This is a genomic window from Paenibacillus sp. FSL H8-0259 (assembly GCF_037963255.1).
GTDB lineage: Bacteria > Bacillota > Bacilli > Paenibacillales > Paenibacillaceae > Paenibacillus_AQ > Paenibacillus_AQ phytohabitans.
This window is the reverse complement of record NZ_CP150147.1, coordinates 5,130,623-5,591,995: the sequence shown is the minus strand read 5'-3', so window position 1 is coordinate 5,591,995 and position 461,373 is coordinate 5,130,623. Positions and strand designations below refer to the sequence as shown.

Genomic DNA, 461,373 nt, shown 5'->3' with positions numbered 1-461,373 from the left:
TCTGATTTCTTGATTTGGAGGGGAGAAGAACGTGAATAAAACAGCTGTAGTACCGCCAACTTCAATGCCGCCGAACGCCAAGAAGCCTATGGGGCAGCGGATCAAAGAGTTTGTAATCGATTACAAAAGGCAGTGGGAGATTCAATCCATGATTCTGCCGGGCATTATTTTTATGATTATTTTTTGCTACATACCGATTTACGGTCTGACAATTGCCTTCAAGAACTACACGGTCATAGACACACTATCTTCCGCACCCTGGGTGGGGCTGGATAACTTCAAGATTATTCTGTCTGACGAATACTTCTGGGATGCAGTCGTGAACACGCTGGGCATCAGCTTCCTGAAGCTTGGGATCGGGTTTATCATTCCGATTATTCTCGCCATTATGATTTACGAGCTGAATATGGGGCGCTTCAAAAAATTCGTCCAGACCATCTCCTACCTGCCGCATTTCCTGTCATGGATCGTTCTCGGCGGGATGCTGATCACCTGGTTCTCTACTTCCGGCTTGTTCAATGAGCTGCTGCTGAATCTGGGACTGATCTCGAAGCCGTCCAACATTCTGCTGGATTCCGGCAAGTACTGGTGGATTGCCACGTTGTCCGATATCTGGAAAGAAGCCGGTTGGGGCACAATTCTGTACCTGGCCATTATGTCAAAAATCGATCCGACCTACTACGAGGCGGCCAAAATAGATGGAGCCAGCCGGCTCCGGCAAATCTGGAATATCACGCTTCCAAACATGAAGTCGATTATCAGCCTGAATCTGATTCTGACTGTAAGCGGTTTACTCGGTTCTAATCTGGATCAGACGCTGGTCCTCATGAACTCCCAGAACCGGGCCAGAGCGGAGGTCATCAATTCGTATGTATACCGTATGGGGATGACGCAAGGTGACTTCTCGTATGCGACCGCCGTTGGTTTGGGTGTCTCCATCGTTTCAGTGATCCTGCTGGTTACGGCCAACAAAATCACCAGTAAGTTAAATGATAATCAATCCGTGTTATAAAGGGAGGCATGTGCTGTGAACCGAAAGGTGGTTAAAGAAGATATCGACAGCCGGATCTTTGACGCGGTCAATATGGTTCTGCTGATAATCTTCATGGTCATTATTCTCGTTCCCTTATGGAACGTCATTATTTCATCCTTAAGCTCAGGCAAGGCGCTTGCCGAGGGCGGGTTTATTTTCTGGTCCAAGGAGTTCTCCCTGGAGAATTACCGCGCGGTATTCAATGACAGCAGTATCGGGCAGTCCTTCCTGGTCTCCATCTCCAAAACCTTTGTCGGGGTCTTCACCCATGTATTCTTTTGCGCCATGATCGGCTATGGTCTCAGCAAAAGATACATCCGCGGCCGCAAGTTGTATGTGGCGATGGGCGTCATTACGATGTTTTTCTCCGGCGGGATGATTCCGACTTACCTGCTCATTAAATCGCTCGGACTCCTGAACAGCTTCTGGGTGTACATCATCCCCGCATTATTCAGCTATTACGACGTTGTCATTCTGATGAACTTTTTCCGGAATGTCCCGGATTCGCTGGAAGAATCGGCCAAGATTGACGGCGCAGGCGACTGGCATATTTTCCTCAAAATCTTCATTCCGCTCTCCATGCCCGCTATGGCGACAATCGCCCTGTTCAACGGGGTGGGGCAATGGAACGACTTCATGACAACGAAGCTATATATCACCAATCAGGCCCTTTATCCGCTGCAGATGAAGCTGTATGAGATTATCGTGCAGTCACAGACCCAGTCGATGCAGAACATCGGGGGCTCAGCCGTGATTGAAACCACCACCAAAGGGGTTCAGCTAGCAACAATTGTCATTACTACCCTGCCTATTGTTGCGATGTATCCAGTTCTTCAAAGGTACTTTATCTCCGGCATGATGATGGGGGCGGTCAAAGAGTAGAGAAGAAGAGGGGGCGTATTTTTCAAAAGAAATCGGTTTCTACATCATATTATAGGAGGTTTATCAATGATTAAAATGAATAAAGTCCTGGGGAATAAGGGTGTTAAGCTCGCTCTGCTGCTGATGGCGGCAATGCTGGTGGTGGCAGGCTGCAGCTCAAACGGCGGTTCGAAGAAGGGCAGCGATGTCTCAATAGAAGACCGCTACACGGTGGACCCGGAAACTCCGGCCTGGCAGCTGGATAAGAAATCGGAGACTACGGAATTGACCTGGTATGTCAACGCGGACTGGTGGAATACGGACTTCGGCAAGGATGTGGTGACCAAGAAGATCAAAGAGGATCTGAACATCGACATCAAGTTCATTACGGGGGACGACACCAAGCTGAATACATTCTTCGCGGGCGGCGATATGCCGGATCTGCTGACGATCTTCGACTCGAACTCACCAGTAGTACAGAAAGCTGCTACCTGGGCGCTCCCGCTGAATGATCTGGCCGAGAAATATGATCCTTACTTCAACAAGGTCGCTGCGGCCGACACGCTGAACTGGTTCCAACTGAAAGACGGCAAAACCTATGGCTATCCTAACTATTCCAATACACAGGCTGATTATGACAGCGGTAACATTCCGGCCAAAACGGCTTTTGTTATCCGCAAGGATGTCTATGAAGCACTGGGCAGCCCCTCCTTCGGGACCCCGGAAGAATTCAAGAATGTCATGAATCAGATCAAAACACAGTTCCCTGACATGATTCCCTTCGGTTTCAACTCCATTGGGGAAGGCACCGGCTCACTAGGGGATGTGCTGCAGGATTTCATCGGCGTGCCGCTGGAAACCGAAGACGGCAAGTTCTTCAACCGCAATCTGGATGAGGATTACCTGACCTGGCTGCGGACGCTGAATGCCGTATACAGAGACGGGGCGATCAGTGACGACAGCTTCGCCGATGACGGTACAGGTTTTGAGGAAAAAGTGAAATCCGGTAAATATGCCACGATGCTGCTCGACGGTACTCCACAGCAGGGCGGGAATCTGCAGATCTTCATGAGTGCTAATCCGGGAAAAGAGTACATTGCCATCGATGGTCCGCAGAGCACAGTGGGACATCAGCCGACCCTCAATCAGTCCGGGATTACCGGCTGGATGATCAGCTACATCACCAAGGACTGCAAGGACCCGGCCAAAGCGATTCAAATCTTCACGTACCTGCTTAGCGAAGAAGGCCAGAAGCTGATGAACTATGGTATTGAAGGCGAGACCTACAAGGCAAATAGCGACGGTACGGTAGAACTGCTGCCGGAAGTGAAGGATCTGCAGCTGAATAATGCGGATAAGTTCAAGAAGGATTACCGGATGGGCGAATTCATGTTCTTCGGGCATGACCGCCACAAAGCGCTGAGCAAGGATGCCTTCCCTGAATCGATCAAGCAAATGCAGGAATGGGGCCAAGGCAAGCTGAAACCGCATTTCATCCTGGAGAACATCAATCCCGATCAGGGTACAGCCGAAGCACGCGGCCTGACGGCGATTAACACCACCTGGAATACAACAATGGTAAGTATGATCCGTGCCAAGGATGATGCAGCCTTTGACAGTACCTTGGCTGATTATAAAGCCTTCCTGGACAAAAACAGCTGGGATAAGATCGTAGAAATCCGCAGCGGGAAGATGCAAGCCAACAAGGAAAAGCTGGGCATTAAATAAGCAAGGCACAGAAAGGGGCCCGCTTTGGGCCCTTTTGCATAAAAAGATGGAGGGATAACACATGCGGGAAATTATCATGTATCAGTCTAACGGAGAAGACGAGCTGTTTGTGGAGCAGTCAGTTGCACAGCTGCCGCAAATTTCTGCTGATACGGTTACTGCCACAGTTGAGATAGATGCCAGTCATACGTATCAGGAGATGGATGGGTTCGGGGCCTCCTTCACGGACTCGGCCGCCTATCTGATTCATCAGGTGCTTGACGAGGAGCAGAGAACAGAGGTTATGAGCAAGCTGTTTGATCCGCAGGATGGCATCGGCTTGTCCTTCCTGCGGAATCCGATGGGGGCATCGGATTATGCCAGAACGGTCTACAGTTATAATGATCTGCCTGAGAACGAGACAGATCCCGGATTGTCCGGGTTCTCCATAGCCCATGATGAAGCGGATATTATTCCTTTATTGCAGCAGGCGTTGAAGCTGAATCCGGAAATCAAGCTGATGGCTTCACCCTGGAGCGCACCGGGCTGGATGAAGACCAGCGGGTCGATGATTACCGGTCAGCTGAAGCCGGAGCACTATCAGGTGTATGCGGACTATTTCGTCCGCTATATCCAGACCTTCGCGGCTCACGGTCTGCCTACCTATGCCGTCACTGTGCAGAATGAGCCGCTCTATGAACCGCAGCATTATCCGGGTATGCTGATGCTGCCGGAGGAGCAGCTGGAGTTCATCCGCGACTATCTGAAGCCAAGCTTCAGGAAGAATGGAATTGAAGCCAAAATCCTCTGCTACGATCACAACTGGGACCGGCCGGATTATCCGCTGACCGTTCTTGAGCAGGCCGAAGCGGAAGTGGATGGTGTAGCCTGGCACTGGTATGGCGGTGCACCGGCTGCGCAGTCAGAAGTGCTGGCGGCTTATCCCGGCAAAGAAGTACACTTCACCGAAGGCTCGGGCGGGGAATGGATTCCGCCGTTTGAGCAGGCGTTCTCCAATGTGATGCGCACGGGAATTGAGATTTTGCGGAATCACAGCAAGTCGTTCGTGCTGTGGAATATGGCGCTGGATGAACAGAATGGTCCAACCGTTCCCGGCTTCGGCAAGAGTACCTGCCGCGGAGTAGTGACGGTCAACCAGCAGACCAGGGAGCTTACATATACCCTGGATTATTACGCGCTGGCGCATTTCAGCAAAGTCATCCGGCCCAAGGCGCTGCGCCTTGCTTCTGCCGCTAGCAATGAGCAAGTACGCTCCGTTGCCTTCCGCAACAGTGACGGATCGTTTGCGGCGGTTTTGTTCAACGATGGGGATACGCAAGAGAATGTAGTTGTGAAGCTGCAAGGGGATGAGGTACTGACCTTCCCCATGGCGCCAAAAAGTGCTGTATCATTGAAGGTGGACGGCAGTAGGGAGTAGCAGGCTCCCGACAAGTTCAGCCAGATCAGCTTGTGTCCAGTCACGTTACTTATTGACAATAAAAGGAATCGAATAGATTAAATGAACAAGGCGTTCCGCAAAGCCATGAACTGGCTGCCGGGACGCTTCTTTTTTGCCGGAAATGTAAAAAATATCAATCTTCATCAAAAGGTCACAAATATACTTCACTTTTTATCTGCCAAATACAGTTATATAGAGTAGAAAGGAGAGGACGCAAGTGGATGAAGGTGAATGGGTTCGTCGCATCCAGGAGGGTGAGACCAGGTATCTGACGCCGCTGATTGAGCGGTATTACGCCGGAATACAGAAGTACTGTTATTACCGGCTCCGCAGTGAGGAAGAGTCCAAGGATCTGACCCAGGAGACCTTTTACCGGTTCTGCAGGCATATCGCAAGGTATTCGAATAGCGGGAAATGCCGTGCTTACTTATATACGATTGCCCGGAACTTATGTAATGACCAACTGCGGAAGAGAGTGCAGTTCCCCTCCATGGAGTTTGATGAAGCTGTCACCGGGGAAGCTGTCTGGCAGGGCCTTTCTATAGAGGAACAGGTGGAGAAGGGGCAGCTGGTCGATGAACTGCTTCACTTGCTTCCTGAGGAGCAGCGGGAGCCGGTATTTATGCGTTTTTGCCTGGATTTGACCTTCCGCGATATCGCCCGTATTACGGGAGTGAATGTATGTATGGTACAGTACCGTGTTAAGCGCGGGCTGAACAGTTTAAGGAGTCATTTGGAGAGGAGTGATTATGTTGAACAAGCATCAGCAGTCCATCATCGGAATCCTGCAGAACTCCCACTCGTTCCCCGTTGAGCGGAAGCGGCTGGAGGAAACCATCGGGGGAGCTGAGACAGAGCTAAGACAGGCGCTGGGCGGACGGAGAACAAGTTTAGCAGATTTCTATAAGCTGCAGCTCCGCTTCATCAGCCGGAAGGTATGGGCGGCGCAGCTGCTGATTGTTATGGGAATGGCATTCTTACTGCACAACTCTATGCAAGGGCAGAGGGCAAATATACAGCTTATGATGCTGGCCTCTCTGGCTGCACCTTTACTTGTAATCACAGGGATACAGACCATGACCCGGTCATTAAGCCGCTCTATGCTGGAGGTTGAACTCAGTACCTATCATCTGCTTGATAAGCTGACAGCTGTCCGGATGAGCCTGCTGGGAATGGCCGATCTGCTTGGATTAACGCTGCTTGGGGCCTTACTGGGTACATGGACAGATGCCGGAGTCCTGGAGATGTTCCTATACTTGCTGATTCCCTTTAATCTGGCTTGCTTTGGCTGTCTGTGGCTGCTAAACCGGGTGCGCACACCAAACTGCGGTTACTATTGCCTCTTATATTGCTGCCTGCTGGTGTTGTTGCAGCTCATTGTTTCGTTTAACCCCCCGCTCCTGCTGCTCAATTCATCGGCTGCAGGAAGAGGTCTGGTGTTGCTGCTGCTCTCGGCAGCAGGATTGGTCTATGAAGGTTACGGTATACGCAAGACCTGCCGGAGTCTGGAAACGGCCGCACAAGGAGGAGTATAGGATGCTGGAGCTGACTTTGAACCAGGTACATAAACATTTTGCCGCGAGGCATGCCGTAAACGGAGTTTCAATCAAGCTTAACAGCGGTGTATATGGTCTGCTGGGAGCAAACGGGGCGGGCAAAACAACGTTGATGCGGATGATATCAGGCATTCTGATACCAACCTCAGGGAGTATTCAAATGAATGGCCGGGACATTAGCCGGATGGGCGAACGATACCGTGATATACTCGGCTATTTGCCGCAGGACTTTGGGTATTACCCGGATTTCAGCGCACAGGAATTTCTCTGGTACATAGGGACATTGAAAGGCTTGAGTCTGCCGGCGGCAAAAGGAAAAACAAGGGAGCTTCTGCAGCTGGTTGCTCTGTCAGAGGTTGCGCGCAAGAAAATCCGTACCTTCTCCGGAGGAATGAAGCAGCGGCTCGGCATTGCCCAGGCACTGCTTAATGACCCCTGCGTTCTTGTGCTGGATGAGCCGACAGCAGGACTTGACCCCAAGGAACGGGTACGCTTCCGTAATCTCCTAGCCGATCTGGGCAAGGAGAAAATCATTATTCTTTCGACGCACATTGTTGCGGATGTAGAATACATAGCGGATCAGATTCTGGTGATGAAGCAGGGAAGCCTGCTGATGACAGGTACGGTGCAGCAGCTGACAGCTGCGGCTGAGGGCTGTGTATGGTCATGCCGAATTCCGGCCCGGGAGGTTGAAGAATGGAATGCCCGCTACTGCATCAGCAATCTGCGGCATGAAGGGGAGTGGGCAGAGCTGCGTATAGTGTCTCAGGAGAGGCCGGGGGATCAAGCAGTAGCTGTTGTGCCTACGCTGGAGGACTTCTATCTGTATCATTTTCAAGATGATTTGACTGTTGCAGCTGGTGCAGGCATACGGGAGGTGCAGTGAATGGATATATTAACCCGGTTTGAGTTGCGGAAGATTATTCGGAAGAAATCATTTTATGCAGGAGTCGCGATCATAGCGGCTGTGGCAATCTTAATGTCGGTTATACTGGTGAACAATGCGCAGATCACAGGCCGGGACGGCAATTTTTTGAATGGGGTTCGCGCGATCCGGCTAGAAAGAGAGTATGAACGACAGCTCGCGGGTCCATTAACCACAGACAAGCTGGAACAAACGATAATCCGGCATCAGCGCCTGCTGCAAGATCCTGATAATCTGGATGGGAAAGGGGAGCTGACCGTTAGTGCCTTTGCTAAGAATGAGGTCCAGTATGAACAGCTATATTCTTTAATTTCCCGGGCGTTCTCTCCTTTGAATGAATACGATTATTATATCCGCGATAAATTGCAACCTGGTGACGCCGCTGCCTTTTATCAGAAACGCATGGAGAGGGTACACGAATATTTGAATGCAGAGCATCCCGAGGGCAATTATTCGGCACAGGAGAAGGCCTTCTTTATCCGCATGAATGAACGTATCCCGGTTCCTTTTGAGATGAACTACGTCACAGGCTGGGCCAATGTGTTTGAGAACCTGCAGTTTATTTTTCTGTTCACTGCCTTTGTCATCGCAGTATGTCTGGCCCCTGTCTTCGCCGGGGAATATCAGAGCGGAGCCGATGCGCTCCTTCTATCCTCCCGTTATGGGCGCAGCAGGCTTATAGCCGCGAAACTGAGGGCAAGCCTGATTGTTTCAGTAATGCTGCTTATCTTTGGCCTGGGCCTCTATACGTTCCTGCTGCTTGGCATATGCGGTTTTGAGGGCGGAACCGCCAGTGTGCAGATGATTCAGTTTAGAGCCCCGGTTCCCTATACCGTCCTGCAAACTTATATGTGGGCAGTCCTGATCGGCAGTCTTGCGTGTCTGCTGGTTGGCGGGATAACCCTGTGGATGTCCAGCCGTATGCGAAGTCCCTTCCCTGTGATCATTGCCGCCGGGATGCTGCTGTTCGTCCCCATGGCTATTCCGGCAAGTGAGAGCAGCCGGCTGTTCAATCATCTAATGGCATTATTGCCAAGCAATATGTTTGACAGCTTCCGGAAAATAACGGATTACGAGGTTATTCATATTTTTGGTCAATTGATTCCGGAGTATAAGGTTATACCTGGGTTTGCCGTTATCGTTATAGCTCTGCTGCTGCCATTTACGTACCGGGCCTTCAAAAACCATCAGGTTGCCTGAAAGTAAGCTGGTTTGAGCTGCGGGTTTATGGAGTATTGTTTAAAAAATAGGGGCTATCCAAGCAGCCAATGCACGGCTGACGGGATAGCCCCATTCTTTTATTTGGCGGACGTACGGCTGAAGATATCAGTGATCTCATCCAGCAGCCTGTCCAGCGTAATCGGGTCGTCGAAGTTGTACTTGCTGTCGAAGGTGTAGACGCGGCCTTCTTTGACCGCAGGAATGGCTTTCCATAAGCCGCTATCTGTAAGTGCCGTCTGTCTCGCTACGGTTTCGCTGCTGTTGTCGGTCAGAATGAACATGTGTGTGCCGATATACTGCGTCAGCACCTCGTCGGAGATGTTCGCGAACCGTTCGTCGGCATCAATCAGCTTCTGGACACCTTCTGTCGGTTTGAATCCGAGCTGTCCGTACAGCGTTTCGTTCAGGCCTTTGTTGCCCATGATATACAGGTCAGAGCCCAGGACAAGCAGGGAGGTAGCAGTTTCGCCTTCTGTTATGTTCAGCTGTTCCTTCACAGCAGCAACCTTCGCCTTGTAAGCATTGAACCAGGTATCCGCCTCTGCAGTACGTCCAAACAATTCAGCTAACTGGCGCACGCGTTCTTCCGTGGGAAAGGTGCCGTCAAGACCAACCACTACGGTCGGTGCGATTTGACTTAGCGCTTCAATCCCGGTCTCATCCCAGTCGTCAAAGATGATCAGGTCCGGTGATAAGGCCAGAATCTTCTCTGGAGAGAACGGATACCCGATATCTTCAATGCCTTCGAGCAGATCAGGGTAGGCAACCTGCGTCCCGATGACACTAAGCGAGGCTCCTATAGGCTTCACTCCAAGCGCCAGCAGGTCGCCGGGATTGCTGCCGACATATACAATGTGCTGCGGATCGGCCGGAATTTCAACCTCTCTCTTTTTATAATCCGTGTACAGCCGTGTTGTAGCTGCAGCGGGCTCTGTTGCCGCCGGAGTGGCAGCCGGTGCTTCGGTAGCAGCTGCCGTTGCAGCCGCAGAAGCCGGAGCTGCGTTATTACTGTTGTTCGATTGTCCGCAGGAGGACAGAATCAACGTGAGGAGCAGAAGGGTTAAAGGAAGAAATATCTTTTTTGTGCTTAGCATGGATGACGCTCCTTTATGATAGTTTGTTATGTAACTGGCCCTTTATCAAGAAAGTAGAAGCCCGCGCAACGGCTTTGCCCCGCCTACTTGTAGTGAACTTAAAGGGATGTTTTCCTCTAACTGGCGTGTTCCGCTATTTACAACGGAGTTAAATGGTCCGCAGAGACAGGGGGAAAGGTTGAAGGTAAGAGCAGCCGGTCCTCATCTGTGAAATTGTCCTAAAACCTAAATGAATATGATAATCATTATCACTAGATTATATTTTATTATAATAGAGAGGAACAGCAAGGTTGTCAATCCTCAAAGAAACTCTTCTAAGCAACAGCTCGATCAAAATCAATATAAATAAAATCCCCTACATCATTTTGAAGATGCAGGGGATGATTTTTGATTGAGATCATTTAGCTTTAACTAGATGAACATTATCATATAGCTACTGCACCGGTTGAGAATGCTGATCCTTCTTATATTCATTCGGCGGCAGGCCGACCTCCTGCTTGAACAGCTTCGAGAAGTAGGAGTAGTTAGTGTAGCCTACCTTGTTCGCAATGGTATAGACGGAATGGTGGGTCGTTTCGAGCAGATGCTTGGCGGCGGCGATACGGACCTGAATGACATAGCTGCCTAAGGAGATGCCGGTCTCCTTCTTGAACAGCCGGGCCAGATAATCCGGATTCAGGTAGACGATCTCCGCCAGATCGCCCCGGGTCAGATCATCGCCGTAATGGGTATGGATGTATTGCTTGATCTCTTCGGCAATTGACTGGGGCTGCGAGGTGAAGTCCCGGTATTTCATCGCCGTGCTGACCAGATAGTTCAGGTATTCCTCCATATCCTCAATGGAAGCCAGCGAGTGCAGCAGCAGCTGGTCATGGGTTTTGCCGGTATATAATTTGTGAACCTGAATGCCCTTCATTTTGAGGAAGGAGTAGACGAGCTGCACGATATCAAGCCGGAACAGACTGAGGACAGAGGTGTCCAGCGCCCGGCCCCGGAGCATCCCCCGCAGGTATCCGGTCACCTCGGCCAGAAAGGCGGAAAGGTTGTTCTGGCTGAGCAGCTCCTCCAGCTGCGTCAGATCCGGCGGAATATAAGCGGGTTTGCTGTGCTGAAGATACGTCTCCACCAGGAAGGTATGATTGCGGCTGCGGGTAATCTCTTCATCCATCGTGAGGGTGGCTTTGAAGATATTGCCGACGTCGCCGAGTTCACCGGCTAAGCCGATGGTGCAGCAGGCATCGCATTTTAAATACGGATTGGCTTTTTGAATAAAAGAACCGCATAGCCCTTCCAGCAGGTGAAGCTCAGGTGCCCTGTTCCATTTCAGAATGGCGATCCAGTTCGATTCCTTATATTCAAGAATGCTCTCGATTGAGAAAAACGGGCTCTTGTACAGCTCATACAGCACGTTCAGCAGCGCGAAATCAAACAGGTATTTCTCTTCCTTGCCCATGCTGCCGTTATGGGGGAACAGATTGAAGAGCACAGGCTGAATGATCTCATTCATCTGATAGCTCAGATTCTGCTCCTCCATGGCATGGAAGATGGCAGAGGTCCGGATGGGGAAGGCCGTGCTGTCATTGACCAGCTTGCGCCAGAAGTGCTCGAGAATTTTTGCCTGATTCTTTTGCCAGAAATGACCTTCCTGAATGGCCTTCTCGTTATGCTGCTGCTCCCGGGCACGGGCAATCGCTTTCTGGATAATCAGCATCAGCTTGTCGAATTCGATCGGCTTCAGGAAGTACTCGAAGCTCTGCAGCTCAATCGCCTTCTGGGCATAGTTGAAATCGGCATAGTTGGTCAGCAGGATCGTCTGGATCCTGTATTGCCGCTCTCTGATCCAGGCCAGCAGCTCCAGCCCGCTCCCCTGCGGCATCTCGATATCGGAGATGAGAATCTGTACAGAATGGTTCTCCAGGATGTCCTGGGCCTGTGACACATTGCTCGCAGTGAACACGGTTTCGATCTGAAGCAGCGCCCAGTCAATTCTCTTTTGCAGCGCGGCAATTACATAGTAGTCATCATCAACCAGTAAAATATTCATAAGAGTTGCTCCGTTCCTGTTGAGAGTTCCGGCAGATCCGGGAGGCAAAGGGTGATGCATGCGCCGCCTTCTGCGGGATTGGAAAAGCTGACGGTTGCTCTGCTTAAATATAGGTATTCCAGCCGTTTAAGCGTATTCATAATGCCGATCTGATTGCCTTTGGACTGGTCCAGCGGCTTACCATGCACAAGCTTATCCAGCACCTCTGCGGGGAATCCGGGACCGGTGTCGGAAATCTGGATCACGGTCATTTCTTCATCATCTACTCTGCGGCGTTTCACAGTAAGCCGGATCTGCATCTCGTTAGCTCTGGAGATCGCGTATTTGACAGAATTCTCGATAAAGGTCTGCAGCACCAGCGGAGGGATCTTCATGTCCGTGGTCTGCGCTTCCTGTTCAATCTGATAAATGAAGGCGTCGCGGTAGCGGCTTTTCTGGATATCGAGGTAGATCCGCACATGCTCAATCTCATCCGCAAGCAGGACAAAGTCCTCGCTGCCTTGAAAAATATATCTGAAATATTTCGAGGTGGACATCGCCATCTGCTCAATCTCCTCGTACATTTGAATCTGCGCCATGCTGTAGATGCTGGTCAGGCAGTTCAGGAAGAAATGCGGCTTGATCTGCTGCTTCATGAAGTCCAGCTGGATATTTTGCTTCTCCAGTTCCTGCTCGTACATGGCGATTTTGTAATTGCGTATCTGTTCGACCAAATCCTTGAACTGCGCGCTGGCCTCTTCCAGCTCGATGATTTTGCTGTTTTTGAACCCGGCAGGCTGGCCGTCTTCATTAAGGTGCGTCAGACTCTCCGAGAAGCTCTGGATCGGTCCGAGCACCCTGCGGTTGAAGAACAGCATTACGGCGCAGAGCGTAGAGGTGACCATGAAGAAGAGCAGCATGATGAGCAGCTGGGCGATCATTATTTTCTCAAAAGCCCCGAATTTGATCACCATCTTGGCGCTGAAAGCCGTACCTGAGAATTCGCTCTTAATGATGGTACGGGACTGGAACAGGTTCCGGATGCCCGTCTCTTCCTGCAGAGGCTTGCCGCTGTTCGTAACCAGTGTGGATAGGTCTGTCCCGTTCTCATCAACAAGTGAAGCGTAGCCGTTCGCGCCCAGATTAATCTGGCGGAGCGGGGTAATGAGATTATCGGCCGAGATCATCCCGATGAAATAACGGTTGTGGTACGGAACAATGTTGATAATGTAATATTTACCGTTCACGAGTATAGGGGTCCAGCGGGAATAGAACTTCTCATACACCTCTTTATCATCGATAAAAGAAATAATCTGCTTCTTCAGCTCCCGGTAGACGGTATAATCGATGCTGATGGGGGCGCAATTCAGGAAGAAGGACTGGTTTTTTAGATAGTAGAAGAAGTTATATTCCTGACCGTAATTCTTCTGCAGCTCGGTGAACCTTTTATGCAGATCCTCGTTTGAATTAATGAACTCCTTGCTGGTCTTGTCGTGGGCATTCATCATATTCAGGCTCTCATCGTTCGCGAGCGTCCAGCCCATATAATGATTAATGTAGGCAAAATCATGATTAATCCGGTTGATATACAAATCGGCGGTATCCTGCAAATACCGGGTGGACTGCTGCTTGACGATGGAAATGGAAGCAACGCTGATGACAAGATCCAGAATAAGCACAATAAATGAGATCAGAATCGTGATTTTTACATAATGGCGTATCGGGTAGGGTTTGTTTCTTGCCGGTTTTTTGGCCATAGTTGTCTGGTGAAGTCCTTTCCTGTATGTCCGTTTCCGGACGTACTACTTGCGAGTAGGTAACACAGTCATTATAAAACCCCGGGATCAAAAAAACATGGGGAAATCCCGGCTTTTCACCCCAAAGTCCGGATACAGCAAGTAAAAGTCTGAATAGCGTCATGAAAACTGCCTGAAACCGGGGGCTGGCTTCCCTAAATAATGTAAGCGGATGCATAGGTCCGAATAACAGGGCGTTATTGTCCGGAATGCGGAGAAGCAAGAAGGTATCATTAGGGATGTCAAAAGGATCTAATACACCGAAACGGGGGATTATGAATGGTTAAACAGAACAGGAAACCGGTGGCCAAGAAGTGGGCTATCTCACTAATGGCGGCAGTGATGCTTGTCGGACTGGCCGGATGCGGCGGCGGCAACAAAGAGAATAACACGGCGGCTGTAGACACGGACAGCTTCAATAAAGAAGGCCTGCCGATCGTCAAGGAGCCGGTTACGCTTAAGGTACTGACGGTACGCTGGGGCAGCATGGGGGATACCTTCACCAAGAACCAATGGCTGATTGATCTCGAGAAGAATACCAATGTCAAAATCGACTGGCAGGTCATGTCCTCCAACGACTGGGCCGAACAGAAATCCATTCTGCTGGCCAGCGGCACCTTGCCGGATGTCGTGCTGGGCGATCAGACCTTCACCGACTCCGATATCGTGAACAATCTCAGCTATTTCCGTCCGCTGGATGATTATATTGATCAGTACATGCCTAATCTCAAGGCCGCGATGGAAGAAACACCGGATATGAAGAAGATCAGCACCTTCCCGGACGGTAAAATCTACTCCATGCCGACCCGCCTGCCTTCGCGTCCGAAAAGCTCACGCCAGCCGGTCATCAACAAAACCTGGCTCGACAAGCTGGGCCTGAAGGTTCCGGAAACGATTGACGAGCTCTACACTGTGCTCAAAGCCTTCAAGGAGCAGGACCCGAACGGAAACGGTAAAGCGGATGAAATTCCGTATATCGAAGTAAGCAATGATATGATCAGTCCGTTTGGAATTGCCGATCTGAATACCAACAACATGCTGGTTAAAGACGGAAAGGCTGTGTATTATCCGATAACGGAGGAGTACAAGGAAGGCATGAAATGGGAGAATAAGCTGTATTCCGAAGGTCTGCTCGACAAAGAGCTGTTCACCCAGGATGCAACGATGATCTCGGCCAAGTTCCAGAACCCGGATGCGCCAATCGTCGGCTTCACCTACCAGTGGACACCGGATGCCGTATTCGGCAAATGGAGTGACCAGTATGTAACGATTCCGCCGGTTGCCGGACCGGATGGTAACCGCTACACCATCGGCAATCCGATCGGGATGAGCCTGAACCGCAACGAGCTGCTGATCACTTCTTCCTGCAAAACACCGGAGATTGCCGCACGCTGGGCAGACCAGTTCTACACGAACGAAGCGAGCATTCAGAACTTCTGGGGTGCGATTGGAACGGTTATCCAGAAGAATGATAACGACACCTATACGCTGATGGACCCTCCAAGCGGAACCAGCGCAGATGCCTGGTACTGGGATCAGTCCCTGCGGGACTTCGGACCGAAATATGTCAGCCCGTCCTTCGAACAGAAGATCGTGCTTAACCCGGAAGCGGGTGACGGTCTTAAGCTGGAGCTCGACAAGCTGGGCAGTGAATATGTAACGACACCGTTCCCTAACGTAATGTACACTTCCGAGGAGTTCGAAGAGCTTCCGACGTTGACCACGGATATCGATACTTATGTGAACACCATGCGTGCACAGTTTATCAGCAAAGGGGATATCGACGGGAACTGGGATGCTTATGTGAAGAAGCTGAACGATATGGGTCTGGATAAGCTGGTGAAGATCCGCACGGATGCATACGGACGTTACAACAGCGTGAAATAAAGACCATAGCTCTAAAGATTCTACTGATCCGCGGAAGGAGGCTTCTACAATGACGGTTACGATGAAAAAAGTCGCCCGGAGAGCGGGAGTCTCCATCTCCACGGTCTCCCGGGTGCTGTCCGGCCGGCCGGTGGTCAGGGAGGAAGTCTCCCGCAAGGTGAAGCAGGTGATGGAGGAGCTGGGGTATACGCCGAATATCATCGCGAAGAGCCTGGTGTCGAAGTCAGCCCGCTGCTTCTGCATTCTGCTGCCGGGACCTTCAGAGCAGGCCATCTTAGGCCTGATGTTCATGGAGACCCTGCGCGGAATTATAGCGGAGGCGGGCCGCTTAGGATATGACACGATCATCTGTTCAGGTGCGGATGAGCAGGAGGAACTGAAGGCCGTCTCCGGTCTCTTGAAGGGGCACCGCGCAGACGGAGTCATTCTGCTGCGATCCAGCAGGGAAGAGGCTGTGATGGGGTATTTGCAGAGCAGCGGCTACCCTTTTGTCCTGGCAGGCCGCTGCGGCGGTGATGAAGGGATCATAAGTGCGGGTATACAGCAGAATATGGCTGATTTTGAGGCTGCACAGCAGCTGGTCAGGGCCGGATATGAGCTGGGCACTCTTGCTGTCCGGACATTAACCGGGAAGATCAGGCTTCCGGAGCATCTCAAGGTAAGCAGAATCGTGTAACCAATAGGAGTGTAAGTATGGCTAAATTAACGGAAGTGACTCTGCGGAACCAAGTGGTCTATTCCATCTATGTGCGCAATCACAGCGAAGAAGGAACCTTCAAGGCAGTAGAGAAGGACCTGGAGCGCATTAAGGAGCTTGGTGTGGATATCATCTGGCTGCTGCCGGTGCATCCGATTGGCCTTGCTGCCCGCAAGGGCGGGCTCGGCAGTCCTTATGCCATTCAGGATTACCGGGAGATTAATCCGGAGCTTGGCACTCTGGCGGATTTCCGGAGTCTGACGGAGGCCATTCACAGGCTCGGGATGAAATGCATCATTGATGTGGTCTATAACCATACCTCGCCCGATTCCTGGCTGGCAGCGCACCATCCTGAATTCTTCTACAGAACTCTGGAAGGCAAGCTCGGTAACCGTGTAGGCGACTGGGGCGACATTGTGGATCTGGACTATAACAATCAGGAGCTGTGGGATTATCAGATCGAATCGCTGACAATGTGGGCGGGAATGGTGGACGGCTTCCGCTGTGACGTAGCCCCTCTGCTGCCGCTGGACTTTTGGCTGCGCGCCAGAGAAGAAGTAGCTGCGGTCAATCCCGGCTGTCTGTGGCTCGCCGAATCGATCGAACCGGACTTCACGATGCATCTGCGTTCCCGGGGCATGGTCAGTCTGTCCGACAGCGAGGTGCTCCAGGCGTTTGATGCCTGCTATGACTATGATGTGTACCCGTATTTCACGGGCTATCTGAACGGCAGCGTTACGCTGGGCAGCTATATAGAGAAGATCAATGCGCAGGAGTATATCTATCCGGGCAATTATGTGAAGCTGCGGTTTCTGGAGAACCATGACCGGCCGCGGGCCAAGGCACTGTTCCCGGAGGAGAATGAGCTGATCAACTGGACAGCGTTCATGTATTTCCAGAAGGGAATGCCGCTGATCTACGGCGGGCAGGAGACGGAGAATGAAATCTGTCCCGATCTGTTCGACAAGAATACCGTTAACTGGAATACGGGCAAGGACCTGTCCTGGCTGTTCAAGGCGCTGTACCCCATTAAGCACAAAGCAATTATGGCCCATGGTGTCTGCCAGTTTACGGCACATGAAGAAGACGGAATTGTCTGCGGCATGCATACCTGGGGAGAGCAGAAGCTGGCAGGTGTGTTCAGCCTGAGAGGCAGGCAGGGAGATGTGGAGCTGGAGCTTCCGGATGGAGCGTATGTCAATCTGATTGACGGCAGCGCGGTAACCGTGGCCGAGGGCAGATTGCACTGCAGCGGCCGGCCGGTGATTATTGAAGCATGAAATAAGCAGTAGGAGCAAGCTTCAGGCTGGCTTTGGTAAAATGCCGTCCCGCACCGATGTCTGTTGCAGGGCGGTATTTTTGTTGGCAAGGGAAAGTCCCTTTGCTCCCGCCGGAAGTGGGCGGGAAGAGGGAAACAAAGGGATAAATCCCTTTAATCCCGCCGGAAGTGGGCGGGAAGAGGGAAACAAAGGGATAAATCCCTTTAATCCCGCTGGAAGTAGGCGGGAAGAGGGAAATAAAGGGATAAATCCCTTTAATCCCGCCGGAAGTAGGCGGGAGGAGGGAAATAAAGGGATAAATCCCTTTAAATCCGCCAGAAGTGGGCGGGAAGAAGGAAATAAAGGGATAAATCCCTTTAATCCCGCCAGAAGTAGGCGGAAAGAGGGGAATAAAGGGATAAATCCCTTTAATCCCGCCGGAAGTAGGCGGAAAGAAGAAAATAAAGGGATAAATCCCTTTAATCCCGCCAGAAGTAGGCGGGAAGAGGGAAATAAAGGGATAAATCCCTTTAATCCCGCTGGAAGTAGGCGGGAAGAAGGAAATAAAGGGATAAATCCCTTTAATCCCGCCGGGAACGCTGGATGGGTTAAGCCTAATTCGTCTTAGCTGCCGGATTAGCCTTCCGGGTGATTTCGTACTCCGGCAATTATCCAAAATATGGGTTTATGCCCCGAAAGTCCGGATAACGTTAGCGGAGGTCTGCATACCGTCCGGTTTAGTGTCTCCCGGGTAACGGACCGCGCGAAGCTCTCTCCTACGGACAACGAAAGTCCGGTTTACGCTGGTAGGAGGTCCGGCTGGCGCGGCGGGGGGCAGGTATACTGAATGAAAATATAGATAAGCGTATGCTACCGGAGCGGGTTTTGCCGAAGTCGATCATGAAGCTTATGCTAACAAACTCAAACTTTTAGGAGGGGTCACAATGAAATCCGGTCAGTCCAGTCCGGCAGCAGCCATCGGACAGATCAAACGAAATTGGGGACTGTATTTATTGCTGCTTCCCGCAGTTGTGCTTACGTTATTGTTCGCATACAAACCGATGTACGGGGTGCTCATCGCCTTCAAGAATTACAGCCCGGCGCTGGGAATTGACGGCAGTCCGTGGGCGGGATTCAAGTATTTTGACAAGTTCTTCAATTCCTATCAATTCTCGAACACGATTAAGAATACGCTGATTATCAGCGTGTACAGCCTGATCACCTTCCCGATCCCGATTATACTTGCGCTAATGGTCAATCAGATGCGGCCGAACCGGTTCAGACGTTTTTTCCAGACCGTGTCGTATATGCCGCATTTCATCTCCACAGTCGTAATGGTGGGCCTGATGATGATTCTGCTCTCGCCAAGCACCGGGCTGGTCGGTAATCTGTACAGCCTGTTCGGCGGGGAGGCTCCCGATCTGATGGGCTCGACCTCGCTATTCAGCAGTGTGTATGTCTGGTCGGATGTGTGGCAGCATGTCGGCTGGGACAGCATTATTTTCATTGCCGCGCTCTCGTCGGTCGATCCGAGCCTGTACGAAGCTGCTACGGTGGATGGGGCCAGCCGCTGGAATAAAGTCCGTTATATCGATATCCCGATGCTGATGCCGACGGCAATCACGCTGCTGATTCTGCGGGTGGGCGGCCTGCTCGGTGTAGGATTTGAGAAGGTCTATCTGATGCAGAATGATCTGAATATCACCTCCAGTGAGATTCTGTCCACCTATGTCTACAAAATCGGTCTGCTCAGCAGCCAATACAGCTTCTCGTCGGCCATCAACCTGTTCAATACGGTCATCAACTTTATTCTGCTGATCATGGTGAACCAGCTTTCCAAAAAACTTAGTGAAAACAGCCTGTGGTAGAAGGGGGAGCAGCACAATGGGAGTACTAGAGCCTGCAGCCAGCAAGAGAACTGGCAAAATCAAAAATAACCGGTCCTCGGATTCGGTAATGGAAATTATTATGTATGTTATCGCCATCCTGTTTCTGATCATCCTGATCTATCCGCTGTATTTCATCGTTATTGCTTCATTCAGTGATCCGTCTGCGGTGGCGGGCGGCAAGGTCTGGCTGTTCCCGAGGGGGTTCACGCTTGACGGTTATCAGGAGCTGCTGCGGCATAAAAACATCTGGATCGGCTACCGGAATACCATCCTCTACACGGTGGTGGGGACGGCCATCGGTCTGGTTGTGAATATATCGGCAGCCTACGCGCTGTCCAGAAAAGATCTGGCGGGACGCAAAATCCTCTCGCTGTTCTTCATCTTCACCATGTTCTTCAACGGAGGGCTGATCCCGACCTTCCTGACGATCCGGGACTTCCACATGTATGATACCTTCCTGGTTATGGTGCTGCCGTTCTCGGTTGGCGTCTACAACATTATCGTAGCCCGGACCTTCTTCCAGACGAGCCTTCCCGGAGATCTGTGGGAAGCGGCGCAAATTGACGGCTGCGGGAATCTGCGTTATTTCCTGCAGGTGGTGCTGCCGCTGTCCAAAGCGATTATTGCCGTGCTCGGCTTATGGATTGCCGTCGGATATTGGAATTCTTATTTCAATGCCCTGATCTATCTGAAGAATCCAAATATGTATCCGCTGCAGCTGATTCTCCGTAACATTCTGATCACGAATCAGATGCAGTCGGGCATCGGCAGTGGTGAAGCGGCACAGATTGCGCTGCGTCTGGCTAATATGATGCGCTATTCCGTTATTATCATTGCTACCGTTCCCATCATGTGTGTATATCCGTTCGTTCAGAAGTATTTCAATCAAGGCGTCATGATCGGTGCCGTGAAGGAATAGACAGATTGCTTATCTACGCAGAAATGAGGTTTATCGATGAATACAACAACTCAAGAGCTGCTGCCGCTTCCGGAGCACTTACGGTTCGCATCTGAACCAGCCGCAAGTGCAGGAGCAGTCATTCAGGGCGAATGCTACCGGTTCACGGTGCTTACTCCGGCGCTGATCCGGATGGAATACAGTCCGCAGGGGGGCTTCGAAGACCGGGCGACCCAAATGGTGATGAACCGTAAGTTCCCGGTTTCTGACTTCCGGGTGACCGATCTCGGGAACAGGCTTGAAATCATGACGGACCGCCTGCAGCTCACCTATGACAAAGCGCCATTCTCCCGGCATGGGCTGAGTGTGAAGGTGAGGAATGAATCCGGGCATTTGCTGAGCGTCTGGCACTATGGGGATGAGGTGCAGGATCTCGGCGGTACCGCGCGCACGCTGGATAATGCCGACGGTGCCATTCCGCTGGAGCCGGGACTGCTGTCAATTGCCGGGTATACGGTGGTTGATGACAGCCGTTCTCTGCTCCTGGAGGCAGACGGCACGGTGCAGCAGCGGGAGCAGGACGGGCTTGATCTGTATTTGTTCGGCTATGGCCATGAATACCTGAAGTGCCTGAAGGATTTCTACCGGCTGTGCGGCAGCACTCCGCTGCTGCCCCGCTATGCGCTGGGCAACTGGTGGAGCCGGTATTACCGGTATTCAGAGGAAGAATACATGTCGCTGATCCAACGCTTCGGACAGGAGCAGCTTCCGTTCTCGGTGGCTGTAATGGACATGGACTGGCATCTGGTCGATATTGATCCGAAGTACGGCAGCGGCTGGACCGGCTACACCTGGAACCGGGAGCTGTTCCCGGACCCGCAGCGTTTCTTGGACTGGCTGCATGGCAGGGGCTTGCGCGTAACGCTGAATGTCCATCCCGCTGACGGGGTACGGGCCTTCGAGGAGCCGTATCTGGCAATTGCGGCGGAGCTGGGCATGGACCCGGAGCAAGGGGAGGCAGTGGAGTTTGATATTACCGATCCGCAGTTCCTGCAGGCCTACTTCAAGTTCCTGCATCATCCCCTGGAGGAAGAGGGTGTAGACTTCTGGTGGATCGACTGGCAGCAGGGCGGGATGACTAAGGTTCCGGGTCTTGATCCGCTGTGGATGCTGAACCACTATCATTATCTGGACAGCGGGCGGCGGGGGAAGAGGCGGCTTACCTTCTCGCGTTATGCAGGTCTTGGCAGCCACCGTTATCCGGTAGGGTTCTCCGGCGACACGATCATCACCTGGGAGTCGCTGGACTTCCAGCCGTATTTTACAGCAACAGCGTCGAATAGCGGGTATGGCTGGTGGAGTCATGATATCGGCGGCCATATGGGCGGGTATCTGGATGATGAGCTGGCACTGCGCTGGGTGCAGTTCGGCGTATTCTCCCCGCTGCTGCGGCTGCACAGCTCAGCCAGTCCGTTCAACAGCAAAGAGCCATGGCGGTTCAATCGAATTGCCGGGGAGGCTATGAAGGATTCCCTGCGTCTGCGGCACCGCCTGCTGCCTTATCTGTATACGATGAACCGTTATGCCAGCCGGGAAGGGTCTCCGCTGGTCCAGCCGATGTATTACCATCACGCAGAGCAGCGGGAAGCTTACGGGGTGCCGAATCAGTATTATTTCGGCACCGAGCTGATCGCTTGCCCGATCACCCAGCCTGTACATTCCAAGACAGGCGTGGCGGAGTTCAAGGCCTGGCTGCCGGAAGGGCTGTGGACCGACTTCTTCAGCGGAAGAGTCTATGACGGCGGCAGAAGGCTATCCTTGTACCGCACGCTGGAGCAGATTCCGGTGCTGGCGAAGGCGGGGGCCATCGTGCCGATGGCCGATCTGAGCGGGCATACATCAGCGGTAGACAATCCGCAGCAGCTGGAGGTAAGGGTGTTCGCCGGAGCGGACGGCCAGTTCCAGCTCTGGGAGGACGCAGGTGACACTGCGGAAGACCTGGACGGGAACTGGTGTGTTACCGGGATGGCCCTGGCATGGGGACAAGCCGGACAGTCGGCGGTCTTCACCATTCAGCCTGCGCAAGGTAATACTGCGGTGGTGCCGGAGCGGCGGAGCTGGAAGCTGGTCTTCATGGGCTGTGCAGAGACGGAGGTGACAGTCCGGGCTGGAGGAGCAGCGGTTGCGGGCGAAACCAAGTATAATGAGGCTTCGCATACTTTGACCGTGACTGTGCCGGAGCTGGAGGTGACTGAGGAGCTGACGGTAACGCTCACTACGGCGCGGGTTGCGGTGAACCGGGTGGAGGAAGAGGTATTTGCGCTGCTAAACCGTGCACAGATCCGGTTCGACCATAAGGAACAAATCTATCAGCTGGTGAAGGAGAGCTCAGGTCCTGCGGCTACGCTTGCCGCGCTGACTTCTCTGGAGCTGGAGCCGGCGCTGTACGGTACGATATGTGAGATTGTGACGGCACGGCTTTAAGCGGGCTGCGTCTCCGGTGTGAAGCGCGGAGTATAATGTAAAGCGCGAAAGGTGAAGCATGGAACATGAGGAATGAACATGAGCATGAGTATTGAGCATAAGTATTCAGCATGAACATAAGTATGAGTATGAGCATGAGTATGAACACGAACATTAAGCATAGAGCGTTCAGTGTTGTCCCCCTGAGAATTCCCCGTCTGCATAAACGGGGAATTCTCAGGGGGACTTTTTGAAGCCGGGCAGGTGGAGCATTCAGGATGGAGAATTAGATTCTGATAGGGGAGATTAAGGCCTAACCACCTCCACATACCCGGCATTCGTCCCGGCATTCGTCCCGGCAGCGGTCCTGGCAGCGGTCCCGGCATCCGTCCCGGCAGCGGTCCCGCCATCCTCTCCATCCTCTCCATCCTCATGGATTTCCTTCAAATGCCTGTTGAAGAAATCCAGCACAAGCTGATTCACAATTTCGTTGCTTCGCCCGCCGTCAATGCTGCCCGTCATTCCGGTGTACTTCAGCAGGCTTGAATAGAGCTGCAGATCTGTAAAGTTGAAGTGCGCTGTGCCTTTGATATAAAGCTTGCCGCCCCCGCTTAGCCTGGCATTATTCATTATTTTTTCCTCGGCATCGATATCCGGAACTGCAATCCGCTTCTTCCGGTTATAGTAATCCTCCGACTCTATGAACAAAAACGGTTTACCCAGGGACGGACCTGTGAGGGTATACAAGCTTCCATCCAGATCAATTCCCGCTTTAAGCTCAGGAATGGAGAACATCGCCTCGTACGCAGCCGCTCCACCGAAGGAGTGTCCAGCTATCCCAATGTGATCAGTATCTATGTAATCTGCGAATTGCTGCTTCAATTGGCTGAGGACAAAGCGGTTATCGTCGTTCCATACGTTGCCCAGCTGCGTTCCTGTTGCAATGAAATGATCACTGCTTAAAGACTCACTGAAACCGGTAACTGTGCCGTCTGGAAATAAAGTAGCCGCTGTACTGTAGGTATGATCTACGGCCGCTACAATATAACCGTTCGATGCCAGGTTCTCTGCAAGTGTGGTATGCAGCAGGCTGGAGGTGCCGTTACCATGATTGATCAGGATCAGCGGATAAGGTCCTTCTGAGCGCAGCCAGTCCACATTAGGATAAGCATTCATATGAATGTACTGCCAATAATCCAGGGAGAATGGTGGGATGCCCAATGATCCGGCAAAAGCGGACGTCAGCTTCCGGTTGCTTTGTCTATCACCAGGCAGCAAAGGTGCGGTCTGGCGATCATTCTTTGCAGTGGCCGGATACCAGACATAAACCATCAGCTCCCGTGAATCCCCGGGGTCAGGTGTCTGAGGTTCAGGCCGGCTGCTGTCGGTGAGATGTAGAGTCTGGATGCCAACGGCATATGGCCCTGCCGGAGCGGGGAACTTCACAACAGGAATCGTGGAAGACAGTACTGCCGAGCCGATCACCATAAGTATACCTGTTGCAGTACCTGCAACTACACAGCATCGTTTCAGCGAGCGGAATGCAGATTCCCCGGTTTTTTGGCCAGCGGATAACAGCTTCTGCGAGCGGCCTCTGATTATGCCTGCCATGCGGAGGATCATGCCAAGCAGCACAATTACATACACACCCGCCATTTGCCAGCGGTACCCTTCGATCCAAAGCTGTGCCGCGCACAATGTAATACTAATAGAAGATAATACCAATTTTACCTTGAGAAATAACTTGCCTGACACGAAGCTGAACATTAATAATAATGCTGACACGGTCAAAATAATCTCCAATACTCTCATATGTACCTCCTATATTTATATCCACAGTAAGACCGCATGCTGCGTACCTTCGCCTCTCTAAAGTGTACAGACTGAAGGTTAAACTCAGGTATCCGCCGGGTTTAAATTTGGGTTAAAAGGTTCCTTCGGCCAGGCACATCCCACGAAATCAGCGCCAAAGGGCGGCACAGGCCGCTGTAAAATGATAGAATAGTAGTCATAGTCTTTGACGGGGAGTGAATTTCTTATGAAAAAGATTGCTGCCGGATTCATTGCCGGGGCGATACTGATGGTGGGTGCGCAGGCGCTGGGCGCTTCGGCAACACTGGTAGGAAAGGCAATTCAGGCGGAGTATACCGTGAAGGTGTATGGCAAGAAGCTGGCCGATCCGGCCATCGTAATTGACGGCAAAAGCTATGCGCCCGTACGCGCAATCGGTGAATTAGCCGGGTTCAAGGTTTCTGTAGAGGGCAAAACGATCAGCCTGGATGAGAAGTCAGACGGAGGCGCTTCTTCCTCAAGTGATAAGAATGCTATTCTCCGCCCGGTGCCGGTGATTACGCCTGATCCATCCTTAACCGTTACCAAAAGCAAAATCGAAGTCATTGACGCTAAAATTGATACTGCAGTCAATAATATTCTGGCCACCAGCAGCCTGCTGAAAGCGAGTCCGGACAGCGCTGACTTGAAGCTGAAGCTGGAACAGTACAAAGCGGAATACGCTGACCTGCTGAAGCAAAAGGATCTGGAGCTGCAGAAATAAGCAGGAGCACGCGCAAAGCAACAGCAGCAGGATGCCCCATACGCCGTGAATGAAATGAATCATGGCTGCGGGGCATCCTGTTTGGTGTGCATGGACCTAAGAACAGACAGAACAGCCAACCTTCGATATTCTCAGCACCGTATTGTCTGGCCTGATCCGGCATGCTATATTTTGACGGTAAAAGCAATCCAGCTTCGCAGAAAGGAATCAGCCTATGATGAAGCGGACAAGTCTCCGGGTCCGGCTCCTGGTCATCATGATTTGCCTGACCACATTGCCGGTGCTCACTGTTACCACCATCGCCACGTACAATACGCGGCAATCCGTGGAGAAGGAAATGATCAATGCGAATAACTCCCGGATGCAGTGGGCGGACCAGTATCTGGATGAGCTGATTGAACAGCTGGATACCCTGTTCTACACCCTGCAGATTAACCCGCAGCTTATGGCGGGGCTAACGGGTATGGACAGCCCGGACATTAGTGTCCAGTACCGTTCACTGAATAATATCCGCGAAGCCATAACCTCGCAGTTCTATACGAACTCCCGGAAGGTAGATGAGCTGACACTGTACATGCATGACCAATTAAAAGCCATATCCGTTGACTTCGTGAATAGTGGAAGCGTTTCCCCGCTGGATATCGGTGAGGGCCCCTGGAGCCGGTTGCCCTACGGGCCGGTCAATATGTATTTCAAGCAGAACGGCAGCGGCATCTATGCCTACCACGGTATTAACCGGTTCGAGGATCACCGGCTGCTCGGAGGCATCGGCGTGCGGATCAACCGGGAGGTATGGGAGGAGGTCAGCCATATTCTCCAGTCCGAAGACGAGAGCTCGGTCTTCCTGCTGAATGATGAGGGCGAGCTGCTCTCCGGCTCGAGCATTTCCGAGAGCTCCGGTGATATCGGCAGGCGGCTGCAGAGCCTTGCCGTCTCTGAGCATGAACTGGAATTCCGGCAGGAGGACGGCTATTTCTTCTTCATGAAAAAAGTGGCCGACGGCCAGCTTACCGTTGTGAAAGCCATTCCCTTATCCACTATCGCTAAGAGCGCACGGCCTACGATTGCTGCCGGTTTCCTGACCGGAGGCTTGTTCATGATTGCCTCCATTCTGCTGTCCATCCTGTTCTCGTTGCGCATTACCCGCCCGATTGTCAGTCTGGCGGTGTCGATGCGCAAGGCGCATGTCAGCAACTTCGAACAGCACTCGGTGCAGAGCCGTGATGAGATCGGGCTGCTGGAGCGCGGCTACAACTCGATGATGGAGCGGATCCGGGAGCTGATTGAGGTGGAATACCGCCAGGAGATCGAGGTCAAGAATGCCCAGCTCCTCGCTCTGCAGGCCCAGATCAACCCGCATTTCCTGAACAATACGCTCCAGCTGATCGGGGGAATGGCCTTATCGAGGAATGCCGATGATATTTATAACATCACCCGGGTAATTGGCGACCTGCTGCGTTATTCGATCAGCAATGAAGGCGGGCTGGTGAAGCTGGAGGAAGAGCTTAAGCATGTGCGCAACTATGTGTTCATTCAGGAGAACCGCTTCCTGGGGCGCTGCAGCGTGGTGATTGAGGCGGATGAGTTCTCCCGCGCCAGTCTGCTGCCGCGCTTCACGCTGCAGCCGCTGGTGGAGAACGCTTTTGAGCATGGGCTGCAGCCGCAGCGAGGGCACTGGAGGCTGCTGATCCGGATCCGGACCGTCGGCAGCCGCACCGTATTCATGGTTAAGGACGAAGGCGTCGGCATGACGCCGGAGCGGCTGGAGGAGATCCGTGCGGCACTCCGGGGGAATGTCACGATGCTGGCCGATCCCGGGGCGGGAGAGCTTCCCCGGCGGAGAAAGGGCATCGGCCTGCACAACGTCCATTCGCGGCTGGTGCTGCAATTTGGAGAAAGATATGGAATGCGTATATACAGCAAGGCCGGGGCGGGAACACTGGTTGTGATCCAGTGGCCTGCGGCCGCAGAGGGGGGAGAGCGGAATGCTGAAGGTTCTGATTATTGACGATGAGCCCTGGTCCAGACAGGTCGTGAAGTCGCTCGGCGCCTGGGAAGAACACGGAATGCAGGTAATCGGTGAAGCGGAGGACGGAATCGAAGGACTCGAGCTGGTGGAGAAGCTTCATCCGGGGCTCGTAATTACCGATATGCGGATGCCCGGACTGGACGGGGTAGAGCTGCTGGAAAGGCTGAAGCATCAGTACCCGGAGGTGCAGATTATTGTGATGAGCGGATATGATGACTTCGTCTACCTGAAGCAGGCGATCCGCTCGAAGGCGGTTGAATATCTGCTGAAGCCGGTGGACCGGGCAGAGCTGAATAACGTTCTCTCAGAATGCGCGAAGGAGCGGGAACGGCAGCGCTTAACCGGTTCACCGCTGATGCTCATGGATCAGCCGCTGATGGAGCGTTATCTCGCCTACCGCCAGCGGATCTACGATCAGCTGCTGGCGCTGAACAAGCCGGCGGCAAGAGAAGAGCTGGAGAAGCTGGGGCGGGAGCTGGAACGCTCGGTGCCGCAGCATCAGCTGGAAGCAATGATTGAGCGGACTGCCCGTGATTTGCTCCTGCTAGCAGGTGAAGCCGCGAAGACAAACGGGGGGGTGACGGCAGCGGATGCGCCGGATACGCCCGATAGACCTGATAAGCCATGGCCGTCGGTTCAGGCTATGGTGGCGGGGCTCGGGGATCACTTCACAGAGCTGATCAACATGCTTCTGGAGCAGCGCAAGAACCGCGTTAAGCTTGATCTGGCGGAGGTTGAGGACTATATCCGGAATCATTACCTGGAGCAGGTGTCTCTGGAGGGCATCGCCGCACATTTCCTGGTGACGAAGGAGCATCTCAGCCGCGCTTTCAAGGCCGCAACGGGAGATACGGTACTCGACCGGATTACCCGGCTGAGAATGGAGCGGGCCAGAGAGCTGATCGCAGGGCGTGACATGCCGATCAAGGAGGCTGCCGGACTCTGCGGGTACGAGGATCTGGCATACTTTTACCGTGTCTTCAAGAAGCACTACGGCATTACCCCCGGAGAGCTGCGCAGCGAGAAATGAAAGCGTATCAATATAATGCAACTCCCGATGTTAATATCCTCAAAAGACGCTGCCCCTTATATCCCCTAGACTAAAGAGGCAGACATAACAGAAGGGGGTAACAGAAATGAAGAAAGCGCTTAATACAGCAATGACACTGATGCTTGTTCTGGGGATTGTATCGGGGTGCAGCTCCGGTTCAAATGGAAATACGCCAAGTGAGAGCGCAAGCAGCAAGCCGGCGGAAAGTGCGGCAGCAGCAGCGACAGAAGGCCCGGCCCAAAAAGTGGAGCTGAAGGTATTCATGAGCTTCCCGCGTTTTAAGGATCAATTCGATAAGTATTTCGAGCAATTCAAGGCCAAGGAGCTGGCGGAGAAAAATATTGATGTCACCGTCAAGCTGGAGATGCCGAACCCGGATCAGGCCAAGCAGATTCTGGAGACCCGGATGGCCTCAAATGATGCGCCGGATGTATTCACCCTCCATGCGATTGCGGATGTGCCAAGGTATTACAAGGCCGGCTATCTGAGCGATCTGTCGGATCAGGACTTCGTACCGAAGCTGTATGACAGTGTCCGGCAGACCGTTACCTATGATGATAAAGTTGTAGCTTTGCCGCTGGAGAGCCTGTCCTGGGGTTATCTGTACAACAAGCAAATCTTCAGCGAGCTCGGCATTCAGCCGCCGCAGACACTGGATGACATGCAGGCAGCGATTGACAAGCTTAACGCAGCCGGGATTAAGCCGTTCGAGCTGAGCTTCCAGGAATCGTGGATTCCGCAGCTGATGATGGCGCTGTCTCTTGGAGGCATCGTATCCTCCGAGCATCCGGACTGGGTGGAGAAGATGAACAAAGGTGAAGCCTCCTATGCCGATGTGAAGGATGTCTTCAACATTATTGATCTGATTATGGCTAACGGCACGGATAAACCGTTTGAGGTGGGCAGTGCGGCAGGGTCCACGGATTTTGCGAACGGCAAAGCAGCAATGTGGGTGCAGGGACCGTGGCAGGCGGAATCCATCCTCAAAGCCAATCCTGATATGGAATTTGGTGTGGCTCCGCTGCCAGTCAGTAACGATCCCGCGGCTACACAGATTAATCTGGCGACCTCGACATCTCTGGCGGTATCCCCTAACAGCAAGAACAAGGATGTGGCGCTGGATCTGGTGAATTATGTGCTGGATGACCAGGATTCTTCGGCGCTGTTCGAGGAGCTGAAATTTAATCCGGTGGCGAAGCAGCACACCTACAATACCTATCCGTGGGTGACCGAGGCCAGCTCTTATGTCTCCGAAGGCAAGGCTTATCTGGATCTGTCGCTCCCGAACGGCGTAACCGATGAGACGGCCAAGCTGCTTCAGAGCTATTACACCAAGGGTGTAACTCAGGAGGAATTCATTAAAACGCTCGACAAGACCTGGGCCAATGCGGTAAAAGCAGGTAACTAAGGAAACCCAGAAACAGCATAGGAGTGATAGAGATGAGTGGAAGCAATAAAAGCAAACAGTCGCTCATTCTGCTGGCCTTCGTGTTTCCCGCCCTGCTGTTCTACGCCGTATTCATGCTTGCTCCCGCCTTCGGCGGGGCATGGTACAGCTTCACGGACTGGAACGGATTGAATCCCGCCTACCATCTGGTGGGATTCGCCAATTACATCGAAGCGCTGACGGATGATGCTTTTTTCATTGATTCAGTCTGGTTTACCCTGAAATTTGTAGTGTTTATGGTCGTGCTGCAGAATGTGCTGGCCGTCCTGCTGGCGGTACTGATCGAATCACGCCGCAGCAGCAAGGCCTGGTTCCGGACGATCTTCTTCATGCCCAACATGATCAGCATGATTATCGGCGGCTTCATGTGGCTGTTCATCTTCACCAAGGCGCTGCCTTATATCGCTGAGCATGCGGGCCTGGCTTTTCTGGACCAGTCGTGGATCGGCGACCCGAAATACTCCTTTCTGGCGATTGTCATTGTCTCCTTGTGGGGCGGCGTAGGTTACCTGATGGTGATCTATATTGCGGCTCTGCAAGGGGTGCCGGATGCGCTCAAAGAAGCGGCTGCAATCGACGGCGCGAACAGCTGGCAGACCTTCCGCAGCATTACGCTGCCTATGGTCTATCCGGCTGTAACGATCGGTATCTTCGTGACGCTGAACAGCTCGTTCAAGGCCTTTGATGCCGTGTTCGCGCTCACCGGGGGCGGGCCGGGAAGAGCGACGCAGGTGCTTGCGCTGAATATTTTTGAGGAAGCGTTCAAGATGAGCGGCCGTTACGGCTACGCCAGTGCCAAGGCGATGATCCTGTTCCTGGTGGTCCTGGTGATCACGCTGATACAGCTGAGCATCATGAAACGAAGAGAGGTGGAGGCATGAGTACCGTCCGGTTGAATTCAACATCTAAGTCCGGTATTGCGGGGCGGCGCAGATTGTCTTCGTTTATCGTCTTTCTTTTCCTGCTGGCAGGTGCCGTAATTACGCTCTTTCCGATCTACATGGGGGTGCTCAACTCTCTGAAGACGGAAGGGGACATGATGAATAATATTCTGGCTATTCCGAGTAAGCTGGAATTCGGCAACTATAGTGATGCTTTTGAGAAAACAAATTTCCTGCGGAGCCTCGGCAATACCGTGGTGGTCGCAGCTACCGGCCTGGTCGGCATTATTCTATTCTCGTCCATGGCCGGCTATAAGCTGTCCAGAACACCCGGCAGACTGAGCACGTTCCTGTTCAACCTGTTCGTCCTGTCGATGCTGATTCCGTTCCATTCGATCATGATCTCGCTGAACCGGATCTCCATGAAGCTGGCGGTGCAGGGCACAACGGTCGGCCTCGGCCTGATCTATATCGGGCTTGGCGTGTCGATGGCCATCTTCCTGTACCACGGATTCGTCAAATCGGTCCCCCGGGATCTGGATGAGGCTGCGGTGATCGACGGCTGCGGGGAGGTCAGGCTGTTCACTACGATTATTTTTCCGCTTCTGCTGCCGATTACGACAACTGTGGCGATTCTCAACCTGCTGTGGATGTGGAATGACTTTCTGCTGCCGCTGCTCATGCTCACGGATGCCGATCAATATACGCTGCTGCTGTCCACCAACATGCTGTTCGGACAATATGGCAATAATGACTGGTCGGCGATTCTGTCTTCGCTGGTGCTGACGATGCTGCCCGTTGTAATTCTATATCTGCTGCTGCAAAAATATATTCTGAATGGCATTGCCGAAGGCGCCGTCAAAGGGTAAAGGGAGGAAATACAAATGATTCACCCGGACCATCATGAAGTAAGCGGGTTTCTCTATGCAGACGGACACCGCTTAAGAAACGGGGAAGGGCGCGAGCTGCTGCTGCGCGGTGTAGGGCTTGGAAGCTGGCTGCTGCCTGAAGGGTACATGTGGCGTTTCCCGGAACAGGGAGACCGTCCGCGCCGGATCGAAGCGATGATTATAGCGCTTATTGGTGCTGACAGGGCGGAGGCGTTCTGGGAGACCTATTATGACCGCTATGTGGCCGAAGCGGATATTGCGCGGATTGCCGCAGAAGGCTTCAACTCGATCCGGATTCCGATTAACGCCCGCTATATCCTGCGGGAAGAAGAGGGAGTGTCCGGCTGGCATGAGGAGCATCTGGTGCGGCTGGATCAGATTATCGGCTGGTGCAGGGAGCACAGAGTCTACGCCATTCTGGATCTGCATGGAGCACCCGGCGGCCAGACCGGAACGAATATCGACGACTCCGCGCAGGATCTGCCGGAGCTGTTCACGGATGAACGCAACAAGCAGCTGACCATCGCCATCTGGCGGATGCTCGCCGGGCGGTACAAAGACGAGTGGATCGTTGCGGGCTATGACCTGCTGAATGAGCCGCTACCGGACTGGTTCTCGCAGTACAATGACCAGGTGATGCCGCTGTACCGCGAGATTATCGCGGCTATCCGGGAGGTTGATGCCCGGCATATGATAATTCTGGAGGGTGTGCACTGGGCGACGGACTGGTCGATCTTCGAGGGATTGCCGGATAATAAGCTGCCGGATGATAATGTAATGCTGCAGTTTCACAAGTACTGGAACAATCCCGATACGGAGAGTATTCAGAAGTATCTGGACGCAAGAGAGCGGCTAAATCTGCCGCTGTTCATGGGCGAGGGCGGGGAGAACAATAAGGACTGGTACGCCGGTGCATTCCAGCTGTTTGAGGATCACGGCATCTCCTGGAACTTCTGGACCTGGAAAAAGCTCGACACCGATAATTCCCCCTGTTCCATCGTTCTTCCGCAAGGCTGGCACAAGCTGGTCAGCTATCTGGAGGGAGGCGTGAAGCCGGAGCGTGTGGAGGCACAGGCGATTCTGGATGAATATCTGCACAACCTGAGTCTGGACCATTGTGTGTACCATTCAGATGTTGTCCATTCGCTGTTCCGGCGGCTGCCGGTGCGGATTCCTGCTATTTTTTATGGCTACAAGGGGAGCGGTCTGAGCTTCGGGAGAGCTCCCGGCAGGCAGGCTGCGGCAGGCATCGGCTTCCGGGAGGAGGACGGAATGGACTTCCGCTTCGTGGAGGGAGACCGGACGGTACCCAATTTCCAGCATGGCCGCGGGGAAGTCTGGCTGCCTGAGGAGAGGCTGTGTGTCGTACTGGCCGAGGGCGACTGGGCGGCGTATGAATTTACGGTTGCGGACCGGGATTCGGAGCGGCTGAGCCCGGAGGATACGGAGGGCTTGCGGGAGCGGCAGGAGTCACGGGACCCGGAGGATGCGCCAGAGTTGCAGAGCTTGGAGGAACCGGGGGACACGCAGGAGTCGCAGGACACGCGGGTCTTGGAGGAGTCGCAGGACACGCAGGGCTCGGAGGATAGGCAGGATTCGCTGGCTCTGGAGCTGCGGGTCCTGATGAGCGGGCCGGACAGTGAGCTGATGGTGAAGCTGGATGGTCAGGAGATCGGCCGGATTCACGGTAATGCCTCGGACTCCGGGCAGGACTGGCGGACGGTGCGGATTCAGAGTGATCAGCAGCTTGAAGCTGGAGCACATGAGCTGACAGTCAGCGCTGCGGCTGGTGCGGCATCCCTGGAGTGGCTGGATTTGCGGTAGTGCAAAGGTGCTGTAAAGGTACAACATGAAGGTACAGTAAGGATGCAGCGAAGGAACAGTGTGGGTACGGTAAAGGTACAATGAGAGTGCAGTAAAGGTAGAGTAAAGGTACAGTAGATGTACAGCAAAGGTACAAAGAAGGTATAGTATGGATACAGTGAAGGTACGGCGAGAGTGCAGTAAAAGTAGAGTAAATGGTAGGGTAGAGGTAATGTAAGAATAGAATATAATTAGAGTGAAGGTAAAGTAGAGGTACAGCGAAAGTACAGCGAAGGTACAGCGAAGGTACAGTAAAGGTACAGTATGGGAATGCAGACAAGCATGCCCGCCTGCGCTAACAGGATCATTCAGCTAATGTGATAAGGCTCGTAAATTGCGTTTCCGCAGTTTGCGGGCCTTTTTGTATGCAATAATACTTTGTTACCTTTGTTACCTTTGTTACCTTTGTTACCTTTGTTACCTCAGGAATTTCCTCATTCATCCGCTTTCCGTGGCAGGAGCGGGTGACTTTTTGTGAAATCCTGCACAAAATACAACATTTTCCTCCTAATATCGATTCAAATCCAATATTGTTGTATCAAATGCAACATTTAGCCTATTTCAGACGGCTTAGCCGGATTATTCTTGTATTTTATACAACAATCCTCCCGAACACTGAGCTATCCGTGAATCAAAGTTGTAAAACGTACAACAATTTTGTCTTCAGTACTTCTAGGATGTCTCCATTCAGCCGGCAACGAATCACGCGCATGGAATTGACGTATTCCGCCAGTCCTACAGCGATCATTCGGTAAATTGTCGGGTTGTTGTCTATAGTGCGGCTTAGATAGACTGGAGTTGAAACTGTAATGCAGGTTAGTGCTGTTTCATGTCCCCCTACAGACCGGCTCAATCCGAATAGTAATATTGTTCTATCAATCCCTTAAATCCGTTCATGGCTGCCCCGCGGTTCCCTTGTTATTCTTATCTTGTAAACGATATCAATGCAAAGAGGTGAATTCCTTGTGGCGCATTTCCCGGCTCCCCTGAACACTGCTGCAACGCCGAAGAGCGCATACAGAGCTAAGGTGTGGAAGCGCATATGGAGTATGCGTACCCTGTATCTCATGCTGCTTCCCGGTGTGGCCTACTACATTATTTACAAGTATATACCCATGTACGGAGTGCTGATTGCCTTCAAAGATTATGACATTTTGAGCGGAATTGTGCGCAGTCCGTGGGCAGACCCCTGGTACAAGCATTTTCAGTTTTTTTTCGAATCGCCTTATTTCAGTCAATTGCTCACGAACACATTCCTGATCAGTCTGTATAAAACAATCTGGGGAACGATTCCTGCCATCGGCGTGGCTCTGCTCATTCATGAAGGCCGCAGCCTTTGGCTGAACCGGATCGTACAAACGCTGAGCTATATGCCCCATTTTCTGTCCTATGTCATTATCTACGGCATTGCAATTGCCTTTCTGTCCGAAACCTCAGGCCTCGTCAACCGCTGGGTGGTGGAAGCGGGCGGGAACGGCATTCCGTTTCTGACCTCGACAGCGTATTTCCGCAGTGTGCTGGTGGGAACCGATGTCTGGAAGGATCTTGGCTGGGGGGCTATCATTTATCTGGCAGCCATGTCCAGCATTGATGCTACGCTTTATGAAGCAGCCCGCATCGACGGCGCGGGAAGGCTTCGCCGGATCTGGCATGTGACACTGCCCGGCATACGTTCCGTGATTATCCTGCTGCTGGTGCTGAAGGTCGGCTCTGCACTGGATGCCGGTTTCGAGCAGATTTACATTATGTACAATCTCCAGGTAATGCCGGTGGCAGATATTATTGATACCTGGGTATTCCGGGTAGGCCTGGAGCAACTGAATTTCAGCCTGGCGACAGCGGTCGGATTGTTCAAATCCTTGATTGGACTTGTGCTTATCTTCCTGTCTAATAAGCTGGCCCGGAGATGGGGGGGCAATCTATGGTAAGCCGCGGAAACGAACGCTATTTCGATTATTTCATTAATATCCTGCTGATATTGCTGGCCGTAATTTCCGTCTTTCCCCTGCTGTATGTGTTCGCCGTATCCATTACACCCTACAGCGAAGTGCTGCGCAACGGCGGTTTTGTGCTGATTCCCCGCCGGATTACCTTTGAGGCCTATAAGGCGCTGTTTGGAATGGATGCTATTCCCCGCGCCTTCCTCGTGACCAGCTTCGTTACGGTAATGAGCACACTGATCAATCTGGTCCTGACAGTGCTCATGGCCTATACCTTGAGCCGTAAGCATCTGGTCGGCCGCAGCTTCTTCATCTTCCTGATCGTGTTCACCATGATGTTCGGCGGCGGCTTGATCCCGACCTACCTGGTCGTAAAAGGAACCGGCCTGCTCAACACGGTCTGGGCGATGATTATTCCCGGGGCGATGTCTACCTGGAATGTGCTTGTGGTCAAAACGTTCTTCGAAAGCCTGCCCGAAGAACTGTTCGAATCGGGACGGATCGACGGTGCGGGCGAATTTACAGTGCTGCTGCGGCTGGCCCTGCCGCTCTCCATCCCGGTACTGATGACCATCGGCTTGTTCTGTGTCGTAGGCAGCTGGAATACCTTCTTCAGCGCCGTCTACTATATTACTGACCCCGGCTTGAATCCGCTTCAGGTCATCATCCGCGGTCTGTTATTATCCTCCGAGCAAATGGAATATAATGCGGACATTGTACTGCCGACAACGACCTTGCAGATGGCTTCGGTAGTGGCGGCAAGCCTGCCGGTCATCGTGGTCTATCCCTTCGTGCAGAAGCATCTGACCAAGGGCATGCTGATCGGCGCCGTGAAGGGTTAACGGATTGTTCCCGGCGCTGTTCAAACGCCGGCAGCGCCGACTCAATACAACATTTGGTATACGAAAGGGGAGCATCATCATGAAACAAAAGAAGCGTATTCCTGCTGTACTGGCCTGTGTATTAACAGCGGGCCTGCTGCTGGCCGCCTGCGGAGGAAGCCCACAGTCAGATTCCTCCGCTACGGAGGGGCCGGGTTCATCTACAGACGCTCCGGCGGACGCCCGGGCGGAGAAGGTAGCTATCGAGGTCATGCGGGTCGGATGGAACACCACCACCCAGATGCCCAAGGAACAAGATAACTTCGTGAAGAAGACGCTGGATGAGAAGCTCAATATTGATCTGAAAATGACGCTGACCTCTTCTGCGGATGAATTCATTCAGAAGCTGAATATCCGGGCGGCGGGCAGCGACTTGCCCGATGTGATCCTCTTCAATGGACGGAATGAGTTCCAGGAATATGTCAAGAAGAACATTCTGCTTGATCTGGAGCCGTATAAGGAGAAATTGAAGCCCGCAGCGGATGCCATCGGAGTCAATGTGTACAGCCGGGTGGAGGTTAACGGCAAGCATTACGCCATATCGCTTAATCCCCAGAGTAACTGGAATTTATTCTGGCTGCGCAAGGATTGGCTGGATAAGCTGCAGCTGCCGGTTCCAGAGACCCTGGATGAAGTATTTGAAGTTGCGAAAGCGTTTACCGAACAGGACCCGGACGGGAATAACAAGAAAGATACTTTCGGCATCACAGGCAGTCTCGGCACTCTGGTGCATCTGATCAACCTGCAGCATGGCGTCGCCGACGCGTTGTATATCAAGGACGGGAAGATGGTCAACGGCATGTTCGAGCCGGAAATGAAGGAAGCGCTGGCTTATACTCAGAAGGTGCTGAATTCCGGCGTGGTCGATCCGGAGATTGCCAGCAACAAGGGCGACAACGCCAAAGATAAAGCGTTCCAGGGCAAGGCCGGCATTATCATCAGTGACTGGACGCAGATTATGAAGGACAATGAAGTGGAGAAATGGAAGGGCGCCAATCCGGATGCGGAATTCCTGATGCTGAACAAGCTGCAGGGACCCAAAGCGAATATCCTTGCCGCCATGGATAAATCCAGCGTATCCGGCATCGTAGCCATTTCACGCCAGGCCGCCCAAGACGAAACCAAACTGAACCGCATTTTTGACCTTATCAATTATACAGCCTCCGGTGAAGGCTCCGAGCTTGTTCAGTTTGGCCAGGAAGGTGTACATTTCACCAAAGAAAACGGTAAGCCGGTAATTACGGACCGGTCCGCAGAGGCGGCATTCACCTGGGTCTACCAGCTGGCCGGCCGGCCGGAAGCGGAATATCTGAGCACCAAATTTGCCAAACAGATTGACTATATTCAGGCTAGCGAACAGGTTGAAGTGCTGGATACCTACAACGGGTTTGTTGTCTTCCCTCAGAACTACAACGCAGCTGATGCCGACCGCTTCAAGAACGAGGAAATGCTCAAATTCCAATACGGCAAAAACAAGCTGGAGCAATACGACAGCTTCCTGGAGAAGCTGAACACGACCTTCAAGTACCAGCTCTTCCAGGACAGCGCAATGAAACAGCTGCAGGAGCTGGGTTATGCGGAATGAGCAGGATAACCCTGCGGAGGCCGGCAGTTGTGATATACTGTAGCATGAATTTACGGTAACGATAACCGGGAGGGAAGACGATGGGAGGCTGGAAACGCATATGGCCACAAAAGTTCAGAAACCGCTTGTTTGCCGCTGTTGTGATCTTCCTCCTGCTGCCCTTTTTCCTGCTGCAAATCTATAATTACCGGATGATGGAACGGACCGTGTCCCGCGAGTTTCAGGAAAAGGCAATCGAGCAGCTCAACGTGGTTAACGACGCCTTGAACAACGAGATCAATAAAGCTTTCCTCTATTATGTGTACCTGGAGCGGGACCCTTATACCCGCTCCGTATTGCTGTATCCGGGACAACTCAATCCTGCGGAGAAAGCGGTATTCCTGCAAAGCACCGCCCGTCCGGCATCGCTGGAGCTGCCCGCCCAGATTACCGTCACCCTGGCCGACCGGTCCGGCACGCTGTACCACACCGACGGGCTTGTGCAGACCGGGCAGGAGCATGCCAATTTTGTCCGGGAGAGCGGGTTTGCCGGACTCGGTGCTGAGGGAGACTCCTTCCGCTGGGTGACCGGCAAGGATTTGTCCATGTATGCTGTATTGCTCGATAACCGGCAGCAGCCGTTCGGTTATCTGCGGATTAATTTTTATTATGACGGCTGGCTTGCCGAAGCGTCGCGGGATCTGCTGCTCCAGCAGCATTATGTATTGATGGACCAGGGAGGCCAGCTGCTCAATTCCTCCGATTACTTCCGGGCGGTGGACCGCACGGCCATCCAAGAAATGATCCGCGTTCCGGAAAGAGAGGAACCTATGCAGCGGGTTGATTATGAGAGCTCGTCAATTCTGACGATCAGCCCGCTCTACAATCTGGATTGGTATCTGGCCGCGTCCATGCCGCTGAATACTTATCTTGGGAATATGAAGGAACTGCGGGAGCAGAATTTCAATTTCTCCCTGCTGTTGTCCGGCGGCTTCCTCCTGCTTACCTTCCTCATCGCCGGTGCCATGTCCCGGCCCATCGCGCTGCTCCGGCGTAAGATGGCATTATCCGCACAGGGGGAATTGAATACACGGGTGGAAGAATCCTTTTTCCATGGAGAGATGAGGGATTTGGCGGCCACGTTCAATACGATGATGACGGATATCGGCGGATTGCTGCAGAAGCTGAAGCTGGAGGAACGGCAGAAGGAAGCGCTGCATTACCAGATGCTGACCGCCCAGATGAATCCGCATTTCCTGCTGAACACGCTGAACACGATCAAATGGATCGCCTATGAAAAGGAAGAGGATGATATCGCGGAAATATCGATTTCTTTGGGCAAATTGCTGGAAACAAGCCTGTACTCGGATGTAGAGCTGATTCCCTTGCAGAATGAGCTGGATCTGTTGCAGGCGTATGTATATATCCAGAATATCCGCTATGAAGGCAAAGTAAGGGTCACTCTGGATGTGGAGGAAGGGCTGGCCTATGCTCTTGTTCCGAAGCTGGCGCTGCAGCCGCTGATGGAGAATGCCTTCAAACACGGCTTCTCCACGCTGCAGGAGGATGCCCGGGTCTCAGTCCGGGCAAGGAGATCGGGACGCTCGCTGATTCTGGAGCTGGAGGACAACGGTGTCGGCCTTGCACGCGCCGGGGAACACCCGGAGCTCCGCTCGCGCAAGAGCATCGGAATCGCCAACATCCGCCAGCGCCTGCAGCTGCTGTTCCGGGAAGATGGCAGTCTCGTTCTTCTGGAGGGGGAGAAGGGGACAATGGCACGCATCACCATCCCGTTATTGATTGCAAATCCTTTCCAATCCGGAGGTGCAGAGCATGTGGAAAATTCTTCTGGTTGAAGACGAGCCGTTTGTCCGGCGCAAGCTGCTTAAACTGGTGGACTGGGAAGCTTATGGCTTCAGTGTGGCAGGGGAAGCTTCCGACGGAGAGGAGGCCTTGCAGCTGATGCATCAGCTGAGACCCGATCTCGTCATTGCCGACATTCTTATGCCCCGCATGGATGGCCTGGAATTGCTGCGGCAGACGCGCCATGCCGGGCTGGACAGCCGGTTTGTCATGCTGACCTGCATGGGCGAGTTCGAATATGCCCGCAAAGCGCTGGAGCTCGGAGCCAGCGGATATGTGCTCAAGCTGTCGCTGAGCATCCCGGAGCTGCAGGGGCTTCTGCTTAAGATCGGCGAAGAATTGTCAGCCTCGCGCAGGCAGCGGCATGCGCTGCTGGGACAGGAATTCAACCGTTATTATGGCCTCGTCTGGGAGGCGGTGAAGGCGGGGCAGGAGACAGCGCCGCCTGCGCCTCCGGCATCCTACCGGCGGCTGCTCATGGTCTCCTGCATCGGGACCGCCCGGCCGCTGCTGGCAGCCGTCCTGGAAGCCTGTCCGCCAGACACCTGGATGGAGGAGGTCTGGACCGGTTCTTTTACGGCAGACGGCTGTACGACCTGCTTCTTCTGGTCTGACGGCGGCCTTAGGCTGCCCGGTAACCTTACGGCGGGCATGCCCGTTCAGGCCGTGGCCTGCGGCGGTCCGGTTCCGCCCGGTCTCATCCATGCGGAGTGGACCCGGCTCTACCGGCAGCTAAACGACCTCTGGTACGAAATTAAGGGCGAAGCTCCGGCAGACGGCAGCGGAGCAGAGTCCGCCTCTACATCTGCCGCCGGGCCCGAGGCGGCCGGAGAGCCGAAGCTTCCGCCTATATGGGTCATGGAGAAGGAGATTGTTCTGGCCTTTGCCCAGCGGCGGAGCGCGGATATGCAGCGTACGGCCTGCGCGATGTGGGAAACGCTGCGGGCAAGCCGGCTGCCCTTCTGCCTGGTGATGGAGAAGGCGGAACGCCTGGTGCGGACCTTTGCCGAAATCGGCAATCAGCCTCCGTCCGGGCCTGTTCAGCAACTGCGCGAAGTGGCCACCCACCGGGAGCTGCTCGCTTGCTTTTTGGCGGCCGCGGATGAAATGCAGGTGCGCATGGCCGCAGCGGAGGGGATAACAACCAATCATCCCGAAATCAACCGTGTGCTGGAATACATCCACAGCCGTTTTGCCGAGAACATCACTCTGCGGGCGGTCGCCCGTTATGTCGCCATGGAGGAGCATTATCTCAGCGGGCTTTTCCGCCTGAAGACAGGGGAGACGCTCATCAACTACCTGCAGCATGTGCGCGTGAAGAAAGCCCGGCGCTTACTCCGCGAGACAGACTTAACCGTTAATGAAATCGGCCGCAGCGTCGGGTTCCCGAACGATAATTATTTTATCAAAACGTTCAAGAAATGGTCCGGACAAACCCCCGGGGCCTACCGCAGGGACAGAAGGGAGGCGGAGACGGCGAACCCGCCTTCGGAGAGGCCAGTTTAGATTCCAAGCGCTCTAAGCGGAGGCCACGCGGCAGAGTATATTGCCAAAGGCTTCCCCTGTTTAACCAGATATAAAAATGAAAGAAAGCGCTGTACAACTTTTTATAACACGTGTTATACTCTCGGTGAGGTGCTGATATATGGGCAAAAAAAGAGTGACCAGCTTTGACGTAGCCAAGCGGGCAGGCGTGTCCCGCAGTGTGGTATCTGCGGTGCTGAATGATACTCCCGGCATCGGGGTTGGAGCGGAGACGCGCGAAGCCGTGCTGGAAGCCATCCGCGAGCTGAATTACCATGTGGACGCCGGAGCGCGCAGCATGAAGACGGGAAGAAGCATGACGCTTGCCGCTTTCGGTGATACGCGTCATCCGCTGTTCACCCGGCTGCTGGAAGGCATGCAGCGGGAGTGTGAGCTCAGCGGGTATCATATTCTGCTCTGCTCTCCGCGCCATAAGGGGAACGCCAACGGCAGGACCGAGCTGTTGGAGCTATATCACCGGCGGAAGATCGACGGGATTGTGACGCTGGATCATACCAGCTACCACGATGAGGAGTGGGCTTCCCGCATAGGGAATGCCGGAATCCCCTATGTTTCTGTGGAAGGGTACGCAGAAGTGCCTGGTGTGTTTTCCGTGCTGGCCGATTATTCGGGCAGTGTGGAGACGGCGCTGAATTATTTGCTGCGGGAGGGTACACCGCAGCAGCCCGGCCCGGTCTATGCCGAGGTATACCACGGGCATAGCGCGGATAACTGGGCGGAGCGGAACCGCCGCGATGCCTATACCGGCTGGTGCAGCGCACATGGGATGGAGCCAATCGTGATCCGGCTGGAGGAACACCATGGCGACTGGACAGCGTGCCTGCAGAGGCTGGCGGATAGCGGGCCGCAGCATGCGCCGCTACTGGTCAACTGGTCAAGCGCAATTCCCGATCTGTACCGGGCGGCTCACAAGCTTGGCCTGCGTATCGGTGAAGATGTGCGGATCATGGCGGCAGATAATACGATTCAGGGTCACCGTCTTAGCCTGCCGTCTCTAAGCTGCGTAGAAATCCCTTATGTGAGTATGGGGGAAGAGGCGGTACGCTGCTTACTTACGCAGATGAACGGCAGGAACGAAGCAGGACAGGCGGACAAAATCTGGCTTCCAGCAGTATTAAGGGCAGGAGAAAGCGCGTAACCGCGCTTGGTATGAAGGGGAGGCTAAGCCATTCATGGTGTTACACTTGCTGCCGGCACTGCCTGAACAGCTTTTGCTGGGGGACGATGTAGCTTTAGCTTGCACATAGTCTGAGCCGGCTGAGCTAACAGGCAATATGCCTTAAGCAGCGATTCACTTTGTAGTGGCAGCTTATCCTAATTAGCAGGGAACGGTACCATCCTTACACGGATGGACCGTCTTTCTGCCCATTTTATAACACGTGTTATACAAAAAGGAGGAAAATCGGAATGGGAATGTTTTGGACTGAAGAGAAGCTTGCACTGCGGTTGAAGGAGCTGGAGGGTTACCGGTACCGTGAGGTTATTACGCTTGATGAATGGCTGGTTACAGAGGATCAGGAGGGTGACAATGGTGTCTATCCGTCCGCCCCGGAAGGAGACAAGAAGCTTCGTATAGGGGATTACTGGACCGGCAGTGATGTATATTTGTGGCTCCACAGAAAGATCACAGTGCCAGCTGCCTGGCAGGGACAACGGGTGGTAGGCCTGTTCGATTTCGGTAGGACAGGCGAGGGCAACAACAGCGGCTTCGAATCCCTGCTGTTTCTGGACGGCAAGCCGTATCAGGGTGTGGATTCCAATCACCAGGAGGTGTTTCTTGAAGCAAATGCCGCTGGCAGGGAGCTGGACTTCACCTTCCGCCTATGGTCAGGCCTGAACGGAGACGGCCAGCTGATTGCTCAGGAACACCGGATCAAGCAGGCTGAGCTGGCTTATCTGGATGAATCAACCGACAACCTCTATTATACAGGCCGGGCGGCACTGGATACTTTCAAGCAGCTTGCCGACAGCCAGATCGAGAAGCATGAATTGCTGATGGCATTGAACCGCTCGTTTAACAAGCTGGACTGGTCAAGGCCCGGCAGCGCAGATTTCTATGCTTCAGTCCAGGAGGCTGAGGAGAGCCTGCTCGAGGCCCTGGCCCTGCTGGAGCAGCAGCATCCGGTTACGGTAACCGCGATCGGCCATACCCATATTGATGTGGCCTGGTTATGGCGGCTTACCCATACCCGGGAGAAAGCGGCCCGCTCCTTCTCCACAGTGCTTCGGCTGATGAAGCAGTTCCCGGAGTACATCTTCCTGCAAACCCAGCCGCAGCTCTATGCCTACATCAAGCAGGATTATCCGGAGATTTATAGCGAAATTAAGCAGCGGGTGGAGGAAGGCCGCTGGGAAGCCGGAGGTGCAATGTGGCTGGAAGCGGACTGCAATCTGACCAGCGGCGAGTCGCTGGTGCGCCAGATTCTATACGGGACAAAATTTTTCCGCGAGGAATTTGGCGTAGACTGCAAGTACCTATGGCTGCCGGATGTGTTCGGCTACAGCTGGGCGCTGCCGCAGATTCTGCGCAAGTCGGGCATTGACACCTTCATGACGACCAAGATCAGCTGGAGCCAATATAACCGCATGCCGCATGATACGTTCCAGTGGAGGGGCATTGATGGCAGCGAGGTACTGACCCACTTCATCACCACACCCGAGGCTCCTGATTCCAGTGCCTGGTACTATACGTATAACGGCCTTATTGAGCCTTTCTCTGTGCAGGGGATCTGGGACCAGTACCGCGACAAGAACCTGAACCGTGAGCTGCTGCTCTCCTACGGGTATGGCGACGGCGGCGGCGGTGTGAACCGCGAGATGCTGGAGATGCGGCGGAGGCTGGATACCATGCCGGGGCTGCCGCAAGTGAAGCCGGGCCGTGCGGATGACTATTTCGAGCGGCTGCATGAAACGATAGAAGGCACCGATCAATATGTGCATACCTGGGACGGGGAGCTGTATCTGGAGTTTCACCGCGGGACTTACACCAGCCAGGCTTATAACAAAAGAATGAACCGGAAGCTTGAGCTGCTGTACCGCGAGGCGGAGTGGCTGCAGATACTCCTTGCTGCGGAGACAGGCGGATATGCACAATATCCTGCGGAATCGCTCCTGGCAGGCTGGCAGATTATTCTGCGTAACCAGTTCCATGATATTATCCCCGGCTCCTCCATTCATGAGGTCTATCAGGATTCACGGCTGGAATATGCCGAAGCAGAGCAGCTGGGCCGGGCTGCCCTTGATGCTGCGGCGGATGGACTTGTCAAACTGAAGAGCCCTGATGCTGGATCAGCGGGTGAGGATGACCCGGCGGATACCGCGTCACACAAGGAGTACACGCTGTTCAACAGCTCCCTCTTTGGAGGTCCCCGTCTGGCAGCCGTCCCTCACAGCGGAGAGATTGCCGTCTGGACGGATGCCGCCGGCAACCCGCTGGCCGCCCAGCGCTCCGGCAGTCAGTGGCTGGTCGGGGTAGAAGCTGTTCCGGCGATGGGGAGTGTAGTGATCCGCGCTGCACAACCCGCCGCTTCCGGAGAGAATCCGGAACCGTCCGTTCCTTTTACCTGGCAGGATTCAACACTAACAACACCTTATTATATTCTGGAGTGGAATGCAGCCGGACAGCTGAGCCGGATCTATGACCGCAAGGAAGCGCGCGAGGTGCTGGCAGCGGGCGAATTCGGCAATCTGCTACAGGTCTTTGAGGATAAGCCGAAGATGTTCGACGCCTGGGATATCGATCTGTATTACCAGGAGAAAATGCGGGTAGTAAGCGATCTGCGCTCTGTAGAGCTGACCGAATGCGGCCCGCTGCAGGCAGTGCTGAAGTTCACCTGGAAGTACATGGATTCCTCGATCACCCAGAAGGTTAAGGTATATGCCGGAAGTGCACGGATTGACTTCGAGACCCTGGTGGACTGGCATGAGCAGCATCAGCTGATGAAGGCGGCATTCCCTGTTGCCGTCCGGGCTACAGAAGCTACCTATGATATCCAGTTCGGCAACGTGAAGCGGCCGACCCATTGGAATACAAGCTGGGATTATGCCCGGTTCGAGAGTGTCGGCCACCAGTGGGCTGACCTGTCGGAGCGGGGCTATGGCGTCAGCCTGCTGAACGACTGCAAATACGGATACGACATCAAGGATCACACGATGAGGCTGTCGCTGATCAAATCGGCAACCAGCCCGGACCGGCTGGCTGACCAGGGCGAGCACCGCTTCACGTATGCCTTGCTTCCGCATAAAGGGGATTGGGCTGCGGCAGGCACGGTGCAGGAAGCGTGGGCGCTGAATAATCCGCTCCTCGCTGCAGAAGGGGGTTATGCCGCCGGTAACGGCAAGTCGCTGATCACCTGTGATGTGCCGAACATTGCCGTCGATGCCGTTAAGCTGGCCGAGGATGGCAGCGGATGTATCGTCAGACTGCATGAGTATACGGGAACACGCAGCACGGCGAATATCGGCAGCGATTACTCCGCCGTCTCCTGGCAGCTGCGCGATCTGATGGAGCGTCCGCTGGAGACTGAAGCGGTGGACGGACCGGCCATCCGCCTTGATTTCAAACCGTATGAGATTCATACGCTGCATGTTGTTTTTGCCTGATGTGAGCGTTAATTATGCATTGATTGACCGAAAGATCCCCGGACTCCGGGGATTTTTTGCTTTTTTGCGGGAGAAAAGCCGCCCTGCCGAATAATGGTAAGCCGGACCAAATCAAACCGAAAAGAGGCGATCCCCTGATGTTCAAAGGACAAAAGTATTAGATTGCGGGTACTTTCATTAAGGGCAGGATTGTTTAAATACTAAGCGAATACCCTAGATATGATGGGTTTTACAAATCAATTGGTGGTTTTTTTATGAGGGGGAGGGCAAATGTCAAAATTAATAACCGCATCCTTAGAGGCTTTAAAGAAGGTAATTTACAATAACAAAAATTTTTCTATACAAAGAAATTTAGGATTTCAGCTTACATGTAGATTTTCATTTTCTAAGCCCGTCTTATTGAAAGAAATCGAGGATTTTGAAGCGGAGACGGAGTTAAAGCTGCCTGAGGATTATAAGTTCTTTTTGTCTCTTCATAACGGAATGGAATTATATAAGGATGTTGAAGAATCGGCACCTCATTGGCATATTTTTGGAGTGGATGAAATTCTAGATGCATTGGAAAAGTTTCCAACCCCTGAGCACGTATACGTTATAGCAAAATTCAGTGAGACTTTAATATGTGTAAATAGCGATTATGTAAAGCAAGGCAGAAAAGACTATCTGTTTGACCAGTCAATCTATACCTCAGCTCGTGATAATGGTGAGCCGCTTAATTTAAGCTTTGAACTATGGCTCGATCGATTACTTGTATCGCAGGGGGATCAATTTTGGTTATGGAACGGCATCACACCAGAGAATCTTAATAAATATTTTCCATAAAACAGCAAAAGAAACCCTAAATATAAGGCTTCTTTTGTCGTTTTTTTCTGACAGGTGAATCCTATTTAGTTATCATTTACAGCTGCTTAATCAGCTCTTCCAGCTCATCCATCAAACCTTGTGCAAGTTCAAAATTAGCAGCTTTCAAAGCCAGCTCGATTTTCGTTTCCACTGCTTTTTTATTTTGTTCCAGTTCCAGATAGTCCTTATCAAAATGCCGGGCATAAATCATCTTTTTGAATTTCTTGATCGTCATCTTTCTAATCGTCTTGCCGTCAATGATCAGAACATAATCCATCCCGTTTACCACGGAATAGAAATCATGAGATATCATTAGAATCGAACCCTTATAGTTCTGGATTGCGTTCTCCAGTGCGATTTGTGTATAGGTGTCCAAATGGCTTGTCGGTTCATCAAGCAGCAGTACGTTCGCTTTACTGGCCGAAACTTTAGCCAATTGAAGCATATTTTTTTCGCCGCCGGATAAAGATTCTATCTTCTGATTAAGGATTTCTCCCTCAAAGCCGTAGCTTGAAAGATGCGATCTAATCTCATCATACGTTGCGAACCCGGCATCGATGAATTCCTCCAGGATGGTATTAGAATCCTTCAGCATTTCACCTTGAAGCTGAGATAAATAAGTCACTTTAGCATCCGGATTTACTTCTATTGCATCATGATTATTTCTATAAATCTCCCGGAGTAATGTCGTTTTCCCGGTGCCGTTTGCACCGATAAGGGCTACTTTATCCGTAGATTTGATCTCAAAGGTAACATTTTCTAACAGCAGCTCATCAAAGGAAACGCTATAGTTATTAACAGTTATAACAGTGGTGTCTTCCAGTTCATGATCGATACTGAAACGGATATCCGGCTGCTTAATCTCGACGAATGGAGCTTTAATTCTGCGCGCTTCCAGTCTTTCCTGAAATTTAACTCTGGCTTTTAGCGCTCTCCCTCTGGAGGCTTCTGAATTATAAGTTGCGATTGCTCTAAGGTTATTGACGATGCTCTCGTTTCTCGCAATTTCTTCCTCTTCAGCGATGGCGAGCTCCTGCAGCTCAATTTTGGTTTGCAGCAAGGAGAAGTTGTAATCAATATACCGCCCGTCAAACTCCTGGATCTCCTTGTTTTCAAGGTGCAGGATTTTGTTGAAGCAATGATTGAGCAGATAGCGGTTGTGCGTAACCACCAGCAGTATGCCTTTGTGGGCATTAATAAGATTCTTAAGTGAATTTAGGTTGTCAAAATCTAAAAATACATCGGGCTCGTCCATAATCATGAAGTCCGGACGGCTGAGCATTTCCTTCATTACTTGAATGAGCTTGAATTCCCCGCCGCTCAGGTCAGATACCCTGACATCCTTTAGCTTCATGAGGTTTGCCAGATTTAGCTTCTTATTAATATTGCTTTCGTAATCATTCCCGTCCATAGCATCGAAGGCGTCCAACGCTAACTGATACCTTTCCAGCAGCGTATCCATATCCGAGGAGGTTTCCATTTCAGCCAAAATAGAATTTATTTCATTCTGTACCTTAATAAATTCTTCGCCGATATATTCAAAAACGGTTGTATCTTTAGTTTTTTCCGGTTGGGAGAACTGGCTTACATACCCGATGCTGCAAGTAGGATCTATCTCTAACCTGCCCTCAAACAGATATCTTTCCGGGTCCATCAGAATATCGGTCAGTGTACTTTTCCCGCTGCCGCTTGTTCCAATGAAAGCACAATGCTGTGCGGCTTCAAGCGTAAAGGAAATATCTTTATATAGTTCTTTTTGCGGGAATGAGAAGGATAAGTGTTCTGCTTTTATCATAGTGTTACCTTTCTTTCTAACTAAATTTGTGACTATTTTAGGATGTATTGAAGAGCACAGATGTTGAGTTTACCGTTGATAGCCTAACACTATTTACAAATAACATCAATCATTCCGCGTTAAAGTTGTTTCTCCCGGCTCCGGCCCCTTCAGATGCTTCCTCCCGGACGCCTGCCGGTAGCTCCCCGGAGTGGTGCCGATAATCCGCTTGAACACCAGATTGAAGGTCTTCGGGTCATGGTAGCCGACCTGCTCCGCAATGAACTGAACGGGCGCCTTGGGCTGCTGAACCAGCAGCAGGCAGCTTTTCTGAATCCGGACATTCTGCAGGTAATGATGGAAGGTCTGCCCGGTATTCGCCTTGAACAGCCGCTGAAGATGCCTTTCACTCCAGTCAAAGCTGCGTGACAGACGCTTCAGGGTGATTTCCTGCGCGTACTCCTGGTTGACATAATTCAGAATCTGCAGGAATTGCGTCTGCTTGTTCAGCGGAAACTGGACCTCGTCATGCCTGAGCCGGTAGATACTTATCAGCAGTTGAATGAACAAGGTCAGCAAATAGCTGCCCGCGCCGGTCTGCGGAAGATGAACCTCCCGGTGAAGCGCCAGAAACAGGCTCTCGATGGAACCGTTCAGATCCGTCACGGAGAATGCGGGCAGCTGATGATTACGGATCTGCTCCAGGTAGGAGGCAATCGGCGGGTCCGGGATCAGAGCGGCAAGGTTGTCCAGCAGCTCCGGCTTAAACAAACAATTGTACACCACGAGCGGCTCACGGAGCGGGCTGGGTGAAGACGGACGGAAGACATGGGAGACTCCTACGGGAATATAGTACAGCTGGCCCTTGCCGGTCTGCTGAGCCTGCTGCCCGATATAATGGAAGCCTTTGCCTTCGGCAACGAAGGTCAGCTCCATGAAGTCATGGGAGTGAAGCGGAAGATCATAGTTCTCGGTAGCGCGGTTCACATATAACTGGAGATTGTTCTGGAAGAAATACTCTCCTTTTAGCGTATGATTGGCCGAATGCATCAGTTCACTCCTCTAAACAACAGAATGTCCTTTTTACCCCGGTGAAATGTCCATATTGCAGGTCATTTAAATGCTGCGGAATTCTATAATTGTAATAGAAAGCGTTTCATATTTATAGGGGCAATCCCAGAAAAGACGGGGTGTAATGAAATGATAGCTGTTCATAAATTACGTGTGGAGTACAAAGACAATCCGATGGGGCTGGATGTCCGTTATCCAAGAATCAGCTGGCAGCTGGATGCGGATGAGCGGGATGTCATGCAGCAGGCGTATCAGCTTCAGGCAGCAATGGATCAGGACTTCGGAAGCACGGTATGGGATTCGGGCAGAGTGGAGTCCGGACAATCCCTGCATATTGAGCTGAAGGAGCTGCAGCTGCAGGCTAAGCAGCGCTATTATTACCGGATCAGAGTATGGGATCAGCAGAACCGGCCTACAGAGTGGTCGGATACCGCCTGGTGGGAGACGGGCCTGCTCTCGCCGGAGGATTGGGAGGCAGAGTGGATTACAGCGCCGCTGGCTTGCCTGGATGTCCAGGCAGAGCAGGCTCCGCTGCTGCGGCGGAGCTTCCATGTAGACCGGCAGGTCACCCGGGCCAGAATGTATGTGACCAGTCTCGGTCTCTATGAAGTGGAGCTGAACGGTACAAGAGTCGGCGAGGATTATTTGACCCCCGGCTGGACCAGCTACAGCACCCGCCTGCAGTTCCAGACCTATGACATTACAGGGCAGCTGGCAGTGGGGGACAATGCGGTTGGCGCCTGGCTGGGGAACGGCTGGTACAAAGGAAACCTGGCCTGGGATAACAAAAAGCATGTGTTCGGCGACCGCACGGCCCTGCTGATGCAGATTCATCTCATCTATGCGGACGGGGTGGAGCAGATCATCGGAACGGATCAGGGATGGACAGTATCGCCCGGACCGCTGCTGATGTCGGAGATCTATCACGGCGAAACCTATGATGCCCGTCTGGAGCAGACCGGTTTCAGCAGGGCGGAGTACGATGACCAGTCATGGACGCCTGCGGAGATCCTTCCGTACACCAAGGATATTCTGCTGGCCCAGGAGAATGTTCCGGTAAAAGCAATTGAAGAACTGTCACCCATCGCACTCCTGCGCACTCCGGCCGGGGAGACTGTGCTGGATATGGGCCAGAATATGGTCGGCTGGATGCGGTTCTCCATGGAAGGGCAAGCAGGACAGGAATTTCAGCTGCGGCATTTCGAGGTGCTGGATCAGGAAGGTAATGTGTACACAGACAACCTGCGGGCAGCCAAACAGACAGTTACTTATATTGCCAAAGGCGGTGGACGGGAGAGCTTCCAGCCGCGTTTCACCTTCCAAGGCTTCCGGTATGTTCAGCTGATAGGCTTCCCTGAGAACCTCTCGCTGCAGGATTTCGCAGGTGTTGTCCTGCACTCGGATATGGAGCCGACCGGTAGCTTTACCTGTTCCAATCCGCTGCTGAATCAGCTGCAGCATAACATTCTCTGGGGGCAAAAAGGCAATTTCGTCGATGTGCCGACAGACTGCCCGCAGCGCGATGAACGGCTCGGCTGGACCGGGGATGCGCAGATGTTCATCCGTACGTCGGCGTATCTGATGAATGTGGCCCCCTTTTTCAGCAAATGGCTCAAGGATCTGGCGGCCGATCAGCTGGATAACGGCGGTGTTCCGTTCGTAATTCCTCATGTGCTGGATGAGAATTCCCATTCTTCCGCGGCCTGGGGCGATGCGGCTGTCATCTGTCCGTGGACGATTTATCAGTGTTATGGCGACAAGCGGATTCTGGAGCAGCAGTACAGCAGCATGCAGGGCTGGGTGGAGTATATCCGCCGGCAGGGGACGGATGAATTCCTGTGGAATACCGGTTTCCATTTCGGAGACTGGCTGGGCCTGGATGCCAAGCCGGACAGCTACATCGGCGCTACGGACAGGGACTATATCGCGACTGCCTTCTATGCCTATTCTGTAGAGCTTATGGGTAAGACTGCGGCAGTGCTGAGCAGAACAGAAGATGAGCAGTACTATTCACAGCTGCATGCGCGGATCAAACAAGCTTTTAACCGGGAATTCATCACGCCTGCCGGACGGATAAGTGTAGCTACACAGACGGCCTGTGTGCTGGCGCTGATGTTCGGTCTAGTGGAGGGTAAGGCGGAAGAACGCACGGTTGCCAAGCTTATAGAGCTGCTGGAAGAGAGCAAATATCATCTCACCACAGGCTTCGTCGGCACGCCTTATCTGAATCTGGTGTTGGCTGGAGCGGGGCATTATGATGCTGCCTACAAGCTGCTGCTGCAGACCGATTACCCTTCCTGGCTGTATCAGGTTACCCGGGGGGCGACGACCATCTGGGAGCATTGGGACGGGATTAAGGAGGACGGCAGCTTCTGGAGCAAGGATATGAACTCGTTCAATCATTATGCATATGGGGCGATTGGCGATTTTCTGTACCGCTGTGTTGCCGGCATCGAGCAGGTGGAAGAGTATCCGGGTTATAAGCAGTTTCTGATTCAGCCGCATCCGGGAGGCGGACTGACTTCGGCTGCCGGCGGGCTGGAATCTATGTATGGGGAGATCCGCTCCGAGTGGACGATTGATTCCGGCAAAATAGAGCTGGTGACCGTAGTTCCGCCAAATACCTCGGCTACTGTGCTGCTCCCGGACGCTGTGCTGGCGGGTGTGCAGGAGAACGGGCAGGAGCTTCAGGCGGTCCGCGGTATTCATTCTGCCGAGCAGCAGGAGCAGTCGGTGAAGATTACGCTCGGCTCCGGTAAATACAGATTCGGATATGCCTTACAAAAGTAAGCGGTATAGCAGAGTTCCTGTGGAATGACGGGGCTCTGCTTTTTGTTGATTAGGAAATTATGAGATTCGTCTGTTGTGGATAAATTTCATTGGAATTTGGTTGGATCATTCAATTTCTGGTGTGTGGTTTGATTTGCCCTTATGAGGAATTTGTTCTTATGCAGCTATATAGATTGAACTTGGGGAATAACCTACTCCACAGAACTCTGCATTTGCAAGTCTATTGGAGAGTAACTAGCGTGATGTGCATAGCATTTAATTGTATTTTCTGCAGTTAAAAGACGGCGAGATTCCGGATTTTCCGGTTTAACTGTATTCTGTACAACTAAAAAAGCGGTGAGTCCCCTTTTACGAAATATGTGGATTTTTAAGTGTAGAAAGTGCAATTAAAACCCTCGCAGCGCAATAATCGCCCGCTTTAGTTGTACAAAATACAGTTATAGCTTAGACGGCGCGAATCCCGGCACAGCCAGCTGTCCATGCGGTGAGCCCGGGACTGATCCGAAAGTCAAGCTATCAAGCTATATAGTCACATTGCGCTATACAACCAGGGAATGATCCTCCAGGAAGCGGATGAATTCCCGCATGCATTTACTGATGTAACGCTCCTTGTTCCAGATCAGCACAACGTTCCACGGAATGGACGGATTCCGCAGCGGCAGAATGCGCACATTCTGGTTAGATACCTTCTCACAGAGCGGCTCAGGCAGGAAGGCGATGCCCAGATTGGCCGACACTAGCTCGACCAGCAGATCCCATTGAGCACTTTCATAAGCGATATTGGCTTCAAACCCTGCGCTGATGCAGGCTTCGATAATATGCTGCCGCATGGCGAACCCCTTGGCGAACAGGATCAGCGGCTCTTCCCGGAGATCGGTCAGCGAAGCCTCTTCAAGTGCCGCCAGCGGATGTGACTTATGGACAACAATTGCCAGATTCTCACGGACAAAAGGCTTGATTCCGAAGCTGCCCTCCCGGACGGGAAGCAGGACGGCGCCCAGATCAATGCTGCCCTCCAGCACCATATTCTCAACATTCTTCGAGCCCTGTTCAATGAGCTCGAAGGAGATGTTGGGATATTTTTTTTGGAATGGAGTCACGACTTTGGGGACAAAAACGGAGCTGATCACCGGAGGAAGGCCAATCTTGATCGTACCGGTCTTAAGGTTGCTGATGTCGTCCAGCGTCATATGCAGATTGTCCACTGCGGCAATAATCAGCCTGATCTGCTCCATCGCCGCTGTTCCGGCATCGGTCAGCCTGACATATTTGCCTGAGCGGTCAAACAGGATGACGCCAAGCTCGTCCTCCAGGCTCTTAACCATCTTGCTGAGGGTGGGCTGGGTCAGGTGAAGCTTCTCCGCCGCCTTGGTGATGTTGTGCAAATTGGCCACTTCCAGCACGTATTTCAGGTTCCGTACATCCAAAAGTAAGCGCCTCCAATCTATGATATATTTTCATGGTTTGCATGCGATGTCTGAATTTTACCCCTAAAAAAGCGCGTTGTACACTGTATACATAAAGACATCCGCATCACATTTGTCAATGGGCTGCAGCAAAAAAACAGGAGGGGTTCGGTGTGGGGAAAGTAACGACGCTTGAAGAAATAGGCGAACTTGTGCATGACGGTATGACCATTATGGTTGGCGGTTTCATGGGAACCGGAGCACCTGATGCACTGGTAGGCATTCTGATGGACCGGGATATCAAAGACATTACGCTGATCTCCAGCGACACGGCTCTGGTCGATACAGGAGTAGGCCCGCTGGTCTTGGGCCGGCGGCTGAAGAAGGTGATCGCTTCGCATATCGGCACCAACCCGGAGACGGGCAGACAGATGCTCGCCGGGGAGCTGGCGGTGGAGCTGGTGCCACAGGGTACGCTTGCCGAGCGGGTGCGGGCCGGCGGTGCAGGGCTCGGCGGCATTCTGACGCCGACAGGAACGGGGACGATGGTCGCCGACAACAAGCAGACGCTGACCATTGAGGGCAGGGAATTTCTGGTGGAGCTGCCGCTGCGGGCGGACGTTGCCCTGCTGAAAGCACACAAAGCGGATAAGTCGGGCAATCTGGTGTACCGCAATTCGGCGCGCAATTTCAATCCGCTGATGGCGCTGGCCGCCGATCTGGTCATTGTTCAAGTGGATGAAATTGTGGAAACCGGGGAGCTTGACCCCAATATTGTGGTTACGCCGGGTGTCCTGGTCGATAAAATCATCTGCTATAAGGAGAGTGAATAACATGGATACGAAAGAGCTGATCGCACGCAGAGCGGCAGTTGAACTGCATGACGGGGACGTAGTCAATCTGGGCATCGGGCTGCCGACGCTGATCCCGGATTATCTGCCGGCAGGCATCAACATTATTCTGCAATCCGAGAACGGCTATATCGGACTTGGACCGGTGCAGGATACGATCATTCCCGATCTGGTCAATGCAGGAGGCAAACCGGCTAACATTCTGCCCGGGGGTTCCTTTTTCGACAGTGCCACTTCCTTTGCGCTCATCCGCGGCGGACATGTGGATGTTACCATTCTTGGCGGGCTGGAGGTAGACGCGCACGGCAATCTGGCCAACTGGATGGTTCCCGGCAAAATGGTGCCCGGCATGGGCGGCGCCATGGATCTGGTCACAGGTGCAAAAAAAGTTATTGTCGCTATGGAGCATACCTCCAAGAACGGTGCTTCCAAAATCGTAAGCGACTGCACCTTGCCCCTAACCGCGCGCGGCGCAGTAACGATGATTATCACGGAGCTGGCGGTATTCCGTTTCACCCCGCAGGGGCTGGTGCTGGAAGAGTTGGCTCCAGGTATTGAATTGGAAACGGTTACAAATAAAACGGGTGCTGCGTTTACGGTTTCTGGGGATCTGTCTCCCATGCGGAATATCCCTTCGGATGAGGTGTTGTTATGATTACAGCCCAAGAAATTGTCATTGTCAGTGCGGTGCGGACGGCACTCGGCACCTTTGGCGGAAGTCTGGCCGGAATTGCCGCTGTAGATCTGGGGGCGCTGGTCATCAAGGAGGCGCTGCAGCGGGCAGGTGTCGCTCCGGAGCAGGTCGATGAAGTCATTATGGGCAATGTGCTTCAGGGCGGGCTGGGCCAGAATCCGGCGCGTCAAGCGGCAATGAAAGCGGGCATTCCGGTGGAGGCCTCCAGCCTGACCATCAATAAGGTCTGCGGTTCGGGCATGAAGGCGGTTCACCTGGCAGCACAGAGTATTATGGCGGGAGACAGTGAGATTATTGTAGCCGGCGGGATGGAAAATATGTCGAAGGCGCCTTATGTGCTGGATCAGGCCCGTTACGGCTACCGCATGGGTAACGGCACACTGATCGATACGATGGTAAGTGACGGCTTGACCTGCGCGTTCAACCAATACCACATGGGGATTACGGCTGAGAATGTCTCCGAACAATTCGGGATCAGCCGCGAAACGCAGGATGCCCTGGCGGCGTCCAGCCAGGAGAAGGCCGTGCGCGCCATTGAAGCAGGCCATTTCAAGGAAGAAATCGTACCTGTAGTCATTCCGCAGCGAAAAGGCGATGCCATCATCTTCGATACCGATGAGTTTCCGCGAAAGGGAACAACGGCCGAGAAGCTGGCAGGCCTGCGCCCGGCCTTTAAGCAGGACGGCAGTGTTACCGCCGGGAACGCCTCGGGCATTAACGACGGTGCTGCGGCGCTGGTCATTATGTCGGCGGAGAAAGCAGAGGTGCTGGGGCTGAAGCCGCTTGCTCGCATTCTGTCTTACGCGTCCGGCGGTGTGGATCCTTCCATCATGGGGATGGGGCCGGTACCGGCAACGAAGAAGGCGCTGCAGCGGGGCGGCCTGACGATCAGCGACATCGATCTTATCGAGGCTAACGAGGCGTTTGCCGCACAGATGCTGGCGGTAGGCCAGGCCCTGGACTTCCCGGAGGAGAAGGTCAATGTGAACGGCGGGGCCATCGCCCTGGGCCATCCCATCGGTGCGAGCGGCGCTAGAATTCTCGTAACACTGGTACATGCACTGAAGCAGCGCGGTGCACGCACCGGACTTGCCACTCTGTGCATCGGCGGCGGCCATGGCGTAACGACGATTATTGAGCGGATCTAGGGCGGATCTAGAGCTGAGCTGGAACAGATATAGAACAGATATAGAACAGATCTAGAACAGATCTAGAACAGATCTAGAGCGGATCTAAGCTGCTGACACCCGCGAAGGTGGCATACTTGCCAGGATGATCAGAAGGTTTGTGAAATATGGAACAATATTGTTGCAGGCAAAGCTCCTATATCCGGGGCTTTGCTTTTTTTGAAATATTACGCCAGAATTTATATGCTTCTCATGATAACTTATCCTTCTATTTCTCGCTGAAACGCTCCGTCCTTTAAAGGACGGTGCGTTTCCACTTGATAGCAAACTGTCAGGCCAGCTGCCCCTCCCCAGGTTCATATATCCTGAAGCGGACTGAGATTCCGTTATCTTATTCATTTGAACCCAAAAGAAGGCATTCCAGGTCAATTAAGCGATTCCGATTAACCGGCAATTTCGCCGAATTTACTCAAATAACGGATTCTCAGTCCTCTTCGGTGAAGGACTAGTGCTCACAAGACTACTTTCATTTCTCGAAAAAAATACAAAACGCTTTACGGCCGGCCGGGCACACGTAACATCAAGACGCATCCGCGGTGCCGGGCCTCCAGAGTAATGATGAAGAACTACCCGATACGATGTTATTGCACTGAAACCTCAAACTTCGTGCCGGCATCCCCTGCGAACACAATCGATCCTCCCGCAGGCAGCGTGATCTGATCCTTGCCTCCGATGACACTGAAATAGATGCATGTTCCCTTGGCATCATAAACGGCGAAGGAGGCTTTCGAGGGCATACTCACCTTGATGTTCTTGCCCCCGTCTTTGTCGCTTATCGTATACCACCTGGCGTATCCGCTCGGCGGAATCGTTACGGTTGACTTCTTAGCGAAATTAGTAGGCTTCAAGGCGTCCTCGTTCACTAAGATGAATCCGGCAAGATTCAAGTACTCAACGCCATCTTGTGTAAAGAACGTAAGACCGGAGAGATCCCGCCCGCTGTTTCCCGGAATTTGCAATTCGGAGACGGCTGAATCCGGACCGGTTATTCGCTTATCGAGCACGTACCCCGGCAATTGCTCCGACACATTCAATTCGGTGGGAGGCAATACGAGATAACCGAGCGACGTATACTTCGCATTCAGCAGATAATACTTCTTGCCGTCGCGCTTCATCCATGCTTCCCTGGTTTCTGCCGGAAGCTCTTGGGGCTGGAGCTTCTCGGAAGTGTACTCTGACGATGCGGTCTGCCCAAGACCCGGCACCGAAACGTATTGACGAATCCATAAGTAAGTGCGGCCGTTCTCCTCTTTCACGAAGCTGACCATCGCATTTCCATCCGAACTATGAAACATGCCGTCCCTTGAATAGTTGAAGATCTGTTTCGGATTATTGGAGGGCTGTTCCGAAGTAATGGACAAGACGCCGCCTGCGGATATTTTGATATTCATCATTGTACCAGTCGCGCCATAGATTCCCGAATACTGCAGCATGGACTCCGGGATGTCAGCTTGTACCGGCGCACCGTATGACTTCTCAGGCTTAAATTCAGTAATTGTACCTTTTTCCTTCAATGCCTGCAGCAGAATTTCGTTCGCCATGAGCTGATTGTACATGCCGCTCCCGCCGGAAGAGACAACAGCTGCCGCTATGTCCTGTCCGGGAAGCACAACGAGCGACGCTTTATAGAGAGTGATTTCCCCGCCTTTGGTCAGCGCCTTTATTCCGTATTCACTGAAGGGATACAGATCGACACTGTCCCAGCCGAGACCGTATCCGATGGAGTTGTCCGCATCGTCAGGCCAGAGTGGCGTCTTATACTCGTCTTGTGCCATGAGCGCAGCCGATTTGCCGGCCAATACTTCTTCCGCTTCTCCCGTGAAAAGTTGCGAGAACCGGGCCAAATCTTCCGCTGTGGAATAAATGCCGCCCATTCCGATCGCGTTGACCGTCTGGTCCGGAAGTTGTCCGGGATATGCAGGATAATAGAGTCCCGCCATCTTTGCCCTGTCCGGTGAATCGAGCGGCGTCAGCGTATTCATCATACTCAGGGGTTCCGTAATATACCGGTGGACATAAGAGGTGAAGTCCATGCCGCTGACCCGCTCGACCAGAATCTCGGCCAGTGTAAATCCGTCATTGCAGTACACCGAATAAGCGCCCGGGTCCGCTTTCAAGGTCTGACCGGACAGTTGCTTCAGCAGTGTGTCGTGGGCATAAGTATCGTTGTCTTCGAATAAATCAGCGTTCACGTTCGACGATCCGTTCAGCCCGGAGGAATGATTCAGCAGCATGCGCGGCGTAATCTGCTTGTAGCGTTCATCCGTCATCGTAAACTCCGTGATATACCGGATGACCGGCGTGTCGAGACCGATTTTCCCTTGTTCGGCCAGCTGCATAACGGCAACCGTGGTAAACATCTTACTTATCGAGGCGATCCCGTACATCGTGTCTTTCGTGAGCGGGTTCAGGCCCTGCTCATCATTCTTGCCGGATTGGCCAGATACGGTGATGCTGCCATGATCGATAAGGGCGTATTGCACGCTGTTCGTGGCATATGTAGTTGTGAGAAGTTCTGCTTTCTCCTGTGCGGCTTGCCGGGTAATTTCGTAAGTGGGTTCAGCTTGCTGTGGAGGCGAGTCCGCTTCCGCCGTTGACACGGCTTGCGGAGCAGCACTTGACAGGGTTACCTCAGCCGTATTCAGTGCTTCTGCTACGTTCTGCATTTCAGCCACTGGTGTGTTGTCATTGCAGGCGGTTAGTAGGAGAAGCAGACACAAGAATAGTACAGCTGCGGTTCTCCACCGATTTCTTATCATTTGAACTCCCCCTCTCCAGGATTTCTTTATTTATTGAAGATATTTATTGAAGATATTTATTGAAGATAGGATAGCAAATTATAAATTCGATCACCAGAACGGCTAGGATGGCGGAGATTATGATCTTGCTGCGCGAATTGGCCCAATTGATCGTCCAGCCGAAACCACGGGTGTTCGGAACGATCAACGCCGGATCTTCAGGATTCACGTAGAGGCGGCCAAGCCACTTCCAGTGCTTTTCCTCCAGCGACGGAACGTCCCTCAGCTGATCAATACCCTTGATTCGCATATACAGGATGACGCCGAACAGTGCGACTAAGAGTGCTGTACAGAGCGACATGCCGGAGAGGAAGAGCAGATTTCCCTTCCAGCCGTACAATGTTATGGCTTGCGTCACCCCGTAGAATATAACCATCAGGAGCGACGCGCTCCAAGCCAGAAGCGAATGGATTCTCTTGTGCTTCAACTGTTTCTGCAACGAACCTTCCCGGTCCTGGGGGTCCAGCGAGGTTCTGGCACGGCTAATCAGCAGGTTGTAGCAGACGAACACGGTAATATTCAGTACTTGCACGAAGTTTAAAGAGAACACCGTCCAACCGGTTTTGTAAAAGCTACAATTTCCGAGATGCAGCACTTGTGGAATCGTATCCCACCTGGCAATAGCCAAGAGGATGCATAGCGACAATAACGCCGGCATTTGCCGAGTACCACCAAGAGCTCAGCACCGGGCTATGCATCCGGCCGGCCGTAAGGCTGGCTGTGCGCTTCTTCTGCACTACAGCCTTCCAGCCTCTGGCTGCCTTCAAGTGTTGCGCGGATATCCGGCTTAGCCGGGCTGCGAAGGATGAAGCAATCATTAAAAGCAAGATGGATGACGTCAAAATCAGGAGACCCCGCGCCGGTTGTTGGCGTAGCCAGAACAAGCAGGCACCCCCGATGACAACCGCAAAACCGCAGGTCAGCAAACCGTAATTCCGGCGAATGGCGCGGACGGATGGATCCTTCAGGGCCTCCTCCGGCAGCACAATGCCGAATAGAACGGTCTGCAAGCCGATGTAGACCTGTAAGCAGAGCATCAGAGCAATCATCAAATAGCTGCTGGATATAATAATTATCTGTTCTTGTGTCACCGTTATTCCCCTCCACGGTTCGTAATTATATCCCGGTATACCGATTTGCTCTCCTGCGCGAATACCTCTTCCGCCATGCCACGTACCGCAGCCGCTGCCGCAAGAGAGCGCAGCTGCCGCCGGAGCTTTGCCTCGAACGCCTCCGTCACACCGGGCATCCCGTCCGGCTGAACAATAACGCCCGTCTTCCGGTGCACTTGAAGCAAGCCTTCCTGCTTAAGCAAATTGTAGGCTTTGTTGACGGTATGGAGATTGATCCCGAGGTCCTCAGCCAGTCTCCGGATCGACGGAAGCGGATCACCCGGCTTCAGCTCGCCTGACGCGATCCCTTCGGTCAATTGATCGGCCAGCTGCGTGTACAGCGGGGTGTCCGATTGCAGATCGAGCTCTATGAACACGAATATCCCTCCTTATGGTTATTTCTGTATTCCAAATACATTTTGTTTGTTATATTACATATATAACATATATGTTGAAAGTGGTGCAAGATTCGCAGAAAATTGTTCCACTACCGTGTGATTAATGCTGATGCATATGGATATATAAGGTAATAGAATTATCTCTTAAAGGGGGTGTTTATCTTCTTTAAAGCCAAAAGGAGAAGAAAAAAATTTGATGAATTAAAAAGAGAGTTGAGATTCTACCAACCGATATTCGAATACGTCTCGTATGACGTTCACTGGGTGATGCTAAACAGGCGCCTGTTAAGGATCCTGGTAAGAAGAATCGAAACTATGTATGAAATAGAGCAGCAAGCTCTGGAAGCAGCAATTGACTTAGACAACAATACGATTGAATACATTGAACTGCTGACCCTTTTTTTTGAGAACAGAATCACTGCATTACGTGACTATTTTGATCAGTATTACATGTCCATTAATCCGTTAATACAAGAATCTCCAGATTTTTTTTACGGTCATTTTGATTACATTACAAAGATTTTAATAAACATCAAAGCTGAAATTAAAAGACAGCAAATCTCCATGCTTCAGCTTCGATATTTAAATAATTATGTATTTTTCTTTTATATGGAAATAGTCCAAGGTATAAACAGATTTGAACAAGTCTCTAAGGAGCTTGAGCAGCTATAACACAAAACAGCAAAACAGCGGTCCCCCAGTTAACGGGAGGACCGCTGCTTAACTTTGTATGAGGACTGAATAATCTGGCTTACTGCGCAGTATACCCGCCATCGATCAGCAGGGTAGAGCCGGTGACGCCCCCGAGGCGCTCGCTGGCGATCAGCATGGCGTAGTCGGCGATTTCTTCAACGGCCAGCAGGCGTTTCTGCGGGACGAGCGGATAGATGACCTCCTCCAGTACGCTCTCCAGCGGCACGTTCCGGGTTCGGGCCAGATCCTCCATTTGTCCGCGCACCAGCGGGGTATCCACATAGCCCGGGCAGAGGGCATTAACTGTAATGCCGTGCGCAGCGCCTTCCAGAGCGGCGACCTTGGTCAGCCCGATCAGGCCGTGTTTGGCGCTGTTGTAAGCGGCTTTGCCGGCAAAGCCGATGACTCCGTTAATGGAGGCCATGTTAATGATGCGGCCGTAGCCTTGCTCCTTCATAATCGGGAAGGCATGCTTGATGCCGATAAAAGCGCCGGTCAGCATCACCTTCAGCATGAACTCGAATTTTTCCACGGGGAAATCCTCAATCGGCGACACATGCTGCAGCCCGGCGTTGTTCACCAGAATGTCCAGTCTGCCATAGACTTCTTTGGCTTTGGCGATAGCTGCGCTGTATTCCGCTTCCAGGGTAACATCGCATCTCAGGCCATAGGCTTCATAGCCCTGGGCTTGCAATTCTTCGGCAGCGTTGACGGCCAACTCCTCACGTACATCGGAAATGACTACTTTGGCGCCTTCATGGGCGAACTTGCGGGCAATCTCCAGACCGATGCCGCTGGCAGCGCCGGTGACGAATGCTACTCTATTTTCCAAAAATCTGCTCATTTCTGCATAACCTCCATGGGGATGAATTAGAAGATGGATAGAACGATGGCAAGGGTGAATACGGCAATTGTCTTCAGGCAGGTGATGGCAAAGATATCTTTATAGGATTGCTTATGCGTAAGTCCGGTAATTGCCAGCAAAGTGATGACGGCACCGTTGTGTGGAAGCGTATCCATACCGCCGGATGCCATGGAAGCGATGCGGTGCAGCATTTCCGGGCTGATCCCCAGCGTCTGGGCCATGGACAGGTAGGATTTGCCCATGACCTCGAGGGCGATGGACAAACCGCCTGATGCGGAGCCGGTGACTCCGGCGAGAATGTTGACGGACAATGCTTCGGAAATTAGCGGATGATCGCTGATATTCATGATCCATTCCTGGATGGATTTGAAGCCTGGGAGTGTTTTGACAACGTTGCCGAAGCCTACTTCGGAGGCTGTATTGAAAATGGCCAGCAGGGAGCCCATAGCTGCGGCGGTCAGGCCAGCGGCCATTTTGCCTTTGACCTGGCGGATATTGATACATCCGGCAGCGATAACCCCGATGCAGAGGGCAATAATCAAGGCCCAGCTTGAGGATACAGTTTTGACATTAGCGATATTGAACGTTTCCAGCAGCTCGCTGCTGTACCAGTTGGTCACCGACATGGACGTCCGGCTGAGCAGGAAGTTGAATACGAGCACGAGCAGAAGCGGCAGAACAGATATCCAGATGTTTGGATATTTGGCGTTCTCCAGCACCTCCGGTTCGTTCTTATGGCCGGTGCCATAGCCTTCCCCGTTAGCAGCTGCCTGCTTGCGGCGGCGTTCCAGCCACCACAGGCCGCCGATGAAGACGATCAGCGCGCCGGCAATACCGACGAGGGGAGCAGCATAGGCATCTGTACCGAAGTAAGTGGTCGGGATGATGTTCTGAATCTGCGGCGTACCCGGCAGGGCATCCATCGTGTAGGTGAACGCTCCAAGTGCGATGGTGCCGGGAATGAGCCGCTTCGGGATATCGGCTTCACGGAAGATAGCTACAGCGAACGGATAGACCGCGAAGGCCACTACGAATAGGGATACGCCGCCATAAGTCAGCACGGAGCAGGCGAGAACAACAGCCAGCATGGCTCTCTTTGAGCCAAGCGCTTTGACAATCGTCTGGGCGATGGACGAGGCAGCGCCGCTAAGCTCCATCATTTTACCGAAGATAGCTCCCAGCAGGAAGATCGGGAAGAAGTTCTTTACGTAATTTGCCGCATTCAGCATGTATACTTCGGTGTAGCTCGGCATCAGGGCGACCCCTGAGATAACTACCGCAAGCAGTGTGAATATTGGTGCAAAAACAATAACCGGAAACCCCCGGTAAGCGAAGAACATCAGCAGGCCAAGCGCCAGAACGATGGCTAAAACCTGAATAACCATGTGAACCCCCCTAATTAAATGTGTTACCCTACCTTTTGCTTAAACGGAACCATAGCTCTGTTCCAGAAACGTCGAATATGCTTTCGTCCCTTCCAACCTTGTGCGCGCAGGTCATTTGTTATGATGGTAACGCTTACATTCAAAGTGTACAACAGCATTCTGCAGGCGTAAAATTCAAGCGGTGCATGCAATCCATGAAAAAATTTTATGGATAAGCGGGGACTATACCGCCATTTTCGCTTCAGACAGGAAATCATTTCTGCACTTGCTTTTTGGCTGTATAAAATATATTATAGATAAATAAAGTCTTTGATTAGGAACAAAGTCCATACTTAAGGTGGAACAAGACATGAAATACTCAAAAGCAACGAATTACGCGCTGCACACGATGCTGTTCCTGGTGGCGTACGCTCCGGATAAGCCGGTAGGAGTGCAGCAGCTTGCCGAACGGCAGAATGTATCCCCGACGTATTTGTCCAAAATCCTGACCAAGCTGGTGAAGGCGGGGCTGGTGGAATCCGCATCCGGCGCGAATGGCGGGTATCGGCTGAGACGCAGGAAGGAAGAGATCTCGTTCCTGGATATTATCCATGCGATCGAAGGTACGGCTTCGCTGTTTGACTGTACGCTTAATCATTCCAGCGAGTGTCTCATCCAGCAGGAGATGGTGAAGGCCGAAGGGCAGATGGAGGAGTATTTGCGCAATAAAATGATGTCCGAGCTTGCCGGAAAATTAACGGAGAGCCATTGAGCTCCGTTATTTTTTTGAGAATTTCATAGATATTATAAGTCTGTTAAGTCTGTTAAATGAGAGAGGATGGATTAGAGATGAACAACGGATTATTTAATGCAGCTGTATGGGAGAAGGCCTGGAAGGAAGATCCCATGGCAATGGCCAACAAGTTCAAAGCGATGGGGATGGACCCGCATCACAGCTTTGATCATAAGGCGAAGGTGTTCAATGAAGAGGTATTCAGCAGTGCGGGAAGAGACAGAAGTGAGCGGATTATCAGCTGGATGGAGGGCCAGGGAGTAGATTTCAATGGGCTCACTGTCCTGGATGTGGGCGCGGCTTCGGGCGGCTTCACCGTACCTTTTATCGAGAGAGGGGCTAAGGTAACGGCAGTAGAGCCTAACATTCCGCTGTCTGAACTGTTTCTGCACAACACCGCAGGCTACGCCCCCGGTCAAGTGGAGCTGGTACGCGAAGCCTTTGAGGATATCGATATTGCGGCAAAAGGCTGGCTGAACGCCTTCGATCTTGTGTTTGTGTCCATGTGTCCGGCGGTATTTGACTGGGAGAGTGCGGAGAAGGTCATTAGCTGTGCCCGGCAATACTGCTATATCAGTACATCGGCGGGGGTTCAGGAGCATAGCCTCATGAATGAAGTGCTGCCTCTGCTGACGGGCCGGGCGGTGCATGCGGAATCTTCGGATATGGCCTACCTGATGCAGCTGCTGTATTTGAAGGGATATTCCTACGAATCGATTGTGACCCGCGAGACGAAAAGCAAGGAGCTATCCGTTGAAGCGGCGCTTGCTGAAGTAATAGAGATGCTGCCTATGCATCATTTGGACGGGAAAGAGGCTACCCTGAAGGTCGTTACGGATTATTTGCATACTGCTTATCCTGATCAAAAGGTAGTGATCCGCCAAGGCGGACGGTTCGGCAAGGTGCTGATCAAGCTGCAGGATCTCAACATGTACAGCAGAGCAGCTGCAGCCAAGCAGTAAATCACAACAGCATATATACATGACATTGTCTTTCCATAGAAAGATGCTATCATAGAGAGTAGATCCCCACGCGGGATCTATTTTATTATCTGGGAGGACTGAGGGCTATGAGTTTGAGCAAGCGTATTTTCGAGCATGACCTGATGAAGAAAGTGGGTGAAATCTACTATGAGCCATAGTCTCATAACGATTTCCCTGCGCCAGGAGCTGGTGCAGCAGCTGGTCTATCTCGATGAGCATAAATTCGTTATTCTGGACCGGGGCACATGGGAGTCGCCGGCCGAGCGGGCGGAGATTCAGTCCATGATCAGGAAGTATCAGGAGGCGGTGGAGCAGATTCTGTCCGGCGGGGATGAAGCGCTGGAGCAATCCACTGTTCTGGTCGGGTCGCGGGTATCACTGCGGATCGGGCAGGAAACGCTGAAGGATGCCTATAGAATTGTAATTCCGGGCGAAGCTGAGCTGGATGAATTCTGCATCTCCCTCTGGTCTCCGATGGGCAGGGGGCTTATTCTGGCGCGTCCCGGCGATACCGTCACGATCCAAACCCCGTTTGGCAGTGATGAAGTGCTGATTCTGGATAATGTGTATGATTGAACGGGCAGGAAGTGCAGTAACTGACTAGGGCGGTTAATAAAAAAGAGGCTTTCCAAAAAGTGCATTCTAAATAAACTGTAAAAAATCAGCAGAGCAGCGATCCTCCAATAAGCGAGGATCGCTGCTCTGTTTTAAGATTGAAGATACGATTCCCGCTTAAACAGCGGAGAGGACAGAACGATTGTGGAAAAGCGTTAGCGGTCGCCTTGGTCTCCGGATTTTCACCGCTAAGGGGAATAAAAAAATCTGGAGAGCACAGCGATTGGAACAACGGTCTGTTCGCGGAGCGTCCTCACGAGCGCCCAGGCGGTGATTACAATTCTTCGATTTCCCGCAGCCAGAGTGCAGCGGATGCATCACTCGGCATACGCCAGTCGCCGCGCGGCGAGAGGCTGACCGTACCGACCTTTGGTCCGTCCGGCAGGCAGGAGCGCTTGAACTGCTGGGTAAAGAAGCGAGTAACGAATACCTTCAGCCAGGCAACAAGCTGCTCTTTGGGATAAGCCTCACCGAAGGCGTGCTGGGCGAGGTAGAGCATTTTGCCGGGCGAAGCCCCTGTACGCAGCATGTAATACAGGAAGAAATCATGCACAATGTAAGGTCCCAGAATATTCTCCGTAAGCTGGACTATCTCTCCGGTTGCGGAAGGCGGCAGCAGCTCCGGACTGATTCCGGTCTCGATGATGCTGTAGAGGAACTTGCCCACCGTCTCATCGGCTTCATGATCCGCATACCAGGCGACGACATACTGAATCAGCGTCTTCGGAATGCCGGAATTCACGCTGTACATGGACATATGGTCGCCGTTATAGGTACACCAGCCAAGCGCCAGCTCGGATAAGTCGCCGGTGCCGATGACAATGCCGCCGTTCTTATTGGCGAGGTCCATCAGAATCTGCGTACGCTCCCGGGCTTGGACATTCTCATAAGTTAAGTCATGCACATCTTTGTCATGGCCGATGTCCTCGAAGTGCTGGAGGCAGGCAGCCTTGATATCAACGACCTGAAGCGAGGCGCCGAGCGCTTTGATCAGGCCGACAGCATTGTCGTAGGTCCGGTTCGTTGTGCCGAAGCCCGGCATTGTGACGGCAAGCACATCGCTGGCCGGACGGCCGAGCAGCTCCATTGCCCGCACTGCGACCAGCAGCGCAAGCGTAGAGTCGAGGCCGCCGGAGATGCCGATCACGGCCTGCTTGGTGCCGATGTGGCGGATGCGCTTCATCAGGCCGGAGGTCTGGATCGAGAGGATCTCCTGGCAGCGTTCTTCACGCTGCAGCGGGTTACCCGGAACAAACGGATTGACGCCGACCGTCCGTTTGAGCTCACGCTGGCTGTTCTCACGGACGGGTGAAACGTAGAGCAGCTCGCGGTAATTACGGCCGCCCTTGCCGGCCCGGAAGGTGCCCATCACGGTGCGGGAATACTGAATCCGCGGAAGATCAATATCGGCGGTGATCATCCGGCTCTCATGGGTGAAGCGTTCAGACTCGGCCAGCAGCTGGCCGTTCTCTGCGATCAGCGAGTGCCCGCCGAATACAACATCCGTGGTGGATTCGCCGGTATTGCAGCCGGCATAGACATAACCGGCTACGCAGGAAGCGGACTGGCTGCCCACCAGCTGGCGGCGGTAATCGGCTTTGCCGACCAGCTCATTGCTGGCAGACGGGTTGAACAGAAGCGTTGCCCCTGCCTGGGCCAGCAGGCTGCTTGGAGGCACCGGCACCCAGAGATCCTCGCAGATCTCCACGCCGAAGGATACATTGCCATTGCTCTCGCAGGCAAAGATGAGATCATTGCCGATGGGTACAACGGCTCCGCCGATCCGCAGCTCGGACACTTCCAGTTCTTCCGCACCGGCGAACCAGCGCGGCTCGTAGAATTCGCTATAACCGGGAATGCAGGTCTTCACGACAATTCCGAGAATATGACCCTGCTGGATGACGGCAGCGCAGTTGAACAGCCGGCTCTTGATGGAGATGGGCAGGCCGGCGATAACGATCATTGTATGTTCTGCCGTTGCGGCAGTGATCCGGAGCAGTGCCTCCGTGGCGGCGTCCAGCAGCCTGGGCTGCAGGAACAGATCCGCACAGGTGTACCCCGTGATGCACAGTTCCGGGAGTACCAGGTACTCAACCTCCTGTGCCGCGGCATTATTTATGACTTCAATAATTTGTTCGGAATTGAATACGCAGTCGGCCACCTTGAGCTCGGGGGAAGCGGCAGCGACTCGCGCGAATCCGTGATTCTGCATGCATTTCACCTGTCCTTTACCTGTCCTTTAGTAGAAGTACACTATCTAAATATTGTACCCATCAAATGGCATTGGTAACAAGCGGGGATTTGCAGCAATAAGCAGCAGCCGAACGGGACGCGCTTTTTGGTAGATTAGGAAATCATTCAATTCCCACAAATGTGAATAACTTCGAAGAAGCACCTGAAGAAACGGGGAACAGCATTGGTAGTTGGCAGGAGTGTGGCAGCGTTGGCGGTAGGCAATAGCAGTTGGATTTTCTCCACTTGATCATGAACGGAGGCGCACTTGCCGGGCAGCAGTTGGATAAACAGCACTTACTTTGCCGGAAATAGTCTGGAGTAGGGATTATGCCCGAAATTAAATGACGTTTCTCCAACTAATTACCTCTTAAGCTCCAAAATGTTCAAATTAAGATACGTTTATCCAATTGCTACTATGATGCAGAGCCAGAGTGGATATGACCAATGATCACCATTTAAGCAGCTGCTAATTTCAATGCGGGATTCAGCCGGTACCTAACCATTAATTTTTGGGGTGGACTAACGGACCGAGGGGCTCCCCTTTTCAAATCCATAGTCTCTTTCAACCTTGCAGATTCTTGTCTTATAAGTCATATACCAGTCCGCAATCCCTTTCCGCTGGGCGACCAGATGCCGTTCGTTGTGTTTCCATTGCTGGATAGCCTCGAGAGAATCCCAATAAGAGACAGTAATCCCTACACCATCTCTGGCGCTCTCTACTCCAAGAAATCCTGGCTGGGCGGATGCGAGTTTGTCCATTTCCTCGGCCATCTCCGCATATTGGTTATCCCCGTCTGTCCGTTCGGATGTGAAAATCACTGCATAATAAGGGGGCGCTGGTGTGTTGGCAATTTCACTCATGACTTTCCCTCCGTTTGATTGGAATGTTGCTATTTCATTTATCTATTTTATTATCTAATTCTTTATTTATAGTAGTGCATCTATGATCCGGATGTATAGCCTGGCGGACGAACCGGCCTGTCAGAGCTGCATGAAGCACGCGCCGGTCCAGAAAAGCGGGATGGCAGGGAAGGGGATTGTGCAGCGGTAAAACAACGGGCGGAGGAGCAAAATCCGCGATTGAAGCCAGGGGCCTGCGGGCCGCGTTTGCGTGCAAGCTGGTTTTGGGTTAGAATTTTGCCGAGAAGAAGGGAGGGCATGTACATGCCGTTAACAGGAAAAGAATTGATCGAGGAAGTCCGGGCGACCGAGGTGCCCTATGGCTGTCTGGCCGTCTGGTTTCTGGGACAAGCCAGTGTGATTATCAAAGGGGCAGAGGTGACCGTTTATATTGATCCATATGTCTCTCCTGACCCGGACCGGACGTTCCCGCCGCCGATTCCGCCTGCGGAGATTACGAACATGCAGGTATGCCTGATCACCCATGACCACTCGGATCATCTGGATGAGCGGGCGTTGCCGATGCTTGCAGAGCTCAATCCCGCAGCCCGGTTTATAGCTCCGGCGGTCTGCCTGGAACGGTTGCAGGGACTCGGAATACAGAAGGAGCGCCTAACCGCAGCGTTGCCTGCTCATGCAGCAGAACCCGCACCCGGCCTGCAGGTGTTCCCGGTTGCTGCGGCGCATGAACAGCTGGAGCGCGATGAACAGGGCAACCCCAAGTATGTCGGCTACATCCTGCAGCTGAACGGGGTCACGCTGTATCATGCCGGAGATACGGTTCTGTTCCCTGAGCTGATTGAGGAAGTCGGCAGCCGGAAGATCGACCTGGCGCTGCTGCCGATTAACGGCCGCGACTACTACCGGGGAAGCCGCAATATTGTCGGCAATATGAACTACCGGGAAGCGGCGGAGTTTGCGGCGACCAGCGGTTTTGAGACCGTCGTTCCGCTGCATTATGATCTGTACGCCGGTAACGCCGAGAATCCGGGGTATTTCGTCGATCACCTGTACCGCCACTTCCCGGAGCAGAAATTTCATATGATGGCCAGAGCCGAACGGTTCGTCTATGTGTCGGCGCAGGCTTTTAAGAACAGCACTCCAGACTTCAAGTAAGCGCATTCAAAAAGATCAGCCGAATTTCTTGAACACCATCCACAAAAGCGAAATCAGACACACGCCGACGGCGGCGAGAACCAGCGGAAACCACAGTGGTGCGGAGGTTGCAGCAATTTGGATCATCCCCATACTGTGGTTCACCTCCTTCCGGTGCAGAGTTTGCGCTACTGCAGCGCAGGATAGAGCAGAGACACCTGATATTTGCTTAAGAAATCAATCCATTCTTCGGACGGCCGCTGATCGGTGACGATATAATCGACCTTGTCGAAGCTGAACAGCCGGATGAAGGCGATCCGGTCGAACTTGGAATGGTCGGCAAGGAGCACAACTTTGTTCGCCTGCTGCTGCATCAGAACCTTGAGCTCGGTCTCCGCTTCGTTCGAATCGCTGAGTCCCCCGGTCATGGAGAGCGCCTTACAGCTGAAGATGGCCACATCCACATTATATTTCAGGATCGTCTGCGACGCCGTCGGCCCAACAAAAGAGCTGGTCTCCGGACCCAGGATGCCTCCCGTGGAAATGAGCTTCTGTCCGGAATGCTGGAACTCTGACAATACCGCCAGGGAATTGGTGATGATTGTCAGATTTTTTTTGTCCTCCACGATTCTCCGCAAGCCTTCAAAAGCCGTTGTGCTGGTATCAGTCATCACACTGTCCCCGTCACTGATCAGCTCCAGCAGACATGCGGCAATCATCCGCTTCGCTTCAATGTTGACCTGATGCCTGTGGGAGTAGGAGGGGTCCTCGTTGGTATGGGCGTTCAGAATCGCCCCGCCGTAATTCTTCTTGGCAATACCCTCTTTATCCAGCCGGTCGAGATCACGCCGGATGGTCTCCTCCGATACACCAAATTTCTGCGCCAGGTCCGCTACGTGAACCTTCTTATGCCTGTATAGCTCGTTGATTACCAGATCCCGCCGTTCAAAAGCCTTCATCCCGTTGCCCACCCTTGATTAAATAGTTCTAGCCATAGTATATCAACTAGTTTACTACATATTTCTCCAAAACTTAAATTATTAAAACGAGCATGATCCCACACTATATTTGAATTATATCACATAATACCACATAAATATCAAATAAAAAGTGTGGAATATTGTTGACTTTATGGGTTATGAAATCTATGATGGAGAAGAAAAGGATTAGTCGGCGGAGAATGCCCAGAGTTTGCAGACAGTAGCAGGCTGTATTTAATAGCGCTTACTAATCGGAGTGTACTGCTCCAATGAAATTATTTTATCCAAATCAACCATTGATTCCGGGGAGGAACGGCAGTGACAGCAAATTATCCGAAGATTGGTATCCGGCCTACGATTGACGGCAGAAGACGCGGGGTGCGTGAATCGCTTGAGGCCCAGACTATGGGGATGGCACAGCGTGTGGCGGCATTTTTGCAGGAGAATTTATTTTATCCGGACGGTTCGCAGGTGGAGTGTATTATTGCTGATTCTACCATTGGCGGTGTGAAGGAAGCTGCGGCGGCAGCGCAGAAGTTCGCAGGTGCGGGTGTAGGTGTATCAATTACGGTCACACCTTGCTGGTGTTATGGATCAGAAACGATGGATATGGATGCTTCTATTCCGCATGCGGTATGGGGATTTAACGGAACGGAACGCCCCGGGGCGGTGTATCTGGCGGCAGTGCTGTCTGCTTATGCGCAAAAAGGCATTCCGGCCTTTGGCATCTACGGCGAAGATGTTCAGGAATCCAGCAGTGAAGAGATCCCGGCGGATGTACAGGCCAAGCTGCTCCAGTTCGCGAAGTCGGCACTTGCGGCTGCGCTGATGAAAGGGAAGTCTTATCTGTCGATGGGCTCCGTATCCATGGGGATCGCCGGTTCCATCGTCAACGAGCAGTTCTTCCAGGAGTACCTCGGCATGCGCAATGAGTATATCGATATGTCTGAATATGTCCGGAGATTCGAGGAAGAGATCTATGATCCTGAGGAATTCAAGCGGGCACTGGCCTGGGTGAAGGACAACTGCCGGGTGGGAGCGGACAATAACCCGCAGCATCTGCAGCTCAGCGAAGAGGTTAAGGAAGAGCAATGGGAGACCTGTGTCAAAATGGCGCTGATCGCCCGCGATCTGATGATCGGCAATCCGGAGCTGGCGAAGCTCGGCTTCGAGGAAGAAGCGGACGGCCACAACGCTCTGCTGGGCGGCTTCCAGGGCCAGCGCCAATGGACGGATCACTTCCCGAACGGTGATTTCATGGAGACGATTCTTAACTCCTCGTTCGACTGGAACGGCAGACGGGCACCTTATATTGTCGCGACCGAGAACGACAGCCTAAACGGGGTCACGATGCTGTTCAATTATCTGCTGACGAATACGGCGCAGATTTTTGCCGATGTCCGTACCTTCTGGAGTCCGGCTGCGGTGAAGCGTGTAACCGGATACGAGCTGGAGGGGGCAGCGGCAGGCGGTCTGCTGCATCTGATTAACTCCGGTTCAGCGGCACTGGACGGAACCGGTGAGCAGAGCATTGACGGCAAGCCGGCGATCAAGCCGTTCTGGGACATCACGGATGAGGAAGCGGCTGCCTGTCTCGCACAGACCCAGTTCCGCCCGGCCTCGCAGGAATATTTCCGCGGGGGCGGCTTCTCGACAGACTACCTGACCAAGGGCGGAATGCCGGTCACCATGGCCCGGCTGAATCTGGTCAAGGGCCTCGGGCCTGTGCTCCAGCTGGTGGAAGGCTTCACGGTGGAGCTGCCGGGAGAAGTGCATGATACGCTGGATCAGAGAACGGACCCTACCTGGCCGACAACCTGGTTCGCACCTAAGCTGACAGGCAAGGGCTCGTTCCAGTCTGTATATGATGTGATGAACAATTGGGGCGCCAACCACGGTGCGATCAGCTACGGGCATATTGGAGCCGATCTGATTACACTGGCCTCGATCCTGCGGATTCCGGTCAGTATGCATAACGTGGAGGAATCGCGTATTTTCCGGCCGCGTGTCTGGTCGCTATTCGGCACAGAGGATCTGGAAAGTGCTGACTACAGAGCCTGCCGTAACTTTGGGCCGCTCTACTAAATCTTCAAAGTGAAGCGGGTGCGGAGAACATGGGCGAAGAGATAATCAAGCTGCTGGCCATCGATCTGGGTGCCAGCTCCGGCAGGGTCATGCTGGGAACGTATGCTGAAGGGAAGGTGGAGGTGGAAGAAATCCGCCGCTTCCCTAACGGGCCCGTAGAGGCTGACGGGCAGTTGTACTGGGATGTCCAGCAGCTGTTTCATGAGATGAAGCAGGGGATTCTGGAGGCCGTGAAGTCCCGCGGCCCATTGCAGTCTATGAGTGTCGATACCTGGGGAGTCGACTATGGCTTCCTGGATGCAGAGGGAGAACTGCTGTACTCCCCGCATCACTACCGGGACCAGCGGATGGAGGGGATTGCTTTGGCGTTGGAGGCAGCCCTGCCCCCTGAGGAGCAGTTCAAGCTGACGGGCAACCAGTCCAGCCCGATTAATACGGTGTATCAATTATTTGCCGATCTGCAGGCTAATCCGGAGCTTACACAAAAGGCCAGTCTGCTGATGATGATGCCTGACCTGTTCAATTATATGTTCAGCGGCACGGCGGTCGCTGAGCAGACCATCTGGAGCACCAGCGGCCTGCTGAATCCGGATTCGTCTGCTCCGGCAAGCGAAGTGCTGCGCAGGCTGGAGCTCCCGGTGAAGCTGATTCCCCGGCTGGTGCCGGCGGGCACTGTAATCGGCGAGCTTCGGCCAGGCCTGCAGGAAGAGCTTGGTTCCGGCCCGCTCAAGGTCATTGCCGGGGCTTCGCATGACACTGCTTCCGCTGTGGCTTCCATCCCTTACGGGCTTGGAGGCTCCACCGGCGGAGAGGGTTCCGCCGCCTTCATCAGCTGCGGAACCTGGTCGCTGGTCGGCCTGGAGACTGCGGAGCCCATACTTAGCGCCGACGCCGACGCCTACGGCTTCACCAATGAGAGCTGCTTCGGCGGCACGAATCGCCTGCTGAAGAATATCACCGGCCTGTGGCTGCTGCAGGAGACCCAGCGCGGCTGGGCAGAAGCGGGAGAACCGCTCAGCCATCAGGAGGCGGCAGAGCTGGCTGAGGGGCTGGACCGGTCGACAGCGCGCATAGCCGTTCTGGACCCGAACGATCCCCTCTTCAGCACCCCGGGGGATATGCCGCTGCGGATTGAATCGTATTGTATCCGCACAGGCCAGCCTGTACCGCAGAGCCGGGCGGAGATCATCCGTACCATTCTGGAGAGTCTGGCCCAGTCTTACGCCAGCACGATCCGTGAACTGGAGACACTTACAGGCAGACCGGTCAGCTGCATTCATATGGTCGGCGGAGGCATCCAGAACAAGCTGCTATGCCAGCTTACAGCGGATGCCACAGGCAAAGAAATCATTGCCGGACCGGTAGAGGCAAGTGCAATCGGCAACGTATTGGTGCAATTGACGGCACTGGGAGCGATTGAAGCATCCGAAGCCAGAACAATTGTAGCCCGTTCCAGTGCCCCTGTCCGGTATCAGCCGGCTTTATCAATTATTCATAGCGATCAAGGAGGACAATGATGAATACGAAGGAAGAGGAATTGCGGAGGCTTATCTGTGATATCGGCCGCAATCTGTTTAATAAGGACTTTATTGCCGCCAATGACGGCAATATCTCGGCACGCCTGTCGGCTACAGAGGTAATCACCTCACCAACAGGAGTCAGCAAAGGTTATCTGCAGCCGCATATGCTGGTCAAAGTGAATCTGCAGGGGGATATTCTTGAAGCCGCGGAAGGCTACCGGCCATCCACGGAAGTGAAGATGCATCTGAAGATTTACAATGAGCTGCCGGAGATGGGCGGCGTGGTGCATGCGCATCCGCCGTATGCGACCGCTTTTGCCATCAAGGGCGAAGCGCTCGACAAGATGATGATGCCGGAGTCGGTGATTGCCATGGGGGACATTCCACTGGCGGTATACGGAACGCCTTCAACCGAGGAGATTCCGGATTCGCTGATCCCCTTCCTCGGCAAGAAAACGGCTGTCCTGCTGGAGAGCCATGGCGCATTGACCTGGGGCAAGGATGTCATGGCTGCCTACATGAATATGGAGCGGCTGGAATATACGGCGAAGCTAACCTTCCTGACCCGGATGATCGGCGGGGAACGTGAGCTTCCTCAGCACCGGATCGAGGAGCTGGTAGCTTTGAGATCGTTCTACGGAATGTAAGCCGCGGCTTCGACACAGGAATGAAGGAGGATAGTAGTCATGCTCAAAAAAATACCCAAGCTCCTCTCCCCCGAGCTGGTCCGTACCCTGATGGAAATGGGCCATGGGGATGAACTGGTCCTGGCGGATGCCAATTATCCGGGCCACGGGCTGCATTCCAGAGTGCTCCGGGCGGACGGCATTGGCATTCCCCGGCTGCTGGACGCGATCCTGGAGCTGCTTCCGCTGGATCACTATGTGCCCGCGCAGGCGGCATTCATGGCTGTAGTGGAGAGTGATCCTACCGTTCCGGTGATATGGGAGACGTACAAGGAGATCCTGGCCAAACATGACGCTGCGGCACAGGTGGAGTATGAGGAGCGTTTTGAATTCTACAACCGCTCGAAGCGGAGTTATGCGATCGTGATCACCGGGGAAGAGGCGCTGTACGGGAATATTATTCTCAAAAAAGGTGTGATCCCGCCGGATGCCGGGGTATAACAACAGGTTCAAGTCTGCGTAATATCGCAGGATAAAGGATAATCCTTCTGTTTAAATTTAAAAAGATAAGACCGCCCGGCATTGGAGAGCGGTCTTATTGCTATATCAGTTGCTCAAATGTAGAAACGTCACATGAAATGTTATGTGTTGTGTAATTTGGATCCACTGACCCTGCGTTTGCAAATATTTTGAGAGTAACTAGTGTGAAGTGAATAGATTTAATTGCATTTCGTGCAATTAAACAGATGGTGAAAAACCGGATTGTCCGTTTAACTGTATTCAGTACAATTAAAATCAGCGGTAAGTCTACTTTTACGGAATATGGGGGTTTTAAGTGTACAAAGTGCAATTAAAACCCTCGCAGCGCAAAAATTGATCACTTTAGTTGTACAAAATACACTTAGGACCGGAGCGAAGGACCGGTTACTATAAATTGCTCATTTCTAGTATTGAACCGGCTCCTAAACCGGATTCAATATAAACAAATGGCCCGTACGCCATATGGCCGGGGCATTTATTCATATTTCGTTATACATCCGCCGGAGCAGCTCTGCACTGCCGCGCATATGCTCTTCGGGAGTGCTCTCCAGCAGGCCCTGAATATGCGGACGGTTATATTTCATGTAATGGAGCAGCGGAGCGAAGTTCAGCAGTCCCTGTCCTGCAGGGACGATCTCAATCCGCCCATCCCTGACCGTGAAATCCTTCAGATGCAGCACCGCGATCCGGTCACCCAGCAGCTCAAGAGCCTCTGCAACAATACTCTCCTGCTGCAGGTAGTTATCCGGCGTCATCAGATTGGCGGCATCGAATATAATCTGCAGATTACTGGAGGCCACTTCGTCCAGCAGCCGTCTGGTCAGCTGAGCCGTGTGAAGCGGGTGGTTAATCCCTGCCTCGATGCCGACCGTTACCCCGAAACGCTCTGCTTCCGCAACCATTGCTTTGACAGAAGCCACAACTTGTTCAAAAGCTTCCTCCGTGAAATTATCCGGCGTATATCCCTTTCCCACACTGCCTGTCTCGGTACCTACCAGACTCGCCCCGAAATCACGGGCCAGCCGCAGATGGGTACTGAAGTCATTCAATGCCTGTGCGTGCCGGGCGGGATCAGGATCGATGATGTTTACATAGCAGCCGAGAACGGCAATCCTGATGCCGGCCTGCCTGAAGGCTTCGCCATAATAGGCAGCCGTTCCCGGACTGAGTGCGCCAAGTCTGGGCGCACTCTCAGGAAAGGACTTATGCAGCGCGAACTGAATAGAGGAGAAGCTGTGCTCTTCCAGCTTCTCAAACAGCTGCGGCAAAGGACACGGGTTGAAATCATGGGCGCGGACGCCGAGGTGAAACGGTACGGTCATATGTTCTACTCCTTTGCTCTGCAATTTCCCGCAAATAAGGCCGCCTGTGCCCGCAAGGGCACATGGCGGCCTATTCCAGGAATTCAATGAAGCGGCTTAACGCACTACACCCGCAAGTGAGGGTGCAGTACCGAGAGTCCCGCAGTCTGTTCCATCGCTTCTGCTACCAGCGAGGCGATCCGCTGCGCGCCTGCCTGCGAGAAATGGGTGTCATCTGCGATCCCGTCCGGGTAGTTGGGATGGCTGCCCGGCGGCAGATGCATGAACAGCTGCTGTGAGCCTTCGATTCCCAGCGAGCGGTAGAGCTGCTGCGAGGAGGCGAAGATATCGAGCAGCGGTGTTCCGGTCTCCGCTGCAACCTCGCGCATGGCCTGCGGGTATGGCCCCACGGCCTCAGGATCAGGTTCACCCTCCGCTGTAAAGCGGCGGCGGCTCACAGAGGTCAGCAGCAGCGGGAACCCGCCGCGGCTGCGGGCGGAATCGATAAATACCTTAAGATTCTGGCGGTATTCGGTATCCGGATCCGTATAACGCGCCGGATCTTCGATCTTCTGGTCATTATGACCGAACTGGATCAGCAGGAAGTCTCCAGCCTGGAAGTCCTGCTCGATCTCCGCAAGCCTGCCCTCTGCCAGGAAGGAGCGTGTGCTCCGTCCGTTCACTGCCCGGTTCTCAATCCGCACCTCCGGTCCCACATGCCCGTGGAGAAATTCTCCCCATCCGGTCATCGGTGATTCGGAGGCCGCCTTCCGGGCTGCGGTAGAGTCTCCGGCAATATAGATGGTCGTCATCTTCAGCACTCCTTCACGCGGGCGGTAACCTCCACCGGGCTGCCGGAGGTCTGGAAGCCGAAATAGCCTGCTGCATTATTGTAGGAGATATCCTCTACCATAGCGCCCAGTAAGTCTATGTCATCCGGTGCCTCACCGCGTTCCACGAGTTCACCGATCAGCTCACAGAGCACCCGGCGGAAATATTCATGCCGGGTATAAGAGAGGAAGCTGCGTGAATCGGTCAGCATGCCGACGAAGTTACCGAGCAGGCTGTTGTCAGCCAGCAGGGTCAGCTGCTGGCGCATACCGCTGCGCGTATCGTTGTACCACCAGCCGGAGCCGAGCTGGAGCTTGCCGGCAGTATCCTTCTGGTAGCAGCCCATCAAGGCCAGCAGGGCAGGGTAGTCGCCGGGATTCAGCGAGTACAAGATGGTCTTCGGCAGGCCGCTGCCGCTCTCGGCACGGTCAAGCAGCTGCGACAGCGGTGTGGTCAGCGGCAGGTCGTTAATGCCGTCGTATCCGGTATCCGGCCCTAGCTTCCGGAACATCGGCGTGTTGTTGTTGCGGTAGGCATGCAGATGAAGCTGCATGGTCCAGTCTTTGGCCTGGTAGAAGCCGATCAGTGCAGTCAGCAGCTCTGTACGGTAGAGGGTGATTTCCTGCGGTGACAGGGAAGCACCCTGCAGTCTTTTGGCGAAGACCGTCTGGGCAGCTTCCGGTTCACCGGCTTCGTAACGCAGCACATCAAGGGCATGGTCCGACAGGCGGCAGCCATTCTCATGGAAGAAGTCCACACGGTTGCTCAGTGCCTCAAGCAAGGCCGCATAAGTCTTAACCTGCTGACCTGTAGCCTGCTCCAGCTTGCCGATCCAGGCGCTGAAGCCTTCGGCATCGATGTTCAGTGCCTTGTCGGGACGGAAGGTCGGGAACACCTGGAACAAGGTCTCAGAGTCTCTGAGCAGCTTGTGGTATTCCAGCGAGTCTGCCGGATCATCCGTAGTACAGATTACCTTGACGTTCGAACTGCGGATCAGACCGCGGCGGGTGAACGCCGGTTCGGCCAGCTTGCGGTTCACCTTCTCCCAGATGGCCGGTGCAGAAGCTTCGTTCAGCAGCTCATTAACGCCGAAGAAGCGGCGGAGCTCCAGATGGGTCCAGCTGTACAGCGGGTTGCCGATGGCTTTCGGGAGTGTGCGGGCCCAGGCCAGAAATTTATCATAATCGGAGGCATCCCCGGTAATATGCGATTCCGGCACACCGTTCGCGCGCATCAGCCGCCATTTGTAATGATCTCCATAAAGCCAGGCTGCCGTGAGGTTCTCGAACGGTTTATCCTCATAGATTTCGCGCGGGTCCAGATGGCAATGGTAATCGACAATCGGCATTGTTTTGGCATGCTGATGAAAGAGCTGGCGTGCGGTATCGCCGGATAACATGAAATCTTCATTAAGAAACATGGATAAGATCTCCCTTTGCATGAATTTGGATAGAGTTTATAGCGTAACGCCGGTTTTGAAAATAGCCAGCTCGCGCACTTCATTCTGCTCGTTCCGTGTTTTTTGGCCGCTGGCGACATCAATGATATAAGTGATGAATTCCTCCAGCACATCGGCCATCGGTGTTTCCAGCAGAGGACCGGCGTTGAAGTCCATCCAGTGGCCTTTTTTGGCAAAAAGATCGTTGTTGGTGGCCACCTTCACCGTAGGTACGAAGCTGCCGAACGGCGTTCCGCGTCCGGTAGTGAACAGCACCAGCTGGCAATCCGAAGCAGCGAGAGCGGAGGCGGCTACCAGATCGTTGCCGGGAGCCTGAAGGAGGCTCAGCCCTTTTTTGCGCAGCTTCACGCCATATTGCAGCACATCGACCACCGGCGAAGTTCCGGCCTTCTGGGTGCAGCCCAGCGATTTGTCCTCCAGGGTGCTGATGCCGCCGGCTTTGTTGCCTGGAGAAGGATTCTCGTATACAGGTTCGCCGTACGAGAGGAAATACTGCTTGAAGTTATTGATCAGCGACACGATCTCTTCATAGACCTCATGGCTTTCTGCACGCGCCATCAGCATCTTCTCTGCACCGAACATTTCCGGCACTTCCGTCAGCACCGAGGTTCCGCCCTGGGAGATGATGAAGTCGGAGAATGCGCCCAGCAGCGGATTGGCTGTGATCCCGGAGAACCCGTCGGAGCCGCCGCATTTCAGGCCGATGTTCAGCTCACTGAGAGGAACCGGCTCACGGACATCGTTCTTCGCAGCCTCATACAGCTGCTCCAGCAGCTCATGGCCGGCTTCTACCTCATTGCCCACCTCCTGGGCAACCAGGAATTTCACCCGTGACTCGTCATAATCCCCCAGCATGCTGCGGAATTCAGCGACAATATTGTTCTCGCAGCCGAGCCCGAACACGAGCACCCCGCCGGCGTTCGGATGGTTGACCGCGTCGAGCAGTATGCTGCGGGTCATGCGGTGATCATCGCCGAGCTGCGAGCAGCCGTAAGGATGCTTCAGCACCGTGAAGTTATCGAAGCCGCCAAGATCGGGATGCTCAGCCTTGAACTCCTGCAGCATTTGCTCGGCAATCCCGTTCACACAGCCCACGGTCGGGATAATGAACAGATCATTACGGATGCCGACCTTGCCGTTACTCCGGCGGTACCCCTGGAAGGTCAGATCACGCCGGGGGTAGGTAACCTGGTGAACATCCGGCACATACTCATATTCCTCTTCGCCGGACAGATTGGTCTTGATATTATGCGTATGAATCCAGTCCCCAGCGGCAATCGGAGCGATGGCATGGCCGATAGGATAACCGTATTTGGTGATAACCTCATCAGTCTGGAAATCAGTCAGGGCAATCTTGTGGCCCTGCGGAATATCCTGTGCTGCCTGAAGCGTCAAGCTGTCTATGGTGAGCTGCTCCCCGGCCGATATCGGCCGCAGGGCTACAGCTACTGTATCTCTGGGGTTCATTTTCATTAAGTGCTTCATGTTGGACCCTCCTAAGTTTTGTTAGTTATTGCTTTAGCCGACAAGCTGCTGCAGAGCGGCGCGGGAATCCTGCTTCTCCAGCTGCTGCAGATGGGCGTTAATTTCAGCTTCCAGTCCGGGCAGCAAGGACAGATCCTGTCCCCACAGGCTGGTGTTGCTGAGAATAGTGCTTGCGAAGGTTGCCGGATCACTCCATGCCTGTGTGAAAATCTCCAGGATTTCCGGACTGTCCTGCAGCGGCACACGGTCACCGCGGTAGCTGAGCAGGAGAGCGGCGAAGGCGAGCGTTATGCGCTCCGGAAGCTTGCCGCGTTCCTGCTGATAGCGGAGCAGCACCGGGAGCAGCCGGGTTTTGAATTTGGAGATGCTGTTCAGCGAGATGGAGGTCAGCTCATGGCGGATGAACGGATTTCTGAACCGTTCCTGCACGGCATCCGCATAGGACAGCAGCTCTTCAGCAGGCAGATCCAGCATAGGAATCAGTTCATCTTCGATCAGCTGCTTCACGAAGCGGGAGAACGTTTCGTCATTCATAATATCCTCAACGGTTTCCAGACCCGCCAGCAAACCCAGAGGAACCATAGCCGTATGAGGCCCGTTCAGCAGATGAACCTTGCGCTCGCGGTATGGAGTCATATCAGGGGTGACCACAACGTTCAGTCCGGCCTTGGCCAGCGGCAGCCGTTCAGTAAGTGATTCCGGTCCTTCAATGACCCAGAACAGGAATGGCTCAGCCGTAACCATCACATTGTCCAGATACCCCAATTCAGCTTCCAGCTCAGCGGCCTTATCACGCGGGTAACCCGGAACGATCCGGTCAACCAGACTGCAGCAGAAGGTATTCTCCTCCTTCAGCCATTGCAGGAATTCCCCGCCCAGATTCCAGTCAGCGGCGTATTGCTGTACAATCTCCTGCAATTTCTCGCCGTTGCGGTCGATCAGCTCGCAGGGGATGATGACGAAGCCTTTTTTGCCCAGCTCGAAACGGCGGTGGAGCAGCGCAGTCAGCTTGCCCGGGAAGCTCTTCGGCGGCGTTCCGTCTGCACGGTCGCCCGGTAGATAGGCAATACCGGCTTCCGTCGTGTTGGAGGTGATGAATTCCAGCTCATCATTCTCAGCGAGCGCAAGGTAACTCCCGTAATCGCTATAAGGGTTAATCACGCGGCTGACGGAAGAGATGATTTCCCGCGAGTTGACTGTCTGGTTATCCATAATGCCGTTCAGCAGCACGGTGTAGAGATTATCCTGGGCGGCCATGAATCCGCCAAGCCCCTGTTCAATCGGCTGTACCAGCACTGCGCTTCCGTTGAACAGGCCTTGGTTGTTCATCTGCTGCAGCTGCCAGTCCACGAAGGCGCGCATGAAATTGCCTTCACCGAATTGGATCATTCGCTCGGGATGCAGGGTTAACTCCGGGTGAGTGCTTCTGGATAAACGGTTTGTCATAATGGTCATGATCTCCTTTTAAAATATAATGTCATAAATGCACACGTTAACATTTTATTTTAAGCAAACCCGGAAATGACGTCATTGTAGACGTTATTCGTGTCTGCTGAAAATACAAAACGGGCAAGCCGGATAACCCGGCACATACCGTTAATTCACTGCGGCAGAACCCTGCGCTCAGATATTGGCGACAGTATCGCGTACCATGAGGCCGGTCTTAACGAATAGCTGCTGCGGCTCTGTTTCGGGCTGGATCAGCAGCTGAATCAGCATTTTCATACCGAGTTCACTGATCTCTGCAATGGGCTTGCGGACGGTAGTCAGGGCAGGATTCGTATAACGGGCGAACATAATGTCGTCGAATCCGATCAGCGAAATTTGTCCCGGCACATCTACCTTATGGGCATAACAGGCGTTCATCGCGCCAATGGCCATATCATCGTTGGAGCAAAATACAGCGGTAGGCTGATCCTCAAGGCTGAGCAGCGCCGTCATCGCCTCATAGCCGCTCTCGATGCTGTAATCCCCTGAAGCGAAATAATCGGGATTCAGCTCCAGACGGCCTGCAATCAGGCTGTCCATGAACCCTTGTTTGCGTTCGCTGGACGATTTGAAGCCGGGCTTCCCTTCAATAATAGCCAGCTTCCGGTGCCCTTGAAGCACAGCGTAATCAATCGCTTCCTTCACGCCTTCGCGGTCATTGGCTACCACATTCATAATGCCCGGGTCCTCCAGCTGGCGGTTCAGCACCACAAGCGGTATGCCCATCTTCTTCACATGATAAATGAAGGCATTATCCTCATCGCTCTGGCTCATGACCAGAATGCCGTCGAAACGCTGGGGCTGAATATTGCTGAAGTTATGGACACCGTCTATTCCGTTAACGGTCAGATTGTAGTTCTCATCCAGGATATGCGTAATGCCTTTGATAGCATCAACCAGGAAGCTGGCTGAAGTACCCTGCTCAATGCTTGAGAAGAACAGCCCGATGGTGAACGATCTCTTCGTAACCAGACTCTTGGCGCTGTAATTCGGCACATAATTCATTTCCGCGGCGATTCGCTCAATCTTATCCCGGGTGACTTTCTTGATCAGCGGGCTGCCGTTCAGCGCTCTGGATACAGTCGTGTGGGAGACGCCAGCGACGCGTGCAATATCTTTGATGGTAATCATGACATCTCTCCGGGAAAATAGAATTGTTAACGATTTCAGTTTAGTGCTACAGCCGCGTCAAGTCAAGACTTTATTGAAATGCACACGTTAAAATTTTATCTGGAACAATGCTGCGGCCGGCGGTATAATTTACGTGTCAAGGACTGCCGGTTTGAACAGAACTTATTTCTTAAGGGGGACGATAGCAATGCTGGTGGGCAAGCGGGAATTTTGCGATTACCAGAGTATCCAGGCAGCGGTGGATGAACTTGAACGGGATCCGCTGGAGAAGCCGGTGACCCTGTATATTATGTCAGGTGTGTATCAAGAGGCGGTAAGAATATACCGGTCTAATCTTAATATAGTGGGCATCGGGGAAGTGGTAATCACCATGAACAGACATGCCAAGGAGCCGGACGAGTCAGGAGAAGAGCAGGGAACCTTTGCTACACCGACACTGTTCCTCGGCGGCCGGAGGCTGATGCTTGAGAACCTGATTATTGCGAACACAGCAGGGCAAGGAAATGACATCGGGCAGGCTGTAGCGGTGTCGGCCCATTGTGATGAGACCCTATTTCGTAGCTGCAGCTTCAGGGGCCATCAGGATACACTATTCACCGGACCGTTGCCGCCGTATACCAAAGATGGGAAGGCCTTTGGAGGCGTTCCGCTTAAGGAGCAGCACGCCGTTTGCCGCCAGCTGTACACGAATTGTTATATCGAAGGAACGATTGATTTTATTTTTGGCGGAGCAGCAGCTTATTTCGAGCATTGTGAGATCCGCAGTCTGCGTCATTATAACGACGGGCCGGGTTACATCACAGCGGCATCCACGCCGCAGCATCAGGAGTATGGCTATCTGTTCAACGAGTGTTATTTTACGTCGGACCCGGGGGTTAGCGGTGTCTATCTGGGACGTCCGTGGCGCGGATACGCCAGAACGGATATTGTGAACTGCCGGCTGAGCGGGCATATTCATCCCTCCGGGTGGGACCCCTGGGGGAATCCCGGGAATATGCAGACGGCCATTTACCGGGAATACGGCATAGCCGGTGATGATCCGGTGCGTTCCAGGCGTGCAGCCTGGGCATTTATTCCGGAAGAGAAGGAAGCGGCGGCAGGCAAAGAGCGGTTTTTTACCGGGACGGATTTCTGGACAATGGAAGGCGTGGAGCCCTCTAAGCGCTGAAGCAGCAGGAATAAGTTGACTGCTTCAGAAGGCAATTCTGCGGCCTGTTATCAGGCAAAAGGCGTATACATGAGCAGGTCATGTATACGCCTTTTTTGAAATTCACTTCCCCAAGCAGGAAAACTCCGGCCCAAAGGGGAAAGTACAGCATAGACCTGTTAGCGGCGTGAGGCTTGATTGTGCTGGAATTTGGTAATATCACGGGCATAATGCGAGACAGTGCCGTCGAATCTTTTGAGCCGCACATATTCCTCGGAGAATTTCTCTACAATTCCGACTCCAACCTGGGAGTACATTCCATCGGGGTCAAGCTGCAACGCGGACACGAAGGTCTGCGATAAAGCGGCAACCCAGAAATCAGCATTTTGGACAAGTGTCTGCGGCATAATCCCAGCCCCTTCCATGTGTAGTATAAATATAACGGTGCAGAATCTTAAACACTATTCTACGACAGACAGCGGATTTTGAAAATAGGATTTCTTTTCTGAAATAGTTGAAAATATTCCCGGGATTGTGCTTGAAGGCCGGACGGAGGATGAAGTGGCTGTTCCCTCGTGAGTGTTGGGAGAAAGACGGTTTATACTACGCTGGCGGTACTGGTTATGGTGAACAATAAATATAGGAAATAAGGTGGAGGGCAGTATGGAAGCAGAAACACAGCAAGCGCGGGAGATATTCATCCGGTATCTGGGCAGCCCGGCCCAAATGCACCGTGAAGGTGCCCTTAAGCAGTACAATCAATATGGCATTGTCCGGGAAATGGAGCTTCAATGGTTTCAGGAGATGATTGCGGAAGGGTGCGGGCGCCTGTCGATCAGGGACTGGGAGGCTGTTGCCCAGCTTGAAGCCTTGTCCAAGAACTATCAGGACCCGGTCATTGTGGACAAGACAGCTTCGTTTGCCTCCCGCAACCTGATGAGCGCAGACAGTATAGTCAGACTGATGTATGCCGAAGCTCTGGTAGAAATCATCCGCGCCCATAAAATAGTAATTACCCGCGAGCAGCTGTTCAGCGCCTGCCGGGTCGCCGTGCAGCTGCTTGAAAGTGTGGTAACACAGCCGCTGGTGACAGACCCCGGCCATGAGCTGCAGCAGCTCGGACTCAAGGACAAACGGGCGCTGAACAGCCGGGCGAAGAAAAGCATTGAAGAAGTGGAGCGCCTGATTAACTGACCGGCATAACCGTTATTATGGAAGGGGAAACTCAGATGCAGATAAGAACCGAGACAGCGCAGGATTATAGTCAAGTATTTGAACTGAATGTCAAGGCGTTCGGGAACCGTGAGGATGAATCCAGGCTGATTGAGCGGATCAGAGCTTCGGAGGAGTTCGTGCCGGAGCTGTCCATTGTTGCCGAGCAGGATGGCGCTGTAGTTGGGCATATTTTATTAAGCCGTGCCAAGGTATTGGACGGGAATCATTCACAAGAAGTAATCGTACTTGCCCCCATCGCAGTCGATCTGCAGATGCAGCGTCAGGGAATTGGCGCAGCACTGATCCGCGAAGGCATAGAACGCAGCAGGCGGCTGGGTTATGAAATAATTCTGCTGATCGGGCACCCTGGCTATTATCCACAATTCGGCTTCACGCCCGCGCGCGCCTATGGCCTTGCGCTGACGCAATTCACTGTACCGGATGAGGTGTTTCAAGTTTATGAGCTGCAGGAAGGGGCGCTGGAGAAGGTGAAGGGCGAGCTGATCTATCCGGCGGCATTCTTTTGATACTTGAAGACCAATCAGCCTCACACAATACATTACCGAACTTAACGTGACATAAGGCTGTCCAGTTTGTTATGTTACGCTGTTCTGACAAGTGATCTGAACACAATCAGCAGGAGGAATCATAGGATGGCGGAACCATTAAAAGCAATGTACAACAAGGAATTTCTGCGCAGCCTCGGCGCGAAGATCCAGGCCGTATACGGTTCATTTGATACGGACGACTTCACCGCTGCGGCGATGAAAGAGCCTTGGGAGGAACTGGAGCTTAAGGCGCGGATGCGGCGGATCACGGAGACACTGGGGGCATTCCTGCCATCATGTTATGAAGAAGCATTAGATATTTTGTACGCCATCGATAAAGACTGTGTCGGATTTCCCTATCTGATCTTCCCTGATTTCGTCGAGGTGTTTGGCGGCAGGGAGGAGCACTGGGAGTTGTCCATGGCGGCGCTGGAACGGTTCACGCCGAAATCCTCGGCAGAGTTCGCCGTCAGGCCGTTCATGCTGCGGGACCCGCAGAGGATGATGATTCAGATGCTGGCCTGGGCAGAGCATCCGGATGAGCATGTGCGGCGTCTGGCCAGCGAAGGCAGCCGGCCCCGTCTCCCATGGGGCCAGGCGCTGCCGGTGTTCAAGCGCGATCCGTCCCCGGTGCTGCCGCTGCTGGAGAAGCTGAAGGCGGACCCGTCGCTCTATGTACGCAAGAGTGTCGCCAACAATCTGAACGATATCGCGAAGGATCATCCGGCCGTCGTCATTGAGACAGCCCGCCGCTGGAAAGGCAACAATGTGAATACGGACTGGATTGTGCGGCATGGCTGCCGGTCGCTGATCCGTAAGGCGGACCCTGAGATTATGGAGCTGTTCGGTTATGCTCCTGAAGAGAGCGGTGCGCCGCTGGTCACCGCGGCTGTCCTCGCGGCAGAACCGGCTGAGGTGCGGATCGGTGACCACTGCGAACTGCAGTATGCCCTCACGATCCGGGAAGGTGAACCGGTGCGTATCCGCATTGAATACGGGATAGACTTCGTGAAGGCAGGAGGAAAGACCTCCCGCAAGCTCTTTCTGTTGTCAGACAAAACCGTCCCCGGCGGTTCCAGACTGGCTGGTGTACGGACGCACCGCTGGGCCGACCTGACCACACGAAGGCATTATCCCGGACAACATACCGTGACGCTGCTGGTAAATGGCCGCGAAGCGGCAAGCACAACACTGCTTCTCGAACCTCAGAATGAAAGGGGAACGGTTCAATGATTACGAACAATCTGTTAATCAAGCTGAAGGATGGCAGCCCGGAGCGCATTGCTGAAGCCCGTGAAGTGCTTCTGGGCATGCGTGGTCAAATCGCGCATATCCATGAACTGAAGGTGGAGGTGGATGTCCGCAGCGGCGCTTACGATCTGATGCTGATTGTGCAATATGAGAGCATGGCGGATCTGGAAGCCTATCTGGTTCATCCGGTGCATGTCAGGGTTTCGGAATACATTACTGGTGTTCTGCAATCGGCAGCTTCCTTTTGTTACGAATCCTGATTCTCTAAATGTCAGAGATTCAGCGAATCTTGAGGTTTATGCGGATTATCCGCAACACCGCCTGCACCTTCCCGCACAACAAAGCGGATGTTCCGCAGCCTTTCACTCAGGGCTTCCGGAACATCCGCTTCTTTATTTCAGCCAGCTGTGTCCGCCGCATTATTTATGCGCAGACCCTAGCCGCTAATCCTTGATATTACCGGCCATCTTAAGCCGTTTGGCAATCTCCTTGAATTCCTCGGCCGAGATCCCCGGTGCGAATTCCTCCTTGGACTCAGGGGCCTCAGGAATCGGAACACCTTCAGGCACGCCCTGAATAACCTCAAGCGGAAGCCCGTCCTCTGGATGGGTGCCCTTCCAGATCTGGTCAATGGAGCTGAAATCCTTATCGCTCCAGGTGTACAGCTTCGTATGCACGCCTTTTTCTTCATACTTTCTGGCTTCATTGAACGATTTATTGTCCAGGGAAGGGATCGGCACAAGCTTGGTTACATTGACGCCTGTGGCAATCTCCAGTGCCTTGGCATAAGCGACCACATGAACGCCTCCACGGACAAGGAGGAAACCGACAACAGCACGCGCAGCCGGATGGTCGGTCATTTCGTAGACCTTCATTTTATGTGTTCTGGCCCCGCATTCCAGGAAGAAGTTATGCAGCAGATCTTCCACCAGGTTGCCGCTGTTGAACACATTGGCCCCGGTCCAGGGGTTACCCATCGAATCGAACGGCATGGCACCCTGGGCTCCGGCCAGGAAGTGATAGGACAGCCGGGCATCTTTTACAGCATCCAGTGGAGTAGAGTCCGGCTTCTTATAATCCGTGGAGCCTCTTAGACATTTGTTTACAGCATGAGAGACGAGTTCGACATGGCCTAACTCCTCTGCAGTAATGCTCATAACCAGATCGTAAAAGGGCTTCAGCTTCTCCTTGGAACGGAAGTTAAAGGACTGATACAGATAGTTGTTGAGTGTTGACATCTCACCAAATTTACCGCCAAGCAGTTCCTGTACAGCCGCAGCAGCATTCGGATCTGGTTTCTCGACGTCCGGGATTTCAATCATAATTTCATCCATGCGTTTGAACATTGGCTTGTCATCCTCCTTAGCGCTTCAGCAGTCTTGATATTGCTGTACAGCCCTAAATTAAACGCAATCCTTCATGCTCAAACACATCAACGGGCCGGAAGCTGTACATGCAGCTCATGATTGTTCTTCGTTTCCCGCGCAGCCATTCCCAGGACATAGCTTCTAGTCCCGCTGGCGGGGGCCTTCTGCCAGAGGCGGTAGCCTTCCGTGGCGATTACAGCTGCATTGTCAGTACTGGCGGTCCCTGCAAAATAAATCTCATTCAGCCGGCCGACCACATCCGCCATCGCATTCAGCTCGGCATCCGTGTAATTAGCATACGCTGTGTCCGCGGTCAAACGGGAATAACTGCGGGTCGCGGAGCGCTTGCGGAAATTCGCTTCACTGTAAGTGTTGAACTGCAGCAGATTCTGATCTGTGCTACCCGATGCTGCGGCCCACAGCTCCATCCCTAATTTAGCTGTATTGTAATCCAGGGTCTGATTGGCGGCTGAATAGTTTAAGATGCCGTATTGATGCGGGAATACCGATAATGCACTGTCTGCGATGTCATAGATGCTGTTGCCGTCCTTCTGATATTCACTTATATCCTGAATATGAATGTGGCCGCTGAGTGTGGTATGGATATTATTGCGCAGCAGGGCGTCAATAACCTGCCCGTTATCATCGACAGTGAAGCCCTCCTGGATGAAGTCACTGTGATCCAGCAGGCTATGGTGCATGACCGCTACGATCTGCGCACCTTGTGCCGCAGCCATTTCACCACACGCATCAATCCATTTCAGTGTCGAAGCGCTCACCTTGCCCTCCAATTGTGGATTTCCCAGATCCTGATTATTTTTGTATTGTGCAGTATCGAGCATGAGCAGCCAAAGATCATCTGACGGGGCAGCCAGATAGCTCAGCGAGTCCTTATCCTCCAGCAGCGCTTCATCATAACCGAAGCTGCCATAGATCTTGCGGAACTGTTTGGCGGTAACGGAATCTGCAGAATATTGGCGCTTACCCTTAAATTTACGGGCCCAGGGATTCTGGATATCGTGATTGCCGGGTATCACATATACCCGGGTCCCGGTCTCCTGTTCAATGGTCTTCAGATGTTTGGCCAGGTCCTTATGGCTGGCTTCTTCACCGTTGTTGCTGAGATCTCCGCTAATGATGACGGCATCGGGCTTGCGGATGCCAATGTCGTATCCGAGGGCTTCCATCATTTCGTTGCTGTATCCCAGCTGTTTACCATCCCCGGCAGCCAGAAACTGATTGAAGGCAGGCCCGAGATCCCTCAGGCTTTGCGATAAATAGTGTGTGTCGGTAGTCGTAAGAATACTAAGATCATGGCCGGACTGTATACGGTATTGCGGTGGTTGTTTCTCTTCTTGCCCGCTGCAGGATGATGTGAGCAGCAGCAATAGGGAGAGTATGACGGACTTACGGACGGATAACATGGGTTCTGCACCTCTTTTCCTGGTAAAAACCGCAAAAAGGTGTCCCCGGCAAGATTGCCCTGAAGGGAACACCTCCTGTACAGAATAACTTATTTCTTGACTTCAGTCACACCGGTTACCTTACCTTGGTCAGCGGCCGTGTAGGTAGCCTGGTATTTGGCATCCGAGAAGTAGACATTGCCTTCAATGGTAGCATTCACAACGGCGAAGCCGTCAGCTTCTACGTAGACATCCCCGACAAAGGTGCCGCCCTGAATACGGGCATTTTCACTGCGGATTGTCATTTTTGGAGCGGTAAGTGTGAAGGAATTGGTGATGTTGTGATCTGCATCCTGGGTATAGAGCGCGATTTTGCGGGCCGGCTCTTCCTTATTGATGAACTGTCCGTCTACCACAAGCTCTTCCGTGAAGGTCAGGTCGTTCAGGACTGCGGCGATCCAGTGGCCGTCTTTGCTGATCGCCTTCTTGAAGGCTTCATTATTATCAACGACGGAGACCGATGTTACAGCATCCGGTGCTTCGGTGGCCGTGGCCGTATTGCCGTTATTTGCGGACGTGTTTGTATTTGCCGCATTGTTGTTTGCCGAGTTGCCGCATCCGACGAGCAGGGTCAGAGTGAATACGGCTGCTATTGCTGCGAGCTTTCTCATGTAAATAACCTCCTTGGGGTGTGTGTTGCTGCAGATTTGTTTTTCCTTTAAAATTAATATAGAATGATTAGTGCGGAATTAATGTGATTTAATTCACAATAGCATAATAATATTTACCGATCGTTCTATAAATGGTAAAATTGACCCAGAAAGGAGCATGATGATGGCGAGAAGCAAAGAATTCGACATTGATGACGTACTATTAAAGGCGATGAATATCTTCTGGCAGCAGGGCTATGAGAAAACCTCGATGCAGGATCTTGTAACCGGCATGGGGATTCACAAGAGAAGCATGTATGACACATTTGGAGACAAGCATACTTTATATATAAAAGCACTGGAGCGGTTCGCAGCCATCAACGCCTCCCGGATGGAGGGCCGTATCGAAGGCATTTCCTCTGCCAAAGCTGCAATCACCCTGCTGTTCGAAGCAACGATCCACAGGAGTGAAGACGAGCCCAAGGGCTGCCTGCTGGTGAATACCGCAGTGGAGCTGTCCAATCATGATCCGGAAGCAGCAACCAAAGCGAATGATGCTTTTCTGAATACCGAACATCTCATCGAACGGCTGATCCGGCACGGACAGGCTAGCGGAGAGATCTCCGGCCGGCATGAGGCCTCTGCGCTTGCTGCTTATCTGCACAATGCCCTCGTCGGGCTGCGGGTCATGGTCAAAGCCACCCGGGATATTGACAAGCTCCAGACTATCGTCAACACTACGCTTGCTGTACTGGAATAATGCGGCCTTAATAGTATGAACGCGCCTGCTGGGAATTATCCAATTTATATTTCGGCTCACAGCAGGCGCTGGGCTTATTTGCACTTCAATATCGCCGCGGTTTGGATTACAATATGATTTTGATGATTCATGAGGCGTGCAGGAAGGAGCTGTATTCATGGCTAAGCAGAAATACTATGTAGTGTGGGAAGGCAAGCAGCCGGGAGTGTACAGCACTTGGGCAGAATGCCAGGCGCAGACCGATCATTATACCGGAGCGAAATATAAGTCTTATGAGAGCAGAGCGGCAGCGGATACGGCTTATAAGGCGGGCTGGAAAGGCAACTGGGGAACAGGTGCGGCATCAAACGGCACGGGTGCCAAGAGTAAAACGGCAAACAGCTGGAGCCGCAGTGCCTCGGTAGAAACGTCGGAGGAGATTGATTATGACAGCATCTCTGTAGATGTCGGCACCCGCGGCAATCCCGGACCGGTAGAATACAAAGGCGTAGACACGCAGACCGGGGACATTATTTTTTCCTGCGGTCCAATCAGTAAGGGGACGAATAACCTCGGGGAATTTCTGGCGATAGTCCATGCGCTGGCTCTGCTTAAGAAGGAAGGCAGCAGCCGTACGGTCTATACCGACTCCGTGAATGCTATGAAGTGGGTGAAGCAGAAGAAGGTTGCTACTACCCTGCCCCGGGATGCTTCCACAGAGGAAATCTGGACGCTGATTGACCGGGCGGAGAGCTGGCTGCGCAGCCATACATATGAGAATAAGGTGCTGAAATGGCAGACTAAGGTATGGGGCGAGATCAAAGCAGATTACGGGCGCAAATAAATTTTGCGGGATCTGGTTAATAACAGGTAATGAATGAATACTACAGGGAAGCAAGCAGGAGGAGAACGGGATGTTCGGCAATGATTGGGATGAGGTTCTGCAGGAAGAAACGCATAAGCCCTATTTTGAAGAGCTGCGTTATGCGCTGGCACGTGAATATAAGCAATATACAGTCTATCCGCCAAAAGACAAGCTGTTCTCAGCGCTGAAGCTGACGCCTTACAGCAAGACCCGGGTGGTCATTCTGGGTCAGGACCCCTATCATGGGGCGGGACAGGCTCATGGCCTGAGTTTCTCGGTCGAGCCGGGAGTGCGGATTCCTCCGTCACTGCGCAATATTTATACCGAGCTGCATAATGATCTGGGCGTACCTGTGCCGAACCATGGTTCTCTGCTCCACTGGGCAGAAGAAGGGGTGCTGATGCTTAACGCAGTGCTGACCGTACGTGAAGGCCAGCCGAACTCGCATAAAGGCCTGGGCTGGGAGACGTTTACAGATGCCATCATGGAGAAGCTGAATGAACGGACAGAACCGATGGTGTTCATCCTGTGGGGCAGTCATGCCCAGCTCAAAGGGGCTTCGATTGACCGCAGCAGACATAAGGTTATTCAGTCTCCGCATCCAAGTCCGTTCTCGGCCCACCGCGGATTTCTCGGCAGCCATCCGTTCTCTCAGGCTAACTCCTATCTGGAGTCGCACGGGCTTACAGGAATCGATTGGTCCATACCGAATGTATAAGTAGCACGGACACAGCGAAGGGGGTGGAGCCATGAAGCATTGGGTAGGCAGACCGGTCATTATGTACTGCGGAGAAGAGCCATATACGATCATGAAAGGCGTGCTGCGCAGATGGGACCCTGCAGCTTCAGTAGCCGTAATCGGACATCAGGAGATTGCCGTCCCTTTTCGTGACATTGTGTTCATCAAGGCATTGGCTCCCAAGGAGAGGGCATTGCCCCCGGTCCTCCATTCCGTAGGGTACGTGATGAGGGAACGCCAGCAGTTTGACAACGCGGTATATTTCAAGTCGGCGGTCACAATCTGGAAAGGCGATCAGCTGGTTGCCCTCAATACGACCATAGTAGCGCACACCAAGGGTTCAGTTACGCTCCGCGACGGGCAGAACCTGCTGAAGGGCAATCACATTTTTGTAGTGCGCTCTCTGCGGGGCTGAGATAGCGGAACGGAAGGCTTCGGAAGGTTCAGCAAAACGGGCAAACCTCTTATTTAGAGATTTGCCCGTTTTTTTGTTTTTGTTATTTGGATCATATGATGTTTGACTGTTGTGGATAAGATCTGCGTAGCAGTTATGGATAAGATTCTTTGGAATTGTGGCAGATCCGTCTAAATTAATCCCTCTGATCCCGCCGAAGTGAGCGGAACGGGAAAATTAAAGGGATAAATCCCTCTGATCCCGCCGAAAGTGGGCGGAATGGGAAAATTAAAGGGATAAATCCCTCTGATCCCGCCGAAAGTGGACGGAATGGCGAAATTAAAGAGATAAATCCCTCTGTTCCCGCCGAAAGTGGGCGGAATGGGAAAATTAAAGGGATAAATCCCTCTGATTCCACCGGATGCGTTCCAAATGAGCAAATGAGGAGCATTAGTGCTCTTGATTTCATTGGATGCGCCCCGAATGAGCAAATGAAGGGCATTAGTGCTCTTGATTCTACCGGAGCTACCCCAGCGGTAGTCTGAGTGGAGCGATGCGTGCTTGCCTTATAAGCTTCATGGCCTGCATGAGCTTGTATTAGCTTGCACAGGCCCCATCGGCTCCAGCCGGACGCGCCCTTTGGGTGAATTCAGTCTTGAAATTTAACACTCAAAGCAGGTTTAACTCAACTACAACAGAACTACAACAGAACTACAACAGAACTACAACAGAATTACAACTGCTCTTCCTTAACAATCTCAACCTCAATCCCTGCCGGTGCTATAGGCCCGGGACCGCCCGGATCATCCTCACGCTCAGCGATAATGATTTCATAAATCCGCAGGAAGAGGATTTTGAGAATCATATATACAGGCAGTGCAATGAGCACACCGATAATGCCGAAGAAGTCGCCGCCTATCAGGACAAGCACAACGGTTGTCAGCGGATGTACATCCAGGGATTTACCATAGATAATCGGTGACAGCACATTGTCCTGAATCTGCTGGGCAACGACGATGATGATCAGAGACCAGAGTGCCATTGAAGGGGATTCAATGAATCCTACGATAATCACCGGAATCGCTGCCAGCAATGAGCCGACATAAGGAATGAAGTTAAGCGGAATAGAAATAACGGCTAGCAGTAGTGAATACGGCAGGCCGATAAACAGAAATCCGATGTAGAGCATGATGCCCAGCACCACATTCAGCAGGACGCGCGTAACGATGAAGCCGCTTAGCGCACTGTCGATATCCTTCAGCATATCCTGGCCTTCCTTGCGGTACTTTCTTGGAATCAGGCCTTGAAGAATCGGTGACAGCTTATATCCATCCTTCAGCATGTAATAGAGAATAATCGGCAGAGTAGCAATGACTACTACGATGCTGGAGATGACACCGATCAGGTTGGACATGGAATTAGTCACCCAAGTGATGGCACTATTCACGTACTCTGTAAGCCTTGTTGTTAAATCGGTATCGCCTTTGAAGAAACGTGAGAAGGACGGATCATTCTGGATTTTGTTGAACTGATTCTGCAGCCCCTCTACCAGATACGGCGTATTATCGATGAAATTCTGGATTTGTTCACGCAGGGTCGGCCAGACCAGCACCCAGAACAGTACGAACAAACCGATGAAGACGAGATAGATTAGGAGAATCGAGAGTGCACGTCCAAGTTTTTTGGTCTCCAGGAAGTTGACGAGCGGGCGGAGCAGATAATACATGAAGCCCGACAGCATCATTGGCACAAGCAGCAGATTAAAGATGGATACGAGCGGCGTAAATAGGAAAATAACTTTGGAACCCAGATACAGTATCGTCAAAAAGGCGATAATGGCCAGGCATGTCCGGAAATATTTGCTTTGAAGCACAGCAGCCCCCCCAATCTCTTGATTTATGTTTATGTATACGCATCAGGAGCAGCAGCGTTCTATCTTATTTTAAAAGACTGCTGTATATCATTTGCCTGATTCTATCTTTATAACCGAATTAGGAGAGAATGATTCACTAACGCAGAGACTTCCCGTCAGGTTCAAGCTGCAGGCAGAGTGGTAATATCGCAATAACAGGAGGGATGTTAGATGCCTACATTGGTACTCGGGATTTTTGGACATCGGAGCGATGCTGCACTGGCGATTGGGGAATTGAAAGAGAATGGAATCAAATCGAAGAATATATCTGCAGTCACGAAGCAGAAAAATACGCTGGAGATCATCACCCATGATACCGGAATTGGTGCTACGCAGAGCGGGGAAGGCAATGAGGGCTTGTTCGGTACAGCCCGCGGGTTAGGAGTGGGACTGGATATGCTGGCCGATACTGCTGTGGCTGCGGGTCCGGCTGCACGCAAACTGGCTGGAGCCGATATTGAAACGGATGGTCTTACTGTAAGTCTGATCGGTATTGGCATTCCGCAGGAGGATGCGGAGGCTTATGCCAGGCATGCCGAGCTGGAGCATATTATAGTCATTGTCTTCCTTGATGAGGAGGAGCAACGCGGGAAGGTGGACTCTATATTCGCCAAGCATCAGGTTCTCCCTTTGAAGATTTCATAAGCAAAAGAATATATCAACGCGGCCGGCGGGATTTTCGTCTGGCTGCTTTTTTTTTTCGTGATTGTACGAATAGAATGGGGTCCACTTCAAAGCCTGCCTGTCCTCCGGTTTCTTTGGTGACCTGTTTGGCTTTGACCAGGGAGAGAAAAGCAAAGATTTCACCTAATGCCCCAAAACCTGCGGCAATGATTGCATAGTCTTCGGCACTGAGTTCTTCCGCTTCTGCAGGGGAGGATTTGTCCGCACCTCCGCTAGTGTTATTGTTGTTACCGCCTGTATAGCCGGATCCATAATTATTATTGTTATAGGCCATCTCCTGTTCACCCGCTTTTCCCCATATGTAATATAAAATATGTCGCTGACCGCGTTTGTGAAATAGGCGTTCGGGTGGTTATTTGCTGCAGCCGTTATTTGCCCCTTTCCGGATGAAATGAGCAGAGATGAGCATCCATGCAGCCATTCGATCAGCGGATAACGGAAAAAGCCGCTGTATAAGGCATATTATAAGCTTTTTCCGTAAAAAATAAGCGGATAAAAAAGCACTTTACAGTTTATGAAAACGCTGTTACAATCATAAATGAGCAGAAATGATCAATATCAGTCACGAATGAGCTTTTATTCGAATTTAATTACCAATAATCGCGAACGCAAATAGACGATTGTGTATAAAAGGAATCCGGCAGCAGGTGCTGCAAGTCCGAGGAGTGAGGCGCATGTTTGAAGAAGAACGGAAGCTGAGTATTCTGCAGTTTATTGAGAACCATACAAGAGCATCGGTTCAGGAGCTGAGCCAGGAGCTGTCCGTCTCAGAATCAACGGTCCGCCGCGATCTCAAGGAGCTTGAGGAAGCACGGCTGCTGAAACGTACGCATGGCGGGGCGGTATCCCTGCAGAGTGTGAACTTTGAAGCGGCTGTTCCGGATAAGGAAGACCGGTTCCTTGATGAGAAGCTGCGGATTGCCCGCAAGGCCGTGGAGATGATTGAGGAAGGCGATGCTATTCTTCTGGATGGCGGAACGACTACGCTGCATATTGCCCGGGCGCTGAAATCATTCCGTAATCTCAAGGTCATCACCAACTCGATTATGGCGCTTAATGAGCTGAAGGATTGCCGCCATATCGAAGTTTCGATTACAGGCGGAATGCTGCGGCCGGACACGATGGCTTTTGTCGGACCGATGACAGAACGCTCACTGGATATGGTTCGGGTAGACAAAGCCTTCCTTGGAACCAACGGGCTGGATATACGTGAAGGCATCACGACTCCGAATATGCTGGAGGCTGCAACCAAGCGCAAAATGATTGCTGTCGCAAAGCAGACCATTCTGCTCGCAGACCATAGCAAGATCGGGCAAATCTCCTTTTGTAAAGTGGCGGATCTGCAGGAGATGGATCACTGCATTCTTGATACGGATACGCCGGATAACTTCCGCCGGGAGCTGGAGAGGATGGACGTCGATTATACATTAGTGTGAGTGTGTTAAGAAGACAAACATTATAAATGAGGGATGAATGATGATTTATACAGTGACACTTAATCCTTCCGTCGATTATATCGTGGAGGTTGAAGAGTTTACACTAGGCGGGTTAAACCGGATGAAACGGGATATGAAGCTGCCCGGAGGGAAGGGAATCAATGTATCCCGCGTACTGAAGCAGCTGGGGGTCGAGAATACGGCAACCGGATTCCTTGGCGGTTTTACGGGCGGATATATTGAACAGTGGCTGCGCCAGGAGATGATTGCAAGTGATTTCGTTCATATAGCGGATGATACCCGGATCAATATCAAGCTGAAAGCCGGGGAAGAAACGGAAATTAACGGAGCCGGACCGGAGATTTCGCTGCCCGAGACCGCTTCTCTGCTGCACAAGCTGGATGCCCTGAAGCAGGGGGATGTTGTTATTCTGTCGGGAAGTACTCCACCGTCACTTGGCGGAGATTTCTATAGCAGGCTGATCGCAGTATGCAAACAGAAGGGGGCGGAGTTTGTAATTGACACAACGGGACAGGCGCTGAAAGACGCGTTGCCCTTGGGACCGCTGCTTGTCAAACCGAATCACCATGAGCTGGCAGAGCTGTTCGGCGCTCAGATCAGCACCAGGGCGGAGATTATCACCTACGGGCGTAAGCTGCTGGAAGCGGGGGCCAGGCATGTGCTGGTATCGATGGCCGGTGAAGGCGCATTGTTTATTTCCGAGCAAGGTGTCTACCATGCGGCTGCTCCTGCGGGGCAGGTGAAGAATTCAGTAGGTGCTGGAGATTCCATGATCGCCGGGTTTGTGGGGACCTTGTCGCTGACCGGAGATGTGCTGGAGGCATTCCGTGCCGGCGTCGCCTCAGGAAGCGCAACGGCATTCTCGGACGATCTGGCAGACAGACAGAAGATTGAACAGCTTCGGCCGCTCGTTGTAATTTCCCAGCTGTAAACGAGATAATGAAAGATTTTAAGTAAAACGGGGAGTTGAGATTAATGAAAATTACAGATTTGATGATACAGGAAACTATGATTATGGAGCTGCAGGCTACAACGAAGGAAGCGGCGATCGACGAACTGATTGCCAGCCTCGCGGCCAGCGGACGCATTAATGACGTGAAGCTGTTCAAAGAAAAGATACTGGACCGTGAAGCCCAGTCCAGCACCGGAATTGGCGGAGGCATCGCCATGCCTCATGCCAAGACCAAAGCTGTGAATGAAGCGACGGTTGTGTTCGCCAAGAGCAGCGCCGGACTAGATTTTGCTTCCCTGGATGAAGCGCCGGCTCATTTGTTCTTCATGATCGCTGCGCCGGACGGAGCTGGAAATATGCACCTGCGCACACTGGCTGCGCTGTCAAGGCTGCTCATTGAAAGCGAATTCATCGAACAGCTCATGAGTGCCAAGACTCCTGCTGAAGTAACGCGCTTGTTCGATGCCAAGCAAGCTGAGGCCGAAGCTCAGGCGGAAGCGGAAGCTAAGGCAGCTGCGGAGCAAGAAGCCCGGAAGACAGCGGCGCCGCAGGATGAACCTGCACGGATGATCACCGGGAACCCGGATTCGCAGAGCTTTGTTGTGGCTGTGACAGCATGTCCTACGGGAATTGCCCATACCTTCATGGCTGAAGATGCCCTGAAGAAGAAAGCCAAAGAGATGGGAGTTAACATCCGTGTAGAGACGAACGGTTCTGAAGGTGCGCAGAATGTGCTGACTGCGGATGAGATTGCCCGGGCGAGCGGAGTTATTATCGCTGCAGACAAGAACGTAGAGATGGACCGCTTCAACGGCAAGCCTGTACTTCAGCGTCCGGTAAGTGATGGAATCCGCAAGTCAGAGGAATTAATCCGCATCGCAGTCCAAGGCAATGCGCCAATCTACCGCAGCTCCGGCCGTAATGAGGATGGTGCCGCATCGGCGAAGTCCGGTACAATCGGAAGCAAGATTTATAAAGACCTGATGAATGGCATCTCCCACATGCTGCCGTTCGTAGTGGGCGGCGGGATTCTGCTGGCGATCTCCTTCCTGATTGAACAGGTAGCCAGTGTCGATAATCCGCTGGTGAAGCTGCTGCAGACGATCGGCGGAGGAGACGGGGCGTTCCACTTCCTGATTCCAATCCTGGCCGGATTTATCGCACTTAGCATCGGCGACCGCCCGGCACTGATGCCTGGTATGGTCGGCGGCATCATGGCCCTGAATGCAAATGCGGGTTTCCTGGGCGGCCTGGCTGCCGGTTTCCTGGCCGGTTATGTGGTTGTTATGCTCCGCAAAGCCTTCTCTGGCCTGCCGCGTACCCTTGACGGTCTGAAACCGATTCTCCTGTATCCGGTATTCAGCTTGCTTATTACCGGCGCAGTTATGTTCTATCTGTTCAATCCGGTATTCAGCTGGATCAATGAAGGTATGATCGATGCGCTTAACCATCTGGGTACAGGCAACAAAGTACTGCTGGGATTGGTGCTTGGCGGTATGATGGCCATCGATATGGGCGGTCCGTTCAATAAAGCAGCATACACCTTTGCGATCGGTGTGTTCACCTCAAGCGGCAACACGAACGGCTTGATGATGGCCGCTGTTATGGCCGGAGGGATGGTGCCTCCGCTGGCAATCGCGCTGGCCACTACGTTCTTTAAGAATAAATTTACAGAGACGGAACGCAAATCGGGAATAACCAACTACGTGCTGGGCTTGTCGTTCATAACCGAAGGTGCCATTCCGTTTGCTGCAGCAGATCCGCTGCGTGTGCTCACTTCCTGTATCGTGGGTTCAGCCGTAGCCGGCGGACTGACCCAGCTGTGGAATATCAATGTTCCTGCGCCGCATGGAGGCGTGTTCGTAGCCTTCTTATCCAGTAACGCGCTGCTGTTCCTGCTGGCCGTCCTGATCGGCTCCGTCATTTCCGGGCTGATGCTGGGCCTCTGGAAGAAGCCGCTCGCATTGTAATAACATAATCATTCCTGTCCTGAACCGTATGGAAGCAGAGCAACATTCTGCATTCATACGGTTTCTTTGTTTGCACGCTCCATTTTATTGTCGTATTTCGGTATAATTAAAAATATATATAAAGAGAAGGCAAAGGAGAATGCGAAATGATTCTGCACAAAGGGGAAGTCTTGTTCCGTCAGGGTGACGGCGGCCAGAACCTGTACCGGGTGAAAAGCGGACTGTTCAAGGTGACAAGACTGCATGAGAACGGGAACATGGTGCTGTTCAACCTGCTGTATCCGGGTGAGACAGTTCCCCATCATTCCCTCATTTCGCCGAAGGAGGCGCATGGAACAGCGGTGGCGATGATGAAAAGTGAGGTCGAGCTCATTCCCGCTGCGGAATGGTACCGGGAGCTGCGGGAGGACCCTGAGAAGGTGATGGAGATCGCGCTTCTGCTCCAGGAGAAGGTGCGGTTCATGCAGACACGGCTCGACCATCTTACAGTCGGAACGCCCGGGGAACGCATGGCGCTGCTGACCCGCTGGCTGAACGAATACTCTCATGGCGCACAGCTGACAGATCTGCTGACACAGGAAGAGATCGGGCAATTAATAGGTGTACGCCGGGAAACTGTCAACCGTTTGCTGCGGAATCAGGGCTGATTGCTTATTTTTAATGGAAACTGTTTAGACTGCCCCTTCCGCGTGGTATAATCTATTCAGAACATATCAAACTAAAGAAAGGATCAGGATACCATGTGTCCCCGAAGGACGATTCCCCAAAGGACGATTTGGAAACGTTATGATCTGTCTTATACTTAGCTTCCCTGTAGAATGTGCGAGTACCGTTGTTAATTGACGATGGCCGCCTCTATGAGGGAAGGGAGTATTGTATGCGAAGGAGCAACACCTCCGGTTTAACCCCTCGTAGAGGCTGGTGGGACGTCTAGCCGCCATTTACGATAAGGGGAGACCGAGTATGAGGAAACAAGACAGTGGCATGAGTATGCCGCTCCGATTAGCCGTTATTTTGTCCGGAACACTATTGCTTGCATTTACGTATTATCACATCAATTATCAGAACCATTTGACTGAGGGCGGGTTCGTAGGGCTGTCGCTGCTCGGCAAATATGTGCTGGGGATTTCACCATCACTATCGATCCTGATTTTAGACATTCCAGTACTCTTAATCGCAATCATATTCAAAGGAAAATCGTTCGTGGTGAACACCTTCATCTCTGTAGCAGCCTTCACGGTATTCTACGGACTGATGGAACGCTATTCCGGATGGGTTATTGATCTGCAGGATAACTTGCCGCTTGCGGCATTGTTGTCAGGTGTACTGACAGGTCTAGGAGCAGGTATGGTCCTGCGAGGCGGCGGGGCGAGCGGCGGGGACGATATTCTGTCGCTGCTGATCAGTGAATGGAAAGGAATTAAGGTAGGAACCGTATTTATCCTGATGGATGTAATTGTTCTGGCATTGTCCCTCTTCTATATGCCGTTAAGAGAGACCCTGTACACAGTGATGGCTGTAGTTGTGGCCGGATATGTGATTACTTTTACAACCTCTCTGGGCAGACCGAAGCTGGTCAAGGCTCCGAAGATTTCATCTCCACTAGCCAAGACTCAGGATGGCGCGGTGAATGTGAACAATGCAATGTGAACCCCGTATACGGGGATGATGAAAGGTCAGCGGACTTAAGTCCAGCTGGTCTTTTTTTTGAGAAATCCTGCACAGAATACAACATTCCGCCCGTTATATCGACCGTAACCGGAAATTGTTGTATGAAATGCAGCATTCTGCCCCCTCCAAGCCGATTACCGAGAGGATTCTTGTATTTCCTACAACAATTCGTCCGCACACCCCGGCATTAGTGAATCGAAGTTGTAATATCTGCAACATTTTGGCATATTATCTTCTGTTAATTTGTTTTCGGTAAAATATGTACATATTCGTCTGCGCAACAGGTCGCACATTCACCTCCCGGGTGTCCCCGGATACTGAAACCGTGAGGTGTGAGCGCGCGTATATATTTCATTCAAACTGCATGGCCCGAGGTTACACTATGCTCAGAATGTAGAGGGAGGATGTAAGGGAATGAGTGCTCACGAAATTGACTATGCGATTATGGGTGAGGAAATTCAGTGTGTGGAGGTGCAGCTCGACCCGGGGGAGAGCGTGATTGCCGAAGCGGGCAGCTTCATGATGATGGACCCGGAGATTACGATGGAGACGATCTTTGGTGACGGCAGCGGCAACTCGCGGGGCGGCGGCGGATTGATGGGCATGCTGAAGGGAGCAGGCAAACGGCTGCTGACCGGGGAAAGCCTGTTCATGACCGTCTTCACGCACAGCGGGGCATATGGACGCAAGAGCGTAACCTTTGCCGCCCCGTACCCGGGCAAGATTATTCCGCTGGATCTTCAGCAGTACGGCGGCAAAATCATCTGCCAGAAGGATTCCTTCCTCTGCGCAGCCAAAGGCGTGTCGATCGGCATTGAATTCCAGCGCAGGCTGGGGGCGGGCTTCTTCGGCGGTGAAGGCTTCATCATGCAAAAGCTCGAAGGAGACGGACTCTCCTTCGTTCACTCGGGCGGTCATGTGCTGGAGCGGACGCTGCAGCCTGGAGAGACCATCAAGCTCGACACCGGTTGTCTCGTCGCCATGACATCCTCTGTCGATTATAATATCGAGATGGTCAAAGGTGTGAAGACTGCGCTCTTCGGCGGCGAAGGCCTGTTCTTCGCCACCCTGCGCGGACCGGGCAAGGTGTGGGTGCAGTCGCTGCCGTTCAGCCGGATGGCTGACCGTATTCTGTCGGCCGCCGGACCTTCCGGGCGCAAGGAAGAGGGCAGCATCCTCGGCGGATTGGGCAATCTGCTGGACGGCAAGTAAATGGAGCGGCGATGAATTAGCCGGCAATCCAAATTCAACCGTAACAATTTGCCGCCTCGCAGGGTTCCGCGGAACGCAGCCGCCGCCTCGCAGGGTTCCGCGGAACGCAGCCGCCGCCTCGCCGGATTCTCCGGAACGCAGCCGCAGCTTCACGGGATTCCCTGGTAAGTGCAACAGCCGCCTCGCCGGATTCCCGGCAGGCGGCTGTTTGGTCTGCGGAGGAAGCGGACTGAGAGGCCCCTATTTCCCGGAAAGGCCTTCTTTTGCGGCTGAAACGGACTGAGATTCCGTTATCCTGTTGATTTCAGCTCAAAAGGAGCAATAACCGGCCCCATAACGGAATCTGAGTCCGCTTGCCCTGTGAAATCACCCGTTTTGCACAAATAACGGAATCTCAGTCCTCCCACAAGCTGATGAGTGAGTTATGAAGAACCGCAATTCTGTTTCTCAAAAGCTATACCGGCTAATTCTTCACCGCAGAGAGCAGCAGGAACATTGGACGCCGGGTTTCCTCCTGCCAGGCAGCATTGTTCTCCAGCATATCCGCAGTCGGCTGCAGCTCGGAGATCCGGGTCAGGGTGAAGCCGGAACCGATCAGCGTATTAATGTAGGTAGCAACATTACGGTGGTACTTCGTAACTTCATGATCGAGGAAACTAGCCTGCCTCGGTCCTTCGAAATGATAATTGTCAACAGGCCAATGCTGCTTCCCGCCTTCAGGACCGTAATGCCAATCCTGCGCGGCGAGCGCGGTGAAGATGGGATGCTCGACCGAGAACACGAAGGCTCCGCCAGGCTTCAGGCAATAGTAGACCTGGCGGCAGAGGCTGGCGAAATCCTCTACATAGTGAATGGCAAGTGAACTGATGACTGTATCGAATTCATCCGCACCGAAAGCGGCATCTTCAATTGCCAGCTGGAGGTATTCAATCTTCGGATCGCGGGTCATTGCCCTGGCCCGCTCCAGCATATTCGCAGAAAGATCGATGCCCACTACAGATACGGCCCCTTGCTCACGGGCATACCGGCAGTGCCAGCCGAAGCCGCAGCCCAGATCCAGTACCCGCTGACCCTGCAGGTCAGGCAGCAGCGTGCGGAAAGTCCCCCATTCTCCGGCGGACTCAAGTCCGCCTGTGGAGCGCGGCATCCGGCTGTAATTTTCAAAAAAGCTGGCCTCATCATATTTGTTTTGCTTCATACGGTGTACCTCCGTAACGGTCGTTAAGCCCGTTGTTTTTTCGAAACAGGAATTGCACTGGCATTCACCGCTTCCCGGAAAGTATACCGCAGATTTGACTGGAACGCAGGTACTGTATATATTATGGGGCAAACCCCTTAGACTACCTAAGGCGGCAACCGGAGGGCTATGATGTTCAAAATATTTATCATTGAGGATGACAAGGGACTGGTAACCCTGCTCCAGGACTACTTACATAAGTTTGGATACGAAACACGGGCGGTGCATGATTTTGAAGCGGTACGGACCGAGTTCGAGGCGTTCGCCCCGCAGCTGGTGCTGCTGGATGTGAACCTGCCCAAATTCGACGGATATTATTGGTGCCGCCAGATCCGTGCGGTCTCAACCTGTCCCATTCTGTTCATCTCCGCACGCGACGGGAAGATGGATCAGGTCATGGCGCTGGAGAATGGCGCGGATGATTATATTACGAAACCCTTTGATTACGAGATTGCGATGGCCAAAATCAAAAGCCACCTGCGCCGCGCTTATGGCTCCTATGCCGGGGGCGGCACGGAACGCAGCCTCACTGTCTCGGGACTGATGCTGGATGTAGAACGGCTGATCCTGACGCGGGGCGGGGCCAGAATCGACCTGAGCCACACCGAGGCCAAGATTCTCGATGAGCTGATGCAGAAATCCGGTACCCTCGTTACACGTGACCGGCTGCTGGAGAAGATTTGGGATACCGAAGCTTTTGTGGATGACAACACGCTGAACGTCTACGTAACCCGGGTACGCAAGAAGCTGGCTGCGCTGGACATTATGGAGGGGCTGCAGACGGTGCGCGGTCAAGGGTACAGGCTCACCGGGAATTGGGAGGAGGGGTAACATGAAGCTGTTCATGCGGGAACAATCGCCTTTGATCATAGTCTATCTGGCCCAGCTTATGATGATTACACTTGTCTACCGTCTGGACGGGGGAAGCGGAGTCACGGTGAGCCTGTACGCGGCGCTGCTCAGTACAATTCTGCTGCTGGGTTATCTTGCCTACCGGTATCTCGCAAACCGTACGTTCTATGAGCGGCTTATGACGGTGCCGGTATCGCTCGAGGAATCCGGCGGGCCGGCGCAGAACACGCCTTTAGCCGGGAGTCTGCGTATGCTGCTGGCCCAGCAGTTCCGGCTATACCAGAACGACCTGCACAACTACCGCCACAAGCTGGAGGAGCATATTCACTTCATCAACCAATGGGTGCATGGCATGAAGACGCCGCTTTCGGTGATTCATCTGATGATACAGGATAAAGACGGGCCTCCGTTCACGGCCATCGGCGATGAGCTGGACCGTCTGAAGAAAGGTCTGGAAACGGTGCTCTACAGCGCCCGGCTGGATACCTTTGAGCATGATTTCTATGTCGAGCGGCTGGAGCTCTCGGCAGTGGTGCGGAGCGTGACCTCGGAACAGAAACGGCTGTTCATCCGTAAGCGGGTGTTTCCGGTGATTTCTGTGGAGAGCGGGATTTCGATTACCTCAGACGAGAAATGGCTGTCCTTCGTCATAACCCAGCTGATAACCAATGCCCTGCGCTATACAGTGGAGGAGGGGAAGTTTGTGCATTTCCACGGGTATTTAGAGGAGCAGGGCAGGGCTGTGCTGGAGGTGCGCGATGAAGGCGTGGGCATCCCTCCGGGTGACCTGCCGCGGGTATTCGATCCTTATTTTACCGGCGTCAACGGGCGCAGCTTTCAGGAATCCACCGGCATGGGGCTGTATCTGGTGAAGCAGATCTGCGGCAAGCTGGAGCATGAGGTGGAGATTACCTCGGAGGTGGGCAAGGGGACGGCAGTGCGGATTATATTTTGATACAAGCGGGAGGCAGTTCGGCTCTACCTGCTGCCGGCCCGGTAGCGGATAATCAGGAGGACGACCGTTGATACGACCGCCAGCGACAGGGTATTGGTAATCAGAAAAGCGAGCCCGACCCCCTGAGCGGCCAGGTTAACCGCATAGGCTTCCATAAGGGCGATGCCCAGCAGCATCAGCAGGTAGGACTTCAGGCTAAGGTCTGCGACAGACCGGGTCTTGATGATTTGCAGAATTTGTGGAATCCAGCCCACAGAGAGAATGATACCGCCAATCAGCTGCATAACCGTGAACAACATGCGTACACCCCGCTATTCTTCGTTTAGTACGTTGTATGCACAATGGGCGTATCAGGTTCGGTGCATATCAAAAACCCGCCGCCCCTGTAAGGGACGGCGGGTTCACCCGGCAGGCGCTCTGCCCGGGTCTATTGCTGTTTCAGCTGCACAAGCTGTTCCAGCAGCTGCTGTATATCGGCTACAGGAAAGGCTTCCTGCAGCACTTCATTTACGGTCACCTGCGCCCGGTCGACCTTATTCTGACCGATGTCAGTCAAAGAGGTATAGATGCTTCTGCGGTCATCATCACAGACCTTGCGCTCCAGCGCGCCGCAGCCTTTGGCTTCGAACCGGCTGACCAGCCGGGATACGGCGCTCTGGCTCAGCCCGACCATGGACTCAAGCTGCTGGAGCTTCAGCTTCTTCTCGGGTGCCTCGGACAGAAACAGCAGTACGTAGAACTCCTTGAGCGATAACTGATAGTTCTCCACCAGCTCTGCTTCAAGTGCAGCGGCAACATTCATTTGTATATGAGAGAGTGACAACCAGCTGGTTATCAGGTCATTTGCAGGGGTGTTCTTCATGTCTTCAATCCTCCCGGTGCATGCTCTTCATGAATATAAATTTCACTTTAGTATATCATCTGGAAGAAGAGAAGGACACCGCAGGGAATGCTCAATTATTTGGCGGCGCGGGGAAACCCTAACTCATACTGCTTGGGAATGCCAGCATCTTTGCCGAGCACTACACCAGCTTCCAGCGTCCAGTAAGGATTTCTCAGCATACCCCGTCCAACCGCTACGAGATCAGCCTCTTCATTGCCGATGACCGCATTGGCGAGTACCGCTTCATCCAGCCGGCCGACGGCAATCACCGGAACATTCAGCTCCTGCTTGATAGCTCTGGCCAGCGGCACCTGATAGGCAGCATGGGTGCCCGGTCTGCCGGCTGCAGCTATCGGGCCTTCACCGCCTGCACTGATGTGGAAGATATCCGCTCCGGCTTCCTTATAAGCTCTGCTGATTTCCAGGCTCTCGGTGAGCCCGTAGCCGCCCTCAACGTATTCCTGCGCGGAAATGCGCATGATCAGCGGCATACCCTCAGGCATTACGCTCTTCGCGGCAGCAATTACTTCCCGGCCGAACAGCGTCCGGTCCTGTCCGTACTCATCCGTTCTCTGGTTGGTCAGCGGTGAGTGGAACTGGTGAATCAGATAGCCGTGGGCACCATGCAGTTCAATAACATCGAAGCCGGCCTGGACTGCCCGCTGCACACCCAGCTTGAATTTGCCTACCATAGCTTTCACTTCTTCCGTAGTCAAGGCATGCGGAGTAGTGGACTTATCGTCAAATGGAATAGCGGAAGAGGAGACAGGAAGTACGGCATCCTCGGCCTTGCGTCCGGCATGGGCGACCTGAATCCCCACTTTGGCACCGTAGGCATGGCTGGTCTCCACGATCCGGGCCAGGGCAGGGATCTGTTCATCGGACCAGAGTCCCAGATCATAGTCGGTGATACGGCCATCCGGGTCAACATCAGCCATCTCTACAATAATCAGTCCGGCACCGCCGACTGCACGGCTCACATAATGGTTATAATGCCAATCTGTAGCGATTCCATCTTTATTGGTGACCGAATACTGGCACATGGGCGGCATAACTACCCGGTTCTTCAGCTTCAGGCTCTTAATCTCATAGGGGGTGAACAGATCCTTCATTATTCGTCGCGCTCCTTCGTTCAATCTGGAATTGGCATGCGGCAGGGGGGGGATTATGTGACAAATCGGCTCTCCACAAAAATACATGCATGCTCATGCATTTAAATATAAGGCCTTATCTCTGCACTGTCAACTGTCAACTACAACTGTGCTTACAATACTGTAAGGTAGCTGTAAGTTTCAGAAATAGCAGCATTAGTTTACAGTTTGTATAATGTAAGCAATCCAGGTGAAAGAGGAGCGGTAGCCCTTGCCCCTATTAGACGTACACAATCTATCCAAAATATATGAAGGCAAGGTATCCATTCACGCGCTGAACCATATCCGGTTCGCCGTAGAGAAGGGGGAATTCGTCGGAATTATGGGCCCGTCCGGCAGCGGCAAAACCACGCTGCTCAATGTCATCGCGACGATTGATGAACCCACCTCAGGCCAGGTAATGATCAGCGGCAGGGACCCGAATCTGCTGGCCCGCAAAGAGAAGGCACTGTTCCGCCGCAAGGAGCTGGGCTTTGTGTTCCAGCACTTCAATCTTCTTGACACACTTACGGTGGAAGAGAATGTAGTACTGCCGCTGACGCTAAGCGGGAGTTCCGTTGCGGAAATGGAAAAGCGGCTGGCTGAAGTAGCTTCCAGGCTGGATATTGCCGGGCTGCTGCACAAACGCACCTATGAAATCTCCGGAGGCCAGATGCAGCGTGTAGCGATTGCCCGGGCGATGATCCACCGCCCTTCGCTGATTCTGGCGGATGAACCCACCGGCAGTCTGGATTCCAAGGCGTCGGAAGAAGTGATGGGGCTGCTGGCTGAAGTGAATGAAGCCGAAGGAGCGACAGTGCTGATGGTTACGCATGACGCGGTGGCAGCGAGCTTTTGCCACCGGGTGATTTTTATCAAAGACGGCCGCTTCTACAGCGAGATATACCGGGGCAGCAGCAGAGCCGCCTTCTTCCAGAATATCATCGACATGCTGTCACTGCTGGGAGGAGCCGGCCATGACCTTTCGGCAATTCGCCTATAGGAATGTAACCCGGAGCAAGCGCAAGTATGCTGCCTACTTTGTCAGCAGTGCTTTTTCGGTGATGATTTTCTTCCTGTGCGCTTTGTTTATCTTCCATCCGGTAATTTCAGGAGCTCTCATCCTGGATACTGCGGCTAAGACAATGATGATGGCAGAAGGGATCATCTATGTTTTCTGCTCGCTGTTTGTCCTGGTATCCGTCGGCTCCTTCCTGCAGTCCCGCAAGCTGGAGTTCGGTATCCTGCTGATGCATGGCATGACCAAGCAGCAGCTCAACAAGATGGTGTTTCTGGAAAATATGCTGATCGGCGGCTCGGCGATCTTCACCGGCACACTGCTCGGGATGCTGCTCGGCAAGCTGTTCCTGATGATAGGCTCCGCCTTTCTCGGCATTCCCCCGCTGGATTTCCATCTAAGCTGGCAGGCACCGGTGCTGACTATTATCAGCTTTGTGCTGCTGTTCGTCCTGATCTCGCTGTGCACCTTCTTTTTTATCGGCAATGAGACGCCGCGGGGAATGTTCCAAGGCGGACGCAGAGGAGATGCGGAGCCGCACGTTCACCGCTGGCAGGCGCTGCTCTCCGCACTGCTGCTGCTGGGCGGTTATGTGCTGGCAGTGCTGACTACAGCCACCACGGTGGAGGTGATGATGTTCCCGGTAGTGGCTATCACGGTTGTGGGTACCTACCTGTTCTATACACAGCTGAGTCTATACGTGGTGGAACAGCTGAGAAGATTCCGGCGCTTCTATTGGCAGCGGATGCGGATTATCACCTTCTCGGGTTTATCCTACCGCTGGAAAGATAACGGGCGGATGTTCTTCATGGTGACCATTGTCTCGGCGGTATCCTTCACTTCGGTGGGTGTTTTCGCGTCGATCCATACCCTGTCACGGGAGCTGAAGCTGGATTATCCCGCAGCCGTAGGCTACGTCGCCAAAGGCAGAGCGGCCAGTTCCACGGCAGTGCAGGATTTGGACGGCATCGAGTCGGAGCTGAAGCAGTTGGGACTAACGTATGATACCTTGTCGATCCCGGTGAAATATGCCGATGTGGCCGCGCAGAGCGGACCGGACCATACTGAACGGTTACCGCTCATGGCTTACAGTGACTACAGGCTGGCTCTCCAATATGCCGGCTTCGATTCCTCTGAACCTCCGCTTGAAGGACACGACGGTCTGGTGATGATCGGCTCCCAGCGGGACCGCAGCCTGATCAGTGAGCGTGTCAAAGCCACTTATACGCTGGAGCAGGGAACAGATATCCGGGAAGTTGGCTACACACAGCATGTACCGGTTGCCGAATATCTGCTGCCGGAGCTGGACGGGCGGGGCGGAGGAGATTTCAGCGGCCTGGTGGTCAGCGACAGTCTCTATAACACCATCGTTCCGGTCCAGCAGGACATGTACTACGGCTTTTACATGGAGGATTTCCCCCGGACGGTAGGCATTGCTTCAAGTCTTGCGGACGGCGGCAAGGTCGCCTATGAGCAGAAGGCAAATTACGCTGTCGTGGTCAGCGGAACACTATTTGAGATTCAGCGGACGCTGTACAGTACGATGCTGTTTGCTTCCCTCCTGGTGGGGACCGTCTTCTTCATCGCGGCAGGAAGCTTCCTGTATTTCCGGCTGTACATGGATCTGGAGCATGACCGTTTCCAGTATTCTGCGTTGTCCAAAATGGGCTTCACCGATCAGGAGCTGGACCGCAGCGTCACCCAGCAGCTGGCCCTGATGTTCTTCGTTCCGGTGCTGCTGGCCATATTGCACAGCGTCTTTGCTTTCATTGCCCTGCAGCGCCTGTTCTATCTGTCGATTGCGGCCGAGACAGGGGCAGTGCTGGCCGGATATCTGGCAGCCCAGGGAATCTATTTCTTTTTTATCCGCAGCCGTTATTTACGCAATCTCAAGAAAAATCTGCTCTAAACAGGAGGCCCGCATATGCAAACATGGATTACGGATTTTATGGAGCAGTTCGGATACTTCGGCATCTTTCTGATGCTGGCGCTGGAGAATGTTTTTCCGCCCATTCCCTCAGAGGTCATTCTCCCCTTCGGCGGATTCATGACCACTACGACTGACATGACGATTCCCGGCGTGCTGATCGCTTCAACCGCCGGTTCACTGCTGGGTGCAGTGATTCTGTACTGGATCGGACGGATGCTGGATGTGGACAGACTGGAGCGGATCGTAGACCGCTGGGGCGGCCTGCTGCGGATCAGCGGGAAGGATATCCGCAAGGCGGACGCCTGGTTTGACAAATACGGCTACTGGACCGTGCTTTTCTGCCGGATGATTCCGCTCGTACGCAGTCTGATCTCCATTCCCGCAGGGATGTCCGGGATGAAATTCGGCGTGTTCATGCTGTTTACAACGATCGGAACATTAGGCTGGAATGTGCTGCTGGTGCTGCTGGGGGCCGCGCTTGGAGAGTCGTGGGAGGATATTGCCGGTATTATCGGCACCTATTCCAGTGTAGTATATGCCATCATTGCTGCAGGACTTTTGTTGCTCGGATTCCTGTATTACCGTAAAAGACTGAATGCCGGCAAGGTCCGGGGATAATTTTTCAACATTCAAAGGAGGATAACCATGGAGCTGCTGACCATTGTCAAAGCAATCATACTGGGAATTGTAGAAGGACTGACTGAATTTGCTCCGGTATCCTCAACCGGTCATATGATCATTGTGGATGATATGTGGCTTAAATCTCAGGAATTTCTGGGAAAATATACGGCGAACACGTTCAAGGTTGTTATTCAGCTGGGCTCCATCCTTGCTGTAGTGATCATTTTCCGTAACCGGTTCATCGATCTGCTCGGGCTGAAGAAATTCAGCCGCAAGGAGCTGACGGTGGTGCCTGAGGGGCAGCCGCAGGCGCCTGCCGAAGGCCGTCTGAAGTTAGCCCAGGTAATCGTAGGTCTGATTCCCGCCGGAATTTTCGGTTTTCTGTTCGAGGATTACATTGATGAGCATTTATTTTCCACTTCTACAGTGCTGATCGGACTGGTCGTTGGTGCCATATTTATGATCTGCGCCGACCGGTTTGCACCCAAAACCATCAAAACAGAGAGTGTTGACCAGATTACATATAGGCAGGCGCTATCGGTCGGACTGATCCAGTGTGTCTCCCTGTGGCCGGGGTTCTCACGGTCCGGCTCGACGATTTCCGGCGGCGTGCTGCTGGGGATGAGCCACCGCGCGGCTGCCGATTTCACCTTCATTATGGCTGTGCCGATTATGGCCGGAGCGAGCCTGATTTCGCTGCTGAAGAATTGGCAGTACTTCACGCTGGATGCCCTGCCGTTCTTCATCGCCGGCTTTATCAGCGCCTTCCTGTTCGCGCTGTTGTCGATGCGTTTCTTCCTGAAGCTGATTAACAGAATCAAGCTGCTGCCCTTCGCCATCTACCGGATTATTCTCGCCGGTGTAGTCTACCTGATCTGGTTCTGAGCCGTCTGCACGGTTGCCACAGCCGCACCTCCTTCATTGGAGCGTGCGGCTTTAATTATGTTCGGGGTCCCCGGGAAGTAAATGAGTGACCCCCGAAGCTATAGCCCAGCTTTGTGGGGGGATTTGCTTTTGTTATAAGGAATCTGTATAGCCAAACTCCCCGGAATCTGTTGCGGACCGCAGAAAATGTGAAGTAAGATGGCAGCAGATTAAGGATGCAGCACCTAACTTAACCCAAGAGGAGCGGACATAAATGAGCAAAGGAATTAAGACAAGCAGCCTCGGCTATCCGAGAATCGGCAAGAACCGCGAATGGAAAAAGACATTGGAGGCTTACTGGGCCGGGAAAATAGATGAGCAGAATTTCCGCGCACAGATGGAAGAAATTCAGCTCCAGCATTTGCAGACCCAGCAGCAGGCCGGCATCGAGCTGATTCCGGTGGGCGACTTCACCTTCTATGATCATGTGCTGGATACCGCAGCGATGTTCGGCATTGTACCGGCGCGCTACGGTTATCAGGGCGGAGAGATTCCGCTCGACCTGTACTTTGCCATGGCCCGCGGCAATGCGGGAGCTACGGCCTGCGAGATGACCAAATGGTTCAATACGAATTACCATTACATCGTGCCTGAGATTGGCAGCATTACACCTGTCCTGACAGAGAATAAGCCGCTGGCTGCCTACCGGTTCGCCAAAGAACGGGCAGGCATTGAAGGCAAGCCTGTTATAGTAGGGCTCTATACCTTCCTCAAGCTGTCTAAGGGATTCCCGGCTGCCGAAATAGCCGCAGTTGCTGCCCGCTTCCTGCCGGTATACGTACAGCTGCTGCAGGAGCTGCAGCAGGAAGGCGTGGCCTGGGTACAGATCGACGAGCCGGCAATTGTAACGGGCTTAACGGCAGAGGATATCGCGTTGCTTAAGACTATCTACGGGGAGATCGCCGCTTCAGTACCGGGCCTTAATGTTATTCTGCAGACCTATTTCGAAGCTGCCGAGCCGCTGGAGGCATTGCTGGAATTGCCAGTGCATGGCCTGGGCCTGGATTTCGTCCATGACGGAGGCAAGAACCTGGAGTCCATTGCCCGCCTGGGCTGGTCTCAGGATAAGACCCTGGCTGCCGGAATTATCGACGGACGCAATATCTGGCGTTCGGATATAGATGCCAAGCTGGAGCTGGTTGCTGAACTGCAGAAATATGTGCCACAAGAGCAGCTGATTCTCCAGCCCGCCTCGAGCCTGCTGCATGTGCCGGTTACAGTCGAAGGGGAAGACAAGCTGAAATCTGCGGTCAAGAATGCATTAGCCTTCGCCAATGAAAAGCTTGCGGAGCTGGTTCTTATTGCTGCAGCTGCAGACGGGGCAACTGAACGTTATGCAGAGGAGCTGGCCGCAACCCGTGAAGTGCTTGCTGTATTCCGTGCCCTCCCGGAACGCGGGCGTGAGGATGTAGCTGAGCAGGTACGCTCGTTGGAGAAGCTGCCGGACAACCGCAGTCTTCCTTTTGCTGAGCGGGTGAAGGTTCAGCAGGAGAAGTGGCGTCTGCCGCTGCTGCCTACAACCACCATCGGCAGCTTCCCGCAGACGGCTGAGGTCCGCCAGGCCCGGCTGAAGTGGCGCAAGGGGGTATGGACCCAGGAGCGTTATGACGGGTTCATCAAGCGTCAAATCGCTGAGGCTATCACCCTTCAGGAGGAGCTTGGGCTGGATGTGCTGGTACATGGTGAGTTCGAGCGGACGGATATGGTCGAATTCTTCGGAGAGAAGCTGGCCGGTTATCTCTTCACCGGGGGCGGCTGGGTTCAATCATATGGCTCACGCTGCGTGAAGCCGCCCGTTATCTATGCCGATGTTGCTTTTATCGAGCCGATGACCGTCAAAGAAAGCCTGTATGCCCAGTCGCTGACGAAGCTGCCGGTCAAGGGGATGCTGACAGGTCCGGTGACGATCCTGAACTGGTCCTTTGTCCGTGATGATCTCAGCAGGGAAGCGGTAGCAGGTCAAATCGCACTTGCGCTGCGCCATGAGGTGACAGCCCTGGAGGAGGCGGGCATTGAGATGATCCAGGTCGATGAACCGGCCATCCGCGAAGGCTTGCCGCTGAAGGCGGGAGATCATGAGCATTACCTGAATTGGGCCGTGAAATCGTTCCGGATCGCGACGAACCATGTCAAGGATACGACCCAGGTGCATACGCATATGTGCTACAGCGAATTCAACGACATGATTGGTTCGATCTCGGCGATGGACGCGGATGTTATCTCAATTGAGACCTCCCGCAGCCACGGGGAGCTGATCGTCAGCTTCGAGGAGCAGGAATATGACAAGGGCATCGGACTCGGAGTGTATGATATCCACAGTCCGCGGGTTCCAGTTGTAGAGGAGATGACTTCAGCTATCGAGCGGGCGCTCCGCGCTCTGGATGTGCAGCAGTTCTGGATTAATCCGGACTGCGGATTGAAGACTCGCGGATGGGAAGAGACCACAGCCGCACTGCGTAATATGGTGAAGGCGGCGGTCCTTGTACGGGAGAAGAGCGGGGCAGTCAGCCGGTAAACGTTTCTGCTAATCTGTGGTAGCTGCCTGACATAAATAAATCACTATATTCAGGGTAAGCCACTCTGGTTATAGTGATTTATTTTCATTTTTTTGCAAGAAACACTTGATAATAATTATCATTCTTGATAAAATGAAAACAGAAAAGAAGGAACCGTGGAGGGTCCCTTCGATATTCTTCAGACCTTATTTGCTTTCAAAGGTTTTGCAATCTGTTTCTTCAGAATGAGTAGGTTCTTTGGAGCTGTGGTAAGCAACGAAGATGGACTCAGCGTTGCATTTGTTTTCTTCAGCCCAGTAAGTACAGGAGTTAACTGCACACAATACGTCTTTTGCCATGAGGGTTCACCTCCTCTTATAGTAGTTGGCATCATAAATCAGTTAGCAATTGAATAGATCTGTCCGGCAAGGTGGAGCTTGTCCGAACAGCACCTTACCCTTATTCCTTGAGAATGGAGGGTATTTGGTGCTTTTTGTCTTTTACAGACACTACAATTGTAACAAATAAAGAGCTATTACGCAAACGGGATCATTCAGCTGCTGAGTGTCCTGTTTGGCATTTTTACCGATATGGGAAAAAACACAAAAAAAGGCTGCTATCCTCCTAATTGTCTGCAACCTTCCAGCTTTTGGAACGTCAAAGGGTATAAGTGCGGAAGAGATCTATAGATAAAACGGCCTTTCGCCATTACACTATTGGAGGAATGAACATGCGAAAATGGGGTCTGCATTCTTTGTTGTGTTTAATTGTGTTGGCAGTGGTTCTGGCAGGTTGCGGGGCAGGCAATAACAATGCCAATTCGGCGGCAGATACAGCGGATAATGCGCTGACCGCTGAGTCCGCGGCGGCAGTGGAAGACGGCTCAGCTGCCAGTGTGCCGGCAGCGAAGGAAATGACCGAAAATTTCAACTCCACCACCGCGGTGGCTGTGAATGATCAGAATGCGGTGCAAGGCGGAGGTGCGAATCCTGCGGTCCCTAATCCGGGGGCAGAGCAGGCGGCAGACGCTTCAGCCGGGTTCACGGGAACTGATGTGGTGGCAGGTCTGAACAAAAAGCTGATCTATAAGGCTAACCTCAACATGGAGGTAGCTGATTACGGGGCGGCACAGACCGAAGTACGGAATATGATCACACTGGCAGGCGGTTACATTATTGAATTTTCAGAGAATATGTCTGAATATGAACAGGGCGGAACCTTCATCCTCAAGGTACCGGCGTCGGGCTTCTCTTCTTTTCTGAACAATCTGGAGAAGGTCAAACATGAGAAGCTGCAGAGAAGTATTCAGGGGCAGGATGTCTCGGAAGAGTACGTGGATCTGGAGTCACGCCTCAAGGCTAAGCAGATGATGGAGACGCAATATATCGATTTCATGAAAAAAGCGACCAAACCGGCAGATCTCGTGCAGTTTGCCAACCAGCTGGGTGCAATCCAGGAGCAAATCGAACAGATCAAGGGCAGAATGCGTTATATTGACCAGAACGTATCCTTCTCGACCGTGGAGCTTCGCCTTTACCAGACAGAGGAGAGCATCGCCGTCACCCAAGTGAAAAAACAAGGACCGCTGGGTGAACGTGCTTCGGAGGCGCTGCAGGGCAGCATGAAGGCATTATCTGTAATGTTCCAGTGGCTTGTAGTTGTGCTGGCGGCTGCACTTCCGGTGCTGATCGTGGCTGCAGTGGTTGTGGCGGTTGTGATCTGGTTCCGCAGAATCTTTAAGCGCCGGGAGCGGGAGCACTTCGAACAGATACGCCAGGGCAACCGTGAACAGAACCGGGAACTGCTGGACCGTGACGTTGAGGCGCCTATCGCACCAGCTGAAATAGAGAATGATACTGAGAAAGATAATAAATAAGCAGTTGAATGGTCAGGTTCAGAGTTTGAAGTGATTTAGGGGGAAGCGGAGTGGGCGTTACTTACCGCACAGATATTCCGGACATGGATGAGTATTACAACTTATATCAATCCACCGGCTGGAATGCAGATAGGCTCTGGACGAAGGAACATATGCACATGGCGCTGAAGAATAGCTGGCATATTCTCACGGTGTATGAGGATGACCGCCTGGTGGCCTCCGGCCGGATCGTTTCCGATGGTGTAATCCAGTGTTATGTGTGCGATATGATTGTGCTTCCGGCTTATCAGAAGCAAGGGCTGGGACGCGCAGTTATGGATCAGCTGATCAGTCATTGCCGCAGCCGGGGGATCCGCTGGATTCAGTTGTCATCCGCCCAGGGGAAATCGGGCTTCTACAGTCAGTTCGGATTTCTGGAACGGCCTGCCGGGGCACCGGGGATGAGTTTGTTTTTATAAGGGCTATAACACTCATGTGAAAAGCCTCCAAACCTGTTATTACCGGTCTGGAGGCTTTCTGCTGTAGCGATGACTTATGGGTGGATGAGGCGGCCGTTATCGACCTGCGTCAAGCATGCTGGAAAAGAACGCGGTACTCGCCGTAGCCTTCCTTCTCCAAATCTTCTTTGGGAACAAAACGTAAAGCCGCCGAATTGATGCAATAGCGCAGCCCGTTTGCCCCGGGACCATCATTAAAGACATGGCCGAGATGGGAATCGGCTGTTTTGCTGCGCACTTCGGTGCGGATCATCAGATGGCTGAGGTCAGTTTTCTCCTTGACTGCATAATCGCGGATCGGACGCATGAAGCTCGGCCAGCCGCAGTCGGAATCGAATTTATCCTGTGAGCTGAACAGGGGCTCGCCGGAAACAATATCCACATAGATTCCATCCCCGTGATGATCCCAGAATTCGTTGCGGAAGGGGGATTCGGTAGCGCTGTTCTGCGTAACTTCATACTGCAGCGGAGTCAGGCGCTCCTTCAGGATTTTTTTGTCCTCCTTGTGAGTCCAGTGTGCTTCGATAAAAGCTTCCCGCCCGGAGCCCTTGCGGTAACGCTTGTAATGGCCGGGATTCTTGTGGTGATATCCCTGGTGGTATTCTTCGGCCGGATAGAAAGGCTTGGCCGGAAGAATCGGAGTCACAATAGGAGCAGAGAAACGTCCGCTGGCTTGCAGTGCTGTCTTAGATGCCTCAGCCTGCAGACGCTGCTCTTCCGAATGGGTGAAAATCGCTGTTCCGTAAGAGGTGCCGCGGTCATGGAATTGCCCTCCGGCATCGGTAGGGTCAATCTGCTGCCAGAACAGCTCAAGCAGCTTGGTATATGGGAAAATATCCGGATTAAACGTAATCTGCACAGCCTCGACATGTCCGGTCGTTTCCGAGCAGACTTCCTCGTAAGTCGGATTAACGGTATGACCGCCTGTATAGCCGGAGATTACCTCGACAATACCGGGAAGTTCTTCAAACGGGGATACCATGCACCAGAAGCATCCTCCGGCGAACGTAGCTTTTTCCGTCTTGACGTTTATAGAATCAGATTGAACTTCACTCATTAATATCCCTCCATCTATAGAATGCAATTAAATAGATCACAATTTAATTATAAATCAAATAGCTGCACTCTGCCAGCTTGATGGATACCCCTCAGATTTTAGCGGACCGCGGCCGCATGGAGAATCCGGCAGCTGCAAGCACGGCGATGTAGAGAATCACGGCAATGGCAGCATTGCGCGGATGCTGGAACATTTGGCCGCCGAGGAAGGCGTACAGGGTGATCCCCGGGATTTTACCTAGGCCGGTTGCTGCAAGATAACTCCAGAAGGGCAGTCCGGCAGCACCGGCGTAGATATTCACGGCCATTTGCGGAATTACAGGCGCCAGCCGGGCGAGGACTACAGAGGCAAACGGACGCCGCTGCACGGCCCCGGTGAATTTATCCAGCGCTGAAATTGAGTTCAGATAAGTCATGGATTTGCTCTGGAACATATATTTAACCAGACCATACACGATTGCTGCAGCCAATGTGGTTGCGCTCCAGCATATTAACGCTCCCGCCAGGCTTCCATAGGCGTATCCGAACAGACCTATGATCAGCTTGTAGGGGATTACCGGAAACAAGGCCAGAACAGTGGCTGCAAGCATGGACAGAAGCAGATTATGGTCCTCTTTGAGCCAGGCCAGAATCTCATACCTGTAGATAAACGCGAGGATTATACACGAAACATACAGAATTACCGTCAGCCATTTTCTCATTTTACTATGCCCCTTCTTTACTCCATACATTTCATCATACTGAAAAAAAAGTGATTATTGAAGCAAAGATCATTGTCGCCGCCGCTTGTCACGGTATAATACACCTATAAGGGATAGAAATCCCCAATATTTAAGGGAGATACCTCAATGAATATACCTGTACGCAAAAGAGTGGCATTAATCGGCATCGGCGATATTGCCCGTAAAGTCTATTTGCCGCTGCTCTCCCGTCATGATCAGGCGGAAATTGTAGGGGTACTCAGCCATTCCTCTGCGACGGTGCAGCGGGCAGTTCAAACCTATCGTCTTCAGAAAGGGACAACTGACCTGAATGAGCTGTTATCCTGGGACATAGATGCTGTATTCGTGCATAGTCCAACACCTACACATTATGAACTTGTAACCCGTTGCCTGGAGCATGGGGTCTCCGTATATGTGGACAAGCCGCTGTCTTATGATCTGGAAGAATCCCGGCGGATGGCCGAGCTCGCAGAGAACAAGGGACTGCTGCTGGGGGTTGGCTTCAACCGCCGCTATGCTCCGATGTATATGGCGGCCAAGTCCTGGCTGCTGAAAGCCGGAGGCATTAGCCAATGCAGCGCAATCAAGCACCGGACGAAGCTGCAGCAGGGTACAAGCCATGAAACCATTCATGATGATCTGATCCATATGCTGGATCTGCTGCTATGGCTGTGCGGCGGCGATTATGAATTGCTTCACAGCAGCCTGAAGACAGATACAGAAGACAGATTGCTGCAGTCATTGGGGCAGCTGGACTGGAAGAGCGGAGCAACCGGAATATACAGTATGGTGCGCGATGCCGGTGCTGATCTGGAGAAGCTGGAGCTGCACGGAAATGGCAGATCAGTCGAAGTGACGGATATGGAACGGGCGACATTATATGAGCAGGGTTCCCTGCCGCGCACGCAGAATTTCGGCAGCTGGGACACTATACTGGAGCGCAGAGGCTTCAGCGGAGCCGTCAGCCATTACCTGAGTAATATCGCGACCCCGGAGCAATGCGGCATTTCCGCTTCAGCCGTATTGCCGAGCCATGAGCTGGCAGCGAAGCTCAGCCGTTGAATTTTCAGATTAGCAGCAGAGAGGAGAACAACATGGAAGATCAGGATTACGGCAAGTCAATGGAAGAGAGAATTATCGAAAGCTACAAACGGGATGAGGAAATGATGATTCTTGTTTTTGCCCAGTGGTGCGTGAATAACAAGCTGGACCCGCACGCACTGTATTTACAGGCATATCCGCAGCAGGAGGGCAATCAGGCGCTGAGCAATGCGCTGGCACTGACTGTATCCGAGGAAGAGGCCGGTTTTATCTCCGATGACACCGTACTTGGTGTACTGTCGCTATATAGCAATGATGACCTCGCTTACGTGGTAACTGAAGCGATTCATCAGCGGGAGCAGAAAGCAGACACAAGGGATTGACAACGAAGATATAATAGTTATGGTTAATGAACTTTTTTTTGGTAAACGATGTTCATTACAGAATAAATGTGGTAAAATTATATATACTAACTAATAGTAAGCTTCACAAGTGAGAGGTGAAAAACAATGGAAGAACATCAACTGACGATGTGCCCGAGATTCGAGACGGCCTTTTCTTTTTTAGGCAAACGTTGGAATGGACTTATTATTCAGACATTGATGAGCGGCCCTAAGCGGTTCAAGGATATTTCCGGACTGATTCCGACAATGAGCGACAAGATGCTGTCCGAGCGTATGAAGGATCTGGAATGTGAAGGCATTCTGGTACGTCATGTATATCCGGAAACACCGGTGCGCATTGAGTATGAATTAACGGTCAAAGGCCGGGCGCTTGAGCCGGTTATGCAGCAAATTCAGTTCTGGGCCGAGAGCTGGGTTGAGTAGTTACGTTTCATATTCCTAATGACAGCCCCTTACCGGTCTCCGGTTTAAGGGGTTTTTGCTTCGGTTTTGCTAAATAAAACTTGCACTGTGTCCAAACCTGTGTAATATAATAGAACAAACTAAAGTTACGGATGTGTGGAAGCGTTGACAAAACTGGGAAAAGCCTAAGGAGAATGTGAATAAGCCGAAGTTAAGGCAAGTAAACTAAGACGATGCTTTCGAGGCAAGTTTTGAACGATGCTGATTCAGGGATGTTTAGGCTCACAAAACCTAGCGTATGCTTTCGATGCAAGTTTTGCCGTAGTGGACTCTTATGAAGTAACGCTCACAAAACTTTTAGGAGGCGAGGATCATGACCATCACCTTGTTTTCCCGCGAAATAGCCTATGGAAAAAAGGATGTCGCTGAACTGGAGACTGCGTCAATTAGAGTGCAGCTGATTTATGACAAGGTGTTGTATATGCTTCATAGCCATCTTCCCGCTTCATTATGGGATGCCTGGATTGGCGTGCCTTATGAGATCATATCCTCTCTATACAAAGGGGACAATGATAGCGGCAGTGTGTTTCAGAAGTGGATTCAAAGCCCCTCCGGCTGGAAATGCATCGGTTGTGAACGGCATTGTCTGGAGCCTGTGACAGTTGCGGATAGCGATACCTCCGGCCCGCCGCGCCGCTTCACCTTTCATAACGGCATTAGTCAGAGTATGGTGCTGCAGGCGGTAATCTGGTCGATGTATGAGAATACGCTGCTGCTCCAGCCTTACTTAGGTGAAGATGCTTTTCTCAGCGAAGATGATTTGGAGCTTATTTCTGTATATTTCGTACCTACCTATATGACACAGACCCCGTTAATGGAAATGAATAAACAAGCCAAAGAATATAAGGATAAGAATATCAGAGTCTATCAGGAATGGATCTCTGCCCCGGATCTGGTGCTGCAGTGGAATGGAGGTCTGACCGAAGGCAGGTGGATGACTGGAGTGTATGTGGATCATTCGCGGTTTGCCGGTCTTGGACCCTATTTGAAGGATGCGCAAGGCAAGCGGACATATATGCAGGCGACTGTTCAATAAATCATACTATGCATACATTGAAGGGTTAAAGGGTGGCTTTGAGAATGATTTTAGAAGAAAAACAAGAAGGAAAGTGCTGCTGAATAATTTGTTGAGCTCCTTGATGCGGCAGCACTTTGGGAATGATTGAGTATCATTAGGAATCCGCCAGGTACTTTTTACGCCTCATCCCGGTTATTCCTTCTTCTAATCCAAAGAACCAAACTTAAGATCACCACTCCAACTGCTGCAGATATAATCAGAATTGCGTTTCCGCTTGCACTACCGTCTGGTATTATCGGGGATGGACTCATGCGCGCGGCAATAATGATGCATACTGCAATCAGAATTGATAGAAGGATAACGGCTGCGCTTCTGCTATTAGCTGTCAGGCCCTCCCGTCCAGGTCCTATATAGGAACCGTTCCAGATCAGACGTACCAGATAGGAGCCGACACCAATCATAAAAATAACATAATTACTCAATGGATACTTGAGCCACTGTATTCCGTAATTATGCAGGCCCATATCCGCCAACAGCAGGAAGGCCAGTAACATAAATGACTGATTCCCCGCTTTGTTCCGCTTCAACAGTTGTCTTTCGTCCAGGTTAGCTTTGCTCATACTCAGTTCCCTCCCAAAAAAGTTGATCCAGCGTCTTACCCAGTGTTAGGCAAATATCAATACATAACCTGATTGTGGGATTGTAGTCACCGTTCTCAATTGCAATAATCGTCTGTCTGGTGACTCCCACAGCATCCGCCAGCTGCTTCTGCGACATGTCTTTTGCCGCTCTTGAGGCCTTAAGCCTCAGGTTTTTCCCCATTCCCTCACCTCGCGTAGATTGTAATATATATTTAACATTATGTCTACTATATTATACATGGTGGATTTTTTTATAATCATTCCGTTCAATAAAATTTTATATATCCAGTGCGTACAATCACTAGTCCATCCTCCTGCCGGTGTTAAGGTGTAAAGGTGATCAGCAACTAAAAACCTATACCCATAACATGAGGAGGGGCCACAATGGCGTCCAATCAATTAAACGATATAACAATTCAATCAGGTTTCACCTCTGAAGCAATGGTCAGAGACATCGTCCTGCAGTTCCCTAAGGCTGCGGATTATTTCAAGGCTAAGCGCATTGATTTCTGCTGTGGAGGCGCGAAGCCGCTGGCTGAAGCTGCTGCCGAGAAAGGGCTTGATCCGGAAGCGATGATTCAGGATCTGAACAAGCTGCAGGAAGAGCATCCGGTACTGGAAGAGGATACAGCCTGGAACGAGGCCTCCTCTGAAGAGCTGGTGAATTATATTGTGAACAAGCATCACCGCTACCTGCGTGAAGAGCTTCCGCTAATCAGCCAGAATGTAACCAAAGTCTTCCGCGTGCATGGCGAGGATTCTCCGCATCTGGGCGAGATGCACCGCCTGTTTAATCTTTTGCGCGAAGATCTGATTCAGCATACGGCGAAGGAAGAAGAGAGCGAATTCCCTAAAATGCTGGCCTACACACAGAACCCGACTGAAGAAGGCCTATCGGAGCTGCGCGGCCTGCTGCATAATCTGGAAGCCGAGCACGATGGTGCCGGTGAGATCCTCCGCGAGCTCCGCCGGGTAACCAATGATTACACACCGCCTGCGCATGCCTGCACGACTTACCGCCTGACCTATGCACGCCTTGAGGAGCTGGAAGGTATGACCTTCGAGCATGTGCATCTGGAGAACAATAACCTGTTCCTGCGTTATCAATAAAATGTATTGCTACGGAAAGTCCCTCCGGGGACTTTTTTGTTATATAGAACGTAAGGTTCAGAACAGAAATAATTTGAGAACAGGTCTTCTATGCGGTATCCTTAAAGAGTCAGGGATATTACATAAGAAGGCGGTGCCGTGGAATGTCCACGAAATGGATGGGGCGCTTACTGCTGTGCCTTGTTTTTATAATCACAGCCAGCGGCTGCAGCTCGGTTCTGGGACCGGGAAACACCGGCGGCAGCGCCGGAAGCGGAAGCACAGGACTATCTTTTTCAATTCTGGTGGGTGAACGTGAAATGGCAGGAACCTCCGGCAGACTGCTTAACGAAGCTTATAAAGAAGGTAATTCCATCATAGAACTGCTGAGAAAGAGCGGGATCGTTACTTTTGCTGCAGACGGCTATAGTATTCTTGAGGTCAATAGAGTTGCGCTTAGTCAGGATATGATGTGGGAAGTACAGGTGAACAGCAAGAAGCTTACGGATTTGAACAGTAAAATCGAGGCTGGAGCGGCGATTCTCTTCTCTGCACAGCCGGCCGCAGCCGGGGCGTTATTTCAACCGGTTATCCTTACGGTGAACGGCGGGAGTGAACAGCCTGAGCTGACGCATTCGCATGTGCTGTCCTTTACGGAAGATTTGTCAGTGAAGGGACTTATGAAGAACAGCGGGATGATTAAGCTGGCAGAAAATAACAAGACGATTCTTACCGTAATGGATTACACGCCACTCAGCAGTGAGGAGTGGAAACTGAAGGTTAATGACAAAGCGCTGCTGGGCAATGGGGTGGATATGAAGCTCAGACCGCAGGACAAGCTGGAGATATCACTGGTTCTGAGGTAATTACGATAGCGGAATCCGTTTTATCAGATACAAGGATTTCTGTGCCGAGTGCGCGGGGTCTTTTTTTTGTGTCTTTTACTTTATGTGAAATGTTTCACATTTAATGTGACTGGAATCACAAATGCCGGGGAATTTTGGACAGTATAATTTCACTATACAGCAAGTTTATGAAGAAATCTGAGTTTTGAAGGAGGGTCCTACCAGTGACAGCGAACAGAGAAAAGTTAGTGCTGATTGGCAATGGCATGGCGGGTGTAGGCACTATTGAACAGATTTTAAAGCTGGGCGGCGCTTATGATATCACGATTTTCGGCAGTGAACCGCATCCCAATTACAACCGGATTATGCTGTCCTATGTTCTTGAAGGCAGTAAAACCATTGAAGATATTATCCTGAATGACCGTCAGTGGTATGAGGATAACCATATTACCCTGCATACTGGAACGACTGTCATCCGGATTGATGAACAAACCAGGCAAGTGATTACAGATAACGGACAGGCGGTTCATTACGACAAGATTATCATTGCTACAGGTTCTAATTCGTTTATATTACCTGTTCCGGGCAGTACAAAGGACGGGGTAGTCGGCTTCCGTGATATCGCAGATTGCGATGCCATGCTGGCTGCAGCGAAGCAGTACCGCACGGCGGCTGTTATCGGCGGCGGTCTGCTTGGTCTTGAAGCAGCCAAAGGCCTCGTGAATCTGGGGATGGACGTTACCGTTGTACATCTGCTTGAGGATCTGATGGAACGGCAGCTGGACCGTACGGCATCTTCCATGCTGCAGGCGGAGCTTGCGCGTCAAGGTGTGAAATTCGCCATGGGCAAGCAGACGGTCGAATTGACTGGAGAAGAGCGGGTTACCGGGCTGCGCTTCAGTGACGGCAGTGAGTTGCCCGCAGAATTTGTGGTAATGGCAGTCGGAATTAAACCTAATGTTCAGCTTGCCAAGGATAGCGGCATCGAGGTTAACCGCGGGATTGTCGTTAATGACTATCTGCAGACCTCCATGGCTAACGTGTATTCTGTCGGTGAATGTACAGAGCACCGGGGGACCTGCTATGGTCTGGTAGCGCCGCTTTTCGAGCAGGGGATGGTACTGGCCAAGCATTTGTCTGGTGTGCAGACTCCGGGATACGAAGGTTCGGTTGTCGCGACGAAACTCAAGATTTCCGGTGTTGATGTTTTCTCGGCCGGAGAGTTCACCGAAACAGCGGAGCATACCGTCATATCCGCCAAGGATGAGTGGAAGAGAACCTATAAGAAGATTCTGCTCAAAAACAATATTATTGTCGGTGCGGTTCTGTTCGGTGATGTAACGGAATCAGCGAGCCTGCAGAAGCTGGTGAAGCAGGGAACAGAAATGACCGATGAGATCTATGGAGAGGTCATGGGCACAGGCTGCTGCGGCGGAGGCGGAGCCAAGAAAGGTCTATCCGTTGAAGCAATGGCCGATGAAGAGATTGTCTGCGGCTGCAACGGGGTTACTAAAAAGGCGATTGTTGATGCCGTTACGGAGAATGGCTTCACTACAGTGGATGAAATCAAAGCCTGCACCGGAGCTACCCGTTCCTGCGGCGGCTGTAAGCCAGTTGTTGAGCAGATTCTGCAGTTCGTATTAGGAGACAGCTTCCAGCAAAGCGCCAAGCAGGGGATCTGCAGCTGCACCCCGCTTAGCCGGGATGAGATTGTAGCCGAAATTACGGCTAAAGGGCTCAAAACCACCAAAGAAGTTATGCATGTGCTGGACTGGAAGCAGCCGGAAGGCTGTTCTAAATGCCGTCCTGCTGTGAACTATTATCTGGGTATGATCTATCCGGACACCCATGAGGACGAGAAGGAATCGCGCTTCGTTAATGAACGGATGAGCGCCAATATTCAGAAGGATGGAACTTATACGGTTATTCCGCGGATGTACGGAGGGGTTACCACTCCCGAGGATTTGAAACGGATTGCCGATGTTTCCCTGAAATATGATGTGAAGGTTGTGAAGGTGACCGGCGGGCAACGTCTGGATCTGATCGGTGTCAAAAAAGAGGATGTACCGAAGGTGTGGGAGGAGCTGGATATGCCGTCCGGCTATGGCTATGCGAAATCCCTGCGCACTGTGAAGACCTGTGTAGGTTCGCAGTTCTGCCGTTTTGGCACACAGGATTCCATGGGCATGGGAGCTATGCTTGAGCGCAAGTATGAGCGCCTGGATATGCCGGCCAAGTTCAAAATGGCGGTTAACGGCTGTCCGCGTAACTGTGCAGAATCCTGCACGAAGGATATCGGCATTGTCGGCAATGACGGCGGCTGGGAAGTATTTATCGGCGGAAACGGCGGCATTAAGCCACGGATCGCTGATGCCTTCTGCAAGGTAAGAACCGATGAAGAGCTGGTCGAGGTCTGCTCCGCCGTAATGCAGTATTACCGTGAAACCGGCAATTACCTGGAGAGAACTTCAGAATGGGTAGAACGGATGGGCCTTGAGCATATCCAGACCGTTATTCTGGGCAGTGATGACAACCGGAAAGAACTCGCTGCACGTATTGACTTCGCCCTGGCACAAGTCAGCGATCCATGGAAAAAGATGCTGGATGACAACGGTACCCGCACAGCACTGTTCGAACAGACACGGGTCTAGCCTGAAGGGAGAGGGAGAGAAAATTATGGAACTCAGTAATCGAGAGTATGCAGTAGGAACCGCAGACGATTTCATGCTGCAGATTGGCCGGGTAGTAAATGTAGGAGAGGTGGAGTTAGCAATATTCCGCACATCGGATGGCACTTTCTATGCCGTGGAGAACCACAGTCCCCACCCGAAGGGCGGTCCGCTCGCTGAGGGGATTGTATCCGGCTATTATCTGTATGACCCGCTTCATGACTGGAAAATCGATCTGCGGACCGGAGAAGTTCAGGCTCCGGACCGCGGTCAGGCAGTAGTCCATCCGGTTGTTGTGGAGGACGGAGTCGTCAAGGTTAGTCTGCCTGCGGCAGTGGCAAGGCTATAAATAAAAAAGAAGAGCAGGTGTAGATATGTTTACGCAGAGCGTAGAGAATATCGTTGAGACAGCCGTAGGCAAACGCGACAAGATGAATGAGAGCCTGCCCAAATATTTCTTGGCGGCACTCCTGGCAGGAGCTTATGTAGGTATTGGTATTATTCTGATCTTCTCGCTGGGGGCTCCGCTGGCAGCGATCAAGTCACCGTTCCAGCCGCTGATTATGGGCGCATCCTTCGGGATTGCCTTGACCCTGGTTGTATTCGCTGGCTCGGAGCTGTTCACAGGAAATAATATGTTCTTCACGGTAAGCACGCTTGCCGGGAGAACTACGGTCTGGGATACCGTGAAGAACTGGGTCCTGGTATTCCTCGGCAATGTAGCCGGTGCAGTGGTTCTTGCCCTGCTGATTCAGGGATCGGGTCTCTTTAAGGCGGCGCCTGCCGAGCATCTGATCTTCGCGGCAGCAGCCAAGAAGATGAGCCTGCCGTTCTCGGAGCTGTTCTTCCGCGGTATTCTCTGTAACTGGCTGGTCTGCCTGGCGTTGTGGATGTCCTCCCGCGCCAAGAGTGAAGCGGCGAAGCTGGTGCTGATCTGGTGGTGCCTGTTCGCCTTCATCGCAAGCGGCTACGAACACAGTGTAGCGAACATGACGCTGCTCAGCGTGGCAGTACTGTTGCCGAATCATCCCGAGACCGTGAGCATTGCCGGCTGGCTGCATAACATGATTCCGGTTACGCTAGGCAATATCATCGGCGGCGGTGTATTCGTCGGCATGGCATACTGGCTGATCTCACCTGTGCGTAGTCCCCGTAAAGTATCAACTGCCATGCAGACTAAGAAAATAAGTTAATTTAGAAGCCCCGCAGTTTAATTACTGCGGGGCTTTTTTGTCACTGAAAGGAGAATCTATCTGTGGTAAGCTGTTTAGGACTCGAATCAGGGAGTGGACAGTCATGAAGAGCTTTAACCATTTTGGGGTATATGGAATTTGCCAGCGTGACGGCAAGCTGCTTGTAATTCATAAGGGAAGAGGGCCATACACCGGAAGGTACGATCTGCCTGGCGGAAGACTCGAAGAGAACGAATCGCTGCTTGACGGCCTGGTCAGAGAATTCATGGAAGAGACCGGATTTGCAGTCAATGCAGAACGAAACCTGGGCATATTCGATTTTTTTGTCCGTTATCAGGAGGATGACTTCACGCATATGCATCATCTGGCAGCGTTGTACCAGGTTGAATTGGACGGGGAGCAGGAGCCAGCAGCTATTTCAGCTTTTGCAGAACAGGATTCGAGCGGGATGGAATGGGTGGAATTAGCCCGGATCACGCTGGATTCGGCCTCACCGGGAGCTGTACTGGCAGCGAAGTGGCTTAGCGGGGATGAGCTGACTATGAGGACGGAATACTATGATTTTTGGGAAATAAAGACCTTGTAGAATTGCTGGCAGCGCGGGAATCACTTCAGCAGACAAGAAAAAAAGACGCCGGACAGGGCGCCTTCGACCACTCTATTAATTTATTGGGTCATATATGTTTCATTGAGGTGAATAGAGGGTATTATTATTAGGAATTAAATCCGGCAAATTTCATTAGGGCATAATTCACAGTGGCAGATGTCCTGAAGCATCGACAGATCCTTGATGACAATCATGCCGTTCTCATACTCTACAGCGTCTTTTTTACGCAGATCGCTCAGCATACGGTTAACACTTTCGCGGGTAGCGCCAATCATGTTGGACAGATCAGTATGCGTAATTTTTTTATTGATCAGAATGCTGTCGCCGGTCTTCTCTCCATAGGTGTTGCCCAGACGGATCAGCGTAGAGCAGAGTGCACCCGGTTTGCCGTACATCATCAGGTCGCGGAATTTCGTCTGCGTGAGACGGTGATGAATCCCCATCCATTTCATGAAGTCAATCGCGAAATCACAGTGCTGGCAGATCAGAATCTCTAGATCCTTCTGCTCGATGACGCCGACTTCACTTTCTTCAATTACTTCGGCAGTGAAGCTATGCTTCGTGCTGAAGAAAGGGTCTGCCTGACCAACCATGTCACCGGCCTGATACATATACAGGATTAGTTCCTTGCCTTCGTCAGTTGATTTGGTTAGTTTCACACGTCCACGTTTGATATAAAACAATTTATCCGAATAGTCGCCTTCCCAGAATAGGTGAGAGCCTTCAGGGACCATGCGCTCCTTCATTGTGACCAATAGCCGGTTAAAATTCTGTTCGGAGAAACAGTTTGTATTGCCGCGGGCTTCGATAACATTATAATGTTCCTTTATCATAATCGACATCCCCTTTATTCCCTCAGTTTTTCAGTAAATTTTAAATTAATTATACATGTAAATTCCTCTTTATGGGTAAAAATTTTCGCGAAAAAGTGTCGAATTTTTTACATTGTGATAATTTTCACTTCATTTATGTGAGATATGATATGTTTTCGCGCCAAAAGGGGGTCCAAAACCTGGCTTACAGGATATTATAGCAGCTGCCTCCTAATCTGGAAAGATCCTGGGAGCTTGCGGCTTTTTTTGTTTTTGCGGGAAAAAGCACTGAATTGTCTTAAATATTATACCCCACACTGCAGGATTTCCCCATTTCCGTAAAAATGCACATAACTCCGTTATAAGCAGACCTTGGTCCTGAAGGTGCTTAGAGATACTCTGGAACTGAGCGTCCGTACCTCCGTGGACAACTGCGGGAAGGTCGGAACATTCCCCTAGAGAAGGAGAAATCAAATATGGCAAAAGTGGCGGACAAATATCTGAAGGTCGATCCGTGGGCGATTATAGAAGAGGGCTTTGATCCGGAGCGTAACCGGACCTCGGAATCCATTTTTTCACTGGGCAATGAGTATATGGGCGTGCGGGGGTATGCCGAAGAAGGGTACAGCGGAGATTCACTGCCTGGCAGTTACTTGAATGGGCTAAACGAGCAGATGGATGTCGGCAACCATTATAAGGGTATTATCCGGTCATTACGTTATATGGTAAATGCGGTGGACTGGCTGTATACCCGGATATCCGTTAATGGCTCACAGCTCGATCTGGCCCATAGCAAGGTTACGAATTACTCCCGCAGACTGGATTTCTGTACCGGGACATACCGGAGGGAATTCATCTGGCATCTGCCGGACGGCAAACAGCTGCAGATCAGCTTCACGCGCCTGGTAAGTATGACATTGTCTCATCTGGGTCTGCAGCAGATCACCTTTGAGCCGCTTAACTTCACGGGGAGTGTAGATATCTGTACAGGTCTTGATTTCAACATGATCCACGAAGAACACGGCCAGAGCATGTGGAAGCAGCTGCGCAGTGGAGACGAAGGAGCGGTTACAGCTATTCTGGGAAGTACGCTGACAACCGGGAACAAGCTGTTCTCCGGGTTTATGCTTCAGTCCTCCCAGCCTTTAAATACAGAGCTTGTGGAGCGTGACCGGTTCATCGGACGGAAATTCTCGCTTGAACTGTCTCAAGGAGAACCGGCTTCCTTCACCAAGCTCGTCGTGAATGCAGCGGACAACAAAGCTTCCCGTACGGCGGATAGCCTCTGGGCTGAAGGTATGGAGCTTGCAGCAGGGGTAAGCGGGCTGGAAGAGCAGCAGGTGTTTGCTGACCAAGCGTCTTACTGGAGCGGTATCTGGGCAACCAGCGATATCACTATTGAAGGAGATCCCGAGAACCAGCAGGGCATCCGGTTCTGCATTTTCCAGCTGTATCAGACCTATCATGGAGATCATCCGGGCTATAACATCGGTGCCAAAGGGCTTACGGGTGAAGCATACCGCGGTCTGGCCTTCTGGGATACGGAATCGTACTGCCTGCCGTTCTATATGTTCAATAATCCGAAGGCGGCCCGCAGCCTGCTGGAGTTCCGCTATAAGACACTGCCGGAAGCCATGCAGCGCGGGAAGGATGTGGATTGCGAAGGCGCTTTTTATCCCATTGCCACGATTGACGGGACTGAGAGCTGTGATCTGTGGCAGCATTCTAACCTTCAGCTGCATGTGGGAACTGCCGTTTCCTACGGCATCTGGCATTATGTGAAGAATACAGGTGACCGGGAATTCCTCTACAGCAAAGGCGCCGAGATGCTGATTCAGATCAGCCGCTTCTATGCGACCCGCGGCCAGTGGGGTCAGCGCAGCGGGGAATACGGTTATTTCGGCGTCATGGGACCTGACGAATTTCAGCTGATGGTCAACAATAACTGCTATATCAATCTGATGGCTAAGAAATTATTTGAATTCACGCTCGAAACCATTGCCGGGATGAAGGTGAAGACGCCTGAAGCATATGCAGCCGTTGTTGCCAAAACGGTGCTCCATGAAGAGGAATTGGCCGATTGGGACAACAAACGCGAGCATATGAAGATTCCGCTGGATACGGAGAGCGGGGTGTATGAGGAGCATGACGGATTTTTTGATATGCCTCATATCGATATTCACTCGATTCCGGTGTCCGAATTCCCGCTCTACTCGAATTGGTCGTATGACCGCCTGTACCGCTATGACATGATCAAGCAGCCGGATGTGCTGATGTTCATGTTCTTATATAACGGACAGTTCTCCAGAGAAGCCAAGCTTGCGAATTATGAATACTACGAATCCAGATGTATCCATGAATCCTCACTCTCGCCGTCCATTCATTCCATTCTGGCCAGTGAAGTCGGCAAACATGAGGAAGCTTATCATTTCTTCGAGTTCGCTACCCGGCTGGATCTGGATAACTACAACCGCAATACCAGAGAAGGATTGCATACAACTTCGATTGCAGCAGCCTGGATGAACATTGTGTACGGCTTCGGCGGCATGCGTTCTGATGGTGCCCGTCTGTCCTTCCAGCCTACACTGCCGCAGCGCTGGACCTCCTATAGCTTCCAGGTGAGGTATGAGGGCGTGCTGCTCGGAATTATTGTGAACAAAGATTCGGTCAGCTTCAGAGCCATAGAGGGTGGAAGCACTGAAGTTACTATTTATGGTCAGCTGGTTCTAGTGGATGCTGCAGGTACGAGGCTTCCGCTCGGTGAAGGGATGATGGCATAATGAACTGGACCGTAAGCGAAAGCAGCTTCGAACCTGGCAGGATTACGACCAACGGGAATAAATATATGACCGGTAACGGGTATATGGGATTCCGGGGTGTGCTCGAGGAGTTCGGCAAGGAGCAGCTCACGGCTGTTACCTTGGCCGGGTTATACGACAGAGCGGGAGATAAGTGGCGTGAGCCGGTGAATGCCCCGAACGGAATGTTCACTATGATCAGCTGTGACGGGAAAGTGCTTAGCGTTCTGCAGACGGAGCCGCAGGCTCATATACAGAGCCTGGAACTCCGCACAGCAGTCCACCGGCGGGAGACGGTGTTCAGTATCCGGGACGGCGGGCAGGTGACCCTCACAGCTGAGCGGTTCGTCAGCATGGATCAGCTGCATGTGCTGGCCGGTAAATGGACAATTCATAGTACGGTGGATTGCGGGATAGAGATTAAGTCAGGGATTGACGGTGAGGTCTGGGATATCAACGGCCCCCATTTGTTTGAGCAGCGGATTCAGCTGAAGGAAGGCGTGCTACTGGCAACGGCTGTTACCGGTGAACTACAGCTGCCGGTGGCGGTTGCTGAGGAGGCGGATTTCGCATTTGCAGAGCAGCTTATCCATGGAGAGGCAGCGCTCCGTACGGTTTCTTTTGACGCCAAGGCTGGAGAGACTTATGAATGGTACAAATATGTGGCCGTGTTCACCGGGCTGGACATGGAGGAGGAACCTGCTGTACAGGCGGTACGAACAGTCAGGGCTGCGGCTGCGGCAGGTTATGCAGAGCTGCTGGCAGCCCATTGCCGGAAATGGGAAGAGCGGTGGTTAAGCAGCGATGTGGTGATCGAAGGAGATGATGATGCGCAGTTCGCTCTCCGGTACAGCATTTATCAGCTGCTGATTATTGCGCCAACGTTGTCTGAGAAAGTATCCATTCCTGCTCGCGGCCTATCCGGCCAAGTCTATAAAGGGGCTGTGTTCTGGGATACGGAAATGTTCATGCTGCCATTCTTCCTGCATAGTGATCCCGGCATTGCCCGCAATCTGATGATGTACCGCATCCATACACTGGACGGTGCCCGCCGTAAGGCAGCTGAGTATGGGTATCTGGGTGCTTTTTATGCCTGGGAGAGCCAGGATTCGGGAGATGATGCCTGCACACTGTTCAATGTGAATGATGTGTTTACCGGACGGCCAATGCGGACCTATTTCCGGGATAAGCAAGTGCATATCAGCGCAGATGTCGTGCACGGGATCTGGCAGTATATCCAGTTCACCGGAGATGACAGTATGCTTGCCGATGGCGGCGCTGAGGTCATCTGGGAATGTGCGCGCTTCTTGTACTCGTATGCTTATTATAATCCGGTGAAGAAACGTTATGAGATTCTGGATGTTACCGGACCGGATGAATATCATGAGCGGGTCAACAATAATGCGTTCACCAATGCACTGGTGCAGGAGACACTGGAAATTGCACTGCGGACAGCGGGTCTGCTGCAGGACAAATACCCTGCTGTGTATGCGGAGCTGGCAGGGCAGTTTGCTGACGGACCGTTCCTGGCTGAGTTCACAGATATGCTGGAGCATTTCTATGTTCCGCAGCCGGACCCGGACACTCTGGTTATTGAACAGTTCGACCGCTATCTGAAGCTGGAAGAGGTTGCGCTGGCTGAGCTGAAATCACGGGTGATCAACAAACATGAATACTGGGGTGGAGGCAACGGGCTGGCCACCTCCACAAGAATATTGAAGCAGGCTGATATCGTGCTGATGCTGAACCTGTTCAAGGGCAAATTCAGCAAGGAAGTGAAGCAGGCCAACTGGGAATTCTATGAGCCGCGTACCGAGCACGGATCAAGCCTCAGCCCGTGCATCTATGCACTTGTTGCCGCAGATATCGGCTCACCGGACTGGGGTTATCCGTATTTCATGCGCACTGCCACTGTAGATCTCACCGGAGAATCGAAGCAGTATGTCGGCGATCTATATATCGGCGGAACCCATCCGGCTGCGAACGGCGGTGCATGGATGGCAGCGGTGCTCGGCTTCGCAGGTCTGCAGTTTGATGGCGTGACCGCTGTGATGAATCCGGCGCTGCCTAAGGAGTGGAAAGCAGTGGAGCTGCCGGTTGTGCTGCGCGGAGACAGCTTCCGGCTGCAGATCAGCCGGGAAGAGATCACCGTTACCGCAGCGCCGGACAACAGCGAAGCTGTAGCATTCGCCGGCTTCGGCGGCGAACCGGAGCTGTGCCGTCCGGGTATGCAGCTGCGGCTGCGGGCTAAGGGTAAAGCGCAAGAGGCTGAACTTCAAATATTATCTGAAATGCAGGGCGGATTTACGCAGAAGTCTTAAACTCAGCTTGTATAAGCAAACAAGAAGCAATAAGGAGGACATATAACAGATGCTGGAGCAAATGAAAGGTGCAATTTTTGATCTGGACGGTGTAATTGTAGATACGGCCAAATATCATTATCTTGCGTGGCGCTCGCTGGCAGAAGAGCTTGGATTCCAGTTCACGGAAGAGCATAATGAACGGCTCAAGGGTGTAAGCCGGATGAGATCACTGGATATCCTGCTGGAGATTGGCGGGCTGGAATTCAGTGAAGCGGAGAAGCTTGTCATGGCAGATAAGAAAAACCGCCTTTACGTGGAATACATCTCCGGACTGGATGAATCGGAGCTGCTGCCTGGTGTCAAGGAATACCTCAGCGGTCTTAGAACGCGCGGTGTAGGGGTTGCCCTCGGTTCAGCCAGTAAGAATGCCGTATTTATACTGGATAAGCTGAATATTGCAGGGCTGTTCGATGCCGTTGTTGACGGCAATAAGGTATCCAGGGCAAAGCCGGACCCGGAAGTGTTTCAGACTGCATGCCGGGAACTGGGCCTGCAGCCGCAGGACTGCGTGGTATTCGAGGATGCCGAGGCCGGTGTAGCCGCCGGGAAAGCTGCGGGAATACAGGTCGTTGGCATCGGGAAACGGGAAGTGCTGAAGGAGGCTGATCTGGTAGTATCCGGATTGCATGAACTGTAAGACCTTGATAGAATTGCCTAGAGGAACTTATTTCCTCTACTACTTATTCTATTATAGAAGGAAAGCTTGAGGGATGATGATGGAAACGTTATTGCTATGGCCTGAGGGTGCGCCTGGAGCGCTGGGAACCAGTGATGAGGACCAGCCCGCGATTACACCTTATTTAGTTGAAGGCAAGCAGAATGCCGCTGTTGTGATTTGTCCGGGAGGCGGCTATGCGATGCGTGCCGATCACGAGGGAGGGCCGGTTGCAGAATGGTTGAATACACTCGGGATTTCAGCGTTTGTGCTGCGCTACCGTGTTGCACCTTATAAATACCCGAGTGCGCTGCAGGATGCGCAAAGAGCGCTGCGCACGATCCGCTTCCGGGCGGATGAATTCGGAATTGATCCGGACCGGCTGGCCATTCTGGGCTTCTCCGCCGGTGGACATCTCGCTTCTGCAGCCGGTGTGCTGTATGATCTCGGGAATGCGGATCACCCGGAGCCGCTCGAACGGCTGTCCAGCCGGCCGGACCGGCTGATTCTATGCTACCCGGTCATTTCCATGACCGAAGGGGTAACGCATCAGGGCTCGAAGGAGAACCTGCTGGGAGCAAGCCCGGATGAGCAATTGCCGCTGCGGCTTAGCAGTGAGTTCCAGGTGAGCGCAGAGACTCCGCCAACGTTCCTCTGGCATACCTCGGATGACGCTTCCGTTCCCGTAGAGAACAGCCTGCTGTTCGCCGCAGGGCTGAGCCGTCACCGTGTTCCGTTCGATCTTCACATTTATTCACATGGGATACACGGGATTGGTTTAGGAGCCGATGAGCCGCATACACGGACGTGGACCGATGCCTGTGCATCCTGGCTGGAATTGAACGGTTATACCAAAGCGTGAGCGTCTGCTTCTATGTCCGCGCCCAAAGGAGGTACATATAATGAAGCTTAGATTTTCACATGTGCATACAGCGGAAGAAACCGCTGAGGTTGCCCGATTGGCGGCGGAAATATGGCGCGAATACTATGTCTCGATTATTACCGCCGAGCAGATCGATTATATGCTTGGAAAGTTCCAATCGGTTCCGGCGATTACGGATCAGATCCATCATCAGGGTTATGAATATTACTTAATCCATAACGGTGAAGGCTCCACAGCCGGTTATATCTCGGCCAGACAAGAGGAAGGAAAGCTCTTCTTGAGCAAGTTTTATATAGGCAAGGAGTACAGGGGGCGCAGCTATGCCAGCCAGGCGTTGGCCTTCCTGGAGAAGCTGTGCCAAGACAGAAACCTGACTCATATTTGGCTAACGGTCAATCGTGATAATGAATCCAGTATTGCAGTCTATAAGAGAAAAGGCTTTCGGACCCTAAGGGAACAAATGGCGGATATCGGGAATGGATTCGTCATGGATGATTATATTATGGAAAAAGAAATTCCGGTCCCCTGAGAGAGGAACGGCATATTTATGAATAAGGATTCTTCCTATAATCAGTCGGTGACCTATTGGAAGCAATATCAAAAGTTTTTCCCTGATGACATGCAGATCAATGAAAATCACTTACCCACAGAAGAGTGGATGACCTGGAACAATGCTCATATTCACCTGGATCGTATGCCTGTTCCTGATGCACAATTGAAAATTATTTTCATTCATGGAGCTGGCGGCAATGGCAGGTTGCTCGCTCCTTATGCACGAATGCTGCAAACCTACGGTTATGAAGTAGTGTCGCCGGATCTGCCGCCTTATGGTCTAAGCTATACCGATTCAGCGGAATCATTGGATTATCAGCTCTGGATTGACATCCTTAATGAATTGATCGAACAGGAGCTGAAACGGGACGGCAAGCCTATCATTCTGCTGGGCTCCAGTATTGGAGGCATGTTAGCTTATCACACGGCTGTACAAAGTAAACGGGTCAAAGGGTTAATTGCAACAACATTTGTAGATACGAGTGATTCAAAAGTTCGTGATCAGTTAGCTCCTAACAAACTCATTAGCCGGTTAGGGGGATGGTGTATGGATCAATTTCCTTCCCTATTAGACTCCTTGCAGATCTCTGTGAATAAAGTATCCCGGATGAAATGGATTACGAACAACGCTGAACTGACCAGACTCATTATGAATGATCCTCTTGCGGCAGGCACATCTATTCCCTTACGCTTACTAAGAACGTTCTTAAATATGAAACCTGTGATTAAACCTGAGAACTTTGAGGTTTGCCCGGTATTGCTCGTTCATCCTCAATTAGACCCTATGACTCCTTACCGCTTCAGTAAACCGTTTTATGATAATCTCAAAAGCAGAAAAGAATATGTGAGTTTAGAAGGCGCCGGTCATTTTCCGATTGAACAACGGGGGCTGGAGCAGATGATTGTTGCTGTGCTTGCTTTTTTGAGAACGATTGAGAACGAACCCGATAGAGAATGATTGTGATAAAACCAGTCTGACACGGTAGCTTCGTGTTATGGCTGGTTTTTGTTTAAATATAATAATGTTGAAACTCCATACAAATGAACATAAAGAACTTTGAAATAAACCTATGTAAGCGCTTGTAGGTTTGTTATATTATTGAAACTGGAGGTGTATCCAGATGTTGTCGATGCTTATTAAACCTATCGTTAAGCTGAACGTCAAGCAGCAGCTGATTCTGCTGTTCCTGATTATGATCTCGCCCATCCTGATCCTGAACAGCTACGGCAACTATAAGGCGGAAGAGATTCTCAAGCGCCATGTGACCAATGCCTATGTGGAGCTGAACAAGCAGAATTTCGCCATCATTAACAGAGACATTGATACGGTTAACAAAATAACGACGACCGTCATCCAGAATCCGATCCTGCAGCAGCTGAATATGAGCGGGGATGATCCGGTGCTTGAACGCGTCGAACGGTACGAAACCATTGAGAAGCTGCTGGGCAGCTACTCCCAGGGAGCCGAGCGGGGCGACGGGATTTACTATTCGCTGTACGTGTATGATCCGGACAACTATTACTTTTTCGCTCCCAATTTCCCGCAGGTGAAGAAGGCGGGGGTTTATTTTTTCTCCAAGGGTGAAATGCCTTATTGGTTCGAGCAGGTGGTGCAGCAGAAAGGCCACGGGTATCTAATGTTCACGGAGAAGCTGAGCCCGCAGGCCGAGGATCTGAAGACCCTCACTTATGTCAGGGCAGTTAATAATATCTATAGAGGTGCAGGCACAATCGGCGTGCTGGTGGTGACCAAGATGGAATCGAAGATCGGAGAGTCGCTGAAATCCATCTCCCTGCCGGACGGGGAAATTTATTTGACGGATATGAACAACCGCGTGCTTGCCTCTACTACGAATTCAACGGGGGAAGTTATTGCTCTTCCAGAGGGTTCTGAAGCCGGTGACCCGGAGGGGACCGAGGATATCATCACAGATGATTTCATATATGTAGTCAACAACAATCACGCCTTCGAGCAGAAGCTGGTGTATAAGGTTCCGGTCAAGGCGCTGCTGCAGCAGCAGAACGAAATGAAACGTGTCATTCAATACATAACCGTTGCTTACGCGCTGTTTGGGCTGATCATTATCACCTACTTCTGGCGTTCGCTGATGACTCCTTTGCAGAAGCTGGCTTTTTTTGTGCGCAAGTATGAGCCTGGCAACCGCGTTCCCGAGACTCCCCGGAGAGGCAGCAATGATGAGGTCAGTGTGCTGATCGCTTCCACCTATGATATGGCCCGCAGGCTCAACAGCCTGATTATGTACAAATACCAGATGGAGATCAAGCAGAAGGAAGCCCAGCTGCAGCTGCTCTATCAGCAGATCAATCCGCATTTACTGTACAACACCCTGGAGAGTATTTATTGGAAAAGCTCGCTGGAGGGCAATGTGGAATCCGCGGAAATGATCAAGGAATTATCCAAGCTGATGAAGATCAGCTTAAGCCGGGGCCGGGAACTGATCACGCTTGAGGAGGAGCTGGAGCATGCCAGTGCCTATATCAAGCTGCAGCAGCACCGGTATGACTATGTGTTCGCCGTCATCTGGAATATTGCCCCTGAAACCAAAAGCAATCTGATTCCCAAGATCACCCTGCAGCCGTTAATCGAAAATGCCATTATTCACGGTGTCAAAAATATGGATGAGGACGGCGAAATCATCATCACCTCCGTTCTGCAGAATGACAGGATTCTGATTACCATTGAGGATAACGGCTATAAGCAGGTCGATTATAAGGCAATCGACTATGTACTGAATGATGAAAGCCCCAACCCGGCCAGCGGATATGGAATACGCAATATCAATCAGCGTGTGCATCTGCATTTCGGCCAGGATTACGGGATCAGCTACGGACCGCGTACCGGCGGAGGAACCGTGGTGACAGTGACGCTTCCGAAATCAGAGACTATAGAGTAGAGGAGAGATCAAGGTGTTCAATATACTGGTTGTTGATGATGAGCCGCTTATTTGTAAAGGGCTAAGCAGTCTGCTGGCCGCTTCAGGCCTTGATATTGACCATATTTATACCGCGAACAGCGGATTTGAGGCACTGGATTGTATCCGGATGGAAGAGATTGATCTGCTCGTTACGGATATTCAGATGGGAGCGATGAGCGGCATCGAGCTGATGCAGCATGCCAAAATGGCCAAACCCTGGGTGCAGACGATCGTCATCTCTGCGCATGAGACCTTTCAGTATGCCCAGATGGCCGTCCGGCTGGGAGCCAAGGATTATCTGATCAAGCCGCTGAACAGTGAGCAATTCCTTGATTCGGTGCGCAGTGTAGTCCTCAAGATGGATAAGCCGTCACCGGAGCTGGCCACCTACATGGACGGGATCAGTGAAAGCTTCCGCCTGGAGGAGCCTCTACCGGAGTATAGCGAACTGCTGAATACGCTGCTTGCCGAAACCGCTTCAGTGCTGGGGAGGGAGGAGGAGCTGCGTAAGCTGGATGAGCTGAAGCTGCAGGGACCATTTTTTGCCGTCATCAAAATCAAGCTCCCCATGCCGGAAGAACGGCGTGAGCAGAAATATACTTCCCGTGACCGCAGTCTGCTGCGTTATGCCGCCCTGAATATTGCCAAGGAGCTGCTCGATCAGGAGTGGAACTCTACAGCCTTCTATTCACCGGACCAGGAGATTACAGTGATTATCCAGTGGGATGAGAAGAGCTACGAGGAATCGGCCACCGGCCAGGTAGGACGGCTTGATGTGCTCGGGCGCAGTCTGCATTTCAATATCCACCGCTATCTGCATCTGAATGCTGTAATCGGCATCAGCCAGATTCTGAAGGGGATTAGCTTCATGGATGTGCTGAACCGCCAGGCTTCGAAGGCTATTCTATGGAACAAAGAGCATGCCGACCACTATGTGTTCTACTATGGCGATTTCAACTGGAACAATTATGCCGCTGATCCGTCACCCGAGGAGCTGCATACGCACAGCAATCTGATTGTGCAGAAGGCCAAGGAGTATATTGACGGGAATTACGCCCAGAAGGGCTTAACGATCCATGAGGTTGCCAAGAAGAACCATGTCAGCCCCAACTATCTGAGTTACCTGTTTAAGAAAAATACAGGTCATAACCTTTGGGAATATGTGATCAAGCTGCGGATGGAGGACAGCCGGGAGATGATTCTGAATACCGATCTGCGCCGGTATGAGATTGCCGAGCGGGTGGGATATGAGTCGCCGGAGCATTTCAGCAAGATTTTCAAAAAATACTACGGAATCAGCCCCAGTGAACTGAAGAAGTAAGAACGCTTACGATTGCCATAGATATAGACATGTTCAGCCTCCCCCTCATTTTCTACAATTAAGGTAGGAAGCACTTTGCGAAAGTGCTGAAAGACGAAAGGAATGAGGGAGCCAGAATGAACCAGTCTGCTGCGTTACATGATCACCTGCCAGCGGAGCTCGAGAGCAAGCCGTATAAACAGAACCGCTGGAAAAAGAATTTTTGGGGCTTTATGTTCCTCGTCCCCGCGATCATCATCTTTATTATGTTTATGTGGGTGCCTATCTTCAAAGGATTCCTGTACAGCTTCTACACGGTCGATTTCGTCAAAGGAAATACATTCGTAGGCATGGACAATTATGCCAGAGCGCTTACGGACCCGGATGTGCTGATTGCTGTGAAGAATACCCTGTATTACATGCTGCTCTGCCTTGTGATCGGCTTCTGGGTACCGATTGCTTTTGCAATTGCGATCTCCGAGCTGAGGAAATTCGGCGGATTCGTACGCGTAGCGGCGTATTTGCCTTATGTAATGCCAGCGGTTGTCTTGTACGGACTATGGAGATGGCTGTATGATCCAGTCGGGCCGATTAATGCCCTGATTGGCAGCACGGGGGCAGATCAGATCGCTTTCCTGACGGATACCAGGTGGTCGATGATCTCGCTTGTCTTCATGGAGACCTGGCAGCAATTCGGCTCGGGGATGCTGATCTATCTCGCTGCGGTGCTCAGTATTCCCCGGGACTGGTATGAAGCCGCTGAGATTGATGGAGCCGGAGTCTGGGCCCGCATCCGCCATATTACGCTGCCGTCGCTGCGCAATCTGATTCTGCTCATGCTGATTCTGCAGATCATTGCTACCTCTCAAGGGTACCAGTCGCAGATGGCCCTGCTTGACGGAGGACCGAACAATGCTACGCTGACCTATGCGCTGCTCATTGTGAAATATGCTTTTACAAGACTGGATTATGGTACGGCGACTGCGCTGGGAATGCTGATGTTTGTTGTTCTGGGCGGTTTGGGCATCTTACAGTTCAAGCTTAACAAGGAGGACAACTAGGATGAAGAGCGCAGACAGAGGGATTCTCTCCGAACATGATCTTAAGAAGACCGGCAACAAAATCGTATACGGAATCATGGTGTTTTTTATTCTGTTAATGATTTTTAGCATGCTATATCCTATTTTGATGACCATGTTCAACGGACTTAAGTCCAATGTTGAGGTTAACTCATTCCCGCCGCATTTTTTCCCGCAGAAGTGGCATTTCAGCAACCTTAAGGATGCACTGGATTATATCAATCTGCCGATGTTCCTGCGGAACACGCTGTACATCTTTGTCGGGAACATGGTAGCTACCCTGGTTGTACTGGGCCTGGCTTCCTTCAGCATCTCGCGGATGAATGTGCCTTACCGCAAGGCCTTCTATTTCTTCTTCCTGATGACGCTGTTTATTCCGGCCACAAGCTATATGATCCCGAACTTTGTCAATCTCAAGGAACTCGGGCTGCTGAACCAGTATGCTGCTTTCTGGCTGCCGGCTGGTGCGAATACCTTCTTCTTCCTGCTGCTTAAGAACTTCTTCGACGGGATTCATCCGGAGATTCTTGAAGCCGCACGGATTGACGGGGCCTCGGAGCCGAGAAGCTTCTTCACCATTGCCGTTCCGCTGTCGATTCCGATTTTTGCGACACTGGCAATCTTTATCTTCTCCACAGCCTGGAATGACTGGTTCTGGCCTTCGCTAGTCATGCACAGTGAGGATAAGTACACACTCGCCACAGCGATCTATAAATACGTTATTAATGTAAAAGCACTGAATACGAACATCAAATTTGCCATTCTGTTCCTTGTGTCTTTACCGCCGATCCTGGTCTTCCTTGTTTTCCAGAAGTTCATTATGCGCGGCGTTTCCCTGTCGGCTGTCAAAGGGTGATCAAAATTATGCTGCAGGAGGATACGGATCGTAAACCTGCACATGAAAGGAATATAAATACACCTCGTTTGTAAACGGTTTCTCTTTTATGATGAATTTGTAAGCTAATTATGAATTGAAAAGGGGAGTTTCAATGCGTAAATTTTCCAGCGTATTAGCATGTCTCCTGGTGACGGGATCGTTATTGTCCGCTTGCGGCGGCAATAATAACGGGAACAAACCGGCGGCAAATGGAGGAGAGGCGACGCCTGCACCAGCAGCTACTAATGCAGCAGAGGAGACCGCTGCTCCGACAGAGGCACCGGTAGATGATATCACCCAGAGAAAAGTAACGATCAAAATTCACTATCCTACCCCTGACCTTACCGAGGTAAGAGCACAGGAGGATGACAAGATCAAGCGGTTCCAGGAGGTCTATCCGAATGTAGAGATTGTCAAGGATGACTGGCAGTACAATGTAAGCGAAATCGGGGTGAAGATGGCAGCGAATGAAGCTCCTACCTTCTTCAACACCTATGCAACTGAAGCGAAATTCCTGGTCGAGAAGGGCTGGGTCGCTGATGTTACGGATCTGTGGAACAACTATGAATTCAAGGATCAGATTAACCCTGTCCTGCAGAACCAGTTCATTATTGACGGCAAAGTGTATGGCGTAACGCAAAAGGGTTATGTCACTACAACGATGATTAATAAAAAGATGCTGGATGAAAAAGGTGTAGCCGTCCCTCCAATGGACTGGACCTGGGATGATATGCTGAATACCGCCAAAGGGGTAGCGGATACCAAGAAGGGGATCTCCGGTATTGCTCCAATGGGTAAAGGCAACGAAGCAGGCTGGAACTGGACCAACTTCCTGTTCGAAGCAGGCGGTGAAATCCAGAAGATTGAAGGCGGCAAGGTTGTGGCTACATTCAATTCGGATGCCGGTGTGAAGGCGCTGGATTTCTATAAGAAGCTGAGATGGGAAGCCAAAGCTGTTCCTCAGGACTGGGCGCTTGGCTGGGGCGATGCTGTAGGCGCGTTCCAGCAGGGACGTACTGCTATGGTAATGGCCGGATCTGACGGTGTTATTGAGCAGGCGCTAAACCAGGGCGGACTCAAGCCTGAAGATGTTCTTACTTACCCGATGCCAGCTGCTGAAAAAGGCGGCAAGCATACCGGCGTACTCGGCGGTGACTATCTGGTTATCAATCCGAACGCCAGCAAAGACGAGCAGGAAATGGCCTTCCGCTATATTACTTTCGATTACTTCTCTGACAAAGGCCTTGAAGCTCTTGACGCGATTATCAGCCAGCGCAAAACGGACGGCAAATACTACATCCCGCCGCTCCTTGATTACTATGCTGCTGATTCCGACTTCGGCAAGAAGACCAAAGCTGTCTATGACAAGTACGACATCGTTTATCAATACAGCCCTGAAATTATGGCGCTGCTGGATGGTAAGCCTGAAGCGCAATACAATACTCAGGATTACTATGCAACCATGTCCAATGTAATCCAGGAGCTGTTCTCTAAGGATGGTACAGATTCCAAAGCCCAGCTCGACGCTGCCGCCAAAACTGTTCAAGAGAAATTCTTCGATACTATCAAAGTGGAATAGTCACTTGCTGAATGAGTGGTTACGATGCTTGATAGAGGATTTATAACGCTAAGGCAGGAGACCTGGTCTCCTGCCTTTTTGCTTGCTCTGATTTATATTTATACTTCTATGTAAGAGAATGCGGCAGGAGAGTAGAGTTGACGAAGATTAGGAAGAACATCAGATAGCACCATTATTCTGGGGGAAAAACAAGGCTGAAGAGCTGGATTCAAGAAAAGCAGGGGAGGCTAGAGGGCGGGCGTTCGCAAATCGGACAAATATAAATGAATTATCACACAACAAATGGAAAATAGACTAGAATATGATCGAATGAAAGCGCTTTGAAAACAAATCAAAAAAAACTTTATACTTTGTGAAAGATTTCACTATACAAGGTGAAAAGGATATGATAAGATAAATGTGTAGAGAAAAACAACCTAAAAATTGACAGGAGGACGAGGGAGATGGCAGTTAAAAACGAAGTCGCCGCCCAAGTGAAACAAACCACCGCTGAAGAATATATTCAGACTTTGGTGGATAAAGCAAAGAAAGCTCATGAAGCGTTCATGGGACTGGATCAAGAGCAAACTAACACAATCGTTCATGCAATGGCGTTGGCCGGACTCGACAAACATATGTACCTGGCTAAGCTGGCCGTTGAAGAAACAGGACGCGGTGTCTATGAAGACAAAATTACGAAGAACATCTTCTCAACTGAATATATCTGGCACGGAATTAAGTACGACAAGACAGTAGGTGTTATTGAGGATAACGTTTATGACAACTTCCAGAAGATTGCTGAGCCTGTCGGAATCATTATGGGTATCACACCGGTAACCAACCCAACATCCACCACGATGTTTAAAGCTTTGATTTCCGCTAAGACACGTAACCCTATTATATTCGGATTCCACCCTTCAGCGCAAGAGTGTAGTGCGGCAGCAGCCAAAATTCTACATGATGCAGGTGTGAAGGCTGGCGCTCCTGAGAACTTCATCCAATGGATCGAACTTCCGACCATGGACAAAACAAACGCACTGATGAACAATCCTGACGTTGCACTGATTCTGGCAACCGGCGGATCGGCAATGGTTAAAGCGGCTTACAGCTGCGGCAAACCGGCACTCGGCGTAGGTCCTGGTAACGTTCCTGCTTTCATTGAGAAGAGTGCTGACATTGATCAGGCAGTGACAGACATTATCCTTTCCAAAACATTCGATAATGGTATGATCTGTGCTTCCGAGCAAGCGGTTATCATTGAAGAAGCGATTTTTGACCAAGTGAAGAAGAAAATGATTGCGAACGGCTGCTACTTTGTAAATAAAGAAGAAGCTGCCAAGCTGACAAGCGGCGCAATGAATGTAGAAAAATGTGCGGTTAACCCGGCTATCGTCGGCCAATCCGCTGTGAAGATCGCTGAAATGTGCGGAATTCAGGTTCCTGCCGGCACGAAGATCCTGGTAGCTGAACTTGAAGGCGTAGGTACCAAATATCCGTTGTCCGCTGAGAAGCTGAGCCCGGTTCTGGCTTGCTACAAAGTGAAGAACGCAGACCAGGGTATCGAACGCGCAGCTGAAATCGTTGAATTTGGCGGCATGGGCCACAGCTCGGCTATCCACTCGAACAACGAAGAAGTAATCATGAAGTTCTCCAACCGTCTGCAAACCGGACGTATTCTCGTCAACTCGCCATCCACACACGGCGCAATCGGCGATATTTACAATACTAATATCCCTTCATTGACACTGGGCTGCGGATCTTATGGACGCAACTCTGTATCGCAAAACGTGACTGCAATCAATCTGATCAACGTGAAAAGGGTGAACCGTCGTACCGTGAATATGCAATGGTTTAAAGTACCTGACAAGATTTACTTCGAAAAGGGATCCACACAGTACCTGGCCAAAATGCCTGATATCACTCGCGTAGCTATTATTACTGACCCTATGATGGTTAAACTGGGCTATGTGGAAAGAGTTGAGCATTACCTGCGTCAACGCCAGACTCCGGTAGCGATCGAAGTGTTCTCGGAAGTTGAACCGGATCCATCGACAACTACTGTAGAAAAAGGCGCTGCAATGATGAACAGATTCCAGCCGGACTGCATCATCGCACTCGGCGGCGGTTCCCCAATGGATGCTGCAAAAGGAATGTGGTTGTTCTATGAACACCCGGATGCAGACTTTAACGGCTTGAAACAGAAGTTCATGGATATCCGCAAACGGGTATACAAATTCCCTAAGCTCGGCAACAAAGCGAAATTCGTTGCGATTCCAACAACTTCCGGTACAGGTTCTGAAGTAACTTCGTTCGCAGTTATCACAGACAAGACAACTGGCAATAATACTAAGTATCCGCTTGCTGATTATGAGCTGACTCCAGACGTAGCTATTATTGATCCGGAGTTTGTATACAGCTTACCGAAAACTGCTGTTGCCGATACAGGTATGGATGTATTGACACATGCAATTGAAGCTTATGTATCTGTAATGGCCAGTGACTATTCCGATGGTCTGGCAATCAAAGCCATTCAACTGGTATTCCAGTGGCTGGAGAAATCCGCACTGCAAGGCGACAAGCTTGCCCGCGAAAAAATGCACAACGCTTCGACTCTGGCAGGTATGGCTTTCGCTAATGCATTCCTGGGTATCAACCACAGCTTGGCGCACAAATGGGGCGGACAGTATCACACAGCACATGGCCGTACCAATGCCATCCTGATGCCGCATGTTATCCGTTACAATGCCAAGAAACCTACGAAGTTCGCTTCGTTCCCTAAATATTCGCACTTTGTAGCTGACGAACGGTATGCTGAAATTGCCCGTATCCTGGGATTGCCAGCACGCACAACCGAAGAAGGCGTAACCAGCCTGATCAATGCAATCCGCGACATGAACAAAAAACTCGGTATCGAAGAATCCTTCTCGGCTCTTGGCTTTGATCCTAAGGACTTCGAATCCCGTGTAGATTACCTGGCTGACCGTGCATTTGAAGACCAATGTACAACTGCCAATCCAAAAATGCCGCTGGTATCTGAACTTGCTGATGTATACCGCAACGCATTCTACGGAAGATTCGACAACTAATTTAAGATTGTCTGGCAAAGAACAAGGTTAAAGGTTAATATGGAACTGGATGGAAGTGACAAATATCACCGAAAGAGTGATATTTGTCACAGTCCTTTTTCAGAAAATAAACTAAAATGTTTATATAAACAACGATCCCAGTTATGAAGCCGCGATTGTGAATTTTATAACAACCAATAGCTATGGGATCACGAGACACGGGATTAACCTTCAAGCCCGCGATCTCTACAAATATACTAAATATAAATGGAGGGATTTAGCATGTCGGTGATTGAAAGAGAAGTACAAGAGGTTAAGTCGGGTTGGAGAAGTTTTACAAAAGGTACATGGGCTAAGAAAGTTGACGTTAATAACTTTATTGCCAAGAACATCAAGCCTTATGAAGGAAATGAAGAATTCCTGGTAGGTCCTACCAGCAACACCACTGAACTGTGGAAGATTATCTCCCAGCTTAGCAAGGAAGAAAGAGAAAGAGGCGGAGTATGGGATGTGTCCCTCGATACTGTCTCCACGATCACTTCCCACAATCCAGGCTACATCGACAAGGATAAGGAACAAATTGTCGGCGTTCAGACTGATGCTCCTTTCAGACGTTCCATTCAACCGTTCGGCGGTATCAAAATGATGATCGACGCTACTAAAGCTTATGGCTTCGAGCTTCCGCAAAATATCGTTGACATGTTCACGAACATCCGCAAAACGCATAACCAAGGCGTATTTGATGCATATACACCAGACATGAGAGCTGTGCGTAAATCCGGCGTAATTACAGGTCTTCCTGATGCTTATGGCCGCGGACGTATCATCGGCGACTATCGCCGTATTGCCCTGTATGGTATTGATTTCCTGATTAAAGACAAGAAGCAACAATTGACTGAGCTTGAAGTGGATTCCATGACAGAAGAAGTGATTCGTCTGCGTGAAGAGCTGTCCGAGCAAATGCGTGCTCTGGGCGAACTGAAACAAATGGCTGCTGCTCATGGTCTTGATATCTCCAAACCAGCTAATAACTTCAAAGAAGCTACTCAATGGGTATACTTCGGTTATCTGGCTGCAGTTAAAGAGCAAAATGGTGCGGCAATGTCCCTCGGACGCGTATCCTCTTTCCTTGATATCTATGTACAACGTGATTTCGAAGAAGGTACTCTTACTGAAGAGCAAGCACAAGAAATCGTTGACCATTTCGTAATGAAACTGCGTATCGTGAAATTCCTGCGTACGCCTGACTATAATGATCTGTTCTCCGGCGACCCTACTTGGGTAACTGAATCCATCGGTGGTATGGCTGAAGACGGAACAACACGCGTAACCAAGAACAGCTTCCGTTTCCTGCATACCCTGTACAACCTGGGTCCTGCACCAGAGCCGAACCTGACCGTACTGTGGTCCGAAAAGCTGCCTGAAGGCTTCAAAAAATATTGTGCTAAGGTTTCCATCGAAACCAGTGCGATCCAATATGAGAACGATGATGTAATGCGTCCATACTGGGGTGAAGATTACGCAATTGCCTGCTGCGTATCCCCAATGCGTATCGGTAAACAAATGCAGTTCTTCGGTGCCCGTGCCAACCTGGCAAAAGCCCTGTTGTATGCAATCAACGGCGGTAAGGATGAAAAATCCGGCGCTCAGGTAGGTCCTGAATATCCGGCGATCACTTCCGAATACCTTGATTACGACGAAGTAATGAAACGCTTCAAACCAATGATGGAATGGCTGGCTAAGACTTATGTCAACACGCTGAACATCATTCACTACATGCATGACAAATATTCTTACGAACGTATCGAAATGGCGCTGCATGACCGCGACATTCTGCGTACTATGGCTTGCGGTATTGCCGGTCTGTCCGTTGCTGCCGACTCCCTGAGCGCAATTAAATACGCTAAGGTTAAACCGATCCGCAACGAAGAAGGCATTGCTATCGACTTCGAAACTGAAGGTGAATTCCCTTGCTACGGTAACAACGACGACGCTGTTGACAACATCGCGGTTGAACTGGTTGAAACCTTCATGAGCATGATCCGTAAAAACAAAACTTACCGTGATGCTGTACCGACTCAATCGGTATTGACTATCACTTCGAACGTTGTTTATGGTAAGAAGACTGGTACTACTCCTGATGGACGTAAAAAAGGCGAACCGTTCGCACCTGGTGCTAACCCAATGCACGGACGCGACAAGAAGGGTGCACTTGCTTCCCTGAACTCTGTTGCTAAACTGCCTTACTCTGATGCACAGGATGGTATCTCCAACACATTCTCAATCGTTCCTAAGGCTCTGGGTAAAGACGAAGAATCCCGTAAGTCCAACCTGGTATTCATGATGGACGGATACTTCCACAACAACGCTCAGCACTTGAATGTTAACGTATTTAACCGTGAGCAGCTGATTGATGCAATGGATCACCCTGAGAACTACCCACAATTGACCATTCGCGTATCCGGCTATGCAGTTAACTTCATCAAGCTGACCCGCGAACAACAGTTGGATGTTATCAACCGTACGTTCCACGATTCCATGTAAGATTTGTTCTTACAGATCAAGAATTAAAATAAATCAAAGAGCTGCCGCCCTTGCAAGAGGGCGGTACACTCTTGTTTAAAAGTAATTAAAATTTTAAGCTTTTTGAAAGGATGACATCTCATGCTTAAAGGACATATCCACTCCTTAGAAACTTTTGGAACGGTGGATGGCCCGGGTATCCGCTTCGTGCTTTTTATGCAGGGCTGCCTACTTAAGTGTCAGTATTGCCACAACCCGGATACCTGGGGATTGAATGAAGGTAAGGAAATGACCGTTGAAGAAGTGCTGGCGGAAATTGAACCTTACCTGAATTATTATAAAACTTCCGGCGGCGGTCTTACCGTATCCGGCGGGGAACCCACGCTGCAGGCGCATTTCGTCAAACAGCTGTTCACCGAAGTGAAGAAACGCTGGAATTTGCATACTACGCTTGATACTAACGGCTATAATGATGGTTCGAAAATCAGCGACTTGCTGGATGTTACCGATCTTGTACTGCTGGATCTGAAGCATATCGATGATGAAGCTCATATTAAGCTGACTGGCAAATCCAACGACCGTACCTTAAAGCTTGCCCGCTGGTTGTCAGATAATAACCGTAAAATGTGGATTCGCCACGTATACGTTCCCGGCATTCATAATAAGGAAGAGGATCTGCAGAATCTCGGCCGGTTCATTGGCACCCTTAATGGAGTAGAGAAGTTCGAAATCCTGCCTTATCATGTAATGGGGATTTATAAATGGAAAGAGCTTGGCCGTCCCTACGAGCTTGAAGGGGTGGAGTCACCGGACGAAGAAGAAGTGCAGCGTGCATACCGGCTGATTGAAGAGGGCCGTAAACAGTCTGCTCTGGTATAAATTCATACACAATATATAACGAAAGCGGAGCTTCCAATCTGAGGAGTTTCGCTTTTTTGATGTACGGTGAAATGAGTTCAACATACATAGTAAAGTGTGAAATTGATGAAAATGCAAATTGTATGTATAAGTAATCTGACGCAAGAAAATAGAAAAATACCTCTTTTCAAGTTGTCGTGTTATGAAATGTAACTCATTTATGTCACTAAATACAACTGAATTCGCTTACATTAGAGTATTTTATCCCTATTGTAGATGAATCTTAACCTTACGATTACAATCAGGGTTTTCTATAATAAGAGTTGTAAGGGAAACCATTAAATAGGGAGGGTCACCCGTAATGAGAAAAAGCTTAACTATGCTGTTGTCCCTGATGTTCGTTACCTCAGCGCTGCTGACAGGTTGTGGAGGCAACAATAACAATGCTGCTGCAACGGAAGAACCGGCTGCAACGAATGAGGCCGCTGCAACCAATGCTGCCGCAACCGAAGAACCGGTTAGTGCTGAACCTTTTGAAATGACGGTCCGTCATACTCAGGTAGGTGCAGATAAACAGAAACGTCTGGCGATCCTGGAGGATGTAGTCGGCAAGGTACAGGAAGAAGTACCGGGACTAACCTTCAAGCTGGATGGAGTAGATTCGGATGTAAACCGTAAAGAGAAGCTGCGCGGGGAAATGGCGGCCGGTAATCCGCCGGAGATCTTCGACCTGTTCGGCAGTCCGGATTCCAAGATCTACGCCAAAGAAGGTAAGCTGCTCGATCTGACCCCGATCCTCGATGAACTAGGCATTAAAGACAAATTCTCCAATCTGGATCCATTTACTTACGAAGGAAAAATCTACGGCCTGCCAATCGGCGGCTCAGGTGAAGGGTTCTTCTACAATAAAGAATACTATGACAGCAAGGGCTGGAAGGCTCCGGCCACCTTCGCTGAGCTGGAACAGCAGCTGGCTGATATCAAAGCAGACGGCAAAGTGCCGCTTGCCGGTGCTTCCAAGGCTGGCTGGGTACCACTCATGCTCGCCAACCATCTCTGGTCACGTTATGCCGGACCGGATGTTACTGCGAAGTTCGCTACTGGCGAAGCTAAGTGGAATGATCCTAATGTAGTCAAAGGCTTTGCGAAATACAAGGAATGGGTAGACAAAGGCTACTTCAAGAAAGGCGAGCTCGGCTTCGAGTATGCTGAATATACAACCCAGTTCACCAGTGGTGAAGCGATCCTGATGTATGACGGCACATGGAAGTCCTCTGTATTCAAAGCCGGACAATCCGGTGAAGGTCTGATCGGTAAAGTCGGTTTCTTCAACATTCCGGCGGTAGACGGCGGAGTGGGTGATCAGACGGCACTCATGCGTGATGTGAACAACGGCTATGGCTTCTCGGCATCTGCAGGTGAAGATGAACGTCAACTCGCTGCAGTGAAATCATTCATTAAGAATATGTTCAATGAAGAAATGCAGCTGCGCGGTCTGGTGGAAGATGGCGTGCTGCCGGCTATGAAGATTGATCAGGCGGTACTGACTGAGAATATCACCGATGATCTGATGAGTGAGATTGTAGCAGTACTCAACAGCTCCCAGTCCTCCTTCCCGGCATTTGACTCTCTGGTGCAGGCAGATGTGACTACCGAGATCAGTAATATCCAGATTCAAAGCCTGATTGGCGGACAGACCACTCCTGAGAAGATGGGCGATGCGCTTCAGAAAATTCAGGAAGAAGCCAACGCAGCAGTAGAATAAGAGGCGGTAAATTGAATGTACCCTGGTGCTTGCTCCAGGGTGCATTTTTAAAGTGAGAGATGTCTAAGCAATTTGGAGGTAGTCATGAATAAGGCACTAAGAAATCCTCTGGTGTTCATTCTGTTCGTTATACCGGCACTGGTTCTGTTCATTATGTTCTTCATTTACCCCATTTTCAGTTCACTCTACTATAGCTTCACCAGCTGGAACGGTGTATCCGATACAGTGAAATACGCCGGACTGGACAACTTCAAAAAAGCCCTGGGAGATGAACGCTTCTGGGTTTCTGTTAAAAATAACGGCTGGTTCATTCTGTTCTCCGTATGCATTCAGGTGCCGCTGATTGTCTTCTTCTCCTTATTAATCGCTAATGTGAAGAAGCTGAAGGGCCTTTACAAGACAGCGGTATTCATGCCATCCATTATGTCTACTGCAGTTATCGGTATTCTGTGGGGCTTCATTTATGAGCCGAATATCGGCTTGTTCAACAAAGTGCTCGGCCTTGTCGGCATTGAGCCTGTCTACTGGCTATCAGATGAGCGGTTCGCCATGCTGTCAATTCTTATAACGAATGCCTGGCAATGGACCGGATTCTACATTGTAATGGTGCTGGCGGCCATTCTCTCCATCCCCGGTGAACTGGATGAGGCTGCGGCCATCGACGGCGCTACGGGCTTCCAGCGCGCTACACGCATCACTTTGCCGCTGATTGTACCCATTATCTCGGTAGTAATCATGCTCTCTATTGCCGGAGCGATGAAGGCCGCAGATATCGTCATTGTTATGACCAAAGGCGGCCCGGCAGGTTCAACTGAGGTTATGGCCACCTATATGATTAAATATGCGATCACCAATTTCAAATATGGGTACGGCAATACCATTGCAATTCTGATCTTTATGTTCACGCTCGTGGTTACAGCTCTCTATCAGCTGCTGTTTGCCCGTCGTAATGAAAGGATTGAATACTGATGCCGCGCCTCAAGAAAAGCTTACCTCACGTTGCCCTGCTGGGATACCTGATCGTTGTACTCTTTCCGTTTCTCTTTGTCCTGTTCTCCTCGGTGAAGAAGGATAACAATGCGATCGCCCTGAATCCGTTCGGGATTCCGAAGACATTCGAATTCTCGAACTACGTTGAAGCATGGGTGAACGCCAAGATCAGCACATACTTTTTTAACAGCTTATATATTTCGATCCTGTCATCGGTGGTATCCATTCTGTTGGCTTCTATGTTTGCCTTCGCGGTTACGCGGATGCGCCAGGGAAAATGGAACAAGATTCTGTTCTCGCTGGTCCTGATCGGCATGCTGATTCCGAACAATGCACTGATGCTGCCTATTTACACGATTGTCCGCAAGCTTCATATTCTCAATACACACTGGGCACTGATAATTCCCTATATCGCCAATGCAATTCCATTCACGATTATTATCCTGGCAGCATTCATGCGCTCACTTCCCAGTGAAATTGAAGAGGCGGCGGTCATGGATGGCTTGAAGGCTCCGGGTATCTTTGCTAGAATTATTGTACCTTTGACAGTTCCGGCCATGGTTACAGTCTTCATTGTTAATTTCCTGGGAAATTGGAACGAGTTCCTGCTGGCTAACTATTTCCTCTCTAATGACGAGCTGCGCACGCTTCCGGTGGGCATGGTTCAATTCCGTGATCAATATCAGATGAACTACGCGCAAATGTCGGCGGGTATTGTCTATAGCGTGGTTCCGGTCATCGTCATTTATGCTATTTTGCAGGAGAAGATTATTGAAGGCGTAACGGCAGGCAGTGTAAAAGGATAACCCTATTCATGTCAGGAGCATGGGCCGATGAATTTGCGCTACAAATTATTTACGGCATTTCTGGGCCTGATTATCATTCCCTTATTCATTCTTGGCATGATTATGTTCTTCGTTACTTATAATTCGATAGAGAAGAAGTACAGCCAGCAGTCCGAATATTCACTTAAGGCGATCAGTTACAGCATTTCGAATGTGTTTAAGGATATGGACAATGTGACAGACAACGGAATTGCCACCTCGGTCTTTCATATGGCACTCAGCGCGGATGATCCCTCCAAACAGGATTTGACCGATGCCGAGCAGCTCAGCCTGAACGCCAGCCAGCGCAATTTCCGTAGTCTGCTCTATAATCATCCGTCGATCAGCTATGCCTTTCTCTATAATTTTAATGGAAAAGGCAGCTCGGAGATCGTATCGGTCTTTAACAAAGAAAATTTCCGCACTCTCCCCTACGACAAGTTCAAAGGGAGCGATCTCTACCAGGAGGTTATGAAGCTTAACGGGGTTCCGAAATGGCTGGCACCGCATGAGTATCCCGAACTGACGGGGACGGAGGCTGTGTTTACGCAAATCCGGCTGGTTAAGGAGCTTAGCTTTTTTCAGAACATCGGCATTCTGGTAGTCCAGATCAAGAATTGGGAGTTCGAATCCATATTCCGCAACCTCAAGATCGGGGACAGCAGCCAGAAGGTATCCTTTATGCTGGTCAACGATGACGGGATGATCCTGCTTGACCCGGACAGGCAGCTGGACGGACAGGATTTCCGTGACTTTACTACGAAGGATATTACCTTTAAGCCGGGCTTCCAGAGCTACAGAACACAGTTTGACGGCGAAAAGAGCATTCTGTCAGTCTACCACCTGAAGGGCTATCCCTGGAGCCTGGTTTCTGTGACCTCCTGGGGCTCGCTGTCCCGTGAAGTAACTGTGTTTGCCCGCTGGTTTGTGGTGGTTATGTTTCTGTGCCTGCTCGGTGCAGTGATCTTCAATCTGTTCTTCATGAACCGGATTACAGGGGGGATTGCTGTGATCGTCCGCTTCATGCGCCGGGTGGAGGATGGAGACCTGACAACCCGGGTCGAGGAGAAGGGCAGTGACGAAATGACGCTGCTCGCCAGAGGCTTCAATGACCTCATGGACAAAATCAATTCATTATTCAACAGGATCAATGAAGAGCAGCGGCGCAAAAATCAGGCAGAAATGCGCGTGCTGCAGGCGCAGATCAAACCGCATTTTCTGTTCAATACGCTGGAATCCATCAATGTGCTGGCTGTGCAGAATGAAGGGCGCAAGGTCAGTGAGATGGTCTACAGGCTGGCCAGTATTCTGCGGATCAGTATCCAGGACAGGGATGAAATAACGCTGGAAGAAGAGGTTAAGCATCTGCGCAACTATCTGGATATTCAGAAATTCCGGTTCGAGGACTTGTTCGATTACGAGCTTGAGGTTCCGGAGGAGCTGCTGGGCTGCGGGATTCTGAAGCTTACGCTGCAGCCGCTGGTTGAGAACAGCATTCAGCATGGCTTTGAAGGGATCAGCTACAAAGGTCTGGTAAGCGTTAAGGTCTGGGAAGAACGGGGGAATCTGATTCTGCGGATTCAGGATAACGGGATCGGCATGACTCCGTCCCAGCTGTCCATGTTTCAGTATATGGTTAATGATCCGGCGGAGCAGAAGCCTGAAGGCAAAGCGCAACACGGAATTCATCTGGAACGGAGGGGGCTTGGCGTTCGCAGTGTAGCTGACCGAATCCGTATAGAATACGGAGGCAGATATGGGATTTTCATCTGTGCGAGTCCTGGTGAAGGAACAATTATCCAGTGCGTCATACCTAAATACGGGCAGGGGGAAGATCATTATGCTAAAGGTATTATTGGTTGACGATGAGGCGCCTATCCTGAACAATCTCAACAAAGTGCTGCCTTGGCATGACATGGGGATGGAGGTTACGGGGATGGCCCGCAGCGGAATGGAAGCTCTGCGTATCGCTGAAGAGGAGACGCCCGATCTGGTGCTGTGTGACATCCGTATGCCGGTCATGGACGGACTTACATTCATCGGCAAGCTGCGTGAGATGGGGCTGGAGAGTGAGGTGCTGCTGCTAAGCGGCTATCAGGAGTTTGATTATGCGCGCGAGGCCATCCGCCTTGGTGTGAAGGAATATATCTGCAAGCCGATACATTATGAGGAGCTTGGCAACAAGGTGCGGGAGATCGGAGCTCGGATCCGCAGCAAACAGTATAAGGATAAACTGTATAACAGTATTCCCTTGTTTCAGGAGATGCCTGTACCCGAGGATTCCGCCAAAAAAACACCGGATCAATTGATGAGCCAGGCGGCGAATTATATTACCGAGCGGCTGAGCTATGACCTTGGCATTGAAGAGGTGGCGAACCGGATCGGCATCAGCAGCAGCTATTTCTGCCTGCTCTTCAAGAACCGCTTCGCGATGACCTTCGTGGAGTATGTAACGTTGCAGAGGATTGAAGCCGCCAAATTCATGCTGGCCAGCAGCGACAAAAGCATTACTGCGATCAGCTCGGGAGTGGGTTACCAGGAGCGGCGTTATTTCACCAAGGTATTCCAGAAACAGACGGGGATGTCCCCTAAGGAATACCGCGATAAACACAAGGCTGCCGAAGCCCGCTAAGGGTAAGGGTAAAGGGAAGCCGGAGATTATATCCTGTCTGGTACAATAACTGAATTCAATGCTGCTTGTTCTGGCGGCGTACACCAAGATTGTCCCGGGATGGGGATGATCTTTTTTTGTGAAAATGGATTTCTAATAGAAATAAATGGATAATCTTTGATTTTTCTTTACACTGAATGAAACTTTTCGGAGTTGCCTGCGTCTAATACTATGTTTTGTAAAATGAACGTGGCAAATAATTCTGCCGTCCTGTAGAGGGCGGTTGCGTTTTTGCGGGGAATATAAGGTGAAGAAAGATAACGCCTTATACACTACAATTGGGAGCAGAAGGAGTCGTACAATGAATTTGAAAAAAATGATCTTAGTGGCAGTATTGGCCGTTTCACAAACCGCAGCAGCGGTTCCGGCCTTTGCAATTCCTGCCAGCACACAAAGTATCACAGGCAATGTTGCCGCAGCGGTGAATACCACGCAGACGGTTGTAACACAGGAGGAGCCCTCGGCTACAGATCCATTGCCTCCATTAGTTACTGAGGCGCCTGCAGGTACAGTTACGCCAACACCAACACCGATCCCGGCAGCAACAGCAGTTCCTGCAGCGACAGCAGTTCCGGTAGTGCCGGCAGCAACACCAACACCACTTCCGGCAGTAACCCAGGCTCCTGTTGATGGTGTTGTACCAACAGATGCGGCTGTTCCAACGGCAACTCCGCTTCCTGGCAGTACTCAAGTGTTGCAGCCGACAACTGCAGGTCTGACCACTTCCGCCACTGGCGGCAGCCAGCTCATCCTGATGATGAACAGTAACAAAATGTACAGAAACGGTACACCGTATACTGCCAACCAGCCGATGGCTGTCAAGAACGGGGTCTCGTATGTATCGATCCGTGCAATGGTGGAAATGGTCGGAGTAAGCTATACCTACGACTACAAAACCAAGGAAGTTATCGTTACTAAAGGCACAAGTATTATGCGCTTCAAGACCGACAGTAAGATCTATACGGTAAATGGCGCCAAGAATACTATGAAAGGCCCGGCCTACCAGTTCAAAGGCACCTTCATGGTTCCTTTAACCTCCATTACCTATGCGCTGAATATTCCTTATACGGTGGACAATGTGCAGAAGCGTGTCATTCTTACGCTGAACACGAAGCCGACAGCATCTTTTACAGTCCAACCGACTGAGATTTATGCAGGTCAAACGACTGTGAATTATGTTACTTCGTATTCTTCACCGAATGGTACGCCGATGGCTGAAGAACAATGGGGCGGCAACAAACTGGATATGTACGATCAGCCGGGATTCTATACCGTAACTTATTCTGTGCGTGATGCGAATAATTTGTGGAGTGATCCTTACTCTGTAACGATCCAGGTGCTGCAGCCAAATCAGCCGCCTGTGGCCCAGTTCACGACTGATAAAGATGAATACAAAATGGGTGAGCCGGTAATTCTGACAGATACCAGCTATGACCCTGAGTATGAAGAATTAACGACCACCTGGAGCAACCGTGGCCTGGCCTATTTCAACCCCGGTCCTACGTCCATCCAGCTGACAGTAACTGATAAGCATGGTCTTAGCAGCACTTTTGAGAAGACCATTAACATTACAAGCGAACAACTGTATACCCAGGATGAAGTAGCGAAGCTGTTCACTATTCCAGGGGATGTTCTGACGTTTGACGGTGGATTGATCCCGGGACTTCCTAACCTGCCGTACAATCTTTCATCTGACAGTTATACGCTGATCCGCAGTAACAGCCCTGAAACGGTTAATACAGAGGGTGTGCTGTACCGCGAGACTTCCGTAGGGAAGACACGTTTCCTGGTACACCATATGAACAATATGACTACACGACAGAAGCTGTATGTGATCGCCACGAACAACGGCATATATCCGGCGACGATTTCGACCGAATACTCAGGTATTGCCGGTCCGGTAACTTCTCCGGAATATACAGGCAGAATTTCGATTCAGAAATACTACAATTCCATGATTACAGGTTCAAGTGCATCCCAAATCGTCCTGCAGCCGGGACAAAGTGTGCCAATCCTGACAGATCTGAACAAGATTGCCATGAAACCGAAAGAGGTGCTCTCACTCAGCGCCGATCTGATTAGCGATTATCCTATTCTATATAATGTGGTAATGGTTGAGCAGACTAAAGATCCGGTAGCTGTGCTGCCGACACTGCCAATTCTTGACCGCGACGGTGTGCATAACCGGGGAACATATCCGGATTCAACACGCATCATCAACGTGACTGATGTTGTAGGCACAACGCAATCCAAGCTGATCCTGGGGGATAATAAAAATGACCTCAATCTGATTGGTATTGATCCGATGACTGGAACAGAGGCTTCTAATTCCGGCAACTTCGGTGTACTGTACAAAATCGTTCTGGACCGTGTGGCAGCGAACACACTGATCACCTTCAACCCGCGTGGAGGTAATTATCTAGGTTCGTTACTGGTGAACGGAACGATTGTGAATCTGCCGAACAAGGGAAGCTTGTCCAGCTCGGACATGAATGCAGTAGTCTTCCGTACCGGCGAATACGAAGGTCCGGTCGATATTACCTTCTCCGTAGCTTCCGGCAGCAATCTGCCTGTAAACTTTGTGTTTACTCCGCTTCCGGCCAAAAAATAAATATAACTTCAATGCAAATGCAAACGGCAGCGTTCCTGAGGGGACGGCTGCCGTTTTTTTTAGTGTGAAATCATGGAATATAAGCTTCTGCTTTGCGGCGTTATTTTGCGCTATGCACCCGCAGGAATGTGGAGAAGGCTGCAGGACAGGCACACTTCATTGACGGGGCAGTACTTTTGGGGCATTATAAAGAGAGTGCAATACAAACGACCTATGTTATGGGAGATGAGCGAATGCTGTCGACAGAACAAATACTGGAAGCCATGTCGGGGCAGGGACTGCGAATCACCGATCAGCGCAAAACGCTTGCCAGGTTATTCGGCGAGAATACGGGGTATTTGTCTGCGAAGGATGTATATGAGCATATGGGCCGCAAATACAGCGGACTCAGCTTCGATACGGTCTACCGCAACCTGCGTGTCATGGAGGAGCTTGGTGTGCTGGAGCAGATTGTCTTTGAAGACGGCGTCAAATTCAAAGCAAGCTGCAGTCAGGACCACCATCATCATCATATGATTTGTCTTCAGTGTATGAAGACTTACCCTATTCATTTCTGTCCGATGAATTTAACAGATACACCGGATCAATTCCGGGTGGTCAAGCATAAATTTGAGGTGTTCGGTTACTGCAAAGACTGTGAACAGGGCCGCGAAGAAGAGTCCGTCGTAGCTGCTCACGGCAAAGAAGGCCGCTGAATATGGCTACCTTAAGAAGAACGGTCCAGGCTCCAATCCGGGTCTACCGCAGGTTCATATCGCCGCTTAAGCCGGCAACCTGCCGGTTCTATCCGACTTGTTCAGCCTATGCGCTTGAAGCTATTGAGGTCCATGGACCGCTGAAGGGTTCATGGCTGGCTGCAAGGCGGATCGCCCGCTGCCATCCCTTTCATCCGGGAGGGCTGGACCCGGTGCCGCCGCGCAAAGAGCAATCACCAGGAGATAAGCCTGTTCATACTACTTGACATGAGCCGCTGTGATGGGTATATTTTGAATAATAAGCAATATTCCGAGGAACGGATGAGTAAATGTGGACAACCATTACAGAGAGCCGGGGCTGCTGGAAGCCGGTATGGGATGCCAGATTGAATATGGTCCGGGAGGAACTGTGTTCGAGCGGGAGCCTTATAGTTGCGGCTTGCGTAAGATAACGGCGTGTTCCAGCGTTAATGGACAGTTCCGCAAGGGACTGGCGAAGCCTGTGCTCTGTGAGGAGCCGGGGAACTTTGGGTGGTATCGCGTGAGTTTACTCTCGCCCCATATAGGGGCGGGAGTTTTTTGTTATTTAAGAATTTATAAGTTTTGGAGCCCCCGCAAAGTACCTGAGTAAGCGTCGAAATTAAAGCATCACTTTGTGTGGCTATTTTGTGTCAAAATGAGAAGGTATAACGAAGGGATGACAATGTAATGAGTGAGAACAAAACCTTTTATTTAACTACGCCGATCTATTATCCGAGCGATAAGCTGCATATTGGACATGCGTATTCAACGGTGGCCGGTGATGCGATGGCCCGCTACAAGCGTCTGCGCGGCTATGAGGTCCGTTATCTGACTGGAACGGATGAGCATGGGCAGAAGATCGAAGAGAAGGCTGGCAAGGCCGGTAAGACCCCTCAGGAGTTCGTTGACGGAATTGTCGTAGGTATTAAGGATCTGTGGCGCAAGCTGGATATCTCCAATGATGATTTCATCCGTACGACCGAGGAGCGTCACAAGAAAGTGGTGGCGGATATTTTTGACCGACTGCTGAAGCAGGGCGATATCTACAAAGGGGAATACGAAGGCTGGTACTGTATTTCGGATGAGACCTTCTACACCGAGACACAGCTGGTGGACATTGAACGGGATGCTGACGGCAATATTACCGGCGGCAAAAGTCCGGACAGCGGACATCCGGTTGAACTGGTCAAGGAAGAAAGCTACTTCTTCCGCATGAGCAAGTACGCTGACCGCCTGCTGCAGTTCTACGAAGAGAATCCGGAATTCATCCTGCCGGAATCGCGCAAGAATGAGATGATTAACAACTTTATCAAGCCGGGTCTTGAGGATCTGGCCGTATCCCGTACGACTTTTGACTGGGGCGTTAAGGTAAAGGGTGATGAGAAGCATGTAGTGTACGTATGGATTGATGCACTTACCAACTATATTACAGCTCTCGGTTATGGATCGGAAGACCGCAGCCTGTATGATAAGTTCTGGCCTGCGGATGTGCACATTGTCGGTAAGGAGATTGTCCGTTTCCACACGATCTACTGGCCGATCATTCTGATGGCGCTCGGTGAACCGCTGCCGAAGAAGGTGTTCGCGCATGGCTGGCTGCTGATGAAGGACGGCAAAATGTCCAAATCCAAAGGCAATGTCGTTGATCCGGTTACTTTAATCGACCGCTATGGTCTGGATGCCCTGCGTTATTATCTGCTGCGCGAAGTTCCGTTCGGTTCGGATGGAACCTTCACACCGGAGAGCTTCGTGGACCGCGTCAACTATGATCTGGCCAACGACCTGGGCAATCTGCTGAACCGGACCGGGGCGATGGTAGAGAAATATTTCGCCGGTGAGCTTCCTGCTTATGCAGGCCAGGTAACGGCATTTGACGGGGAACTGGAATCGGTAGTGCAGAGCACCTATGTCAAAGTAGAAGAAGCGATGGAGAAAATGGAATTCTCCGTAGCCCTGACCGCGATTGGCGCTCTGATCAGCCGGACGAACAAATATATCGATGAAACCCAGCCATGGGTACTGGCTAAGGATGAGAGCAGAACCGGCGAGCTGGCTTCGGTGATGAGACATCTGGTCGAAGGACTGCGCACGGCGTCCATCCTGCTGCAGCCGTTCCTGACCGGTGCTCCCGCGAAGATATGGGAGCAGCTGGGCATTCAGCCGGGCGAGCTGACCACCTGGGAGAGCGGCAAATCATTCGGCCTGATTCCAGCGGGAACCAAGCTGGTGAAGGGCGACCCGATCTTCCCGCGCCTGGACGTGGCGCAGGAGGTGGCGTACATCGCCGAAGCGATGGGAGCCGGCAAGCCTGCAGAAGCAGCTGCGGAAGCTGCGCCTGCAGGGGCTGCAGTGACGCCGGATGCGGCAACTGCCGATCCGGAGGAAGAGGAGCATAAGGAAGAAATCGGCATCGACGATTTCGCCAAAGCAGAGCTGCGCGTAGCCCAGGTCATCGCCTGCGAGCCGGTGAAGAAGGCGGACAAGCTGCTGAAGCTGCAGCTCGATCTTGGATACGAGCAGCGCCAGGTCGTATCTGGCATTGCCAAGTTCTACACACCGGAAGAGCTGGTGGGACGCAAGGTGATCTGTATCGTGAACCTGAAGCCGGTGAAGCTGCGCGGCGAGTTGTCGCAGGGTATGATCCTGGCAGCCTCCAAGGGCGACCAGTTGACGATCGCCACCGTGCCGGACAGCATGCCTAACGGAGCTATTGTGAAATAAGACAAGCTGCATAGTTGAATGATATGAACGATCCCCGTGTGCCTTAATGCAGCGGGGATTGTTTTAGTGTAAATAGAGAATATACGTTATTAGGTGCTGGTCTTAAGGATAAGCGGCTTCAGTCTAATTATCGGGAGGCTGGCTGGAAGATCAGAGTTGACTTATCGTAACGATTACTATTATAATTCTCATAGTAAATTTTACGATTTAAGGGGTCGATAGAGAAATGTTATATAAAAGCTTGCACAAAGGGCTTTTGCTTGTTGTTACCATACTGCTGCTAATGATGCTTGCCGCATGCGGTTCTAAGAGCAGCGGAAGTATCGTCGAGGGAAAAGTGAATGTCATCACTACTTTTTATCCTATATATGAATTTGCCAGTGAAATCGGCGGGGAAGATATCAACGCGATCAATCTGCTTCCGGTGGGGGTAGAGCCGCATGACTGGACGCCGCGCAGCCAGGATATTATTAATACCTCGAAGGCACAGCTGTTCCTGTATAATGGAGCAGGACTGGAGGGCTGGGTGCCCAATTTCCTCAAAAGCCTCGACAGTGACAGTGAAGCCAAGGCTGTAGAAGTCAGCCAAGGGGTTGATCTGATTATGACCGACGAGGAAGACGGTCATGATCATGGCCATGAGGATGAAGGAGCAGAACACAGCGATAGCCTGCACACGGATCCGCATACCTGGGTAAGTCCGAAGTCGGCGCTTGTGATGGCGAAGAACATCAAGGAAAGCCTGCAGTCCGTTGATCCTGAGCATTCCGCAGGTTATGAAGCACGGTACCAGAAGCTGGTTGAACGCTTGAGTGCGCTCGACAGCAAGTTTACCGAGGAACTGGGCAAGCTGCCGAATAAAGAGATCGTAGTATCTCATCAGGCCTTCTCGTATCTGGCGCGTGATTACGGACTGTCACAGCACGCTATTATGGGGCTGTCACCGGATGCCGAACCAAGGGGACAGGATCTGCTCGATCTGGCGGCATTGGTCAAAGAAGAGGGCATCCGCTACATTTTCTTCGAAGAACTGGTATCCGATAAGCTGGCCAAAACACTCGCTAGTGAAACCGGCGTGTCCACGATGGTGCTGAATCCGGTAGAGGGTCTGACTGAAGCCCAGGAGAAGAATGGTGACAACTATTTCACGCTAATGGAGAAAAATTTGCAAAATCTCATTCTGGCTTTACAATAATAAGGAAAGTATAAGTTGAAAGGTGGTACTTCACATGCAACCGGTATCCCTGGACTGCCATCAGCATATGATCGAAATACAGGATTTGTCCTTCTCCTATGGGGAACAGAAGGTAATCTCCAATCTGGATTATACAGTGAAAGAACGCGATTTCCTGGGCATCATCGGTTCCAACGGTGCCGGCAAGACTACGCTGCTCAAAATGATTGTCGGTCTGCTGCCTGCTACCAGCGGGGAGATTAAATTATTCGGCCAGCCGGTCCGGAAGTTCAAGGACTGGGAACGGATCGGTTATGTTCCGCAGAAGAATGCATTCAATCCGCTGTTCCCGGCTACCGTGCGTGAAGTGGTATTGTCTGGCCTGTACAATAACAAGAATCTGATCCGCCGCGTATCCAAAGCCCAGCACCGCCAGTGTGAGGATGCGCTTGAAGTGATGCGGATTCAGGATATCGCGGAGAAAAGAGTCGGCCAGCTGTCCGGGGGCCAGCAGCAGCGGGTCTTCCTGGCCCGGGCCCTGATCAACCATCCGGATCTGCTGATCCTCGATGAGCCTACCGTCGGTATTGATGCCGAGACGCAGGCCGGATTCTTCGACCTGATCATGCATATGCATGCCCATCACCACATGACCTTCCTGATGGTATCGCATGATATCGACATGATTAAGAACTATCTCGGCAACGAGCCGGTGCAGAAGAACGGCAAGATCAATTTCTATTGCCGCCATTCTCATGATGTTCAGGACTGCGTTGTCGATAACCTGCAGCATACACTCTCTTGAAAAAGGGAGCGCAGAGGTGTTTCAGACATTCTGCAAAATCAGCTTCTCAAGCTAGCATCCTAAAGATAGCTGTATTTCGTACAGTTATTTTTAGATTATAGGCGCGGATTTAAGCTATAACTGTAGTTTGTACACTTATATTTGCGGAAAACAGGCGATAATCCGCTTACTCCTCTTTATAATTGTATGAAATACACTTATTTTCCTGATCTGGTTCTAAATAAGACAAATAGTTGTACAAAGTACATTTAAACGGCTTGATTCCAACGAACAAGGCTCTTCTGCCCTGCTCTTAGTTGTCCCCTGGGTCGTCCATTGTACAACATCGGACGGCCTTCGCTCTTATCTTTTGAACTTGATTTTGACTTGAATGCGTAATTAAATCCCGCCAAATGTTAAGCATATCCCGCAGGGAGGCAAAGCGGTCCTACCTCAACGTCCCCAAGCAGCGAAAGTCTGCTGTCCCACGCCAATTGCACTTAAACGGGTGTCCAGAGGGCAGAGCCCTTGGGGCCCTCCCTTGGAAGGGAGGGTTTGGGTGGGATCGAAAGGTTTGGGATCGAAAAGGTTTGGGATCGAAAAGGTTTGGGATCGAAAAGGTTTGGGATCGAAAAGGTTTGGGATCGAAAGGTTTAGGATCGAAAGGTTTAGGATCGAAAGGTTTAGGATCGAAAGGTTTAGGATCGAAAGGTTTAGGATCGAAAGGTTTGGATCTAAAAGGCTTTTGATCTAAAAGGTTTTGATCTAAAGTCTCGATAAGGTTTGATCATAAAAGGAGAAAAATATCTTGGAAATTCTATTTAGTGACTTTTTCCAGCGGGCGCTGGCCGGCGGCCTGATGATTGGGATTACAGCGCCGCTGATAGGCGTGTTCCTGGTGCTGCGGCGCCTGTCGATGATCGGAGACACGCTGGCCCATGTAACCATCGCCGGGGTGGCGCTTGGCTTCCTGACGGGCTTCTACCCGCTTGGAGCGGGGCTGATCTTTGCCGTAGTGGCCTCGTTTGCGATTGAGAAGCTGCGCAAGGCATACAAAAGCTACGCCGAACTCTCCATTGCCATCATCATGTCGGGCGGGGTGGCGCTGGCTTCGCTTTTTTTCACCCTGGGCAAAGGCTATAATGCGGATGTGATGAGTTACCTGTTCGGCAGTATTTACACGCTGAATAACACCGATCTGATTGTAGTAGGTATCGTTACCATTGCGGTTGTGGTTGTAGTTTCGCTGTTCTTCAAAGAGTTCTTCCTGCTCAGCTTTGAGGAGGATGCGGCCAGTGTCAGCGGACTGCCGGTGAAGCTGCTTAATATGCTGATAACCGTGTTGACCGCGCTTGTAATCAGTACGGCGATCAAAATTGTCGGCTCGCTGCTGGTATCTGCACTCCTGACCATTCCTGTGGCGATCAGTTTGCTGCTGTCCCGAAGCTTCAAGTCTTCAGTCATTCTGTCCGTAATTATTGCTGAAGTCGCTGTAGTCGGCGGACTAGTCATTGCCGGTGTGTGGAATCTGGCTCCCGGAGCCACGATTGTTCTGCTCCTGATTGCACTGCTGACATTAACACTCATCGGCAAAAAAGGGCTGCCAGCCTAAACCTAAAGCTCCCAGCGGCCTAAACTACATATGCTTGAATACTGCCTTCGTGAACTGAACCCGAGTAGGGAAGGAGAGATGCGCCAGTGTCCAACCTGAATGCAGGAATCGCTTTTGCCGCCGGAGTGGCGTCGTTCATATCGCCTTGCTGTCTGCCGCTCTACCCGTCCTATCTATCTTATATTACCGGATTATCGGTGCAGGAGCTGAAGAGTGGGGGGGACAGCAAAGAGGTCCGTTTCCGGACCCTCTCGCATACGCTGGCCTTTATATTGGGCTTCTCGGCTGTATTCTATACCCTTGGTTTCGGGGCTGGACTGTTTGGTGAATTCTTCAACGGCCAGCGGGATCTGATCCGCCAGTTGTCGGCTATTCTGATTATTGTGATGGGGCTGTTCCTGCTTGGTATTTTTCAGCCGCAGTTTCTGCTCCGGGAGCGCAAGCTGGAGCTGAAATGGAAGCCTGCGGGATATCTGGGCTCGTTTATCTTCGGCATCGGCTTCTCAGCGGGCTGGTCACCGTGCATCGGTCCCATTTTGACGGCGATTATTGCCCTTTCTGCCAGTGATCCGGGAACCTGGTTTACGTTGATTACGGCTTACAGCATCGGGTTTGCGCTGCCGTTCTTCGGACTCGCTTTTTTCCTGGGCGGCGCGCGGAAGATCCTGAAATATTCCAATCTGCTGATGAAGCTTGGCGGCACACTGATGGTGTTCATGGGCATTCTGCTGTTCACCGACCAGATGTTCCGGATAACGATCTGGCTGCAGGGGGTTACACCGGAGTGGCTGATTTTCTAAGCCTAATTGTTAAGTGAAATAATCAATAGCCGCTTCCGGAAAATGTTCGAAAATCCGCTCTGTGATGAATTCGCGCAGGGCGGTTTGCTGTTCATCAGGGTAGACATATTTGTTCTGGCCCCACTTGCCCCATTTCTTCTTGCGCTTCTCAATATCCATCTCCAGCTTGGATTTCGGATAACGTTTCTCGATCACGGTCTTGGCCGTTTTGGTGAACCTGTGCTGGATCATTTCAAAAGTAAGACCCTTGCCAATTCCCGGCGGCAACGTACGGGCCAGCTTCTCCAGCAACTCGGCATAGCCTTCTTCCCAGCCGTCATGCCAGATGATCGGAGCGATGATGAAGCCAAGCGGATAACCGGCACGGGCAATCTGACCGGCAGCCTCAATCCGCTCCTCGAACCGGGAGGTGGCCGGCTCAAAATTCTTAATTACATAATCGGCGTTCACGCTGAAGCGTACGCGGGTATGGCCGTTATGCTTCAGTCCAAGCAAGGGCTCAACATGCTGATACTTCGTCACGAAGCGCAGCCGCCCGAGCGGCTCTTCGGCCATGAATTCAATTAGCTCCGTAAGCGAACCGGTAATATGCTCCAGCCCCAGCGGGTCCGAGGTACAGGCAGCTTCGAAGGTGGTAATCTCCGGGGCACGCTCGCCGATATATTTTTTGGCCGCATCGATGATGTCTCCAATGTTTACATATACACGGATGTAAGGCTTGGAACCCAATGTAGTCTGAAGGTAACAATAATGACAGTGGCCCATACAGCCGGTAGCAATCGGAATCGCATAATCGGCAGACGGCTTGGACTGGTCAAAAGTCAGCGTTTTGCGGAGACCGACGACAAGTGTTCTTTTAGCGATTTTGTATTGCTCCACTTCGGTTTCGCCGGGCAGATTGGTGATCCGGTTATGCGAGGTGGTCATACGGAAGGGAATGTTGCGGGCCTTGACCCACTCCATAATCCGCTCCCCTTTGGGATAATTCAAGGCATCCGGTTCGAAAAAAACCAGCTCCGGAATGAAGAGGCCCGTCGGCTTCCGCGGTCTTTTGGCAGGAGGGCGTTCAGGGGTAACTACGTTCATGAATTCACGCTCCTTATAGATGAGGATACCGTTATTGTGCCGTTAAGCGGGTGAATGAAATCATGGTAAACATCGCTAAGCGGAGAAGCGGCAGACCTGTAGGACTTGCCAAGGAGCGGCAGAAACATGTATCATTGTTAGAGCAAGGCCCGGCCCCATCGCCACGCTCAATATAGAAAAGAGGTAAAGTTAATGCCAACACCCAGCATGGAGGATTATTTGGAGCGCATATACAAGCTCATTGATGAGAAGGGTTATGCGCGGGTCTCGGATATTGCCGAGGGACTGGAAGTACACCCCTCCTCTGTGACCAAGATGATCCAAAAACTGGATAAGGACGAATATCTCATCTATGAGAAATATCGTGGGCTTGTCCTAACAAGCAAAGGAAAAAAAGTGGGAAAACGTCTTGTGGACCGCCATCAGCTGCTGGAGGAATTCCTCGGGCTTATTGGAGTTCAGCAAGAACATATTTATAAGGATGTTGAAGGCATTGAGCATCATTTGAGCTGGGATTCTATCACCCGGATCGAGACACTAGTGGAGTACTTCCGCCGGGATGAAGCGCGTCTGCAGACCTTATACGATATTCACCATGAAATGGTCAGTGATTCATAATTTTGGCTGTTTTTGTTTGATTAGCGCAACCTTTCCAGTTTTATTACGTCAAAACGGATACCGTTCCTTTTTCACCTAAGGAAGGACTCCGTTTACTAAAGAAACGGCCTTCTCCCTGATTCAAGGACGAGAAGGCCGTTTCTTTGTTATATCACTACAACATTTGGGAGGAATTATGAATTACCGTAAATGGATATTAGGGTTGCTGGTGGTTATGCTATGTCTGCCTGTGTGGACAACAAGTGCACGCGCTGCTTCGGTGCAGATTACCATTGAACTGGATGGAGAGAGCTTAAGCACGGATGTTCCGCCTTATATTACGCGGACCAATGTTACTATGGTCCCTGTCGGGGTAGTCAGTAAAGGACTAGGTGCCGGTGTGGTCTGGGATCAGGCCAGTAAGACCGCTACAATCAGCAAGGGGAATAATGTGCTGAAGCTGACTAGCGGAAGCAAAAGTGCAATCGTTAACGGTGCTTCAGTCCCTCTGGATACCTCTGTGCAGATTACACAGGGCAGAGTGATGGTGCCGCTGCGGTTCGTCAGTGAGCAGCTCGGGCTGCAGGTAGTCTGGAATCAGGCTGCGAAGCATATTGCCTTATATTCAAATGTAGAGATTGGCGGGCCGTCTACACCTTCGACACCGTCTGTTCCGACAGTGCCGACACCATCCGTGCCAACGCCTGTAGTGCCGGCACCGTCCGTGCCAACGCCAACCGTACCTTCAATTCCCGGGGCCAAGACCGGAAAGGCGATGAAGGGCGCGTGGGTGTCTACCGTATTTAATCTGGACTGGCCGTCAACGGCTTCGGCCGGTAATGCAGACAAGCAGAAGAAAGAGTTCGACAGCATGCTGGACAAGCTGCAGGCTGCCGGTTTCAATAGTGTATTCGTACAGGTCAGACCCGCCGCAGATGCCCTGTATTCCTCACAGCTCGTCCCCTGGTCCAAGGTGCTTAGCGGTACCCAAGGGAAGGAGCCCGGCTATGATCCGCTCCAGTATATGGTCAGCAGCGCCCATTCACGCGGCATGCAGCTGCATGCCTGGTTCAATCCGTTCCGGGCAACTACCGATGCCTCCACTACAGGACTTGCCGCCAATCATGTGGCCAAGCTGCATCCAGAGTGGATCGTCAAAGCTGACAGTAAGCTGTACATAAATCCGGGTATACCGGAAGCGCGGCAGCATATCATTGACACCGTAATGGAAGTGGTCAGAGGGTATGACATTGACGGTGTGCATCTGGATGATTATTTCTATCCTTCCAACGTAACCTTTGCCGATGATACGGCATTTAAGACCTACAACTCTCAGGCAATTGCCACCAAGGGTGACTGGCGCCGGGATAATATCAATCAGTTCATCCGGCAGCTGGGTGCAGAGATTCATGCGGTGAAGCCGGCAGTTTCGTTTGGCGTCAGCCCCTTTGGGGTATGGCGCAATAAAAAGGCGGACAGCACCGGTTCGGATACCACGGCAGGCGTATCTGCGTATGATGACATGTATGCGGATGTACGCACATGGATTAAGAGCGGCTGGGTCGACTATGTGGCTCCGCAGATATATTGGAGTCTCTCTTTCAGCGCCGCCCGTTATGACAAGCTGGTCGACTGGTGGGTGAACGAGGTCACTGGCACGGGCGTCAAGCTGTATATCGGCCTGGCCTCCTACAAAGTAGGGGATACCAAACAAACCGCGGAATGGCAGAGCGGCGATCAGATTATCAACCAGCTGAAATATAACGAGAAATACGACGAGGTTTCCGGCAGCATTCTGTTCCGGGCCAATGATATTGTGGTCCGTGATCCATTTGGCCTGGCCAGCCTGCTCAGCTTTTATTTCAAATCATAGTCAGTCATGAATAGTCCCCCGTGCTCATAGATAAGCAATAAGATCTATGGAACGGGGGACTCTTAGGTATGGAGATTAACGCAGTTTTTGAAGGCGGAGGCGTGAAGGGGATTGCGCTCGCAGGTGCGGTGGAGGCAACGGAGCGGGCGGGCCGAACCTTCAGGAGAGTAGCCGGAACCTCTTCAGGCTCCATTATTGCTTCGCTGCTGGCCGCCGGTTATAACGGGGAGGCGATGAGCCGGATTATCAGGGAGACGCCCTTCACATCCTTTCTCAAGCGCGGAGCGCTATATAACACCGCTGTAATAGGACCGGCAATCCGTGTGCTGATCAAAAAAGGCCTGTATTCGGGCCAGGCTCTGGAATCTTGGATCCGTGGCATTCTGCTGGAGAAGGGAGTGGTTACGTTCAGCGATCTGCCGCGCGGCAGGCTGACTGTTATCGCTTCAGATATTACTAACGGAAGGATTGTCGTCTTGCCGGATGATCTGGAGCTCTACGGGATTTCACCGGACTCCTTTGAAGTCGCCAAGGCTGTGCGGATGAGCTGCAGCATTCCCTACTTCTTCGATCCGGTGATGCTGCGGCTGAACGGAGAGGCTGCCCGGAGAAAGTCTTTTGCCGAGCAGTTTGTGTATATGGTGGACGGGGGGATGCTGAGCAATTTTCCGCTGTGGCTGTTTGATGAGAAGAAGGATGGCTTCCAGTCCCCAGAGCGGCGTACGCCCACGGTGGGCTACCAGTTGATTGGTAAGACACAGCCGCAGCCTCACCGCATTACCGGGCCGTTCAGCATGCTTCAGGCCATGGTAGGGACGATGCTCTCTGCCCATGATGAACGTTATATCGAGACGGATAAATTCGTACGCACTGTCAAAATTCCCACGCTGGGCATTTCCACCACCCAGTTTCATATCTCCCCGGAACAGAGTGAGGCGATCTATACTGCAGGGCTGACGGCCGGAGCGGATTTTTTCAAAAATTGGCGTCCGCCGCTTAGCACACGTCCATATTTTACCCGGCCTAAGTGCGCCGGACCTGAATTATAACCAAAAAAGGCATCCCGCATGTCGTAACGACAATGCGGAGATGCCTTTTGTTGCTTGAATCTTAGCGGATAGCCTGGAGTTTCAATGATATTTGGGAAGCTGGTCGTCGTTCTTACCCTTGCTGCCTTCAATCACCTGGAATGGATAGGTTTTACGCTTGCCGGGTGAGGCGGCCTGGGTTTTGCGGATACCCGCAACCTTGGACATCGTCTTGGCCGAAGGCTTGACTTTGGTACGCGGCCGTCCGGGACCGCCGTTTGTTCTGCCGGGAACGATCTTGTACGCATAATACAGCAGCGCCAGCAGGACTAGCGGAAGAATAAAGATAGATAGGGCAGCAAGGCCGCGTATCATAAATTCCGTTACCAGCCCCCATGCTGCGAGAGCTATTGAAATCCAAAAAATCAAAGCATGTCTGATCATGGGCTAATCATCCTTTCGCAGGATCCAAAATGCCGCCTGACACACTTGCCTCCGAATATCCTCTTGCTTCAATTGCGGCATCCAGCTCCCGCATCCGGTTGAACGAGGCGATGGACACCTCAACCATATCGTCTTTAGGTTCTTTGGTCGTCAGCAGCTGCAGCCACAGACCCGGATACCCCAGATACTTGAGCCCGGGAATATCTCTCACGGCATTGGTGCCCTTCAGCACCTCAAAGGAGATCCCGATGACTACCGGCAGGAGAATAATCCGCTGCAGTACCCGTTCCATAAGATTATCCCATGGGACAACAGAGTAGATAATCACACCGAGGATAATGGTCAGCATCATGAAGCTGCTTCCGCAGCGGTAATGCAGACGGCTGTATTTCTGTACATTCTTAACAGTCAGTTCTTCGCCGGCTTCAAAAGCACTGATTACCTTATGCTCGGCACCGTGATACTGGAACAGCCGTTTGATCACCGGAGTCTGTGAAATCGCAAACAGATAAACGAGCAGGAGAATCAGCTTAATGCCGCCTTCAACAAGGTTGTGCAGAATATAGTTATCGAATGCATTCTTGAATAAAAAATCTTCTACGAATACCGGCACCAGTGTGAAAATAACCTTGCCGAAAAGGAAAGAAAGAATACCCATGACAGCTACGCCGAAAATCATACCGAGGCTCCAGCCTTCATCTTTCTTCTTGTCTTTATCTTTCTCTTTCTGCTTGGCAAGCTCTTCAGGCTCTGTCTCATCCTCGGCATAGGATTCCGCCGAATAATTCAGGTGCTTCGAGCCTTTGGCGCTGGAATCTATAATACTGACAATGCCGCGAAGCAGCGGAATCTTGCGCAGTTTAAGGACCCAGCTCTTATCGCTCTTCGGCACCTCCAAAAATGTGATTTCCTGATTCTTCCTTCTTACGGCTGTTACGTTGATATGCTTGCCGCCGAACATGACGCCTTCAATGACGGCTTGGCCGCCGTAACTGGGAGTTTCCTGGGACAACCAATTCACCTTCCCGTATTTTAATGTGATTTATATAATACATTGTAACTAATTTTTAAGCACATTACTAGTTGGATTGCCGTTTGCTGTACATACTAGTCTATAGAGAGCGGAGTGGAAACCGGATTAACCCTATATTGAAAGTGAGGCTGCTCTATGAGTTCTTCCAACAAGCAAAAGTCAGTCCATACGAATCCGTTTTATTTTGCCATTGAACTGGGCTTTTTCGCCGGCATCATCTGGGGAGGAGCCCGCTGGCTGATGTATGTCCTGCATTTCACCAAGGTGATTCCGGGATTTTTGGCGGAGCCCTTCTTTAAACATGACTTTTTGGTGTCGCCCGCCGGGCATCTGCTCGGATATTTATCCTTTATCGTCTTCTCGGTGATCGTTTCCCTGGTCTACGTGCTTATCTTCCGTAAGCTGAAGGGGCCTTGGCCGGGGATGATTTACGGTGTGCTCTGGTGGTCGGCCCTGTTCCTTGCCGGCTCCTGGCAGTTCCTGATGCAGCCGCCTTTCAGACTGCCCTGGAACTCTGTAATCAGTGAATTTTGCCTCTTTTTGCTCTGGGGATTATTCATCGGATATACGGCGGCGATTGAGTATACCGATGAGCGGAAACGGGAGCAGCAGACAAAGCTGGCTTAAGCGTCCGAAAAAACTTCTCAGGTGGCATGCCACTATGTTAAAATACAATGTGGCTATTTCGAGAGGAGAATGAAAATGAGCAACAAGCGCGTCTCCAAGCTGCGTAAGGTTTTGCAGGAACTGGGACTGGATGCGATGTTAATTACCAGCGGCTATAACCGCCGCTATTTGAGCGGATTCACCGGCTCCTCCGGTTATGTGCTGGTTACCGGTGATGACAGTTATCTGCTGACTGACTTCAGGTATATGACACAGGCCTCGGAACAGGTAAACGGCCTGAAGGTTGTTCAGCATGCTTCGAAATTCATTGACACCGTACGCGAGCTGCTGCCGCAGGGCGGACAAGTCCGGGTTGGATTCGAGCAGGATGATGTAAGCTTCAGCGCGTACACTGCCTATGCGGCGGCTCTGCAGCCGGCTGTTATGGTGCCGGTATCCAAAGCCGTGGAGAATCTGCGCATGTTCAAGGACGAAGAAGAGCTGGCTGTCATGCAGCGGGCGGCCGATCTGGCCGACGCCACGTTCAGTCATATCCTGAATGTGATCAAACCAGGCATGACTGAACGTGATGTCGATCTGGAAATGGAATTCTACATGCGTACCCATGGTGCAACCTCGTCTTCATTCGATACGATCGTTGCTTCCGGCGAACGCTCGGCCATGCCGCATGGCGTAGCCAGCAGCAAGATCATCCAGAACAATGAATTCGTAACCTTCGATTTCGGCGCTCTGCTGGACGGATACTGCTCCGATGTAACACGTACGATTGCTCTGGGATCGCCAGATCCCAAGCTGAAGGAAATCTATGATATTGTGCTTGAAGCGCAGCTGCATACGCTGGCACATATCAAGCCGGGCATGACCGGCCGCGAATGCGATGCCCTGGCCCGTGATATTATCACCCGTTACGGATACGGGGAGTATTTCGGCCACAGCACAGGCCATGGCCTGGGCATGGAGGTTCATGAATCTCCGCGTCTGTCCAAGCTTGCCGATGAAATTATGGAGCCGGGCATGGTTGTTACCGTTGAACCGGGAATTTATCTCTCCGGCCTCGGCGGCGTGCGGATTGAAGATGATATTGTCATTACCGAAAGCGGCATCGCGCTGCTGACACATTCGTCTAAGGAATACACGGTACTGTAAGACAAACTTATTCAGTTAATTCATCGATTCCAGGAGGGATTTTTAGTGATTTCAGTTAATGATTTCAAGACAGGCTTGACCGTAGAAGTAGAAGGGGATATCTTCACCGTCATTGATTTCCAGCACGTGAAGCCGGGTAAAGGCGCGGCATTCGTCCGCTCCAAGCTGAAGAACCTGCGTAACGGCAATACCGTTGAGCGCACATTCCGTGCAGGCGAAACAATTGGCCGCGCGATCATCGAGAACCGTGGTGTACAGTACCTGTATGCCAGCGGTTCCGAGCATGTATTCATGGACAACGAAACATATGACCAGTTCGAGTTGACTGAGAAGCAGCTGGAGTGGGAGCTTAACTTCCTGAGAGAGAATATGACGGTAAATATCGTCAGCTACCAGGGTGAAATCCTCGGGATCAACCTGCCTACAAGTGTTGAACTGAAGGTTACTGAAACAGAACCGGGCGTTAAAGGCAACACGGCTCAAGGTGCAACTAAAGCGGCTGTTCTGGAAACCGGACATACTGTACAGGTTCCATTGTTCATTAATGAAGGCGATGTTCTCCTGATCGATACCCGTGAAGGTAAATACATCTCCCGCGCGTAGTAGCTTACGTAGCTCCGGATTCAACGTTATTCAAGACGGCCTCCCCGCAGTATGCGGCGGAGGTTTTTTGTACAGCTTCAGCTGAATATAATTTGCCGTGCCAGGCATAGAGGAATGGGCATGTTCGGAAAATTGGGCGCTTTTTTTGTGAAACCATTAACGCATGTTATGATTTTCGTATTATACTGTGTTAAAGCGAAAACCAAATAAAAGCTACTACTTACAGCGAAATAGGGAGTGAATGGGACTTTGTCACTTTATGTCATGAAATTCGGAGGCAGCTCCGTCGGCGATATTGAACGTATGAAGCGTGTCGCCAAGCGCATCGCAGATAAGCAGGATGAGGGACATCGCTGCGTTGTGGTTGTGTCCGCTATGGGGGATACAACAGATGAACTGATCGATCAGGCTAAACAGCTGAACGGGCAGCCTCCCGCACGGGAAATGGATATGCTGATGACTACGGGGGAACAGATCTCTGTAGCGCTTCTGTCCATCGCTCTTCATGGAATCGGGCGGAATGCTGTATCCTATACAGGCTGGCAGGCCGGGTTCCGAACCGATGAGACCCATGGCCGTGCGCGGATTAGTGAAATCGTTCCACGCCGTGTTCTGGAGTCGCTGGAGCGTGAGCAGATTGTTATCGTTGCCGGGTTCCAGGGGATGACACTGGACGGTGAGATTACCACGCTGGGCCGCGGAGGTTCGGATACAACGGCGGTTGCGCTGGCTGCTGCGATCAAAGCGGATGTCTGCGAAATCTATACCGATGTAGACGGCATCTATTCCACAGACCCGCGTATTGTGAAGACAGCGCGGAAGCTGAAGGAAATCTCGTATGACGAGATGCTGGAGCTGGCTAATCTCGGTGCAGCCGTGCTGCATCCGCGTGCAGTGGAATATGCCAAACGATATCAAGTGAAGCTGGTCGTCAGATCGAGCTTTAACCATAATGAAGGAACTGTTGTGAAGGAGGAAGCAAGTATGGAGCAGGGTGTAGTAGTTAGCGGCATCGCGTATGACAAGAATGTGGCCCGTATCAGTATTCTGGGAGTTCCGGATGTTCCGGGTGTACTCGCCCAGGTCTTCGGCAAGCTGGCCGAAGAGGGTGTGGACGTCGATATCATCGTACAGAGCGGCGTTCAGAATCAGACCGCAGACTTCTCCTTTACAGTAGCCCTTAGCGATCTGGAGAAGGCTAAGCAGGTCATTGAAGGATTGCACAGTGTGCTGCCGTACCGTGAAGTGACTTCCGAGGATAGTCTGGTCAAGGTGTCCATTGTCGGCGCCGGCATGGTCAGCCATCCGGGGGTGGCGGCCCAAATGTTCGAGGTGATCTCGAACGAAGGTGTGAGCATCAAGATGGTCAGCACCTCGGAGATTAAGGTTTCCTGTGTCATTGAATCCGGCAATCTGCAGCAGATTATTCAGGCGCTGCATACGGCTTATAATCTCGACACCGCAGAGCAGGCCTTCGTCGGAGGCCCGCAGGACCGCCGCTAAGCTTCTGGTCTATAATTCTGCAGCATGACAATATCAGGGATGTTTCTTTGGCCGGAAGGCTGGAGGGCATCCCTGTTTGGCGTCTGGTGGCAGGTAAGCCCTAAACTGATTTGGGGCTTGAGCGAAAAACCGAATACAATGCGCCAACGATAGGGTAGACGAGCCAAATGTATGCGAAAAACCGAATACATTATGCCAATGATAAGGTAGATGGGCTAAATGTATGCGAAAAACCGAATACAATGCGCCAACGATAGGGTAGACGAGCCAAATGTATGCGAAAAACCGAATACATTATGCCATCGATAGGGTAGACGAGCCAAATGTATGCGAAAACCGAATACATTGCGCCATCGTCAATGTAAAGCGAATAATGTATTACACAAAGACACAAAGACAACATCCTATTAATAACTAACCATCATTAGTCAAAAAGAGTGCTGTTCCCCGCGCGAGCGGAGAGCAGCACTCTTTTTGCATAGTAAATGTGGCTAGCAACGGTATAGGCGATATGCTTAATTGTACTTTGTACAACTAAATCGTCTGATTTACTAGCGATTATCCATATAGTTGTATTTCATACAATTAAACTGACTTTGTACCTTGATTCCCGCCCATTTGGGCAAATTTAGTTGTACGGAATACAGTTATAAGATGTTCGCATCCCTTTTCGCTGGTTTTAATTGCACATTATACAACTATCCTCGTTTAACTCAACCGTCTGAACCGGCCCATAATCTCCACAGTCTCCAGCACGTTGACGAAGGATTTCGGATCTGTCTCAAGAATGGTCTTGCGCAGGTCAGCCAGCTCGTAGCGGGTAGTTACCGTCATCAGCATCGTATTGCCTTCATGACTGTACCCGCCCTCCGCATTCACGACGGTGACGCCGTGCGGCAGACAGGTCAGGCGGTTCAGCATTTTCTCGCGCTCCTTCGTGACAATGAAGCAGGTCAGCTTGACGTGGCGGATGTGGATCATGTCAACTACACGGCTTTTGACGAAAATACAGAGCATCGCGTACAGCGCCGAATCCCAGCTTTTGAAGAAGCCCAGGCTTAGGATGACCAGACCGTCCATCACGAACAGCACGGTTCCCATGGGAATGTCCCGCTTGCGGGTAATAATGGAGCCCAGAATATCGAATCCGCCGGAAGATCCCCCCGCACGCAGCGAGAAGCCGACACCGCCGGCAATGATCACACCGCCGAAGATACTGGCCAGAATCGGGTCCTTGGTAAGCTTCACCACAGGGATGATATTCAGGAACCAGGTCGTGGAGATAACCGACAGCATGCTATAGCAGATGTATTTCTTCCCCACGGCTACGAAACCCCAGATCAGGATTGGCAGGTTGATGGCGAAATAATACAGCGAGATATACTTCGGATTCGTTAAGTAGCCAATAATGGATGCCGTCCCGGCCACGCCGCCGCTGAGCAGCTGATGCGGAATCAGGAACAGCCGGAGCCCGCCCGCTACCAGAAAGGCTGAAAAAATGATAACGGCTACTTCTTTTACCTGTCTGGCTACTGTTCCCGATACGAGCGGTACTACGAAATTACGAACTTGCATGACTGTGATCCCCTCTTTTTCCGATGTCTTTATCTACATTTCTGCGGCGCTCGGACCCATTCCAGAAGCAGTTAGGAAGGCTTAGTTTCTCCAGCAGCCTGCCCTTCTATTTTCCATAGCTCCATTTTTTTGCACGCGCAAAATTAATTTTATCATACCGATGATATTTTTTTATAGAGGAGAGCACTATGATTTCTTTCACACCTGCTTAAATCTCTGCTAGCTTCCTGCATTTCTTCTTGTCTAAAGTGGACAGCTTCTGCATATCCATGGATAACAGCTTGTTTATTGCGCAGCGGATTCTTTGGTATCCATAGATTTGTACAAGGGAGTTGAACAGTTTGGACAAGTATGTGAGCTGGATGGCGGGACTTCGGCTGCTGTCAGGCAGTGTGGAGATTGCTGCTGCACTGATTATGCTGAGGCTGAACCAGGTGGATAAGGCGCTTGCAGTTAATTCCGGGCTGGCGCTGGTCGGGCCGACAATCCTGATTCTGACCACAGCGGTCGGCCTGACGGGGATGGCCCAGCAGTTGTCCTGGGGCAAGCTCGGCTGGATCGGCTGCGGCGTGGCCTTTCTCTTAATCGGCATTCTGAAGAAATGATAGATGATAGTCATAAAGTACAAGTACAAGCATAAATATGGAATAAAGCTATTAAGTAGAGGACAACTTGGGGGTACTTTGTATGGCTAATGATTGGCTTCTATTGTTTCCCGAAAAAGTAAGAGCGCTGCTCGGCGGCCTCCCCGCTGCGCTCCTGGACAAGGTGGAGGAAGTGCGCGTCCGTGAAGGACGGCCGCTAGAGATTAATTACTCCGGCAAATATCATTTTGTCGGCGTGGACGGCAGTCTGACACAGCTTCCCGTTGAAGCCTACAAGCCGGACCGGGAGGATACGCACCGGCTGCTGGACCTGATCAGCAATCATTCGCTGTATACGATGGAAGAGGAGCTGCGCAAGGGCTTCATCACGATTCCCGGCGGGCACCGTATCGGCTTATCCGGCCGGACGGTCTTAAGCGGCGGGGGGGTTGAGCATCTCCGCGATATTACCGGCTTCAATGTGCGGATTGCCCGCGAAGTGCACGGGCTGGCAGACGGCGTGCTGCCTTATCTGCTGGACCGGGGACGGCAGCGGATTATGCATACGCTGATCCTCTCGCCGCCGCAGCATGGCAAGACCACGCTGCTGCGCGACCTCGCCAGGCAGATCTCGGCCGGAGGGCAGGGCGGACGCGAGGGCAGCCGCCCTGGTCTCAAGGTCGGCATCGTCGATGAACGCTCGGAGATTGCCGGCAGCCGCCGCGGGATCCCCGCCTTCGATGTCGGCCCGCGCACGGACATCCTGGACGGCTGTCCCAAAGCGGAAGGCATGATGATGATGATCCGCTCGCTGTCGCCCGACGTGCTGATCGCCGATGAGATCGGCCGCCTGGAGGATGCGGATGCAGTAACCGAGGCGCTGCACGCCGGCATCTCGGTAGTCGCTTCCGCCCATGGCAAGGAAGTGTCCGAGCTGGCCCGCCGGCCCGGCCTTGGCGGTCTGCTGGAGCACCGGATGTTCGAGCGGTATGTAATCCTGCACCGTTCGGAGTCAGGCCTGTCCTTCCGCATCCTGGACGCCCAGAAGCGCGGGCTGCTGCTGATCTCTCCGGAAGAGCGGATAGGCGGTGACCGGCATGCTTAAGCTGCTCGGGGCAGTGCTCATCGTGCTTGCGGGCACGCTGGCCGGCTTCAAGCGGGCTGCCCAGTATGCTGACAGGCCCCGGCATATCAGAGGCCTGATCGCAGCGCTGCAGCGGCTGGAGACGGAGATCCAGTACGGCTATACCCCGCTGCCGGAGGCGCTGCGCCGGATCGGGATGCAGAGCAAGGAGCCGCTGAGAGCATTCTTCCTCACCGCAGCGGAAGAGATGAGCCCGCCGCATAACTGCAGCGCCGAGGAAGCCGTGCAGCGGTCCATGGAGATTCACTGGAGCAGCGCTTCCCTTAAAGGAACAGAGAAGGAAATTTTCCGGCAGCTCAGCTGCACACTCGGAACCAGTGACAGATCGAATCAGAGCACGCATATTGCACTGGCTTTACAGCAATTGAAGCAGGAAGAGACAGCGGCCAGAGAAGATCAGGGCAAATATGAAAAAGTGAGCAAAAGCCTGGGTCTGCTGCTTGGAGCATTGATCGTCATTTTGATCTTTTAGCGAGGTGCCAGGAATGAATATTGAAGTCAACGCGATCTTTCAGATTGCCGGCATCGGCATCATTATCGCCATGATCCACACGGTGCTTAAGCAGATGGGCAAAGAGGACATCGCCCACTGGGTAACAATTGTCGGTTTTATCATCGTGCTGTTCATGGTCATCCGCATGCTGGACGGACTGCTTCAGGAAATCAAAACGATCTTTCTTTTTCAATAGGCTGGGGTTATGGAAATCATTCAAGTAGTGGGAATAGGAATTCTGTCGACCGTCCTCATCCTTGTCCTGAAGGAACAAAAGCCGATGTTCGCTTTTCTGCTGACTACTGCGGCAGGCATACTGATTTTTCTGTTCCTGATCGGCAAGATCGGAACGATTCTCGGCACGCTGGAGCGGGTGGCAGAATCCTCCGGGATGGAAATGATCTACATCAAAACCGTGTTTAAAATCATCGGCATTTCGTATATCGCGGAGTTCGGGGCACAGATCGTGCGGGATGCCGGACAGGAATCGATCGCTTCCAAAATCGAGCTGGCCGGCAAGGTGCTGATCATGGTGCTGGCCGTACCGATTATAAGCATCATTATAGAAACGGTGATGAAGCTGCTGCCTGCCTGAGATTCAGACGGAGTAGCGGAAGGCCACAGGAAAGCGGGGTGAGGGTGTGCAGGAGCGCAGTATTTTTCGTCCGCCAAAAGGGTGCAGGCTGCTCGTTCTGCTCCCCTGTCTGCTGCTTCTGCTGTGTGCAGGAACCGCTTATGCAGCTCCGGCTTCTCAAGCGCAGACACAAACACAAACACAGGCGCAAACGCAAACGGGAGGCAGCGGAGGCTCCTCATCCCCTGTAGACCAGTGGGTGAAGGGGCAGGTAGAGAACCTTCCTACAGACGGGGTAGAGACGTACTGGGATCAGCTGATGAAGGACTACGGGGGCTTCTTCCCGGAAGGCAAAACTCCCTCGCTGATGGATATGCTGCTGCCCGGAGAAGACGGATTAAGCTTCAAAAGCGTATTGTCCGGCCTGACCCGCTTCATGTGGCATGAGGTGCTCTACAACGGCAAGCTGCTGGTTACGATTGTGATGATCAGCGTGCTGAGTATGATTCTGGAGACGCTGCAGACCGCTTTTGAACGGAAATCCGTCAGTAAAATCGCTTATATGCTCTGTTACATGGTGGTACTGGTCATTGCCGTGAACAGCTTCAACATCTCCATCGGCTACGCCAAGGATGCCATTGACCGGATGATCGACTTCATGATGGCGATGATTCCGCTGCTGTTCGCACTGCTGGCTTCGATGGGCAATATCGTAACGGTGTCGGTGACCCATCCGCTGATCGTGTTCATGATCCATACAGTGGGTACGATGATTCACACCATAGTGTTCCCGCTGCTGTTCTTCTCGGCGGTGCTGCATCTGGTGAGTGCGATGTCGGAGAAATATAAGCTGACCCAGCTGGCCAACCTGCTGCGTAATATCGGGGCCGGATTGCTCGGAGTACTGCTAACCGTCTTTCTCGGGGTAATCTCGGTCAGAGGAATCACCAGCTCGGTCACTGATGGTGTAACCATCCGCGCCGCCAAATATATCACAGGCAATTTCGTGCCGGTTATCGGCAAAATGTTCGCAGATGCCACTGATACCGTAATCTCGGCATCACTGCTGGTGAAGAACGCCATCGGGCTCTCAGGGGTCATTATCATCCTCTTCCTCTGTGCTTTCCCGGCAATCAAAATTCTGGTGCTGGCCCTGATCTACAACGTAGCCGCCGCCGTTATGCAGCCGCTGGGTGAAACGCCGATTGTGACCTGCCTGCAGACGATCGGCAAAAGCATGATCTACGTGTTCGCCGCGCTGGCTGCCGTATCGCTGATGTTCTTCCTGGCCGTCACCATCATGCTGACCGCCGGTAATGTCACCGTAATGATGCGGTGAGGCGGATATCATCCGGGTCCGGTTGTATGAGATATGAGGCAGGTTGTGTAAACAAACTTTCAGGAGGTGCGCCATGAGCTGGCTCAGCGGATGGCTCCATGAACTGATTCTGGTGGTGCTGATGGCCGCGTTTGTCGAGATGCTGCTGCCCAGCAAATCCATGGAACGCTATGCCAGGCTGGTGCTCAGTCTGCTGGTTCTGCTGACGATGCTTAGTCCGATCGTCTCCATGCTCAAGGGGGACGCCAGCAAGGAGCTTAGTCTGGCCATGGAGCAGCAGGAGCGGAGCGGCGGGCTGCTCTCAGGTACTGGGGACGGCGCGGACTCGCTGGAGAAGATTCTGGCGGACGGGCGGATGCTGGCAGAGGGGGCGCGTGATCAGAGCCTGAAGCTTGCCGCCGAAGAAATAGCAGGGCAGATGCGCGATCAGATTGCCGGCAGCACCGGCATCCGTGGTGTGAATGTTACGGTGACGCTGGGCATGGGGCCGAATCCGAGTGCGCCTCTGGGCGAAGAGGTGCCGGTGATCTCTTCGGTCACAGTAGATATGCCGGTGGCGGGAGCGGTTGCTGCAAGCGGCATACCGGGTTCAGCAGAGGGCTCACAGCCTGCTGCAAGCCCGGCACCCGAACCGATACGGATTACCCCTGTAGAACCGGTCCAGGTCAGCCTGGACAAGGACGGGGCAGCAAGTGAAGGCTCTGGAGCCGCAACGGGTGCTTCGCAGCCTTCAGCCGCAGGAAACGGGACGCAGGAGGAACAGGCGGCAGCGGTTATAGAGGCCGAATCGGTCAAAAGGCTGCTCGAGCAGAACTGGAACCTGGACCCGGATTCGATACATGTGCTGAGCGGCGGCACCAGCGCCGTGAAATCATAAGACAGAGACCAGGGAACACAAGGCAGAATGCCATATACAGAAGGAGGGAAATCAATGGCCAATTGGCTGAAAAAGCTGGAGCAGTGGGCCGGCGGCGGAAGCGGCAATCCGAAGAGGAGTCATACTTTCCGCTGGCTGATCATTATTGGCTTGCTTGGCGTTGCTATCATGCTGTTCAACTCCTTCGTGAATGTGAAGAAGCTGGACAGCGAGAATACGGGACGTGAACCGCCCGTAAGCGAGACCTCTCAGGCGGTCCTGCAGCAGGAGGCGGTGCAACCCAATTCTTTTGACAGCATCGAGCTGGCAATGGAGAACCGGACGAAGGAGATTCTGGAGAAAATCGTCGGGGTCGGCACAGTTGACATTATGGTCACCGTGGATTCCACAGAGGAAATAGTCGTGCAGCGCAATATGAATGATTCGCAGGCGCAGAGTGAGGAAACCGATGCTAGCGGCGGTAAACGCCATACTACACAATACACCAGGGACGGCGAAATCGTAACCTACAGCCAGTCCGGCGACGAAACCCCGATTATCACCAAACGGATCAAACCCCAGGTGCGCGGTGTGCTGGTTGTCGCCAAAGGGGCAGAGAATAAAGTGGTGCGTAACCTGATCGAGCAGGCTGTCGAGAAAGGGCTGAACGTGCCGAGCTACCGGATCTCCGTCGTTCCGCGCAAGCAGGAATAGGCGTTCAGCTTACAAGCCAGACATACGCAAGCGAATTCGTAGAGGCATATTCAATAAAACTTTTAGGAGGAATCACAAATGAAGGGCAAAAGACAAACGATTTGGCTGGTTTCAATGCTCAGTTTAATGGTGGTGCTCTCGGCTTATTACCTGTTCACGGAAGACACTGGAGCTTCCATTCCCAAAGAAACTGCGGGCAGCATTCAGGTGGACACCGTGAAGGACGGGACGGGCGGCGGGACCGCTACTACGCTTGACAGCGGGCTCGTGATCAACGAAGTAACAACTGATGATTCCGTTACTGCCGATGCGGGAGCCCAGACAGATGACAGCAAAACTGCTGCTGTAACTGAGGATGCCGGCAAAGATGCTGCAGACAAGACCGCAGCCGCTGCCGTGACGGATGACAGCACATCCGCAGCAGTAACAGATGACAGCAGCGCAGCAGCTAACAGTTCCAAAGCTGACAAGGATACGGCCGCAGCAGATACAGCGGACAAGACAGAGAAACCGGCTGCAAGTGCCGACAAATCAGCAGCAGCTTCCACAGAGAAGACTCCGGCCAAGGATGATGCGGCTATTCTGGATGAAGTAGCTTCCCAGAGCGTATCGGCCAGCAGCATGTTCACGAATTACCTGTATGAACGCGAGCAGCAGAATCTTAAGGACCACAATGATCTGCTGGCCCTGATTAATGACATGGATAAGACACCTGCGGAGAACGCGGTTGCCCAGGAACAACTCAGCAAGCTGGAGGAAAAAGAATCCAAAATCACCGGAATTGAAGAGCAGCTTCAGCAGAAATACGGTGAAGCTATTGTGAAAGAGGAAGCCGGAGATGCGTACACAATCGTAGTGCTCAGCGATAAGCTGGATGTGAAGCAGGCCGTGGGCATCGTTGACCTTGTAATGAAAGAACTGAGTGTGTCCCAGGACAAGATTAAAGTCCAATACGTATCGGAACAGTAAGCCCTCCTGAATTAAATGAAAGAAAATAGAATAAAATGCCGAAAGAGCCCGGGCACGTCCCGGGCTCTTTCCATTTCTAGCGTTTGTGATATAATACATAAAGTTATCTTGAAATATAAGAAGAATACGCAGGCAGCGGTTATCCTGAAAGCGATTCTAAAGAACCGCAAGCAGACCGAATCACAGGTTACCCGGGAAGAACGGAATATCGTACCCTGCTTATCTGCGTCCAAAATGGCTTCGAGAGAAAGCTGAAGGAGTGAACTACCCAATGTTCAAGTTAAGCGAGATTAAGGAATTAATTAAATTGCTGGACCAGACCTCTTCCGTACATGAGCTGGAGATTGAAAGCGAAGGTATGAAGCTGGCTATCCGCAAACCGGATCGCCCTGAAGCTGATGGAACAGCAATCCAGGCGACTCCTTATGCCTACCCCTTTACGCCAGCACCGCAGCCGCAAAGTCCGCAGCATGTTGCTCCTCCGGTTGTCAGTGAAGTTCCTGCTGTAACGCAGCAGCAAGCATCCTCCGCTGAAGGCGCATTACATAAAATCGTCTCTCCGATGGTAGGGACCTTCTATAGTGCTGCTTCTCCGGAAACACCGTCCTTTGTAAGTGTGGGAGACCGGGTTCATGAGAAATCAACGGTCTGCATCATTGAAGCCATGAAGCTGATGAATGAGCTGGAAGCGGAAGTGAAAGGCGAAATCGTCTCCGTCCTGGCCGAGAACGGCCAGTTAGTGGAATACGGCCAGCCGCTGTTTCTGGTGAGAGCGGAATAATTGCCGCGAGAATCATGAGGAGCCTGCAAGCTTCGCTAAACTTTGGGAGGAAAAGCATGAACATTCAAAAAGTGTTGATTGCCAACCGCGGCGAAATCGCGGTCCGCATTATCAGGGCCTGCCGTGAACTGGGCATTTCCACCGTAGCAGTCTATTCGGAGCCGGACCGGGATTCACTGCATGTCCGTCTGGCTGATGAAGCGTACTGTATTGGTCCGATGCCCGCCAAGGACAGCTATCTGAATTTTACAAATATTATGAGCGTAGCCACGCTCACCGACTGTGATGCCATTCATCCCGGCTATGGCTTCCTGGCCGAGAATGCGGATTTCGCAGAGATTTGTGAATCCTGCAATATTACATTTATAGGCCCTTCTCCGGATGCGATCACACGGATGGGTGACAAGGCTGTAGCCAAAGAAACCATGAAGCTGGCCGGAGTTCCGATTATTCCGGGCTCTGACGGGCTTGTCGGCGACATAGAGGAAGCGGTTATGCTGGGCCGTGATATTGGTTATCCGATCATCGTCAAGGCCACAGCAGGCGGCGGAGGCAAAGGCATCCGCATTGCCGAGGACGAAGCATCACTGGTGAAGCAGATTACAGCTGCCCAGCAGGAAGCGCAGAAGGCTTTTGGCAACGCTGGTGTGTATCTTGAGAAATTCCTGACTGGCATGAAGCATGTGGAGATTCAGATTATCGCCGATAATCATGGCAATGTAGTCCATCTGGGTGAACGGGACTGCTCCGTGCAGCGCCGCCGCCAGAAGCTGATTGAAGAAGCGCCTTGCTCCGTGCTTACCCCGGAAGTCCGTGATGCAATGGGTCAAGCGGCTGTACGGGCTGCGCAGGCGGTTAATTACTCGGGAGCGGGTACGCTGGAATTCCTGCTGGGGCCGGACGGACAGTTCTACTTCATGGAGATGAACACGCGTATCCAGGTTGAGCATCCGGTAACTGAGATGGTCACGGGCGTAGATCTGATCAAGGAAATGATCTCTGTGGCGGAAGGCAACCCCTTGTCCTTCACCCAGGAGGATATTGTGATCAACGGCTGGTCAATCGAATGCCGCATTAACGCCGAGGACCCTGAACGTAATTTCATGCCGTCTCCGGGCAAAATCGGCTTCTATCTGCCGCCGGGCGGACTTGGAGTGCGGGTGGACAGCGCGGCTTATCCGGGCTACACCATTTCACCTTTTTATGACTCGATGATCGCCAAGCTGATCGTCTGGGCGCCGACGCGCTATGAAGCCATTGCCAAGATGAAACGGGCTTTATCCGAATTCGCTGTGGAAGGCATACATACAACCATACCTTTCCATCAGAGATTGCTGGAGCATCCGGTATTTTTGGACGGGAATTTCGATATCAAATTCCTGGAAGAGTATGAAATTTAGGACGACTTCTCATTGTTTGTCATAAAGTTCGTCAAATGATATAGTATGTTTAATAAGAGACGTGCTGCCTGCTTGAAATGCCCGAATAACTTTTTTACCGGAAAGGTGTGAAGTCCAAAATGAGTACATTGCCGACAGAATACGAACGTACGGAAATTGGTGAGATCCAGATTGCTCCTGAAGTGATCGAGGTTATCGCAGGTTTGGCAACCGTAGAGGTTAAAGGCGTGGCCGGAATGAGCGGCGGTTTCGCCGGAGGAATCGTGGAGCTTCTCGGACGCAAGAACTTGTCTAAGGGCGTTAAGGTTGAAGTTGGACAACGCGAAGCTGCAGTGGATGTATCCGTAATCATTGAATACGGTAACCGTCTTCCTGAAGTGGCTGCTGAAATTCAGCGCAACGTTAAGCGTTCCATCGAAACCATGACCGGCCTGACGGTTGTAGAAGTGAATGTGCATATCCATGATGTGCAGTTCAGAAACGCCACAAGTGTTGACAAAAGCGAAGATACAGACGCGGTTATCCGCGTGAAGTAAGGGCCTTGTGTTTTCCATAAACCCCCGACGTAGGTCGAGGGTTTACCTTAATTTAAGGAGGTTATGTGACTCGTGGCCAAAATTGTGGACAGACTTCTGCTGTTTCTTTACAGCTTAAGTATCGGAATATTATCTGTAATTGCCATCCTCCTCTTGAGCGGCGCCATTCCGGACACGTTTGAGATTCCTGACGGGCCGGGGGCCTATATCGCTGCGATTACAGCTGCGGTTATTCTTTTCCTGCTGAGCATCCGTTTCTTCTACATCTCCCTGCGCCGCGACCGTGCTTCCCTGCCGTCTGTGGATCAGCGTACAGAGTATGGGGACATTCAGATCTCCATGGAAACCATCGAGAACCTCAGCCTCAAGGCTGCAGGCAAAGTGAAGGGCATCCGTGATCTGAAGTCGCGCATCCGCGTCTCGCAGGCCGGACTTGAAATTATGATCCGGGCAGTTGTGGACGGCGAGCATTCCCTGCCTCTGCTTACTACGGAGGTGCAGCGCCAGGTGCATGATTTCGTGCAGGAAACAACCGGAATTCCGGTAGCGGATGTATCTGTATATATTGCTAACCTCACACAGTCACCAAGCTTCAAAAGTCGAGTGGAATAGAGGTGAGTTTCCCTTATGTCTTGGAGAGAAGTATGGGAAAGTCACGGGGGTAGAATTGCCGGAGTTACCTTCGGGGTCGTTCTCGGTCTGATTTATCTGATTAGCGGTTTTTGGGATATGCTGTTCTTTGCACTGGTAGTGTTCATCGGATATACGCTTGGCAAAAGAAAGGATACCGCACAGGCTCCCCTGTTTCAGTGGCAGGAGCTCGTGAGCCGGCTGTCCGGACGCTGGCGTCCCTTCAAATGAACCGCGATAGTCTTTCTCCCGGAAGCCTGGAACCCGTTACTTTGAGTTGCTGACCTGCGGAAGAACGGCTGCGCGGTTTTTTGGTAAGAAGATTTAAGAAATTCAAATACAAAGTATGCTAGTTAAGACTGTAGGAGGAACAAATGAAAAGACGTTTAGCGAGAGAAATTATTGTCCAGAGCCTGTATCAGATGGAAATGAATGATGTGGAAGTTACTGAGGCTGTAGAAATGCTGATTGAGGAAGCTGCCGATGAGAACGAAACCGAACGCGTCATCACTGACGAGACCGAGCTGAAGGCTTATGTGATCGCCCATGTAAATGGCGTCTGGGAGCACAAAATGGCCATCGACGAAATGCTGGAGCATTACCTCAAAGGCTGGCAGATGAGCCGCCTGTCCCGTGTTGACCGTCAGATTCTGCGTCTGGCCACGTTCGAGATGATCTTTGCCAGTGATGTACCGGCTAAGGTAGCTGTCAATGAGGCAATTGATCTGGCCAAGCATTTCGGCACCGATGATTCCGGTAAATTCGTAAACGGCGTACTTGGCAAGATGATTCAGGATGTAGATACGCTTAGAGCGGATCTGTAATCGTTAAATAGACAAAAGGGGAGAGACTTACATGACAGCAGCGATTATCAGCGGTAAACAGGTATCGGACGAAATTCGGATCAGCATTGCCCGGGAGGTTGCAGAGCTTACGGAACGTGGCGTTAAGCCCGGTCTTGCTGTCGTTCTAGTCGGTGAAGATCCGGCTTCTCAGGTCTATGTGCGTAACAAGGAAAAATCATGTATTGAGCTGGGCTTCCATTCCGAGGTTCACCGGCTGGATGCGGCAACGAGCCAGGAGGATCTGCTCGCTCTGGTGGCTGATCTGAACGGCCGTGATGATATTGACGGCATTCTCGTGCAATTGCCGCTTCCGAAGCATATTGAAGAGAAGGCAGTCATTAATGCCATTTCCGTGGAGAAGGATGTTGACGGGTTCCATCCGGTCAATGTAGGGAACCTGGTCATCGGTGATGACAGTCTGCTCCCTTGTACTCCTGCGGGAGTCATCGAATTGATCAAACGGACAGGCACTGATATTTCCGGCAAGCATGCTGTGGTTATCGGCCGCAGCAATATTGTCGGCAAGCCGGTGTCCCTGCTGCTGCAGCGTGAGAATGCCACGGTTACCATGTGTCATTCACGCACCGCGAATATGGCTGAACTCAGCCGCCAGGCGGATATTCTGGTAGTTGCCATCGGCCGGGCTAACTTCATCGATGCTTCCTTCGTGAAGCCGGGTGCAGTTGTCATCGATGTCGGAATGAACCGCCTGGATACCGGCAAGCTTGCCGGTGATGTCGATTACGAGAGTGCCCGTGAAGTCGCCGGGTTTATTACGCCTGTGCCGGGCGGAGTAGGGCCGATGACGATCACGATGCTGATGAGCAACACGCTGATCGCGGCCAAACGCCGCCACGGCCTGAAGTAGGCTAAGCTTATGGCGGCAGAGCGGCAGGTCTACTCCATTAAGGAACTTAACAAGTATATCCGCATGAAGCTGGATTCGGATGCGGTGCTCTCCGATGTATGGATCCGCGGTGAAATATCGAATTTCACCCACCACGGAAGCGGGCATATGTATTTCACGCTGAAGGATGAGAGCAGCCGGATCAAGGCGATCATGTTTGCTTCACATAACTCGCGGCTGCCTTTTGTACCGAAGGAAGGGACCAAGGTCATTGCCAGAGGCAACGTGACGGTCTATGAACGGGACGGGCAGTATCAATTCTACGCCACCCACATGCAGCCGGACGGAATCGGCAGCCTGTATCTGGCTTACGAACAGCTGAAGAGCAAGCTGGAGCAGGAGGGGCTGTTCGCAGCGGCGCGCAAGCGTCCGCTGCCGCGGTTCCCACGCGTGATCGGTGTAGTTACCTCGCCGACAGGAGCGGCAGTGCGGGATATTATCATCACCCTGCAGCGCCGTTATCCGCAGGTGGCGGTGGTGCTCTATCCTGTGCTTGTACAGGGTAAAGGCGCCGGCCCTTCCATTGTGAAGGCCATCGAGAACCTGAACGCCATGGGCGAGGCTGATGTGCTGATTGTAGGGCGCGGCGGCGGCTCCCTGGAGGAGCTCTGGGCCTTCAATGAAGAGGCCGTCGCCCGGGCGATTGCGGCCTCCAGAATTCCGGTCATCTCGGCCGTCGGCCACGAGACCGACTTCACGATCGCCGACTTCGCCGCCGATCTCCGTGCGGCAACCCCTACGGCGGCAGCGGAGCTTGCCGTGCCGAGCGCAGCCGAGCTCGCCGGGCAGCTGCGCACCGCCCAGCAGCGGCTGCGCCAAGGGCTGCTGCGCCGCTCCCAGCGCAGCGGCGAGCGCCTCGCGGCGCTGCAGCGCTCGCTGGTGCTGGCCGGCCCGCGCCGGCAGCTGGCCCAGCACGCGCAGCGGCTGGACATGCTGCGCGCGGCCCTGGTCCGCGCAGCCGAGGCAAGGCACAGCCGCGCGCAGGGGCGCAGCGCGCTGCTGCATCAGAGCCTGCAGCGCTTCCATCCGCAAGGCAGCATCAGCGCTGCCCGCCGGCGCACGGATAGCCTTACCCGTGAGCTGACGGGGGCGATGCAGGCGCGCTTCCAGGATAAGCGCGCGCGCTATGTGGCTGAGCTGCGCCATCTGGATGCGCTCAGCCCGCTCAAGGTGATGTCACGGGGCTACAGCCTCGTGTACGACGAGAACGAAGAGCATTTAATCAAATCGCTGAAGGAAGTTGAAGTAGGCGATAAGGTGAACATAAAGCTTAATGACGGACAGCTAAACTGCCAGGTATGGGGAATGAAGGAGGATGTTGAAACGAATGGCAAAAGAAGCGGAACTGGATTTTGAGGGAGCCATGGAGCGCCTGGAGGGAATCGTACGCGAGCTTGAGCATGGCGACGTTCCCCTGGAGAAGGCGATTGATTTATTCCAGCAGGGAATGAAGCTGTCGCAGCTCTGCGGCAGCAAGCTGGAGCAGGTAGAGCGCAAGATCGAGATGATTACGGTAGAGGATGGCGAGCTGCGCAAGAAGCCATTCGGAGCCCGGCTGGAAGGCGATGGCGATGAGTCGTTCTGAGCTGGAACCGGGCAGCAGCGAAGCGGAAGCGCACGGACGCGAACCGCTTGAACAGTACATTGCAGAGGTGGGCCACTGGGTCGCTGATGCACTGACGGCAACCCTGCCTGCGCAGTGGACTGTGCCTCAGGTGCTCAGGGAGGCGATGGACTACTCGCTGCAGGCTGGAGGCAAACGCCTGCGCCCGCTGCTGGTCATCGCCGCCTGTGAGGCCCTGGGCGGCAGCCGTGAGGCTGCGTTGCCCGTAGCGGCAGCGATTGAAATGGTGCATACCTATTCATTGATTCATGATGATCTGCCGGCCATGGATAATGACGACTACCGGCGCGGCAAGCTCACGAACCACAAGGTCTTCGGGGAAGCTGCGGCGATCCTGGCCGGGGATGCACTGCTGACGCATGCATTCTATAGTGTGGTACAAGCTTCACGCAAATTTGGCGTTCCGGCGGAGAATGTGCTGTCCATCGTTGAGGATCTGGCCGAAATGGCCGGGCCGCGCGGAATGGTCGGCGGGCAGGTTGCCGATATGGAAGGCGAGCAGGGCTTAACCGATCTGCATCAGCTTCAGTATATCCATCTTCATAAGACAGGCGATCTGATGATCTTCTCGCTGCTGGCGGGAGGCAGAATCGCCGGTGCGGATGAGCGTCAGCTGGAGGCGCTGCGCCAGTTCGGTACGCAGATTGGCCTGGCTTTTCAGATTCAGGATGATATCCTTGATCTGGTCGGCGATGAGAGCAAGCTGGGCAAAAAAACCGGCAGTGATATCAAGCAGCAAAAGGTGACCTATCCCTACTTCATCGGCCTGGAAGCCTCGCGTGAAGAGGTGAAGCGGCTGACCGCTGAAGCGCACAGCGCGGTCCTTGAGGGCGGATTTCAGGATCATACCCGGCTGCTTGAAATTGCAGATTATTTGATGTCACGCGATCATTAGGTACATTTCGGAAACGGCTGTGTTTCGACAGCCGTTTCGTTTGTGTTATAATGGGGTTTATATTTTACAACATCTAGGAAAGCGGGGAATACTCGTGCTGCTTCCACAAATAAATGATCCTCAGCAACTTAAATCTTTGTCAGTCGAGGAGCTGGCAGCCCTTGCGGAAGAAATCCGCCGGTTTTTAATAGACAAACTTACAGTTACCGGAGGGCATCTCGGATCCAACCTGGGGGTAGTGGAGCTCACGCTGGCCCTGCATTACTGCTATGACAGTCCCCGGGACAAGATGATATATGACGTCGGTCATCAGGCGTATGTACACAAGATACTGACTGGCCGCCAAGACCGGTTTGATACACTGCGCAAGCAGGGCGGCTTATGCGGCTTTGTGAAGCGTTCGGAGAGCGAGCATGATGTCTGGGAAGCCGGACACAGCAGTACCTCTTTGTCTGCCGCAATGGGTATGGCTATGGCCCGGGATTTGAAGGGCGAGGACAATAGGGTCATCGCTGTGATCGGGGACGGTGCGCTTACCGGGGGGATGGCCTTTGAGGCGCTGAACCATATTGGACATGAACGCCGCAAGCTGATGGTTATCCTCAATGACAATGAGATGTCTATTGCACCGAATGTAGGAGCCATGCATAATTATTTGAGCAAAATCCGCTCGGACCGCCATTATCTGCGTGCGAAGGATGAAGTGGAAGGCCTGCTCAAGAAAATCCCGGCGATTGGCGGGCGGCTGGCCAAGACGGCGCAGAATGTGAAGGACGGCCTGAAGAACATGCTCGTTCCCGGTGTTCTGTTCGAAGAGCTCGGATTCACGTATCTGGGACCCGTGGATGGTCATGATCTGGAGAAAATGATTGACACCTTCCATCAGGCAGATAATGTGTCTGGTCCTGTGCTGGTACATGTGCTGACGACGAAGGGCAAAGGCTACAAGCCGGCCGAAACGGACTTCTATAAATCACATGCGATCTCACCCTACAAAATTGAATCCGGCCAGTCCCTTAAGGCTGTGAAGGCTGTCAGCCACCCGATGTATACCGAGGTATTCGGGGAGACGCTGATTGAACTGGGCCGTCAGGATTCAAGACTGATTGCGGTCACACCGGCAATGCCGGGCGGCTCGGGCCTGTTCCCGTTCGCCAAGGAATTCCCGGACCGGATGATCGATGTCGGTATCGCTGAGCAGCATGCGGCAACGCTGTGCGCCGCTCTGGCCATGGAGGGGATGAAGCCGGTCTATGCCGTCTACTCCACTTTTATGCAGCGTGCCTATGACCAGATTGTCCATGATATCTGCAGACATAACGCCAATGTAATGTTTGCCATCGACCGTGCCGGTTTTGTCGGAGCGGACGGGGAGACCCATCAAGGGGTATATGATATAGCGTTCATGCGGCACATCCCGAATATAGTGCTTATGATGCCTAAGGATGAGAATGAGCTGCGCCATATGATGAAGACGGCACTGGAATACAATGACGGACCAATCGCTTACCGTTATCCGCGGATTGAGGGCACCGGGGCGGCTGTAGATGCCGAACTGCGTTGTCTGCCTATCGGCTCCTGGGAGCGTCTGCGTCCGGGGGATGATTACGCAGTGCTGGCCTGCGGCCCGATGGTTCAGTTAGCCGAGGAGGCAGCTGAGCTGCTGAAGCGTGAAGGCATTCAGGTTAGCGTAGTGAACGCCCGATTCCTGAAGCCGCTGGATAATACCATGCTGCTTGAACTGGCTCATGCCGGAACCAGCATGGTTGTGCTTGAAGAAGCCAGCCAGGCTGGCAGTCTTGGCAGTGCTGTGCTCGAATTCTATGCGGAACATGAGATTTATGATGCACGTGTCCACTTGATGGGCGTGCCGGATATCTTCGTTGAGCATGGTTCGATCAAGGAGCAGCGCCAGGAAACCGGCCTCACCGTTGAAGCCTTGTGTACGCGGATCAAGGCGATGAAGGCGCTAAGCACTTATACTTACAAGTCGACTTCCAATTCCTGAGTACAGGGTGGAAGCCGGACCCAAGTGACCAGGAGATGAACATGGAACACCCTAAAGAACGTATAGATGTACTGTTAGTAGAGCAAGGCTTCTACGACAGCCGTGAGAAGGCCAAGGCAGCAATCATGGCGGGTCTTGTGCTGGCGAATGAAGAACGGATTGAGAAGCCGGGAATGAAGGTGCTGCGCAGCTCTGTCTTAAGAGTCAAAGGAGCTGTGCATCCCTACGTCAGCCGGGGCGGCCTGAAGCTGGAGAAGGCACTGCGGCAGTTCGGCATTGACCTGAACGGGAGGAATATGCTGGATATCGGCTCCTCTACAGGAGGCTTCACCGATTGTGCGCTCCAGAACGGGGCAGCACATGTGTATGCTATTGATGTCGGCCATAACCAGCTGGACTGGAGCCTGCGCAACGACGAGCGGGTAACCGTAATGGAGCAGACCAACTTCCGCTACATGACCCCGCCTGACCTGAAGGGGCCGGTACCTGATTTTGCCAGTATTGATGTGTCCTTTATTTCACTGAAGATTATTCTGCCGCCGCTGATGGCGCTCCTGAACCGCCCGGCCGATATCGCTGCGCTGATCAAGCCGCAGTTCGAGGCTGGACGGGAAAAGGTGGGCAAATCCGGTGTAGTCCGCGAATCCGCCGTTCACAAAGAGGTGCTTGTTAATGTGATGTCTATGGCGGCCGGGCTGGGCTATAAGCTGGAAGGGCTGACCTTCTCTCCAATTACGGGAGGGGAAGGAAATATTGAATTCCTGGCTCACTGGAAGCTGCTGCCTGAAGCAGTAGATAACTCTCCGGATGAACAGCACGAACAGCAGCTTTTACCGGCTGAAGCACAGCCGAATCCTTTCGCCGCGCTTGCCGAATCCGTAATTAAGGAAGCGAATGCAACCTTTAGCGCTACGAACAATGGAAACTCATCTAAACGATGAGTTTCTTTTGCTGCAAAAATAAAGAATTAAATCATCTGCCGTTTTCTGCCTGCAATATACATGCTTCAAGCGGTGTTATACGTTATAATTAATGAACTTGAGCAGGCAACGCTTCATCTGCAGTCAGCTTCAACCTTTTGCTGCCGGATCAGGCTCTGTTATTCCCCTCAAGCAGGATTTCGCCTGCCTTCACGCGAATAGATTCACCGAGGTGATGGGAGTGGCGAGCTCTGACAAGGCCGTTGTAGCACTCATTGGACTGGCAGCGGCAATCTTTATCGTTTACCGGATCTACATCTGGCTCCAAGGTTCCCCAAGATCGTTCATGAAGGACCGGGTGCCGATCAATACCATTATTCAGCCTCATCCGTCCATCGGATTATTAGAGGATGCCGGTTACGAGGTCATTGGCGGCAAGCTGAAGATTCCTTTGTCCTTTCAAGTGAACGGGGCACCAATGTACAGCAGGCTGTTCATTGATTATGTGGCCAGCAAAGATGAGGAGCATTTCTATCTGGTTATTCTGTCCCGGCCGCGCAAAGGGCTTGAGTACACCGGCAGCGGACTTCGCGACACTCTGCTTCCTTATCTGCTAATTTATCCGGATTGCAGCGGTGTGCTGTACGTGGATACGGTGAATTCAGCAATTCATGTGATTAAGTTAGGCAAAGACGATGGTGAATCCAATTGAGATCAACTTATAAATACGGGAGGCAACAATGAAGGGACACAGGCACATCAAAATAAGAGAAATTATTACGCAGAGGGAGATCGAGACCCAGGATGATCTGGTGGAGGCTCTGCGTGAATCCGGATTTCAGGTTACCCAGGCTACAGTATCCCGTGATATCAAGGAACTGCTGCTGATTAAGGTGCCGATGGATGACGGGCGCTACAAATACTCCCTGCCGACTGACCAGCGCTATAATCCGACCCAGAAGCTCAAGCGGGTGCTGGTGGATAATTTTGTGCAGATCGATTTCTCCGCCAACCTTGTGGTTATGAAATGTCTTCCGGGAACAGCCAATTCTGTGGCTGCACTGATTGATAATATTGACTGGCCGCAAATTATGGGCACCATCTCGGGCGATGACACTATTCTGATTATCTGCCGCCAGCCTGAGGACAGCAAAGGCGTTATTGCACAAATTATGGGCTACATCTCGTAACTTCATCACACTTTTACACTTAAATAAGGGATCATCTTTTCGGAGGTGCTGTATTCGTGTTAGACACGTTATCAATCCGCAATCTGGCCGTCGTTGAGGCGGTGGATGTGCATTTTTATCCCGGCTTTCATGTTCTTACAGGGGAGACGGGGGCAGGGAAATCGATTATTATCGATGCGCTTGCACTCATTGCCGGGGGCCGCGGTTCTGCGGACTCTATCCGGTATGGGTGTGAAAAGGCAGAAATGGAAGCGCTTTTCAGCTTGCCGGGAACCCATCCGGTCTGGGATACGCTGGAACGGCTTGGCATTGGAGCAGAACGCGAAGAGCACCTGGTGATCCGCCGGGAGATTACCTCTCAAGGCAAAAGCACTTCACGGGTGAACGGCCAGATGGTCAATCTCAGCATGCTGCGGGAAATCGGTGAACAGCTGGTGAATATCCACGGGCAGCATGAGCATCAGAACCTGCTGAAGGCTGAACGTCATCTGGGGCTGCTGGATACTTACGGCGAAGCTGTGATTGGCCCGCTCAAAGCTGACTACCAGGAGAAATATACGGCCTTCGCCAAAGTGGAAAAAGAACTCCGGGAACTTCAGGAATCCAGTCAAAAAGCGTATCAAATGCTTGATTTGTACCGTTTTCAGCTGGAGGAAATTTCTGCTGCAGGATTAAAACCGGGAGAAGATGAATTACTTAACGAAGAAAGGGTCAAACTATCCCACAGTGAGAAAATGATGGATTCAGTATCCGGCGCATACGAGCTGCTGTATGACAGGCAAGGGCTGGAATCCATCGGGAGTGTCATCTCCAAGCTGGAGGATGCGATCCGTTATGACGAGAAGGGCCTGAGGGCTGTGTTCGAGCAGCTGCAGTCGTCGTATTACCAGCTGGAGGATGCGGCTTTCCAGTTGCGTGACTACCGCGAAGAGATCGAGTTCAATCCGGCGAGGCTGGAGGAAATTGAGAACCGTCTGGATCTGATCACAGGGCTGCGGCGCAAATACGGGGATAGTGTAGAGCAGATTCTGGCGTATTATGAGCAGATTCACCGGGAGACCGATCTTCTGGAGAATAAGGACGAATACATTGAGAAATTGACGGCCAAACGCGATGGCCTGCTCGGCACTTTAATGAAAGCCGCCGGCGCGCTCAGCACGGCACGCCGCCAGTGTGCCACGGATCTCGCTTCCCAAGTGGAAGGTGAGCTGAAGGATCTGCAGATGGAGCGGACTTCGCTTCAGGTCAAAATGGATACGCTCGAAGACCCGCGCGGTATTGAGTATCAGGACCGGCGTTACCGTCTGACCCGGCAGGGGATCGACAGCGCAGAGTTCATGATCTCCCCGAACCCGGGCGAGCCGCTGCGGCCGCTGGGCAAAATCGCCTCCGGCGGTGAGCTGTCCCGCATCATGCTGGCGATGAAGAGCATTTTTGCCCGGCATGACGCCATTCCTGTCCTGATCTTCGATGAAGTGGATACCGGTGTCAGCGGGCGCGCGGCACAATCCATTGCGGATAAATTATACAAGCTGTCCTCCACCTGTCAGGTGTTCTCCATTACTCACTTGCCGCAGGTGGCCTGTATGGCGGATCATCAATATCTGATTGTCAAAAAAGTCGAAGACGGACGCACGATGACCGAAGTGGACTCCCTCTCGGCGGAAGGCCGGGTGCTGGAGCTGGCCCGTATGCTGGGTGGTGTGGAAATTACCGAAAAAACATTGCATCACGCACAGGAAATGCTCGGTTTGGCTGAGGCCAGCAAAGCTGCTGCTGGGTAAGCGGGACAATGATTGACAGTAATAAAAGCCTGGGGGCAAGGTTATCTTATAGGTACGCAATTGGCGACCACCTTTTTCGTCAAGCGAAAGAAGCAAAAGGGAGCGTGACAGCCATTGAAGCCGAACCTCAGGAAGTTAATGCCCGGCCTTTTATTTGCCTTCTTTCTCAGCTTATCAGGCATAACGGGACCTCAACAGAGCTTTGCAGCACCGCTGGAACATCAGCCGCATAAAGCGGTTCAGGGGAATGACAACGAGCTTAGAGTCATCCCGGGAGGTCAGACGATTGGCGTGAAAGTGAAGTCAGCAGGGGTTCTGGTTGTGGGCCATCATCTGATTGAAGTATCGGAGCAGTCCAAGATTTCACCCGGCGAGAACAGCGGACTGATGCCTGGTGATCTGATGACCTCCATTAATGGGGTCAAGCTGGACGAGGTATCGAAGGTAGCAAAGCTTGTGGAACGTGCCGGCAAAAGCAATGATTCCTTAAGTATTGTGTACAAACGCAGCGGCAAAGAGCACAAAGCTCAGCTAAAACCCGCGTATGACCGCAATGACAAGGTATGGAGACTGGGGCTCTACATTCGCGATTCCGCGGCAGGTGTGGGTACCCTGACTTTCTATGCTCCAAAACAAGGCGTATACGGTGCTCTGGGGCATGTCATTACCGACATGAACACCGGCACGCCGATTGTTGTCGGCAGTGGCCATATCGTGCAGTCCAGTGTCACCTCCATTTCCAAAAGCCAGGATGGCGATCCTGGGGAGAAACGGGCTCATTTTCTGAAGGAAAGCCAGGTTCTCGGTAATGTGGAGAGCAATACGGATTTCGGAATTTTCGGCAAAATGACCCGCAATCCGGAGCACAGCCTGTACCAGGAACCGATACCCGTTGCAATGAGCGCTGAAGTGAAGGAAGGCCCGGCACAGATTCTTACAGTAGTCGATGGTCAGCAGGTGGAGCGTTTCAATGTGGAGATCATTCATGTGGCCCGCCAGCAGACTCCGGCGACCAAAGGCATGGTCCTGCGCATCACCGATTCCCGTCTGATTGATAAGACCGGCGGGATTGTTCAGGGGATGAGCGGCAGCCCGATTGTCCAGAATGGCCGGCTGATCGGTGCAGTTACCCACGTATTCGTCAATGATCCCAAGTCGGGTTACGGCTGCTTCATCGAATGGATGCTTCGTGACTCCGGTGTGGTGCAACAAGAGAATTTGCTTCCCTACAATCTTAAGGCGGTTTAGCCTTAAGATTTTTTTGTCGAAGGCCAGCGATAAACCTCGAATCGTGAAACAAAATATTTAATTATAAATCAACGCCGAAAAAAAATAAAGAAAAATAATTTTCGACAGAAGGATATTCAATCTTCATGTCGAAAACTTAAGGGAGAGAAGATAATAAGGAGGAAGCAGCCAGTGCAGAATATTGAAGTGTTGTTGGCCGATGATAACAGGGAGTTCACTAACTTGCTTGCCGAGTACATTACCGAACAGGAAGATATGACCGTGACAGGCATTGCCTATAATGGTGAAGAAGTGCTTCAAATGCTGAGCGGAGCACGCAAAGTTCCCGATGTCCTTATTCTTGATATCATCATGCCGCATCTGGACGGCCTTGGCGTTCTGGAACGCCTGCGCGATATGGATCTGAACCCCCAGCCGAAGATCATCATGCTGACCGCTTTCGGCCAGGAGAACATCACCCAAAGAGCTGTTCAGCTAGGCGCATCTTATTATATTTTGAAGCCGTTCGATATGGAGGTTCTGGCGAACCGCGTGCGTCAGCTTGTGGGCGCCCAAGGCAGCATGAGCACTTCTGCCAGCATGTCCGGCTTTTCAAGTTCCAGATCTTCCAGTAATGTGGTACCTTTGTCCAAAGGAAAAAATCTGGATGCCAATATTACATCGATCATTCATGAAATCGGCGTACCTGCGCATATTAAAGGTTATCAGTACCTGCGTGAAGCCATCACCATGGTCTACAACAATATCGAGATTCTGGGTGCCATAACCAAGACACTCTACCCTGCCATTGCCGAGAAATTCAAGACAACGCCTTCACGCGTGGAGCGTGCCATCCGCCATGCGATCGAAGTCGCCTGGACCCGCGGCAACATCGACAGCATCAGCCATCTGTTCGGCTATACCATTAATATCTCCAAATCCAAGCCAACTAACTCGGAATTTATTGCCATGGTAGCCGACAAGCTGCGGATTGAGCATAAGGTTTCTTGAAGGGGTAAGGATCAGGATACGTGAAAGGGTTAACGGGGAACCGATGAGTCAATCAGTTTCTGCAGAGAATATGTACAAAACACTCCTTCATGGGTATGCAAATCCCTTGAGGGAGTTTTTTTGGAGCAATGATATAAAATAAAATGATGGATATGGAAAATAAAGGTGTAATTATATAGTATTCTTAAATTAAAGGAGACTATTATGAAAACATTAAGATTATTCATGTGTATAACAGTTCTTTCAATGGTATTTGGTGTAACAAGTACATTTGCTTCAAGAGAACATCCGGGCATTTATATTAATAATGATAAATTAGATATTTATGCTAATGTATCATCTCTGGGCACGACACTGGTCCCTATGCGGCCGATCTTTGAGAAATATGGAATGAGCATTGAATGGGATAATGTTACGAAAACAGTAACTGCAACGAAAGAGGGGACGGTCATTAAATTAACACATAATTCTCATGATGGAGTTATTAATGGAGAAAAGGTTGCTTTAACTCAGGTTCCGACCTTAGAACCGAGCAACAATATATTTTACGTTAATCTGAGGTTTGTCTCTGAAGCATTAGGGGCAGCGGTTCAATGGAATAAAACAAACGATGATGCCTCAATCTACATTAGCTTTCCTGAATAATCGTTTAAATTAAAAAAAGGTGATCCCCAACCCAACCGGTCCGGAATCACCTTTTGTCTGTTTTTTTAGTGGATCGACTGGTTAGACAAGCCGTTCAGGTAAGCATCTGCTTCTTCATAGGTCGGGTAGTGAACAGCGAATTTACCGAACAAGCGCTTCATTTGCATTTTCCATACCGGGGAATCTGCAACGTAGACCCAGCCGCCGACACCTGCGGCAATTGCCAGGTCGCCCGTCGGAGCAAGCAAAGCTGCTACTTCCGGAGACAGTACAGTCGGGGATCCCGTTACATCGGTTACGCCGGTGAATCCCGGTTTCAGTTTCTTCAGAGCATTCTCGAAATCAGCTATGTATGCAGGCACGTCACCTTCGGTGAGGCCATAGGCTCTAACAATCACCTGATTTTTTGCTACATTTACTTCCATGGTGTAAGACATGATAATTCCCCCAGTAGTGATTTTGATTTTACATTAGTCTTTATCGGATAATAATGCGGGGTATTTGAGAGAATAAGGAAATCAAAACAGATCAGTTCACAGTTATGGGAATTACCTCCATTTAGAGCGGATTTAGCCTTAGGTTTAGCTGCTCTGAGTGCTAATAATGGAGTTTTTATTGATTCTGCCTAAAGAATTTACACAAACAATTGTTATAATGAAACACAAATTGTTATCTTGTGTTATGATATAGGTAGAGGTGGCTCCTATGAACGATTTCGATAACTATCCCGATGAGCTGGGGAATTTCATCCGGCACTTCCGCAAAGCTCGAGGTTTGACCTTACGAGGGCTTGAAGAGAAGAGCGGCATCAGCTATTCACAGCTTAGCAAGATTGAACGGGGAGAGAGTATTCCGCTTAAAGATAACCTGGACAAGATCATTGAGGCGCTCGGGGGGGATCTTAAGAACCGGATGTATCATTTGGCGGACTACATGCCTGACATTGAATACATTAAGACTCTCAAGCAGGGCTACAAGCTGCCGCAGCATAATCAGTCCCAGGATTACATCTATGAAACGGCGTTTAACAAGCTGAAGGAGTTCCGGGCTAAGGAAGACAAAGAAACGTCATATGTTTCGTTTGATTCTGACGAAGTTATCGTTTATGAAACGGAATATGGGGCAGGAATGGTAATAGAGAAGATCGAGAAATATAACCTGACCGATGTCCTGAACGATAAATTCGAGGGAAGTCTGGACAGCCTCCGCAAACAGCCCCGCAAAGGGCGTCAGGCCTATTTGTTCGGAGAATGGCTGCGCGAATGCATCTATGAGCTGAAGGAAGAAGAGCAGGACCAGGTTATCCAGTCATTGAAGGAATTCACCCAGTTCAAAGTTCAGCAGATCAAGGGCGTGTATAAGTGAAGAAGGGCTTAGCTCAGCTTGTTGTCAAAAATGAATAATGTTGCCCTTTCTTGCAGCCATCTATTCATCTTGATCCATAAACAACTACAAATGGTTAGACAGAAAAGGGGATACGAATCATGAGAATCAATATGAAGTTTACCAGCAAAGGTAAAGCTGCAATCGAGAATTTCAATAACGATGAGCTGTTGGAGATCTTTGCAAGATACATCAAAACACTTACTAAGAAATACGATATTGAAGTGGATGTGCCTCTTGAAGTGAATCAGAATATCGTAGGCGACGGTACGATCATTGCCCTGGCGCAGAATGTGAAATGCGATGTGGATACGTTCTTCAAAGAGCTGGGCCGCGATATCAAGGTTCCGCTGAAGAAGAGACTCGGCGGCAAGCTGGAAAATGTCTTCAAAACAGAATTCATCGAGTAGATCCTTGCGTACCAACATAAAAACCATCCCCGCACGTATGTGGAGGATGGCTTTTTTGCGTCTGTGTATGCTGGTCAGGATAGCCTTTCAGCCCTCGCAGCTGAGGGTTACTCTACAGAAGCAGACAGCAGGCTGGAGATTACTTTGGCGGCTTCAGCGCGGGTGGCAGTAGCCTTAGGGGCGAAGCTGCCGTCTGTGCGTCCGGCGATAATCTTCTTATCGACAGCAACGGCTACAGCGGATGCTGCCCAAGCGCTGATGGAAGCCGAATCGCTGAAGCTGACTGCTGTGGAGGCAGTCAATATTTTACCGGCACGAAGATCCAGCCCCTGCTTCACCATAACCGCCATCTGTTCACGGGTGATGGAAGCATTAGGTGCGAAGGTGTCGGCGGTTACACCGCTAACCAGCTTGTTCTCATGAGCTGCTGCAACAGCACCTGCATACCAGGCGGATGCGGGTACATCTTTGAAGACTGGAGATACATTGACTTGCAGCTTCAAAGCTTTGGTCAGCAAGCTGGCGAATTCGGCGCGGGTTACCAGACCGTTCGGATCAAAAGTATCGGCTGTTTTGCCGGAAATGATCTTATCTGCTGTGAGGCTATTGATGTAACCAGCCGCCCAGTGTGACACGGGAACATCCTTGAATACTGCAACGGCAGGCTGTTCCGTAACCGGATCGGCAGCCGGCAGGGAAGGCGCTACAGCTTTACTCACGTCAAGAGTGAAGACGCCGAAGCCTTTTTCATCCACTTGACCTGTATAAGCAATGTTGTCAGTCGTTTTGGCATAGGTCTCTGCTTTGGGAGATGAGGTGAAGGTGACCTTCACATTCCCGGAGATTGGTGCAATCGACCAGTTGTTATCGGCGGACGGATTAATGGTTTTGCTGGCCGTGATATAATCCATCAGGATCTGGCGGTTCTCATCCGGTGAGTCGATGATGTATTTGCTGGCTTTGACACCAGGGAAGTTACCGCCGCCGCTTGCGCGGTAGTTATTGGTTGCCATGATGAAATCCTGATTCGGATCAATCGCTTTGCCGTTATACTGCAGATTGATAATCCGGCTGGAGGAGGCGTCATTCACGGTACCATCCGGTTTGTACTTGGCTGGTTTGGTAACATCGACCTGATAAGTTACACCATCAATTACGTCGAAGTTATAGACGGCGAAGGAGGAATTAAGCAGCTCCTGTGCTTCTGTTGCGGACGGGTTAATCTGATTGAATTTGCCCGCAGACATTTCCAGCCATTCCTTGACCACAGACCCCTTCACGAGAATCGCCTTCAGCGTATTGTCGTACAGGTACAGGTCGCCTGCGCTCTTAATGGCCAGTGGTCCCTGAGCAATATCAGTATATTCTTCCGGGCCGTTACGTCCGGCTTTAAATGGAGCACCGACGGACAGAACCGGGATACCTGCATATTGCGGAAGATTAGCTTTAATGTAATTTTCTACATACTGCTTCTGTGCAGTGGTAACGATCTGTACGGATGGATCATCCTGAACCAGTCCGAAGTAGCTGTAGATCGGTGCGGTCGTTGTGCCAATTGGACTGTTCGCATAGGCAATTGTTGCTTCATGATCGGCCTGCACGGCATCCACAATGGCCTGATCCACGTCTACCGTAGATTTTTTGGCAACAGCATCATAGATTGCCTTGGTGGAGGATTGCGATGAAGCGACCTTCCACTTGCCATCTGTTTTTTCCAGAGTCAGATCGATGAGGCCCAGATTACTGCCGCCGTAGCCGGCCTGTACTGCAGGGACACCGTTGATGGTTCCTTTGGCATTGTCGACACCAGGCAATACTTTGCCGGATGCATCCTTGAAGAGGACATCCAGCGACTTCTCATCTGCAGCAGGGAATACTTTATGCGTATGAGAGAAGGTAATCGCATCAATACCGGCAACCTTACTCAGCGGGAAAATAGCATCCTCTGCCTTCACGTAAGCTTCGGCACTGCCGTTAAACCCGGAATGGGTCATGGCGATAATCAGATCTGCACCGGCTGCGCGCATCTGTGGAATGAATTTCTCAGCTGTAGCTACGATATCCTTGGTAATGACTTTGCCTTCCAGATTGCTCTTGTCCCATTCGGTAATCTGCGGAGTGACAAGGCCGAGTACACCAATCTTCAGCGTCTGCATATTGCCGGCTTCATCCTTATAGGATTTGGTAATGATCTGATAAGGGCTGTATTTGTTAACATCGTTGTCCGGATTGCTGTCTTTGTCATCTACATATACATTGGCGTTAATATAAGGGAAATTGGCGCCTTTGATCGCCTGATCCAGATAATCCAGACCATAGTTGAATTCATGATTGCCGAAGGTGGCTACATCGTACCCCATCAGGTTCATTGCTTTGTACACAGGATGAATCTCGGTGCCCTTTATCGGGTTCACCAGCGCTTTGTATGTGCCAAGAGGTGTCCCCTGGATCAGGTCTCCGTTGTCTACCAGCAGCGTATTGCCAATCTCTTGGCGGGCTGCCTTCACAAGATTAGCTGTGCGGGCCAGTCCGACGGTCAGCGACGTAGCACTCTTATAATAGTCATACGGGAGCAGGTTGGTGTGGATGTCTGTAGTCTCCATGATGCGCAGCTTCATTGTGGAGTCAGCCGGCGCAGCTGCCGCGAACATTCCACTGAATGGCAATACAGTCATAGAAATTACGAGTGAAGATAGAACAGTTTTGTGCAATAAGTGCTGGAAATTATGCCTCATGCAATCTTTCATCCCTTCTATTGTCAAGTTAGGTAACAAACACAAAGAATATTATATAGGAAAGATATTGAAATTGAAATTAAAAACTAAAATTTGATTATCTTAAAATGACAAAAAAGTATATTGCCCGGCAGGCCGGGTCAATATACCAATAAGCAGAATGGTTTTATAGGAGGGCTTGAAAATAGGGATTAGGCATCATAATGATCTGAGCCTAACAGATTTCGGCCAGAGAGGACATTTCTGATGATTTCGATAAAATCAGCTGAAGCTTTAGCTTCCAGCGCCAATTCATAGATGTTAATTAATTGTTCGTCAGACAATAGCTCAAGTGATGAGGGGCGCGGAGAAGGATGAAAATAATATTCCATTAGATTCCTCCATCTGTAGTTGAGAGTGCTAGCAAATAAGTGAATTGTTTTAAATCATTACGAATCTATCAAAATGGTACCATTTGGAAGCTAATCCGTCTGCTGTCATTCGCCCTCTGAATTCATCTTTACAAAAGATGGGTAATATGGGATAATGATTGGCTTTGGTTTGGGATCTTCATATCTACCTTTCTGACGCAATATAAATAATCCCGGAACCTGTAAGGTTCCGGGATTATTATTCTGAATCACGAGCGCTAACTAGGACTCAGAGACGTTAGATTGGCGAGCATTCAAATACTTCTTGATCCGGGATTCGTTGGACTCCGAAACATGAGCGAATTGTTCTCCTTGATTAAATAGAACGACCTTACGTTCTATATCATAGTTTTCTATATTGCTGAGACTGACTACATTACTACGGTCCAGACGTTCGAATCCGTTATCCTTGTATGCAGACAACAGATCGGAAAGGGTGGTGGGGAGAACGAATTCGCCTTCTTTCGTATGGACGAATATTGTATTCTTATAGTTAGAGAAATACAATATTTCTTCTTCCTGAATATCCCGGGAAGAGCCGTCGTTTAGTAGAACACGCATGTTGTCCCCATCCTTGTTCGATTACTTACGTAATTCTTGTGGAGCTTCTGGACTGTGGAATCCTAGCTTCATAACAGCTGCAAAAAAGCGGGCAGATACGTTAAGGGCAGAAGAAGCATGTTTTGCGACCTGTCTTTTCATGATTAGCACCTCCTTTTCCAAGGAATTATTGTAACTGACTGGACTAAAAATGCCAGTCCGATGACAGAGGATGCAATAAAAAAATTTAAACAAACCATTATAACTGAAATTAATTTTAGTGAAGGGTACCATTTCACTGGGATTTGGGTATTTTTATCTGGATTTGGTGCAAATAGAAGCACTAGAATTAAAGAAAAAGCTGTAACGAACCAAAGGATGGTATCTGTAAGCTGAAATAAATAAGGGGTCATGGAGCAAATTAAGATCGTCACAATATTACATGCTGTTGCGGATTTTAGGTGAACTCCTCCTGAAAAAACACGAAGTAATGAAAGGCTTATATAGAATATCAGGGTTTCTTTGAGATTGTTCAATATTAATCCAATAGACAGTGAAACGATGAAGGTCAAGAGTGTATTCAAAATAATACTTAAAGCATATTGCATAACTTCAACTGATACTGTTTCTTCAGGGTTAGTTTTCTTTATGGCGAGTGAAATTTTAAGAGCCAAACTGTTCAAAATCATCACCCCGATTTTTTTTGTCTGATTGATACAGGTATCCAAATAAAAGTAGAGCATAGATTAAAGGTATAATAAAGAAAAATCTGAATAGATGTTCTGCAAAAAATAGCATTAGCATTGCAAAAATAATCGAAGGAATTGTTAGAATAAACATAATTTTCTCGCGTTTTCCGATAGTGATTTTTTCATCAGGTTTATCCGGAATAAAGTCAAATCCTTTTCTTCTTTTACCCACGTAATTAGCAATGATAATAGTAGTTGTTGCGGTCAGGATTTGTAATATATAGATTCCTGTAGAAATCGTTGGATAGTTAAGTCCGTATATCCCTGTATAATCAATGATTAAATATAGAAGAGACTGTATTAACAAATAGGATTGGTAAGCAATCGCTGTCATTATAAATGCATAAAAAATATGAATGCGAAAAAGTAACCATAAAAAGCAAATGATAAGAGTGTATTGTACTAGAACATCTAGTTCTGCAAGTTGGTAATCGTAGCGGAGGACATAAGAAAAAAACGCCATAATAATACCCGCAAAGATAATCTCTTTAGAATAAAGATCAATCTTGAACAATTTGAATCCAAGATAGAACAATGCAGAGCTTTCTAATACGGATAGGATTATAAAGAGCACAAAATCCAGCATGCCTACACTCCCAAATACCAAAGTAGCTAATCTTGGTGATATTATACATAATAGGATAAAATGCAACAACAGGTTTTGACACTTTCCGGCAAATATTTCTTAAAAAATGTATTTTGAGAGGAGTTTTACCATGCAGAAGCGTCCAGAGCAGGGAGAATACACCGAATTCCAGTCCAGATATATTACTTTGGTGCCGCCAGAAGGAGATTTGAGGGTCATTCTAAGAGAGCAGACGCAGCAAGTATTGGCTCTGTTTGGCGGACTTACTGAGGAGCAAGGCGCATACCGGTATGCACCAGGGAAGTGGAGCATCAAAGAAATGATAGGGCATCTAACGGATAACGACCGGATTATGTCCTACCGTCTGCTTTGTTTTGCCAGAGGAGAGCAGGCGCCGCTGCCCGGCTATGAAGAGAATGATTACGCTGCTGCTGGCGGATTCGACCGCTTCTCGCTACAGGAGATGATCACGCATTACCGGATCGTCCGGGAGTCCACCCTGACGCTGCTGGATAGTCTGCCGGAGGATTCCTATACACGCAAGGGGAGCTTCGGGGGTATAGCCATGTCGGTTCGGGCGCAGGCCTGTCTGATTATCGGACATGAGCTGCATCATCTGCGGATTCTTCATGAACGTTACTTGAACTAAAATGCTGTAATTAGGCAGGAGGGGAGCGCTTATGAGCTTGCTAAAAGGCATCTGGCATTTCTTCATTCCGAGAGAACGCACATTAGTATATACCACTTTTGACCAGGGACAATATTTTAAGGTAAAAGGTCTTTTGACGGCGGCAGGAGTACGGCACCGCTCCAGGATTAACGGCGGAATGAAAGCGACCACCCAGCGTGCTAATTATGGAGGGAAGGCTACGGTTCAGCATGATCTGTATGTACGTAAGGAAGATGAGCACAGTGCACTGAAGGCTATTCATTAGAATAAAACACAAAAAACGCATTTTAGCCTAACAATGGCTGGAATGCGTTTTGGTGTTTTCTATCTATAAAGTGATTAAAGGAAATAACAAAAGGCTAAATAGGATTGGAAGGGGATTTTGGAACTGTAGGAGCGATAGCGATCGCCTTTGTCTCCGGATTTCAACCGTAGCAGCGGATTAAATAATAGAAATCAGGAGACAACAGCGGCCGGAAGTCCAAATATTCACTGTAATGACGACCATGCCTTCAGTAAAAACCTTTTAAGCCTTTTATACATTCTTTTTTACAATGGAGGATTCTTGTGGCATTTGCGGCAGACCGGGTAATAGGCTTCATTGCCGCCAATCTGAATCTGTTTGCCGCTGTATACAGGCTTGCCGTCTTCGACCCGTAGTGCCATGGTGGCTTTCCGGGCGCAGAACCAGCAGATGGTCTTCATTTCCTCAATCTTGTCGGCGTAGATCAGCATGTATTTGCTGCCTTCGAACAGATTGTTCTGGAAATCATTTTTGAGGCCGAAGGCCATGACCGGAATGCCGAGCTCATCGACAATGCGCACGAGCTGGAGAATGCAGTCCTTAGTCAGGAACTGGCACTCATCTATCAGCACACAGTGGGGTTTCGGCAGATTGCTGCTGACAATGCTGTAGATATCCGTATTCTCGTCGATAGGGATGGCCTGCTTGCGCAGTCCGATCCGGGAAGAGATGTAACCGACTTCGTCCCGGTCGTCAAGGGATGGAGTGAAGAGGAGTACCGACTTGCCCTGCTCCTCGTAATTATGTGCAACCTTGAGAATCTCAATGGATTTGCCGCTATTCATTGCCCCATACTTGAAAAATAACTGTGCCACGTCCATCTATCCTTTCGCTGTTCAGCTTGGTTAATAGTATCCGAAAAATGCGACCTTATTAGAGTATCATATTCGGGGCCGGGGTAGCCAGTGAAAAGATTGCTCCAGCGGGGATGTGATATAATGAACGCAATTATGTCTTCAGCAGGAGAATCTTGTGAACAGAAAGGAAGTTTATCAGGTGACAGAGAAATTGGAGCAATACAAGGAACGGCTGAACCTACTTCAGGAGAAGGGAGAACTAAGCCCTGAGTCGGAGGATTTACTGGTTCAAATGCTGGCAGAAATGACGGAGCTTCACCGCAGCAATAAGGCATTGCGCCGGGTCATCCTGAAATCGGGACAAGGCTCAGCGATGTCTACCCGTCTGCGGGATGCGCTCTACGAATAAATAAATGGGGTATAACCGATGAAGCTAACCTTCTCTTATCTTAAAAAATACCGTGTCGCAGCCATTGCCGCGCTGGTAATGATGCTGATCGAACTGGCAGTAGAGCTGTCGCAGCCTTTGCTGATCTCCAAAATCATTGATGAAGGCATCCGGGAAAAAGATACAGCGGTAGTCTGGCTGTGGGGCGGTGTGCTAGTGGGAAGCGCGGCAGTGGCGTTTCTTGCCGGAGTGCTCAGCTCCTTTTTTGCATCACATGCCAGCCAGGGGTTCGCATTTGACCTGCGGGACAAGCTGTATGAGAAGGTGCAATCCTTCTCTTATGAAATCTTCAGCCGGTTCCCTACTTCGTCGCTGATTACAAGGCTTACGGGTGATGTGTCTCAGCTGCAGGATACAATATTCATGGGTTTGCGGTTCATGACCCGTATCCCGCTGGTAGTGGTGGGCAGCGTAATTATGGCGCTCGTGGTGCATGTCAAGCTGGGGCTGCTGCTGACGGTGACGCTGCCGTTTTTGGTGATTTTCCTCCTATGGCTGATGCGGAGAGCCTCTGTTCTGTTCCGCAATGTGCAGAACCGGCTGGATGATGTCAATGGTGTCATTCAGGAGAACCTTACCGGTATCCGTCTGATTCGTGTATTTGTACGCATGGGTCATGAGATTAGCCGGTTTGCCACGTTCAGCGGGAAGCTGATGCAATCGACTGTATCCGCGCTGCGGCTCACGGAGACCTCGACACCGTTCATTATGATCATCGTGAATGCTGGAATTCTGGCGGTCTTATGGTTTGGCCGGATTGAGATATCCACAGGTGATGCGACGCTCGGCCAGACCGTTGCAGTCATTAATTACTCCCTGCGCACCATGGGTGCACTGTCTGCGCTGTCTTGGATCATGGTAAGCTTCTCGCGCGCCAGAGCTTCTTCCGTGCGCATTGATGAAGTGATGTCGGCCAGTGAAGGTCCGGGGGAATTGGGAATGGCGCCCCTGAACGGGATGGGGCCAGCGCAAAAGGGTCCTCTGAATCAGAATGAGGTGCCAGCCATTAAGGGGAAGGTCGAGTTCCAGCAGGTCGGCTTCAGTTATCCCGGCAGTGAGATTAAAGTGCTGGAGGACATTTCTTTCACGGTGCAGCCTGGAGAACGTGTGGCGATTATGGGTGCAACGGGCTCAGGTAAATCCTCTCTGGTAACATTGATCCCCCGTCTGTATGAGTGTGGCAGCGGTGTCATCAGGATTGACGGGATGAAGCATACGGAAATTGGCATACAGGCACTGCGGGGATCGATTGGTTATGTACCGCAGGAGGTACTGCTGTTCACCGGCTCGATCCGAGAAAATATTGCCTGGGGTAACGGGCAGGCGGGTCAGGCGGACATTGAGCAGGCAGCCGCAGCGGCACAGATTCATGAGACTGTTACAGGACTGCCGGAGGGGTACGATACCCGGCTTGGGCAACGCGGAGTCAATCTGTCCGGTGGACAGAAGCAGCGTCTGACCATCGCGCGGGCACTGGTACGCAAACCGGCTATTCTGATTCTCGATGACAGCACCAGTGCGCTTGATGCGGTGACGGAGGGGTTTTTACTGGCGGAGCTGAAGACGATGTCCTGCACAACGTTCCTCATCACCCAGAAGATCAGTTCCACTGTGTCGGCCGATCTGATTCTGCTGTTGGACGAAGGACGGCTGATTGCCCAGGGGACGCATAAAGAACTGATGGATGCGTCCCCGCTGTACCGCAAAATCTATCAGTCACAGACAGGGGAGGCGCAGCATGTTCAAAGCACTCATTGAGCCGTTCCGCCATCCGAAGCTGGAGGTCGGACTGGGAGAAGGGAAGGTCTTCGGGGCAATGGGCGCCCGGAAACCGAAGGCCAAAGCCAAGAACTGGTCCGGTACGCTTGGACGGATATGGAGTTACCTTGCGGAGCGCAGGGCTAAGCTGTTATTGGTACTGTTTATGGTCCTGCTCAGCTCAGGACTGTCCCTGCTTGGACCTTACCTGATCAGCCGGGCGGTGGACCATTATCTTGAAGGGGACGGGGGCAGAACCTGGGTGATTTTTCTGGTCACACTGGCGCTTGTCTATCTGCTTAATTCTCTGATTTCCTGGTTGCAGAATATCTGGATGATCGAGATTGCCCAGGAGACCGTATACCGGATGCGTACGGATCTGTTCTCTCATCTGCACCGTCTGCCGATCTCCTTCTTCAACCGCAGGCAGCAGGGGGAGATTATGAGCCGGCTAACCAATGATATTGAGAATATCAGCTCGACGCTGAACAGCTCGGCGATTCAGATTTTCTCCAGTATCCTGACGCTGGTGGGTACGGTGGGGGTAATGCTGTGGCTCAGTCCCTTGCTGACGCTGCTGACCTTCATCGTTGTGCCGCTGATGATGCTGGGTATGCGCTGGATTACCCGGCGGACCGGCCCGCTGTTCAAGGAACGGCAGCGCAATATGGGGGAATTGAACGGATTTATAGAAGAAACGTTGTCCGGGCAGCGGATTATCAAAGCGTTCTCGCAGGAGGAGCGGGTCATTACCGGCTTCAGGGAGCGCAATACACGGATTATGCTGTCAGGGTACTGGGCGCAGGCGATATCCGGTTTCATTCCCAAGCTAATGAATGGTCTGAACAACCTAAGCTTTGCAATCGTTGCCGGAGTCGGGGGGCTGCTCGCCATCCGCGGACTCGTAACAGTAGGGATAATTATTGCTTTTGCCGAATATGCACGTCAATTCACACGCCCGCTGAATGATCTGGCGAACCAGTGGAACACGCTTCTGTCGGCAATTGCCGGAGCGGAGCGGGTATTCGAAGTACTTGATGAAGAAACAGAAGCCAGGGATGAGGGGGCAGCGGTAAAGCTGCAGCATGTGGAGGGCGCGGTGAAGTTCTCGGGCGTATCCTTCTCCTATGATGGAGGCGCAGATACACTGCAGGATATTTCTTTTGAAGCTAAGCCCGGAGAGATGATTGCGCTTGTTGGACCTACAGGAGCCGGCAAAACCACCCTAATCGGCCTGCTGTCCCGCTTCTACGATCCGAGTAAAGGAAGTATTACGCTGGACGGAAGAGAGCTCTCCACGATTACCCGGGAAAGTCTGCGCAGCCACATGGCCTTCGTATTGCAGGATTCCTTCCTGTTCAAAGGAACGATCCGCGACAATATCCGTTACGGCAGACTGGATGCATCCGATGAAGAGGTGGAGGAAGCCGCGAAGCTTGCCAATGCCCATGCCTTCATTATGAGGCTGCAAGGGGGCTATGACCGGATGCTGTCCGTAGACGGCAGCGGCATCAGTCAGGGGCAGAAGCAGCTGCTAGCTATTGCCCGGGCAATTCTCGCGAATCCGTCTATGCTGGTGCTGGATGAAGCTACGAGCAGTATTGATACAGTGACCGAGATTAAGATTCAGGAAGGCCTTCAGGCGCTGATGAAAGGGCGGACGAGCTTTGTGATTGCCCACAGGCTGGGCACGATCCGGGCTGCTGACCGCATACTGGTGCTCCAAGGCGGACGGCTGATTCAGCAGGGTTCCCATGAGGAGCTATTGCGGCGGGGCGGTCTCTATAGCGAACTGGTACAGGGGAGCAAGGGGGCTGCTGCGCAGTAAGTTGCTGCCGGCAAGGATGGGATAGGGAAGATGCTTTGCTGAAATGGGCGGTGCAGGATGGACTTCCGGGCTGCTGCTGTTGCTGTGGCCGCACGAATGTCCCGACTATATCCGCTTTCCGGGGACAGAGATCGGGCAACTTTAATGAAATCCTGCACAAAATACAACATTTCCCTCTACCTACCGGCCTAAAACCATAATTGTTGTAGTAAATGCAGGATTTCACTTTATTTAAGCGGCTTAGCCGGATTATTGTTGTATTTCATACAACAATCCACCCGGATACCTGGCTATCTGGGTATCAAAGTTGCAAAACATACAACATTTTTGTCTGCAGCGGCCTAATAGACAGTGCTTCCTAGGCCGGTAACGAATCAAGTATAAGAGGTTGTAGAATTCCGGGTGCGGATCGGGATTTTCTCCGGCTCAAGTTACATTGCAGTTGGTTTCAGAACATTCGAACGACAAAAGGGGATGCCTCTGCAGCCATTTCAATCCTGGCTTGGGACATCCCCTGCTTATTAGTGTTATTGATTATTATTAGGGTGTGGCATTGGTGGACGGGGGCTGCTGCGCTTTCTGTTTCTCTCTGAACCGTGGTCCTACGTAGTTCTTCTTGCGGTCCCGGGTCAGAATCCAGCCGCCGAGGAAGCTCATCCCGGCCAGGAATAGCAGTAATCCTCCGCCAAAATGCAGCCAGGCGAAATCCGGAGTGACGGACTCGTCGCCATGCATGGAGATAAAGTTGAAAATATCATCTTTCATCATCAGGAAACCCTTCATGGCCAGAAGGCCGGGGATCACCAGGATAAGGATGGCAATGAAGCGTGAAATGAGCAGTTTCATAATCGTCCCTCCTCTTCGCAGCCGTTTGAATTCACCCCTATGATAACGCTTCAATTGGCAAAAGTCCATGGATACATGACGTTTATAAGTTTTGTAATAGAATCAAAAGAGAGTACAATATAATAGGTTAAACTGAACTTTAGAGGAATGACTGGAGGATACATATCATGACAATTACCTGTGACGTGGCGATACTTGGTGGAGGTACCGGTGGTTATGTGGCGGCGATCCGCGCCGCGCAGCTCGGCAAATCCGTCGTCGTTATCGAAATGGACAAGCTGGGCGGAACCTGCCTGCACCGCGGCTGCATTCCCAGCAAATCACTGCTGCGCAGTGCCGAGGTATTTGCTGAAATCAAGGAGAGCGAAAGCTACGGTATAGAGACAACTGGCGTTGAGCTGGTGTTTCCCAAAGTGCAGCTGCGCAAGGAAGCGGTAGTGGAGCAGCTCCATCAGGGTGTGCAGTATTTGATGCGCAAGAATAAAATTCAGATTCTCAAAGGCAAAGGCCGGATCATCGGCCCGTCTATCTTCTCTCCGCGAAGCGGTGCAGTTGCCGTGGAGCTGGAGGATGGCGAGATGGAGACTGTAGTCTCCACCAATCTCATCATTGCTACCGGATCACGCCCGCGTATTCTGCCGGGCCTTGCGCCTGACGGCAAAGTGATTCTGAGCAGTGAAGAAGCGCTGACGCTCGAAGAGCTTCCGGCGTCGATTATTATTGTGGGCGGCGGGGTTATCGGCGTGGAATGGGCTTCGATGCTGGCCGATTTCGGTGTGCAGGTAACTATAGTTGAGGCTGCAAGCCAGCTGCTGCCGCAGGAAGACGAAGAAGTGGCCCGAGAACTGCTGCGTCTGCTCAAGAAACGCGGAGTCAAAGTGTTGACCGGTACTACCGTGGATGCAGAGACCTGTAGTATATCGGAATCAGGAATTACAATTGAAGCCCGCAAGGGTGAGCAGAGCCAGAGCCTGTCGGCCGAGAAGCTGCTGGTATCCGTAGGGCGCGTAGCGAATATCGAGAATATCGGCCTGGAAAATACAGATATCCGCTTCGACAAAGGTGTCATCGGAGTGAATGCCAGCATGCAGACGGGGGAGCCTCATATCTACGCTATTGGCGACTGCATCGGCGGACTGCAGCTGGCACATGCGGCCAGCCATGAAGGCATCCGTGCCGTGAATCACCTGGCGGGCGAAACGCTCCATCCGTATGAAGCCCATCTTGTTCCCCGCTGTGTCTATACGCGGCCGGAAGTAGCAAGTGTCGGTTATACCGAGAAGGAAGCGAAGGCGCTGGGACATGAGACTGTAACCGGCAAATTCCCGTTCTCGGCTATCGGCAAAGCGATTGTCTACGGCATGAAGGACGGCTTCGTAAAAGTGGTCGCCGACTCGAAGAGCGGGGATATCCTCGGCGTGCAGATGATTGGCCCGCATGTGACGGACCTGATCGGTGAAGCGGCATTGGCACAGATTCTGGATGCAACACCCTGGGAGGTTGGCGAGGCGGTCCATGCCCATCCGACACTTTCGGAGATCATCGGGGAAGCGATGCTGGCGGTGGATGGAAGAGCAATTGGATTCTAGGATAAGATGAAAGGGCTAAAGTGAATGCCGGACGGAGCTGAGGGCGCTTGATGCGCCTAAACAGCTCCATAGCGGCATTTCTTGGCTTTTCTTTTTGTATGGAAAGGGATTATAATGAACTTAGAATGAAATTAGTACCTGGTTTTAAGATCAGGACATATACTTTGTTGAGTCATGCTTAACAAAGTTAGCGAACGCTTCCGGAGCCGGTTGTACGACCTGAATTCAGGAAGCTATGCTTACAAAACTTTTAGGAGGTACCTCTTATATGGAATCCCAAGGTACTGTAGAAACCGTTAACCGACATAAACAGCTTGGACTCAGCGACGGCCAGGTTATCGATATGTACAGATTCATGCAGCTCGGGCGCAAATACGATGAGCGCAGTCTGCTCCTTCAGCGCGCAGGCAAGATCAACTTCCATGTGTCCGGCATCGGACAGGAAGCGGCGCAGGTCGCAGCGGCTTTTGCGCTGGACCGGGAGAATGATTATTTCCTCCCGTATTACCGTGATTATGCGTTCGTGCTGACGGTAGGAATGACCACGCGTGAGCTGATGCTGTCCGTATTCGCCAAGGCGGAAGATCCCAATAGCGGCGGCCGGCAAATGCCGGGCCACTTCGGAAGCAAACGCCTGCGTATCGTAACGGGATCAAGTCCGGTTACGACCCAGGTTCCGCATGCTGTAGGCTTCGCGCTGGCGGCCAAGATGCAGAAGAAAAAGTTTGTTTCCTTTGTTACGTTCGGTGAAGGCTCCAGTAACCAGGGTGATTTTCATGAAGCGTGTAACTTCGCCGGTGTGAATAAGCTGCCGGTCATCATCTTCTGCCAGAACAACCAGTATGCGATCTCCATTCCGGCCCACAAGCAGCTTGGAGGCAAGGTCAGTGACCGCGCCCTCGGCTATGGCTTCCCGGGTGTACGGGTGGACGGCAATGATCCGCTTGAGGTCTACCGTGTGGTCAAAGAGGCGCGGGAGCGTGCGCTCGCCGGAGAAGGACCCACCCTGATTGAAGCGATGATGTACCGCCTGTCGCCGCATTCCACCTCGGATAATGATCTGGCTTACCGGACCAAGGAAGAGGTTGACGAGAACTGGAAAAAGGACGGCATCGCCGCGTTCCGCACGTACCTGACCGGACTGGGTCTGTGGAGTGACGAGCAGGAGCGTGATCTGGTTGCCGAATATAATCTTGAATTGAAAGAGGCCATAACCTACGCCGAAAATGCACCGTTCCCGAAACCGGAAGATACGCTGCTGCATGTGTACGATGAATCCGGCCTTAAGGGAGGAGCATAAGCCATGGCGATGATGGAATATATCGATGCAATCCGGCTGGCAATGAAGGAAGAGATGGAGCGCGATGATTCGGTGTTCGTGCTGGGTGAGGATGTCGGCGTGAAGGGCGGCGTATTCACGACCACCAAAGGACTGCAGGATCAGTTCGGCGCAGAGCGCGTGCTTGATACACCGCTTGCGGAGTCAGCGATTGCCGGCGTGGCAATCGGCGCGGCGATGTACGGCATGAAGCCGATCGCCGAAATGCAGTACTCTGATTTCATGCTGCCGGCAACGAACCAGATTATCAGCGAGGCGGCCAAAATCCGCTACCGTTCCAATAACGACTGGAACTGTCCGGTGGTAATCCGCGCGCCTATCGGCGGCGGGATCTTCGGCGGATTGTACCACTCTCAGTGTCCGGAATCGATCTTCTTCGGTACTCCGGGACTGAAGATTGTAGCCCCTTACTCGGCTGCCGATGCCAAGGGACTGCTGAAAGCTGCTGTCCGTGACCCCGATCCGGTGCTGTTCTTCGAGAACAAGAAATGCTACAAGCTGATCAAGGAAGATGTGCCGGAGGGCGACTACATTGTGCCAATCGGTGAAGCGAATCTGCTGCGTGAAGGCAGCGATATTACGGTGATCGGGTACAGCCTTCCGCTGCATTTTGCGATGCAGGCAGCGGAAGAGCTGGAGCGCGAGCAGGGCATTACCGCGCATATTCTGGATCTGCGCACCCTGCAGCCGCTGGACCGCGAGGCGATTATTGCCGCTGTCCGCCAGACCGGCAAGGTGCTGATTGTCCACGAGGACAACAAGACCGGAGGCATTGGCGGCGAAGTGGCAGCAATTATCGCTGAACACTGCCTGTTTGATCTGGATGCGCCAATCTTCCGCCTGTGCGGACCTGATGTGCCGGCGATGCCAATCTCCCCGCCGATGGAGAAGTTCTTCATGCTGAGCAAGGACAAATTAAAGGCGGAGATGCTGCGTTTGGCGCAGTACTGATATATGTGAACAACAGGTGAGGTCTTTATGTTCAGCCTGTATGTACATTGGGCATGAATGTTGCAATTATTGCAGCTTAGATTCGAAATTAGCGGTGGGTTAGGCAGGATTGCTGTATGAAATACAACAATTTGCACGCTTATCCGCTTGGATAAAGAGAAATGCTGCCTTTTGTACAACTTTTCTGATTTTTGGCACATTTAAGTGGTGAAATGTTGTATTTTGGGCAGGATTTCATGGCTACATGCTTCCGAAGCCAGTTTTGTCGAAGCTAACTCAGGAAGTATGTGCTTACAAAACATAAGTGTATGCTTCCGAAGCCAGTTTTGTACGAAGCTGCTTCAGGAAGCTTGTGCTTACAAAACTTTAAGGAGTGACATTATGTCTGACAATACAAAGCTGACGGATGTAATCATGCCGCAGCTGGCAGAATCGCTGGTATCGGCGACGATCGGGAAATGGCTGAAGCAGCCGGGTGATACGATCGAGCAATATGAGCCGATCTGTGAGCTGATTACGGATAAGGTAAATGCTGAGCTGCCGGCTACCGTAGACGGTACGCTGGTGGAGCTGCTCGCCGAAGAAGGCCAGACCGTCAGCGTCGGCGAGATTATCGCCCGCATCGCAGTAGCGGGTGCAGCAGCCCCTGCGGCATCCGCAGCGGCCCCGGCAGCTGCCAATGCCGCAGCAACAGCGGCCTCCGGCGCAGCGCCGCAGCCTGCCCACGCCTCCGTCCGGCCGTCTGTGCCGGCTGCGGCTTTTGACGCGGATGCTCCGATGCGTTCCCGTTACTCTCCGGCTGTGCAGACGCTGGCCGCCGAGCACGGCATCAACCTTGCGGCCGTGCCGGGCACCGGCCTGGGCGGACGCATCACACGCAAGGATGTGCTCGCGTTCCTGGAGAGCGGTGCAGCTGCGGCTCAGCCTGCAGCTACAGCCCCAACTGCTGCTGCTCCTGCGCCGCAGCAGCCTGTATTCCAGCCTATTCAGGAAGAAGTGCGCGGAGAGCTTCAGCATTTGCGTCACTCCGGCCTGCACTTAAGCGAGTCGCCGAAGATTCCGACGATCGAAGTGGAAGGCGGGCGGGGCAGCAGCTCGGAATACCTGATCGACGTTACGCCGATCCGTAATACGATCGCTACCCGTATGCGCCAGAGCGTCTCGGAGATTCCGCATGCCTGGACGATGATTGAGGTCGATGTGACCAATCTTGTCGTGCTGCGCAACAAGCTGAAGGATGAGTTCAAGCGCAAAGAGGGCATTAATCTGACCTATCTGGCCTTTTTGATGAAGGCGGTTGTCAGTGCAATCAAAGATTATCCGATCATGAACTCCGTCTGGGCCGTTGACAAAATCATTGTCAAACGCGATATCAACATCTCGCTCGCTGTAGGCACAGAGGACTCTGTAATGACACCGGTCATCAAAAAAGCCGACCAGAAGAACGTCGCAGGCTTGGCCCGCGAGATCGACGAACTGGCGCTGAAGACCCGTGAAGGCAAGCTGCGGCTGGAAGATATGCAGGGCGGCACGTTCACGGTTAACAATACCGGCTCGTTCGGCTCGATTCTGTCCTACCCGATCATTAACTATCCGCAGGCGGCGATTCTAACCTTTGAATCTATCGTGAAAAAACCAGTGGTCATCAATGATATGATCGCCGTCCGCTCGATGGCCAATATCTGCCTGTCGCTGGATCACCGGATTCTGGATGGAGTCATCAGCGGGCGTTTCCTGCAGCGCGTGAAGGATAATGTGGAAGGTTATACGCCGGACACCAAGCTGTACTAATGTTTTAACAAGGCAGCTGCGGAACCCTGTGACAGGGAGAATATGAAGCAAAGGGGACCTTATGACCATGGACAACCTGAACTTAAGCAAACTGGAAGTTTCCTATCTCCCGCTGATGGAATACGGCGCGGCCTGGGAGCTGCAAAAGGAAGCGGTGCAGGGGATTGACGCAGGCACCGCTTCCGAGCGGCTGATCCTTCTGCAGCATCCGCCTACCTATACCATCGGTTCACAGAATCATCCGGAGCATCTGCTCCTTAGCGTGGAACAGCTTGGGAAACAAGGGATTGCGCTGTTTGAAATCGACCGCGGAGGAGATATTACATATCACGGACCGGGCCAGCTTGTAGGTTATCCTCTCCTGAAGCTTGGCGAAGACGGCAAGGTCGATCTGCACGGATATCTGCGCAGGCTGGAGGCCGTTATTATTGCCTATCTGGCTTCACACGGGATATCAGGAACCCGCAAGCAGGGATATACGGGCGTATGGGTCGGCGATGAGAAAATTTGTGCGATCGGCGTCAAATTCAACAAGAGTAAATTCCGCAGAGGTTTTATTACCAGCCATGGCTTCGCGTTCAACATTTCAGCCGGAATCAGCCAAAGCGGCTTCTCGGGAATCATACCCTGCGGCATTGCCGAGTACGGGGTCACTTCACTTGAGGAATGCACCGGGCGCTCCTTTGGCCTGGAGAGTGTTGCTTCCGAGCTGGTGCCTTATTTCCTGCAGCAGTTTCCGTATGAAGCGGTTGCCGGGGCTGTAAGTGCTGCAGAATAAGGAATGCTGAATCCAGGCAACGTCAAACAGCGCCCGGAGAACCCGGACGCTGTTATTCAAGTACTAAACGTGACTAACCGGCCATAAACGGCTCGATGACGAACAGCACCGTAGAGGCGATCATAGCGATCAGCATGATGTAGATAATGATGCGGAACCATTTTTTCTGTTGCATGAGTGACTCCTTTGAGATTAGTTTAAGTTAAGAACGTAGGCGTAAATGAACGCAGTACAACCATTGTAACGTATCCGCGAAAGAGAGGGAAGTCCAAGTGATATCACAAGACCGGTTGATCAATGAATTCATGGAGCTTGTCCGTATTGATAGTGAGACCAGAAATGAACGGCGGATTGCCGATGTACTCAAGGAAAAATTCAGCATTCTGGGACTGACAGCAGTTGAAGATGATTCCCAGGAGAGAACGGGACACGGAGCTGGTAATCTATTCGTGACCTGGCCTGCGGACAGCGGCGTGAGCGCGCCTAAGCTGCTGTTCACCTGCCACATGGATACAGTGGTTCCCGGGCAGAATATTAAGCCTTCCCTTGGGGAAGACGGCTGGATTACCAGCGACGGCAGTACAATTCTCGGAGCGGATGACAAAGCGGGGCTTGCCGCCCTGTTCGAAGCGATCCGGGTGATTCAGGAGCAGAAGCTTCCGCACGGGCAGATTCAGTTTGTCATTACGGCAGGCGAAGAGTCCGGGCTGATGGGCGCACGCGCAATGGACCCGGCGCATCTGGATGCCGATTTTGGCTTCGCGCTTGATTCCAATGGTGAAGTAGGAGCAATTGCCATTGCTGCGCCGACACAGGCGCGGGTAACGATGCAGATCTTCGGCAAATCCGCTCATGCCGGAGTTAATCCGGAGGATGGAATCAGTGCGATTCAAGTGGCGAGCAAAGCGATTTCGGCGATGAAGCTTGGACGGATCGATAATGAAACGACAGCGAATATCGGCAAATTTGCCGGCGGCGGCCCGACCAATGTGGTCTGCGACCATGTGCAGCTGGATGCGGAAGCCCGGAGTATCGTGCAGGAAAAGGTAGAACTGCAGATTGCCTCTATGCGTGAAGCCTTGGAGACAACCGCACGTGACAATGGCGCACAGAGTGAATTCCGCAGTGAAATCATTTATCCGGCGTTCAGCTTTAATGAGCATGATCCGGTGGTACAGCTGGCAGACCGCGCGATTACTTCACTGGGACTGACCACCCGGCTGTTCGCTTCCGGAGGCGGCAGTGATGCCAATGTGTTCAACGGCCTGAAGGTTCCTACTGTGAATCTGGCTGTCGGCTATGAGGATATCCACACAACGAAGGAACGGATCAAAGCCGAAGATATTGTCAAAGTAGCCAGCCTGGTTGTAGCTATTGTGGCCGAGAGCCAAAAAGGCTGATTTCAAAAACTGCGCAGATGCCTGCCGATCAAGGGGCCGGCTGCGCTTAAATGTAACAAAAAGGAGCTGTTCCGGAATTCACCGGGAGACAGCTCCTTCTTGTTACTCGGTGAAGCTAATCTTCCTCACGGATATCCGGAAGAACGAAGCGGCATTATCCTGCCTTGGAAGCTGTGATCCGCGTTTCCGTCTGGAGCAGCAGGATATAGGATAGGGGCATATCGCGCCCGTACTGCTTCATCCATCCGGCCATTACGGCCATGATCTGCTCCGGTTTACCTACCATTGTAACTGCGGATGAGCTTGCTCGGACAAGACAATCATTCATGCCTGCATTCCTTCTTTCCTTTTAAGTTTGCTATAATACACCCTATGCATAACCATGCCAAAGGAGACCACAAATCTATGAAAAACGATGAAATCAACCGCAACCCCGCATTGGATGAAGAAACATTGTCGACGAAGCCGATCTTTACTGGCAACATTATTTCGCTGCAGGTAGATACGGTGAAGCTGCCGGACGGCAATACAGCAACCCGTGAGGTCGTGAAGCATCCGGGGGCCGTAGCTGTGCTGGCACTGAATAACGGTAAAATGCTAGTAGTGGAACAGTATCGCCAGCCGATGCACCGGACTGAGGTGGAGATACCGGCAGGCAAGCTGGACAAAGGCGAGGATCCGCTGGCGGCTGCGGGCCGTGAGCTTCAGGAGGAGACCGGATTTCACAGCGGCGGGCTGAAGCTGCTGAAGTCCTTCTATACCTCTCCCGGCTTCGCCGACGAGATCATTCACCTCTATGTGACCGAAGATGCCCAGCCGGGTGAGATGGCGCTGGATGAGGATGAATTCCTGGAGGTTTCCGAGCTGACGCTGGAGGAAGCTTACCAGTATATCGCGGATGGACGTATTGCCGATGCCAAGACCATGATGGCTGTCTACGCCTGGCATCTGTATACGCTGACTGGGCAATGGCACTAGAGTCCACGCTGCAGAGCGTTTACTGCGACCTGCATGTGCATATCGGGCGGACTTCAGAGGGACAGGCGGTCAAAATCAGCGGCAGCCGCGAGCTCACCTTCGCCGGGATTGCCAAAGAGGCGGCGGAACGCAAGGGAATCGGTCTGATCGGCATCATCGACAGCCACTCCCCGGGGGTGCTGCGGGATATTCATGCGGCGCTGGATTCCGGCGAGATGACGATGGCGGAAGGCGGAGGTATTGCCTACAGGGGGACTACGATAATCCTGGGAACCGAGATTGAGATCCGTGAGCCCGGGCGAAAAGAGTGCCACGTCCTGGCCTTCATGCCGGACCTTGGGACCATGGAAGAGTTCAGCAGCTGGATGAGCGCCCATATGCGGAACGTGAATCTAAGCTCCCAGCGCCTGTATGCACCCTCCCGGGTGCTGCAGGACGAGATTACAGGACGGGGAGGCCTGCTGATTCCGGCACATATTTTCACTCCGCACAAAGGGCTTTACGGCTGTGCAGCGGAGCGCATGGCTGACTTATTTGACCTGGAACGCATTGCGGCAGTAGAGCTTGGACTCAGTGCGGATTCAGAAATGGCTGGGTATATTTCAGAGCTTGACCCGTACAGCTTCCTGACCAATTCTGACGCTCATTCCCTGGGCAAAATCGGCCGTGAGTATAATGTGATTGAGATGCAGCAGCCCTCTTTCCATGAGCTGAAGCTGGCGCTGGAACGCTCGGAGGGACGCCGGATCAGTGCCAACTTCGGGCTGAACCCCCGGCTGGGGAAATACCACCGCACATATTGCGGCGGCTGCGGCAGCATTATCGATGAGGCGTATGCGACTTCAGAGCGCTGTCCGTATTGCGGCAGTCCGAAGCTGGTGAAAGGAGTGCTGGACCGTATTCTCGATATTGCTGATCGTAAGGAGCCGCTGGTTCCGGCGTACCGTCCGCCCTACCATTACCAGGTGCCTCTGGAGTTTATTCCGGGACTTGGCAAGCGCAAGCTGAATGCCCTGCTGCAGGCGTTTGGCACAGAGATGAATATACTGCACAAGGCGGGTGAAGCCGAGCTTGCTGCTGTTGCCGGACAAGAGCTTGCAGAGCTGATCGTACTGGCCCGTACCGGCAGGCTTGCGCTCTCTTCAGGAGGCGGAGGGACGTACGGCAAGGTCATTAAGGGGAAGTAACCAAGGACAAGTCATAGAGCGGGACATTCCTTCATAAGGTGTAACATGTGACCGGAAAGGAGAATGTCTTGATGCGCAGTTTAAGGCTGATGATGAAGGAACAGACGCCTCTTTATATTTTTGTCGCGGTATTATTCCTGGTCGGGGTCGTATTTGGAGCGCTCATTGTCAGTGCGTTAACGCTGGATCAGCAGCAGGAGCTGGGGGATTATCTGGGTAATTTCTTCATGACCGTGGATCAACAGGGACTGCCTGCCGCGCAGGATTCGTATTGGGGGATTGCCGCATTCAATCTCAAATGGGTCGGACTGATATGGATACTCGGCTTGTCGGTTATCGGACTTCCGGGGATTCTGATTCTGGATTTCCTCAAAGGCGTGCTGATCGGCTTCACCGTCGGCTGTCTGGTCAGCCAGTATTCCTGGCATGGCATGCTGTTTGCCCTGGTCTCTGTGGCCCCGCATAATCTGGTGCTGATTCCGGTATTGCTTGTATGCAGCGCGGCAGCGATCGCCTTCTCCCTGCTGATGATCCGCAGCCGGGTGCTGGGACAACAGCGGCGTACCAAGGTGACCCGGCCTTTTGTAATGTACACCCTGCTGTCACTCGGCATGGCCCTGCTGGTTATGGGAATCTCCGGATTTGAGGCTTGGGTGACCCCGGTGATGATGAGATGGGTGACGCCGATGCTGGTGTCAGCCGGATGAGCGTAGAATCTTCAGGAAGCATAAGCCTGTACTGAGAACATGCGGTGGAATGAATTTCCATTCGGGCACTTCCTTGAACGTTGGGGTCCTGCCTCCGCGTAAGCTAAAAGCGTTTGACTTCTCAAAGTAACTCCCCCTATAATGGAAGAAGTGGCTTGAAGCCCGGTGCGGTAATTTTCCAAGGGGGAGGCAGACAATGGAAGCCCGGATAGACAAGATTAAGCAACAACTACAATCCCAAGGATACAAGCTTACACCTCAACGGGAAGCGACCTTAAGAGTTCTACTGGAGAACGAGGATGATCATTTAAGCGCTGAAGATGTATTCATGCTGGTGAAAGAAAAGGCTCCGGAGATCGGTCTCGCCACCGTATATCGTACCCTGGAACTGCTCAGCGAGCTTCATGTCGTGGAGAAGATTAATTTCGGAGACGGTGTTGCCCGTTATGATCTGCGGACCGATACAGCGAAACATCATCATCATCATCTGATTTGTGTACAATGCGGAACCATGGATGAGATTCGTGAGGATTGGCTGGGTCCGCTGGAAGAGCGTCTTGAGAAGGATTATAATTTTACGGTGCTTGATCATAGACTTGATTTTCACGGAATTTGCCACCGCTGCAAGGATAAGAATCCTGCAGACGGCAATACTCCCGAATAAGCTAATATAGAGCATGAACTCTTATACAGATGAGGAATTACCGCACAAGCTCTCCCCGGCTGAATGGCCGGAGGGGGCTTTTTAACTGATTATTCAAAGAGCAATACATAACACCACCCTCCGGCGCATAAAGTGAAGGACGAGTTCTGCGAAGTGTAATAGTGAAGCAGATGCTGCCATAACTTTTACTTTTAGGAGGTTGCCTAAGATGATTGTCTCCATTCCCAAAACTGTACGCCGGCTGTATTTCATGACCTTGCTCGTTGCGATCAGCTGTGTGCTGTACTATGTCCTAAGCTGGGTCAGTGCCTGGATCAGCCCCGCTCAGAACTATGATATTCCGGAGGGCACAGCCATCCGGGCATTTCATGATGTGAAGCAAAGCGATGAAGGGCTGAGTGCAGGTCAGCGCCTGCGGTTCTACTATTGGTACGGGGAGTGAGCGCTCCGCCGGTTGCAGGAAAAAGCTAGAAGCCTGTCGAATGAATCTAGAGCATGTAAGGGACGCCCCGCGTTCTGACTGCTGCCGGACCCCAACCGCTGCAGAGCGGCATGAAGCAGCCTGAGTATGACAGGAGCGTGAATAGATGAAGTCACACTTGCAGCCGTTTATGCAGTATTTGTCCGGGGACAAAGGATTGTCTCCTAGTACGCTGGAATCCTATGGACGGGATATTTCGCAGTTTCTGGAGTTTACCGAAGAGCGCGGCACGGCTGCGATGGAAGAAATCAGAAGATCACATATTATGCTCTACCTCGGCGCTCTGCGCGGAGCGGGCAAGGCAACGGCAACAGTCAACCGGAATACGGTATCGCTGCGCGCCTATTTTCATTTTTTGCTGAAAGAACGGCTGATCGGGCAAGACCCGACACTGGATATGGAAACGATTAAACCGAGCAAGAAACCGCCGATGATTCTTAGTATTGAAGAAATTGAACGCCTGCTGGCCGTCCCTGATGAATCTGCTCCCCAGGGGATGCGCGATAAGGCGATGCTTGAGCTGCTCTATGCTACGGGTATCCGTGTTACAGAGCTAATCTCGCTGAATGTGGAGGACGTGAATACCGGGCTGAAGTTCGCACGCTGCAGCGGGGCCTCCGGCAAGGAAAGAGTGGTGCCGATTGGTACGATTGCTGCGGACTGTGTGGCCCGTTATGTCTCCGGTATGCGGGACAAGCTGCTCCGGGTGAATCTGGAGGAGCCTGCGCTGTTCCTGAACAGTCTGGGCGGGAGGCTGACCCGTCAGGGCTTTTGGAAAATTATCAAGAAACATGCGCGTGAAGCCCACATCCAGCAGGACATCACACCGCATACCCTGCGGCATTCCTTCGCCGCTCATCTGCTGGAAGGCGGGGCAGATCTGCGCTCCGTGCAGCAGATGCTGGGCCATTCCGATATTTCGACCACTCAGATTTATAGCGGAATCGCCCGCAAGAATATGAAGGAAGTCTATGAGAATCACCATCCCCGGGCAAAATAGTCTTTATTCAGAGGTATGGTGTAACCGTGGATAGAACGGGTGATGGGATGGATTGGCCCGAAAAGATGCTTTTTGTGAGTAAGAAAGTTATGATGGAATCATACTGAAAGGATAGCTCCCGGGAGAGGTTCTCCCGGAGTTTCTTCCTGTTTTGAGCAGACTTTACGATTATGCAAACTACGAAGGAGTGAAGACGGCAATGTCCTCATTTAAACGCATCGGATTTATTGTTCTGGATAGTGTAGGTATCGGTGAAGCGCCGGATGCCGCTAATTTTGGAGATACAGGCTCCCATACGCTGGGCCATATTCTGGAGCGGGTTCCGGGTCTTAAGCTTCCGAATCTGCAGCAGCTGGGACTTGCGAATATTGCTCCGCTGCCGCCGCTGGAACCGGTAGCTGCCCCGACAGGCTATTACGGCAAAATGCAGGAGGTTTCAGTAGGCAAGGATACGATGACCGGCCACTGGGAGCTGATGGGCCTGAAGATTGAGGTTCCATTTAATACTTATTTTGACGGATTCCCCGCAGAGCTGATTGAGAAGTTCGAAGCGGCAACCGGACGTAAGGTGATTGGCAACAAGCCGGCTTCCGGCACGGAGATTCTCGTAGAATACGGCGAAGAGCAAATGAAGACCGGCGCATGGATTGTGTATACTTCGGCAGACAGCGTATTCCAGCTTGCCGCGCATGAAGATATCATTCCTCTGGAAGAGCTGTACAGCGCCTGCCGGATCGCCCGCGAGCTGACGATGGCTCCCGAATTCTCCGTCGGCCGTGTCATCGCCCGTCCTTATGTCGGTGAGCCGGGGAATTTCGTGCGTACCCCGAACCGTCATGACTACGCGGTGAAGCCGCCGGAGCCGACCGTTATGAACGCTCTGGAGGACATCGGCAAAGACGTGATTGCGGTAGGTAAAATCAATGATATCTTCACCGGCGAAGGTGTAACAGCTTCTTACCCGACGAAGAGCAATGAGCACGGCATCCAGATTACCATTGACGAGCTGCGCAAGCCGTTCAACGGATTCCTGTTCACTAATCTCGTTGATTTCGATTCCCTGTACGGCCACCGCCGTGATCCGGAAGGCTACGGCCGGGCGCTGGAGGTATTCGATCAGGCGCTGCCTGAGCTGCTCTCCACCCTGGATGAAGATGATCTGCTGATCATCTCTGCAGACCACGGCAATGACCCGATCCATGCCGGAACGGATCATACCCGCGAATATGTGCCGCTCCTGATCTACAGCCCGCGATTCAAGACTCCGGGCAGCCTGGGCATCCGCCAGACCTTCTCTGACGTTGCTGCTACCATCGCTGATAATTTCGGAGCGAAGGCACCGCAGTACGGGACGAGCTTTTTGTCTGAATTAATTTAATTTAAATAATAAATCAAGATGAACTGAAGGATATAACTAAAAGTGAGAAGAATCGAAGGGGAAATTTGGAACTGTAGGAGCGATAGCGACCGCCTTTGTCTACGGATTTCAACCGCTAAGCGGGTCATAATTGAAGAAATCTGTAGACAACAGCGGCCGGAAGTCCAAATATCACCGTAGTGACGGCTCAGCTTTACGTCGATGACTAAAGTTCATCCCACCCACCTCAAGGAGGAACCAACCATGACCGCAGTTACCCAAAGCAATATTCAAGAAGCAGCAGTATATATCAAAGACAAATGTACCGTCGCACCCGAAATCGGGCTGATCCTCGGCTCCGGCCTCGGCGTTCTGGCCGATCTGATTACAGACGAAGTAGTCATTCCTTATAATGAAATCCCGCATTTCCCGGTGTCCACTGTTGAAGGACATGAAGGTGAACTGCTGATCGGCATGATTGAAGGCCGCCGCGTCGTAATGATGAAAGGCCGCTTTCACATGTACGAAGGCTACGGACCGGAGACTACTGCCTTCCCTGTACGTGTTATGAAAGAGCTGGGCGTAACCAGCCTGCTGGTAACTAACGCTGCCGGCGGGGTCAACACCGATTTCACACCGGGTGATCTGATGCTGATTACTGACCATCTGAACCTCACAGGCCGCAATCCGCTGACCGGACCGAATGATAATGCGCTGGGCGTACGTTTCCCGGATATGTCTTCGGCTTACAGCCCGCGCCTGATCGCAGCCGCCAAAGAAGCTGCAGCAGCGCTGAACTTCGAGTTCAAGGAAGGCGTATACGCCGGCCTGCTCGGACCCAACTACGAGACTCCTGCTGAGATCGTTATGCTGCGCCGCCAAGGGGCAGATGCAGTAGGGATGTCCACGGTATCTGAGACGATTGTGGCCCGTCATGCCGGGATTGAAGTACTTGGTATTTCCTGCATCACCAACATGGCTGCCGGAATTCTGGAACAGCCGCTGAACCATGCAGAAGTGATGGAGACAGCGGAACGTGTGCGCGAGCAATTCCTGAAGCTGGTGCTGGCTTTTATTCCGAAGATGTAGTTCCTGCTTCAAGCTATTTACAAGACAATTCATATCCGGGAGGATCAACCTATGACAACACCATCAACAGTCCCATACGGCACTCAGGTAAAAGAAGCTGCTGAATATATTCAATCCAAATTCGGTTCTTACACACCGGCTATCGGACTTATTCTGGGCTCCGGCCTCGGGGATCTGGGTGACCAGATCGAAGATGCGGTATATCTGCCTTATGAAGAAATTCCGCATTTCCCGCGTTCCACGGTAGAAGGTCATGCGGGACGGTTCGTGATCGGTAAGCTGGAAGGCAAGGATGTTATTATCATGCAGGGCCGTTTCCACTACTATGAAGGTTATGAAATGCGCAAAGTGGTGCTGCCGGTATACGTAATGGCTAAGCTTGGCGTAGGCACACTCGTGATTACCAATGCAGGCGGCGGAATGAACAGAGCGTTCAAAGCCGGTGACCTCATGCTGATTACCGACCACCTGAACATGACTGGCGACAACCCGCTGATCGGACCGAATGATCCGGAGCTGGGTGTACGTTTCCCGGATATGTCCCGTGCGTATGACCCGGAATATATCGAGTTGGCGAAGAAGCTGGCCGGTGAAGTTAAGGGTGCCGATGGTGAAGCACTTGTGCTGCAGGAAGGCGTATATGCCGGCATCAGCGGACCTACCTATGAAACTCCGGCTGAACTCAAAATGCTGGCCTACCTCGGCGGCGATGCCGTTGGAATGTCCACCGTGCCCGAAGTGATCGTAGCCAGCCACAGCAAGCTGCGTGTGCTCGGCATTACCTGTATCACCGATATGGCGATCGGGGACGAGCTGGAGCCGCTTACTCATGAGCAGGTGGTAAAAGTAGCTAACCTGACCAAACCGAAATTTATCGGCCTTGTGCGCTCCTTTGTCCGTGAGGTACAGGTATAATGCGTGCAGTTGACCTTATCCAGAAAAAACGAGACGGCGGCGAGCTCAGCCGTGAAGAAATAGCTTACCTGATTCAAGGCTACAGCAAAGGTGAAATTCCTGATTACCAGATTTCCGCCTGGGCGATGGCTGTCTATTTCCGGGGAATGAACGCACGGGAAACCGGCGATCTGACCCTGGAAATGGCGATGTCCGGTGACCAGGTGGATCTCAGTCCGATTGCAGGTATCAAGGTGGACAAGCATTCTACCGGCGGTGTTGGCGACAAAACGACGGTTGTTCTTGCCCCGCTTGTAGCTGCAGCCGGAGTTCCGGTGGCCAAAATGTCCGGACGCGGCCTCGGCCACACCGGCGGTACGCTCGACAAGCTGGAGTCGATCACCGGATTCTCCGTGGAGATGGACCGGGAGCGCTTTTTCACCCAGGTAGGGGAGATCGGCGCAGCTGTCATCGGCCAGTCCGGCAACATTACGCCTGCGGACAAGAAATTGTACGCACTGCGTGACGTGACTGCGACCGTGGAATCCATTCCGCTGATTGCCAGCTCCGTAATGAGCAAGAAGATCGCCGCAGGTGCGGATGCCATCGTCCTTGATGTGAAGACCGGCAGCGGCGCGTTCATGAAGACGCTGGATGATTCCATTGCACTCGCACAGGCGATGGTGGATATCGGCACACATCTTGGCCGCAACACGGTCGCTGTGATCAGCGACATGGACCAGCCGCTCGGCTTCGGCATTGGCAATGCGCTGGAGATCAAAGAAGGCATTGAGACCCTGAACGGCCACGGGCCGAAGGATCTGCAGGAGGTCTGCCTCATTCTGGGCAGCCAGATGCTGGTGCTCGGCGGCAAGGCGAAGGACGAACAAGAAGCGCGCTCCATTCTGCTGTCCCATATTGAAGACGGCAGTGCGCTGGACAAGTTCAAGCAGATGGTATCTGCCCAAGGCGGCGATGCCGCGCAGATTGAGTCGCCGGATACTTTGCCGGCAGCGCGCAAGTTCATCGAAGTGAAGGCAGAAGCCGCAGGGTATGTGGAGAGCATTCAGGCTGAAGAGATCGGCGTAGCGGCGATGCTGCTCGGCGCCGGACGCGAAACGAAGGAATCCGTCATCGACCTGGCCGTTGGCATTCAGCTGGCGATTAAGGTTGGCGATGCCGTAGCCGCAGGCGATACGCTTGCTGTGCTGCATGTGAATGATGCCAGTGAGAGCAAAGTGCAGGAAGCCGAAGCCAAGGTGCTGGAAGCTTACCGCATTTCCGCTCAGCCGGTTCCGCCGCAGCCGCTGGTATTTGCGCTGGTGACTAAGGATGGCGTAACTCGGTACTAAAGCGGGTGCCGGTTACTCAAACAATTCAAAAGCCGTACATCAGCAATTCGCTGATTGTACGGCTTTTTTGGATTGTTCAGGACCGCCCCCGTAAGACAAGTGGAAAAAGGGCATTTAATTATCCTTGAATCGCTGATATTTGGGTTTTAGTTGGAAAAAGTACATTTAATTTTCCGATTTACTGACTTGGCGGCGGAATCAGCAAATTTAGGTGACGTTTATCCACTTATTTTTTGGTATGCGGTCCACACGATGAAAATAAGTGTACGGAATCCACTTATTCCGTAACCCGTAACCCGTAACCCGTAACCTGTAACCCGTAACCCGTAACCCGTGGAAGAACGGGGCTCCTGCTTGAGCGCGCAGCTAATCCAGCAGCAGGTTCTTCTCAGCCACCTGCATCATCCGGTAAGCCCCCCTACTGCGGTTGCAGAGAGCGGTGAAGGTTACACCGCTTGCCGGATAAACTGCTGAGCGAAAGGAGACCCCGGGATCGGAGCCCATGAGATGGTATTTTAACACCCCGCCGTTTCGGATCGTAATCCATACTCCATAGCCATAGTAAGTATCCTCATCCTCATCCTCATGAATATGCGGTGTGAGCAGCAGGGCAGTCGTCTCAGGCTGCAGCAGCTTGTGCCCGAGCAGGCATGTCCACAGCTTCTGCATATCCGCTGCCGTGACAAAAGCACCTCCGTCGCCGCCGCCCACTACCGGAATGGAGTAGATGTTGCTGATATTCTCTCCGGTCTCACTGTCGATATAACCGAGAGCTGTATTGGCAGGGAGGGCATCCAGGGCGAAGTAACCGGAAGCCTTCATCCCGCAAGGCCGGAAAATATGCTGCTCCACATAATCCGTGAAATTCATTCCGCTGACCGCTTCGACAATCAGGCCAAGCATGATATAACCCGCATTGTTATAGTGGAAACGATCGCCGGGAGTGAATTTCATCGGCAGCGATGCAAATAGTGGCAAGAAATCACCCGGTCGCCTGAGCGTATACATCGGTATGTCCTCCCATAGTGCTGCGAAATCGTCCATAACCTCCTCATCGAAATAATCCGGAATGCCCGAGCTATGCGTCAGCAGCTGATGAACCGTGATCTCCGGGCTGAACAAGGGGAACTTCTGCTCATGTAAGACCTCCAGCACCTTGCCGTCAAAAGAAAGCTTCCTCTGCTCGGCCAGCTGGCAGATAGCTACTGCTGTGAACAGTTTGCTGCCGGAAGCAATCCCGAAGCGGGTGTTAAGCTGATTGATCCGTTCCTCCGCTACGTTGGCTTGTCCGCAAGCAGCCGCTGCGAGGGTCTGATCGTGTTGCATAACCAGTACCGTCCCCGAAAATCCGGAGAGCAGAATCTCCTGATCGATGGTTTGTTGGAGCTCTTTTTGATGCTCTGTCTGTTCCAGCTTCATGTATTCACCCTCTTCCATAATTTGATGATGCGTAACCTTCTTGTAATTCGCCAATATGGAATAATTAACCTTTATTTATATTCCTGTATGATATGGAGCGGGGAATTTAGGGGTTAAATGGATGCCGGATGCTGCTTAAAGGCCTTAGAGTGTACCTTGCGCGTAAGGTTTATGTGCAAAGGACAAGAAAAACAACTTAGTTTTGGCAGGGCGGTACATTGTGGATGTTTCGAATTTTAAGATAGTATGAATTCAAACATCACAATCATGAGCATGCATCCGGGGAGGAATTATAATGGCACTTCATCAGACGATTACAGTTTTGAACGCACTGGACAGCGCTTATGTTAATGGTGAGCAGGTCAGGCAGTTATTCGCAGCATATCCTGCGGTTAAGGTTGAGGTTCAGAAAGTGGAAGGTGAAAAGGGCAGTACGGAATTCGTCAAAATCACCATTCCGGGCAGTCAAGGCAAGCTTGGAGGCGGCAGTGCGCCAACCTTCGGAATTGTCGGCAGACTTGGCGGCATAGGGGCGCGCCCCAGCCGGATCGGCATTGTCTCTGATGCAGACGGCGCAGTAGCGGCAATCGCAGCGGCACTGAAACTGGCAAACATGCAGACCAAAGGGGATGTGCTGCAGGGTGACGTCCTGGTTACGACACATATTTGTCCGGATGCTCCGACACTGCCGCATGAACCCGTTGATTTCATGGATTCCCCGGTGGATATCCTGCAGATGAATGAGCATGAGGTATTGCCGGAGATGGAAGCGATTATTTCTATTGATACGACTAAGGGCAACCGTGTGGTGAATCACAAAGGCATTGCAATCTCACCTACGGTCAAAGAAGGGTACATTCTGCGGGTCAGTGAGGATCTGCTGCGCATTAAGGAAATGACGACAGGACAGTATCCGGTAACTTTTCCGGTAACTACGCAGGACATTACTCCTTACGGTAACGGACTATATCATATCAATTCCATCCTGCAGCCGGCAGTAGCGACTTCGGCTCCTGTTGTAGGGTTGGCGATTACGGCCCAGTCCATGGTGCCCGGCTGCGGTACAGGGGCAAGCCATGAGATTGATATCGCCCAGGCGGTGCGTTTTGCCATTGAGACAGCCAAAGAGTTCACTCAAGGCATATGCTCCTTCTACAACGAAGCTGAATTCGCACAGATTACCGAGCTGTACGGTTCGATGAAAGTGCTGCAGACGCTGGGTAAACCGGCTGTAACCTCTCACTAGGAATAGAACGGAATAATGGCAGGCGCTGAGCAAGGTTCAGCGCCTGCTCAATGTATACAGGCATGAGTTGCCATGATTTCAATCCGTATGGAGAAGCGGGAGGGAGCAAGATGAGTAAAAATATAGGGTTAATCACGATCGGACAAGCTCCCAGGAACGATGTTGCACCGATTATTGAGAAGTATCTGGAGGGTAAGGCAGGACTGGTTCAGTCCGGGGTGCTTGACGGGTTCACTGCTGATCAGGTACGCGAATTCTATAGTCCTGGTCCTGGAGAGTATGTGCTGACTACCCGCATGGCGGACGGATCAGCTGCGGTGATCTCCCGTGAACGGATAAAGTCAGTTCTGCAGGGGAAGGTTGATGCTATGGAAGCTGCTGGAATTGAGACGATTCTGCTGGCCTGTACCGGTGTTTTTCCGGGACTTCATACGGCCAAGGCCCATCTGATTGAACCGGACCGGATTATCCCTCCGGTCGTAATGGCGATGCTTGACGGACGCCGGCTGGGGCTGATAGGTCCTCTGCCCGAGCAGGAAGAGAGCATGAATGAGAAATTCGCGGGAGCCGGAGCACGGCTGCCGTTTGCAGCTGCTTCTCCGTATACCGGTACGGAAGCGGATTTCCGAGCGGCAGCTGAGCGTCTGCGAGACTTGGCGGACGTGATTGTGCTTGACTGTATGGGATATGTGGAGCAGCATAGACAGTGGGCGGCCTCCGCAGGAGTGCCTGCCGTGCTGTCCAATGCCCTCGTGGGCAAGCTGGTAGCAGAAATGGTGTAACCGGGAGGAAAAGATAATGAGTGAGCAACGAATATTGATCAGCATGAATGTTCTTAAGGACTGTCTGGGGCTTGGCAGCGGCGAATTGCTGGCTGTAGTGGCCGATGACGACAAGCGGGAGCTTGCCGAATCCGTCTATGAAGCAGGGAAGCGGATCGGAGCGGAATCGATGCTACTGATTATGCAGGCGCGGAGCAAATCCGGCGAGGAGCCGCCGGCTCCGATTGCCGAAGCTATGGCCAAAGCGGATGTGGCAGTATGCATTACGACACATTCGATGACACATACGGCGGCGCGCAAGCAGGCAGCCGCAGCGGGAACACGGGTGGCGACCATGCCGGGCATGACAGATGACATGTTCAGCCATGGCGCGATCACTGCGGACTATGCGCAGGTGAAGACATTAACGGAGCAGGTAGCTGCGCTGCTGTCTGAGGGAAGCCAGGTTCGTGTGGAGAAGGATGGACTGAATCTGAGCTTTTCGATTGAGGGCCGGGATGGCGTGCTGAGCACCGGATTATATCTGAATCCGGGAGAATCGGGTAACCTTCCTTCGGGCGAGGCTTATATTGCGCCGATGGAAGGTACAGCCGCCGGCCAGATTAAGGTGGACGGTTCGATTGCAGGTATTGGCGCGCTGAACAGCCCGATGGTGCTGACAGTGGAGCAGGGCCGATTAATTAGTGCAGAAGGCGAGAGCGGTGACAGGCTGCTGGATATGCTTGGTGCCGGTGACGGCAGGCTTCTGGGCGAGTTCGGCATTGGTACAAACAACAAGGCCAGAATTACAGGTGTGGTGCTGGAGGATGAGAAGGTCTACGGGACCATCCATGTCGCTTTTGGCAGCAATAATACGTTCGGCGGGGTTGTAGCGGCTGGCGTTCATATTGATGCTGTAGTTATGAAACCGGATGTGTATATTGATGATAAGCTGATTATGCGTGCAGGAGAACTGCTCTAGGCTGCGCGGCTGCTGTGTTGTTGTCAGGGTTATCGCGGTACGGGATGAAGCAAAAGTATATGGTGAGGATATTCAGAACGCCCAACAATGGCTGACCAGGGGGAGACAAGGATGCTTGGAATTATACGTGTAATTACACTGCAAGAGGAGTCTGCAATTCATTTGCACGGAGAATTGATTGAACACCGGTATGGCCTGCCGGTAATCAGCCGCTGCATTCCGGATCAGCCTCAGGGCGTATACAATGACGAGACCGAAGCGGAGTCAGTGCCGAAGATTATCAGCCTGGCCCGGGAACTGGAGCAGCAGGGCTGTACGGCCATCGGCATCAGCTGTGCCGCAGATCCGGCGCTGCTGGAAGCCAGGATGGCAGTGAACGTACCGGTGCTGGGTGCAGGCTCGTGTGCAGCCCATATGTCGCTTGCATACAGCGATAAGATCGGCGTGCTGACGATTCTGACCGAGGTGCCGCCGCTGATCCGCAGCATTCTAGGCGATGCTTACCTCGGCATGGACCGGCCAGATGGGGTAACGACCACACTTGATTTGGGTACACCTGCCGGACGGGCAGGCGCACTTGCCGGAGCAGCCCGGCTGGTGGAGCGCGGTGCGGAGGCCATAGTCCTCGCCTGCACCGGGTTTGCCACCATCGGGCTGGCGGCGGAGCTGGAAGAACAGCTCGGCATCCGTGCGTTTGATCCGATTCTCGCGCTTGGAGCAGCGGCCGCTGCGTCTGCTTCCTTGCCTGGGGGTGTGCGGCGCTGATTGCGCTGTGCAAATCTGCTCTTGGAAGTACGAAGTATAGTAATTCAGGAAATATAGTTAAGCGTTCTTCCGGATGTAGGTCCGGGGAACGTTTTTTTGTGTAGCTGATTTGGCTGGCTGGCTGCTACTGCAGGGTGTTTCTGAGCTGCTGTGGGGAGTGCGTATGAGTATGTGGAGCGGGAAGTTGGGGAGGTGGGGAGACGTGAGAGGTACGGGGGAGGTGGGTGTGGGAAATAAGGAAGGAGGAGTTGGGATGGAGAAGTGAGAGATACAGGGGGGGAATGGGAAGTGGGGGAAGTAAGGAAGGGAGGAAGGGAGGAAGGGAGTGAGGGAGGAAGGGAGGAAGGGAGGAAGGGAGGAAGGGAGGAAGGGAGGAAGGGAGTGAGGGAGTGAGGGAGTAAGGAAGTAGGAAATGAGAAAGTGAGGGGATGAGAAGTGAAAATTGAGAAGTGGAAATTGAGAATTGAGTATGGGGAGTGGGAAATGAAGAGTATGGAGGTGGAGGTGAGTGGAAAGGTGAAGAGATGAGAAGCAGGAGAGTGTGCAGATTTAAGTACATACTGAAATGGACAGTTGGTCGGGCACCAGACAGAAAGTATAGTAGCAAACATTTTAAGTGGCTCACAGCAGGAAAGTAAAGGTATAAATCCCTCTGATTCCGCTAAACGTGGCTCACAGCAGAAAAATTAAAGGTATAAATCCCTCTGTTTCCGCCGAAAGTGGCTCACAGCACCAAATTAAAGGTATAAATCCCTCTAAATCCATCGAAAGTGGCTCACAGCACCAAATTAAAGGTATAAATCCCTCTAAATCCATCGAAAGTGGCTGATAGCACCAAATTAAAGGTATAAATCCCTCTGTTTCCGCCGAAAGTGGCTCACAGCACTAAATTAAAAGTATATATCCCTTTGTTTCCGCCCCGAAGGTAAGAAGTTGAAATGAGAGGCAAAAGTGCCCTTGATTTCAGCCGAGGGAGGCTAGAAGTGGTAACGAGGGGCAAAAGTGCCCTTGATTTCAGCCTGAGGAGGCTAAAAGTGGAAATGAGGGGCAAAAGTGCCCCTGATTCCGTCCGAAGGAGCCCGTTAGCACCAAATCAAAGGTACGAATCCCTCTGATATCGCCAGCAGCACCAAATCAAGGTATACCTCCCTCTCATTTCACCAGAAGTGGCCTCCAGCACGGAACGAGAAGCACTAATGCCCCACCCGTCTAATAGCGGCCATTCCTTACCAGCTTCACGCGTACCCCTCATACAGGCCGGCGTAGCCGTCAGATAAGTTACTTTGTTCAATAAGGACATGTTGTGTCCTATTTGCGTACTACTCGCGTCCTATTCACAGTCACCGGATCAGCTTGTTAACCAGTGTTTTCCCTCCCACACTTACGTATAAATCCGAAAAAATATCTTCAATTTTATATATTTTTCCTGTGGCTGGGCGGGAATGTCTGATAAACTATCGGGAATGCGAATGTAAGCTAATGGCATACGAGTGGCTACGGGTGCATACGGGTACGTACAAGTGGCATATTTCAGGAAAAATCATGAAATACTGAAGATAGTAGAGGGAGGCAGAATGTTGAATACACGAGGAATTACTCTAAGGGAGCTGATGGAGCTCTCTGTTCTTGGGAAAGCGAAGGTTATTAGCGGCCAGCAGGGGCTGGACCGGGTGGTCCGGTTCGTAGATATTATGGAGGTTCCGGATCTGAAGGGCTGGATCAGTGAAGGCGTCATGCTGCTGACTACGGCGTATTCCATCCGCCATGATCCTTCGCTGCTGACGGAGCTGATCTATACGCTCGACAATCTGGGTGCAGCGGCGCTGGCGATTAAGCCGGCCCGCTTCCTGAAGGAAATCCCCCAAGGGGCGATCGAGGCCAGCAATGCCTGCGGTCTGCCGATTGTGGAGATCCCGCCGGAGATTCCGTATACGGATATCACCCAGCCGGTGATGGAGCTGCTGCTCGGACGCCAGGCGATGCTGCTGCGCCGTGCGGAGGAGGTCTACCGCACGCTGACAACGATGGTGCTGGAGAACAGCGGCATTCAGGCGGTCAGCGATAATGTCGCTGATTTTCTGAAAGCGCCGGTTGCCCTTGTTGACACCGACCGGAAGACTATCGTGTCTTCGCCGGCTGATTTCGATTGGTCACAGAGAGAGGCGCCGCTGAACTGGAATATTCATGTGGACCGGCGGACCGTCGCCAGACTGCTGGTGGACAAGGAGCAGCTGGACGATATGGAGGAAGTAGGCATCGAGCAGGCCCGGCTTGTCTTTGCCCTGGAGCTGATGCGCCGCAAGGTTGCCGAGGATACCGAGTTCCGGCTGCGCGGCAACTTCATCGATGAGCTGCTGACTCCGCCGCTGCCTTCGCGGCATGAGGTGGAGCGGCGGGCACGCCAGCTCGGGATGAATCCCGAGCATAAGTGGGAGGTTGCTGTAATCGAAGGGGAGACAGCGCCGAGTGAGGAAACGGTGAACCGGCTCTTGGAGCGGGAAGCGAAGAAACGCGGAGTTACACCCCACGTAGAGTACCGTTCCAGCCGGGCTGTGCTGTTCCTGCCCACGCAGGAGGGCCGTAAATTCACGCCGGGCGGAGATGCACAGGAGCCCTGGCAGAAGACGCTGGAGGGCTGGCTGAAGGACAAAAGCGAAGGCCTCAGCAGCTACAGAAGCGGAATTGGCACCTCGGAATACTTGTGGGACATCCACACCAGCTACAATGAAGCGCGCAAAGCCTTGTCTATCTCCAGAAGGCTCGGACAAGGTACAGGCGGTGTCACCCGCTATGAAGAGATGGAAGTATACCACTTGCTGGAGGGCCTTGGCGGTCCGGGCTTCGAGCGGCTGTTCGGGCGTAAGCTGGGCAAGCTGCTGCAATACGACCAGGAGCATGACAGTAATATGATGCTGACGTTCTATCATTATCTGGAGTGCCGGGGCAGCCTGATTGAGACGGCGAACAGCCTGTACATTCATCGCAACTCGGTCAAATACCGGCTGGAGCGGATCCGCGATATTACCGGCTTCGATTTGAACGATCCGCGCGAGCAGTTCGTGTGCCATTTGTGCCTGATTTACTACTACCTGCAGGAAAAATAGGCGGGACTGGAACTTTTATGGAATTGTATGTTAGGAAAGATTACATATAGAGGTGTTGATAGTGCACAATCGACAAACGGTTGTGCTTTTTTTTAGCTGAACGGGACGTAGAGTGGTGGTCAAATTCTATGTAGAATTAGCACAACTACTAAAGAGGACAAAGAAACCGCACAGTACCTGACATGGGAAACGCGTTTCCGTCAACAAGAATGTCACAGCATGGATGGCACAGAAGCCGTAAGGGGGTTGATTCATTGTTTGCTTACACATTAAAAAGACTTGTGCAGATGATTCCAGCCTTGCTAGGTATTATCGTCATCACCTTCATTCTCTCAAGAGTGCTGCCGGGTGACCCGGCGATCATGCTGGCCGGAGAGCAGGCTCCGGAGGAGATTGTGGACAAGATCCGTCAGGATATGGGGCTCGACAAGCCGCTGTATATCCAGTTCTTCACTTACATCGGCCAATTGCTGCAAGGCAATATCGGCTACGCGTATCACACCGGACATACGGTAGCCAGCGATTTGGCTTCGCGGTTCCCGGCCACCATTGAGCTGACCCTGGCCAGCATTCTGATCGCGGTCCTGGTGGCCATTCCCGTCGGGATTGTCGCCGCTACCCGCAAAGAATCGTTTCTGGATCACATTTCACGGGTGTTCTCGCTGATAGGTGCATGCGTGCCGATCTTCTGGCTGGGCCTGATGTTCATTTACGTCTTTTATTCCATCCTCGGCTGGGCTCCGGCACCGATGGGACGGATCAGCGGAGACTTGAATCCGCCGGTGCATATCACCGGGCTGTATGTTCTGGACAGCATCCTCTCAGGCGATACCGCTGCACTCAAAAGCAGCCTCTCGCATCTGCTGCTCCCGGCTATCTGCCTCAGCACCGGCACGATGGCGATCATCGCCCGGATGACCCGTTCCAGCATGCTGGAGGTCGTGGATCAGGACTTCGTCCGCACCGCCCGGGCCAAAGGGCTGCGGGAATCAGCCGTCATCTACAAGCATGCACTCGTCAATGCACTAATACCAACCTTGACCGTTCTCGGTCTGCAGTTCGGCTTTTTGATGGGCGGAGCGGTCATTACGGAAACGATTTTCTCCTGGCCGGGAATCGGCGGCTATGTCACTGACTCCATTCTGGCTGCGGATTATGCGCCGATTCAAGCCTTTACTCTGGTCAGCGCCGTGCTCTACTGCGGAATTAACCTGGCGGTAGACCTGATCTATGGCTTCATTGACCCGAGAATCCGCTATGAATAGAACAGCTTGTGTGAGAGGAGGAGATTGCTTGTGAGCACTGCAGCACATTCAGCACAGGGCAGTCCGGCCAAACCCGCAGCGGCGGCAAAACCCAAAACGTTGTTGTCCCTGCTGCTGCATAACCGTCTGGCTGCCCTGGGGTTAACCTTTATTCTGATCTGGACCGTGGTAGCCATTATTGCACCCTGGCTTGCACCGCATGATCCTTATGTAACGGATATGGCGAACAAACTCCAGGCACCTTCGGGCAGCCACTGGTTCGGAACCGACAACTTCGGGCGTGATATCCTCAGCCGGGTACTGTACGGTGCGCGGATCAGTATCTGGACCGGCCTGATCGCCGTCTCGATTTCCTTTGTCATCGGTGTGCCGCTCGGCGGAATTGCCGCTTACTATGGCGGCCGTACCGGCACCATCATCATGCGGCTGATGGATGTACTATTGTCCTTCCCGTCACTGGTCCTGTCAATGGCGATTGCCGCTTCGATTGGAGCAGGCCTCAGCAGTGCGATGATCGCCGTCGGGATTGTCGGCATACCGGAATTTGCCCGGCTGATGTTCGGGCAGACCGTCTCACTCCGCGAGAAGGAGTATATAGAAGCAAGCCGGGCGATCGGCGTGAAGAATACAGTCATCCTGTACCGCCACATCCTGCCGAACGCCCTGGCTCCGCTGATGGTTCAAGCTACACTCGGGATGGGCTTCGCGATCCTGACCGCATCCAGTCTCAGCTTCCTCGGGCTTGGCGTCAGACCCCCGATTGCCGAATGGGGAGCGATGATTTCAGAAGGCCGGGAATACATCATTTCCGGGCAATGGTGGCTGGTTACTTTTCCAGGGTTGTCCATTGCCACATCCATCTTAGGCTTTAACCTGCTCGGAGACGGTTTCCGGGACGTTCTTGATCCGCGGTTGCGTTCGGGTAAATAAGGCGGAGCAGGGGATCACTCCCCCGAAGCTCCGCAGTATCCCGATAAATATAGATCAGAGCCTGCTGGAGCAGTTGCGGCATGGTAGATCACAAGCAGCACCAGTATTACCAGTGCAGGCAGGATATAGAAAAGGGAGGAACTACTGATGAAAAGAGTTAAACTATTGTCCACACTCGTCGCTTTTTCAGTCATGCTTGCCGGATGCGCCAGCAGCGCCAATCCGCAGACACCTGCTGCTACTACAGCAGCTTCAGGAACTACAGGGACGGCTGCTCCTGCTGCCAAGTCAAATCTGACGGTTGCTTATTCCGAGGGCGGCACTACGCTCGACCCTGCAGAAGCTAACGATTTGACCTCCGATACACTCGTGCTTGCCGCTTATGATCAGCTGGTCACCTACGGCATCAAAACCGAAAATGGCGCAAGTATCGCCAACACTGAAGACATTCAGCCCATGCTCGCAGAGAGCTGGGAAGTGAACGCCGATAACACGGTGTACACCTTCAAGCTGAAATCCGGCGTGAGCTTCCAGAGCGGCAATCCGGTGGATGCCGAGTCGGTTGCGTACTCTTTTGACCGTGTGGCTAAATCAAGCTCCGGCAGCTTCCTCTATGGAATGGCGAATATCAAGTCCGTTGCGGTCAAAGACGCTTCCACCGTTGAAGTTACACTGACTAACGCCAATCATAATTTCCTGCAGATTCTTGCTATGTACACCTTCTCCATCGTGGATCAAAAGACTGTAGAAGCGCAGGGTGCCGACTACCTCAAAACGAATGCTGCCGGTTCCGGCCCGTTCACGCTTGAGAAGTGGGACCCGGCGACCGAAGCTGTCTTCACCGCTAATGAGAGCTACTGGCAGGGTGCGCCTAACCTCAGCAAAGTAACCCTGAAATTCACCAAAGAAGCCTCTAACCGCGTACTGCTGCTGGATAAAGGCGATGTAGATATGGCAATCGAGATTCCTCCGAAGGATGTTGCCTCCCTGCAGAGCAACACGGATCTGACCGTCGCCTCCAATGCGAGCAACCGGATTCTGTTCTTCGCAATGAACAACAAGGTGAAACCTTTTGACAATGTAAAAGTCCGTCAGGCGATCAACTATGCGATTCCTTATGATGAGCTGCTGAGCGGGGTAATGTACGGCCAGGCCAAGCAGATGAAGAGCTCTGTGGCGAGCAACACGCCGGGCTTCACCGATGCAGGCTACGTATATGAGCACAACCTGGATAAAGCTAAAGAGCTGCTTACAGAAGCCGGCTATCCGGACGGGTTTACCTTTGACTTCACGCTCGGTTCCGGGTTCGATGACTGGGAGGATGATGCGGTCCTGATTCAGGCGGAGCTGGCCAAAATCGGTGTAACCATGAATATCAACAAGCTGGCCCGTGCCCAGTTCCTGGAGCAGCAGAAGACCAATAATCTTACTTCTTATATCTCCAAATGGACATCATTCGTCAATGATCCGGGCTACCACCTCGGCTTCCTGCTGTACGGCAAAGGCTCCTCCAACTACATCAACTATTCAAATGCTGAAGTAGACAAGCTGTGGGATGAGGCGAACCTGGAGACAGACGCAGCGAAACGGACGGCACTCTATGAACAGGCACAGGAAATCATTACAACCGAAGCGCCTTGGGCTTATCTGTACGAGTACAACCGTATTGTCGGCATGAGCAACAAGATTAGCGGTTATGCGTTCTACCCGGATGAAGTTATCCGTTTCTATCCGCTTTCGATTACAGAATAAGCAGGTTTGGCTAAAAGAGAGCGGACGGGCCATTGGCTTTGTCCCTCTTTTTATCAAATTCATAAAGCCCCAAGCCAGCCGCAGGGCAGGCAGCAGGGAACGCAAAGGAGAATTACAACCATGACTGACTGGAAAAGCAAAGTGCTGGCGGCGATTGATGCTGAGCAGGATCAGCTGCTGGAGCTGTGCTCACAGCTCATCCGCTTCCCCTCGGAGAATCCGCCTGGAGATTCGCGCGACATCAGCGCTTTTATCATTGATTATTTGAAGCAGGCCGGCATTGATACAAGTATCCATCCGGCAACCGATACGATGCTGAATCTGGTGTCTACACTGGGTACAGGGGCTGAACAGCCGTCCGGCAAAAACCTGATCTTCTGCGGACATACCGATGTCGTTCCTGCCGGAGACCGCTCGCGCTGGGATTTCGATCCGTTCTGCGGCGATATCGTTGACGGCTATCTGCTGGGCAGAGGGGCCTCCGATATGAAAGCCGGCCTGGCCGGGCTGATCTATGTGACAGCGCTGCTGTCCAAGCTCGGCGTTCCGCTCAAAGGCGACTTGTCGCTCCTGATCGTGCCGGATGAAGAAACCGGCGGCCATCTGGGAGTGCCATGGGTGCTGGAACGCGGCTTGATCAGCGGAACGGCAGCGGTTATCGCCGAGCCGTCAGGCCCGCTGAATCCGACGATCGGGCAAAAGGGCAGCTGCTGGTTCGAATTCACCGTCGAAGGCACGCCGGGCCACGGCAGCCTGTCGCCGGTTGTCGGCGACAGCGCGATTGTTAAAGCGGCCAAGGGCATCGAGGCCCTGCAGCGTCTCTGGGATATCAAAGTCGATATTCCCGATGAAGTGAAGGAGATTATCCGCATCTCGCAGGATTATGTGAAGGAGCGCGAACAGAACGGCTCGATCGCCTATCAGGTATTCGATCATGTGACGGTGAATATCGGAACGATCCAGGGCGGAACCAAGGTGAATGTGGTGGCGGACCGCTGCACGATCCAGGTCGATTCCCGTGTACCGTTCGGCGTAGACTACCGCGATGTGCTTGACCGTGCCCGTTCCCTGCTGCTGGAGGCAGGCATTGAATCTGAAGTGAAGGGCTTCGGCTTCCAGGGCAACGCCAACTGGACCTCGAATGAGGAGCCGGTGGTTAGCGATCTGGTAGAGAGCATCTGTGAAGTCAGCGGGGAAGAAGCTTACGGTGTGCTGCAATGGGCATCCAGTGATGCCCGCCATTTCCGCACGCATAACATTCCTGTACTGCAATACGGCCCGGCCGAGCTGTCAACGATTCATAACTTTAACGAGAAGGCACCGGTCTGGCAGATCATCCAATGTGCGAAAGTATATGCCCTGACGGCACTTAAATATCTGGGTGTGGAAGATACAAAGAACTGATTTGCAAACTAATGAGATCAACGAAAAGCGAAAAGAAACGGAGGGGAAATTTGGAACTGTAGGAGCGATAGCGACCGCCTTTGTCACCGGATTTCCACCGCGAACAGCGGATTGGATAAAGAAATCTGGGGACAACAGCGGCCGAAAGTCCAAATGTTCACCGCAGTGACGACTATGCTTCAAGTTCAAATCTTAAGTTAGAGGAGGGGCAATCATGACAGAACTGCTGGAAGTATCAGGGCTATGCACCGAATTTCAGACAGCGGCCGGAACAATCCGCGCGGTGGACGGCATCAGTCTGTCAGTGCGCAAAGGGGAGACGCTGGGCATTGTCGGCGAATCCGGCTGCGGCAAAAGCATCACTTCACTGTCAATTATGCAGCTTCTGCCCAAGCGGATTAGCCGGATCGCCTCCGGCCACATCAGGTTTGAAGGCAAGGATATGCTGGAGATGTCGATGAAGGAGGTGCGGGGCATCCGGGGCAACCGGATTGCGATGATTTTTCAGGAGCCGATGACCTCGCTGAATCCGGTATTTAAGATCGGCCGCCAGATTTCTGAATCTGCCCGCTACCATCTGAAGCTGAGCAAGAAGGAGGCGGCGGAGCGGGCGGTGGAGATGCTGCGCAAGGTTGGGATTCCCCGGCCGGAAAAGATCGCGCAGCAGTATGCCCATCAGCTCTCCGGAGGCATGCGCCAGCGGGTGATGATCGCAATGGCGATGGTCTGCAATCCCCAGCTGCTGATCGCCGATGAGCCTACAACGGCACTGGACGTAACCATCCAGGCACAGATTCTTGATCTGATGCGCGAGCTGCAGGAGAAGGAGGGCATGTCCATTCTGATGATCACGCATGATCTTGGCGTAGTCGCCGAGATGTGTGACCGGGTTGTCATTATGTATGCCGGTCAGATCGTGGAGGAGACGGATGTCGCTACCCTGTACAGCAATCCGCTGCATCCGTATACCCGGGGACTGCTGGCTTCCCTGCCCCAGCTTGCTGGTGATGAGGACCGGCTCAGCTCCATCCCGGGCCAGGTGCCGAATCCGGCTAATCTGCCGTCCGGGTGCCGGTTCGCGCCGCGATGTCCGGTGGCTGTAGAGCGATGTAGCGAGAAGCTTCCGGAGCTGCTTGAGGTGCAGCCGGGACACACATGCCGCTGTATCCTGCAGCAGGAGGGAGTCATATGAGCACAATCCTTGAAGTCCGCAACCTGAAGAAGCATTATCCGATCCGCAAAGGCTTCTTCTCCAAGCAGGTCGGCGCTGTAAAAGCCGTAGACGGCATTACGTTATCCGTCCGGCAGGGGGAGACGCTTGCAGTGGTCGGTGAATCCGGCTGCGGCAAATCGACCACCGGCCGGGCCATCCTGCGGCTGATAGAGCCGACGGAAGGCGAGATTATATTTAACGGCACCGATGTGCGCGCTCTGAATACCGAACAGCTGCGCAGGTTCCGTACCGATATGCAAATGGTGTTCCAGGACCCTTATGCTTCACTCGACCCGCGCTGGACCGTCCAGCGTATACTGGAGGAGCCGCTCCGTACACACGAGTCCGCTCCGGCCAGTGAGCTCAAAAGCCGGGTAGAGCAGCTGATGGAGGTGGTGGGCTTGTCCCCCTATCAAGCCCACCGCTTTCCCCATGAATTCTCCGGCGGCCAGCGGCAGCGGATCGGGATTGCCCGGGCGCTTGCACTGAATCCGAAGTTCATTGTCTGTGACGAGCCGGTATCTGCACTGGATGTCTCCATTCAGGCCCAGGTGCTGAATCTGATGCAGGATCTGCAGGAGCAATACGGCCTTACCTATATGTTCATTTCCCACGACCTGTCCGTTGTGAAATTTATCAGTGACCGCGTGGCAGTGATGTACCTCGGACGGATCGTCGAGCTGGCACCGACCAAGTCACTGTTCGCGAAGCCGCTGCATCCCTATACGCAGGCGCTGATGTCGGCAGTCCCGGTGCCGAATCCGGGAGTGAAGAAGCAGCGGATTGTCCTGACCGGTGACGTTCCGAATCCGGAGACACCCCCGAGCGGCTGCGCCTTCCATCCGCGTTGTCCTTACGCCATGGACCGCTGCAAGAGTGAGGCTCCGGTGCTGCGCGAGCTGGACTCGGGCCATCAGGTCTCCTGCCATTTGTATTAATGCATATAATGTATAGTCAAGGGCCATCCGGCAGCGGGTGGCCCTTGCTGTGCGCGGGTGTGTGTCAGACTTTAGCCCTAGTATGGCAAGCTGAAACAGATTCGGGTGTCATCTAGGAGCAGCGCCTTATTTTCTGCGTTGTTCGTCCGTTGTTAAGTGCTGTTCTTTTCAGAAATATCACTGAAATTTTTCATTTAAAATTGAAATAAATCATGAACCAACCTATAATTATAATTAAATAACAACTGAAATGGGAGGAGATGGAAGGAAAAAGTGGAAAAAAGACGTGAATTATGGATTGATGCGGCCAAGGGCTTCAGTATTATTTTTGTAGTCATGGGCCATTCCGGCGATGCGGCAGCGAATCATTATCTGTCCTGGTTCCGGATGCCGTTGTTCTTCGTGCTTAGCGGGCTGGTGTTTAAACCGGTCGATCCCGGGCGTTATCGGGGCTGGGCCGCAAGACGGACCAAAGGGCTAATGACTCCCTATTTTGCCTACGGCCTCCTGATTGCAGGGGTACTGCTGCTGTTCAGCTTCAATATTAGAGGGTTTGCCGAAAATATAGCGAGGCTGCTCTACGGGGGGCTGTCGCTGACCGGTCCTTACGGGGTGTTCTGGTTCATTACCTGCCTGCTGTTTACGCAATTGCTCTTTGGATACATCGTCAGATATTCCCGCCGAACTCAATTTCTTCTGATCACCTCCGCCTACCTGGTCTCCCATTTGATCTCCCTGACCGTGCTTAAGAACTTCAATCTTCCCTGGAACATCGATGTTGCACTGCTTGCTGTTACGTATTATGCGATCGGGTTCTATGGCAAACAAGCCATACCTGCGCTAATCAGCCGCTATTCGGCCTTGCTGGTACTGCTGCCTTTGTCTGCACTTGTGCTGCTGCTGGAACGGACTGGCGTCATTCATTACAGTCTGAATATGAAATACAAAGAGTATGAGTCGCTGGTGCTGGATCTGGCTGTTCCGCTGCTGATTTCATTGACGATCTGCGCGGCGGTGTACCAGCTTGCAAGGCTGATTCCGCTGGGCTGGATGGGCAGCCTTGGACGGAATACCATCACCATTATGTATTTGCATCTGCCATTGAATTACAGTCTTAAATATCTGCTTGGTGCGGATTACGGGCTGGTACCCTTTACATTAATTGGGGTCATTGTGCCGCTGCTTGCCGCCAAGTGGGCTGTGCGTTACCCGGTATTATCGAGATTCTATCTGGGAAAAGCAGGTGTTCCTCCGGCTAAGCGGACAGGCAAGGCAGCATCTGTCTCTAGTAACGGGTGAATCTGCCGGATAAATAGGCAATGGTTCTAATAGAAGTGCACAAGCTCTTTTTCATAATGTTCATATACTTTAATAGAACATGAAAAGGAGTGATACAGCATGGTTAAAACGCTTTTGGACTATAATGCATCCGTAGTTACACCTATTACTAACGGGGTCGCCATTCCGGTCCCCATCTCCCCGGCTGGCGTGCAGATTGCCGGAACATCGGTATATATTGATCCCGCAGTTCCGGCCCATTTTCCGAACAAAGTAGAGCTCAAAGCAACGATCGGCGTAAATGTTACGCTGGATACCCCGAATATCCTGGTGCGCATCTGGCGTGCAGGCCACGAAATCTTTTATGCACGGGCAGAGTACGAGGATTTCTTCAATGACGACGGCATTATCTCGCTGCATATGGTAGATATCAATGCACCGGCTGGTGTCCAGAACTATCAGCTGATTGTTGAGAATCAGGATGCCAATTCTACGGCTGTTGTGGTTGGACCTGTTATTTTCAGCGCAATGGCCATCGGAGGCTAACTTTCATAAGGCAATTAAGAGGGGCTTCTCTCAAGTATCTGCGAGGATACCGGGAGAAGCTTCTTTTTTTGTGCGTAAAATGGAATAATTTCCTGCCTTTTTGACGAAACTGGAACACAGTACCTGTGAAATGAAGGTTAATGTTCAGGAGGGGAACCATTGTGAGAAAAATTCGTTATGTAACGCTTGCGCTGTGCATCGCTGTTTCGGTTCTGGGAGGGGCTTCCGGCGCTTTTGCCGAAGAAAAAGCTAAAGGTACTGCCAATACCGGCAATACCGGAAGTACTGCGGCCGCTGACCTGGCACCGGGGGCGCGCTCTGCCATTCTCATGGATGCCAGTACAGGCACGATCATCTACGAGAAGAACAGTCATGACAAGCTGCCGCCGGCCAGTATCACCAAAATTATGACCATGCTGCTGACCGTGGAGGCGCTGGATGAAGGCAGACTGCAGCTGACCGACAAAGTGCGGACCAGTGAGTATGCCGCGTCGATGGGCGGTTCACAGATTTTTCTGGAGCCTGGTGAGGAAATGACGGTGGATGAAATGCTGAAGGGCATCGCGATGGCTTCCGGCAATGACGCTTCTGTAGCTATGGCGGAGAAAATCGCCGGCTCGGAGAGCGCTTTTGTTGATCTGATGAACCAGAAAGCTGAAGCCTTAGGCCTGAAAGATACCCACTTTGCCAACTGCAATGGACTGCCGGCTGCGAATCATTATTCATCTGCGCATGACATCGCCGTAATCAGCCAGGAACTGCTGAAGCATGAGCGGATTATCAAGTATACCGGCTCCTATCAGGATTACCTGCGCAAGGATTCGGCCAAGCCGTTCTGGCTGGTCAATACGAACAAGCTGGTGCGTTTCTATACAGGCGCTGACGGCCTGAAGACGGGGTATACGGCTGAAGCGAAGTTCTGCCTGTCCGCAACCGCGGCCAGAGACGGACTCCGCGCTGTCGCGGTTGTACTGGGTGAGCCGAACACCAAAACACGCAACAGCGAAGTGTCGGCGATGTTCGATTACCTCTTTTCCCAATATAAGCTGCATACGATTCACAAGGCGGGGGACCCCATCGGCACAGTGAAGATTGAGAAGGGCGTGAAGAGAGAGCTGCCGCTGACGGCGAAGGAAACTTACAGTGTATTACTCAAAAAAGGAATTACCCAGGAGGGTATCCGGCATGAGCTGGTGCTGGAAGAACACTTGAAGGCTCCTGTGGCCGCAGATCAGACTGTCGGCAAGCTGGTCGTATACCAGGGGACTGACGTGCTGAAGGAATATGAGCTGAAAGCAGGCGAAGCTGTAGCCAAGGCAGGCTGGTGGAAGCTGTTCAAGCGTACAACGGGATCGCTTTTTACGATTGATTGATTAGAGCTAGCGATTAATTTCTTGTATTTTGTAGATTAGTCCCATGCTTTATGTAAGTTCTTAGGGGTTTTCTTCTAGTTTTGTCGTGAGGCAGGAATCCTCAATTGCGGTGTAGAAAACCTTGTCCTTGTAGGGGAAAGAAAGTAGTACAGGGCGGTTGTCCAAGCAACGAAGAGGAGAGTGGCAAGGATGAATTCTCATGTGGAGATGGAGCATCACCGGGGTGTACTGATCGTCCGTTTGTCTGGCGAACTGGATCATCACGCAGCCGATTATGTACGTATGGATATGGATGAAGCGATTATGCGGGGCCAGGTAGAGCATCTGATTCTCAGCCTGAAGGAGCTGCAGTTCATGGATAGCTCAGGCCTCGGAGTCATTCTGGGAAGGTACAAGCTGATCCGCAGCAAGGGCGGCAAGATGGCAGTCTGCGATGCCACCGCACCCGTGAAGCGCCTGCTGGAAATGTCGGGCCTGTTCAAGATCATGCCCCTATATGACAACGAGAGCGCTGCACTCTCGGATTTGGAGGTTGCGTTATGACAAATAGTGAAGCCCGTAACTTCATGAGCGTCCAGTTTGCCGCACTGTCGGAGAATGAATCATTCGCACGTGTGGTAGTGGCGGCTTTTGTCTCCAGGCTCGATCCGACCATGGAGGAGCTGAATGACCTGAAGACGGTTGTGTCGGAGGCGGTCACCAACTGCATTATCCACGGGTACGACAGTGATCCTGCAGGAGTGGTCAGCATCTCCGCTTCCATTGATGTTGAGACTGTGCATTTGACGATTGAAGATCAGGGTAGAGGCATTGAGGATTTGGAGCTGGCCCAGCAGCCGCTGTATACCTCCAAGCCGGAGCTGGAGCGGTCGGGCATGGGTTTTACCATTATGGAGAATTTCATGGATGAATTCGAAGTTACCAGTGAACCGGGACGCGGCACATCCATTTCAATGAAGAAAACCATCGTCTCGAAAAAAGCTTTATACAATTAGGGGTTGGAGCCATGGATGCAGAGTCAAAAAAAGCTCCGCCGACCTATTTGGACGATGCGGAGGTCAAACGTCTAATCGCGCTCAGTCAAGCCGGGGATAATACGGCCCGCGACACGCTGGTCAATTGCAATATCCGCCTCGTCTGGTCGGTGGTGCAGCGGTTTATGAACCGTGGATATGAACCGGATGATTTATTCCAGATCGGCTGTATCGGACTTCTGAAGTCCGTTGATAAATTCGACCTCAGCTATGAGGTCAAGTTCTCCACCTATGCGGTGCCGATGATTATCGGCGAGATCCAGCGGTTCCTCCGCGATGACGGCACACTCAAGGTCAGCCGTTCACTCAAGGAAATGGCCAATAAGGTGCGTAAGATGAAGGATGAAATGTCCAAAACGCTCGACCGCCTGCCGACCATCGGCGAAGTGGCGGAGGCGCTGGGCGTGACGCCCGAAGAAATCGTCTTCGCCCAGGAAGCCAACAAGCCGCCGACTTCGATCCACGAGACGGTCTTCGAGAACGACGGCGATCCGATCACCCTGATCGACCAGATCGCCGACGAGTCGCAGGAGCGCTGGTTCGACAAGCTTGCCTTGAATGAGGCCATCGGCGCCTTAACCGAGCGCGAGCGCCTGATTGTCTACCTGCGCTACTACCGCGACCAGACCCAGTCCGAAGTCGCCAGCCGCCTCGGCATTTCGCAGGTTCAGGTGTCGAGGCTGGAGAAGAAGATTCTCGCGAACATCCGCGAGCAGATCGCGCAGTAGGCCGGAATCAAGGGTTCAGCAGCGATGCAGCAGTCAAACAGCCCCGCCGTTGGCGTTAACCGTCAGGATGGCCGGACTGGCAGTACAGTTGAGCATGAATCAGGTATGAGGATGTACAGTGACGGGTGCAGGACGGCCGCCTCGGGAGGGGCGGCTTTTTGCTGCGGACAGGACTGACCAAGACAAAGGAACCGCCGCCGCTTATGTTGCCATTGTAGCACCGCCACCGCTACGTTCGCCTTTGCTCCACCGCCACCGCCAGTCATTCTCGCCGCTGATGTCACGGCTGCCACAACAGTCACTGCCACGGCTAATGTAACTGTCCCTGTTCCGCTGATGTCACAGCCATCTCTCTATTAAGCCGCCCCCGTCATCAATATCAGCTAACTTCTGCCTCCACCGCCCAAAATGTTGGCTAGAGCTACTTGCTTACAGCAGACATAACGGATTCTGAGTCCGCGTGCTCCGCAAATCTGCCTGATTAGCTGAAATAGCGGAATTTCAGTCCTCCTCGCCGGATGAAGGATCACATATGGCCATGCGTATTATTATGTTGGCAGCGTTACATATGATAAACTCATAATCATATATGTTACTTTGACGCCTATGAGGCGTTTTGGTAAGGAGGTCTGATATGGATTATTCGAAGCTCAGCAAAGAGGTTTCATATGCACTGCGTCACGCGCCTTGGGAATATGAACTGGAATTAGATGATGAGGGCTTTGTAGAGATGGAGCAGCTATTAAATGCATTGCACCTTGAGCAACAATGGAATTCAGTAACTGCAGATGATCTGGCTAAGATGATAGAGGGTTCGGCTAAACAGCGGCATGAGATTGTGGAGGGCAGGATAAGGGCGCTATATGGTCACTCTGTGCCTCAAAAGATAATTAAGCAGAATGAAACCCCACCCCCCGTTCTGTACCATGGGACAGCCAGGCAATGGGTGGAGACGATTCTGGCTGATGGGCTTAAACCAATGAAGAGACAGTATGTGCATTTCTCAGTGGATACCGAAACAGCAAAGCTGGTTGGAGGCCGGAAAGATTCCAATCCTGTGATCTTAACAATCGACGCCGGGAAGGCAGCTAACGAAGGAATCAAGTTTTATCACGGCAATCATAATATCTGGTTAGCGGACTACATCCCGCCTGAATTCATCGATAGTTGTAGAATGTACAATTAAAAACAGCGAAAAGGGATACCTGCATCAAATAACTGTAATCTGTACAACTAAATCTGCCCGAATAGGTGATAAGCAATCTACACAGGCAGTTTAATTGTACGAAATACAACTAAACGAAGAATCGGTTGTAAATCAGACAATTTAGTTGTACAGAGTGCAATTAAGCAAGCATATACCATACTCCTAACTCCCAGGCATATACCGTAATTGGGTCACTGCAAACCATCGGGCAAGCGATTTACTACTCCCAACATCAAAAAGCGCCCCAGGCAGCCTGTTCACGGCTCGCGGGACGCTTTTATCTTTTAACAAGTGTTCATAATATCTCTGCCTAAGGCGCTACAATCACACCTGTGGATATCATATAATTCCCTGGTGCCAAATAGTTCGCGGCATCCTCCCCGGATAAGGTGTAGACTACGGTGATGATTTTGCCGCTGCCCACAGCAGCGTCACTGTAGGCCGCCGTTGCGCTGACCGTTACATCATCCCCCGGAAGGACTCCAATCAGAGTGCCTGGAGTGACTTGCGCTGATAGCGTTCCGTCAAAGAGCTTGGACTCCGTGATGGCTGGCGGGGTAATGTCTAACTGCAAGGCGGTGATAATCCCCGTGCTTATGGTGTAGCTAACAGGCGGGAGATAATTGCCAGCGTCTGGACCTGTTAAAATGTACGAAATAGTTATGATTTTATTCGTACCCACGTTGACATCGCTGTATTCACCAATACCTTCTACTGTGACGATATCACCAGGTTCGATTCCGGTCACAGCACCAGCAACCACTACCGCCGCAGTAGTTCCATCATAGACTCTGGAGCGTGTGATCTGATCCCGGTCAATTTCACCTGTGTTCACGACGTAGTTCGCAGGTGCAATATAATTTCCGGCATCTGGTCCGCTGAGTGTATAGACTACAGTTATGGTTTTGTTCGTACCTACTGCAGAGGTATCATAATTGGCAACAGCGATCACACTGACATCTTCCCCGGGGATTACTCCAATGAGCTGACCAGGGGTCACAGCTGCTATGGTTGTTCCGTCCTTGAACTTGGCGAGGGTCAAATCCGGAGCTTCGATGGTTAATTGATTCAGCGAGATAATTCCCGTATGGACGGTATATGGAGCGGGTGCAATATAGCTGGCTGACTGGGCTCCGCTTATGGTATAGACAACAGTTATAGTCTTGTTAACCCCAAGCGCCGCGCTGCTGTAAGAAGCGGAGGCATGCACTTCTACCATGTCACCGCTCAGCACGCCGAGCAGAGGACTTGCGGTTACCGCTGCGGTGGAGGTACCATCATAGGTTTTGGATTCCGTCAGTGAGACCGGAGCATCCAGGGTCAACTCAATGGCTTTAACCTCAATAATGCCTGAAGGAACCGAAATATTGCCGGAGCCATCTACAGCATACACGACATAATGATCTGCAGGCAGACCCTGCGTGTTCAGCGGGGAGTAGACAGAGGCGCTTACCGCCAGCTTTGTCCCGTGCGCAGCTTGGACGGAATCTTCCAGACCCGCAGGGGTCACTGCTACAGAGGAAGGAACCAGATACAAATAACCCGCTTCGTTACTTGTCCCGTATACATTCTCTCCTACAGTAACCGCTCCAAGAGTTACACCTGTTAGGATCGGGGCTGTCGTATCTGCCGGATCGGGAGTCGCAGCCGGAGTCGCTGTAGGTTCTGGTGTTGCTGTAGCTTCCGGTTCTGGCGCTGCTGTAGGTGTGGAGACAGGTTCAGGTGTGGCCGTTGGAACAGAAGGAATATCGGGGTTCCGGACAGGTGGAGGTGTAGCAGTCGGTGAAGCGGTTGGACTGGCTGCCGGTGAGGCAGTTGCCGAAGGGGTGACCGTGCCGGTATTATCCGGTGTACTGGCCGGAGCAGCCTCAATGGCCTTGGTCCGTGTTAAGGACACTACTGCTTCCGCGCGTGTAATATCCCTGCCGGGCTTGAAGCTGTTATCTTCGGAATACCCTTTCATGATTCCTGCAGAGGCTACTGCATTAACCGAGCCGAGAGCCCAGGCGGCAATATCCTTGGAATCGCTGAAAAGAGCGCTGGTCCGGGCTGCATCCAGCTTCAATAACCGGTTGATGATCACTGCGGCTTCCTGTCTGCTGATGGTCTTGCCTGTACCGATTGTGCCATCTGAATACCCGTTGATATATCCGGCTTTGACTGCTTTGGCAACCTCAGCGTAGGCCCAGTTGCTTGAAGACAGATCCGTATAAGAGACAGCCGCCGTTTCAGTGAATCCAAACGCTCGATTAATCAGCGCCATGAATTCGGTTCTTTTCAGACTGTTATCCGGCTTGAAGCTGCCGTCGGTGTATCCCTGAATGAACCCTTTTTCAACCCAGTCCGTCACTTCGTTCTGAGCCCAGTGGCCTGTGATGCCTGTTAATGAAGGTACTGCCGCGCCAAAAGCTGTTCCAGCCGAAGAAGAATAAAGTGCGGTAACTATCATTAGTGTGGAGAGAAGAAGCCTGCCGGGTTTAGGGTTCAATGTTATGCCTCCTGAAATTTGTATTGTCTCCGATGAATAGGCGAGTGTTATCGCTTGAATATCCTCCCGGCCTCCAAGATTTGCTAAATGAAATAATAGTATCACACATTGTTAAAAATTAATTAGAATAAAATTAATTTGTATAAATTTAATTTATCGAAATATAAACCTGACACTGGTCAATAAAATATAATCGTGTAGCATAGATAGGCTAACCCGGATCATGAACAATATTTTGTAACCTTTTCCGCGCGGAATGGCACTTATCCTTAGAACAGATGAAAATACAGAAATGAGGTTCGCAGGCGTATGCTGCAGTGGATTGAAGAAGCACAGAAGGGGGACGCCGGAGCTTTCAGGCAGCTGACAGAGCATGTCCGGGGGATGGCTTACGTAGTATCTTACAATATGCTGGGAGATGTTCAGCTGGCGGAAGACGCGGTACAGGAGGCCTTCATCGAGGCGTATATGAACCTTGGGAGTCTGCAGGAGCCGGCGGCGTTTCCGGGCTGGTTCAGAACCATTGTGGTCAGGCAGTGCCACCGGCTGCTGCGGCGCAGGCGACATGCACTGCTGCCTCTAGAGGCAGCAGTGCATGTCGCCGTGTCTTCTCCGGGTGTTGAGGAAATTGCCGAACGCAGAGAATGGACACAGGTGCTGCATAGCTCGGTGGCAGAATTGTCCGCCAGGCTGCGGTTACCGCTGCAGCTGTTCTACTTCTATGGCTATTCGCTTCAGGAGATTTCCGTTTATTTGGGCATTCCGGCCGGAACGCTGAAGAAAAGGCTGTATGACGGCAGACGCAAGCTGAAGGGGGCTTTTCCTGTGGCAGATCTTGCGGCCGCATTTAATCTGTTACAAGAGGGAGGACAGCGTATGCTGCATATTGTGAACGGTGATTTCGTTGGAGATAAGCTGAAGCAGGGGATTGTCCAAGGGGATGTGCTGGTATGGAGAGAAATCTACACGGCGGGTCCGATATTCATGGATCCGGCGGCACAGGAGAAACGGCAGCTGCGGGCAGAGGTTCTTCAGGCCACACTGGGAATTCCGGCAGAAGAATATATGAAGGGCTGTGAGGAGCAGGAACGCATGCTCAGCGGATTCCACCGTTATGATGAAGTGGTCCTGTGGTTTGAGCATGATCTGTTCGACCAGAGTATGCTGGCCTACCTGCTGCACTGGTTCAGCAACCGGAAGCTGGGCAGCACGAAGCTGAGTCTGCTCTGCATCGGGGGATTTCCCGGAATTGAGCTGTTCCATGGCCTGGGCCAGCTTACGGCAGAACAGCTTCAGACCTTGTCCGGAACCTGGCAGAATATCGGCACGGAGGAGCTGCAGCTTGGGAGCAGGCTATGGCAGGCATATGCATCTCCAGATCCCCGGCAGCTGGCACAGCTCCTGGAGGAGAGTAAGCCCGAGCTGTCCAAATCCGCGTTTTCTTTTGCCTATGACGCCTTCAAGCTTCATCTCTCGCGTCTGCCTTCCGTTTATAACGGTCTTGGTATTGTCGAACAGACAACGCTTGAGGCTGCGGCTGGCGGGGCAGATACGCCTCTGAAGCTGTTCCGTCAAGTTACAGATGCACTGCACCAGCTGGGAATGGGAGATGTGGAATACTGGAAGGTTCTTCGCACGCTGACGGCTGGAGAGCATCCTCTCCTTATTATTGAGGGTACGGCAGAAATTACAGATTACAGAGAAGTACCGGAATTCCTGAAGCGTACAGTTATTCTGTCAGAGCTGGGGGAGCGGGTATTGACCGGAACAGCGGATAGAGTGAGCATGCAAGGTGTAGATGAATGGTACGGCGGGCTGCATCTGCAGGGGCATGAGGTGCCTTGGCGCTGGGACAGCGCTGCTGAATTACCGGTACAGGTCAGAAAGTAACAAAGAGCGAATAGTATTGGATGAAGAGGTTTCCCGGCAGAACGGGCTAACCTCTTTTTTCTGCAGGCCGCTGCCTTGGTAACCGTTTACAACCTGTTCTCAGCAGCCGGTCCGTGCGGAAATCCATTTTTGTAAGTATAATTAATGTTCTGAGTGTAAGGTATCTTATGATAAGAAAAGGAGGGAACGAGTATCAGAACATTAGTGATCAGTGACATTCATGGATGCGTGGAGGAATTCAACCTGCTGCTCCGCAGAGCCAACTATATCCCCTCCGAAGACCAGTTAATTCTGCTCGGCGATTATGTGGACCGGGGGCCGGACAGCAGGGCGGTGGTTGAGCAGGTGAAACGTCTTGCGGAGGAGCACGGTGTTGTCGTACTGCGGGGCAATCATGATCAGATGGCGTGTGATGCGCTGGCGGGTGAGGATGACAAGCGCGATACCCACTGGATTACCAATGGGGGATTTCATACCCTGCTGAGTTATTGCGGAGGCCGCGATTCGGTCCTGCTGCGCCCGGATTCAGGCTGGAAGGAGTATGCGGAGATGAAGGAATATATGCGCCGTGAGTATCAGGAGCATCTGGATTTCCTGGGTACGCTGCCTTTCTATTATGAAACGGACACTCATGTGTTCGTTCACGCAGGAATTGATCCTTCCCTTGCCGACTGGACAAGCCAGCGGGAGTATGATTTCATCTGGATCCGCGAGCCGTTCTACAATCATCCGGTAACCTCTACCGTGAAGACGGTCGTATTCGGCCATACCTCCACGGTAGATTTGCAGGACGGGGCAGGAGTCTGGTTCAGTCCGCACGGAGACAAGATTGGCATCGACGGCGGCTGTGTATATGGAGAGCAGCTGAACTGTCTGGAGATTAATGAAGACGGGTACAAGACCTATTCAGTCCGGCTTGGCGAAAAGGAATAACTGCAGCCCCGATTACCAGCCCAGCTGCTGATCCCGGATCTCCTTGTCCCACAGCTCCTTCAGCTTCACCACATGCTCCGCCGGCATCACCTCGCGGCTTGCGGATATATTCTCGGCCAGCTGTGCGCTGCTGCGTACTCCGGGAATAACGGTGGTGACCTCCGGATGAGCAAGGATGAAGCGCAGGGCAGCCATAGTCATGGTCGTCTCTTCGTCCGTTATGAACCGGATGCGATCCACCAGGGCGGCGCGTTTCGCGATCACCTCCGGCGACCAGCGGCTTCTTACCCCTTCGAAGGTGCTGCTGCTGTCATATTTGCCGGAGAGCCAGCCGGAGTCCAGAGGGACCTTGACGATGATCGCTATATTTTTCTCATGGGCCAGCCCGAAAGCTTCCGCCGTTTCCTGGTAAAAGATATTGAACATAACCTCCATAACGCCGATATCCGTATGGCGGATGACCTCCAGCATTTCCGGCACGGAATCGACCGAAACCCCATAAGAGAGAATCTTTCCTTCGGCTTTTAGCTTGTCCAGTTCGTGGTAGTGGCCGTATTTCCCGTCCAGCAGCTCAAAAGGCGGATTATGAATCAGCACGGAATCCACATAATCCGTCTGCAGACGCTGTAAGCTGCCTTCGACGGAGGCACGGATGTGGTCCGCATCAAAGCAGGTGCTGCCATCCGCCCCGTGGCCGAATTTGGTGTTGATCACAGCGCTGGAGCGTCTGCCGGATAAGGCGGTCCCGAGCAGGGTTTCACTGGCACCGTGCCCGTAACCCGGGGCGGTATCGAAGAAATTCATCCCGCGCTCCAGCGCTTCATGGACCAGAGAGACCGCTGCACGATCCTCCATAGCCTCCCAATCCTTCTTATTCCCCAGCTGCCAGGCACCGAAGCCAACCTCCGACACAGTCTTGCCCGTATTGCCGTACCTTCTTGTATTCAAGCGTATCCACTCCCGTAAGGTTATTATGAAAACCTGCTCTTAATTGGTTATAATTGGAACATATACACCGTATTGTAGAACCTTGAAGCCTATTAAGCAATGCAGTAAATCCAGAAATCAGGTTAAGTTTCTACTGCAGTAAGGGGGAAGTAATGTCCAATTCACTTTTAACCAAGAACGCTTTAGCCCGGTCACTCAAAAAACTCATGCTCGCAAGGCCGCTGAACAAGATTACGATCCAGCAGCTTACAGCGGATTGCGGCGTGACCCGGCATACCTTTTATAATCATTTTCAGGATATCTACGAGCTGCTCGGCTGGGTCTACAGGTCAGAGGTAATTGAAGATCTGGAGCCCTACCGCTGCTGTGCCGGCTGGAAGCAGGGGTTCCTAAGTGTCCTGCGGTACACCGTGAGCAACAAAACCATCTGTCTGAACACCTTTCATTCACTTGGACGCGAGCATCTGGAGCAGTTTCTGTACGGAGTTATTTATGGCGTCATGATCAGGGTGGTGGAAGAACTGGACGGGCAGGAGCGGGCCCGTGAAGGACAAGAGCAGATTCCGGAACAGGGGAGAAGCCAGGCCAGGGAGGACATTGCCGATTTCTACACACTGGCTATCCTTGAACAGGTGATCCACTGGCTCAAAGCAGGGGCAAATACCGACCCGGCCGAAATGGTGGAGAAGGTAGCCCGGATTATGGAAGGAAGCATCGCCCGGGGCCTGGAACACTATCAGGCTGCCGCCGCCCATCCGGTCCAGTGAAATGACACAATCTCCGGCAGATGTGTAATCCCTGTACAGTCGCGCCAAGCTGTCCATAGAATTCATTGTTCACGGTGGGTATAGTGAAGGCTGTTAGCAGGCACTTATCCCCTGATCATGGAAGGAAGAGGACATATGGGTACATATCAAAGAATTCATCCGCTGGTACAGGAAGGCATCGCTTCACGTAAGGCATATCTGGTAGGAGGGGGGATCGGCTCGTTGTCGGCAGCCGCTTTCCTGATCCGTGACGGCCATATGCCGGGACGGAATATTCATATCCTTGAGCAATCAGCAGTCTATGGCGGCTCGATGGACGGGGCGGGGAATGCGAAGGACGGCTACAGCGCCCGCGGCGGACGTGAGATCGAAGAGCACTTTGAATGCTTCATGGAGCTGTTCGGCTTCATTCCCTCATTAACCAATCCGGACCGGACGGTGCTGGATGAATTCCGTGAGCTGAATCTGGCAGAACCGATCGAATCCCACTGCCGTCTGGTAGAAAAGGAAGGGCAGCCCGCCGATTTCTCAACGCTGGGACTCTCCACTGCGCATGCGCTGCAATTGGGCAAGCTGACCCTGGCGACCGAAGAAAGACTCGGAGCGGTGACGATTGAGCAGTTTTTTGACCCGACCTTCCTGGAGACGAATTTCTGGTATTTCTGGCGCTCGATGTTCGCCTTCGAGAATTGGCATAGTGTAGTTGAAGTGAAGCGTTACATGGAGCGCTTTATGCACCTGATCTCCGGGATGAACCAGCTGAAGGGAATCCTGCATACCGAATATAACCAGTTCGATTCACTGATTCTTCCTCTGATGAAATGGCTGGAAAGCCAGGGGGTCAATTTTGACAAAGGCCATCAGGTAACAGATCTGGAGCTTGATTTCACAGGCGGAGAGAAAACAGTAACCGCTATCCAGCTGCTCGTGAACGGAGAGCCAAAGACCCTCTCAACAGCACGCGGAGATCTGGTTATGGTCACCAATGGCTCGATGACAGAGAACTCGACCCTGGGCGATCTGGACCATCCGGCGGTTCTGAACCGCTCTGTTACGGAGCGCGGCTGCTGGAGCCTCTGGGAGAAGCTTGCCGCGAAATCTCCGGATTTCGGCCACCCGGAAGTGTTCTGCGGGGACATCGACAAGTCCAAGTGGCTGTCGTTTACGATGACCTTTACCGATGACGATATTGTATTCCCGTATCTGCTTGAGCTGACCGGGGATGCTCCCGGTATGGGCGGCGTTGTGACCATCAAAGACTCCAGCTGGATGATGTCCTGGACCGCACCGAAGCAGCCGCATTTCATTAACCAGCCAGAGAATGTGAAGGTGCTCTGGGCCTACGGATTATTCCCGGATGCCGAAGGCGATTATATCAAGAAGAAAATGAGTGACTGCAGCGGACGCGAGCTTCTGGAGGAGCTGATGTACCATATCGGTCTGAAGAACCGCATTCCGGAGATTCTGGAGCATACGACCAATGTTATTCCTTGTATGATGCCTTATATTACTTCACAGTTCATGCCGCGTGTCGCAGGAGACCGCCCGCAGGTGGTTCCGCAGGGCAGCACCAATCTGGCCTTCCTCGGCCAGTTTGCCGAAGTTCCGGACGACTGCGTCTTTACCGTGGAATATTCGGTCCGCTCCGCGATGATGGCAGTGTACAATCTTTTGGAGCTGGAAAAAGAAGTGATTCCTGTCCATCCGAGTAAATATGATGTCCGGGTGCTGCTGACCGCGCTCAGAACCTGCCTCGGCAACAAGCCGCTGCCACTGGATAAGACACTCGGACAGCTGCTGGCCGGAACGGTGATCTCCAAATTACTATAAAAGGTGTAAAAGCATAACATATAGCAGGGGGATGTACCGGAGCCGGGAAGCGGCTGCCTGGGACATCCCCTGTTTGTATAGTGCCAGCTTTCGACATATTCCTCCCGCAGAACATGGTACAGTAAGACTAAAATTTCTGCGGAGGAACCCCTAATGAGAAAAATCTTAAGCCGTATAGGCCTCGGACTGCTGCTGCTGATTATAGCGGCAGTTGTGCTTTGCTTCTACTTCAATCAATTCACTTATGCCTACACACTGCTTGTAGTACTGCTGTTCATATTTGGCGGGATGGGGCAGATGTACAAGCTGAAGAACGATGAGTACATGTATTCGAGGCATAACCAGAAAGATGAGTATGAGGAATACACAAGGTAAGAAGAATTACATAGCATAAGCAGCATGTGTTCCGGCCGCTCAAGGCATGCTCAAGGTCCGGCTGACATAGGATGGTATTAAGCAAGCGCTTTAACCATTCAGTCACAGCAGGAGGGGAACCGCGTGAACGAGAGACTGGCAGCCTTAATTCTGCGGATTGACGCTATTGCCACGGATATTATTGTACCGCTGCGCCGCAAAATCATTAATGAAGCTGCCCTGCTTCAGTTATACGAGGCGCTGGATGAAACGCATCTGCTGATCGAGCATGAGAAGCAGATTGACCGCGAGCTCGCAGCTATTCTGTTTCTGATCTATTCACAGCTAGTCAGCCAGTCTAATTATGTGTATGACAAAAGCACCTTCGTGCCGCATATCGGCAAGCTGCAGGGATATATCCGCAGACTATTCGGCGGTACGCTTCAGAATGTATAGTGCGAAAGCCCCGGACATTTCCGCCTATTCAGCAGCAATGGAACAAGGCAACCTGACTCTCCAGATACATCCCCTGCGGATGTAATCGGGATACAGGTTGTCTTTTTTCATGCCGGATATCCTCCGCGAAATGGATGATTAGAGACTTTCTATGTACAGGTTTATATTTGTCCATTGCCAAACAGTGACAAATTCATTTACAATATTACAATGATAATGAGAATCAATTTCATAGAAAACGGGTGACAGTCATGAATCAACAGGCAGTGTCCAGGAATGGGCTTGATCAGAGAGCAGAACCGCTCAAACTACGTTCGCGCCCTTGGGCGGCAACGCTGATCCTTATTGGCGGTTTGATTGCGCTGGCGCTGGGCATCGCTGTTTCAGTATCGTTTGGGGCAGCAGATATTAAGCTTTCTGTCGTGTGGACAGCAGTTTTTCACTTCAATCCGGAACTTACAGAGCATCAGATTATCCGCGAGCTCAGGCTGCCGCGGGTTCTCGGCGGCGTGATGGTCGGAGCCAGCTTCGCAGTGGCGGGAGCGATCATGCAGGGAATGACCCGCAATCCGCTTGCGGATTCGGGGCTGATGGGCATTAACTCGGGGGCGGGTTTTGCGCTGGCCGTCTGCTTTGCTTTTTTTCCGAATTTATCGTTTATGTATCTTATTCTATATTCCTTCATCGGGGCCGGAGCGGGAGCAGGTATCGTCTATGGCATCGGTTCACTGGCCAAAGGCGGACTTACCCCCGCCCGGCTGGTACTAGCCGGAGCCGCCTTCAGTGCGCTGCTCTCGGCGCTCAGTGAAGGCGTGGCGCTGTATTTCAAAATCGGACAAGACCTCGCCTTCTGGTATGCAGGCGGCTTGGCCGGAACGAAATGGTTCCAGCTTCAGGTCATGTCTCCCTGGGTGATTGCGGCACTCATCGGGGCGATTATCCTGTCCCGTTCCATTACGATGCTCAGTCTGGGGGAAGATATCGCCAGAGGACTGGGACAGCGAACCGGTCTGGTCAAATTGGCCGGGGCCTTAGTCGTCCTGATTCTGGCTGGCGCTTCGGTGGCTGTAGTAGGAGCGGTAGGGTTTGTCGGGCTGATTATTCCCCATCTGACACGTTATCTTGTAGGTGTGGATTACAGATGGATTATTCCCTGCTCCGCCGTGCTGGGTGCATTGCTCGTGGTAGGGGCGGATCTGACTGCCCGGATGATCAACCCGCCGCATGAAACGCCAGTAGGAGCAATTATAGCGCTGATCGGGGTTCCATTCTTCCTGTATCTGGCCCGCAAAGAAAGAAGGGAGCTGTAAAGATGCAGAGAACCAGAGTGGTTTCCTTCGAAGAAACAAGGCGTAAGCATGGCCTGACTGTACTTAGCGTGCTGGCTGTACTGATTATTATCATGTTCATTATAAGTGTGAATACAGGATACATACGTTTAACTCCGCTAGAGCTGCTGAATACGCTGTTCGGCAAGGGGACGGACAAGCAGGAATTGATTCTGTTCCAATTCCGCTTGCCGCGTATTGTAATTTCCATTCTGATTGGAGCTGCACTGGCAGTTTCCGGAGCGGTGATGCAGGGGGTCTTCCGCAATGATCTGGCCGATCCGGGAATCCTGGGCATTAATGCCGGAGCCGGGCTGATGGTTATGCTGATGGTGTCCTTCTATCCGACGACCTCTGCGGCACCTGTCTATCTGCTGCCGGTAGTTGCGTTTGTCGGGGCGGCATTTACTGCCGCACTGATCTACAGCCTGGCCTATAAGCGGCATCAGGGAATTGCACCGATCCGTCTGCTGCTCACCGGTGTCGCAGTTGCGGCTGGGATGAGTGCAGCGATGATTGTGCTGACGCTTCGCCTAGATCCGGACAAATATCAATTCGTCGCCACGTGGCTTGCGGGCAGCATCTGGGGCACCAGCTGGAAATTTGTATTGTCCCTGCTTCCCTGGATTGTGATTCTCCTGCCCTACGTCATCTATAAGGCAAGGGTCATGAATGTGCTGAATCTGGGCGAGCAGACGGCTACCGGTCTGGGTGCCCATGTCACCAGGGAGCAGTTCCGCCTGTTGGCAGCGGCGGTCGGACTTGCCGCTTCAAGCGTAGCGGTAAGCGGCGGGATTGGCTTCGTCGGACTGGTCGGCCCGCATCTGGCCAGAAGGCTCGTGGGACCGAAGCATCAGCTGATGCTTCCCGCTTCAGCGCTGCTCGGCGCGCTGCTCGTCATCACTGCCGATACGATCGGCCGCCGGATTCTGCAGCCGTCTGAGATACCTACCGGTATCGTTGTTGCCGTTATCGGCGCTCCTTACTTTCTGTATTTGCTGGCCCGGACCAAATCTTAAATACACCTAGAAGCTGGAGGGAAACAAATGAACGAATCCATGGAATTATATGATGTAACGATAATTGGCGGTGGCCCCGCAGGTATGTATACGGCTTTTTATAGCGGAATGAGAGATTTGAAGACGAAGCTGATTGAAGCGAAGGAAGAGCTGGGCGGACGGATGCTGATCTATCCCGAGAAAATGATCTGGGATGTCGGAGGTGTTACACCGACGCTCTGCCGTAAGCTGATAGACCAGCTGGCAGAGCAGGCGCGGACCTTCGATCCCACCATTGTGTTCGGACAGCAGATTGTGCATCAGGCGCGCCAGGAGGACGGGACTTATATCCTGACCTCGGCGACCGGTGAGCAGCACTGGACACGCACCGTTATCCTAACCATCGGTTACGGTATTCTGCAGATGGCGAAGCTGGAGATTGAAGGCGCAGACCGCTATGAAGTGACGAACCTGCATTATACGGTGCAGGAGCTGGAGCCCTTCCGCGGCAAGCGGGTTCTGATCTCGGGCGGTGGCGACTCCGCTGTAGATTGGGCGAATGAACTGGAGGGGATTGCCGCCAGCGTGACCATCGTGCACCGCCGGGAGCGGTTCGGCGGCCATGAGAAGAATATCGTTCGCATGAAGGATTCCTCTGTGAATGTACGTGTACCCTATGCGGTTAACCAGCTGCACAGCAGCAATGGCGAGCAGATTGACCAGGTTACGATCAGCCATATCGAATCCGGTGAGAGTGAGCAGCTTGAAGTGGATGCCGTTATTGTCAACCACGGCCTCAAGAGCGATTTCGGTCCGTTGAAGGATTGGGGACTGGACATGGGGGAATGGTGGGCCAAGGTCAGCGGCAAGCTCGAAACGAATCTGCCGGGTATCTTTGCGGCGGGAGATTTCGTAGATTATGACAGCAAGGTAAGACTGATTGCCGGAACGTTCACGGATGCGGTGCTTGCCCTCAACAGCGCGAAGCTGTACATGGACCCTGAAGCGGATAAGGTGGCTTATGTCTCCTCGCATAACGACCGGTTTAAGGAGAAGAACAAGGCGCTTGGCGTAGTTGATGATCATTAGTCTAAACACATACAGGCTGTTCCTTACACGGGAGATTCCGTGCGGGGAGCAGCCTTTTTTTTTGAGTAAGCTTTGCTCTGGCGCAGCTTAGCCCCGCGTTCCTCACACATTCCATAAGCTGCATAAAAAAAGGATAGCGGGCGAATAGTAAGTGCAGGAGGTGCTGATTATGGATAAGACAACCAAAGAATCCGGCCAAGCCGCACAAACGGTGGACAGCGCTGGCAGGAAACCCCACAATCCGCCTATCTCCCCTGATCTGGAAGAGAATATTACTCAAATCAAAGCCAGGCTGGGGAACAGCCCGGATCTTATCATACGTACTTATGAACTCATCAATCGGACGGCCCGGGTAGCAGCGGTATATATGATTGGTATTACGGACAGAGAAATGGTCGACCATTTCATTTCACATGTGATGTCCTTCGAATCTTTGAATGACGATGTACTACTCGCAGCAACAACAGCCGAAGTGTATTCCTATATTAAAGACAATGCGCTAAGCATCGGCAAAGAGAAGCTGGTTCAAGATATCAATGGACTGCTTGAAGCGCTGCTGTCGGGGGACACGATTATTATGGTTGACGGACTCGGTGAAGCGGTGAGCGGGAGCACCTGCGGCGGTGAGGTCAGACCGGTATCCGAGGCATCGACTCAAGTGGCGATCCGCGGCTCGAAGGAAAGCTTCACGGAGACTATCAGTACCAATATCGCCCTGGTCCGCAAAATCATCAAGAATCCCGATCTCTGGACCGAAACGATGAAGCTTGGCGATGTGACCCACACCGATATCACCATCATGTATATCCATGGGATTGCAGATGAAGAGACGATCAAGGTATTCAAAAAAAAGCTTCAGGAGATCAAGGTGGATTCAATTCTGGAATCAGGCTACATTGAGCAGATTATTGAAGATAACAAGTATTCTCCATTTCCGACACTCTATAATACGGAACGGCCGGATAGTGTGGCGGGAAACCTGCTGGACGGAAGGATTGCCATCTTTGTGGACGGCACACCGTTTGTACTGATTGCCCCGACTACCTTCTTTATGTTCTTTCATACCGTGGAGGATTACTATCAGCGTTATGATATCTCAACACTGATCCGGCTGCTGCGGTTCCTGTGCCTGCTTATCTCTTTATATGGGCCTGCAATCTTCGTGGCGGCGCTTAACTTCCACCAGGAGATGATTCCGACACCGCTGCTGATCAATTTGGCCTCGCAGCGGGAAGGGGTACCTTTTCCTGCTTTCGTGGAAGCCGTCATGATGGAGGTTACCTTTGAGATCATCCGCGAAGCAGGTGTACGTATGCCGTCTCCGATCGGTCAGACGGTTTCTATTATCGGAGGTCTGGTGTTAGGGACTGCAGCGGTTCAGGCGGGAATTGTATCCCCGGCAATGGTTATTGTTGTGTCGCTTACAGGTATCTCCAGCTTCGCCACTCCGGCATTCAATATGGCGCTCTCTATCCGGATGCTGCGGTTTGTAATTATGGTCATTGCCGCTTTTATGGGGCTGTACGGTATCGCCATCTTTACAATTATGCTGATTGCCCACATGTGCAGCCTGCGGTCTCTCGGAGTGCCGTATATGTCGCCTATGGGTCCGTTTGTGCCCGAGAATCAGAAGGACACCTTTCTCCGCTCTCCTCTGACTTTTATGAAGATCCGCAAACGGCTGCTGAATAAGGGCAACAGCTCCACAGCCCCCGGCAAAAAAACTGCGAAGAGGAACTCCTATGAACATTAAAGGCGTTATGCGCGTGATTTCTATGGGAGTCATTGTGCTGATGCTGAGCGGCTGCTGGAACAGCAGAGAATTGAATGACCTGGCTATCGTCAGCGGCATCGGTATAGATCTGGTACCGGAAACCAATGAATTCAAGGTGACATTTCAGCTGGTCAATCCATCCTCAACAGCTACAGGTTTTGGAGCAAGCGCGGGAGAGCCTTCCATTGTGATTGTTTCTGCTACCGACCGTACAATTTTCGGTGCTTTGCGCAAGGCCTCCAAGCGGGCAACGCGGCAGCTTTTTTTTGCCCACACCCAGCTTGTTGTCCTGGGAGAGTCCCTGGCCCGGAGCGGAATTAACGATGTATTTGACATCTTTGAGCGGTCGCATGAGCTCAGACTCAATTCGGCAGTGCTTGTTGCCCGCAACAACGATGCAGCATCTGTTCTGAAGATATTAACTGCAATAGAAAGTCTGCCTTCTTTGGGACTGGTCAAAAAGACGCAGAATACCTCGAGAGTATGGGGAGAGAACCGGACGATCGACGTATTCGATATTATTAACGGCATAACGGGCGAAGGGGATCTGACGATTAATGGAGTGTCTATTCAAGGGAATGCTTCTGAAGGCATGAAGAAATCCAATCTGGAACAAACCGTGTCACATGCAGGGACTGTTATGCATGGACTTGGTGCTTTTAGAGAGGGCAAACTGATCTACTGGATGAAGGATTCGGAAGCACGGGGTACGGAGTGGCTGCTTAACCGGATAGAAGAAACTATAATCAATATTGATTCTGCGGATAAGAAAGAGTCAATTGCCGTCAATATTGTGTATTCAAGAACGAAGGTGAAGATTGATATTCAGGACGGCCTGCCGGTCTTTCATGTAAGTATCAGTGAAGAAGGAATTGTGAATGAAACGGATGGGTTCGTTGACCTCAGCAAGAGGGAAGAAATTGTGAAGCTTGAACAGGAGCTGCAGAAGCAGACCGGTAACGAAGTGAAGCAGGCCTTGCAGATGGCACAGCAGATGGAGAGCGATATTTTTAACTTCGGTAATGAACTGAAGCGCAGCGATCCCCAAGGCTGGGCTTCACTAGATAAGAATTGGGGTCATATCTTCGCTCAAGGGAAGCTGGATCTCCATGTGGAGGCGTACATCCGCAGTACCGGAATGAGCCTGAAGCCGTATCACCCTGCTCCCGAATAATCAGCTTTTTATGCAGAAATAAGGTGAATAGGTTTATGAGAAAAGAAGCGATCGGCCCCAGTCAGCTTTTTGCTTTGATTGTGCTGTTTGAGCTTGGAACGGCGCTGGTTGTACCCGTGGGCCTGGAGAGCGGGCATGCGGTCTGGCTCTCCATCCTGATGGCGCTCCCAGGGGGCGTTCTGCTTTATCTTGTGTTTACACATCTGTATCAGCAGTTCCCGGATCTGATCATCAGCGGTTATGCCCGTAAGATTCTCGGCCCCTGGATAGGCTGGGTAGTAGGCCTGCTGTTTCTCCCGGTGCTGCTCTATAACGGCTCCAGAAATCTGCGTGAAGCGGGGGATCTGTTAATTTCAGCTTCATACGACAAAACTCCGATTCTTATTATTGATTCCATCATGATTATTGCGGTAATGTACATCCTGAGCAAGGGAATCGAGGTATTCGCCAGAACGGCGGAGATTTTCTTCTGGATCATAATCGTCATGGGATTGATTTGTATTTTTATTGTCATTGCTGCCGGACTGGTGGAGCTTAAGAACCTGTTTCCAATTCATATCAATGATCTCTGGGAGGCTCTGGGCTCTGCCTACCCTAACATTTGGATTTTTCCGTTCGGGGAGGTCGTGTGCTTCACGACTATACTTCCGCACTTTAACAAATCAAGGAAGATTAAGAAAACCGGCATCGTGGCCATCACCTTAAGCGCCTGTCTGCTTAGCTTCACCCATGCCATTGAGATGGGAGTGCTCGGAGAGAACCTCTACAGCCGTACAACCTTTCCGATGTTTACCACCATCACACTCGTGAATGTAGCCAACTTCATCCAGCGTCTGGATGCACTTGTTATGCTTACACTCATTATCGGGGTGTTCTTCAAGATGACTGTTTATTGCTATGCTGCTGTGGCCATAACTGCCGATCTCTTCAAGGTCCGCGATTCCCAAAAACTGGTGATTCCGGCGGCGGTGGTCATGCTGTTCAGCTCTTTCGTCAGTGCAGAGAATTATCCGGTGCATATGAGTGAAGGGAAGGTTTTTTTGGAGAATATCCTGCCGGTATTCTGTGCGTATATTCCTGTTCTGCTGTTTCTTGTTCACCGTATCCGGCGCAGATTCGGCCTATACCGTTAAGTTTCGCTGGAGATTAGCGGCTGCGTTTGAGGGCGCCGGCGACAACCTGGATTAAAGGGAGTGCCAGGAAGATCACCACACAGATCGTTTCCTGCAGTGTGGTTGTGGCAAAGATTACCGAAAGAGAATGCAACGATGCACTCACGCTGATTCCTGATAAGACATCAACCAGTGTGAGCATTAGCAAGGTGATGACGGCTAACAGGACATAAATAGCGAGAATTTTCATGGGCGATGCTCCTTAGGCTCCGCAAGCTGATTTGCCGGTTCCGGCAGGCGGGCTACAGGTATTATCTCCATTTATGGAAGGAGTAATCAGCAAAAAAAGCTGCCGGGAGCCGGTTAAGGCTGCCCAGACAGCTTCAGGAATATTCATTTATTGCCCCGAAGTCAGCCAGTCCGCAAGCTCTTCTGTCTGTGCCAGAACGGCGATCGGATCATAATACCAGGAACGTTCTTCTTTCCATACATAGATGTGTCCGTTCTTGACAGCAGGCAGGCTGCCCCAGATCGGATCTGCCTGGAAGTCTTCTACAGTCTGTGTATTATCGGTCACAACGAGATAATCACCCGCATATTTGCCCAGTGTCTCGGAGGATAATTCTGCCCACTGCTTCTCCATTATTTCAGCAGCCACTTCGGTTGGCGGCTTCCGTCCCAGTGCCTGATAGACCGGCTGTCCGCCCCGTCCGAAGTTGTCCCCATATACCCAGGTGGACTTGTCGGCATGCTCCAGGATGCTGAAGGTGGCATCAGCGGGAATCGCTGCATCCACACGGGCCTTGGCTGCGGCGATACGCTTATCATAATCTGCCAGCCAGTCCGCAGCTTCCTTTTCTTTGCCGAGCAGCTTGCCGAAATAAGTCAGCTCCGCGTGAGCATCCTTCAGATCACCGTACGGCACAATGACGGTAGGGGCAATCTGGCTCAGTGTCTCATAGCTGTCGGCATTGCCGGAGATGATGAGGTCCGGGTTCAGGGCGATAATATTCTCCGGTGACATCTTTCCGTAAGTGCCGGTATCGGTGACTCCGGTAAGTGATTCTTTGAAATACATATTCTCCAGCGTCAGTCCGGGAGCACCCACGGGGATTGTATTCAGAGCAATCAGGCTGCCCAGATACTCTTCGGCAACAATCCGCTGCGGTGCTGTCGGCACTTCAATATCTCCATTTACAGTTGTTACTGTTTTGAAGGCGGGAGCTGCGGTTGCGGCTGGAGTCTCCGGCTGCGGGGACGAAGCAGGAGCTTCTGTAGCATTAGCAGCAGCAGAACCGGTGCTATTATTGGATGTGTTGTTTCCACAAGCTGAGGCAAGAAGCGTCAGTGCCAGCAGCAACGGGAAGATGATCCATTGTTTCCGGGAATTAGAGCTTGAATACGGTTTTTTCAAGATGTATGCCTCCTTATGTAGAACGATTATCATTCTCAATAACACTTTACAGATTTTGTCCGGTTTACACTATGGCTGAATGTGATGTCCGGCTATGTAAATTTATGATGTCAGCGCCTGCAGGAGCACCCTGAGCTGGGCTTCGGAAGAGAGCGGATCAAATCCGTAGAACATGGCAGGCTGATTCAGGAAATAGATTCTGCTGCCGGAAGCGGACGCCTGATTCTGCTGTACTGCACGATGAAGAAAGGAACGGAGCGGCTCCCGCATCTCGGCCGTTCCGGCGCTGCAGGTAATAAATATATGATCCGCGGGGTAGCCGGCGAAGTCACTGAAGGCAACCTCCAGATAACCTTGGCGGAGGAGTCCCTCGCTTACAAGGCTGCTTGGGGGCCGGAAGCCCAGATCATTATACAGAATCTGAGATCCGTGGCCATAGCTGCTGCTGAAGCAGTATGCAGCGTCCCTGCCAATCTCCCAGACGACTGCGGTTCCCCGGGGACCGATCCGGCGGTTGAGCTGTTGGTTGGCCGCGTGGCATTGTTCGTCATAGACATTCAGCCAGGCTTCCGCCTGTGGTCTGCGGCCGGTGACCTCTGCAATCAGCCGGAATTGTTCCCGCCAGTCCATTTGCATAAAGGGGATTTCAATAACCGGAGCTAACGACATCAGCTGCTTATTCTTGTCAGGCAGGGAGTAGCTGATAATCACATCCGGCCGGGCAGAAGACAAGCGTTCATATAGACCTGTGGAGCTGCTTCCTTCATTTAGCAGCTTATGCTTGGACGGAATAGGCTTCAGGCTCTCCATCCAAGCCGAATATACTCCGAGCCGGGGAACAACCTCAAGCGCCTGCAGGCTGGCCGTGTGATTGAAGTTCAGCGATACCACGGATTTATTCTTGCTGTGATAGGCTGCAGGAGAAAGACCCACGACCTGTTTGAACTTGCGGCTTAAATAGGTGCCTTCACCATAACCGACTTCAAGCGCCAGCGTGCTCAGATTCGGGGCTCCTGTCAGAATGCGCTGCTGGGCTTTGCGGATGCGCAGCAGTGTTACATATTCATTAAAGGTCTGACCGGTGGATTTGCGGAAAGCGCGGGAGAAGTGCTCCGGGGTAACTCCGGCAAGCTCTGCCGCCTGCCCTCTCGTTAAGTCCTCATTATAATGGGATTCTATATATTGCAATACACGGTCCAGCCAATGAAGCGCCGGCTCCGTATTCTCAGCAGCGCTGTGATACAGCTCAGTGAGCAGTTCTGTGAACAGCTGCTGCACTGCAAAAGGCTGATGCTCTTCCGGCTGGCTCCAGCTGCCCAGCAGCCGCGACGCCACCGCGCAAATACGGGGCGCACAGCTGCGGAGCGGTACACCGTTGTTCAGCGGGCTGGAAGGATGGCTGGTGCCGGAGAGTGTGATATATTCGATCCACACCCCCTGCAGGTTATGGCTGTGCTGCAGGATGATGTGTGCGGAGCTGTCACAGCACAAGGTACTGCCGCTGGACACACGGGTAAGCGCTCCATCCCACTCCATCGTTGCGCTGCCTCCGGTAACTATAATCAGCAGGGAAGAGAAGGGCGGGCTGGAATTACCCCGGTTAGAAGCGGCTTTGTCCAGTGCAGCAATCCGCACCGGGACATAAAAACTATGAGGATAAGGCAATGAACTGCCGGAAGGTGGTTTATGCATGTTCAGAGTCACTCTTTTCTTGGGTGATAATCATTCTCAATACAGTATAACAGTCTTTCCCCCTATTGACGATCCTCTGATTGGTAAGTAGAGTTTAGGGAGACAGACAAACAGGGTATTGTTGTACTAGAGGGGGCGGGAATTCCATGACGACCTGGAATCTGCAAGGGACGGTCAGCCATCTGCTGATCTGCAACGGAAGCGACTGCAAGAAGCATAAGGGTGAAGAGGTCGCTGACGCGATAGAGGATGAAATCGGGAAGCAAGGGGCAGACAGCCTGATTCATACTACAGTAACCCGCTGCAACGGAAGATGTTCGGATGCGTGTGTAGTCATCTCATATCCGGAAGGCATATGGTACAGGGATATCACCCCCAAATCAGCCAAAAGCCTGGTACGCAAGGTGCTGAAGGGTGAACGGCTGGAAGAGAATGTTCTCTACACTTATGATGAAGGACTGAAAGCCGCAATTGAAAAAGGGGCAAAGGGTAAAAAGAAGAAATAAAATATGAAAGAAAAATGCAGTCCTCCACTGGAAAATTTTCGGTGGAGGATTGTTTATTTTTGTCAGACGGAGGATTATGATGGATAGAAAAGATAGAGTAAGGGGGAAGCGGGATGTTTGTGGATTTCGAGCCGGATGACCGAGTGCTGCACAGCGAAGCGTTCTTACAGGAAGAGGTGGAATATAATCTCCTTCACCTTATCACCGGAAACCCGGAATCGCTCCGGATCAAGACAGCCGAGGATCATCTGATCTTTGCGCACACGGAGGGGCATAACCCCTGGTTATGGATTGCACCGGAGGTAGGTGCAGATCAGGGCAGAGCCCTGGTTCGCCAGCTTGTGGAGCGGCTGAAGGGCCGCGGATTGTCAGGGGTTAACGGGACTAAGGAGACAGGCAAGCTGTTTGCAGAGGCTTATTGTGAGAATACAGGCAAGCTGTATCATGTCCATATGATCATGGAAGCCTATCATTGCCCGCAGGTGAAGAAGCCCGCTAATGTCAGCGGCAAGCTGCTGCAGGCAGATGCTGGCTATATCCCGGTCATTGCAGACTATTTGGCCGGCTTTGTGAAGGATGCGTTCGGCACCGAGAATGCACCTGAGAATTTCCTCGGCTACGCAAGAGATATTACGGAATCCGGCAAGCTCCGCCTGTGGATGGTACAGGATAGGCCCGTGTCCATGGCGAATCTGGCCCATCTGTCCTCCAGACATGCCCGGATTAATGAAGTGTTCACTCCGCAGGACTGCCGTAAGCAGGGCTATGCCAGTGCCGCTGTAGCAGAGCTGTGTGCTGAGCTGCTGGGCAAGGGCATTACTCCTATGCTCTATGCCGATGCTGCAAACCCGGATTCCAACAAGGTCTATCAGTCGATCGGTTTTGAGCGGACCGGCAGTATTGTTGATTTGCGGTTTCAGTAAGCCGGTTTGTCCGGTGGAGAATACAGGTGAGGGAGTGTCTAAGAATGCTGCAGGGAATGAAAATAATTGTGACCGGGGCCGCTTCGGGAATCGGTAAGGCTATAGTAATGCTTAGTCTGCAGGAAGGTGCTGAAGTGATTGCCTGTGATCTGGATGGCCGGGGGCTTAAGGAACTGCAGGCCGAGGCGGGTTCAGATAATCTCTGCTCCTTCCGGGTGGATGTGAGCAAATACAGCGAGGTGGAGCAATTCTTCGCATACATACAGCAAGAACATGCTGAGGTTAACGGTCTGGTCAACAATGCAGGCATATATCTGGGGCGCAGTCTGCTGGAGTATACCCCCGAAGATATAAGTAGGGTAATGGATATCAATATCAAGGGATATGTCTATTTCTCGCAGGGCTTCGGGCGCCTGCTGTTGGACCGGAAGCAGACAGGCGTCATCGTTAACATGGCCTCCGTCTCCGGTCAGGAAGGCAGCTCAGATGCGGTGTATGGCTTGACCAAAGCAGCTGTTCTCGGCTTGACCAAAAGCTGCGCCATGAACTTTGCCCCTCATATCCGGGTGAATGCTGTTGCCCCGACGATGACCAGCACTCCGATGATGGGGCATATCCCGGCCTGGAGGCAGCAGGAATATCAGGAGCATCAGCTAATTCCGGAGCCGCTGCTGGCGGAGGATATTGCGGATACGGTGGTTTTTATGCTAAGCCGCAAAGCGAGAGCATACACCGGGGCGACGTTTGATATTAATAATGGCTGTTATTTGCGCTGAGCCGCTGGCCTTCTTACCGGAGCTGCGGGAGGGCTGGATGACAGCCTGAATTGCAGGGATATTATCTGTCGGCTCAGGTGGTGCATCACGACCTGCCTGCAGCGATCCTGACAGAGTGTGAACCGGATTCCCTTTGTTGTAATCCGATCGATTTCAGACCATGCGGATGAGGATAGCGTAGAAGTTTTTGAGAGCAATGTTGAGGCGGTTTCGCTGAACTCCCTGGCTTTGGTGGAAGGTCTGCTGGTGGGCCTGCAGTCTTCACTGCACTAGAGCTTTTTTGGCGGGGCAGAAAATTTGACTTGCAGCCTCCGTGTTGACTATGCTAATACAAAGTGCAATTAATCACACTTATATCGTAAGTGTTGCAGCAGGGGGGCGGCAGTATATGGATAGACGTCAGGTCTGGCCGGATAAATTCAAAAAGTTTTTTCTGAATAACAAGTTTGTCGTGGGGCTTTTAATTGCGTTACTGATTGGTGTTACCGTGCTCGTATTCTCCAAGATTCCGTTTATATTCAAACCGTTGTCAGTGCTTCTGCATACAGTGGCAGCGCCGCTGCTTCTCTCGGGAGTTGCTTATTACCTGCTGAATCCGCTGGTTGACCGCCTGGAGCGGAGAAGCAAGGTGAAGCGCGCTTACGGAATTGTTACGATGTACCTCGTAATAGCCGGAATTATTACACTGATCCTGCTGATGGTTATTCCGATTATCCGTACCCAGCTGATGGGGCTGATTGACAACTTCCCGATATACAGCGCGCAGATTCAGGAGGAATTCTTACATCTGACGGGCAGTGAATTTTTCGGAAAGATTCAGGAAAGTGTGGGTACGGATCTCAGTGATATCACCGGCAAGGTGACTACCTGGGGCACCTCGTTCATCAATAATGCCGCCAGTGGCGTAGGCAGCTTTGTAGGCACTTTGACAGAGATTGTTCTGGCAGTGGTGACTACGCCGTTCATTCTGTTCTATCTGCTGCGCGATGGCAAAAGACTGCCCGACTACCTGATGCGGTTCATTCCTACTGCACTGCAGCCGCAGTCCCGGATGGTCATGCAGGAAATGAACAGTCAGGTGGCATCCTACATCCGCGGGCAGATTATTGTCAGCTGCTGTATCGGCGCATTGCTCTATATTGGTTATCTGATCATCGGGCTTGAGTATTCCCTGGTACTTGCTATCGTTGCCGCTTGTACTGCGGTAGTCCCTTATCTGGGACCGGCGATCGCGATTACGCCAGCACTGGTGGTAGCCATGGTAACCTCGCCGTTTATGCTGCTCAAGATGGTGATTGTCTGGACTGCTGTCCAGCTGATCGAAGGGAAGTTTATCTCTCCGCAGATCATGGGTAAAACGCTGAAGATTCATCCGATCACGATTATTTTTGTAATTATTTTTGCCGGCAAAATGTTCGGGGTACTCGGCATCATTCTCGCGGTACCGGGTTACGCCGTACTCAAAGTAGTTGTTACCCATATCTTTCAGTGGTTCCGTTTCCGCTCCGGACTCTATAAAGTGATTGAAGAAAAAGCTGAGGAATAAAGCGAAAAGGATGAGTGTAATGACAGGACAACTAGTGACTACAGCCTATGGGCAACTGCAGGGAGAAGAGAGCGGCGGAGTGAATGTCTGGCGCGGAATCCCGTTTGCTGCCCCTCCTGTCGGAGAGCTGCGCTTTCGTGCACCGCAGCCGCCGGAGCCCTGGAATGCTGTAAGGGAGGCGAAGGAATTCGGCCCGGTCAGCCTTCAGCCGGTAAGTACCAGCGGTACGCGCTTTGGCGGCAGCAATCCGGTGTACTCTGAAGATTGCCTGTACCTGAATGTCTGGTCACCGGCAGCAGCGCAGGAGGATGCCCTGCCGGTCATGGTCTGGATTCATGGGGGCACCTTTGTAACCGGTGCCGGTAGCCAGCCGATGTTTGACGGTGCCAACATGGCGGCAAGCGGCCGGGTTGTGCTTGTTACGGTGAATTACCGGCTCGGTCCGCTAGGATTCATGCATCTGTCCCCGCTGGGCACGGGGCTTGGCTCCAATCTTGGACTGCTGGACCAGATTGCCGCTCTGGAATGGGTGCGGGAGAATATCGCCGTATTTGGCGGTGATCCCGGGAATGTTACGGTGTTCGGGGAATCAGCGGGCAGCATGAGCATTGCCGCGCTGCTGGCGATGCCGGCGGCCAAGGGGCTGTTCTCGCGTGCAATTATGGAGAGCGGTGCGGGGCAGAGCCTGAGCGGTCAGCAGGGGGAACAGATTGCGGCAGCCTTCCTGGCAGAGCTCGGTCTTCAGCCCGGCGGTGACACGCAGCTGCTGCATACACTGCCCGCGCTGCAGATCATGGAAGCGGCCGGACGGATGGCGTACAAGCTGTCCGGGAATTCGCTGAGCATGTATTTCCAGCCGGTTATTGAGCCGCTGACCTTGCCGGTAGAACCGGCGCAGGCGGTACGCGAAGGAGCGGCAAGCGGCATCCCGCTGCTGATCGGGACGAATCTCCATGAAGGCAATCTGTTCTTCCGTGAAGGGCAGGCAGGCGAAAGCTTCGACCGTTCACTCAAGTCGCTGGAGCTGCTGATGGGCATCGAAGACCTCTCAGAGCTGACCTCCGATTACAGCAAAACCTGGGAAGGGCAAGCCGAAGTTCTGACCGATCTGTTCTTCTGGGCCAGCTCCATTTCGTTCGCGGAGAAGCAGCTGGATCACGCTCCGGTCTGGATGTACCGGTTCGACTGGACCGTCACCGGCCATCCGCTGCTGGAGAAGGCCATACACGGAGCGGAGATTCTCTACGTGTTCAACAACCTGCCGCTGCTGAAGCAATACGGACTGACGGTAACCCCTGAGATGGCAGGGGTGGCCGAAGCGATGCAGAGAGCCTGGACAGCCTTTGCCCACTGTGGAGATCCGTCTGCACCGGAACTTGCGTGGCCGCAGTACACACCTGAGCAGCGTGCTACGCTGCTGTTCGATCAGGTCTCGCGTGTAGTGAACGATCCGGACGGAGAGAAGCGCAGACGGATTTTTGAGCATTACGCAGGGTGAACGCGGCTTTTGATTTCAAGAAGGCGTGACATACCGGAATGAGGGGCAGAAGTGCCCTTGAATTCGCCGGAAGTGGGCGGAAAGCGGGAATGAGGGGCAGAAGTGCCCCTCATTCCGGAGAATTGGCCTAACTACGGCAAACTTTATTGATCATGAAAAAAGCAGCAGCCCTTACCGGAGAGTCTAATTCTCCGGCAAGAGGGCTGCTGCTTTTTAAGTTATACTCAGTGCACGCCACCGAATCAGGAACATGCGGTCCGAAATCATTAGTTCACCGGGGTATAACCCGTTTTCTCGACCAGCTCCTGTCCCTCCGGGGACAGAATCCACTCCAGAAATGGCTCAATATTGGGGTTGGTGCTTCCCGCAGTTACCGCGTAGAATTCTGCTGCGAAGGGGTATGCCCCGCTGCGGATGCTCTCCTTGGCGGGAGGCACACCCCCGATCTCCAGCAGCTTAATCTCATCGCTGGCGTTCATCTCTGAGGCGTAGAACAGGAAGCTGAAGCCGAGTGCATTATTGTAATTGCGGTAGCTGGCGGTCAGGCTGATAATCCCGTTCATGACGTCTGCAACATTCTCCTTCGGGGGGCTCATCAGCGTCCGGTCCTCCATGAGTTTCTCAAGCATGGTCTGGCTGCCGCTGTTCTCGTCCCGTTGAAACGCCCGGATGGATGCTTTCTTGCCGCCGACCTGCTTCCAATTCGTCAGTGTGCCGGAATAGATATCCTTCACTTGCTCAGTGGTCAGTCCATTAACCGGATTGCGCTTGTTGACAAAGAAGACGAATGCTTCGCGTCCTATAGGGGTAAGCTTCAGCTCACGGCCTGCCAGCTTCGCCTGCTTGGTCTGGGCAAGTGAGGGGCCCGCAGCAAAGATGATATCCGCATCTCCTTTAATCAGCCGTTTGTAGGCTTCGGAGGTGGTGGTACATAACACGAGATCATTACCGACCTCGTAAATGCTGTGATTATACGTATCCGGCGGATACACGGCTTGGGCAAAGGCGGAATACAACGGGTAAAGCGCAGTTGCGCCGTCCAGCCGGGGCATTTGTTCCTGAATATAATAGGCTGCCTTATGATCCAGGCTGGCGGCTTTGGTATTTACTTCAAAAGGTGCGTACTGGAACAGATTGACCTCCTGCTCCCTTACTTCGGCAAGACTGTTCACATAAGCCTGCCTGATCTCATGACCGGCTGCGCTCAGCAGGCAGATTCCGGCAAAAGCCGCGAGCGCAATCAGGCGGAACCGTTTGCTGAAGAGTTCAAAGATAAAGATTACAGCGAATACTGCAAGTCCGGCCGAAGCGGCGAGGACGAGCGGTGCATAGAACAGCAGGCCTCCGGTAAATGTAGCCATGATATAAGCAATGAAGCCTATGATTGTGATGACGGCTAAGGCAAGGATAGAGAATAACAGCTTGGTTTCAAATGATCTTTTCACAGCGGCCTCCGTTAGGGTTACTATAATATGGATAAAAAGTGTATTCGTATCTTATTCTATAATAAGGCTCCGTTTCTGCCAAACTATGCAGTTCGTGTAATTGCGAAATGATGCATTTTCTCATAAAAATGATCGTTCGATGAAAAAAATGCGTATATTTTCATAAAAAGGCTAGACGAATTCATGAAACGGAGTTATCCTGAGATTGTGAAAAAAATAACAGAATACAAGATTCTCGGGGTAAGGTGAAATTCCTGACCGGCGGTGATGTTCCAAGTGAGCTAAGCCCGCGACTCGTTACTCTTTTACAAGGGAAAGCGACTGATCTGGTGATAATCCAGAGCCGACGGTAAAGTCCGGATGGGAGAGGATCATAAGGTAAAGGCAGCGGGTGTATTCCCTGATGTCTTTATTGATAATGGCCCCCGGTGTTTGCCCTGTTTACAGGTGACGCGGGGGCTTTTGGTCTCTTATCGAGGGTTTGTATCGACAAGGAGAATGAATGATGAGTAATGTATCTGCTTCATCTCAAGGAGTCCGTACCGCACCGCTGCGCAGCGGATTCTGGCTGGTAGTTCTGGGGGCAGCCCTATGGGGTGTTGACCCGCTGTTCCGTATTATCCTGCTGAAATCCCTGACCTCTTCACAGATCGTCCTGCTGGAGCATGTTGTGCTCTTCCTGGTTGCTGCACCTGTAATGTGGCGCCAGCGCGCCGAACTGAAGGGGATCCGCCTTCGTCAAGCCGGGGCCCTGCTGGTTGTGTCATGGGGAGGTTCGGCCATAGCTACAATCCTGTTCACCAAAGCATTGTCCAGCGGAGATTTCAATGCTGTACTGCTGCTGCAAAAGCTGCAGCCGCTCTTCGCCATTGGTCTCGCCGCTGTTATCCTTAAAGAACGCCTGCCTAAGAATTTCGCACCGCTTATCATTGTTGCACTATTAGGCACTTACCTGCTTACCTTTGGCTGGACGATTCCATTCGGCCATGTGAACAGCTTCATGGGTGTAGGCAGTCTAATGGCGCTGGGCGCCGCCGCATTATGGGGCGGGTCGACTGTCATGGGCCGCTATCTGCTGGGTTCCATGAAATATGAAACTGTAACTTCCCTGCGCTTTATTCTGGCTTTGCCGCTTTTATTCGTGATCACCAGCATGGAGGGAGCCCCGTGGCAGATTACCGGCGGAATCAGCGGTTCGGCCGCTGTTGCCATTAATCTCCTGCTGCAGGCTCTGCTGCCCGGATTGCTCAGCATGCTGCTCTATTACAAGGGCCTGAACACAACCAAGGCTTCTGTAGCCACGCTGGCTGAACTCAGCTTCCCGATGACAGGGATTCTGATTAACTGGATTGTATATCACCAGCTTGTGACTCTGCCGCAAATTATCGGCTTTGCGCTGATCTGGACGGCGCTGTTCTTTATTTCGAGCCAGCAGAGCCGTCAGGGACATCAGGCTGAGCTTATCAAACAGAATTAACAACTATTACCGCAGCCTGAGGGGACGACCCCAGGGTTACGGTATCACCAAAAGAGGATGTTCCCGCGAGCCGCATTGGCCCGGGACATCCTCTTTATTTTTTGTAGGGCTGATGACTCAAATGTGCGAGTGAACCGGACTTAGTCCGTTTGGCCGGCTCCCCCTGTCCGGCATCCGGAGAGGGGCTCGTCCTGCTGCCGTTATTACTGCTGCAGGTATGGAGTTATTACGATGGTGTTATAACCCAGCTGCTTCAGCTGTGCCTGCGAGATGTACAGCCTGTTTCCGGAATTGAAGCTGTTCGCAGGGGTAAGCTTTACACTCTTGCTGGCGCTTGTAATCTCAAAGCTGTAACCGGCAGAGGGGGCGTTTAAGTGGCCCCGGTCCTCAGATTCAATGCTCCACCCGAACGCGGCAGCGAGCGGCTTCACCGGAATCCAGTCTTGTCCCTCCCTGGAGAATACGGTAGATACATCGGCGTTCTGTCCGTCCAGGCTAACACTGTATTCGTATGTCATGGAGACAGGAATCTCGATGACCGGCAGGTTTTTCAGCACGGTATCCCGCGGCAGCGCTGCTTCCGGTCTGGAGGAGGGTGAAGCGGGAAACAGTGCTTCGAGTTCGCTATAGTCAGTGATCAGCCGTGACGTCCCGCTCTTCAGGTTATATACCCATGGCAGGCGCTGCGGCTCATTTTTCACATAATATATGATTCCTTTGCTAAAGTTCCGGTTATACATGCTGCCCTTCAGCAGTTCGTGCCGTTCCCCGGTGGACGGATCATAAGTACTGATCACATTCTGTTTAGCAGCTTCATTGTACCCGCTCTCCAGCAGCGTGTGCTGGTTCAGCCAATAGGCGCTGTAGTATCTCTGAGTGGAATAATATACCGAGACGGCACCTGTCTTCATGTTTTTAAGATAATAGTCATGGTATTTGCCGACATACCCGCTGCCCATCGGAGAATTTGGCATCAAGAGGTAACGTGAGCGCTCCAGATATCCCCAAAGCCCGTCCGGAGACAGAGTATAAGCGGTTTTGCGCAGGATGGATTGACTCCGGGTATCGTACACATAACTTTGCTCCGGATCATCAGTTCCCGTTAACTTCAGGTCATCACCGCCATAATTCCGGAAATAATGAAAAGGCTCCTGCCATTTGGCGTAGGTTCCGTCCGGTTGTCTGGCAATGACGGCATCGACAAACTGGTTTCCGTCCAATTGGCCCGCCGAATAGAGCTGGACGCCGCTGGTTTTGCTGATATACGAATCATAATAGTTAATTTCTTCTGCGGCATGTGCTGTAAGCGGAGCAGTGAATGCCAGTAAAATAGATGCGCTTATAGCCAGATGTAATGATTGATGCAGCACTCTTTTCATAACCTTCCATCCTCTCTATGTAAATAACTGTTAATATAGACGGCCGTAGTAACGAAAGGTTTCGGATGCCCGGCTCAATAAATATGAATTACAGGGTTAAAGAGTAAAAATAAACCTTTTCTCCCATACTACCGTTATTCTTGCATCTTCAGCTGCTTCACACTACAACCTTAGGAGGCCACCGCCAATGGACAATCCTCACCCGGCTCCCGCCATTTATATACAGCTCAAAAACCGGGTAACCGTGCCCAAAGGCAAAGGTGTGATGCTGCGCGATGTAGCTTTTCTGATCACCGAGCCGGAGTGGCGGGAGCCGCTGTATTCACTGCTGCTGCTTCAGCCGGAGCAAAGTGACGGCAATCTGATTCTGATTGATCTGCTGACGGTGATTCCCCGGATTCATGAGCTGCTTCCGCATGCGGATATCCAGCCGATTGGCGAAGGGCGGACGATTGTGCAGATTGAAGGCCCGGCAACGGCAAACAAACCTTCCATAGCTTTGTTTGTGCTGGTATGGCTGCTGTTGTTCTTCGGCTCGGCGCTGACGATCATGAATTTCCATGCCGATGTCAGCATGCAGGAGGTGCAGATCCGGATTGTCGAGATGCTGACCGGCCGCAGGGATGAGCATCCGTATGTATTCCAGATCGCTTATTCGCTGGGCATCGGGCTGGGAATGGTGATTTTTTTCAACCATTTGTTCAAAAAGAAATGGAACGAGGAGCCGACACCGCTCGAAGTGGAGATGTTCCTGTATCAGAAAAATATCGACCACTATGTCGTCAACGAGGAATACAGCAAAATGAAACGCCGCGGAGATGATACATCGGGACGCAGGGGGGAGTGAGCATGACTGCACAAATTTCACTCGGACTTAACCTGCTGCTCGGCATTGCCGGAGGAATCGCTGTCGGCGGCGGGGTAATCGCTCTTTTTATAGTGCTTGATATGGTGCCCCGGCTGGCGCAGCTGACCTCCTCCTACAATAAAGTGCACTGGTATGAAGGGGCCATGGTCGGGGGTTCGCTGCTGGGCACGATGAGTGATTTCTGGAACTGGAAAATAACCGCAGGCCCGCTGATAGAGCTGGGGGTCGGACTGTTCGACGGAGTATTCATCGGTATGCTGGCCGCTGCGCTGACGGAGGTACTGAACGTACTGCCGATTCTGGCCAAAAGACTGCATATGACACATATGTTGTTCGGGCTGCTGATGGCTATGGTATGCGGTAAAGTGGCAGGTTCATTGTTCGACTGGTTTGTATACCGACAGTAAAAGGAGGCTACGGGGTGGTTAGGTATATTCACAGCGGTGATCAGGTGGAAGCGGATAAAAAGCATGGCAAGCCGGAGCAGCAAAAGCCGCCGCAGCATGAAGGACAGGCTGCACAGCAAAGTGTTGCAGACGGGGGCCAACGGCAGGATGAAGGGTTAGCTGCACAGCGGGATGGTGCTGACAAAGGTCAACCGCAGGGTGAAGCGCAGGCTGCACAGCAGAATGGGGCTGATAGAGCCACGCCGCAGCAAGAAGGACAAGCTGTACATCAGGCTGATGCAGGCGGGGGACAACCGCAGGAGACGGAGGTTTCAGGTGAGCTGGGAGCTGTTACCCGGCCTATAGAGGGCGGTGCGGAAATCCGTTCCGGCATGGATGCGGGTCCGGGCGCAGAAGGCAGGCCCTCTGAGGCAGAGCCTGCCGGTAGTATAGCAGCGGAAGGCCGTGAAGCAGGAGACGCAGCGGATAGCGCGGCTGCAGGCAGCACAGCGGCGGACAGCCTTGAAACAGGAGGTGCAGCAGATAACGAAGCTTCCGGCAGCACCTCGAAGGACAGCAGCGCAGCCGGAGACGATTCGGATAGCCAGGAGTCCGGCGGCGGCGTCAAAGGATTTTTGAGCAGCTTGTTTGGAGATGATGCCGGACCGGGACAGGGAGCCGGAGCAGACTCCGGTGACGGACAGAATCAGGATGCTGAAGCTGCGGACGAGCTTGGCCAGCCGCAGGGAGATTCCGCCTCAGCTGGACAAGGAGATAAAGCTGCAAGCGGAGCAGAATCTGGTGAGGATATCGGAGCGGAGTCCGGTGCGGATATCGGAGTGGATTCCGGAGCAACCGGTTACGGGGACCACGATTTACAGGCTTCCGATGGAGCCGGTACACCGGATCAGGAGGGCCCGGCCAAACCTGATCAAGGCACCCCGGATACAGAGAAGATTACCGCCCAGGGAGCAAGTGGCGGCGATGAGGACAAGCAGGAAGCCGAGGGACCCGCTGCAGACGATGGTGCAGGCACCGCTTCAGCATCCGGCGAAGACAACCCGCCAGCTCCGGCTTCGGGCAGCCAGTCACAGGATACGGAGACATCAGACGAACTGGGTGCGGAGACACCGCAGAAGAGCCACAAAGGATTTTTTGCCAGATTATTCGGAGATGATGAAGAGCCTGAGGAAGATGAGCAGAACGCTTCTGGTGCGGATAAGGGTGAAGAGGGACCGTCCAGGCAGGCGCAGAGCGGGGGGGCCTCAAGTAATGACACAGACAAATCTGGAGCCCCTCAGAAGGCCGGGGATCAGTCCGGCAACAAGGCTAAGAAAGCCAAGTCCAGTCAAGGGGCGGACTCCGCCGGCAAGCCCAAAGATCTGCTGCAGCAGAAACGCGACAATGAACGTTCTGACTCTCTGGAGGAGTCTATTAAGTACTGGCAAGGCAATGATAAGGTATCGACCAACCTGGAGGATACCAAAAAAACCCTGACCGAAGTCATGGGCCTGGGTTCATCCTTTGATATCGTCTTCAGGGAAATGTCCTTTGGGGGCCGGCGCGTTGCGCTGCTCTGCATCAGCGGGTTCGCCAAGGATACCATTATTGACGAAATTCTGAAGCGTCTGACCTATCTGACCCCGGACAATATATCTACCGATGTATTCGCCAGCTTCATGAGCGAATATATTCCCCATGTCCAGGTAGAGAAGGGCGAGCTGCTCAGCGAGAGCATCAATAAAGTCTTGTCAGGCATGAGCGTATTCTTCATCGAGGGCGAGAGCCAGGTTATTATCATGGATACCCGTTCGTATCCTTCGCGCAGCCCGGATGAGCCATCGATTGAACGGGTCGTCCGCGGAGCGCGAGACGGCTTCACAGAGACGCTGCTGAGCAACGTGGCTCTGGTCAGAAGACGGATACGCGACCCGGGGCTGAAATACGAGATGCATCAGATCGGACGCCGGACCCGGACCGATGTCTGCGTAGCCTATATTGACGATATCGTCGACAAGACTCAGGTGCAGGCCGTTACCGATAAGCTGAAAAGCGTTGATATCGACGGGATTCCCCTTGCTGACAAACAGCTCGAGGAGGCCATTGTCGGCGGAGGATGGAACCCGTATCCGCTGGTGCGGTACTCGGAGCGGCCGGATATTGTGGCCTCCCATCTGCTGGAGGGCAGAGTGGTGGTCTTCGTGGATACCTCGCCGAGTGTCATGGTTCTGCCGACGACGTTCTTTGATCTCTGCCAGCATGCGGAAGAGAACCGCCAGACGCCTTTTATGGGAAGCTATCTGCGCTGGGTGCGCTTCATCGGGATCTTTGCCTCAATGTTCCTGCTGCCGCTGTGGATGCTGCTGGTCCTTCATCCGGAGCTGAAGCCGGCCATGCTGGAATTTATCGGTCCGCAAAAGACGGCGAAAATCCCGCTTATCGCCCAATTCCTAATCGTCGAATTAGGGGTGGATCTTCTGCGGATGGCCGCCGTCCATACCCCGACACCGCTCGGCTCGGCGATGGGTCTGATTGCTGCGATACTGGTAGGTGACATCGCCGTGCAGACCGGTCTTTTTGTCAACGAGGTGGTGCTCTACATGGCAGTGGCCTCCATCGGGATGTTCGCAACGCCGAGCTATGAGCTGGGGCTGGCCAACCGGATTGTCAGGCTTGCGCTTCTGCTGGCGGTGGCCGCGTTCCAGATTCCCGGCTTCATGATCGGGACAACGCTGCTGGTGGTGCTCTTGACTACACACCGTTCCTACAATTCTTCGTATTTGTGGCCGTTTATACCGTTTAATGCAAAAGCAATGGGTGAGATCCTCCTGCGCCAGCCGGTGCTCAGCTCCAAAACAAGGCCTTCCTTCAACAAAACACGGGATAATACCCGGATGCCGCCTGAGCAGGAGAAGGAACACAAATCGTAGGAAAATACAAATCAACTGCAAATTAGTCCATTCTATGGAGTTCCCTCTGTCTGCTATACTGAATACACTAAACAGCCCCGCAAGAAAGTGGAATTCCTCTCCTGAGGCCATACTTTGTGTAACGCTGCGGGGTTCTGTAACATATACTAGACAGGGTGGAACAGATATTCCACAGAAATTGGAGGACTGCGCAATGTTTTTACACGGGACGAGCCGAATTAACGATGCAGGGCATTTGGAAATCGGCGGATGTGATGTGACAGAATTGAAAGCGGAGTATGGTACCCCGCTATATATAGTGGACGAGCAATTGGTCCGGCGCCGCTGCCGCGAGTACATGGACGCTTTTACAGCTTCCGGACTCGGTTTCCAGGTTGCCTACGCCAGCAAGGCTTTCTCAACAATGGCCATGTGCCGGTTGGCGGATGAGGAAGGACTGTCGCTGGATGTTGTTTCCGATGGTGAGCTGTATACTGCGCTGCAAGCCGGCTTCCCGGCAGAACGCATTCACTTCCACGGTAATAACAAGACTCCGGATGAGATTGAAATGGCGATCGATGCAGGCATCGGCTGCTTTGTAGTCGATAACCTGGTTGAACTCAGCCTGCTGCAGGCGATTGCTGCCCGCAAGGAAGTAACGGTTAATATTCTGCTCCGGGTTACTCCGGGCGTAGAAGCGCATGCCCACCATGCCTACGCATCGACCGGACAGACGGATTCCAAATTCGGGTTCGATATCGGCAACGGCTCCGCGCAGGAAGCGGTAAGACAGGCAGACGGCAAAGCCAATCTGAACCTGCTTGGCGTTCATTCCCATATCGGCTCGCAGATTTTTGAGACAGAGGGCTTCCAGCTTGCAGTTGAGCGGATCGCCGAGTTCACCCGCAAAGTGAAGGAAGAGCTGGCCATCAGCTTCCCGGTCGTCAATCTTGGCGGCGGATTCGGTATCCGTTATGTGGATGGAGATACTCCGCTGCAGGTTTCCGAGTATGTTGCAGCCATTACGGATGCAGTGAAGACGCATTTCGCCGGTATCGGCGATGGGCTGCCGCAGATCTGGGTTGAGCCGGGCCGCAGTATCGTAGGCGATGCCGGTACGACCTTGTACACCGTAGGAACAAGCAAAGAAATTCCGGGTGTGCGCAAATATGTTGCCGTTGACGGCGGAATGACGGACAATCCGCGTCCGGCGCTGTATGAATCCAAGTACGAAGCCGTGCTCGCAAGCCGCGCGACTGAGCCTAACGAGGAGACCGTATCCATCGCCGGCAAATGCTGCGAGAGCGGGGATATGCTGATCTGGGATGTAGAGCTTCCGAAGGTAGAGAGCGGTGATCTGCTCGCTGTTGCCTGCACAGGAGCCTACAATTACTCCATGGCCAGCAACTATAACCGTATCCGCCGTCCGGCGGTAGTCTTCGTACAGAACGGCCAGAGCGATCTGGTGGTCCGCCGTGAATCGCATCAGGATATCGTCGCCAATGATATTGTGCCGGCACGTATTGCCAAACAGACCGTTACGAAATAAACCTTAACCGCTGTGCAGGCAGCGGGGCAGTCCAACAGGGCAGGCGGGGATCGTTCCCGCTTGCTTTGCTTTGTGCCCCGTTTCATAGTAAACTAATAAAAGTGTTCTATATTTGTCATTTCGAAAGGGGTCATTTACATATGGCTAAGCAAGCGAAAATTACACTCGAAAACGGCGGTGTCGTGCTGATCGACTTATTCGAACAGGATGCGCCTAATACTGTAGCAAACTTTGAGAAACTGGCTAAAGACGGATTCTACAACGGACTGTTGTTCCACCGTGTAATTCCAGGTTTCGTAGCTCAAGGTGGCTGTCCTAACGGAACAGGCTCCGGCGGCCCTGGTTATACCATCAACTGCGAAATTAACCCGAACAAGCATGAGCGCGGCTCCCTGGCTATGGCCCATGCGGGTAAGAACACAGGCGGAAGCCAGTTCTACATCGCTTATGCTCCACAGCCTCACCTTGACGGAGTACACACTGTATTCGGTAAAGTGGTTGAAGGTATGGACCAAGTCGATGCTTTCAAAGGCCGCGACAAAATGGCTACCGTTGAAGTAGTAGAAGTATAATACAAGCATCGTCAAAAGGGGCTGTCTCACAGGAAGAATTTCTTCTGCATGGGCAGCCCCTTTTTTATGAAAGAGTTATATGTTGTAGAGACCCTGGAAAGTACGCAGACCGGGTCCATCATGGTCTATTGAATGTGCAAAAGAAACCCACCTTGGTTAACAATGGATGGTCGCACTTCCATTTTGTCAAAGAGAGGTTTCTTTTTATTTTTTAAAAGATTGATACAATTCCCGCTTAAACAGCGGAGAGGACGGAACGATTGTGGAAAAGCGACAGCGGTCGCCTTGGTCTCCGGATTTTCACCGTTAAAGGGAATGGAAAAATCTGGAGAGCACAGCGATTGGAACAACGTTCCGTTCGCGGAGCGTCCACCCAAGTGCTCACGTTAATCCTACTCCAAAATAAAGAGCTGTCCCAAGCAGCCATATCATGGCTTTTGGGACAGCCTCTTTTTTTGCCCATATTAGCCTTTACCTCATACTGGTCCAGCCTCTGCGGCCGCGCCGGGAGGCATACAGCTCCGGCAGCTTGAAGAATATCAGGAACATCAATAGGAAGATGACAAAGGCAAAGGCCTCTTCGACGAGCAGATAATACGGATAAGGGCCGAAATAATCAAGTACGGAGAACGTGCTGGGCTTGTGAGCCAGAAACATATAGTTGGAATCCAGCAGCATATCGGCGGCATAGACACATGCGGCGATAACATTCAGGCAGAGCATGGTGAAGAACAGTGAGCGCCAGGCAGGCTTGTAGCCTTCAATCCAGGTCATGTACAGGGATGCCAGAATAATCGACCCGTGGGCAATGAAGAACAGCAGGAAGCGGAAATGCGGAAACGGGTAGACCAGATTAGGCGTAAGCAGGGCGATGAATGCACCGCCGATCCCGGCAAAATAGAGAAAAGAATACAGCAGCCTGCTGCGTGTAAGAAGCATGATCACCGACAAGAGCAGGGTAATACCGCATAGTTCAAGCGGCAGGGAGGAACTGCGGCTCCAGGTATCCTGGGAGACATACCAGACATGCAGCCCGCCCTCGCAGGCGATCAGCAGCAGTGCCAGCAGAAGGCGGACACTGCGCCTCAGACCGGAATGTGTACGCAGGGCGAAACGTGATCCGTAGAGCAGCAGACAGCATAGGGCGACGATAGACAGGGCAATGAGATGCGGGGTTGAGAACATTGAGAAATCATGATTACGATGGCGGTCCCAAAAAAGATTAAGGTTCACTGTGCTCTCTCCTTGAATCCAGAAATAAATAAAAGAAAATAAAAGTTCATAATTTGAATATAACTGATTCTAAAGATCTACTCTTAGGTGATATAAGTATATATCGTTCGGGCTAGACAGAAAAGGCAGGAGTATCGGTTTATTTACATAAGATGGACGCATATGCCCGTATACATAACGACCCATCAGGCGGAGTGTTTTTACCGGTGCGTTCGGCAGCCATCTTTTCTGCATGCTCGTTTCATATCAAACTTAAGAACGGGGGCTTCTGGGAAATGGTGAAAAAAAGAACAAGTCTGGCAATTGTAATAATCATGCTGTTTGTGCAGTATGCCTACGGACTGGGGTTCACCCAGCAGGTTAAAGCGGAGGGAATCGAGCAGGACAGAGATATTATTACCAGTGTATCAATGGCTGTGTATGGGCCGGACGGACAGACCGTAACAGGTAGTGTATATGATGTGGACTCTACTGTTACGCTGGATTATACCTGGTCGCTTCCCAACGGGCACGGATATACTCAGGGAGATAGCTTCACCTTCCAGCTTCCTGAGCAATTCGAGCTGTTCAATGATATCCAGGGCGGTCTTGTGTCCGACGATGGAGATGTCGGGACGTTCACAGTGAGCCAGTCGACACATCAGATAGTCATGACCTTCAACGACTACATTGAGAGTCATGACAACGTACAAGGAACCCTGCGGATTAATACCAAATTCGATAAACAGGTGATAAGCGGCAGTACGGTTCAGCAGATTCTATTCCCCGTAAACGGCGGGGTACAGACCATTAGCGTGGCATTTAAGCCATCTGTGGGTTCGACGATTGAGAAAAAAGGTATGTCCAGCGGCTTCAATGCTGATCATATCTTCTGGACGGTGGATGTCAATAAGAAGCTGGAACCGGTCAGCAATGCGGTGGTGACAGACCCTGTTCCTGCGGGATTGTCGCTGGACAGCACGGTAACCCTTGCAGTGTACCAGCTGAATGTTCTGCTTGACGGTACAGTGACTCAAGGCCAGCTTGTAGACAGCAGCCAATATACCGCTGACGTTTCCGGCGGTGAACTTGTTCTCCGCTTCACAGACCCTGTAATCACAGGTGCGTACCGCATTGCCTATACAACACAGGTAGTCAGCGACAGTCTGACCAGCTTCACGAATACCGCTACCTTCACGGGTGATGGACGTGATCCGGTAAGCAGCTCGGCTACAGTCGTTATTGAACGCGGAGGAAGCATCAAGAAGAAGGCAGCCAGCTATGAGTGGGGGAAGCAGACTATCAGCTGGGCTATTGAATACAACTACAATAAACGCACGATCTCTGCAGAGAATGCGGTGTTGACAGATGTATTCAATCATTCCCAGCAGCTGGTTGCAGACTCGCTGCGGATTTATCCGGTGACGCTGGATTCTGCAGGAGGAGCTACGAAAGGGACGGCTCTAACCGCAGGTGCAGACTATACAGTAACGCCGGTTGTTGAAGGCACAAACGCCGGATTCAAACTGGAGTTTGCAGATGCTGTGACCTCTGCATATCTGATCGAATATAAGACCACAGCAGTAGACCGCGTATTCAGCGATACCACTATTACCAACACTGTCTCAGACAGTACTTATAGCGATAAGGCTACACAGCTTATCCGGCCGGCCATCATTTATAAGAATTTGTCAGGAGTCAACTACGCCACCCATGTAACGGATTGGAAGATTACGCTGAACGGCGATAATTATCCGATGAGCCAGGTAGTGGTTACGGATAGTTTCCCGTACGGCGGCCAGAAGTTTATCGCGGGTTCACTGGTCGTACGCAATGAAGCCGGCACCGTGCTTAATGCTTCAGCGTATACACTGATTGCCGGTTCACCGGCACAGCCTAACGAAGGCTTCAAGGTGAAATTCAATTCACCGATCAGCGGCACATACACAATTAGTTATCAGACTGAATTCAGTAATGACTGGCTTACAGGTACTACAGATAATTTCATTAACGTAGCGCGGATTGACTGGAAGGACAGCGCGAATAACGCCCAATGGACAGAAGCCAGAGGGCAGTTCATTCCGGGTCCTGAGGTGAAGAACAACGGCTTCAAATCCGGGGCATATGATGCGTCTGCCAAAGAGATTACCTGGACAGTGGGCGTCAATTACAACAGTAAGGCTATTGCTGATCCCCGGGTAACAGACATACTGAACGCGGGACAGTCACTGGTGCCGGGTTCACTGAAAGTGTACCGGATGAATATTGCTCCTGGAGGGGCTCACAGCTTCGGCACCGAACTTGCCGCCAGCTCCTATAGCTACACTGTCGGAAGCGGGAATGAGCTTCAGGTGGATTTTGACAATGCGATCAATTCGCCTTACTATGTTGTATTCAAAACAAGCCTTGCAGGGCAGTTGATTGGTACCACAGTTGCTAACACAGCTAATCTGCTGGATGGCACCAAGAAGGTCTCAAAAGCTCTGAAGGCCTCGGTAGATATTCCGCATGGCGACGAATATGTATTCAAAGACGGCGTTCAGAACGGTGATAAGCTGCAGTGGACGATCGCTATTAACCGGACACAGTCCCATGTGAAGGATGCCGTTATTACAGATGTGCCAAGTACCAATCAGATTCTGCTGCCGGACACGTTCCATCTGTACCGGACAGTTACAGCCGTGAATGGTGATGTAACGAAGAGCGGACCTGAGCTTGTAAAGGATACGGACTACACCTTGAATATCAGTGCTGATGCAGAGGGTAAGCAGACCTTCGTGCTTAGCTTCCTCCAGGATATCCATTCCGCATATGTGCTTGAATATCAATCACTGATCGTAGCGAATACGGGGGATAAGCTGGTCAATACCGTTAACTTCAGCGGTAATAATGTCGTACTGGTCAACAAGGATACCAGTAAAGAGATCATAGTCGGCGTATCCAGCGGCTCGGGAACAGGCAGCGGGGTCAGAGGAACGCTGAATGTCCACAAAATTGATGCAGGTGACAGCACCAAAGCACTTGCCGGTGCCACCTTTGAATTGTACCGCCTGAATGGCAGCGATCGTGTGCTTGTGAATACCCGGACTACGGATGCAGCGGGCAATGCAGTATTCAACAATATCTGGCTGGGCAGCTATGTCCTGATTGAAACTGCAGCACCGGCAGGTTATGTGTTAGATACAAGTGAGCATGCGGTCACCATCGGTTCATCCGCAGCAGTGAATCTGACCGTAGCGAATACTCCTGCGGAGCAGCCGACAGCCACGCCAACGCCAATACCGACGGCCACCATTGCGCCGACAGAAGCACCGACAGCCACACCGCTTCCAACGGTACCGCCTGTAGAGACAGCTGGGCCAACGGCTGCTCCAACGGCAACGAATGGACCGGAGGCGACGCCTAATCCTACAGCACCGCCAGTCACACCTGATATTACGCCGGTACCAACACCGGCGGGCACGGTGGTTCCGGGGATCATTATCGATGATCTGGAAATCCCGGCAGGTCCAGGCTTACCCGCAACAGCGCAGCCATCTGCGCCGGTAGCCGTGGTTACACCTGCACCAGTCACGCCGGCACCGGAAGTGCCGGTTGATGAGGACATTCCGCTCGGCGGTGTTGATATTGAAGATGAAGACATCCCGCAAGGGACGGTCACGGCAACAGACTCCGGCGGAACACTGCCGCAGACTGGAGAGAACAGCCCGCTGCCGATCTATATGGCAGGACTCGGTTTGATCCTGATCGGGTTCGTATTACACCGGGTGTTCAGACGGAACCGGAATCAGGGATAAACGGTAGTTAAACAGGACAGCTGATCATAGGATCAGCCTTCACCAAGAGCAGGCGGCAGAAAATAGCTGCCTGCTCTTTTTGCCGTGACTTAAGAAAGGCTTAGAATAGATTGGTCATCTGCGGCGGAAATGCTATAATTACTAAAATTCAAAGTTTCGGAGGGATGCAGCAATGTCCATGTGGAAGGAATTCAAAAGCTTCGCCATGAAGGGGAATGTGCTTGATCTGGCAGTGGCGGTTGTAATCGGGGCGGCTTTCGGCAAAATTGTTACTTCTTTGGTTAGTGACATCATTATGCCGCTTATCGGCTTAATAAGTGGAGATACCAATCTGAAGGAGCTTCATCTGGGCAGCGGAGAAGCCGCCGTGAAGTACGGCCTGTTCTTACAGTCCGTACTGGACTTCTTCATTATTTCATTCTCTATCTTTCTGGTAGTGAAGCTGACCAGCAGATTCAGACGCAAGGAAACTGTTAAAGTCGAAGTTGTCGAGCCCCCTGCTCCGGCACCGGAGGTTGCGCTGCTGATCGAAATTCGTGATTTGCTTAGAGCGGACAAGCAGCGGGAGTCAGGGAATTAAGGGAACTAAGTTACATAAATAAAGTAAATTTCCGAAACACACTTGCATTTCCCGCACGTAAGTGATAATTTTGTTGTAGGCAAAACTTATTATTCAACTGAATATATCAATCCTTCAGGGCAGGGTGTAATTCCCTACCGGCGGTGATGCTGTTAGATTGGCTGTTTCTGGCCAGTTCTGCTGCTCAGTCCGCTACCCGATCCGTATGCTGATGGTACGGACGGTGGACCTGGTGCAATTCCGGGACCGACAGTATAGTCTGGATGGAAGAAGGAGAGATTGACGTGCTGTGCTTATATAGGCGGCCGTGCTGCAGTATTTTCGAACATTACGTGCGAATTTTCACAATGCCATAAATCCGGCGTTTATTTACGCACCTATTTTTTGAGCTGCTGATACCTCTCGTATATCCCGTCTTGAACTCCTCCTGGAGATTGAGACGGGTTTTTCTGTTTAAACTGTGCACATTATGAATATAGCCGGCTGATTGGAGGGAAGTCACATGGATAAGATGAATGATGAGTTCTATATGTCTCTTGCGCTGGACATGGCGGAAAGGGCTCAAGGACAGACCGGAATCAATCCCGTGGTCGGATGTGTTGTTGTGAAGGATGGTGCCATGATCGGGATCGGCACCCATCTGCAGCGCGGTACCGGGCATGCTGAGGTTCATGCGCTCAATATGGCTGCTGGCAAGGCACAGGGAAGCACAGCGTATGTTACGCTCGAGCCCTGCAGCCATTATGGCATCACGCCTCCCTGCAGCCAGCGCCTGATCGATGAAGGGGTTGCAAGGGTTGTCGTTGCCTGTGAAGATCCTAATCCGCAGGTTGCAGGCCGCGGGATTGAAATGCTGCGCGGGCAGGGCATAGAGGTTGAGGTAGGCCTGCTTCGGAGCCGCGCTATCCGGCTGAATGAGAAGTTTATCAAGTACATTCTGACGAAGCAGCCTTTCATTACACTGAAGAGCGCCAGCACCTTGGACGGCAAAATTGCCACCCGCACAGGGGACAGCAAATGGATATCGAATGATGAATCCCGGGAGCTAGTACATACCCTGCGCCACCGCCATCAGGGAATCATGGTCGGGGTGAATACGGTGATTGCCGATAACCCTTCGCTGACGACCAGGCTGAATGTGCCCGGGCTCAATCCAATCAGGATTATCATCGACTCTACACTGAGGCTGCCTCTGGAGAGCGCCGTTGTCATTGACGGACTGGCACCTACGGTGGTCGTTACCACTGAAGCGGGTGATCCGGCGCGGAAGGCAGCACTACTCGCTGCGGGTGTTCAGGTTGTTGCCGCAGGCAGCGGACCGCGTGTCGATCTGCAGGCCGCGATGACAGCATTGGGCGGAATGGAGATCGGTTCGATCCTGCTCGAAGGCGGCGGTACGCTGAACGGTGCGATGCTGGAGCAGGGACTGGTTGACCGCGTGGTTCTCTTCTTCGCTCCGAAGATTGTCGGAGGCGGCGCCGCTGCTGCAGGTACCTTCGACTTTCCGGGTGTGGAACTGATGCGGGATGCCATTACGCTCGAAGGATTGGAAGTGGAAGTGCTCGGGGATAATGTCTGTATCAGCGGTACCCCGGCGCGCTAACAACGGATAAGATCAAGAAATCGGGTGGCGGGCAGCGGCGGAAGTCCAAATGCTCACCGCCGTGACGAGTATGCTTCAAGCTCAAATCTTAAGTGCGTCTTATATAGTTATGAAGGAGGGATAGTATGTTCACCGGCCTGATTGAAGAGGTGGGTATCCTCCGCAGCGTCACCAGCGGAGGGGAGATGATGGTGCTGAATATCGGCGCCTCCCTCATTATGGGGGATCTGAAGATTGGCGACAGCGTCTCCGTCAATGGGGTCTGCCTTACAGCCACATCCATAGGCGACCATTATTTCACGGTTGATGTGATGCCTCAGACCTACCGCAACAGCAATCTCAGAAACTTACGGCCCGGGGGCAAAATGAACCTGGAGCGCGCGATGGCAGCGGGCGGACGGTTCGGCGGGCATATTGTCCAGGGTCATGTGGATGGAACCGGCGAGATCCGCAGCGTGAAGCGTGATCAGAATGCGGTCGTGTTCGAAATTGCGCCGGACCGTAAATCGCTGTTTAAGTACATCATCCCCAAAGGCTCCATTACGATTGACGGCATCAGCCTCACCGTAGTGGATACAGAGTCGTCCACGTTCACTGTCTCTATCATTCCCCACACCCTTGGAGAAACGGTGCTGGCCCATAAACGGCCGGGTGACAGTATCAATATCGAATGTGATGTGCTGGGCAAGTATGTGGATCATCTGCTGCATTATGGCTCACGTTCCGGCGATGAAGAAGATAAGAAGAGCTCGAAGATCAGCCACGATTTTCTGGCGGCCAACGGGTTTGTATAATTAAAGATTAGGCATACGGCAGCCGGTAAGGCAGCGTACAGCCATCAGGAGGACAGTAACATGAGCCAGCAAGACAAGAAGGACAGCGTCCTGGACCCGATTGAGGATGCGATTTATGATTTGATGCGCGGGAAGGTGATCATCGTTGTCGATGATGAGGACCGCGAGAATGAAGGAGACTTCATCGCCCTTGCCGAACGGGCAACCCCTGAAGTTATTAACTTCATGATTACCGAGGGACGCGGACTGGTCTGCGTGCCGATTACCGCGGAACGTGCAGAGGAACTGGATCTGCAGCCGATGGTGGCCCAGAATACCGATAACCACGGCACCGCTTTTACCGTATCGATTGACCACAAGGATACCACTACCGGTATTTCCGCCGGGGAAAGATCCATGACCATCAAGGCGATGCTGGACCCGAATGCGAAGCCTTCTGACTTCCGCAGACCGGGCCACATGTTCCCGCTGATCGCGAAGAAGGGCGGGGTATTGCGGCGTTCAGGCCATACGGAAGCTGCTGTAGATCTGGCCCGCATGTGCGGCGCCTATCCGGCGAGCGTCATCTGCGAAGTGGTGAAGGTTGACGGCACGATGGCCCGCCTGCCTGACCTGATTGAGATCGCGAAGAAACATGATCTCAAGCTGATCAGCATCAAGGACCTCATTCACTACCGTAATGAGAAGGAGCATCTGGTTACGCGCGAGGTTGCGGTGAATCTGCCGACTGATTTCGGTGATTTCCAGACGATTGCCTACACGAATGAAGTGGATGATAAAGAGCATGTTGCTCTGGTAAAAGGTGATATCTCCGGTGACGAGCCGGTGCTGGTGCGTGTGCATTCCGAGTGCCTGACCGGCGATGTATTCCATTCCCACCGCTGCGACTGCGGCCCGCAGTTTGAAGCGGCGCTGCGCCAGATTGAAGAAGCAGGCCGAGGGGTGCTGCTCTATATGCGCCAGGAAGGCCGGGGGATTGGCCTGATCAATAAGCTGCGTGCTTACAAGCTGCAGGAAGAAGGATTGGATACGGTAGATGCCAACCTGAAGCTGGGCTTCGCGGCAGATCTGCGTGATTACGGCATCGGTGCACAGATTCTCAAGGATCTGGGCATCCGCCAGATCAGACTGCTGACCAACAATCCGCGCAAGATCAAAGGGCTTGAAGGCTACGGCCTTGAAGTGGTGGAGCGCGTGGCGATCCAGATGCCGGAGAACAAGGACAACACTAAGTATCTTCATACGAAGCAGGCCAAGCTTGGCCATCTGCTGACTTTTGACAAGATCGAACAAAACGAGGATTCCAAAATTTAATTATAGAATCACTAACTTATACTTGAAGGGTTGATGAGCATAATGCCGAATTATTTTGAAGGACATTTAGTATCTGAAGGATTGAAATACGGGGTTGTCGTAGGACGTTTCAACGAATTTATTACAAGCAAGCTGCTCTCCGGAGCGCTCGATGCCTTCAAACGCCATGGCGTAGCTGACGATGAAGTGGATGTTGCCTGGGTACCGGGAGTATTCGAAATTCCTCTGATCGCGCAAAAAATGGCCGAAAGCGGCAAGTATGATGCAGTAATCACTCTAGGTACTGTTATTCGCGGATCTACAACACACTATGATTATGTGTGCAATGAAGTTGCCAAGGGCGTTGCGGCCATTAATCTCAAGACAGGTGTTCCGACGATCTTCGGCGTGGTGACGACCGAGAATATCGAACAGGCCATTGAGCGTTCCGGAACCAAAGCGGGCAATAAAGGCTGGGATGCGGCAACTGCTGCCATCGAAATGGCGAACCTGAATAAGCTGTTTAAATAACACCCCTCTTGACGAATCAGCGTAAGTCGTGCTTATTTATATGTATGAGAAGAAAGCATGAACATAAGGAGCTGCGAGGAAATTAGTATCCGCTTTTGATGACAAGTCTCCATGGGTTTGGGAGTTTTGTCATCAAATTAGCGGTACTTTATTTCGCCGCAGTCTCAAGGATCTTTCTACTTGTGTAGCGTCCGTGCGGCGCTGCACTTTACTTTTTTTGGGCTGGAGGAAACCGCGTGACTGTATTGTACAAGCTGGAGACGTTCGAAGGTCCGCTCGATCTGCTCTTGCATTTGATTGACAAAGCGGAAATCGACATCCAGGACATTCCGGTCAGCGAGATCACCGAGCAGTACATGGAATACCTGCAGGGGATGCAGGAGCTTGAGCTGGATATCACCAGCGAATTTCTGGTTATGGCTGCTACCCTCCTGTCGATCAAGAGCAAGCTGCTGCTGCCGAAGCCGCCGGTGATCGAAATCGAGGATTTCGATTATTACGAGGACGACGGTTATGATCCGCGGGCTGAGCTGGTACAGCGGCTGATTGAATACCGCAAATTCAAGAGCATTGCTGTGCAGCTGCTGGATATGGAGAGCGAGCGCAGCCTGATTTTCACGAAGGAGCCCGAGGATCTGGGCCCCTTTGTTCCTACGCAGACCGATAATACGCTAAAGGGACTGCACACCGCTGATTTGATTGCTGCGTTCCGTAAGGCGCTGAGCAAGGCGGCCCGGAGATCCTCTTATCAGCGGATTACCCGTGATGAGATTTCGGTGAAAGACCGGATTCGTGATGTATCGGAAGCACTGCAGCGTAAGGGGATGGGCGGCAGACTGCGCTTTTCGTCGCTTTTGCATGATGAGATGGCCCGGCATGAGATTGTAGTGACCTTCCTGGCCATTCTGGAGCTGATGAAGATGAAGGCGATTTTCTGCTACCAGGAGAAATTATTTGACGATATTGTGATGGAGTGGAGAGGAGGAGAGGAAGTCAGTGGACTACAACACGCTGAAATCAATTATTGAAGGCCTGCTGTTTCTCTCAGGGGATGAAGGTTTATCCGTGCGCCAGATTGCCGAGATTACCGAACAGCGGCCCGATCTGGCTACACGGGCGCTGGAGGATTTGAAAGACGATTACAGCTCGCAGGGCCGGGGCCTGCAGGTAGTGCAGATCGCCGGGAATTACCGTCTGGCGACACTGCCGGAGCATGCGCAATATTTCGAGCGTCTGGCGTATTCCCCTTCCAGATCATCCCTGTCCCAGGCAGCGCTGGAGACACTTGCTATTGTGGCTTACCGCCAGCCTATTACAAGAGTGGAGATCGAAGAAATCCGCGGGGTGAAGTCGGAACGGGCCATTCATACGCTGGGGAATAAGGATCTGATTCATGAGGTGGGCCGGGCAGAGGCAGTCGGCCGTCCGATCCTGTACGGAACGACCAAGTCCTTCCTGGACAGCTTTGGCCTGGCCAGCCTGAAGGAGCTTCCGGAGCCGTCGAGCTTCGACACCTCAGAGGGCCTGGAAGAAGAGACGCAGCTGCTGTTCAGCAAGCTGGACAGCCAGATGACCTTTGAAGAGGTAGAGACAGAATAAACGCAGCGGATACGCGCTGTTCCAGCAATGCCGTTGTCCCCGCCGGGACAGCGGCATTTTTTTTGGCGCAGAATCTTTTGGAGATGTTTGCTGAAATGCCGAATTTTATCCAGCGGGATTTGCCATACTAAACCAGAGGCTCCACTATTCACATTACCTGAGGCTGCTTGGAGGTTACGATTGTGACGTTATGGCTTGTAATACCCTTATCCCTGCTGCTGCTGGTTATTCTGCTGTGCCTGCTGGTTCTGGCTTCATCGATTCATTTTCATTTCCGTCTATGCAGGCTGGGAAAGGATGACCGTATTGAATTTGATATCAAAGCTGTATACGGGCTGGTCAAATTCCATTATGAGCTGCCTGCGCTGGTTTTTGACAGCCTTGAACAAGGCATTAAGGTTAAGCTCGAAAAAAGCGGAATCGCCCCGGTGAAAATGGACAGCGACAAAGAAGAAAAAATCGACCGGGAATCCGTGACGGAATGGTTAAAGAACATCCGTACTGCACTCAAGGCAACCCGCGGTCTCAAAAAATGGCTGGTTGGCACATTATCGCATGTCCGGATTACCAAGCTGGACTGGTCCACGGATTTCTCGCTGGGCGATGCGGCAGATACGGCAACCGCGGCTGGCGCTTTATGGGGAATGAAGTGGACCATGATCGGCTGGGTGTCACATTTCGTCAGACTGCAGCGGAATCCGCGGATGTTCGTTGCCCCGGTGTTCAGCGACGAGCCTTGTTTCTCAACGGAAGCGGTCTGCACAGGCAAGCTTTCTGCAGGCTATGCTTTTTATGCGGGACTGTTATTATTGCGGCGTGTTTCGAAGGTGGAAGGCGGCCTCGGGAGATGGAAGAAACTGCTTAGCCGGGGCCAGTGATAAAAAGACTACATACTCCCTTCCATAGTGGGCAAGATAAGACTGCAGGTACACTTATATACACACGAGGAGGAGAAAAACAATGTCAGATCATCCTATTCAAGGTCTCATGCAGACGGCTATGGAAAATATCAAAGGCATGGTGGATGTAAATACCATTGTCGGAGATCCAGTAGAAACACCAGATGGCAGTATCATTCTGCCGATCAGTAAAGTCGCGTTCGGTTTTGCCGCAGGCGGCAGTGACTTCCGGGTGGAAGACGATGCTCCGGGTGTAAACGGCAGTGGAACCGGAGTCAAAATGCTTCCCTTCGGGGGCGGTAGCGGGGGCGGTGTATCCATACGGCCAATCGCTTTTCTGGTAGTGGGCAGGGATGGGGTACATATTGTGCCGCTTGACAATCAAACCCATCTGTTCGAGAAAATTATTGATGCAACACCTAACCTGATCGATAAAATCCAGAATATGTTCCAGCCGAACGGCATGCCGTTGGGGGCAGACGCAGCGGGTACCACGGTGACCAAAACCGTAGTGAAGACCGAGCCGGATACGCATTCATCAGCACACTAACACACCGGCAGAAGGCGGCAGGATAAGAATAAGCAGGGGTATCGCCTTTCAAAGGTGATATCCCTTTTTTGACGGACAGAAGCGGATGGGACATACCAGTCCCCCGTACCGCATACACTTGTACAACCAGGCAAGACGGAAGAACCGCTGCCCTAGACCTGATAAGAAGCCGGAGGATGAACATGAAGACATTAACCCGAAAATCGTTGATTTCCTTAATATTGTGTTTACTGCTGCTTGCACTGGTGCCGCTGTCTTCTATCCGTGCTGAGAATAGTTCCATATCCACTCATGCCAGAGCGGCGGCGCTGATTGATGTGGAGTCGGGAAGACTTCTATATAGCAGCCGCGGGGATGAGCCGATGCTGATTGCCAGCTTGACCAAAATAATGACAGCACTTGTAGCGATAGAGAACGGTGACTTGACCTCAAAGGTCAAGGTCGGCAAAAATGCTTTTGCCAAGGAAGGTTCTTCGCTGTATCTGAAGCAGGGCGAAGAAATGACGCTGGAGGATATGCTGTACGGATTAATGCTGCGTTCGGGTAATGATGCGGCCACCGCGATTGCCGAGCATGTCGGAGGCTCCGAGCAGGGCTTCGTCTATCTGATGAATGCCAAGGCGGAGGCGCTTAACTTAACCCATACGCATTTTGCCAATCCGCACGGGCTCGATGCCGAAGGACACTACTCCAGCGCAAATGATCTGGCTGTATTGACTGCTTACGCGATGCATAACCCTGTGTTCAAGGAGATTGTAGCTACCAAAGAGAAGACGGCGGACAATCCGTATGAGAAATGGGATTACAAGTGGAGCAATAAAAATAAAATGCTGCGCCTCTACGAAGGGGCGGACGGTGTGAAGACGGGTTATACCAAAAAAGCGCTCCGCTGCCTGGTCAGCTCCGCTACCCGAAACGGCCAGCAGCTTGTCGCTGTTACGCTGAATGACGGCAATGACTGGAATGACCATTCGGCGCTGCTGGATTTCGGCTTCAACCACTATCCGCTCAAAACATTAGTGGAACGCGGAGAAAGCGTCAGCGGCTACCCCCTGGTGACCGGCAAGGATTTCGCCTATCCGCTCGGACAAGGGGAAGAGGCAAGGCTTGTTACCAAGCTGGTATTAAGCGAAGAAAAGAGTGCCGCAGGAACAGAGGCGCGTGCCAGTGCCGGCACTAAGACCAGCACCAACACCAGCAGCTTCGGGCTGAAGGGTGTAATTATAATGCAGCTGGGCGGCAAGGAAATCGGCCGGGTTCCGGTGTATACGCCAAGCCAGCTGCCGCCGGAAACATCACCCTATGAGAAGAAATACAGTCCTGCGGGAGGTACGGCTTATCCGGCGGACAACTGGCTGCAGGCATTCGGCAGCGCGCTGCGTGCTTTGTTCAAGAGTGGCGAAGAGCACAGATAGTTGTACAATGTGCAATTAAAAACAGCGAAAAGGTAGGCTTACAACTTTTAACTGTATTCTGTACAACTAAATATGCCCTAATCGCTGGAAATCATCTACAACTGGCAGTTTAATTGCACGAAATACAACTAAACGGATAATAGGTTGAGAATCAGACGTTTTAGTTGTATAAAGTGCAATTAAGCCTCCAGCATATACCGTAGTATGGTCACTGCAAACCCTCCGCAAGCGATTTTACCAATAAGTTTCACTACTTGAAAGCTGACGCTAAACCAATGCTCAACTAGCACTCAACAAGCATTCAACTTGCAGTCAACTAGTACTCAAGTAGCGCTCACTTAGCATTCAACAAGCTCCGTAGTCAGACCTTCTTATCGTATCTTGCTCATGCCGTGAGGGGCATTAGGCGGAGAAAAGGCATCTGTTAATGCGGAAAGCTGAATATTCGATGACGTAGCAGTTGGATAAACAACACTTAATTTCATTTAAATTGGAAGATCACTAGGGTATGGGTGGAATTAAGCAGCAAAAAACCATCTAAAAACCATAAAGCAGCTGAAATCCGGAGAATAAGTAACATAAATCCCACTACTCCATCCGCAAAATATATCGTTAAGTAAGAAGCCATACTCAGACAGTAGCATTTGTACAGATATACTTTAATCAGCATTTCAAAGTGGGCTATGCAGAGAACTAGGGCAGGTAAGAAGAAATAGAGCTGGAGGAGGGGATAAGCATGTTAAATGGTATCTGGCTGGGGATGATCCTGATCGGGTTTGTATTTGCGGCGGTAAACGGACGGATGAACGAATTCACAGCTGCCGTGTTTGACGGTGCCAAAAGCGGGGTCACCGTAAGCTTCGGGCTGATCAGTGTGCTGGTGTTCTGGCTGGGGATTATGCGGATTGCGGAGGATGCAGACCTGCTGAAGAAAATCTCCAGAGTATTGGGACCGGTAGTATCGTTTCTTTTTCCGGATGTGCCCAAAGGCCATCCTGCGATCGGCTATATCCTCTCCAATATGAGCGCCAACCTGCTGGGACTTGGAAATGCCGCTACACCCATGGGCATTAAGGCAATGCAGGAGCTGCAGACACTCAACCCGGATAAGGAAACAGCAACGCCCGCCATGTGTACCCTGCTTGCTCTGAACACTGCCAGTATCACGCTGATTCCGGCAACTCTGATTGCGATCCGGCTGAATTACGGATCGGCTGACCCGGCGGCAATCGTCGGCACCACGCTGGCGGCGACGGCGGTGGCTACTCTTGCCGCCATTGCTGCGGACAGGCTGTGCCGCCGCCTGGCACTGCTGCGCAGGCCGCCCGGACCGCCGCCTGCGATAAGGTCCGGCACCGCTGCAGCGAAAGGGAGTGCTACGCTCCCGCATTCTTCAGTGAAAGGGTGAGCTTTCCGTGTTCCAGTTAATCAGTCTAATATCCGCCTGGGCAATTCCGGTAATGGTCACCTTTATTCCGCTGTATGCTTTCTCCCGCAAGGTTCCGGTCTACGAATCTTTCGTGGAAGGTGCGAAAGACGGATTCGGCACAGCCATTGCGATTATCCCCCATCTGGTTGGCATGCTGGTGGCGATCAGTGTCTTCCGCGCTTCGGGTGCGCTGGACTTCCTGATGGGCTTTGTAAGCCCTCTTGTACAAAGTCTTGGGATTCCTGCTGAAGTCCTCCCGCTCGGTCTCCTGCGCCCTCTGACGGGCACTGGATCACTTGCCTATACTACAGATCTGATCCGGGTCCACGGCCCGGACTCATTGATAGGCATGATTGCTTCTACTATACAGGGCAGCACGGATACAACCTTATATGTGCTGACTGTTTATTTCGGCGCTGTAGGGATCCGCAACGGCCGTTATGCCCTTAAGGTGGGCTTGTTCTCGGATGTCGTTGGCTTTATCGCTGCTATTGCGGTTTGTCTGCTGGTATTCGGGTAAGAGAGGGGGGATGAATTTGTTTTCATTCATTTGATCCGGCATGCGGCTGACGTTATACGGGAAGAGTGGAAGCGGGAGCAGGACCGGAAAGATCTGGCTCGCAAACTGCTGATTTTATGTGGGGGGGTTATCCTGCTTCTCCTGATTGATTTCCTGGTGCTGAATGTAGGCCGGGAACACGCAGGAAGTGGCATCCTGCAATACAATGCAGTGCTTGGGGTCATCGTGTTCTCAGGACTCTTAGCGCTTTTTGCCCGAAGGAAGATTCTGGCTGCCTTCATGGGATGCTTATACAGCCAACATGGGATGCTTATACATATATGATCTGATTATGTTTAATTACGCAGCTAACATTACCGGTAATGGTCTGGATGATTTCGGACTTGGCTTAAACAGCATGTTCATTTCATTCATGAATCTGATTGTTGTCGGTGCGGCACTTTTATTAGACCGAGCTGTTCCGCTGGAAGAGCCGGACGATAGGATATTTTAGTGAATGGGCACTGCTGTACATTGATAAGTTAAAGGGAGCATGTAGCAAAGTGGAACTTATTATTTTTCTATTGGCCTGTTACATACCCCTTTTACTGTATCTGCTCCATTTCGGGACAGATATTTTTGAGACAGTGTGGAATTTGGACCGCTGCGTCCTGATCCTTGCCTGCAACGTAAGACTACTCCAATTAGCACCCGAACCACCGCTGACCAACCGGGTACATGCAAAATGTTGTATGGATTACAACTCGCATCCGGTGAAAAGCCGCTGTGCGGGAGGATTGTTGTATGTAGTACAAGAATTTTTTCGTTTTTCTCCTAAAAGGAGGGGAAATGATGCCTTTTATACAACAATCTTCGATTAAGGCCGATATCTCGAAGAAAATGTTGTATTTCGTGCAGGATTTAGACTGCGAGATAATTGTACGGGTACCGCAGCCACCGCTTGCCACTACAGTCCTCACCCACCACCAAGGGGTGAAGACTGTTTGTTTTAATTTGTTCAGGGGTGGTCAGGCGCACACAGAGTAACGGAGAGAAAATTTGGAACTGGAGGAGCGTCAGCGACCGCCTTTAAAGCTGGATTTCACTGCCGCATGGCAGTAGAATCAAGGAAATCCAACTTTAACAGCGGCCGGAAGTCCAAACATTCCCCGGAGCTACGATTAGCCCTCGCCCGCTGTTGCCCTCGCGTCCTGCGTCTGCTCCAGCGCACCGCGCCACGAGCCCCAAAGATTTTAATAACCGGTCATCACCCCGCACCTCCCCACTTCATATGCTATTTCAGCAATACGGAGGGAGGAGGGCAAGGGATGGAATACAAAGGCTTTATTCTTCATCATTCCCGCTGTCCGTCCATTAACGGCAAGGGGTTTGACTTCTGGGTCGGGCTGGAAGGGGCGATCTACGCTGCGCCGCTGCTGACAGATCCCGAACATATTCATATCTGCCTGGAGGGTAACTACGGTGAAGCGGATGAGCTTCCCGGCTTACCGGAACGCCAGCAGCAGCTATTTGCGGCAGGTAAACTCATTTTGGAGCTGGCAGGGCGCTATCAAATTGCGCCATTACTCGTTGAACCGCATAGCAAAACTTGTCCGGGAGCATTTTTTCCATGGAATGATCTTGTGATTTATCCCTCTGATGGTTATCATTAACCTGAGGTGAGTAGTCGAAAATGGAAAGATTACAGAAAATTTTGGCGCAAGCAGGTGTTGCGTCCAGACGCAAATGTGAAGAAATGATTTTGGCCGGTAAAGTGGAAGTCAACGGGGAACTCGTAACTACGCTTGGCACGAAGGTGGACCCCGCAACAGATATTATTAAGGTCTCCGGTAGACTGATCCGGGGCGAGAACAAAATCTACATCATGTTCAACAAGCCCAAGGGCGTAATTACAAGCGCATCCGATGACAAGGGCCGCAAGGTGGTAACCGACTACCTGAAAGGCATTACAGAGCGCGTATACCCTGTAGGCCGTCTGGATTATGATACGGAGGGGCTGCTGCTGCTGACGAATGACGGTGAGTTTGCCAATCTGCTCACGCATCCGAAGCATCACGTGCCGAAGACGTATCTGGCGACGGTCAAGGGTGTGCCGCACGGCACGGCACTGGACAAGCTGAAGGCCGGAATTAAGCTGGAAGACGGCATGACGGCTCCGGCGGAGGTTGAATACAAGGACGTTGATGAAGCGAATAAAGAAACGGTCATCAGCATTACCATTCATGAAGGCCGCAACCGTCAGGTACGGCGGATGTTTGAGGCAATTGCCCATCCGGTGATCCGCCTGAAACGGATTTCGTTCGGAGATATTCTGCTCCAGAATCTCAAACGCGGTTCCTACCGTCATTTGACCAAGGATGAAATCAATCATCTGCAGCAAATAGCCAAGGCCGGGGCGCTAAGAGAGAATACGACACGCAAAGACACATAAAGTTCACAATTCCCCCTCCTAAAACTGTGACAATATTCGTTATAATGTTCATAGGATGTTCACACCTAACAACTAAAGTAATGAGTTGCGTCACAGAAGGGGGCACCCTCGTATGGGCAAAGCCAGAAAGCCAATACAAATCGTGATACTATTTCTAATCCTTCTGCTCGGGGGTTATGCAATCGGTTCCTCCGTGTTCGGAGGGGATGGCAAACCCACGGAAGGCGGGAGAGCGCCGGACTTTGAACTGCTTGGGCTGGACGGCGTGACCCATACGCTGGAGGAGTACAAAGGGAAGTCGGTTGTGCTTAACTTCTGGGGCTCCTGGTGCGCCCCTTGTGTGAAGGAGATGCCTGCCCTGCAGGCACAGTGGGAGAAGTGGAAAGACCAGGGCGTAGTGGTCGTAGGCGTTAATGTAGGCGAGGATCAGATGACAGTGGACAATTTCGTGAAGCTCGTGGATATTGATTTCCCGGTTGTGATGGATACGGGGCGTGATGCCGTCCGCAGTTACGGGGTTTCCCCGCTGCCTACCACCTTCTTCATTAATACGAAGGGCAAGGTAGACAGCATTCATATCGGCCAGCTGGATTTGAGCTCGCTTGACGAGCAAATCGGGAAGCTGGTGGGAGAATGAAGGAGCACATGCCGCTAATCAGCAATACCAAGTGTGAATGCGGTCACCAGAATCCTGTGGGCACTGTTCTCTGCGAAGCCTGCGGCAAGCCGCTGGATGAGAAGGAATGGAACTCTTCCGAGAATCTGGAGATGCGTTACGATGGGGTAGCCCGCCGTTCACAGCGTGTAGGTCCCGGAGTGATCGACAGGGTATGGAACTTTTTTTCCTCGGTCAAAATCGCCATCTATCTGATTGTGCTGACACTGCTGGGCGCTATGCTGGGTACCATTTTTCCGCAAGAGAGCACTTTTCTGAATATTGACGCTTCAACATATTATCAAGAAACGTACGGAACAGCCGGGAATATATATTATAGACTCGGCCTTTCGCATACCTATGAATCCTGGTGGTTTGTGACGCTGCTCGTAATGATCGGAGCTTCTCTGGTCATCTGCAGCCTTGACCGTGTGCTTCCGCTTTACAAGGCATTAACCCGGCAAAAGATCCGCAAGCACCGCCAGTTTCTGACCCGTCAGAAGCTGACGCTCGTAACGCAAGTGGAAGAGGAGCCGGAGGTGTGGGTGGCGCGCATCGTCCAGCCGCTCAGGAAGAAAGGTTACCGCGTCCGGACGGAGGGCGGCGCTTTATTGGCCGAGAAACACCGTTTCAGCCGCTGGGGACCTTATGTAATACATATCGGCCTGATTATTTTTTTGCTCGCCGTGCTGGCGAGAGGACTTCCGGGACTGAATATGGACCAGCATCTTGCTTTTCCGCAAGGGGAGACCGTCAAAATACCGGACACCAGCCTCTATCTTAAGAATGAAAAGTTCACCGTAGAATTCTACACGGAAGAAGAGATGCCTGAGGAGTTCCGCGGAATCAAGGTGCTTCCCAAGCTCTACGAGACCCGGGCGGTTCTCTATGAATGTACTGCCGATTGCACGGACCCGTCTAAGGAGCCGCAGCTTACGGAAGTGGCCCGGCATGACATTCAGGTGAATTCACCGCTCAGCTACCAAGGATTGAAAGCGTATCAGTTTGATTATGACCTGACCCCTGTGCTGCGTTCTGTGCAGCCCGGGCTGACGAATTCTTCCACAGGCGAGATTTACGGCAAGTTTGAACTGGATATGAAGAATCCGCAGCGCAGCTTCCAGGCAGGTCCGTATACGCTGGAGCTGAAAGAGAAATATATGGATTTCGGATTGAGCGATGAAGGCCAGCCGGTGTCCAAATCACCGTATCCGAATGCCCCTGCATTCCTCTTCCTTATTAAAGGGCCGGAGCTTCCGGCCGGGGGGCAGCAGTATTTCTATTTTCCGAAGCAGATTGACAAGGAGCAATTCCAGCAGTCAGCCATCAACGACAAGCTTGGCGGCAGCGGGCGGTTTCTGGAGCTTGAGGTCGGCAGCATGAGTGACGTTGACTTCTCAGAATCCACCACCTATCTCAATGTGCGGGTCGACCGGGCAATGCCATTTGTCTGGGTTGGTGCGGGTATTATCATGCTGGGGCTGATCCTCGGCTTCTACTGGCAGCATAGACGCATCTGGTTGACCGTCGACGGCGGGGAACTGGTGCTGGGAGGCCATACAAACAAGAACTGGTTCGGCTTCCGCCGTGAGATCGTTTCTATTCTCCAGAAGATAGACATGACAGTCGATGAAAAATCATTGGACAACGGAGGAGGCCTGGCATGAGCTTGCTCGATTTCAGCAGTGACGTCTTTATTGCCGCATTCTTTTTATACAGCGGAGCATTCATGTTGTTCACCATCGCCATTATGGGGCGCAGATGGTCCGGCAGGAAGCCGGAGGAGCATACCGCACGCTGGGGGAGAATTGCTTTTATCGCCTCCTCGCTCGGGCTGCTGTGCCATCTGGCATACTTCATTACACGCTGGATGGGATCGGGTCATATTCCGGTAAGTAACATGTATGAGTTCATGACTTTTTTATCGATGATGGTAATGGTTGCATTTACGGTGATCTTCGCGATTTACCGCAAAATTATTCTCGGTGTCTTCGCGGTTCCGATCTCGATTATTGTGATGGCGTATGCAGCGGTATTTCCGCAGGAAGTACAGCCGCTGATCCCCTCGCTGAAATCCATCTACCTGAACATTCATGTTACGCTGGCCGCACTGGGAGAATCGTTCTTCGCTGTAGGCTTTGCCGCCGGGCTGATGTATCTCCTGCGGACGGTCGATTTCAGCAGCAAGGAACGCAGTGACCGTAAGCAGCAGAGACTTGTCGAATTTACTCTGTTCTCAATCATTGTTATAATTGGTTTTCTTGGATCTGTATTTGCCTTCCGCGGTGCCGGCTATGAATCTGTTTTTGTCCGCACTAACGTTACGATTGACAGCCCCGGGCAGGGAGATAGTACAATAGAGAAAGTGAGTTATAAAATGCCGCCGATTGTGGCACCTTACCATAGCGAAATTGAGAGCTTCCAGTCGTTTCTTGGCATAAAAGAACCGCTCTTCGAAGCTCCATCCTGGATGAATGGTGTCAATGCCGGGCGCAAGTTCAATACCGTTATCTGGTCACTGCTGTCCGGGCTGATTCTATATGGAATTCTCCGCCTGGCTGTCCGCAAACCGCTGGGTAAGGCGATTCATCCGGTACTCGACGGAATTGATGAGAATGACCTTGATGAAATAACGTACAGGGCGATCGCCATCGGTTTCCCGATCTTTACACTGGGGGCTTTGATTTTTGCAATGATATGGGCTCAAGTGGCCTGGGGCAGGTTCTGGGGATGGGACCCTAAGGAAGTGTGGGCACTCGTCACCTGGTTGTTCTACAGTGCTTATCTCCATTTGCGGCTGGCCCGCGGATGGCAGGGACGCAAGTCCGCTTGGCTCGCTGTACTCGGCTTTCTGATCGTAATGTTTACCCTGGTTGGCGTTAATCTTGTGATCGCCGGACTTCACTCTTATGCGGGGACAGACTGAGTAGACTATATTCTCTGGCACGCACAAGATTTTAGGGTAACGTTCTACTGTATTTGATGAAGGGGTTGTTGTGTAAATGGCAGAGCACTTGAATAGAATTCTGGTGGTGGATGACGAAGAACGCATCCGCCGCCTGCTCAAAATGTATCTTGAAAAAGAAGGTTATGAAATTGACGAGGCAGAAGATGGGGAAATTGCTCTGCGCAAAGCTACAGCCAATGACTACGGTCTGATATTGCTGGATGTTATGCTGCCGGGCATCGACGGGATTGAAGTGCTGACCAGACTCAGAGGAGTCAAATCTACACCGGTCCTGATGCTTACTGCCAAGGGTGAAGAGATTAACCGGGTTCAAGGGTTTGAAATGGGCGCAGATGACTATGTCGTTAAGCCGTTTAGCCCGCGTGAAGTGATTTACCGGGTGAAGGCGATAATGCGCCGTTCTTCCGCAACTGCTTTTTTGTCCAAAGAGAGCAATTCAAGCAACAATATCGTGTTTCCGTTTCTTATTATTGAGCATGATGCACACCGCGTAACCGCCGGCGGCCAGGAGGTAAGTCTGACCCCTAAGGAATATGAGCTGCTGCATTATTTGGCGATCTCACCGGATAAGGTGTTCTCTCGTGAGGAACTGCTCAAGGATGTGTGGAATTACGAGTTCTTCGGAGATCTGCGTACCGTGGATACCCATGTCAAGCGTCTTCGCGAGAAACTGAATAAGGTGTCCCCGGAATCGGCGGCTATGATCACTACCGTATGGGGACTCGGCTATAAGCTTGAGGTGCCTAAATAAGTGAACTTCTGGAGAAGTCTTGTCGGTAAGCTGTGGATCACGATCATCTGTCTGGTTGCTGTCGTGCTCATTACGCTGGGGCTGTTTCTGTTACCCTACATCGACAGTAATTTCGCCAATTCCGGGGCGATCAAGCGTTTATTTATGTATACCTGTATGATCGGGTTTTCCTTAACGACATTCTTTGCCTTATTCCTGTTTACGAAGATTACCCAGCCGATGCAGCAGGTGATTGAGGCAGCCAATGATATCCGCCGCGGCGAATACGGGACGAGACTGACGCTGGTTACCAGCGATGAGATCGGCCAATTGGCGACATCCTTCAATCACATGGCAGAAGAGCTGGAAGAGAATATACGCAGTCTGAATAATGAAAAAGGGCATTTGTCCAGCGTCTTGCGCAGTATGAGCGATGCCGTGATCACCTTCGATATTGAGGGGCGGATTATCCTCACCAATCCGCATGGCCAGACGCTGCTGGAAACCTGGAGTGACCTTACCTGGGAGCAGGAAGAGGATGGCGGGCTGTATCCGCAGGCTGGACCTGCCCGTGATGTGCCTCCGCCGCTGCGGCCGCTGTTCTTCAGTACACTCAGCGTAGGAGGCGATCAACGCTCCAATATCCATGTCCGGCAGGGTGTATGGTCTGTGCATATGGCACCCTTATACTCCGAGGATAATCTCCGCGGTGCGGTGGCGGTGCTGCGCGATGTGACGGAGGAAGTGCGGCTGGAGAAAATGCGCCGCGATTTCGTCGCCAATGTCTCGCATGAGATCCGTACACCACTCTCGATGATGCAAGGCTACAGCGAGGCGCTGCTGGATGGAATGGCCTCCTCCCCGGAGGAGAGCAGCGAGCTGGTCCAGGTAATCCACGATGAATCGCTCCGTATGGGCCGGCTGGTGAAGGATCTGCTCGATCTGGCCCGCATGGAAGCGGGGCATACGGATATGCTGAAGGCGCAAGTGGATGCTGGAGAACTGCTGGAACGGGTGTACCGCAAGTTCTCGGTCAGAGCCAAGGAGCGGGATATCATTCTTGAGCTGAAGAAACCCGATACCGAATTGCTCCTTAAGGCTGCCGATGAAGACAAGCTGGAGCAGGTGCTCACCAATCTGCTCGACAATGCCTTCCGCCACACTCCGGCCGATAAACGGATATCCATTCGCGCGGATTCCACCGCGCTGGAAGGCCGGAGGGTTCTGGAGATTGAGATCCGGGACCAAGGGGTAGGCATTACGCCTGAGGATCTGCCGTATATCTTCGAGCGCTTTTACAAAGCCGACAAAGCACGCGTAAGGGGAGAATCGGGAGGAACCGGTCTGGGACTAGCGATTGTGAAGAACATCGTCGAGTCGCATCATGGGAGTATCCACGCCTCCAGCAAGCTTGGAGAAGGCACCGCTTTTACCCTGAGGCTTCCTGTCGAAAAACAGTAAATCCGGACAATGCATGACAGCGCCTCTGACAGCAGAGGTGCTTTTTGTTGAAACCACCACATTAATCTTGTTCAACGTGGAACATATCATAGAAGCTGAGGCTTGCAGGAGGCTGTGCATAATGATCTTATCCTTGGACCAAGGTACCACCAGTTCACGCGCGATCCTCTTTGATGAGGAGGCGGGAATGATCGCGCAAGGGCAATATGAGATTAGACAATCCTTTCCCCGGCCGGGCTGGGTAGAGCATGATCCGGAGCAAATCTGGGAGAGTCAGCTTGCCGCGGCCAGAGACGCTATCGCGGCAAGCTCCGCCCCTGCTGATAGTATTACGGCCATCGGCATTACCAATCAGCGTGAGACTGCACTGATCTGGGACAAGGCTACCGGAACGCCGGTCTATCCGGCGATCGTCTGGCAGGACCGCCGGACTGCAGAGCAGTGTGAGGCGCTTAAGGCGCAGGGAATGGCCGGAGAGATCGCTGAGAAGACGGGTCTTGTCATCGATGCGTATTTCTCGGCAACGAAGCTGGCCTGGATTCTGGACCATGTGCCGGGGGCCAGAGAGCGGGCGGACCGGGGGGAGCTGCTGGCCGGAACCATTGACAGCTGGCTGATCTGGAAGCTTACAGGAGGCGCTGTGCATGCTACGGATGTTACCAATGCTTCACGTACCATGCTCTACAATCTGCATGAGCGCAAATGGGATGACGGCCTGATTGAGGCGCTGCGCATTCCGCCCTCTATTCTGCCTGAAGTAAGGATGTCAGGCGGGGACTTCGGGGCTGCAGACAAGCAGTGGTTCGGTGCAGATATCCCCATCCGTTCTGTGCTTGGGGACCAGCAGGCGGCATTGTTCGGTCATACCTGCCTGGAGGCAGGCAGCGCCAAGAACACCTACGGCACTGGCTGTTTCATTCTGATGAACACAGGCACTGAGGCAGTGACTTCGAGTCATGGCCTGTTAACCACGGTAGCTTGGGGCATGGGAGACGAACTCTATTATGCCCTTGAGGGCAGTGTGTTTGTGGCTGGAGCAGCGGTACAATGGCTGCAGGAGGGACTTGGGCTGATTGTAGCTCCGGCCGACTCGGAAGAGAAGGCGAGTGAGGTGGAGGACAGTGAGGGGGTTGTGGTCGTGCCGGCCTTTACCGGCCTTGGTGCACCTTACTGGGATATGTATGCCAGGGGCGCCGTGTTTGGACTGACCCGGGGAACGACTGCCGCACATCTGGTCCGCGCAACGCTGGAGTCGCTGGCCTTTCAATCCCGCGATGTCATCGGGGCGATGGAAAAAGACGCTGGCATGCCGCTCAGCGGCCTGAGAGTGGATGGAGGCGCCGTGCGCAATAATCTGCTGATGCAGTTCCAGGCGGACATTCTTGGGAGCGACGTAACCCGTACAACGTATGCGGAGACCACAGCGCTCGGCGCTGCGCTGCTGGCAGGACTCACCTCCGGCATATGGACCCGGGAGCAGCTGGAGAGCTTCAATAAGGCCGAGAAGGTATTCTCACCGCAGATGGAGACGGAAGAGCGTGAACGCCGTTACAATGCCTGGCAGGACGCGGTGTCCCGGACTATGGGCTGGGAGAAGCATGAAGGGCAGAGGTAACAAGAACAGCTGCTGATATGGCAGACTGCGCTTACCGGATGAATCGGGTAAGTTCACCTCAGGCAGGATGAACGCTGCAGGTTCTGCCTGGGGAGAGTCGGGCCCAGATGTATACATAAAGAAACAGCCCGCTGGCAGGAATTCTGCTGCGGGCTGTTTGGATTTCAACTAGAAACTATAAGTTCAACAGCTAAGATTAATACTCCATTACAAAAGCGACATTCTGCCATCCGGCGCCTACTGTCCAGAACAGGACCTTGTCTCCGCGTTCCAGCTGTCCGGTAGTCACTGCTTTGTGCAGGGCGATAAACGGGCTGCTGGTGGAGGTGTAGCCGAATTCATCCCCGATGTAGACGGCTGCATCAGCGTCAATTCCGGTTTTGCCGGAAACGGCCTTGATGTTCGGAAGTGACAATTGGGAGAAGCAGGCGGCCTTGATGGATTCAGGTGCGATTCCGTTATTGCTGAGCAGGGTGTTAATTGATTCTGAAGCAGCATCCACACAGATGGAATCATCGAACGGGATGAACTTCACATTGAATTCTCCGGCAGCCACACCCGTACGTCCGAGATTGGCTAAACCTTCCGCCGGGAACAGCGAGTTGCCGTAGACGCAGGTATCGGTCTGATAGATCGAATCAATGAAGCCTACCGAATTCTCGTCACGCTCCAGAATGAGCGCGGCAGCTGCATCGCCGAAGTTGGCGTAATATACAGGGTCATTCTTGTCCGCATGCGGGGCAACGTAGTCAGAACCGATGACAAGTGCACGGCGGATTCTCGGGTTCGCCATCATTTGACGGCTGACCTGTTCAACCGAAGCGGTCATTCCTGCACAGTTGGCATTACTGTCGATACAGATCGTATGCGATGCACCATTAATCAGGCGGTGAATCATCAATGAGTTCGTTGGGAAAATATATTCAGGAGTCTGGCTTGCATAAGCGATCAGGTCAATGTCTGCGCCGGTCAGGCCGGTCTTGTCCAGTACATTGCTTGCGGCTTCAAAAGCCATCGTCAGGGAGTTCTCATCCTTGCTGTCGATACTGTAGCGGTTTTCACGGCCAAGAGCAGCCAGCAGGCCACGGATATCAATTCCCTTCTCATCGAAGTGCTGAATGAAGAAGTCATTGCCGATGCTTTTGCTTGGATGATAGATATCAATGTCCTTAATGCGAATCCCTGCCATAGTAAACCTCCTAAAAGTTTGGGTAGCCCGTAAGCATACACTTAGTTTCGTGAGCGAATCTTGCGTTTCAAACCGCTAACAATGGTTTAAAAATAAGTTAACCTAAGCTTGTACCGTAGACGTGATTTCCAGGTTTTCGAGTCCAGCTTTGCGGCCCAGACGCGCCAGCTGCATTTTGAGAATAGGGTTATTCTCAAGGGTAAGGCTCACTTTTTGGAAGCCGTCTGCCTTGAACATAATGAAGCAGCCTTCGAGCAACGGCACAACATCAGGAGCGGTTACATTCAGCTTGCGGCAATCGATATCCAGTGCATATTCGGACGGGTTGATCGGATTGATGGTCTGCTGATAGGCTTGTATCGATTTAAGACCGTCCTCGTTCGAGAAGGTTCCTTCCAGCTCGATGTTAATTAGTTTCTTCGCAGTGTCCGTCTTCAAAATAAATTGTCCCATGTTCATCTCTCCCGTAATTTTAATTGCATGACTATTCAGAGTGATCTGATAATTCATCATGTTGATATCCCGAAAAACTACGTTCCTGCGACTAAATTCGACAACACGAACTTGGTTTTGGGATATTTTGCCTTCATTATAACCAGAACTTTCTTGAATACGCAACACAAAAGTCGAATGATGTAATATTATGTTGTTAATTAACGAATATCTTCCAGCGTCTCCAGCAGAACATTGAACGCCGAGATCACTCTGGGTGCGCCGATACAAGGTGTCAGATGAAGCAGGATACCTTTGATTTGATCAACGGTCATCCCCACGCGGAGAGCCATTACATAGTGAACACCCAACTGTTCAAATTGTCCCATGGTGATCAAAGAAGAGATGACAGCAATTTCTTTCCAGTCTGAACCGATGGTCGTCCGCTGAAAAATATCACCGTATGCATTGCCCATGATATACTCGGCTAATTCGGGAAAATGCTCTTTAATAGGAGCTAGGGCTTTGGCACCATAGTCCCCGGAAAGATTGGTGAAATGGTCCAGTCCGCTGTCTACGTTCATATTCACTTGTTTGCCTCCTGATAGTAAGTTAGAGAATCTGTAAGATACAGCCTAGTTGAGATCCAGTGTACGGTGGGCCGTAGGAGGCATTTCGTCACGGTCGGTCAACAGCTCAATAACGGCTACGCGGTTAAGTTCAACTGCTTGGCTGATTGCAAAGGCAAACTCCTCTTGCGTCTCTGCGCGGAAGCCGGTGGCTCCCAGCGACTCAGCAAACTTCACTGCATCCATAGGGACTTCAAAGATGGTTCCATCGATACGTCCGGTTGTTTTTTCCATTCCCTTAAGGGCCATATCCAGCTGCATATTGTTCACAACGATGAAAATAACCGGAATATTCTTGCAAACCGCTGTGTTAATTTCAGTTCCGAGCATCATGAAACAGCCGTCACCGGTAATGCAGAAGACCGTCTCTTCCGGCGCAGCCGCCTTGGCACCGATGGCCATGCCGATTGAATTCCCCATGCAGGCGAAATAGGCATCAAATACAAAGCTCCCCGGTTTCTTCACGTTGAACCATTTGACCGCATTGAAGCCGTGGCTGCCGTCATCAACAAACACGCTGCTGTTATATGGAATCAAATCGCTCATCGTGCTCATTACCGAAGCCAGCGAGAGCTTGGACAGCACAGGCAGCTCTTCAGTATAGTGATTGGAGATCTCTATTTCACGTCTGGTTATAGTGGACGGATCAATCTTGCCGAGGTACAGCTCCAGGTTGTCACGCAAATCGCCGCCGACGGAAATGGTATCGGAAGTCAATATTTTACCGACAAAGGTTGGATCAACATCAAACTGGATCAGCTGATCCGGATGATTCTCCTTCTTAAGATTGCATATGGTCATATCGCTCAGACGCGAACCAAGCACGATAAACAGATCACTGTTGTTCAACATCTCATCCCCATGCGTACATCCGCCAACGCCCACAGGACCGTGATAGAGCGGGTGATCCGCAGCAATGGCTCCTTTACCGCCGGGGGAGGTCACTACAGGTATGTTGAAGGTCTCGGCCAACTGTACCAGTTCCTTGTGCGCACCGGAGCGGTTAACCCCTTTACCGGCAATGATCAGAGGCCTGCTGGAAGCATTGATCGCTGAAATGACCCGTTCGTAGTTGGCGTAGCTGACGAGCCTTTCCCGCTGCGGAAGGACAATCCGGCATTCTTCAAGGCGCTCGGTCTGAACATCAAACGGAATACATAAATGAACAGGTCCTTTCTTGTCACCAAGGGCGATAGACAGGGCATGATTGAAAATCGTACTGAAATGGTCGCCGCGTTCTACCAGCTTGCTGAAAAGAGTGGCCGGTCTGAACATGTCCGCCAAATCGGCGAGATAGGATGTGGAATCCTGACACTGGGGAATCCCCAGCTCTTTAATAGACTGATGACCGGTAATGAAGAGCACCGGGAGATTGTTGGCTTTGGCGTGTGCTGCTGCGGTTAGCAGGTTCGTTCCGCCTGGACCGGAGGTGCCGAAGGCAACCCCGAGACTGCCTGTTTTCAGTGCATAGCCGCCTGCTGCGAAGCCGGAGCTGGACTCATGCCGGCCGGGAATAAACTCAATGCCATAGTCAACAAGTTTGAGAGCTATAGGACAAATGGACTTGCCAATAATACCAAAAGAATGTGTTACCCCAAGATCGCGTAATGCTTCCGCCATATAATCTGCAACTGTCTTCAGAACATCCACCCCACAAGTTGTTTTTTGATTGTATGCTAGCAATAGAAAACCTGTACTCGAAATAGGAGCACAGGCCTGTTGCACGAATCACCATAACTGAACGCGGATTCCCGGACGTTCATAGTTTTTCAGCAACCTGGCTGTCATGATCTCACCGGATAAGTGAGACTGTAGATCCATGGCTTTGCGTCATTCCCTTTCGGTGAATTTTGCCTCATATGTTGTTATCAATACAGCGAAGGATAATTTTCCTTTACAATATATTCCTCGCTCGCCTTTTGTCAATAAGCCGTTTGCAGCAAAACGCGAAATTTGGCGAATATTCAGATGTAATAGGAGATGAAATATTAGATATTCAAACTTTTGAAAATGGATGCGTCTGGAAGACCAAAGTCTTATAATGCAAATGCAGAAAAAGAGCAGAATTTAATCTGCATAAGCCATAAGCCTCATAACATCGTAGGAACCTCCTGAAACTATGCAGATGTATTAGAATTATAGGCTGGGAGAACCTAGAAATAGGTCTTAAGAAATAGGTGATTAAAATTTAAAATAATGTTAGTTTATTAGTAATAAAGAATTAGCAGTAAAGAAGTGCAAAGGCGTTATTTTAGGGTTATGCACTATTTTAACACTTTGTGAATATTACATTACAATCTGCTTTTTCCATGCCAAAAAGAGACCCTTCCCGCATACTGCTCTGCGGAAATGGTCTCTTGGGGCTGCTGCTAGAATTTGAAAATATGGATTGTTTTTTGCAGCTGGAAGACAGATTGTGTCATCTTCTCGGTCTCTTCTGCTACGGACTGCAGGGCATGAATTTGTTCGTTCATCGCCGCAGATACCTCCTCGGTACCTGCTGCCGTCTCCTGGGTAATGGCCGAGATATTCTCGATCGCCCCGGAGATCTTGAGCGCACTCTCCAGCATCAGATCACTCTCTGCGGAGAAGGAGGAGATCTGCTCGGTTATGTATTGCACGCTATGTACGATCTGCGCGAAAATATGTGCTGTCTCCGTTATCATCTCGTTCTGCACCTGAACAACCTCTTCATTAATAGCGATGTTATCGATAGCCTGCTTGATATCGGCCTCGATGCTGCGTACCAGCCCGAACACTTCCTTGGTGGAGGCGGTTGATTCTTCGGCAAGCTTGCGGACCTCCTGGGCTACAACTGCGAAACCGCGTCCGTGCTCACCTGCACGTGCAGCTTCAATTGAGGCGTTAAGCGACAAAAGATTGGTTTGTTCGGCAATTTCCGTGATGGTCTTGGTGATCATGGTAATGCCGCGGGCATTCTGTGAGAGCGCTTCGATCGTATCTGCTACTTTTTGTGTAGCCTGGATATTCTTCCGCATGCCTTCGGCTTGAGTGTCCACGGACTGGCGTCCCTTTTCAACCAGCTCCAGTGTATGGGCGGAGCGTTTATTCATTTCCTTGGTAGAGTTTGTATAATTGGAGACTTTGGTTTCGATATCTTTGATCGATTCCGTCATATCGGCAATATCCACCGAGATTTCATTCGCACCCAGGGCAAGTTCGTTGGAAGAGGAGGCTACCTGTGCCATTACAATCTTCAGGTTCTGGTTCTTGTCCTCAATACCCCGGCTGGCATCCATAACCTGGCGGGTAAGCTGCGAAGCGTCGGTTAGGATCTTCTTCAATTTATCGATCATAGTGTTGAAGGAGCGGCTGATGTCGCCCATTGATCCGTTCTCGTCTGCACGGCTGGTGAAGTCGCCTTTGGCGATTGTATGCGTCACATTGGAGATATCCTCAAATGAAGATGTAAGCGTTCTCTCAATGAAGCGCGCAAGCGGGTAGGTCAGTGCAGCCAATACCGCAATCAGAATAATACCGATAATCACCTTTCCCATTGCAATGAGCGTAATTAACACAGGGACAGCGAATAAAGCGGCAACCAGGTAACATCCGGCAACGATTCTTTGTTTTAAAGGCAGCTTGTTCATCCAGTCCATAGACTATAGTTCCCCCTAGAAATAAATATTGTGCATTGTAATATTATAGGGGATTAAAGCGTAATCGGTCTATTGTAAGAACTGACATAAAACTTCTTCCCGGGCTGCTCCAAAAGAGTGCGTTTACACATTGTCTTCATATAATGCAGCCCCTTCCCGCAGAGTGGCCGCAACATTGTCTGCAAGCTCCGCCGGAGCAGTAACTCTAATGCCCGGGCTTAGGGATAAGATGATCCGGTAGGCAGACTCCGGCGTATTAAATTCGGCTTCGACGGAGTGCCAGCCGGGTGAAGGTGAAGGCTCCTGGAATAGTACGGAAACATAACGTTCTTGTTTGAGAGCCTTCATTATATTGTCCTTCACCAGCAGCTTGGCAGGGTAGCGGGGCAATGCAGATTTGAATGCCATGGTAGAAGCTTCCCAGTAATGTGCCAGATTGAAATCCTGAGGTCTGCTAAAATATTCATCCGTGACTTCAGCACTACTTATTCTGGATACCCGGTAGGTCCGCATTTCACCGCCTGTTTCGGCCACGGTGTACCAGACACCACGTTTGGCTACGAGTCCAAAGGGTGAAATCAGCCGCTCTGATCTCTCCTCCCCGCGCATGTAACAGATTTTCACTTTACGTTCTTCCCATATAGCCTCCTGTAATGCAGTTAGACTGGGATAGGTTTCGCCTGACGGATGCCAGCCCGCGCCATCAATATGAATACGCTCATTAAGAAGGCTGAAGGCGGCAGCGGGCTGTCTTGCACCAGCGGCCTGCAGCTTACGGACAGCGGAAGAGAACTCCTCCTGAATCCCAAGCGCCTGCAGAATTGCCGGGTCTGCCGGCAGCAGCAGCGCACCAATCTCTTTGGGGTTCATACCTGTCAGGGAGGTCCGGTAACCCTCGGCCAGCCTCCAGCCTCCCTCACGGCCGCGTTCTGCCAGCACGGGAATGCCGGAGATGCTCAGTGACTCCATATCCCGGAAGATGGTCCGTTCGGAAACCTCCAGCGTTTGTGCCAGCTCGCGGGAGCTTATTTTACCGCGGCTTTGCAGCAGCAGCAGAATAGATAATAGTCGGTCTGCTCTCATGGATAAAGGCCTCCTGGTTATAATGAAATTTTTCCCGATTATTCAAGAACGGCAAAGCCGTTTCCGCTTAAGCAGAACATATTTTAAGTTTATCATATATATATGTCAGTTGATGTCATATATAAGAGTTAATATTAATAAGGAGAGCCGGTTGGTGCAAGATAGCTTTTAGATAACTTCATGATCATCTGATGAAAGCTGAGAGGAGCGGATATAATGACAGATTTGCAAGGGAAAGTTGCATTAGTTACAGGCGGGAGCAGGGGAGCGGGCAGAGGCATTGCCCTGGAGCTGGCCCGGGCAGGTGCGTTTGTGTATTTTACGGGAAGAAACGCCGGTTCAATGCAGGAAGGGGGCGAACGGACACTTGCCGGTGTACTCGGTGAGATTCACAGCTTCGGCGGAGAAGGCGCGTATATCCGCTGTGACCACACCAATGACGCGGAGACGGAAGCAGTGATCCGGCAGATTGCCGGGGAGCAGGGCAAGCTTGATATTCTGGTCAATAATGTCTGGGGAGGCAATAATCTTCCGATTGAGAACAAGCCCTTCTGGGAGCTCCCGGCCGCTCATTGGGACCATATGTTTAATGCCGGAGTCAGGGCGCAGCTCATGACTAACTACTATGCTATTCCGCTGATGCGCAGAGAAGACACTGGCACCGGGAAGCTGATCATTCATACCACCTTCTGGGACCAGTATAAATATGTAGGGAACTTCTATTATGATCTGTCCAAAAATGCGCTTGTGCGCATGGCCTACGGATTGTCCCTTGAACTGGCTGCGGATGGGATCGCTGTGATTCCCTTATCACCTGGCTGGATGCGTACAGAACTGGTGCTGGAGAGCATGAAGACGGATGAAGAGCACTGGCAGGAGGTAGAGGAGCTGCAGGCCAGTGAGTCTACGGCGTACATCGGCCGGGCTGCCGTGGCGCTCGCTGCTGATCCTGAGGTGATGCAGCTGACAGGCAGACCCCAGCAGGTGGGGAGTCTGGCGGAGAAATATGGGTATACAGACACAGACGGGCGGCGGGTCCCCGTATTTAACATTCCGGAATAACCTGGAAGCCGGAAGATGCAAAAACACTCTTTTGAAATGGCGGCACGGGCCGGCATTCCTCAAGAGTGTTTTTTGGTGCGCTTATATTGAACTCAGGTACTCCAAGAATATAAGCCCGCGTTCTTCAGCTACAGCAGAGTGATCTCTTCCGCAGTATTGATCTCCGGCAATCCGGCGAGCTTGACCAGTACATCCTGCGGAACAGCCTTGTCAGCGGTCAGCAGCATAATTGCAGCTCCTCCGACAATTTTACGGCCAACCTGCATGGAGGCGATGTTGACGTCGTTCTGGCCGAGCAGTGTACCGACGAGTCCGATGATACCCGGCTTATCGTTGTGGGATATAACGATCTGATGACCTTCCGGAGCGATATCTACCGGGAACTTGTTAACCTGCACAATCCGTTCGCCATAGCCTTGCAGCAGGGTTCCAGCAACCAGGCGTTCTTCGTCATGCTCAGCCTTAAGTGTAACGGTAATGAGGTTAGTGAAGCCCTTGGTCTTGGAAGCCTTGGTCACTACTACGTTAACATCACGCGTCTTTGCCAGGTGCATGGAGTTGACAATGTTAACATCCCCGGCAAAATGGCGGGAGAGCACGCCTTTGACAATATAGCGGGTCAGCGGCTGTGTATCCACGTCGGAGAGGTCACCGGCATATTCCACATGAATCTCGCGGATCGCTCCATCCGTAATCTGAGTCACGAAGCTGCCGAGCTTCTCGCCGAGGGTGAAGTAAGGCTGGAGCTTGTTCATTACACTAGGAGCAACCGGGGGGATGTTCACGGCGTTAATGAACGGTTCGTTGCGCAGAATATGCAGCACTTGCTCCGATACATCGATCGCAACATTCTCCTGGGCTTCAACAGTAGAAGCACCCAAATGCGGAGTCACGATAATCTTCGGATGCGAGAGGAACGGGTGATCCGCTTCCGGCGGCTCTTTCTCAAAGACGTCAAAGGCTGCACCGGCAACAATACCGCTGTCGATAGCTTCAACCAGCGCCATCTCATCAATTACACCGCCGCGGGCACAATTGATGATGCGCATTCCTTTTTTCATGACTTCAAATTGCGGACGGGAGATCATGTGGCGGGTTTCCGGTGTCAACGGTGTGTGAACAGTAATGAAGTCTGCTCCCCGGACGATGTCATCTACCGAAGCCAGCTTTACTTCCAGTTTCTCCGCACGGTCTGCAGTCAGGAAGGGGTCGTAGGCCAGAATATCCATTCCAAAAGCCTTGGCCCGTTTGGCCACCTCGCTGCCGATCCGTCCCATGCCGAGCACACCCAGCGTTTTGCCGCGCAGCTCTACGCCGAGGAAAGTCTTCTTGTCCCATACGCCGGAGATGGTCTTGGCATAGGCTTGAGGAATGTGACGGGCCAGAGCCATCATCATGGCAAAGGCATGCTCACAGGTGGTAATCGTATTTCCGTCCGGAGCATTAATGACCACCACACCGCGTTGTGTAGCTGCCTCCAGCTTAATATTGTCCACACCGACACCGGCGCGGCCAATTACTTTAAGATTAGTACCGGCTGCGATAATTTTCTCAGTCACGGTTGTCTGGCTGCGAACGAGTAAGCCGTCGTATTCGCCGATGATTGCAATAAGCTCGTCTTCACTAAGTCCAGTTTTTTTGTCCACAGTCACATCTCTTGCGTCCATTAATTGCTGAATGCCCAAATCACTGATCGGATCCGATACTAATACTTTAAACATGGTCTCTTGTCCTCCTTCAAATTGGAAAGCATATTATATATGCCAAGGATTCCCTGGTGGGGTAATCCGCAGTACCAGATTCATACAAAAGAATGAAATTTGTCGGAACAACGGGGCAACGCGTTGTCGCATAAAAGAAAAGGCGTGCAAAAGTACTGATTCAGGCAGCGTATGGGCAGGGTAGGCAGATTTAGAGAATCCGCGTACAAAAAAAACTCCCTACCCCATACTACTGCCGTAGTAAGGGACGAGAGTTCTCGTGGTACCACCCTAATTCACTGCAACGGTTAAGAAGCAGCCTCATTGGCCTGAATAGGCCACACTGGTAACGGAGGTGATCCGATTGTATCTACTCAAGGTTCAATACAATATCTCAGGAGCGCTAAAGATTTCCGTCTGCCACCGGTTTGCACCATCCACCGGCTCTCTGAAGACATCAGTAATCTTTGTTCCATCATCGGTTTTGCTTGATTAATTTTTCATAATGTAACATGGTGATGCCAAGTGTGTCAATAGGCTTCTTCTGCGGCGGGCCGCCTTGAAGTGAGCCCTGTTTTTCGTTATGATGCAATAACTGGTCCTACTCATAGAAGAAAGGGAGCTGAGGCATCGTTTCCTTGCCGTAATATTGCTCCCGCCATTTAATGAAGTCCTGCTCCTGCACGGCACCGGTAGAAATGAGCAGGCTGACCGACGACTGGATATCCCCAAGCTTCAGGGAACTGGCGGTTCCGGAATAGATCATATCGTCGATCTTGGCTGTAATATCCTGCGGGTCATAGCCGGCATAAATTCCGCGGTTCAGCATTATGTTTGCGATAGAAGCATTCTTGAGGAGCAAAGGCATCTTTTTCCACTGAATGAAAGTCAGTGTCTTCAGGTCCCCGGATGCATCGGGTATAGCAGAGTTGGCCTTGGCCCCCCACTTCAGCATAGAATCATAGAAGTTCTTCTGGGCCATCAGTCCGAATTTCACAGCGCTGGCGGTAAAATTATCACTTCTCAGCAGCTTGGCGGCTTCGGCTCCTGAAGATCCGGCAGTGACCTTCCCAGAAGCCTGTGAGAAGAGAGTCAGGCTCTTAAGGACGTTAAGCTGTGACTCATACAGCAGCGGCGAATTGGTGAAGAGGGAATCCTGCGTGACCTTGTCATACTGCTTGTCCGCCAGAAGGCTGAGGTTCTTCAACGTTGCCGCGTTCTGCCGTGCATCTGTGCTGCGTGCAAGGCTGTCCACCTGATCGTTCCAGTTGCGCTTGAATTCCCGATAGGGCAAAAATACGTTATGATAGAACGTAACAAGATCCTGCTGCTGGTAGGAGCCGGAGAATTCCTCCGTAACTTCATGCCCGGCCAGCTGTGCATATTTGGCCTCTGTTTTGTCTGCTCCAACCTTTACTCCCGTAAAAAATGAGGCGAATGCGGATATTAGAAACAATATAAAACCTAGTGTGTACAACATTTGAGTGCGGGAGGTACGGCTGTTCATAATTAGTGCTCCTTCGTATAGGGAAATTATCTTATGTAAAAATATTAAAGAACAGGCAGGTTACGATGAAAAAATTCAAATTGGGTGAAATCAAAATCAAAAAGGCCGATCCTCAGCAGTTAACGGACAAGCTGCTGTTAATTAATCTGTATATTACTCAGGGCCTTACTCTATTTATCGGTTTGATATGGATATTATTACAGAAAAGAAATCCTATTCACATATTAAATTTTCCGGAGAATGCACATTTTGTGTTTTGGGGCCTTGGACTTGCAGCTGTTATGCTGGTTGTTGATTTCCTGCTGACCCATATTGTACCTGAGGACAGCATGGATGACGGAGGGATTAATGAGCTGCTGTTCGGCAACCGTCCTTTGTGGCATATTATTGTCATTGCGGCGATTGTCGCAGTATGCGAAGAGCTATTGTTCCGTGGTGCCATACAGCATTCACTGGGGCCGTACTGGACGAGCATTCTCTTCGCTGTTATTCATGTGCGTTATCTGCGCCACTGGATTCCAACAGGCTGGGTATTTCTCAGCAGCTACGGTCTCGGCTACATCTATATCCATTCCGGCAGTCTATGGGCACCGATCCTGTGCCACTTCCTCATAGATTTGTTCTCAGGAATGGTGATTCGTTACAGGAGGGCATCATGAGCGAAGAACTAAGCCGGGTAAGGTCCCGCCAGAAACAGTATAAGGGCGGAGGACAGTCTCCTGTCAAAGAAAATAATGGAAATGGTTCTTCCGAATCAGCTGCCGGACAGCTGGAGGCTCCAGTCCCTGCTCCAGGAACTTTATCGAGAAAGGTCCGACATGCTGAGAAGCAGACCACCAGGAAACCGAAGCGTGAAGTGGAGCAGCAGGAAGGAGAGGCAACTCCCTCCCGGGCGCAGAGTTATCCGTCAGAACGAATCCGTTTCAGCAAAATGTTTATTAACTCGCTGATCGTCATATTTGTAATGCTGCTCGCCTTTCTTTTGTTCTGGGGAATAAAAGGAGCACCTCCGCTGCATGAGCTATGGCAATGATGTGGCTGCTGATTCTCTTGAGCGTATGTGCTGGAGCGGCGGTGACTGCGGGTATAGTCATGGTTGCCGCAGCCTTCAAAAAACGCATTATTGCCGAGGAAATAGTGCTGGACAGACTGCCGGCTGCTTTTGACGGCTTCCGTATTCTGTTCATTACCGATATTCACCGCCGCCGTCTTCCGGCTGCTATGCTGGCACCGCTCCGCAGGAAGGTGGATGCAGTCTTCCTGGGCGGCGATCTGACGGAAAAGGGCAGTCCGGCGGAGCGCCTGCTGGATAATATGACGCTTACAGCATCTCTGGCGCCTGTCTACGCAGTTCATGGCAATCATGATTACCGGGCGAATATCTCGCTTGTCGATAATATCATCCGCGGCAGCGGAGCCAGACTGCTGCTTGATGAGAATGTGACTATTGAACGGTCCGGATCAAGGGTAATACTCACCGGCATGGATTTCCCGAGAAAAGGCGGCAAGAAGGCTTATGCAGCACTGCCGCCCGTGGCTGCCGCAGATACAGAGCTCCTGCGGATCATCCTGGTGCATGATCCGCTGTGGCTGTCCCAGCAGCAGGAGGTGCCCGCTGATCTGATATTGGCTGGACACACACATGGCGGACAAGTGGTGCTTCCCTTTATCGGAAGCAGGCATGGGGATGAATTCTACCGTCACTATAATGCCGGCATGTACGAAATTCCCGGGTACGGGACTGCCGCTCACCCGCTGAAGCTGCTGATCAGCCGTGGCTTCGGTACTGCGCACTTACCGCTGCGCTGGGGCAGCCCGGCCGAGATACATGTACTTACACTCCGCTGCAGGCAGGATTAACACTTATAAACAATTAAGAGACTGCCTCAAAAGCCATGTAATGTCTTCTGAGAAGTCTCCTTTTTTTTGAGTAAGATCAACGTTTGCACTTGATTGGACGCTCCGCGAACGGACCGTTGTTCCAATCGCTGTGCTCTCCAGATTTTTTTCATTCCCCTTGGCGGTGAAAATCCGGAGACCAAGGCGACCGCTACCGCTTTTCCACAATCAGTCCGTCCTCTCCACTGTTTAAGCGAAAAACGAATCTTCAATCTTAAAAAACACACATTAAAAGAAACCGCTCGGCAGCGACCCGACTTTCGTACGCTTAATTAATTGCTTCCGCTCTGAGCGGATGGATGAGGAATGTCCTCAAAGCGGTATATAACGCCGTGCTTCGGTTTCTGTCGAGGCGAATGCCAATTGCTACACCTTTGTTTGGGCAAACGCTGCACCAAGTATGCAGGAAATGGGGGAGTGGTAGTGTATTTGGACAACTGAAGTATAATTGGGGCTTCCGGTGCGTTCTGCTTCGCACATGGAAAAAGTGACGCTTGGGGTCGGTTGGCTTTCGCTTGCCGATCCTATGCTAAAGCAAGCCACGTTGGATCAAAAATGCAAGGCCGTGATTCCCCAATAACAGAGAATCACGGCCTTGCTGTCTTTTTACTGGCTTTTGAATAAATATGGGCTGTTTCTTTGTTGAAAATCTATTTATGAGATAGACTTAACGCATTTTCAGTTCAATGCTGCGTGGATCGACAAAGCTGTAGCCTTTGCCCTCGAGCGTAGTCAGCAGTTTATCCAGCGCTTCCACGGTCCACGGGAGCTCATGCATCAGAATATTGCTGCCGGAATGCAGCTGGCTGGTAACATTCGTGATCAGCTTTTCCGTTTTATTCGTGTCCTTTTCCTTCATCTCCCAGTCCAGCGAGCCGACAGACCAGGTCATATAGAGCAGTCCGTTGTCAGCGGCGATTTTTTTGCCGACGTCACCGCCTGCACCGTGCGGCGGGCGGAAGAACACGGGAGTCTCACCGGTGACCTCCTTGACAATATTCTGCACATCTTCAATCTGTTTCTTTACTTCCGCCTCGGATTTATCCTTCAGCACAATGTGATCCCAGCTGTGATTCCCGATAATGCCGCCGCGGTTATGAATCAGCTCAAGCAGATCAGGATGCTCCTTCACCCGGTACCCGTTGACGAAGAAAATGGCTTTGGCCTTGTGCTTGTCCAGCGTATCCATCAGCGGATTTATTAGTTCCGCATCCTTGGGCCCGTCATCGAAGGTCAGCAGGACGACCTTTTTGTTGGTTGCGGCATCGTTCGGGATGATGTCGTAGTTTTTGTTCATATGGTACAGCAGCGGTATTTCCTCTGAAGCTGCTGCCCCGGTTGGCTGAGCGGTTGCTGTAACTGCCGCATCCGCTGTTGCGGCAGGCGTTGCCTGCGCAGCGGGGGATTCACCGGCAGGAGAGTCCGTCTGAGCCGGAGCAGAGGCAGGCTGGTCAGTGGCAGGCTGTACTGTAGCCGGAGGCTGTGACGCGTTCCCCGCAGCGGTGTTGCCTGTATTCACGTCGTTGTTGCTGCAAGCTGACAGCAGAAAAGCAGCCAGGAGCAGCAGTGTTGTTGCTTTACCCACTTTTTTCATCTCGCTTTCTTGTTGTTTGGCTGTATGAGCCGGAATCTTTCCGCGAACACTAAGCATGATTTTACCATACAAGGAGGTTAGAGATATGAATACTTCGTCATTTCTATGCGGAGTGCTGATGGGTGCGGCCGCCAGTATGATTATGTCCAAAAAACGCAGCGCCATGATGTCTTCACTGCTTCACACGGGCGGTTCTTCAGAAAGTGCCGGTGAGAAAGCCAAGGACAAAATTATGGGAATGGCTATGACCGGCTTCGGAAGTACCGCTGAGGGCAGCAGCCATGATAACGGCTCTCATGCTTCCGGCAGCAGCGAACACAAGAAGGAGGATTCACCGGTGAAGTCCAAAGAATCCAACTTGAATATGCTCAAAGACTTCATCCGCAGCAATCCCGATGTGAAACATGAAGTAGAACAGATTCTCAAGGATACACATACAGCCATACCGGGATTGTAACCGGAATAGGCCGCTGCAGAATCATTTTGGGGACACCAAAGTCGCCAGAATGATTCTTTTTTCTGCCCGCGAAGAGGTTTCGGATACATGCATGTGCATACAACGAAAAGGCGGTGAAGCCGGGCTTTGCAGATATTGGGCAGTTAATTGGGCCTTTTCTATATTTATTTACGTGCATTTGTAGCGTCAAAATGATAACATACATACATAGTAACCATTTTTGGCTCATTACTCGGGACTCATCATACATTAATACTAAATGAGCTTGCAAAAGGAGGATCCTGTCATGAGAATAGAGCGATTAAGTCAAGATAAGATACGGATTTTCCTCACTTTTGACGACCTGAGCGAGCGGGGCATCCAGAAGGAAGACATGTGGCAGGAAGTTCCCAAGGTGCACGACCTCTTTACGGAAATGATGGATCAGGCGTACAGTGAACTTGGTTTTGACGCTACCGGTCCGCTTGCCGTGGAAGTGTTCGCATTGCCCGCGCAAGGCATGGTCGTTATTGTGACCCGGGGGAAATATGATCACCATTCGTACGGTGGTCCCGGGGAAGATGAATTGCCTGAAGAGATTTACGAGATGGAAGTTACTCTTGAACAAAGCGACTCCATTGTGTATGCATTCCGCGATTTTGAGGTTCTGGTTGAAGCGGCCCATGTGCTCATCGGCAATATTACTTCTCAAGGACAGCTGTATTCTTATAATGATAAATGGTATCTCTACTTTGATCCGAAGGAATTCGAAGAAGCGGCATTATCGGGTCTTGTAGGCGTGCTTGCAGAGTTTGGAGATTCATCTCCGGTTACTCAGGCTGTTCTGGCTGAATACGGCAAGACAGTGATGGCGGAGAATGCAATCGAGACCTTATGCACTCATTTTAAACGCCAGGAATAAAGACGGAGAAGGGCAAGGAAGCATCGGCTTAACTGCCCTTCCCTGAGGTTTTGCTGACGGGAGACGATCGTATTTAAGGGACGGGCAGTAGTTCAGCCCTGGATTGAAATTCAGAAAGATACTAGTTTTTAGGCGCGGGGGAGGCTATTCGGTGCTTTTGTTATCGGTCATTTCGTCAGCAGTGGCACCGGGACTTGCGCTGCTGACTTTTTTCTATCTGAAAGACAAGTATGATCAGGAGCCGCTCCATATGGTGCTGAAGGTGTTCCTGCTCGGCCTGATTATAGTTCTGCCGGTGATGATTATCCAGAGAGGTCTTGTGCTTGGTCTGGACGGCGGCCCTTATGTAGATTCGTTTCTGATCTCCTCCGGCGTGGAGGAAGGTCTGAAGTGGTTTGTGCTGTACCATATGATTTACAATCATACCGAATTTGACGAGCCCTATGATGGAATACTATACGCCGTGGCGATTTCGCTCGGCTTCGCAACGATAGAGAATGTAATGTATGCCTGGTACAGCAATGCTTCAATCGGTTCAATGGTCATGAGGGCGCTGCTCCCGGTATCCGGCCATGCCATGTTTGGCGTGATTATGGGATATCATATGGGGAGGGCCAAGTTTTCAAAAGGAGTCAAGACCAGAGGGATTCTGCTTATTTCCCTGCTGCTGCCATGGCTCTGGCACGGGATTTATGATTTCATACTGACAACTACGGCTAATTATTGGATCTGGTTCATCGTGCCCCTGATGGCTGTTTTATGGTACGGAGGGATGGGCAAAGTGGCGCGGGCCAACAGCCGCTCCCCGTTTCGTTTTTTGAAGCGGGAGGAAGAGGTTAACCTATAATAGAGATGGACACACTTAATCCTACAGGGCAGTTCCTTAAGGCAAGGAATTCCAGAGAGGAGAGGGGTGTCTTTTTTTGCGTGTAAAAGTTCGGATTGTCTGCAAACAGTGCGGCGAAACCTACATATTAAGAGGAAACAAGGAGCAGGGAGTCATTCAGACCGGCTTCAAGCAATGCTTGTGCAGCAGTGTCAGCGGCTTCGATATTGAAGAGCGCGCCTGACTGCTGTTAATAGAATAGAAGAATTTCTATTTCTCCCTGAAACGCCCCGTCCTTTAAAGAACGGCGCAACTGTTTCCGCATGGGTGCATAAGACTTCTCAGTTATTGTCAAACTAACGGCAATAAGCTACTGAAAGGAGTTTGACGGGCCTATGTACAAAAGATTAAGCGCCATAATGTTCCCGCTGACCGCACTCTTGCTGCTTGGAGCACTGGTCTGGGGGTATCAGGAGAACCAGGAGAAGAATTCGATTCTGATCAAAGCGGAGAACCAATATCAGCGTGCGTTCCATGATCTGTCCTACCATGTGGAGCGGCTTCATGGAGAGCTGGGTAACACGCTGGCGGTCAACACCACTTCCAATGGAATGCACCGCAAGGGTCTGGTGAATGTATGGCGGATTACGAGCGAGGCGCAGAACGAGATCAACCAGCTGCCGCTTACGCTGCTGCCGTTCAGTGAGACAGAGGAATTCCTCTCGAAGATCTCCAATTTCTCCTATAAGGCAGCGGTACGGGATTTCACCAAGAAACCGCTGACCGAAGGTGAAATGGCTAACTTGAAGACACTTTATGCGAATTCGGCAGAGATCTCCAAGGATCTGCAGGATGTCCAGAACAAAGTCATCAGTAACAGGCTGCGTTGGATGGACGTAGAAACGGCACTGGCTACAGAGGAAGAAGCGGAAGACAACACGATCATCGACGGGTTCAAAACAGTCGACAAGCGGGTTGCTGCCTATCCTGAGCTGGACTATGGCCCTTCGGTAGCAAGTATATATGATAAGCGTTCTGTCAAGAAGCTGGGCGGCAAGCCCGTCACAGCAGAGCAGGTCAAAGCCAAGGCGCTGAAATTTGCCGGGTTGGGCGGGAATGCAAACGTGAAGATCCAGGAGAACGGTAAGGGGACCGAATGGGCATCCTACACAGCAACTATTACATCGGCAGACCACAAAGAGCCGGTCACCATGGATTTCACGGCAGAAGGCGGACTGCTGATCTCCTACAATGACAACCGTGAAGTGGGTCCGGCCAAGGTATCCATGAAGCAGGCCGTGGAGAAGGCAGGCAAGTTTCTGGAGAAGAAGGGTTATCCCGGCATGACCGCAGTTAGTGCAGACAGGTATGATAACCTGGGCAACTTAACCTTTGTTACCAGCCAGGACGGTGTTCTGATCTATCCGGAGAAGATGACGGTACGGGTCGGACTGGATACGGGGGAAGCCACCGGATTCCAGGCCAGTGATTATGTGCATGAGCATAAGGAGAAGCGCGTGATTCCAAAGCCGGAACTGTCCCTGGCCGAAGTCAGAACCAGGCTGAACCCGGAGTTCAAGGAGCTGTATAACAGGCTGGCCTGGATTGAGAATGAAGATGCTGAAGAACTGCTGACGTATGAATTCGGAGGCAAAATCAACGGCTCCCAGTTCCGGATCTATCTGAATGCCGCAGACGGGAATGAGGAATCTGTAGAGCAGATCCGTACCTCTTCCGGAGCACAGGACAAATAAGCCGAGATTCAGGCAGAGTAAGCTTAACCTTAAGAAAAGGCGCTTTCCAAAACAGGAAAGCGCCTTTTTTGCTGGCCGTATAACGGTATTTAACCGCTTAGCCCAAATAATATTTCTGACCGGGCATGAAAGGCCATGCTATAATCGGGTTAGCATTAATTACTAACTCAAGCGGCGGTGACAGGTTTGTATCCCAAAATCAACGAATATTTATACCTGCAGGTTGCTTCCAGCGATGCAGCGGAGTCAGAGGTCGAATACCGGGCAAGAATTGCTGACATGGAGGAAGATACCTTTCTGATAGAAATCCCCATGCAGGAGAGTAACGGGCGTCTGAAAAAACTGTTTGTCGGAGATGAGCTGTCTGTTTATTTTCTTACTGAAGGCGGCATTAAAAATTATTTCAACACCCATGTAATTGGCTTCAAGGAAGAGGTCATCCGGATGGTGCGCCTCCGCAAGCCTGCTGTGGAATCCATCTTCAAAATCCAGCGCCGCAGCTTTTTCCGCGTGAATGCCGAGCTGGAGCTTGCTGTTAAAGATTCCTTGGGCAGCCGCTTTCTGGTGCGGACTGAGGATATCGGCGGCGGGGGGACCTCATTCTTAAGCGATGCCAAAATTACTTTGAAGGTTGGAGATAAGCTAGGCTGCTGGCTGCTGGTAGCGTACCGTAACGGCAGCACGGAGCATGTTAATTTCGAAGGCGAAATTGTACGGATCAAGAAGCTCGAAACCGGACGTAATCTGGTCATGCTGAAGTTTTCGTCCATTTCCGATTCGGAACGCCAAAAAATAATCCGTTACTGTTTTGAACGCCAATTTGATTTCCGTAACCGGTGACAGGACTGTGCGGGGATTCCCCAAAAGGCATCAATATAAGCTTTTTTCTCCTCAAAAACCTCCGAGTCATTTTGCACTGAGGTATAAACTGTGGTATAATTTTATAAGTCGCAGGCAATGCCTGCTTTTTTCTTGATAATATCAGCAAGTCCCTAGAGAGATATGTCGATAGGCATATTTCCTGCGGAAGAGTGTTTGAGGAGGAATGCCCCGTTGGACAGGCAGGGGACACATACTTACGACAGAATTAACGTCGCCATCGACGGACCTGCCGGGGCAGGCAAGAGTACTGTAGCCCGATTGGTAGCACGGGAGCTGTCTTACATTTATGTAGACACGGGTGCGATGTACCGGGCAATCACCTGGTATATGATTCGTGAAGGCATATCTGCGGAGGAGCATGAACTGGTGCATCAGAGGATCCAGGACATGAATATTGACCTTCTTCCGGAGAAAGACGTGCAGAAAGTGTTGATTAATGGGGAAGACATGACCCCGCATATCCGGAGTCTTCAGGTCAGCGGCCAAGTGTCGCAGTATTCGAAGATCGAGGGTGTAAGATCCAGACTCAGCCAGCTGCAGCGCCAGATGGCACTCCGCAAGGGAGTCGTAATGGATGGCCGGGATATCGGTACAACCGTACTGCCGGATGCCGAAGTGAAGATTTTCATGACGGCAAGTGTGGAGGAGCGTGCTCTCCGTCGTTACAAGGAACTGAAGGATACGGAAACAGTGACTCTCCAGCAGCTTGAACATGATATTGCAGCGCGGGACCGTCTTGACGAGGGCCGTGAGATTTCACCGCTGCGCCGTGCCGAAGACGCTGTTCTTCTGGATACGACCCATATGGATATCGGTCAGGCCGTGGAAGCCATCGTCTCCCACTGCAGAACTTATGTTGACGGGGAGAGAAATCATCTATGATTTATGCAATTTGCTGTGGATTGCTTCGCTTTATTTATGCCATACTGTTCCCGCTTAAGATTGTGGGGAGAGAAAATGTGCCAAAGGAGGGCGGAGTCCTGCTCTGCGCAAATCACATCAGCCTGCTCGATCCGATGACGATTGGGATTAAGCTGAAACGACAGGTGAAATACATGGCCAAGGCGGAGCTCTTTACTGTTCCTGTATTAGGCTGGCTCATTAAGCAACTGGGAGCTTTTCCTGTCAAACGTGGCGGCGTAAGCAAAGAATCCATAAAAACGGCCCTTAATACGCTTCGCAGCGGAAATGTTATGGGCATCTTTCCGGAAGGCACGCGCAACTCTGACTCCGGTGCAGCTAAGAAAGGCGCAGCAAGTTTTGCCCTTCGCAGCGGCGCAGCCGTTGTACCTGCGGCTATTATCGGATCTTACAAGCCCTTTCGCCGGATGACTGTTGTTTACGGGGCTCCCATAGATCTCAGTTCGTTTGAAGGAGCAGGAAGTGAATCTCTGGAAGCGGTAACCGATGTTATTATGGGGCGTATCCACGAGATGATCCAAACAGGCAAGCCCAGTACGCGTTAAGCCCGGGCGCCCTGCATCTGCGAATCGCAGATGATTAATAGCATAACCGCTATTTTTTGGAACATACTAACGTACAAAGTGCAATTGATGATTGTTTTGAACTCTGCTATACGCGGGTTTAAATAAATGGGGTTTTGAATCGAGGAGGGTAATCACATGTCTGAAGAAATCAAAAATCAAGAAGCTGCGGATAACGTTGAGAACAACGAAACCGTGGAAGCAACAGAAGCTGTGGAATCCGCAGAAGCTGTTACGGGTACCGAAGAAGAAGTGACAAGCCAAGAAGGCCTGGAAATCATTTCTTTGAAAAAAGGCGATACCGTGAAAGGAACGATCGTCAAAATCGAAGATAACCAAGCTTATGTAAGCATTGGATATAAATACGACGGCGTCATTCCTATTCGCGAATTGTCTTCCGTACAACTGGACAATGCCGCAGCAGCGGTAGAAGTCGGACAAGAAGTGGAATGCAAGGTTGTCAGCATCAACGACAACAAGGAAAGCCTGGTTCTTTCCAAACGTGCAATCGACAGCGAAAAATCATGGGAAGATCTTGAGAAATACTTCGCTTCCCAGGAATCGTTCGAAGTTACTGTGGCTGACGTTGTCAAAGGCGGCCTCGTGGCTGACGTTGGCGCGCGCGGATTCATTCCGGCTTCCATGGTTGAACGTCACTTCGTTGAAGATTTCAGCGACTACAAAGGCCGCACATTGCGTGTGAAAGTGAAAGAACTTGACCGTGAGAACAGCAAGGTTATTCTTTCCGCCAAAGAAGTTCTGGAAGAAGAATTCGAAGCTAACAAGCAGAAGATCATGTCCGAGCTGTCCGAAGGACAAATCATCGAAGGTACTGTACAACGTCTGACTCAATTCGGCGCATTTGTGGATGTTGGCGGCGTTGACGGTCTGGTTCACGTATCCGAGATCGCCTGGAACCACGTGGAGAAGCCATCCGATGTAGTATCCGAAGGTGATAAGGTTCGCGTAAAAGTACTTAAGGTTGATCCTGAAAAAGGCAAAATCAGCCTCAGCATCAAAGCCGCTGCTCCGGGTCCTTGGGATTCCGCAGCTGGTCAGATCAACATCGGCGATGTAGTTACAGGCGAAGTTAAACGCCTTGTAAACTTCGGCGCGTTCGTTGAACTGCTTCCAGGCGTTGAAGGCCTTGTGCACATTTCCCAGATCTCCCACAAGCACATTGGCACTCCGCATGAAGTGCTCAAAGAAGGACAGGAAGTACAAGTGAAAGTGCTTGACTTCAATCCATCCGAGAAGCGCGTAAGCCTCAGCATCAAGGAAACCGAAGAAGCTCCGGCTCCTACGGCTAGACCTGAACGCAGCAACAGCAGAGACAGAGCGCCAAAAGAAGTGCTGAACAATCCTAACGTATCGCTCAGCAATGAAGGCCTCAGCTTCACACTGGCTGAACGTTTCGGCGACAAGCTGGACAAATTCAAGGGTAACAACTAATCCCTTTGTTATTTCATCATAACGGGTAAAGTAATCGGCGAGCCCTCGATAAGAGGGTTCGCCGATTGTGTTTTACAGGCAAGTATGGAGCGGCGGAACAGTTGTAAGACTGTTAGCCAATTGTATTGTTTTTTGCTATGATGAGTAACGTAAGGAAGACAGGAGGAATGAATATGGCAAGACCCGTTGTGGCCATCGTTGGCAGGCCTAACGTCGGTAAATCGACGATTTTTAACAGGCTGATTGGCGATAGACTGGCCATCGTAGAAGATAAACCGGGGATTACACGTGACCGGATATACGGAGTTTCGGATTGGAACGGCAAATCCTTCAGTGTGATTGATACCGGGGGGATTGAAATTGACGGTGAAGACGCCATTCTGAAGTCGATCCGCGTTCAGGCGGAGCTGGCGATCGAAGAAGCGGATGTCATCGTCTTTATGTGCGAGGCGAAGAGCGGACTTACGAGCTCGGATGAAGAAGTAGCGCAGATTCTTTTCCGTTCCGGCAAGCCGATCGTTCTGGCTATTAATAAAGTGGATAACATGAAGCGCACCGAGGATATTTATGAATTTTACAGCCTTGGAATTGGCGACCCGATCGGGATTTCAGGAAGCCACGGAACCGGAATCGGAGATCTGCTGGATGCGGTTGTTGAACGTCTGCCTGATAAAACCGATGAGGAATATGACGATGATGTCATTCGTGTAGCTTTGATCGGCCGTCCGAATGTAGGTAAATCCTCGCTGGTGAATGCTATTCTTGGCGAAGAACGCGTAATTGTCAGCGATGTTGCGGGTACTACACGCGATGCGATCGATACACCGTTTGAACGGGATGGCCAGCGTTATGTGCTCATTGATACTGCGGGCATGCGTAAACGCGGCAAGGTCTATGAAAACACGGAAAAATACAGCGTGATGAGAGCCATGAAGGCTATTGAACGTGCTGATGTTGTACTGGTGGTAATTAACGGTGAAGAAGGCATTATTGATCAGGACAAGCATATTGCCGGTTATGCCCATGATGCGGGCAAAGCCTCTATCTTTGTCGTCAACAAATGGGATGCCATTGAGAAAGACGACAAGACAATGCAGAATTTCGAACGCAATATCCGTGATCACTTCCTGTTCATGAGCTATGCGCCAGTGGTGTTCCTGTCTGCGCTTACCAAACAGCGGCTGCAGAAGCTGCTGCCGGTCGTACAGCATGTCGCACAGCAGCATGCACTCCGGATTACCACGCATCTGGTGAACGATGTGGTATCCGATGCAGTAGCGATCAATCCTCCGCCGACAGACAAAGGACGGCGTCTGCGCATCAATTATGTAACCCAGGTTGCTACGAAGCCGCCGACAATCGTGGTATTCGTCAACGATCCTTCGCTGATGCACTTCTCCTATGAGCGTTATCTGGAGAATAAGCTGCGCGCGGCATTCAATTTCGAAGGCACACCGATCCGTCTCTTTACACGGCGCAAATCCGAAAACGAAGGTTAGGGGAGAAGAGTAGTGGCGTTTGAACTTCTGGTTATCGTTGTAAGCTATTTGCTTGGCTCTATCAGCTTCAGTGTATTGCTCGCCCGGCTGCTTAAAGGCATCGACATCCGCCAATATGGAAGCGGCAATGCGGGGGCAACCAATACACTGCGGGTAATGGGGAAGGGACCGGCCATACTGGTGCTGTTTCTGGACGTACTGAAGGGAATTGCCGCAGTCTGGCTTGGAACATGGGCCGGCGGCTGGGGAACCTGGATTGCAGTGGGCTGTGGGATCGCTGCCATCATCGGGCATAATTGGCCGCTCTATTTTCACTTTCGCGGAGGGAAAGGCATTGCAACGACAATTGGCGTAATGGCTACGCTTGTATTCTGGCCTGCACTAATTGCTGGATTGATTGCTATTCTGGCAATCGTTCTGACCCGGTATGTGTCGCTGGGTTCTCTGATCTTCGTGGCATTGACACCGGTATTTCTGCTGTTTACCGGGTTCACAACGCCTGAGCTATGGGGTAGCCTGATTATCGCACTGTTTGCGTTCTGGCGTCACCGCAGCAATATACTTAAGATTTCACAGGGCCGGGAGAACAAAATCGGCTCCAAAGTTAAGGAGGCGAATCGCGTTGTCTGATAAAGTAACCGTGCTGGTCGCGGGCAGTTGGGGAACTGCGCTGGCCACTGTGCTGGCGGCTAACCACTCGGAGGTTTATCTGTGGACGCGAAAACCCGAACAAGCTGCCGAGATTAATGAAGCCCATACGAATCATCATTTTCTGCCGGGAATCACTCTTCCTGCGAACATTATTGCCACTACGGACATGGAGACGGCTGTTTCCGGTTCGAAGGCAGTAGTTATTGTTGCGCCTTCTTCCGGAATGCGCCAGGTTGCGCACAGCCTGAAGCCCTTCTGGAAGGAAGATATGCTCTGTATTCATGCTACGAAGGGCTTTGAGACGGAGAGCATGAAGCGTATGTCGACAGTGATCTCAGAAGAGCTTGGCTGCAATGAAAGTCAGGTCGTTGTCCTCTCCGGCCCGAGTCACGCGGAGGAAGTAGTACGGCTCTGTCCGACTACCGTTGTGGTGGCTTCACCTGACGATAGCCGTGCCGCTGCAGCGCAAGGACTGTTCATTAACAATGACTTCCGGGTATATACCAACCGCGATCAGGTCGGCGTAGAGCTGGCTGGCGCACTGAAGAATATTATCGCGCTGGGTGCAGGGCTATCGGACGGGCTGGGCTTCGGGGACAATGCCAAAGCAGCGCTTCTTACCCGCGGCTTGGCCGAGATTTCTCGTGTTGGCGTAGAGCTTGGGGCGAACCCGCTGACCTTCTCCGGTCTTGCCGGACTCGGTGACCTTGTCGTGACGGCGACCAGCCAGCACAGCCGCAACTGGCGTGCTGGTTCCATGCTGGGCCAGGGCAAGCCGCTGGCAGAGGTGCTGGAGTCCATGGGCATGGTAGTGGAAGGTATCCGGACAACGGAAGCTGCTTATGCGATATCGCTTAAATTAGGCGTGCAGATGCCGATTACGGACCAGATTTATCATGTGCTGTTCAAGGGAAGAACACCGCGTAATGCGGTGGAAGCCTTGATGGGCCGTGACCGCAAGACAGAGATGGAAGCCATTTCACAGGAAACCTGGGAGCAATGGCATTCCTGATCGCGTTCACCTTTTGCCGGAGAGCCTCATATGTTGTATTGGGGATTGACGGAGGAGGGATGAATAGTGAGCAGAGATTTTTCCAAGGATGCTTTGAACGCCATTAACAAGAAGGCGGGCAAGAACATTACGGAAGGTGCCATCAAGAAGCTGGCCGGGACGGTCAAGCCGGGCACCACGCAGAATGAAGCCCAGCTCCGCCAGTTAATTAAGCAGGTGTCAGCAATGGCCAAAGTGCCAGTCAGTGAAGCTACCGTGCAGGAAATCATCAATGCCGTTAAAAAAGGCGGCGCGGGTTCCGGTTCGATGGAGTCTTTAATGAAAATGCTGCTGAAAAAATAGCATATCATGCATAAAGGAGCCACCCCTCCAGGGCTGGCAAATTGCTTGTCTGCTTGTGTAGGGCAAAAACCCGGGAATCTAGCCAGATTCCGAGGTTTTTGCTCTTTTTTTAATATAAAGACTTATAATATCTAAGGTTTCACGCTATAATAGTCGCAATCCGGGTATAGTGAAATGGGGGCGCATGGACTATGGATCCAATGACGAAAATGTGGCTGTCTCTGATTGCGGTACTGATTATGGGTTTATCCGTTTTTTTGATTACATTTGCACGCAGCAGGACCAAGGGCTGGCTTAGAGGCGTACTATCCGTACTTGCATTTGTGATTATGCTGATCGGGATATTAGGCGGAGCCGCTTCAATTATGTAAGCATTTACAATACACTCAGACAGACGTATTTCTGACAGAATCGATTGATGATTTTACAGGAATGGAGCGTGTGTTGATCTATGACCGGTTCAGGAATCCCCTATGCACTTGAGACAGCGCTGGGCAGCATAGTAGAAGATTTAGAATACTACGGGCTGGGCAAGCCCCCTGTTTGGCTTCTGGGAGGGAGCTGCGGGCTGCTGCTGCACGGGGCCCAACTGGCTGTCCCGCCGCGTGATATTGATGTCTATTGCGACCTGAAGGATACCTGGCAGCTTCATCAATCCCTTCTCCGGTATGCAGTCAGTCCGCCGGAAGAGGATTTCAGCGGAAGCTGTTATTCACTGCGCGCTCTCTATTTCATGGGGGAGGCCAAGGTTGAACTGGTGGGCGGGTTCAGAATGGGCAGCGGCGAATGGCAATATTCAGTGGATGCCGGCATGCTGCAGCAGTATGCCCCGGTACGCAATTACGAAGGGATTGGCCTTGTGCGTCTGATGCCGGTGGTTCATGAGCTGATATTTAATCTGCTGCGGGGCAGGGACGCGCGCTGCCAGGCAATCGCGGGGCTGATCAAACAGGATAAGGCCGCCCATCTCCCGCTGCTGTATCAGTTAATTCAAGAGAACCATCTGGAAGATCACCTGCAGGCGAAGCTGGAGGCATTGCTGGAGATATCCACATCCATAGAGATTTAAGATGAACCAAGGAAGGAACAACATCATGGCATCTCATAAAAAAATAAATGTCACTTTCCTGCCCGACACCCGGCGTGTCTCCGTGCCACATGGAGTATCGCTGCTTGAGGCGGTACACAGAGCCGGAATCGTTCTGCCCACCCGCTGCGGCGGTAAAGCCGGATGCCTGATGTGCAAAGTGTCAGTAGATCCCGGAGAGTCAGCAGCGCTGAGACCTCCTTCAGATGCCGAGAGACGCAAGCTGGGCAGCCTGCTGGATCAAGGCGTCCGTCTGGCCTGCCAGGCCGCTGTCTGGGAGGATGTGAGCGTGCACATTCCCGAGGACCCGCTTAAGGCGGCCGTACGCCGCAGACTGGAAGCTGCGCGCCGTGGAGAAGCAGAGGACTTATGGTGACTGGGAAGGCTTAGCAGATAACCAGAGAAAGGGGGCGTATTTATCAACTCCATGTATCAGGTGAAACGCCGGCAATCACTGAGAAGAGCAGCCCTGCTGCCTTGGGTTGCCCTGCTGCTATGGTCACTTGGCGGCTGCATGTATCCCGGGGATTCTGAGCAGCGGCAGCCCGGCAGCGGGTACCGCGAGAGTGTGAAGCGGGTGCAGGCAGCGGTAGATGACTATCAGGAGCAGGAAGGCCTGCTTCCGATTAAGACCAGCGATGAAGCAACGCCAAGATATGAGAAATTCGTGGTCGATCTGAATAAACTGCAGCAGGCAGGGTACCTGGATGAAATACCGGCAGCGGCTTTTGAGAAGGGCGGCAGCGCGTATTTTCTGATTCTGGACGAAGAAAGTGATCCTCAGGTGAAGCTGATGGACCTGGTGACCGTGCAGAAGGTTAACGATGTACAGCGCAAGGTTAACCTCTACAAGTCCGCACATGGTGGAGAACTGCCGGCGGAAGAAGAAGTGTATCCGGGCCTCTCTGCAATTGATGCCAAGAAGGCGGGAACAGCGTCTATTAAGCTGAACAGTGTGTATTCCGGCCAGGCCCTGCAGTTCCTTATGGACAAGGACGGTACGGTATATGCCGATTACGGTGCGGATATCAGCTCAGCTATAGATAAGAATGGCGGGGCGCCTGAGGCAGACCGCGACTTGCGTCTGGAGCTGGAGCAGGCGTCGTATTACGTGCCCGTTAAGTCATTGCCTTATTTGTGGGTTGACGGCCAGCCGGTTCCGCAGGCTCCGACGGAATAGAAGCTTTAGATCAGCACCGGATTATAATTTCGGTGCTTTTTTGTATTTGTACAGAATTTATTCAGTGTAAGCCCTGCAGTTAGATTCGCTCCCCCGGCAGTTGTCCACGGATTTACTGATTATTTTGGCAGTCCGCAGCGGCAACCTGGTGGATCAAGGCGTAAATAGTTTGGAGTGCACGATGTTTAGTTGTATTTCGTGCAGTTAAAAGACGGTGAAAAAACGGATTTTTCAGATTAACTGTATTCTGTACAACTAAAATTAGCGGAAAGCCCTTTTATCGCGTTATGGGGATTTTTAGATGTAGAAAATACAATTAAAGCTCTAGTGGCATGCTAATCGACCGCTTTAGTTGCACAAAATACAGTTAGAGCGTGCACTCAAAACAAAATACCTGAGTCAAACCATATAGTGGTTCTAGGCGAAAACCCGGCTTCATAGGATTGATGAGAAGACTTCCGGGCGTCGTGACGCATTGGCGTGCTAGAGCGGGCATACAAAATTTCAACTGCAAAATGCACGGACGAGGGTCATAAATCCGTTCTGGATACATATGATGATACTAGTCCAAATGCATGTCCGAGCATTCGGAGTTTAGCGCGGGGCAACATGTTCCGCCTCAGGCAGTAGCTAGGCTTCGGGCGGGCAAAGCTTAGTCCGGTGGTTGTCCTGCAAGGGTCAGTTTGCCGGCGGAACGCGAAGTCGATGCTCTTCAGGCATTTTTTCTTCGGAGTAATATGAGGAGGGGATCTCTTTTGGAAAAAGTGGATATTTTCAAGGACATTGCCGAGCGTACCGGCGGAGACATTTATCTCGGCGTCGTCGGCGCGGTTCGCACGGGGAAATCGACATTCATCAAACGGTTCATGGAAACGATTGTTCTTCCGAACATCACAAGTGAAGCGGACCGGGTAAGAGCAGTGGATGAACTGCCGCAAAGTGCGGCGGGCAAAACAATTATGACCACTGAGCCAAAATTTGTACCGAATAACGCGGTGCAGATCAAGGTGGCAGAAGGTCTGGAAGTCAATGTCCGGCTGGTCGATTGTGTAGGTTATGCGGTAGAAGGTGCCAAAGGCTATGAGGATGAGAATGGTCCGCGTATGATCTCAACACCGTGGTTTGAGGAACCGATTCCGTTCCAGGAAGCGGCTGAGATCGGCACACGCAAAGTGATTCAGGAGCATTCCACACTCGGTGTGGTAGTGACAACGGACGGTACGATTGCTGAAATTCCCCGGAACTCATATGTGGATTCTGAAGAGCGCGTCATCGCTGAGCTGAAGGAGGTTGGCAAGCCGTTTGTGCTTGTAATCAACTCCACCCGGCCGCGCAGTGAGGAAGCACAGCAGCTGCGCAATGAGCTCGCACTCAAATATGATATTCCGGTAATGACACTCAGCGCCGCCAATATGACGGAAGATGATGTGACCGGGGTACTCCGTGAAGTGCTGTATGAATTCCCGGTACATGAAGTTAATGTCAATCTGCCAAGCTGGGTTATGGTGCTGGGCGAGAATCACTGGCTGCGCAGCAGCTATGAGAATTCTGTCCGCGATACGGTGAAGGATATCCGCCGCCTGCGGGATGTGGACCGGCTCGTCTCCCAGTTTACAGAATATGATTTCATCGACAGGGCTGGCCTCAGCGGCATGAACATGGGCCAGGGGGTAGCGGAGATCGATCTATACGCTCCTGAAGAGCTGTATGATCAGGTTCTCATGGAGGTGGTCGGCGTGGAGATCCGCGGCAAAGACCATCTGCTCCAGCTGATGCAGGACTTCTCCCATGCCAAACGTGAGTATGACCGCTTCTCGGAAGCTCTGGAGATGGTCAAAACTACAGGTTATGGTATCGCAGCCCCATCCCTGGCTGAGATGGCTCTGGATGAGCCAGAGCTGATCCGTCAGGGCTCCCGCTTCGGGGTCCGGTTGAAGGCTACAGCACCTTCGATCCATATGATCCGGGTCGATGTCGAATCTGAATTCTCGCCGATTATCGGCACAGAGAAGCAGAGTGAAGAGCTGGTGCGTTACCTGATGCAGGACTTTGAGAATGACCCGATCAAGATCTGGGAATCGGATATCTTCGGCCGTTCCCTGCATTCCATCGTCCGTGAGGGCATCCAGGGCAAGATTGCCATGATGCCGGATAATGCCCGCTATAAGCTGCAGGAAACGCTGGGCCGGATTATTAACGAAGGTTCAGGCGGACTGATTGCCATAATTCTCTAAATGTAAGCAGGCCTAGCGATAAGAGCGGAAGAATTTCCGCTCTTTTTTGCTGCTGATTTTTAAGATTTCGAAGATAGCTTACCGGCGGGCAAAAGGGGGAATCTCCCAGGGAAGACTCCGATTTTACGGAATAATTGGTAGTAATAGACTGCGCGAAACCCCGAAAACATGTGGAAAAATGCTACTTTCTGCTCCTTTTTTGAGTAACGCCTTGAAATTATGGGTGGGCTGTATTACTATAAGTTTGTTGCGCTTCTAGAAGAGAGGCGCCAGTATCCAGTAATAAACGGGATTATCACGTATATTTTGCGTTGAAACGGAAACAGTGTATGATACCGGAAATTTGCCCAGGGAGGTGAGAAAACATGAACAAATCAGATTTGATCAACGTAGTTACAGAAGCAACTGAACTTCCCAAGAAAGATGCTACTAAAGCGGTAGATGCCGTTTTCGAAGCTATCACAGGTGCACTGCAAAGCGGAGATAAAGTACAGCTGGTTGGATTCGGAAACTTTGAAGTGCGCGAACGTTCCGCACGTAAAGGCCGTAACCCGCAGACTGGTGAAGAAATCGAAATTCCTTCGAGCAAGGTACCGGCATTCAAACCCGGTAAAGCGCTGAAAGACGGAATCAAATAGAGATTTCTACATATCTATCCCATAGTCTTTGAATAACAACTATGCCGCCCTCCAAGGCGGCATTTGTTTTTTAGAAGCTTAGGCTTACCATACTTTAAGGAGGATCACAAATGACTGAGAAGCACAATGAAGTGAATCCTGCACCATCAGGCAGCGATTATATCGTAATCAAAGCCAAAGAAAACGGAGTTCAGGTCATCGGACTGACAAGGGGCCTGGATACCCGCTTTCACCATACGGAGAAGCTTGATAAAGGCGAAGTCCTCATTGCCCAATTCACAGATCATACATCAGCAATGAAAATCCGCGGGAAAGCTGAAATCTGGAGCAAACACGGACAATTAGAGAGTGAAAGCTGAGAAGCAGGCATAGCCTGCTTTTTTTCAAAATATAACTAGATATAGGGCTGTCTGCGGTTCAGTATAATCCTGCTGCGCAGCGGAAATTCTGAGTAAGGGGGCTTGTCATGAACCGTAGCTGGCTGATTGGAACTGTCTTGCTGCTGACCGCGGCATCTACCATGCTGCTGCCTCAGCTCGCCAGTCTCGGGGCAGTCCCCCAGGGCGCCTATGGTACAGTGGAGACTATAAGCCGGGATAGCACCGTTCTGGGCGATGACAATCTGGTAGATAGGCTCGGGGAGATTCCCTTTAGCCTGGTTATAGACAAGGCAGGCTGGAAGGACCTGGTGTTAACCCTGGATCTTAAGGTGACCGGCAATGACCACGAACCGCAGGAGCTGTATCAGAACATGGCGCTGGCGATTGCTTTTGCCTTTCAGGAGACCGGTAATGTCAATCAGCTGCTGCTCCGAGTGGTGGCTGAGGATAAATGGCTGGATACCCGCCGCCTGCTGCTGGCTGGTGACATCCGCCGGGAGGAATGGTCTCCCCGGCTGCAGGATGAGCTGCAGAATGCCGGCAATTCCCCGCTGCCCGATTCGCTGAAGAACGGCTTCCGCATTAGTGAAAGCGAGCTGTGGAAAAAACAGTTCATTTATCCCTGAAGTGGGTAAAAGAAACTAGAATGCACGACCGTGCGTGACCAAAAAACATGTGATATAATAGACAAGATTGTGAACAAAGATATAGTCAAACGTCAATGGCTTCGGAGGCTGAAATGAAACCGTACCGCATACCGCAACTGGCTAAACCCTACACCGACTACGACATGATTCAGCGGCATACGGAATTGCCGCCGTTCTCAGACGGGCGGGGTCATTTGTTATATATTTTTCTGGGTCACGGCCGGAGTGCCGGATTCCAGAGTGGAGAGCTGTTCACTCTGGTGACCGGGCTTGTGCAGCTCGGGCTGGACACACATGAGAGCATCGACCGTTATCATGATGAGCCCGGCGGTGATATGATGCGTTCCCGCCAGCTTAAGGTGCTGGCCGGCGATTACTTCAGCAGCTGGTTCTATCACCTGCTCGCCAAACACGAACAAATTGAGATGGTGGGTATTCTAAGTACGGCTATCGCTGATTTTAATGTGATGAAGGCTAATCTTTACGGCAAGATGAAAGGGCTGCTTTTCACAGCCGAACAATATTTGAAGCACACGGTACAGCTCAATATGAGGCTGTTTCTTTCTTTTACACCGATGATTGAGGAGCCGCTCCGGGATAGCTGGGAGAAGCTGCTGGTGGAGTTCAGCCAGTGCGAAACCGTAACGCAGGAGCTGCGCCGCGGCGCAGACCCAGTAAGTGCTCTGGAAGGCTACTGCTACTGGAAGGTGCTGGAGTCGGCGACGGAAGAGGAGCTCCAGCTGCTGGGAGAGCAGGAGCTGGACATCAGGGACTGGAAGAAGCTTAAGCTAAGAAGCAAATGTGATGCCCTGCTGACAGACAAGCTGCATGCATCGCTTGAGTCCATTCAGGGCTTGCTGCAGAGTATCAAGGACGAGGAACTGATCAGTGAGCTGAGTGCTGCGCTGGACCGCCTTCTTCTGCAAATGAAAATTTCCGGACAAGCTGCCGTGGAGGGTTAGAGGATGACTGTAGATAAAACTTCCGTTATGGGTGACCAAGGCATCAAGCCGAAAGAACAATTCGTACATTCCGTATTTGAGAGCATTGCCGGCAAATACGATTTGATGAATGATATCTTAAGCTTCCGCCGCCACAAAGCGTGGCGCAAGTTTACAATGCGCAAGATGAACATGAAGCGCGGGGATTCGGCAGTGGATCTGTGCTGCGGGACCTGCGACTGGAGCATCGCCCTGGCTGAGGCCAGTGAGACCGGCTGTGTCATGGGACTGGATTTCAGTGCAGGCATGCTGGAGGTCGGCAAGCGCAAGGTAGAGGGGCGCGGACTCCAGGACCGGATATCCCTGATTCAGGGTAATGCGATGGATCTGCCCTTCGGTGATAATTCCTTCGATTATGCGACGATTGGCTTCGGACTCCGCAATGTGCCTGATCCCGTTCAAGTGCTGAACGAAATGAAGCGTGTGGTGAAGCCGGGCGGTATGGTGGTATGCCTGGAGCTTTCGAAGCCGATGAAGCAGCCGTTCAAGGGGATTTATTTTTTCTATTTCCAGCGTGTGCTTCCGTTGCTCGGCAAGCTTTTTGCCAAGCGGTATGAGCAATATAAGTGGCTTCCCGAGTCACTCGCCCTGTTCCCGGACAGAGAGCAGCTGGCAGTGATCTTCCGTGAAACCGGCTTGCAAAAAGTGGAATCCTTCCCCTTGACCGGCGGCATCGCGGCATTACATATTGGGCTCAAGGAGAACAGCAATGTTTAAGAAAATCGGCATCTTTCTACAAATGATTAAATTTGAACATACGGTTTTTGCATTACCCTTTGCTTTTATGGGCGCTTTGCTCGGATCGGTCGTAATGTTTGGTGAACTGCCTTCCTGGAGCCAGATCGGCTGGGTTGTGATTGCCATGTTCGGTGCACGCAGCGCGGCTATGGGGCTTAACCGGCTGATCGACCGGATCAGCGATGCGAAGAATCCCCGGACAGCCGGGAGAGCGATTCCTGCAGGACTGCTGAAGGTTGGAGAAGTATCGCTATTTATCGCCTTCTCGTTCTTTTTGCTGTTCTGGGCTGCTTTTAAGCTGAATCCGCTGTCAGCGAAGCTGCTCCCGATTGCTGTTTTCCTGCTGGTGTTCTATTCGTTCACGAAACGCTTCACCTGGGCTTGCCACCTGATTCTCGGTCTTACGATCGCGCTTGCGCCGCTCGGAGGCTGGGTTGCCGTTACGGGCACTGTAGACTGGACCTCCATGGTATTCTATTTCACTATCGTCTTCTGGACAGCGGGTTTTGATATTATTTATTCCTGCCAGGATGTGGAATTCGACCTTAAGGAAGGTCTTTACTCTATTCCTGTCCGCTTCGGAGTTGCCCGTGCGCTTCTTATTGCCAAGGTGTTTCATCTGCTTACGGGAATCGGATTTGTATCGCTGCTCTTTATTACCGAATTGAGCTGGTGGTATGTGGCAGGTATGCTGATTGCCTACATTATTTTATTTTATGAGCATTATATCGTATCCCCGAGCGACCTCAGTAAACTGCAGACGGCGTTTTTCACAATGAACGGGGTGCTTAGTATTGTAGTCTTTTCCTTTACTCTGATTGACCTGGTGGTGCAGTTCTACAAATGACCGAGCTTAAGCCTAAAAATTTCGTGGTTGGCATTACCGGCGCGAGCGGAGGGATCTACGGCATCCGGCTGACAGAAACCCTGCTCTCGCTCGGTTACACGGTACATCTGGTGGTTAGCAATGCTGGCTGGCGCGTCTTCAAAGAAGAATTAGGCTTCACGGCCTCAGACCGGGAAGGGTTTCTGGACGGGCGGTTCAGCAGCTATCCCGGTTCTCTTCTGTATCACCCTATCGCAGATATTGGTGCTTCGATTGCCAGCGGCTCCTTCCGGACGGAAGGGATGATCATTATGCCTTGCTCGATGGGAACACTGTCTGCTGTAGCGCAGGGCAGTTCTGACAATCTGATGACGCGGGCTGCAGATGTCATGCTGAAGGAAGGGCGCCCCTTGGTGCTTGTTCCCCGGGAGACACCGCTGCACGCGATTCACCTGGAGAATATGCTGAAGCTGTCCCGGATGGGAGTCAAGCTTATCCCGGCGATGCCGGCGTTTTATTTTGGACCCGCAACAATCGATGATCTGATTAATTTCATGGTAGGCAAAGTGCTGGACAGCTTTAATATTGAACATACTTTATTTCGCAGATGGGGGGAATGAAGGATGACACATCCAGAGCACACCGTTATCGGTAAAATCAGTTACACCAACTCATGGCCGGTATTTCATAATTTCCATCCTTCTTCTCTCAGCTTCCCGGCAGAGATGGTGAGTGAAGTACCCGCCATTCTCAATCAAGGCATGGCCGACGGGAGCATACATGTAGGCGCATTATCCTCCTTCGCGTACGCAGCGGCCAGCGACCGGCTTCTGCTGCTTCCGGATTTGTCCGTCAGTGCTGACGGGCCGGTCAAATCGATCCTGCTCTTCTCAAGAATGCCGGTGCAGTCTATCGGCAGCGGCAGGATCGCCGTAACGAATACATCGGCCACTTCTGTCAATCTGCTGAAAATTCTGATGGACAAAGCTATAGGTGCCACCCCTGAATACATCAGTGTCCCTCCTGATCTGAACGAAATGATGGATCAGGCAGATGCCTGTCTGCTGATCGGGGATCATGCCATCCGGGCATCCTGGCAGGATCAGGGATATTACGTAACGGATCTGGGTGAGCTATGGAAGGAATGGACCGGACTCAGCATGACTTTTGCCGTCTGGGCAGTTAACCGCAGGGCTGCTTTGCGTAATCCGGAAGCGATTGCCGAGATAGCGGAAGCCTTTGCGGTCAGCAAAAGACGAGGCCTGCGTGAGCTGGCGCCAATTACACATGAAGCCCGCTGCACCATCGGAGGTACTGCATCCTATTGGAATGATTACTTCCGTAATTTATGTTACGACTTTGGGGAAAGGCAGCAGGAAGGTCTGAACCTCTATTTCCGCTATGCCTATGAAATGGGCCTGCTGCCGCAGGAAGTGAAGATGGAGCTTTGGAGCCACAATCTGCTGACACGGGTGAAAGAATGAAGCGAATGCAAATATTCGGCTTGCTGAACAAAGATATGGATCAGATTGAAAAGGAACTGTACCGCAGTGTCCAGGGTGATGATGACCTGCTGACAGAAACCTCGCTGCACCTGCTCAAGGCGGGAGGCAAGCGCCTTCGTCCGGTATTTGTCCTCATGGGCGGCAAATTCGGACAGTATGACCTCGACAAGCTGAAGCGTGTAGCGATTCCGCTGGAGCTGATACATAGCGCTTCACTTGTCCACGATGATGTCATCGACGATGCTGAACTCCGGCGTGGAGAGCCCACCGTCAAGGCGAAGTGGGGCGACAAGATCGCCATGTATACCGGCGACTATATCTATGCCAAGGCACTGGTCATGACTTCGGAGCTGAAGAATCCCCGGATTCATCAGATTCTCTCCAAAGCTATGGTGGAGATGTCGATCGGAGAGATGGAGCAGATTCGTGATTTCTTCAACAGCGGGCAGAGCGTGCGTCATTACCTGCGGAGAATCCGCCGCAAGACAGCACTGCTGATAGCCGTCAGCTGTCAGCTCGGCGCCCTGGCTGCAGAATCAGAGCCGGAGACAGCAAGGCTGCTCTATAATTACGGATACAACGTGGGGATGGCGTTTCAGATCCGTGATGATCTGCTCGATCTTTCCGGAACGGAGAAGCAAATCGGCAAGCCGCCGGGCAGCGATATGCGCCAGGGCAACATTACATTGCCGGTGATTTACAGCCTGCAGGACTCAAGGCTGCGCGAAGGACTGATGGAAGAGCTGGAACTGATCCGCGGGGGGAATGGCGGGGTTGGCCGTGCAATCGACCTGATCCTTTCCGGGGACGGAATTGCCCGTGCGGAGGAGCTGGCTTCCCGCTACATCGCCAAGGCGCTTGAGGCGCTGGAGCAGCTCCCGGGCAACCGGACCAAACGTAATCTGCGCGACATCGCCTTTTTTGTCACAGGACGCGCTTATTAATCTGGCAGCTTCCGCAGATTAAGCGTTCACAGATGACGAGGTTTCTGATAATATCAGAAAATGAACAACCTGATTATGCAATCCCGTATAGACAAACCTAGCATTCATTAAGAATTGGGGAAATGGAGAGTGACTCTATGGAACAAACGTATCTGATGATCAAACCGGACGGTGTACAACGCGGATTGATCGGGCGTATTGTCGCCCGCCTGGAGGATAAGGGATTCAAGCTGGTTGCGGCGAAGCTGATTACCATTACGGAAGCACAAGCCAAGAAGCACTACGCAGAGCATGAAGGTAAAGATTTCTTCCCGGAACTGGTAGGCTTTATCACCTCCGGTCCTGTGTTTGCCATGGTATGGGAAGGCGATGATGTGGTAACGTTGTCGCGTCTGCTGATCGGCAAAACCAAAGTGGGCGAGGCATTGCCGGGAACGATCCGCGGTGACTATGCCAGCCACACCCCGCTTAATTTGATCCACGGATCAGACTCGCCGGAAAGCGCAGCACGTGAAATTGCCAATTTCTTTGCTCCGTCTGAACTGGCCCAGTATAACAAAGACATCTCAGTCTGGATGTAAGGTCCGGCGGAAGACAGGAGAATATTTATGGCAGAACGTGAAGAACCCGCATTAACCCCAGACCCGGATTACACCGGATTTATTCATAATGTCAAACAGAGCACCGGAATTGATCTCGCCCAGTACAAGGAAGCGCAGATGAAGCGGCGTCTTACGACGCTCCGCATGAAGAACGGTTACAATTCTTTTAGTGATTTTTATGCAGCAATGATGAAGGACAAGGCTTTATTCTATGAATTTCTCGACCGGATGACCATTAATGTCTCCGAATTCTGGCGTAATCCGAACCGCTGGGAAGTATTAAGGGATGTTATTCTGCCTGATCTTCAGCGTTCCGGCCGCAGACTGAAGCTGTGGAGTGCCGCCTGTTCTACCGGAGAAGAACCGTATACACTGGCGATGATCCTGTCAGACAAGAATATTCTGGCCCAGACTGGTATTCTGGCTACGGATATTGATGACGGGGCCTTGGCCAAAGCGAAGCAGGGGTTATATCTGGAGCGATCCTTGAAAGATGTCCCTAAAGATGTGGCTGACCGGTATTTTACTCCGGAGGGACCCGTGTTCAAGGTCAGTGAAGGACTGAAGAAGAGTATCGATTTCCGCAAGCAGAATCTGCTGCTCGATAAGTTTGATGAAGGCTTCGACCTGATCATCTGCCGGAATGTAATGATCTATTTCACAGAAGAAGCCAAGAATAAGCTGTATCACAAATTCTCGGCCAGCCTGCGTCCCGGCGGCTATCTGTTCGTGGGCAGCACGGAACAGATTTTCACGCCTGCGCAGTATGGCTTCGAATCTACAGAAACCTTCTTCTACCGCAAGAAGTAGGCAGCTGCTGCTTATCCGCAGGGCCTGTCACTACAGGTATACTTTAACTTCTTTTCAGTGATACTGAAGAGTAGAAACCGTATGCCAAGTGAAAGGTCGTTATATTAGATGGACAAAAGCAAGGTTATAGCCGCGTATCGACGCGGCTTCCTCACAGTCCGCGAATGCGGACAGGTTCTCGGGATTGAGGAGCTGCAGCTGCAGAGCCTGCTTGCAGCGGAGGAGGGCAGAACCGGCAGCCTGCCTCCCGCACCGGGTGACCGGCAGCTGGAGACAGGCTCTTAGGGCGGGGATGCACAGCAGCGCCGTTTCTGCTCGAAAGAGCAGGAGCGGCGCTGTTCTTGTTTAGGAATAGAGTGGCTCTTTAAGGTGATCACTTTCTTGTCAAAGCCGATGGCCTATACTATAATAAGCAAAGACATTTAACATTTTAGCGGTTTACAGTCTAAAAGTATGAAGGGGGAACGCAGCATGAGTTTACGCTATTTAACAGCGGGGGAAACGCACGGCCCCCAGCTTACAGCCATTATTGAGGGATTGCCCAGCAATTTGACACTTGATTTCGAAGAGCTTAATTTCCAGCTGCACCGGAGACAGAAGGGCTACGGCCGCGGACGCCGGATGCAGATTGAGAAGGATACCGCCGAGATTGTAGGCGGCGTGCGCCACGGTTCCACAACGGGTGCCCCTGTAGCCCTGGTGGTGGAGAACAAGGACTGGACGCACTGGAAGAACATTATGAACATCGAGCCGATTCCAGGCAGTGATGAGGAGAAGCGCCGGGTCAACCGTCCGCGTCCCGGACATGCCGACCTGAACGGCGGCTTGAAGTATAACCTTACGGATCTGCGCAATGTACTGGAGCGCTCCAGCGCCCGTGAAACGGCTGCCCGGGTTGCAGTAGGCGCAGTAGCCCGCCAGCTGCTGGCGGCATTCGGGGTGAAGATTGCCGGACAAGTGATCCGCATCGGTGAAATCGAAGCACCTGCCAACCAGCTCACGGTAGATGAGTTGATCGTGCAGACCGAAGAGTCCTCTGTGAGAGTCGTCGACAAAGAGACGGAACAGAAGATGGAGGCTTACATAGACAAGATCAAGGAAGAAGGCGACTCCATCGGCGGGATTGTGGAATGTATTGTCGAGGGTCTGCCGGTCGGCCTTGGCAGTCATGTGCAGTCTGACCGCAAGCTCGATGGAGCCATCGCCGGAGCTGTTATGTCGATTAATGCCTTCAAAGGCGTGGAGATCGGCATCGGCTTCGAGGCCGGTAAGCTGCGCGGTTCTCAGGTTCATGACGAGATTATGTATGAAGCCTCACAGGGATACTACCGGGCGAGCAACCGGCTGGGCGGATTTGAAGGCGGTATGACCAACGGGATGCCGGTGGTGGTCCGCGGAGTAATGAAGCCGATTCCGACCCTGTACAAGCCGCTGCAAAGTGTGGATATCGATACGAAAGAACCATTCACTGCCCAGGTGGAGCGTTCGGATGCCTGTGCGGTTCCGGCAGCCTGTGTTGTACTGGAGAATGTGGTGGCCTGGGAGATTGCCAAGGCTTTCCTGGATAAATTCGGCGGCGATTCAATGGAAGAGATCCAAGCCAACTATAATAATTACCTGGCGCAGCTGGAGAGCTATTAAGATGCGCAGCATTACGGTAGCTCTGGGTGAACGCTCTTATCCTATTTATATCGGCAGCGGACTGCTGCAGAATATTGGTGAACGCTGCATAGAAGCCGGTTTCCCGCAGCGCAGTCCGCTGCTGGTTGTCACGGACAGTGAAGTGGCTCCGCGTTATCTGGATCAGGTAGAGGCATCCCTGCGCGGCAGCGGATATACGGTGGTCAGCCATGTGATTCAGGCTGGTGAAGCTTCCAAATCTCTGGCCGTCTATGAAGAGGTCATTACGACAGCCATTCAGGGCGGGCTGGACCGCAGCTCTGCAGTGCTGGCGCTTGGCGGGGGGGTTGTAGGGGATCTGGCCGGATTCGTCGCCGCCTCTTATATGCGGGGAATCGGATTCATGCAGATTCCCACCACGATTCTCGCCCACGACAGCAGTGTAGGCGGCAAGGTTGCGGTCAACCATCCGCTGGCCAAGAATATGCTTGGCGCCTTCTACCAGCCGTCCATGGTGCTGTACGATCTGGACACCCTTGCTACACTTCCTCCACGCCAGGTTGCTTCGGGACTGGCTGAGGTTGTGAAGCATGGTCTGATCCTTGACAAAGAGTTCGCGTACTGGTGCCGTGAGCATGCCGGAGAGCTGCTTGCCCTGGACCCGGAGGCTCTGGGTTACGCGCTGGAACGCGGCTGTGCGATCAAGGCTGACGTTGTTTGCAATGATGAGACGGAGCAGGGGCAGCGTGCGATTCTGAACCTGGGACATACCATTGGACATGCCATTGAAGCAGTAGGCGGCTACGGCGTATTTCTTCATGGTGAGGCTATTGCTATTGGAATGGCCGGATCAGCACTGCTGGCCGCGAAGCTGGGCCGGGACAGAGCGATCTATGAAGATACGGTATCTATGCTCACCGCGTTGTCTCTGCCGGTCAGACTTCCGGCGGACTACGGTGAGGATGAGCTGATGGAAGCCATGATGCATGACAAGAAGTTCAAGGAAGGCAGAATGACCTTTATCGTGCCGGACGACATCGGCGCTGTCAGTATTGTGGGCGATGTGCAGGCAAGTGATGTGCGCGGGGTTATCGCCCAGCTCAAGAAGGAGGAAAGCCCATGGTGAACCGGGGGATACGCGGTGCAACAACCGTAACGAAGAATGAGGAAACCGAAATTTTACGCGAGACTGTTGTGCTGCTGAGGGAAATTGTTGAGCGCAACGATGTTATCGCCGAGGATATCTGCAGTGTCTGGATCACAATGACCGCAGACCTGGACGCCACTTTTCCGGCGCGTGCCATCCGTGAGATTGAAGGCTGGGAAATGGTGCCGCTGATGTGTTCGGTGGAGATTCCGGTCAAAGGCAGCCTGCCGCAGTGCATCCGCCTGATGGTTCAGGTGAATACGGATAAATCACAGCGGGACATCCGCCATGTGTATCTGAATGAAGCCCAGCGGCTTCGTCCGGATCTCTCACAGGGCAAGTAATAAATTACATATGCGGGGTTGTCATGAACTGCCGTCATCATGTATAGTGTAGTTAGCCGAGTGAAGCAGAGTATAGTTTAGTTTAGATGAGTATAGTTGAGCAGAGTGCAGGACTTTTTTTGAAGAGCAGACCATTGATTATCAGCATTCTTTTTTTGGCATACCGTATAGAGTTTGTGCAGCAGCTGCCCATACGCTATAAGTGTATCCTCTGAGGGGATGATCTGTACTCGATTTGGTTTTTGCCGGTCCCAGGCGCTTATTCACATACTTGCTAACACAAACCTCTACTCCGGTAGAGGTTTTTCTGTATTTCGGACATTACCTATAGAATCCCAGGAGGTTAGCCAAGTGACGAATCCGAGCATTGAAGAAGTAGTGTCGCTGTCGCGGAAGTATAATCTGATCCCGGTAGTGAAAAGGCTGCTGGCCGATATGGAAACACCCATCCGCTTGTTCCAGCGTTTTGCGGAGCAGGATCGTGCATTCCTGCTGGAGAGTGTAGAGGGCGGCAGTCAATGGGCACGTTATTCCTTTATCGGCAGTGATCCGTTCCTGATGATTTCAGGCAAAAAAGGCCTGATTCACGTTGAAGTGGGCGGTGAAAAAAAACAGCTGCCCGGCAAACCTGTCGAGGAGCTTAAGGCGCTGCTGCGCTCCTACCGCAGTCCCAAGCTGGACGGGATGCCGCCGTTTACGGGCGGTGCTATCGGATTCTTCGGGTATGATCTGCTGCAGTATTACGAGAAGCTGTCCGCGCATGCCGTAGATGATCTGAATATGGATGATATCCGCTTCATGTTCTGTGACCGCATCATCGTCTTCGATCATGTGAAGCAGCAGATTCTGCTGGTAGGCAATCTGCACATCAAGGATGGCAATACCGATTCCGAGATTCGCGCAGGTTACGAGGAACTAAGCCGCCGCCTGGAGAATATGGCTGAAGAGCTGCAAAAGGAAGGACCGAAGGAGAACGTCAACCGCCGCAGCATCCCTCAGGACATTGAGCTGGGTGAGATTCACTCCAACCTGACCAAGGAACAATACATCAGCAACGTGGAGCAGGCCAAAGAGTACATCCGCGCCGGTGATATCTTCCAGGTGGTGCTGTCCCAGCGGCTGCATATAGAAACCGAGGTGTCTCCACTGCATGTGTACCGGATGCTGCGGACGCTGAACCCTTCACCTTATATGTATTATCTGAAAATGGACGAAGAGATCATTGTAGGCACTTCACCGGAAGCGCTGGTTAAGGTGGATAGCAGCGGAAGGGTTGAGACCCGCCCGATTGCCGGAACCCGGCCGCGCGGGGAGACCGAGGCGCAGGACCGCCAGCTCGCCGCTGAACTGCTGGAGGATGAGAAGGAACGCGCAGAGCATCTGATGCTAGTGGATCTGGGCCGTAATGACCTGGGCCGTGTGTCGAAGTTCGGCACGGTGAAATGCGACTCGTTCATGGAGATCGAGAAATACTCGCATGTGATGCATATCGTCTCGAACGTGTCCGGGACGCTGGCCGACGATAAAGATTTCTTCGATGCCTTCCTCTCCTGCCTCCCGGCAGGGACTGTATCGGGGGCACCGAAGCTGCGGGCGATGGAGATCATTGCCGAACTGGAAAAGGAAGCACGCGGTGCTTATGCCGGCGCCATCGGTTATCTCGGCTTCTCCGGGAATATGGATTCCTGCATAACCATTCGCACAATTATTTTCCGCAAAGGCCGGGCTTATGTGCAGGCTGGAGCGGGAATTGTCTGGGACTCGGTTCCGGAGAAGGAATATGAAGAGACTCTCAACAAGGCCAAGGGCATGCTGAAGGCGATCCGGATGGCCGAAGCCATGTTCCCCGCGGAGGTTAAGGAGAAGCAGGTTATCAATCAGGACTATATGTACGAATATACCCCGTGAGCCGGGGATAAGCAGAGATGAGCTAAGACGAGCAGAGAATGCTCCATACTATTTTTGGCGTATGCTTCCGGAGCCGGTTTGTAAGAAGCTGATTCAGGAAGTCCGCCTACAAAACTCTTAGGAGGGAATCAATATGGAAGCAAGCCAGTTAATACAATCAGGAATTGCCGGATTAATCGAAGGAAAGGATCTTACCCGCACCCAGGCACGGGAGGTAATGGGGATTATTATGGAGGGGGCGGCAACACATGCGCAGATCGGAGCACTGCTCACGGCGTTGCGTATCAAGGGTGAAACAGTAGAGGAAATCACCGGGTTCGCGGAAGCGATGCGCGGTTTCGGGACTCCGGTACTTACGGAACGTAGCCAGCTGCTCGATACCTGCGGCACCGGAGGCTCCGGTATCCATAAATTTAATATCTCCACCGCCTCGGCAATCATCTCCTCAGCCGCCTCTGTAAGAGTTGCGAAGCACGGCAACCGTTCGGCTTCCGGCAGAGCGGGCAGCGCCGATGTACTGGAGGCTCTCGGCGTCAATATTCATCTGAATGCGGAGCAGGCCCGGCAATGTCTGGACAGCATAGGGATCTGCTTCCTGTTCGCACAAATCTACCATCCGTCAATGAAGCATGCTGCTGCTCCCCGCCGTGAGCTGGGTGTGCGTACTGTATTCAATATGCTTGGCCCGCTGACGAATCCGGCAGGAGCTGACCGGCAGCTCATGGGCATCTATGACCGCAACAAAACGGAGACTGTGGCCAAAGTACTGGGCGAGCTGGGCTCCAAGCGGGCAATGATTGTCAGCAGTCTGGACGGTCTGGATGAAATCAGCATTTCGGCGCCGACCCAGGTCTCCGAGCTGAGAAATGGTGTGGTCACAACCTACGAGGTTACACCGCAGGAGCTCGGGCTGAGCCAGCATCCGCTGGAGGATGTGCTCGGAGGTGATGCGGCCGAGAATGCGGCAATTATCACTACAGTGCTGGAAGGACAAATCAATCCATACCGTGATATCGTATTAGCGAATGCAGGGGCATGCATCTATGTTGCCGGTCTTGCAGATACACTGCGGGAAGGCGTAGACCGGGCAAGAGAGGTAGTGGATTCAGGAGCAGCACTGCGCAAGCTGGAACAGTTAAAAGCCATGACGAAGGAGCTTGATTATGTATCTTGACCGGATTGTTGCCACCAAAGTGAAAGAGGTTGAGGCGTTAAATAAGACATTTTCATTGGAAGAGGCTGAACGGGCTATCGCTGCTCTGCCTGCAACGAGAGGGTTCCGCGCTGCGCTGACCGGACGGCGGAACCGGGACATGGGGCTGATCGCCGAGGTGAAGAAGGCTTCGCCTTCCAAAGGCCTGATCCGTGCCGATTTTGATCCGGTTGCGATTGCTAAAGGCTATGCAGCAGGAGGCGCGGACTGCCTGTCTGTGCTTACGGACCGGGAATATTTTCAGGGCAGCGGATCGTATCTGCAGCAGGTAAGGGAAGCGGTGGAGCTTCCTCTGCTGCGCAAAGACTTCATCATTGATGAGAAGCAGATCTACGAAGCGCGCCTGCTGGGAGCAGATGCTATTCTGCTCATTGCCGCTATTCTGACATCTGAACAGCTGAGCGCATTCACCGATACCGCTGCAGCGCTTGGCCTGGATATCCTGATTGAAGTGCATGACCGTGCTGAACTGGAAATGGTGCTGGCCACAGGCAAGGCTGTTCATCCCGGCGTGCTGCTTGGCATCAACAACCGGAATCTGAAGACCTTTGAGACCGCGCTTTCTGCCACAGCCGAGCTTGCGGCACTGCTTCCGGAGGGACTGCCGGTCATCAGTGAGAGCGGGATTACCGGTCCGGAGGACATCGCATTCTTAAGCAAGACCCGGGCTACCGGCGTGCTGGTAGGAGAATATCTGATGCGCCAGCCGGATGTAGAGCAGGCTGTCCATCAGCTGCTCGGACCGCTTCCCGCAGGGAAGGACCGTGCGCTGCATGGCTGATACACTCGTAAAAATCTGTGGACTTCAGGACGTTGAAGTGCTAAAATCTATGAAGAGTTTGCCTCTGGATTATATCGGATTGGTATTTGCCCCGAGCCGCCGCAGAGTGACTGCTGAAGCTGCTGCCGAGCTTGTTGCAGAGCTGAAGGAGTGGGAGACTGGGACAGCACCCCGCGTTGCGGGAGTCTTCGTCGATCCGCAGCTTACAGAGCTGACAGAGCTGCTCAGAACAGTACCGCTGGACGTCGTGCAGCTGCATGGGCAAGAGAGCCCGCTGTTCTGCAGCGGGGTCAAGCAGGCTTTTCCGCAGATTCAAGTATGGAAGGCACTTTCTGTAGCAGGCCATGCCCCTGAAGCAGGAATAGACATTCGTGCTCTCCTGGAGAGCTACGCCGGCACAATCGATGCGCTGCTCCTGGATACCTATGATCCGCAGGGCAGCGGAGGCTCCGGACGTACGTTTGACTGGGAACAGATTCCGCTCTACCAGCAAGCGGCTGCGGACTATGCGCTGCCTTTATTTATAGCCGGAGGACTGAATCCGGACAACGTGAATGAGCTGCTGGACGGCTACGCTCCATATGGCGTGGATGTATCCAGCGGAGTGGAAAGTAACGGCCTTAAGGATATCGCAAAAATGACAGCTTTCGTGGAAAGGGTGAAGCAATCATGATACAAGTACCGGACAAGAACGGACGTTTTGGTTCTTTTGGAGGCCGCTTCGTTCCTGAAACCTTGATGAATGCACTGATTGAGCTGGAGGAGGCCTACCGTAAATTCTCGGCAGACCCGGCTTTTCAGGAGGAAATAGATTACCTGCTTAAGCAGTATTCCGGACGCGAGACCCCGCTGTATTATGCGGAGCGGCTAAGCAAGCATCTGGGAGAAGCCAAGATCTATCTGAAGCGTGAGGACCTGAATCATACAGGTGCGCACAAGATCAACAACGCTATCGGACAAGGCATTCTGGCCAAAATGATGGGTAAAACCAAGGTGATTGCCGAAACAGGAGCCGGCCAGCACGGCGTGGCTACCGCTACAGTTGCAGCCTTGCTTGGTATGGAATGCAAGGTATTCATGGGCGAAGAGGATACCCGCCGCCAGGCACTGAACGTCTTCCGTATGAAGCTGCTTGGTGCAGAGGTGATTCCTGTAACCTCCGGGTCAAGAACCCTGAAGGACGCCGGTAATGAGGCACTGCGCTACTGGGTGAGCAACGTTGAGGATACCTTCTATATTCTTGGCTCTGCGGTAGGCCCGCATCCCTATCCGATGATGGTCCGTAATTTCCAGCGGATTATCGGGGATGAGACCCGCCGCCAGATTCTGGAGGCTGAAGGACGCTTGCCGGATCTGCTGGTTGCCGCGGTAGGCGGAGGCAGTAATGCCATCGGCATGTTCTATCCTTTTATGGAGGATGAGCAGGTTGGTATGATTGGTGTTGAAGCTGCCGGTAAGGGAATTGATACTCCGTTCCATGCAGCAACTATGAGTAAGGGGAGTCATGGCGTCTTCCAGGGATCGCTCAGCTACCTGCTGCAGGATGAGCACGGACAGGTGACCGAAGCCCATTCCATATCGGCCGGACTGGATTATCCAGGTGTCGGCCCCGAGCACTCCTATCTCAAGGATATTCACCGCGCACAGTATGTGCCGGTTACGGATGACGAGGCGCTGGATGCGCTGAAGCTGCTCTGTCAGACAGAAGGCATCATCCCTGCCCTCGAATCTGCCCATGCGATTGCCCATGTGGTGAAGCTCGGCAAGACACTGACCAAGGATGATATTGTAGTCATCTGCCTGTCCGGACGCGGCGACAAAGACGTGGAATCGATCATGGCGTATACGGAAGGGGCGGGGAAATAATGACTACCGAAACTACAAACCGGATGGATCTGACCTTCAAAAAGCTGCGGGCAGAGGGCCGGGCAGCCCTGATTCCTTTTCTTACCGTAGGCGATCCTGATCTTGAGACTACGCTGGATATTATCGCTGAGCTGGAGGCGGCCGGTGCGGACATTCTGGAGCTCGGAGTTCCCTATTCCGACCCGTTAGCCGACGGTCCGGTCATTCAGCGGGCTTCCTCCAGAGCCCTGCGCAGCAACATTCATCTCCGCACCTGCATGGAGACAGCCCTTAAGGCACGTCAGGCCGGCAGCCAGCTGCCCTTCATCCTGTTCACCTACTATAATCCGGTGATGCAGATGGGACTGGATACCTTCTTCGCCGAGCTGGATGCCCATGAAATCAGCGGGCTGATTATTCCCGATCTGCCTGTTGAAGAGTCGGAGGACATGCGTGAGCGCAGCCGTGCAGCCGGAGTGAATCTGATTCCGCTGGTAGCCCCGACTTCCAGTGAGCGGATTGCACGGATTGTTTCCGGCGCCAGCGGGTTCGTCTACTGCGTATCTTCGCTTGGTGTAACCGGAGAACGTTCTACCTTTCATACCGGGGTGGATGACTTCATTCAGTCCGTCCGCCGCTCTACAGACCTGCCGATCGCTGTAGGATTCGGGATTTCCACTGGAGAACAGGTGTCCCGGTTTGCGAAGATTTGCGATGGTGTAGTCGTCGGCAGTGCCATTGTCCGCAAGGTGGAGGATGTTATTCCTCTGCTGGCCCAGCCGGAGACAAGAAGTGCCGGACTGTTGCAAATTCGTGAATTTGTGGCACAATTAAGACCATAACGGTCTGCATACTGACCTGATACTAGTCAATTACTTCTAGAGAGCGAGGATGGGCCATGAACCCGAAACCTAATATCGTCGACCTCCCTGTCTACAAGCCGGGGAAACCGATCGAAGAAGTCAAGAAGGAACTGGGCTTAAGCGATGTTATTAAGCTGGCATCCAACGAGAACCCTTACGGGGCAGCACCAAGCGCAAAAGCCGCTATTGTAGCGGAACTGGATAATCTGTATTTATACCCGGACGGCTCCGCTGCCGAGCTGACTGCAGCATTGGCCAGGCATCTGGGAGTAGCAAGTGACAACATTATTTTCGGCTGCGGGTCTGACGAGATTATTGCTCTGATCGCGCGTGCATTTTTCCTGCCCGGTGACGAGACCATAATGGCGGACCAGACCTTCTCCGTCTATAAGAGCAACGCTGATATAGAAGGTGCTGTATCTATTGAAGTGCCCTTGAAGAATGGTACCCATGATCTGGATGCCATGCTGGCGAAGATTACGGACCGTACCAAGGCAATCTGGATCTGCAATCCGAACAATCCGACCGGAACCATTGTGCCGGAGGATGCCCTGATTACTTTCCTGGATGCAGTTCCGGCTGGAGTTATGGTTATACTGGATGAGGCATATTTCGAATACGTGACCGATCTGAGTTACTCTGACGGGATTAAACTTCTGGATACTTATCCCAATCTCGTTGTACTCCGCACGTTCTCCAAGATCTACGGTCTTGCAGCACTCCGCATCGGTTACGGCGTGGCCAGCCCGCAGATTATCTCCTTGATCAATAAAGTGCGGGAACCGTTCAATACCACCCGCTTAGCCCAGGTAGGGGCGCTGGCTGCATTGGCTGATCAGCAATATGTCCAGCAGTGCCGGTCGCTTAACAGTGCGGGTATTGTCCAACTGCAGGCTGAATTCCAGCGCCTAGGCCTTGAGTCCTTCCCGGCACACGGCAATTTCATCATGGTGGATGTGCGCAAGCCGGCCTTTGAGGTCTTCGATGCCCTGCTGCGGCAAGGTATTATCGTGAGAGCAGGCCACCACCGCTACCCTACCTACATCCGGGTTACTGTCGGCTCTGCCGAGCAGAATACGGCCTTCATCGCTGCTTTGGAGAAGGCGCTTGAAGAACAGGGAGTACGCGCATAACCTATATCAGAAGAAGCAGGATTGACGATATCACAGAAGGCAGGTAGTTCTAAGAACATGACGACAAAAATAGCAATTTTCGGTGTCGGTCTGATCGGCGGCTCACTGGCCCTTTGCTTCAAAGGCAAGGAGGGCCTGACCGTAGTAGGGCATGCCCACCGTCCTGAATCAGCAATCAAATATGTCAGCAGAGGTGTAGTCGACGAGGCTACCCTATCGCTTGAAGAAGCGGCGCTTGGCGCCGATTATATTTTTCTGTGTGTGCCTGTTGGCATGATAGAGGATTATCTTCAGCAGCTAAGCCGCCTGCCGCTGAAGCCGGGCTGTATTATCACCGACGTCGGCAGCACCAAGGCCAGCATAGCCGCCTGCGCAGTTTCCCTTGACCTTCCCGGTGTGCATTTCATCGGCGGCCATCCCATGGCCGGCTCGGAACGCTCGGGTGTAGAGGCAGCCTCCTCCTTGCTGTTCGAGAATGCCTATTACGTGCTGACGCCTCCGCCCGGAGTTCCGGAGGAAGCTTATCATGCACTGGAATCCTTGCTTCTACATACCAGAGCGCATATTGTCCGGCTTGACCCGGAGCGCCATGATGAGATTGTCGGAGCGATCAGCCACCTGCCGCATATTATTGCGGTGGCGCTGGTCAATCAGATTCATGCTTACCATGATTCAGACTCTTTGTACAGCACACTTGCGGCAGGCGGCTTCCGGGATATTACGCGGATTGCCTCAAGTGATCCGATCATCTGGCGCGATATCCTGCTGAATAACCGCTCGGTTATGCTGCGTCTGCTCAAAGACTGGAATGACGAGGTTTCTTCATTCATTCATTTGCTGGAGCAGGGCGATGGTGCGGGGATCGAGTCGGCCTTCCATGAGGCGAATGAATTCCGCAGCCAACTGCCTGAACGCCGCAAAGGAATGATTGTCCCGTTGTTCGACCTTCATATTGATGTTCCCGATCATCCCGGGATTATCGGACGCATCACCACAGAGCTTGGCGACCAGGGCATCAACCTTAGCAACGTGCAGATTATTGAGAGCCGGGAGGATGTACCCGGGATCATGCGCCTGTCGTTCCGCCAGGAGCATGATATGGAGCGGGCTAAGGTTGTATTGCAGCAGAATGATTATACGGTATATGTATAGCGAAGAGCCGGGGCATGATGCCCCGGCTTTTTCTTAATCTAAGAATTTATTTGCTCTGCATGATTACTAGTCCTTCTATTTTTCGCTGAAACGCACTGTGCAGCCATCAGCCTGTAAAATACCCAATTGTTCGTAAAAATGGACAAAAAAAAGACCGCTTACATAATAAGCGGTTACAGTTCACAATGAATTGGAACCGTGCAGTGTTTGGATAGGAGTGGAGAGAAACCATACTGTACTTTTATTATATGTATACGGTTACATTCTGTCAACCCCTTTATCAAACTTAAATAATACCGCTTTCAATATTCGACTTCCCGCTGAATCTAAAAGTCTATTAATGTCATCCTGTTAGAATGTATGCTATACTGGGTTAAGTATGTTTATAGATTTCTTCCAAGTATAGGGAGCCATATGCCTATCTGAACAGTAATAGAAATTTGTAAAGATGCGAATTTCTTTCTGTATTTACATACAGTATGCCTTAATTAACGGCTGGTTGAATATACATAGGAAGTATTTCATTTAATCGTGCAAATTTGTAGCAATGCCGCAACTTTTTCTTACCTGACCGGTATAAATAGATACGGACCGGACGGGATTACACGTGCAAGGGCGAGGAGGGCCGAACTCACCATGACGGATTCCCAGTTGATCCAGCTTATTAAGCAAGGAGATACAGAATTATACTCGGAATTGATGCGACGTTATCAACGCAAGATACTGGCGTTCGTGTATCACATGCTTAAGAATTCCCATATGGAGCTGATTGCAGAAGACCTCTGTTCTGAGACCTTCTACAAGGCTTTCCGGAGTCTTCATTCGTTCCGTGAAGTGGATGCTTCTTTTTCTACATGGCTGTACACTATCGCCCGTAATACGGTGCTTAGTGAGCTGCGCAAGAACCGTGCCGGAAATGTATCGCTTGAAGAGAGCGGTTATACTCCTGTGGCACCGCTTGACGTTGCCCCGGAACAGGCGGCATTACGTAAGGAACGGATGAATCTGGTCCGTGAAGCAATTAACAATCTCCCGGAGAAGCAGCGTTCTGCGCTCATTCTGCGTGAATATGATCAGATGGATTATCAGGAAATTGCAGTGATTCTGGATCAGAGTGTTAGCTCCGTGAAATCACTATTGTTCCGCGCCAGGAGCAGTGTGAAGCTTCAGCTCGAATCCTATTTCTATGAGCCTGAATTTGATGAGCAGGCTGAGAGGGTGTAAGGCCAATGAATTGCAGGGAAGCGCAGGACTCCATTCCGCTCTTGTGGGACGCTCCCCCCACGGATCCCAGACGGATTAGGCTGGAGAAACATATCGCGACTTGTTCCTATTGCAGTGCCGAATGGGCGTTGTGGCAGGAGACAAGTGAGCTTATGCAGGACTCAAGATTTGAAGTCAGTGATGAACGCGCAGAAGCGATTAACCTCAAGGTTATGGAGCGGATCTATCTGGAAAGCCCCTGGCTTATGCCCGGAGACGGTAAATCTGCGGGCAGCTCCGCTGTTTTCCGCCGCCGTCTGAGCCTATGGATCGCCTGTTTTCTGGCTGTGTTCATCTCCAGCTTTTTATATTTCACCATGTTCAAAACACCCTCGAATACTACTGCGGCCCAGAGCGGGATTGTAGAAACAGGTGTGGCAGGACTGACACTGGATTGGTCATCTTCTTATCCGGTCGAGTCAGAGGGCGGTATTATTGAACCGCTTGTAGCCAATATGGGCCCTTCCCACCCGCAATACTGGATGGTGTTGTCGACGCTTGGCGTCGGGTTGTCTATATTCCTGTTGGTACGCCTGAACCGTTACCGCAGACAATGAAAGCCCCTTTACTTAAATAGTGAAGAGGGCTTTTTCGTATCCGGATATGAGCTTTAAGTGAGGAATAGACCTGTAATTTTGTTAAAAAAGAAGACATTTGTTTTCATTCGTGTTACATTATTAAGCAAACATAAATGGAAGGGAAAGGTGATAGGCAATGCTGATCGGCTTAATACGCCATGGGCTGACGGATTGGAACGCGGAAGGTAAGATTCAGGGACAAAGTGACATTCCGCTTAACGACGAAGGCCGCAGGCAGGCTGAGATGCTGGGTGACCGGCTTCTGCAGGAGCCCTACCACTGGGACTATTGCATTACGAGCAGTCTTTCCCGCGCAGCTGAGACAGGAAGGATCGTTGCCGCTAAGCTTGGAATTCCTTTACTGGAACCGGATCATCGAATCCGCGAGCGCGCTTATGGCCAGGTAGAAGGCATGACGGCTGCAGCCCGCGAAGCTAAATGGGGCAAGGATTGGAATCAGTTAACACTGGGGCAGGAGAGCGATGCGGCGCTTCAGGTCCGCGGGCTTGCTTTTCTTGAGGATCTCTCAGCCCGTTATCCGGATCAGAATGTACTGGTCATCTCCCATGGAGGGTTTCTTGCACAGCTGTATACCGCGCTATACAAAGACAAGTATTCAGAACGGCTCGGCAACCTCTCCCTGACGATTTTGGAGAAAAATGAGCAGGAATGGAATCCGTTATTGTACAACTGTACCCGTCATATCTTGCAGAATCAGCGTTAACCCGACCCTTCGGGTTATTTTTTTTGCGTAATAAGGAATAAAAAGGGCTGTATTTCCCATAATGGTAGTAAAACGGTGAGGCGATAAAAGATGAATCTGGCGGATATGCTCACTTACGCAGACATTGGTCAGCTTACCGCCATTGCGGGACGCTATGAATGTGAGTGCAAACGGAATTCCAAACATGATTTGATTCAGAGTATTCTCATTACCTTGGGCAGCCGTGAGTTTATGGAGTCTCATATCCGGGGGTGTACCCCGGAGGAACTGCGGTTCCTGAACACTTTGCTTTTTGATGAGCGCAGCCATTTCAGTCTGGAAGATCTTCTTGCCGCCGCAAGGCAGGCATGTTTTGACACACCCTCCGGTAAAAGCGGCAGCTACCGCGATATGGTCAGCAGGTTCAAAAACGGCGGCTGGCTCTTTACCGGTGCATCGCAGCAGAGCAGGTATCTGTTTCAGGTCCCGCTGGATCTGAAGAACCGCTTCCGCGACAGGATGGGGGAGCACCTGAAGGAAGGGATTACTCCCAGTCCTGAACCGGCAATGTACCGGGGCGAGGGCGATCTGCTGGCGGGTGATCTGCTGCTCTTCCTGCGCTATGTGAAGGAGAACGAGCCTGAACTTGGCCAGGAGGGGGCGCTGTATAAACGCAATCAGCAGGGAGTGATGAATGCCTTGCAAATTGCTGAGCCCCTGCTGGGCAAAGGCGGGTGGAGATTCGGCTATGGCAGGGCCTGTGAGCATTATCCGCCGAGATTTGCCCTGCTGTATGATTATGCCCGCCACCGCCGCTGGATCTCGGAGGAGGGCTACCGACTGAAGCTCACTGCCATAGGGGAACAATTCCTGGAGGAAGGGAAATCGGAAAAGCTGATGCAGTTATTCTCCTTTTGGTTAAGACTGTATAAAGGCGCAATTCCAAACCTGCCGTCGCTAGTCTATTGGATCAGTCTTAGTGCAGGCAGATGGGTTACAGTGGCTTCGCTATCCGAAGGGCTGGGCTGGCTGATTAAGCCGTTCTATTATGATGACGCCGGCGCCATACTCGAACAGCGTATTCTGCGGATGATGCTGCATCTGGGCATGATCAGACTCGGAGAAGGTGCCGAAGGACCGGTGGTCATGATGACGCCCTGGGGAATTGAAGCGGCCGTACCGAAGCTGCTGCTCAAGTAAGGGGGAGAGAGATGCGGATTGCTTATGGGAGTTACATACCGCAGCTTGATGAATCAGTCTATGTGGCGGAAGGCGCTAAGCTCGTTGGCGATGTAAGGATGGGGAAACAATCCAGTATCTGGTTCAATGCCGTGCTTAGAGGAGATTTGGCTCCGGTGATAATCGGAGAGCGCTGCAATATCCAAGATGGTACGGTGGGTCATGTGGCTGTGGGTGTACCGCTAATTCTGGGTGATGATATATCGGTTGGCCATTCCGCGATTATCCACGGCTGCCGGATAGGCAAAGGCACATTAATCGGAATGGGAGCAATTGTATTGAACGGAGCAGAGATTGGTGAATATGCTTTAATAGGAGCCGGCTCCATTGTAACCGAAAACAAAATCATTCCGCCGTACACGCTCTCCTTAGGCACCCCGGCCAAAGTGATCCGTGAGTTGACCGAACAGGATCTGCTGAGGATGGCACGCACCAGTGAAAGCTATGTGAAGAAGGCATTGGAATACGGAAACTCTTAAACAGCGGAGGTGTATCGAATGGACAAAATGAAGGCTACTTATGAAGTGATGCTGGGGCTTGCTGCAGAAATGGTTTGGGATGAAGCGTTAAGAAAGCGTCGTACCGACATCTTGTACCGGAAGATTGACACGGCGCTGGCTGCCGGAGATGAGGCGGCTTTCCGGAATCTGACTGAAGAACTGAAAAGTTTGGCATAGGGAAATGCGCCTGGCGCATTTCTTTTTTTACAATTATGATGTTCTAAATGCTGCATGAGCGGCAAGAAGGGGGCCAACCGATGAAATTCAGTGATTTTGACCGCGAGACTTGGGAAGCGGATGGACATTTCTACGATACCTGTGTAATCCCGTATACAGGACTTCAAGGGACGGAGACACCTCCCGAGACCGTTGCAGCGCTGGAGCGTCAGCGTGATTTTCTCGAGTTAGTCGAGAAGCCTTTTCAAGGGCGTGTGGTGACTTATCCGGCGGTACAATATGCAGGAGCAGAAAGTATAGCTTTACTTAATGCCCTTTGCCAAAAAGTCAAATCCATTGGTTTCCAGTATGTCATCGTGTCATCCGCGAATGAAGTGCTTTTAACAGAAGAGGTTTATGAAAGCGATTTACTCCTTTGCCAGCCTGAAATGAAGAGGAATTCCGATACTCCGGTGAGCTCCCGTATACGGGATGAAATCCAGAGATTATGGTTAAATGGAAAATGAGTTAAATGTGACGAAAAATCAACAATTATTCTGAAATCAGCCACAAATGCCTGTCACAATTTAGACAATATTCTTGACGGGTTTTGGAGCCTAAGCTATGATTAGGGTGAACTTATATGTCATGTGATTTTTTTCATTGAAAACGAATTAATTACCAGAATTGTCTTTGAACGGACTCTGCAGGTGCCTTCTCAAATTTTGAAAAGGGGGTTACACACAGTATGAGCAGCCTTAATGAAGAACAGGAACCGCTTCCGCAAGAACAGCCCCAACGGAAGGATATATCGCGTAGACAGTTTTTGGCCTATACACTAGGCGGTGCCACCGCTTTTATGGGAGCCGGAGCCATTCTGCCGATGATTCGTTTTGCCGTAGACCCGATATTACATAAAAAAGGCGAAGGAGACTTTATCAAGGTAGCGGAAACGTCCAAGATTACCGATGTGCCCCAGGAGTTCACCTTTGAACTGCCGCAGCAGGACGGATGGTATGCCAGTACAGCAATGCTGACGGCGTGGATCCGTAAAGATGAGAGCGGAGAAATTTATGCGCTTTCACCGGTCTGCAAGCACCTTGGCTGTACGGTAGGCTGGAACAATGATAAGGCTTTTCCGGATGAATACCACTGTCCTTGCCACGGAGCGCGTTATACGAAACTGGGCAAGAATCTGGCGGTAGCCCCGAAGCCGCTTGACCAGTACACCACCAAGATTGACGGCGGCTGGGTGTATCTGGGCGACATCGTTCCAAATACTGAAGCTAAGAAGGAGGCGTGAATCCAATGTTTAAAAATGTCTATAACTGGATTGACGAACGTCTGGATATTACGCCGATCTGGAGAGATGTTGCCGACCACGAGGTTCCCGAGCATGTCAATCCGGCCCATCACTTCTCAGCCTTTGTCTATTGCTTCGGCGGACTTACCTTTTTCATAACCGTCATTCAGATTCTGTCAGGCATGTTCCTGACGATGTATTATGTACCCGATATCATAAATGCCTATGCCAGCGTGGAGTACCTTCAGACCAAAGTTGCCTTCGGCCAGATTGTCCGCGGGATGCATCACTGGGGAGCGAGTCTGGTCATTGTCATGATGTTCCTTCATACGATGCGTGTGTTCTTCACCGGCTCCTATAAAGCTCCGCGCGAGATGAACTGGGTCGTCGGGATGCTGATCTTCTTCGTTATGCTGGGGCTGGGATTAACCGGCTACCTGCTCCCTTGGGATAACAAGGCGTACTTCGCAACCAAGGTTACCCTGGAGATCGCGAACTCTGTTCCGGTTATGGGGCCGGTGCTGAAGGAACTGATGCAGGGCGGTACGATTGTTGGCGCCGAGACGCTGACCCGCTTCTTCGCCCTCCATGTATTCTTCCTCCCGGCGGTCCTGCTTATACTGCTTGTCGGACACTTCATTATGATCCGCAGACAAGGAATTTCCGGCCCATTGTAATTGAGGCTCACCAAAACTTAAGAGTATGCTTCCGAAGCGGGTTTTGTAAGAAGCGGTTCGAGAAGCAAAGACTCACAAAACTTTTAGGAGGAACGGTCATGGCGCATAAAGACGACTCCAAAGAGAAGGTGGTATTCGTAGGGGATTCCCGGGTCCGCAGGGGCAACGGGTTCATTACTCCGCCTGACTATTCGGCCTATCCGGGCAAGTCTGAAGCTTTTATACCTAACTTTCTGCTTAAGGAATGGATGGTTGGCGTAGTGGTGCTGGTGGGTATTCTGGTTCTGACGATATCGGAGCCGGCTCCGCTCGGATTTCCCGCGAATGCCACAGCGACGGTAATTCCTATCCCGGACTGGTACTTTCTGTTTCTCTATCAGTATCTCAAGCTGCCCTATGCATCGGGAGATTATATCGTGCTGGGAACGCTTGGCGTGACCGGTGTGGCGTTTGGATCTCTGCTTCTGGCCCCTTTTCTGGATACGGGCCGTGAGCGCCGGTTCTACCGCAGACCGATTGCTTCCTCACTTATGTTCCTGTCCCTGGCGGCCATTGTGTACCTGACCAATACCGCCTGGACGGAATACAAGCACGAAATGGCGGAGACGGGACAGATTCCGGAGGATGTGCAGCGTGAGGAGAAAGCGGCCGAGAACAGGGCGGCTGGCTTGCCTACCACAACTGTCGTTCAAACGAAGGACATTGCCATTGTGGACAAGGATGATCCGGCGATGGCACTCTATAAGCAAGCCAGCTGTGTATCCTGCCATGCGGTAGATATGAAGGGCACCGGAGGGCCGCCTTCCCTGCGCGGGGTCGGGGATAAGCATGATAAGGCAGCGATTCTTACTATTATTAAAGAAGGCAAAGGACAAATGCCTCCGATGTACGAGACCGCTATGGGAGCGGGGCTGTCCGAACAGGATATTGATGATCTGGCCGGCTGGCTTGCCAAACAAAAAAGCGAACAGTAAAATAAAATTAACGCAAACCTGATCGTGCATGCGGTCAGGTTTTTGCTTGAATATAAGAAAGTATATGTTTTACGGTATACTTTATCCTTATATTCCTCGCTGATACGGAGTCCGTCCTATAAAGGACAGCAGGGCCGTATCTACTTGTTTTAGCATTGAAGCTGCTACAGTCGGGAGGAAGTTGTCTATATGCCGGTTCATTGGTTTGACAGATTATTCAGGGACAGAAGGATCATCTGGCTGTTGTTCATCGTGAATCTTCTGGGTACGGTTTACGGATACATGTGGTATGGCAATCAGCTTGCGTTCACGGCTGAGAATTATCCTGTCTGGCTCTTGCCCTTTGTTCCGGACAGTCCTACGGCCAGCCTGTTCTTTACAATTGCATTATTGCTGCTGCTCTACCCGCCGAAGGGGCTTACGGGAACCTTGGTTCGTCAGCTGATCGAGGCGCTGGCCGTAGTCACATCGGTGAAATACGGCATCTGGGCGGTCAGCATGATTGTGGCCGGCGGTTATCAGGGCGATACGGTCAACTGGAAAGACTGGATGCTGATGATTTCTCATACCGGAATGGCGGTTGAAGCACTGATCTATGCCCGCTACTTCTCCTTCCGCAGAATGCTGCCCGTTGCGCTGTTATGGACTTTCGCGAATGATATGGTGGATTATTCTGAAGGCGTATTTCCGTGGCTGCCATCAGTGCTGGATGATGATGTCAGTGCCGTACAGTATTTCACCATGGGCCTTACCTTGTTCAGCACAGCTGCCGCGTGGTTATTCGGCGGCAGGACAAGGCGTCCTGCACTTCCGGGCAAACCTGCTGAGAGGCACTGACAGGCTGTTCTAACTCTTGTCCTTCCGCCATACATTAAGGTGGGAGGGATGTCTCATGCCGCGCAGGAGAAGGTTCATACTGTCAGGGATTGTGTTGTGCTGGCTGCTGGCTGGCATGAATGGAGGTAGGGTTCTGGCCGGAGCGGAAGCGGCGGCGGCTGGTGCCAATTCTGGAACTGAAGCATACATAGAGGCAACAGGATTCACCGTCAGTGATCCCGCTGCCCTCACCGGCAGAAGCGGGGCGCAGCGGCTGGAGCAGGCAGCCGAAGCCCTATATGCTTATGTGCTTGAAGGCGATGTGGTCAAGGCTAGGCAGGAGAGTGAGGAAATCTCGCAGATTTTTATCTCCTCTTCCTTCGAAGGGTTGACATCGGTAGAGGGAATCCATGCGCTCTCTACAGTGATTATGGACATGAAGTCTGCAGTGGCTGCTGTAGAGGCTTCTCCCCAGCGGTGGGAAGCTGCCGCAGCCAGGCTCCGGCTCGCCGCGAACAGTCTGAATCACCCCCGACAGCCCATGTGGCTACAGTATTACAAGCTGGTCCGCGAGGATCTGAATAATATGGAGCAAGGCGCTGCCGCTAATGATCTGAAGAGCTGGAAGGCCGCTCTGGCCAGACTGCAGAGCCGGTACGATAATATCCGGCCGGCGGTGATCATCTCCCGGCCGCCGGAGGCTGTCAATACGTTTGATTCCTGGATCTCGTATGCTCAGGGGATCGCCACCTCCGCGCAGCCGGTGGAACGGGCCCGGCTGCTGGAGATCGTGTCTTACGGGCAGGATGCAGCCCGGGTCATGTTCGGCAAAGAGCGCGATGAGCCGGCTTTGTCGCTTCCGCTCGCCCCGCAGCAGTACGGGGCCTGGGGGCTGCTGGCAGGCGCGTTCATCCTTACGGTGCTGGCCTACGCCGCTTACCGCAAGTACCGGGGCCAGAACGGCGATTGGAAGGCTGTATAGCCGGGAGGGTGGCATTCGCTGAAGCTGGTGTTCTTCCCCTCAGGTGTATGAATCCTCAATACTCACAAAAGCTCCCTTCCCGCTGAGGCGGATGAAGGGAGCTTTTTGAGTACATTTGAAACTGCAACTAACGAAGTAAGTACAATGTAGCTGATGGAACCTGAATTCCTCAGGTTTGCACAGTGTAAACAAAAATGTTGTACATATTACAACTTGAATATCAATATACCAGTGTATTCGGGAAGATTGTTGTATGGAATACAAGAATTCCACTGCTAATCCGCCTGGAGAAGGCGGATTGTTGCCTTTTATACAACAATTTCGGATTATGGTCAAGATTATAAGGGGAATGTTGTACTATGTACAGGATTTCATGTTAACAGCTTCCCCTCAGCTAATCAGGTCTCCCGGAAGCCCTCACCGTGCACATCATGAACGTCGCTGATAATGACGAAGGCCTTAGGGTCAACAGACTTGACCAGCAGGCTGAGCCGGCGGATTTCCTGTCTGGAAACAACGCAGTACACCATATGTTTGGCCTGTTTGGAATAGGCTCCGATCGCCGGGATCAATGTGACGCCGCGTTCCATCTCTGCGGTAATCAGCTCGGCAATCTGCGGAGCATCATCACTGATGATGGTGAACGCTTTGGCGGCATAAGCCCCCTCTTGAATGAAATCAATGACACGTGAAGCAATGAAGACGGCGACCAGGGTGTACAATATTTTTTCACGGGGGATATAGAGCAGGGAAGCGCCAATAATGATCACATCAACTGCCAGGATAATCTGTCCCATACTCCAGCCGAACTTGCGTCCGAGAATCCGCGCTACAATATCTACCCCGCCGGTGGTGCCGCCGAAACGGAAGACGATCCCCAGTCCCAGCCCCAGTGTTACCCCGGCATATAATGAAGCAAGAATAAAATCATGCTCCGTACTGAACGTTACAATCCAGCCTGCATTAATCATTCGTTCGAACAGCCAGAGGAAAAACGACAGGGCGCCGATACCGACGCCTGTGTAGACGATCTGATTCGCCCCCAGCACCTTCCAGCCAAGCAGGAAGAGCGGGAGATTCAGCAGCAGTGTGGTCAAAAAGATCGGTATGCTAAAGGCGTAGTTGAGCAGGATGGTAATCCCGGTGACTCCGCCTTCCATCAGCTGATTGGGTACAATGAAGTACAGAAGTCCGAAGGCGTAGATTGCAGCTCCCAGCATGATGGGGGCAATGGTTTTGCTGATGGTGCTGAATTTAATTGACGATTTCATATAATCCCTCGCGTATGCCTCTAATGGGCAGTTTATAGGTAGTTATTCTCACGGATACAGCCGCAAATCCACAAAGACTTTTAAAAAAGATTTGTCTTCAAAACGTCTTTACGATAACATAGGGGCAAACAGAAGGCAAGAACATACGGGGGGTGAAACAACAATTTATGGATAAAAGTCTTAGTGACATTCAGCGTGAGGTTGATCAGTATATCTCACAGTTTAAAGAAGGCTATTTCAGCCCGCTGTCCATGCTGGCCCGGATGTCCGAGGAAGTCGGAGAGCTGGCGCGGGAGGTAAACCATCAGTTTGGCGAGAAACCGAAAAAAGCGGATGAAGCCGATAACTCGATCGAGCTGGAGCTGGGCGACATTCTCTTCATTACCGTTTGTTTCGCCAATTCACTGGGCATAGACCTTACTGAAGCCCATAACAAGGTTATGCACAAGTTCAATACCCGCGATGCCGGGCGCTGGACACTCAAAAACACCGATTAGGCCTTTACTACATATGCTGTACCAAACGAACGGGATTTAGCCGTGAGGATGGTGAGGATATGAATCATAACGACTATGTAAAAGCGGCATACCGCTCTATTCTGCGCAGTGACTTCGCTGAGGCCATCACTCTGTTCGAAGCGGCCATTGCGGCAAGTCCGGATGATGCTGAGGTAAGGTACCGCTGCTCCATCACCTATGCCCGCAGCGGAATGCTGGAGAAGGCGCTTGAACACGCTGTAGCCGCACGCAAACTGGATGGTTCCAAACCGGAATATGATCTGCACCTTCAGCATTTGCAGGCGCTGCAGCTCGTGCAGGAAGCGAAACGGCTGCTGGAGGATGAGGCGGCGGTGCCGGTGAATCCATACCATCCGGTTACCTTGCTGAAAGAAGCGGTATCGCTGGACCCCTTATATGGGGATGCTTATGTATGGCTGGCTATTGCACACAGCCGGATGAACGAGCATCTGCAGGCGATAGCTGTACTGAAAGAAGTGATGTCGCTGCACCCGGATGATACCGGTCTGCGTCAGCTGATGAAGGATCTGCAGAAATCGCTGCAAAAATATATACAATAATATCAGAGCCAGGGAAAGCGGGGAGGAATTAATTTGAGCGACAAGATCAGGGTTATTGTCTCCGGAGCCGGAGGAAGAATGGGCAAAGAAGTTGTGAAGCTGGTACTGCAGGATGATGAACTGGAGCTGGCAGCCGCTGTCGACCGCTCTGCGGGCGACAGCGATGCCGGCCGGATGGTTGGCTTTGAGGATAGTGGTGTTCGGGTTACTTCGGACCTGGAGGCAGCTCTTGCAGGAGCTGCTGCAGATGTGCTGGTGGACTTTACCATTCCGCAGTCAGCCTACAGCAATACTGCCCTGGCCATCAAATATGGCGTTCGTCCGGTGATCGGGACTACCGGATTTACGCCTGAACAGATCGCCGAGCTGGACAAGCAATGCCAGGATCAGGAGATCGGCGGACTCATTGCACCGAACTTCTCCATCGGAGCCATTCTTCTAATGAAATTTGCGGCCCAGGCTGCCAAATATTTCCCGCACCTGGAGATAATCGAGTATCATGGAGACCAGAAGCTGGATGCGCCATCAGGAACAGCCATTAAAACGGCAGAGATGATCTCTGAGGCACGGCAGGAGCTTCGCCAGGGACACCCGGGGGAAGAAGAGATTATTGAGGGATCGCGCGGCGGTTACTACAACGGGTTCCGGATTCATAGCGTACGTCTTCCCGGGGTTTTTGCCCAGGAGGAAGTGGTATTCGGCGGGTTTGGACAGTCGCTTAAGATCCGCCATGATTCATACGAGCGTGCCGGGTATATGCCGGGAGTCAAGATGGGAATCCAGAAGGTGATGGGGTATACCGGTTTGATTTACGGATTTGAGCATTTTATAGAATAGACGGGGGAGAGCAACATGTTAAAAATCGCATTTATCGCACATGACCGCAAAAAAGATGAGATGGTGAATTTCGTAACCGCCTATGAGCATGTTTTTGAAGGGCATCAATTATATTCCACCGGAACGACAGGACAACGGATCATGGAAGCAACCAAACTCGTCATTCACCGCTATATGTCCGGCCCGCTGGGCGGAGATCAGCAGATTGGCTCCATGGTGGCAACGGATGAGCTTGATTTGATTATTTTCCTGCGCGATCCGCTTATGGCACAGCCGCATGAACCGGATATCACGGCACTGCTCCGTCTGTGTGATGTATATGGAATCCCGGTGGCTACCAATATTGCCACAGCTGAAATTCTGGTAAAGGCAATCGACCGCGGAGATTTCGGCTGGCGCGAGCTGGTACATAAATACAAACCGGGTGTGGATGAATAATGAAACTCGACATTCTGGTATTCGGCGCTCATGCCGATGATGCGGAGATCGGCATGGCGGGAACCATCGCCAAGCACACTGCTGCCGGCTTCAAAGTGGGGATGTGTGATCTGACACAGGCGGAAATGTCTTCGAACGGAACGGTGGAGCTTCGTAAACTTGAGGCTCAGCAGGCTGCAGACATGTTGGGGGCTGCGGTACGTACGAATCTGGGACTTCCTGACCGGGGGCTCTATATGACAGAGCACCATCTGGCGGCAGTAACTGCAGAAATCCGCCGCTATGCCCCTTCCATCGTGTTCGCCCCTTACTGGGAGGACAGGCACCCGGATCATATCGCGTGCAGCAAGCTGGTGGAAGAGGCCGTATTTAACGCCAAGCTGCGTAAGTATATGCCGGACATGCCTTCTATCCCTGAACCGCAATTATATTTCTATTTCATTAACGATCTGGGCCGTACCGATCTGATTGTCGATGTAACGGAACAATATCCGCTCAAAGAGCAGGCGTTATCCTGCTACCGGTCGCAATTTGGCATACTCCCTGGTGAGGATGCTGTGAAGACTCCTTTAACAGAAGGGTATATCGAGCGCGTCCGTTCGAGAGATATGCTGCTCGGACAGCGGAGGCTCATTCCTTATGCAGAAGGGTTCGCCGGCAAGGTGCCGCATACGGTGGATTACTTCGGTGCTGCCGGTAAATAAGGCTCAGATTTGAAAAAGCCCGAAAAACAACTATAATAAATTCATGTCATTACTTGAAGTAATAGATTTATGTAAAATGAAGGGGCGGAGCTATGGACCGGCTGAAGATAGGCATCACTTGTTATCCGTCTCTTGGCGGCTCGGGCGTAGTGGCGACTGAACTGGGCAAGCTTTTGGCCGAGAAGGGCCACGAGGTCCACTTTATTACACACAGCATCCCGTTCCGGCTGGGAACGTTTCAAAAAAATATATTTTATCATGAGGTAGAGGTTAACGATTATTATGTGTTCCGTTATCCGCCTTATGATCTGGCACTGGCGACCAAGATGGCCCAGGTAGCCAAGATGCAGAAGCTGGACTTGTTCCACGTCCATTATGCGGTGCCGCATGCGGTCTGTGCTTTTCTGGCCAAGCAGATCCTTGGCAACGACATTAAAGTGGTTACGACCCTGCATGGCACAGATATTACTGTACTGGGCCAGGATGAATCCCTGAAGGATCTGATCCGCCTGGGCATTAACGAGAGTGATGCGGTGACTGCCGTCTCCCAGGATCTCATCAAGGAAACACGTAAGGCGCTTGATATTACACGGGAAATTGATCTGACCTATAATTTCGTGGACAAACGGGTGTATTATCCACGCGATGTAACGGACCTGCGCGGTGACTACGCTGCTCCGGATGAAAAAATCCTGATGCATATCAGCAACTTCCGTCCGGTTAAAAGGGTAAGTGATGTGGTGGATGTATTCGCGAAGGTGAATAAACATCTGCCTTCACGTCTGCTTCTGGTGGGGGAAGGGCCTGATCTGCCGAAGATTCAGGCCAAAATCAGCGAGATGGGCCTGGAGGACAAAGTGCGGTTTCTGGGTAAGCAGGATGAAATTGCCCAGGTGATTTCACTGGCTGATCTGCTGCTGCTCCCTTCGGAGAAGGAGAGCTTCGGGCTCGTTGCCCTGGAGGCGATGGCTTGCGGCGTTCCGACCATCGGGTCCCAGACCGGCGGGATTCCAGAGCTGATTCAGCATGGCAAAACCGGATTCCTCGCGCCGGTAGGCGATACTCAGACTATGGCTGATTATGCGGTTCAGCTGCTCTCGGACGACGCGATGGCAGAGAGCTTCAGACGCGCCTGTCTGGAACGGGCCTGTCATGATTTCAGCAGAGATATGATTACGAATCAATACGAAGATATATATTACCGCGTGCTTGGACGCAAGGTACTCGGACTGGATCCTATCCGGGGGTAAGGAGTAAGGCATGGAATGGACAATGGCATCATCCGGCATGGCGGAAGCCGCCGGCACCGTCATTACCGGTCTGCTGGCGGGTGGGCATGAAGCTTATTTCGTGGGCGGCTGCCTGCGCGATGAACTGCTGGGCAGACCGGTGCATGACATGGACATTACCACCTCTGCACTGCCGGAGGAGGTTATGGCCCTGTTTCCGCGCTGTGTTCCTACCGGGCTGGCTCATGGCACGGTTACTGTGCTGCAGAATGGTTATAGCTTTGAAGTTACGACGTACCGGACGGAGAGCGGCTATGCCGATCACCGCCGTCCGGAGCACGTCTTTTTTGTGAGCGATGTGAAGGAGGACCTCCGCCGCCGCGATTTCACGATCAACGCCATGTGCTCCGGGCTTAATGGTGCGCTGATTGATCCCTTTGGCGGTGAGCGGGATCTTCAGCTCCGCCGTATCCGCTGTGTGGGCCAGGCGGAGGAACGCTTCGGCGAGGATGCGCTGCGGATGCTGCGCTGTGTGCGCTTCGCCTCCGTGCTGGATTTCGCCATCGCCAAGAATACGTGGCGCGGCCTGATGCGCCAGCGGGATAAGCTGGCGCATATTGCTGTGGAGCGGGTGCGCGCGGAGGTCGAGCGCATCGTAGAGGGCCCGCATCCGCAGCGCGGGCTGGCACTCTTGCTGCGCAGCGGCCTGCTGCCGCGCGGCAAGGCGCCGTTCCCCTGGACCGGCAGTGACCTGGCGGCAGCCGCCGCCCGTACAGCCGGTCTGGGGAACCTGCAGGACGCCCGCCTGCGGTGGGCGCTCCTGCTGCATGCCCTGGGATCGTCCGCTGCTGCGGCGGATGAGCTCCTGCGGGCATGGACGTTCCCGGGGGCGACGCGCAGCAGCGTCGTCGCCGTACTGCGCGTCCGCGAAGCCTGGGACGCGGCGCTGTCTTCGGCGCGGCCGGATGCTCCGGGCGCCACGGAGGGCCTGCGGCGGCGGTGGATCGCCGCCGTACTGGCCCACGGCCAGTCAGCCGCCGAAGGGTGGCTGACTCTGCTTGCGGCGGCGGAGGATGCCGCCGCGGGGCCTGTCCCTGCGCCGGATCTGGCGCAGGGTTCAGCGGGCGCGGCTACAGCGCCGCCTGCCCTCCGTCCTGCCGCCACCGTGCCGCCTGCCCTCGGTCCTGCCACCGCCGTGCCGCCAGTCCTCAGCCCCGCCGCCGGGCAGCAGCCCGTTTACGCCACGGTCCAAGCCCGGCTCCTGCGCTCCTGGACCGCAGCTATGCCGCTCCGCAGTCTTGCGGAGCTGGCGGTGACGGGCAACGAGCTGGCAGAATTGCTGCAGAAGCGGCCCGGGCCATGGCTTGGCGTGCTGCTGAACAAGCTGCTGCTGGCTGCCGCAGCCGGCGGCATTGCAAATGACAAACAATTATTGCTGCAGGAAGCACAAAGGATGGATAAAGATGAAGAGTGATGATACGCTGCCGTCCGGCCGTATGAAGCGGGAGGACTTCGTTTCAAGCTGGCCTGGCGAAATCGTACGGATGGATTCGGTGGCGTCTACACAAGAGGAAGCCAAGAAGCTGGCCGAGAACGGTGCCCCTGAAGGCACCGCGATTATGGCCGAGGAGCAGACCGGCGGCCGGGGCAGAATGGGCCGCAAGTGGCATTCCCCGCGCGGCAAGGGAATCTGGATGAGCCTGGTGCTGCGTCCGAATCTCCCGCTGTCCCTGACCCCGCAGCTGACTCTGCTGGCAGGTGTAGCTGTCTGCACGGCGATCCGTGAGGTTACCGGTGTTCCCGCCGGCATCAAGTGGCCTAATGATCTGCTGGCCGGCGGACGCAAAATTTGCGGCATTCTGCTTGAATCCTCCCTTAGGGAAGGCGGCCTTCATTACTGTATAGCCGGAATCGGCATTGCCGTTAATCTGACCCGTGAAGATTACCCGGCTGAACTGCAGGAGGTGGGAACCTCCCTGCTGATTGAAGGGGGCGGCATTCCCGTTGACCGTACCGGGCTTGCGGAAGCGGTGCTGGCTGAGCTCGAATATCTGTATCTTCAATACATAGAGCAGGGCTTCCGGCCTATTCGGGAGCTCTGGGAATCGATGTCGGTAACGCTGGGCCGCCAGGTGTGTGTGAACACGCCGCTAGGCCGCACCGAAGCCACTGCAGTAGGTCTGGATGACAACGGAGGACTGCGGCTGCGCAATAGCGCCGGTGAGATTACCAGCGTGCTGTCAGGGGAAATCGAAATGATCTGAGCGTCAAGACATGCCGCCTTATGTCATATTTTTAGGTGTAATTGTCTGCAGATTTTGTTATAATAGCTTCAGAGGCGGCATCGCTATGGCGAGCTGTACTTAAGCAACTGAACTTTTATAGAGTTGTTTTACCGGATTTACCTTCATAACTGTATGTAACGGTTACGTTGGATTCTGCTCTGAGCCGTAAGGACCGAGACAGAAGGGACGATCGCGAGTGACTCTTTTTTGCCCTTCGGACCTTTTTAGCGGACCATGCTAAAAGGTTTTTTTGTTTGCGCGGTAACGCGTATTTTATGGAAAAGGGGAATGAGAGCTAATGGCAGAGAAACATCCGCTGAATATTATCAAAATGAAAAAAATGAAAACGGAAGGTGTGCCGCTGAGCATGCTGACCGCGTATGACTATCCCTCAGCCCTGCTCGCCGAGGAGGCAGGTGTCGACCTGATTCTGGTAGGCGACTCGCTCGGGAATGTCGTGCTTGGTTACGATACCACCCTGCCGGTTACCATAGACGATATGGTCTACCATACCCGTTCGGTGAAGCGCGGGGCGCAGAACACATTTATCATCGCGGATATGCCTTTTATGACCTATCACGGAAGTGTGGATGAGACCTTGCGCGGAGTGCGCAGGCTGATGCAGGAAGGTCAGGCCCATGCCGTTAAAATGGAAGGCGGCCTTGAAATCTGCAATGCGGTATCCGCTGTAGTTGCCGCCGGAGTGCCTGTTCTCGGACATATCGGCTTGACTCCGCAATCGGTGAATATGATCGGCGGCTACCGGATCCAGGGCAAGGATGCCAAGGATGCACAGCGGCTGATCGATGAAGCGAAGGCGCTTGAAGCTGCCGGAGCCTTCGGCATCGTGCTTGAACTGGTGACGGAAGAAGTGGCCGCAGCCATCTCCAAGGCAATCAGTATTCCGACCATCGGCATTGGTGCGGGCCGCTATTGTGACGGACAGGTGCTGGTGTTCCATGATGTGCTGCGCTATGCCTCCCCTTACCGGGAGAAACGGTTTGTCAAAACCTATGCCGATGTCGGCAGTCTGATCCGTGAAGGCATCAGCAGCTATGTGCGGGAAGTGAAAGACCGCTCCTTCCCGGCGGAGGAACATGTGTTTAACGCGGATGAAACGGTACTGGAATCCCTATACGGCGGTGCCGGCAAAGGAGCGAAATAAGATGAGAGTAATCAGAACAATTGCACAGCTGCGTGAAGCGCTGGAATATATGCGTCAAGGCGGCCATGGGCCGGTCGGTTTTGTACCTACCATGGGTTATCTGCATGAAGGCCATGCCAGCCTGCTGCGCGCAGCAGGTGAGAAGAGCGGCACAGTGGTGATGAGTATATTTGTCAATCCGCTGCAGTTTGGTCCTAATGAAGATTATGCTTCCTATCCCCGCGATGAGCAGCGTGATCTGGCGCTTGCTGAACGCGAGGGTGCGGATATTGTGTTTATCCCTAGTGTCGAGGAAATGTACCCTCAGCCGATCCGCACGGGAGTTTCGGTGTCTTCCCTTACAACACAGCTCTGCGGAGCTTCGCGTCCGGGTCACTTCGACGGAGTGACTACGGTGGTCAGCAAGCTGTTCAATATTGTACAGCCGGATTATGCCTTCTTCGGATTGAAGGATGCCCAGCAGGTAGCTGTTCTCCGCCGGATGGTGGCGGACCTGAATATGAATGTTGAAATTATCGCCTGCCCGATCGTGCGGGAAGAAGACGGACTGGCCCTCAGCTCACGCAATGTCTATCTGAGCGCTGAAGAGCGCAGACAGGCACTGGTGTTGTCCCGTTCCCTGCGCGAAGTCCGCCAGGCACTGGAGAACGGCAAGGTGAGAACGGTGGAGGAGGCCCGGGCGCTGCTGGTTTCAGTTATTGCTGAATCCCCGCTTGCGGTCATCGATTACGCGGAAATCCTGACTTTCCCGGATCTGGAGAGCCTGGAAGGCGGCGGTAAGCTGAGTGCTGCCGGCGGAGAGGTGATTATGGCACTTGCCGTGAAATTCGGCAGAACCCGCCTGATCGACAATAATGTATTTATTCCCAAGGAGGCTCACGCTCTTGTTTAGACATATGATGAAATCCAAAATTCACCGTGCTACCGTCACCGAAGCCAATTTGAATTATGTCGGCAGCATTACCATAGATGAGAATCTGATGGAAGCCGCGGATTTGCTGGAGAACGAGAAAGTGCAGATCGTGGATAACAACAATGGTTCCCGGCTGGAAACCTATGTAATCCCAGGCCCGCGCGGCAGCGGCGTTATCTGTCTGAACGGTGCAGCCGCTCGCCTCGTGCAGCCGGGGGATACCGTTATCATTATTTCTTACGCCATGCTGTCATCCGAAGAGCTGGCGGACCATAAGCCGACCGTTGTATTTGTAGATGCCGACAATCAGCCGGTGAAGCTGGCGGATCATGAGATTCACGCGACGATTGCCTAAAACCCACTGTTTGAGCCATGTAATCAATGGCAGGGATGAAGACACCCCGACTTGTGAAAAATGAAGTCAGGCAAGCTTAAGCTGAATTCATTATCAGTAAGGGTGGGATGTCCGGTGTTTCAACATTTATTTGCTGAGATGAACAAGATGCTGCAGGAGATCAGTGCTGACTATCCTACTGCGGAGGGTGCCCGCCGCAACGACCTTTTATCCAAATATAATATGCTCCACAGGATCAGCGATGATGTAATGGATGAATGGCTGGCCTTTGCCGAGAAGCTTAGCCAGTTCCGCAATCAGGCAGATTTTCAGCCGCAGCCGGAGCAGGAAATACCTGAGGAGGAAGCGCCAGAGCTTGCTATGGATGCTTTTGTCAGGGGACAGGGTTATTATAAGCTGCTTATGTACCGCAAATGTATCGAACAGTTCAAGGAAGTCACTGCCCGGCACCCGGACAGTCTGGCTGCCCGGCTGTATCTGGCTATGGCTTATCTGCAGGAGGGTGAAGGGGAGACGGCTTGGGGGCATCTGAATCATATGCTCGGCCTCATCCGTGAAACGAAGCTGAAGGCGATGATTTATAATGCGCTTGGCTGCATCAGAGCTTCTCAGGAACGTTTTAATGAAGCAAGTGAGCTGTTCAGCCTTTCTCTGCTGCATGATCCCGCTCTTCCTGAGCCGAACATTAACCTGGAGGTTTGCCGCAAGCGGGGCGGGAAGCTTCAGTTCGGACAACAGCTGGTCTCGCTTTTATAATTAATTTTCATCCGTTTAAGCGATGCAACCTACTTCACCAGGGGTGTGCATCGCCTTTTTTCGTAACTTCTGTTATGCTGATAAAGAGTCTCAAGTGAAAGGGAATAGAACTTATAATGAAATTTGCCGTGCTTGATTTTGAAACTACGGGAACCCAATCTGTGGGAGAGATCATCCAGGTTGGCCTTGCCATTATAGAGGAAGACAGGTCCATCTCCCGGGTGTATGGTTCCTATGTCAAGCCCGGAGCACCCATTCCTCCTTTTATTACGGGCTTGACCGGAATTACAGACAGTGATGTGCAGGATGCGCCGGAACTTGATGAGATGATGATGGAACTGGTGCCGCTGCTCGATGATGTTGTGCTGGTTGGACATAATGTGGCGTTTGATTTTCATTTCTTGCAGAATGCGCTGGACCGCTGCGGTTATTTGCCGTTTCAGGGCCGGATTCTGGATACTATCGATTTTCTCAAAATATGCTTTCCCTCGCTGACTACCTATCAGCTTGGGTCCGTGAGCAGCCATTTCGGCCTTACGCATGAGCGTCCCCATCAGGCGGACAGTGATGCCCTCGCAACTGCTCTTGTGCTGCTGAAATGTCTGGAGGAGCTGGACAGCCTGCCTCTCCTGACCATCCAGCGGCTCAATGAGCTGTTCGCCGATGAAGACAGTGACCTGGCCTGGTATTTCGATGGTCTGCAGCGTGAGCGCGAAATGGAGACCTTCCAGCCGGAAGGAGACCTGACCTTCTACCGGCAGCTGGCCCTTGCTGTAGGCGACTGGGCAGAGCTGGCTCCGCCTCGGGAGGAAGGATCTGACAACCCGCTGCAGAATATTACCTTCGGGGAGTATATGGAAGAGGTAACCAAACGTCTGAAGGACACCCTTCCGCAATATGAGAGCCGTGAAGCCCAGGAACTGATGATCCAGGAGGTCATGACGGCGCTTGATCAGGATAAGCATCTGCTGATTGAAGCAGGAACCGGCACCGGCAAATCGCTGGGCTATCTGCTTCCGGCCATTTATCACAGTGTCCGCAGTAATCAGAAGGTCATGGTCAGCACGCATACGATCAACCTCCAGGATCAGCTGCGTGAGCGCGACATCCCTCTTTTGACGAGTGTTGTGCCCTTTCCGTTCAAGGCAGCGATCTTTAAGGGGAGAGGACACTATTTGTGTCTCCGTAAGTTTGAACATAGAATTAATAAAAGGGACTTCACAAGTCCCAGGGAAGAAGCGCTTACGGCCGCGCAGATGATGGTCTGGCTGACCCAGACGGAGACCGGCGATGATGAAGAGCTGAACTTAAGCGGGCGCGGCGGTGATTTCTGGGAGACCGTAGCCAGTGATACCGACTCTTGTCTGGGACGCTCATGCCCTTGGTTCAGGAAATGTTATTATCACCGGGCCAAGCATGAAGCCGGGATTTCCGATGTGGTGGTGACTAACCACTCCAAGTTATTCGCAGATGTTAAGGCCGGGCATCAGCTGCTTCCGGCTTACGAGCATCTCATCATTGATGAGGCGCATCATCTGGAGGACATTGCCGGCAAACATCTCGGAATGCAGATGAAATATTTCACCGTGGCGCATACGCTCACCCGTCTGTACAAGGACAGCCGGAGCGGACAGCTGCCTGCCCTGCGCCAGACCCTGCAGTCGTCCGGCAGTGAGCAGGCTTCGGAATGGAGCGGTGTTATCGACCGGATCTATCCGGATCTGCTTACCGTCAAGGAGTCCTGGGATACACTTAGCGACAAGCTCTTCGGCCTGCTGCCTGAACGCAGCGATGCCGGAGCCGGTGAAGCCGGCCAGCTTGTCGCACGCCTGCAGCCGGGCAAGAAGCCCAAAGAGTGGGAGGAGCTGGCTGCTCTGGAGAATACACTCCATCTCAGCTTGAGTGATATCATCCGCAAGGGTGATAAAATGCTCAGTGAGATGCGTGATACGGACAGCCAGTCCTCTTCGGACAGTCTTGTGACGGATATCGGCGGGTTGTTCAAGGACCTGGCCTCCATCCGGGAGCAGATCCGTTTCTTTATGGGACTGAATGACGAGAATATCGTCTACTGGCTGGAGGGGAGCGGCAATTACCGCGGCAAATCGCTGCAGATGTATGCCGTTCCGGTGGATGTGAGCACCCAGCTCAGGGAGCTGTTCTTCGACAAGAAGAAGAGTATCATCCTGACCTCGGCCACCTTGTCTGTGGATAAGTCATTCCAGTTCATGATAGATAATCTCGGTCTTGGTGAGGCTGCAGAGCAGGGCCGTCTGATGACAGCCCTGCTTCCGTCGCCGTTCAAATACCGTGAGCAGGCACTGCTTGTCATTCCCCGTGATTTCCCGAGTGTCAAGGGAAGCATAGGGGATGCCCGCTTTGTGGATACACTGGTCCATTCTCTGGCAGAAACTGCCGTGGCTACCCGCGGGCGGATGCTGGTGCTCTTCACCTCCTACAAGATGCTGCGCCAGGTCTATGATCCGCTGAAGGAGGCCCTGGCTTCGCAGGATATCGCGGTGCTTGGACAAGGCGTAGAAGGCGGCAGTCGGAGCAAGCTGATCCGGCGGTTCCAGGACAGTACAGCGTCAGTCTTGCTGGGTACGAGCAGCTTCTGGGAAGGTGTAGACATTCCCGGTGAAGCTTTGACCTGTCTGGCCATTGTCAGACTTCCGTTCCAGCCGCCTAATCATCCGCTGGCTGAAGCGAAGTCGGAGCTGCTCCAGGCACAGAAGAAGAATCCGTTCATGAAGCTGTCCGTCCCGCAGGCCGTAATCCGCTTCAAGCAAGGCTTCGGGCGGCTGGTCCGCACCGCGCAGGACCGCGGAATCGTTATTGTATATGATACCAGGGTAATCGAATCTTATTATGGGAAGTATTTCCTGTATTCGCTGCCCGGTCCCAAGATGGAGCATATGCTGACGGATCAGATCGTTCCGCGGATTGCAGAATGGCTTGAAGAAGGCGGGGTTTAATAATCCGTCTCCGGTTGATATTATGTATAAGTAATTATTGTTCTGAAGTCCCGTGCTCCACTGCTGCTGCCCAAACGGGCAGTAGTACCCGGAGCATGGTTCCTATAACCGGCTTATCAAGCAGCATATGCTATCAAACCTAAGTGAATGCTTACGAAGCGAGTTTTGCGAAGTTGAATCAAGCAGCATATGCTATCAAAACTTTTAGGAGGAGAAAACATGAAATCGGATAAAATATCGGAGGCCGTCGTTCGCAGACTCCCAGTGTACCTGCGTTTCCTGAACGATCTCCAAAAACGTGAAATCTCAACAGTTTCTTCTCAGGAGCTGGGACAGAAGCTTGATCTCAACCCCGCCCAGATCCGCAAGGACCTGGCTTATTTTGGTGATTTCGGCAGAAAAGGCATTGGTTATGATGTCTCTTATCTGATTGAGAAGATCAGGCATATTCTCAAGCTGGACCAGCAGATTAATGTAGCTCTGGTAGGTGCAGGTAATCTTGGCCACGCCTTGTCGAATTACAATGCTTACTTGAAGGATACGATGAAGATTACAGCTGTATTTGATGCTTATGAGCCTAAGGTAGGCCAGCAGATCAACTCGTTGACTGTTCAGCCGATGAGTGAGCTGGGGGATACCATCCGTGCACAGGGCATCCGCATCGGGATTATTACCGTTCCGGACAGTGAAGCACAGAACGTTGCTGACATTCTGGTGGATTCGGGCATTGAGGCGATCCTGAATTTTGCGCCTGTCATTCTGAAGACTCCGGCCAATATCCGGATTCATGCCGCCGATTTCACTACGGATCTGCAGAGTCTGGCTTATTATTTGCATGACGGAAAGGACGAAGCTGAAGATGAGCAGCAATAAAACCATTATTAAAAACGGGCGTTTTCTGGTGCCTGGCAGCGAAGAGCCGGTGCTGAGCGGTTATATGACCATCGAAAATGATCTTATTACTTACATAGGTGAAGATAAGCCTGTAATTGAAGAGGATGCCGAGGTTATTGACGGCAGCCGGCTGCTGTTCATGCCGGGTCTCGTCAACACCCACGGCCATGCGGCGATGTCACTGCTGCGCGGCTACGGCGATGATATGGTACTGCAGGCTTGGCTGCAGGAAAAAATGTGGCCGATGGAAGAGAAATTCACCGGTGATGATGTGTACTGGGGAACCTCTTTGTCCGTTCTTGAGATGCTGAAGGGCGGCACTACGACCTTCCTCGATATGTATGACCATATGGACCGGGTTGCTGAGGTTACCGAGCAGTCAGGCATCCGTGCTGTACTTATGCGCGGTGTTATTGGCCTTTGTCCGGAAGAGGTGCAGAATCACAAGCTCGCGGAGGCGATTGCTTTTGCCCGGAACTGGCATGGCAAGGCTGACGGCAGAATTACTGCAATGCTCTCGCCGCATGCGCCTTACACCTGTCCTCCGGAGTTTTTCATGAAGTTTGTCCAGGCGGCTCATGATCTTGATCTGCCGATGCACACGCATATGTCCGAAACGCGTCATGAAGTGGAGCAGAATGTGGCCGATTACGGCCTGCGTCCGGTCGCTCATCTGGAGAAGCTGGGAATGTTCACCCGGCCGTCCCTGATCGCCCATGGTGTTCATCTGAACGATGAAGAGATTGAGATTCTGGCCCGCCACAATGTTGGTGTATCCCACAATCCCGGCAGCAATCTGAAGCTGGCCAGCGGAGTAGCCCGTGTTCCTGAGCTTCTTAGAGCAGGAGTTAAGGTCTCCCTGGGTACGGACGGTGCGGCAAGCAACAACAACCTGGATATGTTCGAAGAAATGCGGCTGGCCGCGCTGATCCACAAAGGTGTAAGCGGTGATCCTACAGCAGTACCGGCTCCAGAGGCGCTGCTGATGGCGACCGAATATGGTGCACAGTCTATTTTCCTGAACCAGGTAGGCCGGCTTGCAGCAGGGATGAAAGCCGACTTCATTGCGATTGATATTGATCAGCCGCACTTGCTGCCGCATACCGATCTTTTGTCCCATGCGGTATATTCAGCCAGTGCCAAGGATGTGGAGCATGTCTGGGTGAACGGCAAACAGGTTGTGAAGCACGGACAATGTCTGACACTAGATGAAGAAGCTATCCGCCGCAAAGCGCAGGAAACGTTCGAGGGACTGCTTAAACGGTAATACAGGTTTAAAGGGAAAGGAAGCTGCATGTTGAAGAAGAGGAGAAAATGGCTTCCGCTGGGGATTTCCCTGGTTCTGCTCCTTCTGTTCGGACTAAGCCAGTTTTATGCCTACATTATGAAGGATCAGTGGAACGAGCGGAGTGAAGCCAAAGAGATTGCCAGAGCGCGGGCCGGCTTAACTGAGGTAACCAAAGCACAGAAATCCGTCTGGGATGAAAATGCGATATACTGGGTGCTTACCGGAAAAAATGATGCAGGAACCGAGCTGATGGTTTGGGTCCGTTTTACCAAGGAAGGCCAGCCAGCCGGAGGCGCCAACGATTTATACGCGGAGGAGCTCAGCAAAGGGACTTCTGAGGCGCAAATCCGTGATATTATAGCTGCCCAGCTTCCGGGTATTACGATTAAGCGGCTGCTGCCGGGAGTGTATAACGGAGAATATGCCTGGCAGCTGTTCTACAAAAAGGACGGCAGGTTCTATTACAGCTTCTATCGCTTCACAGACGGCAGTGCCATCGGTGAAGGGTACAGCCTGCCCAACCGGTAAGCGGCAGCAAGAATGGTCTACAGCAGGAGCGGGAGGACAGTTGAACTGTTCTCCCGCTTTTTATATTAATATAAGCCGTAATTTAAAAGGTTCTTCAAGGGAGAGAACAATCAATAACTATTCTTGGACTTGTGGCCTACTTGGAGCTATGGCTTAATAATAGGGGAGGAATAGATGAATCCATTTCGATGGCATGACAGCTGGATAGCATTAATCAGTATATACGATGATGCATACCGGATTGTCATATCGGAAGTATTCATTCCCGGCATCTGCTTCATACATAATTGACATTCAGGAGGATCATAAATTTGGAAATTCTAGCCTATTTAGATCAGGCGGTAACGTTGTTCAAAGAGGAGCTGGGGGCAAATTTGTCCGGGATTTATCTGCACGGTTCGCTGGCCATGGGCTGTTTTCATCCGGATAAAAGTGATATTGATCTGCTGATTGTCGTACACGACAAGCTGCCTGTAGAGGTCAGCCGGAAACTGGCCAAGAAAGTGATAGCTTATCACGACAGTCTGCCGAACCGGCGCGGGGTTGAGCTAACTATTGTATTGAAGAAATATTTGAAGAACTTTGTGCATCCGACGCCCTTTGAGTTTCACTTCTCGGACTTTCATCTGGACCGGTACAGAAATGATGAGCATTATCTGTGTGGCGGGTTTGAGGACAGGGATCTTGCGGCTCAATTTGCCGTAGTCTATCAGCGGGGATTTATTCTGTACGGCGAGCCTATCCGCGAAGCGTTTCTGCCGGTAGACCGCCAATACTACCTCGATTCTATCCTTGGTGATATCGGAGATGCTGCTCAGCAAATCATAGATTCTCCAGTGTACTACACACTGAATTTGTGCCGTGTGCTGTATTTTGTGCGGGAAGAAGTTGTGTCTTCCAAAAAGGAAGGCGGGGAGTGGGGCCTGCAGCATTTGCCGTCCAGCTATCACGGGCTGCTGAAGCACTGCCTTGAAGAATATAGCGGTGTGGCGAGTGACAGCAGTTACGACCCGGAGTTATTAATTGATTTTGCAGAATACATGGCCGGCGAAATCAGACAGCACCAAGCCAAGGTGTAAATTCAAACTAACAATGAGTGAAGCGGACTGAGATTCCGTTATCTTGTTCATTTAAGCCCGAAATGGGGTGTATTTGTTAATTAACGGAATCTGAGTCCGCGCCAGCGGCAGACCAGCAAAAGGCGGATTATATTGAAGGGTCGACCTTAATAAAGAGGCAAAGCCCCTTCAGCTTTGGAACTGGAGGAATTAATGCGACTCCTAAGTCCATGTCCTACAAAAGAGAGCACCGCAGGCATTTATTTGCCTACAGGGTGCTCTTTTTCGATATCCTTACCGGCAAAGCTAATTCTGTACACATTTATTGCCGATAAGAAAGATAATCTACTGAAACATCCAGAAATTAGTATCAAAAATTTTAAATATATTCACACTTTTATGTAAAATCGTATATACACCTGTGATATACTACTACTTGTATCAGGACATGCTTAAGAGCATGTCAGTCTCGGAAGGGCGCTAGACACGCTAGATTGGTCATTATTATAGATTTATGTTCGGTCATTTTTGAGAGGAGGACGTTTCTTGAAACTGCGTCTTATGCCTGTACTGCTAACGTCTCTGCTGTCCGCTGCATTGTTATTCGGTGGCTGGTATTCGTACCGCCAGTTCGCTGTGCAGGAGCCGCTGCAAAAACTTGTATCATCCTATGAGGGAGTGAAGGATTCCCATATTAGTATTAAACGCAATGAGGTCACTTTGAAACTTGATTTGCAGCCGGGCACGAAATTACGTGAGCTCGTGCAGTATGTATCCAAAGAGGGCAGCTCAGCTATCAACGGCCGCACGCTCAAATTGGATGTCGAACAGAACTCCAGCGCTTTGCTGGATGAGTATTGGGATAAAGCCATGTTCTCGGTTGCAGAGGCGATGGAGAGCCGGAAGTATACATTAATCCCTGCCAAGCTGGATGGTCTGAAGACGCAAGACAGCAAGTACAGCGGGGTTATAGCAACAACGGAAATTGATGACAAGAATGTGTATGTGAGTCTGAGCAACGGTAAAGAGAGTAAGTTCATCATTCTGCCGCGTGCGGCGGCTACGATGGGAGTGTGGAACAATGCCTAAGTATTGGAAAGAGGTCCTGGCCGGATTTGTTCCGGTCATGCTGATTTTTATGGTTTTTGTCGGGATTAACATTTTCCCTGTAATTATTGCCTTCGGCATGGTCGCTGCCCTCCTGTTTATTGCCCACGCACGCGGCGGTCTGGCGGTAAATGCAGGTGCAGATAAGAAACGTAAGAAGAATGGGCCGTCCAAGCTGACTTTTGAGGAAATCGGCGGCCAGGACAACGCTAAACAGGAGCTGCGGGAAGCACTGGACTTTCTGATCCGGCATGAAGAAATCAGCAAATTCGGGATTCGCCCGCTGAAGGGGATTCTGCTGACAGGGCCTCCGGGAACCGGTAAGACGCTGATGGCCAAGGCTGCGGCACATTATACCAACTCAGTATTTGTGGCTGCATCAGGCAGTGAGTTTGTGGAAATGTATGTCGGTGTCGGTGCAGGACGTGTCCGCGATTTGTTCAAGGATGCCCGTACCCGTGCGCTTAAGGAAAATAAGCAAAGTGCCATTATATTTATTGATGAGATTGATGTCATCGGCGGCAAGCGTGAAGGCGGGCAGCAGCGTGAATACGACCAGACGCTTAATCAGCTGCTGACCGAGATGGACGGGATCTATAACAATGAAGCCCCGCGCATTCTGCTGGTAGCAGCAACGAACCGCAAGGAAATGCTGGACTCCGCACTGCTGCGTCCGGGCCGGTTCGACCGCCACATCCAGGTGGACATGCCGGACAAGAAAGGCCGCAAGTCGATTCTCGATCTGCATGCCAAGAACAAACCGCTGCATGAAACGGTAAGCTTGGATAAAATCGCCGAGGAAGCTTATGGCTTCTCGGGTGCACAGCTGGAAAGCGTGATGAATGAAGCAGCGATTTACATGATGCGTGAGAATCTGACCCAGGTAGAGCAGCGTCATCTCTCGATGGCGATTGATAAAGTCATGATGGGTGAGAAGACCGACCGGGAAACGAATCATGAGGAGAAACAGCGGGTAGCGATTCATGAGCTGGGACATGCTATTATGGCTGAGCTGCTGCGTCCGGGAAGCGTTAGCCAGGTTACTCTGACTCCGCGCGGACAGGCTCTCGGGTATGTAAGACATAATCCGCAGACCGAACAGTATCTGTACACGAAGGATTATCTGGAGAATCAGATTATGATTGCCCTGGGCGGAGCAGCTGCCGAAGAGATGTATTACGGCGGACGCAGTACCGGTTCACGCGGAGACTTTGACCAGGCGCTGAATATTGTCGAAACAATGATGAAATCGGGACTTACCTCCCTCGGGATTGCTAATCTGCAAATGGTAACCACTGAAGAGCTGATGAAAGAGAATAGTAAAATACTGGATGAGCTAATGGTCCGCACGAATGACCTGCTGAATAAGCAAAGAAATGTATTTGATTACTCTCTTGACATTTTAATGAAGGAAGAAGTTCTCTCCGGGGAGCAATTTCGTTGTCAATTTCGTGACAGTGTCCTTTTACCGGCATAATTCTTTATGCCGGTTATTTTTTTTTACTTTTCAGACATGCTAAGATATCATTATATGTCGGGCTACATATTTTTTTCGACAGACAAGGTACAATACAAAAGTATAGATACCTGAAAGGATGGAGACTTTTAAATGAATTTTAAAAAGATCGGTGTCATCGGCGGTGGCACAATGGGACAAGGGATTGCTGAAATGCTGGCAGCCAAGGGCCTGGATGTAATGCTGGTGGAGAAAACTGCAGACAGACTGAACTACTCCTACGAAATGATCGAGACCAGTCTCGACAAACAGCTGGAGAAATGGGCCATTACCCAAGCGGAGAAGAAACTGATTCTTAGCCGTATCCAAAAAGTGACACATTTTGCTGAACTGAGCTCCTGCGATATGGTCATTGAGACCATCGTTGAAGATCTGGAAGCGAAGCAGAAGGTATTCAATCAGCTCGATCAGGTGTGTCCGAGCCACATTATCCTTGCCAGCAACACGTCAACTTTAAGCTTGACTGAGCTTGCAAGCTCGACAATGTATCCGGAACGCGTAATCGGCATGCACTTCATACATCCTGTAGCGAAGGTTGATCTGGTTGAAATCGTGCGCGGATTGAAAACTTCCGACAGCACCTTTGAAGATACCAAAACCTTTGTTGATGAGATCGTTGAGAAAAAAGGCGTAATGATCTATGAATCCCCGGGATTTGTAACCTCACGCCTCATTTGCCTGTTCATTAACGAGGCTATGCATGTGCTGCAGGAAGGTGTCGCTTCTCCTGAAGATATTGATGATGCTATGCGCATTGGCTACCAGTTCCAGAACGGACCGCTTGAAATGGCAGACCGTTTCGGTCTGGATTCTGTTCTTGCTGCACTTGAGAACATGTTCCGTGAATACGGCGAACTCAAGTACCGTCCTTCCACGATTCTTAAGAAGATGGTACGTGCAGGACAACTGGGTGCGAAATCGGGCGAAGGCTTCTTCAAGTATGACAAGGATGGTGACCGTGTATGAATATCTTAGTTATTAACTCCGGCAGTTCTTCATTGAAATACCAGCTGTACAACATGACAGATGAATCTGTACTGGCCAAAGGTCTGGTAGAACGTATCGGGATGGATTCCTCCATTCTGAACCACAAACCAACCGGCAAACAGGAAGTAACTGAAGTAAGCGAAATTCTTGAACACAACACGGCAATCCGCAAAGTGCTTGCTTGTCTGACTGACAAGGAACATGGCGTAATTGCTTCCACCGACGAGATCAATGCCGTTGGGCACCGCGTAGTACACGGGGGAGAATTCTTCAAGGCTTCCGCACTTGTAGATGCAGATGCGAAGACGAAGATCCGCCAGCTGTTTGACCTTGCGCCGCTGCATAACCCGGCTGCTATGATGGGGATTACAGCGACTGAAATTAATATGCCAGGTGTGCCTCAGGTTGTTGTATTCGATACTGCCTTCCACCAGACGATGCCTGAGAAGGCTTATATGTATGCCATTCCGAGAGTGCTGTACAACAAATACAAAGTCCGCCGCTACGGCGCGCATGGTACCTCCCATGATTTCGTCAGCAAAGCTGCTGCAGATTATCTGGACCGTCCGCTGGGCGAACTGAAGATTATCACTTGCCACATCGGTAACGGAGCCAGCGTGACTGCAGTTGATGGCGGCGTGTCGGTGGATACTTCCATGGGTATGACTCCGCTGGAAGGCCTGATGATGGGTACACGCAGCGGTGACCTTGACCCGGCAATTGTTCCTTATGTGATGAACAAGGAAGAGCTGTCTGTCGGTGAAGTGAACTCCATGCTGAACAAGCACAGCGGACTGCTGGCTATTTCTGGCGTTAGCAGTGACATGCGTGATATTATTGACGGTGCGGAGAAAGGCGAGGCTAATTCTACGCTTGCTTTTGAAATGTACGAGTACCGTTTGCGTAAATACATCGGTTCTTACGCAGCTGCAATGAACGGCGTAGATGTAATCGTGTTTACTGCCGGTGTGGGCGAGAATGCTTCCCTGCTGCGTGAAAAAGTACTGAACAATCTTACGTTCCTCGGAATCGAACTGGATGCAGAAGCTAACAAGGTCCGCTCCGGCGATCCGCGCCGCATCTCTACGCCTGGTTCCAAGGTTCAGGTGCTTGTGGTTCCGACAAACGAAGAGCTTGTCATTGCACGTGATACTTACAGTATTGTGCAAGGAATTAACGGCTAAATTAGAGGAGAGATCTTAGGCATGGCTAACAAGAGTGTAATCAAGAATGTGAATGAGCATGTTGGAGAGAGTGTTGTTATCGGATGTTGGGTTAACAACAAGCGCTCCAGCGGTAAAATTCAGTTCCTGCAGCTTCGGGATGGTACAGGCTATATCCAGGGCGTTGTGGTGAAATCGGAAGTACCTGAGCAGGTCTGGGATGATGCCAAGAGCCTTACCCAGGAAAGCTCGCTGTATGTTACCGGAATTATCCGTGAAGAGCCCCGCAGCCAGTCAGGTTATGAAATGACGGTTACAGGTATAGAGGTATTGCATCTTACTGAGAATTATCCGATTACGCCCAAGGAGCATGGTGTTGACTTCCTGATGGACCACCGCCATCTCTGGCTGCGTTCTTCCAAGCAGCGGGCAGTAATGGTGATCCGTGCAGAGATTATCCGTGCGGTTCAGCAATTCTTCAATGAGAGTGGATTCACGAAGGTTGACCCGCCAATTCTGACTCCAACGTCAGCTGAAGGCACGACCAACCTGTTCCATACGAAGTATTTCGAAGAGGATGCGTATCTGACCCAGAGCGGACAGCTGTACATGGAAGCTGCAGCAATGGCTCTTGGACGCGTATATTCCTTCGGACCTACCTTCCGTGCGGAGAAATCCAAAACCCGCCGCCACTTAATCGAGTTCTGGATGATTGAACCGGAAATGGCGTTCACAGATCATGAAGAAAGCTTGCGTGTGCAGGAAGATTTCATCAGCTTTGTGGTGCAGTCCGTACTTACGAACTGCCGTGCCGAGCTGGAGGCGGTTGGCCGCGATGTCTCGAAGCTGGAGAACATCAAAGCGCCGTTCCCGCGTATTTCCTACGATGATGCAATCAAGTTCCTGAATGAAAAAGGCTATGAAATCGCCTGGGGCGATGATTTCGGTGCACCTCATGAAACGGCTATTGCCGAAATGAGCGACAAGCCGGTCTTCATTACCCACTATCCGGCTTCGTTCAAAGCCTTCTACATGAAGCCGCATCCTGAGCGTCCGGAAGTGGTGCTGTGCGCGGATATGATCGCTCCTGAAGGGTATGGAGAGATTATCGGCGGATCACAGCGTATCGACGATCCGGCGCTGCTGGAAGCCCGTTTCAAGGAACATAATCTTTCGATGGATACCTACAAATGGTACATGGATCTCCGCACTTACGGTTCTGTTCCTCACTCCGGATTCGGTCTGGGGCTGGAGCGTACCGTGGCCTGGATTTGCGGTCTGGACCATGTGCGTGAAACGATTGCCTTCCCTCGTACGCTGTACCGTCTTTACCCGTAAGGATGGGCAAAGGGGGCTTAAGTATGGACGGAAAAGGATGGAATACCTGGGGCGAAGGCGTAGCCTTCGGCCTGGAGAACGGAATGGCCGTCATTCCTTATGCACTCTTGAAATATTACCGGAAGCTGAATCTGACTGGCAGTGAGGCAATGCTGCTGATTCATCTGCTCTCGTTCCGGCAAGTGGAGGGAATTGATTTCCCTTCGCTTGAGGAGCTGCAGGCCGTAACCGGACGCAGTATCTCGGTTATTGCCGGAGAGCTGCAGAAGCTCATGAAGGAAGGATTCATCAGCATCGACGGAGACAACGACGAGCTGCGCGATATCCATTATGAGCGCTACAACTTCTCCGGACTGTATGGCAAGCTCGGTGCTTATCTGGCCGAAGTCTCGCAAGAGCATTCGCAGGAGAAGCGCAGCCGTGCTGAGAGTGAGCCGGGTTCCCGGGCTGCCGCCCATTATTCCGGATCACCTGCTCCGGAGGGCGGTTATGGCCGGCCGGCCGCGCCGGGGGGTACGGAAGCCGAGGAGAGCCGCAGCCTGTTCAGTATTTTCGAGAAGGAATTCGGCCGTCCGCTGTCTCCGATGGAATGTGAGTCCATTTCCGGCTGGGTCGATGAGGACCGGTATCCCGAAGAGCTGATTCTGCTTGCACTGAAGGAATCTGTCTTCGCCGGGAAAGTTCATTTCCGCTATATTGACCGCATTCTGCTGGAATGGGCCCGCAACCGGGTGAAGAATGCCCAGGATGTCAAAGCCTATTCCCAGAAGTTCCGCAGCGGCGGAAGATGAAATCATAACGTTACGATGCCTGTCATAGAATGAATGAATTGAATTCAAGGGCACTGCTTTCCAGGGTACACCGGAGACAACCCCGCAGCTTACTGCGGGGTTGTCTTTTTGTATTATATATTGAGTTCAGAAAAGGGAGTGGAGCGTATGACCGAACGTAAAGAACCCAGGCAGATTCTTACGAAGGAAGAGCTGGTGGAACAATTAAGGGCTTGCGGGATCAAGGAAGGGCAGAGCTTGATAGTACATGTATCCCTCAGCCGTCTGGGTTTCGTGATTGGCGGGGCGGAGACGTTAATTCGTGCGCTGCTGGAGCTTGTCGGTGTGGACGGCACCCTGATGATGCCTTCGCAGACCTGGAAGAATCTCGACCCCCAGACGGGAGTGCACTGGGAAGAGCCTGCGGAGTGGTGGCCGCTTATCCGTAAATATTGGCCTGCGTACGACAAGGAGGTTACTCCGGCGATCGGGATGGGAGTAGTGGCTGAAATGTTCCGGAAATGGCCGGGAGCCACCAGGTCGGATCATCCGGCCCGTTCTTTTGCCGCGCTCGGCAAACATGCGGAGTATCTGGTAAAAGACCATGATCTGAGCAATATCTTTGGCGCCGGTTCACCCCTGGACAAATTGTATCAGCTGAACGGGCATATTCTTCTGATTGGCGTAGGCTACGACAAGAATACATCGTTGCATCTGGCCGAGACCCGTGCTGACTATCCGGGGAAGCAGATGGTTAATGAGAGCAGTGCTGTTCTGGTGGAGGGTGTCCGCAAGTGGTTAACTTACCCGACACAGGCAGTGGATGACAGTGACTTTGTCCCATTGGGGCAGGAGTATGAGCAGGCGGTGAATCTGCAGATTCACCGGGCCGGGAATGCAGAGGTAAGATTAATGGAACTCAGGTCATTGGTAGATTGGGCAACGGTTTGGATGGAGCAGCATAGGTAGGGGGAAGGCAGACAACAAATAGCCCGCAGCTGCTTCGGGGAAGCGGTCTGCGGGCTATTTTGTGGAGAGAGGGCTAATGTAACATGAACAAATGCTAAAGAATTATTGCAGCTCTTTCTCCAAAGCCGATCCCATTTCACGGGAACGCTCGGCACAGCGGTTAACTGCAGCGATGACCGTTTCGAAGAAATCTCCGCGTTCCAGCACTTCAATCGCGGCTTGGGTAGAGCCGTTCGGCGAGGTGACCTTCTTGCGGAGCGCGGCAGGTTCTTCACCCGTCTGCTGCACCATCCGGGCAGCTCCCAGCACGGTCTGAACCGTAAGCTCGCGGCTCTGTTCAACCGGCAGTCCGCCGCGGATGCCGGCGGCAATCATGGCCTCCATCATGTAGTAGATATAAGCCGGTCCGCTGCCGGAAATTCCTGTTAAGGTTTCCATCCGCTCCTCATCAATAACGGCCGTTAACCCGACAGCTTCGAAGATATTAAGGGCTGTGCGGCGGCCCGGTTCGTCAACCTCCTTGGAGAAGGCTATGCCGGTTGCACCCAGGCCGATGGAGCTGGAGGTGTTAGGCATCGAGCGGACTACAGGCTGTTGTGTACCCAGCAGACCCTGCATAGTACGGATTGTCAGTCCGGCAATCACTGAAATTACGAGCTGATCCGGCGACAGCAGCGGACCCAGATTACGTAATGCTTCTGCGGCATCCTTGGGTTTCATCGCAAGCACAATTACGGGTGCTGTACGCAGGGCATCTGTTTTTTGTTCGGGATCATTGTAGCCCAGAACGCCATAACGGCTGCGCAGCTCGGCCAGACGTTCGCTGCTGCTGCGGTTTAGCATGATGATTTTGCCGGATTCCACTACGTTCCGGGCGATCATTCCGCGCACAATTGCCTCAGCCATCGAGCCTGCGCCATAAAAAACGATATTATGATTAATAAGTGGTATGGATGGTTGCTGACACATGGCTGGTAGTCCCCCTAAAAAGTTATGTTAACATATGAAGCATGAATACTTGATTATCCCCTAATTTGGCCGGAGCCATGGATAATATACTTGCTTGAAGTCAGCGCAGGCAACCCCATCGGGCCGCGGGCGTGCAGCTTCTGGGTGCTGATCCCGATTTCAGCACCAAAGCCGAATTCAAAGCCGTCAGTGAACCGGGTGGACGCATTATGATATACAGCGGCGGCATCCACTTCCTGCAGGAAGCGGGCAGCATTATCGGCATCCTCTGTAACAATACACTCGGAATGTTTGGTACTGAACTCGGCGATATGCCCGAGAGCCGCTTCCAACGTGTCCACGATTTTGACATTGAGAATATAGTCATTGTATTCCGTGGCGAAATCCTGCGGAGTAACCGGCAGAGCCCAAGGGACAAGAGCGATTGTAGCCGGACAGCCGCGCAATTCCACATGGACACCGCGGAAGGCCTCTGCCAAAGCCGGCAGATGACTGGCTGCGAATTCACGGTGGACAAGCAAAGTCTCCATGGAGTTGCAGACAGAAGGCCGCTGCGCTTTTGCATTCAGACTGATCCGCTGAGCCATACCGGGTTCGGCACTTGCATCCAGATAAGTATGGCATATGCCTGCACCTGTTTCAATTACTGGTACAGTGGCATTAAGCACCACATTCTGTATTAGTGAGCTTCCGCCGCGCGGAATGATGACATCCAGCAGGCCGTTCAGCTTTAGCATTTCATCTACGGAGGAGCGGTTGGGATCTTCGATCAGCTGCAGGGCATCAGGCGGCACTGCTGTACCCGCCAGTGCGCGGTGCAGAACCTCTGCAATCGCACGGTTCGAGGACAGGGCGGATGAGCCGCCGCGCAGGACCACGGCATTGCCGGTTTTGAGACACAGGCCGGCAGCATCAACGGTTACGTTCGGACGGGCTTCATAGATAATGCCGATAACGCCAAGCGGAACGCGGACCTTCTCAATAAACAGGCCGTTCGGGCGTTCGATGGTTTCCAGATTGTCACCAATCGGATCAGGCAGCACGGCAATCTGCTGCAAGCCCTCGGCTATGCTGTCAATCCGGCCTGCATCCAGTGCCAGCCGGTCGAGCATAGACTCCGGAGTGCCGTTTAGCCGCCCGCGCTCCAAGTCCTCGGCATTGGCGGCAATAAGGTAATCCGCTTCGGCGCGCAAGGCTGCGGCCATGACAAGCAGAGCTTCATTCTTCTGGCCGGTAGTCAAGCTGGCGAGTACCCCTGTGGTCGCTTTGGCCAGCGTCGTTTTGTTTACCACTTCACTCATGACGATTCCCCCTAAAAGTTTTGTTGGCTTAACGCAGTGTAATCCATTCGTCGCGGTGGATAACCTCGAGCCGGTGCACCTCACCGAGCCTTGGGACAACCTCGCGGCTGGGAAGGCCCTGGATGCTGCGGAGCTGGGTATCATCATAATTGACGATGCCCCGTCCAAGCAGTTTGGCATCCGGGCCAAGTACTTCTACAACATCTCCGGAATGGAAGCTGCCCTCGATTCGTCTGACCCCGACCGGCAGCAGGCTATGCCCTCCATGGAGCAAAGCTTCTACCGCGCCGTCGTCAACATAAAGGGAGCCCAGCGGGGTGGACATGAATCCAAGCCATTGTTTCTTGACGGGCAGGGAGGAGAGGGTCGTGGCAAAATATGTGCCTTTGCCAGTACCTTCAGCTGCCAGTGAAAGATCACCAGGCTCCGTAACTCTGCCTACAAAGACAGGAACGCCTCCCCGGGTGGCAATCTTGGCAGCATCGATCTTCGAACGCATGCCGCCAGTACCTACGCTTGAGCCTGCGCCGCCTGCGATAGCATAGATTTCCGGTGTAATCTCTTCTATATGCTGATACCGGACCGCATCCGGATGCTTGCGCGGGTCCCCGCTGTAGACGCCGTCCATATCCGTCAGGACCAGTAGCCGCGAGGCCTTCAGAAGATTGGCGACCAGCGCCGACAGGGTATCATTATCACCGAATTTCAATTCGTCCACCGATACAGTGTCATTCTCGTTGAACACGGGTACAGCGCCCAGCCGGAGCAGCTCCTCCACAGTCATCATGGCGTTGTTCATGGCGCGGCGGCTGCAGAAGTCCGTGCGGGTCAGAAGGATCTGTGCGGTAGGAATACCGTGCCGGGCAAAGGCCTCCTGGTAAGCCTGCATGAGCATAACCTGTCCTACCGCTGCTGCGGCCTGCTTCTCGTGCAGCAGCTTGGGGCGGGACGGGTAGCCGATAGCACGGAATCCTGCCGCCACCGCTCCTGAGGTAACCAGCAGGACTTCACAGCCTTGCTTGCGGAGTGCGGCAATCTCGGCGGCGAAGAAGGCGACCGCAGACCGGTTCAATCCGCCCTCAGGGCCGCTCAGTGAGCTGCTGCCGATTTTGACCACGATTCTTGTCGTCATTGTCTTTCACTTTCCTCTCAAATTTCAATCGCTGTCAGCCCGAAAATGACAAAAAGCCCCCATCCTTAGACTTAGCAAAGGACGAAAGCTTGGTTAACTTCCGCGGTACCACCTTCATTGATGAGGGTTCATCCGACTTCATTCTCGTAACGGGAGTATCCGTCCTGCAGGGCAGGCCGCTCGGGGGTAGGATTCGGAATGGACATCCGCGGTAAATTCTCCCAGCCTTCCGGAATTTACTCTCTGCACGCGAATCATTGTCAATTCTTACTGGTCCCGTCTGCACGTTTCACTATTTGTCATTTAGAATACCATGGGAAAGCAGGGTTTGCAAAGAGCCGTCCGGCGAATTTTTTGGGATGGAGGGAAGCAAATTTAATGTTTGACCTTCAGGGGGACGGGTAAAGTATTTATAATCTGTTACCAGGAGGTGGATTGATTTGAGTAAGAGCACTAATGTCCAGCAGGAACAGAATCAAAATGCCAAAGAAGCCGCCGAAATTCAAAACAAGGCGATCAGAGAGTTTGTCGAGGAAAAAGCCGGAGATTCCCGTACTAAGGGACCGGTTGATGAGAGTACAGCCCGTCTGCCGGATGATCAGAACCGTCTGATCACGCAGCATAATTTGCGCAAATAAATAATTGTTTTCCGGGAAAATACAGCAAATGCCCATCCGGCTTCAAGACAGGAGCCGGATGGGCATTTGCATTTTTCTGCTGTTTATTCGTCCGCCAGTCCGGCAACCGTTGCTTTGAAGGTTTCAATGAAAGCTTCGGCGGCCCGGGATAAGTAGCGTCCGCGCCGGTAAGCGACCACCAGTGTACGGCTGGGAACCGGATCAGCCAAAGGCAGGTAGACAGGTACGAATTCACTCCGCGGAGCACGTGCGATGAAATGGGGCACCAGCGTTACACCCATCCCGGTGGCTACAAGCGACTGAACGGTCTCCATATTATTGCTTTCAAAAACAATCTGCGGCTCAAAACCGGCTTCACGGCAGAGTTCAACGGTCATTTTACGGAAGCCCTGACCTTCTTTGAGCACGATAAACGGTTCATTCTTAAGCTCATGCAGTGAGGTACGGATACCCAGAGCACTCCGCGCTGCCAACGGATGCTCAGGCGGGACTGCCAGATCAATCCGTTCCTCGCCAAGCACCTCATAGGCCAGAGTCGGAATCTCCAGCGGCAGGGAGAGCAGGCTTAGATCCGTCTGGCCGCTGGCGGTCAGCTTCTCCAGATTCATTGAGGAGTCCTCCAGAAGGGTGATTTCAACCTCGGCATATTTGCTTTTGAATACCGGCAGTACATGCGGCAGCAGATGCGCACCGGTGATCGGCATGCTGCCAACCACGACCCGTCCGGTCCGCAGCTGGGAGATATCGGACATTTCCTGGCGCAGCAGCTCCACGGCATCAATGATCGCCTGGGCCTGCTCAACGAATTTCTCCCCGGCATGGGTCAGCTCAACGGAGCTGGTATTACGCTGGAAGAGAAGAACACCCAGCTCTTTTTCCAGTTTGGAGAGCTGCTGGCTCAGTGAGGGCTGGGCGATATGCAGCTTGTCTGCTGCACGTGAGAAGTTTCTTTCTGCAGCGATCTGAAGTGTGTATTGCAATTGTCTGAGTTCCACGGACAGGCTCCTTTAATATAAAGAATGGATAATCTGTCTATAAGTATAACCTATAGATATCCGATTTAGTATAGGTGGTTGTTTGACAGCGAAAAGAGTGGTGTGCTTCAGCAGGTTGATAATCTTACATAATCTGCATATTAAATATCTTTATTTTGAACATAAGGATATACTTAAATTATTCTTCAGGAGCCCTTATGCATGCTCTAGGCATACGTTCTTCGAAATAAACGGGGGTGTATTATGGGTGTTCTGGCAAGATTAATACAATCATTTGACGAGCTCGAAGAACAGCTGGGGTATTTTATTCATAATAATTCGGCCATCGAGCCATTGGATGAGAATCATGACTATCTATACGGGGAGACCGGCTTCTGGTCTAAGCCACAGCCTCATCAGGCCTATATGCAGAAGCATGTGCTGGCGGATTACCTGCAATTAACCGCTCTCTGCAGCCAGGTTCTCGTCAATGTCAAAAGCGAACATTATCACAAGTTCGAGCGGAGCACCGCTGTCGTACTCAGTCATATCAGGCAGAACACACTGCTTCCGAGCAGGACACTGGAAGATGTTTTTAATGAGATTAAGCTGGAAATGGACATTCAGCGTGGAATCATTGCGGGTACGTATCAATAAGGAAACAGCAGAAGCTTAAAGAGTAAGGAACTACTTTCGGCGGTTGTACTGCAGGCGCGCGCTATAGGATGAACCTATAAGTGCTATAGAAATCATATCTTGGAATTATAAACGTACTGATGTTATATTTAGAACATTCAAGAGAGACTCCACGCTCTCATCCAAATGGAACGATTCTACTATATGAGGTGAAATTCATGGGCAACAAGACAATGTTTGAAAAGATTTGGGATAATCACGTTATTCATCAAGAGGAAGGCAAGCCAAGTATCATCTATATCGATCTGCATCTGGTTCATGAGGTTACTTCTCCGCAGGCCTTTGAAGGATTGCGCTTGAGCGGCCGTCCGGTCCGCCGTCCGGGACTTACTTTCGCGACTATGGATCATAACGTGCCTACCAAGGACCGTTACAATATTACAGATCCGATCTCCAAGCAGCAGATAGATACCCTTTCACAGAACTGCCGTGATTTCGGTGTGAGACTGTTCGATCTGAATGATATTGACCAGGGTGTCGTACACGTTATGGGGCCGGAAATTGGCCTGACACATCCCGGTAAGACAATTGTCTGCGGAGACAGCCACACCTCCACTCACGGAGCGTTCGGTGCGCTTGCCTTCGGGATCGGCACCAGCGAAGTTGAACATGTGCTTGCGACCCAGTGTCTGCAGCAGTCCAAGGCGAAGACGATGGAAGTGCGCTTCACGGGTAACCGTAATCCGGGAGTGACCGCCAAGGATATGATTCTCGGCGTCATCGCCAAATACGGTACGGATTTTGCGACTGGTTATGTTATCGAATATACGGGCGAAGCAATCCGTGAGCTGTCGATGGAAGAACGCATGACAGTCTGCAATATGTCGATTGAAGGCGGAGCGAGAGCCGGCCTGATCGCACCGGACGAGACTACGTTCAACTATCTGCGCGGACGTCAATATGTGCCGCAAGGCGAAGCCTATGACGCTGCTGTTGAGACCTGGAAGGGTCTTGTAAGCGATGAGGGCGCACAGTATGACACTGTCGTAGAATTCGATGTAGAAACGCTGATTCCGCAGGTTACCTGGGGCACCAGCCCGGGAATGGGTACGGACATCAACTCAAGTGTGCCGAATCCTGCAGACTTCACCACTGAGAACGAACGTAAAGCCGCTGAAAAAGCGCTTGAATATATGGATCTGGCACCAGGTACGCCTATCTCTGAAATCGGTATTGATTATGTCTTTATCGGCTCCTGCACCAACGGCCGGATTGAGGATTTGCGGGCTGCGGCTCAAGTAGCCAAAGGCCATAAGGTATCCGATAAGGTGACGGCAATTGTTGTACCGGGCTCCGGACGCGTTAAGCTGCAGGCTGAGAAGGAAGGTCTGGACAAGGTCTTCACAGAAGCCGGTTTTGAATGGCGTGAAGCAGGCTGCAGTATGTGCCTGGCCATGAATCCGGATGTTCTGCAGCCTGGACAACGCTGCGCATCGACCTCCAACCGTAACTTTGAAGGACGCCAGGGACGCGGCGGACGCACGCATCTGGTCTCTCCTGCCATGGCGGCTGCGGCTGCAATTAAAGGACGGTTCACCGATGTCCGCGACTGGAATTACAAGACGGAAGCCGTCAACTCATAGAATAATTGAGAGAGCAGGAGGACACAGCAAATGGAAGAATTTAAGAAATTAACAGGTATCGTAGCCCCGGTAGACCGGGTTAATGTAGATACGGATGCAATCATTCCGAAGCAATTCCTGAAACGGATCGAGCGTACCGGGTTTGGACAATTTCTTTTTTACGAATGGCGTTTTGATGAAGCAGGAAATGATAATGCAGCGTTTGAGATGAACAAGCCGCGTTATCAGGGAGCATCCGTGCTGATCTCGCGTGCGAACTTCGGCTGCGGCTCCTCCCGGGAGCATGCACCTTGGGCTATCATGGATTACGGCTTCAGAGTGGTAATCGCACCGTCCTATGCCGACATCTTCTATAACAACTGCTTCAAGAACGGCATTCTGCCGATCAAGCTGTCGGAAACGCAGGTGGATGACCTGTTCAGCCGTACCGCAGAGCATGAAGGCTATACACTGACTGTAGATCTGGAGAACAACAGATTGAGCGATGAATACGGCCTTGCCATTACGTTTGAGTTGGATGAGCACCGCCGCCAGTTTCTGCTGCAGGGATTGGATGATATCGGTCTGACGCTTCAGCACGCAGATGAGATTGCCGCGTACGAAGAACGTCATGCGGCCAAGCTTTTCGGCTAAGCAATGCGGGGATGTTTGCAGGGAAGTGAGTGAACATCTGGCGAAGAAATTCGTAAACTTTACAAATTTTACACAAAACTTCTATTTCCGGGTGTCGGAAATAGAAGTTTTTTTGCTATAATCGATATATTCATTGCCTGTGAAGGCAACTTTTGGGGATTTCTGTCGTCTTAATCTTATCTATGGTTCTATCAATTGACAAAAGGGAGAGGAAAGGATGAAGAAAGCCGGACAACGGATGTTATTCCTACTGCTGCTGCCGCTCTTGTTACTGTCATTCGCCGGCCATGAAGCTGCCGCTGCCGCAAGCAGCCAGGGAAGGATTGTGATGGACAGTAAGGAGCTTGCGCTGCCCAAAGGAGTCATCCTTGAGAACGTGAATGGAAGCGTTATGATTCCGATCCGGGTGGTGGTGGAGAACCTTGGTTTTGAAGTGCTCTGGGAGCAGACCACCCGCAAAGTAACCGTCCAGCAGGACGGCAAGACAGTACAGCTCGCAGTAGGAAGCAAGACGGCTGAAGCCGATGGCGTAAGTCTGCTGCTGAATGCCGCACCCAAGCAGAATGGCGGTACTGTACTGGTTCCTATCCGTTTCGTGAGTGAACAGTTCGGACTCAGTGTCGGCTGGGATAATTCCGACAAAACAGTCTACTTAAGCGGTGGAATTCCGCTTGAATCCCCTGTATCTGCAGATCCGCTGCCTTCAGCTACCGTGGCACCTGCAGCCTCTGCAGGCCCTGTGGTGGCAGTGCAATCCCCTGCTCCGACACAGCTGCCTCAGACCAATACAGAGAATACTGAAGAGGTCGAGGGCAGTATTACGGCCTCTCCGACTCCTGCAGTTACGTCCCCGACAGTGAAGGGGGCTGTATTCAGCGAGAACCGTCTTATTGTAGCGGTTGCCGGAGGTGCCAAGCCTACGGTGACCAAGATTACCGGACCAGACCGGATTGTAGTTGATTTTCAGGGAGCAGCGTTTGCCTCTGATTTCAGCGGCAGCTTTCCGGGGGTATCTGCCAGCGGCAGTCCGCAGGGAAGGCTGGACGTAAGCGGCTACCCGCTGGTATCTGAAATACGCTATGCACTGTTCAGCACCAGTCCTTCTACGGTCCGGTTCGTAATCCAAACCGCAGGCAGCCAGAATTACCAGCTGAGTACGGATGACAGCACAGGGCTGGTGACGGTAGATCTCAACACGGTGAATAGCGGAACTGGCACACCGGTGAATACAGGATTGACCGGCAAGCCTATTGTAGCGCTTGATGCAGGTCATGGAGGCACGCAGCCGGGAGCAATCAGTCTCACTGGCAAAGCGGAAAAAGACTTCAATCTTGCAGTTATCCTTAAAGTTGGAGCGATTCTCACACAAGAGGGCTGGGCAGATGTTGTATACACACGAACGTCGGATGTTACTCTCGGTCTGCAGGACCGTGTAAGAATTGCTGAAGCTGCAAAGGCTACGCTGTTTGTTTCGCTGCATGGGAATTCGTTGGATGTAGGGTATCCGAACCGTGACAAAGTCAATGGCAGTGAAACCTATTACAGCCGCAGCGAAAGTCTTCCGCTTGCCCAAATCATGCAAAAGCATCTGGTAGCCGGTACAGGGTTCAAAGATAACGGCGTCAGATCGAAGAGTCTGCATGTCACCAGAGAAACAAGCATGCCAGCTGTTCTGCTGGAGGCAGGTTATCTGACGAATCCGGGAAATGAAGCGGCTATGTACAGCGAGCAGATGCAGAATAATCTGGCACGGGAAATTGTAGCGGGAATTAAGGAATATCTTGGGCTTTAAGTAACGCGGCAAGGGAGCTGCGTGTGAACAGTCCTGATTTTTAATGGTATTTATTCGCAACTTTTAAGTTCATCAGGCGTCTAAACTATGTCGAAGGTTGTCAGTAGGATTGCACCAAGAACGCTCGTTTGGGGGCGGAATACTAGAGTCTTAGAGGTGAAGAATGAAGAAATTTGCTTGTATGCTGTTGCTGCTGTTGTTCTTTGTTGTGATTCTGCCGGGGCATGGACAAGCTGCTGCGGCTACCAACAAGATTTTCCTGGATGGACAGGAACTGACCGCAGGGCAGGATGTTCCGGTGGAAAATGTAAACAACTCCATTATGGTGCCGCTAAGAATGATCGCTGAGAACCTTGGATACAAGGTGGACTGGAATCAGACAAGCAAGACCGTTACGATTGAACAGCAAGGTAAGACTATGCAGCTGATCGTGAATCAGACTGCAGCCTCTGTAGACGGCAAGACCGTGGTCTTGACCACGTCACCGCTTCTGCGGAACGGTACAACTCTCGTGCCGATCAGATTCATCGGAGAGCAGTTTGGCCTTACAGTCAAATGGGACAATACGAAGAAGATTGTAGATCTTATTACCCCGGAAATCCCGGATACTAACACGGAAACAGGTGGAAGTAACGGAGACGGGGGAACCGTTGTAGTACCGCCGGATGATGCGGCAAGCGGCCTGAGCATGATTAACGGAATCAGCTTCAACGAGAACAGGCTAAGCATTGCACTTGAGGGCAACACCCAGCCGAAGGTTTCCAAAGTGAGCGGACCGGACCGGATTATAATTGACCTGCCGAATGCCACTTTCTCGGATGTATTCGGTACAGGACAACAGCTGGATCCCAACCTGAACGGTATGCTTACGGTTACGGATTATCCGGATGTAACCGGTGTGCGTTACTCGCTGTATAGTACCGCCCCGTACACTGTACGTTTTGTAATTGACCTTACTACCTCGAGAAATTATAGCGTTGAAGTTTCGGGCGATGTCTCCAAGCTGATTGTCATTGATTTGAATGCGCAGAGCACTGGAGATACTTCTACACAGCCCGGCAACAGCGGGCGTAAACTGGTGGTGCTCGATGCCGGGCATGGCGCCAAGGATTCCGGGGCTGTTGGGGTTACCGGTAAATACGAGAAGAATTTCAATCTGGCTGTTATTCTGAAGGCGGCGGAGCTGCTGAAGCAGGAGAACAAAATTGACGTGGTTCTGACCCGCAGTGATGATACCTTCCTTGAACTGAAGGACAGGGCGGCAATTGCCAACAACCTCAAAGCCGATTTATTCATCTCTGTCCATGCCAACAGCAGCGGCTCGTCCGCAGCAAGCGGAACAGAGACCTACTATCAGCGCGAAGCCAGCAAGGCTCTGGCAAAGGTGATGCACAAGTATCTTGTACAGGCTACCGGACTTAGTGACCGGGGCGTACGTTACGGCAACTTCCACGTTATACGCGAGACAACGATGCCTGCGGTACTGCTTGAAGTTGGCTACCTCAGCAACAAGAATGATGAGGCACTTCTGTTCACGGAATCACTTCAGAACAAAGTTGCTGCATCAATGGTCAGCGGGATTAAGGAATATCTCGGGGTTCAATAACAGCGGGCGGCAGCCAGGGCCGCAAAGTCGGATTTCGGCCATAGATTGGGGTCAGAGGACTTTGCGGCCCTGTCCTGCCCGTATTCATATGGAGGGGGTTATTTAGTGATGAACAAGAAATTGACATATGCAGGTATAGCAGTATTACTGCTCGCAGTAATTTCGGGATGCGGTGACAAACCAGCCGCCTCACCGGCAGATGCAGCGGGACAGGATTCATCCTCCGTATCGAGCGGAGCTGAAGGAAACGCAGGGAACGACAGCAGCGCTAATAGCACTAGTGCACCTCAGGCTACAAGTACGCCGGAGCCGGCAGCCACGGAAGCTCCTGTAGCTACTGAACAGCCGGCAGCGCCAGAGAAGCAGAGCCAGACTATCAAGGTCTATTATACAGATCCGCAGCAGACAGATCTGGTGGCGGCCGAAGTCTCTGTCAGCTTCACAGATGCCAAAGACAAATATACAGAGGCCTTTAAGGCTCTCCAGAGCAGCAAGAATGCCGACCAGATTCCGCTGTGGAGCAAAATCGAGCTGAAATCACTGGAATTTACGAATGGACAGATTGTCCTGGATATTCATAAGCCGGATGAGGCACAGCTTGGTGCAGGGGGTGAGGCTCTGGCAATCAGCGCATTGTCCCAGACCTTCTTCCAGTTTGAAGAAGTGAAGAATATCGATGTGCTGGTAGACGGAGAACAAGTGGAGAGCCTGATGGGGCATGTGGATCTCGTGCATCCAATAACGCGTGAGAACAACGGATTGTAAGCATTGCGCAGGAAATAGGCCAATGGCTGACGAAGTAGGCAACATAGAAATTCAGATGAGCCATAGAGAGGGGAATATCGAATTGTCCGGTCACAAAAAATTAAAGCGTAAGGTTCAATCTTATTCTGCTAAAGCGGTGTCCGCCGTTCTGGCCGGCACTATGGTGCTTGGCGGCACGGGAGCGGCTTTTGCCGAAACCACATCAACCGGAACGCCGGTAGCTGCCGTAACTCCCCAGTCAGCAGCAACAGCTGCAGGGATATTCAGTGATGTCAAAACAGCCTTCTGGGCCGAGAAACATATCTACAAGCTGGCAAGCCAAGGCATCGTTGTGGGGAATAACGGTTTATTCCGTCCGGGTGACTCCGTTACCCAGCAAGAAGCTGTTCTGATGGCGCTGCGCTTTATGAAGCTGCAGGGTAACGTGAACACAAGCACAGATGTGGTTCTTCCTGCTGATTTCATTGTAACTAACTATTACAAGCCTTATGTTGTGCTGGCTTTTCAGCAGGGACTGCTGGATAAGACGGTAGAAATGGCTGCAGATAACCTGAAGACCTCCTGGGGAGAGCGCAAGGCCAGCCGCGAGTGGGTCGCAGAATTACTGGTCCGGTCACTGGGTAAGAGTGCATCTGCAGCAGCGGCAGCGGGTGAACCGACCGGTTTTGCCGACGATTCCAAGGTATCTGCGAATAAGCGCGGCTATATTAACACCGCAGTTGATTTGGGCCTGGCCAACGGACTGGACGGCAACCGCTTCGACCCGCAGGGAGCAGTTACCCGCGCCCAGCTAGCCACCTTCTTCAGCCGTGCTGAGGCACACAACACGCTTGACTACGATAATACTTTCAAAGGAACGGTAAGTTCACTGAAAGACGGCAAGCTGACGCTATTTAGTAACGGCAGCACTACGGACTTCACACTGAATGCGAACACTGCATATTTCACAAGTACCTCGGAGACCCGCATCTCTCTGAACGAGATACAGCCCTACACCAAGGTGACTGTTATCGGAGCAACCTATAACGCAGCATATGTAGAACTGACTGACCCTACACAACAACTTGATCAGGCGGAGGGGACGTTTGCGAAGCTGTCTACAGGTATAATTTGGGTTGATTCTGCTAACGGGTATGACCAGTACGCCTATGACGCTGCTACTACCTTCCATGATGTTAACGGAGCGGTGATTCAACCTTCTTCCATTACAGCAGGAAGCAAAATATCGCTGCTGCGCGAAACCTATAGCGGTGCGCACAGGGTTGTTAAAGTTCAAGTCACTTCTGGTGTTGTCAATAAAACAGCAACCGGTACGATCCAAAGTGTGGATACGGCTTCCAAGAGCATAACGTTCAAAAATGCAGACGGGACTACAGAAAGCTTCAAATGGGAGGATGGTACTTCACTATTCAGCTCCCAGAACTCTATTCTTCTCCCGGCGGAGCTGAAAACCGGAGCTGCAGTCTCGTATACGATTAAGGATAATGTGATCCGTACAGTCGAAGTAACCTCGGGCGTAGAACGTACAGTCAAGGGCTTTATCTACGAACTGACAGATACTACAATCGTCTATCAAAAGACTGACGGCAGCCGTGAAGTGAAGCTGCTTGCAACAACACCTGCTATTGTTATTCCTAATGCCTCCAGTCCGGTTATTGGAGATCTGATTGCAGATAAGACAGCCGGGGACAATGTTCAGCTTACGCTGAACAGCAGCGACCAGGTGACTAAGATTGAAGTGATCAGCCGGCAAATTGAACAATATACTGCAGCCACAGTAGTAGATTATAATTCCAAAACACAGTTTCTCACCTTTACAGACAACAACGGCAAAGCACATGTCATCAAATTGGATGAAAAAACAAAGCTTGCCTATGGCGGATTAATTACGACCTCACTGACTACGATGGGAGCCAAACTGGTTGAAAACCGTAAGATCGACGTGACTTCCATTAATGAACGCGCGATGTCTGTAGAACTGTCAACGAAATATACAGGAACATTGACTTCAATCAATGCTACTACACGTACAATTGTGATTAAGCTGAGCAATGGTCAATTGCTGACTATGGCTTATCCGCTATCCGTAGATATGTTCGGTAAAAATAGCGCGGCCATTACCGACGTAGCACTGAATGTTCCGGTAACGGCGGTGCTCTCCACCAACCAGGATATTATCTCGGTTCTCCGGGTGACTTCGGCCAGCCAGCTTGAAATTGCAACCGTTAATGCCAACACTAACAAGATGACTGTAAAATGGGCCGGCGGCAGCAGCGAGCTCTATCTTGCCGCAGTTCCGCTCACCAATGAGGCAGGACAGAAGATATCGCTTAGCGAGGTAAAAGCAGGGGAATACGTAAACGTAAGCTTTGAAGGCTCCACGCCATTATCGCTGCAGTCGGTTAAGCAGTATTCCGGACAAATCTCAGCAGTGGACGCTGCAGCAAAAACCTTGACCGTGAAGGATTATTCCGGAGTGTCTCAGAATTTCACCGCCAGCGCAGGGGTGAGAATTACCCGGGACGGTGTAACCACTACTGATCTGAGCGGCCTTACTACAGCGGACCGGGTATTAGCGCGAAAGGATGCCAGCGGGGTAATCATAATCTCGGTATTCAGTCAGCTTGCCCGTACCTTCTCGCGTTATGAGACTGCGACCAATGAAGTCATGACCAAACGCGCTACTCTGAATGAAAATTATAAGTTTGTGCTTGCGCCAAACGCATATATTCATCAAGGTGACACGACTTTACCCGTGCAATCTCTCAAAGAAAATGATAATATTATAATGTATTTCAACAACGACAAGATCGTGGAAATAGTGAAACAATAATCGTTTTGGTGATTTTCCGTGTGAAACACCGTCTTGATTCAGGCTTTTGCCCTGAATCAAGACGTTTTTTTTGAAATATAAGGACAGCGCTGTGTTCACTTGAACGCTAAGGAAGTATACGATATAATGTATTCTTTGCTTATATTTCTTTTTATTTAGAGATGTTATGCCCGAGTGATCAACTTCGGGTGTAAGTACTCCGTGGAGGGGACGCTATGAAAGTTGCAGAAGTCCGCCACATCCTGGATACCATCGGAGGCATGTTCCCTGATGCGCATTGCGAGCTGAACCATAGTAACGCTTTTGAGCTAACTATAGCGGTGCTGCTCTCGGCCCAATGTACGGACGCAACGGTGAACAAGGTGACCGAGGACCTGTTTCAGAAGTACAAAGCTCCAATCGACTACATTTCAGTGCCGCTTGAAGAGCTCGAGCGGGATATCCGGCGGATTGGCTTATTTCGCAACAAGGCCAAGCATATTCAGAACCTCTGCTCCATTCTGATTGAGCAGTATGGCGGAGAAGTGCCTCAGGCCCATGATTTGCTGGTAACCTTACCGGGTGTCGGCCGCAAGACTGCGAATGTGGTCATATCCAATGCTTTCGGCGTACCGGCCATTGCCGTGGATACTCATGTGGAACGGGTAGCCAAACGGCTCGCGCTTGCGGGCTGGAAAGATTCGGTGCTGGAAGTGGAGAAAAAGCTGATGAAGGCGGTGCCGCGTGACGAATGGACGTTAACGCACCACCGGCTGATCTTTTTCGGGCGATATCACTGTAAGTCGCAGAATCCGCAATGTCAGGTCTGCCCGCTGCTGGATGTATGCCGGGAAGGCAAAAAACGTATGAAAACCGCTGTAATCAGGAAAGATAAGGTTCATACGAAATCAAACAAAGATTTAGAGATGAAGAAGAGGATGGGATAGAGATGAAGTGCATTTCTGTATACACCGATAATTTTGAAGCGTTCTCCGATATTTTTGACCGTGTGGTGGACAGCCCTATGGAAGAAAATGAAGAGCAGGAAGTAGAGGGCATCACAATCAGCCATTCCGGCGATGTGCCTGAGTTCTACCTGGAGCGTATGTCCGTGAAACCTGAAGTGGTTGTAATGAAGGACAAAGCCCGCGGCCTTACCATTCTGCAGCACGGTAAAGTGTTCGAAATCCTGCTTCCAGTCCTGGAAACAGCTTAATAGCAATTCATATGTACAAAGAGCCGGCCCTTGGGCCGGCTCTTTGCGTTAAACGATAAGAATATATAGGTTTGGGGCCCTGGCAAATTCCTGAATAATCATCGAAGATTAGGCCTTAGTGTGTGAGGTGTTATATGCGTGTTTGGCTAATCTGAGAACGCTCTAAGCCTTAGAGAATAGGCAATGTAAACCATAAGAGAAGGCAGGAAGAACACGGCACACAGCAGCAGGGAAACATGCGAGATGTTTTGAAGCAGCTGATGGTCCCACACCTGCCGGGAAAGATATAGCAGCACACAAGTGATGAACGTCAGCAGCATGACTACAATAGCGAAAATTTTGCTGGTACGGGTGATTTTGCGGTATTTCTCATAGAGTGTTGAGCGGTCTGTATGAATGGGAACGGTTCCTGGTTCAGCAACGAAGATATGCATATCCCCGGCGGAACACACATAACCCCAGCCGCTGTCAGCGAACATTTCACGGTACTCATTCTCGTCCTTCTGCGGCACATGCTGGATGTCCAGACAATAAATTTGCTTATGCGCTGGACCTCTGCGGACAATGAAGCCAGAACCAAACAGGGAGAACCGCTCCAGCAGCCAGCCTTTCTCCGACAACCTGCTTAATTTATTCATTTCATTCTGCTCGGCAAAAGCCAGTCCTTTAGACGGAATGTACCGTGTCTGCTTATTCGTTTTCATGAGTCAACGCCTCCTTAGCATTTAGCTGTGCTATGTTCCCGTGCCTCGACATGCGCAGTCTCCGTTCAATCTCAGCCTCCACCAGAGCCGTTCCGCTTGAAGTAATCTGATAGGTCTTGCGCCGCTCATCCTCATCCTCGTTCAATAGAATGTAGCCGGATTTCTGCAGTTTCTTAATTAGTGTATAGAGTGTAGCGGGTCCCATCCTGACCTCGCCTTCGGTTAGCTCTTCGATGTACTTCATGATTGCATAGCCGTGCTTCGGAGTGAGCAACGCGAGCAGAATATAATAAGCTGAGTCAGATAATTGCTCCATTTGCAATGGGTTATTCTTGGTCATTACACACCTCCTGTCCGATAATAGAAGATCCTTAGTTATATATCCAAGTTGGTTATATCCACTTGTGATATATCCGATATGGATATAGTAATAAATCTGGAATCATCTGTCAAGGGGGGGATTAGTCCAGCGAAGTCTTGTTTTTCGTGAAGGATTATAGCTGATTTTGTAAAAGCGGCTAGTTGATTTGTGACAATCTGATGATAAAATGTAATTATTCTATTCTTGCTGATCAGATAAACATACTAATGTTATAGCTTCTCATAAGTGGAAGCCCGAAGCCTATAAATTCTTATCTATAAATAAAATTGGATGCACATGTTGTAGATTGCAGAAGGTGGGGTTGTCGTGGGAGCAGAACGGAGCAGGATGAGAGAAGTAATATCCGGTACATCAACGCTTATGCTGCTGAAGCAGCAGCTGGAGAGCTGGGGCGAACAGAATAGTGCGCAGATAGCAGCAGATCTGATGCTCAAAGAGCAGGCGGGGGAGCTGACCCTTGCCTTCTGCGGACATTTCTCCGCGGGGAAATCTAGTATGATCAATGCCCTATGCGCAAAAGCAGTGCTGCCTTCAGGTCCGGTTCCGACCAGCGCCAATATAGTATCGATCCGCAGCGGGGCTCCGCGGGTAGTGCTTCATGCAGAGCCGGAGGCACCTGGGAGTTCTGCACCGGCAATAGAGACTACACCAGACCGGCTGCAGGAGTACTGCCGCCAGGGCGCTGAATATTCAGCGATTGAGGTCTGGGAGGAAGTCCCGCTGCTGGGGAAGCACGGCGTTCTAATGGATACTCCCGGGGTGGATTCAACCGATGAGGGGCATCAGGCAGCGACCCACTCGGCGCTGCATTTAGCTGATGCCGTGTTCTACGTCATGGATTACAACCATGTGCAGTCGGAGAATAATCTGGCGTTTGCCAAAAGTCTCAGCGACTGGGGCAAGCCGCTGTACCTTATCATCAATCAGATCGACAAGCACAGAGAACTGGAAATCTCCATAGTGGAATACCGGCAGCAAGTAGAAAGCGCTTTCCGTGAATGGGGAATTCATTTCGCGGGTCTGTTGTTCACTTCACTCAAAGTTAAGGATCATCCTCTGAACCAATGGGATGATCTGCTCGCGGTAATTGCAGCTCTGCTGGAGCAGCGCGGAGAACTGCTCGGCTACAGTCTGTCCCGTTCCATGCACCATACGGCAGCTGCGGTGCTTGCAGCTTACCGCGAGGAGCAGCAGGAGGAGCGCTCTCAGTTACTGGAAGCGGCCGGGGGTGCCGGTAAGGAAGAAGTGGAGGCAGAGATCCGGGCAATTTCGCAGGCTGAGGAGCTGCTCGTGCAGCTGCCGGAGCAGATGCGGCTGGAGCTGCGGAGTAAGCTGGATGCCCTGCTGGGCAACAGCAATCTGATGCCAGCCGATGTAAGGGATGCTGCTGGAGCCTATATCGAGAGCAGCAGCCCGGGTTTCCGGCGCGGGTTATTGTTCACCGCGGCGAAACGGGAGAAGGAGCAGGCAACGCGGCTTCTCCACTGGCACGGGCTTCAGCAGAGAGAGATCACTGCCCAGCTGGAGTGGCATATACTCCAGCTTGTGCGTGACTGGGCTGAAGGCGCAGGGCTGTGGCAGGAAGGGGCAGAGCCGCTGCTGAAGCAGGCGTTCCCGGCGGTGAGCCAGCAGTGGCTGGCGGATCAGGTGAAGCCGGGAACCGGGTCGTCAGGCGAGGCGCTGCTTAATTTCTGCCGCGCGCTTGCGGCAGAGATCAAGGCACAATTCCGCCGCGCGGCCCTGGCCTTCGGCGAGCAGCTGCTGGCCCAGCTGCCGCCGCTGCTGGACGAGCGGCGCGCGGAGCTCGCGCGCCGCGAAGCGGCCCTGCAGCGGCAGGCGCACGCGCACGCCGCGCTGGCCGCCCTGGACCGCGCGGCTGCCGCCCGCGCGGACGAACTCGCGGCGCTGCTGCCGCCGCGCCGTACCCTCACCCCGGCGTCCTGCCGGAGGTGAGGGCCTACGGCTGGCGCGCCAAGCGCCGCCAGCCCCGTGAAGCCGCCGCGCAGCGCAGCGGCTTCACACCCCGCCGCCGCAACGTGGGCGGCGGGTACGGCACAGCCGGCGGGCGGACGCCGCCGGCTGACGCAGGCCGCAGCGGCGCTGCACGCAGCGGCCGGGCTGCTGCGCCGCGAGCCGGCCATGGCCTCGGCTGCGCGCAGCCTGGCGGCGCGGGCGGAGGACCTCGCCGGCGGCCGCTTCACGATGGCGCTGTTCGGAGCGTTCAGCGCCGGCAAATCCTCCTTCGCCAACGCCCTGCTGGGTGAAGAGGTGCTGCCCGTGTCTCCGCATCCCGCCACGGCTGCCGTCGGCCGCATTCTGGCCCCGGAGGGCGGATTCGCCCACGCGACTGCGGCCGTGACCATGAAGTCTGCGGAGGATTTCTGGGACGATATCCTCCATTCCTTCAGTGTGCTTCAGCTGGCACCGCCGCAGCACTCAACCTGGACTGCGGCGGTGGCCCGCCTGCAGACCGGCGGGCTTCATCCGTCCTCGCTGCCGCATGCCGGATTCTTACGCGCAGCGGCAGCGGGCTGGGAGGAATCCGGCCCGCTGCTCGGAACAGAGCGTACGGTCAGCCTGCAGGAATACCGCAGCCTGGTAGCCGATGAGAAACGGGCCTGCTTCGTGCAGAGTACCGACCTCTATTATGACAGCCCTCTGACACGGAGCGGCATCGTATTGGTTGACACCCCCGGAGCGGATTCCTTACATGCCCGGCATACCGGTGTAACCTTTGGCTACATGAAGAATGCGGATGCGATCTGCTTCGTGACCTACTATAATCATGCCTTCTCCAAAGCCGACCGCAGTCTCCTGGCCCAGCTGGGAAGAATCAAGGACAGCTTTGCCCTGGATAAAATGTTCTTCATCATCAATGCGTCCGACCTCGCTTCAGACGAGGCAGAGCTGGAAGATGTGAAGCAGCATGTGACGCAGAATCTGCGTGCCGGCGGCCTGACCTCCCCGCGGATCTATGCCTTGTCCAGTCTGCTCGCGCTGGAGGGCAAGTCGCGCGGGGTACGGGAGTCCTACGAGGCTTCCGGATTCAGCAGCTTCGAAGAAGCGCTGTCTGAATTTGCGGGTGAGGAGCTGCCGCGCCTGTCACTGGCGGCGGCGAGGGATAGCCTTAGCTCGGTCCGGCTCCGCGCGGAGGAATGGCAGCATATGGCGCTTATGGCAGCGGACCAGCGGGAAGAAGGGCTCCGGCGGTTCCGGAAGCGCCGGGATGACGCAGGCCTCCGGCTGGCACAGCTTGAGCGGGAAGAGCGGCCCATCCGGGATCTGCGCCGCGAGGGTGAGGAGCTTCTCTATCATGTCCGGCAGCGCCTGTCCTTCTCCTTCGGCCGTTCCTTTCAGGAATCGTTCCATCCCTCTATCCTGCGGGAAGAGGGCGGTCATCTGAAAGACATCTTCATTGCCTGCGGCCGGGAGCTGGAGCGCAGTATCCTGCGTGAACTGGAGCAGGAGCTGTGGGCGACCACCCTGCGGCTGGAGGCGGCAGGGCGCAGGCTGGTAACTCAGGCGGCTGCAGCTGCAGCCGCAGAACTTTCCATCCCGGGACAGGAGCTTCAGCTACTGGAGAATCCAGACGAGCGCTGGCCCGCCCCGGCAAAGCTCGATTGCTCCCTTGCCCCGCTGGATTGGGCAGCACTGTGGAGCCGCTTCAGATCACCGCGTTATTTCTTTGAAGGCCCTGGACGGGCAGACATCCGCACAGCTGCCGAGCACTGGTTCAAAGAAGCTATTGCTGCTGCGGCTGTAAGCCAGGAAGAACGGCTGCTGTCTTTCTATACCGGTGCGGCAGCGGCGGCACTTTCCCTTGCCGCAGAGCAGCTGCGTGAAGGTCTGGCCGAGCAGGAAGCGGCCATGTCGGAACTCCTGAAAGGGGGTGATTCAGCGCAGCACTGGGGCCAAATTGCCGGCGAATTATCGCTCATGGAGCAATCTTTCGTCAATATGGTGGACAGTCATCTGTGAAGTTTGTAGGAAAATGTCGAAGAACGCTTGCAATCTGCTGGTTGATGGATGAAAATAAAGAAGCCTGAAAATTTACAATGAAACTGCGACAATTTACAGAAATAGAGAAGTCGGCAGTCAAATTTGCGAAAAGAGGTTGGAGTCGACAATGTGGGGAGCTCCTTTTTCAGCCCGGAGCAAGAAGCTGCTGCTGCTCGGCAGCGGTGAACTGGGTAAGGAAGTCATTATCGAAGCTCAGCGCCTTGGCGTAGAGACCGTAGCTGTGGATCGTTATGAAGCTGCACCGGCGATGGGTGTAGCCCACCGCTCTTATGTACTGGATATGCTGGATGCAGAGGCACTGAAGCAATTAATCCGTTCAGAGAAACCGGATTTGATTGTCCCCGAGATCGAAGCTATTGCTACCGGAGCGCTGGTGGAACTGGAGGAAGAAGGTTTCCTCGTGGTCCCGACCGCACGTAGCGCCAGACTGACGATGGACCGGGAAGGCATCCGCCGCCTTGCGGCTGAAGAGCTGGGTCTGCCGACCGCCGGATACCGGTTCGCTGACAGTCTGGACGAACTTCGCCAGGCCGTAGGTGAGCTTGGAACACCGTGTGTGATCAAGCCGATTATGAGCTCTTCCGGCAAGGGACAGAGTATTTGCAGGACACCTGAGGATGCCGCAGAATGCTGGAATACGGCTCTGGAAGGAGCACGTGCCAAAGGTACACGCGTCATTGTAGAGGCTTTTGTCACTTTCGAGAGTGAGATTACATTACTTACCGTCCGCTCGGTTAGCGGAACCGTATTTTGTCCGCCGATCGGCCACATCCAGAAGGATGGCGATTATGTGGAATCCTGGCAGCCGCATCAGATGAGTGAAGCGCTGCTTGCCGAAGCACAGTCGATGGCCCGGGCCGTTACGGATGAGCTTGGCGGATATGGGATTTTTGGAGTGGAGCTGTTTCTGACCACGGACGGGGTACTGTTCAGCGAAGTATCACCCAGACCGCATGACACAGGTATGGTTACAATGATTACGCAGGATTTGTCGGAATTTGCTCTGCATGTCAGAGCCATTCTTGGATTTCCGCTGGAATCGGTACGTTTGTTGACACCGGGTGCTTCAGCTACCCTGAAGGCCGAAGGAACTGGACAAGCTTTTGCGGTAACCGGGATAGATAAGGCACTTACTTTTCCCCGAACGCAAGTCCGTGTATTCGGCAAACCGGAGATCCGCCCTGGACGGCGGATGGCAGTAACACTCAGTTCAGCGGAAGATGTGGAAATCGCGCGGACGACGGCCAAGCAGGCGGCGTCTATGCTAAAAGTGGAGGTATACGAGGATGAACAGTAGTACTCAGGAGCAGGTACTGCAAATTCGCAAATGTGGCATGAATGATCTGGAGAGAGTTACAGCCCTTCTGCGGGAATTCGGCTATCCGACGACGCTTAGCGTGATGAAAGAGAGAATGGAAGGCATGGAGCATGATCCGCTCCACTGCACAATGGTCGCAGAACTCAATAACGAAGTTGTGGGAATGATCGGACTCCGGCAGGTGAAGTCCTATTACAAACATGCAGATTGTATTACGGAAATTACCGCGCTGATCGTATCAGAGGAACTTAGAGGACAGGGCCTTGGCAAAAGACTCGTATCCGCAGCGGAAGAATGGGCACGCCATCAAGGCTGCTGCCAGCTGTTCCTGCGAAGCGGCAACCGCGTCGAACGTGCACCGGCGCATGCTTTTTACCGCCATATCGGATTCGAAAAGACAGCAGGCTACCGCTTTAACAAAGCATTGCTATAATTCCTATACGTAACCGAACATCCCCATCCCGGCATAAGCGGGATGGCTTTTTTTTATTTCCGCCAGAATAGAGACTACTTAGTAAGCACTGTAGACATCAATGTTGTACGTTGTACAACATTGATTCCCGGATACCGGGGTGTTTGGACAGATTGTTGTACGAAATACAAGAATTATCGTACTAACCCGTCCGAAGGAGGAGAAATGCTGCATTTCGTACAACAATTTTGGATTAGGGACGAAATCTTGAGCAAAATGTTGTATTATGGGCAGGATTTCCCTGTAAACGACAGCAGCCACCCGGAAATTCAAAAATGCACAGGGTGAAGAATGGGTTGTATGTTAAGTTGTTAAGTTCAGCCTATGTATGTACATAATATTTACTTGCAATAAATGCATTCAGCCTATATAGTGAATTGCTCCCCGTATTTGACTTGATCCGCTGCTACAGCTTTCATTATTTAAACATAGATTGAGCTTACTGAATCAGCTATTATAATGCTGTAAAACTCCAAACCATATCCGAAGAGGGATGAAGCATGTATAAATTAATTCTCGCCGAAGACGAGGAAGATGTAAGAGAAGGCATTATCGCCCAGATCGACTGGGAGAAATACGGATTCGAAGTGGTGGAGCAGGCGGAGAACGGCCGTGAAGCAGCCGATGCGATAGACCGGCTGCTGCCGGATGTGGTGGTTACCGATATCCAGATGCCGTTCATGAACGGACTGCAGCTGGCGGAATGGATCCGCAGCCGTCACCCTAACACGAAGATAATCATTCTGACCGGCTATGATGAATTCGAATATGCCCAGAAGGCGATTAAGCTGCAGATTGATGAATATATTCTTAAGCCCTTCTCTTCCCAGGAGCTGATTGATGTCCTGCTGAAGGTTAGAGCCGCGATTGAGACCGAGATTGCCGAGAAGGAAAATGTATTCGTGCTCAGCGAGCATTACCGCAAGAGCCTGCCGGTGCTGCGTGAGCAGTTCCTGTCCTCCCTGGTGTCACGCCGTCTGCGCTCCGCGGAAATTGCCGAGAAAAGCGCAGAATACGGCATTAACCTGAGCGGGGAGCTATTCCAATCCTCTGTTATCAGTATTGATTATATCCGCCCGGACAGAAGCTCCGGCGTTTCTGAGGTGAGACCGGTATCCTTACGGGACACCGGTGACCGTAATCTGCAGCTCTTTGCCGTGCTGAACATTGCCGAGGAGATCTGCCAGAAGCACAGCTTCGGCAAGGTGTTCATCCACCGCGATGATGTGGTGCTGCTCTCCGTCAGCCAGGGAACCGATGAGAGCGAAATCACAGGCAGAACCTTCGCTATCCTTGAAGAAATCCGCCAGAATGTACAGCGTTTCCTGAAGCTTACAGTGACTGCCGGTGCAGGAACAGTATGCCGGATGCCGTCCCTGCTGTTCAATTCCTTCGGAGATGCACTGCAGGCACTGGATTACCGGCTGATTCTCGGCAACAACCGCGTGATCTGGATTGAGGATGTGGAATCGAGATCCAGCCAGATGCTGGCCTATGATGAGCTGACCCAGCAGTCGCTGATCCGCACGATCAAGCTGGGTACAGTCCAGGAGCTGCGGGAAGTGGTGGACGAGCTGTTCGGGGGGCTGGATACGGCGCAGGTCTCGACACAGGATTATCAGATTTTTCTGTTGGAGATCATTACTTCGATTCTGCGGGTGGCCAAGGAATCCGGCAGTGAAACGAATGACTTTATCGGCTCCGGCATTTCCTCGCTGACCGAGCTTAATAAGTTCAATAATATGGGGGAAGCCAAGCAGTGGATTATCACGGTGTGCAGCCGGCTGATGGATACCATCGCCTCCGAGCGGCAGTCGAGCTATAAGCAGCTGATTGACCAGGCCAAGGATTATATCCGGGCCCATTATGAGGAGTCCGATATTTCCATCGGTAAGGTATGCCAGCATCTGCATATCAGCACAGGCTATTTCAGCAGTATTTTCAAGAAAGAAATGAAGATGACCTTTGTCAGCTATCTGCTGCAGATCCGGCTGGAGGCGGCGAAGGAAATGCTGCGCTCGACCGAGCTGAAGGCATTTGAAATCGCCGAGCGGATCGGTTTTGCCGATCCGAACTATTTCAGCTTCTGCTTCCGCAAGAAATACGGACAGTCACCCAAAGAGTATAAGAACAGCTCGCGGGGAGGATAACTCATGACCAAGCCGAAGGGTACTTTCTTTCCGCTTCGCCCGCAGCCCCGCAAGCGAGGCAAAATCCGCCTGTCTTCCAAGCTGCGGAGCATCCAGCTCATTATTACCCTGACCTTCACAGCGGTGACGGTAGCCGTTGCAGTGATCGTCAGCATTATGCTGTACGGCAAGTTTGCCAACACGGCGGAGGAGAATGCCAATCTCAACATGCAGCAGATTATCGAGCAGGTGAATTATAATCTGGAGCTGTATGTTAAAGGGATGGGCAGCATCTTCGAGACGGCGGAGAAGCAGATCACCACGAGTCAATCCATTGACTCTCCGCTGCTCTATGAACGGATGGACACACTAATGAGCAGCCGTGAGGACCTGGTATCCATGGCTGTTTTTACACCGCAGGGCAAATATGTAGTAGGTACGCCTGGTCAAAGCATGCGTCTTAACACTCAGCTGGAGAGCCAGAGCTGGTTCACCACGGCCAAGCGGACCTCGGAGATATCCTACTCAGCCCCGCATATTCAGAATTTATTCAAGGGACGGTATACCTGGGTCGTATCGATCAGCAAAATGATACAGTACAGGGAGATGGGGGAGCTGAAAACCGGTGTTCTGCTGCTGGATTTCAATTTCAGGACGATTGATGAGCTAAGCCGGCAAGTGAAGCTCGGTAAAAGAGGATACGCTTACATTCTCGATCCGCTGGGGAATATCGTCTACCATCCACAGCAGCAGCTGATCTATGCCGGCCTCAAATATGAGAATGTGGAGCCGGTGCTGGAATATGCCTTCCGCAGCTATCTGGATGAGTCGACCGGAGAGAAGCGGTTTATTACCGTGCGTACATTGGCCCAGACCGGCTGGAAGATCGTTGGGGTCGCTTACTACGATGAGATTGTCACGACCAAGCGCGACCTGAACCAATTTCTGTCCTGGTTCCTCGCAGTTGTCCTGGTGTGTGTGATTGCCGTATCTGTGTTCCTGTCCTGGCTGATTGCCAGTCCGATCCGCAAGCTGGAGCGTACGGTCAAGCAGGTGGGCGAGGGAGACCTCAACACCCCGATCAATGTCAGCGGCGCCTATGAGGTGGAACAGCTGTCCAAACGCTTCAATATGATGCTCCAGCGTATCCGGCAGCTGATGGATCAGATCATCTATGAGCAGGAGACCAAGCGCAAGGGCGAGCTTGAAGTCCTGCAGTCGCAGATCAACCCTCATTTTCTATACAATACACTGAATTCGGTCATCCGGCTGGCAGAGCGCGGCAAAACGGATGAGGTCGTCACGATGATTCAGTCCCTTTCGAAATTTTTCCGGATCAGTCTGAGCAAGGGCAAGAATATTATTACTATCCAGGAGGAGCTGGATCATATCCGCCATTACCTGGTGATTCAGAGCTTCCGTTTCAAAAATAAGTTCCGTTACGAAATAACGGCACAGGATGAAGTATTGCAGTACCAGACGGTTAAGCTGATCCTGCAGCCAATCGTTGAGAATGCACTTTACCATGGGATCGAAATGATGCCGGATGAAGGGCTGATCTCGATCAGCGCTGAGCTTCAGGATGGGCTCATTATTATCAGGGTCAGTGACAACGGCCTCGGGATGTCCGTAGAAACGATGAACGTGATTCTGAGCGGAGGCGTCAAAAGCGGAAGCGGCTCAGGAGTCGGCGTACGGAATGTTCATGAACGGATCGGGTTATATTATGGCCGCGAATATGGACTAACCTTTCAGAGTGAAATTGAAGAAGGTACTATCGTAACCATTGTGTTCCCGGCCCGGCTGGCCGGAGAAGACATGGATGAGCAGAAGGAGGAGACAAACCGGTGAGAAGCATACGTTTTTGGCTGACCTTGCTGCTATGCGGGGTGCTCTGGATCTCCGTGTCCTCCTGCTTTAATTCGTCGCCTGCTTATATCAATACGAGCAAGACACGTAATATCCACCTGATTGTCAAGATGAACAAGGGGGACTACTGGAATACAGTGAAGCTGGGTGCGGAAGCAGCAGCGAAGGAATTCAATGTCAAGCTGACGTTCAAAGCGCCGGATTCGGAGAGTGATATCGATGAGCAGGTGGGGATGGTGGAGGACTCCATTAAGGAGAAAGCGGATGTGATTATTCTCGCTGCCAGCAGCTATATGGGACTGGCCCAGGTCGTAGACCAGGCTGCATATTACAAAATCCCGGTGATCTCAGTTGATGCGGAAGTCGGATCGGCCAGAGTTCAGGCCTATGTAGGTTCGAATGGTTATGAAGCCGGACAGAAGTCCGCGGAGCGGCTGATCCAGCTTTTGCAGGGATATGGCGAGATTGGAATTATCAATTTCACCAATTCCTCTTTGAATGTTGCGCCGGACTCCAGCGGCAGCATTGATTACGGGGCCAGGGATGCGGATGAGCGCGAGAAAGGATTCCTCAATTACGCAGCCCGTTATCCGAATGTCAAAGTGGTGCAGATTTCCTACACTTCCTCAAGCACGGTGGAGGCCGAAACCCTGACCCGGGAGATGCTGGAGAAGCATCCTAATCTGCGCGGGATTGCCACGTTGAATGAAATTGCTTCCCAGGGAGCAGCCAAAGTCATACAAAGCTTAAGATTGGACAACATAAAGATGGTTGCGTTTGACAGTTCCCCCTCCATGATGGAATCGCTGCAGGATGGCACGGTGCAGGCGACCGTGATCCAGAACCCTTTCAGCAACGGGTATTTAGCCGTGAAATACGCCGTAGAAGCGCTTGAAGGTGTGACTATTCCGGAGCGGGTGGACACAGGCACCAAGCTGATCGATCTGGAGAATATGCTGTGGCCCGAGAACCAGAAGCTGCTGTTCCCGTTTGTCAGATAGGAGAAAATCAGATTTTAAACATTAGAATTTTCATGAAAATGAGTAGTATTTTATATTCGCAACCGTTTTCATGTAGGGCATAATAAGGATGTACCCGGGACACACCGGGATAACAAAAAGAAATATCCTCAGGAGGTCAATTGATTATGAAAAAAATCACTTCCGTTTTACTTGCTAGTGCATTGCTGGGTGCTGCTCTTGCAGGCTGCGGCGGCAACAACAACAACGCTGCTGACACTGGTAACAAAGCTAACACAGGCAACGCTGCTGCAACTGCAAACTCCGGTTCCGCTGCTGAAACTCCAAAGGTTGGCGTAGCGATCTACAAATTCGACGATACTTTCATGACGGGTGTCCGTAACGCCATCGATACTGCTGCCAAAGGCATCGCTACTGTAGATATCGTAGACAGCCAGAACTCCCAGCCTACACAAAATGATAAGGTGGATTTGTTCGTCACCAAAAAATATGACGGCATGCTGATCAACCCGGTTGACCGCACAGCTGCAGGCGTTATCATCGACAAAGCAAAAACAGCTGACATTCCGGTTGTGTTCCTGAACCGCGAACCGCTTCCAGAAGATATGAAGAAATGGGATAAAGTTTACTATGTAGGCGCCAAAGCAGAAGAGTCCGGCACAATGTCCGGCCAGCTGATCGTTGACTACTGGAAGGCTCACCCTGAAGCTGACAAGAACGGCGACGGCGTGCTGCAATACGTAATGCTCAAAGGCGAACCGGGACACCAGGATGCTGAGCTGCGGACCACTTACTCCATCCAGGCTATCGAAGATGCAGGTATCAAGGTTGAGAAATTGGCTGAAGATACTGCAATGTGGGATCGCGTAAAAGGACAGGAAAAAATGGCAGCCTTCCTCGGCTCCCACGGCGACAAGATTGAAGCCGTTCTTGCCAACAACGATGACATGGCTCTCGGTGCAATTGAAGCTCTGAAAGCCCAAGGATACTTCACTGGCGACAAATACATGCCGGTAGTAGGCGTTGATGCAACTGCTCCAGCGGTTCAAGCGCTGCAAGACGGAACTATGCTCGGTACAGTGCTGAACGATGCCAACAACCAGGGTAAAGCGGCAATCGTCCTGGCTTCCCTGCTGGCTAAAGGCGAAACACCTACCAAAGAAAACGTAGGCTTCGACATCACTGACAACCAATACGTATGGATCTCCTACAAAAAGATCACTAAAGACAACGTAGCTGACGCTCAATAATAGTTAGATTGCTCCAGATACAGATAAGCTTCATAAACAAAAATCCCGGAGGGCGGTCACCCGCTCTCCGGAATTCCTTTCGGGTAGGGAACAGGATGGAACCGCTGTGCCTCTCATGGAAAAAGAAAAAAAGCGTAGGGGGCGTAACAACATGGCAAATGCTGAGTTTTTGCTGGAAATGAACGGCATTACTAAAGAATTTCCCGGCGTTAAGGCGCTGGACGGAGTCAGCATAAAGGTTAGACCGGGTTCGGTTCATGCACTTATGGGCGAGAACGGTGCAGGCAAGTCGACACTGATGAAATGTCTCTTTGGGATCTATTCACCGGATGCCGGTGAGATCTTCCTGGATGGCCAAAAGGCCACCATCTCTAACTCCAACGATGCACTTAAGCACGGAATTTCGATGATTCACCAGGAGCTGCACCCGGTACCTTTCCGCAGTGTCATGGAGAACATCTGGCTAGGACGTTTTCCGACCAAGGGCATCGGGCCGATTCAGTTCATTGACCACAAAAAAATGTTCACGGACACGGAAAATTTATTTAAAGATCTGGATATCGATCTGAATCCCGAAACTTTGGTGGGCAAGCTGTCCGTATCCAAGGTCCAATCCATTGAAATCGCGAAGGCTGTCTCTTTTCATTCACGCGTCATTGTCATGGATGAACCAACCTCTTCCTTAACCAGCGTAGAAGTTGAGCATTTGTTCCGGATTATCCGGGATCTGCAAAAAAGAGGCGTAGCTATTATCTATATATCTCACAAGATGGAAGAAATTCTTGAAATCTCTGATGAAGTAACCATCATGCGTGACGGCAAAAAGATCGGTACCTGGCCGTCGGCCGAGCTTACCACGGACCTGATTATCTCCAAAATGGTCGGCCGTGACCTTACTAACCGCTTCCCTGAGCGCACTAATGTTCCAGGCGAAGTCTATATGAAGGTGGAAGGCTTGACCTCACCGGAGCCAAGATCCTTTAAGGATGTATCCTTTGAGCTGAGACGCGGTGAAATTCTCGGTGTCGGCGGTCTGGTCGGTGCGCAGAGAACGGAAGTTATTGAAGCATTGTTTGGCCTTCGTGCAATCAAATCCGGCTCCATCTCAATTGAAGGCAAAAAGGTGAAGATCAATTCGCCGCAGGATGCCAAGAAACATGGCCTGGCGCTGTTAACCGAGGAACGCCGTGTAACCGGTATCTTCCCGGTACTGTCCGTTCATGAGAATGGCGCAATTGCCAACCTTGACCATTATAAGACGCCTTACTTCCTGCTGAACGGCAGAAAGAAGAAAGCTGAAGTCGATAAAATGATTGAGAAGCTGCGCACCAAGACACCAACCACCAAAACGCAGATTATGAATCTCTCCGGCGGTAACCAGCAGAAGGTGCTGCTGGCCAGATGGCTGCTTACAGAGCCTGAAGTCCTGCTGCTGGATGAGCCGACACGCGGAATTGACGTTGGTGCCAAATTCGAAATCTATACCATCATTGCCGACCTGGCCAAGCAGGGGAAGAGCATTATCATGATTTCTTCGGAAATGCCTGAGCTGCTGGGGATGTCTGACCGCGTAATGGTCATGTCGGAAGGACGGCTTACAGGAATACTAGAAGGCGAGCAAGCTACGGAAACCGAAGTTATGCGTCTCGCTGCACAGCATTAAGGAGTACGGATAGGAGAATATGCTCGCGTAATTTTAAGGGGGATCACTACTAATGAACGTTAAAAAAGCTCAGTCCTTTGTGACTCAAAACGCAATTTACATCGTGCTGGTACTGCTGATTATGGGGATCATCATATATGAACCAAGCTTCATGTCCATCAACACCCTGCGTGACGTACTGATTCAGTCGTCTACACGCGTTATCATCGCGCTTGGGGTTGCCTTTATCCTCATCACAGCCGGTACCGACTTGTCGGCAGGCCGCGTGGTTGGTTTCACAGCTGTTATCTCCGCTTCGATGCTGCAGATACCGGATTACTCACGCCGCTTCTTCCCTGATCTGCCGCAAGTACAGGTATGGCTGCCCATCCTGATTGCCATCGTTGCCGGTCTGCTCTGCGGTCTCATCAACGGGGTCATCGTCTCCAAGCTTAATGTTCCGCCATTTATCGCAACCCTGGGCACCATGCTCATCGTGTACGGTTTGAACTCCCTGTACTTCGATATGGACCCTAACCAATCGCAGCCTATCGGCGGTCTGCGTCCTGACTTCACCAAAATCGGCTCCGGCTTTATCGGCAGCGGCCAATATTCAATACCTTACATCGTTCTCATAGCCCTGGCGGTCGCGGCCGTCGTGTGGGTACTCTTTAACAAAACTAAGCTGGGCAAAAACATGTACGCTATCGGCGGCAACATGCAGGCTGCCAAGGTTTCCGGTATCAACGTGTCCAAGAACCTGATCTACATCTACGCTATCGCTGGTGCCCTTTACGGTCTGGCGGGTGTGCTTGAAGCTGCAAGAACAGGCGGCGCTACCAACAACTATGGTAACATGTACGAGCTTGACGCCATCGCGGCTTGCGTAGTCGGCGGCGTATCCACTACCGGCGGTATCGGTACAGTTCCAGGTGTTCTGGTCGGTGTTATCATCTTCACCCTGATCAACTACGGTCTGACCTTCATCGGCATCAGCCCTTACTACCAGCTGATCATCAAAGGCCTCATCATCATCGCGGCTGTATCGTTCGATATGCGTAAATATTCTTCGAAGAAATAATTGTGGTTCGGTGATTAGCCGTAACTGCGAATGTTTGGACTTCCGGGTGCTGGTGCACCCGGAGTTTTTGCGTTCAATGTACCGATGTAAGAGGTAAAATGAACTGAGAAACTTTGATATCAGGTATGATCGTAACTGCGGTGAGTTTTGGACTTCCGGCCGCTGTTAGGTTTGGATTTCCTGATTTTGATCCGCTGTCTGCGGTAGAAATCCAAACAAGCGTATGCTTACGAAGTGAGCTTTCCTACGGAAAGCTTTTAGGCGGTCGCTATCGCTCCTCCAGTTCCAAAATCCCCTCCGTTACTCTCACCTTATATGGGGTTTATAGTTCATCTTACATTTCGATTGAAAGCAAGAACCCTCCGGGTGCTGCCGCTCCTCCAGTTCCAAACTTTACCTTCGTTACTCCCATCACCTCACCCAGGTGGGGGTGGTGCAAATTAAGCGTTTGCGGTATTTCGCAAACGTCTTTTGCTTGGGGCTTGTTGATTTTGTCGCAACTTTTCTCCAAAACCATGCCCAATATCTCAACCCTTAAGTGAGCAGCAAACGCAGCAAACCCCAAAGTAACCAGGTGTATAAATGTTGTACGTAGTGCAACTCGCAGGCTTAAATATATAAGTGTTCGGGCGGATTGTTGTACGAAATGCAAGAATTTCCTTGCATTTTGCCTTGGAGATGGCGAATTGCTGCATTCTATACAACAATCGTGGATTAGGGACGGTATAATGATGAGAATGTTGTATTTAGTGCAGGATTTTATGTTGAAGAGGAAGTAGTGAAGTTGCTCTTATTGCTCTCCAATTCCAGCGCATGTAGCTGCAGAACCCCAATAACCAGTGACAGGGCAGGCGAAGCAGCCCTTGAACATCCTGCTAACACCCTCTGAAAGGGTGTTTTTGTGCTGCTCTTAGGGTTGCAGTTTATGTCTTTGATGTAGTTTGTGCCTGTGACCTTGGTTTTGCTGAAGAAAGGTGGAGAGTAACGGAGGGGAAGTTTGAACTGGAGGAGCGGGAGCGTCCGCCTTTGTCTCCGGATTTCCACCGCGTTATAGCGGTTCAAATCAAGAAATCTGGAGACAACAGCGGCCGGAAGTCCAAACATTCACCGCAGTTACAGCCTCACCTTTCCTAGTTTGTTTTTAAGCCCTCACGCTCCTAACGCATTCCACGCTCCTAACGCATTCCACGCTCTCAACGCATTCCACGCTCACGCTGACGCCCATACTCACGCGTATCGGCAGCTCTGGGCACATAAACACCCTTTCCCCCTCACTCTCATATTCTATAGGCAAATGCCTTTGTAAGGGAGAGCGACTGAATGCTGAGGATTAAGCTGAACGAGCTGGGAAAAGAGAATGACAATGGTCTGATTCAGACGGAGGTATGGCGGTGGGACGGAATCGGCTGGAATGAGGTTATTCCGCAGCAGGAGGAGGATTTCATCCGTGCGGATGATGATCTGTTCGTGACGATCCCGGCAGAGGCGGGATTATACCGCGTAGACTACTCCAAAAAGCCGCTGGAGGCGCTTATCGTGCTTCCGGAGGTAGATGCCAGCGGGCTGCGGGCGGAGATGCTGCATCCGGCTCCTTTTAAGCTTAAAGACGGAACACTGTGGGGTTACATTAATAACGACGGACGGACTGTGATCGAGCCCAGATATGACTATGCGGAGGATTTCCAGGAGAATGGCCTGGCGGTAGTGCAGCGCAAGAATTACAGCGGTCTGATTGACAGCTCCGGGCGGGAGAAGGTCAAACCGCTATATTCCTTTATTGCTCCATTTGCCGAAGGGCGGGCTGTGGTTTCGGATGCCAAGGGCTATACTTTTATTGATGAGAAAGGCAAAGAGGTCACGTCCGCGCGGTATGACTATCTGAATTCGCTGCATGAAGGCCGCGCGCTGTTCTCCAAGCAGAATACAACCGGGGGGAACTCATACTACGGATATCTGGATGCCCAAGGCAAAGAGGTGCTGCCAGCGGTGTATCTGGATGCCGGGGATTTCAATGAAGGAACGGCGCTGGTCAAAGTCGCTGAGGGGGAGTACGCGCTGATTGATCCCCAGGGAACGGTGCTGCATACGTATAAGTATCCATTCGTGGGGTATCCGGGGGAAGGTCTGCTTGCTTTTCAAGCTACGGAGAACGGGAAATACGGTTACCTCCATACAGACGGCAGCATTGCCATTCAGCCGCAGTTTACGGCAGCCTTGCCTTTCTCGGAAGGGCGTGCGGTAATCAACACAGCTGAGGATTACGGTAATGCATACGGTCTGATTGACAAGCAGGGCAAAGCCATTATTCCGGCGACTTACTATGAAGTCCAGCAGCTGGGTGAGAACCGGGTTGCGCTGGGAACCCCACTTTATGCCGATCAGCCGTACCGGGGTTCACGTTATGTGATTGCCGATGCGCTTACAGGCAGAATTCTCAGCACCCATCCGCTGCTCGGGGTGAACAATTATCAGAACGGGCTTGCGTCGGTGTATGATGCCAAGGACACGTATTTTATTGATAAAAGCGGTAAAAAAGCCGCCCAGCCGCCGGTCATTGCCGGCTCAGGATCTCTATCCTTCAGCGGCAACCTGATCCGTGCGGATGTTGACCAGCGTACTGCCTACTATGACCGCAAAGGCAAGCAGGTATGGCGGCAAAATGGGGTCATTCCGCTCAGACCGCCGTACTCCGTGCTGGAGAAGAAATATAAACCGAACAGGGATTATCTGGTCTACTATCCGGTAGTAGAAGGGATTGCTGTCGCTGAGATATCCAAATCAGTCAATGATAAGCTGCGCAGTCTCTCACTCGCAGAAGGTGCGGGGACTGGGGGAGCGGGGCAGGATTTTAGCTATACGGGGGATTTTGCCGTATCCTTCTTCCGCAAGAACCTGCTGGTACTTGAGCTCAGCGGATACCGCTTTCCGTTTGGAGCGGCGCATGGAATGCCGACTATGATCTATGAGCATATCAATTTGCGCACCGGCAAATTTTACACGCTGAGTGATCTGTTTAAGCCTGGCAGCAAATATGTGCAGAAACTCAGTGATATTGTCGGAAAACAGATTGCGAATGATCCGCAGTATTCCTATGTTTTTCCCGATACGTACAAAGGCATTACGGCTGACCAGCCTTTTTATGTAGATGGCGAAGCGCTGTATCTCTATTTTGCCCCTTATGAAATTGCTCCGTATGCTGCGGGCTTTCCTACATTCCGGATTCCGTATGCCGAAATTATGGGCCTGATCTCGACAGAAGGGGATTTCTGGCAGTCCTTTCATTAAGCGGGGGGCGGGTGAATGCCGATATTAACTGTAAGAACATGTGACCGTTCTGAAGAGGACGGTTTCTTAAATATAAGAATATATATGCTTCGCGTTATGAATTATCCTTCTATATCTCGTTGAAACGGTACCGTCCTTATTACAGGACGGCAAAGCCGTTTTCACTTTTTGAACAGAAGCGGACAAGCCTCAGCCGTCAAGAAAAATGTCATAATTTAGAAGCGCACAGCCTGATTTTTTATGTTACAATGACTGAGGAACAAATTACAACTTTGTAACAATTGATGTCCGCAACTCTCGGCAGCCAGGTAATTCTACAACAAGAATAAGGAGATGGCAGAATGAAAAGCAAGACTTTAAGAGCAATGATAGGTGGAAGTGTAGCCGCTGTTATGGCACTTAGCATTTCACTTCCATTACAGGCAAGCGCAGCAGCTGGAGCCACTACGGCAACCGCTTCAGATACGAATTTCGCAAAATTCATGGAATATTTCACACAGTACAATTCGAAGTCATTTGTATTTGACGGGAATACGTTCACCGTATCCAAGACCGTTATTTATAAGAATCCTGTAGCAACAGTTCCGGCAGCAACAGCTAAGCCGGTGGCTACCGCTGTACCAGTAGCGACAGCTAGACCAGTAGTCACAGCCGCGCCAGTAGCAACGGCTAAGCCTGTTGTTACACCAGCACCGACGACTGCGCCAGTAGCAACCGCTAAGCCGGTAGCTACACCAGCTGCAACTGCGGCTCCAGCTGTCGCAGACAGCGCTTCAAGCTACATTCAGCAGGTTGTAGCCCTGGTGAACAAAGAACGCGCAGCAGCAGGACTGGCTCCTGTCTCCGCACTGGACAGCCTGAACAAAGTGGCAGCGGCTAAGGCTACTGACATGCGTACGAACAACTATTTCTCCCATACTTCCCCGACCTATGGATCGCCTTTTGATATGATGTCCGCGTTCGGTATTACTTATCAGGCAGCCGGAGAGAATATCGCGATGGGCCAGAAAACGCCGCAGGAAGTTATGACTGCCTGGATGAACAGCCCGGGCCATAAGGCTAACATTCTGAGCACGAATTTCAACTACATCGGCGTAGGCTTCGACAATAATTACTGGGTTCAGGAATTCATCGGCAAATAATATAACGCAGCTCTTAAGCTTCACTCGTCCTCCGGCATTGCCGGGGGGCTTTTTTTGAGGTTTAGTAAATGAAGATAATCTACGAGAAACACCACTAATAGTTGTTGTTTTTATTCTGGATCGGGAAATGAAGGTTTTTGTCAGACGAAGATAAATCAATTTGCAGTTTCGAAGTTCTGCACTGTAGTTTCGCTTTTTGGACTTTGCAGTTTCGCAGTTTCGCATGATCAGAGCAGTGCTATAGTGCCGCCCTGGCTGCTCCACACTGTTTAGGTGAAAGCGGCGGAGGGGATTATGGAACTGTAGGAGGGGGAGCGACCGCCTTTGTCACCAGATTATCACCGCGAAGAGCGGTACAGATCAAAAAAAGCTGGGGAAAACAGCGGCCGGAAGTCCAAAATCACCGCAGCCGCGCCTTTCACCAAAACCCCCGCTTTATTTGCAAATTAAGCAAAGAAGAATTATGTTTATCTACATAGTTAAGAAGTTTGTAAAATGTGGAACAATAGAGAATAGATCGGCATACGGAGGGATAGCATTGAACGATTCCAAATGGACCTGGAGGGCAGTGGGCCTGGTATCCATCCTGGCAACTTTACTTTTAATTACAGGGTTTGTGTATGCGGTAAGCGATATTATCAATCCCAAAGGGGAGACACTCCTGTCTTCTCTCCCGCAGGAAACAGCTGCACCGACAGCCGCGGCAACGGATGAATTGAAGATACTGGCGCTGGGGGATTCTCTGGCCAAAGGGACCGGCGACAATTCCGGACAGGGGTTTGTGAAGCGTACGCTGGAGGCGTTATCGGCGGACGGAGGCAAGGCGGAGCTGCTCGGCAACATGGGCATTAACGGCTTAACCACAGCCGGACTGCAGAGCAAGCTTCAGGAGGAGGGTGTGCAGTACGCGCTCCGCCAGGCGAATGTAATCCTGATCTCTATAGGCGGCAATGACCTGTTCCGCGGCTCGGATATTCTGGGGACAGGCAGCAGCAGCGGAGAGGCAGTATCGTCAGCAGATACGGAGAATCCTGCGGACGGAATAGCGCCGCTGGAGACTGAATCCGCTGCGAATAACACGGTAGAAGGTTCAGCACCCGTGCCTACAGCCTCCACCGACGAATTAACCCCCGAATCTCTGCTCTCGGCTCTGCCTGATGCATCGGGGCGGCTGGGCAGTATTCTTGACACCATTGCCGGGATTAATCCGCAGGCACAGATTTATTACGTGGGATTGTATAATCCCTTCGGAGATATTGCGGACCTGCTGGTTCCGGGTAATCAGGCTGTAACCGCCTGGAACAATGCAGCGATGGATATCATCAACACCCACAGCAATATGACGCTCGTTCCGACCTTCGATTTGTTCAACCGGCATCTGGACAAGTATCTCTCGAATGACCACTTCCACCCGAACGGGGACGGTTATCAGCGGATGAGTGAGCGGATTGTACAGGCTGTACATTAACCTGGGACAGGGAATGGAGCAGGGCAGGGAACATTCTGAACAGAAATGACCGCAGCAAGGAGTTGTATAGAGATGGCTAAACCAATGCAAGAAGCCTCCGTGGAGGTAGTCCTGTCCGTACAAGGGGTCCGCAAAAAAATCGGCCGTAAATGGATCATAGATGATGTTACGTTTGACGTCCGGAAAGGTGAGATTTTCGGCTTCCTCGGTCCCAATGGGGCCGGCAAAACCACAACGATCCGCATGCTGGTTGACCTGATCCGGCCAAGTGAGGGCACGATTACCGTCTGCGGCTATAATGTGAACCGTGACCCGGAAAAAGCATTGCAATACGTTGGCTCCATCGTCGAAAACCCCGAGGTGTATACGTATCTGACAGGCTGGGAGAACCTGCAGCATTTCGCCCGCATGCAGCCCGGTGTGGACAAGGCGAGAATTGCCGAGGTAGTGGATATTGTACGGCTGGATCAGCGTATTCATGACAAGGTGAGCACGTATTCACTGGGGATGCGCCAGCGGCTGGGCATTGCCCAGGCACTCTTGGGCCGGCCACGGCTGCTGATTCTGGATGAGCCGACGAACGGCCTGGACCCGAAGGGCATCAAGGAGCTGCGCGAATTCATCCGCAAGCTGGCGGATGAAGGGCTTGCCGTGTTCGTCTCCAGCCATCTGCTGAGCGAGATTCAGCTGCTGTGCGACCGTGTGGCGATCATCAGTAAAGGGCGGGTACTCGCCGTAGGCGGTGTGGACGAGCTGGTTGCCCGCAATTCTCCATACGTCCTGTGGGAGCTGGAGCCGCTGAATCGGGCTAGAGAACTATTAAACGGCCGGCCGGATATCCATCTGCTGGAGCTGGATGAGGTAACACTGGACGACTCCATTATCGCAGGCATGGGAGTGAATTCCCTGATCACGGTTATGGAGGAGGATTTAATCCCGGAAATTGTCGCCGTACTGGTTACTAGAGAGGTTGAGGTCCGGGCTGTGCATAAAATCAACCCTACACTGGAACAGCTATTCTTGAAGCTAACGGAAGGTGAAACTATTGACTAACCTGCTGCCGCTCATCCGCAATGAGTGCCTCAAAATCATAAAAAAGAAACGGTTTTATGTCATCCTGCTCATTCTGCTTGTGCTTGTGCCTATGTTTACCTATGCACAGATGCGTATAGCGGAACGCAGCCGGGATAAGTTTAACTCTGACTGGAGGCTGGAGGTCCAGCAGCAGATTACCGATAACCAGAACTCCCTCGGCAGCGACCGGATTCCGGAAGAATGGAAGTCGTACCGGCGGATTTTTGTCCAGCAGCTGCAGTATTATCTGGATCACGATGTGAATCCGAACGAGCCGAGCGGCGTTACCTTTACCCGTGAATTTCTGGACAATTCCGTGTCCCTGTTCATTCCGCTGCTGATTATGGCGGTGGCCTCGGATCTGGTCTCCGGGGAGAGAACGACAGGAACAATCAAGATGCTGCTGACGCGTCCGGTCAAACGCTGGAAGGTGCTGTTCAGTAAAATGACGGCCCTCATGATGTTTGTCTCCTTAATCGTCCTGTCTGCTTTTATCATCAGCTATCTGGTGTCGGGGCTGGCCTTTGGATACAAAGGATTCAATGTTCCGGTGTTCACAGGCTTCCAGCTGAGCGGGGATACGGTCGATATGACCACGGTTCACGCTGTGCCGCAATGGAAATACCTGCTGATGCAGGGCGGTTTGATCTGGTTCGTCAGCGTAGTTGTTGCTCTGCTGGCTTTCATGGTGTCGGTTCTGGTACGCAGTACGGCAGCCAGTATAGTGGTGATGATGGCGGCGCTGATTGCAGGCACGATCCTGACGAATATGGCTTCTGCCTGGACTGCGGCCAAATATTTATTTATGGTTAATATGGAGCTTACCGGGTATTTAGCAGGTACTCCAGCACCGATTGAGGGCATGACACTGGCATTTTCGATGGCGGTATTGGCGATTTGGGGACTGGCTGCAGTAATCATTTCATTCGCCGTCTTTACGAAACGGGATATTTTGAATTAGAATGTACAAAGTGAACGAAAACGTTTGTTTGCATTTTATAGAGATAGTAAGACACAAGAAGGAGGAGCATGAATGCTCGAACAGATCGATATGTTTGCAAAAGTCTCTAAGAACGCCGAAGTGGGCCGGACTGGATACGATGCTGACGACATTCAGGTGCTCGAAGGTCTGGTTGCGGTCCGCAAACGGCCCGGCATGTATATTGGCAGTACGAGTTCCTCGGGACTGCACCATTTAGTATGGGAAATAGTGGACAATGCCGTAGATGAGCATTTGGCCAAGTTTTGCTCGAAGATTGATATTACACTCCGCAAGGACGGATCGGTCACCGTAATTGACAACGGACGGGGAATTCCGACCGGAATGCACAAGACGGGAGTGCCGACTCCGCAGGTTGTTTTCACCATTCTGCATGCGGGTGGTAAATTCGGAGGCTCCGGCTACAAGAAATCGGGCGGTCTGCATGGCGTAGGGGCATCAGTAACCAATGCTTTGTCCGAGTGGCTGGAAGTGGAGATTTACCGTGAAGGCAAGATCCACCGGCAACGCTTCGAATATTGGGTCGACAAAAGCGGGAAAGAACATGTCGGCGAGCCTGTGACTGGCCTTGAGGTACTGGGGAATACGAATAAGACCGGTTCGAAGATCACCTTCAAGCCGGATATTCGCGTCTTCCCGACTGGCATTTCACTGAATTACGACACACTCGCGGAACGGGTGCAGGAGATTGCCTTCCTGAACTCGGGCCTGCGGATCAACCTCAGCGATGAGCGGAGCGGACGGCAGGATGAGTTCTTTTATGAGGGCGGCGCGAGCCAGTTTGTACAGTTCCTCAATGAGGGCAAGGATGTCTTGCATGATGTGGTTCATTTCAGCTCCGAGAAGGATGAGATTGAAGTGGAAATTGCGCTGCAATACAATGCGGGGTACACGGAGACCATTGCTTCTTTCGTCAACTCGATTCCTACGCGCAGCGGCGGGACGCATGAGACCGGCTTCAAGACAGCCTATACCCGTGTGCTGAATGACTACGCCCGGCGGACGCAGCTGCTTAAGGAGAAGGATAAGAATCTGGAGGGTAATGATCTCCGTGAGGGAATGATGGCGGTTATCAGCATTAAGATGTCGGATGTGGAATTTGTCGGACAGACGAAGGATCAGCTGGGTAGTGCTTCTGCACGCAGTGCCGTGGACTTTATTGTCTCGGAGAAAATGGCGCGCTTCCTCGAGGAGAATCCCCAGGTCGCGCAGAGCCTGCTGAAGAAATCGATCCAGGCGTCCAAGGCGCGCGAAGCGGCCCGCAAAGCCCGCGATGAAATCCGCAGCGGCAAGAAACGCAGCGAGAGCTCGAATCTTGGCGGTAAGCTGTCGCCTGCACAATCCAAGGATGTTACGCGTACCGAAATCTTCATCGTAGAAGGCGACTCCGCCGGAGGCTCAGCCAAGCAGGGCCGTGATTCGAAGATTCAGGCCATTCTTCCTCTGAAGGGGAAGCCGATGAATCCGGAGAAGGCCAAGCTGCTGGATATCTTGAAGAACGATGAATACAAGGCGATTATATCGGCGATTGGTGCGGGCATTGGTCCTGATTTTGCCGTGGAAGACAGCAATTATTCCAAAATTATCATTATGACCGATGCCGATACGGACGGTGCGCATATTCAGGTGCTGCTGCTGACCTTCTTCTACCGCTATATGAAGCCTCTGATCGATGCCGGCAAGGTCTTCATTGCCCAGCCGCCGCTGTATAAGCTGACGCGTAAATCGGGTAAGCTGGAAACAGTCCGCTACGCCTGGAGCGATGAGGAGCTGCAGAATTACCTGAAGGAATTCGGTAAGAATTTCGAGCTGCAGCGGTACAAGGGACTCGGTGAGATGAACCCTGATCAGCTGTGGGAAACAACGATGAATCCGGATTCGCGCACGCTGCTGCAGGTGCAGATCGAGGATGCCGCCAAGGCGGAACGCCGCGTCTCCACACTGATGGGCGACAAGGTTGATCCGCGTAAGCGCTGGATTGTCGAGAACGTCGACTTTACAGAAATAGTAGAGTAGAGGTTAGCGGGCAGTGACGATTACTTCCGCTGTTTTTAATTTTTTGATGATCACTTTAAGCGCAGCGAATGGGATATTCGCGGATTGCCGCCAGAACTTTAGAATAAAGCGAAGCTAAATAAGGTGGTTAGTAACGGAGTGTGAGTTTGGAACTGTAGTAGCGCAGCGTCCGCCTTTGTTTCCGGATTATTACCGCTATTTAGATTGAACTTGAAAATATACTAAAAAGGGAAAAGTGGCGGAGGAGAATTTTGGAACTGTAGGAGCGTCAGCGTCCGCCTTTGTCTGCGGATTTCCACCGCGAACAGCGGTTAAATTCAAGAAATCTGCAGACAACAGCGGCCGGAGGGCCAAACATTCTCTGGAGTCACGGCAATCCCATAATAGAAAAAATACAAGTTCAATCTATATAGAAGCGGTATGATTCAAGAAATATGGGGATAACAGCGCGGAAGTCCAAAACTCACCGCAGTTACGGCTTAACACTGATTTGTTTAGTTTTATTCTTAAGAGCCTTGAGGCAATACGAATCGAATATCCCAGGCGCGCAGCAGTCAGATCATCAATCATTACAAACGTGGACAGATTGAGGAACAGAAGGTGAAAAGTGAATGAGCAGTTTATCAGAGCAATTTTTGCCGGCTTTTCTGGAAGAGGTCGTTGGTGACCGATTTGGCCGGTATTCCAAATATATCATTCAGGACCGGGCGATTCCGGACGTCCGCGACGGGCTGAAGCCCGTGCAGCGCCGGATTCTGTATGCGATGTACGACTCTGGCAACACGCCGGATAAGCCATACCGCAAGTCGGCCAAAACAGTCGGTGACGTCATGGGTAACTACCATCCTCATGGAGACTCCTCGATCTACGACGGGATGGTCCGGATGGCTCAGCCCTGGAAGATGGGACATGTGCTTGTCGACGGACACGGCAATTGGGGTTCGATGGATGATGACCCTGCAGCAGCTATGCGTTATACAGAAGCGCGCCTGTCTCCAATCGCTTTGGAGATGATGCGTGATATTGAGAAACGCACCGTACTTTTCAAGGACAATTTCGATAATACGGCAAAGGAGCCGGTCGTGGTTCCATCCCGTTATCCGAATCTGCTTGTCAACGGGACAAGCGGGATCTCTGCCGGGTTCGCCACGGAAATTCCGCCGCATAACCTGCGTGAAGTCATCGATGCCTGTATCGCTGTCATGCAGAAGCCGGACATCGCACTGGAGGACATCATGACCTTCATCAAAGGTCCCGACTTCCCTACAGGCGGAACGATTATGGGCGGCGACGGCATTATGGACGCGTACCGTACAGGTAAAGGCCGCATCTATCTGCGCTCGAAGACGGAGATTGAGAACCTGCGCGGCGGCAAGCAGCAGATCGTTATTACCGAGGTTCCCTTCCAGATTGTGAAGTCGCGGCTCGTGACCTCCATGGAGAATATCCGCCTGGAGAAGAAGATCGAAGGCATCGCCGAAGTCCGCGACGAGAGCGGCCGTGAAGGTCTGCGGATAGTGGTGGAGCTGAAGAAGGAAGCCGATGCGAATGGTATTCTGGCCTACCTGCTCAAAAAAACCGATCTGCAGATCACCTACAACTTCAACATGGTGGCCATCGTTAACAAGGCTCCGCAGCAGCTCGGCCTGAAGTCGATCCTTGAAGCCTATATCGCCCATCAGCGTGAAGTGGTTACCCACCGCACCCTGTTTGATCTGGAGCGGGCAGAGGACCGGGCCCATGTCCTGGAAGGGCTGGTTAAGGCTCTGAACATTCTGGATGAAGTGATCGCCGCAATCAAGGCGTCGAAGAACCGCCAGGATGCCCAGAATAATCTGGTGTGGATGTTCGGCTTCAGCGAACGCCAGGCCGATTCCATCCTTACCTTGCAGCTGTACCGGTTAACCAATCTGGAGATTCATTCGCTCCAGAAGGAGCTTGATGAGATGCATGCCAAGATTGCTGTCCTGCAGGGCATTCTGGACAGTGACAAGAAGCTGATTGCGGTCATCCGCAAAGAGCTGCTGGAGATCCGTGATAAATACGGGATCGACCGCCGTTCACTGATTCAGGGTGAAGTGGAGGAATTGAAGGTCAGCATGGAGGTTCTAGTGAATGCGGAGGATGTGCTGGTCGCCATTTCAGAGGGTGGCTATATCAAGCGGACAGGCATGCCATCCTTCACCCGTTCAGGCGGAGAGCGCCACTCATCGGGTGTCAAGGACGGCGACCATATCGTCAGGCTGCTGGACCTGAATACCCGGGACAGCCTGCTTGTGTTCACCCGCAAGGGCCAATACTTCCTGCTTCCGGTTCATCAGATACCGGAATTTAAATGGAAGGAGCCTGGTACCGCGATCGTGAACGTGATCGGCCTCGCCAAGGGCGATGGCATTGTCAGTGTGCTGCCGGTCGGCAACCTGGAGGACCCGCTGGCAAGTCTGGTCTTTGTCACCCGTAAGGGACAGGTGAAGCGTACAGAGCTCAAGGAGTACTCTACAAGCCGTTCCGGAGCCGTGGCCGCCTGTAAGGTAGCTGACGGTGATGAGATCATTACAGTGGCGCTGAGCAGCGGAGACAAGGACATCGTGCTTGTGACCCGTGAAGGGATGAGCATCCGCTTCCGGGAGAGTGAAGTCAACCCTATGGGCCGTGTGGCCACAGGGGTAAGAGGGATTCAGCTGCGAGAAGGCGACGAGGTCGTCTCCAGCTTCTGGGTCAGTGAGGACGAAGGGGAGATTCTTGCGGTTACCGAGATTGGCTACGCCAAACGCTCTCTGCTGCTGGATTACCCTTCCCAGAGCCGCGGAGGCAAAGGGATGCCGACATTCGAGTTCAAAGAAGGCAAACGGGTTCGCCCGAATGGCAGCAGGCTTGTGGGGGCCTTCTACTGCAAGGAGCCCCTGGAGCTGACCGCCATCACCCAGAGCGGTGCGGTTCATGCCTTCTCCTCCGAATCGGCACCGCTTGGTGAGCGCCGTTCCATCGGCAAGCAGCTGGTTGCTGTCGAGAAGAAGGATGAGATCATCAGCCTGTACCCCGCAGTTAAATAGCCGGGGCAGAAGCTTAGAATATTAAATAATTCAAACGGCGTTCGGCTGCTCTGGTCTACAGAGCTCCGAACGCCGTTTATTTGTATTAGCGGGATTTACAAGTATGGTCAGGCAGCGGAGAATTACACGGTTCGCTCCGAGTCACGTCAAGTAGTGTATAGAATGCCTAATGTTGCAGGTATTACAACTTTGATTCATGGATACCAGTGTATGCATAGGTATTGTTGTATGAAATACAAGAATAACCCCCGCTAAGGTTCTTTATAGATGGGGAATGCTGCCTTTTATACAACAATTCTAGATTTAAGGCCGAAATCATAAGGGGAATGTTGTATTTCATGCAGGAATTGGTGCGGAGTTTTCGTTCAACCAGCAGTCACTCCATCTCCACCACAAACAGCGGGTTCATTAAGAAATCTGTAAGTACATACCTCAAATTCACTAGCGGCCGTGATTTTATTTTTTTCTTTTGCAGGAAATGGAATTTTTTTCGCGAAAATGTTTAGGTATACCGGATAGAGATCCGCAGGGAAAGGAAGGAATAAGTGTGCACTCCACTGAATTCAGTAAAATCTGGCATAAGATATTAAAGGACTATAAGCTACATATGGATAGCAAGCTTGCCCCTACACTGACCGATGCCCAGCTTACCGTACTGGAATTGCTGCAGGAACGTGACGCGATGAAACCTTCTGATTTGGCTCCGCATCTGGCCACCAGCCCGGCGGCTGTAACTATGCTGCTTGACCGGATGGAGAAGCATAATCTCATTATCCGTGAACGAGATGCCTCCGACAGGCGGATCGTCTGGGTGAGCATCACCGAGACAGGCAAGAACGAGACCTCGCGCGGACTGAAGATCCGCAGTGATTTTTTTGCCGAAGCGCTCGATCCCATTTCATCACATAACCAGCAGCTGCTGCTCTATCTGATGGGGAAGATGGCGGTAGCTCCCGCTCCGGCACCGGAAGGTTCGACTCCTTAATAGATGTCCAGTGTTGACCTCATATATATGCATACACACAAAAGCAGGCTGTCCGTTACCGGATAGCCTGCTTTTGGTTCTGCGGGGTCCACAGATTCCAGGGATGGGTCTGTGGAGGCAGGGAGATTAATTCAACTTCCTCTTTGGTCACCGGATGCGGGAACCCGACCAGTGCTGACCACAGCGCAATCTGCTGTCCGGGTCTGTTCACTGCGGCACCATACTTCTGATCTCCGTACAGCGGGCAGCCGATGCCGCTCAGCTGTACGCGGATCTGGTGGGAGCGTCCGGTAAGCAGATCGATCTTGAGCAGGGTGTAGCCCTCAGCGCTGCCGAGTACCGTATAATCGAGAATCGCTTCCTTGCCGCCCGGTGTTCCTGGGCGGACAATACTGACCGTGTTGCTCCGCTCATCCTTCAGCAGCGTATTAATCAGCCGTCCCTGGGATGCAGGGGGTTTGCCATGAACGACGGTCAGGTACACCTTGTGGAAGGCGTGGGTGCGGACGCTCTCAGACAGCCGCGAGGCTGCCTTCGAGGTCTTGGCGAAGATCATCGCGCCGCCTACAGGCCGGTCCAGCCGGTGAACGAGGCCCATGAAGACATTCCCCGGCTTGGCGTAACGTTCCTTAACATCTTCCTTCAGCAGGGTCAGCAGATCCGCATCGCCTGTAGCATCCTCCTGCACCGGAATGTTAACGGGCTTCACGATGCCCAGAAGATGGTTGTCCTCATATAAAATCTCGAACCGGGACTGTCCGCTGCCGGACTTCCCGGTTGTTTCGTTGTTCTGCGCGGTCATGGCTTACGCCTCCCAGCGGCCCAGAATTCCGCAAGGCAGATTCATGCCGGAGGATGTAATCGGCAGTCCGATCTCACCGGAGGTAAGCTTGCCGCCGTAGCGCTTGCCCATGGTCATTGACAGCATATTGCGCAGTACGGTAGGCGAAATGCCCGTTGTGTAAGAGTTAATCAGCATGAACAAAGGCCGGTCGCTCATAATCTCCATGCAGCTCTCCAGGAACGGATAGAGACTGGCTTCGAGCTTCCACATTTCACCGCCCGGGCCTCTTCCATAGGAAGGCGGGTCCATGATAATTGCATCATATTTGCTGCCGCGGCGCTGTTCACGCTGCACGAACTTGAACACATCATCTGTAATGTAGCGGACCGGCTTGTCGGCAAGCCCGGACAAGGCTACATTCTCCTTCGCCCACTGAACCATGCCCTTAGCGGCATCGACATGAACTACGGAAGCTCCGGCACTTGCCGCTGCAACGGTTGCTCCGCCGGTATATGCGAACAGGTTAAGCACGGAAATCGGGCGGTTAGCCGCAGCGATCTTGTCCATCATCCAGCGCCAGTTGGCTGCCTGCTCAGGGAAGAGACCCGTGTGCTTAAAGTTCGTTGGACGGAGATGGAACTTCAGCTTGCCGTAGGCGATTTTCCAGTCATCCGGAATGCTTTTCTTCATTTCCCATTGTCCGCCCCCGGCGGAACTGCGGTGATAGTGTCCGTGAACATCACGCCATTTGGCACTCTCGCTGGCCAGCGGCCAGATGATCTGCGGGTCCGGGCGGCGCAGCATAATATCGCCCCAGCGTTCTAGCTTCTCTCCGCCTCCGGTATCAATCACTTCATAGTCCTTCCAGTCACTTGCTAAATACATTATTAATCCATCCTTCAAAAAGTCATTTAGCCTTTATTGTACAACATATAAGCACGCTGCTACAAACATAATGGTTGCAAAGCTGCGACTATTCTCATTTTAGCCAAGAGTTCGCCGGTGTATAATATTACCAAAAAAAGTATAGGAGAGCAGGCTGAACCATGAAAATTACGAAGGTAAAGTACAGGGTGATCGGGCTGGTAGTACTGCTGGCACTTCTTGCACTGATTGTGTATGATCAGATTACACTGCACAGCGGGCTTGAAGAATACCGGATAGATGTCGTTACAGAGGATTTCTCCGTACAAAATATAAATCTGGCCGCAGCGCCTCATGCTGTCTATTTGGCTGGAGGCTGGTTTCTGGAGCTGACCGGCGGTGATACTATGGTTGATAATGTGATACTTAATGGAGCCATTGACGGGGTCGAAGTTATCGATTTAGCTTCAAGCAAGCCATTCATTGTAAGTGATGTAATGCCTATAGAAGGCGGAGGCGTTATTGAAGATCTGAGACTTACCGGACGGTCGGTGCTGCATATGAACATATCTTATACGGCCAGCGGAATTAGTAAACAGTTCTCTGAAGATATCAGGCTTCATGACAAGATCAAACCAAATAATGAAGTTACTACAGGCGGTTATAAAATATATGAGCTTAGGCGCAGATGAACGGCTAATTCCGTCCTCTGCTGCCTAAGCGTTACGAAGGTGAGGCCGGATGTTATGTTCAACCTCTCGGAGCTGTATTACCCGATCACCGCGAACCCGGCCGGGGGCGGCGAGTATCTGCCCGGCAGGCTGCTGGAGCCGTACATCCGCTGTTTCTGGGGGACTGTACCGCCGCCGGGTGAGCAGCAGGAAGCGCAATCCGTTGAAATTGCACAAGGGCATAACGGAGCAGTTATAAGTAAGCGGACGGAAACGATCATACCGGACAGTTGTATGGATATCATATGGGAATGGGATGAGCGTACAGGGGAGGCTGACGGAATATTTTGCGGCATTAATGACACCCCGTTTGAGGCGGGACAAGCCCGGCAGCCTGCGGGGAGACAGCGTTTCGCTATCCGTTTTCATTTCTGGGCGGTTCATCTGTTTGCAGATGAGCAGCTGCAGGATGTGCTGAATGTCCACGTTCCGGTGGAGCAATATTTCCGTTCCTTCCGCAGGGAGCTGGGAGACAAGCTGCGGGGGACACAAACGATGTCGGAACGCATTGCCATGGCAGAATTGTTCCTCCTGCGCAGGCTGGAGAATGCCGGCCGCAGCAGTGACGGGATGATGAACGCTGTCCACAGGATGCTTAAGTCCCGCGGGGTGGTGAGTGCAGGGGAGCTGGAGCTTAGCTCAGGCTTCAGCAGCCGCCAGCTTGAACGCCTGTTCCGCCAGCATATCGGACTTCCGCCCAAAAAAGTGGCAGATCTTGTCCGCTTCCAGAATGTCTGGCTGGATCTGTACCGGACACCGCTGCACAGAGGCGGGCTGCAGGATATTGTATTTGCTTACGGCTACAGCCACCAATCGCATTTCATCAACAATTTCCGGAAATTTGCCGGCAGAACACCGCTGGATGCGCTGAGCTATGCGCGGAACTGAATGTCGTTTTTTTGCAATACAATCCCGGCAGGGCAGAAGTACAATGAGGTCAGACAGGCTAACCACAGCCGGATCATACTACAGCTATTGAGCGGAAGGAGATTTAAGTTATGATTACAAGTTTTGACGGTATCAATCTGTACAGCAAGGACCCGGCGGCGCTCGCGGCATTCTATTCCGAGGTACTGGGAGTCCCTATTCCGTTTGAAGGCTATGGCCAGTATGACGGGGCGAAGATTGGTTTCGACCGCAGCCAGCCGGGGATCATTATATGGGATGAGAGCAAGTGGGAGAAGCTCACGACAGGAGCCGTGAATCTGGTGTTCTCCTGCAGCAGCCTGGACGAAACTTATGAGCAGCTGAAGGGGAAAGGACTGGATTGTCAGCCTCCGGTAACGATGGAATACGGCGGGAAAGAAATGAATTTCCGTGATCCGGACGGCAACGGCATTACCCTGCTGGAAGGCGGATATTAATCCATTTGCGGTGGAGTACAACTGAACCGTATGGACTGTCTGTTTTATCGCTGATCCGGAGGGGAATCTTATCGAAATTTGTTCGGACGGCAAAGGTGAATAGGTTTGGCATTCTTCTATGCATTTCATCTGAAAATATGGATAAAGATCAGCGGCAATGCCGGACAGCAGTTCAAGTCCGGCATTGCCGCTGCTTCTGTTATCGGGGACAAGTATGCCTAATTTCCCGGAGCGGCCAGCTTTTAAAATATTGACAATGATAATCATTATCAAATAGAATGAGATTAGCAAAACATGGTTGCCTTTTGAGATGGACTATACAGAATACATTTCATATTTACCTTGGGAGGACAGAGTGATGGCTAAGGTGCTAGTGGCATATGCCAGCCTGACAGGCAATACGGAGGAAATCGCTGAACTGATTGTGGAAGGGATACGCCAGGCAGGCGGAGAGGCCGTGCTGAAATCGGTCACTGACTGCAATGCGGATGAGATAAAGGCTTACGAAGCTGTGCTGCTGGGTGCGTATACATGGGGGGACGGCGAGCTGCCGGATGAATTCCTTGACTTCTATGAAGAGATGGATGAGCTCGACCTCAGCTCCTGCAAGGCTGCCGCCTTCGGAAGCGGAGATACCGGTTATGAAATCTACTGCGGAGCGGTTGATCAGATTGAAGAGAAGCTGAAGGAACGCGGTGCCGAGATCGTACAGGCCAGCCTGAAGATTGAGTACGGGCCGAACGCAGCAGAGAAAGACGCCTGCCGCAGCTTCGGACGCCAGTTCATCGAGACCTGCGCGGCGGTTTCTTAAGGATGGGCGCCGCGGCAGGATGCTTCGCAGGAAAGATGCAGGATGCAGGGACTGTCCGCTACAGCCGGCTGAATGATTTCAGGATGGAGCATATCATGCTGGGCGGAGCGGAGATGAACGGAAGCGGAGCTCCGGCCACGGGAGTTCCCCGCTGGAGACAGCAGGTCCAGTACGCAGTCGGACATACGCTTAATGACTTCTACAGTCTGCAGCCTGAGGTGCGCCGGGAGACGCCTGTGCAATTTCTGCTGGAGCGCCGCTGGCCGCCGAAGGGTCATGCTTTTCCTTCCCTGATGCATTATTGGGATATCAAGCAAGCGGTTGCCGATGAGCTGATGCGGATTGTTGCCGGCAATCACACCGGTGAGATTCCGGTGATGCTGTATGAACAGTGGCATGTTCCTGTGCCGGAGCTTGAAATTGAACTGGCGATGATTTTTCAGCTCGCCTGGAGCTCGGGGCAGGAGGGGCGTTGTCTGAATATCCAGAAATTCATGGTGAGCGGGAATGAAGATGTCATCACCGGCTTTCTGCATATGGCCAGCGTCTTCTGTCATCAGGCCTACGGGAAACCTGCAGAAACGATCGGAATCTATTCGCTTCTGGATGGACGCCGGCATATCTTTGACGGAGCGGGCATCCCGCTGCAGGAGTCGCTCGACTATGTGCGCCTGCTGTCTGTGTTCCTGGAACGGGAAGAGCATGCGGAAGGCTGCATGAAATACGGAAACCGCCGGAACGACCGGGATGAGCCTATCCTTCGCGGATACGGGCTGATGTAGAACGGGAACTTCGGCGTAATCCTTGCAGGGGGCGTTCAAAGAAGATATGGTTAAGCCATAGGAGGTGTCCTTGGCCCATGTCTGAAGGAATTAGAACCTACAACACCGGAGTGGAAGCGACACTCGAAGTGATTGGGGGCAAGTGGAAGCCGGTCATTTTGTTCTTGCTCACCTTTGGGAAGAAGCGCAACGGGGAGTTCATCAGCCAAATGCCGTTCATTACACAGAAGGTGCTAACGCAGCAATTGCGGGAGCTGGAAGCGGACGGGGTGATTACAAGAACCTCGTATAATGTGGTGCCTCCCAGAGTGGAGTATGAGCTGACCGACTACGGCTGGAGCCTCAAGGAGATTCTGCATCTGATGTGCAGATGGGGCGATGCCCATGTCTATAGGGTGTACGGGGATACGGCAGTTGTGCTCTCCCAACCGCAGAAGGAAGAATAGAACAGCCGGTCTCTGAATTTCAGAGACCGGCTGTTCTGCGCGGATCAGGGAATGATCCGGCGGTGGCGGAGATCCGCGAAGATGTTCATAAACATGGCTTCCGTATCCATAAACTCAAGGAATCCTGCGCGGCGGGATTTGGTGCTGTCGGCAAAGAAATCATAGTCCCAGGAGAATACGAAATCACCGAATGCCCACGAGGAGACACTAGCATAGCTGTTCGGCTCCAGCCCGTATTTCCCGACCATCCGGTTCCAGAGCGGCTCTTTGTCCTGCATGGCATCAGACAGGGACATCTGGAGCGGGGGGGCCGTGTCCAGCCCGAAGCTGGAGGCAATCTTGGGCCACAGCTCGTTCCAGCGGAACAGATCACCGTTGGTGATATTGAAGGCCTGATTGGCACAGCGCGGTTCCGTTGCTGCCCACACCGTTGCTCTGGCCAGCAGACCGGCATCTGTCATCTCAAGCAGGCTGTGATAGGCGCCCGGCTTGCCGGGGAAGCGCAGCGGAATTCCCAGTTCCTTCGACATGGAGGCATAAATGGCGATTACCATCGCCAGGTTCATGGGATTGCCGAGAGCATATCCGCAGACGACGGAAGGCCGCAGCGCCGACCAGGTCCAGCTTTTGCCAGACTGCTTCTCTTCCAGATAATCCTGCTGCGCAATATTGAATTCAGGCGGCATATGATTGGCATCAGTTTCGCGTGCCGGTGTTTTGAACGGGCCGAGATGCGCGCCATATACCTTATAGCCCTGCATGAGGCTGATGTGTTGCAGCCGGCGCGCCGCAGGTTCGACCGCTTCAACCGCGTGAACAAGCATAGCCAGATTAGGAGGGACCAGCTCTGCCCAGGTAGGCCGGTCCTGATAGGCGGCATAGAAAATATGCGTCACCTCCGCCAGACCGCCAAGCTTCCGCCGGCTCTCCGACGGGTCGAGTAAATCTGCAGCTATATAACGCACACGGCTGGTGTCCAGCCCTCCGCGGCGCGACACGCCGATGATATCCCAATCGGGAAGCGCAGCCAGATGATCAATCAGGTTGCGCCCTATGACGCCGTTCGCGCCGATTACAAGTGCTGTTTTACGTAAGTCTGAATCCATAGGGTTCATGTGCAGCTCTCCTTCGCCAAAGTATGCCATCATTATGTATTGCCTCAGGAGTGCTGAACAGTACGCACTTTGAGGTCATATAGGTACCTTGAGGTAACATAAGGACAACAAAAAGCATCCTTTCCTGAGGGCAGGTCGGCCCGGAGGAAAGGATGCTTGACAGTCAGATTACTGTAATTCGGAACAGTTATTCAGCCGGCTAACAATGATGCTTCAAGGTTCAGAGCGCAGCACGGTAGTAATCCTGCTGGTTCAGAATGACGAACCCGCAGCTCTCGTAGAGCTTCAGCGCATTCGGATTATCCAGGGCAACCTCGAGGTTCACACCGTTGTAATTCCGCTGTTCCCGTTCAATAGTCTGCATCAGGGCACTCCGGCCGATGCCGAGGCCGCGCAGATTCTTGTCTACGGTAAGGCCATAGATCCAGGTTTCGTTGTCTTCGGACCACAGCCGCATTTTGCCGGCAGGCTGGCCGTTCATCTCGATGATGATATGCTCCTGGGAGCCTTCGAGCTCAAGCTGCGTGTACGTTTCGGCGGCGTCTTCCTCCGTCATGTTGAATCCGTCGCAATCGAAGGCGATTAGCACCGGAGTCTCGTCGGCACGTGCAGGCCGGAGCATAACGTTACCGGCGGCTGAACTTGCTTCAGAGGCCCCATGATTCTTGGCTGCGCCATCCCATTTCATCTGAAATTCCGCGTGGCTGAATTCCAGCGGCAGTGTCTTCAGATAAGCAGTACCTGAGGCTGAGGCCGCGGGCGTATTCAACAGCAGCGTCTTAATCTTACTTCGTGAGATGAGGGTCTGCGCCCGTTGCCAGAGCGAGCTGAAGATGCCCCGGCGGCGGTATCCCGGCCGTACCATGCCGCAGACTTCCATGTCCCCGCCGATATTGTATAACCCGATGAAGCCGACCAGCAGCTCCTCTTCATAGGTCACCAGCCATTCCACTCCGCCTGTTCCGGCCGGCAGCCGCAGCATGTCCCAATTCAGCTTGAGTGTGATGCCTTCGTATTGCTCGCAGCGCTGCTGCAGTTCTTCTATTTCTTTCAGTGTATCAGCCGTAGTCAATCTATCTTCCCCCTATGTCAGCAGATCCCGGTACTCCGTGTGCTTCTCGAATTGATGGGCCGCATACGGGCACTCAGGCACAATTTTAACTTTCTCTTCCCGGGCCAGGTCAACGACCGCCCGCACAAGCTTCTCCCCGGCACCCTGACCGCGCAGCTCTTCGGAGACATAGGTATGATCAATCACGAGGTTACCTGTAGTCTCTTCCGTTCTGTATGTAATCTCGGCAAGGTCCTTACCGTCACCAGCTATATAGAAACGTCCTTCTCCCTTAGCAATCTGTTCCATGTTTCTTCACTCCATTCCGGTGTATTGCCTATATTTTACTACCCTGCCCGGCAAAAAGCGAGAAAAGGCATGGCAGGAATGCCAGCAATATAACATACGTATTCCATACAAGGTCAGTAAAAGCGGAATGACTTGCACATTGGCTTCCCGATGCCCTAAGATTAAGGCACTAACGCTGTAACGAATAGAAGTTGCATCAGGAGGAATAGCCATGGATTACGAGGTTGAGGTTCATTTTCAGCCGGTATATGAATTAATCAGCAGCATACATACGTTTATATGCAAGAAGGGAAGTAAAAAGATAGATCTGGGTACACCCTGGGCGGCAGAAGTATCACGCGGCTTAAGCCCCGAACTGCTGGAAGCACTGGAAGAGACAGATCTCGACAATGACTGGAAGCTGCTTAATCTGCTGATCTATCTGTGTCCGGACAAAGACAGCGTGGAGCGTGTGCTGGAGTGGCTGGAAGGCCTGTCCGTAGGAGAGATGTACGAGGCTCTCGCAGGTTATGTCAGTGTATTCCCGGTACAAATGGAGCAGTACCGCAGCCGCATGGTCTTCCTGCTGTCGGAGTGGAACCGGCAATACTTCAGCAGCTGTAGTCCGGATATCATTAAGAAGCTGCAGCAGCATGCGGAGGAACGGAGACAGGCGCTGGCCGGCAGCCCGGTAGCCGATTTTGTGAATAAGACTACAAACGGATTCTATTTCATGCCGGGTGACGGTCTGCGCAGGCTTGTGCTGATCCCGCAGTTTCACTTCCAGCCGATCAATATTATCTATAATTTTGGTCCGCTGACGATATGTCACTATGCCGGGAAAATTCAAATTGCTGAAGAGGAAATCCCGCCGTCCATGCACCGGACGCTCCGCAGTCTGGGCGAGAAGAGCCGGCTGAAGATCCTGAAGTCACTGGGCGGAGAACGCAAATCGTTCACGGAAATTGCCAGACAGGCCGGCCTGTCCAAGGGCATTGTCCATGATCATATCTCCAGTCTCAGGAGCGCCGGTCTGCTCAATGCTTATATCGAAGGAGAGAACGTCACCTCTTACAGTCTGCGGCTTGAGGGGATTCAGCAGATGAATGAACAGCTGTTTGCTTATTTGAAGTAAATATAGCGTTGCCTAATATTCCTGTGCCTCGCCAAAGCCAAAGTCTACTTCTGTTATGGAGAAGATTTTGGCTTTTTTGCTGCGATCATCCAATTTTATTCTGTTTGGGAAGAATTAATTTAAAGTTCTCTCTTTACAGAACAACTTTTACTTTCTATAATGTGAACTATCGGTCTTTAATCATACTTAGTGGGTAGGAATTGTTAGTATTTATAAAATGGAGAGAAAAGAGATGATGTCATGAGAAAAAGTACGCTTTTATTATCCTCATTGTTAATCGCCGGTTCACTGCTGCTGTCCGCCTGCTCGGAGAACGGCAACACGGATGCAGCATCCACGGACACCCCTGTAAACACGGCAGCAACAGCTGATCCGGGTGCAGCGGCTGGCGGTACGGAAGCAGCGGTATCCCCGGCGGTTGTACCTGCCGGTGCGCTCAGCGAGCCTTTTACAGCAACCGATCTTACCAAGCTGCCCGCAGTCGCCCAGAAGCGCACCGATACAATCATCGTCGGTCTTACCGATCCGAGCGGTGCGTTCACCCCTTATTTCCAGGAGAGCGGCTATGACGGCAATGTATCCTCACTGCTCTATGCGTCTCTCGTGACGGTAGATGACAAGGGTGTGCCAACCCCGGAGCTTGCCGAGAGCTGGGAGGTGGCGGCGGATCAGCTTACATATACGTTCCACCTGCACAAAGACCTGAAGTTCAGCGACGGCTCACCGCTCACTGCGGATGATGTGGCGTTCACCTGGACGATCCAGTACGACAAAGCCTATGACGGAGGCTCATCACTTCCATCGCTGAAGGTGAAGGGCGGCGAAGCTTACAAAGCGGGAACTGCCCAGACTATAGAAGGCATTAAAGTCATTGATCCGCAGACAATATCGGTTACGCTGGAACAGCCTAATGCTACGGCGCTGGTGACTCTCGGCTCCAATGTGCTGTCGAAGGCTTACTATGGCAAGGACTATAAGTTCGGCCAGCTGGAGTACATCAAGAAGCTGCATGAGAAGCCGCTGGGCGACGGCCCTTATAAGCTGGAGAAATTCATTCCCGGACAAGAGGTCCGTCTTGTAGCCAATGAGAACTACTTCAAAGGCAAGCCAAAGACAGAGCATTTTATCTACAAAACAACGACCGGCGATGCCTGGCAGTTCCTTGAGACGGGTGAGGTGGACTACGCGTCCTTCCCGGCTACGGAAGAAAATATCGGGAAGCTGAAGGAACTGGGTTATGTAAACATTCTTCCTTATACCCCGAGCACTTACGGCTACATGCAGGTCAACCTGAAGCATGAGCAGCTGAAGGATAAGCGGGTCAGACAGGCGATTGCCTATGGACTGGACCGGCAGAGCATCTATGTAGATGCTGCTGAAGGCGCGGGTGCTGTGGCCAACATTCCGGCTTCGCCGATCTCCTGGTCCTATACAGAAGAAGGGATCAATCCTTATAAATATGATCCGGACCAAGCGAATAAGCTGCTGGATGAGGCAGGCTGGACCGTAGGGGCAGGCGGTATCCGCGAGAAGGACGGGAAGCCGCTGAGCATTCATTATCTGGCGAGCAAGAGCAAGAACTCGGATATTTTCATCGCGGTGGCCAAAGAGAACTTCGCTGCGCTCGGCATCGACTTCCAGCCGGAGATCTTCGCTGACTTCAACTCGCTGGTCTCCAAGACGGAAAGCGGGGATTATGATCTCGTATCGTACTCCACCAGCATGCTGACGGATCCGGCGGACGGCTTCATGCAGTTCTTCGACGGCGAAATCACCGATTATGAGAATCCGAAATTCGTGGAGCTGTACAACAAAGCGCTGGCAACTACAGATATTGAACAGCGCAAA

Annotated in this window: 425 protein-coding genes, 3 riboswitches and 1 other annotated feature (1 of these 429 running past the window's edge); of the genes, 342 read left to right on the top strand and 83 right to left on the bottom strand. The window is 52.0% G+C overall.

Translation table 11 applies throughout. The annotated features are described in order from the left end of the window. The first annotated feature begins 31 nt into the window (after window positions 1–31). The 8 genes from NSU01_RS24300 (at window position 32) to NSU01_RS24265 (ending at window position 8,741) form a co-directional block, all read left to right on the top strand. Window positions 32–1,012, top strand: coding sequence for an ABC transporter permease subunit (locus NSU01_RS24300; RefSeq protein ID WP_231575181.1), 981 nt, complete (start codon window positions 32–34; stop codon window positions 1,010–1,012). A gap of 15 nt (window positions 1,013–1,027) precedes the next feature. Further along, on the top strand, window positions 1,028–1,915 hold the full coding sequence (locus tag NSU01_RS24295) for a carbohydrate ABC transporter permease (protein WP_039310017.1): 888 nt from the start codon (window positions 1,028–1,030) through the stop codon (window positions 1,913–1,915). 66 nt (window positions 1,916–1,981) lie between these two features. Continuing rightward, window positions 1,982–3,622 carry a sugar ABC transporter substrate-binding protein gene (locus NSU01_RS24290; RefSeq protein WP_076245800.1) on the top strand — a complete coding sequence of 547 codons (1,641 nt, stop codon included), beginning with the start codon at window positions 1,982–1,984 and terminating at the stop codon, window positions 3,620–3,622. Window positions 3,623–3,683: 61 nt separating this feature from the next. Next, window positions 3,684–5,039: a glycoside hydrolase family 30 beta sandwich domain-containing protein gene (locus NSU01_RS24285; RefSeq protein WP_076245797.1), complete on the top strand. Its 1,356-nt coding sequence runs from the start codon at window positions 3,684–3,686 to the stop codon at window positions 5,037–5,039. A 238-nt stretch (window positions 5,040–5,277) separates the two neighbouring features. After that, window positions 5,278–5,874 (top strand): RNA polymerase sigma factor, encoded by a 597-nt coding sequence (locus tag NSU01_RS24280; RefSeq protein WP_042138850.1) that lies wholly within the window; start codon window positions 5,278–5,280, stop codon window positions 5,872–5,874. Beyond that, window positions 5,810–6,595, top strand: coding sequence for a hypothetical protein (locus tag NSU01_RS24275; protein WP_144026129.1), 786 nt, complete (start codon window positions 5,810–5,812; stop codon window positions 6,593–6,595). Before NSU01_RS24280 ends, NSU01_RS24275 begins: the two co-directional genes overlap by 65 nt. Before the next feature lies 1 nt (window position 6,596). Continuing rightward, window positions 6,597–7,502, top strand: a complete 906-nt coding sequence (locus NSU01_RS24270) for an ABC transporter ATP-binding protein (protein WP_256703942.1) — start codon at window positions 6,597–6,599, stop codon at window positions 7,500–7,502. Then, window positions 7,503–8,741 carry an ABC transporter permease subunit gene (locus NSU01_RS24265; RefSeq protein WP_076245793.1) on the top strand — a complete coding sequence of 413 codons (1,239 nt, stop codon included), beginning with the start codon at window positions 7,503–7,505 and terminating at the stop codon, window positions 8,739–8,741. Between the two features lie 98 nt (window positions 8,742–8,839). On the opposite strand, the gene NSU01_RS24260 is transcribed toward NSU01_RS24265, so the two are convergent. The 3 genes from NSU01_RS24260 to NSU01_RS24250 form a co-directional block, all read right to left on the bottom strand. Continuing rightward, window positions 8,840–9,856 (bottom strand): ABC transporter substrate-binding protein, encoded by a 1,017-nt coding sequence (locus NSU01_RS24260; RefSeq protein ID WP_076245791.1) that lies wholly within the window; start codon window positions 9,854–9,856, stop codon window positions 8,840–8,842. A 433-nt stretch (window positions 9,857–10,289) separates the two neighbouring features. Beyond that, on the bottom strand, window positions 10,290–11,900 hold the full coding sequence (locus NSU01_RS24255) for a response regulator (protein WP_076245788.1): 1,611 nt from the start codon (window positions 11,898–11,900) through the stop codon (window positions 10,290–10,292). Continuing rightward, the gene (locus tag NSU01_RS24250; RefSeq protein WP_076245786.1) at window positions 11,897–13,636 is read right to left on the bottom strand and encodes a histidine kinase; all 1,740 of its coding nucleotides are present in this window, start codon (window positions 13,634–13,636) and stop codon (window positions 11,897–11,899) included. Before NSU01_RS24250 ends, NSU01_RS24255 begins: the two co-directional genes overlap by 4 nt. A gap of 318 nt (window positions 13,637–13,954) precedes the next feature. On the opposite strand from NSU01_RS24250, the gene NSU01_RS24245 reads away from it, so the two are divergent. From NSU01_RS24245 to NSU01_RS24215, 7 genes are all read left to right on the top strand, one after another. Continuing rightward, on the top strand, window positions 13,955–15,562 hold the full coding sequence (locus NSU01_RS24245) for an extracellular solute-binding protein (RefSeq protein WP_042138844.1): 1,608 nt from the start codon (window positions 13,955–13,957) through the stop codon (window positions 15,560–15,562). A gap of 49 nt (window positions 15,563–15,611) precedes the next feature. Beyond that, window positions 15,612–16,238 carry a LacI family DNA-binding transcriptional regulator gene (locus NSU01_RS24240; protein WP_052421969.1) on the top strand — a complete coding sequence of 209 codons (627 nt, stop codon included), beginning with the start codon at window positions 15,612–15,614 and terminating at the stop codon, window positions 16,236–16,238. A 17-nt stretch (window positions 16,239–16,255) separates the two neighbouring features. Next, entirely contained in the window at window positions 16,256–17,539 is a 1,284-nt protein-coding gene (locus tag NSU01_RS24235) for an alpha-amylase family glycosyl hydrolase (RefSeq protein WP_076245784.1), read from the top strand. Between the two features lie 82 nt (window positions 17,540–17,621). Beyond that, window positions 17,622–18,146 (top strand): hypothetical protein, encoded by a 525-nt coding sequence (locus NSU01_RS24230; RefSeq protein ID WP_144026128.1) that lies wholly within the window; start codon window positions 17,622–17,624, stop codon window positions 18,144–18,146. Between the two features lie 316 nt (window positions 18,147–18,462). Continuing rightward, window positions 18,463–19,386, top strand: coding sequence for an ABC transporter permease subunit (locus tag NSU01_RS24225; RefSeq protein ID WP_042238062.1), 924 nt, complete (start codon window positions 18,463–18,465; stop codon window positions 19,384–19,386). 16 nt (window positions 19,387–19,402) lie between these two features. After that, window positions 19,403–20,326: a carbohydrate ABC transporter permease gene (locus tag NSU01_RS24220; protein WP_042138840.1), complete on the top strand. Its 924-nt coding sequence runs from the start codon at window positions 19,403–19,405 to the stop codon at window positions 20,324–20,326. Between the two features lie 36 nt (window positions 20,327–20,362). Beyond that, on the top strand, window positions 20,363–22,789 hold the full coding sequence (locus NSU01_RS24215; protein WP_083705621.1) for a glycoside hydrolase family 31 protein: 2,427 nt from the start codon (window positions 20,363–20,365) through the stop codon (window positions 22,787–22,789). A 285-nt stretch (window positions 22,790–23,074) separates the two neighbouring features. On the opposite strand, the gene NSU01_RS24210 is transcribed toward NSU01_RS24215, so the two are convergent. Next, on the bottom strand, window positions 23,075–24,580 hold the full coding sequence (locus tag NSU01_RS24210; RefSeq protein WP_076245780.1) for a hypothetical protein: 1,506 nt from the start codon (window positions 24,578–24,580) through the stop codon (window positions 23,075–23,077). Between the two features lie 226 nt (window positions 24,581–24,806). Between NSU01_RS24210 and NSU01_RS24205 the strand changes: the two genes are divergently transcribed. The 15 genes from NSU01_RS24205 to NSU01_RS24135 all read left to right on the top strand — a co-directional run bounded on the left by NSU01_RS24205 (window position 24,807) and on the right by NSU01_RS24135 (window position 46,700). After that, entirely contained in the window at window positions 24,807–25,322 is a 516-nt protein-coding gene (locus tag NSU01_RS24205; protein WP_076245778.1) for a hypothetical protein, read from the top strand. Window positions 25,323–25,536: 214 nt separating this feature from the next. Next, complete coding sequence (locus NSU01_RS24200) at window positions 25,537–27,330, top strand: sensor histidine kinase (RefSeq protein WP_076245776.1); 1,794 nt, start codon at window positions 25,537–25,539, stop codon at window positions 27,328–27,330. Continuing rightward, complete coding sequence (locus NSU01_RS24195) at window positions 27,308–28,381, top strand: response regulator (protein WP_076245774.1); 1,074 nt, start codon at window positions 27,308–27,310, stop codon at window positions 28,379–28,381. Before NSU01_RS24200 ends, NSU01_RS24195 begins: the two co-directional genes overlap by 23 nt. A gap of 106 nt (window positions 28,382–28,487) precedes the next feature. Continuing rightward, window positions 28,488–29,810 (top strand): extracellular solute-binding protein, encoded by a 1,323-nt coding sequence (locus NSU01_RS24190; protein ID WP_076245772.1) that lies wholly within the window; start codon window positions 28,488–28,490, stop codon window positions 29,808–29,810. A 32-nt stretch (window positions 29,811–29,842) separates the two neighbouring features. Then, window positions 29,843–30,730, top strand: a complete 888-nt coding sequence (locus NSU01_RS24185; protein ID WP_076245770.1) for a sugar ABC transporter permease — start codon at window positions 29,843–29,845, stop codon at window positions 30,728–30,730. Beyond that, window positions 30,727–31,599 carry a carbohydrate ABC transporter permease gene (locus NSU01_RS24180; RefSeq protein ID WP_042238049.1) on the top strand — a complete coding sequence of 291 codons (873 nt, stop codon included), beginning with the start codon at window positions 30,727–30,729 and terminating at the stop codon, window positions 31,597–31,599. The genes NSU01_RS24185 and NSU01_RS24180 overlap by 4 nt, the downstream gene beginning before the upstream one ends. A 15-nt stretch (window positions 31,600–31,614) precedes the next feature. Continuing rightward, window positions 31,615–33,444 carry a glycoside hydrolase family 5 protein gene (locus NSU01_RS24175; protein WP_076245768.1) on the top strand — a complete coding sequence of 610 codons (1,830 nt, stop codon included), beginning with the start codon at window positions 31,615–31,617 and terminating at the stop codon, window positions 33,442–33,444. Window positions 33,445–34,532: 1,088 nt separating this feature from the next. Next, on the top strand, window positions 34,533–35,411 hold the full coding sequence (locus NSU01_RS24170) for an ABC transporter permease subunit (RefSeq protein ID WP_083442607.1): 879 nt from the start codon (window positions 34,533–34,535) through the stop codon (window positions 35,409–35,411). Then, window positions 35,405–36,265, top strand: coding sequence for a carbohydrate ABC transporter permease (locus tag NSU01_RS24165; protein ID WP_039301338.1), 861 nt, complete (start codon window positions 35,405–35,407; stop codon window positions 36,263–36,265). Before NSU01_RS24170 ends, NSU01_RS24165 begins: the two co-directional genes overlap by 7 nt. A gap of 79 nt (window positions 36,266–36,344) precedes the next feature. Continuing rightward, entirely contained in the window at window positions 36,345–37,889 is a 1,545-nt protein-coding gene (locus tag NSU01_RS24160; RefSeq protein ID WP_076245767.1) for an extracellular solute-binding protein, read from the top strand. Window positions 37,890–37,969: 80 nt separating this feature from the next. Next, a complete protein-coding gene (locus tag NSU01_RS24155) occupies window positions 37,970–39,724 on the top strand; it encodes a histidine kinase (protein WP_076245765.1) in 1,755 nt (584 codons plus the stop codon). Then, window positions 39,702–41,237 (top strand): response regulator, encoded by a 1,536-nt coding sequence (locus NSU01_RS24150; protein ID WP_076245763.1) that lies wholly within the window; start codon window positions 39,702–39,704, stop codon window positions 41,235–41,237. Before NSU01_RS24155 ends, NSU01_RS24150 begins: the two co-directional genes overlap by 23 nt. Before the next feature lie 139 nt (window positions 41,238–41,376). After that, on the top strand, window positions 41,377–42,414 hold the full coding sequence (locus NSU01_RS24145) for a LacI family DNA-binding transcriptional regulator (RefSeq protein WP_076245761.1): 1,038 nt from the start codon (window positions 41,377–41,379) through the stop codon (window positions 42,412–42,414). Window positions 42,415–42,689: 275 nt separating this feature from the next. Continuing rightward, window positions 42,690–45,878, top strand: coding sequence for an alpha-mannosidase (locus NSU01_RS24140; RefSeq protein ID WP_076245815.1), 3,189 nt, complete (start codon window positions 42,690–42,692; stop codon window positions 45,876–45,878). A gap of 270 nt (window positions 45,879–46,148) precedes the next feature. After that, window positions 46,149–46,700 carry an SMI1/KNR4 family protein gene (locus tag NSU01_RS24135; RefSeq protein ID WP_042138830.1) on the top strand — a complete coding sequence of 184 codons (552 nt, stop codon included), beginning with the start codon at window positions 46,149–46,151 and terminating at the stop codon, window positions 46,698–46,700. Between the two features lie 76 nt (window positions 46,701–46,776). Here the strand turns inward: NSU01_RS24135 and NSU01_RS24130 are convergent, their stop codons facing one another. Both NSU01_RS24130 and NSU01_RS24125 read right to left on the bottom strand, forming a co-directional pair. Then, window positions 46,777–48,516, bottom strand: a complete 1,740-nt coding sequence (locus NSU01_RS24130; protein WP_076245759.1) for an ATP-binding cassette domain-containing protein — start codon at window positions 48,514–48,516, stop codon at window positions 46,777–46,779. A 105-nt stretch (window positions 48,517–48,621) separates the two neighbouring features. Beyond that, window positions 48,622–49,545: an AraC family transcriptional regulator gene (locus NSU01_RS24125; RefSeq protein WP_076245757.1), complete on the bottom strand. Its 924-nt coding sequence runs from the start codon at window positions 49,543–49,545 to the stop codon at window positions 48,622–48,624. Window positions 49,546–49,695: 150 nt separating this feature from the next. On the opposite strand from NSU01_RS24125, the gene NSU01_RS24120 reads away from it, so the two are divergent. Beyond that, window positions 49,696–52,356 carry a glycoside hydrolase family 78 protein gene (locus tag NSU01_RS24120; RefSeq protein WP_076245755.1) on the top strand — a complete coding sequence of 887 codons (2,661 nt, stop codon included), beginning with the start codon at window positions 49,696–49,698 and terminating at the stop codon, window positions 52,354–52,356. Window positions 52,357–52,895: 539 nt separating this feature from the next. On the opposite strand, the gene NSU01_RS24115 is transcribed toward NSU01_RS24120, so the two are convergent. Next, the gene (locus NSU01_RS24115) at window positions 52,896–53,783 is read right to left on the bottom strand and encodes a LysR family transcriptional regulator (protein WP_042138827.1); all 888 of its coding nucleotides are present in this window, start codon (window positions 53,781–53,783) and stop codon (window positions 52,896–52,898) included. Window positions 53,784–53,935: 152 nt separating this feature from the next. Between NSU01_RS24115 and atoD the strand changes: the two genes are divergently transcribed. The 3 genes from atoD to NSU01_RS24100 are packed head-to-tail and all read left to right on the top strand — an operon-like array spanning window position 53,936 to window position 56,455. Next, window positions 53,936–54,595: an acetate CoA-transferase subunit alpha gene (gene atoD, locus NSU01_RS24110; protein WP_076245753.1), complete on the top strand. Its 660-nt coding sequence runs from the start codon at window positions 53,936–53,938 to the stop codon at window positions 54,593–54,595. A gap of 1 nt (window position 54,596) precedes the next feature. Next, the gene (locus NSU01_RS24105; protein WP_076245750.1) at window positions 54,597–55,268 is read left to right on the top strand and encodes a 3-oxoacid CoA-transferase subunit B; all 672 of its coding nucleotides are present in this window, start codon (window positions 54,597–54,599) and stop codon (window positions 55,266–55,268) included. Next, entirely contained in the window at window positions 55,268–56,455 is a 1,188-nt protein-coding gene (locus tag NSU01_RS24100; RefSeq protein ID WP_305954217.1) for an acetyl-CoA C-acetyltransferase, read from the top strand. The genes NSU01_RS24105 and NSU01_RS24100 overlap by 1 nt, the downstream gene beginning before the upstream one ends. Window positions 56,456–57,075: 620 nt before the next feature. Here the strand turns inward: NSU01_RS24100 and NSU01_RS24095 are convergent. The 4 genes from NSU01_RS24095 to NSU01_RS24080 are packed head-to-tail and all read right to left on the bottom strand — an operon-like array spanning window position 57,076 to window position 60,781. Beyond that, the gene (locus tag NSU01_RS24095) at window positions 57,076–59,253 is read right to left on the bottom strand and encodes a serine hydrolase domain-containing protein (RefSeq protein ID WP_083705620.1); all 2,178 of its coding nucleotides are present in this window, start codon (window positions 59,251–59,253) and stop codon (window positions 57,076–57,078) included. A 43-nt stretch (window positions 59,254–59,296) separates the two neighbouring features. Next, window positions 59,297–59,824, bottom strand: coding sequence for a DUF5808 domain-containing protein (locus NSU01_RS24090; RefSeq protein ID WP_144026127.1), 528 nt, complete (start codon window positions 59,822–59,824; stop codon window positions 59,297–59,299). 40 nt (window positions 59,825–59,864) lie between these two features. Next, complete coding sequence (locus NSU01_RS24085; RefSeq protein WP_076245741.1) at window positions 59,865–60,383, bottom strand: hypothetical protein; 519 nt, start codon at window positions 60,381–60,383, stop codon at window positions 59,865–59,867. A 2-nt stretch (window positions 60,384–60,385) separates the two neighbouring features. Beyond that, entirely contained in the window at window positions 60,386–60,781 is a 396-nt protein-coding gene (locus tag NSU01_RS24080) for a GntR family transcriptional regulator (RefSeq protein ID WP_042138822.1), read from the bottom strand. Window positions 60,782–61,117: 336 nt separating this feature from the next. On the opposite strand from NSU01_RS24080, the gene NSU01_RS24075 reads away from it, so the two are divergent. Beyond that, a complete protein-coding gene (locus NSU01_RS24075; RefSeq protein ID WP_144026126.1) occupies window positions 61,118–61,474 on the top strand; it encodes a hypothetical protein in 357 nt (118 codons plus the stop codon). 79 nt (window positions 61,475–61,553) lie between these two features. Here the strand turns inward: NSU01_RS24075 and NSU01_RS24070 are convergent, their stop codons facing one another. Continuing rightward, on the bottom strand, window positions 61,554–62,339 hold the full coding sequence (locus tag NSU01_RS24070; RefSeq protein ID WP_042138821.1) for a 3-hydroxybutyrate dehydrogenase: 786 nt from the start codon (window positions 62,337–62,339) through the stop codon (window positions 61,554–61,556). 26 nt (window positions 62,340–62,365) lie between these two features. Then, entirely contained in the window at window positions 62,366–63,745 is a 1,380-nt protein-coding gene (locus NSU01_RS24065) for a GntP family permease (protein ID WP_039295304.1), read from the bottom strand. Window positions 63,746–64,094: 349 nt separating this feature from the next. On the opposite strand from NSU01_RS24065, the gene NSU01_RS24060 reads away from it, so the two are divergent. The 3 genes from NSU01_RS24060 (at window position 64,095) to NSU01_RS24050 (ending at window position 66,076) form a co-directional block, all read left to right on the top strand. Next, a complete protein-coding gene (locus tag NSU01_RS24060; RefSeq protein ID WP_039295309.1) occupies window positions 64,095–64,496 on the top strand; it encodes an Rrf2 family transcriptional regulator in 402 nt (133 codons plus the stop codon). 77 nt (window positions 64,497–64,573) lie between these two features. Further along, on the top strand, window positions 64,574–65,479 hold the full coding sequence (locus tag NSU01_RS24055; protein WP_076245737.1) for an SAM-dependent methyltransferase: 906 nt from the start codon (window positions 64,574–64,576) through the stop codon (window positions 65,477–65,479). Window positions 65,480–65,647: 168 nt separating this feature from the next. Beyond that, on the top strand, window positions 65,648–66,076 hold the full coding sequence (locus tag NSU01_RS24050; protein WP_052421962.1) for a GreA/GreB family elongation factor: 429 nt from the start codon (window positions 65,648–65,650) through the stop codon (window positions 66,074–66,076). A 313-nt stretch (window positions 66,077–66,389) separates the two neighbouring features. Here the strand turns inward: NSU01_RS24050 and NSU01_RS24045 are convergent, their stop codons facing one another. After that, window positions 66,390–68,327, bottom strand: a complete 1,938-nt coding sequence (locus NSU01_RS24045) for an NAD(+) synthase (RefSeq protein WP_042138818.1) — start codon at window positions 68,325–68,327, stop codon at window positions 66,390–66,392. Between the two features lie 542 nt (window positions 68,328–68,869). Next, window positions 68,870–69,211, bottom strand: coding sequence for an antibiotic biosynthesis monooxygenase (locus tag NSU01_RS24040; RefSeq protein ID WP_076245735.1), 342 nt, complete (start codon window positions 69,209–69,211; stop codon window positions 68,870–68,872). 303 nt (window positions 69,212–69,514) lie between these two features. Between NSU01_RS24040 and NSU01_RS24035 the strand changes: the two genes are divergently transcribed. After that, a complete protein-coding gene (locus NSU01_RS24035) occupies window positions 69,515–70,366 on the top strand; it encodes an MBL fold metallo-hydrolase (protein WP_256703940.1) in 852 nt (283 codons plus the stop codon). A 167-nt stretch (window positions 70,367–70,533) separates the two neighbouring features. On the opposite strand, the gene NSU01_RS24030 is transcribed toward NSU01_RS24035, so the two are convergent. Next, the gene (locus NSU01_RS24030) at window positions 70,534–71,304 is read right to left on the bottom strand and encodes a DeoR/GlpR family DNA-binding transcription regulator (protein ID WP_039295325.1); all 771 of its coding nucleotides are present in this window, start codon (window positions 71,302–71,304) and stop codon (window positions 70,534–70,536) included. Window positions 71,305–71,643: 339 nt separating this feature from the next. Here NSU01_RS24030 and NSU01_RS24025 point away from each other — a divergent pair, with 339 nt between their 5' ends. The 4 genes from NSU01_RS24025 to fucU are packed head-to-tail and all read left to right on the top strand — an operon-like array spanning window position 71,644 to window position 76,057. Continuing rightward, window positions 71,644–73,410: an L-fucose isomerase gene (locus NSU01_RS24025; protein WP_076245731.1), complete on the top strand. Its 1,767-nt coding sequence runs from the start codon at window positions 71,644–71,646 to the stop codon at window positions 73,408–73,410. Between the two features lie 29 nt (window positions 73,411–73,439). Continuing rightward, entirely contained in the window at window positions 73,440–74,927 is a 1,488-nt protein-coding gene (locus NSU01_RS24020; RefSeq protein WP_076245729.1) for a rhamnulokinase family protein, read from the top strand. Continuing rightward, complete coding sequence (locus NSU01_RS24015) at window positions 74,924–75,577, top strand: class II aldolase/adducin family protein (protein WP_231575179.1); 654 nt, start codon at window positions 74,924–74,926, stop codon at window positions 75,575–75,577. Before NSU01_RS24020 ends, NSU01_RS24015 begins: the two co-directional genes overlap by 4 nt. Before the next feature lie 39 nt (window positions 75,578–75,616). Next, on the top strand, window positions 75,617–76,057 hold the full coding sequence (gene fucU / locus NSU01_RS24010) for an L-fucose mutarotase (protein ID WP_076245727.1): 441 nt from the start codon (window positions 75,617–75,619) through the stop codon (window positions 76,055–76,057). Between the two features lie 518 nt (window positions 76,058–76,575). Here the strand turns inward: fucU and NSU01_RS24005 are convergent. The 6 genes from NSU01_RS24005 to NSU01_RS23980 form a co-directional block, all read right to left on the bottom strand. Then, a complete protein-coding gene (locus tag NSU01_RS24005) occupies window positions 76,576–77,418 on the bottom strand; it encodes a sugar phosphate isomerase/epimerase (RefSeq protein WP_076245725.1) in 843 nt (280 codons plus the stop codon). A gap of 104 nt (window positions 77,419–77,522) precedes the next feature. Continuing rightward, on the bottom strand, window positions 77,523–78,209 hold the full coding sequence (locus NSU01_RS24000; RefSeq protein ID WP_076245723.1) for a rhamnogalacturonan acetylesterase: 687 nt from the start codon (window positions 78,207–78,209) through the stop codon (window positions 77,523–77,525). 2 nt (window positions 78,210–78,211) lie between these two features. Beyond that, window positions 78,212–79,648: a glucuronate isomerase gene (uxaC, locus tag NSU01_RS23995; protein ID WP_076245720.1), complete on the bottom strand. Its 1,437-nt coding sequence runs from the start codon at window positions 79,646–79,648 to the stop codon at window positions 78,212–78,214. Window positions 79,649–79,684: 36 nt separating this feature from the next. Further along, window positions 79,685–81,172, bottom strand: coding sequence for an altronate dehydratase family protein (locus NSU01_RS23990; RefSeq protein WP_076245718.1), 1,488 nt, complete (start codon window positions 81,170–81,172; stop codon window positions 79,685–79,687). A 33-nt stretch (window positions 81,173–81,205) separates the two neighbouring features. Continuing rightward, window positions 81,206–82,618, bottom strand: a complete 1,413-nt coding sequence (locus NSU01_RS23985; RefSeq protein WP_083705619.1) for a tagaturonate reductase — start codon at window positions 82,616–82,618, stop codon at window positions 81,206–81,208. A 177-nt stretch (window positions 82,619–82,795) separates the two neighbouring features. Then, on the bottom strand, window positions 82,796–83,791 hold the full coding sequence (locus tag NSU01_RS23980) for a LacI family DNA-binding transcriptional regulator (RefSeq protein WP_076245714.1): 996 nt from the start codon (window positions 83,789–83,791) through the stop codon (window positions 82,796–82,798). A gap of 187 nt (window positions 83,792–83,978) precedes the next feature. Here NSU01_RS23980 and NSU01_RS23975 point away from each other — a divergent pair, with 187 nt between their 5' ends. Next, complete coding sequence (locus tag NSU01_RS23975) at window positions 83,979–84,959, top strand: pectinesterase family protein (protein ID WP_076245712.1); 981 nt, start codon at window positions 83,979–83,981, stop codon at window positions 84,957–84,959. A gap of 158 nt (window positions 84,960–85,117) precedes the next feature. Here NSU01_RS23975 and NSU01_RS23970 read toward each other — a convergent pair whose 3' ends face one another. Further along, window positions 85,118–85,345, bottom strand: coding sequence for a hypothetical protein (locus NSU01_RS23970; RefSeq protein ID WP_052421961.1), 228 nt, complete (start codon window positions 85,343–85,345; stop codon window positions 85,118–85,120). A 256-nt stretch (window positions 85,346–85,601) separates the two neighbouring features. On the opposite strand from NSU01_RS23970, the gene NSU01_RS23965 reads away from it, so the two are divergent. From NSU01_RS23965 to NSU01_RS23950, 4 genes are all read left to right on the top strand, one after another. After that, entirely contained in the window at window positions 85,602–86,132 is a 531-nt protein-coding gene (locus NSU01_RS23965) for a hypothetical protein (RefSeq protein WP_076245709.1), read from the top strand. A 35-nt stretch (window positions 86,133–86,167) separates the two neighbouring features. Then, a complete protein-coding gene (locus NSU01_RS23960; RefSeq protein WP_076245706.1) occupies window positions 86,168–86,680 on the top strand; it encodes an N-acetyltransferase in 513 nt (170 codons plus the stop codon). A 126-nt stretch (window positions 86,681–86,806) separates the two neighbouring features. After that, complete coding sequence (locus NSU01_RS23955) at window positions 86,807–87,934, top strand: hypothetical protein (RefSeq protein ID WP_076245704.1); 1,128 nt, start codon at window positions 86,807–86,809, stop codon at window positions 87,932–87,934. Then, window positions 87,931–88,212, top strand: coding sequence for a Dabb family protein (locus NSU01_RS23950; RefSeq protein WP_042138801.1), 282 nt, complete (start codon window positions 87,931–87,933; stop codon window positions 88,210–88,212). The genes NSU01_RS23955 and NSU01_RS23950 overlap by 4 nt, the downstream gene beginning before the upstream one ends. A 183-nt stretch (window positions 88,213–88,395) precedes the next feature. Here NSU01_RS23950 and NSU01_RS23945 read toward each other — a convergent pair whose 3' ends face one another. The 3 genes from NSU01_RS23945 to NSU01_RS23935 all read right to left on the bottom strand — a co-directional run bounded on the left by NSU01_RS23945 (window position 88,396) and on the right by NSU01_RS23935 (window position 91,393). Beyond that, window positions 88,396–89,298, bottom strand: a complete 903-nt coding sequence (locus NSU01_RS23945) for a manganese catalase family protein (protein WP_039295366.1) — start codon at window positions 89,296–89,298, stop codon at window positions 88,396–88,398. A gap of 86 nt (window positions 89,299–89,384) precedes the next feature. Further along, complete coding sequence (locus NSU01_RS23940) at window positions 89,385–90,743, bottom strand: metallophosphoesterase (protein WP_042138800.1); 1,359 nt, start codon at window positions 90,741–90,743, stop codon at window positions 89,385–89,387. 89 nt (window positions 90,744–90,832) lie between these two features. Beyond that, entirely contained in the window at window positions 90,833–91,393 is a 561-nt protein-coding gene (locus tag NSU01_RS23935; RefSeq protein ID WP_042138799.1) for a hypothetical protein, read from the bottom strand. 163 nt (window positions 91,394–91,556) lie between these two features. Between NSU01_RS23935 and NSU01_RS23930 the strand changes: the two genes are divergently transcribed. From NSU01_RS23930 to NSU01_RS23915, 4 genes are all read left to right on the top strand, one after another. Then, window positions 91,557–92,132, top strand: a complete 576-nt coding sequence (locus NSU01_RS23930) for a TetR/AcrR family transcriptional regulator (RefSeq protein ID WP_076245702.1) — start codon at window positions 91,557–91,559, stop codon at window positions 92,130–92,132. 157 nt (window positions 92,133–92,289) lie between these two features. Further along, entirely contained in the window at window positions 92,290–92,955 is a 666-nt protein-coding gene (locus NSU01_RS23925; protein ID WP_076245699.1) for a ribonuclease H family protein, read from the top strand. Window positions 92,956–93,025: 70 nt separating this feature from the next. After that, complete coding sequence (ung, locus tag NSU01_RS23920) at window positions 93,026–93,694, top strand: uracil-DNA glycosylase (RefSeq protein WP_039295373.1); 669 nt, start codon at window positions 93,026–93,028, stop codon at window positions 93,692–93,694. Window positions 93,695–93,725: 31 nt separating this feature from the next. Continuing rightward, entirely contained in the window at window positions 93,726–94,130 is a 405-nt protein-coding gene (locus NSU01_RS23915) for a hypothetical protein (protein ID WP_039295375.1), read from the top strand. A gap of 712 nt (window positions 94,131–94,842) precedes the next feature. Here NSU01_RS23915 and NSU01_RS23910 read toward each other — a convergent pair. Continuing rightward, the gene (locus NSU01_RS23910; RefSeq protein WP_076245694.1) at window positions 94,843–95,982 is read right to left on the bottom strand and encodes an AI-2E family transporter; all 1,140 of its coding nucleotides are present in this window, start codon (window positions 95,980–95,982) and stop codon (window positions 94,843–94,845) included. 210 nt (window positions 95,983–96,192) lie between these two features. On the opposite strand from NSU01_RS23910, the gene NSU01_RS23905 reads away from it, so the two are divergent. Next, the gene (locus NSU01_RS23905; RefSeq protein ID WP_042138796.1) at window positions 96,193–96,666 is read left to right on the top strand and encodes a general stress protein; all 474 of its coding nucleotides are present in this window, start codon (window positions 96,193–96,195) and stop codon (window positions 96,664–96,666) included. A 13-nt stretch (window positions 96,667–96,679) separates the two neighbouring features. Here NSU01_RS23905 and NSU01_RS23900 read toward each other — a convergent pair whose 3' ends face one another. Further along, window positions 96,680–96,979 (bottom strand): hypothetical protein, encoded by a 300-nt coding sequence (locus NSU01_RS23900; RefSeq protein ID WP_042138795.1) that lies wholly within the window; start codon window positions 96,977–96,979, stop codon window positions 96,680–96,682. Between the two features lie 400 nt (window positions 96,980–97,379). Here NSU01_RS23900 and NSU01_RS23895 point away from each other — a divergent pair, with 400 nt between their 5' ends. The 6 genes from NSU01_RS23895 to NSU01_RS23870 all read left to right on the top strand — a co-directional run bounded on the left by NSU01_RS23895 (window position 97,380) and on the right by NSU01_RS23870 (window position 103,967). Beyond that, complete coding sequence (locus NSU01_RS23895; RefSeq protein ID WP_179093560.1) at window positions 97,380–98,141, top strand: DeoR/GlpR family DNA-binding transcription regulator; 762 nt, start codon at window positions 97,380–97,382, stop codon at window positions 98,139–98,141. Between the two features lie 40 nt (window positions 98,142–98,181). Next, window positions 98,182–99,093 (top strand): 1-phosphofructokinase, encoded by a 912-nt coding sequence (gene pfkB / locus NSU01_RS23890; RefSeq protein WP_042138793.1) that lies wholly within the window; start codon window positions 98,182–98,184, stop codon window positions 99,091–99,093. 44 nt (window positions 99,094–99,137) lie between these two features. Beyond that, window positions 99,138–101,084: a PTS fructose transporter subunit IIABC gene (locus NSU01_RS23885; RefSeq protein ID WP_076245689.1), complete on the top strand. Its 1,947-nt coding sequence runs from the start codon at window positions 99,138–99,140 to the stop codon at window positions 101,082–101,084. Window positions 101,085–101,230: 146 nt separating this feature from the next. Next, complete coding sequence (locus NSU01_RS23880) at window positions 101,231–101,731, top strand: Crp/Fnr family transcriptional regulator (protein ID WP_042138790.1); 501 nt, start codon at window positions 101,231–101,233, stop codon at window positions 101,729–101,731. A 316-nt stretch (window positions 101,732–102,047) separates the two neighbouring features. After that, window positions 102,048–102,734: a YitT family protein gene (locus tag NSU01_RS23875; RefSeq protein ID WP_076245687.1), complete on the top strand. Its 687-nt coding sequence runs from the start codon at window positions 102,048–102,050 to the stop codon at window positions 102,732–102,734. 435 nt (window positions 102,735–103,169) lie between these two features. After that, complete coding sequence (locus NSU01_RS23870; RefSeq protein WP_039295387.1) at window positions 103,170–103,967, top strand: TIGR00266 family protein; 798 nt, start codon at window positions 103,170–103,172, stop codon at window positions 103,965–103,967. A 463-nt stretch (window positions 103,968–104,430) separates the two neighbouring features. Here the strand turns inward: NSU01_RS23870 and NSU01_RS23865 are convergent, their stop codons facing one another. Further along, the gene (locus NSU01_RS23865; protein WP_076245685.1) at window positions 104,431–105,165 is read right to left on the bottom strand and encodes a class I SAM-dependent methyltransferase; all 735 of its coding nucleotides are present in this window, start codon (window positions 105,163–105,165) and stop codon (window positions 104,431–104,433) included. A gap of 171 nt (window positions 105,166–105,336) precedes the next feature. On the opposite strand from NSU01_RS23865, the gene NSU01_RS23860 reads away from it, so the two are divergent. Together NSU01_RS23860 and NSU01_RS23855 are read left to right on the top strand one after the other, a co-directional pair. After that, on the top strand, window positions 105,337–106,035 hold the full coding sequence (locus tag NSU01_RS23860) for a response regulator transcription factor (RefSeq protein WP_039295391.1): 699 nt from the start codon (window positions 105,337–105,339) through the stop codon (window positions 106,033–106,035). A 1-nt stretch (window position 106,036) separates the two neighbouring features. Next, window positions 106,037–107,011 (top strand): sensor histidine kinase, encoded by a 975-nt coding sequence (locus NSU01_RS23855; RefSeq protein WP_076245682.1) that lies wholly within the window; start codon window positions 106,037–106,039, stop codon window positions 107,009–107,011. 23 nt (window positions 107,012–107,034) lie between these two features. On the opposite strand, the gene NSU01_RS23850 is transcribed toward NSU01_RS23855, so the two are convergent. The 3 genes from NSU01_RS23850 to NSU01_RS23840 all read right to left on the bottom strand — a co-directional run bounded on the left by NSU01_RS23850 (window position 107,035) and on the right by NSU01_RS23840 (window position 109,006). Next, a complete protein-coding gene (locus tag NSU01_RS23850; protein WP_039295394.1) occupies window positions 107,035–107,310 on the bottom strand; it encodes a PQ-loop domain-containing transporter in 276 nt (91 codons plus the stop codon). 128 nt (window positions 107,311–107,438) lie between these two features. Next, complete coding sequence (locus NSU01_RS23845) at window positions 107,439–107,873, bottom strand: MarR family transcriptional regulator (RefSeq protein WP_042138786.1); 435 nt, start codon at window positions 107,871–107,873, stop codon at window positions 107,439–107,441. 95 nt (window positions 107,874–107,968) lie between these two features. Next, entirely contained in the window at window positions 107,969–109,006 is a 1,038-nt protein-coding gene (locus NSU01_RS23840; protein WP_076245679.1) for an NADH:flavin oxidoreductase/NADH oxidase, read from the bottom strand. Window positions 109,007–109,256: 250 nt separating this feature from the next. On the opposite strand from NSU01_RS23840, the gene NSU01_RS23835 reads away from it, so the two are divergent. From NSU01_RS23835 to metE, 5 genes are all read left to right on the top strand, one after another. Further along, window positions 109,257–110,027 (top strand): ABC transporter ATP-binding protein, encoded by a 771-nt coding sequence (locus tag NSU01_RS23835; protein WP_042138784.1) that lies wholly within the window; start codon window positions 109,257–109,259, stop codon window positions 110,025–110,027. Further along, window positions 110,002–111,951, top strand: a complete 1,950-nt coding sequence (locus NSU01_RS23830) for an ABC transporter permease (protein WP_076245677.1) — start codon at window positions 110,002–110,004, stop codon at window positions 111,949–111,951. Before NSU01_RS23835 ends, NSU01_RS23830 begins: the two co-directional genes overlap by 26 nt. 15 nt (window positions 111,952–111,966) lie before the next feature. Beyond that, window positions 111,967–112,590 carry a DedA family protein gene (locus tag NSU01_RS23825; protein ID WP_039295402.1) on the top strand — a complete coding sequence of 208 codons (624 nt, stop codon included), beginning with the start codon at window positions 111,967–111,969 and terminating at the stop codon, window positions 112,588–112,590. 27 nt (window positions 112,591–112,617) lie between these two features. After that, a complete protein-coding gene (locus NSU01_RS23820; RefSeq protein WP_042138782.1) occupies window positions 112,618–113,478 on the top strand; it encodes an undecaprenyl-diphosphate phosphatase in 861 nt (286 codons plus the stop codon). A 253-nt stretch (window positions 113,479–113,731) separates the two neighbouring features. Beyond that, window positions 113,732–116,032: a 5-methyltetrahydropteroyltriglutamate--homocysteine S-methyltransferase gene (gene metE / locus NSU01_RS23815; RefSeq protein WP_076245675.1), complete on the top strand. Its 2,301-nt coding sequence runs from the start codon at window positions 113,732–113,734 to the stop codon at window positions 116,030–116,032. A 186-nt stretch (window positions 116,033–116,218) separates the two neighbouring features. Here the strand turns inward: metE and NSU01_RS23810 are convergent, their stop codons facing one another. Next, entirely contained in the window at window positions 116,219–116,371 is a 153-nt protein-coding gene (locus NSU01_RS23810; protein ID WP_076245672.1) for a DUF1540 domain-containing protein, read from the bottom strand. A 371-nt stretch (window positions 116,372–116,742) separates the two neighbouring features. Between NSU01_RS23810 and NSU01_RS23805 the strand changes: the two genes are divergently transcribed. Next, window positions 116,743–117,888: a DUF4349 domain-containing protein gene (locus NSU01_RS23805; RefSeq protein WP_076245670.1), complete on the top strand. Its 1,146-nt coding sequence runs from the start codon at window positions 116,743–116,745 to the stop codon at window positions 117,886–117,888. Window positions 117,889–117,938: 50 nt separating this feature from the next. Continuing rightward, the gene (locus NSU01_RS23800; protein WP_256703939.1) at window positions 117,939–118,346 is read left to right on the top strand and encodes a GNAT family N-acetyltransferase; all 408 of its coding nucleotides are present in this window, start codon (window positions 117,939–117,941) and stop codon (window positions 118,344–118,346) included. 109 nt (window positions 118,347–118,455) lie between these two features. On the opposite strand, the gene msrA is transcribed toward NSU01_RS23800, so the two are convergent. Further along, complete coding sequence (msrA, locus tag NSU01_RS23795) at window positions 118,456–119,442, bottom strand: peptide-methionine (S)-S-oxide reductase MsrA (RefSeq protein ID WP_042138779.1); 987 nt, start codon at window positions 119,440–119,442, stop codon at window positions 118,456–118,458. A gap of 91 nt (window positions 119,443–119,533) precedes the next feature. Beyond that, a complete protein-coding gene (locus NSU01_RS23790; RefSeq protein WP_042138778.1) occupies window positions 119,534–120,142 on the bottom strand; it encodes a VTT domain-containing protein in 609 nt (202 codons plus the stop codon). 147 nt (window positions 120,143–120,289) lie between these two features. Between NSU01_RS23790 and NSU01_RS23785 the strand changes: the two genes are divergently transcribed. From NSU01_RS23785 to NSU01_RS23770, 4 genes are all read left to right on the top strand, one after another. After that, window positions 120,290–121,225: a Gfo/Idh/MocA family oxidoreductase gene (locus NSU01_RS23785; protein WP_042138777.1), complete on the top strand. Its 936-nt coding sequence runs from the start codon at window positions 120,290–120,292 to the stop codon at window positions 121,223–121,225. Between the two features lie 32 nt (window positions 121,226–121,257). Then, entirely contained in the window at window positions 121,258–121,587 is a 330-nt protein-coding gene (locus NSU01_RS23780) for a hypothetical protein (protein ID WP_042138776.1), read from the top strand. A 126-nt stretch (window positions 121,588–121,713) separates the two neighbouring features. Beyond that, window positions 121,714–122,031, top strand: a complete 318-nt coding sequence (locus NSU01_RS23775) for a helix-turn-helix domain-containing protein (protein ID WP_042138775.1) — start codon at window positions 121,714–121,716, stop codon at window positions 122,029–122,031. 352 nt (window positions 122,032–122,383) lie between these two features. Further along, on the top strand, window positions 122,384–123,106 hold the full coding sequence (locus tag NSU01_RS23770; RefSeq protein WP_076245668.1) for a hypothetical protein: 723 nt from the start codon (window positions 122,384–122,386) through the stop codon (window positions 123,104–123,106). Between the two features lie 158 nt (window positions 123,107–123,264). Here the strand turns inward: NSU01_RS23770 and NSU01_RS23765 are convergent, their stop codons facing one another. Both NSU01_RS23765 and NSU01_RS23760 read right to left on the bottom strand, forming a co-directional pair. Then, window positions 123,265–123,708, bottom strand: a complete 444-nt coding sequence (locus NSU01_RS23765) for a hypothetical protein (RefSeq protein WP_076245665.1) — start codon at window positions 123,706–123,708, stop codon at window positions 123,265–123,267. Then, window positions 123,695–123,910, bottom strand: coding sequence for a helix-turn-helix transcriptional regulator (locus NSU01_RS23760; protein WP_042138773.1), 216 nt, complete (start codon window positions 123,908–123,910; stop codon window positions 123,695–123,697). Before NSU01_RS23760 ends, NSU01_RS23765 begins: the two co-directional genes overlap by 14 nt. 233 nt (window positions 123,911–124,143) lie before the next feature. Here NSU01_RS23760 and ric point away from each other — a divergent pair, with 233 nt between their 5' ends. From ric to NSU01_RS23730, 6 genes are all read left to right on the top strand, one after another. Further along, a complete protein-coding gene (gene ric, locus NSU01_RS23755) occupies window positions 124,144–124,839 on the top strand; it encodes an iron-sulfur cluster repair di-iron protein (protein ID WP_076245811.1) in 696 nt (231 codons plus the stop codon). A gap of 143 nt (window positions 124,840–124,982) precedes the next feature. Continuing rightward, the gene (locus NSU01_RS23750; RefSeq protein ID WP_076245664.1) at window positions 124,983–125,684 is read left to right on the top strand and encodes a hypothetical protein; all 702 of its coding nucleotides are present in this window, start codon (window positions 124,983–124,985) and stop codon (window positions 125,682–125,684) included. Window positions 125,685–125,887: 203 nt separating this feature from the next. Beyond that, entirely contained in the window at window positions 125,888–128,314 is a 2,427-nt protein-coding gene (gene nirB, locus NSU01_RS23745) for a nitrite reductase large subunit NirB (RefSeq protein WP_076245662.1), read from the top strand. A gap of 25 nt (window positions 128,315–128,339) precedes the next feature. Next, window positions 128,340–128,681, top strand: a complete 342-nt coding sequence (gene nirD / locus NSU01_RS23740; protein ID WP_076245659.1) for a nitrite reductase small subunit NirD — start codon at window positions 128,340–128,342, stop codon at window positions 128,679–128,681. A gap of 25 nt (window positions 128,682–128,706) precedes the next feature. Continuing rightward, complete coding sequence (locus NSU01_RS23735; protein WP_039295420.1) at window positions 128,707–129,525, top strand: formate/nitrite transporter family protein; 819 nt, start codon at window positions 128,707–128,709, stop codon at window positions 129,523–129,525. Between the two features lie 103 nt (window positions 129,526–129,628). Further along, a complete protein-coding gene (locus NSU01_RS23730; RefSeq protein WP_076245656.1) occupies window positions 129,629–130,111 on the top strand; it encodes an NUDIX hydrolase in 483 nt (160 codons plus the stop codon). Window positions 130,112–130,245: 134 nt separating this feature from the next. Here NSU01_RS23730 and NSU01_RS23725 read toward each other — a convergent pair whose 3' ends face one another. Then, window positions 130,246–130,962 carry a Crp/Fnr family transcriptional regulator gene (locus tag NSU01_RS23725; protein WP_039295531.1) on the bottom strand — a complete coding sequence of 239 codons (717 nt, stop codon included), beginning with the start codon at window positions 130,960–130,962 and terminating at the stop codon, window positions 130,246–130,248. Window positions 130,963–131,420: 458 nt separating this feature from the next. On the opposite strand from NSU01_RS23725, the gene NSU01_RS23720 reads away from it, so the two are divergent. From NSU01_RS23720 to NSU01_RS23590, 27 genes are all read left to right on the top strand, one after another. Then, on the top strand, window positions 131,421–133,724 hold the full coding sequence (locus NSU01_RS23720) for a glycosyl hydrolase family 65 protein (RefSeq protein WP_076245653.1): 2,304 nt from the start codon (window positions 131,421–131,423) through the stop codon (window positions 133,722–133,724). Continuing rightward, window positions 133,724–136,063 carry a glycosyl hydrolase family 65 protein gene (locus NSU01_RS23715; RefSeq protein WP_076245651.1) on the top strand — a complete coding sequence of 780 codons (2,340 nt, stop codon included), beginning with the start codon at window positions 133,724–133,726 and terminating at the stop codon, window positions 136,061–136,063. The genes NSU01_RS23720 and NSU01_RS23715 overlap by 1 nt, the downstream gene beginning before the upstream one ends. Before the next feature lie 49 nt (window positions 136,064–136,112). Beyond that, complete coding sequence (gene pgmB, locus NSU01_RS23710) at window positions 136,113–136,742, top strand: beta-phosphoglucomutase (protein ID WP_042138768.1); 630 nt, start codon at window positions 136,113–136,115, stop codon at window positions 136,740–136,742. A gap of 79 nt (window positions 136,743–136,821) precedes the next feature. Further along, entirely contained in the window at window positions 136,822–137,622 is an 801-nt protein-coding gene (locus NSU01_RS23705) for an alpha/beta hydrolase (protein ID WP_042141373.1), read from the top strand. A 40-nt stretch (window positions 137,623–137,662) separates the two neighbouring features. Beyond that, window positions 137,663–138,172, top strand: a complete 510-nt coding sequence (locus tag NSU01_RS23700) for a GNAT family N-acetyltransferase (RefSeq protein ID WP_042138767.1) — start codon at window positions 137,663–137,665, stop codon at window positions 138,170–138,172. An 18-nt stretch (window positions 138,173–138,190) separates the two neighbouring features. Next, window positions 138,191–139,153: an alpha/beta hydrolase gene (locus NSU01_RS23695; protein WP_076245649.1), complete on the top strand. Its 963-nt coding sequence runs from the start codon at window positions 138,191–138,193 to the stop codon at window positions 139,151–139,153. A gap of 163 nt (window positions 139,154–139,316) precedes the next feature. Beyond that, entirely contained in the window at window positions 139,317–141,110 is a 1,794-nt protein-coding gene (locus tag NSU01_RS23690) for a sensor histidine kinase (protein ID WP_076245646.1), read from the top strand. A gap of 13 nt (window positions 141,111–141,123) precedes the next feature. Further along, window positions 141,124–142,452, top strand: a complete 1,329-nt coding sequence (locus tag NSU01_RS23685; RefSeq protein WP_042138764.1) for a response regulator — start codon at window positions 141,124–141,126, stop codon at window positions 142,450–142,452. Between the two features lie 116 nt (window positions 142,453–142,568). Next, a complete protein-coding gene (locus NSU01_RS23680) occupies window positions 142,569–143,492 on the top strand; it encodes a sugar ABC transporter permease (RefSeq protein WP_042141372.1) in 924 nt (307 codons plus the stop codon). 1 nt (window position 143,493) lies between these two features. Further along, on the top strand, window positions 143,494–144,366 hold the full coding sequence (locus NSU01_RS23675; protein WP_076245644.1) for a carbohydrate ABC transporter permease: 873 nt from the start codon (window positions 143,494–143,496) through the stop codon (window positions 144,364–144,366). A 133-nt stretch (window positions 144,367–144,499) separates the two neighbouring features. Further along, window positions 144,500–145,966: an extracellular solute-binding protein gene (locus NSU01_RS23670; RefSeq protein ID WP_042138762.1), complete on the top strand. Its 1,467-nt coding sequence runs from the start codon at window positions 144,500–144,502 to the stop codon at window positions 145,964–145,966. 443 nt (window positions 145,967–146,409) lie between these two features. Continuing rightward, window positions 146,410–149,031 (top strand): bifunctional acetaldehyde-CoA/alcohol dehydrogenase, encoded by a 2,622-nt coding sequence (gene adhE / locus NSU01_RS23665; protein ID WP_076245642.1) that lies wholly within the window; start codon window positions 146,410–146,412, stop codon window positions 149,029–149,031. Between the two features lie 261 nt (window positions 149,032–149,292). Further along, complete coding sequence (gene pflB, locus NSU01_RS23660; RefSeq protein WP_039295439.1) at window positions 149,293–151,554, top strand: formate C-acetyltransferase; 2,262 nt, start codon at window positions 149,293–149,295, stop codon at window positions 151,552–151,554. A gap of 120 nt (window positions 151,555–151,674) precedes the next feature. Then, on the top strand, window positions 151,675–152,412 hold the full coding sequence (gene pflA, locus NSU01_RS23655; protein WP_039295441.1) for a pyruvate formate-lyase-activating protein: 738 nt from the start codon (window positions 151,675–151,677) through the stop codon (window positions 152,410–152,412). Between the two features lie 340 nt (window positions 152,413–152,752). Further along, complete coding sequence (locus NSU01_RS23650; RefSeq protein ID WP_042138759.1) at window positions 152,753–154,156, top strand: extracellular solute-binding protein; 1,404 nt, start codon at window positions 152,753–152,755, stop codon at window positions 154,154–154,156. Between the two features lie 84 nt (window positions 154,157–154,240). After that, complete coding sequence (locus NSU01_RS23645; protein WP_042138758.1) at window positions 154,241–155,125, top strand: sugar ABC transporter permease; 885 nt, start codon at window positions 154,241–154,243, stop codon at window positions 155,123–155,125. Continuing rightward, complete coding sequence (locus tag NSU01_RS23640) at window positions 155,125–155,952, top strand: carbohydrate ABC transporter permease (RefSeq protein ID WP_039295446.1); 828 nt, start codon at window positions 155,125–155,127, stop codon at window positions 155,950–155,952. The genes NSU01_RS23645 and NSU01_RS23640 overlap by 1 nt, the downstream gene beginning before the upstream one ends. Before the next feature lie 27 nt (window positions 155,953–155,979). After that, window positions 155,980–157,833, top strand: a complete 1,854-nt coding sequence (locus NSU01_RS23635; RefSeq protein WP_042138757.1) for a sensor histidine kinase — start codon at window positions 155,980–155,982, stop codon at window positions 157,831–157,833. Further along, the gene (locus NSU01_RS23630) at window positions 157,811–158,602 is read left to right on the top strand and encodes a response regulator (RefSeq protein WP_076245640.1); all 792 of its coding nucleotides are present in this window, start codon (window positions 157,811–157,813) and stop codon (window positions 158,600–158,602) included. The genes NSU01_RS23635 and NSU01_RS23630 overlap by 23 nt, the downstream gene beginning before the upstream one ends. A gap of 340 nt (window positions 158,603–158,942) precedes the next feature. Further along, window positions 158,943–161,252 (top strand): copper amine oxidase N-terminal domain-containing protein, encoded by a 2,310-nt coding sequence (locus NSU01_RS23625; RefSeq protein ID WP_076245638.1) that lies wholly within the window; start codon window positions 158,943–158,945, stop codon window positions 161,250–161,252. A 233-nt stretch (window positions 161,253–161,485) separates the two neighbouring features. Next, window positions 161,486–161,947 (top strand): Fur family transcriptional regulator, encoded by a 462-nt coding sequence (locus NSU01_RS23620; protein ID WP_076245636.1) that lies wholly within the window; start codon window positions 161,486–161,488, stop codon window positions 161,945–161,947. A gap of 2 nt (window positions 161,948–161,949) precedes the next feature. Further along, window positions 161,950–162,213 (top strand): membrane protein insertion efficiency factor YidD, encoded by a 264-nt coding sequence (gene yidD, locus NSU01_RS23615; RefSeq protein WP_039295456.1) that lies wholly within the window; start codon window positions 161,950–161,952, stop codon window positions 162,211–162,213. 442 nt (window positions 162,214–162,655) lie between these two features. Further along, window positions 162,656–164,689, top strand: a complete 2,034-nt coding sequence (gene metG / locus NSU01_RS23610) for a methionine--tRNA ligase (RefSeq protein ID WP_076245634.1) — start codon at window positions 162,656–162,658, stop codon at window positions 164,687–164,689. A 226-nt stretch (window positions 164,690–164,915) separates the two neighbouring features. After that, complete coding sequence (locus NSU01_RS23605) at window positions 164,916–165,884, top strand: zinc ABC transporter substrate-binding protein (RefSeq protein WP_076245631.1); 969 nt, start codon at window positions 164,916–164,918, stop codon at window positions 165,882–165,884. A 34-nt stretch (window positions 165,885–165,918) separates the two neighbouring features. After that, window positions 165,919–166,668 carry a metal ABC transporter ATP-binding protein gene (locus tag NSU01_RS23600; RefSeq protein WP_042138751.1) on the top strand — a complete coding sequence of 250 codons (750 nt, stop codon included), beginning with the start codon at window positions 165,919–165,921 and terminating at the stop codon, window positions 166,666–166,668. Between the two features lie 787 nt (window positions 166,669–167,455). Continuing rightward, a complete protein-coding gene (locus NSU01_RS23595) occupies window positions 167,456–168,259 on the top strand; it encodes a metal ABC transporter permease (protein WP_076245625.1) in 804 nt (267 codons plus the stop codon). 86 nt (window positions 168,260–168,345) lie between these two features. Beyond that, entirely contained in the window at window positions 168,346–169,059 is a 714-nt protein-coding gene (locus tag NSU01_RS23590; protein WP_042138748.1) for a cytochrome c biogenesis CcdA family protein, read from the top strand. A gap of 9 nt (window positions 169,060–169,068) precedes the next feature. Here the strand turns inward: NSU01_RS23590 and splB are convergent, their stop codons facing one another. Continuing rightward, entirely contained in the window at window positions 169,069–170,145 is a 1,077-nt protein-coding gene (gene splB, locus NSU01_RS23585) for a spore photoproduct lyase (protein WP_076245623.1), read from the bottom strand. Window positions 170,146–170,337: 192 nt separating this feature from the next. Here splB and mntR point away from each other — a divergent pair, with 192 nt between their 5' ends. The 3 genes from mntR (at window position 170,338) to NSU01_RS23570 (ending at window position 173,664) form a co-directional block, all read left to right on the top strand. Continuing rightward, a complete protein-coding gene (mntR, locus tag NSU01_RS23580; RefSeq protein ID WP_039295471.1) occupies window positions 170,338–170,763 on the top strand; it encodes a transcriptional regulator MntR in 426 nt (141 codons plus the stop codon). Window positions 170,764–170,938: 175 nt separating this feature from the next. Beyond that, on the top strand, window positions 170,939–172,615 hold the full coding sequence (locus tag NSU01_RS23575) for a family 10 glycosylhydrolase (RefSeq protein WP_076245620.1): 1,677 nt from the start codon (window positions 170,939–170,941) through the stop codon (window positions 172,613–172,615). Window positions 172,616–172,683: 68 nt separating this feature from the next. Further along, window positions 172,684–173,664 (top strand): patatin-like phospholipase family protein, encoded by a 981-nt coding sequence (locus NSU01_RS23570; RefSeq protein ID WP_076245617.1) that lies wholly within the window; start codon window positions 172,684–172,686, stop codon window positions 173,662–173,664. A gap of 81 nt (window positions 173,665–173,745) precedes the next feature. Here the strand turns inward: NSU01_RS23570 and NSU01_RS23565 are convergent, their stop codons facing one another. Then, entirely contained in the window at window positions 173,746–174,087 is a 342-nt protein-coding gene (locus tag NSU01_RS23565; protein WP_039295475.1) for a hypothetical protein, read from the bottom strand. 7 nt (window positions 174,088–174,094) lie between these two features. Further along, a complete protein-coding gene (locus NSU01_RS23560; RefSeq protein WP_042138743.1) occupies window positions 174,095–175,099 on the bottom strand; it encodes a DUF1385 domain-containing protein in 1,005 nt (334 codons plus the stop codon). A gap of 156 nt (window positions 175,100–175,255) precedes the next feature. Between NSU01_RS23560 and NSU01_RS23555 the strand changes: the two genes are divergently transcribed. The 4 genes from NSU01_RS23555 to NSU01_RS23540 all read left to right on the top strand — a co-directional run bounded on the left by NSU01_RS23555 (window position 175,256) and on the right by NSU01_RS23540 (window position 178,999). Next, the gene (locus tag NSU01_RS23555) at window positions 175,256–175,747 is read left to right on the top strand and encodes a YqhR family membrane protein (RefSeq protein WP_042138742.1); all 492 of its coding nucleotides are present in this window, start codon (window positions 175,256–175,258) and stop codon (window positions 175,745–175,747) included. A 75-nt stretch (window positions 175,748–175,822) separates the two neighbouring features. Continuing rightward, the gene (locus NSU01_RS23550) at window positions 175,823–176,893 is read left to right on the top strand and encodes a Xaa-Pro peptidase family protein (protein WP_076245614.1); all 1,071 of its coding nucleotides are present in this window, start codon (window positions 175,823–175,825) and stop codon (window positions 176,891–176,893) included. A 45-nt stretch (window positions 176,894–176,938) separates the two neighbouring features. Continuing rightward, entirely contained in the window at window positions 176,939–177,496 is a 558-nt protein-coding gene (gene efp, locus NSU01_RS23545; protein ID WP_039295482.1) for an elongation factor P, read from the top strand. A 249-nt stretch (window positions 177,497–177,745) separates the two neighbouring features. After that, on the top strand, window positions 177,746–178,999 hold the full coding sequence (locus NSU01_RS23540) for an aspartate kinase (RefSeq protein ID WP_039295541.1): 1,254 nt from the start codon (window positions 177,746–177,748) through the stop codon (window positions 178,997–178,999). A gap of 708 nt (window positions 179,000–179,707) precedes the next feature. Here the strand turns inward: NSU01_RS23540 and NSU01_RS23535 are convergent. Beyond that, on the bottom strand, window positions 179,708–180,574 hold the full coding sequence (locus NSU01_RS23535; protein ID WP_076245612.1) for a YitT family protein: 867 nt from the start codon (window positions 180,572–180,574) through the stop codon (window positions 179,708–179,710). 362 nt (window positions 180,575–180,936) lie between these two features. On the opposite strand from NSU01_RS23535, the gene NSU01_RS23530 reads away from it, so the two are divergent. The 27 genes from NSU01_RS23530 (at window position 180,937) to NSU01_RS23400 (ending at window position 203,650) form a co-directional block, all read left to right on the top strand. Next, on the top strand, window positions 180,937–181,179 hold the full coding sequence (locus NSU01_RS23530) for a YqhV family protein (RefSeq protein WP_039295545.1): 243 nt from the start codon (window positions 180,937–180,939) through the stop codon (window positions 181,177–181,179). Window positions 181,180–181,261: 82 nt separating this feature from the next. Beyond that, window positions 181,262–182,263: a stage III sporulation protein AA gene (spoIIIAA, locus tag NSU01_RS23525; RefSeq protein WP_042138737.1), complete on the top strand. Its 1,002-nt coding sequence runs from the start codon at window positions 181,262–181,264 to the stop codon at window positions 182,261–182,263. Beyond that, window positions 182,256–182,774 (top strand): stage III sporulation protein SpoIIIAB, encoded by a 519-nt coding sequence (gene spoIIIAB / locus NSU01_RS23520; protein WP_039295486.1) that lies wholly within the window; start codon window positions 182,256–182,258, stop codon window positions 182,772–182,774. The genes spoIIIAA and spoIIIAB overlap by 8 nt, the downstream gene beginning before the upstream one ends. A 13-nt stretch (window positions 182,775–182,787) precedes the next feature. Beyond that, entirely contained in the window at window positions 182,788–182,991 is a 204-nt protein-coding gene (gene spoIIIAC, locus NSU01_RS23515; protein WP_020426549.1) for a stage III sporulation protein AC, read from the top strand. Window positions 182,992–183,000: 9 nt separating this feature from the next. Further along, window positions 183,001–183,390, top strand: a complete 390-nt coding sequence (gene spoIIIAD / locus NSU01_RS23510) for a stage III sporulation protein AD (RefSeq protein ID WP_039295491.1) — start codon at window positions 183,001–183,003, stop codon at window positions 183,388–183,390. A gap of 46 nt (window positions 183,391–183,436) precedes the next feature. Beyond that, window positions 183,437–184,708 carry a stage III sporulation protein AE gene (gene spoIIIAE / locus NSU01_RS23505; protein WP_076245609.1) on the top strand — a complete coding sequence of 424 codons (1,272 nt, stop codon included), beginning with the start codon at window positions 183,437–183,439 and terminating at the stop codon, window positions 184,706–184,708. Window positions 184,709–184,781: 73 nt separating this feature from the next. Continuing rightward, window positions 184,782–185,585, top strand: a complete 804-nt coding sequence (locus NSU01_RS23500; RefSeq protein WP_076245606.1) for a stage III sporulation protein AF — start codon at window positions 184,782–184,784, stop codon at window positions 185,583–185,585. Window positions 185,586–185,639: 54 nt separating this feature from the next. Beyond that, a complete protein-coding gene (gene spoIIIAG / locus NSU01_RS23495; RefSeq protein ID WP_039295496.1) occupies window positions 185,640–186,278 on the top strand; it encodes a stage III sporulation protein AG in 639 nt (212 codons plus the stop codon). A 78-nt stretch (window positions 186,279–186,356) separates the two neighbouring features. After that, on the top strand, window positions 186,357–187,247 hold the full coding sequence (locus NSU01_RS23490; RefSeq protein WP_076245603.1) for a SpoIIIAH-like family protein: 891 nt from the start codon (window positions 186,357–186,359) through the stop codon (window positions 187,245–187,247). 271 nt (window positions 187,248–187,518) lie between these two features. Beyond that, window positions 187,519–188,028 carry an acetyl-CoA carboxylase biotin carboxyl carrier protein gene (gene accB / locus NSU01_RS23485; protein ID WP_039295500.1) on the top strand — a complete coding sequence of 170 codons (510 nt, stop codon included), beginning with the start codon at window positions 187,519–187,521 and terminating at the stop codon, window positions 188,026–188,028. Between the two features lie 56 nt (window positions 188,029–188,084). Next, window positions 188,085–189,428: an acetyl-CoA carboxylase biotin carboxylase subunit gene (gene accC, locus NSU01_RS23480; RefSeq protein ID WP_039295502.1), complete on the top strand. Its 1,344-nt coding sequence runs from the start codon at window positions 188,085–188,087 to the stop codon at window positions 189,426–189,428. Between the two features lie 119 nt (window positions 189,429–189,547). Further along, window positions 189,548–189,964 (top strand): Asp23/Gls24 family envelope stress response protein, encoded by a 417-nt coding sequence (locus NSU01_RS23475; RefSeq protein WP_039295505.1) that lies wholly within the window; start codon window positions 189,548–189,550, stop codon window positions 189,962–189,964. 72 nt (window positions 189,965–190,036) lie between these two features. Next, window positions 190,037–190,576, top strand: coding sequence for an alkaline shock response membrane anchor protein AmaP (gene amaP / locus NSU01_RS23470; RefSeq protein ID WP_076245600.1), 540 nt, complete (start codon window positions 190,037–190,039; stop codon window positions 190,574–190,576). A gap of 15 nt (window positions 190,577–190,591) precedes the next feature. Continuing rightward, the gene (locus tag NSU01_RS23465; RefSeq protein ID WP_042138734.1) at window positions 190,592–190,825 is read left to right on the top strand and encodes a DUF2273 domain-containing protein; all 234 of its coding nucleotides are present in this window, start codon (window positions 190,592–190,594) and stop codon (window positions 190,823–190,825) included. Between the two features lie 143 nt (window positions 190,826–190,968). Next, window positions 190,969–191,418 carry a transcription antitermination factor NusB gene (gene nusB / locus NSU01_RS23460; protein ID WP_042138733.1) on the top strand — a complete coding sequence of 150 codons (450 nt, stop codon included), beginning with the start codon at window positions 190,969–190,971 and terminating at the stop codon, window positions 191,416–191,418. A gap of 31 nt (window positions 191,419–191,449) precedes the next feature. Continuing rightward, window positions 191,450–192,307, top strand: a complete 858-nt coding sequence (gene folD / locus NSU01_RS23455; RefSeq protein WP_076245597.1) for a bifunctional methylenetetrahydrofolate dehydrogenase/methenyltetrahydrofolate cyclohydrolase FolD — start codon at window positions 191,450–191,452, stop codon at window positions 192,305–192,307. Between the two features lie 9 nt (window positions 192,308–192,316). After that, window positions 192,317–193,702, top strand: a complete 1,386-nt coding sequence (gene xseA, locus NSU01_RS23450; protein ID WP_076245595.1) for an exodeoxyribonuclease VII large subunit — start codon at window positions 192,317–192,319, stop codon at window positions 193,700–193,702. Then, a complete protein-coding gene (gene xseB / locus NSU01_RS23445; protein WP_039300434.1) occupies window positions 193,674–193,931 on the top strand; it encodes an exodeoxyribonuclease VII small subunit in 258 nt (85 codons plus the stop codon). The genes xseA and xseB overlap by 29 nt, the downstream gene beginning before the upstream one ends. Further along, the gene (locus NSU01_RS23440; protein WP_076245592.1) at window positions 193,918–194,865 is read left to right on the top strand and encodes a polyprenyl synthetase family protein; all 948 of its coding nucleotides are present in this window, start codon (window positions 193,918–193,920) and stop codon (window positions 194,863–194,865) included. The genes xseB and NSU01_RS23440 overlap by 14 nt, the downstream gene beginning before the upstream one ends. Window positions 194,866–194,959: 94 nt before the next feature. Beyond that, complete coding sequence (gene dxs / locus NSU01_RS23435) at window positions 194,960–196,873, top strand: 1-deoxy-D-xylulose-5-phosphate synthase (RefSeq protein WP_042138729.1); 1,914 nt, start codon at window positions 194,960–194,962, stop codon at window positions 196,871–196,873. A gap of 41 nt (window positions 196,874–196,914) precedes the next feature. Then, on the top strand, window positions 196,915–197,814 hold the full coding sequence (locus NSU01_RS23430; protein ID WP_076245589.1) for a TlyA family RNA methyltransferase: 900 nt from the start codon (window positions 196,915–196,917) through the stop codon (window positions 197,812–197,814). A gap of 220 nt (window positions 197,815–198,034) precedes the next feature. Then, window positions 198,035–198,505, top strand: a complete 471-nt coding sequence (locus NSU01_RS23425) for a hypothetical protein (protein ID WP_144026125.1) — start codon at window positions 198,035–198,037, stop codon at window positions 198,503–198,505. Between the two features lie 28 nt (window positions 198,506–198,533). Continuing rightward, a complete protein-coding gene (gene argR, locus NSU01_RS23420; protein ID WP_039300423.1) occupies window positions 198,534–198,983 on the top strand; it encodes a transcriptional regulator ArgR in 450 nt (149 codons plus the stop codon). Window positions 198,984–199,039: 56 nt separating this feature from the next. Continuing rightward, window positions 199,040–200,767, top strand: a complete 1,728-nt coding sequence (gene recN, locus NSU01_RS23415; RefSeq protein WP_042138727.1) for a DNA repair protein RecN — start codon at window positions 199,040–199,042, stop codon at window positions 200,765–200,767. A 114-nt stretch (window positions 200,768–200,881) separates the two neighbouring features. Further along, entirely contained in the window at window positions 200,882–202,015 is a 1,134-nt protein-coding gene (gene spoIVB, locus NSU01_RS23410) for a SpoIVB peptidase (RefSeq protein WP_042138726.1), read from the top strand. Between the two features lie 171 nt (window positions 202,016–202,186). Beyond that, window positions 202,187–203,005: a sporulation transcription factor Spo0A gene (spo0A, locus tag NSU01_RS23405; protein WP_076245586.1), complete on the top strand. Its 819-nt coding sequence runs from the start codon at window positions 202,187–202,189 to the stop codon at window positions 203,003–203,005. 204 nt (window positions 203,006–203,209) lie between these two features. Beyond that, window positions 203,210–203,650, top strand: coding sequence for a copper amine oxidase N-terminal domain-containing protein (locus NSU01_RS23400; RefSeq protein ID WP_076245583.1), 441 nt, complete (start codon window positions 203,210–203,212; stop codon window positions 203,648–203,650). 65 nt (window positions 203,651–203,715) lie between these two features. On the opposite strand, the gene NSU01_RS23395 is transcribed toward NSU01_RS23400, so the two are convergent. After that, window positions 203,716–204,087 carry a hypothetical protein gene (locus NSU01_RS23395; protein WP_042138717.1) on the bottom strand — a complete coding sequence of 124 codons (372 nt, stop codon included), beginning with the start codon at window positions 204,085–204,087 and terminating at the stop codon, window positions 203,716–203,718. 268 nt (window positions 204,088–204,355) lie between these two features. On the opposite strand from NSU01_RS23395, the gene NSU01_RS23390 reads away from it, so the two are divergent. Further along, window positions 204,356–205,015, top strand: coding sequence for a helix-turn-helix transcriptional regulator (locus tag NSU01_RS23390; RefSeq protein ID WP_039300411.1), 660 nt, complete (start codon window positions 204,356–204,358; stop codon window positions 205,013–205,015). A gap of 119 nt (window positions 205,016–205,134) precedes the next feature. Further along, the gene (locus NSU01_RS23385) at window positions 205,135–205,443 is read left to right on the top strand and encodes a hypothetical protein (RefSeq protein ID WP_039300408.1); all 309 of its coding nucleotides are present in this window, start codon (window positions 205,135–205,137) and stop codon (window positions 205,441–205,443) included. Window positions 205,444–205,550: 107 nt separating this feature from the next. Here NSU01_RS23385 and NSU01_RS23380 read toward each other — a convergent pair whose 3' ends face one another. The 6 genes from NSU01_RS23380 to NSU01_RS23355 all read right to left on the bottom strand — a co-directional run bounded on the left by NSU01_RS23380 (window position 205,551) and on the right by NSU01_RS23355 (window position 210,463). Beyond that, the gene (locus tag NSU01_RS23380; RefSeq protein ID WP_076245581.1) at window positions 205,551–208,178 is read right to left on the bottom strand and encodes a bifunctional 2',3'-cyclic-nucleotide 2'-phosphodiesterase/3'-nucleotidase; all 2,628 of its coding nucleotides are present in this window, start codon (window positions 208,176–208,178) and stop codon (window positions 205,551–205,553) included. A 191-nt stretch (window positions 208,179–208,369) separates the two neighbouring features. Beyond that, window positions 208,370–208,549, bottom strand: coding sequence for a sporulation histidine kinase inhibitor Sda (sda, locus tag NSU01_RS23375; protein ID WP_039300400.1), 180 nt, complete (start codon window positions 208,547–208,549; stop codon window positions 208,370–208,372). Between the two features lie 261 nt (window positions 208,550–208,810). Next, a complete protein-coding gene (locus NSU01_RS23370; protein WP_042138715.1) occupies window positions 208,811–209,149 on the bottom strand; it encodes a LytTR family DNA-binding domain-containing protein in 339 nt (112 codons plus the stop codon). A gap of 21 nt (window positions 209,150–209,170) precedes the next feature. Further along, complete coding sequence (locus NSU01_RS23365; RefSeq protein WP_144026124.1) at window positions 209,171–209,290, bottom strand: cyclic lactone autoinducer peptide; 120 nt, start codon at window positions 209,288–209,290, stop codon at window positions 209,171–209,173. A gap of 2 nt (window positions 209,291–209,292) precedes the next feature. After that, complete coding sequence (locus NSU01_RS23360; protein WP_179093557.1) at window positions 209,293–209,811, bottom strand: accessory gene regulator B family protein; 519 nt, start codon at window positions 209,809–209,811, stop codon at window positions 209,293–209,295. After that, window positions 209,792–210,463, bottom strand: a complete 672-nt coding sequence (locus NSU01_RS23355) for a hypothetical protein (protein WP_042138714.1) — start codon at window positions 210,461–210,463, stop codon at window positions 209,792–209,794. The genes NSU01_RS23360 and NSU01_RS23355 overlap by 20 nt, the downstream gene beginning before the upstream one ends. A gap of 130 nt (window positions 210,464–210,593) precedes the next feature. Between NSU01_RS23355 and NSU01_RS23350 the strand changes: the two genes are divergently transcribed. Both NSU01_RS23350 and NSU01_RS23345 read left to right on the top strand, forming a co-directional pair. Further along, on the top strand, window positions 210,594–211,112 hold the full coding sequence (locus NSU01_RS23350; RefSeq protein ID WP_042138713.1) for a DinB family protein: 519 nt from the start codon (window positions 210,594–210,596) through the stop codon (window positions 211,110–211,112). Between the two features lie 31 nt (window positions 211,113–211,143). Then, on the top strand, window positions 211,144–211,398 hold the full coding sequence (locus NSU01_RS23345) for a hypothetical protein (protein WP_039300390.1): 255 nt from the start codon (window positions 211,144–211,146) through the stop codon (window positions 211,396–211,398). Between the two features lie 284 nt (window positions 211,399–211,682). Here NSU01_RS23345 and NSU01_RS23340 read toward each other — a convergent pair whose 3' ends face one another. Continuing rightward, window positions 211,683–212,252: a thymidine kinase gene (locus NSU01_RS23340; protein WP_042138712.1), complete on the bottom strand. Its 570-nt coding sequence runs from the start codon at window positions 212,250–212,252 to the stop codon at window positions 211,683–211,685. 181 nt (window positions 212,253–212,433) lie between these two features. Here NSU01_RS23340 and NSU01_RS23335 point away from each other — a divergent pair, with 181 nt between their 5' ends. The 3 genes from NSU01_RS23335 to NSU01_RS23325 are packed head-to-tail and all read left to right on the top strand — an operon-like array spanning window position 212,434 to window position 216,268. After that, entirely contained in the window at window positions 212,434–212,643 is a 210-nt protein-coding gene (locus NSU01_RS23335) for a hypothetical protein (RefSeq protein ID WP_144026123.1), read from the top strand. Window positions 212,644–212,661: 18 nt separating this feature from the next. Further along, the gene (locus NSU01_RS23330; RefSeq protein ID WP_076245578.1) at window positions 212,662–214,440 is read left to right on the top strand and encodes an ABC transporter ATP-binding protein; all 1,779 of its coding nucleotides are present in this window, start codon (window positions 212,662–212,664) and stop codon (window positions 214,438–214,440) included. Continuing rightward, entirely contained in the window at window positions 214,421–216,268 is a 1,848-nt protein-coding gene (locus NSU01_RS23325) for an ABC transporter ATP-binding protein (protein ID WP_076245575.1), read from the top strand. The genes NSU01_RS23330 and NSU01_RS23325 overlap by 20 nt, the downstream gene beginning before the upstream one ends. A gap of 540 nt (window positions 216,269–216,808) precedes the next feature. Here the strand turns inward: NSU01_RS23325 and NSU01_RS23320 are convergent. Then, window positions 216,809–217,114, bottom strand: a complete 306-nt coding sequence (locus tag NSU01_RS23320) for a DUF2627 domain-containing protein (protein ID WP_042138708.1) — start codon at window positions 217,112–217,114, stop codon at window positions 216,809–216,811. A gap of 167 nt (window positions 217,115–217,281) precedes the next feature. Here NSU01_RS23320 and lpdA point away from each other — a divergent pair, with 167 nt between their 5' ends. The 5 genes from lpdA to lipB all read left to right on the top strand — a co-directional run bounded on the left by lpdA (window position 217,282) and on the right by lipB (window position 223,562). After that, on the top strand, window positions 217,282–218,703 hold the full coding sequence (gene lpdA, locus NSU01_RS23315) for a dihydrolipoyl dehydrogenase (RefSeq protein ID WP_076245573.1): 1,422 nt from the start codon (window positions 217,282–217,284) through the stop codon (window positions 218,701–218,703). A gap of 268 nt (window positions 218,704–218,971) precedes the next feature. Then, entirely contained in the window at window positions 218,972–220,003 is a 1,032-nt protein-coding gene (locus NSU01_RS23310; RefSeq protein ID WP_039300370.1) for a thiamine pyrophosphate-dependent dehydrogenase E1 component subunit alpha, read from the top strand. Between the two features lie 3 nt (window positions 220,004–220,006). Further along, a complete protein-coding gene (locus NSU01_RS23305; RefSeq protein WP_076245571.1) occupies window positions 220,007–220,993 on the top strand; it encodes an alpha-ketoacid dehydrogenase subunit beta in 987 nt (328 codons plus the stop codon). Between the two features lie 381 nt (window positions 220,994–221,374). Beyond that, window positions 221,375–222,784, top strand: a complete 1,410-nt coding sequence (locus NSU01_RS23300) for a dihydrolipoamide acetyltransferase family protein (RefSeq protein WP_042138706.1) — start codon at window positions 221,375–221,377, stop codon at window positions 222,782–222,784. Window positions 222,785–222,860: 76 nt separating this feature from the next. Continuing rightward, window positions 222,861–223,562: a lipoyl(octanoyl) transferase LipB gene (lipB, locus tag NSU01_RS23295; RefSeq protein ID WP_179093563.1), complete on the top strand. Its 702-nt coding sequence runs from the start codon at window positions 222,861–222,863 to the stop codon at window positions 223,560–223,562. Between the two features lie 73 nt (window positions 223,563–223,635). Here the strand turns inward: lipB and prli42 are convergent, their stop codons facing one another. Next, window positions 223,636–223,737 (bottom strand): stressosome-associated protein Prli42, encoded by a 102-nt coding sequence (gene prli42, locus NSU01_RS23290; RefSeq protein ID WP_099052488.1) that lies wholly within the window; start codon window positions 223,735–223,737, stop codon window positions 223,636–223,638. A 97-nt stretch (window positions 223,738–223,834) separates the two neighbouring features. Between prli42 and NSU01_RS23285 the strand changes: the two genes are divergently transcribed. After that, the gene (locus NSU01_RS23285; RefSeq protein WP_076245565.1) at window positions 223,835–224,962 is read left to right on the top strand and encodes a M20/M25/M40 family metallo-hydrolase; all 1,128 of its coding nucleotides are present in this window, start codon (window positions 223,835–223,837) and stop codon (window positions 224,960–224,962) included. A gap of 154 nt (window positions 224,963–225,116) precedes the next feature. Here NSU01_RS23285 and NSU01_RS23280 read toward each other — a convergent pair whose 3' ends face one another. Further along, window positions 225,117–225,290: a hypothetical protein gene (locus tag NSU01_RS23280; protein ID WP_156118672.1), complete on the bottom strand. Its 174-nt coding sequence runs from the start codon at window positions 225,288–225,290 to the stop codon at window positions 225,117–225,119. Between the two features lie 77 nt (window positions 225,291–225,367). On the opposite strand from NSU01_RS23280, the gene NSU01_RS23275 reads away from it, so the two are divergent. From NSU01_RS23275 to NSU01_RS23230, 10 genes are all read left to right on the top strand, one after another. Beyond that, complete coding sequence (locus tag NSU01_RS23275; protein ID WP_042138703.1) at window positions 225,368–225,940, top strand: NUDIX hydrolase; 573 nt, start codon at window positions 225,368–225,370, stop codon at window positions 225,938–225,940. Continuing rightward, window positions 225,931–227,127 carry an endonuclease Q family protein gene (locus tag NSU01_RS23270; RefSeq protein WP_042138702.1) on the top strand — a complete coding sequence of 399 codons (1,197 nt, stop codon included), beginning with the start codon at window positions 225,931–225,933 and terminating at the stop codon, window positions 227,125–227,127. The genes NSU01_RS23275 and NSU01_RS23270 overlap by 10 nt, the downstream gene beginning before the upstream one ends. Before the next feature lie 71 nt (window positions 227,128–227,198). Next, window positions 227,199–227,834, top strand: coding sequence for a stage II sporulation protein M (spoIIM, locus tag NSU01_RS23265; RefSeq protein WP_042138701.1), 636 nt, complete (start codon window positions 227,199–227,201; stop codon window positions 227,832–227,834). A 196-nt stretch (window positions 227,835–228,030) separates the two neighbouring features. Further along, window positions 228,031–228,498: a Fur family transcriptional regulator gene (locus tag NSU01_RS23260; protein WP_042138700.1), complete on the top strand. Its 468-nt coding sequence runs from the start codon at window positions 228,031–228,033 to the stop codon at window positions 228,496–228,498. Between the two features lie 208 nt (window positions 228,499–228,706). Then, window positions 228,707–228,940 (top strand): DUF4227 family protein, encoded by a 234-nt coding sequence (locus tag NSU01_RS23255; protein WP_039300347.1) that lies wholly within the window; start codon window positions 228,707–228,709, stop codon window positions 228,938–228,940. Window positions 228,941–229,085: 145 nt separating this feature from the next. After that, window positions 229,086–229,979 carry a site-specific tyrosine recombinase XerD gene (xerD, locus tag NSU01_RS23250; RefSeq protein WP_042138699.1) on the top strand — a complete coding sequence of 298 codons (894 nt, stop codon included), beginning with the start codon at window positions 229,086–229,088 and terminating at the stop codon, window positions 229,977–229,979. Between the two features lie 199 nt (window positions 229,980–230,178). Then, complete coding sequence (deoB, locus tag NSU01_RS23245; protein WP_076245562.1) at window positions 230,179–231,357, top strand: phosphopentomutase; 1,179 nt, start codon at window positions 230,179–230,181, stop codon at window positions 231,355–231,357. A gap of 243 nt (window positions 231,358–231,600) precedes the next feature. Continuing rightward, on the top strand, window positions 231,601–232,425 hold the full coding sequence (locus NSU01_RS23240; protein WP_076245560.1) for a purine-nucleoside phosphorylase: 825 nt from the start codon (window positions 231,601–231,603) through the stop codon (window positions 232,423–232,425). Between the two features lie 51 nt (window positions 232,426–232,476). After that, window positions 232,477–233,340 (top strand): purine-nucleoside phosphorylase, encoded by an 864-nt coding sequence (locus tag NSU01_RS23235; RefSeq protein ID WP_042138696.1) that lies wholly within the window; start codon window positions 232,477–232,479, stop codon window positions 233,338–233,340. After that, a complete protein-coding gene (locus NSU01_RS23230; protein ID WP_076245557.1) occupies window positions 233,340–234,671 on the top strand; it encodes a pyrimidine-nucleoside phosphorylase in 1,332 nt (443 codons plus the stop codon). Before NSU01_RS23235 ends, NSU01_RS23230 begins: the two co-directional genes overlap by 1 nt. A 366-nt stretch (window positions 234,672–235,037) precedes the next feature. Here the strand turns inward: NSU01_RS23230 and NSU01_RS23225 are convergent, their stop codons facing one another. Next, window positions 235,038–236,090, bottom strand: a complete 1,053-nt coding sequence (locus NSU01_RS23225) for a serine hydrolase (RefSeq protein WP_083705615.1) — start codon at window positions 236,088–236,090, stop codon at window positions 235,038–235,040. Between the two features lie 295 nt (window positions 236,091–236,385). On the opposite strand from NSU01_RS23225, the gene NSU01_RS23220 reads away from it, so the two are divergent. The 18 genes from NSU01_RS23220 to NSU01_RS23135 all read left to right on the top strand — a co-directional run bounded on the left by NSU01_RS23220 (window position 236,386) and on the right by NSU01_RS23135 (window position 256,595). Then, window positions 236,386–237,336 carry a DUF1177 domain-containing protein gene (locus NSU01_RS23220; RefSeq protein ID WP_042138693.1) on the top strand — a complete coding sequence of 317 codons (951 nt, stop codon included), beginning with the start codon at window positions 236,386–236,388 and terminating at the stop codon, window positions 237,334–237,336. Window positions 237,337–237,446: 110 nt separating this feature from the next. After that, window positions 237,447–238,118, top strand: a complete 672-nt coding sequence (locus tag NSU01_RS23215; protein WP_042138692.1) for an AroM family protein — start codon at window positions 237,447–237,449, stop codon at window positions 238,116–238,118. Between the two features lie 16 nt (window positions 238,119–238,134). Beyond that, window positions 238,135–239,079 (top strand): aminopeptidase, encoded by a 945-nt coding sequence (locus NSU01_RS23210; RefSeq protein WP_076245554.1) that lies wholly within the window; start codon window positions 238,135–238,137, stop codon window positions 239,077–239,079. A 111-nt stretch (window positions 239,080–239,190) separates the two neighbouring features. After that, complete coding sequence (locus NSU01_RS23205; RefSeq protein WP_042138690.1) at window positions 239,191–239,844, top strand: aspartate/glutamate racemase family protein; 654 nt, start codon at window positions 239,191–239,193, stop codon at window positions 239,842–239,844. Between the two features lie 1,577 nt (window positions 239,845–241,421). Further along, on the top strand, window positions 241,422–242,948 hold the full coding sequence (locus NSU01_RS23200; protein ID WP_076243386.1) for a PucR family transcriptional regulator: 1,527 nt from the start codon (window positions 241,422–241,424) through the stop codon (window positions 242,946–242,948). 254 nt (window positions 242,949–243,202) lie between these two features. Further along, entirely contained in the window at window positions 243,203–244,213 is a 1,011-nt protein-coding gene (locus tag NSU01_RS23195; protein WP_171716738.1) for an ABC transporter permease, read from the top strand. A gap of 30 nt (window positions 244,214–244,243) precedes the next feature. Continuing rightward, complete coding sequence (locus NSU01_RS23190; RefSeq protein WP_039300310.1) at window positions 244,244–245,143, top strand: ABC transporter permease; 900 nt, start codon at window positions 244,244–244,246, stop codon at window positions 245,141–245,143. 147 nt (window positions 245,144–245,290) lie between these two features. Beyond that, window positions 245,291–246,895 carry an ABC transporter substrate-binding protein gene (locus NSU01_RS23185; protein ID WP_179093475.1) on the top strand — a complete coding sequence of 535 codons (1,605 nt, stop codon included), beginning with the start codon at window positions 245,291–245,293 and terminating at the stop codon, window positions 246,893–246,895. A 120-nt stretch (window positions 246,896–247,015) separates the two neighbouring features. Continuing rightward, window positions 247,016–248,299, top strand: coding sequence for an ArgE/DapE family deacylase (locus tag NSU01_RS23180; RefSeq protein WP_076243384.1), 1,284 nt, complete (start codon window positions 247,016–247,018; stop codon window positions 248,297–248,299). Window positions 248,300–248,513: 214 nt separating this feature from the next. Continuing rightward, entirely contained in the window at window positions 248,514–249,491 is a 978-nt protein-coding gene (locus NSU01_RS23175) for an ABC transporter ATP-binding protein (protein ID WP_042215690.1), read from the top strand. Then, a complete protein-coding gene (locus NSU01_RS23170; protein WP_076243383.1) occupies window positions 249,488–250,450 on the top strand; it encodes a dipeptide ABC transporter ATP-binding protein in 963 nt (320 codons plus the stop codon). Before NSU01_RS23175 ends, NSU01_RS23170 begins: the two co-directional genes overlap by 4 nt. 273 nt (window positions 250,451–250,723) lie before the next feature. Next, window positions 250,724–251,749 carry an acyltransferase family protein gene (locus tag NSU01_RS23165; RefSeq protein ID WP_076243382.1) on the top strand — a complete coding sequence of 342 codons (1,026 nt, stop codon included), beginning with the start codon at window positions 250,724–250,726 and terminating at the stop codon, window positions 251,747–251,749. 99 nt (window positions 251,750–251,848) lie between these two features. Continuing rightward, the gene (locus tag NSU01_RS23160) at window positions 251,849–252,274 is read left to right on the top strand and encodes a hypothetical protein (protein WP_052421953.1); all 426 of its coding nucleotides are present in this window, start codon (window positions 251,849–251,851) and stop codon (window positions 252,272–252,274) included. A gap of 161 nt (window positions 252,275–252,435) precedes the next feature. After that, window positions 252,436–253,647: a D-alanyl-D-alanine carboxypeptidase family protein gene (locus tag NSU01_RS23155; protein ID WP_231575178.1), complete on the top strand. Its 1,212-nt coding sequence runs from the start codon at window positions 252,436–252,438 to the stop codon at window positions 253,645–253,647. Between the two features lie 189 nt (window positions 253,648–253,836). Further along, entirely contained in the window at window positions 253,837–254,190 is a 354-nt protein-coding gene (gene spoIIAA / locus NSU01_RS23150; protein WP_042138682.1) for an anti-sigma F factor antagonist, read from the top strand. Continuing rightward, window positions 254,187–254,642 carry an anti-sigma F factor gene (spoIIAB, locus tag NSU01_RS23145; protein ID WP_039300287.1) on the top strand — a complete coding sequence of 152 codons (456 nt, stop codon included), beginning with the start codon at window positions 254,187–254,189 and terminating at the stop codon, window positions 254,640–254,642. The genes spoIIAA and spoIIAB overlap by 4 nt, the downstream gene beginning before the upstream one ends. Window positions 254,643–254,653: 11 nt before the next feature. Then, window positions 254,654–255,409 (top strand): RNA polymerase sporulation sigma factor SigF, encoded by a 756-nt coding sequence (gene sigF, locus NSU01_RS23140; RefSeq protein ID WP_039300284.1) that lies wholly within the window; start codon window positions 254,654–254,656, stop codon window positions 255,407–255,409. Between the two features lie 634 nt (window positions 255,410–256,043). Further along, complete coding sequence (locus tag NSU01_RS23135) at window positions 256,044–256,595, top strand: RNA 2'-phosphotransferase (protein ID WP_076243381.1); 552 nt, start codon at window positions 256,044–256,046, stop codon at window positions 256,593–256,595. 331 nt (window positions 256,596–256,926) lie between these two features. On the opposite strand, the gene NSU01_RS23130 is transcribed toward NSU01_RS23135, so the two are convergent. Continuing rightward, window positions 256,927–259,104, bottom strand: coding sequence for a YDG domain-containing protein (locus NSU01_RS23130; RefSeq protein WP_076243380.1), 2,178 nt, complete (start codon window positions 259,102–259,104; stop codon window positions 256,927–256,929). A 309-nt stretch (window positions 259,105–259,413) separates the two neighbouring features. Between NSU01_RS23130 and NSU01_RS23125 the strand changes: the two genes are divergently transcribed. Both NSU01_RS23125 and NSU01_RS23120 read left to right on the top strand, forming a co-directional pair. Further along, the gene (locus NSU01_RS23125; protein ID WP_076243379.1) at window positions 259,414–260,994 is read left to right on the top strand and encodes a sigma-70 family RNA polymerase sigma factor; all 1,581 of its coding nucleotides are present in this window, start codon (window positions 259,414–259,416) and stop codon (window positions 260,992–260,994) included. Between the two features lie 204 nt (window positions 260,995–261,198). Continuing rightward, on the top strand, window positions 261,199–261,927 hold the full coding sequence (locus NSU01_RS23120) for a metallophosphoesterase family protein (RefSeq protein ID WP_256703804.1): 729 nt from the start codon (window positions 261,199–261,201) through the stop codon (window positions 261,925–261,927). Window positions 261,928–261,939: 12 nt separating this feature from the next. Here the strand turns inward: NSU01_RS23120 and NSU01_RS23115 are convergent, their stop codons facing one another. After that, window positions 261,940–262,875, bottom strand: coding sequence for an aldo/keto reductase (locus NSU01_RS23115; protein WP_076243377.1), 936 nt, complete (start codon window positions 262,873–262,875; stop codon window positions 261,940–261,942). Window positions 262,876–263,027: 152 nt separating this feature from the next. On the opposite strand from NSU01_RS23115, the gene NSU01_RS23110 reads away from it, so the two are divergent. The 10 genes from NSU01_RS23110 to NSU01_RS23065 all read left to right on the top strand — a co-directional run bounded on the left by NSU01_RS23110 (window position 263,028) and on the right by NSU01_RS23065 (window position 273,778). After that, on the top strand, window positions 263,028–263,642 hold the full coding sequence (locus NSU01_RS23110; protein WP_042138676.1) for a TetR/AcrR family transcriptional regulator C-terminal domain-containing protein: 615 nt from the start codon (window positions 263,028–263,030) through the stop codon (window positions 263,640–263,642). 135 nt (window positions 263,643–263,777) lie between these two features. After that, window positions 263,778–265,472, top strand: a complete 1,695-nt coding sequence (locus NSU01_RS23105; protein ID WP_076243376.1) for an oleate hydratase — start codon at window positions 263,778–263,780, stop codon at window positions 265,470–265,472. A 153-nt stretch (window positions 265,473–265,625) separates the two neighbouring features. Next, window positions 265,626–265,847, top strand: coding sequence for a hypothetical protein (locus NSU01_RS23100; protein ID WP_039300264.1), 222 nt, complete (start codon window positions 265,626–265,628; stop codon window positions 265,845–265,847). A 123-nt stretch (window positions 265,848–265,970) separates the two neighbouring features. After that, a complete protein-coding gene (locus NSU01_RS23095; protein ID WP_076243375.1) occupies window positions 265,971–266,282 on the top strand; it encodes a hypothetical protein in 312 nt (103 codons plus the stop codon). 251 nt (window positions 266,283–266,533) lie between these two features. After that, the gene (locus tag NSU01_RS23090; RefSeq protein WP_076243374.1) at window positions 266,534–267,592 is read left to right on the top strand and encodes an iron ABC transporter permease; all 1,059 of its coding nucleotides are present in this window, start codon (window positions 266,534–266,536) and stop codon (window positions 267,590–267,592) included. A 2-nt stretch (window positions 267,593–267,594) separates the two neighbouring features. Next, on the top strand, window positions 267,595–268,629 hold the full coding sequence (locus tag NSU01_RS23085; RefSeq protein WP_042138674.1) for an iron ABC transporter permease: 1,035 nt from the start codon (window positions 267,595–267,597) through the stop codon (window positions 268,627–268,629). A gap of 27 nt (window positions 268,630–268,656) precedes the next feature. Continuing rightward, entirely contained in the window at window positions 268,657–269,697 is a 1,041-nt protein-coding gene (locus NSU01_RS23080; RefSeq protein WP_042138673.1) for an NAD(P)/FAD-dependent oxidoreductase, read from the top strand. Between the two features lie 169 nt (window positions 269,698–269,866). Further along, window positions 269,867–271,450, top strand: a complete 1,584-nt coding sequence (locus tag NSU01_RS23075; RefSeq protein ID WP_081970067.1) for a spore germination protein — start codon at window positions 269,867–269,869, stop codon at window positions 271,448–271,450. After that, a complete protein-coding gene (locus tag NSU01_RS23070; protein ID WP_042138672.1) occupies window positions 271,440–272,645 on the top strand; it encodes a Ger(x)C family spore germination protein in 1,206 nt (401 codons plus the stop codon). The genes NSU01_RS23075 and NSU01_RS23070 overlap by 11 nt, the downstream gene beginning before the upstream one ends. Window positions 272,646–272,680: 35 nt before the next feature. Continuing rightward, a complete protein-coding gene (locus NSU01_RS23065; protein WP_076243373.1) occupies window positions 272,681–273,778 on the top strand; it encodes a GerAB/ArcD/ProY family transporter in 1,098 nt (365 codons plus the stop codon). A gap of 13 nt (window positions 273,779–273,791) precedes the next feature. Here the strand turns inward: NSU01_RS23065 and NSU01_RS23060 are convergent, their stop codons facing one another. The 3 genes from NSU01_RS23060 to NSU01_RS23050 form a co-directional block, all read right to left on the bottom strand. Continuing rightward, window positions 273,792–274,007, bottom strand: coding sequence for a hypothetical protein (locus NSU01_RS23060; RefSeq protein ID WP_076243372.1), 216 nt, complete (start codon window positions 274,005–274,007; stop codon window positions 273,792–273,794). 147 nt (window positions 274,008–274,154) lie between these two features. After that, window positions 274,155–275,171, bottom strand: a complete 1,017-nt coding sequence (locus NSU01_RS23055; RefSeq protein WP_256703803.1) for an ABC transporter substrate-binding protein — start codon at window positions 275,169–275,171, stop codon at window positions 274,155–274,157. 102 nt (window positions 275,172–275,273) lie between these two features. After that, the gene (locus NSU01_RS23050; RefSeq protein ID WP_042138668.1) at window positions 275,274–276,863 is read right to left on the bottom strand and encodes a helix-turn-helix domain-containing protein; all 1,590 of its coding nucleotides are present in this window, start codon (window positions 276,861–276,863) and stop codon (window positions 275,274–275,276) included. Window positions 276,864–277,009: 146 nt separating this feature from the next. Here NSU01_RS23050 and NSU01_RS23045 point away from each other — a divergent pair, with 146 nt between their 5' ends. From NSU01_RS23045 to NSU01_RS23025, 5 genes are all read left to right on the top strand, one after another. Next, the gene (locus tag NSU01_RS23045) at window positions 277,010–277,369 is read left to right on the top strand and encodes a (2Fe-2S) ferredoxin domain-containing protein (RefSeq protein WP_076243370.1); all 360 of its coding nucleotides are present in this window, start codon (window positions 277,010–277,012) and stop codon (window positions 277,367–277,369) included. Between the two features lie 113 nt (window positions 277,370–277,482). Beyond that, entirely contained in the window at window positions 277,483–278,292 is an 810-nt protein-coding gene (locus NSU01_RS23040; RefSeq protein ID WP_076243369.1) for a GNAT family N-acetyltransferase, read from the top strand. Between the two features lie 44 nt (window positions 278,293–278,336). Beyond that, a complete protein-coding gene (locus NSU01_RS23035) occupies window positions 278,337–279,068 on the top strand; it encodes an SDR family oxidoreductase (protein ID WP_076243368.1) in 732 nt (243 codons plus the stop codon). 388 nt (window positions 279,069–279,456) lie between these two features. After that, complete coding sequence (locus NSU01_RS23030) at window positions 279,457–280,614, top strand: AI-2E family transporter (protein ID WP_039301649.1); 1,158 nt, start codon at window positions 279,457–279,459, stop codon at window positions 280,612–280,614. A 19-nt stretch (window positions 280,615–280,633) separates the two neighbouring features. Continuing rightward, window positions 280,634–282,112 carry a carboxylesterase/lipase family protein gene (locus tag NSU01_RS23025; RefSeq protein WP_076243367.1) on the top strand — a complete coding sequence of 493 codons (1,479 nt, stop codon included), beginning with the start codon at window positions 280,634–280,636 and terminating at the stop codon, window positions 282,110–282,112. 266 nt (window positions 282,113–282,378) lie between these two features. Here NSU01_RS23025 and NSU01_RS23020 read toward each other — a convergent pair whose 3' ends face one another. Beyond that, a complete protein-coding gene (locus NSU01_RS23020) occupies window positions 282,379–283,557 on the bottom strand; it encodes a substrate-binding domain-containing protein (protein WP_076243366.1) in 1,179 nt (392 codons plus the stop codon). A gap of 227 nt (window positions 283,558–283,784) precedes the next feature. Further along, a riboswitch (FMN riboswitch) is annotated at window positions 283,785–283,933 on the top strand. Window positions 283,934–284,062: 129 nt separating this feature from the next. On the opposite strand from NSU01_RS23020, the gene NSU01_RS23015 reads away from it, so the two are divergent. Next, window positions 284,063–285,034: a DMT family transporter gene (locus NSU01_RS23015; protein WP_042138662.1), complete on the top strand. Its 972-nt coding sequence runs from the start codon at window positions 284,063–284,065 to the stop codon at window positions 285,032–285,034. A 203-nt stretch (window positions 285,035–285,237) separates the two neighbouring features. On the opposite strand, the gene NSU01_RS23010 is transcribed toward NSU01_RS23015, so the two are convergent. Beyond that, the gene (locus NSU01_RS23010; protein ID WP_042138661.1) at window positions 285,238–286,413 is read right to left on the bottom strand and encodes a hypothetical protein; all 1,176 of its coding nucleotides are present in this window, start codon (window positions 286,411–286,413) and stop codon (window positions 285,238–285,240) included. Between the two features lie 187 nt (window positions 286,414–286,600). Here NSU01_RS23010 and NSU01_RS23005 point away from each other — a divergent pair, with 187 nt between their 5' ends. The 5 genes from NSU01_RS23005 to NSU01_RS22985 all read left to right on the top strand — a co-directional run bounded on the left by NSU01_RS23005 (window position 286,601) and on the right by NSU01_RS22985 (window position 292,697). Beyond that, window positions 286,601–287,260, top strand: a complete 660-nt coding sequence (locus tag NSU01_RS23005; RefSeq protein ID WP_076243365.1) for a stage V sporulation protein AA — start codon at window positions 286,601–286,603, stop codon at window positions 287,258–287,260. Between the two features lie 2 nt (window positions 287,261–287,262). After that, on the top strand, window positions 287,263–287,688 hold the full coding sequence (locus NSU01_RS23000) for a stage V sporulation protein AB (protein WP_042138659.1): 426 nt from the start codon (window positions 287,263–287,265) through the stop codon (window positions 287,686–287,688). A 14-nt stretch (window positions 287,689–287,702) separates the two neighbouring features. Next, window positions 287,703–290,597, top strand: coding sequence for a spore germination protein (locus NSU01_RS22995; RefSeq protein ID WP_256703802.1), 2,895 nt, complete (start codon window positions 287,703–287,705; stop codon window positions 290,595–290,597). 193 nt (window positions 290,598–290,790) lie between these two features. Beyond that, window positions 290,791–292,125 (top strand): diaminopimelate decarboxylase, encoded by a 1,335-nt coding sequence (gene lysA, locus NSU01_RS22990; RefSeq protein WP_042138658.1) that lies wholly within the window; start codon window positions 290,791–290,793, stop codon window positions 292,123–292,125. A gap of 140 nt (window positions 292,126–292,265) precedes the next feature. Next, entirely contained in the window at window positions 292,266–292,697 is a 432-nt protein-coding gene (locus NSU01_RS22985; RefSeq protein WP_039301672.1) for a peptidylprolyl isomerase, read from the top strand. 471 nt (window positions 292,698–293,168) lie between these two features. On the opposite strand, the gene NSU01_RS22980 is transcribed toward NSU01_RS22985, so the two are convergent. Next, the gene (locus NSU01_RS22980) at window positions 293,169–293,930 is read right to left on the bottom strand and encodes a TIGR02206 family membrane protein (protein ID WP_144026038.1); all 762 of its coding nucleotides are present in this window, start codon (window positions 293,928–293,930) and stop codon (window positions 293,169–293,171) included. A gap of 275 nt (window positions 293,931–294,205) precedes the next feature. On the opposite strand from NSU01_RS22980, the gene NSU01_RS22975 reads away from it, so the two are divergent. The 22 genes from NSU01_RS22975 to glpK all read left to right on the top strand — a co-directional run bounded on the left by NSU01_RS22975 (window position 294,206) and on the right by glpK (window position 318,779). Continuing rightward, window positions 294,206–297,706, top strand: a complete 3,501-nt coding sequence (locus NSU01_RS22975) for an LPXTG cell wall anchor domain-containing protein (RefSeq protein ID WP_076243364.1) — start codon at window positions 294,206–294,208, stop codon at window positions 297,704–297,706. A 178-nt stretch (window positions 297,707–297,884) separates the two neighbouring features. Continuing rightward, entirely contained in the window at window positions 297,885–298,286 is a 402-nt protein-coding gene (mscL, locus tag NSU01_RS22970) for a large conductance mechanosensitive channel protein MscL (protein ID WP_179093478.1), read from the top strand. Window positions 298,287–298,392: 106 nt separating this feature from the next. Next, window positions 298,393–298,565: riboswitch (FMN riboswitch) on the top strand. Window positions 298,566–298,788: 223 nt separating this feature from the next. Continuing rightward, window positions 298,789–299,889 (top strand): bifunctional diaminohydroxyphosphoribosylaminopyrimidine deaminase/5-amino-6-(5-phosphoribosylamino)uracil reductase RibD, encoded by a 1,101-nt coding sequence (gene ribD / locus NSU01_RS22965; protein ID WP_076243362.1) that lies wholly within the window; start codon window positions 298,789–298,791, stop codon window positions 299,887–299,889. Window positions 299,890–300,014: 125 nt separating this feature from the next. After that, window positions 300,015–300,683, top strand: coding sequence for a riboflavin synthase (gene ribE / locus NSU01_RS22960; protein WP_042138655.1), 669 nt, complete (start codon window positions 300,015–300,017; stop codon window positions 300,681–300,683). Between the two features lie 60 nt (window positions 300,684–300,743). Beyond that, window positions 300,744–301,997, top strand: a complete 1,254-nt coding sequence (locus NSU01_RS22955) for a bifunctional 3,4-dihydroxy-2-butanone-4-phosphate synthase/GTP cyclohydrolase II (protein WP_042138654.1) — start codon at window positions 300,744–300,746, stop codon at window positions 301,995–301,997. Between the two features lie 42 nt (window positions 301,998–302,039). Continuing rightward, on the top strand, window positions 302,040–302,507 hold the full coding sequence (ribE, locus tag NSU01_RS22950; RefSeq protein ID WP_036727378.1) for a 6,7-dimethyl-8-ribityllumazine synthase: 468 nt from the start codon (window positions 302,040–302,042) through the stop codon (window positions 302,505–302,507). A gap of 236 nt (window positions 302,508–302,743) precedes the next feature. Continuing rightward, the gene (locus NSU01_RS22945) at window positions 302,744–303,535 is read left to right on the top strand and encodes a segregation/condensation protein A (RefSeq protein ID WP_042138653.1); all 792 of its coding nucleotides are present in this window, start codon (window positions 302,744–302,746) and stop codon (window positions 303,533–303,535) included. After that, entirely contained in the window at window positions 303,504–304,106 is a 603-nt protein-coding gene (gene scpB / locus NSU01_RS22940; RefSeq protein WP_039301691.1) for an SMC-Scp complex subunit ScpB, read from the top strand. Before NSU01_RS22945 ends, scpB begins: the two co-directional genes overlap by 32 nt. 182 nt (window positions 304,107–304,288) lie before the next feature. Continuing rightward, the gene (locus tag NSU01_RS22935) at window positions 304,289–304,984 is read left to right on the top strand and encodes a DUF2953 domain-containing protein (protein WP_076243361.1); all 696 of its coding nucleotides are present in this window, start codon (window positions 304,289–304,291) and stop codon (window positions 304,982–304,984) included. A gap of 82 nt (window positions 304,985–305,066) precedes the next feature. Next, window positions 305,067–305,555 carry a GerW family sporulation protein gene (gene ytfJ / locus NSU01_RS22930; protein WP_039301696.1) on the top strand — a complete coding sequence of 163 codons (489 nt, stop codon included), beginning with the start codon at window positions 305,067–305,069 and terminating at the stop codon, window positions 305,553–305,555. A gap of 176 nt (window positions 305,556–305,731) precedes the next feature. After that, window positions 305,732–306,970 carry a D-alanyl-D-alanine carboxypeptidase family protein gene (locus NSU01_RS22925; RefSeq protein ID WP_076243360.1) on the top strand — a complete coding sequence of 413 codons (1,239 nt, stop codon included), beginning with the start codon at window positions 305,732–305,734 and terminating at the stop codon, window positions 306,968–306,970. 736 nt (window positions 306,971–307,706) lie between these two features. Then, a complete protein-coding gene (locus tag NSU01_RS22920; RefSeq protein ID WP_076243359.1) occupies window positions 307,707–308,378 on the top strand; it encodes a nucleoside recognition domain-containing protein in 672 nt (223 codons plus the stop codon). 7 nt (window positions 308,379–308,385) lie between these two features. Beyond that, window positions 308,386–308,919, top strand: coding sequence for a spore maturation protein (locus tag NSU01_RS22915; RefSeq protein WP_039301703.1), 534 nt, complete (start codon window positions 308,386–308,388; stop codon window positions 308,917–308,919). Between the two features lie 250 nt (window positions 308,920–309,169). Beyond that, the gene (locus NSU01_RS22910; RefSeq protein WP_144026037.1) at window positions 309,170–309,412 is read left to right on the top strand and encodes a hypothetical protein; all 243 of its coding nucleotides are present in this window, start codon (window positions 309,170–309,172) and stop codon (window positions 309,410–309,412) included. Between the two features lie 814 nt (window positions 309,413–310,226). Next, complete coding sequence (locus NSU01_RS22905) at window positions 310,227–310,571, top strand: N-acetylmuramoyl-L-alanine amidase (RefSeq protein WP_076243355.1); 345 nt, start codon at window positions 310,227–310,229, stop codon at window positions 310,569–310,571. Window positions 310,572–310,591: 20 nt separating this feature from the next. Then, on the top strand, window positions 310,592–311,350 hold the full coding sequence (locus NSU01_RS22900; RefSeq protein ID WP_039301714.1) for a pseudouridine synthase: 759 nt from the start codon (window positions 310,592–310,594) through the stop codon (window positions 311,348–311,350). A 112-nt stretch (window positions 311,351–311,462) separates the two neighbouring features. Further along, window positions 311,463–311,987, top strand: a complete 525-nt coding sequence (resA, locus tag NSU01_RS22895; protein WP_042138648.1) for a thiol-disulfide oxidoreductase ResA — start codon at window positions 311,463–311,465, stop codon at window positions 311,985–311,987. After that, on the top strand, window positions 311,984–313,672 hold the full coding sequence (locus NSU01_RS22890) for a cytochrome c biogenesis protein ResB (protein ID WP_076243354.1): 1,689 nt from the start codon (window positions 311,984–311,986) through the stop codon (window positions 313,670–313,672). The genes resA and NSU01_RS22890 overlap by 4 nt, the downstream gene beginning before the upstream one ends. Beyond that, window positions 313,669–314,931, top strand: coding sequence for a cytochrome c biogenesis protein CcsA (gene ccsA / locus NSU01_RS22885; RefSeq protein WP_042138646.1), 1,263 nt, complete (start codon window positions 313,669–313,671; stop codon window positions 314,929–314,931). The genes NSU01_RS22890 and ccsA overlap by 4 nt, the downstream gene beginning before the upstream one ends. A gap of 76 nt (window positions 314,932–315,007) precedes the next feature. Beyond that, a complete protein-coding gene (locus NSU01_RS22880; protein WP_076243353.1) occupies window positions 315,008–315,724 on the top strand; it encodes a response regulator transcription factor in 717 nt (238 codons plus the stop codon). Beyond that, complete coding sequence (locus tag NSU01_RS22875; protein ID WP_076243352.1) at window positions 315,725–317,164, top strand: ATP-binding protein; 1,440 nt, start codon at window positions 315,725–315,727, stop codon at window positions 317,162–317,164. 121 nt (window positions 317,165–317,285) lie between these two features. Further along, the gene (gene glpK, locus NSU01_RS22870; protein ID WP_042138644.1) at window positions 317,286–318,779 is read left to right on the top strand and encodes a glycerol kinase GlpK; all 1,494 of its coding nucleotides are present in this window, start codon (window positions 317,286–317,288) and stop codon (window positions 318,777–318,779) included. Window positions 318,780–318,975: 196 nt separating this feature from the next. Here glpK and NSU01_RS22865 read toward each other — a convergent pair whose 3' ends face one another. The 6 genes from NSU01_RS22865 to NSU01_RS22840 form a co-directional block, all read right to left on the bottom strand. Continuing rightward, window positions 318,976–319,968: a 3-oxoacyl-[acyl-carrier-protein] synthase III C-terminal domain-containing protein gene (locus tag NSU01_RS22865; RefSeq protein WP_042138643.1), complete on the bottom strand. Its 993-nt coding sequence runs from the start codon at window positions 319,966–319,968 to the stop codon at window positions 318,976–318,978. Between the two features lie 102 nt (window positions 319,969–320,070). Beyond that, window positions 320,071–320,421: a hypothetical protein gene (locus NSU01_RS22860; protein ID WP_076243406.1), complete on the bottom strand. Its 351-nt coding sequence runs from the start codon at window positions 320,419–320,421 to the stop codon at window positions 320,071–320,073. 200 nt (window positions 320,422–320,621) lie between these two features. Then, window positions 320,622–320,984, bottom strand: a complete 363-nt coding sequence (locus NSU01_RS22855; protein ID WP_042141354.1) for a carboxymuconolactone decarboxylase family protein — start codon at window positions 320,982–320,984, stop codon at window positions 320,622–320,624. 51 nt (window positions 320,985–321,035) lie between these two features. After that, entirely contained in the window at window positions 321,036–322,679 is a 1,644-nt protein-coding gene (locus NSU01_RS22850) for a thiamine pyrophosphate-binding protein (RefSeq protein ID WP_083705451.1), read from the bottom strand. A gap of 118 nt (window positions 322,680–322,797) precedes the next feature. Further along, window positions 322,798–322,894: riboswitch (cyclic di-GMP riboswitch) on the bottom strand. Window positions 322,895–323,398: 504 nt separating this feature from the next. After that, a complete protein-coding gene (locus NSU01_RS22845) occupies window positions 323,399–324,649 on the bottom strand; it encodes a HAMP domain-containing methyl-accepting chemotaxis protein (protein WP_042138642.1) in 1,251 nt (416 codons plus the stop codon). Between the two features lie 123 nt (window positions 324,650–324,772). Next, window positions 324,773–325,732 carry a YafY family protein gene (locus tag NSU01_RS22840; RefSeq protein WP_076243351.1) on the bottom strand — a complete coding sequence of 320 codons (960 nt, stop codon included), beginning with the start codon at window positions 325,730–325,732 and terminating at the stop codon, window positions 324,773–324,775. Window positions 325,733–325,948: 216 nt separating this feature from the next. Here NSU01_RS22840 and NSU01_RS22835 point away from each other — a divergent pair, with 216 nt between their 5' ends. Further along, a complete protein-coding gene (locus NSU01_RS22835) occupies window positions 325,949–326,794 on the top strand; it encodes an SDR family NAD(P)-dependent oxidoreductase (RefSeq protein WP_076243350.1) in 846 nt (281 codons plus the stop codon). 128 nt (window positions 326,795–326,922) lie between these two features. Here the strand turns inward: NSU01_RS22835 and serA are convergent, their stop codons facing one another. Together serA and NSU01_RS22825 are read right to left on the bottom strand one after the other, a co-directional pair. Further along, on the bottom strand, window positions 326,923–328,515 hold the full coding sequence (gene serA, locus NSU01_RS22830; protein WP_042138639.1) for a phosphoglycerate dehydrogenase: 1,593 nt from the start codon (window positions 328,513–328,515) through the stop codon (window positions 326,923–326,925). A 240-nt stretch (window positions 328,516–328,755) separates the two neighbouring features. After that, window positions 328,756–328,982 (bottom strand) — a binding site (T-box leader). Window positions 328,983–329,095: 113 nt separating this feature from the next. Then, window positions 329,096–330,001, bottom strand: coding sequence for a hypothetical protein (locus NSU01_RS22825; protein ID WP_042138638.1), 906 nt, complete (start codon window positions 329,999–330,001; stop codon window positions 329,096–329,098). A gap of 65 nt (window positions 330,002–330,066) precedes the next feature. On the opposite strand from NSU01_RS22825, the gene NSU01_RS22820 reads away from it, so the two are divergent. From NSU01_RS22820 to NSU01_RS22810, 3 genes are read left to right on the top strand one after another with little or no spacing between them, the layout of a single operon-like run. Further along, complete coding sequence (locus tag NSU01_RS22820; protein ID WP_039301751.1) at window positions 330,067–330,660, top strand: type II CAAX endopeptidase family protein; 594 nt, start codon at window positions 330,067–330,069, stop codon at window positions 330,658–330,660. After that, on the top strand, window positions 330,657–331,034 hold the full coding sequence (locus NSU01_RS22815; RefSeq protein WP_042138637.1) for a hypothetical protein: 378 nt from the start codon (window positions 330,657–330,659) through the stop codon (window positions 331,032–331,034). Before NSU01_RS22820 ends, NSU01_RS22815 begins: the two co-directional genes overlap by 4 nt. Then, a complete protein-coding gene (locus tag NSU01_RS22810; RefSeq protein ID WP_339302341.1) occupies window positions 331,031–331,861 on the top strand; it encodes a metallophosphoesterase in 831 nt (276 codons plus the stop codon). Before NSU01_RS22815 ends, NSU01_RS22810 begins: the two co-directional genes overlap by 4 nt. A gap of 706 nt (window positions 331,862–332,567) precedes the next feature. On the opposite strand, the gene NSU01_RS22805 is transcribed toward NSU01_RS22810, so the two are convergent. Next, entirely contained in the window at window positions 332,568–333,494 is a 927-nt protein-coding gene (locus NSU01_RS22805; protein WP_256703801.1) for a polysaccharide deacetylase family protein, read from the bottom strand. 85 nt (window positions 333,495–333,579) lie between these two features. Between NSU01_RS22805 and NSU01_RS22800 the strand changes: the two genes are divergently transcribed. The 53 genes from NSU01_RS22800 to NSU01_RS22540 all read left to right on the top strand — a co-directional run bounded on the left by NSU01_RS22800 (window position 333,580) and on the right by NSU01_RS22540 (window position 378,543). Then, complete coding sequence (locus tag NSU01_RS22800; RefSeq protein WP_039301760.1) at window positions 333,580–333,951, top strand: hypothetical protein; 372 nt, start codon at window positions 333,580–333,582, stop codon at window positions 333,949–333,951. A 286-nt stretch (window positions 333,952–334,237) separates the two neighbouring features. Beyond that, complete coding sequence (locus NSU01_RS22795; protein WP_039301763.1) at window positions 334,238–334,852, top strand: genetic competence negative regulator; 615 nt, start codon at window positions 334,238–334,240, stop codon at window positions 334,850–334,852. Window positions 334,853–335,003: 151 nt separating this feature from the next. Further along, window positions 335,004–335,699, top strand: a complete 696-nt coding sequence (prsW, locus tag NSU01_RS22790) for a glutamic-type intramembrane protease PrsW (RefSeq protein WP_039301765.1) — start codon at window positions 335,004–335,006, stop codon at window positions 335,697–335,699. Window positions 335,700–335,775: 76 nt separating this feature from the next. Next, window positions 335,776–335,922: a hypothetical protein gene (locus tag NSU01_RS22785; protein ID WP_171716693.1), complete on the top strand. Its 147-nt coding sequence runs from the start codon at window positions 335,776–335,778 to the stop codon at window positions 335,920–335,922. Between the two features lie 151 nt (window positions 335,923–336,073). Further along, the gene (gene ypeB / locus NSU01_RS22780; protein WP_042138635.1) at window positions 336,074–337,432 is read left to right on the top strand and encodes a germination protein YpeB; all 1,359 of its coding nucleotides are present in this window, start codon (window positions 336,074–336,076) and stop codon (window positions 337,430–337,432) included. 186 nt (window positions 337,433–337,618) lie between these two features. Continuing rightward, window positions 337,619–338,272: a flagellar brake domain-containing protein gene (locus NSU01_RS22775; protein ID WP_171716691.1), complete on the top strand. Its 654-nt coding sequence runs from the start codon at window positions 337,619–337,621 to the stop codon at window positions 338,270–338,272. Window positions 338,273–338,485: 213 nt separating this feature from the next. Further along, window positions 338,486–339,196 (top strand): (d)CMP kinase, encoded by a 711-nt coding sequence (gene cmk / locus NSU01_RS22770; protein WP_042138633.1) that lies wholly within the window; start codon window positions 338,486–338,488, stop codon window positions 339,194–339,196. Then, window positions 339,193–339,780 (top strand): lysophospholipid acyltransferase family protein, encoded by a 588-nt coding sequence (locus NSU01_RS22765; protein WP_042138632.1) that lies wholly within the window; start codon window positions 339,193–339,195, stop codon window positions 339,778–339,780. The genes cmk and NSU01_RS22765 overlap by 4 nt, the downstream gene beginning before the upstream one ends. Window positions 339,781–339,936: 156 nt before the next feature. Next, window positions 339,937–341,250, top strand: a complete 1,314-nt coding sequence (rpsA, locus tag NSU01_RS22760; protein WP_081970066.1) for a 30S ribosomal protein S1 — start codon at window positions 339,937–339,939, stop codon at window positions 341,248–341,250. Window positions 341,251–341,423: 173 nt separating this feature from the next. Continuing rightward, window positions 341,424–342,749 carry a ribosome biogenesis GTPase Der gene (der, locus tag NSU01_RS22755; protein WP_042138631.1) on the top strand — a complete coding sequence of 442 codons (1,326 nt, stop codon included), beginning with the start codon at window positions 341,424–341,426 and terminating at the stop codon, window positions 342,747–342,749. A 12-nt stretch (window positions 342,750–342,761) separates the two neighbouring features. Continuing rightward, window positions 342,762–343,379, top strand: a complete 618-nt coding sequence (gene plsY, locus NSU01_RS22750; RefSeq protein ID WP_039301782.1) for a glycerol-3-phosphate 1-O-acyltransferase PlsY — start codon at window positions 342,762–342,764, stop codon at window positions 343,377–343,379. Then, window positions 343,372–344,412, top strand: coding sequence for an NAD(P)H-dependent glycerol-3-phosphate dehydrogenase (locus tag NSU01_RS22745; protein ID WP_039301785.1), 1,041 nt, complete (start codon window positions 343,372–343,374; stop codon window positions 344,410–344,412). The genes plsY and NSU01_RS22745 overlap by 8 nt, the downstream gene beginning before the upstream one ends. A 66-nt stretch (window positions 344,413–344,478) precedes the next feature. Continuing rightward, window positions 344,479–344,754 carry a stage VI sporulation protein F gene (locus NSU01_RS22740; RefSeq protein ID WP_039301788.1) on the top strand — a complete coding sequence of 92 codons (276 nt, stop codon included), beginning with the start codon at window positions 344,479–344,481 and terminating at the stop codon, window positions 344,752–344,754. Between the two features lie 191 nt (window positions 344,755–344,945). Then, window positions 344,946–345,125: a DUF2768 family protein gene (locus NSU01_RS22735; protein ID WP_039301791.1), complete on the top strand. Its 180-nt coding sequence runs from the start codon at window positions 344,946–344,948 to the stop codon at window positions 345,123–345,125. 80 nt (window positions 345,126–345,205) lie between these two features. Beyond that, window positions 345,206–345,823 (top strand): hypothetical protein, encoded by a 618-nt coding sequence (locus NSU01_RS22730; protein ID WP_076243348.1) that lies wholly within the window; start codon window positions 345,206–345,208, stop codon window positions 345,821–345,823. A 25-nt stretch (window positions 345,824–345,848) separates the two neighbouring features. After that, window positions 345,849–346,217 (top strand): 2Fe-2S iron-sulfur cluster-binding protein, encoded by a 369-nt coding sequence (locus NSU01_RS22725; RefSeq protein ID WP_042138629.1) that lies wholly within the window; start codon window positions 345,849–345,851, stop codon window positions 346,215–346,217. 51 nt (window positions 346,218–346,268) lie between these two features. After that, window positions 346,269–347,021 (top strand): DUF3939 domain-containing protein, encoded by a 753-nt coding sequence (locus tag NSU01_RS22720; RefSeq protein ID WP_076243347.1) that lies wholly within the window; start codon window positions 346,269–346,271, stop codon window positions 347,019–347,021. A gap of 755 nt (window positions 347,022–347,776) precedes the next feature. After that, window positions 347,777–349,255 (top strand): stage IV sporulation protein A, encoded by a 1,479-nt coding sequence (gene spoIVA, locus NSU01_RS22715; protein WP_039301803.1) that lies wholly within the window; start codon window positions 347,777–347,779, stop codon window positions 349,253–349,255. A 365-nt stretch (window positions 349,256–349,620) separates the two neighbouring features. Then, window positions 349,621–349,893 (top strand): HU family DNA-binding protein, encoded by a 273-nt coding sequence (locus tag NSU01_RS22710; protein ID WP_019909963.1) that lies wholly within the window; start codon window positions 349,621–349,623, stop codon window positions 349,891–349,893. 110 nt (window positions 349,894–350,003) lie between these two features. Continuing rightward, window positions 350,004–350,252, top strand: a complete 249-nt coding sequence (mtrB, locus tag NSU01_RS22705; RefSeq protein WP_042138627.1) for a trp RNA-binding attenuation protein MtrB — start codon at window positions 350,004–350,006, stop codon at window positions 350,250–350,252. Between the two features lie 107 nt (window positions 350,253–350,359). Then, entirely contained in the window at window positions 350,360–350,899 is a 540-nt protein-coding gene (locus NSU01_RS22700; protein WP_042138626.1) for a hypothetical protein, read from the top strand. A gap of 113 nt (window positions 350,900–351,012) precedes the next feature. After that, window positions 351,013–351,882, top strand: a complete 870-nt coding sequence (locus NSU01_RS22695) for a heptaprenyl diphosphate synthase component 1 (protein WP_042138625.1) — start codon at window positions 351,013–351,015, stop codon at window positions 351,880–351,882. A gap of 3 nt (window positions 351,883–351,885) precedes the next feature. Beyond that, the gene (locus tag NSU01_RS22690) at window positions 351,886–352,638 is read left to right on the top strand and encodes a demethylmenaquinone methyltransferase (RefSeq protein WP_144026033.1); all 753 of its coding nucleotides are present in this window, start codon (window positions 351,886–351,888) and stop codon (window positions 352,636–352,638) included. Then, the gene (locus NSU01_RS22685) at window positions 352,631–353,506 is read left to right on the top strand and encodes a UbiA-like polyprenyltransferase (RefSeq protein WP_039301813.1); all 876 of its coding nucleotides are present in this window, start codon (window positions 352,631–352,633) and stop codon (window positions 353,504–353,506) included. The genes NSU01_RS22690 and NSU01_RS22685 overlap by 8 nt, the downstream gene beginning before the upstream one ends. Continuing rightward, window positions 353,503–354,105: a flavin prenyltransferase UbiX gene (locus NSU01_RS22680; protein ID WP_076243346.1), complete on the top strand. Its 603-nt coding sequence runs from the start codon at window positions 353,503–353,505 to the stop codon at window positions 354,103–354,105. The genes NSU01_RS22685 and NSU01_RS22680 overlap by 4 nt, the downstream gene beginning before the upstream one ends. A 3-nt stretch (window positions 354,106–354,108) precedes the next feature. Then, window positions 354,109–354,969, top strand: coding sequence for a menaquinone biosynthesis protein (locus tag NSU01_RS22675; protein WP_042138623.1), 861 nt, complete (start codon window positions 354,109–354,111; stop codon window positions 354,967–354,969). After that, window positions 354,966–355,934, top strand: coding sequence for a polyprenyl synthetase family protein (locus NSU01_RS22670; RefSeq protein ID WP_076243345.1), 969 nt, complete (start codon window positions 354,966–354,968; stop codon window positions 355,932–355,934). The genes NSU01_RS22675 and NSU01_RS22670 overlap by 4 nt, the downstream gene beginning before the upstream one ends. A gap of 137 nt (window positions 355,935–356,071) precedes the next feature. Continuing rightward, window positions 356,072–356,515 carry a nucleoside-diphosphate kinase gene (gene ndk, locus NSU01_RS22665; RefSeq protein ID WP_039301819.1) on the top strand — a complete coding sequence of 148 codons (444 nt, stop codon included), beginning with the start codon at window positions 356,072–356,074 and terminating at the stop codon, window positions 356,513–356,515. Between the two features lie 27 nt (window positions 356,516–356,542). After that, window positions 356,543–357,346, top strand: coding sequence for a protein-glutamate O-methyltransferase CheR (locus tag NSU01_RS22660; protein WP_039301821.1), 804 nt, complete (start codon window positions 356,543–356,545; stop codon window positions 357,344–357,346). Window positions 357,347–357,454: 108 nt separating this feature from the next. Then, on the top strand, window positions 357,455–357,631 hold the full coding sequence (locus NSU01_RS22655; protein WP_171716680.1) for a hypothetical protein: 177 nt from the start codon (window positions 357,455–357,457) through the stop codon (window positions 357,629–357,631). Window positions 357,632–357,817: 186 nt separating this feature from the next. Next, a complete protein-coding gene (gene aroC / locus NSU01_RS22650) occupies window positions 357,818–358,987 on the top strand; it encodes a chorismate synthase (RefSeq protein WP_039301829.1) in 1,170 nt (389 codons plus the stop codon). Window position 358,988: 1 nt separating this feature from the next. Beyond that, window positions 358,989–360,092, top strand: a complete 1,104-nt coding sequence (aroB, locus tag NSU01_RS22645) for a 3-dehydroquinate synthase (protein WP_076243344.1) — start codon at window positions 358,989–358,991, stop codon at window positions 360,090–360,092. Next, the gene (gene aroH, locus NSU01_RS22640; RefSeq protein WP_042138621.1) at window positions 360,086–360,457 is read left to right on the top strand and encodes a chorismate mutase; all 372 of its coding nucleotides are present in this window, start codon (window positions 360,086–360,088) and stop codon (window positions 360,455–360,457) included. Before aroB ends, aroH begins: the two co-directional genes overlap by 7 nt. A gap of 351 nt (window positions 360,458–360,808) precedes the next feature. Beyond that, window positions 360,809–362,365 carry an anthranilate synthase component I gene (gene trpE, locus NSU01_RS22635; RefSeq protein ID WP_042138620.1) on the top strand — a complete coding sequence of 519 codons (1,557 nt, stop codon included), beginning with the start codon at window positions 360,809–360,811 and terminating at the stop codon, window positions 362,363–362,365. Window positions 362,366–362,498: 133 nt separating this feature from the next. After that, window positions 362,499–363,539, top strand: a complete 1,041-nt coding sequence (trpD, locus tag NSU01_RS22630) for an anthranilate phosphoribosyltransferase (protein ID WP_042138619.1) — start codon at window positions 362,499–362,501, stop codon at window positions 363,537–363,539. Continuing rightward, window positions 363,529–364,359, top strand: a complete 831-nt coding sequence (gene trpC / locus NSU01_RS22625; protein WP_076243343.1) for an indole-3-glycerol phosphate synthase TrpC — start codon at window positions 363,529–363,531, stop codon at window positions 364,357–364,359. The genes trpD and trpC overlap by 11 nt, the downstream gene beginning before the upstream one ends. Beyond that, window positions 364,352–365,032: a phosphoribosylanthranilate isomerase gene (locus NSU01_RS22620; RefSeq protein WP_076243342.1), complete on the top strand. Its 681-nt coding sequence runs from the start codon at window positions 364,352–364,354 to the stop codon at window positions 365,030–365,032. The genes trpC and NSU01_RS22620 overlap by 8 nt, the downstream gene beginning before the upstream one ends. After that, window positions 365,029–366,225, top strand: a complete 1,197-nt coding sequence (gene trpB / locus NSU01_RS22615) for a tryptophan synthase subunit beta (protein ID WP_039301842.1) — start codon at window positions 365,029–365,031, stop codon at window positions 366,223–366,225. Before NSU01_RS22620 ends, trpB begins: the two co-directional genes overlap by 4 nt. Next, window positions 366,225–367,046, top strand: coding sequence for a tryptophan synthase subunit alpha (gene trpA, locus NSU01_RS22610; RefSeq protein ID WP_039301845.1), 822 nt, complete (start codon window positions 366,225–366,227; stop codon window positions 367,044–367,046). The genes trpB and trpA overlap by 1 nt, the downstream gene beginning before the upstream one ends. A gap of 56 nt (window positions 367,047–367,102) precedes the next feature. Further along, window positions 367,103–368,200, top strand: coding sequence for a histidinol-phosphate transaminase (gene hisC, locus NSU01_RS22605; RefSeq protein WP_042138616.1), 1,098 nt, complete (start codon window positions 367,103–367,105; stop codon window positions 368,198–368,200). 57 nt (window positions 368,201–368,257) lie between these two features. Then, window positions 368,258–369,352 (top strand): prephenate dehydrogenase, encoded by a 1,095-nt coding sequence (locus NSU01_RS22600; RefSeq protein WP_039301851.1) that lies wholly within the window; start codon window positions 368,258–368,260, stop codon window positions 369,350–369,352. Between the two features lie 636 nt (window positions 369,353–369,988). Then, the gene (locus tag NSU01_RS22595) at window positions 369,989–370,576 is read left to right on the top strand and encodes a sigma-70 family RNA polymerase sigma factor (protein ID WP_039309865.1); all 588 of its coding nucleotides are present in this window, start codon (window positions 369,989–369,991) and stop codon (window positions 370,574–370,576) included. Window positions 370,577–370,728: 152 nt separating this feature from the next. Then, on the top strand, window positions 370,729–371,172 hold the full coding sequence (locus NSU01_RS22590; protein ID WP_052416585.1) for a hypothetical protein: 444 nt from the start codon (window positions 370,729–370,731) through the stop codon (window positions 371,170–371,172). A gap of 157 nt (window positions 371,173–371,329) precedes the next feature. Next, window positions 371,330–371,917, top strand: a complete 588-nt coding sequence (locus NSU01_RS22585) for a histidine phosphatase family protein (protein WP_076243341.1) — start codon at window positions 371,330–371,332, stop codon at window positions 371,915–371,917. 90 nt (window positions 371,918–372,007) lie between these two features. After that, window positions 372,008–373,096, top strand: coding sequence for a hypothetical protein (locus tag NSU01_RS22580; protein ID WP_076243340.1), 1,089 nt, complete (start codon window positions 372,008–372,010; stop codon window positions 373,094–373,096). An 11-nt stretch (window positions 373,097–373,107) separates the two neighbouring features. Continuing rightward, window positions 373,108–373,614, top strand: coding sequence for a gamma carbonic anhydrase family protein (locus tag NSU01_RS22575; protein ID WP_076243339.1), 507 nt, complete (start codon window positions 373,108–373,110; stop codon window positions 373,612–373,614). 18 nt (window positions 373,615–373,632) lie between these two features. After that, window positions 373,633–373,812: an IDEAL domain-containing protein gene (locus NSU01_RS22570; protein WP_039309877.1), complete on the top strand. Its 180-nt coding sequence runs from the start codon at window positions 373,633–373,635 to the stop codon at window positions 373,810–373,812. Between the two features lie 80 nt (window positions 373,813–373,892). Continuing rightward, on the top strand, window positions 373,893–374,318 hold the full coding sequence (locus NSU01_RS22565) for a DUF2487 family protein (protein ID WP_042138611.1): 426 nt from the start codon (window positions 373,893–373,895) through the stop codon (window positions 374,316–374,318). A 221-nt stretch (window positions 374,319–374,539) separates the two neighbouring features. Then, a complete protein-coding gene (locus NSU01_RS22560) occupies window positions 374,540–375,094 on the top strand; it encodes a ubiquinol-cytochrome c reductase iron-sulfur subunit (RefSeq protein ID WP_042138610.1) in 555 nt (184 codons plus the stop codon). 5 nt (window positions 375,095–375,099) lie between these two features. Continuing rightward, on the top strand, window positions 375,100–375,771 hold the full coding sequence (locus NSU01_RS22555; protein WP_020427667.1) for a cytochrome b6: 672 nt from the start codon (window positions 375,100–375,102) through the stop codon (window positions 375,769–375,771). 98 nt (window positions 375,772–375,869) lie between these two features. After that, window positions 375,870–376,745, top strand: coding sequence for a menaquinol-cytochrome c reductase cytochrome b/c subunit (locus NSU01_RS22550; protein WP_042138609.1), 876 nt, complete (start codon window positions 375,870–375,872; stop codon window positions 376,743–376,745). 189 nt (window positions 376,746–376,934) lie between these two features. Continuing rightward, window positions 376,935–377,582 (top strand): DUF1405 domain-containing protein, encoded by a 648-nt coding sequence (locus NSU01_RS22545; RefSeq protein ID WP_076243338.1) that lies wholly within the window; start codon window positions 376,935–376,937, stop codon window positions 377,580–377,582. A gap of 55 nt (window positions 377,583–377,637) precedes the next feature. After that, a complete protein-coding gene (locus tag NSU01_RS22540) occupies window positions 377,638–378,543 on the top strand; it encodes a sporulation protein YpjB (protein WP_052421946.1) in 906 nt (301 codons plus the stop codon). Between the two features lie 398 nt (window positions 378,544–378,941). Here the strand turns inward: NSU01_RS22540 and NSU01_RS22535 are convergent, their stop codons facing one another. Next, window positions 378,942–379,814 carry a YitT family protein gene (locus NSU01_RS22535; RefSeq protein ID WP_042138607.1) on the bottom strand — a complete coding sequence of 291 codons (873 nt, stop codon included), beginning with the start codon at window positions 379,812–379,814 and terminating at the stop codon, window positions 378,942–378,944. Between the two features lie 167 nt (window positions 379,815–379,981). Here NSU01_RS22535 and NSU01_RS22530 point away from each other — a divergent pair, with 167 nt between their 5' ends. From NSU01_RS22530 to NSU01_RS22415, 24 genes are all read left to right on the top strand, one after another. Next, a complete protein-coding gene (locus tag NSU01_RS22530; RefSeq protein ID WP_039309889.1) occupies window positions 379,982–380,311 on the top strand; it encodes a nucleotide pyrophosphohydrolase in 330 nt (109 codons plus the stop codon). A 59-nt stretch (window positions 380,312–380,370) separates the two neighbouring features. Further along, window positions 380,371–380,892: a tetratricopeptide repeat protein gene (locus NSU01_RS22525; RefSeq protein ID WP_042138606.1), complete on the top strand. Its 522-nt coding sequence runs from the start codon at window positions 380,371–380,373 to the stop codon at window positions 380,890–380,892. 33 nt (window positions 380,893–380,925) lie between these two features. Continuing rightward, the gene (gene dapB / locus NSU01_RS22520) at window positions 380,926–381,729 is read left to right on the top strand and encodes a 4-hydroxy-tetrahydrodipicolinate reductase (protein WP_076243337.1); all 804 of its coding nucleotides are present in this window, start codon (window positions 380,926–380,928) and stop codon (window positions 381,727–381,729) included. A 15-nt stretch (window positions 381,730–381,744) separates the two neighbouring features. After that, complete coding sequence (mgsA, locus tag NSU01_RS22515) at window positions 381,745–382,167, top strand: methylglyoxal synthase (protein WP_039309895.1); 423 nt, start codon at window positions 381,745–381,747, stop codon at window positions 382,165–382,167. Beyond that, window positions 382,167–382,871 (top strand): bacillithiol biosynthesis deacetylase BshB1, encoded by a 705-nt coding sequence (gene bshB1 / locus NSU01_RS22510; protein ID WP_042138603.1) that lies wholly within the window; start codon window positions 382,167–382,169, stop codon window positions 382,869–382,871. Before mgsA ends, bshB1 begins: the two co-directional genes overlap by 1 nt. A gap of 92 nt (window positions 382,872–382,963) precedes the next feature. Continuing rightward, complete coding sequence (gene bshA, locus NSU01_RS22505) at window positions 382,964–384,121, top strand: N-acetyl-alpha-D-glucosaminyl L-malate synthase BshA (protein ID WP_042138601.1); 1,158 nt, start codon at window positions 382,964–382,966, stop codon at window positions 384,119–384,121. 10 nt (window positions 384,122–384,131) lie between these two features. Next, window positions 384,132–385,574, top strand: coding sequence for a CCA tRNA nucleotidyltransferase (locus tag NSU01_RS22500; protein WP_083705450.1), 1,443 nt, complete (start codon window positions 384,132–384,134; stop codon window positions 385,572–385,574). Beyond that, window positions 385,564–386,364 (top strand): biotin--[acetyl-CoA-carboxylase] ligase, encoded by an 801-nt coding sequence (locus tag NSU01_RS22495; RefSeq protein WP_076243336.1) that lies wholly within the window; start codon window positions 385,564–385,566, stop codon window positions 386,362–386,364. The genes NSU01_RS22500 and NSU01_RS22495 overlap by 11 nt, the downstream gene beginning before the upstream one ends. 319 nt (window positions 386,365–386,683) lie before the next feature. Next, entirely contained in the window at window positions 386,684–387,550 is an 867-nt protein-coding gene (panB, locus tag NSU01_RS22490; RefSeq protein ID WP_039308791.1) for a 3-methyl-2-oxobutanoate hydroxymethyltransferase, read from the top strand. Window position 387,551: 1 nt separating this feature from the next. Next, window positions 387,552–388,442, top strand: a complete 891-nt coding sequence (gene panC / locus NSU01_RS22485; RefSeq protein ID WP_042138600.1) for a pantoate--beta-alanine ligase — start codon at window positions 387,552–387,554, stop codon at window positions 388,440–388,442. After that, complete coding sequence (gene panD / locus NSU01_RS22480; protein WP_039308797.1) at window positions 388,435–388,818, top strand: aspartate 1-decarboxylase; 384 nt, start codon at window positions 388,435–388,437, stop codon at window positions 388,816–388,818. Before panC ends, panD begins: the two co-directional genes overlap by 8 nt. A 114-nt stretch (window positions 388,819–388,932) precedes the next feature. Next, window positions 388,933–389,574 (top strand): hypothetical protein, encoded by a 642-nt coding sequence (locus NSU01_RS22475; protein ID WP_042138598.1) that lies wholly within the window; start codon window positions 388,933–388,935, stop codon window positions 389,572–389,574. Window positions 389,575–389,690: 116 nt separating this feature from the next. Beyond that, on the top strand, window positions 389,691–392,549 hold the full coding sequence (dinG, locus tag NSU01_RS22470; protein ID WP_042138596.1) for an ATP-dependent DNA helicase DinG: 2,859 nt from the start codon (window positions 389,691–389,693) through the stop codon (window positions 392,547–392,549). Window positions 392,550–392,768: 219 nt separating this feature from the next. Continuing rightward, window positions 392,769–393,422, top strand: coding sequence for a redox-sensing transcriptional repressor Rex (locus NSU01_RS22465; protein ID WP_039308806.1), 654 nt, complete (start codon window positions 392,769–392,771; stop codon window positions 393,420–393,422). Further along, window positions 393,409–394,710, top strand: a complete 1,302-nt coding sequence (locus tag NSU01_RS22460; RefSeq protein ID WP_076243335.1) for an amidohydrolase — start codon at window positions 393,409–393,411, stop codon at window positions 394,708–394,710. The genes NSU01_RS22465 and NSU01_RS22460 overlap by 14 nt, the downstream gene beginning before the upstream one ends. Before the next feature lie 27 nt (window positions 394,711–394,737). Further along, window positions 394,738–395,259 (top strand): DUF5590 domain-containing protein, encoded by a 522-nt coding sequence (locus tag NSU01_RS22455; protein ID WP_339302340.1) that lies wholly within the window; start codon window positions 394,738–394,740, stop codon window positions 395,257–395,259. 311 nt (window positions 395,260–395,570) lie between these two features. After that, window positions 395,571–396,338, top strand: coding sequence for an aminoglycoside adenylyltransferase domain-containing protein (locus NSU01_RS22450; RefSeq protein WP_042138591.1), 768 nt, complete (start codon window positions 395,571–395,573; stop codon window positions 396,336–396,338). Window positions 396,339–396,863: 525 nt separating this feature from the next. Next, window positions 396,864–397,406: a hypothetical protein gene (locus NSU01_RS22445; RefSeq protein WP_042138590.1), complete on the top strand. Its 543-nt coding sequence runs from the start codon at window positions 396,864–396,866 to the stop codon at window positions 397,404–397,406. Beyond that, complete coding sequence (locus NSU01_RS22440; protein ID WP_042138589.1) at window positions 397,399–398,901, top strand: AAA family ATPase; 1,503 nt, start codon at window positions 397,399–397,401, stop codon at window positions 398,899–398,901. The genes NSU01_RS22445 and NSU01_RS22440 overlap by 8 nt, the downstream gene beginning before the upstream one ends. Window positions 398,902–399,033: 132 nt before the next feature. Continuing rightward, complete coding sequence (locus NSU01_RS22435; RefSeq protein ID WP_042138587.1) at window positions 399,034–399,906, top strand: 3-hydroxyacyl-CoA dehydrogenase NAD-binding domain-containing protein; 873 nt, start codon at window positions 399,034–399,036, stop codon at window positions 399,904–399,906. After that, entirely contained in the window at window positions 399,903–401,111 is a 1,209-nt protein-coding gene (locus NSU01_RS22430; RefSeq protein WP_042138586.1) for an acetate kinase, read from the top strand. The genes NSU01_RS22435 and NSU01_RS22430 overlap by 4 nt, the downstream gene beginning before the upstream one ends. Before the next feature lie 21 nt (window positions 401,112–401,132). Next, window positions 401,133–402,428: an asparagine--tRNA ligase gene (gene asnS, locus NSU01_RS22425; protein WP_042138584.1), complete on the top strand. Its 1,296-nt coding sequence runs from the start codon at window positions 401,133–401,135 to the stop codon at window positions 402,426–402,428. Window positions 402,429–402,451: 23 nt separating this feature from the next. Next, window positions 402,452–403,219, top strand: a complete 768-nt coding sequence (locus tag NSU01_RS22420; RefSeq protein WP_042138582.1) for a DnaD domain-containing protein — start codon at window positions 402,452–402,454, stop codon at window positions 403,217–403,219. A gap of 147 nt (window positions 403,220–403,366) precedes the next feature. After that, the gene (locus tag NSU01_RS22415; protein WP_076243333.1) at window positions 403,367–404,167 is read left to right on the top strand and encodes an AAC(3) family N-acetyltransferase; all 801 of its coding nucleotides are present in this window, start codon (window positions 403,367–403,369) and stop codon (window positions 404,165–404,167) included. Between the two features lie 102 nt (window positions 404,168–404,269). Here the strand turns inward: NSU01_RS22415 and proC are convergent, their stop codons facing one another. Genes proC through proB form a run of 3 tightly spaced genes read right to left on the bottom strand, consistent with a single transcriptional unit; the run spans window position 404,270 to window position 407,569 of the window. Then, window positions 404,270–405,136 carry a pyrroline-5-carboxylate reductase gene (proC, locus tag NSU01_RS22410; protein WP_042138578.1) on the bottom strand — a complete coding sequence of 289 codons (867 nt, stop codon included), beginning with the start codon at window positions 405,134–405,136 and terminating at the stop codon, window positions 404,270–404,272. Window positions 405,137–405,189: 53 nt separating this feature from the next. Further along, the gene (locus tag NSU01_RS22405; protein ID WP_076243332.1) at window positions 405,190–406,437 is read right to left on the bottom strand and encodes a glutamate-5-semialdehyde dehydrogenase; all 1,248 of its coding nucleotides are present in this window, start codon (window positions 406,435–406,437) and stop codon (window positions 405,190–405,192) included. A gap of 28 nt (window positions 406,438–406,465) precedes the next feature. Beyond that, window positions 406,466–407,569, bottom strand: a complete 1,104-nt coding sequence (gene proB, locus NSU01_RS22400; protein ID WP_042138575.1) for a glutamate 5-kinase — start codon at window positions 407,567–407,569, stop codon at window positions 406,466–406,468. A 440-nt stretch (window positions 407,570–408,009) separates the two neighbouring features. On the opposite strand from proB, the gene NSU01_RS22395 reads away from it, so the two are divergent. After that, window positions 408,010–408,207, top strand: coding sequence for a hypothetical protein (locus tag NSU01_RS22395; protein ID WP_042138574.1), 198 nt, complete (start codon window positions 408,010–408,012; stop codon window positions 408,205–408,207). Window positions 408,208–408,290: 83 nt separating this feature from the next. On the opposite strand, the gene NSU01_RS22390 is transcribed toward NSU01_RS22395, so the two are convergent. Then, a complete protein-coding gene (locus NSU01_RS22390) occupies window positions 408,291–409,202 on the bottom strand; it encodes a LysR family transcriptional regulator (protein WP_039308847.1) in 912 nt (303 codons plus the stop codon). 243 nt (window positions 409,203–409,445) lie between these two features. Here NSU01_RS22390 and NSU01_RS22385 point away from each other — a divergent pair, with 243 nt between their 5' ends. The 9 genes from NSU01_RS22385 to NSU01_RS22345 all read left to right on the top strand — a co-directional run bounded on the left by NSU01_RS22385 (window position 409,446) and on the right by NSU01_RS22345 (window position 420,284). Further along, window positions 409,446–409,838, top strand: a complete 393-nt coding sequence (locus NSU01_RS22385; RefSeq protein ID WP_042138573.1) for a hypothetical protein — start codon at window positions 409,446–409,448, stop codon at window positions 409,836–409,838. A gap of 197 nt (window positions 409,839–410,035) precedes the next feature. Continuing rightward, window positions 410,036–411,460 (top strand): 3-isopropylmalate dehydratase large subunit, encoded by a 1,425-nt coding sequence (gene leuC / locus NSU01_RS22380; protein WP_042138572.1) that lies wholly within the window; start codon window positions 410,036–410,038, stop codon window positions 411,458–411,460. Window positions 411,461–411,490: 30 nt separating this feature from the next. After that, complete coding sequence (gene leuD, locus NSU01_RS22375) at window positions 411,491–412,093, top strand: 3-isopropylmalate dehydratase small subunit (protein ID WP_039308853.1); 603 nt, start codon at window positions 411,491–411,493, stop codon at window positions 412,091–412,093. A gap of 217 nt (window positions 412,094–412,310) precedes the next feature. Next, window positions 412,311–413,885, top strand: coding sequence for an N-acetylmuramoyl-L-alanine amidase family protein (locus tag NSU01_RS22370; protein ID WP_076243331.1), 1,575 nt, complete (start codon window positions 412,311–412,313; stop codon window positions 413,883–413,885). A 163-nt stretch (window positions 413,886–414,048) separates the two neighbouring features. Beyond that, window positions 414,049–415,491: an N-acetylmuramoyl-L-alanine amidase family protein gene (locus NSU01_RS22365; RefSeq protein ID WP_042138568.1), complete on the top strand. Its 1,443-nt coding sequence runs from the start codon at window positions 414,049–414,051 to the stop codon at window positions 415,489–415,491. Between the two features lie 108 nt (window positions 415,492–415,599). Further along, the gene (locus NSU01_RS22360) at window positions 415,600–416,256 is read left to right on the top strand and encodes a GerMN domain-containing protein (RefSeq protein WP_042138566.1); all 657 of its coding nucleotides are present in this window, start codon (window positions 415,600–415,602) and stop codon (window positions 416,254–416,256) included. 22 nt (window positions 416,257–416,278) lie between these two features. Beyond that, complete coding sequence (locus NSU01_RS22355) at window positions 416,279–419,089, top strand: S-layer homology domain-containing protein (RefSeq protein ID WP_083705449.1); 2,811 nt, start codon at window positions 416,279–416,281, stop codon at window positions 419,087–419,089. A gap of 215 nt (window positions 419,090–419,304) precedes the next feature. Continuing rightward, entirely contained in the window at window positions 419,305–420,015 is a 711-nt protein-coding gene (nth, locus tag NSU01_RS22350) for an endonuclease III (protein ID WP_042138565.1), read from the top strand. 2 nt (window positions 420,016–420,017) lie between these two features. Beyond that, a complete protein-coding gene (locus NSU01_RS22345) occupies window positions 420,018–420,284 on the top strand; it encodes a hypothetical protein (RefSeq protein WP_039308864.1) in 267 nt (88 codons plus the stop codon). A gap of 146 nt (window positions 420,285–420,430) precedes the next feature. Here the strand turns inward: NSU01_RS22345 and NSU01_RS22340 are convergent, their stop codons facing one another. Both NSU01_RS22340 and NSU01_RS22335 read right to left on the bottom strand, forming a co-directional pair. Then, complete coding sequence (locus NSU01_RS22340) at window positions 420,431–420,988, bottom strand: DUF2812 domain-containing protein (protein ID WP_052421942.1); 558 nt, start codon at window positions 420,986–420,988, stop codon at window positions 420,431–420,433. Further along, on the bottom strand, window positions 420,975–421,328 hold the full coding sequence (locus NSU01_RS22335) for a PadR family transcriptional regulator (RefSeq protein WP_042138563.1): 354 nt from the start codon (window positions 421,326–421,328) through the stop codon (window positions 420,975–420,977). The genes NSU01_RS22340 and NSU01_RS22335 overlap by 14 nt, the downstream gene beginning before the upstream one ends. 369 nt (window positions 421,329–421,697) lie before the next feature. Between NSU01_RS22335 and NSU01_RS22330 the strand changes: the two genes are divergently transcribed. The 18 genes from NSU01_RS22330 to NSU01_RS22245 all read left to right on the top strand — a co-directional run bounded on the left by NSU01_RS22330 (window position 421,698) and on the right by NSU01_RS22245 (window position 450,154). Further along, the gene (locus tag NSU01_RS22330; protein ID WP_339302339.1) at window positions 421,698–423,323 is read left to right on the top strand and encodes a dynamin family protein; all 1,626 of its coding nucleotides are present in this window, start codon (window positions 421,698–421,700) and stop codon (window positions 423,321–423,323) included. A 36-nt stretch (window positions 423,324–423,359) separates the two neighbouring features. Next, window positions 423,360–425,348 (top strand): dynamin family protein, encoded by a 1,989-nt coding sequence (locus tag NSU01_RS22325; protein WP_339302338.1) that lies wholly within the window; start codon window positions 423,360–423,362, stop codon window positions 425,346–425,348. 148 nt (window positions 425,349–425,496) lie between these two features. Continuing rightward, window positions 425,497–426,687, top strand: a complete 1,191-nt coding sequence (gene purT, locus NSU01_RS22320; protein ID WP_076243330.1) for a formate-dependent phosphoribosylglycinamide formyltransferase — start codon at window positions 425,497–425,499, stop codon at window positions 426,685–426,687. Continuing rightward, the gene (locus tag NSU01_RS22315; RefSeq protein WP_042138559.1) at window positions 426,677–427,141 is read left to right on the top strand and encodes a GNAT family N-acetyltransferase; all 465 of its coding nucleotides are present in this window, start codon (window positions 426,677–426,679) and stop codon (window positions 427,139–427,141) included. Before purT ends, NSU01_RS22315 begins: the two co-directional genes overlap by 11 nt. Before the next feature lie 539 nt (window positions 427,142–427,680). Further along, window positions 427,681–429,330: a response regulator gene (locus NSU01_RS22310; protein ID WP_076243329.1), complete on the top strand. Its 1,650-nt coding sequence runs from the start codon at window positions 427,681–427,683 to the stop codon at window positions 429,328–429,330. Between the two features lie 3 nt (window positions 429,331–429,333). Then, window positions 429,334–431,160 carry a sensor histidine kinase gene (locus NSU01_RS22305; RefSeq protein ID WP_083705448.1) on the top strand — a complete coding sequence of 609 codons (1,827 nt, stop codon included), beginning with the start codon at window positions 429,334–429,336 and terminating at the stop codon, window positions 431,158–431,160. Continuing rightward, the gene (locus NSU01_RS22300) at window positions 431,157–432,179 is read left to right on the top strand and encodes a substrate-binding domain-containing protein (protein WP_076243328.1); all 1,023 of its coding nucleotides are present in this window, start codon (window positions 431,157–431,159) and stop codon (window positions 432,177–432,179) included. Before NSU01_RS22305 ends, NSU01_RS22300 begins: the two co-directional genes overlap by 4 nt. A 146-nt stretch (window positions 432,180–432,325) precedes the next feature. Beyond that, window positions 432,326–433,408: a galactose ABC transporter substrate-binding protein gene (locus tag NSU01_RS22295; protein WP_099052481.1), complete on the top strand. Its 1,083-nt coding sequence runs from the start codon at window positions 432,326–432,328 to the stop codon at window positions 433,406–433,408. 151 nt (window positions 433,409–433,559) lie between these two features. Beyond that, complete coding sequence (locus NSU01_RS22290; protein WP_042138554.1) at window positions 433,560–435,071, top strand: sugar ABC transporter ATP-binding protein; 1,512 nt, start codon at window positions 433,560–433,562, stop codon at window positions 435,069–435,071. A gap of 52 nt (window positions 435,072–435,123) precedes the next feature. Continuing rightward, window positions 435,124–436,131, top strand: coding sequence for a galactose/methyl galactoside ABC transporter permease MglC (gene mglC / locus NSU01_RS22285; protein ID WP_039307739.1), 1,008 nt, complete (start codon window positions 435,124–435,126; stop codon window positions 436,129–436,131). A 1,320-nt stretch (window positions 436,132–437,451) separates the two neighbouring features. Then, window positions 437,452–439,416 (top strand): WG repeat-containing protein, encoded by a 1,965-nt coding sequence (locus NSU01_RS22280; RefSeq protein ID WP_042138550.1) that lies wholly within the window; start codon window positions 437,452–437,454, stop codon window positions 439,414–439,416. Between the two features lie 341 nt (window positions 439,417–439,757). Then, on the top strand, window positions 439,758–440,558 hold the full coding sequence (locus NSU01_RS22275; protein WP_076243326.1) for a CAP domain-containing protein: 801 nt from the start codon (window positions 439,758–439,760) through the stop codon (window positions 440,556–440,558). Window positions 440,559–441,096: 538 nt separating this feature from the next. Then, window positions 441,097–442,026: a GDSL-type esterase/lipase family protein gene (locus tag NSU01_RS22270; protein ID WP_076243325.1), complete on the top strand. Its 930-nt coding sequence runs from the start codon at window positions 441,097–441,099 to the stop codon at window positions 442,024–442,026. 72 nt (window positions 442,027–442,098) lie between these two features. Continuing rightward, the gene (locus tag NSU01_RS22265; protein ID WP_256703800.1) at window positions 442,099–443,079 is read left to right on the top strand and encodes an ABC transporter ATP-binding protein; all 981 of its coding nucleotides are present in this window, start codon (window positions 442,099–442,101) and stop codon (window positions 443,077–443,079) included. Beyond that, window positions 443,072–444,061, top strand: a complete 990-nt coding sequence (locus NSU01_RS22260) for an ABC transporter permease (RefSeq protein ID WP_039307732.1) — start codon at window positions 443,072–443,074, stop codon at window positions 444,059–444,061. Before NSU01_RS22265 ends, NSU01_RS22260 begins: the two co-directional genes overlap by 8 nt. A gap of 72 nt (window positions 444,062–444,133) precedes the next feature. Continuing rightward, complete coding sequence (gene parE / locus NSU01_RS22255) at window positions 444,134–446,116, top strand: DNA topoisomerase IV subunit B (protein WP_042138544.1); 1,983 nt, start codon at window positions 444,134–444,136, stop codon at window positions 446,114–446,116. Window positions 446,117–446,727: 611 nt separating this feature from the next. Next, a complete protein-coding gene (gene gyrA, locus NSU01_RS22250) occupies window positions 446,728–449,169 on the top strand; it encodes a DNA gyrase subunit A (protein ID WP_076243324.1) in 2,442 nt (813 codons plus the stop codon). A gap of 547 nt (window positions 449,170–449,716) precedes the next feature. Then, on the top strand, window positions 449,717–450,154 hold the full coding sequence (locus NSU01_RS22245; protein WP_039309191.1) for a MarR family transcriptional regulator: 438 nt from the start codon (window positions 449,717–449,719) through the stop codon (window positions 450,152–450,154). 55 nt (window positions 450,155–450,209) lie between these two features. On the opposite strand, the gene NSU01_RS22240 is transcribed toward NSU01_RS22245, so the two are convergent. Continuing rightward, a complete protein-coding gene (locus NSU01_RS22240) occupies window positions 450,210–450,956 on the bottom strand; it encodes an RluA family pseudouridine synthase (protein WP_076243323.1) in 747 nt (248 codons plus the stop codon). 3 nt (window positions 450,957–450,959) lie between these two features. After that, window positions 450,960–451,823 (bottom strand): class I SAM-dependent methyltransferase, encoded by an 864-nt coding sequence (locus tag NSU01_RS22235; protein WP_042138537.1) that lies wholly within the window; start codon window positions 451,821–451,823, stop codon window positions 450,960–450,962. A 161-nt stretch (window positions 451,824–451,984) separates the two neighbouring features. Between NSU01_RS22235 and NSU01_RS22230 the strand changes: the two genes are divergently transcribed. The 6 genes from NSU01_RS22230 to NSU01_RS22205 all read left to right on the top strand — a co-directional run bounded on the left by NSU01_RS22230 (window position 451,985) and on the right by NSU01_RS22205 (window position 455,936). Then, a complete protein-coding gene (locus NSU01_RS22230) occupies window positions 451,985–452,494 on the top strand; it encodes a hypothetical protein (RefSeq protein ID WP_076243322.1) in 510 nt (169 codons plus the stop codon). Window positions 452,495–452,548: 54 nt separating this feature from the next. After that, window positions 452,549–453,421 carry a helix-turn-helix domain-containing protein gene (locus NSU01_RS22225; protein WP_042138535.1) on the top strand — a complete coding sequence of 291 codons (873 nt, stop codon included), beginning with the start codon at window positions 452,549–452,551 and terminating at the stop codon, window positions 453,419–453,421. A 110-nt stretch (window positions 453,422–453,531) separates the two neighbouring features. Continuing rightward, complete coding sequence (locus NSU01_RS22220; protein WP_042138533.1) at window positions 453,532–453,897, top strand: VOC family protein; 366 nt, start codon at window positions 453,532–453,534, stop codon at window positions 453,895–453,897. Between the two features lie 358 nt (window positions 453,898–454,255). Further along, window positions 454,256–454,708 (top strand): flavodoxin, encoded by a 453-nt coding sequence (locus tag NSU01_RS22215; protein WP_039309205.1) that lies wholly within the window; start codon window positions 454,256–454,258, stop codon window positions 454,706–454,708. A 35-nt stretch (window positions 454,709–454,743) separates the two neighbouring features. Beyond that, complete coding sequence (locus NSU01_RS22210) at window positions 454,744–455,490, top strand: hypothetical protein (RefSeq protein WP_144026032.1); 747 nt, start codon at window positions 454,744–454,746, stop codon at window positions 455,488–455,490. Window positions 455,491–455,567: 77 nt separating this feature from the next. Next, window positions 455,568–455,936 carry a helix-turn-helix domain-containing protein gene (locus NSU01_RS22205; RefSeq protein ID WP_076243320.1) on the top strand — a complete coding sequence of 123 codons (369 nt, stop codon included), beginning with the start codon at window positions 455,568–455,570 and terminating at the stop codon, window positions 455,934–455,936. 44 nt (window positions 455,937–455,980) lie between these two features. Here the strand turns inward: NSU01_RS22205 and NSU01_RS22200 are convergent, their stop codons facing one another. From NSU01_RS22200 to NSU01_RS22190, 3 genes are all read right to left on the bottom strand, one after another. Beyond that, a complete protein-coding gene (locus NSU01_RS22200; protein ID WP_076243319.1) occupies window positions 455,981–457,051 on the bottom strand; it encodes an SDR family oxidoreductase in 1,071 nt (356 codons plus the stop codon). Between the two features lie 220 nt (window positions 457,052–457,271). After that, window positions 457,272–458,123: a GNAT family N-acetyltransferase gene (locus NSU01_RS22195; protein WP_042138527.1), complete on the bottom strand. Its 852-nt coding sequence runs from the start codon at window positions 458,121–458,123 to the stop codon at window positions 457,272–457,274. A gap of 12 nt (window positions 458,124–458,135) precedes the next feature. Continuing rightward, window positions 458,136–458,411: a GNAT family N-acetyltransferase gene (locus NSU01_RS22190; protein WP_042138525.1), complete on the bottom strand. Its 276-nt coding sequence runs from the start codon at window positions 458,409–458,411 to the stop codon at window positions 458,136–458,138. A 211-nt stretch (window positions 458,412–458,622) separates the two neighbouring features. On the opposite strand from NSU01_RS22190, the gene NSU01_RS22185 reads away from it, so the two are divergent. After that, complete coding sequence (locus NSU01_RS22185; protein ID WP_042138523.1) at window positions 458,623–459,525, top strand: winged helix-turn-helix domain-containing protein; 903 nt, start codon at window positions 458,623–458,625, stop codon at window positions 459,523–459,525. Window positions 459,526–459,765: 240 nt separating this feature from the next. Next, window positions 459,766–461,373: the 5' portion of an ABC transporter substrate-binding protein gene (locus tag NSU01_RS22180; protein ID WP_076243318.1), read on the top strand. Its footprint extends 162 nt past the window's final position; only the first 1,608 of its 1,770 coding nucleotides appear in the window; its start codon is at window positions 459,766–459,768; its stop codon lies beyond the right edge, outside the window.

Coding starts and splice junctions, on each gene's coding strand:
- NSU01_RS22415 (WP_076243333.1), top strand. CDS start 403,367: ATGACCGAACGTAAAGAACCCAGGCAGATTCTTACGAAGGAAGAGCTG.
- gyrA (WP_076243324.1), top strand. CDS start 446,728: ATGAGCAGTTTATCAGAGCAATTTTTGCCGGCTTTTCTGGAAGAGGTC.
- NSU01_RS22590 (WP_052416585.1), top strand. CDS start 370,729: ATGCAGGACTCAAGATTTGAAGTCAGTGATGAACGCGCAGAAGCGATT.
- NSU01_RS24145 (WP_076245761.1), top strand. CDS start 41,377: ATGGGCAAAAAAAGAGTGACCAGCTTTGACGTAGCCAAGCGGGCAGGC.
- NSU01_RS24035 (WP_256703940.1), top strand. CDS start 69,515: ATGCCGTTAACAGGAAAAGAATTGATCGAGGAAGTCCGGGCGACCGAG.
- NSU01_RS24225 (WP_042238062.1), top strand. CDS start 18,463: ATGAAATCCGGTCAGTCCAGTCCGGCAGCAGCCATCGGACAGATCAAA.
- NSU01_RS23475 (WP_039295505.1), top strand. CDS start 189,548: ATGAGTACATTGCCGACAGAATACGAACGTACGGAAATTGGTGAGATC.
- NSU01_RS22355 (WP_083705449.1), top strand. CDS start 416,279: ATGGCTGACGAAGTAGGCAACATAGAAATTCAGATGAGCCATAGAGAG.
- ribE (WP_036727378.1), top strand. CDS start 302,040: ATGCCGAATTATTTTGAAGGACATTTAGTATCTGAAGGATTGAAATAC.
- NSU01_RS23830 (WP_076245677.1), top strand. CDS start 110,002: ATGACCTTTCGGCAATTCGCCTATAGGAATGTAACCCGGAGCAAGCGC.
- NSU01_RS23805 (WP_076245670.1), top strand. CDS start 116,743: ATGCGAAAATGGGGTCTGCATTCTTTGTTGTGTTTAATTGTGTTGGCA.
- NSU01_RS24200 (WP_076245776.1), top strand. CDS start 25,537: ATGATGAAGCGGACAAGTCTCCGGGTCCGGCTCCTGGTCATCATGATT.
- trpC (WP_076243343.1), top strand. CDS start 363,529: ATGTATCTTGACCGGATTGTTGCCACCAAAGTGAAAGAGGTTGAGGCG.
- NSU01_RS24105 (WP_076245750.1), top strand. CDS start 54,597: ATGGATACGAAAGAGCTGATCGCACGCAGAGCGGCAGTTGAACTGCAT.
- uxaC (WP_076245720.1), bottom strand. CDS start 79,648: ATGTTTCTTAATGAAGATTTCATGTTATCCGGCGATACCGCACGCCAG.
- NSU01_RS22205 (WP_076243320.1), top strand. CDS start 455,568: ATGTCTGAAGGAATTAGAACCTACAACACCGGAGTGGAAGCGACACTC.
- NSU01_RS22720 (WP_076243347.1), top strand. CDS start 346,269: ATGTATCAGGTGAAACGCCGGCAATCACTGAGAAGAGCAGCCCTGCTG.
- NSU01_RS23630 (WP_076245640.1), top strand. CDS start 157,811: ATGCTAAAGGTATTATTGGTTGACGATGAGGCGCCTATCCTGAACAAT.
- NSU01_RS23550 (WP_076245614.1), top strand. CDS start 175,823: ATGAGCAACAAGCGCGTCTCCAAGCTGCGTAAGGTTTTGCAGGAACTG.
- NSU01_RS24165 (WP_039301338.1), top strand. CDS start 35,405: ATGGTAAGCCGCGGAAACGAACGCTATTTCGATTATTTCATTAATATC.
- NSU01_RS23350 (WP_042138713.1), top strand. CDS start 210,594: ATGCAGAAGCGTCCAGAGCAGGGAGAATACACCGAATTCCAGTCCAGA.
- NSU01_RS22865 (WP_042138643.1), bottom strand. CDS start 319,968: ATGGCAGGGATTCGCATTAAGGACATTGATATCTATCATCCAAGCAAA.
- spoIIIAB (WP_039295486.1), top strand. CDS start 182,256: ATGCTTAAGCTGCTCGGGGCAGTGCTCATCGTGCTTGCGGGCACGCTG.
- NSU01_RS24140 (WP_076245815.1), top strand. CDS start 42,690: ATGTTTTGGACTGAAGAGAAGCTTGCACTGCGGTTGAAGGAGCTGGAG.
- NSU01_RS23965 (WP_076245709.1), top strand. CDS start 85,602: ATGGAAGCAGAAACACAGCAAGCGCGGGAGATATTCATCCGGTATCTG.
- NSU01_RS22365 (WP_042138568.1), top strand. CDS start 414,049: ATGAAGAAATTTGCTTGTATGCTGTTGCTGCTGTTGTTCTTTGTTGTG.
- NSU01_RS23635 (WP_042138757.1), top strand. CDS start 155,980: ATGAATTTGCGCTACAAATTATTTACGGCATTTCTGGGCCTGATTATC.
- spoIIIAC (WP_020426549.1), top strand. CDS start 182,788: ATGAATATTGAAGTCAACGCGATCTTTCAGATTGCCGGCATCGGCATC.
- NSU01_RS22575 (WP_076243339.1), top strand. CDS start 373,108: ATGCGGATTGCTTATGGGAGTTACATACCGCAGCTTGATGAATCAGTC.
- proB (WP_042138575.1), bottom strand. CDS start 407,569: ATGACGACAAGAATCGTGGTCAAAATCGGCAGCAGCTCACTGAGCGGC.
- asnS (WP_042138584.1), top strand. CDS start 401,133: ATGGCTAACAAGAGTGTAATCAAGAATGTGAATGAGCATGTTGGAGAG.
- NSU01_RS22855 (WP_042141354.1), bottom strand. CDS start 320,984: ATGAACGTAGACAGCGGACTGGACCATTTCACCAATCTTTCCGGGGAC.
- NSU01_RS23875 (WP_076245687.1), top strand. CDS start 102,048: ATGAGGAAACAAGACAGTGGCATGAGTATGCCGCTCCGATTAGCCGTT.
- NSU01_RS24190 (WP_076245772.1), top strand. CDS start 28,488: ATGAAGAAAGCGCTTAATACAGCAATGACACTGATGCTTGTTCTGGGG.
- spoIIIAG (WP_039295496.1), top strand. CDS start 185,640: ATGGCCAATTGGCTGAAAAAGCTGGAGCAGTGGGCCGGCGGCGGAAGC.
- NSU01_RS22370 (WP_076243331.1), top strand. CDS start 412,311: ATGAAGAAAGCCGGACAACGGATGTTATTCCTACTGCTGCTGCCGCTC.
- NSU01_RS23220 (WP_042138693.1), top strand. CDS start 236,386: ATGGCACTTCATCAGACGATTACAGTTTTGAACGCACTGGACAGCGCT.
- NSU01_RS22985 (WP_039301672.1), top strand. CDS start 292,266: ATGGCTAAGCAAGCGAAAATTACACTCGAAAACGGCGGTGTCGTGCTG.
- NSU01_RS24045 (WP_042138818.1), bottom strand. CDS start 68,327: ATGCAGAATCACGGATTCGCGCGAGTCGCTGCCGCTTCCCCCGAGCTC.
- NSU01_RS23640 (WP_039295446.1), top strand. CDS start 155,125: ATGCCGCGCCTCAAGAAAAGCTTACCTCACGTTGCCCTGCTGGGATAC.
- NSU01_RS22200 (WP_076243319.1), bottom strand. CDS start 457,051: ATGAACCCTATGGATTCAGACTTACGTAAAACAGCACTTGTAATCGGC.
- NSU01_RS23565 (WP_039295475.1), bottom strand. CDS start 174,087: ATGATCAGACATGCTTTGATTTTTTGGATTTCAATAGCTCTCGCAGCA.
- NSU01_RS23065 (WP_076243373.1), top strand. CDS start 272,681: ATGAGAAAAGAAGCGATCGGCCCCAGTCAGCTTTTTGCTTTGATTGTG.
- sda (WP_039300400.1), bottom strand. CDS start 208,549: ATGGAATATTATTTTCATCCTTCTCCGCGCCCCTCATCACTTGAGCTA.
- NSU01_RS23810 (WP_076245672.1), bottom strand. CDS start 116,371: ATGGCAAAAGACGTATTGTGTGCAGTTAACTCCTGTACTTACTGGGCT.
- NSU01_RS24195 (WP_076245774.1), top strand. CDS start 27,308: ATGCTGAAGGTTCTGATTATTGACGATGAGCCCTGGTCCAGACAGGTC.
- NSU01_RS22600 (WP_039301851.1), top strand. CDS start 368,258: ATGACGACAAAAATAGCAATTTTCGGTGTCGGTCTGATCGGCGGCTCA.
- NSU01_RS23950 (WP_042138801.1), top strand. CDS start 87,931: ATGATTACGAACAATCTGTTAATCAAGCTGAAGGATGGCAGCCCGGAG.
- NSU01_RS22190 (WP_042138525.1), bottom strand. CDS start 458,411: ATGGAACAGATTGCTAAGGGAGAAGGACGTTTCTATATAGCTGGTGAC.
- NSU01_RS22570 (WP_039309877.1), top strand. CDS start 373,633: ATGGACAAAATGAAGGCTACTTATGAAGTGATGCTGGGGCTTGCTGCA.
- NSU01_RS22455 (WP_339302340.1), top strand. CDS start 394,738: ATGTTGAAGAAGAGGAGAAAATGGCTTCCGCTGGGGATTTCCCTGGTT.
- NSU01_RS24155 (WP_076245765.1), top strand. CDS start 37,970: ATGGGAGGCTGGAAACGCATATGGCCACAAAAGTTCAGAAACCGCTTG.
- NSU01_RS22215 (WP_039309205.1), top strand. CDS start 454,256: ATGGCTAAGGTGCTAGTGGCATATGCCAGCCTGACAGGCAATACGGAG.
- NSU01_RS23960 (WP_076245706.1), top strand. CDS start 86,168: ATGCAGATAAGAACCGAGACAGCGCAGGATTATAGTCAAGTATTTGAA.
- NSU01_RS23895 (WP_179093560.1), top strand. CDS start 97,380: ATGTTTGAAGAAGAACGGAAGCTGAGTATTCTGCAGTTTATTGAGAAC.
- mntR (WP_039295471.1), top strand. CDS start 170,338: ATGCCAACACCCAGCATGGAGGATTATTTGGAGCGCATATACAAGCTC.
- NSU01_RS23870 (WP_039295387.1), top strand. CDS start 103,170: ATGAGTGCTCACGAAATTGACTATGCGATTATGGGTGAGGAAATTCAG.
- NSU01_RS22735 (WP_039301791.1), top strand. CDS start 344,946: ATGGATCCAATGACGAAAATGTGGCTGTCTCTGATTGCGGTACTGATT.
- NSU01_RS24285 (WP_076245797.1), top strand. CDS start 3,684: ATGCGGGAAATTATCATGTATCAGTCTAACGGAGAAGACGAGCTGTTT.
- NSU01_RS23210 (WP_076245554.1), top strand. CDS start 238,135: ATGAGTGAGCAACGAATATTGATCAGCATGAATGTTCTTAAGGACTGT.
- NSU01_RS22220 (WP_042138533.1), top strand. CDS start 453,532: ATGATTACAAGTTTTGACGGTATCAATCTGTACAGCAAGGACCCGGCG.
- NSU01_RS22585 (WP_076243341.1), top strand. CDS start 371,330: ATGCTGATCGGCTTAATACGCCATGGGCTGACGGATTGGAACGCGGAA.
- NSU01_RS22685 (WP_039301813.1), top strand. CDS start 352,631: ATGTTTAAGAAAATCGGCATCTTTCTACAAATGATTAAATTTGAACAT.
- NSU01_RS23765 (WP_076245665.1), bottom strand. CDS start 123,708: ATGAGCAAAGCTAACCTGGACGAAAGACAACTGTTGAAGCGGAACAAA.
- NSU01_RS23050 (WP_042138668.1), bottom strand. CDS start 276,863: ATGCATAAACCACCTTCCGGCAGTTCATTGCCTTATCCTCATAGTTTT.
- bshB1 (WP_042138603.1), top strand. CDS start 382,167: ATGAAACTCGACATTCTGGTATTCGGCGCTCATGCCGATGATGCGGAG.
- NSU01_RS24215 (WP_083705621.1), top strand. CDS start 20,363: ATGAATACAACAACTCAAGAGCTGCTGCCGCTTCCGGAGCACTTACGG.
- NSU01_RS23135 (WP_076243381.1), top strand. CDS start 256,044: ATGGATTATTCGAAGCTCAGCAAAGAGGTTTCATATGCACTGCGTCAC.
- NSU01_RS23305 (WP_076245571.1), top strand. CDS start 220,007: ATGGCGATGATGGAATATATCGATGCAATCCGGCTGGCAATGAAGGAA.
- NSU01_RS22420 (WP_042138582.1), top strand. CDS start 402,452: ATGGACGGAAAAGGATGGAATACCTGGGGCGAAGGCGTAGCCTTCGGC.
- NSU01_RS22295 (WP_099052481.1), top strand. CDS start 432,326: ATGAAAAAAATCACTTCCGTTTTACTTGCTAGTGCATTGCTGGGTGCT.
- NSU01_RS23275 (WP_042138703.1), top strand. CDS start 225,368: ATGAAAAACGATGAAATCAACCGCAACCCCGCATTGGATGAAGAAACA.
- NSU01_RS23260 (WP_042138700.1), top strand. CDS start 228,031: ATGGAAGCCCGGATAGACAAGATTAAGCAACAACTACAATCCCAAGGA.
- ung (WP_039295373.1), top strand. CDS start 93,026: ATGTTCGGCAATGATTGGGATGAGGTTCTGCAGGAAGAAACGCATAAG.
- NSU01_RS23530 (WP_039295545.1), top strand. CDS start 180,937: ATGGCGGGACTTCGGCTGCTGTCAGGCAGTGTGGAGATTGCTGCTGCA.
- NSU01_RS22550 (WP_042138609.1), top strand. CDS start 375,870: ATGGCGCATAAAGACGACTCCAAAGAGAAGGTGGTATTCGTAGGGGAT.
- pflB (WP_039295439.1), top strand. CDS start 149,293: ATGTCGGTGATTGAAAGAGAAGTACAAGAGGTTAAGTCGGGTTGGAGA.
- NSU01_RS23605 (WP_076245631.1), top strand. CDS start 164,916: ATGTTATATAAAAGCTTGCACAAAGGGCTTTTGCTTGTTGTTACCATA.
- NSU01_RS24240 (WP_052421969.1), top strand. CDS start 15,612: ATGACGGTTACGATGAAAAAAGTCGCCCGGAGAGCGGGAGTCTCCATC.
- NSU01_RS23760 (WP_042138773.1), bottom strand. CDS start 123,910: ATGGGGAAAAACCTGAGGCTTAAGGCCTCAAGAGCGGCAAAAGACATG.
- NSU01_RS24030 (WP_039295325.1), bottom strand. CDS start 71,304: ATGAAGGCTTTTGAACGGCGGGATCTGGTAATCAACGAGCTATACAGG.
- accB (WP_039295500.1), top strand. CDS start 187,519: ATGTTCAAGTTAAGCGAGATTAAGGAATTAATTAAATTGCTGGACCAG.
- NSU01_RS23650 (WP_042138759.1), top strand. CDS start 152,753: ATGAGAAAAAGCTTAACTATGCTGTTGTCCCTGATGTTCGTTACCTCA.
- NSU01_RS22315 (WP_042138559.1), top strand. CDS start 426,677: ATGAACAGTAGTACTCAGGAGCAGGTACTGCAAATTCGCAAATGTGGC.
- NSU01_RS22820 (WP_039301751.1), top strand. CDS start 330,067: ATGAAAAAATTCAAATTGGGTGAAATCAAAATCAAAAAGGCCGATCCT.
- spoIIAA (WP_042138682.1), top strand. CDS start 253,837: ATGAATTCTCATGTGGAGATGGAGCATCACCGGGGTGTACTGATCGTC.
- NSU01_RS24125 (WP_076245757.1), bottom strand. CDS start 49,545: ATGCATTCGGCCAATCATACGCTAAAAGGAGAGTATTTCTTCCAGAAC.
- pfkB (WP_042138793.1), top strand. CDS start 98,182: ATGATTTATACAGTGACACTTAATCCTTCCGTCGATTATATCGTGGAG.
- NSU01_RS22860 (WP_076243406.1), bottom strand. CDS start 320,421: ATGGGACAATTTATTTTGAAGACGGACACTGCGAAGAAACTAATTAAC.
- NSU01_RS24235 (WP_076245784.1), top strand. CDS start 16,256: ATGGCTAAATTAACGGAAGTGACTCTGCGGAACCAAGTGGTCTATTCC.
- NSU01_RS22580 (WP_076243340.1), top strand. CDS start 372,008: ATGAATCTGGCGGATATGCTCACTTACGCAGACATTGGTCAGCTTACC.
- NSU01_RS22500 (WP_083705450.1), top strand. CDS start 384,132: ATGGAATGGACAATGGCATCATCCGGCATGGCGGAAGCCGCCGGCACC.
- NSU01_RS22535 (WP_042138607.1), bottom strand. CDS start 379,814: ATGAAATCGTCAATTAAATTCAGCACCATCAGCAAAACCATTGCCCCC.
- NSU01_RS22800 (WP_039301760.1), top strand. CDS start 333,580: ATGAATACTTCGTCATTTCTATGCGGAGTGCTGATGGGTGCGGCCGCC.
- NSU01_RS23125 (WP_076243379.1), top strand. CDS start 259,414: ATGCTGCAGTGGATTGAAGAAGCACAGAAGGGGGACGCCGGAGCTTTC.
- NSU01_RS23970 (WP_052421961.1), bottom strand. CDS start 85,345: ATGCCGCAGACACTTGTCCAAAATGCTGATTTCTGGGTTGCCGCTTTA.
- NSU01_RS23170 (WP_076243383.1), top strand. CDS start 249,488: ATGAGCACAATCCTTGAAGTCCGCAACCTGAAGAAGCATTATCCGATC.
- NSU01_RS23675 (WP_076245644.1), top strand. CDS start 143,494: ATGAAGAGCGCAGACAGAGGGATTCTCTCCGAACATGATCTTAAGAAG.
- NSU01_RS22305 (WP_083705448.1), top strand. CDS start 429,334: ATGACCAAGCCGAAGGGTACTTTCTTTCCGCTTCGCCCGCAGCCCCGC.
- NSU01_RS22530 (WP_039309889.1), top strand. CDS start 379,982: ATGGATAAAAGTCTTAGTGACATTCAGCGTGAGGTTGATCAGTATATC.
- NSU01_RS22340 (WP_052421942.1), bottom strand. CDS start 420,988: ATGAAAACGAATAAGCAGACACGGTACATTCCGTCTAAAGGACTGGCT.
- NSU01_RS23940 (WP_042138800.1), bottom strand. CDS start 90,743: ATGTTATCCGTCCGTAAGTCCGTCATACTCTCCCTATTGCTGCTGCTC.
- nth (WP_042138565.1), top strand. CDS start 419,305: ATGAAAGTTGCAGAAGTCCGCCACATCCTGGATACCATCGGAGGCATG.
- NSU01_RS23430 (WP_076245589.1), top strand. CDS start 196,915: ATGGAACACCCTAAAGAACGTATAGATGTACTGTTAGTAGAGCAAGGC.
- NSU01_RS22690 (WP_144026033.1), top strand. CDS start 351,886: ATGACTGTAGATAAAACTTCCGTTATGGGTGACCAAGGCATCAAGCCG.
- NSU01_RS23500 (WP_076245606.1), top strand. CDS start 184,782: ATGAGCTGGCTCAGCGGATGGCTCCATGAACTGATTCTGGTGGTGCTG.
- nusB (WP_042138733.1), top strand. CDS start 190,969: ATGAAAAGACGTTTAGCGAGAGAAATTATTGTCCAGAGCCTGTATCAG.
- NSU01_RS23780 (WP_042138776.1), top strand. CDS start 121,258: ATGGAAGATCAGGATTACGGCAAGTCAATGGAAGAGAGAATTATCGAA.
- NSU01_RS24220 (WP_042138840.1), top strand. CDS start 19,403: ATGGGAGTACTAGAGCCTGCAGCCAGCAAGAGAACTGGCAAAATCAAA.
- pflA (WP_039295441.1), top strand. CDS start 151,675: ATGCTTAAAGGACATATCCACTCCTTAGAAACTTTTGGAACGGTGGAT.
- NSU01_RS24290 (WP_076245800.1), top strand. CDS start 1,982: ATGATTAAAATGAATAAAGTCCTGGGGAATAAGGGTGTTAAGCTCGCT.
- NSU01_RS23915 (WP_039295375.1), top strand. CDS start 93,726: ATGAAGCATTGGGTAGGCAGACCGGTCATTATGTACTGCGGAGAAGAG.
- NSU01_RS22890 (WP_076243354.1), top strand. CDS start 311,984: ATGAAGGAGCACATGCCGCTAATCAGCAATACCAAGTGTGAATGCGGT.
- spoIIAB (WP_039300287.1), top strand. CDS start 254,187: ATGACAAATAGTGAAGCCCGTAACTTCATGAGCGTCCAGTTTGCCGCA.
- NSU01_RS24050 (WP_052421962.1), top strand. CDS start 65,648: ATGAGCCATAGTCTCATAACGATTTCCCTGCGCCAGGAGCTGGTGCAG.
- NSU01_RS23820 (WP_042138782.1), top strand. CDS start 112,618: ATGGAGCTGCTGACCATTGTCAAAGCAATCATACTGGGAATTGTAGAA.
- NSU01_RS22955 (WP_042138654.1), top strand. CDS start 300,744: ATGAGCCAGCAAGACAAGAAGGACAGCGTCCTGGACCCGATTGAGGAT.
- NSU01_RS24150 (WP_076245763.1), top strand. CDS start 39,702: ATGTGGAAAATTCTTCTGGTTGAAGACGAGCCGTTTGTCCGGCGCAAG.
- NSU01_RS24210 (WP_076245780.1), bottom strand. CDS start 24,580: ATGAGAGTATTGGAGATTATTTTGACCGTGTCAGCATTATTATTAATG.
- NSU01_RS23060 (WP_076243372.1), bottom strand. CDS start 274,007: ATGAAAATTCTCGCTATTTATGTCCTGTTAGCCGTCATCACCTTGCTA.
- msrA (WP_042138779.1), bottom strand. CDS start 119,442: ATGAGTGAAGTTCAATCTGATTCTATAAACGTCAAGACGGAAAAAGCT.
- metG (WP_076245634.1), top strand. CDS start 162,656: ATGAGTGAGAACAAAACCTTTTATTTAACTACGCCGATCTATTATCCG.
- NSU01_RS24055 (WP_076245737.1), top strand. CDS start 64,574: ATGAACAACGGATTATTTAATGCAGCTGTATGGGAGAAGGCCTGGAAG.
- NSU01_RS23005 (WP_076243365.1), top strand. CDS start 286,601: ATGGACAATCCTCACCCGGCTCCCGCCATTTATATACAGCTCAAAAAC.
- NSU01_RS23825 (WP_039295402.1), top strand. CDS start 111,967: ATGCAAACATGGATTACGGATTTTATGGAGCAGTTCGGATACTTCGGC.
- NSU01_RS23075 (WP_081970067.1), top strand. CDS start 269,867: ATGGATAAGACAACCAAAGAATCCGGCCAAGCCGCACAAACGGTGGAC.
- NSU01_RS22565 (WP_042138611.1), top strand. CDS start 373,893: ATGAAATTCAGTGATTTTGACCGCGAGACTTGGGAAGCGGATGGACAT.
- NSU01_RS22595 (WP_039309865.1), top strand. CDS start 369,989: ATGACGGATTCCCAGTTGATCCAGCTTATTAAGCAAGGAGATACAGAA.
- NSU01_RS23440 (WP_076245592.1), top strand. CDS start 193,918: ATGAGTCGTTCTGAGCTGGAACCGGGCAGCAGCGAAGCGGAAGCGCAC.
- NSU01_RS23465 (WP_042138734.1), top strand. CDS start 190,592: ATGTCTTGGAGAGAAGTATGGGAAAGTCACGGGGGTAGAATTGCCGGA.
- NSU01_RS23865 (WP_076245685.1), bottom strand. CDS start 105,165: ATGAAGCAAAACAAATATGATGAGGCCAGCTTTTTTGAAAATTACAGC.
- mglC (WP_039307739.1), top strand. CDS start 435,124: ATGAACGTTAAAAAAGCTCAGTCCTTTGTGACTCAAAACGCAATTTAC.
- xseB (WP_039300434.1), top strand. CDS start 193,674: ATGGCAAAAGAAGCGGAACTGGATTTTGAGGGAGCCATGGAGCGCCTG.
- serA (WP_042138639.1), bottom strand. CDS start 328,515: ATGTTTAAAGTATTAGTATCGGATCCGATCAGTGATTTGGGCATTCAG.
- NSU01_RS22555 (WP_020427667.1), top strand. CDS start 375,100: ATGTTTAAAAATGTCTATAACTGGATTGACGAACGTCTGGATATTACG.
- NSU01_RS23355 (WP_042138714.1), bottom strand. CDS start 210,463: ATGCTGGATTTTGTGCTCTTTATAATCCTATCCGTATTAGAAAGCTCT.
- NSU01_RS22920 (WP_076243359.1), top strand. CDS start 307,707: ATGTTAAATGGTATCTGGCTGGGGATGATCCTGATCGGGTTTGTATTT.
- NSU01_RS23840 (WP_076245679.1), bottom strand. CDS start 109,006: ATGAAGGATCTGTTCACCCCCTATGAGATTAAGAGCCTGAAGCTGAAG.
- deoB (WP_076245562.1), top strand. CDS start 230,179: ATGTCCTCATTTAAACGCATCGGATTTATTGTTCTGGATAGTGTAGGT.
- glpK (WP_042138644.1), top strand. CDS start 317,286: ATGATCTTATCCTTGGACCAAGGTACCACCAGTTCACGCGCGATCCTC.
- NSU01_RS23880 (WP_042138790.1), top strand. CDS start 101,231: ATGATTCTGCACAAAGGGGAAGTCTTGTTCCGTCAGGGTGACGGCGGC.
- NSU01_RS23670 (WP_042138762.1), top strand. CDS start 144,500: ATGCGTAAATTTTCCAGCGTATTAGCATGTCTCCTGGTGACGGGATCG.
- NSU01_RS23035 (WP_076243368.1), top strand. CDS start 278,337: ATGCTGCAGGGAATGAAAATAATTGTGACCGGGGCCGCTTCGGGAATC.
- NSU01_RS24170 (WP_083442607.1), top strand. CDS start 34,533: ATGCGTACCCTGTATCTCATGCTGCTTCCCGGTGTGGCCTACTACATT.
- NSU01_RS23105 (WP_076243376.1), top strand. CDS start 263,778: ATGGGTACATATCAAAGAATTCATCCGCTGGTACAGGAAGGCATCGCT.
- NSU01_RS23090 (WP_076243374.1), top strand. CDS start 266,534: ATGAATCAACAGGCAGTGTCCAGGAATGGGCTTGATCAGAGAGCAGAA.
- NSU01_RS22730 (WP_076243348.1), top strand. CDS start 345,206: ATGACCGGTTCAGGAATCCCCTATGCACTTGAGACAGCGCTGGGCAGC.
- NSU01_RS22540 (WP_052421946.1), top strand. CDS start 377,638: ATGCCGCGCAGGAGAAGGTTCATACTGTCAGGGATTGTGTTGTGCTGG.
- spoIIIAD (WP_039295491.1), top strand. CDS start 183,001: ATGGAAATCATTCAAGTAGTGGGAATAGGAATTCTGTCGACCGTCCTC.
- NSU01_RS24160 (WP_076245767.1), top strand. CDS start 36,345: ATGAAACAAAAGAAGCGTATTCCTGCTGTACTGGCCTGTGTATTAACA.
- NSU01_RS24060 (WP_039295309.1), top strand. CDS start 64,095: ATGAAATACTCAAAAGCAACGAATTACGCGCTGCACACGATGCTGTTC.
- NSU01_RS22670 (WP_076243345.1), top strand. CDS start 354,966: ATGAAGCGAATGCAAATATTCGGCTTGCTGAACAAAGATATGGATCAG.
- NSU01_RS23955 (WP_076245704.1), top strand. CDS start 86,807: ATGGCGGAACCATTAAAAGCAATGTACAACAAGGAATTTCTGCGCAGC.
- NSU01_RS23860 (WP_039295391.1), top strand. CDS start 105,337: ATGTTCAAAATATTTATCATTGAGGATGACAAGGGACTGGTAACCCTG.
- NSU01_RS22660 (WP_039301821.1), top strand. CDS start 356,543: ATGGCAGAACGTGAAGAACCCGCATTAACCCCAGACCCGGATTACACC.
- NSU01_RS22810 (WP_339302341.1), top strand. CDS start 331,031: ATGATGTGGCTGCTGATTCTCTTGAGCGTATGTGCTGGAGCGGCGGTG.
- NSU01_RS22680 (WP_076243346.1), top strand. CDS start 353,503: ATGACCGAGCTTAAGCCTAAAAATTTCGTGGTTGGCATTACCGGCGCG.
- NSU01_RS22620 (WP_076243342.1), top strand. CDS start 364,352: ATGGCTGATACACTCGTAAAAATCTGTGGACTTCAGGACGTTGAAGTG.
- ndk (WP_039301819.1), top strand. CDS start 356,072: ATGGAACAAACGTATCTGATGATCAAACCGGACGGTGTACAACGCGGA.
- NSU01_RS23770 (WP_076245668.1), top strand. CDS start 122,384: ATGACCATCACCTTGTTTTCCCGCGAAATAGCCTATGGAAAAAAGGAT.
- ccsA (WP_042138646.1), top strand. CDS start 313,669: ATGAGCTTGCTCGATTTCAGCAGTGACGTCTTTATTGCCGCATTCTTT.
- NSU01_RS23845 (WP_042138786.1), bottom strand. CDS start 107,873: ATGAAGAACACCCCTGCAAATGACCTGATAACCAGCTGGTTGTCACTC.
- NSU01_RS22815 (WP_042138637.1), top strand. CDS start 330,657: ATGAGCGAAGAACTAAGCCGGGTAAGGTCCCGCCAGAAACAGTATAAG.
- NSU01_RS23100 (WP_039300264.1), top strand. CDS start 265,626: ATGAGAAAAATCTTAAGCCGTATAGGCCTCGGACTGCTGCTGCTGATT.
- NSU01_RS22900 (WP_039301714.1), top strand. CDS start 310,592: ATGGAAAGATTACAGAAAATTTTGGCGCAAGCAGGTGTTGCGTCCAGA.
- aroC (WP_039301829.1), top strand. CDS start 357,818: ATGAGTTTACGCTATTTAACAGCGGGGGAAACGCACGGCCCCCAGCTT.
- NSU01_RS23730 (WP_076245656.1), top strand. CDS start 129,629: ATGAAGAGCTTTAACCATTTTGGGGTATATGGAATTTGCCAGCGTGAC.
- NSU01_RS22845 (WP_042138642.1), bottom strand. CDS start 324,649: ATGGACTGGATGAACAAGCTGCCTTTAAAACAAAGAATCGTTGCCGGA.
- leuD (WP_039308853.1), top strand. CDS start 411,491: ATGGAAGAATTTAAGAAATTAACAGGTATCGTAGCCCCGGTAGACCGG.
- NSU01_RS23390 (WP_039300411.1), top strand. CDS start 204,356: ATGAACGATTTCGATAACTATCCCGATGAGCTGGGGAATTTCATCCGG.
- pgmB (WP_042138768.1), top strand. CDS start 136,113: ATGCTGGAGCAAATGAAAGGTGCAATTTTTGATCTGGACGGTGTAATT.
- NSU01_RS23625 (WP_076245638.1), top strand. CDS start 158,943: ATGAATTTGAAAAAAATGATCTTAGTGGCAGTATTGGCCGTTTCACAA.
- NSU01_RS22840 (WP_076243351.1), bottom strand. CDS start 325,732: ATGAGAGCAGACCGACTATTATCTATTCTGCTGCTGCTGCAAAGCCGC.
- NSU01_RS23320 (WP_042138708.1), bottom strand. CDS start 217,114: ATGAAACTGCTCATTTCACGCTTCATTGCCATCCTTATCCTGGTGATC.
- NSU01_RS23785 (WP_042138777.1), top strand. CDS start 120,290: ATGAATATACCTGTACGCAAAAGAGTGGCATTAATCGGCATCGGCGAT.
- NSU01_RS22560 (WP_042138610.1), top strand. CDS start 374,540: ATGAGCAGCCTTAATGAAGAACAGGAACCGCTTCCGCAAGAACAGCCC.
- NSU01_RS23850 (WP_039295394.1), bottom strand. CDS start 107,310: ATGTTGTTCACGGTTATGCAGCTGATTGGCGGTATCATTCTCTCTGTG.
- mscL (WP_179093478.1), top strand. CDS start 297,885: ATGTGGAAGGAATTCAAAAGCTTCGCCATGAAGGGGAATGTGCTTGAT.
- NSU01_RS22210 (WP_144026032.1), top strand. CDS start 454,744: ATGCAGGATGCAGGGACTGTCCGCTACAGCCGGCTGAATGATTTCAGG.
- nirD (WP_076245659.1), top strand. CDS start 128,340: ATGGAACTCAGTAATCGAGAGTATGCAGTAGGAACCGCAGACGATTTC.
- yidD (WP_039295456.1), top strand. CDS start 161,950: ATGGCTACCTTAAGAAGAACGGTCCAGGCTCCAATCCGGGTCTACCGC.
- dinG (WP_042138596.1), top strand. CDS start 389,691: ATGAAATTTGCCGTGCTTGATTTTGAAACTACGGGAACCCAATCTGTG.
- lpdA (WP_076245573.1), top strand. CDS start 217,282: ATGACAATTACCTGTGACGTGGCGATACTTGGTGGAGGTACCGGTGGT.
- NSU01_RS23735 (WP_039295420.1), top strand. CDS start 128,707: ATGTTTACGCAGAGCGTAGAGAATATCGTTGAGACAGCCGTAGGCAAA.
- NSU01_RS22230 (WP_076243322.1), top strand. CDS start 451,985: ATGAAAATTACGAAGGTAAAGTACAGGGTGATCGGGCTGGTAGTACTG.
- NSU01_RS23045 (WP_076243370.1), top strand. CDS start 277,010: ATGACGACCTGGAATCTGCAAGGGACGGTCAGCCATCTGCTGATCTGC.
- NSU01_RS22795 (WP_039301763.1), top strand. CDS start 334,238: ATGAGAATAGAGCGATTAAGTCAAGATAAGATACGGATTTTCCTCACT.
- NSU01_RS23570 (WP_076245617.1), top strand. CDS start 172,684: ATGGAGATTAACGCAGTTTTTGAAGGCGGAGGCGTGAAGGGGATTGCG.
- NSU01_RS23380 (WP_076245581.1), bottom strand. CDS start 208,178: ATGAGGCATAATTTCCAGCACTTATTGCACAAAACTGTTCTATCTTCA.
- NSU01_RS22675 (WP_042138623.1), top strand. CDS start 354,109: ATGACACATCCAGAGCACACCGTTATCGGTAAAATCAGTTACACCAAC.
- NSU01_RS23000 (WP_042138659.1), top strand. CDS start 287,263: ATGACTGCACAAATTTCACTCGGACTTAACCTGCTGCTCGGCATTGCC.
- NSU01_RS23720 (WP_076245653.1), top strand. CDS start 131,421: ATGGCAAAAGTGGCGGACAAATATCTGAAGGTCGATCCGTGGGCGATT.
- NSU01_RS22225 (WP_042138535.1), top strand. CDS start 452,549: ATGTTCAACCTCTCGGAGCTGTATTACCCGATCACCGCGAACCCGGCC.
- parE (WP_042138544.1), top strand. CDS start 444,134: ATGCTCGAACAGATCGATATGTTTGCAAAAGTCTCTAAGAACGCCGAA.
- NSU01_RS22925 (WP_076243360.1), top strand. CDS start 305,732: ATGAACATGAAGACATTAACCCGAAAATCGTTGATTTCCTTAATATTG.
- NSU01_RS23690 (WP_076245646.1), top strand. CDS start 139,317: ATGTTGTCGATGCTTATTAAACCTATCGTTAAGCTGAACGTCAAGCAG.
- panB (WP_039308791.1), top strand. CDS start 386,684: ATGGCAGAGAAACATCCGCTGAATATTATCAAAATGAAAAAAATGAAA.
- leuC (WP_042138572.1), top strand. CDS start 410,036: ATGGGCAACAAGACAATGTTTGAAAAGATTTGGGATAATCACGTTATT.
- NSU01_RS23855 (WP_076245682.1), top strand. CDS start 106,037: ATGAAGCTGTTCATGCGGGAACAATCGCCTTTGATCATAGTCTATCTG.
- proC (WP_042138578.1), bottom strand. CDS start 405,136: ATGTGTCAGCAACCATCCATACCACTTATTAATCATAATATCGTTTTT.
- NSU01_RS22240 (WP_076243323.1), bottom strand. CDS start 450,956: ATGACCGCGCAGAACAACGAAACAACCGGGAAGTCCGGCAGCGGACAG.
- NSU01_RS24135 (WP_042138830.1), top strand. CDS start 46,149: ATGTCAAAATTAATAACCGCATCCTTAGAGGCTTTAAAGAAGGTAATT.
- NSU01_RS23535 (WP_076245612.1), bottom strand. CDS start 180,574: ATGCAAGTTCGTAATTTCGTAGTACCGCTCGTATCGGGAACAGTAGCC.
- NSU01_RS23945 (WP_039295366.1), bottom strand. CDS start 89,298: ATGTTCAAACGCATGGATGAAATTATGATTGAAATCCCGGACGTCGAG.
- NSU01_RS23700 (WP_042138767.1), top strand. CDS start 137,663: ATGAAGCTTAGATTTTCACATGTGCATACAGCGGAAGAAACCGCTGAG.
- NSU01_RS23205 (WP_042138690.1), top strand. CDS start 239,191: ATGCTTGGAATTATACGTGTAATTACACTGCAAGAGGAGTCTGCAATT.
- hisC (WP_042138616.1), top strand. CDS start 367,103: ATGAACCCGAAACCTAATATCGTCGACCTCCCTGTCTACAAGCCGGGG.
- argR (WP_039300423.1), top strand. CDS start 198,534: ATGAAGGGACACAGGCACATCAAAATAAGAGAAATTATTACGCAGAGG.
- NSU01_RS23280 (WP_156118672.1), bottom strand. CDS start 225,290: ATGAATGATTGTCTTGTCCGAGCAAGCTCATCCGCAGTTACAATGGTA.
- NSU01_RS23990 (WP_076245718.1), bottom strand. CDS start 81,172: ATGAAGCACTTAATGAAAATGAACCCCAGAGATACAGTAGCTGTAGCC.
- NSU01_RS23015 (WP_042138662.1), top strand. CDS start 284,063: ATGAGTAATGTATCTGCTTCATCTCAAGGAGTCCGTACCGCACCGCTG.
- der (WP_042138631.1), top strand. CDS start 341,424: ATGGCAAGACCCGTTGTGGCCATCGTTGGCAGGCCTAACGTCGGTAAA.
- NSU01_RS23310 (WP_039300370.1), top strand. CDS start 218,972: ATGGAATCCCAAGGTACTGTAGAAACCGTTAACCGACATAAACAGCTT.
- rpsA (WP_081970066.1), top strand. CDS start 339,937: ATGTCTGAAGAAATCAAAAATCAAGAAGCTGCGGATAACGTTGAGAAC.
- NSU01_RS23185 (WP_179093475.1), top strand. CDS start 245,291: ATGAAAAGAGTTAAACTATTGTCCACACTCGTCGCTTTTTCAGTCATG.
- NSU01_RS22495 (WP_076243336.1), top strand. CDS start 385,564: ATGAAGAGTGATGATACGCTGCCGTCCGGCCGTATGAAGCGGGAGGAC.
- NSU01_RS24015 (WP_231575179.1), top strand. CDS start 74,924: ATGATGAATACGAAGGAAGAGGAATTGCGGAGGCTTATCTGTGATATC.
- NSU01_RS23160 (WP_052421953.1), top strand. CDS start 251,849: ATGGTTAAAACGCTTTTGGACTATAATGCATCCGTAGTTACACCTATT.
- NSU01_RS23980 (WP_076245714.1), bottom strand. CDS start 83,791: ATGATTACCATCAAAGATATTGCACGCGTCGCTGGCGTCTCCCACACG.
- NSU01_RS23790 (WP_042138778.1), bottom strand. CDS start 120,142: ATGAGAAAATGGCTGACGGTAATTCTGTATGTTTCGTGTATAATCCTC.
- NSU01_RS22280 (WP_042138550.1), top strand. CDS start 437,452: ATGCTGAGGATTAAGCTGAACGAGCTGGGAAAAGAGAATGACAATGGT.
- NSU01_RS22435 (WP_042138587.1), top strand. CDS start 399,034: ATGAATTTTAAAAAGATCGGTGTCATCGGCGGTGGCACAATGGGACAA.
- NSU01_RS23025 (WP_076243367.1), top strand. CDS start 280,634: ATGACAGGACAACTAGTGACTACAGCCTATGGGCAACTGCAGGGAGAA.
- NSU01_RS22440 (WP_042138589.1), top strand. CDS start 397,399: ATGCCTAAGTATTGGAAAGAGGTCCTGGCCGGATTTGTTCCGGTCATG.
- NSU01_RS23680 (WP_042141372.1), top strand. CDS start 142,569: ATGAACCAGTCTGCTGCGTTACATGATCACCTGCCAGCGGAGCTCGAG.
- NSU01_RS23300 (WP_042138706.1), top strand. CDS start 221,375: ATGTCTGACAATACAAAGCTGACGGATGTAATCATGCCGCAGCTGGCA.
- NSU01_RS24270 (WP_256703942.1), top strand. CDS start 6,597: ATGCTGGAGCTGACTTTGAACCAGGTACATAAACATTTTGCCGCGAGG.
- NSU01_RS22335 (WP_042138563.1), bottom strand. CDS start 421,328: ATGACCAAGAATAACCCATTGCAAATGGAGCAATTATCTGACTCAGCT.
- NSU01_RS23085 (WP_042138674.1), top strand. CDS start 267,595: ATGCAGAGAACCAGAGTGGTTTCCTTCGAAGAAACAAGGCGTAAGCAT.
- adhE (WP_076245642.1), top strand. CDS start 146,410: ATGGCAGTTAAAAACGAAGTCGCCGCCCAAGTGAAACAAACCACCGCT.
- bshA (WP_042138601.1), top strand. CDS start 382,964: ATGGACCGGCTGAAGATAGGCATCACTTGTTATCCGTCTCTTGGCGGC.
- NSU01_RS23010 (WP_042138661.1), bottom strand. CDS start 286,413: ATGAAAAGAGTGCTGCATCAATCATTACATCTGGCTATAAGCGCATCT.
- NSU01_RS23715 (WP_076245651.1), top strand. CDS start 133,724: ATGAACTGGACCGTAAGCGAAAGCAGCTTCGAACCTGGCAGGATTACG.
- NSU01_RS24275 (WP_144026129.1), top strand. CDS start 5,810: ATGTTGAACAAGCATCAGCAGTCCATCATCGGAATCCTGCAGAACTCC.
- NSU01_RS24095 (WP_083705620.1), bottom strand. CDS start 59,253: ATGATAAGAAATCGGTGGAGAACCGCAGCTGTACTATTCTTGTGTCTG.
- NSU01_RS22655 (WP_171716680.1), top strand. CDS start 357,455: ATGGACAAAAGCAAGGTTATAGCCGCGTATCGACGCGGCTTCCTCACA.
- NSU01_RS22805 (WP_256703801.1), bottom strand. CDS start 333,494: ATGAAAAAAGTGGGTAAAGCAACAACACTGCTGCTCCTGGCTGCTTTT.
- NSU01_RS22725 (WP_042138629.1), top strand. CDS start 345,849: ATGGCATCTCATAAAAAAATAAATGTCACTTTCCTGCCCGACACCCGG.
- accC (WP_039295502.1), top strand. CDS start 188,085: ATGAACATTCAAAAAGTGTTGATTGCCAACCGCGGCGAAATCGCGGTC.
- NSU01_RS23620 (WP_076245636.1), top strand. CDS start 161,486: ATGCTGTCGACAGAACAAATACTGGAAGCCATGTCGGGGCAGGGACTG.
- NSU01_RS22710 (WP_019909963.1), top strand. CDS start 349,621: ATGAACAAATCAGATTTGATCAACGTAGTTACAGAAGCAACTGAACTT.
- NSU01_RS24185 (WP_076245770.1), top strand. CDS start 29,843: ATGAGTGGAAGCAATAAAAGCAAACAGTCGCTCATTCTGCTGGCCTTC.
- NSU01_RS23110 (WP_042138676.1), top strand. CDS start 263,028: ATGTCCAATTCACTTTTAACCAAGAACGCTTTAGCCCGGTCACTCAAA.
- NSU01_RS24020 (WP_076245729.1), top strand. CDS start 73,440: ATGGGCGAAGAGATAATCAAGCTGCTGGCCATCGATCTGGGTGCCAGC.
- trpB (WP_039301842.1), top strand. CDS start 365,029: ATGATACAAGTACCGGACAAGAACGGACGTTTTGGTTCTTTTGGAGGC.
- NSU01_RS22545 (WP_076243338.1), top strand. CDS start 376,935: ATGCCGGTTCATTGGTTTGACAGATTATTCAGGGACAGAAGGATCATC.
- NSU01_RS23230 (WP_076245557.1), top strand. CDS start 233,340: ATGCGTGCAGTTGACCTTATCCAGAAAAAACGAGACGGCGGCGAGCTC.
- NSU01_RS24000 (WP_076245723.1), bottom strand. CDS start 78,209: ATGACGACCATCTATATTGCCGGAGACTCTACCGCAGCCCGGAAGGCG.
- NSU01_RS23370 (WP_042138715.1), bottom strand. CDS start 209,149: ATGCGTGTTCTACTAAACGACGGCTCTTCCCGGGATATTCAGGAAGAA.
- aroB (WP_076243344.1), top strand. CDS start 358,989: ATGCGCAGCATTACGGTAGCTCTGGGTGAACGCTCTTATCCTATTTAT.
- NSU01_RS22275 (WP_076243326.1), top strand. CDS start 439,758: ATGAAAAGCAAGACTTTAAGAGCAATGATAGGTGGAAGTGTAGCCGCT.
- metE (WP_076245675.1), top strand. CDS start 113,732: ATGAGCAAAGGAATTAAGACAAGCAGCCTCGGCTATCCGAGAATCGGC.
- NSU01_RS23695 (WP_076245649.1), top strand. CDS start 138,191: ATGAATAAGGATTCTTCCTATAATCAGTCGGTGACCTATTGGAAGCAA.
- NSU01_RS24040 (WP_076245735.1), bottom strand. CDS start 69,211: ATGAGTGAAATTGCCAACACACCAGCGCCCCCTTATTATGCAGTGATT.
- NSU01_RS22430 (WP_042138586.1), top strand. CDS start 399,903: ATGAATATCTTAGTTATTAACTCCGGCAGTTCTTCATTGAAATACCAG.
- NSU01_RS23900 (WP_042138795.1), bottom strand. CDS start 96,979: ATGGCCTATAACAATAATAATTATGGATCCGGCTATACAGGCGGTAAC.
- NSU01_RS22460 (WP_076243335.1), top strand. CDS start 393,409: ATGAGCAGCAATAAAACCATTATTAAAAACGGGCGTTTTCTGGTGCCT.
- NSU01_RS23255 (WP_039300347.1), top strand. CDS start 228,707: ATGATTGTCTCCATTCCCAAAACTGTACGCCGGCTGTATTTCATGACC.
- purT (WP_076243330.1), top strand. CDS start 425,497: ATGTGGGGAGCTCCTTTTTCAGCCCGGAGCAAGAAGCTGCTGCTGCTC.
- ribD (WP_076243362.1), top strand. CDS start 298,789: ATGGATAAGATGAATGATGAGTTCTATATGTCTCTTGCGCTGGACATG.
- NSU01_RS24205 (WP_076245778.1), top strand. CDS start 24,807: ATGAAAAAGATTGCTGCCGGATTCATTGCCGGGGCGATACTGATGGTG.
- ribE (WP_042138655.1), top strand. CDS start 300,015: ATGTTCACCGGCCTGATTGAAGAGGTGGGTATCCTCCGCAGCGTCACC.
- NSU01_RS23935 (WP_042138799.1), bottom strand. CDS start 91,393: ATGAGAAAGCTCGCAGCAATAGCAGCCGTATTCACTCTGACCCTGCTC.
- NSU01_RS22385 (WP_042138573.1), top strand. CDS start 409,446: ATGGGTGTTCTGGCAAGATTAATACAATCATTTGACGAGCTCGAAGAA.
- trpD (WP_042138619.1), top strand. CDS start 362,499: ATGGAAGCAAGCCAGTTAATACAATCAGGAATTGCCGGATTAATCGAA.
- NSU01_RS22695 (WP_042138625.1), top strand. CDS start 351,013: ATGAAACCGTACCGCATACCGCAACTGGCTAAACCCTACACCGACTAC.
- NSU01_RS22700 (WP_042138626.1), top strand. CDS start 350,360: ATGAACCGTAGCTGGCTGATTGGAACTGTCTTGCTGCTGACCGCGGCA.
- NSU01_RS23400 (WP_076245583.1), top strand. CDS start 203,210: ATGAAAACATTAAGATTATTCATGTGTATAACAGTTCTTTCAATGGTA.
- spoIIIAA (WP_042138737.1), top strand. CDS start 181,262: ATGGCTAATGATTGGCTTCTATTGTTTCCCGAAAAAGTAAGAGCGCTG.
- xerD (WP_042138699.1), top strand. CDS start 229,086: ATGAAGTCACACTTGCAGCCGTTTATGCAGTATTTGTCCGGGGACAAA.
- NSU01_RS22465 (WP_039308806.1), top strand. CDS start 392,769: ATGAAATCGGATAAAATATCGGAGGCCGTCGTTCGCAGACTCCCAGTG.
- NSU01_RS24075 (WP_144026126.1), top strand. CDS start 61,118: ATGTATGAAATAGAGCAGCAAGCTCTGGAAGCAGCAATTGACTTAGAC.
- NSU01_RS24130 (WP_076245759.1), bottom strand. CDS start 48,516: ATGATAAAAGCAGAACACTTATCCTTCTCATTCCCGCAAAAAGAACTA.
- NSU01_RS22330 (WP_339302339.1), top strand. CDS start 421,698: ATGAGAGAAGTAATATCCGGTACATCAACGCTTATGCTGCTGAAGCAG.
- NSU01_RS22360 (WP_042138566.1), top strand. CDS start 415,600: ATGAACAAGAAATTGACATATGCAGGTATAGCAGTATTACTGCTCGCA.
- NSU01_RS23240 (WP_076245560.1), top strand. CDS start 231,601: ATGACCGCAGTTACCCAAAGCAATATTCAAGAAGCAGCAGTATATATC.
- NSU01_RS23365 (WP_144026124.1), bottom strand. CDS start 209,290: ATGAAAAGACAGGTCGCAAAACATGCTTCTTCTGCCCTTAACGTATCT.
- NSU01_RS22975 (WP_076243364.1), top strand. CDS start 294,206: ATGGTGAAAAAAAGAACAAGTCTGGCAATTGTAATAATCATGCTGTTT.
- NSU01_RS23070 (WP_042138672.1), top strand. CDS start 271,440: ATGAACATTAAAGGCGTTATGCGCGTGATTTCTATGGGAGTCATTGTG.
- NSU01_RS22880 (WP_076243353.1), top strand. CDS start 315,008: ATGGCAGAGCACTTGAATAGAATTCTGGTGGTGGATGACGAAGAACGC.
- ytfJ (WP_039301696.1), top strand. CDS start 305,067: ATGTCAGATCATCCTATTCAAGGTCTCATGCAGACGGCTATGGAAAAT.
- NSU01_RS23330 (WP_076245578.1), top strand. CDS start 212,662: ATGAAGCTAACCTTCTCTTATCTTAAAAAATACCGTGTCGCAGCCATT.
- NSU01_RS23490 (WP_076245603.1), top strand. CDS start 186,357: ATGAAGGGCAAAAGACAAACGATTTGGCTGGTTTCAATGCTCAGTTTA.
- NSU01_RS23215 (WP_042138692.1), top strand. CDS start 237,447: ATGAGTAAAAATATAGGGTTAATCACGATCGGACAAGCTCCCAGGAAC.
- spoIIM (WP_042138701.1), top strand. CDS start 227,199: ATGCGCAGTTTAAGGCTGATGATGAAGGAACAGACGCCTCTTTATATT.
- NSU01_RS22265 (WP_256703800.1), top strand. CDS start 442,099: ATGGCTAAACCAATGCAAGAAGCCTCCGTGGAGGTAGTCCTGTCCGTA.
- NSU01_RS23225 (WP_083705615.1), bottom strand. CDS start 236,090: ATGAAGCTGGAACAGACAGAGCATCAAAAAGAGCTCCAACAAACCATC.
- NSU01_RS23985 (WP_083705619.1), bottom strand. CDS start 82,618: ATGACAAACCGTTTATCCAGAAGCACTCACCCGGAGTTAACCCTGCAT.
- NSU01_RS23270 (WP_042138702.1), top strand. CDS start 225,931: ATGGCACTAGAGTCCACGCTGCAGAGCGTTTACTGCGACCTGCATGTG.
- NSU01_RS23905 (WP_042138796.1), top strand. CDS start 96,193: ATGCCTACATTGGTACTCGGGATTTTTGGACATCGGAGCGATGCTGCA.
- NSU01_RS23885 (WP_076245689.1), top strand. CDS start 99,138: ATGAAAATTACAGATTTGATGATACAGGAAACTATGATTATGGAGCTG.
- NSU01_RS23975 (WP_076245712.1), top strand. CDS start 83,979: ATGCTGGTGGGCAAGCGGGAATTTTGCGATTACCAGAGTATCCAGGCA.
- NSU01_RS24250 (WP_076245786.1), bottom strand. CDS start 13,636: ATGGCCAAAAAACCGGCAAGAAACAAACCCTACCCGATACGCCATTAT.
- NSU01_RS23600 (WP_042138751.1), top strand. CDS start 165,919: ATGCAACCGGTATCCCTGGACTGCCATCAGCATATGATCGAAATACAG.
- NSU01_RS22310 (WP_076243329.1), top strand. CDS start 427,681: ATGTATAAATTAATTCTCGCCGAAGACGAGGAAGATGTAAGAGAAGGC.
- NSU01_RS24265 (WP_076245793.1), top strand. CDS start 7,503: ATGGATATATTAACCCGGTTTGAGTTGCGGAAGATTATTCGGAAGAAA.
- NSU01_RS22825 (WP_042138638.1), bottom strand. CDS start 330,001: ATGAACAGCCGTACCTCCCGCACTCAAATGTTGTACACACTAGGTTTT.
- NSU01_RS22905 (WP_076243355.1), top strand. CDS start 310,227: ATGGAATACAAAGGCTTTATTCTTCATCATTCCCGCTGTCCGTCCATT.
- NSU01_RS23645 (WP_042138758.1), top strand. CDS start 154,241: ATGAATAAGGCACTAAGAAATCCTCTGGTGTTCATTCTGTTCGTTATA.
- NSU01_RS23030 (WP_039301649.1), top strand. CDS start 279,457: ATGGATAGACGTCAGGTCTGGCCGGATAAATTCAAAAAGTTTTTTCTG.
- NSU01_RS23180 (WP_076243384.1), top strand. CDS start 247,016: ATGACTGACTGGAAAAGCAAAGTGCTGGCGGCGATTGATGCTGAGCAG.
- NSU01_RS22345 (WP_039308864.1), top strand. CDS start 420,018: ATGAAGTGCATTTCTGTATACACCGATAATTTTGAAGCGTTCTCCGAT.
- ypeB (WP_042138635.1), top strand. CDS start 336,074: ATGTACAAAAGATTAAGCGCCATAATGTTCCCGCTGACCGCACTCTTG.
- prli42 (WP_099052488.1), bottom strand. CDS start 223,737: ATGCAACAGAAAAAATGGTTCCGCATCATTATCTACATCATGCTGATC.
- NSU01_RS22405 (WP_076243332.1), bottom strand. CDS start 406,437: ATGAGTGAAGTGGTAAACAAAACGACGCTGGCCAAAGCGACCACAGGG.
- NSU01_RS24005 (WP_076245725.1), bottom strand. CDS start 77,418: ATGACCGTACCGTTTCACCTCGGCGTCCGCGCCCATGATTTCAACCCG.
- NSU01_RS22235 (WP_042138537.1), bottom strand. CDS start 451,823: ATGTATTTAGCAAGTGACTGGAAGGACTATGAAGTGATTGATACCGGA.
- NSU01_RS24245 (WP_042138844.1), top strand. CDS start 13,955: ATGGTTAAACAGAACAGGAAACCGGTGGCCAAGAAGTGGGCTATCTCA.
- NSU01_RS24180 (WP_042238049.1), top strand. CDS start 30,727: ATGAGTACCGTCCGGTTGAATTCAACATCTAAGTCCGGTATTGCGGGG.
- NSU01_RS24065 (WP_039295304.1), bottom strand. CDS start 63,745: ATGGTTATTCAGGTTTTAGCCATCGTTCTGGCGCTTGGCCTGCTGATG.
- trpA (WP_039301845.1), top strand. CDS start 366,225: ATGACTACCGAAACTACAAACCGGATGGATCTGACCTTCAAAAAGCTG.
- NSU01_RS23925 (WP_076245699.1), top strand. CDS start 92,290: ATGGCTAAGCAGAAATACTATGTAGTGTGGGAAGGCAAGCAGCCGGGA.
- NSU01_RS23705 (WP_042141373.1), top strand. CDS start 136,822: ATGGAAACGTTATTGCTATGGCCTGAGGGTGCGCCTGGAGCGCTGGGA.
- NSU01_RS22185 (WP_042138523.1), top strand. CDS start 458,623: ATGGATTACGAGGTTGAGGTTCATTTTCAGCCGGTATATGAATTAATC.
- NSU01_RS23385 (WP_039300408.1), top strand. CDS start 205,135: ATGAGAATCAATATGAAGTTTACCAGCAAAGGTAAAGCTGCAATCGAG.
- NSU01_RS23345 (WP_039300390.1), top strand. CDS start 211,144: ATGAGCTTGCTAAAAGGCATCTGGCATTTCTTCATTCCGAGAGAACGC.
- NSU01_RS24120 (WP_076245755.1), top strand. CDS start 49,696: ATGATAGCTGTTCATAAATTACGTGTGGAGTACAAAGACAATCCGATG.
- NSU01_RS22290 (WP_042138554.1), top strand. CDS start 433,560: ATGGCAAATGCTGAGTTTTTGCTGGAAATGAACGGCATTACTAAAGAA.
- aroH (WP_042138621.1), top strand. CDS start 360,086: ATGGTGAACCGGGGGATACGCGGTGCAACAACCGTAACGAAGAATGAG.
- NSU01_RS24255 (WP_076245788.1), bottom strand. CDS start 11,900: ATGAATATTTTACTGGTTGATGATGACTACTATGTAATTGCCGCGCTG.
- NSU01_RS24260 (WP_076245791.1), bottom strand. CDS start 9,856: ATGCTAAGCACAAAAAAGATATTTCTTCCTTTAACCCTTCTGCTCCTC.
- NSU01_RS23325 (WP_076245575.1), top strand. CDS start 214,421: ATGTTCAAAGCACTCATTGAGCCGTTCCGCCATCCGAAGCTGGAGGTC.
- NSU01_RS23040 (WP_076243369.1), top strand. CDS start 277,483: ATGTTTGTGGATTTCGAGCCGGATGACCGAGTGCTGCACAGCGAAGCG.
- NSU01_RS23575 (WP_076245620.1), top strand. CDS start 170,939: ATGAATTACCGTAAATGGATATTAGGGTTGCTGGTGGTTATGCTATGT.
- panC (WP_042138600.1), top strand. CDS start 387,552: ATGAGAGTAATCAGAACAATTGCACAGCTGCGTGAAGCGCTGGAATAT.
- NSU01_RS23555 (WP_042138742.1), top strand. CDS start 175,256: ATGAGTTCTTCCAACAAGCAAAAGTCAGTCCATACGAATCCGTTTTAT.
- mtrB (WP_042138627.1), top strand. CDS start 350,004: ATGACTGAGAAGCACAATGAAGTGAATCCTGCACCATCAGGCAGCGAT.
- splB (WP_076245623.1), bottom strand. CDS start 170,145: ATGAACGTAGTTACCCCTGAACGCCCTCCTGCCAAAAGACCGCGGAAG.
- fucU (WP_076245727.1), top strand. CDS start 75,617: ATGCTCAAAAAAATACCCAAGCTCCTCTCCCCCGAGCTGGTCCGTACC.
- resA (WP_042138648.1), top strand. CDS start 311,463: ATGGGCAAAGCCAGAAAGCCAATACAAATCGTGATACTATTTCTAATC.
- NSU01_RS22765 (WP_042138632.1), top strand. CDS start 339,193: ATGATTTATGCAATTTGCTGTGGATTGCTTCGCTTTATTTATGCCATA.
- NSU01_RS23080 (WP_042138673.1), top strand. CDS start 268,657: ATGAACGAATCCATGGAATTATATGATGTAACGATAATTGGCGGTGGC.
- NSU01_RS23930 (WP_076245702.1), top strand. CDS start 91,557: ATGGCGAGAAGCAAAGAATTCGACATTGATGACGTACTATTAAAGGCG.
- lysA (WP_042138658.1), top strand. CDS start 290,791: ATGTTTTTACACGGGACGAGCCGAATTAACGATGCAGGGCATTTGGAA.
- NSU01_RS23395 (WP_042138717.1), bottom strand. CDS start 204,087: ATGTCTTACACCATGGAAGTAAATGTAGCAAAAAATCAGGTGATTGTT.
- xseA (WP_076245595.1), top strand. CDS start 192,317: ATGGCGGCAGAGCGGCAGGTCTACTCCATTAAGGAACTTAACAAGTAT.
- NSU01_RS24070 (WP_042138821.1), bottom strand. CDS start 62,339: ATGAGCAGATTTTTGGAAAATAGAGTAGCATTCGTCACCGGCGCTGCC.
- NSU01_RS22525 (WP_042138606.1), top strand. CDS start 380,371: ATGAATCATAACGACTATGTAAAAGCGGCATACCGCTCTATTCTGCGC.
- NSU01_RS23750 (WP_076245664.1), top strand. CDS start 124,983: ATGTCCACGAAATGGATGGGGCGCTTACTGCTGTGCCTTGTTTTTATA.
- NSU01_RS24175 (WP_076245768.1), top strand. CDS start 31,615: ATGATTCACCCGGACCATCATGAAGTAAGCGGGTTTCTCTATGCAGAC.
- NSU01_RS23175 (WP_042215690.1), top strand. CDS start 248,514: ATGACAGAACTGCTGGAAGTATCAGGGCTATGCACCGAATTTCAGACA.
- NSU01_RS23775 (WP_042138775.1), top strand. CDS start 121,714: ATGGAAGAACATCAACTGACGATGTGCCCGAGATTCGAGACGGCCTTT.
- NSU01_RS23235 (WP_042138696.1), top strand. CDS start 232,477: ATGACAACACCATCAACAGTCCCATACGGCACTCAGGTAAAAGAAGCT.
- mgsA (WP_039309895.1), top strand. CDS start 381,745: ATGTTAAAAATCGCATTTATCGCACATGACCGCAAAAAAGATGAGATG.
- NSU01_RS22835 (WP_076243350.1), top strand. CDS start 325,949: ATGACAGATTTGCAAGGGAAAGTTGCATTAGTTACAGGCGGGAGCAGG.
- sigF (WP_039300284.1), top strand. CDS start 254,654: ATGGATGCAGAGTCAAAAAAAGCTCCGCCGACCTATTTGGACGATGCG.
- folD (WP_076245597.1), top strand. CDS start 191,450: ATGACAGCAGCGATTATCAGCGGTAAACAGGTATCGGACGAAATTCGG.